Source organism: Citrobacter sp. Cf116 (assembly GCF_030336505.1).
GTDB classification, from domain to species: Bacteria; Pseudomonadota; Gammaproteobacteria; order Enterobacterales; family Enterobacteriaceae; genus Citrobacter; species Citrobacter freundii.
Window position 1 is genome coordinate 57,415 of sequence record NZ_JAOWEQ010000040.1, and the last position, 461,373, is coordinate 518,787.

Genomic DNA, 461,373 nt, shown 5'->3' on the forward strand with positions numbered 1-461,373 from the left:
CCTATGACGCTGGCGCAAGACCTAAATTCGCAGCTAACGGCATGGTTTTCCCAGCGCCTGGCCGGATTTAGCGATGAGGTGGTGGTCACTATCCGAACGTCACCAAACTTATTGCCGAGCTGTGAGCAACCGGCATTAAGCGTGTCAGGTAGCGCGAAACTGTGGGGTAATGTGAATGTGCTGGCTCGCTGCGCCAACGAAAAACGTTATCTGCAGGTGAACGTGCAGGCGACGGGAAACTACGTAGTAGCCGCCGCGCCTGTAGCGCGAGGTAGCACCCTGACCCCAGCCAGCGTAACGCTGAAACGTGGTCGGCTGGACCAACTACCGCCGCGCGCGGTGCTGGATATGAGTCAGGTGCAGGATGCTGTGAGCCTGCGCGATCTGGTCCCGGGCCAACCGATACAGCTTTCGATGTTGCGCCAGGCATGGCGGATCAAGGCCGGTCAGCGCGTGCTGGTTATTGCCAACGGAGATGGCTTTCGGGTTAATGCCGAAGGTAAAGCGCTGAACAACGCCGCTGTCGCACAGAATGCGCGAGTGCGGATGATTTCAGGCCAGGTGGTGAGCGGCGTCGTCGATTCTGATGGGAATATTCTTATTAACCTATAATAGGTTAAAGATTTTTTAGCGTGTGCCGATAGATAAACAACCAATGATTACAGCGGGCCGCTATAGCGTAACCCCTCGATGAGGAAAAATAAAATGAGCATTGATCGTACCTCACCATTGAAGCCAGTAAGCACCGTTCAGCCGCGTGAAACCAGCGATGCGCCGGTACAAAAAGCGCAGAAGGAAAAAACCACCGCGACCACCAGCACCAGCGTCATGCTGAGCGACGCCCAGGCCAAACTGATGCAGCCCGGCACCAATGACATTAATATGGAACGCGTGGAAGCACTGAAAACCGCAATCCGTAACGGTGAATTGAAAATGGATACCGGAAAAATTGCCGACTCGCTGATTCGCGAGGCGCAGAGCTACCTACAGAGTAAATAAAGTATGACTCGTTTGTCAGAAATACTTGACCAGATGACGACTGTCCTCAATGACCTGAAAACGGTAATGGATGCTGAACAGCAGCAGCTTTCCGCAGGGCATATCAATGGCAGCCAGCTACAGCGTATTACAGAAGAAAAAAGCTCGCTGCTGGCAACCCTTGATTATCTTGAGCAACAGCGCCGCCTGGAGCATGACGCCACGCGCAGCGCCAATGATGAGATTGCTGAACGCTGGCAGACTATCACCAAGAAAACGCAGCACTTACGCGACCTCAACCAGCACAATGGTTGGCTGCTGGAAGGGCAGATCGAGCGTAATCAACAAGCAATACAAGTGCTGAAACCGCACCAGGAACCGGCGTTGTATGGCGCAAACGGTCAAACTTCAGCTGCGCACCGCGGCGGGAAAAAATTCTCTATCTGATGCAAGCCTGATAACGTTTTGCTTATCAGGCCTACACTTTTTGTAGGCCGGATACGGCGTTATGCCGCCATCCGGCATTGATTCTTTATGCCGTCCGGCGCACAAACTCTTTTACTTTAAAGCCCAGTACAGCGAGTGCTGCGAAGTAAGCAGCAATACCTGCCACCACGACCGCCATCAGACGCAGTAGGCGCCACAACATCGTTCCCTGTGACCAATCTGGCATGATGTAGAGCATCCCAACCAGCACCGCCGACATCACCAACACGGAAATCACTAGTCGCGCCAGGAACCAGGTCCAGCCCGGTTGCGGGGTGAAGATTTTCTGCTTACGCAACTGCCAGTACAGCAGTGAAGCGTTCAGACACGCGGCAAGACCAATCGACAGCGACAGCCCGGCATGCTTTAACGGCCCGATAAACGCCAGGTTCATTACCTGGGTCATAATCAGCGTGACAATGGCAATCTTCACTGGCGTTTTTATATCCTGGCGCGAGTAAAAGCCCGGAGCCAACACTTTCACTACGATCAAGCCAATCAAACCTACCGAATACGCCACCAGCGCACGCTGGGTCATCGCGGCATCAAAGGCAGTAAATTTACCGTACTGGAACAGAGACACCGTCAGCGGTTTGGCCAGAATACCCAACGCTACGGCACTCGGTAATGCCAACAGGAAACACAAGCGCAGGCCCCAGTCCATCAGGCGACAATACTCATCATGATTACCGCTGGAAAAGCTTTTTGACAGCGATGGCAGCAGGATAGTCCCCAGCGCTACGCCAAGCACACCGGACGGAAACTCCATCAGACGGTCGGCATAGTACATCCACGAAACTGAGCCAGAGGCCAGAAACGAGGCGAAAATCGTATTGATGATCAGTGAAATCTGGCTGACTGATACCCCAAGGATCGCCGGGCCCATCTGCTTGACGACGCGCATCGCCCCCGCATCGCGGAAGTTCACACGCGGCAGTACCAGCATGCCAATTTTCTTCAGATGCGGAAGCTGATAAATCAGCTGTAGCACGCCACCCACGGTAACGGCCCACGCCAGCGCCAGCACTGGCGGATGAAAATAAGGGGCCGCAAACAGCGCGAAACCGATCATGCTGATATTCAGAAAAGTCGGGGCAAACGCAGGAATAGAAAAGCGGTTCCAGGTGTTAAGGATCGCACCAACCAGTGAGGCCAGTGAAATCAGTAGAATATAGGGAAAAGTGATCCGCAGCAGTTGAGTGGTCAGCGCAAATTTATCCGCTGTGTCGGCAAACCCCGGCGCGGTAACTAAAATCACCCATGGCGCAGCCAACATCCCGGCTACCGTCACCACAGCCAGCGCCAGCGTCAACAGTCCGGAAACGTAGGCAACAAACACGCGGGTAGCATCTTCCCCCTGCTTGCTTTTGTACTCAGCAAGAATCGGCACAAACGCCTGCGAAAATGCGCCTTCGGCAAAAATTCGGCGTAGCAGGTTAGGAAGTTTGAATGCCACAAAAAAGGCATCTGTCGCCATCCCTGCACCAAAGATTCTGGCGACAATCGCATCACGCGCAAAACCCAGCACTCGTGAAAACATCGTCATCGAGCTGACGGCTGCCAGCGACTTTAATAAATTCATCTATGTTGTATTCCAGACTCTGAGGCAAAACCCCGACAAACCTGCCCGTAGGTCGGATAAGGCATTCTCGCCGCCATCCGACACTTTTGCTGCGCCTGATGGCGACACCGTAGCGCCTTATCAGGCCGACAAATCAGCCTATGGTTGAAAAGAGGTGTTATTTTGAGTGGGCATATAGTACCTGGATTACAATGAATTACTACCGCCAGATGTTACAGGGGGTTATTCAGCCATCGCCTCCCGCCACAGCTTTTCAACAACACGCTGGGCCAGTAGCGCCTGCTCGCCTGCCGTCTGGGGAACCGTCTGATTTTGCACGCACTCAATGAAATGACGCGCACATCCGGCAAAACCACGCTGTTCTAAGGTCGTTTGCCAGCCCGCTATCGGCTTATGAACAACACCTTGCCCACGCTCTTCCCGCCATTCCCGCATATCAGTTACGTCAATCAGGCCACCGTCCGTCACCGCCTGCACGCTCTCACGCTGGCTACCGGCACGGCGATGCATACTGGTCGTTATCTGCATTTGACCGGTAGAAAAATGGTGCTCGGCGTAAAGCATCGCACCAGATTCATTGGTCAGCAGCGTGCCGTTATTTAACTGCGCCTGCCCTCCCGCCAGCCACAATGCGGTATCGACTACGTGCAGATAGTCGTCCAGCAAAGTGAAACGCAGATCGTGCGGCCCAACGCTATCCGTACGGTGCTTATCCATACGTACAGACGCTGCGGTGCTCAACTGGGTTTTGAGATCCTGGTACAGCGGTGCAAACCGGCGGTTAAACCCGACCATCAGCGTGAGTTTTTTCCGCGCGGCCAGCTCCACCAGTTGCTCAGCCTCACGCAGGTTTTCCGCCAGCGGCTTATCCACACACACGTGAACGCCGGCATTCAGCAATTCACTGACGACCGCATAGTGAGTCGCGGTGCTGGAATGGACGAAAACCGCGTCGCAGGTTTGCGCCAGATTCACCAGTGAATCCACGTAGGGTATCCGCCAGGTATCACAGATACGCAGTGCTTTATCGCGCGAAGGTGAAAAGGCGCCTTGCAGCGTCCAGTCCGCGGAGGTGCCCAGCACGGGTAGCCAGGCCTTTTGTGCAATACCGCCAAGGCCGACTACGCCGATACGTAATTTATTCACGTTAGTCTCCCAGGTGCGCCAGCAATGAATCAAGTCGCTGCTTAAGTTCTGCGACTTCCGTTTCCAGCACTTCCACGCGTGCCTGCAGATCACCGGAGGCTGCAGGGAGTTGATCTGCTGCGGCAACGGCTTCATCAACCTCACCGCAAAACAGGTGCATATAGCGACTTTCACGTTTGCCCGGCTCGCGCGCCAGGCGGATCACATAAGGCCCATCTTCCCGGGTTGCCAGATTTTCCAGTGTCGATTCCACTTCGGCCATATCGCTGAATTCGTACATACGGGATGCGCGACTACGCAATTCACCAGGCGTCTGAGCGCCCCTCAGCAGCAGTGTAGTGATTACGGCCACCTCTGCGGCACTAAGCTTCAGATTGCCAAATTCAGAGTTGCAGAAACGCTGCTCATATTTCGTGACGCGATTGCCAAAGCCGCTCACCGTGCGCAGAAAATGTCGCTTAACCAGGTTATCCAACTGCTCCTGCACGTCCGATTCCGACAGGTTCATCACCGGTTCACGATTCGTTTTTTGATTGCAGGCTGTTACGACTCCATTAACGGAGAGTGGGTACTGTTCCGGCGTTGTCACTTGTTTTTCTAATAAACAGCCAATCACTCGTGCTTCGGTGGCGGTTAATTCGTATTTCATCGTCTTCTCCATTAATCATGGCTGCATCTGAAACTTAGCGGCCGGGGGTCCATTCTGATGTGGTCAACGCCGTCAGCACGTGATCGCGCCACTGCCCGTCAATCAGCAGGTAGTCTTTGGCATACCCTTCTTTTTCAAAACCCAGTCGCGCCAACAGGTCACCGCTGCGCTTATTATGTGGCATGTAGTTAGCCATAATGCGGTGAATATGCTGAGTGCGCTGCATATAACGGATGGCCGAAGTTAAGGCTTCATACATTAGCCCCTGCCCCTGCCATTTCTGCGCAATGGAGTAGCCGAGATAACAGGCATGGAAGGATCCCCGCACCACGTTTGAGAAGTTCGCAACGCCGATAATCTCTTTTTCGTCCGGATCGAGCAGCGCAAAATAATAGGCAGTGCCCTGTTTATGAAACTCAGAGATCATGCCGAGACGCGCCTGCCAGCCGGACGGATAGCAGTGGCTTTCATCGCGAATAGGTTCCCAGGGTTTTAAGAAATGACGATTTTCTGCGTAATAATCTGCCAGACGCCAGGCATCACGCTCATGCACTAAACGCACGACCAGGCGGTCCGTGGTTAAGCGCACTTTTGGCACGTTACTGCGATAGCCAAACATTCTATACCTACTCCTTCCCGTAACGTCTTCAATACGCTATTCGCATTACTATACCTGTGCGAATACACCCTGTGAAAAGAGCAAAATGCCATTTTTTGAATTATTCACACATTTTGATGAAAACTCTCTATCAAGACGGACTTTTGATAAAAAAATATTGTCCCGCGAAGGGTGGGAAAAGCGATGACGACACCGCAGAATAGGAGGTGCTTATCTTTTAAACTCTATCCAGAGTGACGAGTTTTTCCCTGGAGGGGAAATGTCGCAAGTCTCGCAGGCAAGGAACCTGGGTAAATACTTCCTTCTCATCGATAATATGCTGGTCGTGCTGGGTTTCTTCGTCGTTTTCCCGCTGATCTCAATTCGTTTCGTCGACCAAATGGGCTGGGCCGCCGTGATGGTCGGTATCGCGCTTGGATTACGTCAATTTATCCAGCAGGGGTTGGGTATTTTCGGCGGTGCTATTGCTGACCGTTTCGGCGCCAAACCGATGATCGTCACCGGCATGCTGATGCGCGCAGCCGGGTTCGCCACCATGGGCATTGCGCATGAACCGTGGCTGCTGTGGTTTTCCTGTTTTCTTTCCGGGCTAGGTGGCACGCTGTTCGACCCTCCCCGTTCGGCGCTGGTAGTCAAGCTGATCCGCCCGGAAAAGCGCGGGCGTTTTTTCTCTATTCTGATGATGCAGGATAGCGCCGGGGCCGTGGTCGGCGCGTTACTCGGCAGTTGGTTATTGCAATACGATTTCCGTCTGGTATGTGCCACCGGCGCAATTTTGTTCGTTCTGTGCGCGGCGTTTAACGCCTGGCTGCTCCCGGCATGGAAGCTGTCGACGGTGAAAATTCCGGTGCGCGAAGGGATGAGCCACGTGATGCATGACAAGCGCTTTGTCACCTATGTGCTGACGCTGGCGGGCTATTACATGCTGGCGGTACAGGTGATGCTGATGCTGCCCATCATGGTGAACGACATCGCTGGCTCACCAGCCGCCGTGAAATGGATGTATGCCATTGAGGCATGTCTCTCTTTAACGCTGCTGTACCCGATTGCCCGCTGGAGTGAAAAACGCTTTCGCCTTGAACATCGCCTGATGGCGGGCCTGCTGGTGATGTCTCTAAGTATGATGCCCATTGGCCTGGTCGGGAATTTACAGCAGTTGTTCACCCTGATCTGCACGTTCTATATTGGCTCGATCATCGCCGAACCGGCGCGTGAAACTCTGAGCGCCTCGCTGGCGAATGCGCGGGCCAGAGGAAGCTATATGGGCTTCAGCCGACTGGGACTCGCCATCGGCGGCGCAATTGGCTATGTCGGCGGCGGCTGGCTGTTTGACATGGGCAAGGCCCTGGCACAGCCTGAGCTGCCCTGGATGATGCTCGGTATTATTGGCTTCATCACCTTCCTGGCGCTGGGCTGGCAATTCAGTCTCAAACGCCCAACGCGAGGTATGCTGGAGCCAGACGCCTGATAGCCGAACCTGCGTCCGGGCACTTTTCAGTTTTTTCTGCTGGCGTCCGGGGCGCTGGTACTCGATGATGCTTTGTGTCACGATTACACCACATGCATCATGTTGAGGAACCCCATGAAAAAGTTTTTTTTTGCCGCTGCACTGATTGTCAGCGGCCTGTTGGTTGGTTGTAATCAACTCACGCAATACACGGTTAGCGAGCAAGAAATTAATCAAGCCCTGGCAAAGCATAATAACTTTTCAAAAGACATCGGTTTGCCCGGCGTTGCTGAAGCACATATCGTACTGAATAATCTCGCCAGCCAGATTGGTCGTGAAGAGCCAAACAAAGTAACCCTGACCGGCGATGCCAACCTGGACATGAACTCCCTGTTTGGCAGTCAGAAAGCGACCATGAAGCTGAAGCTGAAAGCCTTACCGGTTTTCAATAAAGAAAAAGGCGCGATTTATCTGCAAGAGATGGAAGTCGTCGACGCCACCGTCACGCCAGAAAAAATGCAGTCAGTACTGCAAACGCTGATGCCGTATTTAAATCAATCACTGCGTAACTATTTCAACCAGCAACCAGCGTACATTCTGAAGGATGACAGCAGCCAGGGTGAAGCGCTGGCGAAAAAACTGGCGAAAGGTATTGAGGTGAAACCGGGTGAAATCATCATCCCGTTCACCGACTAATAAAACTGAGGGCGCTGATGCGCCCTTTTTTTTCGTGCAAACGAAAACGTTTCCGCTTATCCTTTGTTTCCGGCAAAAAAGACTATCCTCAGCCGGAGCATATTGATGACTGCACCATCCCAGGTTTTAAAGATCCGCCGCCCAGACGACTGGCATCTTCACTTTCGCGATGGCGACATGTTAAAAACTGTCGTGCCCTATACCAGTGAAGTTTATGGCCGCGCCATTGTCATGCCGAACCTGGTACCGCCCGTCACCACGGTTGACGCGGCTATCGCTTATCGCCAGCGCATTCTTGACGCGGTACCTGCCGGACACGACTTCACGCCATTAATGACCTGCTACTTAACGGATACGCTGGATCCCAACGAGCTGGAACGTGGATTCAACGAAGGCGTATTCACCGCGGCAAAACTCTATCCAGCCAATGCCACCACCAACTCGACGCATGGCGTAACCTCAATTGACGCCATTATGCCGGTGCTGGAGCGGATGGAAAAATTGGGTATGCCACTGCTGGTGCACGGCGAAGTCACGCATGCAGATATCGATATTTTCGATCGCGAAGCGCGCTTTATTGAAACGGTGATGGAGCCGCTGCGTCAGCGTTTGACCTCGCTGAAAGTGGTGTTCGAGCATATCACCACCAAAGATGCTGCCGAATACGTGCGCGATGGTAACGAACTTTTGGCTGCGACCATTACGCCACAGCACCTGATGTTTAACCGCAACCACATGCTGGTTGGCGGGATTCGCCCTCACCTGTACTGCCTGCCGATCCTCAAACGTAACGTCCACCAACAGGCGCTGCGTGAACTGGTTGCCAGCGGGTTTAAGCGCGCATTCCTCGGTACCGACTCAGCGCCGCACGCGCGTCATCGCAAAGAGTCAAGCTGTGGCTGCGCGGGCTGTTTTAATGCACCGACCGCGCTGGGCAGCTATGCCACCGTGTTTGAAGAGATGAATGCGCTGGACCATTTCGAAGCCTTCTGCTCACTCAACGGCCCACAGTTCTATGGCTTGCCGGTAAATGAGACCTTTATTGAGCTGGAACGCGTGGATCACCAGGTTCCTGAGAGCATTGCACTGGAAGACGATACGCTGGTGCCTTTCCTGGGTGGCGAAACGGTACGCTGGTCAGTAAAAAGCTAAAAAAAGTGTAGCCAATCGATGCGAATAACTGTATAAATAAACAGTATATTCCACAGGGGGCTACTATGCGTATTGAAGTCACTATTGCCAAAACTTCACCTTTACCTGCCGGTGCAATTGACGCACTGGCAGGTGAACTCTCCCGCCGTATTCAGCACCATTTTCCGGATAACGAAGGTAACGTTACCGTCCGTTATGCCGGCGCAAACAATTTGTCGGTTATTGGCGCGACTAAAGAGGACAAAGAACGCATCAGCGAGATCCTACAGGAAACCTGGGAAAGCGCGGATGACTGGTTCATCAACGAATAAATAATGATATGCAGTGATGTTTGTTTGCCGGGTCGCCCCGGCTTTTTTATACACACTATCCTGTAATCAATCGCGCATTTCTTCTGACGAGTATTTAATTTAATATTAACCCACCGATTATCTTTTAACCAAAACAACAAAATAATTGTGCAACATACTAAAAAAAAATGAATAACATGTTGGTTTCTTAGTCAGATAACGCTGAAAACAAAAAATTTATGCCCTTCCCTCTTTAAATTTTCAATGAATACCCTTATTTATTGATATACTGAAGTTGCTTCAGAAAAAAACGCATTGAACCTCGAAAACCGTTGTCTAGTAACACGAATTAGGGGGCATGATGGAAAAGAATAATGAAGTCATTCAGACTCATCCGCTTGTAGGGTGGGACATCAGCACTGTTGATAGCTACGATGCGCTGATGCTGCGTTTGCACTACCAGACCCCGAATCGCCCTGACCCGGATGGGACTGAAGTTGGTCAAACGCTCTGGTTAACCACTGATGTTGCCAGGCAATTTATTTCGATATTAGAAGCAGGAATCGCCAAAATTGAATCTGGCGATTACCAGGTAAATGAGTATCAGCGACATTAAACCTGATACATCCAACCATCAAAAGGCACCTTAACGGTGCCTTTCTTATTTCCAGGTTGAATATTCCGGGTCAGTTATTTAACCTGCTACTATCGCGATTGCAGAGAGAAGCGGATGAAATACGACTTAATCATTATTGGCAGCGGTTCAGTAGGCGCCGCAGCTGGATACTATGCCACACGTGCCGGTCTGAAGGTTCTGATGATCGATGCACATATGCCTCCGCATCAGCAGGGCAGCCACCACGGCGACACTCGATTAATTCGTCATGCTTATGGCGAAGGTGAAAAATACGTTCCGCTAGTGCTACGTGCGCAAACATTGTGGGATGAACTATCCACCCATAATGAAGAACCGATTTTTGTTCGCTCCGGTGTTATCAACCTCGGTCCGGCAGAGTCCACCTTCTTAGCGACTGCAGCGCAAAGCGCCAAACAGTGGCAACTTAACGTTGAACAACTGGATGCGGCAGCCATCATGGCGCGCTGGCCAGAGATTCGTGTACCTGACAACTATATCGGTCTGTTTGAAGCGGAGTCCGGTTTTTTACGCAGTGAGTTAGCAATTAAAACCTGGATCCGTCTGGCGGAAGAAGCAGGCTGTGCGCAACTGTTTAAATGCCCGGTCAGCGCAATTCATCACGGTGATGATGGCATCACGGTAGAAACGGCTGACGGTGACTACCACGCGAAAAAAGCAGTGATCAGCGCCGGTACCTGGGTGCAGGCTTTAGTCCCTGAACTACCGATACAACCGGTGCGCAAAGTGTTCGCCTGGTATCAGGCCGATGGGCGCTACAGCGTTAAGAATAACTTCCCAGCCTTTACCGGCGAGCTGCCAAATGGTGATCAATACTACGGTTTCCCGGCAGAAAACGACGAGCTGAAAATTGGTAAGCACAACGGCGGACAGGTCATTCACTCTGCTGATGAGCGTAAGCCATTTGCCGCTGTAGCCAGCGACGGTTCTGAAGCCTTCCCATTCCTGCGCACAATCCTGCCGGGCGTTGGCTGCTGCCTGCACGGCGCGTCCTGCACTTACGATAATTCACCGGATGAAGACTTTATTATCGATACTCTACCAGCGCACGACAACACGCTAATCATTACCGGGCTGAGCGGACATGGCTTTAAGTTTGCCTCTGTTCTGGGAGAGATTGCGGCAAACTTCGCTCAGGACAAACCGTCTGACTTTGACCTGACCTCCTTCAGGCTAAGCCGTTTTAAGTCATAATAAATGAATGGCCTCGATGGTGAGGCCATTTTTAATGACAGGAATAACGTCAATGCGCCGTATCTTTCACTATCTGGTTAATAATATTCGCGAGCATCTCATGCTCTACATTATTTTATGGTCGCTGCTGGCCATTATGGATGTAATATATATTATGTTTTTCTGATTCCTGCGCGCTGACAATAATTGACAAAAATTGAAATTAGCTTAATTTTCATTGCAATAAACTGAACAATAATACAAATCATAACCACCCATAAACCAAGCACTATCACCTACTCTCACACTAATCCCTTGATGATTAATTCAATAATCAGTCAACTTTACTGAACAAAAAATAAATATCATCACCATTGTTATTTATTAGTTGCATTAATGTCTTTTACACGCCATTTTCATTCACTTCTGAAATATAAATCGGTGTACTTATGCAATTCAAAAATAGTCCACAGCGCTATGGCGTAGTGTCAGCCATATTACATTGGCTGGTTGCAATTGCTGTATATGGCATGTTCGCGTTGGGCTTATGGATGGTCACGCTTAGCTACTATGACGGCTGGTATCACCAGGCCCCTGAACTGCATAAAAGCATCGGCATCCTACTCATGATGGGACTGGTTATCCGCGTTGTCTGGCGGTTGTTCTCCCCTCCGCCTGTTGCGTTGGCAAGCTACTCCCGTTTAACCCGCATCGCAGCGGCAATGGGTCACCTCGCTCTTTATTTGCTGCTCTTTTCGATTGCCATTAGCGGATATCTAATTTCCACCGCAGATGGCAAAGCGATAAGCGTCTTTGGTTGGTTCGACATTCCAGCCACCGTTGCCAACGCAGGTGCTCAGGCCGACCTCGCCGGTAGCTTGCACCTGTGGCTTGCGTGGACCGTGGTGATTTTATCCCTACTGCACGGACTGATGGCCCTGAAACATCACTTTATTGATAACGACGATACCCTCAATCGCATGTTGGGAAAATCGTCATCTGACTATGGAGCTTAAAATGAAAAAAAACCTGCTGGGACTTACACTCGCCTCTCTGTTATTCACCACCGGGTCGGCCGTGGCGGCAGATTACAAAATTGACAAGGAAGGACAGCATGCCTTTGTTAATTTCCGTATTCAGCATCTGGGTTACAGCTGGCTGTATGGCACATTTAAAGATTTCGACGGTACGTTTACCTTTGATGAGAAAAATCCCGCAGCCGATAAGGTTAACGTAACCATCAACACCAACAGCGTTGACACTAATCACGCCGAACGTGACAAGCATCTGCGCAGCGCAGATTTCCTTAACGTAGCGAAATTCCCGCAGGCGACCTTCAGCTCCACCAGCGTGAAGAAAGAAGGTAATGACCTGGATATCACCGGTAATTTGACCCTGAACGGCGTTACCAAACCGGTTACGCTGGATGCGAAGCTCATCGGTCAGGGCGGCGATCCTTGGGGCGGTACGCGCGCTGGTTTTGAAGCGCAAGGTAAGATTAAGCTGAAGGATTTCAACATCACCACCGATCTCGGTCCGGCGTCGCAGGAAGTCGATTTAATCATCTCAGTGGAAGGTGTGCAACAGAAGTAACGCATGAATTGCCGGATGAGGTTCTGCCCCTCATCCGGAATCATGTTATTGCGCAGGGTCTGGAATACCCAGTTTGGTATTCAGTTGACCACGTGATTTATTAAAGATTTTATTGCCATTTTCACGCCCAGCGCGACGACGCCGTTGTTCCTCTTCCGGCAACTCACTCTCTTCGCTACACAGCTCGCTACAGCAGCCTTTATATTTCTGCGCACAAGCCGGGCACTGAATAAACAACAGATGGCAGCCATCATTTTTGCAATTAGTATGGCTATCGCACGCCGTGCCGCACTGATGACAATGTGCGATAACATCTTCAGAGATCCTTTCGCCCATGCGCTCATCAAAGACAAAGTTTTTACCGACAAAACGCACCGGAAGTCCCTGCTCACGCGCCTTGCGGGCATACTCAATAATACCGCCCTCAATGTGCCAGACTTTGCTAAATCCATTGTGTTTCATCCAGGCGCTAGCTTTCTCACAGCGGATCCCACCCGTGCAGTACATCACGATTTTTTTATCTTTATGCGCCTGCATCATTTCAACCGCTTTCGGCAGCTGATCGCGGAATGTGTCTGCCGGGATCTCCAGCGCATTCTCGAAGTGACCCACCTCATATTCATAATGGTTGCGCATATCAATGAATACCGCTTCAGGATCGTCAAGCATGGCATTCACCTCTGCTGCCTTGAGATAATCCCCCACATTGCTGGCGTCAAAGTCTGGATCGTCGATACCATCCGCCACGATACGTTCACGGACTTTCATACGCAGTACCCAGAACGATTTACCGTCATCATCCAGCGCAATATTCAGACGTAAATCGTTCAATGCAGGATCAAACACATAGAGTTGCTGGCGAAATGCCTCGACGTTGCTTTGCGGTACGCTGATTTGCGCATTAATTCCTTCATGGGCAAGATATACTCGCCCGAAGACGTTCAATGCGGTGAACATCTGGTACAGTGCATCACGCGTGTGCTGAGGATTGGCAATGGTGAAATATTTATAGAATGAGATCGTCGTACGCGGCTCGGTCTCGGCCAGCATTTTGGCTTTGAGGGCGTCGTTCGAAATGCGGTTGTGTAACACTGGCATGGTGTACGTATCCTGCAAATAGGGAATAAATGAAAATCGGCGGCATAATAAAGCAAACATCGCCAATTTACATCCACACATTTTACGCTACATTTCATACTTCACTATAAAGTTGCAACAACAATTGCGGAATTAATCACCGTTCTCCCGTCACAAATTTTTGATACGCGCGAAAAAATGCGACAATACAGGGAATTGGTCGTTTAAAAACAGGATAGACATGACGAATTTACCCAAGTTTTCGGCTGCGTTACTGCATCCACGTTATTGGTTAACCTGGCTGGGTATTGGCATCCTTTGGTTAATCGTGCAGTTACCCTACCCCATCCTCTTTAAGTTGGGCTGTGCATTAGGTCGACTGGCGCTACGTTTGATGAAACGTCGGGCAAAAATTGTTTCCCGAAATCTGGAACTGTGCTTCCCGCAGATGAGTGAGCAGGAACGCCAGCAGATGGTCGTCAAGAACTTCGAATCCGTGGGCATGGGCGTAATGGAAACCGGGATGGCCTGGTTTTGGTCCGATAAGCGTATTTCACGCTGGACTGAAGTGGTCGGGATGGAACATATCCGTGACGTTCAGGCGCAAAAACGCGGGATCCTGTTAGTGGGTCTGCACTTTCTGACTCTGGAACTGGGTGCGCGTCAGTTTGGTTTGCAGGAACCGGGTATTGGTGTGTATCGCCCTAACGACAACCCGCTTCTCGACTGGCTACAAACCTGGGGCCGTATGCGCTCGAATAAATCAATGCTCGATCGTAAAGACCTAAAAGGGATGATTAAAGCGTTGAAAAAGGGCGAAGTGGTCTGGTACGCGCCGGATCACGATTACGGCCCTCGTGCCAGTGTGTTTGTACCACTTTTTGCCGTTGAACAAGCCGCAACAACCTCTGGGACCTGGATGCTTTCGCGCATGTCCAATGCCTGCCTGGTACCGTTTGTTCCTCGCCGCAAACCTGACGGTAAAGGATATCAATTGATTATGCTGCCTCCAGAGTGCTCACCGCCGTTGGACGACGCAGAGACCACTGCCGCGTGGATGAACAAAATTGTTGAGCAATGCATCATGATGGCGCCAGAGCAGTATATGTGGCTGCATCGTCGCTTCAAGACGCGCCCTGAAGGTTCTCCTTCCCTGTACTAAAACACTGTTGCAGTCCTGTGGACTGCAACACCTTCCCTGTCTGCTTTAGGTTTAACTGCTATCCGCATTGCAGCAACTATCAACCAGGCGCATAATTAGCCTGCTTACTTATATTCAATCGATAGCGCAAACAGCGCGCCACACTGCGGAACGCTATGTCACCCTCAGATGCTCCCATAAACTGGAAACGCAACCTCACTGTTGCCTGGTTAGGCTGTTTTTTAACCGGCGCAGCATTTAGCCTGGTCATGCCCTTTTTGCCACTTTACGTCGAGAGTCTCGGCGTCACGGGACATAGCGCACTGAATATGTGGTCAGGCCTGGTCTTCAGCATCACCTTTCTTTTTTCCGCTATCGCCTCTCCTTTCTGGGGCGGCCTTGCCGATCGCAAGGGGCGAAAAATCATGCTGCTACGATCTGCGTTGGGTATGGCTGTTGTGATGCTGCTGATGGGACTGGCGCAAAATATCTGGCAGTTCTTGACCCTGCGCGCCTTGTTGGGGCTGCTTGGTGGATTCATCCCCAATGCGAATGCACTGATCGCCACCCAGGTTCCACGCAATAAAAGCGGCTGGGCACTGGGAACGCTTTCCACCGGTGGCGTTAGTGGCGCACTGCTCGGGCCGCTAGCGGGCGGCCTCCTCGCGGATCAGTACGGACTGCGTCCCGTATTTTTCATCACCGCCAGCGTGCTGTTGGTCTGCTTCATCCTGACGCTATTTTTTATCCGCGAGCGTTTCCAGCCGGTGAGCAAGAAGGAAATGCTGCACATTCGTGAAGTCGTGGCCTCTTTAAGGAACCCCAAACTGGTGCTGAGCCTGTTTGTCACCACTTTGATCATTCAGGTAGCCACCGGTTCTATCGCGCCAATACTGACACTGTACGTTCGAGAGTTGGCTGGCAACGTCAGCAATATTGCGTTTATCAGTGGGATGATAGCCTCTGTCCCCGGCGTTGCGGCATTAATCAGCGCCCCTAAACTTGGCAAATTAGGCGATCGGATTGGCCCGGAGAAGATCCTGATCGTCGCGCTGATCGTTTCCGTGTTACTGCTAATTCCAATGTCATTTGTCCAGACGCCCTGGCAGCTTGGTATTCTGCGCTTTATATTGGGGGCGGCCGACGGCGCTCTGCTCCCGGCGGTACAAACGCTGCTGGTCTATAACTCGACTAATCAAATCGCTGGACGTATTTTCAGTTATAACCAGTCATTTCGCGACATTGGTAACGTAACAGGACCTCTAATGGGGGCAGCGATATCCGCCAACTACGGTTTTCGTGCTGTATTCTGTGTGACCGCAGGAGTCGTACTGTTCAACGCCCTGTACTCGTGGAATAGCCTGCGCCGTCGTCGGAGTACAGAGGTCGTGGGATGATTTATATATTTATATTCGCAGGTTCAGAATAAAAATTTATCTCACATGACATATATTTCAGTCTTAATGATAATAGTAACACACTTTATTTCTGCCAGAATTTTTGGCTTCATACAAAGCGGCATCAGCATATGAAACAACTTTATCCGCTGATTCATCATCAATTTTACTGCAATATACACCGATACTTATCGTCATTTTTTCTTTTAAATCATATGAATTTGGTATTGTCGTACCATTTTCCACATTTCGCCTAATTCGTTCTGCAACAACAATTGCCTCATCTTTATCGTTACACTTAAGAAGGATCGCAAATTCTTCGCCACCGACTCTGGCAAAAACATCCGTATCTCTGATTGATTTATTGATAATATCGACAATGCTGATTATTACTCTGTCACCTTCCTGATGACCGTAGGTATCGTTAATCCGTTTGAATTTATCAATATCCAGAACCATTACACACACTGCACCTTTTGCTAATGATGCTTTTAATGACTTATAGAATAGTTTACGATTATATATTTTAGTCATTGCATCTTTAATAGCTGAATCCGTTTCTTTTTTTAAGATGATGAAGGTGTTGTACATCAGTATTGAGATTATACACAGGGCACTTATCACCTCAATTCCCCGGCTAACATACCAAATATACATGCTATATTCATCCAAGCTCAGAAGTAGTACATTGGTCAATATTGCTGAGCAACACAGTAGCCCTATACTTTTCCACAAGATGTTGTGCGTTCTGGTTTTAATGATTAAATACAACAGGACCAGCCCCCAGGATATAATAAGCGAATAAATGTACCCAATATGCCAGTGCACCGTGACATTATCAGGCTTCAGGCTTGTTATCTCGAGTGTAAAATTAGGGTTGTAACTGGCCAGAGTGTGCGCCATCACCGCGATAACCAGCATGATTAAAAAAGACAGAACGATATAGCAAGGTTCTCTTTCTTTGGTTTCAATAACTGTCGAGGATATTTTATAAGATTTCAATGAAACAAATAGCAGAGCGATGAAACTAATCTGCCGAAAGTAATAAAATATAGCTATATCGTTAGTTCTTTTTTCGATTGATGCATGATCATTAATCAAGTCCTGAACAATGTAGATAGTCTCGACGAAAAATATGTTATTGCCAAGAAACGCCATGCCTAATATCATGAGGCAGGTGAGATCTTTTCTACAAAGATACTGAAATAACATAAACAGGAAAATTATTCCATATAAAAAGAACAACCCTACAATTATAATCAGATATACTGTTTGCGGGACACTTTGCATCGTTAATTTAAATTGTGTAAGACACAAACCGCCAAGGACATAGCTAGCCAAACAGATTATATAGAAAGCCATTAACCTTCCATTATTTGAATTATAGTTATCCATAACAACCTTAAGGTAATTCTTAATTTTGCATTTTATATAATAAAGCATAAGATTTTGCAAACTATTATACCCGCACAATTTCAATAACATTAATTCATTTCTTATTTAATGGTTTCTTATAGATTTATAACCTTTGTCATTAATAATCTTTTATTATGTATACTATTTTAGTATCACTCGCACCATTCACAACCCCTATACGCAAAAGACACTTTGTCACTTCCAGAGACACCACTAAGTTTAGCCACTTTCATTGATTACCTCTGCAACACTTCCGTATTGGGCATTAATTTTCTCCTTTATTTTGATTGAGTTATGCAATATTAATTCATAAGCGTTCGCACTCCCCCTCTAAAACACACAAAAATTGGTGTTTAAAACTGAAGATTTTCTAATATAACGCCAACTTTTATTCATTTGATTTTCATTACTGCATTGCAAACCACATACATTACTCTTTTTTCTTGAATTTTTTTCCTGATATTACGTCGGCTTCAGTATCTGCCAATGTAAATTTTTTCATAAACTACCGAGGTTACTTTCACCTGCTCTCATTGGCATTGCAGGCAGTAATCATCTGATTGAGTTAACCACGAAGCTAACGGGTTTGACGCTCTGCGGATCGCCGTCTATAGATTGAATCATCCCCCTTTATTGTTCGCCTTAGGAGAAGAAATATGGCAAAGAATGACATGAATTTTTATGCCACGTTGGAAGAGGCTATTGATGCGGCTCGTGAAGTGTTTCTGGCTGATAACCCTGACCTCGAGTCAGACGACGCCAGCGTTCAACAGCTAAGCATCCAAAAATACGTGCTACAGGATGGCGACATTATGTGGCAGGCGGAATTCTTTGCTGACGAGGATGATGTAGATGGTGAATGTCTACCAATGCTGAGCGGAGAAGCGGCTCAGAGCGTTTTTGATGGCGACTATGATGAAATTGAAATCCGCCAGGAGTGGCAGGAAGAAAATACGCTTCACGAATGGGATGAAGGTGAATTCCAGCTGGAACCTCCCCTTGATACCGAAGAGGGGCAGACCGCAGCCGATGAATGGGATGAGCGATAATTACTCGTAAGGTCCATGATGTATGTCGAGCGGCAGCAGCAACGTATCAAACACCAGCGAAAAAGGCAGATCGAGGATAGTGACGTAGCGCCATGCGGAGTCCCGAACATCCCATTGCACGCCAGGATAGTATTGATTTCCGTGTCCTTGCCCTGGGATGGTACGACTAATAATGCTGCCGCATCCGCTCAGGAAGAAGATCATTATTCCTACAGCCAATATTCGCACCTGCTACCTCACGACTCATTCTATTCAATATAAAAAAATACCGGCACCAGGCCGGTATTTTCACGTTACAGAACGCTTATTTTTTCCTGAGCGCCAACGGGTTCAGAGTCAATCCCTGATAGTAGTTCACCCACGAAGAATACTTATCAGGTGAATTCCAGACGCGATAATGTAAACGTGCCATGGTCACCGGATCGCTCAACAATACAAGGCGGCGATCGCGATTCAGTTTCTCCGGCGTTTCGTTCAGCGCCTGTTCCACATGACGATCGCGTGCAATCTCCAGCACGTTGCTGACGCGGTGGCGTGCAGTCGCCATGGCCGTGGCCAGTGCGTTAAACGACGGGTTAAACACCGCATGCATAAAGCCATCGTCCAGCGTACGTTTACGGTTCATCACCAGATAAGTATCGGTATCCACCAGCACCTGCGGCGGGGAATACTCTTCCGGGATCAGGAACAGCTTACAGCGCTTGGTACGTAACCCCACCGTGGAACGGCTGGAAATCACTGAAACAAACGGCGACAGGATCAGCGAGAAGACAATCGGTGCCAGCCAGAACAGGAAACGCAGATCCAGCCAGGCCATACCCACAGCCCACACCAGCCCCAACAGTAACTGAGAACCGTGACGCATAAATGCTTCACCCCACGGGGTGGAATCGTCATCGCGCTGCGGCGAATTCCACACCACTTCCCAACCGAGGAAAGCGCTCACGACGAAGACGGTATGGAACAACATGCGCACTGGTGCCAGCAGCACGGAGAACAGAACCTCCAGCAGCAGCGACAGCGTAACGCGGATAAACCCGCCGTACTCTTTCGTCCCTTTACACCAGATGAGCAAAATACTCAGCAACTTCGGCAGGAACAACAGCACCATCGTTGAAGCAAACAGCGCGATCGCCAGTTCAGGTCGCCATTGCGGCCATACCGGGAATAGCTGACGCGGTTGCAGGAAGTACTGCGGTTCCGTCAACGCATGCACCACCTGCAATGCGGTAGAGAGCGCGAGGAACATAAACCACAGCGGCGCGGACAGATAGGACATCACACCAGTCAGGAACACCGCACGGTGAACCGGGTGCATCCCCTTAACCAGGAACAGACGGAAGTTCATCAAGTTGCCGTGGCACCAGCGACGGTCACGCTTGAGTTCATCCAGCAGGTTCGGCGGTAGCTCTTCATAAGAGCCCGGCAGATCGTAAGCAATCCACACGCCCCAGCCAGCACGACGCATCAACGCCGCTTCGACAAAGTCATGGGAGAGGATCGAGCCCGCAAACGAGCCTTCGCCCGGTAACGGCGCGAGCGCACAGTGCTCGATAAACGGCTTCACGCGGATAATTGCGTTGTGGCCCCAGTAGTGTGATTCGCCTAACTGCCAGAAGTGAAGCCCGGCGGTAAACAGCGGCCCATAAACACGGGTCGCAAACTGTTGACAGCGCGCATACAGCGTATCCATACCGGAAGCCTTCGGTGAAGACTGGATAATCCCGGCATTCGGATTCGCTTCCATCAGGCGCACCAGGCCGCTCAGACAGTCACCGCTCATCACTGAGTCCGCATCCAGCACAACCATGTAGCTGTACTGATTTCCCCAGCGACGGCAGAAGTCATCAATGTTGCCGCTTTTACGCTTCACGCGACGACGGCGACGGCGGTAGAAAATCTGTCCTTCGCCCTGCACTTCGGCAATCAGCTCCATCCACGCTTTTTGTTCTGCCACGCAGATATCTGGATTGTAGCTGTCGCTCAGAATGTAAACATCGAAATGCTCAGCGTTGCCCGTTGCTTTGACCGACTCCCACGTGGCGCGAAGTCCCGCGAATACGCGATCAACGTCCTCGTTACAGATAGGCATAATCAACGCCGTACGGTGTTCAGGATTCAACGGTTCATCCCCGACCGTTGAGGCCGAGATACTGTACTTATCCCGTCCAATCAGCAATTGCAGGAAGCCCATCAGCGCGGTCCAGAATCCCGCTGATACCCAACAGAAAAGTACGGCAAACAAAATAAGAATGCCGGTCTGGAGCATGTAGGGCAGCAGTTGCATAAAGGAGACCCACAAATCCTGCCCCATCATGTCTGCAGGATTAATGAATGCCCACCCCTGATAAGGAAGGATCGTCTTCATATACCAGGTTGCAACGACCGTTTGCGCCAGCGTTAAGATCAACAGCGTATAGCGGCGGATGGTGCCTACGGTACGCCATTTTTGCTCGCTCTCTTGTTCTTCTTTGGTCAAACGCGAAAGATAACGCGGAGTCACATCGCGCCCACGCAGACGATCCCAAAAACGGCCAACCGGGTTGGTACGCCAGGGATCGGGGAACATAGAGGTACGCGTTGCTTTTGGCATCGCCTGTAGCTGATCGCGCCCCTCATCGTCCTTAACCAACTGCTCTTTAGCCAGAGAATCCGGCCATGCTTGCTCAAGACGAGCTTTTACAGAACCCTGCGGTGAATCATCTTCGCGCGAGTACGTACGATGCTCAGCATCCAGCGCCTGATGAACGGCGCGGATGTCAGTTTTCGGCAGTGCCGCTTTTTCGATATCCGAAAGCGGCATTGCGTCAATATACTCAGTTGTCTTATTCATTGGCAGGTAACTGGTAGCTCCAGGTTTCACTCAGCGTCTGATCGGCATTGACCAGGGCAGCACGCATTTCAGTGGTTTTCTTCACGTCTTTCACTTTCACGCGCAATACCAAACGCCAACCTTTAGTGACCGGGTTGTAGCGCACGGTGTTTTCAACGATTTCACCGTTGTCACCAATACTGGTTTGTGCGGTAACCGGCGTATCCTGCGGCAGCTTTTTCATATCGGTGCCGGAAAAGTCCACCACAAACGCGATGGTACCGTCAGGCTGACGAATGAGATTGGACTGTTTAACATCACCGGTAGAACGACGTGTCTGCTGTACCCAGGCGTTATCAGGCGCATGAAGCTTGTCTTCATCACGCGTGAACGTCAGGGTATATTTAAAGTTCATTTCTTTACCGGCTTCAGGCAGTTGCTCCGGGGTCCAGTACGCAACGATGTTATCGTTCGTTTCATCGTTAGTTGGAATTTCAACTAACTCAATCTTACCTTTGCCCCAATCGCCTTTTGGCGTGATCCAGGCGCTCGGGCGCAGATCGTAACGATCGTCGATGTCTTCAAAACGCGAGAACTGACGGCCACGCTGCAACAGACCGAAACCTTGCGGATTTTCCATAGCAAAGCTGCTCACCGCGAGATGTTTCGGGTTATTCAGCGGACGCCAAATCCATTCGCCGTTGCCAGCGTGGATGGACAAACCGTTAGAGTCATGCAGTTCTGGACGATAGTTAGTCGTCGGAGAAGGCTGGTTAGGTCCATACAGGAACATACTGGTTAACGGTGCCACGCCAAGTTTGCCCACTTTGTCGCGCAGATAAACTTTGGACTGAACATCGACTACCGTGTCACGACCAGGAATGATGACAAAGCGATACGCTCCGGTTGCACGCGGAGAATCCAGTAAGGCATAAATGGTTAAACGTTTATCAGTTGGTTTCGGACGCTCGATCCAAAACTCACGAAAGCGGGGAAATTCTTCACCAGAAGGCAGAGCGGTATCAATCGCGAGACCGCGCGCAGAAAGGCCGTAGACCTGGCCTGCACCCAGAACACGGAAATAGCTGGCACCGAGCATGCTGACGATTTCGTCGTTTTTATCTTTGCTGTTGATCGGATACAGCACTTTGAACCCGGCAAAACCGAGATCTTTTACCGTGTCTTTATCATGCTGAACATCGCCGAAATTAAAGTAATCCGGGCTGTATTTGATTCTTTTCACCGCAGTAGCGGTCACTTCGTTGATTTTGACCGGCGTGTCGAAGTACATACCCTGGTGGTAGAACTCGAGCTTAAATGGGGTCTTGAGATTGCTCCAGTAGGCTTTATCGCGATTAAACTGGATCTGCTGATAATCCGCATATTTCATGTCGCGGAAAACGGAGGGCAAGTTACTTTTTGGCGCCTCATAGCCTTTATCGGCTAAGGATTGAGCTTGTTTTGCAACATCATCAATGCTGAATGCCCAGCTTGATGATGTGTACAGCGTTAACATGACTGCTGCACCCAACCAACGCATTTTCATCATTTGTAGTTTATGTTTCATAATTAGTAAGCACTTCCCCCTTTGTGTGCTTATATTGATCCGATCCATTTTAATGGATAATCGGGTATTCCGACAACTGAATCCCTGTATTGTTCGCGCGCTGGCTCATGGTTTAAGCAGGTTCGTCTGCCTGTTTTCACTTTGCGTGCTTATCCTGGAGACAGGTTGTTAGACTTCGTGTAGGGTTGCCCTCGAATGTAACCATTATTCGTCTTAGGGATAAGACGAAAAGTCTGAGAATACATAACTGTCTATGAGCTCTGTATCACCACCACGCGAATATTTTCTTGACTCCATCCGTGCCTGGCTAATGTTGTTAGGGATCCCGTTTCATATTTCATTGATCTACTCCACCCACACATGGCACGTGAACAGCGCAGAACCATCGTGGTGGTTGACCTTGTTCAATGACTTTATCCATGCTTTTCGCATGCAAGTCTTCTTTGTCATTTCGGGTTATTTTTCCTACATGCTATTTCTACGCTATCCGTTAAAGCGCTGGTGGAAAGTGCGTGTAGAACGCGTGGGGATCCCTATGCTGACCGCGATTCCGCTGCTTACGCTGCCGCAATTTATCATGCTGCAATACGTGAAAGGCAAAGCAGACAGCTGGCATACCCTCAGCGGCTACGATAAATACAACGCGCTGGCCTGGGAGCTGATTTCCCATCTGTGGTTTTTACTGGTTCTCGTGGTGTTAACGACCCTGAGCATGTGGGTGTTTACCCAGATGAAACACAGATTGACGCAAAGCGACGTCGGCAGCGCGCCTGCGGTGTCAATGACGAAGTTAACGCTGATTTTTGCAGTGCTGGGTTTCGGTTATGCCGCCGTCAGAAGGACGATTTTCATCCTCTACCCTTCGATTCTCAGCGATGGCATGTTTAATTTTATCGTTATGCAAACGTTGTTTTATGTGCCTTTCTTTATGCTCGGTGCGCTGGCGTTTATCAATCCTAATCTGAAAGCGCTGTTTACCACGCCATCGCGCGGCTGCACGCTGGGCGCCGCATGCACATTTGTCGCATACCTGCTCAATCAACGTTACGGCAACGGCGATGCCTGGATGTATGAAACCGAATATGTTATTACCATGGTCATGGGCCTGTGGATGGTGAACGTCGTCTTTTCACTTGGTCACCGTTTGCTGAATTTCCAGTCAGCCCGCGTAACCTATTTTGTCAACGCATCTCTGTTTATCTATCTGGTGCATCATCCGTTAACGCTGTTTTTTGGCGCTTACATCACACCGCATATCAAGTCGAATTTGCTGGGCTTTCTCTGCGGTCTACTGTTTGTAGTCGGGATTGCGGTAATACTGTACGAAATCCATTTACGGATCCCGGTGCTGAAGTTTCTCTTTTCGGGTAAACCACCCGTCAGGCAGGATAAAAACAAGGCCGTGGCCGGTTAGTTTTCCGTCAATCATTGTGTGGTTCAGAGCAACCACTCAATGGGTAACACGGACGCCAGCTTTACCAGAACCCGCTTCCAGAATCCTGTGGCGGGTTCTTTTTTCAGTACCTGTTCACTGCCAGAAAGTCTGTCGACCCAATTGATTCTTCCCCACCGATCAAGACATAGTTGCCAGGCCATTTCACGCTGGCTTTGCATAAAACGTTTATGAATCAACTCGGCCAGTACTTCACTCTCAATCACAAACCCCATTTCCGTATTGAGCAGCGTTGAACGGGGATCAAAATTAAGCGAGCCGATAAACACTTTACAACCGTCAATGCTGAAGGTTTTCGCATGCAGGCTGGAGCCTGAATTACCGGTTAATCCCCGGTCATGTACTGCTGAAACGCGATCGCGAGTTGGTTTGAGCTCGTATAACTCCACACCGTAGCGCAAGAGCTTTTTTCGCCAGCGTGCATAGCCTGCGTGAACGACTGCGACATCATTCGCCGCCAGAGAATTAGTTAAAATCGCGATCTTAACGCCTTTTCTCACCAGTCTCAGGAGCTGCGCCACACCGGCGCGAGTTGGTACAAAGTAGGCGGAAATAATATCAATACGCTCGGTGGGAGATCCCATCACGTCAAACAAACGCTGCGGTAATAGTGAGTGGCGCGGCGCTTTCCCCTCTCCTTTTGCGGGATCATCACTCAGCAAGCGCGTTCTCGCCCAAATCAGCGGTAGCGACCTCTGATCGAGGTGGGTCATAAACTGGCTGGTTTCCAGCTTATGTAGATAGCGACGCGTGATGTCATCGTTATACCAGGATTCTGGAAGTTCGATTTTTTGCGTTGAAGCTGGCTCAGCCACCTCAAGTACATTTTGCAATGTTGAAACCGAGCGGCAGTGCCAGTAACGCTCAAAGTCGTCAGCAACATCCTGGACCACCGGCCCGATAGCCATAACATCCAGATCGGAAAACAGCGGTTGTTCGCCTGTGCCAAAATAGGCATCGCCGATATTTCGCCCGCCCACGAGAGTTACGACGCCGTCAGCGGTATAACTTTTATTGTGCATACGTCGATTCAACCGGGCAAAATCGGTTAAATAGCCTAGTGCACGCAGGATACGAAAGGAAAAGGGATTAAACAGACGGATTTCTATATTAGGGTGATTGTCCAGCAAACGCAGCGTGTCATCCAGACCTGGCGTGTTGTTATCATCCAGCAACAAACGCACCCGGACGCCCCGCTTCGCCGCGGCCAGCAAAACGGAAAATAGTAATAGCCCGGACATGTCGCTTTCCCAGATGTAATACTGAACATCCAGGGTACGTTCCGCCATTTCCGTCAACCGATAGCGAGCAGCAAATGCATCCAGGCTGTCATCCAACGTCAGAATGCCGCATTCTCCCGGGTGGTTTTCACAAAGTGGCGTGATGGCACGCTCAAGTCGCGTCATATCAGTCCGTGCGTTCATCGCCTTGCTGGGTAAGTAATCTCTTGTATAGCCGAGCGTTTTCTTCATCAAAGCACACGAAGTATATTTGATCGGGAAGCGCACGTCGGGTGATAAATTTCAACACCGTTTTAACCGCGATCTCTGCCGCTGCAGCGCGGGGATAACCATAAGCCCCGGTGCTAATCGCCGGAAAAGCAATGGACTGATAGCCATTGGCTAAGGCCAGTTGCAAGCTATTAAAGTAAGCCTCTTCGAGGCGTTCAGCTTCATGATGATCGCCACCCTGCCATACGGGCCCCACGGTGTGGATCACCGCCCTGGCGGGCAAGTTTCCTGCCAGGGTGATAACCGCATGACCGGTTGGGCATTCGCCCTGTTGCTGGATAACCTGTTTGCAGGCCGCCAGCAACGCAGGCCCTGCAGCGCGATGAATCGCTCCATCGACGCCACCTCCGCCCAATAGCGATGGATTCGCCGCGTTGACAATCACATCAACAGCGATCGTCGTAATATCGCCATGTAACACATGAACACGTGATTGCATAAGTTCCCCCTGACCAAACACTATTTGTTAAGTGTACAGCAGGGTTTTCCCGGAAATCTCACTTTTTAACCAAACGTGTGCATATGTACGCCGGAATGATTCATTTATATTCAATGTTAAGAATTGCCATGTTTTTCTGTTCATTGAGATAGTGCATTTTGACTGTGGCAATTTGCTGCACATTTTGAGGGGCAGTCGCGACCTGTTGCTGATTGTAGAGACTATTACGGGTGGTGCCGTCGCGCATACATGACAATTCAATTTGCTGCTGCCGAGCGTTAACATCGCAAGGTGATTCAACTATTGCACCGCGAAAATGAATAACCCCGCCGGTTGAGATTTGTTGCGCCATTGCGGGGAGGGTAAAAAGAGAAATGCTGCACAAGCTGATACTTAAAAAACGCTTTAATAATGTACACATAAGGGTTCCTCAATGATTAGCCATCCTTGAGGGATCGAAATGATCCTTCGCCGCTGTGATTAACGATCAAATTAAAACGTTCAAACGTCTCTATATTCATAGAACAGCAGTGCATTCCCAGCCACACCCTTAATGCAAATACATCAAAAAAATCACGGGTGACCGTTTGAATCTGGCCATTGCTGAGACAGATGCAGAGACTGCCCATCCGAAACGGTAACGATAATTTTGACCGAATCCTCAGGTGAAATATTAAAACTCAGTTTAGTTAATTCAATCGGCCGATTAGCGGGGACCGAAAGGCTTGTTTTCTGCTGCGATTGGCTTTGTCCCCCGGCCCCTTTACGTATGGCAAGGACTTGTACCTCACATACGCACGGTTGAGTTAACGTCACCTGAGGAATAATGGTGTACATATCACCTTGCTGAGTTGTATTGAATGTTATTTGATTTGCCAGCGCGGCAATGAGTAATAGCGTATGCATCATATTCTCCCGAAAAAAAAACAGGGCTCACGCCCTGTTTATTATCAGTCAGAAAACTGAATTAGTGTTGGTTAGCTGTAGCGTTGTTACCAAAGCCAACCTGCTGAATCAGCACATTGGAGTCAGAGGCTGTCTGATTAACCAACGCACCGTTACGGCCACCGAACTGGGTCACGCTAATATCAGCATTTTTTGCATTCCACTGATCGATAGTGGCACTGTTCTGGAAGCCGGTCTGTTTCAGGCTAATGGTACTGTCATCAGCACCCTGACCAACAACAGCTCCGTTGCCACGCCCGTGTTGTGTGATGGTGACATCTGATTTACGCGCATCACTTTGCAGAGCACTTGCAGAGTTGTTTGACCCATATTGGTAGATACTCAGTGAAGAGTCTGGGCCATAATTACTGCCACCACCATGATGATTGCCGCCCCATTGCGGAACAACACCAGCCAGAGCACTGCCAGAAACTACGATTGCTGCGAATGCTGCCACTTTTAAAAGTTTCATGGTAAACCCCCATCGGATTGATTTAAACGTCGTTAATGGATTAGCGTTGAGTCACGCGAATTGCCATTTGCGACTGTCTCTGCACCACAACTGCTGTTTTTTGTGTACCGTACTGGGTAATATTGGCTTTATTACCAGAGCCTTTCTGGATAATTACCGCCGTATTACCGTATGAACTTTGTTTAATACTCGCATCATTGGAACTACCCGTTTGATCAATATATGCAAAGTTATATGATCCCGTCTGGTCTGTTTTCGCTCGATTACCAGAACCTTCTTGCGAAATGACTGACAATAACTTCGAGCCCCCCTGGCGGGTATTTGCACTGTTCGCAGTGCCAACCTGACCAATAATGGCTGCCTGATTAAATGAAGACTTACTTAATTCATTTACCGCAAAGTTATATTCTGAATTAGCTAAATCATAACTTGTAGTCGCGGCTGCAATCCCAGGCACACCCAGCATTGTAAACATCATAAATAACAACTTGTTTTTCATGTTGTCACCCTGGACCTGGTCGTACATGAAGTTAAATTAATTACCACTCAAATTGTTGTTAACATGACTTACATTTGTTAACGCCACGTTACGATGAAGAGTATGTCTGCGGAAACATTTTAAATAACTCACCCGCCAGTTGTATTTTTATATTCAGATTCACCCCAAAGTACTAATTAACAGCGAACAATACCGTTACAGCTCTGGATTTCATTTCTTTTTTAACCCAGTGAATGAATTTCTATGCAGTAACAAAAAAAACGCGTTTTCCGCGTTTTCTGGGCCTCGTAGCGAGGTACTTCGATAGTTAGCATTGCAAGTCGTGACAAGCGTCATTTTTTTCTATCTAAAATTGTTCAACTTAAAGTAAGACAAAAATATCGGAATTCATTAGAAATCAAAAACCATCTAAGCATAAATTTAACTCTTAATAATCAATACCATATTATAATTTGTATGATTTTTTAAATCTATGCAGTATCGCCAAAATGTACAACTTTACTATCAAATCTAAACTTCTAAAAAACCCAAAAATCACATTTTAATATATAAATTTACATTCTGTAACATGTTTAACACTTGCTTTAAGATTTGTAATAGCTAGATTGAAATCAGTTGAAGTCCATTTGTTTTAATATTTTCACCCCGTTGGGTCGATATTTTATTTCTACACAGCAGTGCAACATCTGTCAGTACTTCTGGTGCCTCTATTTTAGTAGAGACAGCTGTCAGGTGTGCGACTAAAAAAGTGGAGTTTCATCATGTTTAATGAAGTCCATAGTATTCATGGTCATACATTATTGTTGATCACTAAACCATCCCTGCAGGCAACTGCGTTATTACAGCATTTAAAACAATCGCTGGCGTTAACCGGAAAACTACATAATATTCAACGTTCTCTGGATGATATTTCCTCCAGCTGCATTGTTCTACTGGACATGATGGAGGCAGACAAAAAACTGATCCATTACTGGCAAGATAATTTGAGCAGAAAAAACAACAATATAAAGACGTTATTGTTGAATACCCCAGATGATTATCCTTATCGGGATATTGAAAACTGGCCGCATATCAATGGCGTATTCTACGCAACAGAAGATGAGCAGCGTGTCGTCAGCGGATTGCAAGGTGTGTTGCGTGGCGAATGCTACTTTTCACAAAAGCTCGCCAGCTACCTGATCACGCATTCCGGGAACTACCGCTATAACAGCACGGAGTCGGCATTACTTACGCACCGTGAAAAAGAGATCCTTAATAAACTGCGTATTGGCGCCTCAAATATTGAAATCGCGCGTTCACTATTTATTAGTGAAAATACGGTTAAAACACATCTTTATAATCTTTTCAAAAAGATAGCTGTCAAAAATCGTACGCAGGCGGTCTCGTGGGCCAATGATAACCTCAGGCGATAAAGCCATGAAAAGCTATTTGTCCTGGATTGTGGCAGCAAATTTGTTCCTTGCTGCCGGGAATCTACACGCTGCTGTAGAGGTGGAGGTTCCCGGACTGTTGACTGACCACACTGTCTCTTCTATTGGCCATGATTTTTATCGTGCCTTTAGTGACAAGTGGGAAAGTAAGTACACAGGAAACTTAACCATTAATGAAAGGCCCAGTGCACGTTGGGGAAGTTGGATCACCATAACTGTCAATCAGGACGTTATCTTCCAGACTTTTTTATTCCCGACGAAAAGAGACTTCGACAAAATTGTGGTCTTCGCATTGGCAGAAACTGAGGAAGCATTAAATCGTCGGCAAATAGATCAAACGCTATTAAGTACGAGCGATTTAGCGCGCGATGAATTCTAAAACATGATTTTGTCCGGAGGCTTTCATGCGTGTCAAACATGCAGTGGTTTTGCTCATGCTGATTTCACCATTAAGTTGGGCCGGAAATATGACGTTCCAGTTCCGCAACCCTAACTTTGGTGGCAACCCAAACAACGGCTCTTTTTTACTGAACAGCGCTCAGGCGCAAAACTCGTATAAGGATCCGAGTGCTGGCGATTACGGGATTGAAACCCCATCAGCACTGGATAACTTTACCCAGGCAATACAGTCGCAAATACTCGGTGGCTTGCTCACCAATATCAATACCGGTAAACCGGGGAGGATGGTAACCAGCGATTTTATCGTTGATATCGCCAACCGGGATGGGCAACTGCAACTGAATGTCACGGACAGGAAAACGGGGAGAACGTCGACTATTGAAGTGTCGGGTTTACAAAATCAGTCGACCGATTTCTAAATTATAGCCACGAAAGGAAAAAATCATGCAGCGCTTACTTATCATGGTGGCAGTAATTTTACTCAGCGGATGTTTAACAGCTCCGCCTCAAGAAGCCGCTAAGCCGACATTAATGCCCCGGGCCCAAAGCTATAAAGATTTGACGCATCTGCCTATGCCTACAGGTAAGATCTTTGTGTCGGTATACAACATTCAGGATGAGACTGGCCAATTTAAACCTTACCCGGCAAGTAACTTCTCTACCGCCGTCCCGCAAAGCGCCACGGCTATGCTTGTCACCGCATTGAAAGATTCTCGTTGGTTCGTGCCTCTGGAACGTCAGGGGCTACAGAACTTGCTGAACGAACGTAAAATCATTCGTGCGGCTCAGGAAAACGGTACGGTTGCGATTAATAACCGGATCCCGCTACAGTCCCTGACCGCGGCAAACGTCATGGTGGAAGGGTCAATTATCGGTTATGAAAGCAACGTTAAATCGGGTGGTGTCGGTGCGCGTTATTTCGGTATTGGCGCCGATACGCAATACCAGCTCGACCAGATAGCGGTAAACCTGCGCGTAGTTAACGTCAGCACCGGTGAGATCCTGTCGTCAGTGAACACCAGTAAAACCATTTTGTCTTATGAAGTACAGGCTGGAGTGTTCCGCTTTATTGACTACCAGCGTCTGTTGGAAGGTGAAATTGGCTACACCTCTAACGAACCGGTTATGCTTTGTCTGATGTCAGCGATTGAAACAGGCGTTATCTTCTTAATTAATGACGGCATCGATCGCGGATTGTGGGATTTGCAGGATAAGAAACAAGTTGATAATGACATTCTGGTTAAATACCGCCATATGTCGGTACCGCCAGAATCCTGATGGATCTTTACTGCATAAAAAGCGTGAGGAAAACCCTCACGCTTTTTTATTTACTGGTCAGCGTCGGCGATATTCGATTTTCACGGCGAGACGCCAGCCACAGACCACTGTTTTTCATCGCATAGCCGAATACCAGGCCCAGTACCAGTGACGGTACAACCAGTCGCCAGTCGCCCTGCCCTGCAAATGTTGCACATGCGCCAATAAACGTGCCCGGTACAAATGAAAGCAACCATTGCTTTGCCTGGATACACATCAGAAACGCGACAATTCCCGTCATGACATAACCAATAATGTCCATATGCGGGGCAAGCGCGCTACCGTTAATAATCACCAACGCCCACACCACACCGCTTAGCAGCGTACACGCCGAGATCCATAGTCCTTTTAGCCCACCTTGCGGGCAGGCGAAATAGGCCGTGCACCCCAGAAAGCCAGCCCAACTGAGTAAGCCAAGAGAAACGGCCACCCATCCCCAGATCCCAGAGAGAATGCCCGTTGTGATTGCAATTGAGAGAAGTATGTTCATGCCGCGTATCTTAGCAGAAAAACGGCATAGGAATGAGATCGTGCACACAATTTATGCAAGCATATAATTTGCGTTGCAGTTTAAAGTGATTTAAATCACATTTATTCGTCAGTATCTTCCTGCAATTCGTCCCACATTGCACTAATAGCATCACGTGTTAGCGGCGCCATGGTACGCCAGAACGGCGTGTTTGCGTGCGCCTCAACTTTGCCAAGGAACGTACCACACCAGGGCAGCAGGTAGTCTACAAACAAGGTATCAAGCGCCTCACTTTCATCTTCCGCAGACTGGTCTTCAAGCCATGAAGCCGCCAGCAACAGCGTACCAATGTGATCTGCCGGCGTATCTGCCAGCGGCATGCCGCGGGCAGAAAGAAATGCACGAACATCCGATTCTTTCGCCCCTTCTACCCAGGCGCTACGATAAGGCGGCACAGCACACTCTTCACCGACAAACAGCGCGTTGTAATCTGCAGCCAGTTGGGGCATATCGCAGCTCTTCTGCAGACGAGTGAGCAGTTCGTCCTGTTCCAACGGCCAGTTGGCGGACAGTTTACCTTCACTAATTAAGGTAAACAGGGGAACCAGTAAAGGGTCCTGCGGTTGGCGATAAAACAGCGAGCCCAGTACACGACACAGGATAGAAAACTCGTTCATTGATATATTCCAGTTAGTAACAATTACAGTTCAGCAAATTCCGCGATCGGCTCCATGCCTCGCGATTCCAGAAACGCCAACAGGCGTTTAGGTGTGACGTTTAAAATTCTGTCTTCAGGGAAATTAACATCATCCAGGATTTTACGGCATTCGCCAAATTCTCCCAGCGTGAAAGCAGTATGTGAATCCGACCCTAACGCCACCCAGCCGCCAGCATCGCGCACAGCCGCAGCAACCGCACGACAATTATCCTCACTGCCCTTACGCGAATGCAAAAACGAAGAGTTATTGATTTCCAGTGCAACCTGGTACTTTGCCGCCGCTTGGGCAATTGCAGTAATATCAACCGGATACTTGGGATTTCCCGGATGGCTAATGATGTGCACATTACCGCTGGCCATCGTGGCTATCATTGCCTGGGTATTGGTTTCTTTATCGTGAGGTGCAAAAACTGGCTCATGGAAGCCCGCAATAATGAGGTCCAGAGAGGTAAACATCGGACCTGAACAGTCAATTTCGCCTTCAATATTCTTAATATTCGCCTCAATGCCGCGCAGGATCCCTACGCCATCTACAACACGTGGCCAAATACGCATATTGATAAAGTGCCAGTGGTGAGGCGCGTCCGCCATGTCCGGTCCATGATCGGTAATAGCAAACAGCTTGATGCCTTTGCGACGGGCTTCAGCGATGTAATCACTTAAGGTGCTGTAGGCGTGGGTGCTGGCGACGGTATGCATATGCAGGTCAACGGGATACATAACTCTCTCCTGTAGTCATTTTTCGTCAAGGATAGCAGGTATCGCCGCTATTTATTAGCTGAAACCCGGCATCCGCCGGGTTAGCATTAGTATCCCCGAACGCGATCGACCTGACCCGTAACGGATTTCCCGCTCTCAAGATCCAAAATCGTGCGGGAGATATAGTCCACCGCCTCCGCCGGGCGCGTTACCGCGGCAATATGCGGCGTCATTGCCACACGCGGATGTTTCCACAGAGGACTGGTTTCCGGCAGCGGTTCACGGCTATAGACATCCAGCATGGCACCTTTCACCTTGCCGCTGTCCAGCGATGCCAGAAGATCGTCTTCATTGAGATGAACGCCACGCGCCAGGTTCAGTACGTAGGCGCCATCCAGCAATTGGCTAAGTAGATCAGCGTTAATAATACCTATGGTTTCTGCCGTATTAGGCAGGAGGTTGATAAGCACACGAGTTTGGCTCAAAAACGCGCCCAGTTCCTCAGTACCGGCGAAGCTTTCCACGCCAGACCAGGATTTACGCGAACGGCTCCAGCAGCGCAGTGGGAATCCCCATGCTTGCAGGCTTTCGGCAACTTTTGCGCCCAATACACCTGCCCCCATGATCCCGACGGTAAACTCCTCACGAGTATATTCTGGCAACGGTTGCCATTTCGCCTGATTTTTCAATGCCTGATAATCATCAAAGCGACGAAACCAGTGCAGCACCTGACTAACCGTATATTCCTGCATTTGCAGGCCCATACCCGTATCTTCCAGACGGAAAAGCGGGATCGACGCATCCAACATTTCCGGATGAGCATTGAGTTTACTGAGAATAGAATCGACGCCCGCGCCTAGCGCAAATACGGCTTTTAATTTTCGTCCTGCGAGCATTTCAACCGGCGGATGCCAGACCAGCGCATAGTCAGCATGTGCATTATCACCCGCTTTCCACTCACGTACGTTTGCACCAGGTATTGCCTTTGCCAACGCATTAATCCACCAGGTCGTATCGAATGTTGGGTGATAGAAAATTATATCCACATTATCTCCTGAACATTGTTGTGCGGAACTTTCTCGCACTTATTATCATCATTTTCCGAGGGAACATCAGAGTAGCAAATTTTAGGATGCTGGCAAAAAAAACAATTCCCGCTCATTTATGCTCCATGTTGCTTGAAGTTTGTGTAAATGCACATTTTTTTCAAAAAGTTGATTGACGACGGGGCGGTGTTTCCCCTACATTAGCGCCCGTTCCGGTAGCACAGGAACAACAATATGGTGAGGTGTCCGAGTGGCTGAAGGAGCACGCCTGGAAAGTGTGTATACGGCAACGTATCCGGGGTTCGAATCCCCGCCTCACCGCCATATTTTAAGAAGAGCTCGTACGCAAGTACGGGCTTTTTTTTCGCATGTTGCACAGCATGGCGGGTATGAGAAGCCCGGACCGGGGTTCGACTACTGGCGCAGCCAGTTGGACAGACTGAGAGCACAGCGAACAGGCTGCCCGCAGGGCGAGCGAAGCGAGTCAATCCCCGCCTCACCGCCATATTTTAAGAAGAGCTCGTACGCAAGTACGGGCTTTTTTTTCGTATGTTGCACAGCATGGCGGGGATATCGCCCCGCTCAAGGTTTCTGCTCTACTTATCGCTGGTAGCGGCATGCATGAGACTTATCATGCCGGATTTCTTCATCAAATCACGCCAGATCCTCCGGTCCAGATTGCAGGTAATGACCTTCATAGCGGTTTACTCTTTCTCAAGCAACCAGCAGCGGAAGCCATCACCCATTGCCTAGTCCTGCGCAGTTTGCCCGCCAATACTCCCGGTTGTGCTGAGATATCAGCAAGCTGGTGGAGCATCGCTTTAATTTATTCCAGCGCGGCATTGCACCCGGTAATGATGCGCTTAAGCAAGGAATGCTGGCCAGGTGTTGTGAGTCCGGCAGCATCACGAATGGTGTGTAATACAGGGGTGTAAGCATCGATCGATTTCGTCGATCGATTACGTAAAAATTGATCTGCAAAATGAATTATCCCGCATGATTGTCCCTGTGCCACAATCTCTAAAACGAATTTAACTGATTGTTTATAAATCTAATTCCTGTCTTATTTAGGAGCGAACACCTTTTGTCCTGGAAGCTCGGCAGGGAAATAGCATAAAGGATGATGTGATGAAGAGATGCGCACGGTGTAATAAGAAAAGGAGCGTCTTTGAATAGTGGCTCTCACTCGATAAAGAATTCTGCGACGAGTGCTTATTTGATATTGACGAGGAAATCAGGGAAAGGCAAATACTCCCCGTCAGACGTCTGAAAGATGATCCAGCCCGCAATACAAATCGGAAGTCTTCCCCTTGATTTTTATCATCATTTTATAGATACGATTATGATAAATTTCACCTTGTTTTTTATATCACCCTGACTGTAAATGAGATTGAGTACTGTAACAGCACACGTTTCTCTTAAGAGCAGGTACATGCCAGAGTGAAGGGTTGACAATGCTCTTCAGAAGAACATGTCGGTATGGCAAGCAAGGATACACATAAATGGTAAAGTTTCTGCGAAATGGACCCGCAGTTGTTGTTCTGGCATTTATATTATGGGGCCTGATCCCATTGTTTTATCAATATCTATCTGGCGGAGCCCTCGCTGAAATTTTGATGTACAGAGTTTTCTGGTCTATACCTCTATTACTGCCAATAAGATTATTATTTCGTAAGAGAACGTTTTTTCGCGATTTACTGAAAGATAAAACCTCCTTCATATCCTGCATGATAGCAGGCTTGCTAATGGTAATTTCGTGGTCAGCTTTTATTTATGCTTTAACAAATCATAAGGTACTCGACGCCAGTCTGGGATATTTTATCAACCCACTTATTGTCATTTGCCTTGGCTGTATTTTTCTTAAAGAAAAACCATCATTATTTCAACTTATAGCAGTAATATCCGGCGTATGTGGTCTTGGCTATCAGATTATTTCCGCAAACAGTTTTCCTTCACTAGCGTTAATCATGGGGTTTTCATTTGCATTGTACGGACTGGCGCGAAAATTTATCCATTACGATGCAATAACCTCAATCACGCTTGAAACATTCTGGGCTCTACCTGTTGCTCTTTTCATCTTTATCTATACTGGCTCGAGTATAACTACATCATCTGACATCTCTCTGTTCCTTTATATATTAACCGCTCCCGTTACAGTAATTCCGTTAGTGTTATTTGCAGTAGCGCTAAATCGTACATCTCTTATTGTGACAGGTCTTGCTCAGTATATAGAACCATCTTTGCAATTTCTCATTGCCATACTTATATTTGGAGAAGTTATTAATTACTCCGAGCTATTTTGTTTTTCAGCGGTATGGTTTGGATTGTTGCTATGTATATTTGAGAGTCTTTACTATCATTACCGACGTAATCCTCCACGGTCTGAAAGTAATCATCCTGCAGGCACTTTACGGTGATGTACATGCAGAATATAAAACTCAGTACGCTTATTCGTTTCCCTGGAACACGCGCTCAGGTATGAATGAGTAAACAACTCGAGTTTGTTTATTCAAGATTACCACGTCATTTAGGTACATAGGACAGTTGACTGCATGTTCATGGTTAAAGCCGGACAAAAAAATTTTTCCGATACCTTTATACAGATTGGCACTGTTCATCACCGGTGAATCCCCCGGAACACTGCCGCACTGCAACCAGGCATCGAGCTAGTGCATTTCTCTGAGAACGTGAGTGACCAGAGAATGTTGCGGCCGATCGGTAAAGTCTCTGTATCCGGAAATATTCTTAACGGCAGTACCCTATTCGTGCGTCAGCCAGCGAATCAGGTTCCCCTTGGTATTGTTTTGCGGGCCTGTTTCATAACCATACAATGCAAACTCCTTTTCAGTACAAAAGGTTACCAAAAATATACTGGGCATTATATCTGGAAAGAAAGTCAGGAATGTGTATATCCCAATTTAAGTTATTCAATTTGACAATAATCCACGAAAACCGGCGTATTGCGCGGGAATACAGCCAATTGTGATAGCTGTCATCGTTCAAAATTTGTCCTGACGTTCAAAGTCGTGCGTTTTCCAAACACCCATGGCTCGCTGAATCACATGATTTACTTCGTTATGTGGTTGACAAGTCAACCTACCAGGTTACTCAATGAACATCGGTATGTTTGTAAAGTATACTTTGTTTAACAAATATATATGTTCTTCTCTGTAGAATGAAAAAAAATTGTTTTCATCAGGATATGCGAACGAGAGAGCGCCTAATGATTATCAACAAAACTGGCATGTCAGACATGAATTTATTTTCAAAATGTTTCGCATTAACAAAACAGCGTCAGAGATTCCAGTATTTACACCTTGCACGTAAATAATTTTAAACACCCTGAATTAATAATGATACTTATGAAAAATACATCATATCTAAGTTTCTTTAACCAAATTCTATTGGCACGTGGCCCTTTGCATAGCAAATGGAAGAACAAAAAATTTCGACTCATGTATCTTTTACGATCTATGATAAGCCCTGTCTCCAGTATTCGGTATTATCAAGAATTACATTCCCTTAAATCAATTGATAAGATTCTGGAGATGCAACCTACGTTACCAGCCAAAATTCATCGTCCCTATTTACATAAAGGAGGGCTGGCATGGAATCGAAGGAAAAACATTATTGGTCACTACCGTTTTGTCCAGAGTTTACCAGTGAAACACCAGGCGTTATTATTACCCGACAGAGATGTGCTATTGGTCCATTTCACCGGAAAAAATGGTGAGGATTTTGATATTCACTGTTCTTCAGGCGGTTTTGATCGTGAAGGAGAACTGATGTTATCTCTAAGTTTTAACAACACCCCGGTGGCCCGATTGTCCTTCTCGGTTATCCCGTCAAAAAAAGGACATTGTGCATTTATTGGCGGTCTGCAGGGGGCACCAAAAAATATTGGCCCAGACATTATTCGTGACGCTACTAAAGCCTGCTATGGACTATTCCCTAAGCGGATCGTTTTTGAGGTTCTTTGTTCATTGATGCGTTGCTGTGATATCACTAATATTTTAGCAGTTAGTGAACAGAGCCATGTTTTCAGGCAATGGCGATACCGGTACAAGAAACGTAAATACTTTGTTGCCCTGTACAGTGATTTTTGGGAATCAGTTGCTGGTCGTCCATACGGTAATTGGTATAAGTTGCCAATTTATGTAGAGCGTAAGTCATTTAATGAGCTTGCCAGTAAAAAACGCGCGGAATACCGGAGACGGTATGACCTGTTGGATCATATTAATGAGGAAATCATGATTCTTCTGCAAAATCAGATGTAACATAATGTCGTAACTCAGCTCAGAAACTGGCTGATGAATGCGACATCTCGATAAAAGCGTAGCTATCGTTCCGCGTTGGCGAACCATTACACGAACGTCCGCTGAGTGCTGTGAGCTCAACGGGTCGCTGATCCGCGAGACGCATTCATCACTGGATAAACGCATGAGTCTAAAATAAGGTGTTCTCTATTCCACAGTTCATAAATCAAACTTTTGACATATCTCAAGTCAGGCAAGGTTCCCCCTCGACTTCAGATATCCTGGCTTGTACTCGTTTTCGATGTTCTATTTCATCAGAGCATACTATTTCAATTTCTAAAATTTACTTAATAACACACAAATAACAAAGCCCGGTTTCCCGGGCCTTGAAGACGGAGTACTTATCAGTTGTAAGCGTTGAGCGTCCGCTGACAGAGCGCAGAGCGGACGCAATCGTCTTTATTGAAACGAACAATCCCAACCATATCATCTTCTTCGAAACGGGCCAGCGCATCGCTAAGCCCTGAGCGAACGTGAGCTGGAAGATCGCACTGGGTCACATCCCCATTCACAATCACCGTCACATTCTCCCCGAGGCGGGTCAAAAACATCTTCATTTGCGCAGCAGTGACGTTCTGAGCCTCGTCAAGAATGACCACTGCATTTTCAAATGTACGTCCACGCATATAGGCGAACGGCGCGATTTCCACCTTACCAATCTCAGGTCGCAGGCAATATTGCATGAAGGAGGCTCCCAGCCGTTTCACCAGCACGTCATACACGGGGCGAAAATAAGGAGCGAACTTCTCGGAAACATCTCCAGGTAAGAAGCCGAGGTCTTCATCAGCTTGCAGAACTGGACGGGTTACAATGATCCGGTCCACGTCTTTGTGGATCAGAGCCTCTGCAGCTTTTGCCGCGCTGATCCAGGTTTTACCACACCCGGCTTCACCGGTGGCGAAGATCAGCTGTTTACTCTCGATAGCATTCAGGTAGTGCGCCTGAGCTTCATTCCGCGCCGTGATTGGCGTGGCGTCGCGACTGTCACGCGCCATACCGATCGTTTCTACGCCGCCCATCTGCACAAGCGAGGTGACCGATTCATCTTCACGTTGCTTATGACTACGCGAATCCCGCCTCAGCACACGTTTTGCTTCACGACGAGCTTTGATCACTGCTTTTTGTCTTCCCATGGATAGCACCTTGAGTTGTAGGTATACATCACACGCGCCGTTGGCGGCACGATTATGCGCACGAACATCTGAGGGTTGGCTTCCTTGTAAGCCATTGCTTGCTTTCGGATAAGACGCCACACTCGGCTACGCGCACCGTACAGGGCGTCAGTAACAAGGATAAGAAGTGAATGAGAGAGAGATTTAGCGGTGACGAGGTGGCTACCGGAAGAGAAACGTCCGCGTAAGGTACTGCTGTTACTGTGAAAAACGTGTCCAGTACAGGACTTTTCCATTCGCGATCTCCATAGTGAATGACTATCACCGCCGGGAACTACCGCTATTACTTATAATTACATCATAACCTTTCGCTAATGCAACAATATTTTTACTTATTGTTAACTTAAATTCTATCTTATCACCAGAGACAGTCTCTTGCAGAGAGATGACAGAATTATTTCAGTCGCATACCGATCATAAAAAATAGTTTGTTCCTTCATCAAGATGTCAGGAAAAACCCCGCTGTACTGCGGGGCATCATCATCAGGCTTCGAGCAGAGACTGTCCCAGATAATTGTCTGCTGTTTTAACGCCCGGCAAAGCAAAGAAATATCCCCCGCCAATCGGTTTGACATACTCTTCGAGCGCTTCACCATTCAGACGTTTCTGCACCGCCAAAAATCCTTTTTCCAGATCGTGTTGATAGCAAACAAACAACAGCCCCATATCCAGTTGACCGGAATTAGTCACACCGAGCGAATAACTGTAGCCACGACGCATCATCAGGCTCGAGTCGGTCTCTTTCGTGCGCGGGTTTGCCAGGCGGATATGACTGTCGAGCGCAATCACCTCACCTTCAGGATCACTGGCATAGTCAGGCACATCATGCTCATGCTGCATACCCAGCGGCGCGCCGGTGTGTTTATCACGACCAAAAATCGTTTGCTGCTCTTTCAGCGGCGTACGATCCCAGAACTCAACGCGGAACTGAATGAGCCTGACGGCCTGATAACTGCCACCTTGCGCCCAGGCAGGTTCGCCCTGCCCATCCGTCACCCACACCACGTCTTGCATCAACTTCGCATCCGTAGCGTCCGGATTCGCGGTGCCGTCTTTAAAGCCAAGCAGGTTGACCGGGGTCTCTTTGCCTTTGCTGCGCGCGGCGTGGTCAGAAATAAACCCTTCACGTTTCCAGCGCACGCTGAGGAGATCGGGCGTATGTTTAATGATATCGCGCAACGCGTGGATGACAGTGTCCTGAGTGTTGGCACAAATCTGCAGCAGCAAATCGCCATGGCACAGCGCCGCATCCAGCGAATCATTCGGGAAGCGGGTCATTTTTTGCAGCTTTTTCGGCATCTGCGATTTCAGGCCATAACGTTCATCGAACAACGATGAACCAACCGACAACGTCATCGTCAGGTTGTCTGGCGCAATGTATGCGCCGAGGATACCTGAATCCATAGGAGGGAGACGCGGATTGGGCGTATCCGGTGCCGGTCCACCGGTGGTCAGAAACGCAAATCGGCTAGTCAACAACCGGAATAAACGCTCAAGATCGGCCTTATCGCTGGCGAGAACATCGAATGCCACCAGCATCATTGATGCCTGCTGCGGCGTCAGGATCCCCGCCTGATGCTGACCATAAAACGGCTGCGTTTCACTACGCGCATCCGGAGACAGCGTTCCCGGCGCGCTTTGTGGTTTTTGCGCGTGGGCAACCGGACACCCACCCGCCAGCGCCAGCGCCCCACCCAGGGCGCCCATCCCTTTCAGTAAACGTCGGCGTGACGGTTCGCTCACGCCGTTTTCATTATCTTGCTGCATAGTGCTTAATCCAGACCCAGAACACCGCGTAATTGCGACAAGTCTTCCGCCAGCGTCGTGATTGGCCCTTTCAGCGCATTACGATCGGCATCAGTCAGTTTGTCATAGGTTTCAAAACCGTCTTTGGTACGGTACTTGCTCAGAATGGTATCAACCTTTTTGAAGTTCGCATCCACCTTCGCCAGCAGCTCAGCATTGGATTTTTGCAACTGAGGACGCAGGAGATCGACAATTTTCTGCGCGCCATCGACGTTGGCCTGGAAATCCCACAGATCGGTATGGCTGTAGCGATCTTCTTCCCCACTGATTTTGCTGGCAGCAACTTCTTCAATCAGTCCTGCTGCCCCGCCAACAACTTTTGACGGTGGGAAAGCCAGCTCGCTAATACGCGTTTGCAGGTCAAGAACATCGCTATTTAATTGGTCGGCGTACTTTTCCATACCTTTGGTGGTATTGTCGCCAAACAGCGCTTTCTCCAGGCGGTGGAAGCCGGTGAATTTAGGATCGGCGGCTTTTTGCTCATAATCATCTTCACGCGCATCGATGCTGCCGTCGAGATCGGAGAACAGTTCAGCAATCGGTTCAATACGCTCATAATGCTGACGGGTTGGCGCATACAGCGATTTCGCTTTTTCCAGATCGCCTGCTTTAATCGCATCAGTGAAGGCTTTAGTGCCCGCAACCAACTGCGCGGTTTCAGCTGTCACATAAGCTTTATATTCGGTAATCGCGCCGCTCAGACTTAGCAGAGCATCGCTCTGTGCGGCATCCGCCGTTGCGCTGCCTTTTACGATCAGTTTGCCTTTTGGGTTAGTCAACAGACCGCAGGTCATATCATATTCGCCAGGCTGCAGGTTAGCGGTCATTTTCTGGCTAAAGCCTGGTGCAATGTTTTCGCGCTCTTCAACCACCATAACGCCTTTAAGAATTTCCCACTCCAGCGCTTTCTGGCTGTGGTTCTGGATGATGAACTGCGTTTTCCCGGCGTTAACCGTGATCGTCATCGGTTCACACTGTTTGTCGTTAACCGTGACTTTCACCTGCGGAATATCGGCGGCTTGTGCAGAAAAAGCGGATGCAAACAGCGCGGCAATACCCAACTGCAGCGCACTACGGCGAAAATTAAACGTCATAACCTATCCCTATAAATAAGTATGTTGTAACTAAAAAATATTCTGCATCGCGTTTTTATCAAGGTGCGGTACGCGATGCCGTAGTGCCTGAACGCGGCGGTAGTGCAAACATAATCAACGCCGGAATCAGGTAGATAAACCAGACAGCGACTTCACTAACGCTTGGCGCTTCCTGATAGCCGAAAATGCCTTCCATCAATGTGCCAAACAGCGAATGCGTCGACAGCACACTGCTCAGGTCAAACGCCACATCCTGAAAATGATTCCACAACCCGGCTTCGTGGAAAGCGCGGATCGCCCCTGCGGCAAGACCGGCAGCTACCAGCAAAATGAACAGGCTGGTCCATTTAAAGAATGCCCCGAGGTTGAGGCGAATGCCGCCGAGGTAAATCAGGTATCCCAGAACCACTGCGGTAGCCAGTCCCAGCATCGCGCCTAACGGCGGCCAGATGCCTACATCCTGCTGGAATGCCGCCAGCAGGAAGAACACCGATTCCAGCCCTTCTCGCGCAACAGCAAAAAAGACCATCATCACCAGCGCCCAGCCGTGATGATTACCGCGTTGCAACGCGTTATCGACAGCCTGTTCAAGCTGGACTTTGACGTTGCGGGAAACTTTACGCATCCAGAACACCATCCAGGTGAGGATCACCACGGCAATGACCGCCACGATGCCTTCAAACAGCTCCTGTTCTTTTTGCGGAAATTCACCGGTGGTTTCGTTGATGAAAATCCCTAACGCCAGGCATAACGCCGCCGCCAGCAGAACACCAATCCACATCACACCAATCCATCGACCACGCTGAGTCCGTTTCAGGTAGCTGGCAATCAGGCTGACAATCAGCGCGGCCTCTAACCCTTCGCGCAACATAATTAGAAATGGAACAAACATGCGAAGAACCCTTAAACGTTATTCTCGGTCAATTGATGAAAAGAAAAGTAAATTACAGTGATAGTGATTATCATTACAGCAAAGAAAAACTCAAGCAGAATGTTTTGAGAATGATGACTTAATGTAAACAGTTAGGCGGGTAATGGTTATGCAGGTTTGCGGGGGCGCAATAAAAAGCCCGCGCACGGCGGGCTTCAGGGACAGGAGATAAATTATTCTGCCTGTAAACGCGATGGCGGAGCTGAGTGATAATGCGCGTCAGCCTCGGCAAAACGTTGCTGCATAGCAGTTGAAGGTGCTTTACCCAACAGGCTGAAGACCACAATACCGATGCTGCCGAAAACAAAGCCCGGGATAATTTCATACAGACCCAGCCAGGCGAACTGCTTCCAGACGATTACCGTCACCGCACCGATGATCATCCCTGCCAGCGCGCCGTTGCGGGTCATACGCGACCACATTACCGAGAACAGAACCACCGGGCCAAACGCCGCGCCGAAGCCCGCCCAGGCGTAGCTTACCAGGCCCAGCACGCGGTTCTCCGGGTTCGCCGCCAGCGCGATAGACACCAGCGCCACGACCAGCACCATGATGCGGCCAATCCATACCAGCTCTTTCTGGCTGGCATTTTTACGCAGAAATGCTTTGTACAAGTCTTCGGTGATTGCGCTGGAGCACACCAGCAGTTGGCAGCTCAGGGTCGACATAACCGCAGCGAGGATCGCAGACAGCAGAATACCGGCAATCCACGGGTTAAACAGGATTTGCGCCAGTTCAATAAACACACGCTCGGCGTTCTGGTTAACGGCACCAGCAAGCTGTGGGTTGTTGTTAAAGTAAGCAATACCAAAGAAGCCCACAGCCACGGCACCTGCCAGACACAGGATCATCCAGGCCATGCTAATGCGGCGAGCATGAACGATGCTATGGTGGGAATCTGCAGCCATAAAGCGCGCCAGAATATGCGGCTGACCAAAGTAGCCCAGACCCCAGCCCATCAGGGAAATGATGGCAACAAAATTCAGCCCTTTGAACATGTCCACGTTCTCAATGCTCTTTTGTTTAATCACTTCCAGCGAATCCTCGAACCCACCCACACCAATAATAACCATCACCGGCGTCAGGATCAGGGCGAAGATCATCAGGCTGGCCTGGACGGTATCGGTCCAGCTTACTGCCAGGAAACCACCGATAAAGGTATAGATGATCGTCGCGGCCGCGCCCGCCCAAAGTGCTGTTTCGTAGCTCATGCCAAAGGTACTTTCAAACAGACGCGCCCCTGCCACAATCCCTGAAGCACAATAGATGGTGAAAAACAGCAGAATAACCAGCGCGGAGATAATACGCAGAATTCGACTTTTATCTTCAAAGCGACCGGTAAAGTAATCCGGTAACGTCAGCGCATTGTTATTATATTCGGTGTGTACGCGTAAACGTCCGGCCACCAGCTTCCAGTTGATCCAGGCGCCCAAAATAAGGCCGATGGCGATCCAGCTTTCTGAAATGCCCGACAGGAAAATTGCGCCAGGCAGACCCATCAGCAACCAGCCGCTCATGTCAGATGCCCCAGCGGATAACGCGGTCACGAACGGACCCAGACTGCGTCCCCCCAGAATGTAATCGTCAAAGTTTTTGGTTGAACGCCATGCAATAAACCCTATCAATATCATGCCGAAAATATAGACACAGAATGTCACTAACATCGGTGTGCTAATAGCCATCAAAACTCTCCAAAATTATGTATCAGCAATGCCGTGGCTTGCCGTTTTATTACCCTGCCGGAACGTGGCAAAGATATCTATGTTGACCAGGGCGACCGTATCCTGCCGGAAGCGATGGTTATTCACAATCGATTTAACACACCATTTACATCAAATTTGATCCAGAGTAGATAGCATTTTTCTGTAGGTTGCACTCTCTCACATTTTTTTCGGTTGCACCTTTTAAAAGTGTTAACTACCGCAGAGAAAAAGATTCTGTAATTTTTACAGCCCACATCATAAGACTCATATTTATTAACATCTCGTTCATTTCCAAGCTTGCAAACCAAGTCACATTTAACACGGTTGCACAAAGTTGCAACATAGTAGATATTTCTCGGTAACTATCAGACCCGTATTTCAGTACAACAGGAGTAAACGGCATGGGAACCACCACGATGGGGGTTAAGCTGGATGACGCCACTCGCGAGCGTATTAAAACAGCAGCATCACGAATCGATCGCACGCCACATTGGCTGATCAAACAAGCCATCTTTAATTATCTCGAAAGACTGGAAAATGACGACGCGCTTCCTGAACTACCGGCCCTGCTGGCGGGTGCCGCGAATGAGGGTGAGGAGTCAACCACGCCGCAGAATGAAGCGCATCAGCCTTTCCTGGAATTTGCCGAACAGATCCTGCCGCAGTCAGTTTCCCGCGCAGCAATCACCGCCGCGTACCGCCGCGCCGAAACCGACGCAGTGCCGATGCTGATGGAGCAGGCTCGTCTGCCGCAACCCATCGCTGAGCAAGCGCACAAGCTGGCGTACGATCTGGCCGACAAACTGCGTAACCAGAAGACCGCCAGCGGCCGCGCCGGGATGGTACAAGGTTTATTGCAGGAATTCTCCCTTTCTTCACAGGAAGGCGTCGCGCTGATGTGTCTGGCGGAAGCCTTGCTGCGTATTCCTGATAAGGCAACCCGCGATGCGTTAATCCGCGACAAAATCAGCAACGGCAACTGGCAGTCGCACATTGGACGCAGTCCGTCACTTTTCGTCAACGCGGCGACCTGGGGACTGTTGTTTACCGGTCGTCTGGTTTCTACGCATAATGAAGCCAGCCTTTCACGCTCACTCAACCGTATTATCGGCAAGAGCGGTGAACCACTGGTGCGTAAAGGCGTCGACATGGCAATGCGCTTGATGGGCGAGCAGTTCGTCACCGGAGAGACTATCGCCGAAGCGCTGGCTAACGCGCGTAAACTGGAAGAAAAAGGTTTCCGCTACTCTTATGACATGCTGGGAGAAGCGGCTCTAACCGCCGCTGATGCCCAGGCTTATATGGTTTCGTACCAACAGGCAATCCACGCCATTGGTAAAGCCTCAAATGGTCGCGGCATCTATGAAGGGCCGGGCATTTCTATCAAGCTGTCGGCGTTGCATCCGCGTTATAGCCGCGCGCAGTATGACCGCGTGATGGATGAACTCTATCCGCGTCTGAAGTCGCTTACTCTGCTGGCCCGCCAGTACGACATCGGTATCAATATTGATGCTGAAGAGGCAGACCGACTGGAGATCTCCCTCGATCTGCTGGAAAAACTGTGCTTTGAACCTGAACTGGCGGGCTGGAACGGTATCGGCTTTGTTATTCAAGCCTACCAGAAGCGCTGCCCGTATGTTATCGACTACCTGATTGACCTCGCCACGCGCAGCCGCCGTCGCCTGATGATCCGCCTGGTTAAGGGCGCCTACTGGGATAGCGAAATCAAACGTGCGCAAATGGACGGTCTGGAAGGTTATCCGGTCTATACCCGTAAGGTGTACACCGACGTTTCCTATCTGGCCTGTGCGAAAAAACTGCTTGCGGTACCGAATCTGATCTACCCGCAGTTCGCCACCCACAACGCCCATACGTTGGCGGCGATTTATCAGTTAGCCGGTCAAAACTACTATCCGGGTCAGTACGAGTTCCAGTGCCTGCACGGTATGGGCGAACCGCTATATGAGCAGGTCACCGGTAAAGTTGCCGATGGCAAACTGAACCGTCCATGCCGCATTTATGCACCGGTAGGCACGCATGAAACGCTGCTTGCGTATCTGGTGCGTCGTCTGCTGGAAAACGGCGCCAACACTTCATTCGTCAACCGCATTGCAGACACTACCCTGCCGCTGGATGAACTGGTAGCCTGCCCGGTCGAAGCCGTTGAAAAACTGGCGCAGCAGGAAGGCCAGGCTGGTCTGCCACATCCGAAGATTGCCCTGCCGCGTGACCTGTACGGTAAAGGCCGCGAAAACTCAGGCGGACTGGATTTAGCTAACGAACATCGTCTGGCCTCGCTGTCCTCCGCCCTGCTCAACAGCGCGCTGCAAAAATGGCACGCTAAGCCAATACTCGAACATCCGGTTGCTGACGGTGAAATGACGCCAGTCGTCAACCCGGCCGAACCGAAAGATATTGTCGGTTACGTGCGTGAAGCGACTCACAGCGAAGTGGAACAGGCATTGCAGAACGCAGTAAATAACGCGCCGATCTGGTTCGCCACACCGCCACAAGAGCGCGCCGCTATTTTGCATCGCGCCGCCGTTCTAATGGAAGGCCAGATGCAGCAATTGATTGGCATTCTGGTGCGCGAAGCAGGTAAAACCTTCAGCAACGCCATTGCGGAAGTGCGCGAAGCGGTAGACTTCCTGCACTATTATGCCGGTCAGGTCCGCGATGACTTCGATAATGAAACCCATCGTCCGTTAGGGCCTGTAGTCTGTATCAGCCCCTGGAACTTCCCGCTGGCTATTTTCTCCGGGCAGATTGCCGCCGCGCTGGCGGCGGGCAACAGCGTACTGGCAAAACCCGCGGAACAAACCCCGCTGATTGCCGCCCAGGGTATTGCCATTTTACTCGAAGCAGGTGTACCGCCAGGCGTGGTGCAACTGTTGCCTGGTCAGGGCGAAACGGTCGGGGCGCAGCTCACTTCCGATGAGCGCGTACGCGGCGTCATGTTTACTGGCTCAACGGAAGTTGCCACGCTGTTGCAACGCAATATCGCGACCCGCCTGGATGCTCAGGGACGTCCAATCCCGCTTATCGCCGAAACCGGTGGGATGAACGCCATGATCGTCGACTCCTCCGCGCTGACGGAACAGGTGGTGGTCGACGTTCTGGCTTCTGCCTTTGACAGCGCCGGGCAGCGCTGCTCCGCGCTTCGCGTCTTGTGTCTGCAGGACGATGTAGCCGACCATACGCTGAAAATGCTGCGCGGCGCGATGGCGGAATGCCGCATGGGTAACCCGGGCCGCCTGACCACCGATATTGGACCGGTTATCGATGAAGAAGCCAAAGCCAATATTGAGCGCCATATTCAGGCCATGCGCGCCAAAGGGCGTCCGGTGTTCCAGGCCGTGCGCGAAAATAGCGACGATGCGCGGGAATGGCAAACCGGTACCTTTATCGCCCCGACGCTTATTGAGCTGGAAAGCTTCGATGAATTACAAAAAGAGGTGTTTGGTCCGGTACTGCACGTCGTGCGTTACACCCGTAATAATCTGGGCAGCCTGATTGAGCAAATTAATGCCTCCGGCTACGGTCTGACGCTGGGCGTACACACCCGTATCGATGAAACCATCGCCCAGGTCACGGGCTCAGCACATGTGGGGAACCTGTATGTTAACCGCAATATGGTCGGCGCCGTCGTCGGAGTGCAGCCATTCGGTGGCGAAGGCTTGTCAGGAACCGGGCCAAAAGCGGGTGGGCCGCTGTATCTGTACCGCCTGCTGGCAAACCGTCCGGAAAATGCGTTAGGCATTACCCTTGCCCGCCAGGATGCAGACTACCCGGTCGATGCGCAGCTTAAAGCCGCACTGGTTCAACCGCTGGAAGCGCTCAGCGAATGGGCAACCGACCGTCCAGCACTGCGTGCGCTCTGCCAGCAGTTTGGCGAACTGGCGCAGGCCGGAACGCAACGCCTGCTGCCAGGACCCACCGGCGAGCGCAATACCTGGACGCTGTTGCCGCGCGAACGCGTTCTATGTATCGCCGATGATGAACAGGACGCACTGGTACAGGTTGCCGCTGTAACTTCCGTTGGTAGCTTAATCCTGTGGCCAGATGATACGTTCCATCGCAACCTGGCAAAACGCCTGCCAGCCACGGTCTCCGGGCGCATTCAGTTTGCCAAAGCGGACAACATCGCCACGCAGCCGTTTGATGCCGTTATTTTCCACGGCGATTCCGATCAGCTTCGCGCACTGTGTGAAGCAGTGGCGGCCCGCGAAGGGGCGATTGTGTCGGTCCAGGGCTTTGCCCGTGGCGAGAGCAATATTCTGCTGGAGAGGCTGTACATTGAACGCTCCCTGAGCGTCAATACCGCCGCAGCCGGGGGGAATGCCAGCCTGATGACAATCGGCTAAGGTTGTGGTTAATTAAGGCTCCGGTAACGGGGCCTTTTTTTATGAAGCCAGAGGGAAGCATGAAACGAATCGTACTGACATGTGCAGCGCTGCTGCTGAGCGGCCAGGCGCTGGCGGATGACTGCGCCAACGCGAACACACAGATTGAGATGAACACCTGTGCGGCAGAGCAGTATAAGGCGGCCGACGCCAAACTTAATGAAACTTATCAGAATGCGCTGAAGCGCGCCGCTCCAACCCAGCGCGATTTACTGAAAAAAGCGCAAATATCCTGGATAACTTTGCGCGATGCAGACTGTGCGTTAATCAGTTCCGGCACCGAAGGCGGCAGCGTTCAGGCGATGATTTCCAGCCAGTGCCTGACGGATAAGACCAACGAGCGCGAGGCGTTTCTCGCCTCGCTCTTGCAGTGTGAAGAAGGCGATTTAAGCTGCCCACTACCACCGGCCAGTTAACGCACGCGGATCCCTTCAATAATCATCCGCTGTACGCTCTCGACCGTTTGGTTAAAAAAGGCTTCATCACGCAGCGTTGCGCCTGTCACCGCCTCTACCTGTGGGGCAAAGTCGGCGTAGTGCTGAGTTGAAGCCCAAATCATAAAAATCAGATGATGCGGATCGACCGGAGCCAGTTTTCCGCTTTTGATCCAACCGGCAATCAGCGCGGATTTCTCATCAATTAGCGTTTTGAGATCCCCCTCCAATTCTGCCATCAATAAAGGCGCTCCGGCCAGCATCTCCATACAAAACAGCCGTGATGCCTGAGGGTAATCGCGCGACACTTCCAGCTTAAGGCGAATGTATTCTTTAATGGCCACCAGCGGCGCAAAGTCTTCGCGAAAAGCTTTCAATGGAGCCAGCCAGATGTCGAGGATCTGCCGTAAAACGGCGATATAAAGCACCTCTTTTGACGGGTAGTAATAAAGTAAATTGGTTTTTGACACGCCCGCCTGCTCTGCCACCTGCTCCAGGCGCGTGCCGTGGATCCCATATTGGGAGAAGATATTTAATGCCGCGGTTAATATGGCCTGGCGTTTTGCACTGACGGCCTGCGAACGCTTACCTGTTTTTTTCTCTGCGCGTTGGACCATGCGCCCTCTCCTTCTTGTGAGGGCGTCAGCATACCAAATCACGCGGTGAATGGTTAAATTAAAGCGATTCCGGAGGCGCCTCTTGCGGCTGCGCTTTTTTCTTTTTGAACTTCAGCTCGCTGACCAGCACGCCAACAATAATGAATGCCGCACCAAGCAATGCAAGTAGCGGTAAGCGTTCACCCGCCAGACGGCCAAAGATTCCCGCCCACACTGGCTCACCGGTATAAATAACCGTCGCGCGCGTCGGCGAAACGCTACGCTGCGCCCAGTTCATGGTGACCTGAATAATCGCGCTGAAAATCCCCAGCCCCAGCGCCACCACCAGCAATCCGGTAGACATTGGCGGTACGGTCTCTCCGGCTGGTCCCATCGCAATAAACGCCACTATTGAAGCAGTTGCCAGTTGCACTACCGTTACCCGCCGTACATCCACTTTTCCCGCCCACGCGCTAATCAGGATAATTTCTGCCGCAATCGCCACCGCACCGGCGAGCGTGATCCACTCACCTTCGCCTAAAGCCAGTAAATTGCCTCCCGGTCCGGCAAGAAAAATCAATCCGATAAAGGCCAGTACAATACCGACGCACGGCATCAGTCCAGGTACGCGCCCCAGACACAGCCATTGTAAAAGCGGTACCAACGGAACGTACATCGCGGTAATAAACGCCGATTTACTGCTGGGAATAAACTGTAGCCCCCAGGTTTGCAGGCTATAGCCCAGCGCAATGGCGATACCGATTGCCACCCCTGCTTTGACTTCCAGCCATGTCAGCTTATGCAGTGTGTGTAACGACAAAATCGCGACCGCCAGCGCGGCAGTGGCAAAACGCACACCGACAAAGAAAAAAGGCCCGCTCAGGGTAACGGCATATTGCACCGCCAGAAACGTGCCACCCCAGAACATGGTGATCACAATGAGGATCGCTTCCTGAGGTTTAACAGAAAAGGAATAACGAGAGAGTAATGACATGAGACACCCGATTAACTGAATGTCATTAGTCTGCGTTGCGTTTTGTTACAGTTCAACCTTGCAGACAAAAAAAACCGCCGGAAGGATCCGGCGGCGGTGGCTACGTAACGTCTGTCTCTGACGCTCAGCCGTCACGATATATCTGACAGATAGCCCGACAATTACGATTTGTTGTTGCCGTGGCTATTTTTGCCCCCTTTTTTGCCTGCCTCTGAAGCGCGTTGCGGGTCATTCTTAAAGTTGCCCCCGCTGTGCTGGCCACCTTTTCGACCTGCTTCTGATGCTCTTTCGCGGTCTTCCGCAAAGTTGCCGGAACCGCCCCGATGGTTTGCCATTACTGACCTCCGTCATTGATTAGACATCATATTGCATAGGTACTGAGGAGTGATACCTCACGCAGCGTTACGGGCGAGGCCCTGAAAATAACTGCGTGGGATTAAGCATAGTGAAGCGTGGACTGGGCAGACGCTAACTGTAATATCCTGCAACAGGATCAGGAGTACCAAAGAAATAATCACCCTAAGAAATCAATAAGTCTTTCTTATGACTACCGAATTCACCCCAGTTAAATATGTATCATTTTGCTACAAAGCAGGTTGTTGTAAAAATTGTTATAAATCAAAGAAGTGATTGTGAAATTTGCACTCCTGACAGTACGTCATATCTTTAAAGGTAGGTAGCGAGTCGCTACGAACACGGTTAACTCGAGGAGTAGTGTAAAATGGCAAAAGTTCTGGTGCTTTATTATTCCATGTACGGACACATTGAAACTATGGCCCATGCAGTCGCAGAAGGCGCAAATAAGGTAGATGGCGCGGAAGTGATTATTAAGCGCGTACCAGAGACCATGCAGCCTGAGATTTTCCTTAAGGCTGGCGGCAAAACACAAAACGCACCAGTCGCAACCCCGCAAGAACTAGCTGATTACGACGCCATCATTTTTGGTACCCCCACGCGCTTTGGCAATATGTCCGGTCAGATGCGTACCTTCCTCGACCAGACTGGCGGACTGTGGGCCTCTGGTGGTCTGTACGGCAAACTCGCCAGCGTATTCAGCTCAACGGGAACCGGCGGCGGTCAGGAACAAACCATTACCTCAACCTGGACTACGCTTGCCCACCATGGGATGGTGATTGTGCCTATCGGTTACGCGGCGCAAGAGCTGTTTGATGTCTCTCAAGTTCGCGGCGGTACCCCTTACGGTGCAACCACCATTGCCGGAGGCGACGGCTCCCGCCAGCCAAGTCAGGAAGAATTATCTATCGCCCGCTATCAGGGTGAATATGTCGCAGGTCTGGCAGTAAAACTCAACGGCTAATCTTCAACAGGAGGATTCGAATGCCAACTCAAGAAGCGAAAGCCCATCGCGTCGGCGAATGGGCAAGTCTGCGCAATACATCGCCGGAAATAGCCGAAGCCATTTTTGAAGTCGCACATTATGACGAGAAACTGGCGGAAAAAATTTGGGAAGAAGGTAGCGATGAGGTACTCATCAAAGCCTTTGAAAAAACAGACAAAGATTCGCTCTTTTGGGGTGAACAGACTATCGAACGTAAAAACGTCTAGCGCTCAGACTCCCCCGCGAACACGGGGGAGTTTTTCTTTTATTTAGCCGCCTCATTCAGCACGCTGTCGAACTTATCTATCGGGCAAAAACCATCCGCATCTATCGGACATCCTTTCAGCTCAAGCGTTACGCGCTGCGCCGGGGATTTCAGCGTCAGAACATCTGCATTACGCAACTGCTGCGAGCTCTGATACACATACTCGATTTTCATCAGATCACGATTTGCGTTGCTGTCATGCCAGCGCTGGAAGACAATCTTCCCGCCAATCGGCGTACGCTCGTTCTGATCGTGAAGCTGGTATGGTTTGAAATCCAGCGCGGTGAGCAGCGAAGCGATGTTTGAGTCATGTCCCACCAGCACGGTTATTTTCGGTGCTTTCGCGCGTTCCGTAACCAGCGCATTATCAATATATTTCACCAGAGGTTTGGCGACGTTCTGCGCCACTTCCGGGGAGGTGAACAGGCTGTCCTGATAGCCATTTTTCAGCTTCGACAGAACCTTCCACTGCTGATCCGATTTAATCTCGCCCCAGGCAACCTTGTCCATAGGGAAGCCTTCGTAATACTGCAGCGTGAAGGCATCGACCAGCGAATTCCCCACCTTCAGCGGCCCCGATACGCCTGGCTCCTGCTGGTATTTCGCGCTGAACGTATCTTTGGCATCGGTCAGGGAACACTGCTGTTTTTCTTTACAGGATGGAGAGTCTTTGTAGTCGGTCATTTGCTCAAGCAACTGATAGCTATCGTTGAGTTGCATTTTACTACGCTCTTTCTCCATGGCCTGAACGGCCTGCTGGCTGAAGGTGGCGGAATCATCGGTGATCACCGGATTAAAGGTGGGATCCATGGTGCCCATTTTTTCCTGATGATGGACCGGAACATCGCAACCAGGGAAAGCGCCGGTGACAAAGAACTGCGCCGTAGCAACAGTGCGCTGCAGGCTGTTAGCATAGGTATAAACCGTATCCGGTGCCGGACATTCGCCCGATTTCACCATCCCCTGCTCTGCCAGCCACTCTCGCATGTAGTGACCCATATAGATTTCCAGCACACCGCCTTTGGTGGTGAGTTGTCCGCCGGGGACATCCCACTCTGGCCATTGCTTGGGGGTGGACTGTTCAAGAACGCTGCCATTATTGGCTAAAGGTGCACGTAAGTTATGCCGACTCATCATCAATACTTGTTGAAGCTGATACCCTTCCGGCGCGGTCTGCGCCTGCGCGGCGGTTGACCATAATACAGCCCCTGCCACGGCTGCGGCGATTAACGATTTATTCATCCCTACGACCTCTTGTTGTTATCAATCACAACAGAGTGTGACAGAAATATGACATATTTCCGGGAACGCTTTCGCAAAACAGACCATCTAGCGTGTCGTTTTAACACCAAACTCGGTTTCGAGTTTACGAATGCCAAGAGGTGTGAAGATGACGTGGCGGCTGCCCTGTACTGTTTTTATCCATCGCTGTTCACTGAACCAGCGCAGCAACGTTGCGCCAAGCACACCACCAGGATGATAACGTCGCTCGCTCCAGTCCAGACAACCGCAGGTTAACTTCCGCCGGGATGAGCCAGCAGTGAGGACAATCCCCATCAGCGCCAGCTTTTCCCGTCCAAGTGACGTCAGCGTTTCGCCATCCGGCGTTAACCACTGGCGGGAAACCAGCGTATCGAACAGCCTTACCGCCACCTCTCCGGCGAGATGGTCGTAGCAGGTGCGGGCATGCCGCAAGCTTAGCGGCGTAGTAATTTTTCGTGGTACGGATGTGCACCACGCCACGCCCATCAGGCGCTCCAGCAGTTCGGCGATATCGGGACTCGCAAGGCGAAAATAACGATGCCTGCCCTGCGCCAACGCCACAACAAAGCGTTGTTCGCACAGACGCGCGAGATGCGCGCTGGCGGTCGACGCGGACACATCCGCCACAGCGCTGAGCTCGGTCGCGGTCCAGGCACGGCCATCCATCAGGGCGCACAGCATACGCGAGCGCGACTTATCGGCCATTGCCGCCGCAGTAAGCGCCATTCTCGACTCCAGATCGCCCTCTTCTTCATGTAACATCACGGATGCCATAACGACCTCATTGCCCCTGAATCTCTGAATTAACGATGCCATGAAAGTCGCGCAAAGTCACCGAACCGGTCACATAGCACGCAGCATCATCTCTGTACCCAACCCGACCAGACAAAACAGAAAACAGCGTTTAAACACGAGCGGAGAAATAACCCTTCGCACACGGGTTCCTATCCACTGGCCAATAAGTGCAGGAACAATGGCCAAAGCCGACAAGCTTAAAGATTGTACGGGCAGCGCGTTGTGCCACCACAGACCCAGCGCCAATGCCAGGGTCGAAAAGGTAAAAGAGATCCCGAGCGCCTGTACCAGTTCATCTTTCTCAAAGCCCAGGGACTGGATCCAGGGTACGGCGGGTATCACAAACACCCCGGTTCCGCCGGTCAATAAGCCGGTCACAAATCCAATAACGAGGGAGTACGGTTTTTCACGCTGCGGGGCCACCGTGATTTTCTTTCCCGCCAGCGTCCAGATAGCGTAGGCCACCAGCGCCACGCCGAGCGCAAACTGAGTTCGGGTGGTGTCGCCCCCGGTAATCCAGGCGCTGGCAAGCAGAGTCGCCACTACCACTGTCAGCAGCATTGGCCACAGTCGTTTGAGTAATTGGCGTGTATTTCCACCACCGCCAAACTGGAACAAATTGCTTATCAGCGAAGGCAATAGCAGCATAGCCGCCGCCGCAACCGGTGAAATAAGCGATCCGAGGATCCCCATCGCCACGGTAGGTAACCCCATACCCGTAACGCCTTTCACCATCCCGGCGAGGACAAATGTGGCGACAATCATCATCACCAGGGAGGATTCAAATGCGTATACATTGGCCATTCTTTATTTTCCCACAAAAAAAGATAAGCCAGATTAAACGCAACTATGAATACTTGCTTCGTCGGTTGACGAAATATGCCATTCAATTATTCGCAGATAATCACTTCGCTGCGGATATTGCGTGCACAATATAAGGTTCCATCTGTCAAATACAATTGATGAAAGCGCGTGTTATCTGGGATGTTGTGTAAAAGGGAACGCTCAGTATCAATGAACTCTCGTTGTATCCGATAATGAACCGCATCATCAGTTTCAAAGGAAACGTATTCCCGTTTGGTATATGGTTTACTTTTTAATTTCACATACACAATGTATTGCACCGTACTGAATGTCAGTCCAGTTTTTGCAGCAATCTCTTTCAGATTTAGTGGTTCAGAAGACGTATAGAGTGTTTGTACCTGTTCAATACGTTTTTGATTGTAGGCGGATACCCGCAGGCTGAGTTTCAGTCGATACGCCATATTGCGCACAACCGTAATATTAGTGTGAAGCATCCCCGCAATCTGCTCCGTCGTGAGAACGCCTGCGTTTTCACGCAGGACGGCCAGACTCTCTTTATTCCACCTGAATGCCATATAGTGTTTCTCTTTGTATCGCGTTCATCGGGCGGCCAGTCGCGCAAACGTTGCATCTAACTCAGGCGGTTTCCGCATCCCCTGGTGTAATTCCAGTACACGACCATCCCTGTCAATTAACACAGAGGTTGGCGTGCCGATGACCTGATAGCGTTCCTGGGAAATCTTAAGCTGATCGCGGAGTACCGGGTAAGAAACCTGATGTTTCGCCAGTAAGTCATCTATGTTAACCGTTGCCGGATCGGTATTCACAGCCACGACCACAACGTTATCGCCCCACTTTTTACTTAGCGCCTCCAGCGCGTCCATTTCGGCAAGACAGCCACCGCATCCCGCCGACCAAAAGTTTAGATAAATAGCCTTTCCACGCCAGCGCTCAAGCCCAGCCTTCCCCCCCTGCAGGTCGAATGTTGCCAGCGCCGGGGCTTGCTGCCCAACCACCAACTTCTCTTCTTTACATCCACTAATCAGAACCAAAATGGCGAAAGTTAATACGTTAATCCAGCGCATGTTGATTAGCCTCCTCACCGTGATATTTGCCATGCTGCAAACGGATAATACGATCGGCAAATAACCCCAGCGCCGGATTATGCGTCACCATCACAATCGTGCGCCCCTGCCGATGCAGGTCAGTGAGTAGATCCAACACCCGCTGTTCATTCTCTTCATCGAGGTTACCCGTAGGTTCATCGGCAAAAATCACCGGCGGCTCATTGACCAGCGCCCGGGCAATGCACACCCGTTGCTGCTCTCCCCCAGAAAGTTGACTCGGCAGGTGCGTTACTCGATGCCCAAGACCGACTTGTTCCAGAACCTTCCTGGCCGCCGCTTCATCTACCACGCTATGGTAGTGTTGCGCCAGCATGATATTCTCCAGCGCGGTTAAAAACGGGATCAGATGAAACTGCTGGAATACCAACCCTATTTTCTCAGCGCGAAAACGGCGACGCCCCTCTTCATCCAGTGCGGCAGCATCAATCCCATCTAAAAACACCTGACCTTCTGTCGCGGTGTCCAGGCAGGTCAGAATATTCATCAGTGTCGTTTTACCCGAACCAGAAGCGCCCATAATCGCGACAAACTCCCCCTGCACTATTTGCAGGTTGATGTCATCTAAGGCGGTAACATCGCCGAACCGTTTATATAAATGGCGGGTTTCAATCGCCATTGATGGGGTCTGCACAACGGACATGGCGTTACTCTCCTTTCAACACTTTTGCGGGTTCGATGCTAACCGCGCGACGGACCGGAACAATCGCCGCCAGAATGGCGACCAGTAAAGATAATGTCAGGGTGATGGGCAGCACTGGCCAGCGTAGCGATATTGCGGCATTGAATACAGTCAGTCCCAGTAGTTGGGCCAACATATACCCTAAGATCCACCCACAAACCACTGCAGCCAGCGCGATAATGCAGGTTTCAAGGAGAATTTGCCGGACAATATCACCGTTGCTGGCCCCCAACGCTTTTTGCAGCGCAAATTCCCTTGCCCGCTCACCCACAATGGCCATCAACGTGGTATTCACACACAAAGATGACAGCGCAAGGATCACAACCGATACCAGCCCCATTAACCCTTTTATTTTATCCAGTACCTGTCCTTCTGATGCGGAGACTTTCCGTATTGGACGGATCTCCAGATCCGGGTATTGAGCCTGCAATCGGCTGGCATAGTTTTCCACCTGACCGACATCGTTACTGACACTCAGCAGCCCATGGCTGATTTTATCGGGCTGATGCAACCACGCCTGCGCCACTTCAAGACTCACAATTAGCATGTTATCTGTCGCATCACCGGCTTCAACAATGCCTTTTATCTGTAAGTTTTTGCGCTGATTGTGATCCATCAGGATGATGTTATCGCCCGGTTGGACGTTAAGACGCTCAGCCAATTTGATGCCAATCATCGCATTGCGATCGTCAAAGCTGACACCAATCCAATTCCCCTGAACCTGCCAGTACGGCACCAGCTTTTGCAAGGATTCAAACCACACGCCGACAATCACCACCTTCTCCAGCTCGGTACGCGCCATACCGTAAAGCCAAGGACTGGCTCCGTGAACCAGGCCTTGCGGTGCCTGATCTAAAATAGTCTGCAACGCTTGCTGCGGCATGCCGGAGCCATGGCCTGGCCCGATGTAGAAATTTGCGCCAAAGGTCCGCAATTCTTCACTCATTTTGGTATTGATGTCGAACCACACCGCAGATAGCGCGGTCACAATGGTCGCCCCGACCATCAATGCGGCAAATACTACGCTAACTCGCTGAAAACGCAGACGCAGTGCCCGCCATACCAGCAACCAGAGCATCGTACGTTTAGCGGCCATACAGCACCTCCACAGGATACAGGCGGGCAATACGGCGGGCCGGGAACCAGGTGCCAATCAGGGCAATCAGGACCGCAATAACCAATACACATGGCACCACAATCCAGGCAAAATTCAATGGCGCATCAAATAGCATCAGGCCAATCGCTTTCGCCATTCCCCATCCAGCAACACATCCCAATGCCCCTCCGGCCAGTCCACTGGACGCGGCTTCAAGATAGAACAACAGCATGATTTGCCACTGATGCGCGCCAAGCGCCTTCATCAGGCCGATCTCTTTAGCGCGTTCCATAATGGTGCTGGTCATAAGTGACGCAATTCCCATAGCCGAAGCTGCCAGTGCTGCGACGGTCACTACGGCCATCAGCAACTGAATTTTATCGATTACAACCCCCTCAGATGCAGCAACCTGCCACACAGGGCGAACTTCTGCACCGGAAATAGCCTCCTCCAGTTGATGAGCAATGGACGAGACATAGGCAGTGCAGTACCAAAGGTCGTACTCTTCAGCATTCAGTGCATCGAGATTTTCACGCGCCCGACGCGACAATTCATTTTCCGGCACCGTCAGCGCTGAGACACGAATGGCCTGTACTTTGCCGGGTAAATCCAGCAACGTTTGCGCCGTGCTCAACGGCATAACCAGTTGGTTATCCTCGTCCCCGCCGCTGGAGAGAATGCCGCTGACGGCCACATTCAACGTTGTATTGCTGGTACGGATCACCAGTTTATCGCCTGGCTTCCAGCCCGTTTGTCGTGCCAACGCATGCCCTACCAGTGTTTGAGGAGCATCACCAGCAGGCTCTTGCGGCCAGTGGCCTGTCACTTGCCAGAACGGGCTTACCGTTTTTTGCCCCGTCTCAAACCCTTCTTCATCTGGAATATCTACCGGTTGGCTGAAGAAGGTGCCGAGAATACGTACTTCTTTGCCGTTAACGTCGACATCACCGCCAAGCATAGGGGCAAAGCCGACAATGTTGTTGCGCCAGAAGATATCCTTAATGTTGGGGAGTTCCGCTTCATCAAGGAAATCCTGTCCTGATAGTGGATTACTGTTTTCACTGAAAAGTGCAGGAAGCGCCGCCTGTCCGGCAGGTTCAATCAAAATATTGGCACCATAGGACTTCAATTCTCTGGACATTTTATCGCCAATATCAATCGACACCGCCAGCAGGGCGGAGATAAGGCTGGACGCAAGAAAGACGGTCATAATAGCCAGCCCCTTGCGTCGGAGATTACGCCCCCAGGATTGTCGTAACATTCTCCACAGCATTGTTACTCCTCCCTCAATTCAGCAGGGACGAACTGTTCCGGGGTTTTACGGAAGCGATCGTAATTGGCCTCGGACGAGAAAAACCAGGTTTTGCCACCATAGCTGTATTTGTAGTCAGCAGAAGTATTGGTCAATGTGGAACCATCAACCGGGTCGGTCACCTTGATGGTCATGACCGTCGAGAAGTAATTCACGCCAGCAGCCAGCTCTTTACCTGGGATCACCAGCTCTTTCTCATCATTACGCCAGTTTTCAATTGGCACAGGATTGCAACCACCAGGTTTACCAATCGAAGGAATGAAAATGTGTACCCCGCATGCCACGCAGATAACCTGATTACCTTCCATCACGTAACCCTGATCGCCGCACAGTAGACAGGCATCAAAAACTACCCCCAAACGCAACTTGTCGGGATAACGGTTAATCACGAAAAAACGTACCGCTTTACCATCATCAGCCACCCAAACAAAGCGGTGCAGCTTGCCATCACGGAGTCGTTCTATTGGCAGATGAACCATGCCATCACTGGCAAGTTGTACCGGAATGGCTTCTGACAACTGCGGCGGTTGAGAGGCGACTTTTTCCCACCACAGTTGTCCGGCGATCACCACCACCGCACAACCTAGCGTGACCAGCCAAAGACGAAACGCATTTCGACGATGCGCCAGCGCCAGTCGATAAGCAATCGGCTCATCGGCTTTACGCGTCTGGCGGAACGCGCATAACAACGCCGGTACCCAGCACAGTGCCAGAGCAAGTAATAGGGCGGCCCCCAACCAGTTATACATCGCCGCGTTGTTTGTCACTTTGGCCACGAAACTCAATAGCGATTTCGCCAGCGGTAGCACCTGCAGTTTCATTAGCAGTAGCAACAAATTACCGCTTAATGGCAGCCAAATCATGGCCATCAGAATCAGCGTCAACGGCCAGTAGAGTCCACGAATACGACGCAACAGCATGGCGCTCAGTACCCCAACCAGGCAGAGGATCGCAAATGCCAATAGCATTGCCGTCAGATTCAACAGCAGATCGGTATTTAGCACATGGGTGCTGGTTAATCCGCCGAGATTGGGATCCAAAGCCCAATGTCGGGCTGCGCCAAACACCAAAATCCCCTGCCACAGGTAGCGAATGCGCTTTGATACCCACCAGAAGCTCAACACAAACAGCAGCGTAATCATCACTTCTGTGCCAACCAGCAACAATTGCACTGGCTGCGAGCCACGGAGGGTAAGTCCCACCAGCACGCCAACGATTAAACCTGTGAGTAAGGTCCAGACGAGTGGGCGCAAAGAAGGGGGATCGATGCGACTCCAGAGAACCCCGGAGAGCAGCGCAATGCAGAAAAAAACCTGTAGCGTCGTGACAAAAAAATAACTCATAACATCGACTCTGTACGGCGGATTGAATGATGTAACTATCCAGGTACATCGATAATTTAGAGCCAGCCCATCAGGGGGATAAGTTCGCGGTCAGTTAAGACATGAGCAGCGCAAAACAAATCGTGGGTACACTTCGTACGTAAGATTGTGAGCACTGCCCGGTCCAAAATGGCAAATCAAGCAGCCTGATGGAAAAGCGCTTAGTTCAGGCCGACGTATTTAAATTCATAACTCACGTCAAATGGTTTCCACCAACGACCAACGCCGGTCTCACTGTCTGTATGACGGTGCATACCTGCTTTTGACGGCGGTTCGATGTGATAGGTCACTTTATAGTTACCCACCCCCATCATTTTGATGTTCGCACCGTAATGAGGGCCATCGCTGGCAACCATCGGCATGAACGTACCTTCTTGTTTTTCACCCGTATCACTGTTAATCAAGGTGTAACTGATAGTCAGATAAGGGATCCACTCGCCTGCGCCAAAACCATTTTTACTGCCTTCCACGGCATGAATATCCGCCTCAAGGTGAATATCGGCTTTTGCTGCCGGTAATCCCATGCCACGCGGTTCCATATCGATTGGCTGCAGGTAAACAGCGGCCAGTTCCATCTCATTCATGGTGACAGGCTCACCTGCCGGATACTCCTTAAAGGCAAACGCTGCCGGAGCAGTGAAAATACCGGCCATCACTGCACTGGCAATCAGGGTTTTCTTCATGGTCATCAGACATATCCTCTCGTCTCAAATAACAGCTATAGATTAGTTTTTATCGTTTCCCCAGGAACAGTGCTTTTCCTCCGCATCACCCACAGCGCCGCCAGCGCCGCAAGTAGCAATATGGCCTGCGGTAATAACGTTTCCACGTAGGGATAAATTCCCAACCAACTGATTTCGGGGAAGCCGTTAATCAACGTTGGCTGGAACAGCTTACCTTCCACCAGTTCCAGAACCCCTTTGCCCGCAAATACAAAGGCCATCAGGTACATAAAACTGCCGGTAAACATAAAGAACGGCTTCAAAGGCAGGCGTACAACCGAGTAGCGCATAATGAGCCAGGCGACCAGCAGAACAACACAGCCGATAACAAAACCTGCCGCAATCGCCATATGCCCAGAAATATCATTTGCATCCCCGATCAGGGCGTAGTAAAACAGCACGGTCTCCGCCCCTTCGCGGTAAACCGCCAGGAAACTGGTAAGCCACAGTCCAACCAGTGAACCACGGGAAAGTGAGTGGGACAGTTTCCCTTCCAGCCATGCTTTCCAGTGGCGAGCCTCGACTTTAGACAGTAACCAGTAGCTCATGAAGAACAGCATGACGACGGCAATCAGCATCGTTACGCCTTCCAGCAGTTCTCGGCTGGCGCCGGAATTCGTGAACAGGAGTTGGAATATCACAGCGGTAATGACGCTGGCGAATAATGCAACAATCACCGACTGGCGAATTAACGGAAGCTTATCCTGGTGATTGTTTTTCACCATATAAGCCACGATGGCCGCCACAATAAGCAGGGCCTCCAGTCCTTCGCGGACAATGATCATCAGGCTGTAGAGCAGCAGGCTCCACTGGGTTTCTACTCCTTCTCCCAACATCACCACCGCTTTTTGTAAATCCTGCTCCAGTGCGCTGGCTTCGGCGTTGAGTCTTTCCACTGGCTGACCCGCTTTCATCAGACTAACCAGACGCGTGAAGTAAGCCTCCAGCGAGGTTTTAAACGCCGAATCGCGAGAACCGATTTTGTTTTCCATACCGCTAGCTTCAAAGCGGTCAAAATAACTGTCTTGCACATCCAGAATGGCATTCTTCGCATCGCCCTCCTGGTAACGGGCAATCGCTTTCTGAATACTTTGATGGATACCCAACGAGACGGCAGCCCAGTCTGCGCGGGCTATATCATCCTGTGCCTTGGGCGTATTCCCCGTATTTTGCACCGCCGTGACCTGCTGTTCGTCACGGGTAGTAGGCAAACCAGGCAGAAGATCCTCAATATCCTGTAACAACGTAGTGACCTGATAAGAGACATCATTAAGGCGATCTGGCTCTGCGGTGAGCGCAATCAACGCAGAAAATTGCTGGTTAATCGCAGCAGCGTCTTTTGCCGATCGATTCTGTCTGACCGACATTTCCATCTCTGAGTTTTTAAAACCCTGATAGTGCGCTTGTTGAACGTTTTGGCTGGCTACGCTTAAATTCCCGGCCTGATAGTTATTTACTGCCTGGGCCAACAAATCGTCGATAACACGAAAACTCTCTTGCCAGTGTACGGCGATATCTGTCCTGGAAAACGCATTGTGCTGCTCTTCGGCAACCAGGCGATGTCCGCCATCTAACACAGGTTCAACTTCGCGCAGCGAGGCTTTGAGCCAGTCGATTTTAGACTGCACGTCAGAGAGCGATTTTTTTGCGCCAATCATGCGACGGATCTCACCAAAAGCGCTTTCCATCTCATAACTTTTGCTGGCGGAAATGTTGATTCGAATAGGACCTTCAAGGTTTTCAAATACCTCAAAGTAGGCCATTTGCACCGTTCGCCGCGCTTCATCAGTTTGTTGCTGAGAGTAAAGTTCTGCTGTTATATCAAGACGTTGCTCAATATCCTCAATGAATGGAGCATAGTTTGTTGCGGCCCATACATGAAGGCTTACAAGCAAGCTACACAAAGTGGTCAGCAGGAAAACACAGAACTTACGCACGGTACGCATCCCGTAAAATACAAATGATAATTATTATCATTATAGATTTTAGCTTGCGTTGTACATGACCTGGATCATAAAAATGTCAACGGGTAACAAGTTATGTAAATTTATCTCATGAAAATGTGATGAATACGAAACTGAGACATTTGGGATTGATTAGTGATGCCGTCAATACAGGAGAATTTATCGGTGATATGGAATAGAGTTGCCCCATACTCACTGACGCAAATGAGGCCAACAGTGAGTATGAAGATAAACGTTATTTAAGACAAAAGTGATCAGGGAACTATTATATCAGGACCACGAGTAATCCGTTGCAAAAAACGGCCGTAACCCTGTTCGCCTGTCCAGTAGTTGATGCTTCTCTCAACCCCATTCGATGTCAGGGTCGCGCCAGAAATACCATCCACTGTATATTCATCGATATTCTCTGGTTTCTCCTGAGTTATTCTTAGCGCTGGCATCCAGTTATTATCAACCACTTTTTTACCCGGCCATTGCTTGCGCCAACTTTCATCTTCCACTCTGGCTCCCAAAAAAGGAGTTTCCCGCTGCTGATAGTAATACAGGTTTTTAACCGTACGTCCGTCTGGGTCAAGAGCCAGAAAGGCATACATCATTGACTTCGCACCCTCACCGAAAACAGGGAGTATAATTTGTTGAATTTTATTACTTTTATCTTTTACAAGATATACATCTGCAATAGTACAGCGCTGATGGATCTTCGCGGGATCATGTTCCGGAGCGAGTTTTTTACATCCCTGCGTCTGGACGTCATCAGCTACCCATTCACCGGAATCCAGATTAACCTTACGCGCTAAAATATAACGTTGATACAAATTTTTAATTGTTTTTTTATCGTGCTCATCTGATTTCAACAGGCCTGAAGCATGCAGAATGGCGGCATATTTCTCTTCACTGGTAGGTTCAGTGAGTTCCCCCTGATACATCATAAACCAGACAATAGCAGCAATAAAAATAAGGATACAAAAAAACATCATTGATATAACAATAACTTTACCCTTGCGCATTATTCTATAATCCCTGCGAGAAATAAGATATTTAAAACATCATCAGATATGCCATTATCCTTGTGAATTTGCAACTACAGAAAAAAATCAAAAATATATAACTATTAGTGTGTAGCTTTAGGATCAAATATCAGAACAACATGTTTTTCTTACCTTTTTATCGTAAAAAAATGCCGGGTTCCCCCGGCACAAATATCAGAATATTTTCGCCCACCACAGCCGAAGTTTCATGCCCCAGTAGCTGGTCCAGCCGCTGGTGGTTGATACCACCCGACCTTCTGACATCACCACCAACGTGGGCGTGACGCTAATCGCCCAACTGTGGGAAATAGCCCCATTCGCATCATTGATGACCGGAAATTCCACGCCTTTACGCAACAGCCAGCGAGATACCTCAGCTTCATTTCCGGAGCGTAACGCAATGGTCATCACATTTTCCCCTTCCGAGCGCAGCCTGGCGACTTCCGGCGTTGTGAAGCGGCATACGCCGCACCAGCTCGCCCAGAAATAAAGCAACACTGGCTCGTCTTTGCTGAGCGCCGCCAGCGTGACGGTTTCACCATCCAGCGTTTGTAAAGGCGTGCTGTCAAAAGAGGCAGGGAGCTGCGGCGCGCGCCAGGCATCCATCAGCAGCATCGCCCCCGCCAACAGTGCCAATAAGATCAGCCCTTCGCGCAACCAGCGGCGCAGTTTACTGAGCATTCGCCGCCGCCAGTTTTTCTTTTACCACTTCCTCAAGGGTTTCCCACGGCACCGCACCGGGAATAAGTTCATCACCAATGATCGTTGCGGGGGTTCCCTGTACACCCACCAGTCGCGCCAGTTGCAGGTTAGTGCTCAGCGTTTCAGCACTTTGGGCGTCCAGCGTCACCGGACTGGCCCCCGCTTTTTCCTGCGCCTGTTTGATACTGACATCGGTATGGTAGCCCTTCTTCTGCATCAGTTTTTCATGTAGCGCCAGAAACTGCTGCGGATGCTGATGCCATGTCGTCAGCACGGTCCGCGCCGCCAGTTCCGAGCTTTCACCTTTAAACGGCAACGGTTTGATCACTACCGCCACGTCAGGATATTTCTGCACAATTTTTTCCAGCATTGGATCCAACTGCTTGCAGTATGGGCAGTTGTAATCGGTGAAGTTTATCAGGGTCAGTTTTGCCTGCTTTGCGCCAATCCGCGGGCTGTTGGGATCGTTAAACAGGGCTTCCTGAATTAATGCTTCAATTTGCTTTTCCTGTTCCGGGGTAAACGGCGCAGGTTCTTTCGCGATACTGACGGCAGAAAACAGGGTTAACAGCAGAACAATCATCATCTTCATGGGGTAACTCCTTTGGCATCGTTCAACGTTTGCAGTACCGCATCGCGGGTTAACAACGTGGGTAACACCTGGCCTTCCGGCAGACCAGGGCCATAAATTTGGTTATACGGCACAGCAACCTGGCCGCGTTTTTTTAGAAATTCGGTAATGGCTTCAGAAGGGAGTGTCCAGTCGCCGCGCAGCGCCACCACATCCGGCTGTTGCAATGCGGCCTGTACGTCATCTTTATGCAAGACGTTGAACTTGTTTACCTTACAGGTGATGCACCAGTCTGCTGTGACGTCAATGAACACGCGCTTATGTTGCGCCAGCGCATCCTCAATAGCTTGCTCGCTTAGCGGTTGCCAGTTCACGCTCTCTTTGCCGGTGCTTTGCCCTACGAACCCGAAATGCGGGAGCAGCAACGTCGCAAGCCAGATAGCGGAACCCAGCATCATCACGCCGAGCAGACGCCGCAAAATATTCATCCAGCGTCCTGGCCGCGGCAAACGCAGCGCCAGACCGGGACGCAGAGCCACCAGCAGCCACGGTAAGCTCATTCCCAGCCCAAGTGCGATAAACAATCCCCACAATGTCGGCAGCGAAGCGGTCAATGCCACCGCCACCGCCGTTCCAAGGAACGGGGCACTGCACGGCGTAGCAAGCAGCGTCGCAAATGCACCTTGCCAGAAATGTCCCGACAGACCGTTGCCGCCGTGAGTCGCCAGCGTGGTAGTCATCGCAGAAGGGAGTCGGAATTCAATCCACCCGAACAGGCTGGCGCTGAACGTCAGCATCACCAATACCATCACGCCAATGAACCATGGATTCTGAAACTGGATCCCCCAGCCAAGCGCCTGATTGGTTAAACGCAGCACCGTCATCAATAGAGCCAGAGCCATAAATGAGACAAGTATTCCGGCTACCGATGCGAGGAACTGACGACGGACCTGGCGACGACTTTTTTCCTCGACCAGCAAAATCGAGCCCAGCTTCATGCCCAGAACCGGTAACACACAGGGCATCAGATTGAGGATCAAACCGCCCAGCAGCGCCATTAGCACCACTTGCCACAGTGGGAGTGAGGCGTTCTCAACAACCGGGGCTTCGCCAATCGCAAGACGACTTTCCTGGGCAACACCGTTATCTGCCAGCACCAGGGTGACTGACTTACCACGCAGAGCCGGCGCGCCTTCTCCCCAACCGTCATGTACAGGTACCGTGGCGCGTAATGTCTCCCCCTCAACATGGATTTGCGGCATGCCAAAATCCGCATCATCAACAGCATCCAGATACAGCCCTGGTGCAGTCCAGCCTCCCGCACGGTGAGCCTCGACGACTAACTCTCCCGCCCGTGCGCCGGCGCTCAGAGCATCGGTCAGGCCGCTGGCAAGTGGGATCTGTCCCATCGCCTGAGCATAGTCATGTGCAAAAGTCGGGTCCTGGGCTGTGGGCGTTACGGAAAAAGGAAAATCCGTCAACAGGCAAACGTTGCTACAGGTGGATAGCGTCAAAACGCCGCTGAGCGTGGCGGGCGCTCTACCTCGCACCACCATCGGGAACGTCACCTTATCGTGATACCCCTGGGTAGTGATATTGGCGACCTCAAAACGAGCTGGGGTTGGCCAGAACCAGTCGACCGCAGGCATTTCCTCTTTCCAGGCGATAGCAGGCGCAACGCCCCCCTCGCCCGGAGAACGCCAGTAGGTTTTCCAGCCGTCCTCCAGTTTGACATCCAACAACAGACGGGTTTCACCGCCAGCGGACGTATCAGCGCGTAACCGCACGCTGGCGTGATCGTTATCGAGTGAACGCAGCCAGCCGGGTTCAGCCGCCCAGGATACGGGCAGCCATAGCAATAACAGACAGAGCAGTGTCTGCCTGAAAACAGTCATCATAGTTTTTCTCCGTGAATAATTATCTAACAGTCAGCAACGGCTGTTCTGTCATTCACGGAAGACGCAAAATCGGAGATGCACCCGGAGAGTGGGCGGCGAGATGGCTCGCGGTGGGAAAAAAGGTAGACGAAACGCCCGCACTGGCGCCAGCAACGACAGCAGCAGGCACAGCACCAGAATAGCACCTTCAAACAGTACGGGTGGCGCAGCCAGTAATGACTTCGCGCTCAGTTCACAAGGGGTAACGGGTGAGGCCTCATCGGCCTGCACTTGTGCGCTGGCGACAACGCTTGTAACGGCGGTATCCATCTGCAACGCGTGCAGACCCGCCATGCGTTGTGCGGTGCAAACCATCACCACAACACATGCCAGACAGAGGAACCACCATCCCATCCGTTGACGTTTCGCCATTATACCCTCACTCATTGATGCGAGTTATCTTAACCACTCGCCGGTTTTTGGCAACCTTTGCGCTGTAAAGTTATGTCCTGGCATCTGCTGGATATACCGCGATTTCAATCAGATTGAGATCGGGATCCCTGACATAAACCGAGCGAATCGGTCCTGTCGCACCGGTTCGTGCAACGGGCCCTTCAATAATCTCGACTCCGTGGGTTTGAAACGTCTCTGTCACCTCTTCCAGGGTACGCGTGGTGATAAAACACAAATCCAGCGCCCCCGGCGTTGGCGCGTAGGCTTTAGGTTCAAACTCTTTTCCCCGAATATGGAGATTGATTTTCTGATTGCCGAAGACGAAGGCTTTCCGACCTTGTGCGAAAGTTTCCAACCTCATGCCTAAAAGCTCGACATAAAAACGAACGCAAGCCTCTTCATGATTGGTGGTTAGTACCAGGTGATCCAGGTGGTCGATCATAGTGATATCCATTTGGGTTGCTCATCTCTGACACTTACCCTATTCATTCACGCGCGACAAGAAAAAGACAATCTACAGGGGTATTTGCAAATACTTAGCGCAATACCTTGCCATTCACGCTTTAAAAGCGAAATGATAATTAATCATATTTTCGTCTTTGTTTATTACACTATAACATTGCTAAAAACACCCCTGAAAATATCACGAAAGTTATCATTCACTATTTACGAAGAATGCCAGAGAATATTTCAATGTCAGCACACAAATAATGCCCGCTACGTACTGATGCGTAAATGAAAGTAAGGGTCAGCGCATTTTCAGGGGATTTCCTTATTATATCCAGACGCAATGAATAACGTATTCATTAGCAGATAATTTGTTTATCAAATGTTATTTAGAGTATATGGAAATGAAAAAATATTTATTACCCCTGATTGGGTTACTTTTTACAGTTAGCGCTCAGGCAGCATCATTTACCGACGGTAAAGAGTATATCACCCTGGAAAAACCCGTCGCTTCCGCCCCAGCTGCGCTGAAGTTTTTCTCATTTTACTGTCCTTCCTGTTATCAGTACGATGAAGTTTTTGAAATCACGGATAACGTGAAAAAAGTACTGCCTGCTGATGTCAAACTCACCGAATACCACGTCGACTTTTTAGGTCCGCTGGGGCAAGACATGACGCACGCCTGGTCCGTCGCCATGCTGTTAAACGTACAAGATAAAGTTAAACCGTTGCTTTTTGATGCCGTTCAGAAAAAACAAACCGTTAAAACAGCGGATGATATTCGTAACGTATTTATCAGCGCGGGCGTCAGCGCCAGTGATTATGATGCCGCCTGGAACAGTTTTGCCGTGAAATCCCTGACCGCTAAACAACAAGAAATGGCTAAAGCGGTAGATTTAACCGGTGTGCCCGCCATTTTTATCAACGGTAAATATATGATCAATCCAAAAGGACTGAAATCTGACGACCTAAACTCTTTTGTGAAGAGCTACGCGGATACGGTTCGCTATCTGATCACCAAATCCTGACGTTTCGCTAATCTCACTTTTCGCACCACACAACAGTCAAAAGCGCTGTTGGTGGTGCGCAATCACATCATTTAGTCCAATATCCTTTCTTCCCGGTTGGCATTCGCCGTTATCAGGATTACCCTAAACTTAGCGGTGTTACCTGTTGTCGGGGTACACCTTCTTCAAGTGTTGATTTACACGAGAGAACGCTATGGAATTAAAGGATTATTACGCCATTATGGGCGTGAAACCGACAGACGATCTCAAGACAATCAAGACCGCCTATCGTCGACTCGCCCGTAAATACCATCCTGATGTCAGCAAAGAGACTGACGCTGAGGCCCGTTTTAAAGAGGTTGCTGAAGCCTGGGAAGTCCTGAGTGATGAACAGCGACGAGCCGAGTACGACCAACTGTGGCAGCATCGCAACGACCCTCAGTTCAGCCGTCAATTCCAGCAAGGAGAGGGGCAAAGCTACAGCGCCGAAGATTTCGACGATATCTTCTCCTCCATTTTTGGTCAGCGTGCGCACCAGTCGCGCCAGCGCCCTGCCAGCCGCGGGCACGACATCGAAATAGAAGTTGCCGTCTTCCTCGAAGAAACGCTTACTGAGCATAGCCGCACTATCAGTTACAACCTGCCAGTCTACAATGCGTTTGGCATGGTAGAACGAGAAATTCCTAAAACACTGAACGTGAAAATTCCGGCTGGCGTCGGTAACGGTCAGCGTATCCGTCTGAAAGGTCAGGGCACGCCCGGCGAAAACGGTGGGCCGAACGGTGATTTGTGGCTGGTGATTCATATTGCGCCGCATCCGCTGTTCGATATCGTTAATCAGGATCTGGAAGTTGTCGTTCCTCTGGCGCCGTGGGAAGCTGCGCTGGGTGCGAAAGTAACCGTTCCGACGCTGAAAGAGAGCATCCTGCTGACCATTCCTGCAGGCAGCCAGGCCGGTCAGCGGCTACGCATTAAAGGTAAGGGTCTGGTAAGTAAAAAACATACCGGCGATTTGTATGCGGTGATCAAGATCGTCATGCCACCGAAACCTGACGACACCAGTGCCGCCCTGTGGCAACAACTGGCAGATGCACAAAAGACCTTTGATCCGCGCAAAGAGTGGGGGAAAGCATAATGGCTAACGTTACCGTCACTTTTACCATTACCGAATTTTGTCTGTACACTGGTGTGTCAGAAGAAGAACTGCATGAGGTTGTCGGCTTAGGGGTGATAGAACCCTACGAAGACGAGACGTTTGACGATCATGCGCTGACCGTAATGCGTCGCGCGGTGCGCCTGCGTCAGGAGCTGGAACTTGACTGGCCAGGGATTGCCGTTGCATTGACGTTGCTGGAAGAGAACGCTCAGTTACGTCAGGAAAATCGCCTGCTGCGCCAGCGGCTGTCCCGTTTTATCAGCCATCCTTAGTGCGTCAGGGCCAGCATGGTGCTGGCCCTTTTATTGTCCCAAAACCTGCTCTTAATGACATTAAGCAGTAGATGGCATACAGTCAGCGATAAGAATTATCTCAAACAATAAGACGTTGAGCCATGCAGCTTAAGCCCCTCACAAAAGGTCGTTTTCACAATATCTGGCAGCATGATGATGCCTTAATTGAGAAGATATTCCAGGAACTGCTCTCTGAAACGCAGATGATCCACGAAGATGAGTATCTCTATCGCCAGGGACAGGTAATCGATCGACTTATCATGGTGCAATCAGGCAGAATTTCCCTGCGTTACAGCGCGGAAAATGGTCGCCGTTTTCAGTTGGGCGCAATGGAATGTGATGAGCAACTATTTGGTGAAATGGAGTTTTTTACCGGGTATCGCTGCCAGCTTGATATCGTGGCCGAAGAGCCGTTGACCGTGGCGGTGTGCAGCTGTGAGCGTCTGGAAGAAGCGCTAAACCAGCACCCGAGACTGGCGATATTTTTTGCCAGTGCGATGGCGATTGATTATCAGGATATGCTGGAAATCTTCCTGCACCGGATGCTCTACCCTATCGTTCATAACGTGGCGTATGATCTGTATCGCCAGCATCAGAACAAACAGCCGATGGATGGTTTCCATAAAAAATACCAGGAAGCAGAACGGTTCGGCACCACCGATCGGGTCTATCGGCGGGCGGTTAAAGCCCTGACGGATGCCGGACTGGTAACGCGCACGAAGCAAGGACTGGAAATTAAGGATCTGGATGGGCTGCGTAAATTCCTCGGCAATGACATCATTGACTGACACACCAACCTTCTCCGTAGAGAAGGTTGGTGTGTCAGTTCAGCGCAATCAGAATTTATAGGTAAGGTTGAAGTAGTGACCGAGTCCGGTGGTGCGCCCTGCTCCGCCGTGATTTTCCATCAATGCCATATTGCGGAAATACTTCAGGCCATAACCCACCGCATAATGCTCTGAATGCCAGTAGATACCGTTATACCATTCAATCGCGTTATTGCTGTATAACGGTTGATTAGCAATCTTGTTAGCGGCGAACTGATAGTCAAAGTAACCCTGATAGTTCAGGTAGCTGCCGTTGGCAAAGGTATAGAACGGCGTCGACCAGTTGGTCGAGAACATGTAGCCATCCCACTTGCCTTCGTTATCCGCACCGTAGTTTTCACGCACATAATGCGCATAGATGTTCATTCCCACCAGACCAAACCACGGAACCTTAACATCTGTGCCCAGACCGACATAATGTTCAAATAATTCCCGGTCGCCAATGTTATTTACCGTTGCGATATAGAATTCGTTAAATGGCCCAACGGATAAATCTTTATTAAAAATAGCATCCAGGGAAAACCGTGGGGATATCTTGGCGAAAAAGTTATCGCCACCATGGCGGTCATCCTGCTTGCGGTCAAAAATATCAAAGAAATCGACATAACCATACAGATCGATAATTCCGGAACGCGCCCCAAACTCCAGTTCCAGATAAGTGTCATTACGAATACCATAAGGCACTTTCGCATCCACACTTTGCATTAAGTTCATCTGCATCCAGTTAAAATCATTTTTACGGACGTTGCCATCGGTATAATCAGCAGCAAGCGCTTGCGTACAGCTCATTGCAACGATTGCGCCCAGAACTGTTTTTTTAATCATTGATTTATTCTTCATCATTTTCAATTCCTTTGAGCAAGGTTGAGTGTCGCCCCACCAAATAAATGGTGTGGCGACTGACTATCTAATTAGAGAGGTAAGTGTTATTACTGTGCTTTGTTACGTTTAAGTTTTAATGTACCCATCAACATGATAAAGATTATTAAATATAATACTGGTATTGCGTACATAATTTTCTGCAAGCCCATTGTTTTTTCCATTAGCGCACTGATCGCTGGACTAAACATAGCCCCGGCGCTACCGCTAATTAAAATATATGAAACATTCTGACTACTTGCGCGCTTCACAAATGAAACTCCGTAGGCAATAAAGGAGTTATACAGCGCCGCACAGACGAATCCGTAACTATAAGCCAGATAATCAAGCCCCGAGATGTTGTCTTTCGTTACAATAATGGTCGTAATAACGCAAGCGAGAAAAATAATACTCAACAGGAAATAATGTATCCTCACTCGAGAAACAATGACAGTTGATACTAGCGCCCCAACCAACGCCGCTCCCCAGTATTGCGTAATAATATTACCGGCTTCTTCAAATGGAATGCCAAATTTGTTCTTCACAAATAATGGTGCCCAGGTCAGGAAGGTATACAGCGCCAGCATACCTAAGAACAGACCAATACCTCCGCTAATAATCCCTGGGTTCCACTCAGACTTCACCGCGTCTGTCCGATCTTCCGCAGACGCGGTTTCACAGGCAGTAAAACGAGTGAGCGCCACCACACCTAACGTAAGTAAGGCTACCATGCCAACACTTAGATAGCTGTAACTCCATGACATATTGTGCGTCAGGGCGTAGGTGGTGATCAGCGGGAAAACCACGCCTGCGACGTTAAAGGTGGCGTCTTGTACCACCAACATTGTACTTTGAATGCGATCCTGCCATACCGAAACGACAATCGTTCCTGCCACACACAGGCCAATCCCACCGCAAAAGCCCACCAAAGTCATGGCAACCATCACCGGCCATAAGCCGGGGCTTAAGTGCATTGCCAGCGAACAAAGGAACACTATCGAATAGATAATAAACGTCATTCGCTTGACGCCAATTTTTTCTATCAGGAAAAAGGCGGCGATGGTCCCGGCTAATGCCCCACCGTTAAGCAGCGAAAATATCGAGGCAACGGTATTCACATCAGCACTGTAACGTACCGCAATCGGTTCAATCAACATTCCAAACTGACTGGCAAACCCCGCCATAATAAAATTTGCCAGAAAACTAATCAGTGTAAGTGCTATTTTATTCTTCATATAATGACATCCCTGATTGGTTCAATTAAAAGCTAATGCTAAGCCGTAATGGCTGTATTTAGCGCCAGCTCAATCATATTCTTAAAAGTTAATTGTCGTTCCTCTGCCGTGGTTTCTTCGCCTGTCAGGCAATGATCGGACACCGTTAAAATAGCCAGTGCTTCAATATTAAATTGGTGTGCTAAGGCGTATAAGCCGGCCACCTCCATATCCACACCCAGTACACCAAACTTTTCCAGTGCAGGAATGAGGTTTTCGTCAGGATCGTAATAAAGATCGCCACTGAAAACATTACCGACCTTAATGTCGATTCCGGCCTTCTGCGCCAGCATCCACGCCTGTTTTAGTAATGGGAAGTGAGCGGATGTCGCCATCGTGTAGCCCGCGCTACGTTTTAAATTTGTGACAGAGTCCGTTCCGGCAGCGAGAGCTAGAATAATGTCGCGCATTTTGACATGCGGTTGTGTTGCCCCCAGGCTACCGACGCGAATAATTCTCTTCACATTAAAATCATGTACCAGCTCATGAGCGTATAGCGTCATAGACGGAATACCCATACCGTGTCCCATCACCGAAACAGGTTGACCAAAATAAAGACCGGTATAGCCCAACATATTACGCACGTTGGTAACTTCGCGGTAATCCATGAGATAATTTTCGGCAATAAATTTTGCGCGCAGCGGATCGCCCGGCATAATCACAGTTGGCGCAAAATCACCCGCTTTAGCATTAATATGTGCAGTCATAACAATTCCTGAATTATGGGTATTGGAGATATGCAGGGATTGTAACCAGACGTTTGCAGAGGATTGAGGACAAAAGTCCTGCTCAAAGGATCGGCCTCTCATTTCTGAGAGTTAGAGTTGCAGGCTTAGGATGCAGAGGAAAACTATGCCCCGGCAACAGTTAGGAAAAGCAAGACCCAGAACAATAAAAGAACAGATTAGCCCCCAAATCGCTGGTGACTACCGCGTTGGCGCGAGTAGCCATAGCAGCGTCAATATTGTTTTGAAAGTGGTCTTATTGTTATTATCGTATTCCACTCTAAGCTTGGATGCCTGCCATGACCCGATTAAGGTTTAGTGAGATGAACTCACGCCGATATACCTGCTGTTCAGTCGTTCCTTATTAAGCATCTTAATTTGTTCTTCAATGCCGGGAGAGTCATGCCTGCTGCTGAAGAAGATATCTTCGATCTCAGGCAGCAGTATATTTTGCAAGAAAGAAATCTATTACTTTGCGCATGGAGTGAAAAACAAGAGCTCATCGCTACACTTGCGGTATGTCAATATGATGATCGTATCACTGAGCTACGTGGGCACTATAATTTGCCTGAAACGGCAGAAATTTGTCGTTGCTACGTGGATGCGCGCTACCGCAGACAGGGAATCGGAAGCCGGTTGTTTGCTTTAGCTCAAATGTTCTGCCAGCAGCAAAAATATAAAACCTTATATCTTCATACTCATCATTTCTTGCCTGGAGGGTATCATTTTTGGTTGCGTAAAGATTTTAGCGTCGTTATGGATATGCAGGATGAATGGCAATTGGTACATATGCAGAGATCACATTATTAAATTAACCCAACGCTAATTAACTGCGTTATTGATAACGATCAATATGATTAAATTGAATAAATAAAACCGTGTTTATAGCTTGATCAATATCAATCAATTCTCATTTAGCTTTTTATTGTTATTTTCATGTATACATCCGAGATAAAGGATTTAAGCATAACCAACTGTAAAACATAGCAATTTTACCAGAGGTGTGAGGTTTTCTCTATTTATTCATACTGTTGACCTCGTTAACAATTACCGTTAGAGTCGCTTTTGACAGCATTTCATTACATTTTTGTATATGAATAGGAATATGGTGAGAATTATTCAATTCAATTCCATAACTGCCCCCGCAACTGTAGGCGGATGCAGAATATCCTTGTGTGGTTAATAAGCCACAGGTCACTGTAAAGCTCGTCTTTATGGGAAGGCCGATATTCTGATTACCGTGAGTCAGGAGACCTGCTGTCAACGATGTATACCATTAAGTGGACGGGATGGTCCATGGGATGAATTATTTGACGCAAGCAGTAGTGTATTTATGAATAAGATTTTGGCTAAGTAAGGCTTATTTGCATTTGTTGCATATCTTCATTCTTAAAATTCACGATTCAATGTCATCTATCTTCATGTCTCCTCCCGATATATGGAATGAAATGAGCCATGACCAGACTTTAAGATTCTGGCATCAACGGGACGATGATAATGCACGCTAATTCTACATTTTTCTCTTCTAAAAAAACGCTTCTGGCTATTTTTGGTACCACTGCCCTGCTGCTCACCTCCGGTTTTTCTAACGCGGCAAAAACCGAATATCCTCTGACGATTAAAAACTGTGGACGCGATATTACCTTTAATCAGGCACCAACGCGCGTGGCAACCGTGGGTCAGAACAGTACCGAGATTCTCTATTCACTGGGACTGGCCGATCGTGTCGTGGGTACTTCGTTGTGGTTTGGCCCGGTACTGGATGCTTACAAAGCAGCAAATGAAAAAGTTGCCGTCATTGCGCAAAATATTCCCAGCTTTGAAGGAATTGTGGCTAAAAAACCAGATCTGGTCGCCAGCCAGTTTGAGTGGCAAATCGGCCCTGCTGGCACAGTTGCCTCATACGAACAGTTTAGTGAACTGAAGGTGCCCGTTTACACCGCGCCAGCTGACTGTGCTAAGGATAACGAAGATGGGGGTGATGGTGTTCGTAAGGGCATGTTTGATATTGCCATGGTGTATCAGGAAGTCGCCGATCTGGCAAAAATTTTTGATGTTCAGGATAAAGGCGAAGCGCTGATTGCCAGCCTTAAAGCGCGTGAATCAGCAGCAAAAAATAAAATTACCGGCATGGATAAGAATGTTTCTGCCGTGTTCTGGTTCTCAAGCGCCGATTTACAGCTCGATCCTTACGTTGCCGGGAAGTTTGGCCCAGCAGCATGGATAGCCCAAACGCTGGGTGTGAAAAATGTCATTGATTCTGCTGAAGAGTGGCCAACGGTGGGCTGGGAAACCATCGCTAAAGCTAACCCTTCTGTCATTGTGCTCGGTGAGATGAGCCGCCGACGCTTCCCGGCAGATGACTGGAAGATCAAGATGGAATACCTCCAGTCCGATCCTGTCACCAAACTGATTCCTGCCGTCAAAGAAAACCATCTGCCGGTTATTGACGTACAGACAATGAATGCCGGGATCAGAACTATTGATGGGGTGGAAAAACTGGCTGACGCTCTGGTTGAATATGGCTTAGCGCATCCGCAGGCTGCTCATTAATCTACATTTTGCGCTATATCACGGCACGGTATAGCGCATCTCCGTTACTCAGGAACGCAGATAATCATGAGTGATTCTCGCAGGATGCGTCGCGCTGTTGGTCAGCTTGCGGTGAGAGTCGGTGGTCATGCCGTTTGGGTCAGTGCGCTGATGTGTTGCGTACTGCTGGCGGGGATTTCCATCGGCGAAACGTTTATCCCCTGGCGGCACGTACTCAGCACATTGGCAAATCATCTTTTCGATACCCACTATCCTGTCGATGCACTGGATGCGGGGATCGTCTGGAACTACCGCCTGACCCGAGCACTGGTCTCAGCCAGCTGCGGCGCCTGCCTGGCTGTTTCCGGCGTAGTGTTACAGTCGTTGCTACGCAATGCGCTCGCCGAACCTTATCTACTGGGGATTTCTGCCGGAGCATCTACCGGTGCGGTGCTGATTGCGCTCACGGGACTGGGGGCTGGCATCATCAGTATGTCTTTAGGGGCGTTCATTGGTGCGCTGACGGCATTTCTGTTCGTTGCGCTATTGGCGATGGCCGCTGGCGGTAAACAAGGCGGCGGGATTACAACCCAAATCATTCTTGCCGGGATCGCCAGTTCGCAACTGTTCAATGCGATTACGTCGCTTATCATCACCCGCTCAGCAAACGCCGAGCAAGCACGCGGAATTATGTTCTGGTTGTTAGGCAATTTGAGCGGTGTACGCTGGCCCGATGTTGTCTTAGCTATTCCTACCGCTCTGGTCGGTATTGCGCTGTGCTTCTGTTATGTCCGCCACCTTGATGCGTTCTCCTTTGGCGCTGAATCCGCGGCATCGTTGGGCATTCCGGTCAAACGTACCCGCGCAGTACTGATTGCTGCTGTCACCGGTATGACAGCGATTATGGTCTCCATTGTTGGTGCGATCGGCTTTGTCGGTCTGGTGATCCCTCATGCCGCTCGTTTGCTGGTCGGCAACCAGCATCATCGACTGCTGCCGGTTAGTGCGCTTACCGGCGCCATTTTCCTCATTGTCGCCGATGTTATTTCCCGCACGTTACTACCCGGTCAGGTACTGCCAATTGGGGTGATCACGGCTTTAGTCGGCGCGCCTGCGTTTTCAATCATTCTGATAAGAGGAAACCAGAACAAATGACGGTAAACCTCGTACAGCCACTTGTTACCTCTGCGCAAGCCGTTATTGAAGCCTGCAATCTGCGTTGGAAGGTAAAGGGTAAGACGATTGTTGATGATATTTCTCTTCGCGTAACTCCCGGCGAGTTTGTCGGTATCATCGGTCCCAACGGCTCGGGCAAAACGTCACTGATTTCACTGCTGGCCGGTTTGCTGAAGCCGACTTCCGGGCACATCACTCTGCGGCAAAAAGCGCTCCAGCACTATTCGCGGCGTCATCTTGCGCAACAGGTGGCGCTGGTCGAACAACAGGCTGAAACCAGCGAGCGGCTTACCGCTTTACAAGCCGTTTCTCTGGGACGGACCCCCTGGCTTAGCCTGCTCACCCCCTGGTCTGCCAAAGATGACGATATCGTACAAACGATGCTGGAGAAGGTCGATCTCAGTGAATTCCAGCACCGCTGCTGGCATACCTTTTCCGGGGGAGAAAAACAGCGCCTGCATATCGCACGGGCGCTGGCGCAGCAGCCTCAATTGTTGCTGATGGATGAACCCACCAACCATCTCGACATTCAACATCAGATTGGCCTGCTGAGTCTGGTTAAACGTGAAAAGCTCACGGTGATTGCTGCTCTGCACGACCTTAATCATGCCGCGATGTTCTGCGATCGCATCATCGTAATGACCTCCGGACATATGGCGATGCAGGGTAAACCTTGCACCGTTTTTACCCGCGAAAATCTCCATGCCTGGTTTGGTATCGACGCCGTTGTCGAACATGAAGCGGGTAGTGAAAACTGTTTTATTCGTTATCAAAGACCTGATGAATTTTAAGGAAGAATCGATGAAATACCTCAAACAGAGTCTGAAAGTTTTGTGTTTACTCGCCCTCGCCTCTTCAGCCTTCGCGCAAACTCACGAAGTGTTGATGAAGAATCGTGGGTCTGCGGGGCCGATGGTCTACGAGCCGGATTATCTGGAGATCCAACCCGGTGATACGGTGAAGTTTATCCGTAAGCATAAGAGCCACAACGCGGCTTCAATTGCTGAATTGTCTCCGGCTGACTATCCCGGTTTCATGGGAAAAATAGATGAAGAGATCGAGGTGACTTATGACAATCCTGGATTTTACGGCATCAAATGTTCACCGCATTACGCTCAGGGCATGGTGATGATGATTAAGGTTGGCGATACCACGTTACCGGACAGCTATCGGGCATTCAAAGCGCCGGGTATTGCTGATAAGCGCTTTCAGGAAATTTACGCGCGTATCGACAAACAATAATCCGCATTACTCTGGGAGAAATACAAGGTGGCAGATAAAAAACTTGCAGATGGCGAAATCCAGGAACAGCGTCGGAAATGCCTGTGTAAACTGACGAAATTCGTCGGCGCGGCGGGCGTCGCGGCTGCCGTGTGGCCGCTGGTTTCGGCCTTAAGCCCGGATGAGAAAACGCTAGGGGAAAATGAACCGATTGATGTTTCTCTTGCGGGTGTTGCTGCTGGACAAACCATCAGGCGCATATGGCAGGGAAAGCTGATTCTTATTCACCACCGCACGCAGGAAGAGATTGTCGCCGCCAGAAATACCGACTGGCATACGCTTATTGACCCACAGTCTGACAGCGAGAGGGTCTCTGCCGTTCATCCCCAATGGCTAGTGGTTCAAGGGTACTGTCCACATGCCGGATGTGTCCCCAACGCCCAGCCGGGAGGGCTGGGCTGGATTTGTCCGTGCCACGGCTCGGAATTTGATACCTCCGGGCGCGTGACGCGCGGCCCCGCAACGACCAACCTGGCAATCCCGGATTACGCCTTTCATTCTGATGGTCAGATCGTGCGTATCGGCACTAAGGAAGCCTGACATGATGAGTGAGCGCGTCTATTCGCTTCGCTGGCGAATTCCTTTTCCTCGCTCGATTACCGGACTCTGGCTGTTCGCTATCGGCGCAATCCTGCTGGTTATGCTCGGCGTGCAGATCCTGACAGGTATCGTACTGGCGATGTTTTACGTGCCGACAGCCGGGCTGGCATTTGACTCCATTATTCATATTATGCGTGCGGTTCGCCACGGAGAACTGATACGCAATATGCATGCTATTGGGGCATCGCTCTTTTTCTTTGCCTGTTATCTGCATATTTTTCGCGGTATGTACTACAACGTGTACCGCAAGCCCTGGACAACAATGTGGTTGATTAGCGTCACGCTGTATATCCTCCTGATGATAACCGCATTTCTTGGTTATAGTCTTATTTGGGGGCAAAAAAGCTACTGGGCGGCAACGGTCATTACTCGCTTTGCCCAGGCCATTCCGCTAGTGGGTGATACGTTATACGCATATTTAGTCGGTAGCCATACGCCGGGAACACCGATGCTTGGCCGCTTTTTTGTTATCCACTTTATTCTTCCTTTTGTGATTGTCGTGGCAACGGTTTTTCATATACGAACCGTACAGTCAGCGTTTGCCCAGGCGATGAAAAAGAAGTTCAGCGAGAAAGAGTCCAGGAGCCTGTTGTTCGATTACCAAATTACCGATCTCGATGCCATCAAAATCACCCTTTTTTTGATGCTCTTCGCCTGGTTTTTATTCTTTGCTCCGCACTATCTGAGCAGCGCCGATAACTTTATTCCCGCAGACCCAACGATTACACCGGCAATTGTTGCGCCAGAATGGTATTTCCTTCCCTTCTTCTCCATCTTGCGCTGCTTCCCGAATGAATTCGTAGGACTAGCCGCGATGTGCGGTTCGATACTGATTTTCTATTTTCTTCCCTGGCTTGATACCTCCCGGGCTCGTTTTCGCCATTACAGCAAGCTGGTCAAATGCGGATTCTGGCTGTGGGTCATCAATGCCTGCTTTTTAGGCTGGTTAGGATCGAAAGCGCTGGTTGGCCCCGACCTTCTTGACGGTTTTCGTAACGAAGAAGGTTGGATACGTGCCGCGTCCCAGCTTTCGACGCTGATTTGGTTTGCCTGGTTTTTAATCGTATTACCTTGCCGTCGTTTTCTGGAAAAACAGGACTGATGATGAAACGACTATTGAAATTCAGTGTTCTGTGTTTTTCTCTATTGGGACTGGGCTCCACCTATGCGCAAGAAGCCACGCCTGAACGACAGGAATGGAGTTTCAGCGGCATCAATGGCCAGTATGATAAAGAGCAGCTTCGGCGTGGTCTGCAGGTTTATGAAGAGAAGTGTCGCGCTTGTCACGGCATGAAGCACCTTACCTTTCGAACCTTGACCAGATCCGGCGGCCCGGAACTCACAGAAGAAGAAGCAAGAAGTATCGCTAACGGCTATCAGTTTCCTGAGATTCAGGATGACGGCCAGATGGGTGAGCGGGACGGGACGCTAAATGACAGCTTTATATCGCCATATTTAAACGAGCGGGAAGCTCGATACCTTAATAATGGCGCAGAACCTGTTGACCTGAGCTATATCGTCCGCGCCCGCTCATACGATCGTGGATTTCCGCAATTCCTGTTAGATGCTTTTCTGCCCTACACGGACCAGGGAGCTGATTACGTCTACGCGCTACTCACCGGCTATCTGCCTGACGATCCCGAACTGAAGGCTAACCGCTATTTTCCGGGCGGCGTGATTAACATGCCGAAACCACTGAATAGCGGAGAGATCCAATGGAGTCCGGCGTCACAGAAAGCTGAAACTGAGGAGCAATACGCCAGGGATGTTACCGCCTTTCTGGCATGGGCAGCCGATCCGGCGCTCTCTGAACGAAAACAGCAAGGGAATTACGTTATGGGCTATCTGGCTATTATGCTGGGGCTGCTATGGATATTACGACGAATGAAGAGACGTTCGCTCATGTAGGTCTTGCGAGGCGGGGGATTACTCAGTTCACCAGCATTCAACCGGTCAGCTGCGCTGTTGCCCTCGCGCGACTAAGACAAGTAAAGGAAGGAAAAATATAAATCAAGCAAAATGAAAAAACCCCAAGCTATTTGATAGCTTGGGGTTCATGTTTGGCGGAAGCGTAGAGATTCGAACTCTAGAACCCTTTCGGGTCGCCGGTTTTCAAGACCGGTGCCTTCAACCGCTCGGCCACGCTTCCAATGAGGCGCACTATAAACATCCCGAACGGACCTGTAAAGCACCAATGTGTTCGTTTGCCTGAAAAACAGCCAAAATGTTGTTAATCGACTGAAATAACAACAGATTGACCATTTAATCAGCACAAATACCAGCTACAACGCTTAATGTTTTTTGATGTACATATCTTTGGTGTAGTAATTTCCCCGGTTATCCGGCGCAAATCCCCCCACCCACGGCTTCACCAGATGCGTGCGGACATAGTGGTAAACCGGAATCGCAGGGACATCATCACCTAAAAGATCTTCAGCCTGCTGATAGTATTTGCCTCGTTCTTCCAGTGAATTTGCTTTCGCCGCATTACGCATCGCTTCATCAAAGGCGGGGTTGCTGTACTTGGTAGTATTCTCGCTATCACCGGTACGGAAAATATTGAGGAAACTTGAAGCATCATCATAATCGGCTATCCACGCATAGCGCACGACGTCAAAATTACCGGTGTGCATAGTGTCCAGCATGGTTTTCCATTCCTGGTTTTGCAGCTTCGCCTCGACGCCAAGGTTTTTCTTCCACATCGACGATGCGGCAATCGCAATACGCTGGTGCGTTTCGAAGGTGTTGTAGAGCAAATTCAAGCTAAGCGGATGCTCAGGACCAAAACCGGCTTCAGCAAGCAGTTTTTTGGCTTCAGCAATACGTTTTTCGAGCGGCCATGACGCATACTCCGGTGCATGCAGTTTCACCCCACCTATTTCCGGCTGGCTGATAACCCACGCTGCTCGCTGTCCCTGCCCCATCACCTTTTGCGCAATGATGTCTTTATCCAACGCCATATTCAGCGCCCGGCGCACGCGCGGATCATTAAACGGCGCGCGGGTTGTATTGAACTGATAGTAATACGTTGAAAGCTGAGGAGAGACATGCAGTTCATCGCCCATCGTTTTTTTCAGTTGGGCGAACTGATTGACCGGTACGCTATAAACAATGTCGATTTCACCGGCCTTATAGCGATTTACGTCAGCCGACTCTGAGCTGATGGGCAAATAAGTAACTTTATTAATAACCGTATGCCGATCGTCCCAGTAATGTGGGTTACGCTCGGCAACGATGCGCTCATTGACCACCCATTGCGATAGTTTGTACGGCCCACTGCTGACAAAATGTTCTGGTCGGGTCCACTTGTCGCCAAAACGCCCAATCAGAACTTTATCCAGCGGCACCAGCGATGGATGCGCCAGCATCGCCAGAAACGCCGCCGTCGGTTGCGTCAGGGTAATTTCCAGCGTGGTATCATCCAGGGCTTTGACCCCTAGTGTAGCGGGATCTTTATTCCCTTGGGCAATATCAACCGCATTCGCAACATGCATATTGCCCAGATACGAAGCATAAGGTGAAGCCGTTTGCGGCGAGACCAGACGCTGCCAGCTCCAGACAACATCCTGTGCGGTAATCGCAGAGCCATCAGACCAGGTAATGCCCGGACGTAAATGAAAGGTCCAGATAGTATTGTCTTTATTCTCCCAGGATGCCGCAAGGCGGGGCTCGATAGACCCATCCTGATTAACAGCAACCAGACCGTCGAACATATCGCTGATTAAATTAAACTCAACGTTGCTTTCGACTTTATGCGGATCCAGCGATGCCGGCTCACTGCCGTTATTTCTCACCAGTTCCTGCTTTTCAGCCAATGTTGTTCCTGCGGGAACATGAGCTGCCCATGCCGCGCCGTTTATTGATATCATACAGGCGGCCAACAGCGTAAACGTAAATACCTTCGATTTGTGTTGAGTCATTCCCTGCACCTTATTGTTCTGTTTTATGTAGACACCGCTGTCACTGTCAGAGAGATTCAGGAATAACGCAATATTTTTCAGTAACCTATAAGATGTCGATCTGACATTTTCAAACAATAAGTGGTAACATCTAATTTAGACACTTTTGCTGAAATAATATGCTTAAGTCTGGCGGGTTAAAATGCGTAAAGATGGGTAAAATCGCTGTGTCATTACCCGTGATTTCATTATCCTCCATCATTAATTACATCTGTCATAAGAGAGTGACTCATGGATCGTATTATTAGTTCTTCGCGCGACCGTACATCGCTACTCAGCACGCATAAAGTGCTGCGCAATACCTATTTTCTGCTCAGCCTGACGCTGGCGTTTTCTGCCATCACCGCAACGGCAAGCACCGTGCTGATGCTGCCATCCCCGGGTCTAATCCTGACGCTGGTGGGTATGTATGGTCTGATGTTCCTGACATATAAAACTGCGGATAAGCCGGTCGGAATTCTGTCTGCTTTCGCATTCACCGGCTTCCTGGGCTACATTCTGGGACCGATTCTGAACACCTACCTGTCTGCAGGCATGGGTGATGTTATCGGTATGGCGCTGGGCGGCACTGCTCTGGTCTTCTTCAGCTGTTCTGCCTATGTGCTGACCACCCGTAAAGACATGTCCTTCCTCGGCGGTATGCTGATGGCAGGTATCGTGGTGGTGCTGATTGGTATGGTTGCGAATATCTTCCTGCAACTGCCAGCTCTGCATCTGGCCATCAGTGCGGTGTTTATTCTGATTTCTTCAGGCGCTATCCTGTTTGAAACCAGCAATATCATCCGTGGTGGTGAAACCAACTACATCCGTGCAACGGTCAGCCTGTATGTTTCGCTGTACAACATCTTCGTCAGCCTGCTGAGCATTCTGGGCTTCGCCAGCCGCGACTAAGTTGTCAACTCGCACTATCCAGCCCCGCTTATGCGGGGCTTTCTTTTTTGGTAAACTGCCGCCAGTTTGACTAACGTAGTGACGAATTATGTTGATCTTTGAAGGTAAAGAAATCAGTACCGATAGCGAAGGCTATCTGAAAGATACCACGCTGTGGAGCGAGCCGCTGGCGGAGAAAATCGCCGAAAACGAAGGCATTACGCTCTCCGCAGAACACTGGGAAGTGGTGCGTTTTGTCCGCGATTTTTATCTGGAATTTAATACCTCCCCCGCTATTCGCATGCTGGTAAAAGCGATGGCCAACAAGTTTGGCGAAGAAAAAGGCAACAGCCGTTATCTCTACCGCCTGTTCCCGAAAGGACCCGCCAAGCAGGCGACTAAAATTGCCGGCCTGCCGAAACCGGTGAAATGTATTTAATAACGGATACTAAATCCCTTTAGCTCGTCGCCAGGACGATGGGGTTCGCTGAGAACTCTGTCTACCCTGGCGCTTCGCGGCCCCCCGGCTTTCAACCACTTCATCAGTTGTTCCACCCGGTCACCTTCACCGCAGGCGACAACCTCTACGCTGCCGTCATCCATATTCTTCGCGTATCCGGTCAATCCCAGCCGTTGTGCTTCATGCTGGGTGGTGTAGCGAAATCCTACTCCCTGAACCCGGCCATAGACCCAGGCGATTATGCAGACTTTCGACATTGCGGTTCTCCTTATCATCACAGCGCGCGTTGCAAATATGCATAAAACTCAGGACAATGGCGCCCATTTCTTTGAATTGACAGAATAGTAAATTATGAGTGTACGTTTAGTGTTAGCCAAAGGGCGCGAAAAATCATTACTGCGCCGCCATCCGTGGGTATTTTCCGGTGCTGTCGCACGTATGGAAGGTAAAGCCAGCCTCGGTGAAACCATCGATATTGTTGACCATCAGGGTAAATGGTTAGCACGCGGCGCGTACTCACCCGCGTCGCAGATCCGTGCACGCGTCTGGACATTTGACAAGTCTGAGTCCATCGATATTGATTTCTTCACCCGTCGTCTGCAGCAGGCGCAGACATGGCGTGACTGGCTGGCGAAAAAAGACGGTCTGGATAGCTACCGTCTGATCGCCGGCGAATCCGATGGTCTGCCGGGTGTCACCATTGACCGCTTCGGCAACTTCCTGGTGTTGCAGTTGCTCAGTGCGGGGGCTGAATACCAACGCGCCGCGCTGATTAGCGCTCTGCAAATTGTTTTCCCGGACTGCGCCATTTATGACCGTAGCGACGTAGCGGTGCGAAAAAAAGAAGGTATGGAGCTGACTCAAGGGCCAGTAACGGGCGAGCTTCCGCCAGCACTGCTGCCAATTGAAGAGCACGGCATGAAGCTACTGGTTGATATTCAGCATGGTCACAAAACCGGCTATTACCTCGATCAACGCGATAGCCGCCTGGCCACGCGTCGTTATGTGGAAAATCAGCGTGTGCTGAACTGTTTCTCTTATACCGGTGGATTTGCGGTTTCAGCATTAATGGGTGGATGCCGTCAGGTCGTCAGCGTTGACACCTCTCAGGAAGCGCTCGATATTGCCCGCCAGAACGTGGAACTGAACAAGCTGGATCTGAGCAAAGCTGAGTTCGTGCGTGATGATGTGTTCAAACTTCTGCGAGCTTATCGCGATCGTGGTGAGAAATTCGACGTCATCGTGATGGATCCGCCGAAATTTGTCGAAAACAAAAGCCAGTTGATGGGTGCCTGCCGCGGCTATAAGGACATCAATATGCTGGCTATTCAGTTACTGAATCCGGGCGGCGTACTGCTGACTTTCTCCTGCTCTGGGCTTATGACCACCGATTTATTTCAGAAAATCATCGCTGATGCCGCAATAGATGCTGGTCGTGATGTACAATTTATAGAGCAGTTCCGTCAGGCCGCCGATCACCCGGTGATCGCTACCTACCCGGAAGGGCTGTATCTGAAAGGGTTTGCCTGTCGCATCATGTAACTTGAAAAGTGGAATATTACCCTTACATAGAGGGTATCTATTTCCCGGGAGGTGACTATGATTGCCAGCAAATTCGGTATCGGCCAGCAGGTCCGCCATTCCCTGTTAGGTTACCTCGGAGTGGTCGTGGATATCGACCCGGAATATTCGCTTGATCAACCGTCAGCCGATGAGTTGGCGGTTAACGACGAACTTCGCGCCGCTCCCTGGTATCACGTGGTGATGGAAGACGATAATGGTCTGCCAGTACATACGTATCTGGCCGAAGCACAACTGAGTAGCGAGCTACAGGAAGAACATCCGGAGCAACCGTCGATGGATGAACTGGCGCGAACAATTCGAAAACAGCTTCAGGCCCCGCGCCTGCGCAATTGATGCAAACACAGACCCGATTAGCTAATCGGGTCTGTGCGTTTTGTTCGGCTACAGATCAACCTTACTTCGCCAGTCCCAGCCGCGGGATCTCAATCGCCGGGCAACGATCCATCACCACCGTCAACCCTGCATCACGAGCCAGTACGGCTGCTTGCTCGTTAATCACGCCGAGCTGCATCCATAGGGTCTTCGCGCCGATGGCAATTGCCTCCTGAGCAACACCCCACGCCGCTTCGGAATTACGGAAGACATCTACCATATCCACTTTCTCTGGTACATCTGCCAGCGTCGCATAGCCCTGCTGCCCCAGCAGTGTTTTTCCGGCAACTTTCGGTGAAACAGGAATAACGTGATAGCCATGATCGAGTAAATATTTCATAACCCGATAGCTTGGGCGATCGGGTTTATCGCTTGCTCCCACCAGTGCAATCGTGCGGGTCGTTGTCAAAATGCCAGCAATATCGGTCTCTTTCATCGTTTTCCTCCAGGCTGTTTAGCAAAGTGTACGACAAACCTGACTTTGCGACCATTCATCCCATACTGGCGCATGAGAGCTAAACTCAAAAATATGTCTATATGTTAGTAAACATGATTATCGAAAAATTTAGATACATCTTATACAGATTTTTTCTGGACAGGAGAAACCTATGAAAGCCGGCATTGTGACAGCCTTAATTGCCCTGTGTTTGCCGGTAACCGTTTTTGCTACCTCTCTACGTCTGTCTAATGATATTGACCTTCTGGTGCTGGACGGAAAAAAAGTCTCCAGCTCATTACTGCGTGGTGCCGACAGTATTGAGCTGGAAAATGGTCGGCACCAACTCGTGTTTCGCGTAGAAAAAACCATTCGCCTGTCCAGCCACGAAGAACGTCTGTATATTTCGCCCCCGCTGGTCATCAGCTTTGATACCCAACTCGTCAGTCAGGTTAATTTTCACCTGCCACGTCTGAGCAACGAGCGAGATGCAACGCATTTTGATGATGCACCACGCGTAGAACTGCTGGATGGGGATTCCATGCCTATACCGGTTAAGCTGGATATTCTGTCAATCACATCCACCGCCAAAATCGTAGATTATGAAATGGAAACAGAGCGCTATAACAAAGCGGCTAAGCATGCGTCTTTACCGCAATTTGCCACGATGATGGCCGATGACAGTTCACTGCTTTCCGGGGTATCTGAACTGGATCGCGTGCCGCCTCAGTCGCAAACGCTGACCGAGCAGCGCTTAAAATATTGGTTTCAACAGGCTGACGCACAAACGCGAAGTAACTTCTTACAATGGGCTGAGAAACAGCCCCCATCGTGACATTTATGTTCGTATACGCATTTTTTTTGTCTTTCTCTTGCAGCGTCAAGTGCTTCCAGTACTCTGTAACAAGGTTAACTTGGGAGCTGTACTATGGAATTAACGACTCGCACATTACCAGCGCAGAAACATATTGCGTTGGTCGCACACGATCACTGCAAAAAGATGTTGATGAGCTGGGTTGAACGCCACCAGCCATTACTGGAAAAACACGTTCTGTATGCTACAGGAACAACAGGAAATCTAATTCAACGCGCGACAGGAATGGACGTCAACGCCATGCTGAGCGGCCCGATGGGGGGTGACCAGCAGGTGGGTGCGCTAATTTCAGAAGGGAAAATTGATGTGCTGATTTTCTTCTGGGATCCGCTCAACGCCGTTCCCCACGATCCTGATGTCAAAGCCCTGCTACGCCTGGCCACAGTCTGGAACATTCCGGTCGCCACCAACGTGTCAACGGCTGATTTTATTATCCAGTCGCCAAACTTCAACGACGCAACGGATATCTTGATCCCGGATTACGCCCGTTATCTTGCAGAACGCCTCAAATAAACGCTAAGCAGGCGGCAACTGCCGCCTGCTTTTCAAGGTTTCCGGGTCACCGGAACGTCTAATTGCTTAAGCTCATCAACAAAACATGATGGCGCGTCTTTGCTAAACAGTAGCCATACCCGATGTCGTGCACGCGTTAGCGCCACATACAGCAACCGCCGCTCTTCAGCATCAGGAAAATCTTCAACTGCCGGGAGTAACGCCTCTTCCATAATCGACTCGCGAGCCGGAGCCGGAAAACCGTCATTCCCGTCATGAAGCCCCATAACAATGACGTAATCCGCCTGCTGCCCTTTGCTAGCATGAATAGTCATAAAATCCAACTGCAGCTTGGGCCAGCGGGTGGTCGCTTTGTCCAGGCTGGCTGGCTTCAGATGATGGTACCGCGCCAGCACCAGAATTCTCTCTTCAGCTTTCACAAAACCCGACAACTTATCCAGCAACAGATCTAACTGACTTTCATCGAGCAACGTGACAGCTTTTTTATCACCGATCGTCAGACTGTTCAGCGGTTTCGTGAGCTGATGTGGGTTTTGCTGGATAAACTGGTTTGCGACTTCGCCAATCCGGCTATTAAAACGGTAAGTCGTATCCAGATTACAGCTATCGCCCTCACCAAAATTTTGCTGGAATGCGGTCGTCAGAGAAAGCTGTGCTCCGCTGAACCGGTAAATGGCCTGCCAGTCATCTCCCACGGCAAACAGTGTGGTCTGCGAGTTTTGTTTTCGCAAGGCGGCTAACAGGGCGGCGCGCTGAGGGGAAATATCCTGAAATTCATCGACCAGAATATGTTTCCACGGACTGATAAACCGCCCCTTCTCCAGAATGACAATAGCCTGATGGATCAACCCGGAGAAATCGACGGCATTCTCATCCTTCAGGGCACTCTTCCAGGCCTTGAGCAGCGGCGCCATTAGCTTTATGCGTTTACTGAACAGATCGCGGATCTCCTCCGGAGCATTAGCAATCATCTCCGCCTGTGCTCCACCATGCATCCGCATCAAACTAACCCAGCGATCCAACCGGGAGGCCAGACGGCGCTGTAATTTTTCGTCATCCCAGAAGTTACCTTCGGGTACAGACCACTGCATTTCTTCTTCTAACCATTGTCGCCAGCCTTTAGCCTGAGCCTTTTTCTCACTGCACTGCTGACGCCAGGTCGTTATAAATAGTTTGTTGCGAGCGGCGGCATCATTTTCCAGCTTGCTCACTGTTGGAACTTTTTTGCTACCTTGCGAAATAATGTACAACGCCAGTGAATGGAACGTCCGCGCAGTGACCTCGTCCGTATGCAGACGCTCACGAATGCGGTCATCCATCTCCTGGGCTGCTTTGCGTCCAAACGCCAGCAACAGGATCTGTTCAGCCGCCGCCTCTCCTCGAGCAAGCAGCCAGCCCGCACGGGCGACCAATACGGATGTTTTGCCGCTTCCGGCCCCCGCAAGAACCAATAAGGATTGCTCACCGTTCACTACCGCGCGCGCCTGAGCCGGATTCAACGGCGAAGATTCAATATGCTGGAAAAACTCAGCATACTCTTCCAGCATTGCCTCGGTGTACGCCTGATTGTGCTGTAAGCGGCAGGCTTCAATGTCCTTCAACCACGCCTGGCATTGACGTAACGCCTCCCGGCAATTTTCAAATTCTTCCAGCCGATTAACCGGGAGCGGTAAAGCAGCAAAGGCACGGCGAATCTGCTGCTGCAGCCCTGATGTTTGTTCGCGCGTCAGCCATTTACTTTCACTAGTACGCGCCGCTATCGCATCCAACTGCTGCTGTAAAACCCCCGCAGCAACGTCACTCATTTCCTGGCTCCACTGTTGCCAGAGTGCATTCAAATGATGATGGAAGCGCTGGGTTTCCGCCCACTCTGTACCGTGAAGACGGACCACCTTCTCATCCGGGAGTACAAACTCCAGCTCGCCCCACACCAGACCACGTTTGCAATGAATAGCCAGTAACTGATTGAAGGGAATAAGATACTCGTGACGATCGCCGGAAACTTTAATCCCGGCATTGAGAATAACGGCCCGATCGTAAGGGTGTTGTGCCAGACGTTTTCCAAGAGAAGTAGCTTTCAGTTCCATAAGACTCAAGCGGATCCACACGAAGAGGTTTGCTTATCAGTGTAACCGCCAGAGAAAACGTGCTCCAGCCCAAAAAAACGTTACAATTGCCGAATTCACAGAAAACCAGAGTTAACCGAGGGTTTATGCGTACTGTTCTGAATATTTTAAATTTTGTGCTTGGAGGGTTCGCCACCACCCTGGCCTGGTTACTGGCAACGCTGGTCAGTGTCGTGCTTATTTTTACTTTACCCTTAACCCGTTCATGCTGGGAGATAACCCGACTTTCGCTGTTTCCCTATGGCAACGAAGCGATACATGTCGATGAACTGAATCCGGCCGGTAAAAGCGTCCTGTTGAATACCGGCGGCACCGTGCTCAATATTTTCTGGCTGATTTTCTTCGGCTGGTGGTTGTGTCTGATGCACATTGTCTCTGGTATTGCTCAGTGCATAACGATTATTGGTATTCCGGTTGGCATTGCGAACTTTAAAATCGCTGCCATTGCGCTCTGGCCGGTGGGTCGCCGGGTAGTTTCAGTAGAAGTTGCCCGTGCAGCGCGTGAAGCCAATGCACGTCGTCGCTTTGAATAATCAGGACCAATGGCCTTTATGTTAAGTCCTCTGCTCAAACGCTATACCTGGAACAGCACCTGGTTGTACTACGTGCGGATTTTTATCGCGCTATGCGGTACAACGGCGCTGCCCTGGTGGCTGGGTGACGTCAAGCTGACCATCCCTCTCACGCTAGGTATGGTCGCTGCCGCACTTACCGATCTCGACGATCGTCTCGCGGGCCGACTGCGCAATTTAATCATCACGCTGGTGTGCTTTTTTATTGCCTCAGCCTCCGTTGAACTGCTCTTCCCATGGCCCTGGCTGTTTGCTATTGGGTTAACGCTTTCCACCAGCGGTTTTATTCTGCTGGGGGGATTAGGCCAGCGCTATGCAACCATCGCTTTTGGCGCGTTGCTCATCGCCATTTACACGATGCTGGGCACCTCGCTTTACGATCAGTGGTATCAACAACCAATCCTGCTGCTCGCTGGCGCTATCTGGTATAACCTGCTGACGCTCACCGGACATCTTCTGTTCCCCATCCGCCCCTTACAGGATAATCTTGCACGCAGCTACGAACAATTAGCGCACTACCTGGAACTGAAGTCGCGTCTTTTTGATCCCGACATAGAAGATGAAAGCCAGGCGCCGTTGTATGATTTAGCCCTCGCTAATGGGCAACTGATGGCAACGCTAAACCAGACCAAAGTGTCGCTGCTGACTCGCCTGCGCGGTGACCGTGGACAACGGGGAACACGTCGCACGCTACATTACTATTTTGTGGCGCAGGATATTCATGAACGCGCAAGCTCCTCACATATTCAGTATCAAACGCTACGCGATCATTTCCGTCATAGCGATGTGATGTTCCGCTTCCAGCGGTTGATGTCGATGCAAGGACAAGCCTGTTCACAATTGTCTCGTTGTATTTTATTACGCACGCCTTACCAGCACGATCCGCACTTTGAACGCGTCTTCACCCATATAGATGCCGCACTTGAGCGCATGCGTGCCAGTGGTGAGCCTGCAGATCTGCTCAATACGCTGGGATTCTTACTATCGAACCTGCGGGCTATCGATGCGCAACTGGCCACCATTGAGTCTGAACAGGCTCAGGTACTCTCGCGCAATGAGTCTGAAAATCAGCTTGCTGATGACAGTCCCCATGGATTCAGCGATATCTGGTTACGCCTGAGCCGTAATTTCACCCCAGAGTCCGCACTGTTCCGCCATGCCGTCCGCATGTCGTTAGTACTCTGTGTTGGTTATGCCATTATCCAGGTAACCGGCATGAATCACGGATACTGGATCTTGCTGACCAGCCTGTTTGTCTGTCAACCAAACTACAATGCCACCCGACATCGCCTGGCGCTCAGGATTATCGGCACGTTGGTTGGGATTGCCATCGGTTTACCGATCCTGTGGTTTGTGCCCTCTTTAGAAGGGCAGCTAATACTTTTAGTGATCACTGGTGTACTGTTTTTTGCCTTTCGCAACGTCCAGTATGCGCATGCCACCATGTTTATCACGCTGCTGGTATTACTGTGCTTTAACCTGCTCGGCGAAGGCTTTGAGGTTGCGCTGCCGCGTGTCATCGATACGCTAATTGGCTGTGCTATCGCCTGGGCGGCTGTCAGTTTCATCTGGCCAGACTGGCGTTTTCGTAATCTACCACGGGTAATTGAGCGGGCGACTGACGCTAACTGCCGCTACCTTGATGCAATTCTCGAACAATACCATCAGGGTCGTGATAATCGTCTGGCCTACCGTATCGCTCGCCGTGACGCGCATAACCGTGATGCTGAACTCGCCTCCGTGGTGTCAAACATGTCGAGCGAGCCGGATGTGACGGCCCAAACCCGCGAAACGGCGTTCCGTTTACTGTGTCTCAACCATACGTTTACCAGCTATATTTCTGCGCTTGGCGCACATCGCGAACAGTTGACCAATCCAGACGTTCTGGCATTGCTGGATGACGCTGTTTGCTATGTTGATGATGCCCTTCACCATCAACCCGCTGACGAGCAACGCGTATACCAGGCGTTAGAAGGGCTGAAGCAGCGAATTCAGCACCTGGAACCACGCCCGGACAGTAAAGAGCCTCTGGTCGTTCAGCAAGTTGGGTTATTGATCGCTCTGCTCCCGGAAATCCGGCGATTACAGCAGCAAATTGCCGTACTACCTTCTAATACCCCGGTTCCGGCGTAAGAGAACTTACCCACTCCACCAGCTCCTGGCGACGCGTCGCCGGGAGCGCGGCTTCATGTATCCCCCCTACCGCGCCTTCAAGGGCATAGAGTACTTTTACCGTCAGAGCCGGGTTATTTTGCCGAAGTTTCAGCCAGCACATTTGTGCTCCCAACGACCGCATTGTCCCCTCATCTTTAATTCCAACTTCATTCAGCAGAGTCTCCAGATGAAACGTCATATTCGGCAATTCCCGCAGACGATGCTGGGTAAAGCGACTCTGTTTTTCCTTAACCGCTGCATCCAACGAATATCGCGATAACGACACCAGTTGCTGCTGGTTTTGCCACAGGGCATCGTTCACCTGGTAATAATTAAGTACAAGAGGACGTCCCCGCTTAATAAATGTCAGCCAGACAGGAGAATTTTGTACACAATACTGGGCGCTCTGTTCACAGGCGCGAAGATACAACTCACCATTGGCGACCATGGCAAAGACCGTATCGCCAACCGTCAGACTGTAGCCACCAAACAGTGAGCGATAGTGAATTGTCCCCAGAGAAGCCAGATATTCCTGCGATTTATAGATCCTTGCATAAGAAAGCTCTTTCATAAAAATCCTTTTTAAATCATAACGTAAGCAAATGATTTTCAGTAGCGGATCCGTTAATGACGAAAATAGGCAACTTATGCGTATGGGGCAAGATGAATTTTATTTTTCCCGTGACGATGACTAAAAATTGCGAACCTGTTTCCGAAAATAAGGTTGATCTTTGTTGATGGTAGGGTTACTGTATATTCATACAGTAACTCACAGGGCTGGATTGATTATGTACACTTCAGGCTATGCAAATCGTTCTTCGTCGTTCTCTTCCGCATCAAGCAGCATTGCGCGCGTTTCATCAGAGAACGCAACCGCTGGGCTTATCAGTGAAGTAGTCTATCGCGAGGACCAGCCCATGATGACGCAACTACTGCTGCTTCCTCTGCTGCAACAGTTAGGGCAGCAATCACGCTGGCAGCTGTGGCTGACGCCTCAGCAAAAATTAAGCCGGGAGTGGGTGCAGTCAGCCGGACTTCCATTGACAAAAGTAATGCAGATTAGCCAACTCTCCCCCTGCAATACGCTGGAATCGATGATCCGTGCGCTGCGCACAGGTAATTACAGTGTCGTTATCGGCTGGCTGGCAGAAGAATTAACGGAAGATGAACATGCCGAGCTGGTAAAAGCGGCTGATGAAGGAAATGCGATGGGTTTTATCATGCGTCCTGTTTGCGCACAGTCACTTGCGGGGAGACAGCATTCCGGGCTAAAAATTCACTCGAATTTGTATCATTGAGTAAAATTAGGATTTATCCTGGAATTTTTTTTCATGCTTTAATTTGCCTTTGAGCTTTAACGCGTTTTTCGTCCGAACGCCTGTCTCAAGCGGTTTTCAGGAAATCCTCAGTGCATTTAGTCATCAATAAATGTTAAATATTATGTATACAAGCCTTTTTTTTTCATATGCCTGACGGACTTCACACTTGTAAGTTTTCAACTACGTTGTAGACTTTACATCGCCAGGGGTGCTCGGCGTAAGCCGCAGATATCGGTAGAGCAACTATTGAACTGGTCCCCGGGTGAAGGATTTAACCGTGTTATCTCTCTTCGGAGATATTCATGGCGAATTTTGGATGATAACGAGGCGCAAAAAATGAAAAAGACAGCTATCGCAATTGCAGTGGCACTGGCTGGTTTCGCTACCGTGGCGCAGGCCGCTCCGAAAGATAACACCTGGTACGCTGGTGCTAAAATGGGCTGGTCTCAGTACCATGATATTGGCAACAACCAGATCAACAACGCCGGTCCGACCCACGAAAGCCAACTGGGTGCCGGTGCGTTCGGTGGTTATCAGGTTAACCCGTACGTTGGTTTTGAAATGGGTTACGACTGGTTAGGCCGTATGCCGTACAAAGGCTACACCGACCAGACTCATCAAAACGGCGCTTTCAAAGCTCAGGGCGTTCAGCTGACCGCTAAACTGGGTTACCCAATCACTGACGATCTGGACGTTTATACCCGTCTGGGTGGTATGGTTTGGCGTGCAGACGCTAAAAACAACGAAGGCTTCAAAGACCACGACACTGGTGTATCCCCAGTATTCGCTGGTGGCGTAGAGTATGCAATTACTCCTGAAATCGCTACCCGTCTGGAATACCAGTGGACCAACAACATCGGTGACGCGAACACCGTTGGTGGTCGTCCGGATAACGGCCTGTTGAGCGTTGGTGTTTCTTACCGTTTCGGCCAGCAGGAAGAAGCAGCTCCAGTAGTTGTTGCTCCGGCTCCGGCTCCAGAAGTACAGACCAAGCACTTCACTCTGAAGTCTGACGTTCTGTTCAACTTCAACAAAGCAACTCTGAAACCAGAAGGCCAGCAGGCTCTGGACCAGATGTACAGCCAGCTGAGCAACCTGGATCCGAAAGACGGTTCCGTAGTGGTTCTGGGCTTCACTGACCGCATCGGTTCTGACGCTTACAACCAGGGTCTGTCCGAGAAACGTGCTCAGTCCGTTGTTGATTACCTGATCTCTAAAGGTATTCCTTCTGACAAAATCTCTGCACGTGGCATGGGTGAATCCAACCCTGTTACTGGCAACACCTGTGACAACGTGAAAGCTCGCGCTGCACTGATCGACTGCCTGGCTCCGGATCGTCGTGTTGAGATCGAAGTTAAAGGCATCAAAGACGTTGTAACTCAGCCTCAGGCTTAAGTTATCGTCTTATAAAAAAACCCCGCTATGCGGGGTTTTTTTTCATCTGTTTCCACTCAAAACAAGCCTCTTGTTACACCAGCCAACCGCTAGTCTTTTCCCAGCAACGCCTGTAAATCCTGCTTCAATGTCGACATTTTGTTCGCGTACTTCTCTTTATGCTCTGCGTCTTCAATCAGCTGCACTATAGTTTCAGAAAGTGTTTTTCCGCGCCGCTGCGCAAGACCTGCCAGACGCTGCCAGACCATAAACTCCAGATCGATAGATTTCTTACGCGTATGTTGATGTTCTGCATTAAAGTGCCGCTTACGCCTCGCCCGGATCGTTTGCTTCATACGATTGAGCAGTGCAGGGTTCATGTATTCTTCAATCCAGGCGTTGACCCGAACCGGTTCATTTTCGAGGGTTAGCAACAAATCAACGGCTTCTTTGGCAGCGCTGGCTTCCACATAGCGGGTAATCAACTCCCCCTCGCGATGCTTCTTCACCAGGTACTTCCATTTCCATCCGCTTTCAAGATTTTCAAGTTGTTGATATTTCATTGCGATCTCAATGTTACCGTGTAACTCTTATCAGAATATCAGCTTTTTCGGCATCTGAAGAAAAGAATATCCAGCCTGTGAACTGTCGCGCGTCATCACAACCGTTTCGCGGCGCTTTCCAGGTGTTTAGTGGTGAGGGTTACGGTATAATCTCGTTTTTTACAACAGACTAAAAAACATCAACTTTGACCATTACGAAACTTGCATGGCGTGATCTGGTTCCTGATACCGACAGTTATCAGGAAGTATTTGCACAGCCGCACGTCACTGACGACACCGACACCTTACTTAGTGATACTCAGCCACGTTTACAATTCGCGCTAGAGCAGCTTCTTCAGCACTGGACAACATCCTCGTTCATGTTGGTGAAAGCACCGGAGGAGCTTGAGTATCTCAACCTTATTGCAAAAGCAGCACGTCCCTTGCACACGGATGCAGGAAGCCTGACTGGCGGTCATTACGACATCTCCGGTCACACTATTCGTTATCGTACAGCTGAAAAAGCGGAAGACAATTTTGCGACGTTGACGCAGGTGGTCAGCGCTGACTGGGCCGAAGCTGAACAACTGTTTGGCTGTCTACGTCAGTTCAATGGCGAAATTACGCTGCAGCCAGGTCTGGTACATCAGGCCAATGGGGGGGTGCTGGTTATCTCATTGCGCACGCTGTTGGCCCAACCTCTGTTGTGGATGCGTCTGAAAGCCATTGTCAGCCACGAGCGTTTTGATTGGGTGGCTTTTGATGAGTCTCGCCCACTGCCTGTCTCTGTTCCGCCTATGCCGCTTAAACTGAAAGTGATTTTGGTGGGTGAGCGTGAATCGCTGGCGGATTTCCAGGACATGGAACCAGAGTTGGCTGAGCAGGCCATTTACAGCGAGTTTGAAGATAATCTGCAGATAGTGGATGCCGAAACCATGACGCAGTGGTGTCAGTGGGTCACGCATACTGCCATGCGCAATAATTTGCCTTACCCCGCTCCTGATGCCTGGCAGGTTTTGATCCGTGAAGCCGTCCGCTATACCGGTGAACAGGATACATTGCCGCTTAACCCGCTGTGGATCACCAGACAGTTCAAAGAGGTAGCCCCGTTATGCGAGAGCGAAACCTGCAACGCTGAGCAGTTCAGCCTGATGCTGGCTCAGCGCGAATGGCGTGAGGGATTCCTGGCTGAACGCATGCAGGATGAAATTCTGCAAGAGCAGATCCTTATCGAGACAGAAGGCGAGCGTATTGGCCAGATCAACGCCTTGTCGGTGATTGAGTTTCCAGGCCACCCACGCGCATTTGGCGAACCTTCTCGTATCAGTTGCGTCGTGCATATTGGCGACGGCGAGTTTACGGACATTGAGCGCAAAGCCGAGCTCGGCGGAAATATTCATGCCAAGGGTATGATGATTATGCAGGCGTTCCTGATGTCGGAACTCCAGCTTGAGCAGCAAATCCCTTTCTCTGCCTCGCTGACCTTTGAGCAATCTTACAGCGAAGTGGACGGTGACAGCGCGTCTATGGCAGAACTGTGCGCATTGATCAGCGCCCTCGCCGACGTGCCTGTTAATCAAAGTATCGCCATTACCGGTTCTGTCGATCAGTTTGGTCGGGCGCAACCTGTCGGTGGTCTGAATGAGAAAATTGAAGGTTTCTTCGCCATCTGCCAGCAGCGTGAGCTGACGGGCACGCAGGGCGTTATCATTCCTTCGGCTAACGTCAGACACCTCAGCCTGCATCCCGCGCTGCTACAGGCCATAGAAGAAGAAAAATTCACTATCTGGGCGGTGGACGACGTAACTGATGCGCTGCCACTGTTGTTAAATCTGGTGTGGGATGGCGAAGGCCAGACAACGCTGATGCAAACCATTCAGGAGCGTATTGCCACGGCTACGCAACAGGAAGGTCGTCACCGTTTTCCATGGCCGCTACGTTGGCTGAACTGGATTATTCCGAACTGATCGGACTTGTTCAGCGTACACGTGTTAGCTATCCTGCGTGCTTCAATAAAATAAGGCTTACAGAGAACATGGTAGATAAACGCGAATCCTATACGAAAGAAGACCTTCTTGCCTCTGGTCGCGGTGAACTGTTTGGCGCAAAAGGGCCACAACTGCCAGCACCAAGCATGCTGATGATGGACCGTGTCATCAAGATGACCGAAACCGGTGGCAACTTTGACAAAGGTTATGTTGAAGCTGAACTGGATATCAACCCAGACCTGTGGTTCTTCGGTTGTCACTTTATCGGCGATCCGGTGATGCCGGGCTGCCTGGGTCTCGACGCCATGTGGCAGCTGGTTGGATTCTATCTCGGCTGGCTGGGCGGCGAAGGTAAAGGCCGTGCGCTGGGCGTAGGTGAAGTTAAATTCACCGGCCAGGTTCTGCCGACTGCGAAGAAAGTCACTTACCGCATTCACTTCAAACGTATCGTTAACCGTCGCCTGATCATGGGCCTGGCTGATGGTGAAGTGCTGGTTGATGGTCGCCTGATCTACACCGCAAACGATCTGAAAGTGGGTCTGTTCCAGGACACTTCCGCGTTCTAATCCAGGACGGCGTAGCAGCCAGACATTAACGTTTCTCCGTTTTATCTGGTGTGCAAAAAGGCGAAACCTCCGCTCTGCGGAGGTTTCTTTTATCTAAAGAGACAGAATCAGGCCATTAAAACCCTATCCCCCATGGCTTCTCGCCAGCCTCCCAGCCAGTATGACCTCTGATTCAGCGTCTGATAGGGACACATTTCTTTTGAGCGTCCGGCAATGCCGGCCTGATATCCACGTTGATGTGCCCGTTCCAGGCGATCTCGTTTTTGTCTCTTCATGCCTCGTTTCCCTCATTTTTTGGTCTGGTGGAAAAGAAAACAGTGATTACTAAGTGTGCAATCACACTAAACGAATACCCCTAAACATTAGGCCCGTCAATGCGCAAAATTCACGCCAGTGTCATATTTGTGAGCTAGCCTCTAAATCATTTGTACAAAAATAGTCAGTCAGAACAGCTATCTCCACGGCTAAAAAAATAAAAAAAACCGCCCCGGGCGGTGAGCCAGGGGCGGCATAATTTACAATTATTTAAGCTTATGGGATGCGTTTCAGCTCTTGAGCAATAGCCGTCGCTTCCTGACTCCAGGCGTTGGCAAGAACCTTCACCATCTCATCGTAGCCGTCTTTAGTCTGTACAGCTTCGATGTGGAATGGACGTTTGATCAGTTGTCCCTGATGATTCAGCAACCATTCACCACTCACGATAACCTTACCATCGTAACGACCGTGGAAGCCGGTTACGGTGACGTTCAGCGTGTCCTGGGTGCTTCCCAGCGGCTGCGAAGCAACAACCCAGCCAGGCAACTGCATGCTGAGGTTAGCAACCAGCGTATTGCGCAATTGCTGATCTAATGGGCTGGCCCAGAGATTATTATTGGCTATAACATATTGCACATCGCTGGTCTGGTAAACCACCCCATTACCGGCCAGATAATCAGGTACCGCAATCTGTTCAACCCACAGCAGACGGTTTCCCTGATTGGCGGAGCTCTGCACACCGCCTTGTGCGATAGGGAGCTGGTAATAGCTTTTATTCTCTCCGCTGGAGCTGCATGACGTCAGCCAGACCGCCATCATCACCACTAGCCACTTTTTCATTGTTTCGCCCTCTTCGGCTCTGGATCTTTTTTGTCCTTCGCTTCAAATACCAGCGCATTACTCTTATCGTTCAGCGTTTTCAGTACCGGTTGCAGTTCACGTAGCACCTGATCAAGACGCTGCATATCTGCCACCATCTTGTTGTAGGCCGCGGAACCAGGCTGGAAGCCCTGCATGCTACGATTTAGTTCACGCAGCGTGTTCTGCATATCCGCCGGAAGATCCTGCATCGACTGGCTGGACGTGATCTTGTTCATGTTATCCAGCGTGGTTTGCAGATGCTTCATCGTGCGCTGGCTTTCCGACAGCGTATTGGTTGCCTGCTCAATCATCGGGTTCAGCGGCAGATTATTAATCTTATCCAACGCTTCCATCAGACGCTGTTGGATCTGCGCCAGACCACCGCTCACGGTCGGAATAATTTGATAACCATTAAATTCACGCACACCAGTAATCGGCGGCTCTTTCGGGTAGAAGTCGAGATCGACATACAGCGCGCCGGTCACCAGGTTCCCGGTTTTGAGCGATGCCCGTAATCCGCGTTTAAGCAATTCCGCCAGATGAGCACCAACATCAGTATCTTCGCCCAGCTGCGCCTTCAGACGTTCTGGTTCGATGCGTACCAGCACCGGAATGCGGTAATCATTGTTGAACACCTGGCGCATATTCGGTGAGAAGAAAGGTACTTTACTCACCGTACCCAAGCGGATGCCACGGAATTCCAGCGGCGCACCAGGCTGCAGGCCACGAATCGAATCTTTAAAGAACATCAGATAATCGATATGATCGGTATACAGTGAATCCTGAATGCTTTTTTGATCGTCATAAAGATTAAACGCTGACTGTTGTGCGACCGGCTCGCCCTGCTCTAAACCTTCTGGCACATCAAAACTTACACCACCGCCAAACAGCGTGGAGAGCGACCCCATTTCTACGCGCATACCTGCTGAGGTAAGATCTACGGCGATCCCGCTGTCTTTCCAGAAACGCACATTACTGGTCACCAGACGATCGTTAGGCGCATTAATGAAAAGCTGATAGCTGATCGTACGCTTTTGCGCATCAAATGTGCTGGTTTCAACCGAACCTACACGATAGCCGCGAAAAAGCACCGGATCGCCCGGACTCAACTGACCGGCTTTTTTGCTGTCCAGAATCACACGGATCCCTTTTGCATCTGGCGGGGCCAGCGGCGGTGAATCCAGCAGTTGGTAATTTTCCAGCTTACTGCCTTTATTGCCAGGCTGCAGTTCAATATAAGCCCCGGACAATAGCGTGCCGAGCCCACTGATACCTTCACGTCCAACCTGCGGCTTCACCACCCAAAAGACAGAATCTTTATGCAGCAGCTTTTCCATTCCGGAGTTAAGACGCGCTTTAATCTCCACATGGGTCAGATCATCCGTCAGGGTTGCGCTCTCAACGATGCCGACGTCTACACTGCGGCTCTTAATCGTCGTTTTGCCCCCTTCAATACCTTCGGCATTGGTGGTAATAAGCGTGACCTGTGGCCCCTGATGACTGTAGTGATAAAACAGAACCCACGCGCCAATGAGTGCAGTGACGATAGGAAATATCCACACGGGCGACCAGTTTTTTACCTTTTGCACTTTGGCTTCCCCACTTTTAGATTCCATGCTGTCAGGACTCCTCATGGCCTGGTTCTGGTTCACGATCCCACGACAGACGCGGATCAAATGTCATCGCAGAAAACATTGTCATAATGACGACTAAAGCAAACATCAAAGCACCCATTGCAGGATAAATGTTCATTAACCCTCCCATGCGCACCAGCGCAGAGAGTACCGCAATCACAAATACGTCGATCATTGACCAGCGACCGACAAATTCCACAACTTCATAAATCAGGTGCATACGTTCACTGTCGCGTTTGCCGTGCCCTTTGGCGTCCCAGCATAGCCAGGCAATGGCGATCATTTTCAACGTCGGCACCATAATACTGGCGATAAAGATAACCGCAGCCACCGGATACGAGCCTTCGCTCCAGATTAAAACCACCCCCTCAAGTATGGTTGACGGCAGCTTTGACCCGAGCAAATCGGTAATCATAATCGGCAGAATATTGGCAGGAAGATAAAGCATGATTGACGTAAACAGTAATGCCAACGTCCATTGCAGACTGTTTTTACGCCGCACATAGCCTTTCGTCTGACAGCGTGGGCACACCCGTTCATCAGCGGGAAGTATTGCAGTGCAGCAAGAGCAGGAACGCAGTCCCTGTCGAATACCAGGCACGCCAGGTTTTAAGGCCTGCTTTATGACAGGCATTGGCGCAATATCATCCCATAGCCAGCGACGGTCAACGCACTGAAATGCACGCAACTGTAAAACGCAAAAGAAGCACCACGGAATAAAGCTGCTGCCCACGCCGATATCGCCGTAGGCCATCAGCTTAACAAAGCTCACCAGCACGCCGGCGAGGAAGATTTCTGCCATTCCCCAGCTTTTTAACTGAAACAAAATGCGCGCCAGCCATGCTTTAAGCCGCTCGGGCATCTGAACCCGGTTTACCAGTAGCAGGATCGTCAGCAGGCAAAAGGCCGGAACCAGCTGAACGAATAAGATAAAGAAGGTGCCGAGACTGGCGTAATCTTCAGAAAAGAGCACGCTGGGAATTTGCAGCAACGTCACTTCACTACTCACCCCTGCGACGTTCATATTCACAAAGGGAAAGAGGTTTGACAGCAGCAGCATAAATAGTGCGGCTAAAACATAGGCAGTGGGACGCTGCCGGGGCGCGTCCCACTCAACGGTTAACGTAGTGCCACATCGTGGACATGCCGCTTTCTGACCATGCTCAAGGCGAGGTAACGCCACCAGCATGTCACACTGCGAGCACAAAATATGCTTCGCGGCATGGTGATGTTCGCACATAGGTGCTCCTTTAATTATGCGCCATTCTTCAAAGACTCAAGATACTCCCAGCGCTCAAAGGCTTGCTCAAGTTCTTGTTCCGCTTCGTTCAAATTAGCTAACACCTGTTGCGTTTGCTCGTGAGGCTGACTGAAAAACGCGGCGTCAGCAACCTGAGCCTGTAAGGCTTCCAGCTTAGCTTCCAGTTCTTCAAGCAACGCGGGGAGCTGCTCCAGTTCGCGCTGCAGTTTATAGCTTAGTTTGCTGGTGCCGCGTTTGACAATTTCTGCTTTAGGAGCGGCTGGCTCCTCTGTTTTTTTCGCAACTGGCTGCTTAAACGCCACATACTGCGATTGTTGACTGCGCGCATCATGATAACCGCCGACATAACGACCAATTTTACCGCCGCCTTCGAAGATCCAGCATTCGGTCACGGTATTATCGACAAACTGACGGTCGTGGCTCACCAGCAGCACGGTGCCCTGGTAGCTATCAATCAACTCTTCGAGCAGTTCCAGCGTTTCGACGTCAAGATCGTTCGTTGGTTCATCGAGAATCAACAGATTGCTGGGTTTCAGGAACAAACGCGCCAATAACAGGCGATTACGTTCCCCGCCAGAGAGCGCACGTACTGGCGTCATCGCACGTTTCGGATGGAACAGGAAGTCCTGCAGGTAACCCAGCACATGGCGAGGTTTACCGTTAACCATCACCTCTTGCTTACCTTCAGCCAGGTTGTCCATCACGGTTTTATCGGGATCCAGTTCGGCGCGGTGCTGATCGAAATAGGCCACTTCCAGCTTGGTACCGACGTGAATGCGTCCGCTGTCAGCCTGAAGCTGACCTAACATCAACTTCAGCAGCGTTGTTTTGCCGCAGCCGTTAGGTCCGATTAGCGCGATCTTGTCGCTACGCTGCACCTGCGCGGAGAAATCTTTCACCAGCTGCTTTCCGTCAACCTGGTAATCCACATTCTCCATTTCGAAAACAATCTTGCCTGAACGGCTAGCCTCTTCGACTTGCATCTTCGCTGTGCCCATCACTTCGCGACGTTCGCCACGCTCGCGACGCATGGCTTTCAGTGCGCGCACGCGACCTTCGTTACGCGTACGACGCGCTTTGATACCCTGACGGATCCAGACTTCTTCCTGCGCCAACTTGCGGTCAAATTCCGCGTTTTGTAACTCTTCTACGCGCAACGCTTCTTCTTTATCCAGCAGATACTGATCGTAGCTCCCCGGATAGGTCACCAGCTTGCCGCGATCAAGATCGACAATACGCGTCGCCATATTGCGGATAAATGAACGGTCATGGGAAATGAAAATAATTGTCCCATTGAAGGTTTTCAGGAACCCTTCCAGCCAGTCGATGGTTTCAATATCCAGGTGGTTCGTCGGTTCATCTAACAGCAGCACGCGCGGGTTGCTCACTAACGCGCGGCCCAGCGCCGCCTTACGTAGCCAGCCGCCGGAAAGCGATGCCAGCTCCATGTCTGCTTCCAGGCCAAGCTGTTCCAGTACTTCATTAATACGGTTTTCCAGCTGCCACAGATTGTGGTGATCCAGCTGTTCCTGAACCTTCGCCAGTTCCTGGAGGTTTTTATCACTCGGATCGGCGATCACCAGATGCGAGATATCGTGATAACGCTTGAGGTAAACCGCCTGTTCTGCAATCCCTTCGGCAACAAAATCGTAGACGCTACCCTGCACGTTGCGCGGCGGATCCTGCTGCAGACGCGCCACAACCAGATCCTGCTCATAAATAATACGCCCATCGTCAAGACCCTGTTCACGGTTCAGGATCTTCATCAGCGTCGATTTGCCCGCGCCATTACGGCCAACCAGACAGACCCGCTCGTTATCTTCGATATGCAGTTCAGCATTATCAAGAAGCGGCGCATCGCTGAACGACAGCCATGCACCATGCATACTGATTAATGACATTTAATTTTCCTTTCAGGCTGCGGTAATCAGCCAGCAATTGTGGATCTGACGGTTACGGGCAAAGTCCTGGGAAAGCGTTTTTTGGGTGATTTCTTGTGCTTTCAATCCCAGTTCAGCCAAACCGTCGAGATCCATACGGAACCCACGTTTGTTGTTGGAGAACATGATCGTGCCGTCTTTACGCAGCAGACGTTTCAGATCTTTCATCAGCGCCAGATGATCGCGCTGCACATCAAACGAGTCTTCCATACGTTTTGAGTTAGAGAACGTCGGTGGATCGATGAAAATCAGATCAAACTGTTCATTGGCATCACGCAACCAGCCCAGGCAATCGGCCTGAATTAAACGGTGAGCGCGACCGCTCAGGCCGTTCAGACGCAGGTTGCGTTCCGCCCATTCCAGATAGGTACGCGACATATCAACTGTCGTGGTGCTACGCGCACCGCCCAATCCTGCATGTACGCTGGCGCTGCCGGTGTAGGAGAACAGGTTAAGGAAGTCCTTACCTTTACTCATCTGCCCCAGCATACGGCGCGCAATACGGTGATCGAGGAATAAACCCGTATCAAGGTAGTCAGTCAGGTTCACCCACAGGCGCGCGTTGTACTCGCTTACCTCAATGAATTCACCCTTCTCATTCATCTTCTGATACTGATTCTTGCCTTTCTGGCGTTCACGGGTTTTCAGCACCAGTTTATTGGGCGCGATTTCCAGTACTGACAGCGTTGCGGCAATAATGTCAAACAGGCGTTGGCGCGCTTTTTGCGCATCAACTGTCTTCGGCGGGGCATATTCCTGAACCACGACCCACTCACCGTAACGATCCACAGCAACGTTGTATTCCGGCAGGTCAGCGTCATACAGACGATAGCATTCAATGCCTTCCTGACGCGCCCATTTTTCCAGTTTCTTGATGTTCTTGCGCAGGCGGTTAGCATAATCTTCCGCGACCGTGGCAGGCTTGCTGTCCGCGGTGGTCTCTGCAACGTGATAGTTTTTCTGCACACAATCCAGCGGGCCGTTTTTCGCCTTGAACTGCTTGTCGGCACGTAATTGCAGGCTGCTGAGCAGATCCGGAGAGGCGCTGAACAGCGACAAATTCCAGCCGCCAAACTGGTTTTTCATCGTACGGCCCAGCAGGCTGTGCAGGGCAATCAGCGCCGGTTCGCTATCCAAACGTTCGCCGTAAGGCGGGTTACTGATAACCGTCCCATACGGTCCTTTCGGCAACGGATTGCTCAGTTTGGCGACATCTTTAACGTCAAACGTCATCAGATCGGCGATACCGGCGCGGCGAGCGTTACTGCGCGCTTTTTCAATCACTCGCGCATCGCTGTCGGATCCATAAAAATGCGAGGTATAGTCAGCCAGTCCCTTACGCGCACGCACCTGCGCTTCGGCTTTAACTTCTTGCCAGACGGCTTCGTCGTGCTGCGCCCAACCGCTGAAGCCCCAGTACCCGCGGTGCAGGCCCGGCGCACGATCGGTTGCCCACATCGCCGCTTCAATCAGCAGTGTGCCGGAACCACACATCGGATCGAGTAACGGGGTTCCCGGTTGCCAGCCAGAACGCATAACAATAGCGGCGGCCAGCGTTTCTTTAATCGGTGCCTGACCCGCGCGATCGCGATAGCCACGCTGGTGCAAACCATCACCGCTCAGATCGAGCGCAATGCTGGCGGTATCTTTGTTCAACCAGACGTTGATGCGCAGATCCGGAGATTCACGATCCACATTCGGACGCGGCATATTTTTACGGGTAAATGCATCGACAATCGCATCCTTGACCTTTAGCGCGCCGTACTGGCTGTTACGAATGGTTTCGTTCAGGCCGCTAAAATGAACGGCAAACGTAGCACCAGGGTTAAATATCTCTGTCCAGTCGATTGCCTGAACGCCGAGGTACAGATCAAGATCGCTGTAGACCTTGCACTCTCCCATCGGCAGGATAATGCGCGAGGCCAGGCGACTCCACATCAGGCTCTGGTAAACAAGCCGCGTGTCGCCCTTAAAATGGACCCCACCCTGAACGACCTGACACTCCAGCGCGCCGAGGTTTTCCAGTTCAGTTTTTAACAGCTCTTCCAGCCCGCGGGCCGTACTGGCAAACAGAGAATTCATAATGTCACTTTTACTCCGAGAAAATTGCTGCGCATTATAGCTAATATGGGCTGTATGTCATAAAGTTGAAGGCTTATTTTCATTCGAGGGGCTGTACAGTGGTCACGTTAACCCGACTTTTTATTCATCCGGTTAAATCAATGCGCGGCATTGGGCTTACGCATGCCCTGGCAGATATTAGCGGTCTCGCCTTTGATCGCATATTTATGATCACTGAACCTGATGGAACGTTCATAACCGCCCGCCAGTTCCCACAAATGGTCCGTTTTACGCCTTCCCCATTCCACGATGGGCTGCATCTTACGGCTCCAGACGGCAGCAGTGCGCTCGTACGGTTTGCCGACTTCGCCACCCAGGATGCGCCAACTGAAGTATGGGGAAATCATTTTACCGCGCGCATTGCGCCAGTGGCTATTAACCAGTGGCTTAGCAGTTTTTTCTCCCGTGACGTGCAGCTACGCTGGGTCGGTCCGCAGCTGACGCGCCGTGTAAAACGACATGTTGATGTTCCTTTATCCTTCGCTGATGGTTATCCCTATCTGCTGGCCAACGAAGCATCCCTGCGCGATGTGCAACAGCGCTGTCCGGCAAGCGTCAAAATGGAACAGTTTCGCCCCAATCTGGTGGTTTCAGGAGCTGGCGCCTGGGAAGAAGATACCTGGAAAGTGATTCGTATTGGCGACGTCATTTTTGATGTTGCAAAACCCTGTAGCCGCTGTATTTTCACTACGGTTAGCCCGGAAAAAGGCCAGAAACATCCATCCGGCGAACCGCTCGCAACACTGCAAACCTTCCGTACTGCGGTAGATAACGGCGATGTCGATTTCGGCCAGAATCTTATCGCACGCAACAGTGGCGTTATTCGCGTCGGCGATGAGGTAGAAATTTTGGCAACCGGCCTCGCCAGAGCGTACGGCGCGGCGGAATCAGACGACACTGCCCACGAACAACAACCTGATGCCACGGTGCTTATTGACTGGCAGGGACAAACCTTTCGCGGAAATAATCAGCAGGTATTGCTTGAGCAGTTGGAAAACCAGGGTATCCGGGTTCCCTATTCATGCCGGGCAGGCATTTGTGGATGCTGTCGAATTCGACTGGTAGATGGCGAAGTTAGCCCGTTGAAGAAATCAGCGATAGGGGACGACGGAACGATTCTGTGCTGCAGTTGTGTTCCCAAAACGGCAATCAGGCTGGAGAGCTAAACCGCCTGCTCAAGGCTGAAACTGTCAACAACGGCCTGCGGTTTCAGTCTGTCATTCATTATTTTAATCGCATCGCCAAGCTGCATCGTACGCCCGGCGATAACCACACCAGGTTGCGCAAGCAGACAAAGCGCGGCGTTTTCACCCGGCTCAACCACTAACAGGTTTACCTGTTCATCGGTATCGCTTAAATCAACACAGGCAGCGTCACCCACGACCGGTGACCAGTTAATACCGTGTGCAACAAAGTGCCAGCTTTTCGGCATTTGCGGTTTGAGATAACGAATCGCCACCAGCGCATTGAGCACCAGTTCCGCTTTTTGTTCTTTGGCTAAATCCAGGTAGCGACATTTTTCTTCAAAGGAAAAATAAAGCGCGGCGTCATCAACACAAAAACCTGACGGAGAAAATGCATCAGGAGTGAGCATTTTACGAGCAAAACGCGAGCGGAATAACATGCCATTGGCTAAATCGAGCATCATACGATCATGCTCTTCATCATAATACCAGCGCCAGTTATCGTCGGGTTTAATTCGCATCAGTTTCTCTCCTTTCCTTAATCATCACCGTTACGACAGTATCCTTTTGCCGCTTCGTTTATTGCCCTAATAATAAAAGCTCAGAATGTTTAAATAAGCAACAGTAAAGGAATATAAAACAACCAGGGCTAGAAATAAAGCCCTGGTTTGTGATTAAGGTAGCATTCAGATATTGCTGACGATTTCTTTTATCAACGGCGGACCTTTAAAAATAAAGCCCGAATAAATCTGTACGAGGGTTGCACCAGCAGCTATTTTCTCACGTGCAGCAATCACCGAGTCGATACCACCAACACCAATAATCGGCAGCTGGCCTTTTAATTCCTGAGACAACTGGCGAATAATTTCTGTACTTTTTAATTGTAATGGTCGACCGCTCAGGCCACCCATTTGATCGCAATTTTTCATTCCTTGAACGAGAGAACGATCGAGCGTGGTGTTAGTCGCAATTACGCCATCAATATTATGACGAACTAAACTGTCAGCAACCTGGATCAGTTCTTCCACAGAAAGATCCGGCGCGATCTTAACCGCCACTGGAACATATTTATGGTGGATCGTTTGCAGATCATTTTGCTTATTTTTAATTGCCGTCAGGAGATCGTCTAGCGCCTCGCCGTATTGCAGCGTACGTAATCCCGGCGTATTCGGTGAAGAGATATTAATCGCGATATAACCCGCATAAGCATAGACTTTTTCCATACAAATCAGATAGTCATCTTTGCCGTTCTCTACTGGGGTATCTTTATTCTTACCAATATTAATCCCCAGAATACCGTCAAAATGCGATTTTTTAACGTTCTCAACCAGGTTATCAACCCCGTGGTTATTAAACCCCATACGGTTGATCAAACCTTCTGCATCGACCAGACGGAACAGACGCGGTTTATCGTTACCCGGCTGAGGGCGTGGCGTCACGGTACCAATCTCAATGGAACCAAATCCCATCGCGCCGAGCGCATCAATGCACTCCCCGTCTTTATCCAGTCCGGCAGCAAGCCCGAGCGGATTCTTAAACGTCAACCCCATACAGGTAACCGGTTTTGCCGGTACTTTCTGGCGCACAAGCGCTTCAAGCGGTGTGCCGGTAATGCGACGTAATTGCTGGAATGTCAATTCATGAGCGCGCTCTGGATCGAGCTGAAAAAGGGCTTTACGAACGAAGGGGTAGTACATGAACTCTCCTGGATTCCCGGTGTGCAAACCGGGGGCGTATTATGTGCGATCGCGAGCAAAAAGGGAATTGACCTGCGGCAATAAATAGCAATCGTTTTCCTCGCCCCTGCTTTTTACACCCTAAATAATTCGAATTGCAGGAAGGCGGCGACGCAGCAAATCCCCAGGAACGTACACCAGTACGTGACTGGGGTGAGCGAGGAAAGCCAACGCACATGCAACTTGAAGTATGACGGGTATATTTATTTTTCGACTTTTCTATCCCGTATAAATCATTTCGATAAACAAAATCTCTCTGCCAGACTGCATAAATTGTTATCAATGTTAAGCAAAAGCAAACAATTAGTTATAAGGGGAGATTAAAATTATGCGCGTCATTACTCTGGCGGGAAGCCCACGCTTTCCCTCTCGCTCCAGCGCGTTACTGGAATATGCCCGAGAAAAACTAAACGGTCATGATGTCGAAGTCTTTCACTGGAACCTGCATAACTTTGCCCCGGAAGACCTAATCTATGCCCGTTTTGACAGTCCGGCGTTGAAGACATTTAGCGAACAATTGCAGGATGCAGACGGGCTGATTGTCGCCACGCCGGTCTATAAAGCCGCTTACTCTGGCGCCCTGAAAACCCTGCTCGATCTGCTCCCCGAGCGAGCGCTGGAAGGGAAAGTAGTTTTGCCGTTGGCTACCGGCGGCAGCGTGGCGCATTTGCTTGCCGTCGATTACGCGCTGAAACCGGTACTGAGCGCATTAAAGGCCCAGGAGATCCTGCACGGTGTGTTTGCCGATGATTCGCAGGTAATTGATTATCAACATAAACCTCAGTTTACGCCCAACCTTCAGCAGCGTCTGGACAGTGCGCTTGATACCTTCTGGCTGGCGTTGCATCGTCGCGATGTCCAACTTCCTCAACTGAACACCCTGCGAGGTGCCGCCCATGCTTGATCTTCTCAAGCGTCACACGTCATGGCTGGCACTGAGTGGGTTGTTGTCGTTGTCAACTCTGGGGCATGCCGCAGAATCGGCCCCCGATGCCCTGCGTATTGGTTACCAGAAAGGAAGCGTCAGTATGGTGCTGGCCAAAAGCCATCAGCTACTGGAGAAACGCTATCCGCAGACTAAAATCTCGTGGGTCGAATTCCCGGCTGGGCCGCAAATGCTGGAAGCGCTCAACATCGGCAGTATCGATCTCGGCAGCACCGGTGATATTCCGCCAATTTTCGCCCAGGCTGCCGGAGCCGATCTGGTTTACGTGGGCGTCGAGCCGCCCAAGCCGAAAGCCGAAGTGATTCTGGTGCCGAAAAATAGCCCGATCCAGAGCGTCGCGCAGCTTAAAGGACATAAAGTCGCCTTCCAGAAAGGGTCCAGCGCCCACAATTTACTGCTCCGGGCGCTGCAGCAGGCCGGACTGAAATTTACCGATATTCAACCGACCTATCTGACTCCCGCCGACGCGCGAGCAGCCTTTCAGCAAGGAAACGTTGATGCATGGGCTATCTGGGACCCCTATTATTCCGCCGCGTTACTACAAGGTGATGTACGCGTGCTAAAAGACGGCTCAGACCTCAAGCAAACCGGTTCGTTTTATCTCGCCGCCCGTCCCTATGCCGAGAAAAATGGCGCATTTGTTCTTGGCGTACTGGATACCTTTAGCCAGGCCGATGCGTTAACCCTCAGCCAGCGCCAGCAAAGTATTACCCTGCTGGCCAAAACCATGGGACTGCCAGAACCGGTGATTGCGTCTTATCTGGATCACCGTCCGCCAACCACCATTGTGCCAGTCAACGCCTCTGTTGCAGCCCTGCAACAACAAACCGCCGATCTGTTTTATGACAACCGTCTGGTGCCGAAAAAAATCGATATTCGCCAGCGTATCTGGCAACCCACTCAGCAGGCAGGAGAAAAATTATGAGTCTGAACATGTTTTGGTTTTTACCCACCCATGGTGACGGTCATTATCTTGGAACGGAAGAAGGTTCGCGCCCTGTCGATCACGGTTATCTGCAACAAATCGCGCAAACGGCCGATCGTCTTGGGTTTACCGGCGTTCTGATCCCAACTGGTCGCTCTTGCGAAGATGCCTGGCTGGTCGCCGCCTCGATGATCCCGGTCACCCAGCGATTAAAGTTTCTGGTCGCGCTGCGTCCAAGCGTTACCTCGCCAACGGTTGCCGCACGTCAGGCTGCAACGCTCGACAGACTCTCAAATGGCCGGGCGTTATTTAACCTGGTGACCGGCAGCGATCCACAGGAGCTGGCAGGCGACGGCGTGTTCCTCGATCACACCGAGCGCTATGAAGCCTCTGCTGAATTTACTCAGGTCTGGCGGCGCTTGCTGCAAGGTGAAACGGTGGATTTCAACGGCAAACATATTCACGTTCGCGGCGCGAAGCTGTTTTTCCCTCCCGTACAACAACCCCAACCACCGCTTTATTTCGGCGGCTCGTCTGATGTCGCACAAGATCTTGCTGCAGAACAGGTTGATCTCTACCTGACCTGGGGCGAGCCGCCCGAACAGGTGAAAGCGAAGATTGAACAGGTGCGGGCCAAAGCAGCGGCGCTTGGGCGCAAGATCCGCTTCGGTATTCGTCTGCATGTGATCGTACGAGAGACAACGCACGAGGCATGGCAGGCAGCGGATCGTCTGATAGCCCATCTGGATGACGACACCATCGCCAAAGCCCAGGCCGCCTTCTCAAAAACGGATTCGGTTGGTCAGCAGCGAATGGCTGCACTGCACAACGGTAAACGCGACAAACTGGAAATTAGTCCGAACCTGTGGGCAGGGGTAGGACTGGTACGCGGTGGCGCAGGGACCGCACTGGTTGGAGACGGTCCTACGGTCGCAGCACGTATTAACGAGTATGCCGCGCTGGGAATCGACAGCTTTGTGCTGTCCGGCTATCCGCATCTGGAAGAAGCGTACAAGGTTGGTGAGCTGCTGTTCCCGCATCTGGATGTCGCGATACCAGAAATTCCGCAACCGCAGCGCCTGCAACAGCAAGGCGAAGCGGTTGCAAACGAATTCATCCCGCGCAAAGTCGCACAAAGCTAAGGAGCGGCTAATGGCAACGACGAAAAACAGATGGTTATTGCGCCTCGCGCCCTGGTTTTTACCGGTAGGTCTGGTGGCGCTCTGGCAGCTCGCATCATCAATGGGCTGGCTGTCCAACCGCATACTGCCCTCTCCAGAGGGTGTTATCGAAGCCTTCTGGACGCTTTCCGCCAGCGGCGAGCTTTGGCAGCATCTGGCCATCAGTTCCTGGCGCGCGCTGATCGGATTCTCCATCGGTGGATCGATTGGCCTGACGCTGGGACTGATCAGCGGTCTTTCGCGTTGGGGAGAACGCTTGCTAGATACCTCGGTGCAGATGCTGCGTAACGTACCGCATCTGGCGCTGATCCCACTGGTGATTTTGTGGTTCGGCATTGATGAATCCGCCAAGATCTTTCTCGTTGCGTTGGGCACGCTGTTTCCGATTTACATCAACACCTGGCATGGGATCCGTAATATCGATCGTGGGCTGGTAGAAATGGCGCGTAGCTATGGGTTGTCCGGCTTTTCACTGTTTGTTCATGTCATCCTCCCTGGCGCCCTGCCCTCAATTATGGTCGGCGTGCGTTTCGCTCTCGGGCTGATGTGGCTGACGCTTATCGTCGCAGAAACCATTTCAGCCAATGCCGGTATTGGCTACCTGGCGATGAACGCCCGCGAATTTCTGCAAACCGATGTGGTCGTGGTGGCCATTATTCTCTACGCCTTACTCGGCAAACTTGCCGACGTCAGCGCCCAATTGCTGGAGCGAGTCTGGCTGCGCTGGCACCCGGCTTACCATATAAAGGAGGCTACCGTATGAATACCGCTCGCTTGAACCAAGGTACGCCGCTGTTGCTGAGCGCCGTGACAAAACAATACGCCGCCAATACGGTGCTCAATCAGTTAGATTTGCATATAAAGGCCGGGCAATTCGTTGCCGTGGTTGGCCGCAGCGGTGGTGGTAAAAGTACGTTGCTGCGTCTGCTGGCAGGGTTGGAGTCGCCCACCTCAGGCGCATTACTTGCCGGAACCACCCCACTGGCGGAAATTCAGGATGATACGCGTATGATGTTTCAGGATGCGCGTCTGCTGCCATGGAAGACGGTTATCGATAACGTCGGTCTGGGTCTGAAAGGTCACTGGCACAATGCAGCCCGAGATGCGCTGGCCGCTGTTGGACTGGAGAATCGTGCTCAGGAGTGGCCCGCAGCGCTTTCTGGCGGACAAAAACAGCGCGTGGCCCTGGCCCGGGCATTAATTCATCGTCCTAGTCTGCTGCTGCTGGATGAACCCCTCGGCGCACTGGATGCCTTAACCCGCCTTGAAATGCAGGAGCTGATCGTCTCTTTATGGCAAGAGCACGGCTTTACCGTACTGTTGGTCACCCATGACGTCAGCGAAGCGGTAGCAATGGCCGATCGCGTTTTGCTGATTGAGGACGGAAAAATCGGGCTGGATTTAACGGTGGATATTGCACGACCTCGCCGGATTGGTTCCGTGCGTTTGACAGAACTGGAAGCCGAGGTGTTGAACCGGGTGATGCAGCGTGGCGACAATGAAGTTCAGCTACGCAAGCAAGGTTAAAAATGCCGGATGGCGCTACCGCTTATCCGGCCTACGCGTGAATGGTAGGCCGGACCCATCCGGCAATATTATCAGGCTAACGCTTTAGAGATCTTTTCGAACAGATCGCCTGACAGATTCTCCAGACCTTTCAGCTGTTCCAGCGCCGCACGCATCTTCGCCTGACGTTTTGCATCATAACGTTTTAAGCGAATCAGCGGCTCAATCAGGCGTGACGCCACCTGCGGGTTACGGCTGTTGAGCTCAGTCAGCATGTCAACCAGGAACTGATAACCGCTACCATCTTCCGCATGGAATGCTGCCGGGTTGCTGCCCGCGAAGGCACCGATCAGCGAACGGATGCGGTTTGGGTTACTCATGCTAAAAGAGCGATGCTTCAACAGGCCGCGTACCGTTTCCAGCACGTTTCTAGCCGGGCTGGTGGATTGCAGGATAAACCATTTATCCATCACCAGACCGTCATGGTGCCACTTATTGTCATACTCCTGCATCAACGCGTCACGACAAGGAAGCTGCGCCGCGACTGCCGCGGATAGCGCCGCCAGCGCATCGGTCATATTGTTCGCTTCACGGTACTGCTTGCTTACCAGCGTGTCAGCCAGATGGGTTTCGCCAAAGGCCAGGAATCGCAGGCAGGCGTTACGCAGCGTACGCTTGCCAATATCGGCATGCTCAACGCGGTACTCATCAAGATGATTAGCGTTATAGATGGCGAGGAATTCATCCGCCAGCTCGGCGGCCAGCGTGCGGGTTAACGCTTCGCGTACTTCGGTTATCGCCACCGGATCAATGATGTCGAACAGTTCGGCAATTTCATTTACTGAAGGCAGCGTCAGGATCTCTGCCGCCAGCGCCGGATCGATTTTCTCATCCAGCAAAACTGCGCGGAATGCATCGGCCACGTGTACCGGCAGCGACAGCGGTTGTCCCTGCTGATGGCGGGCAACGTTGAGCTTAATGTAGGTCGCCAGCAGGCTTTGCGCCGCGTCCCAACGAGAGAAATCATTACGCGCGTGACGCATCAGGAAGGTCAGTTGCTGATCGCTCCATTTATATTCCAGTTTTACCGGCGCGGAGAATTCGCACAGCAGCGCCGGAACCGGCTGGAAGTAGACGTTATCAAAGACAAACGTCTGCTCTGCCTGGGTGACGTTGAGTACGGAATTCACCGGGTGCCCGCCTTTTTGTAGCGGGATCACTTTCCCTTCGTTGTCATACAACTCGAGAGCGAAAGGAATATGCAACGGCTGTTTTTCGGCCTGATCCGGCGTGGTCGGCGTGCGCTGGCTAATGGTCAGCGTGTACTGTTCAGTTGATGGGTTATAGTCATCACGCACGGTCAGAATCGGCGTACCGGACTGACTGTACCAGCGGCGGAAATGGGAGAGATCAACGTTAGACGCATCTTCCATCGCCTGCACAAAATCATCACAGGTTGCAGCGCTACCGTCGTGACGCTCAAAGTACAGCTGCATCCCTTTCTGGAAGTTAGCCTCACCCAGCAGGGTATGGATCATACGAATCACTTCCGCACCCTTCTCGTACACGGTCAGGGTATAGAAGTTGTTCATTTCGATGACCATATCCGGGCGGATAGGATGCGCCATCGGGCTGGCGTCCTCAGCAAACTGCAGACCGCGCATGGTACGCACATTGCTGATGCGGTTTACCGCACGTGAGCCGAGATCGGAACTGAACTCCTGATCGCGGAACACAGTTAAACCCTCTTTCAGGCTCAACTGGAACCAGTCGCGACAGGTCACGCGGTTGCCGGTCCAGTTATGGAAATATTCGTGACCGATGACGCGCTCAATATCGAGGTAATCTTTGTCGGTGGCGGTATCGGTACGCGCCAGCACGTATTTGGAGTTAAAGATGTTCAGACCTTTATTCTCCATCGCGCCCATGTTGAAGAAATCCACAGCGACAATCATATAGATGTCGAGGTCATACTCGAGGCCAAAGCGCTCTTCATCCCATTTCATGGAGTTTTTCAGCGAGGTCATCGCCCATGGCGCGCGGTCCAGGTTACCGCGATCGACGTACAGTTCCAGTGCTACTTCACGCCCTGAGCGGGTAGTAAAAGTATCGCGCAGGACGTCAAAATCACCGGCCACCAGCGCAAATAAATAGCACGGTTTCGGGAATGGATCCTGCCACTGAACCCAGTGGCGACCATTTTCCAGTTCACCCTGCGCCACGCGGTTACCGTTGGAGAGCAGGAACGGATATTGCGTTTTATCGGCGATTATTTTGGTAGTAAAACGCGCCAGCACGTCCGGGCGATCAAGATACCAGGTAATATGGCGGAAACCTTCTGCTTCGCACTGGGTACACAGCGCATCGCCTGACTTGTACAGCCCTTCCAGCGCGGTATTCGCCGCTGGGCTAATTTCATTCACGATACGCAGCGTAAAACGTTCCGGCAGTTGATTGATGACCAGAGCGCCCTCTTCTTCTCTATACTCTGTCCACAGCTCGTCGTTTACGTGGATCGACACCAAGGTCAGATCTTCGCCATTCAGGCGCAGGGGCGCGTCGGACGCGCCATGACGGACAACCTGGCTCACTGCGGTGACCACGGTTTTTTCAGCATCCAGGTCAAAGGTCAAATCAATATCAGTAATCTGGTAATCCGGCGCACGATAGTCGTGACGGTATTTGGCTTGTGGCTGTTGTGTCATAAAAAAACCTTTAGCATCTTTAATAGAGTCTCGGCTTCAGTCTATTCCTGTTGCGTAAATCGCGCTACGCAGAATGTTCACCTTTTCAGGCACAAACACCCTTTTTGCTACATTTTTATAACACGTGGCACGAATTGCCCTCGACCAGAAAGAGAGCTTATGGTGTGATCGGGGTTCAATAAATCGCTAAACAGGGTATACTCCAGCGGTTTTCTTAGTTGTTTATTGTACTAAACGCTCCCGTGAGAGGATGCTACTGCGCACCTATGACACAATTCGCTTCTCCTGTTCTGCACTCGCTGCTGGATACAGACGCTTATAAGTTGCATATGCAGCAAGCCGTTTTTCACCACTACTATGACGTACAAGTAGCGGCTGAATTTCGTTGCCGTGGCGATGACCTGCTCGGTATTTATGCCGATTCTATTCGTGAGCAGGTGAATGCTATGCAGCACCTGCGACTGCAGGAGGATGAGTACCAGTGGCTCTCCGGCCTGCCTTTCTTTAAAGCTGATTACCTCACCTGGTTACGTGATTTCCGCTATAACCCGGAACAGGTTTGCGTCACCAATGATAACGGTAAGCTAAACATCCGCTTAACCGGTCCGTGGCGTGAAGTGATCATGTGGGAAGTCCCGCTGTTAGCGGTGATTAGCGAACTGGTGCACCGTTACCGCTCACCTGAATCAGGTGTCCCGCAGGCACTCGATGAACTGGATAGCAAACTAGTAGAATTCTCTGCTTTAACGAAAGATGTCGATATGTCCCGCTTCCATTTGATGGATTTCGGTACGCGTCGTCGTTTTTCGCGCGAAGTACAGCAGGCTATCGTTAAACGCCTGCAGCAAGAGCCCTGGTTTGTCGGCACCAGTAACTACGATCTGGCCCGCCGCCTGTCATTAACCCCAATGGGTACGCAGGCGCATGAGTGGTTCCAGGCTCATCAGCAAATCAGTCCTGAACTTGCCACCAGCCAACGTGTAGCCTTGGCCGCCTGGTTAAATGAGTATCCTGATCAACTCGGCATTGCATTGACCGATTGCATCACCATGGACGCATTTTTACGCGACTTTGGCGTTGAGTTTGCGACCCGCTACCAGGGATTACGCCATGACTCAGGCGATCCGGTGGAATGGGGTGAAAAAGCCATCGCCCATTATGAAAAACTGGGTATTGATCCGCTGAGCAAAACGCTGGTCTTTTCAGATAACCTCGATCTGAAAAAAGCGATTGAACTCTACCGCCACTTCTCTTCCCGCGTACAGTTGAGTTTTGGTATTGGGACACGGCTAACATGCGACATTCCACAGGTTAAGCCGCTCAATATCGTAATTAAGCTGGTGGAATGTAACGGCAAACCAGTGGCGAAGTTATCTGACAGCCCGGGTAAAACCATCTGCCACGATAAAGCATTTGTTCGTGCACTGCGCAAAGCCTTCGATCTCCCGCATATTAAAAAAGCCAGTTAATCCTTCCAGGGAGCCATTTTGGCTCCCTTATTCGCGTTTATTTCCGAAATCTTTCACTCCAGCTACGAATTCTGCTTGTCTGATTGCAGATGCCAGGTAACATAGGTATCCCCCCATTATGGGTGGACATGTGTTTATATATCCGACTATTAACAGAGAGAATATTATGAGCGTTGTGCCTGTAGCCGACGTACTCCAGGGCCGCGTAGCCGTTGACAGCGAAGTCACCGTGCGCGGATGGGTGCGTACCCGCCGAGATTCAAAAGCTGGCATCTCCTTCCTCGCCGTTTATGACGGTTCCTGCTTTGATCCTGTACAGGCCGTCATCAATAATTCTCTGCCCAATTACAATCAGGACGTACTGCGCCTGACGACGGGTTGTTCAGTTATCGTAACGGGTAAAGTCGTTGCATCACCTGGACAAGGACAGAGCTTTGAAATTCAGGCCACTGAAGTTGAAGTCGCGGGCTGGGTTGAAGATCCTGATACCTACCCAATGGCGGCTAAGCGTCACAGCATCGAGTATCTGCGTGAAGTGGCGCATATGCGTCCGCGCACCAATATGATTGGTGCGGTAGCGCGCGTACGTCATACGCTGGCGCAAGCGCTGCATCGCTTCTTCCACGAGCAGGGTTTCTTTTGGGTATCGACTCCGCTGATCACCGCTTCCGATACGGAAGGTGCCGGTGAAATGTTCCGTGTTTCTACGCTGGATCTGGAAAACCTGCCGCGTAACGATCAGGGTAAAGTCGATTTCGATAAAGACTTCTTTGGTAAGGAAGCCTTCCTGACCGTTTCCGGTCAGTTGAACGGTGAAACCTACGCCTGCGCTCTGTCCAAAATTTATACTTTTGGTCCGACGTTCCGTGCAGAAAACTCTAACACCAGTCGTCACCTGGCAGAATTCTGGATGCTGGAACCAGAAGTGGCGTTCGCTGACCTGAACGATGTTGCAGGCCTGGCTGAAGCGATGCTGAAATACGCGTTCAAAGCCGTACTGGCAGAGCGTGCAGATGATATGAAATTCTTCGCTGAACGTGTCGACAAGGACGCGATTTCACGCCTGGAACGTTTCATTGACGCTGACTTCGCGCAGGTGGATTACACCGACGCGGTAAGCATTCTGGAAAAATGCGGCAAACAGTTTGAAAACCCGGTTTACTGGGGTGTGGATCTGTCTTCCGAGCATGAACGTTATCTTGCTGAAGAGCACTTTAAAGCGCCGGTGGTGGTGAAAAACTACCCGAAAGATATCAAAGCGTTTTATATGCGCCTTAACGAAGACGGTAAAACCGTTGCTGCAATGGACGTTCTGGCTCCTGGAATCGGCGAAATCATCGGTGGTTCTCAGCGTGAAGAGCGTCTGGACGTGCTGGATGCCCGTATGCTGGAAATGGGTCTGAACAAAGAGGATTACTGGTGGTATCGCGACCTGCGTCGCTACGGTACCGTTCCGCATTCCGGCTTCGGATTGGGCTTCGAGCGTCTGATCGCTTACGTCACCGGCGTGCAAAACGTCCGTGATGTTATTCCGTTCCCGCGTACTCCGCGTAACGCCACCTTCTAAACGTGCGTTATTGTTTCAAAGGCCAGCATTGCTGGCCTTTTTTATACCCTTTTCATGTTATCTGGATACCCATCTCACGTTAAACACAACCTTTCAATCCCCTCCACCTGTTACGTAATATTTCATCGCAATACATTTGCACAAAAAATAACCAGTAATTTTATTGTGGATTAGCATTTTCTGATTAAATAGTACATTTTTTAGCCTTTCGCACGGCACTCCAGACGTCCAAAAATCGTTACCTGTAAAATCCAAACTTTCCGGTATTACGGAGAAAAAATAACCTTAGCAAAATTAAATATAAGAAAATCATATAAATAGAAATAAAAACGAGAATTTTGGGGCAAGGGTATCCGAAGTTTGACGCTGTTCACAAAGTTGCACAAAAATAACATTTTGTTACACATTTTTTCTTTTTGAAACCAAATCTTTATATTTGTAGCACTTTGACGGTAGCGAAACGGTAGTTTGAATGGAAAGATGCCTGTCAGACACATAAAGACACCAAACTCTCATCAATAGTTCCGTAAATTTTCATTGACGGAATTTATTGGCGGCAGTGGCAGGTGTCATATAAAAACCGATGAGGGTAATAAATAATGATGAAGCGCAATATTCTGGCAGTGGTTATCCCTGCTCTGCTGGTAGCCGGGGCAGCTAACGCTGCAGAAGTTTATAACAAAGATGGCAACAAGCTGGATGTATACGGTAAAACCGTAGGTCTGCACTATTTTTCTGATAACGCTGGCAACGATGGCGATCAGACTTATGCCCGTCTTGGTTTCAAAGGGGAAACTCAGATTAATTCCGATCTGTCCGGTTACGGTCAGTGGGAATACAACTTTGCCGGTAACAACTCCGAAGGCGGCAGCGACGCTCAGAATGGTAACAAAACCCGTCTGGCATTTGCTGGTCTGAAATATGCCGATCTGGGCTCTTTCGACTACGGTCGTAACTACGGTATCGTTTACGATGCCCTGGGTTACACCGATATGCTGCCAGAATTTGGTGGTGATACCGCGTACAGCGACAACTTCTTCGTTGGCCGTGTAGGTGGTGTTGCGACCTACCGTAACTCTAACTTCTTCGGTCTGGTTGACGGCCTGAACTTCGGTATCCAGTATCTGGGTAAAAACGAGCGTGATGGCAATACCGGTCGTTCTAACGGCGACGGCGTTGGCGGTTCTGTAAGCTACGAAATGGATGGCTTCGGTATCGTTGGTGCATACGGTGCAGCTGACCGTACCAACGCGCAGGAAAACTCTTTCTACGCTAACGGTGGCAAAAAAGCTGAACAGTGGGCAACCGGCCTGAAGTACGATGCTAACAACATCTACCTGGCAGCGAACTACGGTGAAACCCGTAACGCAACCCGCCTCTCCACTACCCAGAATGGCGTGACCACCAGCGGCTTCGCCAACAAAACGCAAGATTTCTTTGTTGTCGCTCAGTACCAATTCGATTTCGGTCTGCGCCCGTCCATCTCCTACAACAAATCTAAAGCGAAAGACGTAGAAGGTGTAGGTAACGAAGATCTGGTGAACTACATTGAAGTAGGCGCAACCTACTACTTCAACAAAAACATGTCCACCTATGTTGACTACCAGATCAACCAGATCGATTCTGACAACAAACTGGGTGTGAACTCTGACGACACCGTAGCACTCGGTATCGTTTACCAGTTCTAATAGCAGACCTCTTTGTTAAATGCCTTAAAAACAGGACTTCGGTCCTGTTTTTTTATATCTGCTAGCAAATTCTTGCGTCTTAAAAAAACACCTCAGCTTTTCGTCAGTAACGGTTGGCATTTTGTAAATCTACCGTTAACCTGATAGCGGACTTCCCTTCTGTAATCACTATGGAACCTCGTCATGTTTGAGAACATTACCGCCGCTCCTGCCGACCCCATTTTGGGTCTGGCTGATTTGTTTCGTGCCGATGACCGCCCTGGAAAAATAAACCTCGGGATCGGTGTATATAAAGATGAGACAGGCAAAACGCCGGTACTGACCAGCGTAAAAAAAGCCGAGCAATATATACTGGAAAATGAAACCACCAAAAACTACCTTGGCATTGACGGTATTCCAGAGTTTGGTCGTTGCACTCAGGAATTACTGTTTGGTAAAACGAGTTCGCTTATCAACGATAAACGCGCACGTACAGCACAGACCCCTGGCGGCACTGGCGCACTGCGCGTGGCAGCTGATTTTCTCGCAAGAAATACGTCGGCTAAACGCGTATGGGTGAGCAACCCAAGCTGGCCGAACCATAAGAGCGTCTTTAACTCTGCCGGTCTGGAAGTTCGTGAATACAACTATTACGATGCAGCGAACCACTCATTAGACTTTGATGCGCTGCTGGCCAGCCTCAGCGAAGCTCAGGCTGGCGATGTGGTACTGTTCCACGGCTGCTGCCATAACCCAACCGGTATCGATCCTACGCTTGAGCAGTGGCAAACGCTGGCTCAGCTTTCTGTCGAGAAAGGGTGGTTGCCGCTGTTTGACTTCGCATACCAGGGCTTTGCCCGCGGTCTGGAAGAAGATGCAGAAGGTCTGCGCGCATTCGCCGCGCTGCACAAAGAGCTGATCGTTGCCAGTTCCTACTCCAAGAACTTTGGTCTGTACAATGAGCGCGTAGGTGCCTGTACGCTGGTTGCGGCTGATGCTGAAACCGTCGACCGTGCGTTTAGTCAGATGAAATCAGCCATTCGCGCTAACTATTCCAACCCGCCAGCGCACGGCGCATCCGTAGTTGCCACGATTCTGAGCAATGACGCGCTGCGTGCCATCTGGGAACAGGAACTGACCGATATGCGCCAACGCATTCAGCGCATGCGTTTACTGTTCGTGAATACGCTGCAGGAGAAAGGTGCGAACCGCGACTTCAGCTTTATCATCAAACAGAACGGCATGTTCTCATTCAGCGGTCTGACAAAAGAGCAGGTTCTGCGTCTGCGTGAAGAGTTTGGTGTCTACGCTGTCGCTTCCGGACGTGTAAACGTTGCAGGAATGACGCCAGATAACATGGCGCCGCTGTGCGAAGCGATTGTCGCAGTACTGTAATCTATCGCGTACAAAAAAGGCCGCAATAGCGGCCTTTTTATTTATCTGCGGTATTACCAGACAGGCATTTCGTCCTGCAGGAACGGGTTATGAAGCCGTTCGTTACCCAGCGTAGAAAGTGGGCCGTGACCCGGAATAAACGTCACGTCATCGCCCAGCGGCAACAGTTTACGTTTAATCGAATCGATCAGTTGGCTGTGATCTCCGCGCGGAAAATCGCTGCGCCCTACGCCACCTTTGAAAATCACGTCACCCGAAATCAGTAACTTTGATTGCTCATCAAAGAAGACCACATGTCCCGGTGTATGACCCGGACAATGCAACACCTGCAACGTCACGTTGCCAACGCTGACCCGATCACCTTCGTTCAGCCAGCGATCGGGCGTCAGCGGCTCACAATCGCCCAGGCCAAACATGCGGCTCTGCGCAGGGAGCCCCTGTAGCCAGAACTCATCTTCTTTTTCCGGACCAATAACCGGTACACCATAATGCTGTGCCAGTTCAGCTGCCGCCCCAACATGATCAAGATGACCGTGAGTAAGCAGGATCTGCATTAGCGTCAGACCGCTGGCATCCACTTCCTGTTTGATTTTCTCGGCATCGCCGCCGGGATCGACCAACGCGGCCAGACGAGTCTGCTCACACCAGATTAGCGAGCAGTTCTGGGCGAATGCAGTGACCGGAATAATACGATAGTTCATACAGCTCCTGTTTCATTAAGCTTATGGATCACCAGTGCCGTGCAGGGCCGGTGTCGATATGCACAAAGTTACTGCTGGGGTAGTATCCTACACCACCTGCGCGCATAGATAACGCAGCTTTGCGAATATTACTTAATGCGATGCCTTCAATATGGAAATCCATGGCCTGGCCTTTGGTGTGGTAGCTTTTCTTGGCCACACCGCGACTGCGCGCACGTAGTTCATTATTGGTATCGACGGAACGATAACCGGAGATCAGCTGTACGGGTTTACGCGTACCCAGCAGGCCCTGCAGACGGAAGAGTTGATCAAACAGTCCGGGGTCAATGGATTTCACTTTATTGGCCCGAAAATCACGGAAAAAGTGGTTAAGTTTTGCTAATTCGTCCTGAATATAGCCCCTGCCATCAAAAAACTCTGCTTTTATTGACTCACCGGTATGCAGGTTATTCAGAGTCAATATACGCGGACGTGGGGTAGAGAGTGTTGCAAACGCAGGCGTAGGCAGGATGGCAGCGCCGAGGGCAATACCACCAAGCGCCAGCAGTTTGCGGCGATTAGCGTCAAATTTGTCCATGGTATTAAGGTCTACAAGGTCAATGTTATCGTATGTATGCTCTAGCGCACGCGGGAAACCTTATCTGGCTAAGTAGTCCACGTCAAGGCTCCCAACCCCAGGAAATACGGGGCTCACAGCCATTTTGCCCCGTTTCCAGCATAACTTACGACAATCATTTTCCTCGAACTGCTTCATTTATCTGATTAATTGCTCGGCTTTTGACACAATTTGTGCGCTGGATCGCGCTGTCAGATCGTAATTGTAAATATCTGTACGATACTGCGTGCGACCATCCGGGCCAACAAATGCGGTCAGATAGTAGAGGTTGACCGGAATATTCTGGCGAATATTCACGTACCGCGTATCCCCTTGCTTCAGGGCATCCGAGATGCGGGTATCATTCCAACCCGCGTCCTGTAGCAGCATATTCGCCAGCTCAGATGCCTTATTCACACGCACACAGCCGGAACTTAACGCCCGCGTATCTTTCTGGAACAGATTGTGGTTCGGCGTATCGTGCAGATAAATAGCGTCCGAACTCGGCATATTGAATTTATAGCGTCCGAGCGAGTTACGTGCGCCCGGAGCCTGCTGAAAGCGGAACGGCAGATTGGACGCAGTGATGGTGGCCCAGTCAACCTGCCACGGATCTATCGTCTCTTTACTGTTCCAGCCGCGCATTACGGTATAGCCGTGACGTTCAAGATATCCCGGATCATTCCATAACTTAGGCAGAATATCTTTTCGGGCCAGCGTCGGTGGAACGTTCCACGGTGGGTTAACGACCACGTTATTCAGCGCACTACTCATCATCGGCGTTTTGCGATCTGGACGCCCGACAATAACGCGCGAGGCCAGCACCTGATTGCCATTCTGATAATAAACCAGCGAATAGGCAGGAATATTCACCATGATACCGGTAGACAGCCCACTCGGTAGCAGTCGCAAGCGCTGAATATTTAACGCCAGCACGCCCGCACGCTGAGCGGGCGTCACGTTCAGCCAGTCACGCGTGGCAGGGCCAATCGCGCCATCGGCGCCAAGTCCCTGCCACGTCTGAAAACGCTTTACCGCATCAACCAGTTCACGATCGTAGGTGCCACGACCTTCTTTGCCAGACGTACTGACGGCAGGCTCCAGCATCCCGGTTCGTCGCAAAATTTCACGCAGCGCAGGGATGTCATTACTCCACTCCCCCGGACGTAGCGTTGCTGTACTGGTGAGCTGCGGCCAGGGACGTGTATCACCTACCAGCTTGAGCAGCGATTCATGCATGGCTGCATACTGCGGATGCTGAGGCGCCAGGCTGGCAACAAACGAAGTTAGTTGACCGTTATCCAGTGCGACCTGCCACTGGTTGATGACAGAAATCGGCGGCGTCGTTAGCGCATAGGGCTTATCGCTGTAAAGCCAGCGATTACCTTTGACAGGTATATTAGCGATAAAGTGCAGATACCCCATCATCGCATCCGAGAGCACAATGTCTCTCGCCTGACCGGTTACTGCCGGATCAGTCAGAAGTGCAACCCAGGTAGTAAACTGCGGCTGAAAGCCAGCAATCGCGACCTCGGCCAACTGTTGTTGAAAGGCCTTTACCGCATCACGATTTTCCCACATCGGCTTCATTTCACGTGCGGCATACAGCAGTTCCAGCTGGCTCATGTAGACCGGCGTATAGCCTGCTTGCAGTTGAGAGTGTATTTCGGCGCGGGCTTTATCGACAGACACGCCTTCTGGCAGCGGTTGAATACCCGCCATGATAGCCGTCGCAGAAGATTGAGCCTGCGGCTGCGATAACGCTGTTGGCTGTTCACTGACGGTCGCAGAGCTATCGCCAGGGATCATTTCAGGCTCATCGGCCTGCGCATTGAACAGTGGAGCGAATGTTACGGCCAGGCATAAACTGATTGCCGACAGCCGACGACCACACATTTTATTAAGCAACATCCCTTGCCCCCTGTTTTCTTTATCATACTCTGAATAGCCAGGCCGCCTGTATTCCCCTTTATTTTGACGGGGGCGGACCTGTAAAACGCCAATACAAACTGAAGTATGACGAGCAAGCCCGTGACGCGTTGGGCTTACCTTTAGTATATAAACATCAAAAAGTTTTTGCCTAACCTAATGTAAAGAAGTCTAAAGAAATTACACCAGGCATGACGTCTTTGCGGAAAAAAATAAGGCGGCCTTGTAGCCGCCTTTTTGCTTAGCTTGCCTGCGAGGAGGCATCTTCAGTCCCCGGCAGTGGTTCCGGTAGCTGAGGCGCAAATCCGCGCAGCCCCACCACATGAACGTGCTCGGTGTTTTGGAAGACTTTACGCACCAGTTTGTAGGTGGTGCCTTTCTCTGGGCTGATGTTTTCCGGCGCAGCGATAATCAGCTGCATCTGCAAACGCTCACACAGCTCAAACAGAGTCGCAATAGAGCGCGCATCGAGTCGTGCTGCTTCATCAAGGAACAGCAGGCGGCAAGGAGAGATGTCTTTCCCGCGCAATCTGCGACCTTCATCTTCCCAGCTTTGCACCACCATCACCAGAATAGACATCCCGGTCCCGATCGCTTCACCCGTTGACAGCGCGCCAGATTCAGCACGCAGCCAGCCGTCAGAACCACGGTTAACCTCAACTTCCATTTCCAGATAGTTACGATAGTCCAGCAGCTCTTCACCAATGGTTTGCGGCGTGCGTTGCCCCATGTCGATCTGCGGATTCAGGCGCTGATACAGCTTCGCCAGCGCTTCTGAGAAGGTCAGGCGATTGCTGTTAAACAGATCCTGATGCTGTTCATGTTGCTCTGAAAGTACGTCCAGCAAGGTAGCATGCGTTTCACGCACATTGACGTTCAGGCGAACGCTGTTAACCTGGCCAAACGACACACTTTGCAGCCCCTGGTTCAGCATGCGAATACGGTTCTGTTCACGCTGAATGGTCTTACGAATAATGTTCGCCACGCTGCGTGAGCTGATCGCCAGTTTCTGTTCACGAGAGGTTAACTCTTCCGTCAGACGGCTCAGCTCAATCTCCATCTGTTCGATGGCTTCAACCGGATCGTCGGTACGGATAATATCCTGCCGAATACGTTCACGCAGATGCTGGTAAACCGCGACGAAGAACTGGATTTTGCGCTCTGGGCGTTTTGGATCTTCAGACATACGCAACACATCGCGCAGGTGTTCGTTATCCGCAACCGCCAGACGTAGCGCACCGAGCGCCTTATCCGACATCGAACGCAGTTCGTCACCGGAAAGATAGGCCAACTCGCGACGGTGCAGACGACGTTCCACACCGTTATCTTTCACCATCCGCATGACTGCACACCAGCCGGCTTTGGCGGTGACTACCTGCTCACGCATTTCATGATAATCACGTTCCAGCTTGCGCAGTCTGCGGGTCAGGTTTTCCATCTCCGCTTCGCAGAAGGTCAGTGCTTTCTCAAGTTGGTTGCGGCGTGCACGGTTGTTGCTGAGCTGCGCATGCAGTTCGTCACGACGGATACGCGCGCGCTCTTCGGCACCGCTGTCCGCACGAACACCAATATCCTGCAGTTCACGTTGTAAATCGTTAAGCAGCTCTTTTTTGGTGTCATAAGAGCTTTTTAGCGATGCCATGACCTGGTTATACTGGCTTAACTGTGCAGCATGACTGCGCAGCGCCTCACGAGCGCGGGTACGTTCGGCTTCCGCCTGTTCCAGGCGTTCACGCAATTTTTCGTTCAGATCGCTATTACCGCTCAGCATTTCGGCTGAGTCGGAATAACTAAAGTGAGCCCGACGCTGTACGACTTCAGTCAGCGCAAAAGCCTGCTGACGTGCGTCGCGCTGCATCTGCTGGGAATACGTATAGTCTTCCTTCAGCTGTTCAAACTGCTCAGGGTCATTTTGCAGAACTGAAACGATTGGTTCCAGTTTCGCCAACTGATTGCCATGTTGCTGTACAAAACGCGCGGCTTCCTGAGCTTCATCCAGACGCTCGCGAATTTCGTCCACGCGATCGGCCAGCGTGTCATCGGCCAGCAGATTCAAGCGCGGCAGCAGGCGGTTCAGCGCGGAGACACCCTCTTTCGCCTGTTCAAACTGCATACGGCTTTGCTGGTTATCATTTTCATGATTAGTCAGCGCACGTTCCAGTTCAACGCGACGGCTATTCAGTTGGCGAATTTCCGCTTCTGGATCGGCTTCAAACGCCACCGACAGATGGCTGCCGATAAAGCGGCTGAACGCCTGATGCAGACGCTGGGTTTTCTGTACATCAAAGGAGAGCGTGGCGAAACGTTCAGACAGCCCTTCACGCTCGGCATGCAGGGTTTCGATACGGCTTTCACGCGCTGCACGACCAAAAATAGGCACCTTCGGGAAGCGGGAATAACGCCATTGACGCTCGGCGGTTTTCACCACCACCGCATTTTCCAGTTCATCAACGCTGAAGACGCTATCATCAAACGACTGCGGATCCCCTTCGATGAAATAGAGATCTTCCGGGCAATCCGTCAGCCCTTCAAGCTGTTCGGTAATTAGTGATAGATCTGGTACCACGATGGCATGGCGCGAAGGACCGTACAGCGCAGAGAAGTACGGGGCATCTTCAAGGCTAACGTCATCATAAATTTCTGACAGCAGCACGCCGCCAAAGCGTTCCGCCAGCGCGTTCAGACGCTGATCTTCCGCCCCGCCCGGCTGACTTAAACGTTCAATCTCTTCATCAACCGCATTTTTACGTGCACCGACTTCATCACGCTCAACAATGGCCTCACGCTCGCGCTCCAGCAATTGTTGCAGATACTCGGTCACATCCTGGCTGGAGGTAAACTCTTCGCCACACTGCTCGCTAAGCTGATTCAGGCTATTTTGCGCAGCCAGCCAGACAGGTGCCCGCTTCATCAAATGCTGAATACGGGATTGTAGCTGTTCCTGTTCCTGACGCAGCGTCATACGCTGTTCGCTGGCAGACGAGACGCTGTCCGACAAGGCGGCGATGCGCGCTTCCAGTTCCTGGTGCAGCGCTTCCAGCTCATCGATATCAAACTGTTTACCCTGACGCTTGCAGAATTCGGCCAGCAGACGCTCGGCATCCTGCTGTTCGCGCAGACGCTGCTCCAGTTCGCTCAGTCGCATACGCAATGGCTGAACCTGTTCCGCCAGGTGGCGCTGTTCAACGCCTTCGCGCAGCAGTTCACGCGCCACGCTCCAGGCTTCACTACGTGCCAGCGGGCCGTTGATAGCCGCCACCAGCTGATAAGCCTGTTCGAACTGGCTATGCGCGGTTTGCGCCACGCTCATTTTTTGTTCAAGCGTTAGCAGCTTTTCAGTGGCTTCCTGCTCTTTGGCCTGGAAAGTCTCCAGCCATTCGGCGGCGCTGTCGGCTGTCAGATCCGGTAGGTGGCAGAGCTCTTTCGCCCGATTTAGGGCCTGGATCGCCTGGGTATACTGGATGGCTCGCGTCTGCTGGACGTCCAGCGCCTGCTGGTAATCGGCAAGCTGGCTTTTCAGCTCATCCACTTCCAGTTCGGCGGCTTCCGCGCGGGCTTCGTTTTCATCCTGGCGGTCAACGGCTTCCGCAACCACCTCATTTTGTTCTTCAAGACGGATCTGCAGTTCTTCGAGATCCGCTTCGTAGCGTTCAATTTTTTCCTGCTGACGCAGCGCGGTTTGCACCAGATTCAGGTGATCGCTCGCGGCCTGATAATCGGCTTCCAGATCGCCTTCGGCGCCGTTATGCTCGCCCAGTTCACGCGCCATATCCACGTGCTTGTACTGCTCTGCCGCCAGCTGCTTACGTGAGGTATACAGTTCACGACGATATTCCAGTGCTTTATCCAGATGGATACGACGTTCGTTGGCGTGGCGCATATAATCCGCAGCCACATAGTTGGTCGCTTCGCTGATCAAATGTTTAAACAGGTCGCGGTCAGACTGGGTTACGCGAATCGCTTCCAGCGTCATGCGGTTTTCACGCAGCGCGGCTTCCATATCCTGGAACGCTTTACGGACGCCGCCGTTTTCCGGCAGCAGGTAGTCACGCAGTGAACGGGTAATGGCGCTGGAGATCCCGCCGTACAGCGAGGCTTCAATCAGACGGTAGAATTTACTACGATCAGACGCGGAGCGCAGGCGACGGGCAATGATGCCCAGATCGAACATCAGCGAATGATAATCGGTTATTGAGTTGAACTGCTTAAACTGCACACCTTCCATCTCATCAAGCTTCTCTTTCAGCTCAGGTAGAGACAGTACGCGCGCCTGGCGTTCGTTCAGCGTTTCCGTCACCAGTTGGGTTGGCTGTACCGACATCGGCAGCCCCTGAATGGCAAACGGTTTGATATCCACTTTGCGATCACGACCCGCAACCTGTTGCAGACGCACACCCACGACCACGCGCTGATGACGCGAGTTGAGGACGTCGAGCATTGAGTAACAGACCCCTGCTTTCAGCTTACCGTGCAGACCTTTATCACGTGAACCGCTGGTTGCACCAGCTTCGGTGGTGTTACGGAAATGCAGCAGGGTTAAGTCCGGAATGAGCGCCGTAACAAATGCCGCCATGGTGGTGGATTTACCCGCACCGTTACCACCGGACAGCGTGGTGACCAGCTCATCGAGATCAAACGTACGGGCAAAAAAACCATTCCAGTTAATCAGCGTAAGTGAGCGAAATTTACCGCGTTCAATCATTATTCTTCTTCTCCACTGTCCGGCTGATTCTCTTCGGGCTCATCGTTGAGCTGCAGACGATTCTCGACCGCCATCGCTTCACCATCACGAATTAAGCGACGCTGTGCTTCACGCGGATCGTCACCGCTACGCACATCCGCACCAAAGCGGAAGACAGATTCCGTAATACGGAATTTGCTGCTGTCGTGGCCCAGAAACCACACCATGCCTAAGCGGCGCAAGCGGTTGAGCGAAGAACGCACTTTTTCCTGTAGCTTCTGGCGGTCAACGTCAGAACCGGTTGAACGGTTGTTCACCAGCTTCAGCAGTTTGGCTTCATCCGCCAGCGTTAACAGCTCGTCATACAGCTCTTGCTGGGTAAAAATCCCTTCGTTCGCCAGGCGTTCCGGGCTGAGATAGAGATAGCAAAGAATTTTACCCACCATCATGTCCAGTTCAGACAGGACCGAACGCGGAATGAGCGTCGTTGAACGCGGACGAAGGTAAAAGAACCCTTCCGGCGCACGGATCAATTCCACGTTATAGCGGCTGTAAAACTCTTCAAAATATTCCTGAAAATCCATCAGGAAGGCATGATTATCCAGTTCATCCAGACCGATATGGCGGCCCGAACGTAAGGCACTATCCAGCGCCGGAAATAACGGATTCGCCAGCGCCTGCGCCAGCTTTACCGGCATCACTTGTTCAATATTTGTCAATGACATGCGCCTGTACCTTGGCTCCGTAATCATTAATCGGCTGCCATTTGGCTGGCAGTCCGGTGAAGTCTGCTTGCGCTACGCCAAGGCGTACCGCCTGATCGATAACAATACGCGCGACGTCGAAATGACGCGCACGTGGGTATTGCGCCAGATACTCGCGCACTACCAAACCGAGATCCAGTGGTGTTTGTCTGGATTTGTAGATAGCCAGCTGTTCTTCGATGATCGCCGCCAGTTGTTCACGGATCTCGTTAAATTCTTCATATTCCAGATCTTCCGGAAGTTCACCGGTGACCTCTTCGTCACGCAGCACCATCTCCTCGTCACGCATATCCAGCAGACGATCGGCGTTGGCATAGGTCAGCGCCCATGGGTCGTCAAAGTAGGTCTGGACAGACTGACGCAGACGCTGGGCGAAGACGCGGTTTTTATCCATATCGATCGCGGTACGGATAAATTTATGCACATGACGATCGTAGCCGATCCACAAGTCAATGGACTGCTGACCCCAGCTAATAATGCGGTCGAGCTTGCTTTGTAAATCAAACACCAGCCGATCAACAAAATGCAAATCATCATGCGTCATTGTGGCGTCCTGGATGCGTAACAGGTTAGCCTGCAGCTTATCCCCCGCTGCTTCCAGCGTATCCTGCAGTTCACGCAGCGTACCAGACGTTTCAGAAAGCAGCAGTTCACAGCTGGAAATCGCCGCCCGCCAGTCTTTGTTTAGCAACTGTGCGATGTCGTCTTTTACCTGCTGCTGCTGTTCATCCATGATGCGCTGGGTCAGATCGATACTGTCGAAAATCTCCGCCACCGAGTATTTCAATGGCGCATAGACGTTGCGGTGCCAGTGGAATTCATCGCCACCTTCCGCTGCCGCATCCGCCGCGCGCTTCAGTTCGCCTGCAACAATCGACAGTTGCATGGAAAGACGCAGCGTAGAGAACTCGCGCTGACGAATATAGTAATCTGTGATGCCAATCCCGAGCGGCGTTAAACGGTAAATGGCGTTGCCTTCAGCCTGCTCGCTGGTAAAGCGGTTCAGCAGACGTTGACGCACCATGTCGTTGATCGCGTTGTTGGCGCGGACGCCGATGGTTTCGCTGGTTTGCTCAAACGCATCACTCACATGGCGGAACGCATCCACCAGTTCACCTTCACTCATCTCACCGTCAAGTCGCTCACCGTTCAATGTGGCGACCGCCAGCAGGAACGAAAGTCTGTCTACCGGCAGAGAGATGGAGAAGTCATTTTTTCTGGCCCAGGCAACCAGTTCGGGGACTGTCTGGGAAAATTCACTCATAGGTTATCCTTGCATCTGCGGCTCGGGCCGGACGTTTAATCGCGGTGACATGAATATAGCGCCCAAGGCTGATATACGGTTCCTGGCGGCAATAGCGCTTTTCTATTTCTGTTAAAGCATCAAAACAGTCATGCTGTTTTTGTTTATCACGCAGATAATCATGAAACACCCTCACGCCCGTTTTACCGGTTATCTCCCAGCCAATCTCCTCCAGCCAGCCATAGACCTGCTGAGGGTCGCGCGGGAAATCGGGAGACAACGTGCGCCGTTTCTTTTTATACATTCCCTGCTGTACATAGCCGAAATTACCGACCAACACATTACGCATCAACAGGCCATTTGCATTGTAGAACATCAGCGATAAAGCACCGCCCGGGCGTAACATCGACCACAATGTTTTTAAGACGGCTTGTGGATCGGCCACCCATTCCAGCACAGCATGAAACAATATCAGATCAACCTGAGAATCCAAATGCTGTGGGATGTCCTGAGCGGCACAATGTATAAAATGCATGTTGTCGCTCACACCTTGCTCTTCTGCCGCCCGTTGCGCTCGCGCCACCATCTCAGCAGAAAGATCGCACAAGGTAACGTGATGGCCCCGCTGCGCCATCAGAATGGCTGTCTGCCCTTCTCCGCCACCCGCATCAAGCACACGCAATGTCTGGCCCGCGTAGTCGGCAAGAAGTTTGTCCAGATCCTGCCAGAGGATCGTCTGGCGAAGCTGACCTTTAGTGGTGCCGTAAATGTTACGGGAAAACTTCTCTGCAATGTCATCAAAATTGCGATCCCGCATCGGGCTCTCCACATGCTGGCTTTAGGGTGACTAAGTAAAACCGCTATTTTGTCACACCCACGCCGAGAATGAACCTTCCTGGTGTAATATCGCTGCAGATCCCCTGCTGTATGGTTAAAAAAGGAACCAAAAAGGATGCTTTTTACGCTGAAGAAAGTGATTGGCGGTATGATGCTGCCACTTCCGCTAATGCTCATTATCATGGGTATAGGCCTGGCGCTGCTCTGGTTTAGCCGCTTTCAAAAAACAGGGAAAGTGTGCATTAGCCTGAGTTGGCTGGCGCTGTTACTTCTTAGCTTGCAACCCGTCGCTGATAGACTACTGAAACCGATTGAGGACAGCTATCCAACCTGGCAGGATACACAAAAAGTGGAATACATTGTGGTGTTGGGCGGAGGGTATACCTGGAATCCTCAGTGGGCACCAAGTTCAAACCTAATCAGCAACAGTCTTCCGCGTCTGAATGAAGGTATTCGCCTCTGGCGTGCTAATCCGGGATCGAAGCTTATCTTTACCGGTGCTGCGGCAAAGAGCAATAACGTCAGTACTGCAGAAGCGGGAGCCCGCGTAGCGCAGTCACTGGGTGTGCCACACGGTGATATCATCACGCTGGATAAACCTAAAGATACTGAAGAAGAAGCCGCAGCGGTTAAGCAGGCCATCGGCAGCGCGCCGTTCCTGCTGGTGACCTCCGCATCGCACTTACCACGAGCAATGATTTTCTTCCAACAAGCTGGACTACACCCGTTGCCCGCGCCGGCTAATCAGTTAGCAATTGATTCACCGCTAAATCCGTGGGAGCGCGCGATCCCCTCTCCCGTCTGGTTGATGCATAGCGATCGTGTTGGTTACGAAACATTGGGTCGCATCTGGCAGTGGTTAAAAGGTTCAGGCGAGCCACGGCAGCAGTGATTTCGTTGCCAGATCAAAGTTGGTGCGATTAAAACGTCCGGTGTTGACTAGTTGCGCCACCTCATCCCATAACACATACAGCCAGCGCCGCCAGATGAAGGACTCCGCCACGGGCGCGCGTTGCAGGTATTGCCAAAGCAGGCTTTCCGCCAGCGCGTTATCCATTAAACGGAACAATTCATACTCTCTGGGCGCCCACAGCATCAACCCCGGTCCCACCATGGCCAGTAGCTGATCGCTACGGGCGTCTTTGAGCATGCTACGTAAACTGAAATTACCGTGGATCAGTACGCAGTTATCATTGAATCCTTCAAATAAAGCGGGTAAACACTCACGGGTACGAAACAGGATCCGCTTATCCTGCATCGTCAAGCCAGTATTGTTGAACTGATTTAACGTGGTCCACAGCACCTCAACACGCTGGCGATACCAGGATGGCCAGATATTCTCTTGCGTGTTATCCACCATTCCCACGCAGCCACGGCTATCCTGCCGATGCCATGACAGCAGACCTTCTACGATCTGATCTTTTAAATGTTCCCAGCGTTCGGGCGTTCGGGCTGGCGCTTCCACCGGCACACCCCGTAAACGCTCAAGCAGTAACACATCGGGGCCGGGATGCTCTTCGTGGGTCAAGACCCCGTAAATGACGGGCATACGCACCGTACCGCTGCGCGCTAACATGGAGGTTTTCCATGCCAGTTGCTGCGCCATACCTGGCGTGGTGAAACTTCTCGCCATCAGCGGCATCGGATTTCCCTGGCTGTCGTACAGTGACCACAGGGCCGTATCCACTTTTTCATTCACGCATTCTATACGACTGAGTTTTTCGCCCAGCAGGTGGCTGAGTTCGGCACGCAACTGTTCCATTTCAGATTGCCCTCATAAATGCTACTGCTTTCATAATGAGCGTCGGGCAGACAGATGTCACCCGGATGAGATCAATTGATGAAAAGAAAAGTGGAGGGAAAGCGCAACGATACGACACTCCTCCCAAAAATACGCATCAATATGGGGGAGTGCCGTGAGAAAAACTAAGGCATTTCGGCGCGAACGCGCTCGAGATCTTCGGTAGTGTCTACGCCGGTACCCGGGACTTCTTTTGCGACGGCAACGTGAATTTTTTCACCGTACCACAGCACTCGCAGCTGCTCCAGCATTTCGATATGCTCAAGCGGGCTAGGCTGCCAGTTAACATAGCGGCGAATAAAACCGGCACGATAGCCGTAAATGCCCAGATGGCGCAGGAAGGTGTCCCCCACCGTTTCCAGACTTTTGGCGAAACGATCGCGATCCCATGGGATGGTCGCGCGTGAAAAATAGAGCGCATATCCTTCAGCGTCCAAAACGACTTTTACCGCATTCGGATTAAATGCCTCTTCCGCACTGTGAATCGGAGCCGCAAGAGTCGCCATGCCGACCTGACGTTGCGCCAGATTCTCAGCCACCTGGCGAATAATGACCGCCGGAATCATCGGCTCATCACCCTGTACGTTCACAATAACGGTATCATCGCTAAAACCACATTTCTCGACGACTTCCGCCAGGCGTTCCGTACCAGACTGGTGATCGGCGCGGGTCATGCACACTTCCCCCCCCACCGCTTCTACCGCGCGAGCGACATCCTCGTGATCGGTGGCCACGATGATACGTTCAGCACCAGATTCACGCGCACGCTCCAGGACATGCACGATCATTGGCTTGCCGTTGATATCCAGTAGCGGCTTGCCCGGCAGACGAGTGGACGCATAACGCGCAGGAATAATGACCACAAAACTCATGATTTACTCTCATCAGCAGTCAGAACGCGGGCTTCGGTTTCCAGTAACACAGGAATGCCATCACGCAGTGGGAAAGCAAGGTTATCCAGTTTACAAATCAGTTCCTGTTTTTCCTGGTTAAACCAGAGTTTGCCATTGCATACCGGGCAGGCAATGATTTCAAGCAGACGATGATCCATAGTTCCTCCAGATGGACCGGATTGTGAATCCGTAAATATTAACATAATCGCTTAAAGGGCTGGGTCTATTTCCCAACCATGGCGTGCATCAGCAAATAAACCTTCAGGATAACGTCCCAGCGTCACGCGTGTTGCCAGTTGCCAGCGGGCAAAATCGTCAATCGCCTGAAACAATCCTTTTTGCAAAGTCACCCCAGGCTTAACCCCATCCTGTAACCACAGTGAAATCACGTCCAGCACGCCCGTTTTACGGTGCATTTTGGCATCCATTCGCCCAACCAACTGCCCGCGGTGCAGCAACGGCAAGACGAAATAACCGTACTGACGTTTTGGTGCTGGCGTGTAACACTCCAGCCGATAGCTAAAATCGAATAGCTGCTCTGCCCGTTTACGATCCCAAACCACCGGATCAAAAGGCGATAACACTGCGCTGTGGGTCGCCGTTAATTTGCCCGCCAGCGCCTGTTCGAGTAGCGGCTGAAGGTGGCTATGCAGCCACAGTGTTCCCAGCCCTTCAACGTCGACAGGAATAATCTGTTGCTGTTCCGCCCGTTCGTTGCACCAGTTTTTTAGCGCCGGGCGCTTCAGGCGGTAGTAGTCTGCCAGCCATTGTTCGCGGAAAATCCCCAGACTGCGGGCGCTGTTATCCAGCATAACGCTTTCAGCATCTTCCTGCGAAAGTGGGTCGCGTTCATCGTCCCAGTGTGGCATGACGCGATGGGTTAAATCATACACGCGCTGGAAATTACGCCGTTCCACCACCATCACTTTCCCGGCAGTGAACAGCCCTTCAAGATGACGCTTCTGCGGTTTCCATTCCCACCAGCCGCTGGTCCCCTTGCGTGGATGCTCAAAATCAGCAGATCGTACCGGTCCGTTATGCTGGATGTGCTGGAGCAGTTGCTCAATTTCATAAGCATGTTCTTTCATCCACGCCGCTTTATACTTCCAGCCCATATTCTCCGGGGCCAGCATGCGGTGACGTATCAGCATAAAATCGCTGCGCGGCAAAAAGCAGGCCTCGTGCGCCCAGTATTCCATCAGTTCGCCCTGCTGTAATGAGTCGTCCAGCCATTGGGGTGAATAATCTCCTAAACGACTAAACAGCACCAGGTAAGGACTTCGCGCCACAATATTGATAGTATCGATTTGCAGTAACGACATGCGCGAAATAGTCGCGAGAATATCTGCCGGGGTTGCCCGACGGCGTGTTTTTTTCAGCAGACCTTGAGCGGCAAGGTGAAGATGACGGGCATCCGTCAGAGAAAGGTGCGGCAACGACATCTATGGCCTCATAAATGATTCGCTGCCGCAGCGTGAATCAGTTAGCGAGTCAGCGAGATTAAACTATCCAGCAACACGTCAGGCCGATCGCCTGACAAATGAGCGTCAACAGGTAAATACCACCAGTTTTCATCGGCAAATGCCCGGCACTTAACCGCATCTTTTTCCGTCATCACCAGCGTTTGCCCGGCGTTTACAAACGCACTGACGTCACTGTAGGTCAGAGACTGATGGTCTGCCAGCGCAATGCTTTTTTGCACGCTGGCACCGCATGCTTTCAACGTGGCAAAAAAACGCGGTGGGTGGCCAATGCCCGCCATGGCGACAATATTGGGCAATTGCGATACATCACGGCGTTCACCTGTACGTAAATTAACGGCCAGCCCCGGTTCAAGTCGCATAGGGATTTCCCCTGGTTGCGCAACGCCACCGTTAACAATAGTCGCATCCACCGATTTTAGACGACCTGCGCGTTCCCGCATTGGACCAGCGGGAAGCCACCAGCCGTTGCCAAACCGACGTTCGCCGTCAATAACCACGATTTCAACATCTCGCGCCAGACGATAGTGCTGTAGCCCATCGTCGGTCACAATAATCTGCACGTCATGTTGGGCCAAAATGGCTTTTACCGCATCCGATCTTACCGGGGATACCGCTACCGGCACGCCGGTACGTTGGGCGATCAGCACAGGTTCATCACCCGCTTCTGCGGTAGTGGTCTCTGCGGTCAATAACAACGGGTAAGCAGCCGCTTTCCCGCCGTAACCACGCGACACCACGCCCACGCGAATCCCGCGTTGCTGCAGTTGTTCAACCAGCCAAATCACCACCGGTGTTTTGCCATTGCCGCCGGCTGTAAGGTTTCCGACCACCACAACCGGTACTGGCGCGCGCCAAGCGCGTTTCAGCCCAAGCTTGTAGCATAGATGGATCCCGCCACTCACCAGGCCATAAAGCCAGGAGAGTGGAAGTAACAATCGCCACAGCGGCGATTCACCAGACCAGATACGTGCGATCATTGACCGAATTGCATTTTGTGTAATTGCGCATAGACCCCACGCTGCTCAATCAGGTCGCTATGGGTTCCGCGTTCGACAATCAGACCATCCTCCACCACGATGATTTCGTCGGCTTGTTCAATGGTTGAAAGACGGTGAGCAATGACCAGAGAAGTACGGTTTTTCTGTAGCTCATCCAGCGCAGACTGAATCGCACGTTCAGATTCGGTATCAAGAGCTGATGTTGCTTCATCAAGGATCAGAATTGGACTGTCACGCAACAAGGCACGGGCGATAGCGATACGCTGACGTTGTCCGCCGGAAAGCAGGACGCCGTTTTCACCAATCACCGTATCCAGACCATTATCCATCTTGTTGATGAAATCCATGGCGTAGGCCATCTGTGCCGCTTTTTCGATCTGCTCACGACTGTACATATCGGTACGCGCGTAGGCGATGTTGTTGGCAACCGTATCGTTAAACAGGTGCACATTCTGCGAAACCAACGCAACCTGATCGCGCAGGGATGCCAGGGTATATTCGCGCAGATCGTGTCCGTCCATCAGAATCTGCCCTTCATCAATATCGTAGAAGCGCGTAATCAGGCTGGCGATGGTGGATTTTCCTGAGCCCGAACGGCCAACCAGAGCAACGGTTTTACCCGCGGGAATATTCAGGTTGATGTTGCGCAGAGCCGGTACTTCACGTCCCGGATAGGTGAAAGTCACGTTGCGGAACTCGAGATCGCCGGTAGCACGCTCGATAACACGTTTACCTTCATCTTTCTCCTGTTCGCTATCCAGAATCGTAAATAAGGTCTGGCATGCCGCCATACCGCGCTGGAACTGCGCGTTGACGTTGGTCAGCGATTTCAACGGACGCATTAATGCGATCATTGAGGAGAAGACAACCGTAATTGTCCCTGCCGTCAGGTTTTCCATTACGCTTGGGAAGCTGGCCGCATATAACACGAAGGCCAGAGCCAGAGACGCAATCAACTGGATGATAGGGTCGGAGATAGAAGAAGCGGAAACCATCTTCATACCCTGCAAACGCATCTTGTTGCTGACCTTATCAAAGCGCTTGGTTTCGACTTCCTGACCACCAAAAATCAGAACTTCTTTGTGGCCTTTCAGCATCTGCTCCGCACTGGTCGTAACCTGCCCCATAGTGTTTTGCATGTTTTTACTGATGCTACGAAAGCGCTTGGAAACCACACGGATCGCCACTGACACAATTGGCGCCAGTACAATCAGGATCAGTGACAGCTGCCAGCTGTAATAGAACATCATGATAAACAGGCCAATGATTGAGGCCCCTTCACGTACCACGGTGATCAGCGCGCCGGAAGACGATGACGCGACCTGCTCTGAATCATAGGTAATACGTGACAACAGCGTACCTGTAGACTGTTTATCAAAAAAGGAGACTGGCATGCCCATCATATGACCAAACAGGCGGCGACGCATGGTCATGACCACTTTGCCTGACACCCATGAGATACAGTAGCTGGAGACATAACTGGTTAAGCCACGAACTATCATCAGCCCAATGACCACCAGCGGCATCCACAGCAGCACCGAACGATCCGTTTTACCAAAACCATCATCCAGTAATGGTTTAAGGAGCGATAACATGAAGGTATCGCTGGCCGCGTTAAGGACTAACGCTATACCCGCCACGATCAGACCCGATTTAAAAGGCGCTATGGTTGGCCATAGTCGGCGAAACGTCTGCCACGTAGAGAGATCTTTATCGTTATGCATTCAAAAAACCAGCATTTGTTAGAATAGCCGCATATTCTACCCGTTATCCTCCGACACGCCAAACCACTGATGATACCAACGAGGTAAAATCTGATCCCGCAAGCTGTGTATTCGCCAGTTTTTTTGGTAAAAATCCAGCGTAATCTGCCCCTGATGTGGTGTATCCAGCCATTGATAATTTTGTTTCCGATAACGTTGCTTCACTTTCCAGGATGGCAGACGCCAGGCGTTGTAACGAGATGCAGAGGCTAGTGCGGCCTGCCCGTCAACTCGCTGAATGAGTGCCAGTGATGATGAAGTATTGCTGCCATGATGCGGAACCTGCATCACCGTAGACTGCAGATGCTGCCAGTAGTGACTTAGCATTTTTTGTTCAGCGGGAGACTCAATATCACCGGTCAGCAGAACACTCTGATACCCATCATCAACTTTAACCACGCAGGAGTGGTTATTCCCCTGCCCTGTATTTCCACGCACAGGCCAGTGCGCACTGAAGGTTAACCCTTGCCATTGCCAACGTTCTCCGCGAAAACACGGGAGGTGTCCTTTCCAGCCTAGCGGACTTCTTATCCATAGTGATGGCCAGACTTGTTGTAAGGAGTGCAACCCTCCCCGGTGATCCATATGTTCATGGCTTAAAATGACCCCTTCCGGCTCCAGATTATGCCAACGCAACCAGGGAATAATCAGCTGTTGCGCGCTATCACCTTCAGGCCATGCCAGACCGGTATCGTAAAGCAGCGCTTTTCCATTACGCACAATCACCATCGCCAGCCCCTGCCCGACATCCAGCATATGCACTTGCCACACATCTGTACGCGGTGCACGCCAAAGCGGCCCACTCAGCAAAAGTAGCGCAGAGAAACAGACCACCGGTAGCGTACGCAAGATATTTAGTCGCCATGCGATAATCATCATTCCGGGTAAAAATGCGAGCCATTGCCAGCGTGCATCAATATTGATCCACCCTTCAGGCAGGCTCCTGAGCCCCCAAAATAGTAGCGCCAGAGAGCGATCCGCTAAATACCACAGATTCGATTCAATCATCACAAGTCCGGCTAAATGCACGATCATGCCTGCTAATATCAAGGGTACGGAAACAAACGTGACCAAAGGGACGGCAAACAAATTAGCCGGAAACGAGGTCAGACTAAAACCGTGAAACATTGCGATTTGTACGGGAAGAAGCAGAAGCGTAATACCCAATTGCAGATGAGCCAGCGCCAGAAATTGACGACCAGCACGCGACAGCGGCCAGTCCGGGAGCGGTACCCATTGGTACCAGAACAGCAGTGCCGCAACGGCGGATGCAGACAACCATAGGCTTTGCGAAAGAACGGCAACAGGATCCACCACCAGAATGGCTGCCAGACAGCAGATCCATACCGACCATCCGCTCCACTGCCTGCTGCTAAGTCTTAGCGCCCCCCAGACTAGCAGCGCAACAACCGTTCGTAATGCCGGGGGTTGCAGCCCTGTCAGCCAGGCATATAATGTGGCGCAGACAATCCCACCCACTAATGGAACCTGCCAGCAAATCCATCTGGCGGGCATAAAAAATTGTCCCGCGCGAATTATTCCGGCAGCCAGAAGTGCAGCAAACGCAATATGCAGCCCGGAGATAGCCATCAAATGAGCCGTGCCGGTATCACGCATAATCGTTTTCACCTCTTGTGACACGGACAAGCGCTCACCCATTCCCAGACCCAGTATAACCTGCTGCCAGGGATAGTCGGCGAGTACCGTTTTCAACGAGTCGAGAAATCGCGAACGCAAACTGCATTGTGGTGTGATAACCGAAGCCTGTAAGAATCGCCCCGTCAGCGGTTGATGCTGCGCCAATGCGTAACGCTGGCTATCAAATCCGCCTTCGTTTAACTGACCGTGTACGGCGCGGACTTTCAACGTCATCGCCCATGTCTGACCCGCACAAACATCACCGGGTAAATACTGTCCGTATAAGACGATTCCTTGTGCAGGAAAGATTCGTTTCCCCTGAAGGTGAGTAATTTGGCCGTAGTGCGTTGTCATATTGTCAGTTCCGGTTATCTGCACAATGGCTTGCTGGGTTTTCGCAGGCAGCGCATTACCGGCCCACAGAGCCTCTTTCGCAGCCAGGATTCCCCAAAGAAAAAACAGCAGGGTTAGTCCAGCGGAACGTATGTATTTGTGGGGGAGAAAACAGAGCAGACATGCCAGACAAAATACAATGCCGATACACAACATGCCTGGCAGCGTAGGTAATAGCATGAGTGGGAGAATGCCAAATAATGCACACGTACTCACCGTTGTTATTTTCATCAATAACCTCCCTGTTACAGGGAGTGTGCAGTACTCTTCGACGGTTGTCTGGCATCAATTTATCGTTATACGACCTGAGTTCCACAGACATTTAGTGGGGGTTGTAACGTACAAATTAACTGGGATGAGGATTCCAGGATAGGCGCACAGAAATGAAAAAAGCACCCATGTGGGTGCTTTCTCGGCGTTAAGTCTCGCTAAAAACTTAACCGTAAATATTGGCGCGATCGCGCAGTTCTTTACCTGGTTTAAAGTGCGGAACGTATTTCCCTTCCAGATCCACTTTATCGCCGGTCTTCGGATTACGTCCGGTGCGTGGTGCGCGGTAATGCAAAGAGAAGCTGCCGAAACCGCGGATTTCAATACGCTCGCCCTGCGCAAGAGTCGAGGCCATATGTTCCAGCATCTCTTTAACTGCATCTTCAACCGCTTTCGCGGGAATATGAGGTTGCTGGGTTGCAAGTCTTTCAATCAATTCTGACTTGGTCATGATTCCTCCGGTTCCTTAAAGGCATAATTAGCTGCTGCATTGATTAAGGGCGGCCGTAGCCGCCCTTTGTCATTGATTACAGGACGAATCCTGTAATCTGTCAAGCTACTCGTCATCCTTTGTGCCGTTAACAGCACAAAGGATTTAGAGCACTCGATATTACTCGCCTTTAGCTGCTTTGAAAGCTTCAGCCATTGCGTTGTTAGAGAAGTTAGCATCTTCCTGTTTGTTAACAGTTGCGATTGCATCTTTCTCATCAGCTTCGTCTTTAGCACGAACAGACAGGCTGATTGCACGGTTCTTACGATCAACGCCGGTGAATTTAGCTTCAACGTCGTCGCCTACGCTCAGAACCAGAGTTGCATCTTCAACGCGGTCACGTGAAGCTTCAGAAGCGCGCAGGTAACCTTCAACGCCGTCAGCCAGTTCTACGGTTGCGCCTTTAGCGTCAACTGCAGTGACTTTACCGTTTACGATTGCGCCTTTCTTGTTCAGTGCAACCCAGTTGTTGAACGGATCTTCTGCGAGCTGTTTAACGCCCAGAGAGATACGCTCACGCTCTGCGTCAACCTGCAGAACAACTGCTGCGATTTCGTCGCCTTTTTTGTATTCACGAACTGCTTCTTCGCCTGCAACGTTCCAGGAGATGTCAGACAGGTGAACCAGGCCGTCGATGCCGCCGTCCAGGCCGATGAAGATACCGAAGTCAGTGATAGACTTGATTTTACCTTCAACACGGTCTCCCTTGTTGTGGGTTTCCGCGAACTGCTGCCATGGGTTGTTTTTGCACTGCTTCAGACCCAGGGAGATACGACGACGTTCTTCGTCGATATCCAGAACCATAACTTCCACTACGTCGCCAACGTTAACAACTTTGGACGGGTGGATGTTTTTGTTGGTCCAATCCATTTCGGAAACGTGAACCAGGCCTTCAACGCCTTCTTCGATTTCAACGAAGCAGCCGTAGTCGGTCAGGTTGGTCACGCGACCAGTCAGTTTGGTACCTTCTGGATAACGCTTAGCGATAGCTACCCATGGATCTTCGCCCAGCTGTTTCAGGCCCAGAGATACACGAGTACGCTCGCGGTCGAACTTCAGCACTTTAACAGTGATTTCGTCGCCAACGTTTACGATTTCGCTCGGATGCTTAACGCGTTTCCATGCCATGTCGGTGATGTGCAGCAGGCCGTCAACGCCACCCAGATCAACGAATGCACCGTAGTCAGTGAGGTTCTTAACGATACCTTTAACTTCCATGCCTTCCTGCAGGTTTTCCAGCAGCTGATCGCGTTCTGCGCTGTTTTCGGATTCGATAACGGCACGACGGGAAACAACAACGTTGTTACGCTTCTGATCCAGCTTGATTACTTTGAATTCAAGCTCTTTGCCTTCCAGGTGCAGCGTGTCGCGGACCGGACGAACGTCTACCAGGGAACCCGGCAGGAACGCGCGAATACCATTCAGCTCAACAGTGAAGCCACCCTTGACTTTGCCATTGATAACACCAGTAACGGTTGCAGCTTCTTCGTAAGCTTTTTCCAGCGTGATCCAAGCTTCGTGACGTTTAGCTTTTTCACGGGACAGCAGGGTTTCACCGAAGCCGTCTTCTACTGCATCCAGAGCAACGTCAACTTCGTCACCAACCTGGATTTCCAGCTCGCCCTGGGCGTTTTTGAACTGCTCTGCCGGAATGGCGGACTCAGATTTCAGACCAGCGTCAACCAGTACTACGTCTTTGTCGATAGCAACAACAACACCACGAACGATGGAACCCGGACGGGTTTCGATTTCTTTTAAGGATTCTTCAAACAGTTGAGCAAAAGATTCAGTCATGTTTAATCTTCAGGTTTCATATTTAACGTCCACCTGGCTCCATGCCGGATGGGGTTGTTTAACATACCCGCTGTCAATCCATTGCAACGGGGGTACTGCAAATTCGGTCGCACTTAAGCGAGAGCCAGTTTTTGGCGCGCGTATTGTAACGCTTTTTCAATCACTTGCTCAATGCTTAATCGGGTTGAATCCAAAACTAAAGCATCAGCAGCAGGAACCAGCGGCGCTACAGCACGGTTACGATCGCGATAATCGCGTTCTTCGATCTCGGCCAAAAGGCGTTCAAAGTTAACACTAAAGCCTTTCTCCTGCAACTGTAGCATACGTCTATGCGCACGTTCTTGCGAGGAGGCGTCCAGAAAAATTTTCACCGGCGCATCCGGGAACACCACGGTCCCCATATCACGTCCATCAGCAATCAGACCTGGGGTTTCGCGAAATGCGCGTTGACGACGTAAAAGCGCTTCACGCACGCGAGGAAACGCCGCGACCTGAGAGGCGGCATTCGCCACTTCCTGAGTGCGTATTTCACCGCTGACATCCTCACCTTCAAGAATGACTTCAAGGTTGCCGTCTGTTGAGATAAAACGCACATCAAGGTGTGAGGCAAGCGGTACCAGAGCATCTTCAGATGTTACATCAACATGGTGATGTAACGCTGCGAGCGCCAGTACGCGGTAGATCGCGCCTGAATCTAACAGATGCCACTGCAATGCTTCCGCCATTGCCTTGCACAAGGTGCCTTTTCCTGCACCGCTTGGGCCATCAATGGTAATAACCGGGGCAATTGCCGTCATCTTTTTCTCCTTAAACGGGCGTACATTAACGTGAACGCCGCGCATTATACGCGCCAACGCCAACGATCGTTATCTTTGTGTGAAAAATGCAGAATCATTGAAGCTGAGTGTAGAATAAATAGGCAATCGGAGATGTCAGAATGTGCCGCACCCGAAAGTGCGGCAATGAAATCAGGCAGATGTACTAATACGCGCCAGCTGTTCGAAATAATCCGGGAAAGTTTTGGCGGTACATTTTGGATCAAGAATGGTCACAGGCGTGTCAGATAGCGCCACCAGCGAGAAACACATCGCCATGCGGTGATCGTTGTAGGTCGCGATGTCCGCAAATTGCAATGTTGCAGGCGGGGTGATGCGGATAAAGTCATGCCCCTCTTCCACTTCCGCGCCCACTTTGCGTAACTCCGTCGCCATCGCGAACAGACGATCGGTCTCTTTGACGCGCCAGTTGTAGATATTACGTAATGTCGTGGTGCCTTTCGCAAACAGCGCCGCCGTTGCAATGGTCATCGCCGCATCAGGAATATGGTTCATATCCATATCCACTGCGTTCAACTCGCCGCGAGTACAGGCAATAAAATCGTTGCCCCATGTAATGGTAGCACCCATTTTTTCCAGTACATCGGCAAAACGAATATCACCCTGCATGCTGTTACGGCCAATCCCGGTAACTTTTACCGTACCGCCTTTAATGGCACCCGCCGCGAGGAAATAGGAGGCGGAAGAAGCATCGCCTTCAACCAGGTATGCACCCGGTGACTGATACTGCTGCTGCCCCTTCACGACAAAGCGCTGGTAGTTTTGATTTTCAATTTCAACACCAAACGTTTTCATCAGGTTCAGTGTAATATCAATGTAAGGTTTGGATACCAGGTCACCTTTAATTGCAATCGTCGTATCCTGCGGCGCAAGCGGCGCAGTCATCAGCAGCGCAGTGAGGAACTGGCTGGAAACGCTACCGTCTACCTCAACCTGGCCTCCGGTAAAGCCACCGCGCAGACGTAAAGGTGGATAGTTTTCCTGCTCCAGATAGTCAATTTTGGCTCCGCCCTGGCGCAGCGCATCAACCAGATGGCCTATCGGGCGCTCTTTCATGCGCGGTTCGCCCGTCAGCACGATGTCATTGCTGCCCAGACATAGCGCTGCGGCCAGCGGGCGCATTGCGGTACCGGCATTACCAAGGAACAGTTCCACTGAGCCTTGCGCATGTAATGCACCACCATTGCCAATAATCTCGCAGCGGGTACGATCAGCAGAAAGGGTATAGCTAATCCCTAACACATTCAGAGCATTGAGCATATGGCGAACATCATCGCTGTCCAGCAGGTTGGTCAGGACAGTGGTGCCATTGGCTAATGCGGCCAGCAGCAAAGCGCGGTTAGAAACACTTTTGGATCCAGGCAGATTGATTGTGCCATCCACCCGCGCAATGGGTTGTAACGTCAGGGATTCCATGAAACTCGACTCTCAAAAACAGACATAAAAACCCCACAGACAGGCTGTGGGGATGAAAAGTACAGCAGATTAGCCACGACGGCGTTCAAAATCGACCATGAAATCGGTCAGTGCTTTTACACCTTCAAGCGGCATTGCATTGTAGATGGACGCACGCATACCGCCGACCACACGATGCCCTTTCAGCGCATGCAGGCCCGCAGCAAAAGACTCTTCCAGGAACAGTTTATCCAGTGCGCTGTCAGCCAGCTGGAACGGTACGTTCATGCGTGAACGGTTGGATTTCGCCACATCGTTACGGTAGAAATCGCTGTTATCAATTACGCCGTACAGCAGTTCCGCTTTTTGCTGGTTAATTTTATCCATTGCATTAACACCGCCCTGCTTTTTCAGCCATTTAAAGACCAGGCCAGACAGATACCAGGCAAAGGTTGGCGGTGTATTGAACATGGAGTCGTTGTCATTCAGCACGGTATAGTCGAGGATTGACGGGCATGATACATGAGCTTTACCCAGCAAATCTTCACGGACGATGACAATCGTCAGGCCGGCCGGACCGATGTTTTTCTGTGCCCCGGCATAAATTACGCCGTAACGGCTAACGTCAAGCGGTGCGGAAAGAATGGTAGAGGACAGATCAGCCGTGACCACAACGTTGCTGGCAAAATTCGGTGTTTCATCGATCGCAATGCCATCGATAGTTTCGTTCGGACAATAGTGCAGGTACGCCGCGTTATCAGAAAGCTGCCATTCACTCATCGGCTTAACAGCACGCAGGCCGTCCACGGTGACTTTGGCATCAATAACGTTTGGCGTGCAGTATTTTTTCGCTTCTTTAATTGCACTGGCGGCCCAATAACCGGCATCGACGTAATCCGCGGTGGTTTTATCACCCAGAATATTTAACGGGATACCCGCGAACTGCCCACGACCACCGCCATGGCAGAACAACACTTTATAGTTGGAGGGGATGCTAAGAAGATCGCGAAAATCCTGCTCCGCTTCCTCGGCGACCTGGATGAATTCTTTGCCACGGTGGCTAATTTCCATCACCGACGTGCCAAGACCGTTCCAGTCGCGAAGATCCTGTTGAGCCAGTTTAAGTACTTCTGCCGGTAGCATTGCCGGACCTGAACTAAAATTAAAGACCTGAGCCATTTCCCCTCACCACGTTGTGTTGTTGTCCAATCAACATCCTGTCATTGACGATAATCCGGTGACAGACATTGGTATAAGTTATTCCTGTGGATATCGGTTTTATCATTCAGTGACACGCGCCGCAATGGGTAAAACTGACCAGGGTAAAAATGTGTCATTGGTCACACAACAGAATCTATCGGATTGACGGGTAAAAACCGAGATTTTTGCTGTCAGGTAACCCGTTTTGCCCGACTGGCCTTCGACCATTCTGGATTTGCACAGCGTGGACATAATTGATGATCTCCGGCGTTCATTTGCACCACTTCGCTACAACGTATACAGGCATAGTCCCCTGCTTCAGGCATTACTTTAAATCGTTGCGTACAGTGCTTAGGTAAAATACTGAGCCCCGGCTTTACGTCTTCATCGGCAAAGAAGTAGACGCTGATTTGTCCATTCGTCTCCAGAATAGCCAGTTTTACCTGTCCCAATTGCTCCACGCCGTTCAAACGCAGTTCCATAAAGAATTCAAATTCCGTCATATTGGCACTATTGAGCTTTGACCATGCCAGCTCGCCATCTTCAATGATCACGACGGGTTTGCCCTCCAGCAGGTCCTCCATTTTTTCACTATGCGCCATCAGCCACATTACCAACCGATACAGCACAGCAAGAGTAATAAAAACCACCAGCACCGGCAGCATCGGGACATCGTCATAGAATGCCACGTCTCCCGCTGCAGAACCCAGCGTAAGGATGATCAGCACTTCAAAAAGCGACATCTGGCGTACGCCGCGACGTCCGGTGATTTTTAAAAACAGAAAAACCAATATAAAGGTGTAGAGGCTGCGTAACGCAACTTCCCCCAGAAAATCCATGGGCACCTTATCAAGCGCCATACGGTGCAAATCGAAAGCTTTCATTAATATGCTCTAAACGTAGTTGGCTGTAAGAAAGCATAGCCAATGCTTTTATTTACGCCTGAGCTCCGGCGGCGATAGCGCCGTTCATTGAAAACCCGTATCATTGCGCGCTTTCCGTACGACAAAAGTGATTTTCATGACGCAAACATTTATCCCCGGCAAAGATGCCGCTCTGGAAGACTCCATCGCTCGCTTCCAGCAAAAATTGCTCGACCTCGGTTTTCAAATTGAAGAAGCCTCGTGGTTGAATCCCGTCCCTAACGTCTGGTCTGTACATATTCGCGACAAAGAATGCGCGCTGTGCTTCACCAACGGTAAAGGCGCGACGAAAAAAGCGGCGTTGGCTTCCGCGCTGGGCGAATACTTTGAGCGTCTGTCGACTAACTATTTCTTTGCGGATTTCTGGTTGGGCGAAACTATCGCCAATGGCCCGTTCGTGCATTATCCGAACGAAAAATGGTTCCCGCTGACAGAAGAAGACGATGTACCAGAAGGTTTACTGGATGCACGTCTGCGTGCGTTTTACGATCCAGATAACGAACTGACTGGCAGCATGCTTATCGATCTGCAGTCTGGTAATGAAGAACGTGGCGTCTGCGGCCTGCCGTTTACCCGTCAGTCGGATAACCAGACTGTCTATATTCCGATGAATATTATCGGCAACCTGTATGTTTCTAACGGCATGTCCGCGGGTAACACGCCTAACGAAGCGCGCGTTCAGGGCCTGTCTGAAGTCTTTGAGCGTCATGTGAAGAACCGCATTATTGCGGAAAGCATCAGCCTGCCGGAAATCCCGGCCGAAGTCATGGCGCGCTATCCGGCAGTGGTGGAGTCCATCGCCACACTGGAAGCGGAAGGTTTCCCAATTTTTGCCTATGATGGCTCGCTGGGCGGCAAGTATCCGGTGATTTGTGTTGTCCTGTTCAACCCGACCAACGGTACCTGCTTCGCTTCCTTCGGCGCACACCCGGATTTCGGCGTGGCGCTGGAGCGTACCGTCACTGAACTGCTGCAGGGTCGTGGTCTGAAGGATCTTGATGTCTTCACCCCACCGACCTTCGACGATGAAGAAGTGGCAGAACATACCAACCTTGAAACTCACTTCATCGATTCCAGCGGTTTGATCTCATGGGATCTGTTCAAGCAGGATGCCGACTATCCGTTCGTTGACTGGAATTTCTCTGGCACCACGGAAGAAGAGTTCGCCACTCTGATGGCCATCTTCAATGCTGAAGATAAAGAAGTGTATATCGCTGACTATGAGCACCTGAGCGTTTACGCGTGCCGCATTATTGTGCCGGGAATGTCTGACATCTATCCGGCAGAAGATCTGTGGTTAGCCAACAACGCTATGGGCGCCCATCTGCGTGACACAATCCTCTCTCTGCCGGGCAGCGAATGGGATAAAGAAGACTACCTCAATCTGATCGAACAACTGGATGAAGAAGGTTTTGACGACTTCACCCGCGTGCGCGAGCTACTCGGTCTGGCGACCGGTGCGGATAACGGTTGGTACACCCTGCGTATTGGCGAGCTTAAAGTGATGCTGGCGCTTGCCGGTGGCGATCTGAAGCAGGCGCTGGTGTGGACAGAATGGACGATGGAATTTAACGCCTCCGTCTTTAGCGCGGAACGTGCAAACTACTATCGCTGCCTGCAAACATTGTTGCTGCTGTCTCAGGAAGAGGACCGTCAGCCGCTGCAATATCTGAACGCATTTGTCCGCATGTACGGCGCTGAGGCGGTTGAAGCGGCAAGTGCCGCACTGAGTGGTGAAGCTCCATTTTATGGACTTCAGCCAGTAGACAGCGATCTGCAGGCATTCCCGGCACATCAGTCTCTGCTGAAAGCCTATGAGAAATTGCAACGCGCGAAAGCGGCACACTGGTCAAAATAGTGACAAACAACTTGCCTCGAGTAGGCTAAATGTATTGTCTGAGCTATATTACGGGGCGCTTAAAGCGCCCCGTTTTTTATTTTGGTCAAACCAAAAAATAAATGTAAAAACAAGGTTAAATATTAGTAGTTGATATTAAAAAAATTAGCTTATTAATGTGGTTTTTTATCTCAATTACTCCATTTTAATTAACCGTCCCATAGGAGGCTGAAAGAAAAAATTCAACTCACTTTATAATTTTTAAAATTTATTTTTATATGGATAATCAACATGTTACACCGTAATCGCATAAAAACCATGCGTCTTACGGGCCTATAAGCCAGGCGAGATATGATCTATATCAAATTCTCATCTATAATGCTTTGTTAGTATCTCGTCGCCGACTTAATAAAGAGAGAGTTAGTGTGAAAGCTGACAACCCTTTTGATCTTATTCTACCTGCTGCAATGGCCAAAGTTGCCGAAGAAGCAGGCGTCTATAAAGCAACGAAACATCCGCTTAAGACGTTCTATCTGGCAATTACTGCCGGTGTATTCATTTCAATTGCCTTTGTTTTCTATATTACCGCCACAACCGGCACTGGTACTATGCCTTTCGGCATGGCGAAATTAGTAGGTGGTATCTGCTTTTCCCTGGGGCTGATTCTTTGTGTTGTCTGCGGTGCAGACCTCTTCACTTCAACCGTACTGATCGTCGTTGCTAAAGCCAGTGGTCGTATTACCTGGGGTCAGTTAGCGAAAAACTGGCTTAACGTTTATGTCGGTAACCTGGTGGGTTGCTTGCTCTTCGTGCTATTGATGTGGCTTTCCGGCGAATACATGACCGCCAACGGCGCGTGGGGGCTCAACGTCCTACAAACAGCCGACCACAAAGTGCACCATACTTTTGTTGAAGCGGTAAGTCTTGGCATCCTGGCTAACCTGATGGTGTGCCTGGCGGTATGGATGAGCTACTCGGGCCGCAGCCTGATGGACAAAGCGTTTATCATGGTATTACCGGTCGCAATGTTTGTTGCCAGCGGTTTTGAGCACAGTATCGCAAACATGTTTATGATCCCTATGGGTATTGTAATACGCGATTTCGCCACCCCGGAATTCTGGACCGCTGTTGGGTCTTCTCCGGAGAATTTTTCTCACCTGACCGTGATGAATTTCATCACCGATAACCTGATTCCGGTTACGATCGGTAACATTATCGGCGGCGGTTTGTTGGTCGGGTTGACATACTGGGTCATTTATCTGCGTGGTAACGATCATCATTAATCTGATGATGCCCATTACACGCAGTAAATAAAAAATCCACTTAAGAAGGTAGGTGTTACATGTCCGAGCTTAATGAAAAGTTAGCCACAGCCTGGGAAGGTTTTACCAAAGGTGACTGGCAGAATGAAGTAAACGTACGTGACTTCATTCAGAAAAACTACACTCCATATGAGGGTGACGAGTCCTTCCTGGCTGGCGCAACTGATGCGACCACTGCACTGTGGGACAGCGTGATGGAAGGCGTTAAACAGGAAAACCGCACTCACGCGCCTGTTGACTTTGACACCTCCGTTGCTTCTACCATCACTTCTCACGACGCTGGCTACATCAACAAAGCGCTCGAGAAGATTGTTGGTCTGCAGACTGAAGCTCCGCTGAAACGTGCGATCATTCCGTTTGGCGGCATCAAAATGGTTGAAGGTTCCTGCAAAGCGTACAATCGCGAACTGGATCCGATGCTGAAAAAAATCTTCACCGAATACCGCAAAACCCACAACCAGGGCGTATTCGATGTTTACACCAAAGACATTCTGAACTGCCGTAAATCCGGTGTTCTGACTGGTCTGCCAGATGCCTATGGCCGTGGCCGTATCATCGGTGACTACCGTCGCGTTGCGCTGTACGGTATCGACTACCTGATGAAAGACAAATACGCTCAGTTCGTCTCTCTGCAGTCCGATCTGGAAAACGGCGTAAACCTGGAAGCAACTATCCGTCTGCGTGAAGAAATCGCTGAACAGCACCGCGCTCTGGGTCAGATCAAAGAAATGGCTGCTAAATATGGCTGCGATATCTCTGGTCCGGCTACCAACGCTCAGGAAGCTATCCAGTGGACTTACTTCGGCTACCTGGCCGCAGTTAAATCTCAGAACGGTGCAGCAATGTCCTTCGGTCGCGTATCCACCTTCCTGGATGCTTACATCGAACGTGACCTGAAAGCAGGCAAAATCACCGAGCAAGACGCACAGGAAATGATCGACCACCTGGTCATGAAACTGCGTATGGTTCGCTTCCTGCGTACTCCTGAATATGATGAACTGTTCTCCGGTGACCCGATTTGGGCAACTGAATCAATCGGTGGTATGGGCGTTGATGGCCGTACTCTGGTTACCAAAAACAGCTTCCGCTTCCTGAACACCCTGTACACCATGGGTCCTTCTCCGGAGCCGAACATCACCGTTCTGTGGTCTGAAAAACTGCCTCTGAACTTCAAGAAATTCGCCGCTAAAGTGTCCATCGACACCTCTTCTCTGCAGTACGAGAACGATGACCTGATGCGTCCGGACTTCAACAACGACGACTACGCTATCGCTTGTTGCGTAAGCCCGATGGTTGTTGGTAAACAAATGCAGTTCTTCGGTGCGCGTGCAAACCTGGCGAAAACCATGCTGTACGCAATCAACGGTGGCGTTGATGAAAAACTGAAAATGCAGGTTGGTCCTAAATCTGAACCGATCAAAGGCGACGTTCTGAACTTCGACGAAGTTATGGACCGCATGGATCACTTCATGGATTGGCTGGCTAAACAGTACGTCACTGCACTGAACGTTATCCACTACATGCACGACAAGTACAGCTACGAAGCCTCTCTGATGGCGCTGCACGACCGTGACGTTATCCGCACCATGGCGTGTGGTATCGCTGGTCTGTCCGTTGCTGCTGACTCCCTGTCTGCAATCAAATATGCGAAAGTTAAACCGATTCGTGACGAAGACGGTCTGGCTATCGACTTCGAAATCGAAGGCGAATACCCGCAGTTTGGTAACAACGATTCTCGCGTTGATGACATGGCGGTTGACCTGGTAGAACGTTTCATGAAGAAAATTCAGAAACTGACTACTTATCGTAACGCTATCCCGACTCAGTCTGTTCTGACCATCACCTCTAACGTGGTTTATGGTAAGAAAACTGGTAACACCCCAGATGGTCGTCGTGCTGGTGCGCCGTTCGGACCGGGTGCTAACCCAATGCACGGCCGTGACCAGAAAGGTGCTGTTGCCTCTCTGACCTCCGTTGCTAAACTGCCGTTTGCTTACGCTAAAGATGGTATCTCTTACACCTTCTCTATCGTTCCGAACGCTCTGGGTAAAGACGACGAAGTTCGTAAGACCAACCTGGCAGGTCTGATGGATGGTTACTTCCACCACGAAGCGTCCATTGAAGGTGGTCAGCACCTGAACGTGAACGTCATGAACCGTGAAATGCTGCTGGATGCGATGGAACATCCGGAAAAATATCCGCAGCTGACCATCCGCGTTTCTGGCTACGCAGTACGTTTTAACTCCCTGACTAAAGAACAGCAGCAGGACGTTATCACTCGTACCTTCACTCAGACCATGTAATTGGTTTTGACTGAAATCGTACTTTAAAAAGCGTACAATAAAGGCTCCACGTAAGTGGGGCCTTTTTAATAGCCTGCTTTGTCAGCCATCTATACTTATGGATAGCAGCCAAAACAGACTCGACACAGTTAATAACTGTGCACTAACACTGGCCCCGGATGGGCCACACCTGGAGAAACACCGCAATGTCAGTTATTGGTCGCATTCACTCCTTTGAATCCTGTGGCACTGTTGATGGCCCGGGCATCCGTTTTATTACCTTCTTTCAGGGCTGCCTGATGCGCTGCCTGTATTGCCATAACCGCGACACGTGGGATACGCACGGCGGTAAAGAAGTTACCGTTGACGAATTAATGAAAGAGGTGGTGACCTACCGCCACTTTATGAACGCCTCCGGAGGCGGCGTGACAGCGTCTGGCGGCGAAGCTATCTTGCAAGCTGAATTCGTACGTGACTGGTTCCGGGCCTGTAAAAAAGAAGGTATTCATACTTGTCTGGATACTAACGGTTTTGTTCGCCGCTACGATCCGGTGATCGATGAGCTGCTGGAAGTCACCGACCTGGTCATGCTCGATCTCAAACAGATGAACGATGAAATCCATCAGAATCTGGTGGGTGTGTCTAACCATCGTACACTCGAGTTCGCGCGTTACCTGTCCAACAAAGACATCAAAGTGTGGATCCGCTATGTTGTCGTACCTGGCTGGTCTGACGATGACGACTCCGCACACCGCCTTGGCGAATTTACCCGCGATATGGGCAACGTTGAAAAAATCGAGCTGCTGCCTTACCACGAGCTGGGTAAACACAAATGGGTGGCAATGGGCGAAGAGTACAAACTGGATGGCGTCAAACCGCCGAAGAAAGAGACCATGGAGCGCGTGAAGGGTATTCTCGAGCAATATGGACATAAAGTGATGTATTGATTTTTATGGTGGGTAACAGATACGTTACCCACCTGACTCTGCCTTAACGCCCTCTTCTCGCCAGTAACGGGAAAATCAATCCCAGTCCAACCAGCACAAATGGCGTCACAATATTCAGCGTGAGCTGGAATGTCCACTCTGGGGTGAAGGCTTCCATTTTCGGGAAAATCCCAGTCAGACAGGCAAATGCGGTAAAGGCAAAGCACCAGATCCCCACGGTCATTGCAAGCGATCGGTTGCGAATAAAGACATATTCCGATTTATATTTTTGCGCCAGACGAATAACGGCAATGAACGCCACAAACACCCATAAATAACGCAATGGCATCACGACAGAGTTAAGATTCAATAGCCATTTATACAGATTATTCATGTCGCCAATTCCCAGTGTTGGCAACATAATCAGAATCGCCACCAGCACCAGCGTCAGAATATAACCATTTACCGGCGTACCGGAAGCGTTGGTTTTACACAGGCTCTCGGGAATATATTTACGATCAGCATCACCCAGCAGAACTTTAAGCGGTGCATCAATAGAAAATACCAATGCCGCAATCTGTCCCAGCGTATTGGCAATCGCGTAAATAACCATCAGCGAATTACCCATACCATAATACTCGCCCAGTTTCTGGAAGGCGTAATATTGACCATTCGTCATCAGGTCATCTGGAATATGCCGGGAGTCAAACATCATTCCCATAGCCAGCGACCCGAGAATCGCACATACCGCCACCATAACAGCCAGAACGAGCATCCCTTTCGGAAATTCTTTGCCCGGATTACGTGTCTGATTAACGTATGGCGAAATTTTCTCCGCGCCGCCCACGGCAAAGACCAGCATGGAGATCGTGGTAATGTAGGTAAAATCAATGTGCGGGATAAACGATTCCCAGGTGATATTGGTTGTCGCTATCTGCACATCCGTAATTGCAGGCGCAGTTACCGCCATCACGACATACAAAATGGACATCACAAACATCGCAATGCCTGCAACTGACCCAACAATTTTCAGCGATTTCATGCCACGGGACGCAACCCACATGAAAAAGACAAACAGCGCCAGCGTCAGCCCCTGCAACGCCACAACGGTGTACTCTTTAATCAACGAACCATCGCCCTTCAGCGCCCATCCCAGCGCAATCAGAATAGCCTGCGGTTTTTGCGCCAGATAAGGAATATGCACAACCCAATAGGTCCATGCAGCAAGATAGGCCAGCCCTGGCCCCATGGTATGTTTAATCCAGGTACTGACGCCGCCTTTACCCTCTTTAAAAGTTGAACCAAGCTGCCCGACGATCAACGCATAAGGAATAAAATAGAGCGCGAAAATAAATATCCAAGAGGAGACAACAACCAATCCCTGATTGGCATAGTTGTTAACGACGTTGCCAAAACCCCAAACGGTAATAAAAGACATCAATGCAATGTTGTACCATCGCAATTGTTTTTCCTGCACACCAGCCATACGCAATCCTTCGTGGAAGCTTTATGATTATCAATAAATGAGGCGTGGGATTATGCGCGGTAAAATGAGCGAGCGGAAACGGCAGGATGTAAAACTATAACCTTCTGCACACTTTATTTTCAGGAAAGAAGTGTGTGATAAAATAATGCAGGTTCCCATAAAGCATACATAAACAGTATGTATGGGAACCTGTTCATATTCTGTTAAATCAGGTCAAATGTGCGCAATAGAATTGGGTGTATGGCCCGTTTTACGCAACAGCATCAGTAAATAAATAAACGATACGCTGGCGATCATGATAAACAGCAAGCTATCTGAATAATTCTGCATCAGCATCGCAGTAAATGAAGGACCCAGCAGACTGCCCACGGTATAGCTCAATAACAATGCCTGATTCATGGCGACCAGCTGATGATGCTCCACCTTTTCACAGGCCCAGGCCATCGCGACCGGGTAGAGGGTAAAGCCTGCCGCACCCAACATAAACAACGCGGGCGCCATCGCCGCCTGATTCAGCATGGCGATACTTCCGACGATCACCACGAAGACCTGGACGCGTAAAACCAACAGACGTCCCAGCTTGTCCGCCAGACGGCCAATCGGCCATTGCCCCAGAATACCTGCACTTACCAGGACCGCCATCCAGAAACCAATGCTGGCGTTACTCACCCCCTGATGATTGAGATACAGCGGCATCAGGCCATACAAAGACCCCAGCACAATCCCGGAAATAATACAGCCATTCACGCCCAGACGCGCCTGGCGGAGTTTCAGCATGGAGACAATAGGCGTAGACTGCTGCCCATCACCCTGCTGATTGGCAATGCGCGTAAACAGCAGTGGCAAAACACCCGCCAGGATAGTACCCGTCACCCACGGCAGGACATTCATCAATTCCGTGGATACTTTACTCACCAGCAGTTGGCCTAAAAACGTCCCCACGTAATAGATCATCATATAGGCGGCAAGCAAACGTCCGCGATTACGCGAAGTCCCGCTGCACATCAGCGCGCTTTCCACCACCACCCAAATCATGGCGCAGCCAACACCGGCGATAAAACGCCAGGTCATCCAGCTCCAGAATCCCACCATAATCCCCAGCCCGACACAGCCCGCGGCAAAAATAAGCGAGGCGATGTAATAGCTGCGGTTAAAACCCAGATGTTTTATTAAATACCCTGTCAACAACGTCCCTACCAGATTACCGGTAAAGTAAGACGAGCTCACCACACCTACCTGCCAGGTGGGCAGATTTTCATGGGCGAGCCAAAGCGGGACGAGCGTGTTTAACACGGCGATCGCCAGGGTCAACAGAAGTAGCCCGCACAGCAATAGCATGACGGGACGGGTATAGGTGGACATGAATAAAAACCGTGAGGAAGTTCAAATTTCATGCGCATCATGCCACTGCTAAAAACATTGTCAATCGGCGTAATCAAAGGGCTGAGGCGCTTTCTGGTCGATCGATTTGCATTACTGATTCTTAATGTGAATAGATAAAAAACACAAAATCACATCTGCTTGTTTTTATTGATCTAAAACAAAAATCTCGCGTTACGTTCAGTCGAAAAATTTCATGGATTACCCTTACTTTTATTTCTTACTAAACTCAATGCGGGATGCTGAGCTGCATTGTCTTCAAAATAGAACAGTGAGTTCTTATTTAGGCATCTACTCCAGATATCGTTCTTTTCGTAGACTTAAACTCATCAAATTTCCCCCACTGATGCTGAACAGGAGAAATATCATGACTAAACCTTACGTAAGACTTGATAAAGATAATGCGGCAGTACTGCTGGTCGACCATCAGGCTGGCCTGCTCTCTCTGGTTCGGGATATCGATCCCGATAAATTTAAAAACAACGTGCTAGCCTTGGGTGACTTAGCAAAATACTTCAACCTCCCAACCATTCTGACAACCAGTTTTGAAACAGGACCAAACGGGCCGCTGGTACCGGAACTGAAAGCGCAATTTCCCGATGCGCCCTATATTGCTCGCCCAGGAAACATTAACGCATGGGATAACGAAGATTTCGTGAAGGCAGTGAAAGCGACCGGCAAAAAGCAGCTGATTATCGCCGGTGTCGTGACGGAAGTTTGCGTCGCCTTCCCTGCGCTCTCAGCTATTGAAGAAGGCTTTGACGTCTTTGTGGTAACCGATGCTTCAGGCACATTTAATGAAATTACCCGTCATTCAGCTTGGGATCGGATGTCTCAAGCAGGCGCTCAGTTGATGACATGGTTCGGAGTAGCGTGCGAGCTGCACCGCGACTGGCGCAACGATATCGAAGGTCTGGCAACGCTGTTCTCGAATCACATTCCGGACTACCGCAATCTGATGACCAGCTACGACACGTTAACTAAGCAGAAGTAAAACCAGGGCGAAAACCCTGGCCTGACATATTGCCTGATGACGCGCAGCTTTAAGGCCTACGGATCTGTAGGCCTGATAAGACGCAAGCTACCATCCGGCATAGTTTGGATTAACTCGCCACCGCCATACCGACTGTCATATGCAGCCCGTAGAACACGCCACGACCAATCAGCTCGCCGACTAACAGCAAAATAAACGCCACGGAAAGCAGCGGAACGGCAGGCTGGTAACCCTTCACTTGCGGTACAATCCAGCAGCACAACGCTAATGCCAGCGCCACAATCCGCCACGCCATCAGCGAGCCGTAATCCGGAACCAGCGCAGAAGCCTGTTGAATCGAACTGTGGATCGTCGCCAGTTCAGCCCCCTGCATGACAGACATGATGGCGCTTACGACCAGAGCAAGCACTGAAATTGCCGGCAGCAGGCGCATAGCCCAACCATCCACGCCAGCAATTCTCAGTAACAGATACCCCAGCAGCGGACCGCCCATAAACATCGTCAGGAAGAAGCCCAGCGGAGTCCAGACGCTGTACCAGGTCGGCACAGTATCAATGGTGTTATAAACGCGTACCATCATCCAGACAAAAACCACACCCAGCACCATGGTGACAACTAACCACAGATTGCGTAATGCGGGCGACATTTTTTTCAACGTGGCCAGCAGCCAGCCGATACCACCAACGGCAAAGAAGATTGAACCGCTGGCAATTTCGTTACTCAACGCCGAAGACCCAACGCGATTGAGCGAGTTAAAGGCGCGCATCGGCGAGCCCAGGTGGAGCATAGAAGCAATGAAGCCAATGCCCATTAATACCCACAATCCAAACATGCTGGCAATCACGCGCTGCTGCGATTCTGGACGCAAGTCACCTTTCATCAACGCCAGCGCAAGAACGATAAAGCCACCAACCACACACTGTCCGAAGACCGTGAAGATCATCAGCGGCCATTCATGCCATCCACTTCCCATCTTACACCTCCTTCGGATTGGCCAGATAACCTGTGGTATCCCCGGTCGGGCGGCTATTGGCGTTAGGTTTGATGACAATACTCGGTTTGGTAAAGTGCGCGCCCGGCAGTGGCGCAACCGCAGCCAGGGTGCCATGCTTTTTGCGCAGCTCTTCAATCGGACCAAAATCCAGCGCACGCAGTGGGCAGGATTCGACGCAGATAGGTTTTTTACCTTCAGCGACGCGCTCATGGCAGCCATCGCATTTAGTCATATGCCCTTTTTCAGCATTGTACTGCGGCGCGCCGTAAGGACAGGCCATGTGGCAATACCGACAGCCAATGCACACGTCCTCATCGACAACGACAAAGCCATCTTCACGTTTGTGCATCGCGCCGCTCGGACACACCTTGGTACAGGCTGGGTCTTCGCAGTGGTTACACGCAATGGAGAGGTAATAGGCAAAGACGTTCTGATGCCAGACGCCGTTATCCTCCTGCCAGTCACCGCCTGCATACTCATAAATGCGGCGGAAGCTGACCTCCGGGGTTAAATTTTTAAAATCTTTGCAGGCCAGTTCGCAGGTTTTGCAACCGGTGCAACGGCTGGAATCAATAAAAAATCCATACTGGGTTGTCATCGGTTACTCCTTACACCTTTTCAACCTGAACAAGGTTCGTGTGTGATGGGTTCCCCTTCGCGAGAGGAGACGGACGCTGGGTCGTCAGGACGTTAATACAACCGCCCTGGTCCACGCGTTTTGCGTCCGGGTCATACCACGCCCCTTCGCCTAGTGCCACCACGCCAGGCATCATACGCGGCGTTACTTTAGCCTCGATGTGCACTTCACCACGATCGTTAAAGATGCGCACCTTGTCGCCGTTGTTAATGCCGCGTCTCTGCGCATCCATCGGGTTGATCCACATTTCCTGACGGCAGGATGCTTTCAGAACATCCACGTTGCCATAGGTAGAGTGGACGCGAGATTTGTAGTGGAAACCGGTCAATTGCAGAGGGAATTTCTCCGCCAGAGGATCGTTTATGCTTTCAAATCCTGGGGTATAAATCGGCAGTGGATCAATCACATCACCTTCCGGCAGTTCCCAGGTCGCCGCGATCTCGGCAAGTTGCTGCGAATAAATTTCGATCTTACCTGACGGAGTAGTCAGCGGATTGGCGTCAGGATCCTCACGGAACGCCTTGTACGCCACGTGATGCCCCTGTGGGTCACGCTGTTTAAAGATCCCCTGCTTGCGGAATTCTTCAAACGTTGGCAGTTCAGGAATCGCTTTGCGCGACTGCTCGTACAGATGACGCATCCACTCTTCCTGAGTGCGACCTTCTGTAAACTGCTGCTCAACGCCTAGGCGTTTCGCAAGCTCGCTGGTCATCTGGTAGATAGTCTTGCATTCGAAGCGTGGTTTGATCGCCTGATCGGTGAAAATCACATACGACATATTCCCGCAGGAGGCATCCAGTGCGAAGTCCATCTGCTCCGAAGCAGTACAGTCCGGCAGCAAAATATCCGCGTATTTCGCCGAGGAGGTCATATGGCAGTCGATGACAACGATCATCTCGCACTTCTTATCATCCTGTAGGATTTCGTGTGTGCGGTTGATGTCGGAGTGCTGGTTAATCAGGCAGTTACCCGCATAGTTCCAGATCATCTTAATCGGAACATCGAGTTTATCTTTACCACGAACACCGTCACGCAGCGCCGTCATCTCCGGACCTCGCTCAATGGCGTCCGTCCACATAAACATCGAGATACTGGTTTCTACAGGGTTTTCCAGCGTAGGCATACGTTCAAACGGCAAACTGTATGAGCCCTCACGCGCCCCGCTGTTGCCGCCGTTAATCCCAACGTTACCGGTCAGAATAGCCAGCATAGAAATGGCGCGGGTCGCTATTTCACCATTAGCATGACGCTGCGGTCCCCACCCCTGGCTGATGTATGCCGGTTTAGCGCTACCGATTTCACGTGCCAGTTTGACGATTCGTTCAGCAGGAATACCGGTAATTTGCGCAGCCCATTCCGGGGTCTTGGCAATACCGTCGTTGCCCTGCCCAAGAATATACGCCTTATAGTGACCGTTTTTCGGTGCATCGGCCGGTAAGGTTTTCTCGTCGTAACCTACGCAATATTTGTCAAGGAACGGTTGATCAACCATGTTTTCGGTGATCAGAACATAGGCCAGCCCATTTACCAGCGCGGCATCCGTACCCGGACGGATGGGGATCCACTCATCTTCACGACCCGCGCCAGTATCCGTGTAGCGAGGATCGATAATGATCATGCGGGCATTGGATTTCTGTCGCGCCAGTTCAAGGTAATAGGTTACCCCACCCCCGCTCATACGGGTTTCACCTGGGTTATTCCCGAACAGAACCACCAGCTTGCTGTTTTCAATGTCTGACGGGCTGTTACCGTCTGCCCAGCCGCCGTAGGTGTAGTTCAACCCGGCAGCGATTTGCGCTGAAGAGTAGTCACCGTAGTGATTCAGGTAGCCACCACAGCAGTTCATCAGACGTGCTACCAGCGTTTTGCCCGGTGGCCAGGAGCGTGTCAGGGTGCCGCCCAGCGTACCTGTGCCGTAGTTCAGGTAGATAGACTCGTTGCCGTAGTCTTTGATAAGACGCTGCATATTGCTGGCAATGATGTCGTAGGCTTCATCCCAGCTGATACGCTCAAATTTACCTTCGCCACGTTTGCCGACGCGTTTCATCGGGTATTTCAGACGATCGGGATTATAGACGCGACGGCGCATAGAGCGCCCACGCAGACAGGCGCGTACCTGGTGCAAACCGTCGTAGTTGTCATCACCGGTGTTGTCGGTTTCAACATACTTTATTTCACCATCTACCACGTGCATACGCAGAGGACAGCGGCTACCACAGTTCACCGTACACGCGCTCCAGATGACTTTCTCACTGGCCTGTGTTGGATTAAGGGCTTCTGCAGCATTTGCAATACGGGTAAATGGCAGGGTAAACGCGCTACTGGCCACCGCCAGTCCGCCTATCGCCGTCGTTTTCACCAAACCTCGGCGACTAACCTCAGCTGCCAGCATGGCATCGGGGATCTTAGTTTTCATAGTGGCTCACTCTGCTGCTCACAATAAACAAAAGGCAAATATTCGTTGTATAGATTTTTATATAACGTTACTATCGATATACAGACTGGTAGATACTGAATTTGCGAAAAGACAGAGATAAATACTGACTTTCATTTGAAGGCAGTATTACTCCTATGGAGGTAGTCGTTATTGTCCGACGTCAAACGGGCATAAAAAAAGCGCCCGAAGGCGCTTTTTTAGCAGGGAAAGGTAGCTTAGCCGATGAATTCCAGGCCATTCATGTACGGACGCAACACTTCCGGAACCTGAATGCGACCATCAGCCTGCTGATAGTTTTCCATTACCGCAACCAGCGTACGTCCTACCGCCAGACCAGAACCGTTCAGCGTATGTACTAAACGGGTCTTTTTATCGGATTTACTGCGGCAACGCGCCTGCATACGACGAGCCTGGAAATCCCACACGTTGGAGCAAGATGAGATTTCGCGATAGGTGTTCTGCGCCGGGATCCACACTTCCAGATCGTAGGTTTTGCATGCGCCGAAGCCCATGTCGCCAGTGCACAGGATGATCTTGCGATACGGCAGACCCAACAGTTGCAGGACCTTCTCAGCATGACCGGTCATCTCTTCCAGCGCGTCCATAGAGTCTTCCGGGCGAACGATCTGCACCATCTCAACTTTATCGAACTGGTGCATACGGATCAGACCACGGGTATCACGACCGTAAGAACCTGCTTCAGAACGGAAGCACGGCGTATGCGCAGTCATTTTGATCGGCAGCGCATCTTCGTCAATGATTTCGTCACGCACCAGGTTGGTCAGCGGCACTTCTGCAGTTGGGATCAGCGCATAGTTGCTGCTGTCAGCTTCTTCATCCAGCGGACGGGTGTGGAACAGATCGCCAGCAAATTTCGGCAGTTGGCCTGTTCCGTACAGCGTGTCATGGTTAACCAGATACGGAACGTAGTTTTCGCTGTAACCATGCTGTTCGGTATGCAGATCCAGCATGAACTGAGACAGCGCACGGTGCATGCGCGCGATCTGGCCTTTCATAACAACGAAACGAGAGCCAGTCAGCTTAACCGCTGCGGCGAAATCAAGACCCGTGTGCATTTCACCCAGAGTAACGTGATCGCGCACTTCGAAATCAAACTCACGTGGTGTACCCCAGCGGCTGACTTCGACGTTGTCATTTTCATCTTTACCCACCGGAACTTCGTCCGCTGGCAGGTTAGGAATGGTCAGCGCAATATCGCGGATCTCGGCCTGTAAGGTATCAAGTTCAGCTTTCGCGGCATCCAGCTCTTCGCCCAGTTTGTTCACTTCCAGACGTAAAGACTCGATATCTTCCCCGCGCGCTTTTGCCTGGCCGATGGATTTCGATCGAGAGTTACGCTCTGCCTGCAGGTTTTCAGTTTGTACCTGCAGAACTTTACGACGCTCTTCAAGAGCGCGCAGCTTATCTACATCCAGCTTAAAGCCCCGGCTTGCCAGTTTTTCTGCGACTGCGTCTGGCTCATTACGCAGCAGATTGGGATCGAGCATGCTTATCCTGTGCTTATCGAATTAAAATAGGAGAAAGTGACCACAGCCTGCGGTCACAGGGATACAGAGACAACATTACCGCAACGATAACACTAACGGTAGCGTTTTATAGGGCTATTTTGATCCTGTCCGGCGAGCCAGGCGAGCTTTTCGCCAATCTTGCCTTCAAGACCTCTGTTTGTGGGGTGATAATAGCGCGTTTGTGCCATTTCCTGCGGGAAGTACTCTTCTCCGGCGGCATAGGCATTTGGTTCATCATGGGCGTAACGATACTCCTGACCGTAGCCCATCTCCTTCATCAGCTTCGTCGGCGCATTGCGCAGGTGAACCGGCACGTCGTAATCCGGACGTTCACGTGCATCAGCCAGCGCGGCTTTGAAGGCGGTGTAAACTGCATTACTTTTCGGCGCGCAGGCCAGATAAACAATCGCCTGAGCAATCGCACGTTCGCCTTCCGCTGGTCCCACGCGGGTAAAGCAGTCCCATGCGGAAATTGCCACCTGCATGGCGCGAGGATCGGCATTGCCCACATCTTCAGAGGCAATTGCCAGGCAGCGACGAGCAACATACAGCGGGTCACCGCCTGCACTAATGATGCGCGCATACCAATAAAGCGCGGCATCCGGTGCACTGCCGCGAACCGATTTATGTAATGCGGAGATGAGATCGTAAAAGCGATCGCCTTTATTATCGAAGCGTGCGCTGCGCTCACCGGCAATTTCAGTGAGCAATTCTGGTTTCAATACGCGCTTGCCAGAATCATCAACTTCGGCCATATCGGCCATCATTTCCAGCGTATTCAGCGCCCGGCGCGCGTCACCATTAACCAGTTCGGCAATAGCCCGACGCGTCTCTGGCGGCAGTACGATATCCTGGCCGCCGTAACCCCGCGCTTTATCTGACATCGCCTGGTCCAGCACCTGTTCAATATCGTCGGTGGTTAACGATTTCAGTAAGTAAACGCGTGCGCGTGACAGCAGCGCCGAGTTCAGTTCAAACGAGGGGTTTTCGGTGGTGGCGCCAATAAACGTGATGGTACCGTCTTCAATATGCGGTAAAAACGCATCCTGCTGGCTTTTATTAAAACGGTGAACTTCGTCGACAAACAGGATCGTACGCCGACCAGCGTTACGGTTCTGACGCGCACGCTCAATCGCTTCACGAATCTCTTTTACACCAGACGTAACCGCCGAAATGCGTTCGACATCGGCGTTAGCGTAACGGGCAATGACTTCGGCAAGCGTAGTTTTTCCCGTCCCCGGCGGCCCCCATAAAATCATGGAGTGCAGGTGCCCCGCCTCGATAGCGCGCGGCAAGGGTTTACCCGCAGCCAGCAAATGCTGCTGGCCGATATACTGCGCTAAATTTTCTGGCCGCATACGTGCGGCCAGTGGCTGAAAGGTATTATCAGAAAAGTCGAGCGACAGATTGCTCACTCACACGCCTCTACTTACGTTGATCGTCAACCGTTACACCTTGCGGCGGGGTAAAGGTGAATTTGGAAGGTTCAATCGCACCATTCTGCTGAGATTTCAGCTGATAGCTGCTGCGCTGATCGTCTTGCTCAACGGCGCTAAACTGATGGATCGTCCCGTCACGCCCAACATTGATCGTAAACTGCTTCAGGTTACCGCTGCTGGTTTTTGGCGTCAGCACGAAATCATCGCCGTTTTGCTTAATGTTGTACTGCTGCCAGTCACTGGCCTGGTTACGCGCGATCAGCATGAACGGCGTATTGCCCGTGGCGTCTTTCAGCCAGGTCGCGGTCGCCTGTTCAACAAACGGGTTAAAGAACCACAGCGTTTTCCCATCGGAAACCAGGATGCTCTCATCAGGCTGGGTCATATGCCAGTTAAACAGATTAGGACGTTTAACCCATAAATCACCCTGACCTTCCTGCACCGCTGCGCCGCTGCCGTCCGTGACCTTCTGAGTAAAGCTGGCATGGAAGCTACTGACTTTATCCAGACGGCTTTTCAGGTCGCTGGCAGCGTCAGCCCAGACGCTGCTCATCACAAAGCTCGACAGTAATGCACAGGTGATTGCGATTCTTTTCATCGTTATTCCTCAAAATACGTCACTCCCAACGGGGAGATCCCTCTGCTATCCATTTCAGGCCAAAAATCAGCATGAGGAAAGTAGAAAATACTGAATTACTTAACTTTGCAATCATTCGAAGGGCGGCGGAGCCAGCACTTCACGATTACCATTATGCCCTTGTTCGCTGACAATACCCTGCGCTTCCATCTGCTCGATGATGCGCGCCGCTCGGTTGTAGCCGATGCGGAACTGACGCTGGACGCCGGAGATTGAGGCTTTGCGTTTCTGGGTCACAAAGTTTACCGCCTGATCGAACAGCGGATCCAACTCTTCGCCACCATCAAAACCGCCACCGCCTCCTTCGCTTTCGCTGTCAGAAGTAATGCCGTCGACGTATTGTGGACGACCGCGCGCTTTCCAGTCCTGTACCACTGCGTGAACTTCTTCGTCGCGGACAAAGGCGCCGTGAACACGCACAGGGATCGTCGAGTTCGGTGCGGAATAGAGCATGTCACCCATACCTAACAGCGATTCCGCTCCGCCCTGGTCAAGGATGGTACGCGAGTCAATTTTACTTGACACGGTAAAGGCGATACGCGTTGGAATGTTCGCTTTAATCAGTCCGGTGATAACGTCAACCGACGGTCGCTGGGTTGCCAGCACCAGGTGGATCCCCGCCGCACGCGCTTTTTGCGCCAGACGAGCAATCAGTTCTTCCACCTTTTTGCCAACCGTCATCATCAGGTCGGCGAATTCATCCACCAGCACAACAATATACGGCAGTTTTTCCAGCACCGGATGCTGAACATCCATACTGTCACCCGGCTTCCAGTAAGGGTCCGGAATCGGACGTCCCATGCGGGCGGCTTCGGCGATTTTCTCGTTATAACCGGCAAGGTTACGCACGCCAAGCGCCGACATCAGCTTGTAGCGACGTTCCATTTCATTGACGCTCCAGCGCAAGGCGTTAGCAGCATCTTTCATGTCGGTCACGACTTCGGTCAGCAGATGCGGAATGCCTTCATAAACCGACAGTTCCAGCATTTTCGGGTCAATCATGATAAAGCGAACGTCTTCCGGCTGCGCCTTGTACAGCATGCTGAGGATCATGGCGTTCACCCCAACAGACTTACCGGATCCGGTTGTCCCTGCTACCAGCAGGTGCGGCATTTTTGCCAGATCGGCCACCACCGGTTCGCCCGCAATATCTTTACCCAGCACCACAGTCAGCGGAGATGAATTATCACGGAATTTAGCGTTATCCAGCACTTCACGCAGATAAACGGTTTGACGTTTTTTATTCGGTAACTCCAGTCCGACATACGGTTTGCCTGGAATAACCTCAACCACACGTACCGCTGCGGTCGACAATGAACGCGCCAGATCTCGCGACAGGTTGGAAATACGCGCCGCTTTAACCCCAGGAGCCAGATTAAGCTCAAAGCGGGTAATCACCGGGCCTGGAGAGTAGTTCACTACATCGGCTTTAATGCGGAAATCCGCCAGACGCGCTTCCACCAGACGTGCCATTTGCTCCAGCGCGAACGTATCTATCGGCTCAACCTCGCTCGGCGGCGGTGTAAGCAGATCTAACGATGGCAGCGGCGTGCTTGGACGGTGCGCCGGACGGCTGTCGCCATTACGCATCAGCAGCGGATGGATCAGACTATCCTGCGGCGGCGGCGTAACAGGCTGCGCTGGCTGCTGATAATGTTGCTGCGGTGCGACAGGCTGCGCTGGCTGCTGATAATGCTGCTGCGGTGCGACAGGCTGCGTCGGTTGCTGATAATGCTGCTGCGGTGCGACAGGCTGCGCCGGTTGCTGATAATGCTGCTGCGGTGCGACAGGCTGCGCCGGCTGCTGATAATGCTGCTGCGGTGCAACTGGTTCCTGGTACTGCGGCGCAGGCTCCGGCATCACGCCAGGCGTAAACAGTGGCTCATGCGGCCCCTCATCTACCAGCGTTTTCATTGGCGAAAATTCAAAGTCATCGAGCGAGAACGGATTCGCTCCGGCAGGCTGTTCACCGGAATAACGCTGCTGCTGAGAAGAAGCAAACTGGCGAGCCAGTTCCGCTTCTGCGGCTGAATCTTCGTCATCAGTCTGGTGGGTATCGTCTTGATACTCTTCGCCATAACGATGCTGCTGCGACTGAGCGAACTGGCGTGCCAGCTCGTCCTGCTGCATTGCATCCATTTCATCGTCATTGTACGCATCTGTATCAAGCTGCTCTTCGCGCGCTTTCTCTTCAGCCATACGCTGTGACGGCAGTTTGATGCCATACGACGCCAATTCCCGGCGAGTAGGCACGCGCACACGATTTGGGCGCGGTAACTGCGGGCCAATCCCCTCTTTCACCTGCGGACGCGGCGCACCGCTGCCCGCAAGGCTAAAGACAGGTGCAGCTGCTGCTGCACCCGCCCCTAAAGCGGCGCTTTTTACACCGGCAGCCAGCGGTGCAACAGCTGCAACAGACTCAACGGGCGGTATGGATGCAGTCGTCGGCATAGATGGCGTAGACGGTTTAATACGCTCAGGCTCCTGAGCAGGTTCTGGAATCGGCTGATACCATGCGGCCAGTTGCTCACGCTCACGCGCACGTTTCTCTTCGACTTCTTCAAAGTAATAGAGCGGCGGACGAGTCGGTTTAACTTCTTCAACCACGGGCTCAGGTTCCACCACAAGCGGTTGTTCAACCACAGGCTGCTGGAACGTAGTGCTCTGTTGAGGGATTGATTCCTGCTGATAAACAGGTTGCGGCGCAGGCTCCGGCTGATAAGCAGGCTGCTGGAATGTGGCGTTCTGTTGAGAGGTCGGATCCTGTTGATAGACAGGCTGCAGCACAGGCTCTGGCTGATAAACAGGTTCCGGCTGCGGCGCGACTGGCTGCGCATAAACAGGTTCCGGCTGCGGTGCGTAATATTGCGGCTGCGGACTCTCCTCCACAACCGGCTGTTGCCATGGCTCATACGGCTGCTGCACCGGAGGTTGCGCGTACTGGGCTGAATGCGGATAACCTTCAGGCGTTGGTGCAATCGCGGCATCACCGGTTTGCGGGCCTGGTGCGGATTGCCAGGCTACGGCTGGAGCCGGTTGCTCCATAACAGTGTTGGTCACGGGCGAGGTTTGCAGCAACGGATCTACCGGCGCGCTCCAGGCCTGAGCGGCCGTTGTAGCTGCGGCTGCTGCAGCCACAGGCTCGGTCACCGAGTGGCCGTTAAGCAGTGGGTCAAGCTCGTCATATTCAGGCAGCGTCGCGCGATTGCCGGAAAACAGCACATCGTTAGGATCGGCAACCACGCCACGGGCGCTGTATTCAATTTCGTCTTCATCATCCATGCGTTTGCCGGAGAACAGCGCCGCATCGGTATGACGACCAAGCGGGTTGGTAAATTTCTCTGCCAGACGCTTACGGCGCGCTAACGCACCGCGCAGAATACGAGCCCGACGCGATTCATGGGGTTTGCCATCAGCGGCATCGACAGACTCTTCTTCATCTTCATATTCTTCGTCATCGACCCAGGTATCGTCGCGGCGGGTACGGTTGCTGGCAAACGTCAGGATATTGAGTAACCAGCCGCCCAGTTTTTCCGCAATGCTCACCCATGACCAACCGGTGAACAGCGTTAATCCCGCCGCCCAAATGCACAACAACGTCAGCGTGCCGCCGCTGCTGTGCAGTAAGGGTTGTAGCGTAGTGCTGAGCAGACTGCCGATCACGCCGCCAGAGGCGAAATACCAGATGTCATCGGCGTTAATTGCGGCCAGCCCGCAGGAAGTGAGAATCAGCGCCAGAACGCCAATAATGCGCAGCGAGACGGCAAAATAATCGACGTATTCGTCGCTGGCCTGGTGTCGCCAGGCAAACCAACAGCCGCCAACAATGATGACGGGAATGGTGTAGGCCATGACGCCAAAAATAAAGAACAGCGTGTCCGCCAACCATGCTCCGGGTATTCCCCCCAGATTATGGATAGGTTCATGCCATGCGGTTTGTGACCAACTGGGATCCGAAGGGTTAAAGCTGAGTAAGGCAGCCATCAACCAGACGGCAAAAAGGGCAATAAGAATCAGTAGCGCTTCCAGAAGTCGGCGCCCGCTGCTTAACTTCGTCAATGTGACGTCTTTGTCTTCAGTGTATTCCTGGCTCAAAAACGGCTCTCCAGGTTTCAGGCTTTTCCTGCCCGATGCTAAAACGGACAACAGCACCGGGTTACCCCGGCACTGTTGCTGTATGGATTAACAGGAGTGTAATCAAACTGCGTCGATTTTGCACCTGTTCCGTGTTAGCGCGTCTTAATTACCAGACGATTGCTCTGTTTGACTTCTTCCATGACTACATAAGTACGTGTGTCATTCACGCCAGGCAGACGCAGCAGGGTTTCCCCCAACAGTTTACGGTATGCCGACATATCCGGTACGCGTGTTTTCAGCAAATAGTCGAAATCACCGGAAACCAAATGACACTCTTGAATTTCTTCAAGTTTTTGTACTGCAGAGTTGAATTGTTCAAACACATCCGGGGCGCCACGATTCAGAGTAATCTCAACAAAAACCAGAAGTGATGCATCCAGATAATGCGGGTTTAACAGCGCTGTATAGCCCTGAATAAAACCCTGTCTTTCCAACCGACGCACACGCTCAAGGCAGGGCGTTGGTGAAAGTCCCACACGTTTAGAAAGCTCGACGTTAGAAATACGCCCATCCTTTTGCAGCTCATTAAGAATGTTACGATCGATACGGTCGAGATCTTTGCCAGGGCGCTTCTTACTATCTACCATTATTATTGTCTCTCTGTATTCCTTCCCTACTCCTGCCTGACTCTACCAACATCACTGTTCAGAGTCGCTACCCATCAAAATAAACCGCAACCCAGAGGGATTTTCGGTTCGCAATGTCTGGGTTTATGGTGAGAAGACCGTTGCCTGTCGGCGGCTATCGACATCACGAATGGCATCTGTCCACACCATGCGTAGATTTCGCTAACACGGTAAACATGGTATCTACATGCATGATTATGCAGCACATACATGACACAGTTTTTTTCTTCCTTGAATGTTTTCGCAAAACAGCAGGGGATTGTCAAAGCAAAACATCGATTTTTAGTACAACATGCCAGTTATTCATTCGCAGTGATGGAAAATCGTCATTTTATCACCTTATAACTGACCGATTTTAAGTAGAAATCGTTATAGTATTACGGCTGATCACCCCGTTCATCGGTTTCTGCTATTACACATATTGTTAACAAAATCGCCATACTCTTTTTTTACGTCTGTAAATTCCCTACAATCCTGCTCATTGCCTGCCAACAACTATGGGGATCTCATGGGCGCAACCAAACACAGTAAACTTCTTATTCTGGGCTCTGGCCCTGCGGGGTATACCGCTGCGGTCTACGCTGCACGCGCGAACCTGCAACCGGTACTGATTACCGGTATGGAAAAAGGTGGTCAGTTGACCACAACAACAGAAGTGGAAAACTGGCCTGGCGATCCGCACGATCTTACTGGCCCGCTGCTGATGGAACGTATGCACGAACATGCGTCCAAATTTGACACTGAAATCATTTTTGATCACATCAGCAAAGTTGATCTGCAAAACCGTCCTTTCCGTCTGACCGGCGACAGCGGTGAATACACCTGTGACGCACTGATCATCGCCACCGGCGCTTCAGCACGTTACCTGGGTCTGCCTTCAGAAGAAGCATTCAAAGGCCGTGGCGTTTCCGCCTGCGCGACCTGCGACGGTTTCTTCTACCGTAACCAAAAAGTTGCGGTGATCGGCGGCGGCAACACCGCTGTTGAAGAAGCGCTATATCTGGCGAATATCGCATCTGAAGTGCATTTGATTCACCGTCGCGACAGCTTTCGCGCGGAGAAAATTCTCATCAAACGTTTGATGGATAAAGTTGAAAACGGCAACATCGTGCTTCACACCCACCGCACGCTGGAAGAAGTGACCGGCGATCAAATGGGCGTAACCGGACTGCGTCTGCGCGATACGCAAAACACTGACAACGTGGAATCACTTGACGTTGCCGGGTTATTTGTCGCTATCGGTCACAGCCCTAATACCGCTATTTTCGACGGTCAGCTTGAACTGGAAAACGGCTACATCAAAGTTCAGTCCGGTATTCACGGCAATGCCACTCAAACCAGCATTCCGGGTGTCTTCGCAGCCGGTGACGTGATGGACCATATTTATCGCCAGGCGATTACGTCTGCGGGCACGGGCTGTATGGCCGCGCTTGATGCAGAACGTTATCTCGACGGTCTGGCGGACGCTTGCAAATAAGTTTTACAAATCAGTAACAAAAGTAAAAAAGGCGACTATAAGTCGCCTTTATTTTTGCCTCGTTGTAACATTGCCCTGCCCATAAATTCCAATAACTCACCTGCTAAGCGTGCAATGAATAAAACCCGTCAAAAAGAGCTGACCCGCTGGTTAAAACAGCAAAGTGTAATTTCCCAACGATGGCTGAACATTTCGCGCCTGTTGGGGTTCGTGAGCGGCCTGTTAATTGTCGCTCAGGCCTGGCTCATGGCCCGAATTCTGGACCATATGATCATGGCCAATATTCCCCGAGAGGCGCTTCTGCTTCCTTTCATCGTGCTGGTATTGATTTTCATCCTGCGGGCATGGGTCGTCTGGTTACGCGAACGGGTCGGGTTTCACGCAGGACAGCATATTCGCTTTGAAATTCGCCGCCAGGTGCTTGACCGTCTGCAACAGGCAGGTCCGGCCTGGATACAAGGCAAACCGGCTGGGAGTTGGGCCACGTTGATCCTGGAGCAGATTGACGATATGCATGATTACTATGCACGTTATCTGCCGCAAATGGCGTTGGCCGTATGCGTCCCCTTATTGATCGTGGCGGCGGTATTCCCGTCAAACTGGGTGGCCGCCCTTATTCTGCTTGGAACTGCCCCGCTGATCCCGTTGTTTATGGCGATGGTTGGTATGGGTGCTGCCGACGCTAACCGCCGCAATTTTCAGGCTCTTGCTCGCCTCAGCGGCCATTTCCTCGACCGCCTGCGGGGCATGGAGACGCTAAGAATCTTTGGTCGCGGTGAAGCCGAAACGGAAAGCATCCGCGCTGCGTCACAGGATTTCCGCCAGCGCACTATGGAAGTCCTGCGCCTGGCTTTCCTGTCATCCGGTGTCCTTGAGTTCTTTACCTCCCTGTCCATCGCACTGGTCGCGGTTTACTTCGGTTTTTCCTACCTTGGCGAACTCGATTTTGGACACTACGGCACAGGTGTCACATTGGCTGCCGGCTTCCTCGCGCTCATTCTGGCGCCGGAATTTTTCCAGCCCCTGCGCGATCTGGGCACGTTTTATCACGCCAAAGCACAAGCCGTTGGTGCAGCAGACAGTCTGAAAACCTTCATGGAAACCCCGCTTGCACATCCTGAGCGTGGCGACATTGAGCTGACAACAAAAGACGCTGTTTCAATTGAAGCACAAGATCTGGTCATCACCTCGCCGGAAGGTAAAGTGCTTGCAGGCCCGCTCAACTTTACCCTGCCAGCGGGCCAACGCGCGGTGCTGGTTGGCCGCAGCGGCTCCGGAAAAAGTTCGTTGCTCAATGTCCTGTCCGGATTTCTCTCTTATCAGGGATCGCTGCGAATTAACGGCTTTGAACTACGTGACCTGTCGCCTGATTGCTGGCGCAAACAGCTGTCCTGGGTTGGACAAAATCCGCAACTCCCTGCCGCCACGTTACGCGATAACGTGCTGCTCGCTCGCCCCGATGCCAGCGAAGAACAGCTGCAGGCCGCACTCGACAGCGCCTGGGTCAGTGAGTTTTTACCGCTACTACCGCAGGGTGTAGATACACCAGTAGGCGATCAGGCGGCTCGACTTTCTGTCGGACAAGCGCAGCGCGTTGCCGTGGCTCGCGCCTTACTCAATCCGTGTCAGTTGCTGCTGCTGGATGAACCCGCCGCCAGCCTGGATGCACACAGCGAACAACGCGTGATGCAAGCGTTGAACGCAGCGTCACGCCGCCAGACTACGCTGATGGTGACACACCAACTTGAAGACCTTGCCGACTGGGACGCTATCTGGGTGATGCAGGACGGACAGATCGTTGAACAAGGCACTTATGCAGAACTTAGCGCAGCCAACGGGGCGTTTGCGACATTACTGGCTCATCGTCAGGAGGACATCTAAATGCGCGCTTTGCTACCTTATCTGACACTGTATAAACGTCACAAATGGATGTTAACCCTGGGGATCGTTCTGGCGATCGTCACACTGTTGGCAAGTATTGGTTTGCTGACGCTTTCCGGTTGGTTCCTGTCGGCTTCTGCTGTGGTGGGTGTCACCGGGATTTACAGTTTTAACTATATGCTCCCTGCCGCCGGGGTACGCGGTGCGGCAATCACCCGCACCGCGGGCCGCTATTTCGAGCGATTGGTCAGCCACGACGCGACGTTCCGCGTGCTGCAACATTTGCGTATATATACCTTCAGCAAACTGCTGCCGCTCTCTCCTGCTGGCCTGTCCCGTTATGGACAAGGTGAATTGCTTAATCGCGTGGTGGCGGATGTCGACACGCTCGATCATCTCTATTTACGCGTGCTCTCCCCGCTTGTAGGCGCTTTTGTCGTTATCATGGTGGTCACGCTGGGGCTAAGCGTTCTCGATTTCACGCTAGCTATTACTCTCGGCGGTATTATGCTGCTGACCTTATTTATCTTGCCCCCACTCTTTTATCAGGCAGGTAAAAGCACCGGGCAAAGCTTGACGCATTTACGTGGGCAGTATCGTCAGCAGTTAACATCCTGGCTGCAGGGCCAGGCTGAACTGACCATCTTTGGTGCCAGTGAACGTTACCGCGCGCAAATGGAAGCCACTGAGTTGCAGTGGCATGAAGCCCAACGACGTCAGTCTGAATTAACGGCGCTATCACAGGCGGTCATGCTGTTAGTCGGCGCACTGGCAGTGGTTGTGATGTTATGGATGGCCTCAGGTGGCGTAGGTGGCAATACCCAGCCGGGTGCGCTGATCGCGCTGTTTGTCTTCTGTGCGTTGGCCGCATTTGAAGCATTAGCCCCCGTCACCGGCGCGTTTCAGCATCTCGGACAGGTTATTGCCTCTGCGCTGCGCATCACCGAACTGACTGAACAGCAGCCAGAAGTCACCTTCCCGGATGCCGGTTCCCCTGTTTCTGAGCGGGTCACTCTCACGCTACGCGATGTATCATTCAGTTATCCGGGACAAGCACAAAAAGCGCTCGACACCCTTTCCCTGCAGGCTCAGCCCGGTGAGCATATTGCGATTCTCGGTCGCACCGGATGCGGTAAGTCAACGTTACTGCAATTACTCACCCGCGCATGGGATCTGCAGCACGGCGAAATTCTGATTAATGGGCAGCCGATTTCAGCCCTCAGTGAAACCACGCTGCGCCAGAGCATCAGCGTCGTGCCACAGCGCGTGCACCTGTTCAGCGCGACGCTTCGCGACAATCTTCTGCTGGCGGCACCGCACGCCAGTGATGACACATTATCTGCGATGCTGTGCCGCGTCGGTCTGGACAAACTGCTTGAGGGTGATGGACTCAACGCCTGGTTAGGCGAAGGGGGTCGACAGCTTTCTGGTGGCGAACTTCGTCGTCTGGCTATCGCTCGTGCCTTATTGCACGATGCCCCACTGATGCTGCTGGACGAACCGACCGAAGGGCTTGATGCAACAACAGAAAGCCAAATGCTTGAATTAATTGGCGATGCCATGCGTGATAAAACCGTACTGATGGTGACACATCGTCTGCGCGGCTTGTCACGTTTTGATCAAATAATAGTGATGGACAACGGACACATTATTGAGCAAGGTAATCACGCAGATTTGTTAGCCCGGCAGGGGCGTTATTACCAGTTTAAGCAACGTCTGTAAGCTATTATTGAACGATCAAACTCGCGTAGTGGAGTTTCGCAGTCATGCGCCTGGTGCAATTGTCCCGCCATTCTATAGCCTTTCCTTCACCGGAAGGCGCTTTACGCGAGCCTAACGGTTTGTTGGCGCTTGGCGGCGATCTCAGCCCAGCCCGACTGTTAATGGCCTATCAGCGCGGAATTTTCCCGTGGTTTTCGCCTGGCGACCCCATCCTTTGGTGGTCGCCCGATCCACGCGCCATTCTTTGGCCCGAGAAATTTCATCTCAGCCGCAGCATGAAACGCTTTCATAAAAACTCGCCTTATCGCGTGACGCTCAATTACGCGTTCGGTCAGGTGATTGAAGGCTGCGCGAACGACCGGGAAGAAGGCACCTGGATAACGCATGATGTAGTGGACGCCTACCATCGCCTGCACGAACTGGGCCATGCGCACTCCATTGAAGTGTGGCGACAAAATGAATTAGTGGGCGGTATGTATGGCGTGGCGCAAGGTACACTATTTTGTGGCGAATCAATGTTCAGCCGTCAGGAAAATGCGTCCAAAACCGCACTGCTTGTTTTTTGCGCTGAATTTATCCGTCAGGGCGGAAAATTAATCGACTGCCAGGTATTAAATAGCCACACAGCTTCGCTGGGCGCCGTCGAAACCCCTCGTCGGGAGTACCTTGAACACCTGAGCAGACTGCGCCAGCAGCGGCTACCGAGCCATTTCTGGGTTCCCAGGACGTTATTTTCGCCTCAGGGGTGAATGTTTTCGGCACATTTTTTGTCGGGGTGTTATAATTGTCGCGCAGAGTTGGTTTAGCCCATTACCCCGCCGCCGTTAAGGAACAGTTCGCGTCAGGCAACGCCTATCGTTTATCTCCTCGTTCCCTTACACGTTGCGCTTTAAGTGCGGCTTTGCCGTGTGTGGTTAGAGTAATGCGCCAAACCCGATTTGCTGTGTTTTAAACGCACAAATCTTTACTTATTAAAAGAACTTCGGCATTATCTTGCCGGTTCAAATTACGGTAGTGATACCCCAGAGGATTAGATGGCCAAAGAAGACAATATTGAAATGCAGGGTACCGTTCTCGATACGTTACCTAATACCATGTTCCGCGTAGAGTTAGAAAACGGTCACGTGGTTACTGCACACATCTCCGGTAAAATGCGCAAAAACTATATCCGCATCCTGACGGGCGACAAAGTGACTGTTGAGCTGACCCCGTACGACCTGAGCAAAGGCCGCATTGTCTTCCGTAGTCGCTGATTGTTTTTAACGCCCGAATGGCGTCCAGATAATAAAAGGTCGGTTTAACCGGCCTTTTTTGTGGGCTGAGGATATGTATTTAATCCTCAATCATCCGCGCATATTCTTCCGTTAAGAAATCTACTAAAGCGCGCACTGACGGCAATAATCCCCTGCGTGATGGAAAGACTGCGTGAATAATTTCTCGCTTCGGTTCCCAACCGTCGAGCAACGCCACCAGTTCACCCGCGGCTAATTGATCTTTTACCATCAGTTGCGGAAGTTGCACTACCCCCACACCGGCAACTGCGGCTTCACGTAGCGCCAGCATATCGGTGGTAATCATTCGCGGCGTGAAATGCACCTCTGCCCGCGCGCCCTGCGGGCCAAATAACTCCCAACGATGTACATGTTTGCCCGAGGCGAGACTCAAACCAGGCCAGCGTGTCAGCTCTGCCGGAGAGTGTAACGCCCCCATTTGCTCGATTAACTGCGGGCTGGCATACAAACGATGCCCCCTGTCCGCCAGCACACGCATCACCAGGTCGCTATCCTCAAATGGTCTGGGCCTGACACGAATCGCCACGTCCAGACCTTCTCCAACGACGTCAACACGGCGATTTGTCGCCTCCAGTTGCACTGATACGTCAGGATAACGCGCCATAAAACGAGCAAGCATTGGCCCGATATGCACATGCAGCAACGTGACCGGGCACGTCAACTTCACCACGCCACGCGGTTCAACCTGTAACGCGGCAATGGCATCCTGCGCCGCCTGCGCTTCAACCAGCATCGCCTTACAGTGTTCGTAAAAGGTTTGCCCCACTTCCGTCACGTTAAACTGGCGGGTGGTTCGCTGAATCAGTCGAACTCCCAGCCTCTCTTCCAGTTGCGCTATCCGTCGGCTTAGTTTTGATTTCGGTTCATCAAGCGCCCGACCCGCCGCCGCGAATCCTCCTTCCTCTACAACATGCACAAACCATGCAAAATCATTGAGATCTGGCTTCGTCATCTAATTGTCCTATTTATGAGACAGTGAGAGCTATTTTAGCTACTACTCAGCTCGCTGTCATGAATATAAGCTTATTCACATCAAGATAACGCCACTGAGGAGACACAAATGAAACACGTAACAGGCGTCTACACCGCACCTCGCCCGCACTGGGTTGGCGATGGATTTCCGGTTCGCTCGATGTTTTCTTACCAGTCTCATGCTGAGCAACTAAGTCCGTTCCTGCTGCTGGATTACGCCGGTCCACATACGTTTACGCCGGGTAACGAAAAACGCGGCGTAGGCGAGCACCCTCACCGTGGTTTTGAGACGGTGACCATCGTTTACAGCGGCGAAGTTGAACACCGTGATTCAACCGGTCGCGGCGGCATTATCGGCCCCGGCGACGTGCAGTGGATGACCGCGGGTGCAGGAATATTACACGAAGAGTTCCATTCACCAGAATTTACCCGTCAGGGCGGCGAACTGGAAATGGTACAGCTGTGGGTCAATCTGCCGGCAAAAGACAAAATGACCGTGCCCGGCTATCAGGGCATCAGCAGCGATGCGATCCCCTCTGTCGCCCTGCCTGATGAAGCAGGAAGCGTTCGGGTGATTGCGGGCAGCTATCAGGATACAAAAGGCCCGGCACATACCTTCTCGCCGCTGAACGTTTGGGATATGCGTTTACAACGTAATCATCAGCTCACGTTGTCCCAGCCGGAAGGATGGAGCACTGCGCTGGTGGTATTGAAAGGGAATATCACTGTAAACGGCACTACGTCTGCCAGCGAAGCGCAACTGGTGGTGCTGAGCCAGCAAGGGAAAACGCTGCATATTGAAGCCTCCAGCGACGCCAGCGTGCTACTGCTTTCTGGAGAACCGTTGAACGAGCCGATTGTAGGTTACGGTCCGTTTGTAATGAACACGAAACAAGAAATCGCTGAAGCCGTACGCGATTTTAACTCCGGCCGCTTTGGCCAAATCTGAATCGAAGGAGAAGAATATGTCCAGTCCTGCAAACTTTAATGGTTCACGTCCGGTCATCGATGTAAATGATTCCGTCATGCTGCTTATCGATCATCAGAGCGGGTTGTTCCAGACCGTCGGCGACATGCCAATGCCAGAACTACGTGCGCGTGCAGCCGCGCTGGCTAAAATGGCGACCCTGGCGAAGATACCTGTGATTACCACGGCATCCGTACCGCAGGGACCTAACGGCCCGCTGATCCCGGAGATCCACGCTAATGCGCCACATGCCCAATACGTGGCGCGTAAAGGCGAAATCAACGCCTGGGATAACGAAGACTTCGTGAAAGCGGTAAAAGCAACAGGTCGCAAGACGCTGATTATCGCCGGTACGATTACCAGCGTGTGCATGGCTTTCCCGGCTATCAGCGCGGTTGCGGAAGGCTATAAGGTCTTCGTAGTGATCGACGCTTCCGGTACTTACAGCAAAATGGCGCAGGAAATCACCCTGGCTCGCGTTGTTCAGGCTGGCGTCGTCCCGATGGATACCGCCGCCGTCGCGTCTGAAATTCAGGGCACATGGAACCGTGAAGACGCCGCCGAATGGGCGGAAGTGTATACCAAAGTCTTCCCGGCTTATCAGTTGCTGATCGAGAGCTACAGTAAAGCCCAGGAAGTCGTGACCAACGGCGAAAAACTGGACTCTCAGCGCTAATCCTATCCTCCGCGCCTGCCTGGGCGGAGGAATATGTATATTGCGTAACCAAACGAGAGTTAACACGTAAATTCTGCTTGACCGTTTTAGCGCAACTCCCTATAGTAGCGCCCCGTTGCCCCCCAAGCGGTCAGGCAGCAATACAATATGGTGAGGTGTCCGAGTGGCTGAAGGAGCACGCCTGGAAAGTGTGTATACGGCAACGTATCCGGGGTTCGAATCCCCGCCTCACCGCCATATCTTAAGAAGAGCTCGTACGCAAGTACGGGCTTTTTTTTCGCATATTGCATTTGCCGGATGCGGTGCAAGCACCTTATCCGGCCTACGAATGACGAACAACCTGTAGGCCTGATTAGCGAAGCGCCATCAGGCATAGCAGTTATTGTCGGCTGAGCAGCGTTAACACTTCATAATGCGAGGTGTGCGGGAACATATCGAAAAGCTGAACGCGTTCAATGCGATACCCAGGCAACTCACGAATATCCTTCGCCATGGTTTGCGCATTACAGCTGGAATAAACAATAAAACGCGGTGCCATGCGGGAAAGAAAATCGCACAGCGGTTTCCCAATCCCGCGACGCGGCGGATTCACCAGCACCAGATCCGGAACTTCGTCCTGAGCGGTAGCAAACTGAGTTGAATCCAACGCCTGAAAATGCAGATTCTGCAACCCAAGTTCCTGCGCCGACTGCTTCGCGCAGGTAATCGCCTCTGGCGCGATTTCAATCCCCGTCAGTTTCATTTGCGGTGTAGCGCAGTGCAGACCAAAACCCCCAACGCCGCAAAACAGATCCCACATGTGATTAACCGGAAGCTGTCGCACCCAGTCGCGCGCCGTGGCATACAACTGCCCCGCCACCACCGGGTTAGTCTGGAAAAAGCTCTGTGGACGGATCCACAACGGTACATCGTTAAAGCGTTCCGCCAGCGCCTGTTGTTCCGTCAGGAAGATCTCTGTCTCCCCTTCCATAATCGCCATATGCACCGGCTGAATATTGGCAGTGATCACTTTTAACTGTGGGAACTGTGCCTGCAGCCAGGGCAGCGCCGCGCGCAACTGTGCCAGTTTTGCTTCAGAACGCAGGACAAAACGCAGCATCATGCCACCATCGAACCGGCTTTCCGTTAACAGCAAATATTTCAGTTCCCCGCGTTTACGCGCAACGTTATAGGGCGTTAACCCTGCTCGGGCGATAAACGGCTTAAGCGCGGAAAATACGGACGCAAAAGACTCAGGGTAGAGCGGACAGTCGCACAAATCTTCCGGCGTACCGTCACGATGCAACATCCCCAGTAACGGTTTTTCCACGCTGCCGCTGACCACCATTTTGGCTTTATTGCGAAACGCGCTTTCCGGACCACTGACCGGCGCGCACCATTCTCCGACCGGATAATCGGCCAGCAGATTCTGTAGATCGGCTGTTTTAGCGAAGAGTTGATCGGCGACAGGCTGTGTTATCCACTGACAGGAGCGACAGCGTTCGGCGTCATAAAGTGCGCACTGCATACAAAGACCTACAAATTAACCGGGGGCCAAGATTATACACGTTATTGCAAACGGAAGAACCGCCTGCTGGACGCAGGAACAAACAGTAGCAGCAATACCAGCATATCCGGCAGTTTTTGCATCACCAGCGTATGCAGGATTTCGCGTCTGGACTCCCCCGCAATACTGAACAGTTCGGGATATCCGTAGCCCAGCGAAGCTGCCCACAGATAGACGCTGGCGATAATCTGGGTCAACAGATAGATCCAGCGTGCCCAGTTCCGTCCTTTTACCAGCGAAAATGCACAGTAAATTTCGATAAATAGCAGCACCAGACTGCCCAGAAACACCAGCGTCAAATTCCAGGTCTGCACACTGCGATGAATAAACTCACTGGTTCCACGAAACCCAAGCGTATTAAAAATCATCAACAGATCGAGACAGCGGATCATAATAATAGCCAGCGCCGCCACCTGCACCAAAGCAGGGACGTTTAAGCGAGCATGTGATGTGGATGATTTCTTAAAAAATCCCAACGCGTCGTCTTCCATGAAAACGGCGCAACCACCACAGCTGCGCCGTATAGACAGGTTGGCAGATTTTAGTTTTTTCAGCCGCGTCTTGCACGTTGGATATCGCGGATCCGTTGTTTTTCTGTTCGCGCCATCAGATACCACGCGATAAATCCGATAATTCCTACCACACCAAGAATCAGCGTCGCCAGCGCGTTGATCTCCGGGTTCACCCCCATACGTACGCTGGAGAACACCAGCATCGGTAACGTTGTGGCACCAGGACCAGAGACAAAGCTGGCAATAACCAGATCATCGAGTGACAGCGTGAAGGCTAATAGCCAACCGGAAATCACCGCCGGCATAATCATCGGCAGCGTGATGACGAAAAAGACCTTCAGCGGCGTGGCGCCAAGATCCATCGCTGCTTCCTCAATGGAATGATCCAGTTCGCGCAAACGTGAAGAAATCACCACCGCTACGTACGCTGTACAGAAGGTGACGTGCGCCAGCCAGATGGTCAGCATTCCGCGATCAGCCGGCCAGCCGATGGCGTGAGCCAACGCTACAAACAGCAGCAGCAGCGACAAACCGGTAATGACATCTGGCATAACCAGCGGCGCGGTGATCATAAAGGCGAAACCATTCGAACCACGAAAACGACCAAAGCGCACCATTACCACGGCAGCGATGGTGCCAAGGATTGCCGCCATCGTCGCAGCGCCCGCGGCAATCGTTAGGCTCATGCCTACGGCACTTATCATCGCGGTATCGTGAAAAAGCTCGCCATACCAACGCGTTGACCACCCTGCCCAAACCGTCACCAGCTTCGAGCTGTTAAACGAATAGATAACCAACATCAGCATCGGCGCGTACAGGAAGGTAAAGCCAACTACCAGGATAAAAATACGCCACGGCGAGCGAACGACCGGTAAGTTATTCATCCGTGTTCCCCCACGCTTTTTTGCTGATATTTGTGGAACCACATGATCGGCACAATCAGTAACAGCAGCATAATAATGGCGACCGCAGAAGCCACCGGCCAGTCGCGGTTATTGAAAAACTCCTGCCAAAGCACACGGCCAATCATGATGCTGTCCGGGCCACCCAGCAGCTCAGGGATCACAAACTCGCCAACAGCCGGAATAAACACCAGCATTGACCCGGCAATAATCCCGCCCTTGGTCAACGGCACAATCACGCTAAAGAAAGTCTTCAGCGGTCGGGCACCTAAATCCAGCGCCGCTTCCACCAGCGAGTAATCAATACGGGTCAGCGCGGTATAAATCGGCAGCACCATAAAGGGCAAATAGGCGTAAACAATGCCGATATAGACCGCCAGATTGGTGTGCAAAATAGTCAACGGTTGGTCGATGACGCCCAGCCACATTAGAAAGTTGTTCAGGACGCCGTTGTTTTTCAGGATCCCCATCCAGGCATACACGCGAATTAAAAACGAGGTCCAGGACGGTAGGATCACCAGCAACAGCAGAATATTACGCGTTGAGGGTTTACTGTGCGCGACAGCCCATGCCAGCGGGTATCCCAGCAGCAGACAACAGATTGTCGAAATTCCCGCCACCTGTAACGATTGCAGGTAGGCATCGAAATAGAGCGGATCGTCCGTCAGTTGCAGGAAGTTGCCTAAGTTGAGCGTGATGGATAACTGATCGTCAGCCCATGAAACGAGGTCGGTATAGGGTGGAATAGCGCGCGCCATTTCAGCCAAACTGATTTTGAAGACGATCAGAAAAGGCAGCAGAAACAGGAGCAGCAGCCACACATACGGCAGTGCGATCACCAGCTTGCGCCCGTGCTTCATTTGTAGCCGCGACATAAACAGCCTGAATCGCCCCGCGTTATCCACGCGTGCCGCAGGTTCAAGTGTACTCATCTTCGCTCCTTAAACCGTCAACACCACACAGCTGTCCGCATCCCAACATAAACGGACTTCGTCACCCCAGGTTGGTAACCCTTTACGATAACGATGCTCATTTTGTAGCTGGGCGCTCAACATCTGACCGCTTTTCAAACGTACGTGATACACCGACAAATCACCCAGATAGGCAATGTGCACCACTTCGCCTACCGCGAAGTTATAACCCTCTGGCGGAGGCGCTTCGCAGAGCATGATTTTTTCCGGACGCAGCGCAACATACACCGGGACGTTATCGACAACAGAAGCATCGGCGTCCACTTTCAGCGGATGCACCAGTCCTGGAGACTCAATCACCAGACCATCTTCCCGACGTTCTTTCAGCAGTCCCTCAAAAACGTTTACCGAACCGATAAACTCTGCGCTGTAACGCGTGGTCGGATGCTCGTAGATCTCTTCTGGCTCACCAATCTGGACAAATTTTCCACGATTCATGATCGCAATACGACCCGCCATCGTCATGGCTTCTTCCTGATCGTGCGTCACCATCACGCAGGTCACACCGACGCGTTCCAGGATATCCACTACCTCCAGTTGCATGCGGTCTCGGAGTTTTTTATCCAGCGCCCCCATTGGTTCATCCAGCAGCAGCAGTTTTGGACGTTTTGCCAGGCTGCGCGCCAATGCCACGCGCTGACGCTGGCCGCCAGAAAGCTGATGTGGTTTGCGTTTAGCGAACTCCTGCATATGCACGAGTCCCAGCATCTCATTCACCCGACTGGCGATTTCAGCCTTCGGCAGTTTGTCCTGCTTGAGACCAAAGGCAATGTTCTGCTCGACAGTCATATGCGGAAACAAGGCGTAGGACTGAAACATCATATTAATTGGACGCAGATAAGGCGGGACATGCGCTAAATCGACGCCATCAAGCATGATTTGCCCGGTAGTCGGCAGTTCAAATCCCGCCAGCATCCGCAGCAGTGTCGATTTGCCACAGCCGGACGCGCCGAGCAGAGCAAATATTTCACCTTTGTAGATAGTAAGATTGACGTCATCAACGGCGTGCTGACCGTCAAATGACTTGGTCAGATTGCGAATTTCAAGCAGCGGGGTCAGCGCCTTGCGGATTTTCGCTTGTGGGCGTGGGGTTGCATCATTCACTCAGGTGCTCTCCGGCATAAAACAAAGAAACTGTGCAAATAACGCACCATAACGGTGCGTATTGCCGGGTTATATGTGTCCGGGCTCAACGCTGCCCGGCAGGCACAAACCCTGCCGGGTCATGTCCCAAACATCGGTTTATTTCCCGCTTTTTACCTTCGTCCATGCGCGGGTACGTACACGATCGATCTTCGGATCCTGTACTTTCAGTGTGAACAACTTAGCTCGCACATCCGCAGGCGGGTAAATACCCGGGTTGTCACGAACTTCAGGGCTGACCAGAGCCGTCGCTTCTTTGTTGGCATTGGCATAAAACACGTGGTCGGAGATATGCGCAATCACATCAGGGCGCAGCAGGTAGTTGAGGAACTGATAGGCTTCGTCTTTGTTTTTCGCATCGGCAGGCATCGCGAATACGTCAAAGAACGCCATTGCACCTTCTTTAGGAATTGAGAAGGAGATATTGACGCCATTTTTCGCTTCTTTCGCACGGTTTGCGGCCTGCCATACGTCCCCAGCCCAGCCGATTGCGACGCAGGTATCACCGTTTGCCAGGTCGTTGATGTACTGCGAAGAGTGGAAATAGCGAATATTCGGTCGCAGTTTCAACAACAGATCCGTTGCCGGCCCGGTGTAATCATCCGCTTTGGTACTGTTTGGATCTTTACCCAAATAGTTCAGCACCGTCGCGAACACCTCTTCGGGGGCATCAAGGAAAGAGACGCCGCAGCTTTTGAGTTTTTCCAGATTTTCTGGCTTGAGGATCAAATCCCAGCTGTCAACCGGCGCATCCGGCCCCAGCACAGCTTTAACTTTATCCACGTTGTAACCAATACCGGTCGTAGCCCACATATACGGCATCGCAAACTTGTTGTCCGGATCGTGTTTGCCCACCAGCTTCAGCAGTTCAGGATCAAGGTTTTTCCAGCCCGGCAATTTGCTCTTATCCAGCGGTTGGAATACGCCCGCGGTCAGTTGACGCTCAAGGAAGCTGGCGGATGGAACGACAAGGTCAAAGCCGGTACTGCCAGCCATGAGCTTACCTTCCAGCACTTCATTGGAATCAAATACGTCATAGATGACTTTAATTCCGGTCTCTTTTTCAAAATTAGCCACCGTGTCCGGGGCAATATAATCAGACCAGTTATATATATGCAGCGTTTTTTGTTCAGCAGCGAGCGTGCCGGCAGAGACGGCCATCAGAGCACCCGCAACCAGGCCTGATAACCATTTTTTATTTAAGGCGGTCATAATCTCTTTCCTTCTGAAAGTTCGTTAACAAACGAACAAAAATGTCACACTCTAATGATATGCAAGAAACGTGCATATTCTTTCATGCGGCACCGATGTAAAGAGAGACCTCTCCTCACGCCGCTATTGCTCGCTGGCATCCGTCCAGGCATTCAACATACATTGTGGCCGTAGAACAGGTCACAAGGGGCTGTTTAAATGATGACGTTGGTAAGCTTCGCAAGAATAACTTTAGCCAGGAATTGTGGATATAGCCCAGATTAAAAAACGTCTTTTATCAATTTTTTATGCAGGAATTGTCTATGACGTAAAGCGGAAGGCGCTGAATAGAGGTGAATAATTCTTTAATGAAAGGTTAAATACAGAATAAAAACGGGCAATACGCAACCGCTCTGGCAGCGGCTGCGCAATATATGTCCAGATTCAGGAAGAATTAATGGAGGAAATGAATTTCAGCGGTGCTATTCTGCGCATCTTCTTCAGCATTAAATAACAGCTGATGCGCACCGGCTTCAAGGATCACCATCGATATCTGCTCTTCGCTCTGGCGAACAAAACATTCAAACTGCTCAAACGTCACGCCCGGCATAACGGATAAAGACTGGCAAACCACCAGTTTTGGCAGATTATCATCCTGCATATCCAGAAAAGCTTTCACCGTCAGTGAGCTGGCATTGATCGCGGACAGATCGGCGGCCAGCGGCAGCAGTGCAGAAGGTCTGACTTCTGCCATCGCGGAAAACAGAATGACGTTATCGACCAAATCAACTTTTGCATCAAAGATGCCGTCAAAATTCTGCATGTGCGGCAAATGCAGCGCCTGACAGGTATCGCATTCAAAAAAACTCATGCCCAGGTCGTCGAGCCATTGACGCAACGTATCCAGAGTGGGAACGACCAGTGATGTCATAATAATGTGCGACCTCTATTGATGAAAAAAATACCGGCACAGCTTACGCAAAAAGAGCGTGTCATACCACGATCGCAATCGATATTGCGCTTAGCCGCCGATTTTAAGGCAAAATTCAGGTGTAGCGTGACGTTCGATCCACTGGATCATCTTGCCAGCTATGTCTATCCCGGTAGTTTTCTCCACGCCTTCTAGCCCCGGAGACGCGTTGACCTCCATGACCAGTGGCCCTCGATCAGCGCGCAGAATATCAACGCCTGCAACGTCCAGGCCCATAGTCCGGGCGGCTTTGAGCGCAATTTCTCTTTCGCGCGGCGTGATACTCGCAATAGTCGCCACACCACCGCGATGGAGATTAGAACGAAAATCGCCCTCTTTAGCCCGTCGTTCAATGGCGGCCACTACTTCGTCGCCCACCACGAAACAGCGGATATCGCGCCCCTTCGCTTCTTTGATATATTCCTGAACCAGGATATGGGCATTCAGCCCACGAAAGGCATCTACCACGCTTTCTGCAGCCTGCCGCGTTTCCGCCAACACCACGCCAATACCCTGGGTGCCTTCAACCAGTTTCACCACCAACGGCGCACCGCCAACCATGTCAATCATGTCGCTGGTATCGTCGGGAGAGTGGGCTATCCCGGTGATGGGTAAATCAATTCCCTGACGCGCCAGCAGCTGTAGCGAACGCAGCTTATCGCGCGCCCGTGTAATCGCTACCGATTCATTCAACGGATAGCTACCCAGCATCTCAAACTGGCGCAGCGCCGCCGTCCCATAAAAGGTAATCGCGGAACCAATCCGCGGGATCACCGCGTCGAAATGGGGAAGCTGACGGCCCTTGTAATGAATAGAAGATGCCGCCGGACTGATGTTCATATAGCAAGAAAGGGGATCGATAACTTCAACCAGGTGACCGCGCTGCATCGCCGCTTCACGCAGGCGTTTACAAGAATAGAGCGTTCCGTCCCGGGACAAAATGGCAATTTTCACCCTGCACCTCTCTGAATGACCTGGTAAAAGCTGGCGTATCATACACTGGGTTAAAATCTTTAGCGCGTGGCCCATCCCTGTTTATGCAAATATTCCAGGATAAAGGGGCGACTTTCTTTAATGATGGTGCGGCGAATGTGATCGCTCCAGGTGTCACGACGCGTATTGCTGCCGCGGGTCAGATAGTACTGCGCAAGCTGTTCGTCATACTGCGACAAAACGTCTGTATCGAGCGGCTGATACTGGTTTTCGTGCACAACAAGTGACGCAGGCAGGCGCGGCTTGATATCCGGGTTATCCGCAGGCCAGCCAAGGCACAAACCAAACAGCGGCAGAACGTGCTGCGGCAGCTTCAGCAGTTCGGTGACCGGCTCAATATTGTTACGCAGACCGCCAATGAATACGCCGCCAAGTCCCAGCGACTCTGCCGCCGTCAACGCATTTTGCGCCATCATTGCAGTATCAACCACGCCCAGCAGCAGCTGCTCCGCCAGCCCAAGTTGCGCATCAGGGCAAATCTGCAAATGACGATTAAAATCAGCGCAAAACACCCAGAACTCAGCTGCCTGCGCCACATGCTTTTGGCCGCCAGATAAGGTAGCCAGCGATTCACGCAGAGATTTATCCGTTATACGAACGATCGTCGTGCACTGTAGAAAACTGGAGCTTGACGTTCCCTGAGCTGCGGCAATAATCGCCTCACGCTGTGCATCCGAAATAGCATCATCGGTAAAATGGCGAATGGAACGGTGGCTGCGGAGTAAATCAATGGTTGGTGTCATCTCTTTTGTCTCTGTCTAAATCAGTTGAATCACCGGGTGCGCGTGACATAAGTTGCGGTGCCAGCAGTTGAGCAATACGCCACATCAACGCCACCGCAGCAGGGAGCATCAGCAGTACGCCCAGAAATATCATCACCACGCAGGCTAACGGGCTGTTAAGCGGTGCGGGCAAGGTGAGGTAATCGTTAAGCGATAGCAGCGCCAGCGATAACAAAACCATCCCAACTATTTCCAGCATCAATACGCTTTTGGGTAATACACCAATTGTGCGCATACGCGGCCTCCCGGCGAAATGGCTTTCATTATAAAACGTTCCGGCTTGCCGTGTTTAACAGATATAGCTTGAGGATATCAAAGCAACAGGCCGAACCTGCTTTCCATCCATCACAAATCGCGGCATCATAACAAGTATTGCCATCCGGCCTGATAAGTTCGAGGAGAAAGAGATGTTTGCCGTTATTTTTGGTCGCCCAGGGTGCCCGTATTGCGTGCGCGCAAAAGAATTAGCAGAAAAATTAAGCAGTGAGCATGACGATTTTAACTTCCGCTACATTGATATCCATGCTGAAGGAATTACCAAAGCAGATCTGGAAAAAACAGTAGGTAAGCCAGTTGAAACCGTTCCGCAGATTTTCGTCGATCAAAAACACATCGGCGGCTGCACGGATTTTGAAGCCTGGGCAAAAGAGAATATGAATCTGTTCGCCTGATAGCTGTTTCTACGCCCTCAGCTTGAGGGCGTCATCAGTTCTTTTTCCGCCGTTGATGCTGATTGAATAAGCTACTGATAAATAAAAAACATAATGCGCCAAGCGCGCACCAAAACACCGCACTAAACAACCACGCCAGCTCTTGCCACAATGAACGCGTCGGCATAAAAACGAACCGCATCAGTAACAGGCAGCACGGCGCCGCCAACATTGCACCAAGAAGGGGTTTGAGTACTTCCCGACGATGGGAAAAAAAGCTTGCTGCAGCACCTGGTAAGATAAAAAACAACAATCCGACCTCAGGATGCCCTGCCGCTCTGAATGCCCCTTTCACGTTCAGCGTTAATGAAAGACACACCACAATAAAGAGCACAAAGCAGCAGACCGCACTCGCCCAACTTTGCTTATGTTTCAATCGTTCCTCCTGACACATTCTCTATCGAACACTCTTTTCGCCCGCAGGCGTCCAGTCAGATAAAGTAACTCGGCATTCCATGCCAAAAACACACCCACACGATTCTTATAGCCGTTGATACGTAATGAGATTAAACTAGCCGCATATATTGTTATGCTGCATTATTCGGGGCTGTGTACGATGCTATCGCCCCTTAATTTCTGGCAAAAACATTAGCGTAAATTGCCATTTCTTTCAATAGCTTACTAGTAAACAAGAAGTTAGTCTCCGTGAATATAAACGTCGCAGATTTGTTAAATGGGAATTACATCCTGTTATTATTTGTGGTCCTGGCTCTGGGCCTGTGTCTGGGCAAATTGCGTCTGGGTTCAGTCCAACTCGGTAATTCCATTGGCGTTTTAGTGGTCTCCCTATTATTAGGTCAGCAGCACTTTAGTATTAACACCGATGCATTAAATCTCGGCTTTATGCTGTTTATTTTTTGCGTCGGCGTCGAAGCCGGCCCCAACTTTTTTTCGATTTTTTTTCGCGATGGGAAAAATTATCTAATGCTTGCCCTGGTGATGGTCGGTAGCGCAATGCTGATCGCCCTGGGGCTGGGTAAGCTATTTGGCTGGGACATCGGCCTGACGGCGGGTATGCTGGCTGGCTCGATGACCTCAACGCCGGTGCTGGTCGGCGCAGGTGACACCTTGCGCCATTCAGGAATGTCAGGAACACAACTTTCAAGCGCTCTCGATAACCTGAGCTTGGGTTACGCCCTCACCTATTTGATTGGTCTGGTCAGTCTGATTGTTGGTGCGCGCTATTTGCCGAAACTTCAGCATCAGGACCTGCAAACCAGCGCCCAACAAATCGCGCGTGAACGGGGCCTGGATACTGATGCCAATCGTAAAGTTTACCTCCCGGTGATTCGCGCCTATCGCGTTGGCCCGGAGCTAGTGGCATGGGCCGATGGTAAAAATCTGCGCGAACTGGGTATTTATCGTCAGACCGGTTGTTACATTGAACGTATCCGTCGCAACGGCATTCTTGCCAACCCGGATGGTGACGCGGTGCTGCAAATGGGCGATGAGATAGCTCTGGTGGGTTATCCGGACGCCCATGCCCGCCTCGATCCCAGCTTCCGTAACGGTAAAGAGGTGTTCGATCGCGATCTGCTCGATATGCGCATCGTCACTGAAGAAATTGTAGTGAAAAACCACAATGCCGTTGGTCGTCGCCTGGCCCAGTTGAAACTGACCGACCACGGTTGTTTCCTGAACCGCGTGATCCGCAGCCAGATTGAAATGCCTATTGATGACAACGTCGTGCTCAATAAAGGTGACGTTTTGCAGGTCAGCGGTGATGCTCGTCGCGTGAAAACTATTGCCGATCGTATCGGCTTCATTTCGATTCACAGTCAGGTGACCGATCTGCTGGCCTTCTGCGCCTTCTTTATCATCGGTCTGATGATCGGGATGATCACCTTCCAGTTCAGTAATTTCAGCTTCGGCATCGGGAATGCGGCTGGACTGCTGTTCGCCGGTATCATGCTGGGCTTCCTGCGAGCCAACCATCCAACGTTTGGCTACATCCCACAGGGTGCACTGAACATGGTGAAAGAGTTTGGTCTGATGGTATTCATGGCTGGCGTCGGTTTAAGCGCAGGCAGTGGCATTGGTAATGGCCTGGGGGCCGTCGGTGGTCAAATGTTGATTGCCGGTCTGGTAGTCAGCCTGGTTCCGGTTGTTATCTGTTTCTTGTTTGGTGCTTACGTATTGCGCATGAACCGCGCCCTGCTGTTTGGCGCCATGATGGGCGCACGTACCTGTGCTCCGGCAATGGAAATCATCAGCGACACCGCACGCAGCAACATCCCTGCGTTAGGCTATGCCGGGACCTACGCGATAGCCAACGTTCTGCTGACATTAGCGGGGACACTCATCGTCATTGTCTGGCCTGGCCTTGGTTAGCGCTGAAATTTACCCTTAAACGAAAATTTTTTGCAGGTAAGCAGAACTTTTCTTCAAGGCGTCAGTCATAACTATTGCCACTGCTTTTCTTTGATGTCCCCAATTTGTGGAGCCCATCAACCCCGCCGTTTTGGTTCAAGGTTGATGGGTTTTTTGTTGCCTGAAATTTACTACTGAAAAAATCAATCACGTACGCCCACACCAACACCAACACCAACACCAACACCAACACCAACACCAACACCAACACCAACACCAACACCAACACCAACAGTATGCCCGTATTCGAAGTCAGTGTACTTATGGTTCCTCGTGCTGCCTGGCAATCAAACACAATTAGATTTAACTGGAACCCTACCATCGAAAATTATGGCTATATACCTGTGACTCATATCTCAATTTTTTTGAGTCAAAAGTTTGACAGTTCATTTCAACTCTGTTTTATTGCCTACACGATAATTATCCACAACATCTCTATTTAAATAGTGAACTTTTTCATGCTTTTAATTTACTCATGGTGATAAGTAATGAAGCTGCAAACTGTTATTCATAGAAAGAACATAGTTTACTTTACTGTCGGCCTGGCCATGTTGACGATAATGGGGATTCTGGGAGTGGACACTTATTTACCTTCAATTCCCGACATCGCAAAAGAATTTGAAAAAAATGTCTCAACCACGCAGTTGTCGATTATGGTTTATACCCTATGCATTGGTTTTGGACAGCTAATTTTTGGTCCATTATCTGATGCTATTGGCCGGCGAAAAATTATGCTTACAGGTGCGGTTATTTATGGCGTGACAACATATTGTCTCACGCTCTCAACCGATCTGGTTATGTTTCTGGCGATCCGTGTCATACAAGGTCTTTCTATATCAATAACGCTGGTTACAGCAATCAGCGCAGTTCGAGATGTAACTCGTGGTTCAGTGGCCGCGACGCTGTATGCCATCATCATCACTATCGAAGGTGTCGTTCCCATTGCTTCGCCCCTGCTGGGAGGGATAATTAATGACTTATGGGGATGGCGCGCAATTTTTTTAATGATATGTGGCTATGCTATTATAACGTTAATATACGTTTATTTTAACTTCCCTGAAACACTCAGTCATGAGAGAAGGGTTGCCTATTCATTAAAATCATCATTTAATACGTATAAAGAGATCAGCAAACAACCTCGATTTTATCTACCTTGTCTGTCTCTTGGTCTGTCATTTTCGCTGATTTATTGCTATGTCACAGCCTCCCCATTTATTTTTATGGTTACGTTTGGATACTCATCAACGCAATTTGGTGTGCTTTCATCAATTATTGGAGGCTTCCTACTGCTGGGGGCTGCATTATCAGGTAAACTTCTTAAGAAACGGTCTGCGCCGCAAATTTTGAATTCGTGGCTGAAAATCATCGCCTCATTTATTGTACTGTGTATTCCATTAATAATACTTAGTTATCACGTCAATATTTTTATATTCTTCTTTATTATCCTGATGTTTGCTGGAGGGATGTTCGAATCACTCTATACCTACCTGACCATGTCCAGCCAGCGCACCAACCTGGGAGCGACCTCTGCGTTGATGGGAGCCGCCTCGCTGGTTATTCCGTCAGTTATCGGAGGTGTCGGTAGTTTTTTAATTGAGCTAAATACCAGCATCTGGATGATGTACTTGCTTTTGATAATTTTGATAATGATATACATGTTAAAGAAATATCAAACACTTACAGTAACTGATCGGCGTTAAAATGAGCTGATAGACATTGCTGCTATAAGACCTATAGCAGCAATGTCCCCGACATAACCTGATTTTCATCGCTGAGTGAGGTTCCCCGGAAACGCTTTCTCAAATTTGCAGCATGCCCGTTATGGCACATACTTTACTCGGTGCTAAATGGTGATGGGGTTGCTATGTTACTCTCAGGCAAAGTCGCAATGATCTTCGGTGGCAGCGGCGCTATTGGTAGTGCAGTTGCGCATACTATGGCGCGCGAAGGAGTCCATGTGTATCTGGGCGCGCGCCGTCAGGAAAAGCTGGATTGGACCGCAAGTGGCATCCGAATGGCGGGTGGTACAGTCGAAACCTTTATCACCGATGTACTCGACGAGCACAACGCATCGAAGGAAGTTACCCGCCTTGTACAGCAAACCGGTGGAATAGATGTGGTGGTAAACGCAACGGGATTTATGCACGAACAGGGCAAACGCATCGATGCATTATCCCTCTCTGAGTTTATGAGCGGTATCACCCCTTTTCTTGCGGCGCAGTTCAATATCGCAAAAGCCGTAACGCCGCACATGGGCGGCAATCGACCGGGCGTTATTCTCACCATCGTTGCGCCCGCAGCCCCGATGGCGATGCCCGGGCATCTCGGCCATATCGTCGGCTGTGCAGGAACAGAGGCTTTTATTAAGGCGCTCGCCAGCGAGACGGGACCAATAAACATTCGTGTCGTCGGCGTGCGGTCGCATGCGATTGTGGATGCTGTAGCGGCTGGCTCCTATACCGGAGAAATTTTCACCGCTAAAGCACAGTCAATGGGTTTAACCGTCGATCAATGGTTAGGGGGGGCGGCGCAAAGTACCATGCTCGCGCGCCTGCCTACGCTTGCACAAATCGCTGAGGTTACAACCTTTCTCGCTTCAGACCATGCCAGCGCCATGACCGCCACAGTGGTAAATATTACCGGGGGCGCCACCGTAAGTTAATTTACCCGCTTTTCACGCCATGCGCTGCTACGAGCTTTTTTTGCACTCGGACGGGAACACAATGCTATACCGCACATAATAACCAACGCGCTCACCAGATGATATGAATGCAGAATGACGTGCAAAAACATCACGCTAAATAATCCGCCACTCAATGGGATCAAGTGTGAATAAATCTCTCCACGCGTTGCGCCGATGGCGCTAATCCCTTTGTTCCATAATAGATATGACAGCCACGAAGGAAAAATAATAAGGTATGCCAGCCCAGTAACAACGCCTGTATTGGCATAGCTATTCCATCCCGGCATACCATTGCGTATCAACTCCAGAGCCAGTACCGGAATAAGTACAATCGCACCTAACAGCGCGCTCACTGCGACAAAGGCGTTTCCCTTTACCTCACGCGGTTTAATGCGTAAAAAGGCACAATAGACGGCCCAACTTAACGCTGACCCCATGGTCCAGAAATCGCCCTGATTCAGATGTGCAAATACCCGCGCATTTATCACATCACCCTGCGACACCAGCCATATAACACCAACAGTACTCAGGATCACACCAGCTATATTTCGCGCAGAAATCCGCTCTTTAAAAAAGAACTTATTGATTAACAGTACGAGCGCCGGGGTGGTGGACATATAAATCGCGGCATTAAGCGAGGTTGTATATTGCAAGCCGATATACAACGTTAAGGGGAAAAGAACCTGACCACAAAGCGCAAGGAAGACGATAGTACCAAAGGATTTTTTCATCACCGGCCATTGCTCTGTGACCTGACGAAAATAGAGCGTCATCAATAATAACGCGGTAAATACCCAGCGTGCCGCTGATAAAACGATGGGATTAACTTCAGCAACCAAGAGATGACCAATCACATAATTTCCACCCCAAAAACAGGCAGCCAGACTGAGTAAAAGATAGGGCATATTTGCGCCTTATTGTCAGTTGTACGGTATGACCACAAGGCTACGGCGGCGTGAGAATGAATGCTAATATAACGTTTTTATCCATCTGCATAGATTAAAACTATGAAATTTACGCTAAGGCAACTTGAGTTTTACATCGCGCTTGCAGAAACATTACAAATTTCCAAAGCTGCTGCACGCTGTCATATTTCTCAGTCATCAATGACCATTGCCATGCGGAACCTGGAAGAAGCATTAGACGTGCAGCTATTTGTACGTTATCCCAAAGGTGTGAAGCTCACCGCTGAGGGCGAGCGCTTTCTGGCACATGCCTGCAACATCATCAATAGTAGCCACTCGGCTATTGACGCCCTGCATGACAGGAGCGAAATTCTCACCGGCACAGTGCGCATAGGCATTGCCGAAACGCTCTCTGCCTATCTTATTCCGGATATACTCAACGATATTGAACGACGTTTCCCTTTGCTGGAGATCGTGTTTTATGAAGCCACTGCACCGGAACTGGTACAGGCGCTACGGGAACAAAAGGTCGATTTTTGCCTGCTTCTGACCTCAAATATCAACCATGATAACGACCTGGAGATCGAAACATTTATTCGTTCACAGCGCCGCCTGTGGACGTCTATTGGGCATCCGCTACAGAGCCAGGCATCGATCCGTTTAATAGACGTCGAGAAACTACCATTTTTACTGCTGGAAACCGATAAATACCCTGACGTAATCATCGATTACTGGCAGCAGCGTGGCTATACGCCCAATATCAGTTTTCGCAGCAACTCTTTTGAAGCAATAAGAAGTCTGGTTGCAAAAGGCAGAGGGATAACCATTTTATCCGACCTGGTGTATCGCCCGTGGTCACTGGATGGTCTGCGCGTCATGCACAGAACGATTGATGATTTTATTACTTACATGGATGTCGGGACGGTAAAAAAAGCCGCCCGACCGTTGACGCCAGAGGCGGTAAAAGTCATTGATTTTTTACGTCAGGCCGTTACCCGCCTCGACAAACCATTTTGAGGATTTTATCTCTGCGGCAATTCGGCAATACGCTCCACCATCATCAGAATATCTTCTCGCTGCAGCGGTTTTTTATCCGTGACAAAATGCAGCGTCATTCCTTCAATAAACGCATCCAGCGCCCGCGCCGTAACCGGATCAAACCACTGCTCTAACGTTTGTTGGCTGCGTAGCATCCAGTTCTGCATCACCGTTTTCAACGCTGGTTTACGGCTGGCGAAAGCATACAGCTGATACATGAGCTCCATATTATCAGGCGTTGTGACCTGGGAGCCGTAAATCATATCGGTAATCGCATGGCAGGCCGTCTGCGCATCAGCAACGTCGGCAAAAAAATCCTGGTACTGCTGAGACATAGTATGCGTAAAACAGCTGAATGCCTCCAACAGCAGATCATCTATTCCTGCAAAATAATAGGTCATTGAGCCCAGTGGCACCTCGGCAATCATAGCGATTTTACGGTGTGTAACCCCATGAATACCATGGATTACTATCGCCTTAAGGGTGGCCTGAACTATTTTTTCCCGCCGCTGCGGATCGTTTGCACGTCGCACTGCATTTCCTCTTCTTGCATTTGTGTACAAATGTACACAACCTTGCTAATGTTGTCTTCTTTCCTCTTTTCTTTGGCTCGAATTCATGACTGGCATCTCATCACGCAAAGCCTTAAGACGTCGCACCTGGGCGCTGTTCACGTTCTTCTTTTTACCAGGATTATTAATGGCCTCCTGGGCAACGCGTACCCCTGCCATCAGAGATATCCTCTCAATCTCTACCGCCGAAATGGGCGCGGTACTGTTTGGACTCTCTATTGGTTCGATGAGTGGCATTCTTTGTTCGGCCTGGCTGGTGAAACGATTTGGCACGCGCAAAGTGATCCGCACTACCATGTCATGTGCGGTCATTGGGATGGCTATCCTCAGCGTGGCGCTCTGGCTGCATTCCGCCTGGCTTTTCGCATTTGGTCTGGCCGTGTTTGGCGCCAGCTTTGGCGCAGCAGAAGTGGCCATCAACGTCGAAGGCGCGGCGGTTGAACGCGAAATGAATAAAACCGTGCTGCCGATGATGCATGGTTTTTACAGCCTGGGAACGCTGGCGGGCGCAGGAGTTGGGATGATGCTTACCGCCTTCAGCGTCCCGGCAAACGCGCATATTCTGCTGGCGGCGCTGGTAGCTATCACTCCTATCTTTATCGCCATCAAAGCAATTCCTGACGGCACGGGTAAAAATGCCGCTGATGGTTCTCCCTCCGGTGAAAAAGGACTGCCTTTTTATCGCGATATCCAGTTATTGCTGATTGGCGTCGTGGTGCTCGCAATGGCATTTGCTGAAGGTTCCGCCAACGACTGGCTTCCGCTGCTGATGGTGGACGGTCATGGGTTTAGCCCAACATCAGGCTCTCTGATTTATGCCGGATTTACGCTGGGCATGACCGTTGGCCGCTTTACTGGCGGCTGGTTCATCGACCGCTACAGCCGCGTCACGGTGGTGCGCGCCAGTGCGCTGATGGGCGCTCTCGGGATTAGCCTGATTATTTTTGTCGACAGCTCTTGGGTGGCAGGAGTTTCCGTTATTTTGTGGGGACTCGGTGCATCACTCGGCTTCCCGCTGACCATTTCAGCCGCCAGCGACACCGGTCCCGATGCACCAACCCGCGTCAGCGTTGTCGCAACAACCGGCTATCTGGCGTTCCTGGTTGGACCGCCGCTGCTGGGCTACCTGGGTGAACACTACGGCCTGCGCAGCGCTATGCTGGTGGTGCTGGCGCTGGTGCTTGTTGCCGCCATCGTCGCGAAAGCGGTGGCGAAACCGGATCTCAAAAATACCACGGTGATGGAGAACAGCTAATGAGTATCAAATTAATTGCGGTCGACATGGATGGCACATTTTTAAGTGACCAAAAAACCTATAACCGTGAGCGCTTTATGGCGCAATACCGCCAGATGAAAGAACAAGGGATCCGCTTTGTGGTCGCCAGCGGCAATCAATATTATCAGTTGATTTCCTTTTTCCCCGAACTGGCCAGTGAGATCTCATTTGTTGCCGAAAACGGCGGTTGGGTAGTCAGTGAAGGTGAAGATGTTTTTAACGGCGAACTGGCAAAGGATGATTTCCAGGCCATCGTTGAACATCTGCTCACCCGTACGGACATTGATATTATTGCCTGTGGTAAAAGCAGCGCCTACACGCTGAAGCAGTACAGCGATGAACATAAAGCTGTTTCCGCCATGTATTATCATCGTCTCGAATTTGTAGATAATTTTGATAATCTTAACGACGTTTTCTTCAAGTTCGGGCTGAATATTTCCGACGACAGAATCCCACAGGTGCAGGCCGATCTCCACGAGGCGATTGGCGACATTATGGTGCCGGTGCATACCGGCTACGGCAGCATCGATTTAATTATTCCCGGCGTGCATAAGGCAAATGGTCTGCGGCTGCTGCAACAACGCTGGAATATTAACGACGATGAGGTTGTTGTGTTTGGCGATGGCGGAAATGATATTGAGATGCTGCGCCAGGCGGGATTTAGTTTTGCAATGGCCAACGCCCATGAGCCGGTTATCAAGGCGGCGAAATATCGCGCGGGATCGAACAACGAAGAGGGCGTCCTGGATATTATCGACCGCGTGTTAAAGAATGAAGCACCGTTTACGCATTAACGCCTCAGCACAGACGGCAACAAAATGATGGCATGATCTATTCATAATCCGCCTCAAATTAACCCACTGGATTATTACTTCCAGTGAATATTTCAGGTGAGCGGATTATGAAGAAAAGTGTACTGATGGCGACATTGTTGCTGGGTTTTGCAGGGTCAGTATTTGCACAAAGCGTTACCGTTGATGTACCAAGCGGTTATAAAGTGGTGATCGTGCCCTCTTCCGTCAGCGTGCCGCAGGCGGTCAACGTGACTACTGCGCCACAAACGGTGTATGTTGCCCCGGCACCTGCCCCGGCTCCTGTTTATCGCGCACATCCTTATGCGCGACATGTTGCCAGCGTCGGTGAAGGCATGATCATCGAACATCAGATTGACGATCACCACTAAGTTTCTGCCAGGCCCGGGCAACCGGGCTTTAGCCTTCCCGGGAATCCCCTACCCGTTTATCTTTCAGGAAGATCACCATCAGAATCAGCCACAGCACGCCGCTGGCCAGATTGAACAAGCTGAACAAGCCGTTGCCTCCCAGCAGATAAGCGTGTTTACTCAGCTCGATACCAACGGTAAAAATCAGCATCTGCAACATACCCATTGCGGCAGAAACCGTACCTTTACTCATTTCACTGGCAAACAGCGTCAGGCGCACCAGCCCCGCATTCGCCACGCCAATACCAAACGCATAGATACTCAAACCCGCCGTCATCCATAGATATGCATGAGATGACACCACCGTGGCCGCAGCGGCAATAATCAGGCCAACGGCAATTGGCCAGCCGCCCATGATAATCAGCGAACGCACGGTTTTTCGCGAAGTCAGACGCGCCAGCACCAGGTTACCGGCAATCAGCGCACCAAAAATCGGCACCTGCAACAGGCCATATTCGTAACTACTAAGATGTTCTCCGCTGATGATAATAATCGGAGATTGCGCAATCCACGCCAGTAACGGCAGGCTGACAAAACCCAACGCCAGTGCGCCTGCAACGAAACGCACGTTCCTTAGCACCAACTTATAATCCTTGCCCAGCTCTTTAATGGACAGCTTTTCACCCAGCCGGGTTGCCGTTTCCGGCATCGCGCGTTGCAAACCAAAAAAGGAGATGGCCGCCAGAGCAGCAAACAGGATAAACATCCCTTCCCACGGCAGAACATGTACCCAGGCTGCGCCTACCAACGGACCCAGCAGCGGCGCAATCAGCGCCACGTTTGCCATCAGCGCGGTAATTTTTATGCAGACCGCTTCTTCAAAGGACTCCTGAATGGCGGCGTAACCCACCGCGCCAATGAAGCACAGGCTTATCCCCTGCAAAAAACGCAGGAAAGTAAATTGCTCAATATTCTGTGCAAGCAGGGTCGCAAGGCAGGTCACGATGAACCAGAGCACGCCGGTTAACATCACCGGACGACGCCCAACACGATCCGATAGCGGTCCTAACAACCACTGTAAAAACATGCCGCCAGCCAGATAGGCGGTCATGGATGTGGGTACCCAATCTAATCCGGCATTGTATTGCTCCACTACCGCCAACATTCCAGGCTGGATCATATCGTTGCCGATATAAGTAGAGAATTCGTAAAGCACCAGACAGAGAGGGAAAAGTAATGCCTGACGCCCCAAACGGGCGCCTGAAGATAAACGGTTCTGCATGCAGTCTCTTAGCTATAGAAAAATCGCGCAAAGTGTAATAAATGCGCCGTACTGGTGATAGTGAATTATGTGATTTGAAAGCAAAATGCGCACATTTTTACATTCATTTGCTCAAGAAGATTTTGCTTTAAGGTTAATTTAAGTTGAGACCGCTATCATGCTCAATAAGTCTCATTAATTGTCTTAAAAATAGTCATTTAGCAGACAAATAAGACAAGACCGCTTTTTATCCCGTGAAAGCAATTTTATGCTCTCGCTCCCATGGGCCTTTTCAACGATTACACTGAGTCTGGACGTTATGCTGGAAAATCTGAACAACTCACTTTTTTACCTGATCAATGCAACACCCGACTCTGCGCAATGGGCAATTTCGCTCGCCATTTTCATTGCCAAAGATCTGATCAGCATTGTGCCGCTGTTAGCCGTTGTGCTCTGGCTATGGGGACCTCGCGGTCAGGTTACGCTCCAGCGCCAGTTGGTCATCAAAATGGCCATTGCGTTGATAGTTGGTCTGACGATTTCCTGGCTGATGGGACATCTGTTCCCTCACGATCGCCCGTTTGTAAACCACATTGGTTACAACTTCCTGCATCATGCGGCAGATGACTCTTTCCCGAGTGACCACGGTACGGTTATCTTTACCTTTGCACTGGCCTTCCTGTTCTGGCATCGCCTGTGGACGGGCGCTCTGCTGATGGTCGTTGCCGTGGCGATTGCCTGGTCGCGGGTTTACCTTGGAGTACACTGGCCGCTGGATATGCTGGGCGGATTACTGGCTGGGTTGATCGGCTGTCTGAGCGCCCAGATGATCTGGCAGCGCTTTGGCGCGACCCTGTACCTCGGCTTGCAAACTTGCTATCGCGCCTGCTTCGCCCTCCCCATCCGTAAAGGTTGGGTACGTGACTAACCCACGGTAAAAAGAGTAGTATTAAGCGCGAAACTGAGCACTTATTCTATTCTCCAGGGGAACTATGGAAACTCGACGCGACGAGCGTATTGGTCAATTACTGCAGGCGCTGAAACGCAGCGATAAATTACACCTCAAAGAAGCCGCAACGTTGCTGGGCGTGTCTGAGATGACCATTCGTCGCGACCTGAATAATCATGATGCTCCCGTCGTACTGCTCGGGGGCTATATTGTTCTGGAACCCCGCAGCGCTAACCATTATTTAATCAGCGATCAAAAATCCCGTCTGGTTGATGAAAAACGTCGCGCCGCCCAGCTGGCGGCGAGTCTCGTGCAGGCGCATCAGACCATCTTTTTCGATTGCGGTACTACCACGCCGTGGATCATTGAAGCGATCGACAATGAACTGCCCTTCACCGCAATCTGCTACTCGTTGAATACGTTTCTGGTGCTGCAGGAAAAACCGCAGTGCCGCGTCATTCTGTGTGGTGGCGAATTCCATGCCAGTAACGCGATTTTTAAACCGCTCGACTTCCAGGAAACGCTGAACAATCTCTGTCCGGATATCGCCTTTTATTCCGCGGCAGGCGTTCATATCGAGAAAGGCGCGACCTGTTTTAATCTGGAAGAACTGCCGGTGAAGCACTGGGCAATGTCGATGGCGCAGCATCACGTTTTGGTGGTCGATCACAGCAAGTTTGGCAAGGTGCGACCTGCGAGGATGGGGGAATTAAAGCGCTTTGATACCATTATCAGTGATAACCGCCCTGACGATGAGTTTGTTGAGTACGCTAAAGCGCAACGTATCACGCTGAAGTATTAAGAGATACTGCCGGACGGCGATTGCGCCATCCGGCAATAGGTAAGATTAAGAGAACCAACCACCAAACCACTGGTGGAATTTCATCATCACAAAGTCCCACATGCGGCTAAAGAAACCACCCTCTTGCACATCTTCCATCACCATCAACGGACGTTGCTCAATGGATTTTCCGTTCAACTGAAAGTCGATAGTGCCCACAACCTGACCTTTCTTCAGCGGTGCAGTTAGCTGTGGTTCAGTCAGGGTAAAGCTGGCCTTCAGGTTTTTGAGCTGGCCACGCGGGATGGTCACAGAACCACCTTCTCCGGCACCCAAATTCACTTCACTCTTATCGCCAAACCATACGCGCTGAGTAACGAAAGTCGCATCCGGCTTGATCGGCGTAACGGTTTCAAAGAAGCGGAAGCCCCAGGTCAGCAGCTTTTCTGACTCATTAAAACGAATGCGATCGGTTTTCGCCCCCAGCACCACGGAGATCAGGCGCATATCGCCCTGGGTCGCGGAAGCCACCAGGTTGTATCCCGCCCCGGCAGTGGTCCCGGTTTTCATACCATCCACGTTCAGGTTGGTGCTCCACAACAGACGGTTGCGGTTCGGTTGACGAATTTTATTAAAGGTAAATTCTTTCTCTTTGTGAATAGCATACTCTTCCGGCACATCGTGAATTAACGCCTTCCCGAGCAGCGCCATATCACGTGCGGTACTGAACTGTCCTGCCGCATCCAGACCGTGCACCGTCTGGAAAGTAGTGTTGGTCAGCCCCAGTTTTTTCGCATAGCCGTTCATCAGACCAATAAAGGATTCCTGGCTGCCGGCAACGTAATCAGCGAGTGCAATACACGCATCGTTACCTGACTGAATGATAACGCCTTTATTCAGATCTGATACCGCAACCTGATCGCCGGGCTTGAGGAACATGACCGACGAACCGCGCAGGGCTGGATTACCGGTCGCCCAGGCGTCTTTGCCCACGGTGACCATGTCGTTGAGGTTAATTTTTCCGGCCTTCAGCGCCTGCCCAACCACATAGCTGGTCATGATTTTGGTCAGACTGGCAGGATCCAGTTTCTCATCAGCATTACCTTCCGCCAGCACCTTGCCACTGGCGTAATCCATCAGAATCCACGCGCGCGCGTCCACGCTCGGCGGGGCCGTCGGTTGCTCCGCCGCCTGTACGGTCGGCGCCAAAAGGATTAAGAGTGCAGAACCTGCAGCAAAGCTGCGAAGTGAAGAGAAGTATTGCGTCATAAATGCCACCCGAGTATCCATTCCAAAAAACCACGTCATACCACACCGTGTTTACACAAAACCGGCCAAGCGACCTCGACCAACCCATGCAGAAAAAGTCTGATGGATGACGTGTAAAATAAGTGCGGTGAGTAATAACGCACTAACGAGCTTAAAGAAACCGTAAGTTGGTAAAGTTTTTAAAGTTTATGCAATAACGCCGCGCTGCGCTGCTCCTGGCACGATTTTTTTAGACTTTGTTGCGTAAATATTAGGTTTACCCCACCATGTGAGCTAGTCAGATGGCATCTGCAGCCATAAAGCTGCTCAATTAATTTGCGGGGTTACTATGATTACACTGTGGGGTCGCAATAACTCGACCAACGTAAAAAAAGTATTGTGGACGCTCGAGGAACTGGAACTGCCGTATAACCAAATTCTGGCGGGCGGACAGCATGGCGGTAACCGCGATGCCGACTATCTGGCACTAAACCCGAACGGACTGGTCCCGTTGCTACGCGATGATGAAACGGACGTTGTGCTGTGGGAATCCAATACCATTGTCCGCTATCTGGCCGCTCAGTACGGACAAAAACGTTTGTGGATTGACGCACCGGCCGCGCGCGCCGTCGGCGAAAAATGGATGGACTGGGCAAATCAGACGCTAAGCCCTGCGCATCGGGTTATCTTATTTGGCCTGGTCAGAACACCTGCCGATCAGCGCGATCTAGCGGCCATTGAGGCCAGTAAGCAAGTTTGCGATAACCTGTTTGCCATTCTGGATAACGCGCTGGCAGACCAGTCATGGTTCTCCGGGGCTGAATTTGGCACGGCGGATATCGCTGTGGCACCGTTTATCTATAACCTGTTCAACGTTGGCCTGAGCTGGACCCCGCGCCCGCATCTGGAACGCTGGTATCAGCAACTGACCGAGCGCCCGGCGTTTCAAAAAATCGTGATGATCCCGGTCAGCTAAACAAATCAGGGACTCACTTTTAGTAATTCCCCGTCGGACTCGTCGGTTAACACGTACATATAACCATCTGGTCCGACGCGCACATCACGGATCCGTTGCCCCCTTTCCTGCAACAGACGACCATCCTCAGTGACCGTATTCCCTTTAACGCTCAGTACGATCACTTCTTTATCTTTCAACGCGCCGATGAACAACTTCTGCCGCCACTGTGGAAAGGTATCGCTATTATAAAAAGCCATTCCGCTGACCGCTGGCGACTTTTCCCAGTAAAAGATGGGTTGTTCCGTGCCAGCAACAATTTGACCTTTTGCTTCGGGAATTTTCAAACCACTGTAGTTAACACCCCAGGTCGCGATAGGCCAACCGTAGTTTTTCCCTTTCTCGGGGATATTAATTTCATCGCCTCCGCGTGGGCCATGCTCATTGAGCCACAACACATCACTCCACGGATTCATCGCCATACCCTGCGGGTTGCGGATGCCATACGACCAAATCTCTGCCCGCGCTCCCGCCATGTTCACAAACGGATTATCCGGTGGAATTTTGCCCTCATCGGTCAGCCGTACGACCTTGCCCTGCAGCTTATCCAGATCCTGAGCAGTTGAACGTTGGTTATTCTCACCAAGGCCGATAAACAGATAGCCGTTGCCATCAAACACCAGACGTCCACCAAAATGGTTTCCGGTGGATAGCTTTGGCTGTTGGCGAAAAACGGTCTGAAATCCTTGTAGGTGTTTGAGATCGTCACTCAATCGCCCGTAGCCTACCGCGGTGCCCGCTTTGCCTTCGCGGTCGGCTTCAGCGAAGCTTAGCCACACCCGGCGGGATCGTTCAAAGTCCGGAGCTAACACCACATCAAGCAATCCGCCCTGACCATTCGCCCAGACTTTTGGTACGCCGGTCAGCGGGTCGGAAAGCCCTTTATCAGGCTGCCAGAGTCGAAGCTGTCCACCTTTGAGCGTAATGAGCATACCGCGGTTATCGGGTAAAAAAGCCAGTGACCATGGGTGATCGAGTTTGGTTTGCAGCACTTCCACTTTTACCGCGACGGCATAAGAGGAAAATAGCGCAAGTGGGATAGCACAGAGAAAGAGTCGACGCATAACACCTCCTTAATGGCTCTGCATAAAGCGTAGCCAGCAAGGGGAATCACTCCGTCATATTTACATAATCTTAACAAAAAGGGGGAGTGCCCTCCCCCTGATTCAGACGTGTTCCAGCGTTGGGTAAGATTGCAAACTCTGGATACTCAGCGTCAGCGTTGTCAGGCAGTTTTCCAGTTTCTCTGCGTTAACGGCGATAAACGTTGGACAATCATGGTGTCCACTCATAAGACAAACAGCGGCGGCGGCTAACGCCCCTTCAGCACGATGAAGGGCATTCCACTCTTCCTGATCAAGATGCATACCGTGAAGCTGTGATTGTTCGTGCAATTCGCGATTCAGTGCAAAAAAATTATCACGCAGACGATCGCTCTCGCTGACTGACATGTAGCCTTTCGCTTTTCTCAACTGCAGATAAGCGGCAAGTTCGATACGGGCGTTTATCAATTTGTTGAGAAGATCGGTTCTCAGTCTGTCAACAACCATACTTTGTTCCTCCTCTTTCCAACTATGGTGCAACTTAATAGTATGGTTATTTTTTGAACAAAGTCGTGTCCAGGATCAATCCATCACCTAAAATTAACATAATTTACAAATAATCTTTAATTCCGCGCCCGGCAGGCCGCTGATGATTTGAGATTGCGATACAATTTTTGTTCAGAACTCTGTAGAATCCCTGCCCTGAATATTCCAATAACTGAACACTTTTTACGCTATGAGCAATGTAACCCACCAGCCGAAAATCGGCTTTGTTTCCCTCGGCTGCCCGAAAAACCTCGTCGATTCTGAGCGCATCCTGACCGAACTTCGTACCGAAGGCTATGATGTAGTGCCAAGCTACGACGACGCGGATATGGTTATCGTTAATACCTGCGGCTTTATCGACAGTGCGGTTCAGGAATCCCTGGAAGCAATCGGCGAAGCGCTTAACGAAAACGGCAAGGTGATCGTCACCGGTTGTCTGGGCGCGAAAGTCGATCAGATCCGTGAAGTCCACCCGAAGGTGCTGGAAATCACCGGGCCGCATAGCTACGAGCAGGTTCTGGAGCACGTTCACCATTACGTACCCAAACCAAAGCATAATCCGTTCCTGAGCCTGGTTCCTGAGCAGGGTGTCAAGCTGACTCCGCGCCATTACGCCTATCTGAAGATTTCTGAAGGCTGTAATCACCGCTGTACGTTCTGCATTATTCCATCCATGCGCGGCGATCTGGTGAGCCGTCCGATTGGCGACGTCCTCAGCGAAGCCAAGCGTCTGGTCGATGCGGGCGTGAAAGAGATTCTGGTAATCTCTCAGGATACCTCCGCTTACGGTGTGGATGTGAAGCATCGTACCGGTTTCCATAACGGCGAGCCGGTAAAAACCAGCATGGTTGATCTGTGCGAGCAGTTATCAAAACTGGGGATCTGGACGCGCCTGCATTACGTCTACCCCTACCCGCACGTTGATGACGTGATCCCGCTGATGGCAGAAGGGAAAATCCTGCCGTATCTGGACATCCCGTTACAGCATGCCAGCCCGCGTATTCTTAAACTGATGAAACGCCCAGGCTCCGTAGACAGACAGCTGGCGCGCATCAAACAGTGGCGTGAAATCTGCCCTGAACTGACGCTGCGCTCCACCTTCATTGTTGGTTTCCCGGGTGAAACGGAAGAAGACTTCCAAATGTTGCTCGACTTCCTGAAGGAAGCACGTCTGGATCGCGTGGGCTGCTTTAAATACAGCCCGGTAGAAGGCGCTGGCGCTAATGACCTGCCGGATCAAATCCCGGAAGAGGTGAAAGAAGAACGCTGGAACCGCTTTATGCAATTGCAACAGCAGATCTCTGCTGAACGTTTGCAAGAGAAAGTGGGCCGCGAGATTCTGGTTATCGTTGATGAAGTTGACGAAGAAGGCGCAATTGGTCGTAGCATGGCTGATGCTCCGGAAATCGACGGCGCGGTATACCTGAATGGTGAAACCAAGGTGAAACCTGGTGATATCATCCGCGTGAAGGTCGAAAACGCAGATGAATACGATCTGTGGGGTTCACGCGTTTAATTAAGCGTAACTCAACCGTAGGCCGGATAAGGCATTACGTCTTATCCGGCCTGTGATTTATCCTTTTATCTTCGGGTCCAGCGCGTCGCGCAGACCATCTCCCAGTAAGTTAAACGCCAGCACCGTCAGAAATATCGCTACCGCCGGGAAAATCGCCACGTGCGGCGCGATCACCATGTCAGCGCGCGCTTCATTAAGCATTGCCCCCCACTCCGGCGTCGGCGGCTGTGCGCCTAATCCCAGAAATGACAGGCTCGCGGCAGAGATGATCGACGTGCCGATTCGCATGGTAAAAAAGACCACGATCGATGAAACCGTACCCGGCAGGATATGGTTAAAAATGATGGTCGTATCGCTGGCACCAATACTGCGCGCAGACTCAATAAACGTCTGTTGCTTCAGCACCAGTGTATTTCCGCGCACCAGGCGCGCGAAAGCAGGAATGGAGAAAATGGCCACGGCGATAATCACGTTCGCAATGCCGCTGCCCAGCACGGCGACCACGGCTATCGCCAGCAGAATGCCGGGAAAGGCGAACAGCACATCGCAGATACGCATAATCAGCCGATCCCACCAACCTTCGTAGTATCCCGCCAGCAGCCCCAGCACTGTGCCAATCGCCGCGCCAATAAACACGGCAAAAACCCCCGCCGCCAGCGAGATTTGCGCGCCAACCAGCACGCGGCTAAAGATATCTCGTCCCAGAGAATCGACACCAAACCAGTGCAGCATCGACGGCCCATCATTCAAACGGTCATAATCGAAGTAATTTTCCGCATCAAATGGCGTCAGCCAGCGGGCAAAAATCGCGACCATGATCAGGAGCAATACAAACAGCCCAGCGAACATCGCCATGTGCTGTCGACGGAAACGACGCCAGAACTCATGCCACGGTGTGCGTATCTGCTCTGGCTTAACAAGGGGCATTGCATTCAAAATCGCCTGTCGGCGCCAGTTAAAAAAACGCATCCTTACTTGTACCTGATAGCCGGATTAATGGCGGCGTAAAGCACATCCACCACTAAGTTGATAAGAATAAACTCCAGAGAAAACAACAGTACCTCGGCCTGAATCACCGGATAGTCGCGCATTTCGACGGAGTCCACCAGCAGTCGCCCAAGCCCAGGCCAGTTGAACACCTTCTCAACCACGATTGATCCACCAAGCAAAAAGCCAAACTGTAGCCCCATCATGGTGACCACTGGGATCATCGCGTTACGCAGACCATGTTTTAACACCACCCAAGTCTCACTCACCCCTTTAGCCCGCGCGGTACGCATATAGTCTTCGCTGAGCACATCGACGAACGAGGCGCGGGTAAACCTGGCCAGCACCGCAGCCACCGCCGCGCCCAGAGTAATAGACGGGAGGATATAGTGCAGCCAGGTATCAGCGCCAACGGTTGGCAACCAGCCAAGCTCAACGGAGAATATCTGCATGAGCAGCATGCCAAGCGCAAACGCCGGGAACGAGATCCCGGTGACCGCCAGCGTCATACTCAACCTGTCCGGCCAGCGATTGCGCCATACGGCTGCAATGATCCCCGCCGTCATACCAAATAACACAGCCCATGCCATACTCGCAATTGTCAGCCATAACGACGGCATAAAACGGCTGGCTATCTCTTCGGAAACCGGGCGACGAGAAACCATCGACGTGCCAAAATCGCCTTGCAACACGTTGGTCATGTAATGCCAGAACTGAATATGCAGCGGTTGGTCCAGACCCAGCTGCTTGCGTACCAGTTCAATCACCTCGGCGTCAGCTTCCGGTCCGGCAATCAGCCGGGCCGGATCGCCGGGTAGCAGGTGAACAAATAAAAACACCAGCACCGCAACAATCAATAGCGTTGGGATCAACCCCAGCAGGCGCTTGAAAACATAGTTAAGCATCACGCTCCCTTCGCCGGCCCCTGGTTAGCGGGGCCGAATGAATAGCTTATTTTAAATCCGCATCATCAAAGCTAAATCCGGTGTCCGGCATAATCCAGAACCCGGTCAATCTGGTGCTGTGCGCCGAAATCAGTTTTTCCACTACCAGTGGGATCCACGGCGACTCTTTCCAGATAATATCCTGCGCATCCTTGTACAGCTTCGCTTTCTGCGCTGGATCGTTAGTTTGCAAGGCCGCCGCTAAATCACTGTCCACCTGCTTATTGCTATAGAACGCCGTATTAAACAGCGTTGGCGGCCAGTTTTGTGATGCAAACAGCGGTGACAGCGCCCAGTCCGCTTCCCCCGTAGAGGCAGACCAGCCGGTGTAGAACATCCGCACCCCGCTCTCTTTCTGCGCTTTACCCTCGACTTCCGCCGCGCGCTGGCCGGCATCCATCGCTGTTACCTGAGCCTTAACTCCCACCTGCGCCAGCTGCTGCTGGGTAAATTGCAGCACTTTCTGCGCGGTACTGTGATTATGTGAAGACCATAGCGTGGTGGTAAAACCGTTCGGATAACCTGCTTCTTTCAGCAGTTCGCGCGCTTTCGCCGGGTCGTATGGCCATGGCGTATAGCTTTGCGCATAGGCTATCGACGGAGGAAGAACGCCCGTTGCTGGCGTGGCATAACCGGCAAACGCCACTTTCACCAGCGCCTGACGGTTGATCGCATAATTCAACGCCTCGCGCACCTTCGGATTATCGAACGGTTTTTGTGTGACGTTCATGCTGATGTAACGCTGCATAATAGACGGACTGGCCACCAGTTCCAGGTTTTTATTCTTCGCCAGTAACGCAGCCTGCTCGTAAGGGATCGGGAAGGCAAACTGCGCTTCCCCGGTCTGCAGCATGGCCGCACGCGTGTTGTTGTCGGTCACCGGACGCCAGGTAATCGTATCCAGCTTTGGCAGCCCTTGCTGCCAGTAACCCGCGAACTTCTTAACCTTCACAAAATCTGTCTGATTCCAGGTATCAAGCTGGTACGGCCCGGTCCCCACAGGGTGGAAACCGATCTCCTTACCGTATTTCTCCAGCGCGGCGGGAGAAATCATTGCCGTTGCCGGATGCGCCAGAATATTGATAAAGGCAGAGAACGGCTGTTTCAGCGTAATCTTCACCGTTGACGGATCTACAACCTCGGTTTTATCGATATTCTTATACAGGTTGTAGCGTTTCAGACGGTTTTCCGGATTGCTGGCGCGGTCGAGGTTGGCTTTAACCGCATCAGCGTTGAAGTCGGTGCCATCCTGAAATTTCACACCCTGACGCAGCTTAAGAGTGTAAGTCAGGCCGTCATCAGAAACCGTATAGCTCTCTGCCAGCACATTTTTCAGCTTCATCTCTTTATCAAGGCCAAACAGTCCCTGATAAAACGACTTCGCTACCGCCTGCGACAACGTGTCATTCGCGTCATAGGGGTCAAGCGTGGTGAAATTGGATCCTACCGCCACCACCACGTCTTTGGCGGCCCAGCCAGGCGATGCGGCCAGCGCAGAGGCCACTCCCACAGCAACCAGCCATTTCCGAGCAACAATTTTTGTCATGTTATTCTCCTTAAACCCTGCCTGCCTGTTATAAACGCGAAAGCGCATTTTCTGGTTGCCCACGCGCAACATAATGCCCCGGGCCAACTAACTGTAACGACACGGGGGAAATCTCTTCGCCGCGCTTGCGGATATTGCTGGGGATATCATCCGACAACAGCACACGCTGTGGTCGGTGATGCGATGGATCGGCAACCGGTACTGCCGCCATCAGTTTGCGTGTATACGGATGTTGCGGATTTTCAAACACCGCGCGTCGGGGGCCAATCTCAACGATTTGCCCGAGATACATTACCGCTACACGGTGACTGATCCGTTCCACCACCGCCATATCGTGAGAAATAAACAGATATGCGATACCCAATTCTCGCTGCAGGTCGAGCATCAGGTTGATGATTTGCCCGCGAATTGAAACATCCAGCGCCGAGACAGATTCATCGGCAATAATCACTTTGGGATTGAGTGCCAATGCCCGTGCAATACAGATACGCTGACGCTGACCGCCGGAAAACTCGTGCGGATAGCGCCAGGCATGCTCAGGCAACAATCCTACGCGTTCCAGCAGCCATGCAACCCGTTTTGACCCCGCATCACCCTGCAATAACCCATGCACCCGTAGCGGCTCCAGAATGGAATATCCCACCGTCTGACGTGGATCGAGCGAGGCATACGGATCCTGGAAGATAAACTGAATATCCCTACGCAGCGGCTGCAACTTGCTGGCAGCAAGGGTATCAATACGCTGTCCGTTGAAAATGATTTCCCCACGCTGAGACTCAACCAGGCGCAACAGCGCCCGCCCGGTGGTGGATTTCCCACAGCCCGACTCTCCCACCAGCGAGAGCGTTTCTCCCGGCCACAGGTCAAAGCTGACGTTTTCCACTGCATGCACCTCGCGAGTCACGCGATTTAGAATGCCGCTACGCAGAGGAAAACGCGTCACCAGGTTACGTACCTGCAAAATTGGCTCGCCTTCAACCACGGTATCCTGTTCGGTCTGTGGCTCTACATGGCTGGGATCGTGTAATGAAATAAGCGGGAAACGGCGCGGAAGTTCATGCCCGTTCATTGCCCCAAGCTGCGGCACGGCTGCCAGCAGCGCTTTAGTATAAGGATGCTGGGGAGTGTGAAAAATCTGCTCAACGCTGCCGGTTTCTACCGCCTCGCCCTGATACATCACCAGCACGCGGTCGGCAATATCCGCCACAACGCCCATATCGTGGGTAATAAAGATCACTCCCATCGACATATCCTGCTGCAACACTTTTATCAGTTGCAGGATCTGCGCCTGAATGGTGACATCCAGCGCGGTTGTCGGCTCATCAGCAATTAAAACCGCAGGGCGACACGACAGTGCCATGGCGATCATCACCCGCTGGCGCATACCGCCGGAAAGCTGGTGTGGATAACGCGATAAAATCGCCTTCGCCTCGGGGATACGCACCTGGTCGAGCATTCGCTTCGCTTCTACCATCGCCTCTTCATGACTGGCACCCTGGTGCAAGCGGATAGACTCGGCAATTTGCTCGCCCACGGTAAACACCGGATTAAGCGATGTCATAGGCTCCTGGAAGATCATCGCGATATCCGCACCGCGCACGTGACGCATTTGTGATGCGCTCTGTTCACCCAGCTCAATAACCTGTCGATTACGGCGTCGGAGGAGCATTTCATCGCAGCTCACCTCGCCGCCGGACTGTTCAATCAGACGCATCAGCGACAAGGCGGTCACCGACTTACCAGAACCAGACTCACCGACTATCGCCAGCGTTTCGCCACGCTTCAGGCGAAATGACAGATTGCGCACTGCGCTGACACGCTGCTGCTCCTGTTCAAAGGCAATATTCAGATTGCTGACTGCCAGCACATCGCTGGCATCAAGCTCATCACTGTGTGGCAACGCTATCTCCTTTTTCCCGATAAATACCGGTTGTTGGCGTATCACCTGCGTATCCCCAGGCGCGGTACATGCCTTCGCTGTTAAACGGCAAAGCGACATTGCCCTCATGATCGATAGCAATTAAACCGCCGCTGCCGCCAAGCGCTGGTAATTTTTCCATCACTACGCGTTCACACGCTTCGGATAAACTCAGACCGCCGTAGTCCATCAACGCCGCAATGTCATAGGCCGCCAAAGCACGAATAAAGACTTCTCCGGTTCCGGTGCAGGAGACTGCCACACTTGCATTATTGGCATAACAGCCTGCGCCAACCAACGGACTGTCACCCACCCGCCCCGGTAATTTATTGGTCATCCCACCGGTGGATGTTGCTGCCGCCAGATTGCCAAACATATCTAATGCGACCGCACCCACGGTACCCATTTTGTTGTTTTCATCCAGCGGGCTCGCGCTATGGTCCAGCACCGTTTCACCCGCTGTTCGCGCCGCCAGAAGTTGAGCGTAGCGTTCTGGCGTCGAGAAAATATCCGCTGATACGCGCTCCATACCCTGCGCAATGGCAAAGTTTTCAGCCCCTTCACCTATCATCATGACGTGTGGGCTGTGTTCCATTACCAGACGCGCCGCGATAATCGGATTGCGTAAATGGCTGACCCCGGCGACGGCTCCCGCCTTAAGCGTGTTACCATCCATCACGCAGGCATCAAGTTCATGGGTTTCATCACGCGTATACACCGCGCCAATTCCGGCATTAAACAATGGACACTCTTCCAGCAGGCGCACGGCCTCGGTAACGACATCCAGTGCGCTACGACCGTCTTCAAGCATCCGCTGGCCGGTTTCAACGATATCCGACAGCGCCTGTATATAACGCAACTCTTGCTCCTGGCTCAGCTGCGAACGGGTGATAGCCCCTGCGCCGCCGTGAATTGCAATGACTGCTTTACCCATTTTATTCGTCCATTAGGTGGCAGGTACCGGGGTTATAAATATCAGAATTTCTGTGACTTATTGATTCGATTTTTGAATATAGAAAGATGCAGACGTCATGTAAAGGTTAAGGCCCGTACCTCACACCCCATCCCATCAGGTTATTTAGATGAGTTAATCAGAAAGGGGATCTTCCAACATCGTTGAATATATTATTCAAGCCGAACGGCAATCTGTTTTTTTGCATAAAACACAAAGCGTTCAACAGACTGCATAGACGCAGCCCAGTTCTTTTTAGTTAACCCCAGGTATTCCGCACGCGCGGCTTGCAGCGTGTCAGCATACTCAAAGGGTAATTGCGGTATAAGCCAGGAGGCGGCTTCATCTTTAGCGACAATATTGCCCGTAACCACGCTGTACCAAATACGCGCCAGAGTAAGGATGATATTTCGCTCGTCACCCTCTAAATCGCCCGTTTTCTGCCACATATCAAGAATATGCCGAAATGTTTGCACGACATCGCTAAAAGGAATGACGTTGAATAACGTCTCAGCGGCTTCACCGAACAACGCTACGCTGGCGCGCCTGGCCTGGGTCAGCAGGATGGAGAGATCAGGATCCACCTGTGTCGGTTCAACAATTCCCGCGCGAATATCGTCACGCAACCATTCGCCAAATTGCATTTCTCTTGACGGTGGGAATTGCCAGGGTACAAGTTGTGAATAGACCACGATGGTCACTTCCAGCGCCCGATATCTATCAACGCTACCAGGCGGGGCTGATATTTCCAGAAAACCCTGCATCAGATCATTTCTTTGCCGGGTATTAAGTGGCTGCCTAATGGTAACCAGTAAATCGATATCGCTTTGGGGCTTTAAGCCACCTTCAACAACAGAGCCATACAAATGAACAGCAACCAGATCGCCCTCGATAATCCGCGCAATCAGTGCACTGGCGGCATTCACCTGTCGTCGAATTGAATCCGGGATAGTCGCAGACATTTAGCCTCCTGGAGAAAAAGCAGAAATCATGAGTCTATACTGCATCTTTCCTGTAGCACTAATCTCTGGCAGAAAACCTGTATCAGATCTGATCCTAAGCCTGAGGTAGCATACTGTCCGCGTCCATTTTCTGACATAATGAGCGGATTCGATTTTGCCCCGCAGGAGTCTTCTCATGGAATTTACCGCCGGACTGATGCCGCTTGAAACGGCTCTTTCTCAGATGCTTTCGCGTATCACCCCACTCACCGCCGTCGAAACGCTGCCGCTGGTTCAATGCTTTGGCCGCATTCTGGCCACCGACGTCGTCTCCCCGATTGATGTGCCGGGATTCGATAACTCGGCAATGGATGGCTATGCGGTGCGATTAGCCGATTTACAATCAGACCAGCCTCTTGCGGTGGCTGGCAAAGCCTTTGCTGGACAGCCATTCCACGGCGAGTGGCCTGCGGGAACCTGCATCCGTATTATGACCGGAGCCCCGGTGCCTGCCGGTTGTGAAGCCGTGGTAATGCAGGAGCAAACGGAACAAACTGACGACGGTGTGCGTTTTACCGCCGACGTCCGCAGCGGACAAAATATTCGTTTGCGCGGTGAAGATATTGCAAACGGCGCGGTGGTATTCCCCACAGGAACTCGTCTGACAACCGCCGAGCTTCCCGTGCTGGCTTCGCTCGGTATTGCCGAGGTCCCCGTTGTGCGTAAAGTCCGCGTGGCGTTGTTCTCCACCGGTGATGAGCTGCAATTGCCGGGTCAGCCGCTGGGTGACGGGCAGATTTATGACACAAACCGTCTGACCGTTCACCTGATGCTGCAGCAGTTGGGCTGCGAGGTGATCAACTTAGGAATTATTCGCGACGATCCCAACGCGCTGCGGGCCGCATTTATCGAAGCCGACAGCCAGGCCGACGTCGTCATCAGCTCTGGTGGCGTTTCGGTAGGCGAAGCGGATTACACCAAAACCATTCTGGAAGAGCTGGGAGAAATTGCCTTCTGGAAGCTGGCCATCAAACCCGGTAAACCGTTCGCCTTTGGCAAACTGAGCAACAGCTGGTTTTGCGGCCTGCCGGGTAACCCGGTGTCTGCTGCCCTCACCTTTTATCAACTGGTACAACCGCTGCTGGCGAAACTCAGCGGCAACACCGCCTGTGGGTTGCCTCCGCGCCAGCGCGTACGCACCGCTTCACGCCTGAAGAAAACGCCAGGGCGTCTGGATTTTCAGCGTGGTGTATTGCAGCGTACCGCGGAAGGCGAACTGGAAGTCACTACCACCGGGCACCAGGGCTCACATATTTTTAGCTCCTTTAGCCAGGGCAACTGCTTTATTGTGCTGGAGCGCGATCGCGGTAACGTTGAGGCCGGAGAATGGGTTGAAGTTGAGCCATTTAACGCACTGTTTGGAGGCCTGTAATGGCAGAACTCAGCGACCAGGAGATGATGCGCTATAACCGGCAAATCATTCTGCGCGGCTTCGATTTCGAAGGTCAGGAAGCGCTCAAAGATGCGCGGGTACTGGTCGTTGGTCTGGGGGGACTGGGATGTGCTGCAACCCAGTACCTTGCTGGTGCTGGCGTCGGGCATTTAACCCTGCTCGACTTTGACACGGTATCCGTGTCAAACCTCCAACGCCAGACGCTGCACAGCGATGCAACCGTAGGGCAACCAAAAGTGATATCCGCCCGTGACGCGCTAACGCGGATTAACCCTTATATCGCCATTACGCCGGTGAATGCGCTGCTGGATGACAGCGAGATTCATGCGCTTATTGCCGAACACGATTTGGTGCTGGACTGTACGGATAACGTCAGCATCCGCAATCAGCTGAATGCCGGATGCTTTGCCGCCAGAGTTCCGCTGGTTTCCGGTGCAGCAATTCGCATGGAAGGGCAAATTACCGTCTTTACGTATCAGGAAGGCGAGCCCTGCTACCGTTGCCTGAGCCGTTTGTTCGGTGAAAACGCCCTGACCTGTGTAGAAGCCGGAGTGATGGCCCCGCTGATCGGCGTGATCGGCTCGTTACAGGCGATGGAAGCCATTAAGCTGCTGGCAAACTACGGTAAACCGGCATCCGGAAAAATCGTCATGTACGATGCCATGACCTGCCAGTTTCGCGAAATGAAGCTGATGTGTAATCCGGGGTGCGAGGTCTGCGGGCAATAAACGAAAGCCCCGGCGGCGTTTGTTATCCGGGGCTGAATTAATATACGTTCAATACGTCAGTGATTTAACGTCATCTTCAGAAAGCCCAGTAATCCTCGCGATGACCGCCCGTGGGAGACCATCGTCCAGCATTGAGTGAGCAATGCGTAACGCTTCCTCGCGACGGCCTTCAACCAAGCCTTTTTGCATGCCTTCCCGCATCCCCTTTCGCTGTCCTGCCCTACGTATTTTTTCCACAATATTCATTGTACTCTCCTTGTGTTCGGGTACCCGCTGCGCCAGCTTGCGCATAAATCGTCCAAAGCGCGGTTTGTGACCGTGCTGGATTAGCAGGTAATTAAACAGCGCTTTTAGCTGGCTGTCATTAGCGCTTCCGGTAACCAACAGCGCGGTCAGCTTGTCCACCAACCCCATCAAATCGCGCTGACGAATATGCTTTTGAATCAGTTCCAGAAGAGCAATGCGTCGGTGCTGCATGATCTCTTCATCTGGAACAACGGTAATATCTACCAGCGGAAAAGCTGACAGGTAGAGCTGACGTGCAAGTGTTGGATTATCAAACTCATCCAGCCAGCATAGAGAGAAGGGATAAGGTGTATCGATTCCGTGATAAAACAGCATCGGCACAACTAAAGGTAACGTATTATGCCCGGCGTCGAGGTGACTTTGCATTGCCGCTATCGCATAACGCATCAGGCGAAATGCCATATGAACATCCTGGCAGCTTTGATGTTCGATTACGACATAAATATAGCCGTGCCCTTCACTGGTTTTCATCGACCAAAGTACATCGGAATAATATGCACGTAAGTTATCCTCGATAAAACTGGTCGGTTGCAGCTTTAATGTCGAAAAATCGCACAGCGTTCGTAGCGTGGAGGGAAGATGGATTTCAATGAAATCGCGCGCCGTTTCCGGGTATTTTAAAAACGTTTTAAATAGCGCATCGTGCGGCGTGGATGTGGGTGATTTTTTCATGGCGGTCCGTCACCTGATTAACATGATGACACGACTGTACCTGCCATGATGACGGGTCGCATGCCGACTTTGTCGGTTTTACGAGAGGGATTCGCAGATAAAAGCGTACAACTGCAACACATTCATTTTGACGGAAACATGTACGCAATAATGCCGGGACTACATCCCGGCACTCTCGTTTAAATAGACGTGCGACCGAATGCGCTCTGCCAGTCGTGCTCAAACTTCGCGACGGCAGCATCAACTGCCGGGGAGCTAATCATCTGCTGAGCAACGTCCAGCGGTAGCGTGATGGACTCGCAGCCTGCCAGCAGGCAATCCAGCGCCTGACGCGGCGTTTTAAAACTGGCTGCCAGTACTTTGGCGTGCGGGGCATGCATTTTCAGTAACGTCTGCAGGTCGGTCACCGTCTGAATGCCATCCCCTCCTTGCGCATCCACGCGGTTAATGTATGGCGCAACATATTCCGCACCTGCCAGTGCAGCCAATAACCCTTGAGCTGCACCGTATACCGCAGTACCCAACGTCGGGATCCCTTCTTCTTTCAGCAATTTTATAGCCGCCAGACCTTCTGCTGTTACCGGCACTTTGACCACGATATCAGCAATGATTGCCCGCAGCTTACGCGCATCGCTAACCATCCCTTCGGCGGTGGTCGCCATCACCTGAGCAAACAGACGGCCTTGTCCTCCCATCGCTTCCTGCAGTTGCGGCAGTAGTACTTCCAGCGTCTGATTCCCCGCCGCCACAATACTCGGGTTAGTGGTCACCCCTGCCAGCGGGAAAATGCGCGCCAGAGCTTTTACCGCATCAACGTCAGACGTATCTAAATAGAGTTCCATAACCTTTCCTCAAACGAATAATTAGCATGAATAAAAGGTAGCACGGCGAAACCTCACGGTTAGTTGACGCACGTCAATATAACTTTCATTCGAAAGTAATTTAATCTTTATACGAAAGAAAAGAGGTCGCTTATGATTTTCAATATCCAGCGCTATTCCACGCATGATGGTCCCGGGATCCGTACTGTGGTGTTCCTTAAGGGATGCTCCCTGGGCTGTCGGTGGTGCCAGAATCCGGAAAGTCGCGCCCGTACGCAGGATCTGCTCTATGACGCACGCCTGTGCCTTGATGGTTGCGATCTTTGTGCTCAGGCAGCACCCGCAGTAATTGAGCGGGCACTAAGCGGGTTGCTGATTCATCGCGAAAAACTGACCGATGACGATCTGACGGCGCTGACCCACTGCTGTCCAACGCAGGCACTAACCGTCTGTGGAGAGGTAAAAAGCGTGGACGAAATCATGGCGACCGTATTGCGTGATAAACCGTTTTACGATCGCAGCGGAGGGGGCCTAACCCTGTCCGGTGGCGAACCGTTTATGCAGCCAGAGCTGGCGGCTTCTTTGCTCAAAGCCAGCCACGACGCCGGCATTCATACCGCAGTGGAAACCTGCCTGCATGTCCCGTGGAAGTATATTGAACCATCATTATCTGACGTCGATCTGTTTCTGGCCGATCTAAAACACGTGGCGGATGCGCCGTTTAAACAGTGGACCGATGGCAGCGCCTCTCGTGTGCTGGAAAATCTAAAAAAACTGGCCGCAGCTGGTAAAAAAATGATTATCCGCGTACCGCTGATTCAGGGGTTCAACGCTGACGAAGCCGCCATCCAGGCTATTACCGATTTTGCTGCCGACGAGCTTCACGTCGGGGAGATTCATTTTTTGCCCTACCACACCCTAGGTATCAACAAGTACCACTTACTCAGTCAACCCTACAACGCACCGGATAAACCGCTTGATGCGCCTGCACTGCTCGAATTTGCCCAGCAGTATGCCAGCCTTAAAGGTTTAACCGCGACCCTACGAGGATAATCGCCATGACCACTCTGAAACTGGACACACTCAGCGATCGTATCAAAGCGCATAAAACAGCCCTGATCCATATCGTGAAACCGCCGGTTTGTACCGAGCGCGCCCAGCACTATACCGAGATGTATCAGCAACATCTGGATAAGCCGATCCCGGTACGCCGCGCGCTGGCGCTGGCCCATCATCTGGCGGAACGCACCATCTGGATCAAGCATGACGAACTGATTATCGGTAACCAGGCAAGCGAAGTGCGCGCCGCGCCGATCTTCCCGGAATACACCGTCTCCTGGATTGAAAAAGAGATCGACGACCTCGCCGACAGACCGGGCGCAGGCTTTGCGGTAAGCGAAGAGAATAAACGCGTATTACACGAGGTGTGTCCGTGGTGGCGTGGTCAGACCGTGCAGGATCGCTGCTACGGGATGTTCACTGACGAGCAGAAAGGGTTGCTAGAAACCGGCATTATCAAAGCCGAAGGTAATATGACCTCCGGCGACGCACACCTGGCGGTGAACTTCCCGCTACTACTGGAAAAAGGTCTCGACGGCCTGCGCCACAAAGTCGATGAACGTCGCTCCCGCATCAATCTGACGTGTCTGGACGATCTCCACGGCGATCAGTTCCTGAAAGCGATTGATATCGTGCTGGAAGCCGTCACTTTACACATTGAGCGCTTTGCCGCGCTGGCGCGTAAAATGGCATCCACAGAAACGCGCACCAGCCGTCGTGATGAACTGCTGACCATGGCGGAAAACTATGATGTGATTGCCCATGAGCCACCAAAAACATTCTGGCAGGCGTTGCAGTTGTGCTATTTCATCCAGTTGATTCTGCAAATTGAATCTAACGGTCACTCAGTATCGTTTGGCCGTATGGATCAGTACCTCTACCCGTTCTACCGTCGTGACGTAGAACTGAATCAGAGCCTCGATCGTGAGCACGCCATTGAGCTGTTGCACAGCTGCTGGCTGAAACTGCTGGAAGTGAACAAAATCCGTTCTGGCTCCCATTCGAAAGCCTCAGCGGGCAGCCCGCTGTATCAGAACGTAACCATAGGTGGCCAGAACCTGGTCAGCGGTCAGGCGATGGATGCCGTCAACCCGCTCTCCTACGCCATTCTGGAGTCCTGTGGCCGCCTGCGTTCTACTCAGCCGAACCTGAGCGTGCGTTATCACGCGGGGATGAGTAATGACTTCCTTGATGCCTGCGTGCAGGTGATCCGCTGCGGCTTCGGGATGCCAGCCTTTAACAACGATGAAATCGTCATTCCGGAATTCATTAAGCTGGGCATTGAACCGCAAGATGCCTATGACTATGCAGCGATTGGTTGCATCGAAACCGCCGTTGGCGGCAAATGGGGCTACCGCTGCACCGGCATGAGCTTTATTAACTTTGCCCGCGTGATGCTGGCGGCGCTGGAAGGCGGACGCGATGCCACCAGCGGCAAAGTCTTCCTGCCGCAGGAAAAAGCGCTCTCAGCTGGCAACTTCAACAATTTCGATGAAGTGATGGATGCCTGGGATACACAGATTCGCTACTACACGCGTAAATCCATTGAAATCGAGTATGTCGTTGACACCATGCTGGAAGAGAACGTACACGATATTCTGTGCTCCGCGCTGGTAGACGACTGTATCGAACGCGCGAAAAGCATTAAGCAAGGCGGCGCGAAGTATGACTGGGTATCAGGTTTGCAGGTGGGTATCGCCAACCTCGGCAACAGCCTGGCAGCAGTGAAGAAACTGGTCTTTGAACAGGGCGCTATCGGTCAACAACAACTGGCCGCCGCGCTGGCCGATGATTTTGACGGTCTGACCCATGAGCAGTTACGCCAACGACTAATCAACGGCGCACCGAAATATGGCAACGATGACGATAGCGTTGATACGCTGCTGGCCCGCGCTTATCAGACTTATATCGATGAACTGAAACAGTATCATAATCCGCGTTACGGGCGTGGTCCGGTTGGCGGCAATTACTACGCCGGGACCTCGTCTATTTCTGCAAACGTGCCGTTTGGCGCAGCAACAATGGCAACGCCGGATGGCCGTAAAGCACACACTCCACTGGCAGAAGGCGCAAGCCCGGCTTCCGGTACGGACCATCTCGGCCCAACTGCGGTAATTGGCTCGGTGGGTAAACTGCCGACCGGTTCGATTCTCGGTGGCGTGCTATTAAATCAGAAGCTGAACCCGGCCACGCTGGAAAATGAGTCTGACAAACAAAAGCTGATGATTCTGCTGCGTACCTTCTTTGAAGAGCACAAAGGTTGGCATATTCAGTACAACATCGTTTCTCGTGAAACGCTGCTGGAAGCCAAAAAACACCCGGATCAGTACCGTGACCTGGTGGTGCGTGTAGCAGGTTATTCCGCCTTCTTCACCGCTCTCTCACCGGATGCACAGGACGATATCATCGCGCGCACTGAACATATGCTGTAACCCTCCCGCCCGGTGGCGCTGCGCTTACCGGGCTTACATACTCCCCCTTTAGCCGGGTAAGGCGAAGTTGCCACCTGGCGTTTTACTTTCATTCGAAATTAAATTTGTGCTTTAGCTCACATTGTTATTAAAATGTTTCTGGTCGCAGTTATGAGCCAGGAGCATATATGACCATCAAAGTTATCGTCACAGACATGGACGGAACTTTTCTCGACGACGCCAAGCAATACGATCGTGCACGCTTTATGGCGCAGTATCAGGAACTGAAGAAACGAGATATTGAATTTGTCGTGGCAAGCGGCAACCAGTATTACCAGTTGATCTCCTTTTTCCCGCAGCTCAAAGATGAGATCTCTTTTGTCGCCGAGAACGGGGCGCTGGTGTTTGAACATGGCAAACAGCTGTTTCACGGCGAGCTTACGCGCCACGAATCACGCATTGTCATTGGCGAACTGCTCAAAGATAAGCAACTCAACTTTGTGGCCTGTGGACTGCAAAGCGCCTACGTGAGCGAAAATGCCCCAGAGTCCTTTGTCGGTTTGATGTCAAAACACTACCACCGCCTGAAACCCGTCAAGGATTATCAGGATATCGACGATGTGCTGTTCAAGTTCTCGCTGAATTTACCGGACCAACAGATCCCGCTGGTTATCGATCACCTGCACACCGCGCTTGATGGCATTATGAAGCCCGTCACCAGCGGCTTTGGGTTTATCGACCTGATCATTCCAGGATTACATAAAGCTAACGGGATCAGCCGTCTGCTAAAACGCTGGAACCTGTCACCGCAAAACGTGGTCGCCATTGGCGACAGTGGCAATGACGCGGAAATGCTGAAGATGGCGCACTACTCTTTCGCCATGGACAATGCGGCAGAGAGCATCAAAGTGATTGCCCGCTATCAGACCGATGACAATAACCATCAAGGCGCGCTGAACGTAATTCAGGCAGTGCTGGATAACACTTCACCTTTTAACGCCTGATCCTGCCAACCGGGGTATCCCTCATCCCGGTTTTCACTCTTTTTCTATTTTGCTCACACCAGCAGGTTTTTAAACTTGCATTAACTAACTTTTAACTTATATTGTCACTTGTAATTAAATTTAGTTTCGAATGAAAGTTAATGCGAGGTGGTTATGGCTTTTACTTTTACCAGCGACACGTTGCCCGCCGATCACAAAGCGGCAATCCGTCAGATGAAACAGCAACTGCGGGCACAGCTTGGGGATGTTCAGTTGATCTTCAATCAGCTGAGCGATGCCATTGCCACCCGCGTGGCGGAAATCAACGCTCTCAAAGCGCAAGGCTCCCCGGTATGGCCTGTGTTGTCCTATGCGGATATCAAAGCGGGTCGCGTGAGTGCAGAGCAGCGTGAAGAAATTAAGCGTCGCGGATGCGCAGTCATTAAAGGGCATTTCCCCCGCGAACAGGCGCTGGCATGGGATCAGTCGATGCTTGATTACCTGGATCGCAACCATTTTGATGACGTCTACAAAGGGCCAGGCGATAACTTCTTCGGCACCCTGAGCGCATCGCGACCTGAAATCTACCCCATTTACTGGTCCCAGGCGCAGATGCAGGCCCGCCAAAGTGAAGAAATGGCCAATGCCCAGTCGTTCCTCAATCGTCTTTGGACATTTTCAAGCGAAGGTAAACAATGGTTTAACCCGGATGTCAGCGTTATCTACCCTGACCGTATACGCCGCCGTCCGCCGGGAACCACCTCCAAAGGGCTGGGCGCGCATACGGATTCCGGCGCGCTGGAACGCTGGCTGCTGCCTGCGTATCAGCAGGTATTTGCTCATGTTTTTAATGGCAAGTTGGCAGATTACGATCCGTGGCAGGCTGCGCATCGCACCGAAGTAGAAGAGTACACGGTGGATAACACCACCAAATGTTCAGTGTTCCGTACCTTCCAGGGCTGGACTGCGTTGTCCGATATGCTGCCAGGACAGGGATTGTTGCACGTGGTTCCGATTCCTGAAGCGATGGCGTATGTGCTGTTACGCCCATTGCTTGGCGATGTGCCGGAAGATGAGCTTTGTGGCGTAGCGCCCGGCAGAGTCCTGCCGATTTCTGCGCAATGGCATCCGTTGCTGATTGAAGCGTTAACCAGCATTCCACAACTGGACGCCGGAGACTCCGTGTGGTGGCATTGCGATGTGATTCACTCCGTCGCGCCTGTAGAAAATCAGCAGGGCTGGGGTAACGTTATGTATATCCCTGCCGCCCCGATGTGCGAAAAAAATCTGGCCTACGCCCACAAAGTGAAAGCTGCGCTGGAAAAAGGCGCATCGCCGGGTGATTTCCCGCGAGAGGATTATGAAACTAACTGGGAAGGACGCTTCACGCTGGAGGATTTGAATATCCACGGTAAACGCGCGCTGGGGATTATTTAATATGTAGCTTACGCAATTTTCCCTAAATATTTCGCGTTACAGGAAGGCGACCAGCCTGTAAATCCCCGGGAGCTTACATAAGTAAGTGACCGGGGTGAACAGGTGCAGCCAACACACCTGTAACACGAAAGACGACGGGTAAATTAACCGTCAATACCTTTACTACGCAGGTAATCTTCGTAGTTGCCGGTGAAGTCGATCACGCGTTCCGGCGTAATCTCAATCACGCGGGTCGCCAGGGAACTGACGAACTCACGGTCGTGAGAAACAAAGATCAACGTGCCCTGATACATTTCCAGCGCCATGTTCAGCGACTCGATAGATTCCATATCCAGGTGGTTGGTCGGTTCATCCATGACCAGGATATTCGGTTTCTGCATCATCAGCTTACCGAAAAGCATGCGTCCTTTTTCACCACCGGAGAGCACTTTTGCAGGTTTCTTGATATCGTCCTGGCTGAACAGCAGACGGCCAAGGAAGCTGCGCACAACCTGCTCATCATCGCCCTCTTGTTTCCACTGGCTCATCCATTCGAAGACGGTTAGATCGTTTTCAAACTCGTATTCATGATCCTGCGCGTAGTAACCCACCTGGGCGTTTTCAGACCACTTAACGGTACCGTTGTCCGGCTGCAAATCGCCAACCAACGTTTTCAGCATGGTGGATTTACCCACGCCGTTGGCACCAATGATGGCAACCTTCTCCCCTACTTCCAGCAGCAGGTTGAAGTTTTTAAACAGCGGACCTTCATCAAAACCTTTCGCCAGCGCTTCCACTTCCAGCGCGTTACGGAACAGTTTCTTATCCTGTTCGAAGCGGATGAACGGGTTCTGACGGCTGGACGCTTTCACTTCGTCGAGCTTGATCTTATCAATCTGACGCGCACGAGAGGTCGCCTGTCGAGATTTAGACGCGTTGGCGCTAAAGCGGCTGACGAAGGATTGCAGATCGGCAATCTGTGCTTTCTTCTTGGCGTTATCGGCCAGCAGACGTTCACGCGCCTGGGTTGCCGCCGTCATGTATTCGTCGTAGTTACCCGGATAAACACGCAGTTCGCCATAGTCCAGATCCGCCATGTGCGTACAGACCATGTTCAGGAAGTGACGGTCGTGCGAAATGATGATCATGGTGCTGTCACGCTCGTTCAGCGTCTGCTCCAGCCAGCGAATGGTGTCGATATCCAGGTTGTTCGTTGGTTCGTCGAGCAGCAGAATGTCCGGGTTAGAGAACAGCGCCTGCGCCAGAAGCACACGCAGCTTCCAGCCGGGCGCGACTTCGCTCATCGGGCCGTAATGCTGTTCTACCGGAATACCTACGCCCAGCAGCAGTTCACCCGCACGCGCTTCCGCAGAGTAGCCGTCCATTTCGCCATACTGAACTTCGAGATCAGCAACTTTATAGCCGTCTTCTTCGCTCATCTCAGCCAGGGCGTAAATGCGATCGCGCTCCTGCTTCACTTCCCACAGTTCAGCGTGACCCATGATCACGGTGTCAAGCACGGTGAATTCTTCAAAGGCGAATTGATCCTGACGCAGCTTACCGATGCGTTCATTCGGATCGAGGGAAACGTTGCCCAGCGTCGGTTCGAGGTCGCCGCCGAGAATTTTCATAAAAGTGGATTTACCGCTACCGTTCGCGCCAATCAGGCCGTAACGGTTGCCGCCGCCAAATTTGACGGAAATATTTTCAAACAGCGGCTTACTGCCGAACTGCATAGTGACGTTGCTGGAAACTAACACTGGCGTATCCTGAAAGAGAAAGAAATATGTGACAAACCGCTTATTATGCCATAAGTCTGCAAGAAGATCGCGTCTTCATGCGGAAGGGATAAAGTGAAACCAAAAGGAAAAAAATGTGATTTAGTACACATCCGAATTCCTTGTTGCTCAGATTGCACATATAATGCGTGCCCAACACTACATAAATCTCAACCCACTAGCCTGCCTGGCACTGAATCTCGCATACATGAATATGAATATGAAATTAACAACGCTTTTCGCGGCGGCACTCGCAATAGTTGGTTTTTGTAATACCGCTTCAGCCGTCACGTACCCGCTGCCGACCGATGGTAGCCGTTTGATTGGCCAAAACCAGGTCATTACTATTCCTGAAGGCAACACCCAACCGCTGGAGTATTTTGCGGCAGAGTATCAGATGGGTCTGTCTAACATGCTGGAAGCCAACCCGGGCGTGGATACCTTCCTGCCGAAAGGCGGCACCGTGCTGAACATTCCTCAGCAGTTGATCCTGCCGGATACCGTGCATGAAGGTATTGTTATCAACAGCGCTGAAATGCGTCTGTACTACTACCCAAAAGGCACCAACACCGTAATTGTTCTGCCGATCGGTATCGGCCAGTTGGGCAAAGACACGCCAATCAACTGGACCACCAAAGTAGAACGTAAAAAAGCAGGCCCAACCTGGACGCCAACGGCGAAAATGCATGCGGAATACCGCGCTGCAGGCGAGCCGCTGCCAGCCGTTGTTCCGGCAGGTCCGGATAACCCGATGGGTCTGTACGCGCTGTATATCGGTCGCCTGTATGCTATCCACGGTACCAATGCTAACTTCGGCGTCGGCTTACGTGTCAGCCACGGCTGCGTACGTCTGCGTAACGACGACATCAAATTCTTGTTTGAAAATGTGCCGGTCGGCACCCGTGTACAGTTCATTGATGAGCCGGTAAAAGCCACGACCGAACCAGACGGCAGCCGTTACATCGAAGTACATAACCCGCTGTCTACGACTGAAGCACAGTTCGAAGGCGGGGAAATTGTACCGATTACCCTGACCAAGAGTATTACCAGCATCACCGGTCAGTCTGACGTCGATCAGGCCGTCGTCGAGCAGGCGGTACAGAACCGTTCTGGTATGCCGGTTCGCCTGAACTAATCTGCTATACATGCCCGATGGCGCTACGCTTATCGGGCCTACCAACACTGTAGGCCGGATTAGGCGCCAGCCGCCATCCGGCACACCACATCAATTACATCATCAGCAACAAACCATAACCCACCAGCGCCGCCCATATCAGCATCGGTACCGAATACCAATGAAAACGCCACCAGATCCGGCGGTCGTTTGCCATCCGTAACGCAATGAGATTCGCCAGCGATCCTGGCAACAGCCCAAAGCCGCCCACATTGACTGCCCAGGCCAGAAGCAGCGTTGGCGGGACGTAGTTCAGCAGCAAAATCGTACTGGGCACATTACTGATAAACTGCGACAGGCCAATGGCGGTCAGCCAAAGTCCCGGCGCTGAAAGCGCGCCAATCTGGTGGGTTGTCCCCTGCAGGGCCGGAAGCTGCGTCAGCAAGTGCACATCAATGAACATCGCCATAAACACCAACAGCAGCGTCCAGTCTACGCTGAGGATCACGCGGCGAGCCAGCACCATGAACCCTGCCGCCACAATCGCCAGACCCCACAGCTCTTGTTTTAACTCCAGTGCTGCAAGGAAGATGATATACAACACCAGACAGCCCCACACCAGACGCGGTTGCCAGTCAGGTGCGCGCGTACCGGTGTGATAATGCAATGCTTTATTCGGGAAACTAAACCAGCACAGCACCACCAGCGTCAGCATCATGGCCCCCGCAAGCGGCGCCATTTGCCAGGTAAACGCGATAAACGATAAGCCTGAGTGTCCCCACATCAGAATGTTTTGTGGATTGCCTATTGGCGTTAGCAACGATCCGGCGTTAACCGCCAGCGCCTCAAAGATAATCAGGCGATTCACCGGAATAGCGCACAATTTTTTCAGAGTGATGGTCAGCGGAACAACAATAAACAGCGCAACATCGTTGGTCAGAAACGTCGACAACAACGCCGCTGCCAGCACCATAAATATCGCCAGCTGGCGCTCTGTTTTGAAACGGCGGGTCATCTTGCGCCCTAACACATCGAAGTAACCGCTTAGCTCCACGCCTTTGGTCAGTAACATCAGGCCACTAAGCGTGATAATTGTGTGCCAGTCAATCGCTCCCGGCCACGACCGGGGGGTAAATGGCGTGAACAGGCTCAGTACAACCCCAACGATGATTAACAGCTGGAAAAAACGATCGCGCTTTAAGGCGCGTAATAAAGGAAAACTCATTCAGAGCCTGTTCCTTGCTGTTGCGTAAACCGGCTAAAAGCCTCCAGCGTTTCCTTACTGACGTGATGCTCCATCCCCTCCGCGTCGCGACGGGCAATTTCCGGACTGATACCTAACATCAACAGGAAATTCTCCACAATCTGATGACGCTCCCGACTTTCCTGAGCCAGTCGTTCACCTTCTGCGGTTAAAAACACGCCTCGCCAGGGGATCATTTCAATCAATCCGACTGAAGCAAGACGCTTAAGCATTTTAGCAACCGTCGGCTGGGAAACCCCAAGCCGTGCGGCCATATCCACCTGGCGCGCTTCACCTACCTCAATAATGAGATCGGAAATCAGCTCTACGTAGTCATCAATCAGCTCACGGCGATGCGCCTCCCGAACCTGACGAAACCCTTCAACGTGTTCTTCGACATTCACCAATTGCGTCACTTTTTTTGTTGTTGGCGTACCTGCGCGACGACTCATTCTGCTTCCTCGTTACTGTGACGCGTTAACGGCATCTGATTAGAGAGCACTCATTGTAAACCAGAGTTGCGCGGGCACAAAAAATTAACGTTTTAGCAATAGCTATATAATATAGCCTGTGCTATATCTGTATATAATAAAGACATCCCTCAAGGACTGATGGGATCGTGAAGTCAGGAGGTTTACATGAATGAATTTAAGAGGTGTATACGCGTGTTTAGCCACTCTCCCTTTAAAGTACGGTTGATGCTGATCTCTATGCTGTGTGACATGATTAACAGCAAACCTGAGAAGGATAAACCTTCAGAAAATTAATGCGGCGTTGCGGTACGCCGTTTCTTTTTCCTGCCGTCATCCGGGTACGGTGGTGGTTTTCGTCCCAATAACCCTTCTTTTTGTCAGTTTTGCCACGTCCCTCGCAAAACAATTTCTTTGTAGTAGTTGACCTTCTCTTGCGCACACTCTATCTTTTCGCAGCCCTGCGTATATTGCGGCTCGCGGATGCGGACCCTATCCCTCTTCTCGCTCTCTCAGGCAGGCAATGACCCTTAGCGCCAGGGTAAGCACATGGCGTTTTTGTAACAGTGGCATATGAATTTAACCCTCAAAGATTCAATCATTGCTCGTAGCCGGGCGATTAGTCCGTGGACTGGCCTCTATTTCTTACAGTCTCTGCTGATCAACCTTGCGCTGGGCTATCCGCTTAGCCTGCTCTATAGCGTTGCTTTCACCTGTATATTGATGCTGCTGTGGCGCAGCGCGCCGCGCGCGCAGAAAGTGCTGATTGGCCTTTGCTCGCTGATTGCGGCAATGTACTTTCCGTTCGGCCAGGCTTACGGCTCACCGAACTTCAATACCTTGCTGGCGCTGCACTCAACCAATATGGAAGAGTCCACCGAAATCCTGACCATCTTCCCCTGGTACAGTTATCTGGTTGGGGTATTTATTTTCGCCCTCGGCGTTATCGCCGTACGTCGTAAAAAAGATGAACAAAAGCGTGGCTGGAACAAGTTCGACAGCGTTTGTTTGCTGTTCAGCGTTGTCGCATTCTTTGTTACCCCGGTACAAAACCTGGCCTGGGGCGGCGTGTTCAAGCTGAAAGACACTGGCTATCCGGTTTTCCGGTTTGCCAAGGACGTGATCGTCAATAACAACGAAGTGCTCGACGAACAAGAGCGTATGGCGAAGCTGTCGAGCGTGAAAGACAGTTGGACCGTAACCGCCGTGAAGCCGAAGTATCACACCTACGTCGTGGTGATCGGCGAAAGCGCCCGCCGCGATGCGTTAGGCGCGTTTGGCGGTCACTGGGATAACACCCCGTTTGCCAGCTCCGTTAACGGCTACATCTTTGCGGATTACATTGCTGCCAGCGGTTCAACGCAAAAATCACTCGGCCTGACGCTGAATCGGGTGGTCGACAATAAGCCCCAGTTCCAGGATAACTTTGTCACCCTGGCCAACCGAGCAGGTTTCCAGACATGGTGGTTTTCCAATCAGGGACAAATTGGTGAATACGACACGGCCATCGCCAGCATTGCAAAACGCGCTGATGAAGTTCAGTTCCTCAAGAACGGTGACTTCGAAGCGGATAAAAATACCCGTGACGAAGCGCTGTTGAAGATGACCGCTCAGGTGCTGGCAACCGAGCGCACTCAGCCGCAGCTTATTGTACTGCATTTAATGGGCTCACATCCGCAGGCCTGCGACCGTACGCAGGGTAAGTACGAGACTTTCGTCCAGTCAAAAGAGACGTCTTGCTACCTGTACACCATGACGCAAACGGATGACCTACTGCGCCAGCTATACGATCAGTTACGTAATAGCGGTAGCAGCTTCTCGATGGTCTATTTCTCCGATCATGGCCTCGCGTTTAAAGAACGGGGAAAAGAGGTGCAGTACCTGGCGCATGATGATCAGTTCCAGCAAAATTTCCAGGTACCTTTCATGGTGCTGTCGAGCGATGATAAAGCGCATCGGGTGATTAAGGCCCGTCGATCCGCCAATGATTTCCTCAGCTTTTTCTCGCAGTGGACAGGGATTAGCGCAAAAGAAATAACCAACAGCTACCGCTTTATCTCAGAGAAAAAAGCCGGGCCTGTGTACATCACCAACTTTAAGCTGCAGAAGGTGGACTACAACCACCTTGGTACCGACATCTTCGAGACCAAATCTCGTTAACAGCTCATATTGCAGGCAAAAAAAATCCGCCCCGAGAGGCGGATTTTTCATATCACCGAAGTGATTAGAAGCGGTAACCCACGCCAGCGATCCAAGTGCCAACGTCAACGCTACGAATACGGCTCTGCTCGTAGGAGAAGTCCAGAGCAACGTTTTCGATCGGGTTGAACTGCAGACCAGCACCGTAAGAGAAACCGTAGTCGCTGGTGGTGTGGTTGTCAGCCGGGGATGCTGCGTTCTGGAATTTACCGTAACCAACACCCACTACACCGTAGATGCTTGCCCAGTCGTTCAGACGGTAAGCCGGACCAGCAGTGATGCCGTAGTACTGAGTTTTGTTGTAGTCGCCAGAAGCATCGGTACGATCTTTTTCAGTGTAAGTGAAGGAACCGATAACACCCAGCGGGTTGTTGTCCTGCTCGTAGCGATACTTCAGGTTGAAACCGTTCATTTTGTTCGCTGCGCCCTGAGCATCGCTCTGAGCGTAACCACCGGTAACGGTAGAAGTAGCAGCTACAGCAGTACCTGCGGAGAAAGCCAGAACAGCGGCCAGTGCTGAAAGACATGCAATTTTTTTCATAACCACCTCAAATGTGCTTCAAGTAAATCTTAAGTTTTAAATATACCAAAAATTGATGGGAAACTCTTTGCGATTAGCGATGTCTAACGGGGTCTTTCATGTAACAGAACATTTCAGAAATCCGCTATCTCTTTCAATTAACATCACTTTTCTAAAGTAAAATGCCATTATTGCGCGCACAATATGGCACATTCATCCAGATTATTCCTAATCACGCAGATTATTAATCCATCAGTTTCATGCCATTGTACGGAACTGAGCAATTTTTTTTTCAACGAATACTCAACCGCATGTGTGTATTTCCATTACACTCGCTGTTTTACTTCTATTGACATAATTTGACAGGAGAAAGGATGCCGGGGTCGTCACGTAAAGCGCCAGTCTGGTTGCCTATTTTGGTTTTGCTAATTGCTATGTCCTCCATTCAAAGCGGAGCATCTCTGGCGAAATCGCTGTTCCCGCTCGTCGGCGCGCCGGGCGTTACCGCGTTGCGCCTTGCGTTGGGCACCCTCATCCTTATCGCCTTCTTTAAACCCTGGCGTTTGCGATTCGCCAAAGAACAGCGCCTGCCCCTTCTGTTTTATGGCCTGTCTCTGGGCGGGATGAACTATCTCTTCTATCTGTCAATCCAGACCGTGCCACTGGGAATTGCCGTGGCGCTGGAATTTACCGGCCCGCTGGCGGTAGCGCTGTTTTCATCCCGGCGCCCGGTGGATTTCATTTGGGTTGCACTGGCTGTACTCGGACTGTGGTTCCTGCTGCCATTAGGTCAGGACGTTTCTCACGTCGATTTAACCGGTGCTGCGCTAGCGCTGGGGGCTGGTGCCTGCTGGGCCATCTATATTCTTACCGGGCAGCGAGCCGGGGCGGAACACGGTCCGGCAACCGTCGCAGTAGGGTCATTAATTGCAGCACTGGTATTTGTGCCAATCGGCGCGATCCAGGCTGGTGATGCCCTGTGGCATTGGTCCATTCTGCCGTTAGGCCTGGCCATTGCAGTCCTCTCTACTGCACTTCCCTATTCACTGGAGATGATTGCATTGACGCGCCTGCCGACGCGTACTTTCGGTACATTGATGAGTATGGAACCTGCCCTGGCAGCGGTTTCCGGAATGATCTTCCTCGGTGAAACGCTGACGCTTATCCAGACACTCGCTCTGGGTGCCATTATCGTCGCATCAATGGGCTCTACGCTCACTATTTGTAAAGAGCCACAAATAAAACAAGTCGACGTGAATTAACCACGTAATATTCTGCATGGTTTGCATAATCATGCAGAATATCCAATTGTAAATCTGCGTGATAATAATTCTAAAAAATATAATTTTCTCATCCGCATATTTCATTTAATCTCAAAATTAACATAAAAATAACACCCCGCAAGAAATACAACATTCAATTCATTGATTTTATTAGATATTTTATATTTACCCCTTCTTCGCTATTAAAGTAATAGGCAACACCGGAAAAAAAAATCCAAATTTAGCGCTATACTTAATTCCGTTGAAGAGTTGGGACATAAATATCAAGAGGATATGAAAATATGAGTACCGCGAAACTGGTAAAAACAAAAGCATCCGCCCTCCTTTATACCCGCAACGATGTGTCTGATAGCGAAAAGAAAGCGACCGTTGAACTGCTGAATCAGCAAGTAATCCAGTTCATTGACCTGTCATTGATCACCAAACAGGCTCACTGGAACATGCGCGGCGCAAACTTCATTGCGGTACATGAAATGCTGGATGGCTTCCGTACAGCCCTGACCGATCACCTCGACACTATGGCTGAACGCGCCGTACAGTTGGGCGGTGTGGCACTGGGCACAACTCAGGTTATTAATAGCAAAACGCCTCTGAAAAGTTACCCGCTGGATATCCATAACGTACAGGACCACTTAAAAGAGCTGGCCGAACGTTATGCCGTAGTTGCAAACAGCGTACGTAAGGCTATTAGCGAAGCAAAAGACGAAGATACCGCGGATATCTTTACCGCAGCCTCTCGCGATCTCGACAAATTCCTGTGGTTTATCGAAGCCAACATTGAGTAACCGCAGACATAAGAATTACCTATATAACCCTCGCTCCGGCGGGGGTTTTGCACATCTATGGTGCATAACATTGATCATTCGTCACTCCAAAGTAAATTATTTGTAATAATCACCTCACACAATCGTTAACGAAAGATTGTTTTATCAACAATTTTTACGCTAAATAGTCATACCGTTTGCACCGTGCCTGGTTCGCACCAAATGAGTGCCCCAAAACAGTGCAGATTACTCGCTTTGCCCTACTTATTGTGCAGAGAAACGAAACACCCTCTTGTTAAAACAATGAGTTGCAAAATTGGCACGATTCTTTCATTAAGCCATATGTTCTCGCAGGGGATCGCCCCGTGGATATAAAAGGAAATCCTATGAAGTCTGTATTAAAAGTTTCACTGGCTGCACTTACCCTGGCTTTTGCGGTGTCCTCCCATGCCGCAGATAAGAAACTGGTTGTCGCAACTGACACCGCGTTTGTACCGTTCGAATTCAAACAGGGTGACAAATACGTTGGATTTGATGTGGATCTTTGGGCTGCTGTCGCCAAAGAACTGAAGCTGGATTATGAACTGAAACCAATGGATTTCAGCGGCATCATCCCGGCTCTGCAAACCAAAAATATCGACTTGGCACTGGCGGGTATCACCATCACCGATGAGCGTAAAAAAGCGATCGACTTCTCTGACGGCTACTACAAAAGCGGTCTGTTAGTGATGGTGAAAGCGAATAACAACGACGTGAAAAGCGTGAAAGATCTGGATGGTAAAGTTGTCGCAGTGAAGAGCGGCACCGGTTCCGTTGATTACGCAAAAGCGAATATCAAAACTAAAGACCTGCGTCAGTTCCCGAACATCGATAACGCGTATATGGAACTGGGCACCAACCGCGCAGACGCCGTGCTGCACGACACACCAAACATTCTTTACTTCATCAAAACAGCTGGCAATGGTCAGTTCAAAGCTGTAGGCGAATCACTGGAAGCCCAGCAGTACGGCATCGCCTTCCCGAAAGGCAGCGACGACCTGCGTGAGAAAGTGAACGGCGCGCTGAAAACGCTGAAAGAGAACGGTACTTACAACGAAATCTACAAAAAATGGTTCGGTACTGAACCTAAATAATAACCGGTAGCGTTGCCCGGTGGCGTGATGCTTACCGGGCCTACGCCTGGATTTTTGAGACCTGTAAGCCGGATAAGCACAGCACATCCGGCAAAACGGGCATTTGAATATTTACACCACGGTAACAGGAACGACATATGCAGTTTGACTGGAGTGCCATCTGGCCCGCCATCCCGCTTTTGATTGAAGGCGCCAAAATGACCCTGTGGATCTCGGTCCTCGGTCTGGCTGGCGGTCTGATAATCGGACTTGCAGCAGGGTTTGCGCGTACTTTCGGCGGTTGGATCGCCAACCACGTAGCGCTGGTGTTTATCGAAGTCATTCGCGGTACGCCAATCGTTGTGCAGGTAATGTTTATTTACTTCGCTCTACCAATGGCATTTAACGATTTACGCATTGACCCCTTTAGCGCCGCCGTTGTCACCATCATGATCAACTCCGGTGCCTATATTGCGGAAATCACCCGCGGTGCGGTGCTCTCAATCCATAAAGGATTCAGCGAAGCCGGACTGGCCCTTGGACTTTCACGCACAGAGACTATTCGCCACGTTATTTTGCCTCTCGCGCTGCGTCGTATGCTGCCGCCGCTGGGCAACCAGTGGATCATCAGCATTAAAGATACCTCGCTGTTTATTGTCATTGGCGTCGCTGAACTGACCCGTCAGGGCCAGGAAATCATTGCCGGTAACTTCCGCGCACTGGAAATCTGGAGCGCCGTTGCGGTGTTCTATCTGATCATTACGCTGGTGCTGAGCTTCATTCTGCGTCGTCTGGAAAGAAGGATGAAAATCCTGTGATTGAATTTAAAAACGTTTCTAAGCACTTTGGTCCAACCCAGGTGCTGCACAATATTGACCTGAACATTCAACAGGGTGAAGTAGTGGTGATTATCGGGCCGTCAGGATCCGGTAAATCTACCCTGCTACGCTGCATTAACAAACTGGAAGAGATAACCTCTGGCGATCTGATCGTCGACGGTCTGAAAGTGAACGATCCGAAGGTAGACGAACGGTTAATCCGCCAGGAAGCCGGGATGGTGTTTCAGCAGTTCTATCTGTTCCCGCATCTGACGGCGCTGGAAAACGTCATGTTCGGGCCGCAGCGCGTACGCGGGGCGAATAAAGAACAGGCCGAGAAACTGGCGAAAGAACTGCTGGCGAAAGTGGGTCTGGCCGAGCGCGCCCATCACTACCCTTCTGAGCTGTCCGGCGGTCAACAACAGCGTGTGGCTATCGCCCGTGCGCTGGCGGTGAAGCCGAAAATGATGCTGTTTGATGAGCCAACCTCAGCGCTGGATCCAGAACTGCGCCACGAAGTTCTGAAAGTTATGCAGGATCTGGCGGAAGAAGGGATGACCATGGTGATTGTGACCCACGAAATCGGTTTTGCCGAAAAAGTGGCTTCACGCCTGATTTTCATTGATAAGGGAAGAATTGCCGAAGACGGTAATCCGCAGGCCCTGATTGAAAATCCGCCCAGCCAACGCTTACAGGAATTCTTGCAGCACGTTTCCTGATAGCTCTGCCTCCCTTCGCCCGAAGGGAGGTTTTTCACCAGAATCCTCTCATTTCAATTCTCTCCCGCCCTGACATCTATACTTATCCTTTTGAATTTATTTTCTCATGGGAGGAGTCATGCGCGGGATCCTGTTCATTTTTGTTTGTCTGTTGAGTTTCCCGACTCAGGCGGTGACGATACCTGGCGTCACCACGCCAACGTCAACCAACGCGCAAACCACACCGGCGAAAGAGCCGGATATTGAACAGAAAAAAGCGGCTTACGGCGCACTGGCCGATGTGTTGGAAAATGACGCCTCGCGTCAGGAGCTGATCGGTCAGTTACGCAAAGTGGCCACTGCCCCTCCTGCCGAGCCGGTGCCGACCATTGTCCCGCCCACGTTAACGGAAGAAAAAACGGTACTGGAAAACGTCACGGACGTCACCCGCCATTACGGTGAGGCGCTCTCCAGCCGCTTTGCCCAGCTTTATCGCAATATTACCGATGCCCCGCATAAGACCTTTAATCCGCAAACGTTCACCAATGCTCTGACGCATTTTTTAATGCTGGCGGTGTCAGTGTTCGGTTTTTTCTGGCTGATTCGCCTGTGCGCGCTGCCGCTGTATCGCAAAATGGGACAATGGGCACGACGCAAAAACCGCGAACGCAGCAACTGGCTTCAGCTTCCGGCGATGATCGTTGGCGCATTCATTATTGATTTGCTTCTGCTGGCGCTGACATTATTTGTCGGGCAGATACTGAGCGACAAAATGAACGCTGGCAGTCGCACGATCGCCTTTCAGCAAAGCCTGTTTCTCAATGCCTTCGCCCTGATTGAATTCTTCAAGGCCATTTTGCGCCTGATATTTTGCCCAACGGTGGCCGAGCTGCGCCCGTTTAACATTCAGGATGCTGGCGCACGCTACTGGAATCGCCGTTTGAGTTCATTGAGCAGCCTGATTGGCTATGGGCTTATCGTTGCCGTGCCCATTATTTCGAATCAGGTCAACGTGCAGGTCGGCGCGATGGCCAACGTCATCATCATGTTGTGTATCACGCTATGGGCGCTGTACCTGATTTTCAGAAACAAGAAAGAGATAACGCAGCATTTGCTGAATCTGGCGGAAAGATCCCTCGCTTTTTTCAGTCTGTTTATTCGTGCTTTTGCGTTGGTATGGCATTGGCTGGCCAGCGCCTATTTCATTGTGTTGTTTTTCTTTTCGCTGTTTGATCCGGGCAACAGCCTGAAATTCATGATGGGCGCTACGCTGCGCAGTCTGGTAATCATTGGAATTGCCGCCTTTGTTTCCGGCATGTTTTCCCGCTGGATTGCCAAAACTATTACCCTTTCGCCACACACTCAGCGCAGCTATCCGGAACTACAAAAGCGGCTGAATGGCTGGCTGTCGACGGCGTTAAGCGTAGCCAGGATCCTGACAGTGTGCGTTGCGGTGATGCTGCTACTGAATGCCTGGGGACTGTTCGACTTCTGGAACTGGCTGCATTACGGTGCAGGAGAAAAAACAGTGGATATCCTGATCCGTATCGCGCTGATTTTATTCTTCTCCGCCATCGGCTGGACGATTCTCGCCAGCCTGATTGAAAATCGTCTGGCTTCCGATATCCACGGTCGTCCGCTGCCCAGCGCTCGTACCCGCACCCTACTGACACTGTTTCGTAACGCACTGGCGGTGATCATCAGCACGATCACCATCATGATTGTGTTGTCGGAAATCGGCGTCAATATCGCCCCCTTACTGGCCGGGGCTGGGGCGCTGGGGCTGGCTATCTCTTTCGGCTCGCAAACGCTGGTAAAAGATATTATTACCGGGATTTTTATTCAGTTTGAAAATGGCATGAACACCGGCGACCTGGTGACCATTGGCCCACTCACCGGTACGGTTGAACGGATGTCCATCCGTTCTGTGGGCGTGCGTCAGGACACCGGGGCGTACCATATCATTCCCTGGTCATCGATAACGACCTTCGCCAACTTTGTGCGGGGAATTGGATCGGTCGTCGCCAATTACGACGTAGACCGCCATGAGGATGCGGATAAAGCGAATCAGGCGTTGAAAGATGCGGTTGCTGCGGTGATGGAAAAAGATGATATTCGCGGACTGATTATCGGCGAGCCGTCGTTTGCCGGGATTGTAGGATTAACCAATACGGCATTCACACTACGGGTCTCGTTTACCACCTTGCCGCTGAAGCAGTGGACGGTACGTTTTGCGCTCGACAGCCAGGTGAAGAAATACTTCGATCTGGCCAACATACGCGCCCCGGTACAGACGTATCAAGTGTTGCCTGCACCAGGGAATGGCCCAACGTCTGCGGCAAGCGAACCGCTGCCGCCAACCGAGCCAACGCTTTAGCGTTTACGCGCCATAAAACGACGACGCTGATCGTTATCCATAAAGGTCCAGGCAATAAAGCGACTCTGCTTTTGCCCCTGGGCCATCTCTTTCTTGACCACTTTCACCGCGCCCGCATCCGTTAATGCGTGGTACAGCGGAGGCAAATTCTCGCCGCGCGAAACCAGCGTGGTAAACCACATAACCTGACGGCCAAAAGCCTGGCTTTCGACGATCATTTTTTTGATGAACGCTACTTCGCCGCCTTCACACCACAGCTCCTGCTGTTGTCCGCCAAAGTTCAGCGCATCATCTTTATCTTGCCCCAGATTACGACGTTTACGCTCGCTTCCTGCGCGGGCTGAGGCCGCAGAATCATGGAATGGCGGGTTACACAATGTGGCTTCATACTGCTCATTTTTGTGAATGATACCGTTGAAGATTGCCGAAGCATCTTTCTGACGACGCAGACGAATAGCACGGGTTAACCCCGGATTGCCGTTTATGATCGCCTGAGCGCTGTTAAACGCTTCGCTACTGCTCTCACTGCCCGTGAATCGCCAGCCGTATTCATGCACGCCGATCAGCGGATAAATACAGTTTGCCCCTACGCCTATGTCCAGGATGCTCGCATTTGCCGGAATGGTTCCGCTGGTTTCCCCCAACAGGTCGGCCAGGTGGTGAATGTAGTCAGCGCGACCAGGAACTGGCGGGCACAGAAAACCGTCTGGAATATCCCAGTGTTTCACCGCATAAAAATGCGCCAACAGCGCCTTATTGAGCGCCTTGACGGCCTGCGGATTGGCGAAATCAACACTCTGCTCGCCGCCGGGCGTGAGGGTGAGAAATTGCGTCAGCTCTGGGGTAACCTGGCATAAAGTCGCAAGATCATAACGGCCATTGTGGCGGTTGCGTGGGTGTAATCCCGGTTTCTGGGCGGACATAGCATTCTCCTTTTAACAGCGGCGTAAGATACCCGCATAACGCCACGCGGTAAACACACACAACAAGGAAATTTGATTTTTTACGCCTGTTTGACGCTTTGCTGATTGTTCGAAAAACAGACAGTTCATCACCAGTTTTTTGCGGTAAATGTCATCCGCTGACGACCTAAACTTATCAGGCACACCTGTTGTTTTTCAGAGGATATCACCATGAAGAAATGCCTCACATTACTTGCCGCTACCGTACTTACCGGCATGACATTTGCCTCCTTTGCTGCACAGCCATACACCAGCCCAGCTACCGGTCAGCTACAAGCTTCCGGCACAGTATCCGCTACCGGCGCCTCTAACCTGAGCGACCTTGAAGACAAGCTGGCAGAGAAAGCGAAAGAACAAGGGGCAAAAGGCTTTGTTGTTAATTCTGCAGGCGGTAAAAACCAGATGTACGGTACCGCAACTATCTATAAGTAGCCCCCACCTCCTCCCAACTGCATTCGCCCCGAATGCAGTTTTCTGCACGCTGTTCACTTCATTTTCGGCTCAATTTGTAATCAATATGTTGGCATTTTGAATCCAATGTAAATAAATGTATTTATTTTTGAATTAATGAATGCTAAAACGTCGCACTGATTAGAAATGATTATTAAAATCATTATCAATTACACATTCATTTTCGCGAGACCTGCAGGGTACAACATCCACAGAGATGTCCCTTCGCGTGAGTGAAACCGTCTACTCAAAAAATAATAAGTCATTAATTAAAATGGATAAAAATCGCAACTTGCCGTCCAGTAGTTTTCATTCACTGACTTTTTTTGCCGGTCTGTGCATTGGCCTGTCCCCGGTAGCCCAGGCTGTCGCAGCAGGCGATCAGGACAAAAAACCAGAAGATACGTTGGTCGTTGAAGCGGCCAAACCTTCGCTGTACGCCCCAACACAGTCTGCCGACCCTAAATTCTCCCGCCCGGTGGCGGATACCACCCGCACCATGACGGTGATTTCTGAGCAGGTGATTAAGGATCAAGGCGCAACAAATTTGACCGATGCGCTGAAAAACGTACCGGGCGTTGGCGCGTTTTTCGCTGGTGAAAACGGCAACTCCACTACCGGTGATGCGGTTTATATGCGTGGCGCGGATACTTCGAACAGTATTTATATCGACGGTGTTCGTGATATCGGCAGCGTCACGCGCGATACCTTCAATACCGAACAGGTCGAAGTGATTAAAGGTCCTTCCGGTACCGACTATGGACGTAGCGCGCCGACTGGCTCTATCAATATGATCAGCAAACAGCCGCGTACCGACTCAGGAATCGATGCGTCGGCCAGCGTCGGTAGCGCCTGGTTCCGCCGTGGTACGCTGGACATTAACCAGGTTATCGGCGACACCACCGCCGCACGCTTAAACCTGATGGGTGAAAAAACACATGATGCCGGTCGCGACAATGTTAAGAATGAACGTTACGGCGTGGCCCCCTCACTTGCTTTTGGCTTAGGCACCGAGAACCGACTGTATCTGAACTATCTGCACGTTACTCAACACAACACACCGGATGGAGGCATTCCCACCATCGGCCTGCCGGGTTACTCCGCGCCTTCCGCAGGGACGTCTGCACTGAATCATTCAGGAAAAGTTGATACGCATAACTTCTACGGCACCAACTCGGATTACGACGATTCGACGACCGATACCGCGACGATGCGTTTTGAACATGACCTGAGCGACAGCACCACGATTCGCAACACTACCCGCTGGTCGCGCATTAAACAGGATTATCTGATGACGGCGGTGATGGGCGGTGCGTCTAATATTACGCAACCAACCAGCAGCGTCGACACCTGGACCTGGTCACGCCTGGCAAATACCAAAGATGTCAGTAACAAAATCCTGACCAACCAGACCAACCTGACCTCAAAGTTTTACACGGGATCCATCGGTCACGACATCAGCACTGGCGTGGAGTTGACGCGCGAAACACAAACCAACTATGGCGTAGCCCCGATTACCCCGCCGCCGGTTAATATTTATCATCCCAACAGCGACGTGAATATCGGCGGATTATCGCGTAACGGCGCCAACGCTAACGGGCAAACCGATACCTTTGGCGTATACGCTTTTGATACGCTACAAATTACCCGTGAGTTTGAGCTGAACGGTGGTATTCGCCTCGACAATTACCGCACTGAATATGACAGCGCCACCGCTTGCGGCGCTTCTGGCCGTGGTGCAGTGGCATGTCCGACAGGCGTCACCAAAGGTTCCCCGGTCACCACTGTGGATACGGCCAAATCAGGCAATCTGGTGAACTGGAAAGCGGGCGCGCTGTATCACCTGACCGATAACGGCAATGTCTACATTAACTATGCCGTTTCTCAGCAACCGCCGGGCGGCAGCAACTTTGCCCTTGCTCAGGGCGGAAGCGGTAACAGCGCAAACCGTACCGACTTCAAACCGCAGAAAGCGAAAACTAGCGAGATTGGCACCAAATGGGAGGTGCTGGATAAGCGCCTGCTGCTAACCGCCGCAATTTTCCGCACGGATATTGAGAATGAAGTTGAGCAGAACGACGACGGTACCTATTCCCAGTACGGGGAGAAACGCGTTGAAGGCTACGAGCTCTCGGTAGCAGGCAACATCACCCCCGCATGGCAGGTTATTGGGGGTTACACCCAGCAACGCGCCACCATCCACAGCGGCAAAAACGTTGCTCAGGATGGTTCTTCTTCCCTGCCCTATACGCCGGAACATGCGTTCACGCTGTGGAGCCAGTATCAAGCAACCGACGATGTTTCCGTTGGCGCAGGCGCTCGCTACGTGGGCAGTATGCATCGCGGTTCGGACGGCGCCGTGGGTACGCCATCCTACACTGAAGGTTACTGGGTCGCCGACGCCAAACTGGGCTATCGCGTGAATCGCAATCTCGATTTCCAGCTAAACGTCTATAACCTGTTCGACACCGATTATGTATCCTCCATAAACAAGAGTGGATACCGTTATCATCCAGGCGAGCCAAGAACTTTCCTGCTCACAGCCAATATGCATTTCTGATCCATCGCGTGGGGCGAAAGCCCCACTTTCAGGAGAAACACTGATGATGTACCACATTCCCGGCGTTCTGTCGGCGCAGGATGTAGCCTGGTTTCGCGAGCAACTGGACGCAGCCGACTGGGTTGATGGCCGCGCAACCACCGGCGCTCAGGGGGCGCAGGTTAAAAACAACCAGCAGGTAAATACGCAAAGTGAACGCTACGGCGTTTTACAACAGGCGGTACAGACTGCGGTAAATAACAGCGCGCTTTTCTTCGCCGCAGCACTACCGAAAACGCTCTCCACACCGCTGTTTAATCGCTACCAGGACAACGAGACCTATGGTTTTCACGTTGACGGTGCGGTGCGTAGCCATCCTGAAAACGGCTGGATGCGCACAGACCTTTCCGCAACCTTATTCCTGAGTAACCCGGATGATTATGAAGGAGGAGAACTGCTAGTCAATGATACCTACGGCCAGCATGCGGTGAAGCTTCCGGCAGGCGATCTGGTGCTTTACCCTTCCAGCAGCCTACACTGCGTAACGCCAGTAACCCATGGCGTTCGTGTGGCATCCTTTATGTGGATCCAGTCGATGATCCGTGACGACAAAAATCGCGCCATGCTTTTTGAACTGGATAAAAACATTCAATCCCTGAAGGCTCGTCATGGGGAGAGCAACGAAATCCTGTCATTACTCAATCTCTACCATAACCTGCTGCGCGAATGGTCTGAAATCTGATACTGCTGGCGCATGGTCGTTTTTCAGCCATCACCTTCGCTATACTTAGTCTGTAGACATCAGCAGCAGGAGGTACACATGGCATCCGGATGGGCAAATGACGACGCAGTTAACGAACAGATCAACAATACTATTGAAGATGCTGTTGCCCGCGCCCGCGGTGAGTTACCGACCGGGGAAAGTCTGTATGAATGCGAAGAATGTGGCAATCCTATCCCTCAGGCCAGACGTGAGGCCGTGCCAGGGGTACGCTTGTGCATCACTTGCCAACAGGATAAAGATTCACATAGCGCGGCATTTTCAGGATATAATCGCAGAGGTTCGAAAGACAGCCAGCTACGTTGACTCATCTTTACCAAAAGTTTCAGCGCATACGATTTCCTTTACGAGCACGCTTTTTCGCACTCTGTGTGGCAAAATGTGCCGTTGTTGGTTTCTCCGTAAAGCGCAATGACAAGAACTGTAAATCCCTCGTCTGAATTTATTAATATTCAATAAGTTATTTGTCATTCAATTTTTTTGATTGATGTCGTCAATTCTATTCGATTTTCTCTCACCAAAAAAAACGTGATACTTATCACATCGACGGAACAACGTCTTCTTAAAGAACACTGACTACTAACAGAACAACCCTGCGAGAGATTAATCATGAAAAATATCAAATTTGCTGTTGCTGCCATCGCCCTGTCTACCCTGTCATTTGGCGTTTTCGCTGCCGAGCCGGTTTCCTCCACTCAGGCACAAAGCATGAATAAAATTGGTGTAGTTTCTGCTGATGGTGCCACCACACTGGATGGCCTGGAAGCCAAACTGGCTGAGAAAGCGGCTGCTGCTGGCGCAACTGGTTACAGCATCACTTCCGCTGTCGGTAAAGACAAAATGAGCGGCACCGCGGTTATCTATAAATAACCGAAAGATTACCTGTACGACCCAATGCTCCAACCCTCATTGACCCTGTTTGTTACCCTTTGTTTGCCCGTCCGCCACTGGACGGGCTTTTTTTTGCTTAGTGTTCAAGTCGTTGACGGAATTCCTGCAACACGGCGTCCGGCATGCCTATTTGCAGCGCCGCCTCGCAAATCGCCTGCCAGCTTCCGGCATCCAGCGGAATACCGTGTTCCAGCCGTTCCTCGCGAGTATTCACTTCCCACTCACCTGGCAACAGGATCGGGGCATCTTCAGCATGCGGGGACGCTTTCACCCACTCAGCAAATGCTGCGACCTGGTTGTCGCAGTCCGGCGCGCCGAACAGTTCCGGATTCATAATAATAGTGGTCATACAGTTGATGATGGCGTCCGGGCTGGTCTGCAGGCTCTCTTCATGTGTGGTTTTACCCCCTGAAAGCGCGCCACCCATAATTTCGCACATCGCCGCCAGCGCATAACCTTTGTGCTGGGCAAAGGTGAGCAACGACCCCAGCGGAGAAACCTGCATTACCGCAGGATCCGTTGTAGGCACCCCCGCCACATCAATCAGACATCCAGGAGCTACCGGCTCGCCCTTATGCCATGCCACACGGGTTTTACCAAACGCGATGGCGCTGGTTGCATAGTCCAGCAATAGCGGGAAGGTATTTTTACGCGGAAAAACAACGCAGAAGGGGTTAGTGCCAAAACGACTATCGCGGCCATGAAACGGTGCAACCATCGGGATCCCGACCACGCTCACAAAATGCACTGAGACAAAACCTGCCGCCGCACATTGCTCCGCCCAGTAGCCAATACGTCCGATATGATGCGAATTATGTAATGCCACGGCGGCGATACCGTGCTGGCGAGCTTTTTCAATCCCCAGCGTGATGGCTTCGTGAGCCGCCACCTGACCAAAGGCACAATCGCCATCAAGCGTAATCACCGCCCCTGCATCTTTTACCACTTTGGCATGACGGTTGATTTGTAGATGCCCCAGCGAGAATGAACGAATATAGCTTGGGATCATACCGATGCCGTGGGAGTCGTGACCGGCGAGGTTAGAGGCTATCAGATGATCGGCCACCAGCCGCGCCTCCTGATCATTGCTTCCCATCTGATGAAAAACGGCCTGGATAAAGGCGTGCAGCGTTGGCACATGGAAGCGATGTCCACTGTTCATTGTTATCTCCTGTTGTGTCGCGTGTTTGTTGTGTTTCTTATTTTTCAACAAACTATGCTGCGCCACGGCGCTCAGGAGGTCAATAAACGTGCAGAAATTTCACGTTGCCGAAAAGAGAAAACCGACAGACCAGGTAAAAGGCCCGTCGGGATAACAAATGAATCAGAAGCTTTGCTCGACGCGAGCAAGTCCTTCGGCAAGCGAGGCGGATTCACCGGTTGCCACCAGGCAGCAGGCCATCTGAATTTTCAACGATGCCGGGACCGGCTCACTGCCAGCCAGACAACGCTCAATCCAGCGCGCGGTGGTTTCCGGATCTTTTGCCACCGGCAGCGGTACTGGCTCGTCAGGCATCTCGCTCTGTCGGTCCTGTAACACTCGCACGCCGGATGAATCTATCAGGCTTATCTGCGGGCAGCGCTGCGGGTTGGCATACACTTCGCCCTCGGTACCATGCATCAACAGGCCGCGCCCACCGATATCGCCGAAGAACTTCGCCACACGCGAGACGTATTCCGGGTGGGACACGCTGGAAAGACGCAGCGCCGCATCTTCAGCAAACGGCGTGGCTAATTTAGCCAGTGTGTGCGCACTGTTACGCACGCCCATGCGCCAGCGCATCGCCAGCTGTTTCTCCAGCGGAGGGCACAACGCGCTCACCGGAATAAACACCGGCTGATGACCATCCAGCTTTGCCTGCGCCTGCCCAGCATGCAGCGTTGGCGTAATCCCCATCAGTTCAAAAATGGTTTCTGTCAGCACGCGGGTTGGATCCTCACTGACACCGTGCACGACTACCGGGAAACCGAGCTTATGCAGTAAAATCGCCAGCAGCGGCGTCAAATTCGCCTGCTTGCGTGCACCATTGTAGCTGGGAATGACAATCGGCATGGGTTTGGCAACCGGCGGAGTCAGGCGAATGGTGTGGTTTTGCATCGCTTCGTAAAAGCCCAGCATCTCCGCTTCGCCTTCGCCTTTAATACGTAGCGCAATCAGCACCCCGCCCATCTCAAGGTCAGGTACGTCGCCGTTCATCATATGGGTATACAGTCCGCGAGCAGTATCCTTGTCCAGGTCACGCGCGTGATTTTTTCCTCGCCCAATCTCTTTAATGATTTTGCGGTAATCCATCGATAACTCCTTGCCTGTTGCTCGCATCGTTAACGCCGACGGCGGCGCGTGGGTTTCGCTTTTTCTTTTGGTTTTACTATAACGTCTGGCACAGCAGGTTGCTCTATCGGAAATATGGGTAACGCGTTCAGTAAACGCTTGCCATAGTTTTTGGTCAATAAACGTTTGTCATAAATAACCACTTCTCCCCAGCAGCCATGGCTACGGATGAGTCGCCCAACCTGCTGGATCAAATTGAACGACGCCGCGGGCAGGCTCTGCACCTCGAAGGGGTAGCGGTTCAGGCTTTTCAACCACTCGCCCTCGGTGATCACCACCGGGCTGTCGATCGGTGGAAAAGCAATTTTGTGAATATGCACCTGGGTCAGCAGGTCGCCTTTCAAGTCCAGACCTTCAGCAAAAGATTGCAGCCCAACCAGCACGCTGCGCTCGCCGTTGGTCACCCGTTTGCGGTGCAACTCTACCAGACGATAGCGCGGCTGATCGCCCTGCACCAACAACAGCAGGCGCAGATCGGTAACATGCTCAAGAAAACGCTGCATCGCCCGACCGCTGGCAAAGAGTACCAGCATCCCTTGATGCTTTTTACTTTCCAGCTGTTCGCGAAAATAGGCGGCCATTTCCGCGATATGCTGCTCTTCGTTATCAATTAACGGTTCGTAGCGCATCTGCGGAATGACGATTTTGCCCTGTTCAACGTGATTAAACGGTGAATCCAGCGCAACAAACCGATCTCCTGCTTTTTCCTTCAGACCACTCATCTCCTGCAAACGCGAGAAGCTGTTGAGCGAGCGCAGCGTTGCGGAAGTGACAATAATATGCGGGACGCTACGCCACAGCAGTCGTTCGAGCTGATCGCTCACACGGATCCCCACGCAGTGGAACCAGACGTGGATCTGCCCGTCACGCACCTCGCGCGTCGCCCATTTACTCACCGGCGCGCCTGACGACTGCGCGAGCGATGCCAGCCGCCACAGTTTGCTTTGCGCCTCAAACATGCCCAGCGCCCGGTTCATCTGCAAAATAACCCGATGCAGACGCACAATATCGTGAGTGCCGGTTTTTTCGCTGAGATCGTTGAGGAACAGTTCCGCCAGCCCGCGTAGCATTTCCGTAAGCTTTGCCAGACGCTGACAAATCTCCATCACTTCTGCAGGCAGTTCGCCCATCGCAAAGCGGTGTTCCGCCTCCTGAGTAGCAGGCATATACAGATTAAGAATGTTATTGAGCGATGAAATCAGTTCATACAGCTCTTCACAGTGACCGTTCAGACGCTCGGCATTCGCCAGCGGCGGCGTGGTTTTCGGGCGAAACTGTTCAAGACAGGTCGCCACTAATTTGCAAAACAGATCCAGCTGGAGCCGGTACCAGGGGGCGCTGATTTCCGCGCTCATCTCCAGCGCATCGCGCGCGACATCCGGCAAATGGTGGCCTTCATCAAGTACCAGCAACAGGTTTTTCGGCTCCGGCAAAACGGCTTCGCTTTCCATCGCCGCCATCACCAGCGCATGATTAGCCACCACCACTTCAGCTTCCTGAATCTCCCGGCGGGCGACAAAAAAAGGGCATTCACGATAGTAGTGACAGTTGCGATTCAGACAGCTAGCTTTATCGGTGCTCAGACGCTGCCAGAGTCCGTCGTCAATGGCGATATCGGTGTGATCGCGCAGCCCGTCCCACTTGTAGCTGTCGAGATCGCCTTTTAACCTGGCGCAGCGCTTTTGTTCTTCCTGGTTGTTGGGCGTCAGGTCATCGTCGAGAAAAGCCAGCAGATCCTGCTGATTGGGTTCAGTACTGGCCAGCGCCGCTAAGTTACGCGGGCAGACATAGCGTCCGCGACCAAACGCGGCGGTAAAACGCAGGTCGGGGATAATTTTGCGCAGCAGCGGTAAATCTTTGCTGTAGATCTGGTCCTGCAAAGCGACGTTGGCGGTGCTGACCACCAGCGTTTTTTGCTCTTCACGCGCGATGGCAATACCGGGAATCAGATACGACAGGGTTTTCCCCACTCCTGTCGGCGCTTCAATCGCCAGATGCCGCCCATCTTCCCCGGAAAGCGTTTTCGCGACGTCAGCAATCATTTGCCGCTGCGGTGCACGAGGGATAAAGTCGGGGATCTGTTCCTGAAGCGCCTTATACCAGGCGGCGATTTGCGCTTTTAACGCAGCCGTAAGTGCCATGAGAAAACCTGAAATACTGTATAAACAGCCACTATTGTGGCACTTTCTATCCCGTGTCGCAAAAAGAAAAGCCCGACCTTTCGGCCGGGCTCGCAATTACTGCGCTGTGGACGGTTTGCGCGGGCGGCGCGGTGGACGAGGTTTATCACCTGCCGGTTTGCCTTCGCCACTACGCGGCTTCGCTTTTGGCGCACCGCCATCCTGACGACGCGGCTGCTGGCCACGCCCTGCTCCGCCCTGCCCGCGACCACCGCCGCCGCCACGCTGCTGACGACCGTTCTGGATCGGCTCAGCTTTAATGGACGGATCTGGCTCGTAGCCTGGCGTCGCTATACGCGGGATCTCTTTTTTCAGCAGCTTCTCGATGTCACGCAGCAGCTTGTGTTCATCGACGCACACCAGAGACAACGCTTCGCCAGTAGCGGCGGCACGCCCGGTACGACCAATACGGTGCACATAATCTTCTGGGACGTTTGGCAGCTCGTAGTTCACCACGTGCGGTAACTCTTCAATGTCCAGACCACGCGCGGCAATATCGGTCGCTACCAGCACGCGAATATCACCGGATTTAAAATCAGCCAGCGCACGTGTACGCGCCCCCTGAGATTTATTACCGTGGATTGCCGCACTGCGGATGCCGTCTTTATTCAGCTGTTCTGCCAGATGGTTCGCGCCATGTTTGGTACGGGTAAACACCAGCACCTGCTGCCAGTTGCCCTGACCAATCATCTGTGACAACAGTTCACGTTTACGTTTTTTATCGACGAAATGAACGTGCTGAGTTACCTGCTCGGACGCGGTATTACGACGCGCCACTTCGATTTCCAGCGGGTTATGCAGCAGTTTTTCGGCCAGCGACTTAATGTCATCAGAGAACGTTGCCGAGAACAGCAGGTTCTGACGTTTTGCCGGCAGTTTTGCCAGAACGCGACGAATATCGTGAATAAAGCCCATATCCAGCATGCGGTCAGCTTCATCCAGTACCAGGATCTCCACCTGATCCAGTTTTACCGCGTTCTGATGCTCCAGATCGAGCAAACGACCCGGGGTGGCAATCAGTACATCCACACCGCCACGCAGTTTCATCATCTGCGGGTTAATGCTGACGCCGCCGAAGACCACCAGCGAGCGAATATTCAGATACTTACTGTAGTCACGGACGTTTTCGCCAATCTGGGCCGCCAGTTCACGGGTTGGCGTGAGGATCAGCGCACGAACCGGACGACGGCTTTTACCATGCGGCTGATTGGTAATCAGGTGCTGCAACAGCGGCAGGGTAAAACCTGCCGTTTTCCCCGTACCGGTCTGGGCGCTGGCCATCAGATCGCGGCCTTCCAGCACGGCAGGAATAGCCTGCTGCTGAATAGGGGTAGGTTCACGGTAACCCTGCTCGGCAACGGCACGTAAAATTTCAGGGTTTAAACCAAGGGAATCAAAAGACATAACAACTCCGAACCGCCCTGACCGTTACCGGTGTCGTTTTCAGGGAGATACATACAATAGAGATGACAAAAACCACAATGTCATGAAGGGGCGGAGTGTAGCAGTTTTTGTGATGTGCCGCATAAATTATCCCTTTACTGGAAAATAACCGTCCGGACTGGACAAGGCTGCGCATCAGTCATAATCTTAATCAATCGATTGATTAAGATCAGAGTCGTGCCATGAATACACCCACCATGACAACCAAAGGTGAACAGGCGAAGAACCAGCTCATTGCCGCTGCATTGGCGCAATTCGGCGAGTATGGTCTGCACGCCACGACGCGCGATATCGCTGCACAGGCCGGGCAAAACATTGCGGCTATCACCTACTATTTTGGCTCAAAAGAGGATTTATATCTCGCCTGCGCTCAGTGGATTGCAGATTTTATCGGCTCACAGTTTCGTCCGCACGCTGAAGAGGCCGAGCGTTTATTCGCTCAGCCAGAACCGGATCGTGGCGCGATGCGTGAACTGATCCTGCGCGCCTGCAAAAATATGATCATGCTGTTAACCCAGGACGACACCGTTAACCTGAGCAAATTTATCTCGCGTGAACAGCTTTCCCCCACTGCGGCTTATCAACTGGTGCACGACCAGGTTATCAATCCGCTGCATACACACCTGACGCGCCTGATTGCCGCCTATACCGGCGGCGATGCCAACGATACCCAAATGATTCTGCATACCCACGCCATACTCGGCGAGGTGCTGGCTTTTCGTCTGGGGAAAGAAACCATTCTGTTGCGTACGGGCTGGTCACAATTTGATGAGGATAAAACCGCGCTGATTGACCAAACGATCACCTGTCACATCGATCTTATTCTGCAAGGTTTAACGCAAAGGAGTCTGGAGTCATGAAAAAACCTGTCGTTCTCGGGCTGGTTATCGCGGCCCTCGTTGCCGTGATTGCCGGTGGAACGTGGTGGTATCAGAGTCGGCAAGATAACAGCCTGACGCTATACGGCAATGTCGATATACGTAGCGTCAACCTGAGTTTTCGCGTCGGCGGCAGACTGGCCTCGCTGACGGTTGATGAAGGCGATGCGATTACCGCCGGTCAGGTGCTGGGTGAACTGGACCGCGCACCGTATGAAAACGCATTGATGCAGGCAAAAGCCAACGTTGCCGCCGCGCAGGCGCAATACGATCTGATGCTGGCAGGGTATCGCGAAGAAGAGATCGCGCAAACCGCGGCGGCAGTCAAACAGGCGCAGGCCGCCTATGATTACGCGCAGAATTTTTACAATCGGCAGGTAGGATTGTGGAAAAGCCGTACCATTTCTGCCAACGATCTGGAAAACGCGCGTTCATCTCGCGATCAGGCGTTAGCTTCACTGAAATCCGCGCAGGATAAACTCACGCAGTATCGCAGCGGTAATCGTGTGCAGGACATCGAACAGGCAAAAGCCACGCTCGAACAAGCTCAGGCCGAGCTGGCACAGGCAGAGCTTAATTTGCATGACACCACGCTGACCTCGCCGTCTGACGGCACGCTTCTCACCCGCGCGGTTGAACCCGGCAGCATGCTGAACGAAGGGAGCACGGTACTGACGCTGTCGCTCACGCGTCCGGTATGGGTCCGCGCCTACGTTGACGAACGCAATCTGAGCCAGGCGCAGCCAGGACGTGAGATCCTGCTCTATACCGACGGTCGCCCGGACAAACCGTATCACGGCAAAATCGGCTTTGTGTCACCAACCGCCGAATTTACGCCGAAAACGGTCGAGACTCCTGATCTGCGCACCGATCTGGTGTATCGCCTGCGAATTGTCGTAACCGATGCGGACGATGCGCTACGTCAGGGAATGCCGGTAACGATAAAATTTGGCGATGAGGCACGGCATGAATGACGCCGTCATTACGCTTAAAGGGCTGACGAAAAACTTTGCTGGAATGGAAAAACCGGCCGTCGCCCCGCTCGACTGTATCGTGCATGCGGGCTACGTGACCGGGCTTGTCGGGCCGGACGGCGCGGGCAAAACCACGTTGATGCGCATGCTGGCGGGATTATTAAAACCTGATGCCGGAAGTGCTGCGGTAATTGGTTTTGACCCCATCAAAGACGACAGCGCGCTGCACGCGGTGCTGGGCTATATGCCGCAGAAATTTGGTCTGTATGAAGATTTGACCGTCATGGAGAACCTCAATCTCTATGCCGATTTGCGCAGCGTCACCGGTGAGGCGCGAGAAAAAACCTTTGCCCGACTACTGGAGTTTACCTCACTGGGGCCATTTACCGGACGACTGGCCGGCAAACTTTCCGGCGGCATGAAGCAGAAGCTCGGGCTAGCCTGTACGCTGGTCGGCGAACCCAAAGTGTTGCTGCTGGATGAGCCAGGTGTGGGTGTCGACCCAATTTCCCGTCGCGAACTGTGGCAAATGGTCCACGAACTGGCCGGAGACGGCATGCTGATCCTCTGGAGTACGTCGTATCTGGATGAAGCAGAGCAATGCCGTGATGTGCTGCTGATGAACGAAGGCGAATTGTTATACCAGGGCGATCCTACTCAGCTTACGCAAACCATGGCTGGTCGCAGCTTCCTGATGAGCAGTCCGCAGGAAAATAACCGCCGACTGCTGCAACGCGCGTTAAAACTACCGCTGGTCAGCGACGGAATGATTCAGGGGAAATCCGTCCGTTTAATCCTGAAAAAAGAGGCGACAGCTCAGCAGATCCAAAACGCTGACGGCATGCCGCAGATAACCATCAATGAAACTGCACCCCGCTTCGAAGATGCCTTTATCGATTTACTCGGCGGAGCCGGAACATCGGAATCCCCGCTGGGCGCTATCCTGCATACCGTAGAAGGTACGCCTGGCGAAACGGTGATCGAAGCCAAAGCGCTGACCAAGAAGTTTGGCGATTTTGCCGCGACCGACCACGTAGACTTTTCCGTACAGCGCGGCGAGATTTTTGGTCTGTTAGGACCCAACGGTGCCGGCAAATCCACCACCTTTAAAATGATGTGCGGCCTGCTGGTCCCCACCTCCGGTAAAGCGCTGGTGCTGGATATGGACCTGAAAGTCAGCTCCGGCAAAGCGCGTCAGCATCTGGGCTATATGGCGCAGAAATTCTCCCTGTACGGTAACCTGACGGTTGAACAAAATCTGCGTTTTTTCTCCGGCGTCTACGGCCTGCGTGGTCGGGCGCAGAAGGAGAAAATCGATCGAATGAGCGAGGCATTTGGCCTGAAGAGTATCGCTTCCCACGCCACCGACGAACTGCCGCTAGGGTTTAAGCAGCGTCTGGCGCTGGCCTGCTCGCTGATGCATGAACCCGACATTCTGTTCCTTGATGAACCCACTTCCGGGGTCGATCCCCTCACCCGTCGTGAGTTCTGGTTGCATATCAACAGCATGGTGGAAAAAGGCGTCACGGTGATGGTGACCACCCACTTTATGGACGAGGCGGAATACTGCGATCGCATCGGGTTGGTGTATCGCGGCAAACTGATTGCCAGCGGAACACCGGACGACCTGAAAGCTCAGGCTGCCGACAGCGACACTCCGGACCCGACCATGGAGCAGGCGTTCATTACGCTAATCAATGACTGGGATAAGGAGCATACGCATGAGTAACTCCTCTCTCTCCTGGCGTCGCGTACGTGCGCTGTGCGTGAAAGAAACCCGCCAGATCGTTCGCGATCCCAGCAGTTGGCTGATTGCGGTGGTGATCCCGCTGCTGCTGCTGTTTATCTTCGGCTACGGGATAAACCTCGACTCCAGCAAGCTGCGGGTCGGGATTTTGCTCGAACAGCAAAGCGAAGAGGCGCTGGATTTTACCCATACTATGACCGGTTCGCCGTATATTGACGCCACCATCAGCGATAACCGGCAGGAATTGATTGAGAAAATGCAGGCCGGGCGCATTCGTGGGCTGGTGGTGATCCCTGTGGATTTTGCCCAGCAGATGGCGCGACCTAATGACGTGGCACCGATCCAGGTGATCACCGATGGCAGCGAACCCAATACCGCCAACTTTGTGCAGGGTTATGTCGAAGGTATCTGGCAGATTTGGCAGCAACAGCGGGCGGAAGATCGTGGGGAATCGTTCGAGCCTTTGATCGACGTGCAAACACGCTACTGGTTTAACCCGGCGGCCATCAGCCAGCATTTTATTATTCCCGGGGCGGTAACCATCATCATGACGGTGATTGGCGCGATCCTCACCTCATTAGTGGTGGCGCGCGAATGGGAACGCGGAACCATGGAGGCACTGCTTTCTACCGAAGTTACCCGCGTCGAATTACTGCTGTGTAAACTGATCCCCTATTATTTCCTCGGCATGCTGGCGATGCTGCTGTGTATGCTGGTGTCGGTATTTATTCTTGGCGTGCCCTATCGCGGCTCGTTGCTGATCCTGTTTTTCATTACCAGCCTGTTTCTGCTCAGTACGCTTGGCATGGGGTTGCTTATTTCCACCATCACCCGCAACCAGTTTAACGCCGCGCAGGTCGCGCTGAACGCCGCTTTCCTGCCCTCGATTATGTTGTCAGGTTTTATCTTCCAGATAGACAGCATGCCCGCGATTATCCGGGCGGTAACCTACATTATTCCGGCTCGTTATTTCGTCAGTACCCTGCAAAGCCTGTTTCTGGCGGGAAATATTCCAGTGGTGCTGATTATTAACGTGCTGTTTTTAATCGCTTCGGCGGTGATGTTTATTGGCCTGACGTGGCTTAAAACCAAACGTCGGCTGGATTAAGGGGACGGGCATGTTTCATCGCTTATGGACATTAATTCGCAAAGAGCTGCAATCGCTATTACGCGAACCGCAGACGCGAGCCATTCTGATTTTACCGGTGCTGATTCAGGTGATCCTGTTCCCGTTCGCGGCAACGCTGGAAGTCACCAACGCCACGATCGCTATCTATAACGAAGACAACGGTAAACATTCGGTTGAGCTTACCCAGCGCTTCGCCCGCGCCAGCGCTTTTACGCATGTTCTGCTGCTGAAAAGCCCGCAGGAGATTAAGCCTACCATCGATACGCAAAAAGCCCTGCTGCTGGTGCGCTTCCCGGCCAATTTTTCGCGCAACCTGGACACCTTCCAGCAAGCTCCTATGCAGATTATCCTCGACGGGCGTAACTCCAACAGCGCGCAAATTGCCGCCAATTACCTGCAGCAAATCGTTAAGACGTATCAGCAGGAGCTGATGGACGGCAAGCCGAAACCAAACAACAGCGAGCTGGTCGTGCGTAACTGGTACAACCCGAATCTGGATTATAAATGGTTCGTGGTGCCGTCGCTGATCGCCATGATCACCACTATCGGCGTAATGATCGTCACCTCGCTTTCGGTTGCTCGCGAGCGCGAGCAAGGTACGCTGGATCAGCTGCTGGTCTCCCCGCTTACCACCTGGCAGATTTTCATCGGTAAAGCTGTGCCCGCGCTGATTGTGGCTACTTTTCAGGCCACCATTGTGCTAGCAATTGGTATCTGGGCTTATGACATTCCATTTGCCGGTTCACTGGGGTTGTTCTATTTCACAATGGTAATTTACGGGCTGTCGCTGGTCGGCTTTGGTCTGCTGATTTCATCGCTGTGCGCCACCCAGCAGCAAGCGTTTATCGGCGTGTTTGTGTTTATGATGCCGGCGATTTTACTCTCGGGCTACGTCTCACCGGTCGAAAACATGCCGGTCTGGTTGCAGAATCTGACGTGGATAAACCCGATCCGCCATTTTACGGACATCACGAAACAGATTTACCTGAAGGATGCGAGTCTGCAGATTGTCTGGGGAAGTTTGTGGCCGCTGTTGGTGATAGCGGCCACAACCGGCTCAGCGGCGTATGCGATGTTTCGACGTAAGGTGATGTAGCTTTTTGTCTTTCGCCAGCAGCGAGACCACGGCGGGTCCGGCCAGGATCACCAGACCCGCCAGTGCCAGCAAGACGTTGTTTTGCAGCACGCGCGACAGCAACCACAGCACGATCATTGCGGCACCGAAATACCACGTGGTAGTCAGCTCTTCCAGCACATCAGCGACGTCACGCCAGCGTTGTTCATGGTGACGTTGCAAGGCCAGCATTAATAAAACCGTTACGCCGTAAACGACGCATAATCCCAGGCCGACGCGCACCAGCGTGCCGCTCATCCAGCCCATTACCAGCAACGCCACTACCAGTAAATGCAACACAATCTGCCAGCAACTTAGACCCGTTGCGACACGAACACGTTGTTGCCACCTCATGGCTTTTCTCCTGAAGGATTTTCAACTAATTGTTCAGAGTACCGGACTTTACGGAAAATTCCGCAACACTGCATCTTTTTGTGACGATGACTACACTATTTTATTTAGGAAGTGACGCCAACGGGAGGCTCATGAGCGGATCGGGAGTTCAATTTTCATTCAATGTGCTCACCATTAATACTCACAAAGGGTTCACCGCCTTCAACCGGCGTTTTATTTTACCTGAGCTAAGGGAGGCCGTCAGAACGGTCGGTGCAGACATTGTATGCCTGCAGGAAGTGATGGGTGCGCACGAAGCTCATTCGCTGCACATTGAGAACTGGCCGGATACCAGCCACTACGAATTTCTGGCGGACACGATGTGGAGCGACTTCGCCTACGGGCGTAACGCCGTGTACCCGCAGGGACATCACGGTAATGCGGTGCTGTCGCGGTATCCCATTGAGCATTATGAAAATCGTGATGTGTCGGTCGGCGCGAGTGAAAAGCGCGGAGTCCTTTACTGCCGAATCGTACCGCCAATGCTCTCCCACCCCATCCATGTGATCTGTGTGCACCTCGGCCTGCGTGAAGCTCACCGCCAGGCCCAGCTCGCGATGCTGGCAGACTGGGTTAACGCCCTGCCCGATGCGGAGCCGGTGGTGATTGCCGGGGATTTTAACGACTGGCGGCAAACGGCCAATCGCCCGTTGAAAGCCAAAGCTGGCCTTGACGAGATTTTTACCCGCGCCCACGGCCGCCCGGCGCGAACATTTCCGGTGCAGTTTCCCCTGCTGCGTCTGGACAGGATCTATGTGAAAAACGCGAATGCCAGTACCCCAACGACGCTGGCGCTGCGTCACTGGCGACATTTGTCCGATCATGCCCCTCTGAGTGCGGAGATTAATTTATGAAATATGGCTGGCGTGAAGGCAATCAAATTCAACTACTGGAAAACGGCGATCAATTCTACCCCGCCGTCTTTGACGCCATTGAACAGGCGCAGCAAAAAATAATCCTCGAGACCTTTATCTGGTTTGAAGATGCGGTAGGAAAACAGCTGCATGCCGCGTTGCTCGAAGCCGCCCGGCGAGGAATCAAAGCAGAGGTGCTGCTGGATGGCTACGGCTCGCCGGATCTTAGCGACAGTTTTGTCGAAGAGCTCACCGTAGCCGGCGTTGTTTTCCGCTACTACGATCCGCGTCCGCGTCTGTTCGGGATGCGCACTAATCTCTTTCGCCGTATGCATCGCAAAATTGTGGTCATTGATGATCGTGTTGCCTTTGTTGGCGGCATCAATTACTCCGCTGAACACATGTCTGATTACGGTCCGGAGGCCAAGCAGGATTACGCCGTGCGCGTTGAAGGTCCAGTCGTTGCTGACATTCTGAAATTCGTGCTGGAAAACTTGCCCGGACAGAGTGCGGTACGACGCTGGTGGCGACGTCATCACCGGGCAATCGACAATCATCGCCCCGGCGAAGCGCAGGCGCTGTTCGTCTGGCGCGATAACGAAGAACATCGTGATGATATTGAACGCCACTATCTGAAAATGCTGACCCAGGCACGGCGGGAAGTGATCATCGCCAATGCCTACTTCTTTCCCGGCTATCGCTTTCTGCATGCCCTGCGTAAAGCGGCCCGACGGGGCGTTCGGGTAAAACTCATCGTGCAGGGTGAACCGGATATGCCGATTGTGAAAGTGGGCGCCCGCCTGCTGTACAACTATCTGGTAAAAGGCGGCGTCCATGTCTATGAATACCGCCGTAAACCTCTGCATGGCAAAGTGGCGCTGATGGACGATCACTGGGCGACGGTGGGCTCCAGCAATCTTGATCCACTGAGCCTGTCACTGAATCTGGAGGCAAATCTGATTATTCATGACCGTACGTTTAATCAGACCCTGCGTGACAACCTGAACCCTATTATTGCGCAGGACTGCAAGCGGGTTGATGAATCCATGTTGCCAAAACGCACCTGGTGGAACCTGACCAAGAGCGTACTGGCCTTCCACTTTTTACGCCACTTCCCGGCACTGGTTGGCTGGCTGCCGGCGCATACCCCGCATCTGGCCGAGGTAGAGCCGCCCGCGCAGCCCGCTCTGGAAACTCAGGACCGTATACAAACTGAGGATGCAGGAGGGAAAACCTGATGGCAAAAAGCCACCGACGCTGGCGGTTAGCGAAAAAGATCCTCACATGGCTGTTTTTTATTGCGGTGATCGTGCTGCTGGTTGTTTATGCCAGCAAGGTCAACTGGCAGGAGGTGTGGACGGTCATCCGCGATTACAATCGGATCGCCCTGCTCAGCGCCGTGGGGTTGGTGATCGTCAGTTATTTACTTTACGGCTGTTATGATCTGCTCGGGCGCTACTACTGCGGCCACAAACTGGCAAAACGCCAGGTCATGCTGGTGTCGTTCATCTGTTACGCCTTCAACCTGACGTTGAGCACCTGGGTGGGTGGTATAGGGATGCGTTATCGCCTTTACTCGCGCCTCGGATTGCCGGGGGGCACAATAACGCGGATTTTTTCGCTGAGTATTACCACTAACTGGCTGGGCTATATTCTGCTGGGCGGTTTTATATTTACCTTCGGCGTCGTCGAACTGCCCGCACACTGGTATATCGATGAAGGCACATTGCGCATCTTAGGCATTTCGCTGCTGCTGATTATTGTTGTTTATCTGTGGTTTTGCGCCTTCTCTAAACATCGTCACATCACCATCAAGGGCCAAAAACTGGTGCTGCCCTCCTGGAAATTTGCCCTCGCGCAAATGACGATATCCAGTGCGAACTGGATGGTAATGGGGGCGATTATCTGGTTGTTGCTCGGCCAGAATATCGATTATTTCTTCGTGCTGGGCGTGCTGCTGGTGAGCAGTATTGCCGGCGTAATCGTGCATATTCCAGCGGGGATCGGCGTGCTGGAAGCGGTGTTTATGGCGCTGCTGGCAGGAGAGGACACGTCTCAGGGAACGATCATTGCTGCCCTGCTCGCGTATCGCGTGTTGTACTATTTTATTCCGCTGCTTCTGGCACTGGTGTGTTATTTGCTGCTGGAGAGTCGGGCAAAAAAGTTGCGGGTAAAAAACGAGAAGGCGATGGCGAAATGATAGTATATATAGTGCCGGATGCGGCTTAACGCTTTATCCGGCCTACTTTTGATACCAAGCGGTAGGCCGGATAAGCGCAGCACCATCCGGCAACAGAGAATTAACGACGATTGCCGAAAATACGTAGCAGCATCAGGAACAGGTTGATGAAGTCCAGATACAGCGTTAAGGCCCCAAGAATTGCGTATTTACGCAGATTGGAGCTGTCGCGCAGGTCAATCTGCTCACCGATATTTTTCAACTTCTGCGTGTCATAGGCGGTCAGACCAACAAACACAATCACCCCGATATAGGTCACCGCCCACATTAGCGCTTCACTCTTCAGCCAAAAGTTAACCAGTGAGGCCAGCACAATACCGATCAACGCCATAAACAGCATATTGCCGAAGCCGCTCAGATCACGTTTGGTGGTGTAGCCATACAAACTCATGATCCCGAACATCCCTCCGGTAACCACGAAGGTGCTGGCGATAGACGAGTAGGTATAGACGATAAAAATGCTTGATAGCGTCAGCCCGGTTAATGCCGAATAGAGCATAAACAGCGTGGTCGCCATACCCGCGCTCAGCCTTTGCACCATACCGGACAGGACGAACACCAGCGCCAGTTGAGCGATGATCAGGCCAAAGAAGGTGATTTTGCTGGAGAAGACAAACATCATCACCGCGGGTGTATTTGCCGCATACCAGGCGATAAACGCCGTCAGCAACAGTCCGCAGGTCATCCAGCCGTATACCTGCGCCATATACGTTTGCAGGCCGGAACGGGCCTGTACAATAGAATCGGATCGTGGGAATCGGTCCATGACAATCTCCTGAATCAGTATGAGCCTACAACAATTGTACTCTACCAGCGTTTTGCTGCTAGCTTATCGCTGTCGCGGGCATCAACCCAGCGCTCACCTTCCGGCGTGGCCTCGCGTTTCCAGAACGGCGCGCGGGTTTTCAGGTAATCCATAATGAACTGCCCGGCATCAAACGCGCTGCTGCGATGCGCACTGGTCACGCCAACAAACACGATTTCGTCACCCGGCCACAGTTCGCCAATGCGATGAATCACCGTCACCCGACCCAGCGGCCAGCGCAAACGCGCTTCGTCGACAATCTCCGCCAGCGCTTTTTCGGTCATTCCCGGATAGTGTTCCAGCGTTAACGCCTTAACGCTGTCACCGAGATTGTGATTGCGCACTTTACCGGTGAAAGTGACTACCGCGCCGTCTTCATCGCGCTCTGCCAGCCAGGGATACTCATCCCCGACGCGAAACGGCGCAGGGCCAACAACAATTCGCGTTTCCGCCATCTTAGCCTCCGGTTACCGGTGGGAAGAAAGCCACTTCGTCACCTGAGTTAAGGGGATGGTCAAAATCGACCAGCGTCTGGTTTACCGCCGCCAGCAGCTTGCCGTCTTCCAGCGCCAACGCCCAGCGATCGCTTTTTGCGGCAAGATGCTTGCGCAGCGCTTCCACCGTTGCAAACTCGGCGGCAACCTCTAACGCATCGGTGTTTACCAGTTCGCGTACCTGAGCAAAGAAGAGAACCTTAATCATGCGTATCCACCTTAAAATCTCCGGACTTGCCGCCGCTTTTTGCCAGCAGACGCACCGGACCAATCACCATATCCTTTTGCACCGCTTTGCACATATCGTAGATGGTCAACGCCGCCACGGAGGCCGCCGTTAACGCTTCCATTTCAACGCCGGTTTTACCGGTCAGGCGACACAGCGTTTCAATCCGTACGCGGTTGTGCTCCGGTTCAGCGTGAAGATTGACTTCCACCTTACTCAGCATCAGCGGATGGCACAGCGGGATGAGATCCCAGGTACGTTTGGCGGCCTGAATACCGGCAATACGCGCCGTGGCGAATACATCACCCTTATGGTGGCTGCCATCGATAATCATCGCCAGCGTTTCGCTACGCATGGTCACGAATGCTTCAGCACGTGCCTCGCGTACGGTTTCCGCTTTGGCGGAGACATCCACCATATGCGCTTCGCCAGCGGCGTTAATATGAGTCAGTTGCGACATACTTATTTCTTCAAATGTGGGTGGAAATTACACGGACGCGTACGGGCATCAAGCTGCGGCGCAATGATATTTTCCCAGGCGGTACGACACGCTTTGGTCGAACCCGGCATGGCGAAAATCAGCGTTTTATTGGCCACTCCGGCAATCGCGCGGGATTGCAGCGTCGCGGTGCCAATCTCTTCAAACGACAGCATACGGAAGACTTCGCCAAACCCTTCAACTTCTCTGTCAAACAGCGGTTGCAGCGCTTCCGGCGCCTGGTCCCCTTCGGTTAACCCGGTACCGCCAGTAATGAGCACTACCTGTACATCATCACTGGCAATCCAGGCAGAAACCTGGGCGCGGATGGCGTAACGGTTTTCTTTGACAATCGCCTTATCAACAATCTGATGACCCGCTTCTTGCGCCGAGTCACGCAGATAATGGCCGGAGGTGTCATCTTCTTCGCCGCGACGGTTGGAAACAGTAAGAATAGCAATGCGTGTCGGGATAAATTCAGCGCTTACCTGACTCATGAAAAACTCCTTTTAGCGATCAGCCGCCAATGTAAGATAAGTTTTGCGTAATACCGGTATTGTTCTGATGCAGGAAATGGGTCTGCTTTTTCTCCAGCAGCGCGGCTGAAATACGTTCTTCCAGCGCCGGCTGCTGAGCGTCATCTTCCAGCAAATCACGCAGGCTTACGCCGCCTTCACCAAATAAACACAGATGAAGCTTGCCAACAGAGGAAACGCGCAGACGATTACAGGTGGCGCAGAAGTCTTTCTCATAAGGCATGATCAGACCAATTTCACCAACATAATCAGGATGACAGAAAACCTGAGCCGGGCCGTCGCTGCGCTGTCGGATCTGGTGGATCCAGCCGCGACGCAATAGCTCATCGCGAAGTACTTGTCCGGAGATATGGTGTTTACGGAAGAGAGAGCTGCCCTCGCCCGTTTCCATCAGTTCAATAAAACGCAGTTGGATTGGCCGAGGTTGGATCCACGCAAGGAAGGTGTCCAGCTGATGATGGTTTACATCGCGCATCAGCACGGTGTTGACTTTCACTTTTTCAAAACCCGCATCAAAGGCGGCGTCAATGCCTGCCATCACCTGTTGAAACTTGTCCTGCCCGGTAATGGCATGAAACTGACGGGCATCCAGGCTGTCGACGCTGACGTTGAGCGCGGTCAGTCCGGCATCGCGCCAGGCAGCAGCATCGCGCGCCAGACGATAACCATTGGTGGTTACCGCAATCTGACGGATGGCGTCGTTTTCGCGCACGGCGGCGATAATGTCAGTAAAGTCGCGACGCAGTGAAGGTTCGCCCCCTGTCAGACGCACTTTTTCCGTTCCCAGACTGGCGAACGCGCGCGTGACGCGGCGAATTTCATCAACGGTCAGAAAGCCGTTATTGGTGACCCCACCGGGCTTATAGCCATCCGGCAGGCAGTAGGTGCAACGAAAGTTACACACATCGGTAATCGACAAACGTAAGTAGTAAAACTTACGTGCGAAAGCATCGGTAAGTTGAGAGCCCATGTACACCTTTCCAAATACGGGAGACGTAGTCATTTCTTCCTGCGCCCTGGTGACAAACTTTTTCAAGTCTTGTCACGGCCAAAGCACCGTATCATTTGACCCAGGTGCAGAGGCTAGAGTGTTTATACTCGTCATACTTCGTGTTGCAGATGCGTTGGCTTCCGGCAACTCAAATTATTAAGAGTACTTAGTGGTTATGCCGATACTAGCGTGTAAATGACGCTTTTGCCATGTACACTTTCGCTGTATAAATACATACATAACGACATGATCGTGCAATTTCGCTACAGAATAAGCAAAAACCACAGTTTTGCATTGATATACATCATCTTGCCATCAGGTGGATCTCGTCAGAAAGGAGTAGATCGCAGAAAATAATTACGGCAGATGCCGACTGGATAATTGCTGAAAACACGCTATTTACGTTACTGTAGCGCCGATCAATTGATATCAGGAAAATATATGCGCACTCGCACGCTGGCAGATCTGGACCGCGTTGTCGCTCTCGGCGGAGGGCATGGATTAGGACGCGTTCTCTCCTCTCTTTCCCCATTAGGTTCCCGCCTGACGGGTATCGTCACCACCACGGATAACGGCGGGTCGACAGGCCGTATTCGTCGCTCTGAAGGAGGGATAGCCTGGGGAGACATGCGTAACTGTCTGAACCAGTTAATAACCCAACCCAGCGTTGCATCAGCCATGTTTGAGTATCGTTTTGGCGGTAATGGCGAACTTTCCGGGCATAACCTCGGAAATCTGATGTTAAAAGCGCTCGATCACCTCAGCGTGCGGCCTCTGGAAGCCATCAATTTAATTCGTAACCTGCTGAAGGTCGATGCGCATTTAATTCCGATGTCGGAGCTGCCGGTGGATTTGATGGCTATCGACGATCAGGGGCATGAAGTCTATGGCGAAGTGAATATCGATCAGCTTACTATCCCACCTCAGGAGCTAATGCTGTCGCCAAAAGTCCCCACCACGCGGGAAGCAGTAGAGGCTATCGCCGACGCGGATTTGATTCTGATAGGACCTGGCAGTTTTTACACCAGCCTGATGCCGATTCTGTTACTCGATGAAATGTCACAGGCGTTACGTCGCACGCCGGCCCCGATGGTCTATATAGGCAATCTTGGGCGCGAATTAAGCCTGCCAGCAGCCAGTCTGACGCTTAGCGATAAGCTGGCCATTATTGAACAGTACGTCGGGAAGAAAGTGATTGATGCGGTGGTTGTGGGGCCGAAAGTGGATGCTTCCGCCATTACCGACCGCGTTGTCATTCAGGAAGTGCTGGAAGCCAGCGATATTCCGTATCGCCATGACCGCCAGCTATTGCATAGTGCGCTGGAGAAAGCGGTGCAGGCGCTAGGCTAAACGGATTAGCCTGATGCGCTGCGCTTATCAGGCCTACAAAACGCTCTGCTCCGGCATCCGACCTACGAACGCGATCTTTGCCGTAGGCCGGATAAGGGGTTTACCCCGCATCCGGCACACTCTTACGATGCTGCGATAAACAACTCGCGCAGTTGATGCAACTGGTCGCGGATCGTCGCTGCCTCTTCAAATTCAAGATTCTGCGCATGCTGCATCATCTGCCCTTCCAGCTCGTGAATTTTCTGCTGCAGCGCTTTTGGCGTCATATCCAGTTCCACAACTTCAGACTTCGCGCCTGCACGTGACTTCCCTTTGCCTTTCGCCTTGGTCTTCGCAATATTCTGACCCAGCGCCAGAATATCGACCACTTTCTTATTCAGGCCCTGCGGCGTAATACCGTGCTCTTCGTTGTAGAGTTGCTGTTTCTCACGACGACGTTCGGTTTCACCAATCGCTTTAGCCATTGAGGCGGTAATTTTATCGCCGTAGAGAATAGCCTTACCGTTGATGTTACGCGCCGCACGACCGATGGTCTGGATAAGCGAACGTTCAGAACGCAGGAACCCTTCTTTGTCTGCGTCCAGAATCGCCACCAGGGAGACCTCAGGCATGTCCAGACCTTCACGTAACAGGTTGATACCCACCAGCACGTCAAACTCGCCCAGACGCAGGTCACGAATGATTTCCATACGTTCCACGGTATCGATGTCAGAGTGCAGATAACGCACCCGCTCGCCATGTTCTTCGAGGTATTCTGTGAGGTCTTCTGCCATCCGTTTGGTCAGCGTGGTGACCAGCACACGTTCGTTAATCGCCGCACGGGTGCGGATCTCCGACAGCAGATCGTCAACCTGCGTCGCCACCGGACGCACCTCAATGACCGGATCCAGCAGGCCGGTCGGTCGTACCACCTGATCGACCACTTCATCACCGGATTTCTCCAGCTCATAGTTGCCCGGCGTCGCCGAAACGTAGATAGTTTGCGGAGCCAGCGCCTCGAACTCTTCAAATTTGAGCGGACGGTTATCCAGCGCCGACGGCAGACGGAATCCGTATTCGACCAGGGTTTCTTTACGCGCCCGATCACCGCGATACATGCCGCCAATTTGCGGGATAGTCACGTGGGATTCATCCACCACCAGCAGGCCATCGGCAGGCAGGTAATCAAACAGCGTCGGCGGCGGCTCGCCAGGGCCGCGCCCGGACAGATAGCGGGAGTAGTTTTCAATCCCCGAGCAGTAACCCAGCTCATTCATCATTTCCAAATCGAACTGGGTACGCTGACTTAAGCGCTGTTCTTCCAGCAGTTTGTTATTTGCCAACAGGACCTTACGCCGCTCTGCCAGCTCAACTTTAATTTCTTCCATCGCCTGTACAATACGTTCGCGCGGCGTCACGTAGTGCGTTTTAGGATAGATGGTGAAGCGCGATATAGTCGATTCGACCTGCCCGGTAAGTGGGTCAAACAGCGACAAACGTTCGACTTCTTCATCAAACAGTTCCACGCGCAGCGCGATGTCGTCGGATTCTGCCGGGAAAATGTCGATCACTTCACCACGTACGCGGAAGGTCCCGCGCTGGAACGCCTGATCGTTGCGGGTATATTGCAGCTCCGCCAGACGACGCAGGATCGCACGCTGGTCGATAATCATCCCCACCGTCAGGTGCAACATCATTTTCAGGTACAGATCCGGGTCACCCAGACCATAAATCGCCGAAACCGACGCCACGACAACGACATCGCGACGTTCCAGCAGCGCTTTGGTTGCCGACAGGCGCATCTGCTCAATATGTTCGTTGACCGAAGCATCTTTCTCGATGAAGGTGTCAGAACTGGGTACGTAGGCTTCCGGCTGATAATAGTCGTAGTAAGAGACGAAATACTCCACCGCGTTATCCGGGAAGAACTCTTTCATCTCACCGTACAGCTGAGCAGCAAGTGTCTTATTGGGGGCCAGCACCATGGTAGGACGCTGCAAGTCCGCAATCACGTTAGCGATGGTGAATGTTTTCCCCGACCCCGTCACCCCCAGTAGCGTCTGATGCGCCAGACCATCCTCCAGACCTTCTTCCAGGCGACGAATCGCCTCAGGCTGATCGCCAGAGGGTTTAAAAGCGGAATTTAGTTTGAACGGTTTACTCATGAGCAGCTACCTGAAGCAATGGGCGGGCAGGTGTGTAATTTTACTCGCAGCCGTATATTTTGCCAGTAAAATATACTGGATGAAAAAACAGTAACGCGCCAGAATATTTCTGTTACCCCAGCAAAATGGCCGTGACTACAGGCTAAAATTTGTCCGCAGGCAAGATAAAACACCAGCAAAAATGTGTTATCCCCAAACCAATGACTTTTTTAACATTTGTCAAGCTACTCGATGAAAGTTTTGTGGCAACGCATGACACTTCTGCGACAGCCATTGCATTTATCTAACATCCTGTAATTTAATGATTATCATCTCGAGCCGTCTTTCGCATCAATTTAGTCGCAGGCCGCGTCTTCTCTCGCTTACATTGTGTTTTCTAACCCTAATACACAAGGTTATCCACAGGAATAGTGGATAACTGCCTCCAGCCCGTATGGACTGTAGCCTGGCAAAAACGTCCTGATGGTCTTTTCTGGTGGGATAAAAAAAATTATCGCTATTTTTTGATATTTTTCAGCTAACGAAGCGACCTCGGATGGCCGAGATCTTGCTCGCATTTTCATCATTTTCCTGACTGCACCATCACGACACCACCAGGCACTGCCAATGTGCACAAAACAACGTCAGGAATGCGGTCAGTAAGAATTTACCGCCAGCGCTGCACGCCATCCTGCTGTATTTTTCCCCAATTCCGCTTCTGGCAAGAGATTTGCAGCTTTCTCCCGACCACCAGTCCGCGAGGCGGATATCATCATGAGGGAGAAATCTATGTTGAGTCTTCGTGCAGTGAATCACTATTACGGTAATCAACACTCGCTTTGGGATGTCGATCTCGACCTGTTGCCCGGTAAATGTACCGCCGTGCTGGGTCTTCCAGGGATGGGAAAGACTACGCTTGCCAATTGCATCATCGGCAATTTACCGATTGAGAGCGGAACTATGTTCTGGCATCAGGCTGGCGCACCACCTTGCGATCTGCTTCAGATTCCGGCGGCAAAGCGCATTGCACTAGGTATTAACTGTGTATCACAGGAGCGGCGAATTTTTTCGCAACTGACGGTAGAGGAAAATCTGCACATTGCGCGCCAGGCGGTTGAGGAAAGCGAAGCAATGAACAGCAGCGATATTTACCGCCTGTTTCCACAGCTGTTTGTACTGCGTCAGGCCAAAGGGGTGGCATTGTCCGAGGAAAATCAGCATCAGCTTGCACTCGCCAGTGCGTTGGTCACTCGCCCGCGTCTGCTGATCCTCGATGAGCCCACACGAGGAACAGGCCAGGCGTATATCCACAAACTGGGGAATTTGATTGTGAGGCTAAGCCAGGAGCTTGGCATCACCATTATGCTCGCGGAGCAAAGCCTGCCGTTCATTCGTCGGGTCGCCGACTGCTATTGCTTGTTACATCGTGGCCGCAACGTGGCTCAAGGGCAAATAACACAATTCAGCGACCCGCTAATCAACGACTGGTGGATGCCAGAGACAAAACGCTAAGATCGATATAACGACCTGTCGATGCTTGCTCCGGCTCTTCTGCCAGCCAGGGAATTTCCCCCAGCAGCGGAGCCGCAAGCGCACGCTTTAGCGTCGCCATATATTCAGCATGACGCTTGCCGGGTGGCGTCACATCATTGGCAACCCATCCGGCGAGCGTCAGCCCGGCCTGCTGCACCGCCTGGGCGGTCAAAATGGCATGATTGATACAACCGAGCTTAACGCCAACCACCAGAATCACTGGCAGTTGTTCCTCTTTTACCCAGTCAGAAAAACTCAGCGTTGGCGAAAGCGGCGTAAACCATCCGCCTGCACCTTCCACCAATACCCAGTCAGCCTGTTCTTCAAGCAGGCGTAAACCCGCAGACATCACGGAGGCCTGAATGGGGCGCCCTTCGTCAGCACTGATGATATGCGGTGAGGTAGGTTCCGCGAAGGTATACGGATTGATGGCTGCATAATCCACGGCTACAACACTGTTGCGCTGTAGCGCCAGCGCATCACTGTTTCGCAGACCTTCATCAGTCATTTCACTTCCTGACGCCACCGGCTTATAGCCGACGGTTCGCAATCCCAATTGTCCCGCCGCCTGAAGCAACGCACAGCTGGCGATAGTTTTACCTACTTCAGTGTCCGTCCCGGTGACAAAATACGTGTTAGTCACGTTGAATCACTCCCAAAAAAAGATGATAGGTCAGCGGATATTTCCCCTGCTGACAGGGCCAGGCGAGCTGTAGCTGACGCAGTTGCGAGCGGGTCAGCACACGCTGCTCGCGTCCATCATGCAAATGCGTCGCGCCAATACCCTTCAACGAGCGCATGGCGCTCAGCGCATCGTCAAACCACAGCGTGACGGCATGAGACTGGTATTCAACGTCCCAGCCGCACAGCGCGTTTTCCAGTTGCTCCACGGGCAAAAAACGGTTGGCATGCTCCCGGTCATCAACTGTTCGCCACGCCTGACGAAGTTCCGGCATCGAACCTTGCGCCAGGGTACTAAACGCCACCGTTCCGCCAGGACGCACCACCCGGTATAGCTCGCTTAACGCACCGCGTAGGTCGCTGCACCACTGCACGGCCAGATTGCTCCAGGCCAGGTCGAAAGTGGCAGCGGCCTGCGGAATGGCTTCGATATCCGCCAGCAGATAGTGATGGGCAACATCGTGACGCTGCGCTTCAGCCAGCATTTGCGCCGACAGATCCAACGCACAGACCTCGCTCCCCTGCTCCCGCCAGTAGAGACTCATACGCCCAGGCCCACAGCCCGCGTCCAAAACCCTTGAGAACTCCCGGCCATCGAGTTGTGCCAGTAACGCATCGGCACTCTGACGTTGTAGCTCTGCGTGTTGCTCATAGTGGGTGGCAGCGCGGCCAAACGCGGCGGCAATCGCCTGTTTATTGACCTGTGCCATGCAACACCTCCAGTAGACGATCGATATCCTGCACCTCATGCGCCTGGGTCAGCGTCAGCCGTAATCTGGCCGTACCGGTGGGCACCGTTGGTGGGCGAATCGCCGTCACCCAGCATCCCTGTTGCCGTAATGTCTGTGCCAGTTGCAGGGCTTTATGATTGTCGCCAACGATCAGCGGTTGAATAGCGCTGTCTGAATGCGCCAGCGTCAAATCCGTAGTATTCACCCCAGCGCGAAAACGCTGGATCAGCATCGCTAACTTTTCCCGGCGTTCATCGCCTTCACGGCTGCGGATCACCGCCAGCGCGGCGCGTAAGGCCTGCGCCTGCGCCGGAGGCATACTGGTGCTGTAGATCAGATGGCGGGCAAACTGCAACAGATAGTCGGCCACGCTATCAGAACACAGGATCGCCGCACCGCTGACACCAAACCCTTTGCCAAACGTCACCACGAGCAGCTCAGGTTTCACCTGTTGTCGAGAGCACGAGCCGCGCCCTTCCTCACCGCTTACGCCAATCCCATGCGCATCATCCACCAGCAGCCACGCGCCCTGCCGTTTCGCCACCGCGTGGATTTCTGCCAGTGGCGCACTATCGCCATCCATGCTGAATACGCCTTCAGTGACCACCAGTTGCTGCCCCGGACAGGGGGAAGTCAGCAGACGCTCCAGATGTTGCGGATCGTTATGGGTAAAGCGACGTAAAACAGCAGGGCTAAGGCTGGCGGCCTCCAACAGCGAGGCATGGCTAAGCCTGTCGGCGACAATGCGATCGTCTTTTTCCATCAATGCGGCTATCACTGCCTGATTAGCGGCAAAACCGGAGATGAACAACAGCGCCCGGGAATAGCCGAGCCACTGCGCCAGCTCTTCTTCCAGCGCCTGATGAGCAACGGAATAACCGCTGACATGGCCCGAGCCGCCACTGCCGACGCCAAAACGCTCTGCACCCTGCTGCCACGCGCAGATAATTTGCGGATGGTGGCTTAAGCCGAGATAGTCGTTGCTGGAGAAATTCAGATACTGACGACCGCCAGCCTGTAACCAGCGACCAGCACCCTGTGTCACTGCATAGCGCCGACGCCACGCATCAGCACGACGACGCGCCGTTAGCGCATCGTCGATTTTTTGCTGCCAGGTCATACGGTTGCCGCGTTGTAGTAATCGTCGGTATCCGGGGTACGCAGCGCCTGCTCCAGACGTTGTTGCTGTTCGTTATCACCCGCCAGTACCGCCGTTTGCTGCGGGTTAAGACCCAGCTTACGGAACAACAATAAATCTTTATCTTCGTTCGGGTTCGGCGTGGTCAGCAGTTTGCAGCCGTAGAAAATCGAGTTGGCCCCGGCCATAAAGCACATTGCCTGGGTTTGTTCGTTCATCTGCTCGCGCCCGGCAGAAAGACGTACGTATGAGGTCGGCATCATGATACGCGCGACGGCGATAGTACGAATAAAATCAAAAGCATCTACGTCGTCGTTATCGGCAAGCGGCGTGCCCTTCACTTTCACCAGCATGTTGATCGGCACGCTTTCCGGCGGCGTCGGCAGATTCGCTAATTGCAGCAGCAGACCCGCGCGGTCGGTCACTGTTTCACCCAGCCCCACAATCCCGCCGGAGCAAACTTTAATGCCCGCCTCACGCACTTTATCCAGCGTATCCAGGCGCTCCTGATACGAACGGGTGGTAATGATATTGCCGTAAAATTCCGGCGAGGTGTCGAGGTTGTGGTTGTAGTAGTCCAGACCCGCATTGGCCAGGCGCTGGGCCTGAGATTCGTCCAGCGTGCCCAGCGTCATACAGGCTTCCAGCCCCAGTTCTTTCACGCCCTGAACCATTTGTTCCAGGTACGGCATATCGCGTTCGTGAGGGTTCTTCCACGCCGCGCCCATGCAAAACCGCGTTGAACCGGCTTGTTTCGCCTTACGGGCAGAGTCCAGAACCTGTTCAACTTCCATCAAACGTTCCGTTTCCAGTCCGGTTTTATAGCGGGAACTTTGCGGGCAGTATTTGCAGTCTTCCGGGCAAGCACCGGTCTTAATCGACAGCAGCGTACTAACTTGTACCTGCCGCGGATCGAAATGCTGGCGATGAACCTGCTGCGCTTCAAACAACAGATCCAGCAGCGGTTTTTCAAATAATTCGGTGACTTGCGACATTGTCCAGCGAGAAGAATGAGCCATATTGGTATACGTTTCGTTGTTAGTTTGGTGTAGACTCGTAAACCTAAATCTTTTTAATTTGGTTTACAAGTCGATTATGACAACGGACGATCTTGCGTTTGACCAACGCCATATCTGGCACCCTTACACCTCCATGACCTCCCCGCTACCGGTTTATCCGGTGGCCAGTGCCGAAGGTTGTGAACTGATATTAGCCAGCGGTGAGAAGCTGGTTGACGGCATGTCATCCTGGTGGGCGGCGATCCACGGTTACAATCACCCGCAGCTGAATGCCGCGATGAAAACGCAGATTGATGCCATGTCGCACGTGATGTTTGGCGGCATTACCCATGCCCCGGCTATTGCGCTGTGTCGCCAGTTGGTGGCGATGACGCCCGAGGCGCTGGAGTGCGTTTTTCTCGCGGATTCTGGTTCGGTCGCCGTGGAAGTCGCGATGAAAATGGCGCTGCAATACTGGCAGGCCAAAGGTGAATCCCGTCAGCGTTTCCTGACATTTCGTAACGGTTATCACGGCGATACTTTCGGCGCGATGTCGGTCTGCGATCCCGACAACTCGATGCACAGTCTGTGGAAGGGTTATCTGCCTGATAACCTGTTTGCGCCCGCTCCGCAAAGCCGAATGGGCGGCGAATGGGACGAACTGGATATGGTGCCTTTTGCCCGTCTGATGGCCGCACATCGCCACGAAATTGCGGCAGTGATCCTTGAGCCGATTGTGCAGGGCGCTGGCGGCATGCGCATGTATCACCCCGAATGGTTAAAGCGCATCCGTAAGATGTGTGACCGGGAAGGCATTTTGCTGATTGCCGATGAAATCGCCACCGGATTTGGTCGCACGGGCAAGCTGTTTGCCTGTGAGCATGCCGATATCACTCCGGACATTTTGTGCCTTGGCAAAGCGTTAACCGGCGGAACGATGACCCTTTCCGCCACCCTGACCACGCGCCTGGTTGCGGAAACCATCAGTAACGGTGAAGCCGGATGTTTTATGCACGGCCCGACTTTCATGGGTAATCCACTGGCCTGCGCCGTCGCCTCTGCCAGCCTGTCGCTGCTCGAAACCGGCGAATGGCGCTCGCAGGTCGCGGCCATTGAAGCGCAGTTGCGTGAAGAACTCGCCCCGGCGGCAGATTCCCGTTGGGTCGCCGACGTGCGCGTGCTTGGTGCCATCGGCGTGATAGAAACCACGCATCCGGTGAATATGGCCGCGTTACAGAAGTTCTTTGTCGAACAGGGCGTGTGGGTAAGACCGTTTGGTAAGCTCATTTATCTGATGCCGCCGTACATCATCAAGCCCGAACAACTGCGTCGTCTGACCCAGGCCGTCAACGAGGCTGTGCGCAATGCAACATTTTTTAGCGATTAATCAGCGGTAAGCTCTACGGTTTCTGGCTACACTTTTTGGCTAACGAGAGGAGTCAGCATGAAACTAATCAGTAACGATCTGCGCGATGGCGAAAAGCTTCCTCATCGCCACGTCTTTAACGGCATGGGATATGACGGGGATAATATTTCCCCGCACCTGGCATGGGATGATGTGCCCGCCGGGACTAAAAGCTTTGTCGTGACCTGTTACGATCCTGATGCGCCAACCGGCTCCGGCTGGTGGCACTGGGTGGTGGTTAACCTGCCTGCAGATACCCGGGTTTTACCACAAGGTTACGGCTCGGGGCTGGTTGCGTTGCCGGAAGGCGTGCTGCAAACACGCACGGATTTTGGTAAAGCCGGTTATGGTGGCGCTGCGCCGCCGAAGGGGGAAAACCACCGCTATATCTTTACGGTTCACGCACTGGATGTGGAGCGTATTGATGTCGATGAGGACGCCAGCGGCGCGATGGTTGGATTTAACGTCCATTTCCACTCGCTCGCCAGCGCTTCTATTACCGCAATATTTAGCTAAGTTCTGTTATGCCGGATGTCGGCTTAGCCTCATCCGGCGTACAAAGCAGACCGTAAGCCTGATAAGACGCGTCAGCGTCGCCATCAGGCAATTTTCTACAGAAATTCAGGCAGCAATTTCAGCAACGTTCCTTGCGCTAACAGTTCGGTCGCGCACTCGATATCCGGTGCGAAAAAGCGATCCTGCGTGTAATGAGCAACCTGCTCGCGTAAAGCCTGGCGCGCCTGCTCCAGCAGCGGGCTTGAGGTTAACCCTTCACGCAGGTCAATCCCCTGACACGCCGCCAGCCACTCTACGGCAATCACGCCGCGCGTATTTGCTGCCATCTCCCACAGTCTGCGCCCCGCCGCCGGAGCCATAGATACGTGATCTTCCTGGTTGGCGGACGTCGGTAAACTGTCTACGCTATGCGGATGCGCCAGCGCTTTGTTCTCACTCGCCAGCGCGGCAGCCGTGACTTGAGCAATCATAAAGCCGGAGTTCACCCCACCGTTTTTCACCAAAAACGGCGGCAGTTGCGACATGTGTTTATCCATCATTAACGCAATGCGTCGCTCCGATAACGAGCCGATTTCCGAGATCGCCAGCGCCAGATTATCTGCCGCCATCGCCACCGGTTCAGCATGGAAGTTGCCGCCAGATATGACATCCCCCTCTTCGGCAAATACCAGCGGGTTGTCGGAAACCGCATTGGCTTCCACCAGCAGAACATCCATCACCTGGCGCATTTGCGTCAGACATGCCCCCATCACCTGTGGCTGACAGCGCAGAGAATACGGATCCTGCACTTTCTCACAGTTATGATGCGACTGCGAAAGCGCGCTGGTGTCGGTCAATACGTGACGATACAGCGTTGCGGCATCAATCTGCCCACGCTGCCCTCGCGCGGCGTGAATACGGGCGTCAAACGGACGACGGGAACCCAGCACGGCTTCGGTGGTCAGCGCCCCGCACACCGTTGCAGACGCAAACAGTTCCTGAGCTTCAATTAGCCCACGCAGCGCAAAGGCCGTCGAAGCCTGGGTGCCGTTGAGCAACGCCAGCCCTTCTTTTGCCTCCAGCGTTATCGGCTCCAGCCCGGCCTTTTTCAGCGCTTCGGTCGCCGGGAGCCATTCACCCTGCCAGCGCGCCTTCCCTTCTCCCAACAGCGTCAAAGACATATGCGCCAGCGGCGCCAGGTCACCCGATGCCCCCACGGAGCCTTTCGCCGGGATCAGTGGATACACCTCGGCATTCACCAGCGCAATCAGCGCTTCAATCACGCTCAGGCGAATACCGGAAAAACCGCGCGCCAGGCTGTTGATTTTCAGCACCATAATCAGACGCACCATCGCGTCGTCCAGCGCCTCGCCGACACCTGCCGCATGGGAAAGCACCAGCGAACGCTGCAAATTCTGCAAATCTTCCGTGGCGATACGGGTCTGGGCCAGCAGGCCAAAGCCGGTATTAATGCCATACGCCGTACGGCCTTCAGCGACAATATTATTGACGCAGGCGACGCTGGCGTTAATAGCATCGATCGCCCCGGCATCTAGACTCAGTTTGACCGGCTGCTGCCAGATTTCACGTAGCTGGATAAAACTCAGATGGCCCGGCGTGAGTGTCATGGTGTTCATATCAGCGTTTCTCCTGCGTCGCGGTAACCATCGGCAAATTTAGCCCTTCTTCGACGGCGCATTCCACCGCAATGTCATATCCGGCGTCGGCGTGACGCATCACCCCGGTCGCCGGATCGTTATGTAAGACCCGGGCGATACGCGCCGCGGCTTCATCGGTGCCATCGCAAACAATCACCATCCCGGCATGCTGAGAGAAGCCCATACCGACCCCGCCACCGTGATGCAGCGACACCCAGGTCGCGCCGCTGGCGGTGTTAAGCAGCGCGTTCAGCAGCGGCCAGTCGGATACGGCGTCTGAGCCGTCACGCATAGCTTCAGTTTCGCGGTTCGGGCTGGCAACAGAACCGGAGTCCAGATGGTCACGGCCAATAACAATCGGCGCGGATACTTCACCGCTGCGCACCATTTCATTAAACGCCAGCCCTAGTTTCTGACGCCACTCCAGGCCGACCCAGCAGATACGTGCCGGTAAACCCTGGAAATTAATCCGCTCACGCGCCATATCCAGCCAGTGATGAAGGTGCTTATCATCTGCCACGATCTCTTTCACTTTGGCATCTGTTTTATAAATATCCTGCGGATCGCCGGACAGCGCCACCCAACGGAACGGGCCAATGCCGCGACAGAACAACGGTCGAATATAAGCAGGTACGAAGCCGGGGAAATCAAAGGCATTTTCCACGCCCATCTCTTTGGCCATCTGGCGAATGTTGTTGCCGTAATCAAACGTTGGCACGCCCATTTTGCTAAACGCCAGCATCGCCTCAACGTGCGTTGCCATTGAACGTTTCGCCGCCTGCACCGTGCCCTGCGGATCGGACACCGCTTTTGCCTGATACTCTTCCCAGCTCCAGCCAGACGGCAGATAACCATGCAGCGGATCGTGGGCGCTGGTCTGGTCGGTGACCATATCCGGGCGCACACCGCGCTTCACCAGTTCCGGCACAACGTCGGCGGCGTTCGCACACAGCGCAATGGAGACCGCTTTACCCTCGCGAGTGTATTTGTCGATACGCGCCAGCGCATCGTCAAGCGATGTCGCCTGCTCGTCCACGTAACGGGTACGCAGACGGAAATCGATTCGGCTTTGCTGGCATTCAATGTTCAGCGAACACGCCCCCGCAAGCGTAGCGGCTAACGGCTGCGCCCCGCCCATACCGCCCAGTCCGGCGGTCAGTACCCAGCGCCCGCTCAGGTTACCCTGATAATGCTGACGCCCGGCCTCAACGAAGGTTTCATAAGTCCCCTGCACGATGCCCTGGCTGCCGATGTAGATCCAGCTCCCGGCGGTCATCTGGCCGTACATCGCCAGCCCTTTGGCGTCCAGTTCGTTGAAGTGTTCCCAGGTAGCCCAATGTGGCACCAGGTTGGAGTTGGCAATCAGCACGCGCGGTGCGTTGTCGTGAGTTTTGAATACGCCTACCGGTTTTCCGGACTGGACCAGCAGCGTCTCATCGGTCTCCAGTTTGGTCAGCGCGTTGACGATGGCGTCATAGCATTCCCAGTCCCGTGCGGCGCGGCCAATCCCGCCGTAAACCACCAGCTCATGCGGATTTTCCGCCACATCGGGATCCAGATTATTCATTAACATGCGCAGCGGCGCTTCGGTTAGCCAGCTTTTGGCCGTTAAGGTGGTGCCGCGTGGGGCACGAATATCCTGCTGACGATATTTGCTATGGGACATGACAGAAAACTCCTCGCGAACGTCGGGTAGATAAGTAACATATACTTGTCTATACAAGTCACCGCAAGGATGATTTTAACAATTAAGATACATTTTTATTATATTGCGTCAGCAATCACGGTTTTCATCTCCTGTATCAGGACATAAACCGCCCTTGCAGTCGATAGCGGGAACCAGGGAACAGCAAACGGGCATGAGAGACAATGGATGACGCGGACCAGGTCTTGCGGCGGATCAGCAGGCAGGGATCGTGTTCTTTGATGTTCAGCAGCGCGCACTCTTCGGCGCTGGCGCGAACGGCCTCAACGATATGCTCACCTTCGGTCAAGGGGGCTATCAGCGACAGGTAAGCGTGCGGCGTAGTCTGGCTGTAATCCTGCGCCAGATACTCCGGCACAATTTCGGCATTCACGCAGCGATCTTCAATCTGTACTGGCAGATCGTTCTCGTAGTGCACCATGACAGAGTGAAAAATAGAGGTGCCTTCTTTGACGTTTAATACCAAAGCCTGCTGCGCGTTTGCCCGGGTTCTTTCCAGCGTCAGCACTTCGCACCGGTGCTGATGCTGACGGGCGTTGATTTCATCCGCGATGCTGCGAATTTCAAACAGCGCGGACTGACCTTTTGGCTCGGCGACAAACGTCCCCACGCCCTGCAAACGCACCAGTAAACCTTCATCCGTTAACTCACGCAGCGCCCGGTTGATGGTCATGCGGCTAAAACCATACTGCGCCACCAGCTCTGCCTCAGACGGAATGCGATCGTGAGGCTGCCAGATACCGCTGGCAATTTTTTCGCTGATCTCCTGTTTGACCTTTTCGTAAAAAGGAGCCGGAGCAGAACGGGATGGGAGCATGCGTGAGCCTTCCTTAAGCTGAAAATGTGAGTGGGTACAGTTTACAGGCATTACCCGAACCTGATAAGCGCAACGCCATCAGGTATGTCAGTGCCACCAGTGGGCGATTTGCCAGCCTAATCGCGCCGCAACCCGCGCCGCCCTGCCATCATCGTCAAAGCGTGGATTAAATTCAACCATATCCACCGCCTGTAGTTTACCGCTACGACACAGAGGCTCAATCAGTCTCAACAGCGTCGCCAACGGTACGCCAAGCGCGGCGGGGGCCGACACACCGGGCATTTCCCACACCGGCAGCACGTCGAGGTCGATTGTCAGATAGATGACATCCAGATTGGCAATAAACTGCGCTAACTGCGCCTGCGCCGTATCACAATGCAGATCCTCCACTACGGTCACACCGAGCCGCTGGGCCTCATCCCAAAGCGCCTGGGTGTTTGCCGCCCGGCTGACGCCGATACAGGCATAGTGAAATTCACGCTGTTGTTCATCGCAAAGCTGCGCCAACTGGCGAAACGGCGTACCGGATGTAGCCTGCCCGGCATGGCGCAAATCGAGATGCGCATCGAAGTTGACTATCCCCACTTTCGCCTGCGGGAACGCGTCCAGCACACCTGCACCATGGGCATATGCGGTTTCGTGTCCGCCACCCAAAACAAAGGTGCGCATATTTTCCTGCTGGCAACGCTGTACTGCATTGCGTAGTGTCTGCTGCGCGCCCTCAAGATCGGGGGCCTGCGCCACAATATTGCCCAGATCCACCAGTCGATGATGCCCATCGTGGCTGGCTAAATTCGCCAGCGCCTTGCGCAGCACATCGGGCGCTCCGGCAGCTCCCGTGCGCCCCTGATTACGTTTAACACCTTCGTCGCAGGCAAACCCGAGCAACGCTATCTGCTCGCGATACATTTCTGGGCTAAACGTCGGGCTCTGGGTGATAGTCTGAAACAGGCGCAGCGCATTCGGCGATTCGGCCCGGTCATCACGTCCCTGCCATAGCGCAGGTGAAGCAGGTTGCCAGTGAGTCATGCTATTTGTCCTTTGAATACGCGTTGGTAGAGCGGGTTGCGTCCGGGTTCATACAGGATCTCAACAGGAAGTGTTGCATCCCACACCACAAAATCGGCCACAAACCCGGCCTTCAATTGACCGTGGGTGGCGTGACGCCCCAGCGCCCGGGCCGCATGACGGGTTACGCCCGCCCATGCTTCTTCCGGCGTTAAGCCAAACTGAACGCAGGCCATATTCATCGCCCAGTGCAGGCTGATAAACGGGCTGGTACCGGGGTTAAAATCTGTCGCTACCGCCATCGGTACCTGATATTGACGCAGCAACGCTACCGGTGGGCGCTGCTGCTCTTTGAGGAAATAGAATGCGCCGGGCAGCAGCACGCCGACCGTACCGCTTTGGCTCATTGCCGCCACGCCCGCTTCATCGAGGTATTCAATATGATCGGCGGATAGTCCGTGGTAGCGGCTTACCAACTGCGCGCCGCCAAGCAATGACAGTTGTTCGACATGGCCTTTAATCGGAATGCCCAGCGCCTGGGCGGCTTGAAATACCCGTTCGCTCTGCGCGAGGTTAAATCCGACGCTTTCACAGAACAGATCAACGGTCTCAAACAGCCCTTGTTCCCACAGCTGCGGCAAAATGGTCTCGCACACCAGCGTAATATAGCCGTCAGGATCATCCCTGAATTCCGTTGGCGTCGCATGCGCAGCCAACAGCGTCGGGCTGATTTCAACGATATTCTCTGCCGCCAGCGCTGCCACCACGCGCAATATTTTCTCTTCTGTCGGCAAATCCAGGCCGTAGCCGGATTTTATTTCCAACAGCGTAACACCTTCTTTGATCAGCTGTTCCATCCGCTGATGAGCTACGTGTAAGAGTTGTTCATCCGTGGCGCTGCGGGTCGCCGATACGGTGGCATTGATCCCCCCACCCTGAGCGCTTATCTGCTGGTAGGAGACACCATTTAACCGCTGCTCCCATTCACCTGCGCGGTTTCCGCCAAAGACGAGATGCGTATGGCAATCAATCAGGCCTGGCGTAATCAGCCGGCCCTGCATATCAAAAGTATTGTCATGTGTGAGATATAACGATGATTCCGGGACGATATCGCGAATCTTGCCCTGGCGGACGATCAGCGCGTGACCATCCACCAGCCCATATGGGGTACCACGTTCAGGATCCATAGTCGCCAGACGAACATTGCGCCAGATAACATCATCAGGGAAGAATTGCTGCATTCGACTCACCACTTGTCATAGGTTGTATAGACATTTATTTTTGATTATAGGGATGTTGTCAACCTGAAGAGCCATAATTGTTATCTATTTGTGATATAAAGACTCTCCGCGCCAGACATTGCTGCGATAAAAAACAACTTTTTACCTTTTCGCCTTCCCGTTTCGCTCAACTTAGTATAAAAAAGCAGGCTTTAATGGATAACTTTCAAAGCCCGGAGCAACCTGTGAACATATCATCAGTTTCCCGTCTGGCGCTGGCAATGGCTTTTGGCGTGACGCTGACCGCCTGTAGCTCTACGCCGCCCGATCAAATTCCTTCCGATCAGACCGCGCCAGGTACCTCTTCGCGCCCGATCTTGTCGGCCAATGAAGCGAAAAACTTCGTTGCTGCGCACTATTTTTCCGCGCTGACGCCAAACACCGCGCCATGGAGCCCTTCTTCAATTTCTTTGCCTGCACAACCTGACTTCGTCGTTGGCCCGGCAGGCACTCAGGGCGTAACCCATACCAGCATTCAGGCTGCGGTGGATGCGGCAATCATCAAACGTACGAACAAACGTCAGTACATCGCGATTATGCCGGGCGAGTATCAGGGCACGGTATACATCCCGGCAGCAACGGGTAGCCTGACGCTGTACGGTATGGGCGAAAAACCGCTGGATGTAAAAATTGGCCAGGCCATTGACGGTGACATGAGCACCGCAGACTGGCGTCGTACGGTGAACCCAGGCGGTAAATATATGCCGGGTAAACCTGCGTGGTATATGTTTGATAATTGCCAGAACAAACGTGGCACAAATATTGGTGTGATGTGTTCTGCCGTCGTCTGGTCGCAAAACAACGGTCTGCAATTGCAGAACCTGACCATCGAAAACAACCTCGGTGACAGCGTTGATGCGGGTAACCACCCGGCCGTTGCACTGCGTACCGATGGCGATAAAGTGCAGATCAACAAGGTCAATATTCTGGGTCGTCAGAATACGTTCTTTGTAACCAACAGCGGCGTACAAAACCGTCTGGAAAACGATCGTCAGCCTCGCACGCTGGTAACCAACAGCTACATTGAAGGTGATGTGGATATCGTTTCTGGTCGTGGCGCAGTGGTGTTCGAGAACACCGATTTCCGTGTTGTGAATTCTCGTACGCAGCAGGAAGGTTACGTGTTCGCACCGGCTACTCTGTCAAACATCTACTACGGTTTCCTGGCGATTAATAGCCGCTTCACGGCAAGCGGCGATGGCGTGGCGCAGTTAGGCCGATCGCTGGATGTCGATTCCAACACTAACGGTCAGGTCGTTATCCGTGACAGCGTGATTAACGAAGGCTTTAACATGGCAAAACCATGGGCTGACAGCGTTATCGCAAAACGCCCATTTGCCGGTAATACCGGTGCGGAAGATGACAAAGGTGAAATCCAGCGCAACCTGAACGACACCAACTTCAACCGCATGTGGGAATACAACAACCGCGGTATCGGTAGCAAAGTGGTTGCCGAGCCGAAGCAGTAAACGTCATTCTCTTATGTAAACCCGGCAGAATCATGCTCTGCCGGGCAGTATGCCGGATGCTCATCCGGCATTCGACGCAGAATTAGTACGCGTTAACCACCACCCACATCGGGCCTTGTCCTACCGCGTAACGACCGTTCTCTGTCAACAGTCCTTGTTCGCCTGCAATCTTATACACCGCGATATGGTGCGATTTTTGCCCGGCGGCAATCAGGTATTTTCCGCTGTGATCGATATTAAAACCACGTGGCTGAGTTTCGGTAGGCTGGAAACCCTCTTTAGTCAGTACGCTACCGTCTTCAGACACGCTAAAGACCGTAATCAGGCTGGCGGTGCGATCACAGGCATACAGATGACGCCCATCAGGTGTGATATGAATATCTGCTGCCCAACGGGTATCAGCGAAATCTGCAGGCATCATATCCAGCGTCTGCACACACTCAATTTTGCCGTACGGATCTTTCAGCTCCCAGACATCAACAGAGCTGTTCAGCTCGTTCACACAGTAGGCATATTGCTTATTCGGATGGAACGCCATATGACGCGGGCCCGCGCCTTCCACGGTAGTCACTTCAGCCGGTTCCTGCGCGACCAGATGGCCATCATCGCTTACATCAAACAGGCAGATACGATCCTGTTTCAACGCCGGAACCCACAGGGTACGGTTATCCGGAGAGATGTTGGCTGAGTGGCAACCATCCAGACCTTCAATCACGTCAACCAGTTCCACCGGCAGACCATCTTCCAGACGCGTGACGCTCACGCTGCCAGCGTTATAAGAACCCACGAACACGAAACGTCCCTGATGATCGGTAGAAATATGCGTCGGGCTACCCGGCAGCGCAGACTCTGCCGCGAAGGTCAGCGCACCGTCATCAGGCGCAATACGATAAGCCAACACGCGAAACTCCGGGCGCACGCCAACATAGAGGTAACGATTATCCGGGCTGACGACCATCGGCTGTACCTGACCCGGCACATCAACCACCTGTGTCAGCGTCAGAGAACCATCGTGATTCAGGCTCCAGACGTGGATTTGCTGACTTTCAGGGCTGGCGGTATAAACGGTTTGCTTCATGAATACTCCTTTGCTTTTTGGCAGGTGGCTGCAATTGCCTGACACACGCCTAAGGTAGACGCTTTTAACGGTGAATGCTTAATTAAGGCTCAGAATTTTGTCCGGCTCCCGTCTCGGTGTACCATTCCAACAGACATAATTCTCAACCTTAATCTGGATAAACCTATGACCGCACGCGTGATTGCCCTGGATTTAGACGGTACCCTCTTGACCCCGAAAAAAACCTTGCTGCCATCCTCTCTCGAAGCGCTCTCGCGCGCCAGAGAAGCAGGCTACCAACTTATCATTGTCACAGGTCGCCATCACGTTGCTATTCATCCTTTTTATCAGGCACTGGCGCTGGATACACCTGCAATTTGCTGTAACGGTACCTATTTGTATGATTATCAAGCAAAAAAGGTGCTGGAATCCGATCCCCTTCCGGTAGACCAGGCATTACAGCTGATCGAAATGCTGGATGAACATCAGATCCACGGGCTGATGTATGTGGATGAGGCCATGCTGTATGAGCGCCCTACCGGGCATGTAGTGCGTACCGCTAACTGGGCACAAACGCTGCCGCCGGAACAGCGCCCGACCTTCACCCAGGTTCCTTCGCTGGCGCAGGCGGCGCATGACGTTAACGCCGTCTGGAAATTTGCTCTGACCGACGAAGATATTCCGAAACTGCAGCAGTTTGGCCGGTATGTCGAGCAACAGCTGGGGCTGGAGTGTGAATGGTCCTGGCACGATCAGGTCGACATTGCCCGTAAAGGCAACAGTAAAGGACGACGCTTGACCCAGTGGATAGAAGCACAGGGCGGGTCAATGGAAAACGTGATTGCCTTTGGCGATAACTTTAACGATATCAGCATGCTGGAAGCCGCAGGCACTGGCGTGGCGATGGGCAACGCGGATGACGCGGTCAAAGCCCGCGCCAACATCGTGATTGGTGATAACACCACCGACAGCATCGCAAAATTTATCTACTCTCACCTGCTGTAATCAGGCGGTAATCGATACGCTCTTAATTTGCGCGTACAACCACAGGCCAGGTTTGATACCCAGTTCATCCCTGGCCCACGGGCTGATCTTCGCCCACAGCGTCTTACCGCCCACCTCAAGCTGAACTTCCACCTGACCGTTATCGTCATAGCATTGCGCGACTTTTGCCCGGAGAACATTACGAATACTGGTCTGTTGCGGCGGTTGCAGTACCAATGAAACATCAGAGGCCTGAATACGAATACGCAGCACGGTTTGCAGCGGTTGCTCCAGCTTGTTGACCCACAGATGCTGATCGCCAAGCGCCAGCGCGGTCATCGCGTAGTGTGGATGATGTTCCAGCACGCTGACTTTCAGAATACTGCTTTGCTGTTCCTTAGGCAGCCAGGGGTGCATCACGCTGCTGCCCCAGACATCTTCCAACGAACCAAACGCTTTGACCTGCCCGTTTTCCAGCACCATCACTTTATCTGCCAGGTGCAAAATCTCATCAAGCGAGTGGCTGACGTACAGCATCGGAATATTAATTTCCCGCGCCAGGCGTTGCAGATAAGGCAGTAGTTCGCGTTTACGCGGTATATCCAGCGAGGCTAACGGCTCATCAAGCAGCAATAACTCAGGCGCGGTCAGCAGCGCCCGACCGATGGCGACACGCTGCTTTTCACCGCCAGAAAGACCGCCTGGTAGACGGTCAAGCAGCGGTTCAATGCCCAACAACACCACCAGCTTATCAAACTGTCCGGCCATGCTTTTCGCCATTCCGTAACGCAGGTTGCCGCGCACTTTATAGTGCGGGAACAGGCGCGCATCCTGGAAAACATAGCCCACCCGGCGTTTTTCCGGCGTTAAACAGATACCGTTCTCGACGTCGTTTAAGACCCGACCGTTGAGCACGATGCGCCCGGACTGCGGCTGCGTCAGACCACTGATGGCGTTAATCAGTGAGGTTTTGCCCGCACCGGAAACACCAAAAATAGCGGTGATGCCGCTGGCTGGCAGCGTTTCGTTGAGCGTCAGACAATGCGTCCCCAGCGTCTGGGAGAAATTAAGTTCAAGCATGATTATCGCCCCGTCCGCTCACGGCTAATACGCGCCAGCCATTCAGAAATCAGCAGCGAAATCAGCGCCAACACAATGGAAATGATACATAATCTCGCCGCCGCGCTTTCGCCACCGGGGGTTTGGATCAGGGTATACATCGCCGAAGGAATGGTGCGGGTTTCGCCAGGAATATTGGAAACAAAGGTAATGGTTGCACCAAATTCCCCAAGGGAACGCGCAAACGCCAGCACCGTACCAACAATAATGCCGGGCAGCATCAGCGGTAACGTAATGGTCATAAAGACGCGCCAGCGTCCGGCTCCCAGCGTGCGGGCCGCCTGCTCCAGCTTGACGTCGACACCTTCCAGCGCCAGACGAATAGCCCGCACCATGAGCGGGAAGGACATCACCGCAGCGGCCAGCACCGCCCCACGCCAGCTAAAGGCAAAAGTGATGCCAAACCAGTCGTACAGCCATTCGCCAATGAATCCGCGTCGTCCCATAGAGACCAACAGCAGATACCCCACCACCACAGGCGGCAGAACCAGCGGCAAATGCAGTACGCTGTCGAGCAGCGCTTTGCCTGGGAACTTGCATCGCACCAGTAGCCAGGCAAAGAAGATCCCAAATGGCAGACTAAACAACACGGCCAGGGAAGAAACTTTCAGGCTCAGTATAACGGCCTGCCATTCAGGATCGGTCAGTATCATTACTTGGTCGTAAATCCATAACGTTTAAAGATTTCAGCAGCCTGCGGTCCTTTCAGGTAATCATAGAACGCGCTAACCGTTGCGTTTTTGTGCCCATCAACAATCGCGATAGGGTATTCCACTTTTTTGTGCGAATCTTCCGGGAAGGTCGCCACAACTTTTACGCCCTTGCTGGCGACGGCGTCAGAACCATAGACGATCCCCAGCGGCGCTTCGTTACGCTCTACCAGCGCCAGCGCACCGCGCACGTCTTCAGCAGGAGCCAGTTTCGGGGCCAGGGTATCCCATGCACCCAGTTTTTGCAGCGCTTCTTTGGCATAAATGCCTGCCGGAACATGTTCCGGATCGCCAACAGCCAGGCGTCCACCGTTCAACAGACTGGTCCAGTTGGTTTTGCTGTCGATGGTGAAGTCTTTCTGTGCGCTGGCTTTCGGCGCAACCACCACCAGGCTGTTACCCAACAGCGTTTCACGCGTTGCGGTATCAATCGACTTCTTGTCTACCGCGTAGTCCATCCATTTCTGATCGGCAGAAATAAACAGATCGGCCGGTGCGCCTGCTTCAATCTGACGCGCCAGTGTGGAAGAAGAAGCAAAAGAGGAGACAACATCAACGTTCTTCTCTTTTTTATATTGCGTTGCAATGTCCTGCATCGCGTTGGTCAGCGAAGCCGCTGCGAAAACGGTAATCTTTCCTTCATCCGCCAGCGCATGTCCGGCAACAGTAAGAGAAAGTGTTGCCCCTGCAAACAAGCGTAACCATGTACGTGCCATCTGTAACTCCTTTGCGTTTCGTTATGTAGGCGCAAATATAACGAGTAAACCAGGATTTTCCCAGTGGTTATTGATACCAATTAGAGGTTACACAAAGAAAATATCGGCAGGGAAAGTAGGATCTTGAGAAACTGTAGCGAGAGGAAACGAGTAGGAAGGCAAAAAATATAAACGCCCGACTGAGCGGGCGTTTGGGGAATCAATGATTCTGTCTGGACTGGTCTTTCTGACCGATACCGGAGAAAATGTTGAACACTTCACCCAGTCCGTAAATCAGACCCAGAATGATGGCCATTACCACAGGTACCATGATTACGGCGAATACCAGACTTTTCAATAACTCTAACATGGTCAACTCCAGATATAGTCCTTAGTTGTATTCTAACCACATAACGCAGAAAAGCACTCCCCTTTTGTGCGGTCGGCTTTGCTCAGGCACGGTTTTCCGTCACAATACCCTTTTTTGCCAGGAGCTTGTGATGCAGGCCGAAATCCTTCTTACGCTGAAACTTCAGCAAAAACTGTTTGCTGATCCCCGTCGCATTTCTCTGCTTAAGCACATTGCGCTTTCCGGTTCCATCAGTCAGGGCGCGAAGGATGCAGGTATCAGCTACAAAAGCGCCTGGGATGCGATTAACGAAATGAACCAGCTCAGCGAGCAGACGCTGGTTGAACGTGCCACAGGCGGTAAAGGCGGCGGTGGCGCGGTGTTAACGCGCTATGGCCAACGTTTAATCCAGTTATATGATTTACTGGCGCAAATCCAACAAAAAGCGTTTGATGTTTTGAGCGATGACGATGCGCTACCGCTCAACAGCCTGCTGGCAGCTATCTCGCGTTTTTCACTGCAAACCAGCGCCCGTAACCAGTGGTTTGGCACTATTACCGCTCGCGACCACGATCAGGTCCAGCAGCATGTTGACGTCCTGCTGGCCGATGGCGAAACGCGCCTGAAAGTGGCAATCACTGCGCAAAGCGGCGAGCGTCTGGGTCTTGAGGAAGGCAAAGAAGTACTGATTTTGCTGAAAGCGCCGTGGGTGGGAATCACTCAGGACGACGCCATCGCTCAGGCTGCCGATAACCAGTTGCAGGGCACGATTAGCCATATTGAACGCGGTGCGGAACAGTGTGAAGTGCTGATGACGTTGCCAGATGGCCAGACGCTCTGCGCGACGTTGCCGATAGATCAGACCCACACATTAACTGAAGGCGCTAACGTCACAGCATATTTTAGTGCGGACAGAGTGATTATCGCCACACTGTGCTGAGTTAATTGACATCAGCCTGAAGAACACGTATCCCTGTTATTCATCGCTGCAAATAATGGGATACAAAATGTCATCGTTGCAAATTTCGCAAGGCATGTTTCGTCTTAGCGACACAAAAACGCTCCAGTTAGATGCGTTGACGTTAAACGCGGGTGATAGCTGGGCGTTTGTTGGCTCTAATGGTAGCGGGAAATCTGCGCTGGCCCGCGCGCTGGCGGGCGAGTTGCCGCTCCTGAAAGGCGAACGCCGCTGCCAGTTCACACGTATTACCCGACTCTCCTTTGAGCAGCTCCAAAAGCTGGTCAGCGACGAGTGGCAGCGGAACAACACCGATCTTCTTAGTCCCGGTGAAGACGACACAGGGCGCACCACCGCAGAAATCATTCAGGATGAGGTCAACGATCCCGCCCGCTGCGCTGCGCTGGCGCAGCAGTTTGGCATTTCAGCCCTACTCAACAGGCGTTTCAAATACCTTTCCACCGGTGAAACACGCAAAACTCTGCTCTGCCAGGCATTAATGTCCACGCCAGATTTGCTGATCCTTGATGAACCGTTTGACGGGCTGGACGTCGCGTCCCGCCGCCAGTTAGCAGAACTGCTCGCTGAACTACACCAGGCCGGTTTAACGCTGGTACTGGTGCTTAATCGCTTTGATGAAATTCCCGAATTCGTGCAGTTTGCCGGCGTGCTTGCCGATTGCACACTGACGGAAACCGGCGCAAAAACCGACCTTCTGCAACAGGCATTAATCGCTCAGCTTGCCCATAGCGAGCGGCTGGAAGGCATCCAGTTACCCGAGCCGGATGAGCCTTCAGTGCGCCACACATTGTCAGATAACGAGCCGCGCATTGTGCTTAACGATGGCACCGTCTCGTATAACGATCGCCCTATCCTGCATCATCTGAGCTGGCGGGTAAATCCGGGGGAACACTGGCAAATCGTCGGCCCCAACGGTGCGGGGAAATCAACCCTGCTCAGTTTAATCACCGGCGATCATCCCCAGGGATATAGCAACGACCTGACCCTGTTTGGCCGCCGTCGGGGCAGCGGTGAAACTATCTGGGATATCAAAAAACACATTGGCTATGTCAGCAGCAGCCTGCATCTGGATTACCGGGTAAGTACGACTGTTCGCAACGTTATTCTCTCCGGTTATTTCGATTCAATCGGCATTTATCAGGCTGTCTCCGACAGGCAGCACAAGCTGGTACAACAGTGGCTGGATATTCTTGGCATCGATAAACGTACCGCGGATGCGCCATTTCATAGTCTTTCCTGGGGACAGCAGCGGCTGGCATTGATTGTTCGTGCTCTGGTGAAACATCCTACATTGCTGATCCTCGATGAACCCTTGCAAGGATTAGATCCGCTCAACCGCCAACTGATCCGTCGGTTTGTGGATGTCCTGATCGGTGAAGGCGAAACTCAGCTTTTGTTCGTCTCTCATCACGCCGAAGATGCCCCGGCCTGCATTACCCATCGGCTAGAGTTTGTACCCGAGGGAGATATCTACGCTTATCGACAAACCTCTCTGCGTTAATTTTCATGCCAGGGCGTTTATCACGCCCTTTTTTCTGCTTTTTTTTCAGACAATCGCTGTAATAACAACCTAACATAATGATTTATAATAAAGTAACTAGCAGCATCGAGTGAAAATCCTGGAGTGTAAACGATTCCACTAATTTATTCCGTGTCACACTTTTCGCATCTTTGTTATGCTATGGTTATTGCATACCATAGGCTTAACGGAGCGAATTATGAGAGTATTGGTTACAGGTGGTAGCGGTTACATTGGAAGCCACACTTGCGTGCAGTTGCTGAAAAACGGTCACGAGGTGGTGATCCTGGATAATCTCTGTAACAGCAAGCGCAGCGTACTGCCCGTCATTGAGCGTTTAGGCGGCAAGCATCCGACCTTCGTGGAAGGAGACATCCGTAACGAAGCGCTGATAACCGAAATTCTGCACGATCATGCCATTGATACGGTCATCCATTTTGCCGGTTTAAAAGCCGTTGGAGAATCCGTTGCCAAGCCGCTGGAGTACTATGACAACAACGTCAACGGCACTCTGCGTCTGGTGAATGCAATGCGCGCAGCCAACGTGAAAAACTTCATTTTCAGCTCCTCCGCGACCGTCTATGGCGATCAGCCGCAAATTCCTTACGTTGAAAGCTTCCCCACCGGCACGCCACAAAGTCCGTACGGCAAAAGCAAGCTGATGGTGGAACAGATCCTGACCGATCTGCAAAAAGCTCAGCCCGACTGGAGCATTGCCCTGCTGCGCTACTTTAACCCAGTTGGCGCTCATCCGTCAGGAGATATGGGGGAAGATCCGCAAGGTATTCCAAACAACCTTATGCCTTACATCGCGCAGGTTGCGGTTGGCCGCCGCGAGTCTCTTGCCATATTTGGCAATGACTACCCTACTGAAGATGGCACCGGCGTACGCGACTACATCCATGTGATGGATCTCGCCGAAGGCCACGTTGCCGCCATGGAAAAACTGGCAGGCATTCAGGGTGTGCATATTTATAACCTCGGTGCAGGCATCGGCAGCAGCGTGCTGGACGTGGTCCACGCCTTTAGCAAAGCCTGCGGTAAACCGGTGAATTACCATTTCGCCCCGCGCCGTGACGGCGATCTTCCGGCCTACTGGGCTGATGCCAGCAAAGCCGATCGCGAGCTCAACTGGCGTGTGACCCGTACCCTAGATGAAATGGCACAAGATACCTGGCACTGGCAGTCACGCCACCCACAGGGATATTCGGATTAAGGACCAATCATGACGCAATTCAATCCTGTCGATCATCCACACCGCCGTTTTAACCCGCTCACCGGGCAGTGGATCCTCGTATCACCGCATCGCGCCAAACGCCCGTGGCAAGGGGCGCAAGAAACTCCGTCTAAGCAGGTACTGCCTGCACATGATCCGGACTGCTTCCTGTGCGCTGGCAATACGCGCGTTACCGGTGACAAAAACCCGGATTACACCGGGACCTATGTCTTTACCAATGACTTTGCGGCACTGATGTCCGATACCCCGGACGCGCCGGACAGTCACGATCCGTTGATGCGCTGCCAGAGCGCGCGCGGTACCAGCCGCGTGATTTGCTTCTCACCCGATCACAGCAAAACGTTGCCTGAACTCAGCGTCCCTGCACTAACAGAAATCGTAAAAACGTGGCAGGAGCAGACCGAAGACTTAGGGAAAACCTATCCCTGGGTGCAGGTATTTGAGAATAAAGGCGCAGCGATGGGGTGCTCGAACCCACACCCACACGGACAAATTTGGGCCAACAGCTTTTTGCCTAACGAAGCCGAACGTGAAGATCGCCTGCAGAAAGCGTACTTCGCCGAACAAGGCGCGCCAATGCTCGTTGATTACGTCCAGCGAGAACTGGCGGATGGCAGCCGTACGGTTGTTGAAACCGAGCACTGGCTGGTGGTTGTACCTTACTGGGCCGCGTGGCCGTTCGAAACGTTGCTGCTGCCGAAAGCGCATGTGCTGCGTATTACCGATTTGAGCGACGAACAGCGGGCTGACCTGGCGCTGGCGTTGAAAAAACTGACCAGTCGTTATGACAATCTGTTCCAGTGTTCATTCCCCTACTCCATGGGCTGGCACGGCGCACCGTTTAACGGTGAAGAAAACCAACACTGGCAGTTGCATGCACACTTTTATCCGCCGCTGCTGCGTTCCGCGACCGTGCGTAAATTTATGGTCGGATATGAAATGCTGGCAGAAACCCAGCGCGACCTGACGGCAGAACAAGCGGCTGAACGACTGCGTGCGGTCAGCGACATCCATTTTCGCGAATCCGGAGTTTAAATAATGAGTCTGAAAGAAAAAACACAATCTCTGTTTGCAGAAACATTTGGCTACCCTGCCACCCATACTATTCAGGCACCGGGTCGTGTAAACCTGATCGGCGAACATACCGATTATAACGACGGCTTCGTTCTGCCTTGCGCCATCGACTATCAAACCGTTATCAGTTGTGCGGCACGCGACGATCGAAAAGTCCGCGTGATCGCCGCTGATTACGACAATCAGGTTGATGAGTTCTCGCTTGATGCGCCGATTATCGCCCACGACAGCCAGCAGTGGTCAAACTACGTGCGTGGCGTAGTGAAACATCTGCAAAAGCGCAATAACGCCTTTGGCGGTGCTGATCTGGTGATCAGCGGTAACGTCCCACAGGGCGCGGGGTTAAGTTCTTCTGCCTCGCTGGAAGTCGCTGTAGGTACGGTATTCCAGCAGCTCTATCATCTGCCGCTCGACGGCGCGCAGATTGCCCTGAACGGTCAGGAAGCTGAAAACCAGTTTGTCGGCTGTAACTGCGGCATTATGGATCAGTTGATCTCGGCACTTGGTAAGAAAGATCATGCGCTACTGATCGACTGCCGAACGCTTGGCACCAAAGCAGTTTCTATGCCTGAGGGCGTAGCGGTGGTGATCGTCAACAGTAACTTTAAACGTACGCTGGTCGGTAGCGAATACAACACCCGTCGCGAACAGTGTGAAACCGGCGCTCGTTTCTTCCAGCAGCCAGCGCTGCGTGATGTTAACCTTGAAGCGTTTAACGCCGTCGCCCACGAGCTGGATCCGATCGTCGCCAAACGCGTTCGCCACGTGATCACGGAAAATGCGCGTACCGTTGAAGCAGCACAGGCGCTGGAAAAAGGCGACCTGCTGCGTATGGGCCAACTGATGGCGGAATCTCACGCCTCAATGCGCGATGACTTTGAAATTACCGTGCCGCAAATTGATACGCTGGTTGAGATTGTCAAAGCGACCATTGGCGATAAAGGCGGTGTACGCATGACCGGCGGCGGCTTCGGCGGCTGTATCGTGGCGCTGATCCCGCAAGATTTGGTGCCTGCCGTACAGCAAGCTGTAGCTGAGCAGTACGAAGCAAAAACTGGAATTAAAGAAACATTCTACGTCTGCAAACCTTCTCAAGGAGCCGGACAATGTTAAACGAAATCCCCGTGCAGGCTCCGGACGGTCAGCCGTTTCGCCTGCTCACCCTGCGCAATGACACAGGGATGGTGGTCACGCTGATGGACTGGGGCGCGACCCTACTCTCTGCGCGTATTCCGCTCAGCGATGGTAGCGTGCGCGAAGCATTACTCGGTTGTGCCAGCCCGGAACAATACCCGGGACAGGCTGCATTTCTGGGGGCCTCGATTGGTCGCTACGCTAACCGTATCGCCAACAGCCGCTATACCTTTGCTGGCGAAACCGTTGAATTAATACCAAGTCAGGGCGACAACCAGCTGCACGGCGGGCCGGACGGTTTCGACAAACGTCGCTGGCAGATAGTCAATCAAAATGACCGCCAGGTGCTGTTCGCCTTAACGTCTGACGATGGCGATCAGGGCTTCCCTGGCCATCTTTGCGCTACCGTGCAGTATCGCCTGACTGACGATAATCGTATTTCGATAACCTACCGCGCCACGGTCGATAAGCCCTGCCCGGTGAATCTGACGAATCACGTTTATTTCAACCTCGACGGTGACAAAACGGATGTGCGTCAACACAAGCTGCAAATCCTCGCCGACGAGTACTTGCCGGTTGATGAAATGGGCATCCCGCATGACGGACTGAAATCCGTCGCTGGTAGCACTTTCGATTTCCGTACGCCTAAGATCATCAGCAGTGAATTTCTTGCCGATGACGATCAGCGCAAGGTAAAAGGTTACGATCACGCCTTCCTGCTCCAGGCACAGGGCAATACGCATACGCCGGTCGCTCGACTGTGGTCCCAGGATGAAAAACTGCAGATGGAGGTCTACACCTCCGCCCCGGCATTACAGTTTTATTCCGGGAATTTCCTCGGCGGTACGCCATCCCGTGGTCCTGATGCCTACGCCGACTGGCAAGGTCTGGCGCTGGAAAGCGAGTTCCTGCCGGACAGCCCGAACCATCCGGAATGGCCGCAGCCAGACTGCTTCCTGAGTCCTGGCGAAGAGTACGCCAGCGTGACGGAATACCGGTTTATTCCAGCCTAATCGTTCCCCCTCCCAGGCCCGATGACGTAACGTATCGGGCCTGTTGCTTGTTTATCACAGTAGAACCGCTCAAATCCCCACCGTTCAAAGACAAAATCGCAACCTTGGGTTCACAAGAACCTTACACTGTGGCGCTATTTTCGCTATGGTTATGCGTAAGGATTGCCGCTGACGCATTACGGCAATATAATGAGAATTATTATCATTCAATATGATTTATAGGAGTGAGTGTATGGCTGTAACTAAGCTGGTTCTGGTACGTCACGGTGAAAGTCAGTGGAACAACGAGAACCGTTTTACCGGTTGGTATGACGTTGATCTGTCCGAGAAAGGTGTGGGCGAAGCAAAAGCGGCAGGTAAACTGCTGAAAGAGGAAGGCTACAGCTTCGATTTTGCTTATACCTCTGTGCTGAAACGTGCCATCCACACCCTGTGGAACGTACTGGACGAACTGGATCAGGCCTGGCTGCCGGTTGAGAAATCCTGGAAACTGAACGAACGTCATTACGGCGCGCTGCAGGGTCTGAACAAAGCTGAAACCGCTGAAAAATACGGTGACGAGCAGGTTAAACAATGGCGTCGCGGCTTTGCGGTAACGCCACCGGAACTGACCAAAGATGACGAGCGTTATCCGGGTCACGATCCGCGTTATGCGAAGCTGACCGACAAAGAGTTACCGGTTACCGAAAGCCTGGCGCTGACCATCGATCGCGTTATCCCCTACTGGAACGAAACCATTCTGCCGCGCATGAAAAGCGGTGAGCGTGTGATTATCGCCGCTCACGGTAACTCTCTGCGTGCGCTGGTTAAATACCTGGATAACATGGGCGAAGATGAGATCCTTGAACTGAACATTCCGACCGGCGTACCGCTGGTATATGAGTTCGACGAAAACTTCAAACCGATCAAACACTACTATCTGGGTAACGCTGACGAGATCGCAGCAAAAGCGGCAGCCGTTGCGAACCAGGGTAAAGCGAAGTAATTTTCATCCCGGGTCAAAAGAAAAAAGCGTGGAATGCTCCACGCTTTTTTATTGCCAGATAGTGGCGTTGCCTTATCCGGCCTACCGAGCGTAGCCCGGATGCGTTATTACCCGCGGCGTGCTTTTACTGCTTCTGCCAGCTGGCGTAAGACCGCATCGGTGTCTTCCCAGCCAATGCAGGCGTCAGTGATGCTCTTACCGTAGGTCAGCGGCTCGCCGCTATCCGGGTTCTGATTACCCTCGACCAGATGGCTTTCGATCATCACGCCAATAATCGCTTTTTCTCCACCAGCGACTTGTCCGCAAACGTCTTTCGCAACATCCATCTGCTTTTTGAACTGCTTGCAGGAGTTGGCATGGCTAAAGTCGATCATCACTTGTGCAGAGAGCCCTGCTTTGATCAGACCTTCTTTCACGTCGGCAACGTGCTGAGCGCTGTAGTTAGGTTCTTTGCCGCCGCGCAAAATAATATGGCAATCGCCGTTACCGCTGGTATTCACGATCGCTGAATGACCCCATTTGGTCACAGACAGGAAGCAGTGTGGCGCCCCTGCTGCGTTGATTGCATCAATCGCAACTTTGATCGTGCCATCGGTACCGTTTTTAAAACCAACCGGGCAAGACAGACCTGATGCCAGCTCGCGGTGTACTTGAGACTCAGTGGTACGAGCCCCAATCGCGCCCCAACTCATCAAGTCGGCGAGGTATTGCGGTGTGATCATATCGAGGAACTCACCCGCAGCCGGCAATCCGCTATCGTTGATATCCAGCAGCAATTTACGTGCAATGCGCAGCCCATCGTTGATTTGGAAGCTGTTGTCCATGTGCGGATCGTTGATAAGCCCTTTCCAGCCGACGGTGGTTCGCGGTTTTTCAAAATAGACGCGCATGACAATTTCAAGCTCGCCTTTTAACTCTTCGCGCAGCGCCAGCAGGCGGGCGGCGTACTCTTTAGCGGCTGCCGGATCATGAATAGAGCACGGCCCAATCACCACTAACAGGCGATCATCGCTCCCTTTCAGAATTTTATGAATCGCCTTACGGGCATGAGCCACCGTGTTTGCGGCATTTTCAGTAGCGGGGAATTTTTCCAGCAATGCGACTGGCGGTAATAACTCGTTGATCTCTTTAATGCGTAAATCGTCGTTCTGATAATTCATGATTATTCCAGCGTTGCCATACTTATATAAATGAATGCAATCCCTCCAATCTATATCTTCAGTCATAAAGTGTAAACGGGGTTTTACACTTTGGACGGATTAATCCTGGAATTGGCCAAAAAAACGCAATAAAGTAGCGAAAAACGAGATCCAACCTACAATTTATAACTGTAACAGCTTTAATTTCCATAAATTTCAAGATTCTATGCTGGGTTTAATTTCTCAGGCAAAACTATTAACCACATATTGATGATGTAACTGGCACATGCACTGTTGGAAGACGTTATCCGACATATCGACCATAACAGGAGCATATTATGCATATGACAAAGCTGGCTTCACTCTTTCTTACCGCTACACTCAGCCTCGCCAGCGGCGCGGCGCTGGCTGCTGAAACCAATACGCAGTCCAATAACGGTCAGGCAAATTCCTCGGCGGATGCCGGTCAGGTCGCCCCAGACGCACGCGAAAACGTGGCACCAAATAACGTCGACAACAGTAACGTGAATTCGGGTGGCACAATGCTGCACCCGAACGGTTCATCAATGAACCATGAAGGGATGACCAAAGACGAGATGCACAAAAACACCATGTGTAAGGACGGTCGCTGCCCTGATGTGAATAAGAAGGTTGAGACCGGAAACGGCATTAATAATGATGCCGAGACAAAAACTGATGGCACTACGCAGTAACGCTGAAAATAAAGCTAATAACGGGAGAGCAATAGCTCTCCTTTTTAATTTTATCATCCCAAAAACGGTATGATGGCATACAGTAAAGATGAGAATAACAAAGGGATGGCATAATGGCGCACTCGCATACTCATAATTCCTCTGAGCAACCCAAGGACAATAATGCCCGCCGCTTGATGTTTGCATTCTGCATTACAGCCGGATTTATGTTGGTTGAAGTGGTAGGTGGAATACTTTCAGGTTCACTGGCCTTGTTGGCTGATGCCGGGCATATGCTCACTGATGCCGCAGCGCTCCTTTTCGCGCTGCTGGCCGTCCGGTTTTCCCATCGACCGCCCACAATACGACACACCTTCGGCTGGCTGAGGCTCACGACACTGGCCGCGTTTGTTAATGCCATCGCATTGGTCGTGATCACCATTTTAATCGTCTGGGAAGCCATTGAGCGCTTCCATACGCCCCGCCCCGTAGCAGGCGGTATGATGATGGTTATAGCTGTCGCGGGTTTACTCGCTAACGTGCTGGCTTTTTGGGTTCTACACCGCGGCAGTGAGGAGAAAAACCTGAACGTCCGCGCCGCGGCACTACATGTGATGGGCGATTTACTCGGCTCGGTCGGGGCGATCATCGCTGCGCTTATTATTATCTGGACGGGCTGGACGCCTGCGGACCCAATTCTCTCGATTCTGGTTTCCGTGCTGGTACTGCGCAGCGCCTGGCGACTGTTAAAGGATAGCGTTAACGAATTACTGGAAGGTGCCCCGCTGACGCTGGATATTGCCGCACTGCAGCGCCATCTCAGCCGGGATATCCCCGAAGTCCGCAATGTACACCATGTCCATGTCTGGATGGTGGGTGAAAAACCGGTAATGACTCTGCATGTGCAGGTGATCCCGCCGCACGATCATGATGCCCTGCTGGAACGTATTCAGCATTTCCTTATCCATCACTACCAGATTGAACACGCGACGATCCAGATGGAGTATCAGCCGTGCAATGGGCCGGACTGCCACCTGTACCAAGGCGTGTCCGGCCATTCACATCATCACCATTAATGGGACAGCGCGCGGGAACCCCGCTCACGCGCGCTGTTAATCCACATCCTGCTACCATTCAGGGCGATAACCGTCAGGATCATATACTCCAGCGACATGGCATATACGCCTTGTAGGGCGAAAATCACTACGCTTATTACGTTAATGATCACCCACAGCAGCCAGTTTTCGACGTATTTGCGCGTCATCAGGATCATCGCCGCAATCGACAACACCATCATGCAGGAGTCCCAGAACGGGAATGCATCGGGTTGCAACTCAGGCACAACAACCTGTAATCCTAATGCCTGCATAATGTTCACCGCAATGCGGGTCAGGAATGCAAAGACCGGATCGATATAGACCGACATCAGACCGATCGCTACCACGCAAGCCGCCAGCCAGCCGATCGCTTTTGGTAACGGCAGCCAGCGAATTTTCAGTTCCGCTTCATGCTGGTTAGTTTGCCTGGACCAGGCATACCAGCCGTAGATGTTGGCGGCAAAGAAGAAAACTTGCAGCAACAGGCTTGCATAGAGCTGGATCTGAAAGAAGATAATCGCAAACAGCGTGACGTTTATCAGGCCGAAGAAGTAATTGCTTATTTTCTCAAGGCTCGCCAGACCAATACACAGCAACCCGGCGATCGTCCCCACAGCTTCGATCCACGACAGATCGTAACCGCCAGCGCCAATCGGAATATGTACCAGAATGTTCTGCGTGCTAAAAAAGTCCATCTTTTCCCCCAGAGCAAAAAAATTAATTAAGCTCGAAGTGTAGCCGCAAATTCCAACATGCGGTTTAACGGCAACAACGCCCCTTCTCGCAGCGCAGCATCAACATGTATCTCATGAGCCGCTCCGCCTTGTTCCAGGCCCTCAGCAATCGCCTTGAGGCCGTTCATCGCCATCCACGGACAATGCGCACAGCTGCGACAGGTTGCCCCCTCGCCAGCCGTCGGCGCTTCAAGCAATTCTTTATCCGGAACGGCCTGCTGCATTTTGTAAAAAATGCCCCGGTCAGTCGCCACAATCAGCTGTTGATGCGGTAACGATTTAGCTGCGTTGATTAACTGGCTGGTTGAGCCAACCGCATCGGCCATATCAACGATAGACTGAGGGGACTCCGGGTGCACCAACACCGCAGCATCAGGGTAAAGCCCCTTCATGCGTGTTAAAGCCTGAGTTTTAAATTCGTCGTGGACGATACAGGCCCCCTGCCAACAAAGAACGTCTGCACCGGTCTGTTTTTGCACGTAGTTGCCCAAATGTCTGTCCGGAGCCCAGATGATTTTTTCACCTAAACTATCAAGGTGCTCAATAAGTTCTACCGCGATACTGGACGTGACGACCCAGTCCGCACGTGCTTTAACGGCAGCGGAGGTATTGGCGTAAACCACCACAGTACGATCAGGATGCGCATCGCAAAACGCGCTGAAAGCATCAATCGGGCAACCCAGATCTAATGAACATTCCGCCTGTAAGGTCGGCATCAGGATGGTCTTTTCCGGGCTGAGGATTTTGGCGGTTTCCCCCATAAACCTCACTCCTGCAACCAACAGCGTAGAGGCAGAATGTTTTGAGCCGAACCGCGCCATCTCCAGAGAATCAGAAATACAGCCACCGGTCTCTTCGGCCAATTGCTGAATTTCAGGATCGGTGTAATAGTGCGCGACCATAACGGCATCACGCTCTTTCAACAGGCGCTTGATTTTTTCACGATAAAATTGCTTTTCATCCACACTCAGCGGGGCTGGCTTCGGCGGAAACGGATAAATTGCTGCTTCTGGATCAAACATCACGCTCATCTTGCTTTCTCGTTTTACTAGCTTAACGAAATAACCGATTAAAAGCGTGACGCACGCCGTATTCGGTTAGATTTGTTTTATATGCTAAACAAGATAGCGGATTGGCGTAAGAAAGTCACAATAATTGCGTGTGATGAATGCCGGATGGCGACTGACGTCTTATCCGGCCTACGTGAATAGTGTCGTCTGTAGGACTGATAAGCGAAGCACATCAGGCAAGCAGGTTCGAATCAAAAAATTCTGCGCATAGCAAAAAGGCGCCTTTAGGGCGCCTTTTTACACTGGTGGGGCGTGCAGGATTCGAACCTGCGACCAATTGATTAAAAGTCAACTGCTCTACCAACTGAGCTAACGCCCCCTTATGGGGTTTACTTCTTTATACTTTCAGGATGGTGGGTCGTGCAGGATTCGAACCTGCGACCAATTGATTAAAAGTCAACTGCTCTACCAACTGAGCTAACGACCCGCTCGGGTATAACCTGAAAATTTTTACTCGGTACCACCATTAAATTGGTGGGGCGTGCAGGATTCGAACCTGCGACCAATTGATTAAAAGTCAACTGCTCTACCAACTGAGCTAACGCCCCGAGTGGTGGGTGATGACGGGATCGAACCGCCGACCCCCTCCTTGTAAGGGAGGTGCTCTCCCAGCTGAGCTAATCACCCGATACTACGCTGGATACTACTTACTAACTGAGTTAGTGGTGGGTCGTGCAGGATTCGAACCTGCGACCAATTGATTAAAAGTCAACTGCTCTACCAACTGAGCTAACGACCCACTTTTTTTGCCGCTTTCGGGCTGTTTGATATCCCTTGGCAACGGCGGCATATATTACTGATTTCAGATTTTAGCGCAACAAAAATTTCGATGTAAATAACTCAACTGCTTAGGAATCACACGACGCGACCAGAATTAACACGATTTCTGGTCGCATGGTGTTCATTACATCGCGCCAAGGCGTTTTTGCGCTTGTTTCGCGCCATCAGTGCCAGGGTATTTAGTGATAACCTGCTGATAAACGGCTTTAGCTTTTGCTGTGTCACCTTTGTCCTGCATGATGACGCCGACTTTATACATCGCGTCTGCAGCCTTTGGTGATTTCGGGAAGTTTTTAACTACTGAAGCAAAATAGAACGCTGCATCATCTTTTTTCCCCTTGTTGTAATTCAACTGACCCAGCCAGTAATTCGCATTTGGCAGGTAAGTCGAGTCTGGGTACTTTTTGATGAAGTTCTGAAATGCTTCAATCGCATCATCCTGGCGGGATTTATCCTGCACCAGAGCAATGGCCGCATTGTAATCAGTGTTCGCATCGCCAGTCTGCGCCGGGGCTCCTGACGCTGCCGCTGCGCCCGCATCAGGCGTAGGGGTTGCTGCTGCCCCACTCTGATCGCTACCTGCAGACTGCGCCGCAGGCGCACTACCGCTGCCAAGATTATTAATCTGCAACAATATTTGCTTCTGGCGTTCAACAACCTGGTTCAACTGATACTGATTTTCCTGAATTTGACCACGCAGGGAATCAATATCGGACTGATTATCGGAGAGTTGTTGCTGGAGTTGGGTTAAAAGCTGACTGTGAGCGTTAGAAATACGCTCGAGTTGAGTGACACGGTCTTCGACCGAGCCTGAGCCGACACTACTGATTGGCGCCTGAGCAAAAGCGGCCCAAGGGGCCGCTATGCCAACCAGTAACGACAGACTCAACAGATGATGTCTGAAGTTACTGCTCATGCAATTCTCTTAGTAAACCAGTACGGCGCGACGGTTTTTAGCGTAAGCCGCTTCGTCATGACCCAGTACTGCAGGTTTTTCTTTACCGTAAGAAACGATGGAGATCTGGTCAGCAGAAACGCCTTTACCCTGCAGGTACATCTTAACGGCGTTCGCACGACGCTCACCCAGGGAGATGTTGTACTCAGGAGTACCACGTTCGTCCGCATGACCTTCTACGGTGACTTTGTAAGACGGGTTGCTACGCAGGAAGTTAGCGTGAGCATCCAGCATTGCAGCGAAATCAGAACGGATATCGTACTTGTCCAGATCGAAGTAAACGATGTTGTTCTGCTGCAGCTGTTGCATCTGAAGACGCGCTTGCTCTTCAGAAGACATGTTGCCGCTGCCGTTTGCATCCATACCAGTGCCGGCACCCAGCATGCCTTCGCTGCCGTCATTGCTGGCGTTCTTGTTAGAAGAACACGCTGCAATAGCCATAACAGGCAGAGCAATCATCAGCCCTTTCAGCACTTTGTTCAGTTGCATTTCAATGATTCCTTTATTAATCAATTATTTATTATCACAGATACGGCGACCAGGCAGGGAATTTAACCTGTCCATCAGTTGCCGGAAGACGCGCTTTGAAACGCCCATCTGTAGAAACCAAATTCAGCACGGATCCCATCCCCTGAGAAGAGCTGTAGATTACCATAGTGCCGTTAGGTGCCAGACTTGGCGTTTCGTCCAGGAACGTTGACGACAGAACTTGTACGCCACCCGCTACCAGATCTTGTTTGGCAATGTGCTGCTGACCGTTGGCCGAACTTACCATTACCATAAATTTACCGTCGCTGCTCACATCCGCATCCTGGTTTTGCGAACCTTCCCAGGTAATGCGCTGCGGAGCACCGCCGTTGACGTTAACTTTATATACCTGCGGACGACCGGCCTGGTCAGATGTAAAGGCCAGGTTTTGGCTGTCCGGGAACCAGGTCGGTTCCGTATTGTTGCTACGACCATCCGTCACCTGACGGATCTGACCGGAACCAATGTCCATGACATACAGGTTCAGGCTACCGGTTTTAGACAGGGCAAACGCCAGTTTGCTGCCATCCGGAGAAAACGCAGGCGCACCGTTGTGACGTGGGAACGACGCTACCTGACGAACCGCGCCATTTGACAACGTCTGAATAACCAGTGCAGAACGACCACTCTCGAAGGTTACGTACGCCAGTTTTGAACCGTCCGGAGACCACGCCGGAGACATCAGCGGCTGCGGAGAACGGTGTACCACGAACTGGTTGTAACCATCGTAGTCGGACACACGTAATTCGTATGGGAACTGACCACCGTTGGTCTGAACAACATAAGCGATACGGGTACGGAATGCACCTTTAATGCCGGTAAGTTTTTCAAACACTTCGTCACTTGCAGTATGCCCCGCGTAACGCAGCCACTGCTTGTTCACTTTATAAGTGTTCTGTGCCAGTACGGTACCCGGTGCGCCACCGGTGTCAACCAGCTGATAGGCAACGCTGTAAGAACCATCCGGGTTCGGCGTAACCTGGCCGACGACTACGGCATCAATGCCCAGCGCAGACCAAGCGGCAGGTTGAACTTCCTGCGCGGTACCAGGCTGCTGAGGCAGACGAGAACGGTCTAACGGGTTAAATTTACCGCTGTTACGCAGGTCAGCACCTACGATACCACCGATATCTTCAGGTGCAGCACCCGGTCCTGCCCACTGGAACGGAACGACGCCAATCGGGCGCGCCGAGTCCACCCCCTGGGTGATCTCGATACGTACTTCTGCGTGCAGCACCGCTGCCCACAGCATCAGAAAACCAAATGCTACTCGTAATGCCTGCTTCATCATATCTCCCTTATCTGGACGGAAAGCCCACGATAATTTAGCAGAATGTTAACAAACTCAAATACACAAAACTACCACAACTCAGTATCAACCTTAGACCGTTTCCCCTGATTTCTCAGGGGTCGTTATTACAGTTTGAAGTCCAGTTTGGCATCTTTTACTTTTTCATAAACTGCCTGGCTAGGCGGTTTAGGAATTCGGGCGGTTTTCGCAGCCGTCAGCGCAGCCTGACACAATGCTGGATCCCCACCCTCTTCGGTCACATCCAGTAACAGACCATCGGGTGCTAACTTGATATGTAATACGCAAGATTTACCTGCATACAAATCTGCACCATACAGACGGCTCTGGATCGCATTACGAATTTGAGATGCGTAAGCACTGATATCAGCACCAGATGCACCGCCATTGGCACCACTTGTACCACTATCTTTCGCCGGTTGGCCGTTTCCTTTCGCTCCACCGCCCGATTTCGGTGCATTCTTACCGGAGCTCAGGTCACCCAACAAGTCGTCAACGCCAGAGGCTGCAGCGGCTTTTTCGGCCGCAGCCTTTTTAGCAGCAGCTGCTTTATCTGCCGCAGCTTTCTTATCGGCAGCGGCTTTCTCGCCTGCAGCTTTTTTGTCTGCTGCTGCTTTTTCCGCTGCGGCTTTCTTATCAGCCGCCGCTTTTTCAGCAGCGGCCGCTTTCGCGGCGGCGGCTTTTTCTGCTTTCTCAGCGGCAGCTTTCTCGGCTGCTGCTTGCTTAGCGGCTTCAGCCTGTGCTTTCTTCGCAGCGTCCGCGGCAGCTTTAGCAGCTTGTGCTTCGGCAACTTTCTTCGCATCAGCAGCGGCTTTAGCAGCTTCCGCCTCAGCTTTTTTCTGTGCGTCCGCAGCGGCTTTCTTCGCGGCATCTGCCGCTTGTTTCGCCTGTGCATCAGCTTTAGCCTTCGCGTCTGCAGCAGCCTTCGCCGCAGCTTCTTCAGCCTGTTTCTGTTGCTCTTGCGCTTTCGCGGCGGCGGCTTCAGCTTGCTTCTGCTGTTCCGCCTGTTCGCGCACTTTTTCCTGCGCGGCTAAGCGTTCTTTTTCCAGCTGCTTCAGTCGCTCTTGCTCAGCTGCCTGTTTCTCGCGAAGTTCTTCAGCTTGCTGCTGCGCCTGCTTTTCACGCTGCTCTTCAGCACGTTTCGCGCTTGCCTGCTGTTGCTGCTGCCTGTCGTACTGTTGCACAACGGCTCCAGGATCGACCATAACGGCGTCGATGGACGAACCGCCACCGCCGCCGGCTGAAGCATCAATGTGCTCATCGAACGAACTCCAGATCAGCGCTGCAAATAAAATGACATGCAGCACCGCTGAAATAATTATCGCCCTTTTGAGCTTGTCGTTTTGTTCGGTTGCCTTTGACACTCTCGGTTCCCAAAAAACTGTTCGCCTGTTACGTGCTATCTTTCAAGCCAGCAAAACGCCGTCATCAGATTGGCTGCGTCATCAAGCCAACCGATTTTACGCCTGCACTGTGTAACAAGTTCAGCGCTTTAATTATTTCATCATAAGGCACGTCTTTCGCACCACCGATTAAAAAGACCGTTTTCGGATTGGTCTGCAGGCGACTTTTCGCTTCCGCGATAACCTGCTCCGGCGGCAGTTGATCCATACGATCTTTCTCAACCACCACGCTGTATTGCCCAATACCGGAAACTTCAATAATGACCGGGGGTTCGTCGTTACTGCTGACGGCTTGCGATTCGGTCGCATCCGGCAGGTCGACTTCCACACTCTGCGTAATGATCGGTGCGGTTGCCATAAAGATCAGCAACAGCACCAGCAGTACGTCGAGCAGCGGTACAATATTGATTTCGGACTTGAGTTCGCGACGACCTCGTCCACGCGTTCTGGCCATGGCTTACCCCTTGTTGCTCTCGCTAACGGTAAACGCCTGGCGGTGCAGAATCGCGGTGAACTCTTCCATAAAGTTGTCGTAATTCAGTTCCAGTTTGTTCACGCGCTGGTTCAGACGGTTGTAGGCCATAACCGCCGGGATTGCCGCAAACAGACCGATAGCCGTTGCAATCAACGCTTCCGCGATACCCGGTGCAACCATTTGCAGTGTCGCCTGTTTTACCGCGCCCAGCGCGATAAATGCGTGCATGATCCCCCAAACGGTACCGAACAGACCGATATACGGGCTGATGGAGCCAACGGTTCCGAGGAATGGAATATGCGTTTCCAGCGTTTCCAGCTCACGGTTCATCGAGATACGCATCGCACGGGAAGCCCCCTCAACGACCGCTTCCGGCGCGTGGCTATTTGCCCGATGCAAACGGGCAAATTCTTTGAACCCGCTGTAGAAAATTTGTTCTGAGCCAGCCAAATTATCACGACGCCCCTGGCTTTCCTGGTACAGGCGCGACAATTCAATGCCAGACCAGAACTTGTCTTCAAATGCTTCGGCTTCACGTGAAGCAGCATTAAGAATACGGGTCCGCTGGATAATAATGGCCCAGGATGCGATTGAGAAACCAATCAAAATCAACATGATAAGTTTAACCAGAAGGCTTGCCTTCAGGAACAAATCAAGGATATTCATGTCAGTCACTGCTTAAACTCCGCGACAATAGACTTGGGAAGCGCACGAGGCTTCATTTTGAGTGGATCAACGCAAACAATCAGAACTTCGGCTTCATTCAGCACGGTGTTCTCTGCGTTGACAATGCGTTGCGTGAAAACCAAAGAGGTGCCACGCATTGACGTAATTTCGGTTTGAACTTCGAGCATATCGTCGAGCCGGGCAGGCGCAAAATACTCGAGGGTCATCTTGCGCACCACAAAGGCTACACGTTCAGCCAACAGGACCTGCTGACTGAAGTGATGATGACGCAGCATCTCTGTGCGCGCTCTTTCATAAAAAGCGACGTAGCTGGCGTGGTAAACCACCCCACCGGCATCGGTATCTTCATAGTAGACACGAACCGGCCATCGAAACAGCGTTGTATTCACTTTACATCCCGGTAATGCAACAAAAGGTTAGTGCTTTCAAACTTCGCTACTATACGCGCGGGAATGGTGCTTTGGAATGGGGGAAAGTAAACGGAGAGTAAAAAATTATGGGCTTATGCAAGCCCATAAATATTTAAGGATGTTTCTTATTCAAAAGAAGAAGAAAAACAGACCAACAACGAGGACGATATCCGCGATCAGCGGGCAGAAGATACCCTGCCAGTGTACGGCACGAGGACGAAAGCCAACGCCGTGAATGATGCCTGCGCAGACCGCCCACATCAGCAGAAAACCATGCCAGATTTCAAGCTCACTGGTTTTGGCCGCGAAACGTGACGGATCCCAGAATATGCAGCCGGCCAATACGATTGCCAGCACAAATGAAAGCGCCCGCAAGGGGCGCTTGTCCATCGCGTTGTATAACATCGCGATAATGTTGGTCATTAGCTATCTTCTTGTCCGGCTTTGCCTGATTCAACGTGCTCAAGCGCCAGCGCTGTGATTATCCCAAATGCACAGGCAAGAAGCGTTCCCAAAATCCATGCGAAATACCACATTTTAAGCTCCTTACTTAGTACAGAGAGTGGGTGTTGCTTTCAATATCTTCTTTAGTGATGCGACCAAACATCTTCCAGTAACACCAGCCGGTGTACAGCAGAATGATCGGTACGAACACACAAGCTACATACGTCATCAGATTCAGCGTCAGCTGGCTGGACGTTGCATCCCACATGGTCAAACTTGCGTTCATCATGGTGCTGGATGGCATCACAAACGGGAACATTGCGATACCGGCAGTCAGGATGATGCAGGCTAACGTCAGTGAAGAGAAGACGAATGCCCAGGCCCCTTTCTCCATACGAGAAGTCAGAATGGTCAACAGCGGCAGAACCACGCCCAGTGCAGGAACCAGCCACAGGATAGGTGCATTGTTAAAGTTCACCATCCATGCGCCAGCCACGCGAGCCACTTCTTTGGTCAGCGGGTTGGAGGCGGCATGATGATCCAGGGCTGAGGTCACAACATAACCGTCAATACCGTAAATCACCCATACACCGGCCAGCGCGAAGCAGACCAGAGTCACCAGCGCCGCAACCTGTGAAGTTGCACGAGCACGCAGATGCAGTTCACCTACCGTACGCATCTGCAGATAGGTCGCACCCTGGGTGATGATCATCCCAACGCTCACGACACCAGCCAGCAGACCAAACGGATTCAGCAACTGGAAGAAGTTACCGGTGTAGTACAAACGCATGTAGTCATCTACGTGGAACGGAACCCCTTGCAGCAGGTTGCCGAACGCCACGCCAATCACCAGCGGTGGCACGAAGCTACCAATGAAGATGCCCCAGTCCCACATGTTGCGCCAGCGCATGTCTTCAATCTTGGAGCGGTAATCAAAACCGACCGGACGGAAGAACAAAGACGCCAGTACCAGGATCATCGCCACATAGAAACCGGAGAACGCAGCGGCATACACCATCGGCCAGGCAGCGAACAGTGCGCCACCCGCGGTGATAAGCCAAACCTGGTTACCGTCCCAGTGCGGGGCGATAGAGTTAATCATAATTCGACGCTCGGTATCATTACGACCGAGGAAACGGGTGAGCATGCCCACCCCCATGTCGAAGCCATCAGTGACCGCGAAACCAATCAGCAGAATGCCAACCAGCAGCCACCAGATAAAACGCAATACTTCATAATCGATCATTTGACGACTCCTGTCTTAGCGTGCCGGCTGAGAAGTCACAGTGGACTGCTCGTAGTGATAACGACCGGTTTTCAGGCTACTCGGCCCAAGGCGTGCGAACTTGAACATCAGATACAGTTCAGCCACCAGGAACAGGGTATACAGGCCGCAAATCAACAGCATCGAGAAGATGAGGTCGCCAGCAGTCAGCGAAGAGTTCGCTACGGCTGTTGGTAACACTTCACCAATCGCCCACGGTTGACGACCGTACTCTGCGACAAACCAACCGGATTCAATAGCAATCCACGGCAGAGGAATCGCGTACAGCGCAGTGCGCAGCAGCCATTTTTTCTCACCGATACGGTTACGAAGCACAGTCCAGAAGGACACCGCGATAATTGCCAGCATCAGAATGCCGCATGCCACCATGATACGGAAAGCGAAGTACAGCGGCGCAACGCGAGGGATAGAATCTTTCGTTGCCTGCTGAATTTGCGCTTCGGTCGCGTCGGTGACGTTATCCGTATAGCGTTTCAGCAGCAGACCATAACCCAGGTCTTTCTTCATGCTGTTGAACTGGTCGCGAACGGCCTGGTCGGTAGTACCAGCACGCAGTTCTTCCAGCAACTGATACGCTTTCATCCCGTTACGGATACGCTCTTCGTGCTGCACCATCAGGTCTTTCAGACCAATGACCGGTGTATCAACAGAGCGGGTGGCGATGATGCCCAGCGCATAAGGAATTTGAATCGCAAAATGGTTTTCCTGCGCATCCTGGTCCGGAATACCGAACAGCGTAAAGGAAGCCGGTGCAGGCTGAGTTTCCCATTCTGCTTCAATCGCTGCGAGTTTGGTTTTCTGCACGTCGCCCATTTCGTAACCAGACTCATCACCCAGAACGATAACAGACAGAATGGCAGCCATACCAAAGCTGGCCGCGATGGCAAAAGAACGTTTAGCAAACGCGAAGTCACGACCGCGCAGCATATAGTAGGAGCTGATACCCAGAACGAACATCGCGCCGCATACATAACCAGATGCCACAGTGTGAACAAATTTCACCTGTGCTACCGGGTTGAGCACCAGTTCAGAGAAGCTCAGCATCTCCATACGCATGGTTTCGAAGTTGAAATCCGCTGCGATTGGGTTCTGCATCCAGCCGTTCGCAACCAGAATCCACAGCGCGGACAGGTTAGAACCCAGGGCCACCAGCCAGGTGACACACATATGCTGGACTTTACCCAAACGGTCCCAGCCGAAGAAGAACAGACCTACAAAGGTGGATTCGAGGAAGAAGGCCATCAAACCTTCGATCGCCAGTGGCGCACCGAAAATATCCCCTACATAGTGGGAGTAGTAAGACCAGTTAGTCCCGAACTGGAACTCCATGGTCAGACCGGTAGCCACACCCAGAGCGAAGTTGATACCAAACAACTTGCCCCAGAACTTGGTCATATCTTTATAAATCTGTTTGCCGGAAAGGACGTAGACCGTTTCCATAATGGCCAGCAAGAACGCCATACCGAGCGTCAGTGGCACAAACAGGAAGTGGTACATCGCGGTCAAGGCAAACTGTAAGCGCGACAGTTCGACTATATCTAACATCATGACTCCTTGCTCATCGCATGAAGACTCCGAGAGTGAACCCCGTTAGAAAGGGTCACACGCATGCCCCAATACAAATTTATCTGCTTCCTTACGCCGCTACTCTTTCTTCTCTTGTGAAGAAAGGACAATGGAGAAAGGTTACAAACATGTTAATAAAACACTCAAATTGATCCCGCAATTATATTACGCCGTAAAATCCTTACAATAAACAGGTTTTTATCGAGACAAATTTGCATTTTTCGATAGTGATCAATTTATAGCTAATTTACCACTTTCAGACCAATTTGATCTGCAGCAATTTAACCTCTTTTGATGCTGTTTTCCAAGTTTTAAACATTGATTTAAATCAATTTTCAAATTTAATGTTAATAGTGTTTAACACTCGCATGACTAGTGAACGCGATGTTAACAACATGTTTTTCAATGAGTAATTGCCGTTACTACAAATGATAGGATATTTATTTAAATGTACACGATCTTTTAACCAGCCAGGCTGACAAAATTGATAGCAGATAAAGAATCACTAATGCTAGGTAGCTCACAGTTTTTTGTTTAGCAAGTCATGGATTTGTTATTTCATACAAATTATTCATTTAAATTTTACTTATAATTAACACCAAGATGTAACTATCTCAGCTGGAAGAGAAAACGTTCCACATTGACCGATGCATTGCGTTTGGTGTTCTGCGAGAGAACGCTGGCTTTTCGCTTAAATCATCACTGAAAGTTATCTTTAACGCCCACTCTGCACTTATGTGGCAAAGATTAAATATGCCACAAACATTTCATTATCATTTTTATCCTAAAATTAACAAAAATGAATTGTGACATATAATATTAAAAAATAAAAAACCGTTACGTCGTTCACAAGTTAATTAGTAATTGTGATTTTTGAAATTATTAAAAACACGATATAAATGGCGCGCATAACAAAATAAGATTTCGATCACAAACATGGCAAGTAATTTATTACCCAATTTTCTAATAAATTAAAACCGGTCAAGAAAACATGACATATCTTGCTGATTATAAAAGACTTTTATTATAACCAAATATAACAATCATTTTTCTCAGGATATTTTGAAAATAGATCAATTGCTTCCTTTTTCGCTTCCACAGAAACTCCAACCCTATTAAGAGGTTGTCACAATCCATGTTCTAAATATTAGAAAATAATTTCACTTATTGACCATCAGCCCTACAGAGGATTACCCATGAAGAAATCTACACTTGTTATTGGCGTCATCGGTGCTGACTGCCATGCAGTAGGTAATAAAGTTCTGGATCGCGTTTTTACCGCTCATGATTTTCACGTAATCAACCTCGGGGTGATGGTGAGCCAGGATGAATATATTGATGCTGCGATTGAAACAGGCGCCGATGCCATCGTGGTGTCCTCTATCTACGGTCATGGCGACATTGATTGCCTCGGATTACGTGAGCGCTGCATCGAACGCGGCCTTGGCGACATTCTGCTGTACGTCGGCGGCAACCTGGTCGTCGGTAAACATGACTTCGCCGATGTGGAAGTGAAGTTTAAAGAGATGGGCTTTAACCGGGTCTTCGCCCCCAGTCACGATCTGGAAGATGTTTGCGCGCTTATCACTAATGATATTCACCAACACAATGGCCTCGAACAGCGTTGCCTGGAAGAGGCCATCTGATGCAAACAGTTTCTGTCGATATCGGCTCGACATGGACCAAGGCAGCCCTCTTCGCCCATGAAGGCGAGGATTTAACCCTGATAAACCATGTCCTGACCCCAACCACCACACATCATCTGGCAGACGGTTTTTTTGCCAGCCTGAATCAGGTGCTGAATGTTGCCGATGCTCGCCCGTTACTGAAAAGTGGTGAAGTGCAGTTGAAATACTCCTCCTCAGCGAAAGGTGGGCTTGCCGTTGCAGCAATGGGGCTGGTGCCTTCCATTACGCTGGAATCGGCAAAAGTTACCGCCCATTCGGCAGGAGCGAAAATCGCGCAATATTATTCGTACAAGCTGAACCGTCATGACATCCAGGAGCTGGAGTCATCCCCTCCAGATATTCTGCTGTTTACCGGCGGTACAGATGGTGGCGAAGAAAGTTACGGCCTGGCGAATGCGCATGCGCTGGCAGGCTCAAAGCTTGATTGCGCCATTATCTACGCCGGAAACCGGGACATTCAGGACGAAATACAAACGATTCTGGGACATAAGGATTTGACCACGGTAGACAACATTCTGCCTGACCTCGATCACCCGAATCCGTTTGCCGCACGCCAGGCGATTTGTGATGTGTTCTTGTCACGCATTGTCAAAGGCAAAGGTCTGGACGTCATTGTTGGCGAAACAGGCGAAGAGCCAATGCCGACGCCATGGACGGTATATGAGTTAGTGAAAGCCATTAGCGATTACGACAGCGCATGGAAGGAATTCATGCTGATTGATATGGGCGGAGCCACCACGGATGTCTATTCGGCCAGCGCGAATACCCTCTCCCCCGATACCGTCCTGCATGGTGTTCCTGAACCGTTCGTCAAACGTACCGTAGAAGGCGACCTGGGCATGCGCGTTTCCGCCGTCGTGGTGGGAGAAAGCACGCAGGATATGGTGAAAGTCATCTTCGCCCAACAACCACAGCGCGAGGAAGCGTTTTATCGCTACCTGCGCCATCTGGTAGGGCAACCGGATTACCTGCCACTCAGTGAGGAAGAGAAATATTACGACACCCTGCTGGCAGGTTTATGCGTGGGCTATGCCGCTGAGCGCCACGCGGGCACTAAAAAGCAGGTTTGCACCTGCGTGGGTAACGTGGATTTACAGATGGGTCGCGATCTCACCACCGTACGCAAAGTCGTCGGTTCAGGGGGATGGCTCTCTCGCGCCAGCCAGTTCGATATCCATAACTGGCTCAAATACCGGGAGCTGGACGACCAGGGGAAAAGAATTCTGTTACCGAATCAGTTTGAGTATTACCGCGATTCAAATGGCCTGCTCCCGCTTCTGGCAAACGTCGCCAGGCTGTACCCGCAAGCCGCTGCTCGCACCAGCATTCAGTGTTTAACCCTATAAAACTTAAGGCAGCTACGAATGGAACTTCGAAATAAAAAATTGACCCATGACGAATTCATGACCGAAAGGCATCAGGTATTACAAACCTGGGAAACCGGCAAAGACGTTGAGAACTTCGAAGATGGCGTGAAGTACCAGCAATCAATTCCAGATAAAAAACGCTTCTCCCTTGCCCTGCTGAAAGCCGATCAGGAAGGTAAAACCCTGAGCCAGCCACGTGCAGGCGTAGCATTAATGGATGAGCATATTGCGCTGCTCAAAACATTGCAGGAAGAGTGCGACCTCCTGCCGAGTACTATCGATGCCTATACCCGTCTGAACCGCTATGAAGAAGCCGCTGTCGGGATCCAGAAATCCATCGAAGCAGGTACTTCCAAGCTGAATGGTTTACCAGTCGTCAATCACGGGGTTGCTGCCTGCCGCCGGATGACTGAATCGCTGGAAAAACCGATCCAGGTTCGCCACGGTACGCCGGATGCGCGCCTGCTGGCAGAAATCGCCATGGCCAGTGGCTTCACCAGCTACGAAGGCGGCGGTATCTCCTACAACATCCCTTACGCCAAACGCGTCACTCTGGAAAAATCCATTCGCGACTGGCAGTACTGCGACCGTCTGATGGGTCTGTACGAAGAGAACGGCATTCGCATCAACCGTGAGCCGTTTGGCCCGCTGACCGGTACCCTGATCCCGCCGTTTATGTCCCACTCGGTGGCGATTATTGAAGGTCTGCTGGCGCTGGAACAAGGCGTGAAATCCATTACCGTCGGCTACGGCCAGGTCGGTAGCCTGACGCAGGATATCGCCGCTATTCAGGCGCTGCGTGAACTGTCCCACGAATACTTCCATAACCATGGTTTCGACGATTACGAACTGAGCACCGTTTTCCACCAGTGGATGGGCGGATTCCCGGAAGATGAAGCGAAAGCCTTTTCTGTTATCGCTTGGGGTGCAGCGGTTGCTGGTATGTCGGGTGCCACAAAAGTGATCACCAAAAGCCCGCACGAAGCGTTCGGTATCCCAACCGCGGCAGCTAACGCCCAGGGTCTGAAAGCGTCACGCCAGATGCTCAACATGGTCAGCGACCAGAAATTCCCGCAGTGCGCTGCCGTGGAGCAGGAAGTTGACCTGATTAAGAGCGAAGTCCGCGCGGTGTTGAAGAAAGTCTTCGAACTGGGCAATGGCGACATTGCGCGCGGTACGGTGCTGGCCTTTGAAGCTGGCGTGCTGGATGTACCTTTCGCTCCTGCCGCCTGTAACGCCGGTAAGATCCTGCCTGTTCGCGATAACACAGGCGCAATCCGTATTCTTGAAGCCGGTGCCGTGCCGCTGCCGAAAGATATTCTCGCCCTGCACCACGACTATGTCGCAGAGCGCGCACATTTTGAAGGCCGCAAGCCTTCTTTCCAGATGGTCATTGATGACATCAACGCCGTATCCCACAGTAAATTAATAGGAAGACCATAATGAAAATCAAAAAGGCCCTTTTCACCGCTGGCTACTCCTCATTTTATTTTGACGATCAGCAGGCCATCAAAAATGGTGCCGGTCATGACGGGTTTATCTACACCGGCGATCCGGTCACGCCTGGATTTACCTCTGTTCGTCAGGCGGGTGAATGTGTTTCCGTACAACTGATTCTGGAAAACGGTGCGGTAGCTGTGGGCGATTGCGCAGCGGTGCAATATTCAGGTGCAGGCGGTCGTGACCCGCTGTTCCTGGCTGAAAACTTCATTCCGTTCCTCAACGACCACATCAAGCCGTTGCTGGAAGGTCGTGACGTTGATTCGTTCCTGACCAACGCCCGTTTCTTTGATGAATTGCGTATTGACGGCCATCTGCTGCATACCGCCGTACGTTATGGTCTGTCTCAGGCACTGCTCGACGCGGCGGCACTGGCTACCGGTCGTCTGAAAGCCGAAGTGGTTTGTGATGAATGGCAACTGCCATGCGTTCCGGAAGCCATTCCGTTATTTGGTCAGAGCGGCGACGACCGTTATATCGCCGTCGACAAGATGATCCTCAAAGGTGTGGATGTCCTGCCGCATGCCCTGATCAATAACGTTGAAGAGAAGCTGGGCTTTAAAGGTGAAAAACTGCGTGAGTACGTCCGCTGGTTGTCTAACCGCATCCTGAGCCTGCGCACCAACGAAAGCTATCACCCGACGCTGCATATTGATGTCTACGGCACCATTGGTCTGATCTTCGATATGGATCCAGTGCGTTGCGCCGAATACATCGCCAGCCTGGAAGCCGAAGCTCAAGGTCTACCGCTGTACATTGAAGGCCCGGTTGATGCCGGTAACAAGCCGGATCAGATCCGCATGTTAACCGAGATCACTCAGGAGCTGACTCGTCTGGGTTCCGGCGTGAAAATCGTTGCGGATGAATGGTGTAACACCTATCAGGACATCGTGGACTTCACCGACGCGGGCAGCTGCCACATGGTGCAGATTAAAACCCCGGATCTGGGCGGTATTCACAACATCGTTGATGCAGTGCTGTATTGCAACAAACACGGAATGGAAGCCTATCAGGGCGGTACCTGTAACGAAACGGAAATCAGTGCTCGTACCTGCGTACACGTCGCGCTGGCCGCGCGTCCAATGCGCATGCTGATCAAACCGGGTATGGGTTTCGATGAAGGTCTCAACATCGTGTTTAACGAAATGAACCGCACCATCGCGCTGTTGCAAACTAAGGATTAAGAGATGGCACGCACATTTAAGATCTTATCGCCTACGGCTATCCTGGGTTATGGCTTCCCGGAAGAAAGTTTTCGTAAAGCCATGGAAGAGTCACCGGATCTTATTGCTGTTGACGCAGGTTCCTCCGATCCTGGCCCCCACTACCTGGGGGCAGGTAAACCCTTTACTGACAGGGCCGGTGTGAAACGCGATCTGCGCTATATGATTGTGGCAGGCGTTAAGAACAACATCCCGGTAGTGATCGGCACAGCCGGTGGTTCTGGCGCAGCTCCGCATCTGGAGTGGTGTCGCCAAATAATCCATGAGATCGCGCAGGAAGAAAAACTGTCTTTCTCAATGGCGCTAATTCCGTCTGATGTCGACAAAGAAATCGTTCATCAGGCACTGGATAACGGCAAAATCACCGCGCTCGATTTTGTGCCTGAACTGACTCACGAGGCCATTGAAGAGAGCACCTACATTGTCGCGCAGATGGGCGTCGAGCCTTTCCAGCGTGCGCTGAAAGCCGGTGCACAGGTGGTCCTGGGCGGACGTGCCTACGATCCGGCCTGCTTCGCCGCGCTGCCGATTATGCAGGGCTTTGATGAAGGTCTGGCGCTTCATTGCGGTAAGATCCTTGAGTGTGCTGCCATTGCCGCCACCCCTGGCTCCGGCTCCGATTGTGCGATGGGGATTATCGACGACAACGGCTTTACGCTGAAGGCGTTCAATCCCAAGCGTAAGTTCACTGAAACTTCTGCTGCGGCGCACACCCTGTACGAGAAGTCAGATCCTTACTTCCTGCCAGGGCCAGGCGGTGTGCTGAACCTGAAAGCATGCACTTTCACCCAGGTTAACGAGGGTGAAGTGTATGTCAGCGGTTCACGCCATGAAGAAACACCGTATGCGTTGAAACTGGAAGGTGCACGCCAGGTTGGCTTCCGTTGCCTGACCATCGCCGGAACACGCGACCCGATTATGATTGCCGGGATTGACACGATTCTTGAAGAGGTACAGGCAAGCGTTGCACGTAACCTCTCCCTGAATGACGACAGTATCCGCATGACGTTCCACTTGTACGGTAAGAACGGTGTGATGGGCAACCATGAGCCGATGAAAACAGCGGGCCATGAACTGGGAATTTTACTGGATGTCGTTGCGCCGACGCAGGACATCGCCAACAGCGTTTGCTCGCTGGTGCGCTCTACCCTGCTGCACTACGGCTATGAAAATCGCATTGCGACTGCGGGCAACCTCGCCTTCCCGTTCTCGCCATCTGATATTCAGAGTGGACCGGTGTATGAGTTCTCGATCTATCACCTGATTGAAGCGAGCGATGCGCTGCGTTTTGATTTCCACATTGAACAGGTGACGCCAGAAGGAGTTCAGGCATGAAACACTCAATTTGTTCACTGGCACAAGTTATTCGCTCGAAAAACGCCGGACCGTACGAACTGGTTTTAGATATTTTATTTAAAACCCGGGAAGATTATCAGCGCGTAAAACGCTCAGAGCAATTAACACCGCAGCTTATTGCCGGTTTATATAACGTTAAACCTGACTTTATTCACAATATTGTATGGTTCGATCCGGCGAATGCCGTAAAAATCGTCATGCCGCGCGATATTATTTCCGGCAACGTCGGTGACAATGATGTTTATGGTGCACAGCAACACGCACCATTATTAAGTATTGAGTTCGACTTGTAACAAAAAACACAATAACAACCATTGGGGCACAGAATTCAGCTGTATCACAGTGCTTCGAATTATTCATGCGGTTGGTCACAACAGGCGTGCGTCTGAGCTGCTGTCCAGGCTCAGGCGCACGCCACCCTACACAATTCCAATTACCAACCTTTATCCGATGGAGTACACATGAAGAAAATAAGTTTAACGAAGATGATCATATTAGGCCTGATACTCGGCATGATTGCCGGGGTGGTCATAAATAATATGGCCGCGGCTGAAACAGCAAAATCTTATGCAGCAGACATTTCCATTTTCACCACTATATTCTTACGTATGGTGAAAATGATTATCGCACCATTGGTTATTTCAACTCTGGTTGTGGGTATTGCCAAAATGGGCGATGCCAAAACGCTCGGACGTATATTTTCGAAAACCTTCTTCCTGTTTATTTGCGCGTCATTGCTGTCAATCGCGCTGGGTCTGGTTATCGTTAATATCTTCCAGCCAGGCGCAGGTATCAACTTTGTGCCACATGACGTCGGCGCTGTTGCCGCCGTTAAGTCAGAGCCATTCACGCTGAAAGTGTTCATCTCACACGCGGTACCGACCAGTATTGTCGATGCGATGGCGCGTAACGAAATTCTGCAGATCGTCGTATTCTCCATCTTCCTTGGTTGCAGCCTCGCTGCGATTGGTGAAAAAGCCGACCCTATTGTGAAAGTGCTGGATTCACTGGTGCACGTGATGCTGAAGCTGACGGGTTACGTCATGCTGTTTGCGCCACTGACCGTTTTTGCCGCTATTTCAGGTCTGATTGCCGAACGTGGTCTGGGTGTGATGGTTAGCGCCGGGATCTTCATGGGTGAGTTCTACCTGACGCTGGGTATGCTGTGGGCGATCCTGATTGGCCTGTCTACTATGATCGTCGGGCCTTGCATCGCACGGTTAACTAAATCAATCCTCGAACCCGCTTTGCTGGCCTTTACCACTTCAAGCTCTGAAGCCGCCTTCCCGGGTACGCTGGACAAGCTGGAAAAATTCGGCGTTTCCTCAAAAATTGCCAGCTTCGTTCTGCCTATCGGTTACTCCTTTAACCTGGTCGGCTCCATGGCTTATTGCTCCTTTGCCACTGTCTTTATTGCTCAGGCGTGCAACATCGAACTGAGCATGGGCGAGCAAATTACCATGTTGTTAATTCTGATGCTGACCTCTAAAGGGATGGCGGGTGTACCGCGCGCCTCGATGGTCGTTATCGCCGCCACACTGAACCAATTCAACATTCCGGAAGCGGGTTTGATCCTGCTTATGGGTGTCGATCCGTTCCTCGATATGGGTCGTTCCGCTACCAACGTCATGAGTAACGCCATGGGCGCTGCCATTGTGGGCCGTTGGGAAGGCGAACACTTCGGCCAGGGTTGCCGTGGAACTGCGCCAGTGAAGTCACCGGAACAGGAACGCCCGGTTACCGAAACGGAAGTCGCTTTGTCCTGATACTACGTTATTGCCGGATGGCGCTTGCGCTTATCCGGCCTACATAACGTTTAACTATCCGTAGGCCGGATTAGGCGGTACGCCGCCATCCGGCATCAAGATGAGCACACCAACAGGAATGCATAATGAATAAAACAATTCTCGGCGTGAGTCTCTTTTCTTTCAGTGTCTTGTTTAGCGCAACCACATTCGCGCAAACCACGCCCGACTACGCCAAGCTGATAGAACAGGCTCATCAGAAGTACAAAAGTAATAACGATGGAAAAGTCGCCGACTACATCCCTGCTCTGGCGACCTATAGCCCGAAAAATTTTGCCATCACCATTGCGACGGTGGACGGCAAGATCTACCAAGTTGGCGATGTTAACAAACCTTTCCCAATGGAATCCCTGAGTAAAGTGTTCACCATGGCGCTCGCCATGGAGCAGCACGGTCCTCAGGTAGTGCTGGATAAACTTGGCGCCAATGCCACCGGCATGCCGTTCAACTCAGGTTTGGCCGTTGAACTGACCAAAGGCGCGCCTGAAAACCCACTGGTAAACGCCGGGGCCATGAGCACCGTTAGCCTGATTGAAGCCAAAGACAAAACCGATCGTTGGAACAAAATCCTCGACAACCTGAACGTCTGGGCCGATGCCACTCTCACCGTGAACGAACCGGTTTTCAAATCTGAAATGGAAACCAACCAGCACAATCAGGCGCTGGCCAAACTGATGGAATCCTATAACAGCTTCTATGGCAACACTGACGAAGCCGTTGAAATTTATACCCGCCAGTGCTCGGTGGATATCACCGTTGAGCAACTGGCCAAAATGGGTGCCGTACTGGCAAACAAAGGCAAATCTCCGTTCAACGGCAAACAGTTGCTGAATGAGAAATATGTTCCACAGGTACTGGCAGAAATGGCAATTGCCGGACTGTACGACGGCAGCGGTAAATGGCTATACACCGTTGGCATTCCGGCGAAAAGCGGCGTCGGCGGCGGCATGGTTGCCGTCGTCCCAGGCGAATATGCGATTGCGGTCTATTCTCCGCCGCTTGATGAAGCCGGAAACAGCGTTCGTGCCCAGAAAACTATCGAATATGTCGCCGAAGCGACAAAAGCCAACGTCTTTTTAGCCAAATAACTTTACGCCGGATGGCACATTGCTTATCCGGCAAACAATACGAAGAGGTGAGAAGTAAACATGTCTAAACCATTTGTCTGGCAGGAACTCTTTGTTCAGAGTAAAGATAGTACCGAATATGAATTACTGAGTAACCAGCACGTTACGGTAACGGAGTTAGACGGAGAGGAAGTTATCAAGGTTGCACCGGAAGCGTTAACCTTGTTAGCACAGCAGGCGTTTTATGAGGCTTCATTTTTCCTGCGCGCCGGACATTTAAAACAGATTGCCAGCATTTTGCACGATCCACAGGCCAGCGGTAACGATAAGTACGTCGCATTGCAGCTGCTGCGCAATGCAGAGGTTTCAGCTAAAGGTGTACTGCCTAACTGCCAGGACACCGGGACGGCAACCATTGTGGCCTGCAAAGGACAACATGTCTGGACAGGCGGCGATGACGCCGAAGCCTTAAGCAAAGGCGTGTATACCACCTTCACCGAAAACAATCTGCGCTACTCGCAAAATGCCCCGCTGGACATGTATACCGAGGTCAATACTCAGACAAACCTGCCGGCGCAAATTGACATCAGCGCCACGCCGGGTAATGAATATAAATTCCTGTTCGTTAACAAAGGCGGCGGTTCTGCCAATAAGGCGGCGTTATTCCAGGAAACCAAATCCATTCTGCAGCCGGAAAAGCTCACTGCGTTCCTGATCGAAAAAATGAAATCACTGGGTACAGCCGCTTGTCCGCCGTATCACATCGCTTTTGTGGTTGGGGGCTTATCCGCCGACCAGACGCTGAAAGTCGCCAAACTGGCTTCAACCAAATATTACGATAATCTGCCCACCAGCGGGAACGAGCTGGGCCAGGCGTTCCGTGATACGGCGCTGGAAGCCGAGTTGCTCAATGCCAGCCGTGAGTTTGGCATCGGGGCGCAGTTTGGCGGCAAATACTTTGCCCACGATATTCGCGTAATTCGCTTACCGCGCCACGGCGGCTCCTGCCCAATCGCGATGGCCCTCTCCTGCTCTGCCGACCGCAATATTAAAGCCAAAATTAATAAACACGGTATCTGGCTGGAAAAACTCGAGCATAATCCGGGCAAATTTATCCCCGATTCTCACCGGGTAGAAAACGGCGCCCAGACCGTACAACTGGATCTGAACCGTCCGCTGCGTGAGATCCTGCATGATCTCTCCGCCTTGCCCATTGGTACACGTCTGTCGTTAAGCGGCCCGATTGTTGTGGCTCGCGATATCGCTCACGCGAACATCAAAGCGCGACTGGATAACGGTGAACCGATGCCGGAATACATGAAAAAGCATATCGTTTACTATGCTGGTCCAGCCAAAACCCCGGAAAATCAGGCCTGTGGCTCAATGGGACCCACCACCGGCGGGCGCATGGATGGGTATGTCGATGCTTTCCAGGCACAAGGCGGCAGCCTCATTATGCTCACCAAGGGTAACCGCAGCCAGCAGGTCACTGATGCCTGTCACAAACACGGTGGATTTAGCCTCGGCAGCATTGGCGGTGCCGCAGCCCTACTGGCGCAACAGTACGTGAAGAGTCTGCAGTGTCTTGAATATCCAGAACTGGGAATGGAAGCGGTGTGGATGATGGAAGTTAAAAATATGCCCGCCTTCGTATTAGTGGATGACAAAGGTAATAACTTCTTCAGCCAGTTCGAGCAGCAGCATCGCTGCGCAACCTGTCCGGCAGGGCATTAAGGAGTTTCCATGGAAGCGCGCGCCAATAACGACAGACACCGTCAGCGTCAGCAGAAGCTGAAAGAGCAGGTTGATACCCGCGTAGCGGCGGCAACGGAGAAGAAAGGGATCCTGATTGTCTTCACCGGCAACGGAAAAGGAAAATCCACCGCAGCCTTTGGCACGGCAACGCGCGCAGTGGGTCACGGAAAAACCGTTGGCATCGCGCAGTTTATTAAAGGTCAGTGGGATAATGGTGAGTACAACACACTGCAACCGCTCGGCGTCGAATTCCATATTATGGGTACCGGATTTACCTGGGAAACCCAAAATCGGCAAGCAGATATCGAGGCGGCAACAATTGTCTGGCAGGAAAGTAAGCGCATGCTGGCTGATGCGCATTACGATCTAGTGGTGCTGGATGAACTCACCTACATGCTGGCTTACCACTATCTGGATACGCAAGAGGTTATCAGCGCCATCGAAAATCGTCCTGCCGGTCAGAGCGTTATCGTCACAGGACGCGGATGCCATACGCGGTTACTGGAACTGGCCGATACGGTCAGTGAAATACGCCCGGTCAAACACGCGTTTGACCGCGGTATTCAGGCACAGATTGGGATCGACTGGTAGCCGTTCTTTTGCCGGATAACGATGCTAACGCTTCTTATCCGGCCTACCCATCGTTGTAGGCCTGATAAGGCATAAGCCACCCTCAGGCAGCCGATACTACGGACTTACTGAGCAACCAGTTGCGGAAAATCTGTAAATGCTCGGATTCCGATTTTTCTTCACGCCACGTCATAATAAATCGATTCCCGGTACGCATCGGAACATCGCAAGGAATGACCATATCGCCACTGTCCAGATCGTGCTGAATGGCAAAACGCGGGAGCAGCGCAACGCCCAGATTAGAGCGGACCGCCGCGATCAGCATCGATAACAAATCAAATCTCGGACCTTTATTCACCAACGGACTGCTGACATCTGACAGCGCAAACCATTCCTGCCACCCTTTGATGCGCGTGCTTTGGTGCAATAGCGGGAATTCGTTTAGTAATTCGTTTACCGCCAGTTTTCGTTCCGGTTCGGCCAGCAAACAGCGACTGCATACCGGCAGAATCTCCTCTTCAAACAGGTACTCAACCCCTGACCATGGCGAATAAAAGTCTTCGCGCATGATTGCCGCGTCATACTCTCGATTGAGAAAATCACCAATATTCGCCAGGGAATGAATGTTCACGATAATATCAGGATTAAGTTTGTTAAATTCACGCAGGTTTGGGATCAGCCAGTGCGTGCTGAACGTCGGATTCACCGCCAGCTCAATAACCTGTACCGTCGGCTGCCAGGTCATTATCGTCGTCGTATCTCGTTCAAGCTTATTTAACGTTTCTTTAACGATGCTTAAATAGTGTTTGCCCGCCGCATTTAAAAAAATGCGTTTTTTGGCGTGATTAAATAGCGCGGTATTGAGAAAATCCTCCAGTGCATTTACCTGGCGGAAAACAGCACTTTGTGTTAAAGCCAGCTCTTCAGCTGCCCGGGTATAACTTTCGTGACGCGCAACCACTTCAAAAGTTACCAGCAACTCCGTCTTGGGTATTTTTCCTCTCATAACCTCTTCCATTTGCAGCGTACAAAAATAGTTTAATTTATAAAAAATAATTCAAGACACCCAGATAAGCATCGAGAGTTATATTTTATTTTATCCATTGATGTCATTGATCCAATCCATGATTTACTCACACTGATGACGGGTAAATATTAACCAATAATACTTAAGGGAAACAATAAACACAATTTAAATAAGGTTAAACTTAAGCAAATAGTGCCAATAAGTTCTTAATAATTTTTCAAGTCATCTTGTTTATTGCAGAAAAAACTTTGCGAGATTAATCAATATTATCAATGCGATAATTTTGGATAATTTCACGTTATAACTTACGGGCAAACGACTGCTTTTTATCATTCCTTGATGTAGTTTCTGCCTTTTTTTGTTAGACGTGATAAAGGACACAATGTGAAAACTTTCGGAAAGGTCTGGCTCGTTGGGGCAGGTCCCGGTGATATTTCATTGCTCACCCTCAAAGCAATGATGTGCATTAAACAGGCTGACGTCATTATTTACGATCGGCTGGTCAATCCTAAAATTTTGGAATGGGCATTACCAGATTGCCTGCTTATCAATGTCGGCAAAAACCCAGGCTTCCATTGTGTACCCCAGGATGAAATCAATGCGCTGCTTGTCCAGTATGCCCAAACTCACAATAATATTGTACGCCTGAAAGGTGGCGATCCGTATGTTTTTGGACGCGGGGCTGAAGAAGTTGAGGATCTCGTCGAGACGGGCATCCCGTTTGAAGTGGTGCCGGGTATCAGCTCAACCATTGGTGGCCTGACCTATGCCGGGATTCCGGTAACACACCGCGATTTCGCCTCGGGATTTCACGTCGTGACCGGCCATACACGGGAGGGCAACCAACAGCAGGACTGGCGTCAACTGGCAAAACTGAATGGTACGCTGGTTATCGTCATGGGTATCGCCAATCTGGCGTTTATCTGTGAGGAATTATTGATGGGTGGAAAATCAGCAGATACGCCTGCAGCGCTAATTATGTCTGCCACCCGCGATAATCAACGCCGACTGACCTGTACGCTCGGTTCACTACTGAGCAAGGCGCAGGAAGCTAACATCCTTCCCCCTGCACTGATAGTGATTGGTGATGTGGTAACCCTGAGCGATCGGCTCTCTTTTATCCCTGAAGCCTTCAAGCTGCCAGAAAACCTTTACTGTGACAGTCTGGCATGACGAAAAGACTGGGGCGACGTTTGATGCGCCGCCCGGAAAACGCGGCAAAAGTAGCTGGTTTGTGCGTATTGGAGTTTCCGGGCAATGCTGTCTATGGAATGAACGGGATCGTGCAATAACTCCCCCGCTTTTTGCATTTTTTTCTGATTCACCCAGGTTTTAAAGTTAACGCCCTGCCGTTTCTTAAAAAAACGGCTGAAATAGTTTGCGCTTAAGCAGACGTGAGCTGCTACGGATTCCAGGGATAATTCACCATACAAATTCTCATCGATATAACGCAACGCTGCCAGTAGCTTTTTCTCGTGTCGGGAAGGTTCTGTAAAATAATGACGCATGTAACTGGTCGCTGGGATAACAATCTCATCAGATTGTTGTTCTGTCTCAAAATTATCAACAATAAAATTCAATAAATTTGCTGATGCCACCAGCGTATTATTATCGACTACCGCCACCTTACTCCATTCAGTTTTTATTTTTGGTTCATCCATCCATGAGTATTCATTATCAATAATGATAGTTTTATATTCCTGATATTTTTCCCGCACCTGCCCACAGAGCATAAAACCGTACAGATGCCCCTCGCGAATTAATGGCATAGAAAACAGACTTAGCCCCGCATGACAGCTGAGTATTCTGGGTTTAAGGTGTTTTAATCCTTCAAAAGCACAATACTTGTCACACTTTTGACAACTCACACAATAGCGTTCATCCGCCCGCATTAATGTGCAGAACGAATTAAAATTATGACAATCCGAGAGAATTTTTCCGGTAACATTAACCACGACGGTGGCTAATCCAGTCGCACTGGAAAATACCTTTGCTATTGAGAAAAAACATTGTAGGTAATCATCCTGAATTTTCAACGACACGGTATCCTCCGGCATTAATCAAATTAAAGCCGGTAATATGCAGAATTTAATCAAGAGAAAGAATGATGTTCACCGCAAAAAATAATCTTATTTATGCAGATGATTATGAGTAATTTGCAAGATTCAGATAACTAAAAATAAAAAAAGGCCATCATCAGATGGCCAACCATGTCGAAACGGGACCAGCCCTTGACTACGCAGAGAGTCAGGGCTGTTTTTTATTTATTACTTAATAACGGTTTTCAGCGCTTCGCCGATATCGGCCAGGCTACGAACAGTTTTCACGCCTGCAGCTTCCAGCGCAGCGAATTTCTCATCCGCCGTACCTTTCCCACCTGCGATGATCGCACCCGCGTGACCCATACGCTTACCTTTCGGCGCAGTCACACCCGCGATGTAACCCACAACCGGCTTGGTTACATGATCTTTAATGTATGCCGCCGCTTCTTCTTCAGCGCTACCGCCGATCTCACCGATCATGACGATCGCTTCAGTCTGCGGATCTTCCTGGAACAGCTTCAGGATGTCGATGAAGTTAGAACCTGGGATCGGGTCGCCACCAATGCCCACACAGGTGGACTGGCCGAAACCGTAGTCGGTAGTCTGCTTAACCGCTTCATAGGTCAGGGTACCTGAACGGGAAACGATACCCACTTTACCCGGCTTGTGAATGTGGCCCGGCATGATGCCGATTTTGCACTCGCCCGGGGTGATAACACCTGGGCAGTTCGGGCCGATCATGCGCACGCCAGCTTCATCCAGCTTCACTTTCACGGTCAGCATATCCAGCGTCGGGATGCCTTCGGTGATGGTGATAATCAGTTTGATACCAGCATCAATCGCTTCCAGTATGGAGTCTTTGCAGAACGGTGCCGGAACGTAGATAACGGTGGCGGTCGCGCCCGTCGCTTCTACGGCTTCACGTACGGTGTTGAACACCGGCAGGCCCAGGTGCGTGGTGCCGCCTTTACCTGGCGTTACGCCGCCAACCATCTGCGTACCGTAAGCAATCGCTTGTTCGGAGTGGAATGTCCCCTGGCTACCGGTGAAGCCCTGGCAGATAACCTTGGTATCTTTATTAATTAAAACTGACATTATTTCCCCTCCACTGCGGCAACAACCTGCTGAGCTGCATCCGTCAGACTTTTCGCTGCAATAATATTCAGGCCGCTATCAGCCAGTTTTTTCGCGCCGAGTTCAGCGTTGTTACCTTCCAGACGTACCACGACCGGAACGTTTACACCTACTTCTGCTACCGCGCCGATGATACCGTCAGCGATCAGGTCGCAACGTACGATACCTCCGAAGATGTTAACCAGTACGGCTTTAACATTGTCATCTGAGAGGATAATTTTGAACGCTTCGGTTACACGCTCTTTGGTCGCACCGCCACCAACGTCGAGGAAGTTAGCCGGTTCGCCGCCGTGCAGCTTAACGATGTCCATGGTGCCCATTGCCAGGCCCGCACCGTTAACCATGCAACCGATGTTGCCGTCGAGCGCAACGTAGTTCAGTTCCCACTGCGCAGCCTGCGCTTCACGCGGATCTTCCTGAGACTGGTCGCGCATTTCGCGCAGGTCAGCCTGGCGGAACAGCGCGTTGCCGTCAGCGCCCAGTTTGCCGTCGAGGCAGATCAGGTCACCCTGCTTGGTGACAACCAGCGGGTTGATTTCGATCAGCGCCAGGTCGCGCTCCAGGAAGATAGTCGCCAGACCCATGAAGATCTTGGTGAACTGCTGAACCTGTTTACCTTCCAGACCCAGTTTGAACGCCAGCTCGCGACCCTGGTAAGGCATCGGGCCTGCCAGCGGATCGAGCGCCACTTTGTGGATCAGGTGCGGGGTTTCTTCCGCTACTTTTTCGATTTCCACGCCGCCTTCGGTAGAGGCCATGAAGACCACGCGACGGGAGCTACGGTCAACAACTGCGCCGAGGTAAAGTTCTTTACCAATGTCGGTCGCGGCTTCAACCAGAATCTGATTTACCGGTTGGCCATGAGCGTCTGTCTGGTAAGTAACCAGACGTTTACCCAGCCAGTGTTCAGCAAAAGCGCGAATGTCTTCTTTGCTGTTCACAACCTTCACACCGCCCGCTTTACCGCGGCCACCAGCGTGAACCTGACATTTCACTACCCACGGGCCAGCGCCGATTTTTGAAGCGGCTTCTTCTGCTTCACGCGGAGTAGTACAGGCATAACCCACCGGTGCCGGTAAGCCATAGCGGGCAAAAAGTTGTTTTGCCTGATATTCATGTAAGTTCATGTGTTCTGTCCATCCTTCAGGTAATCGTTATCTTTTACCCGTAGGTCTGATAAGCATCCAGACCTACGGGGCAGGTGATACTCTTATTAACTACACGTCCAGCAGCAGACGCGTTGGATCTTCCAGCAACTCTTTAATGGTTACCAGGAAGCCTACTGACTCACGACCATCGATCAGACGGTGGTCATAAGACAGCGCCAGATACATCATCGGCAGGATTTCAACCTTGCCGTCTACCGCCATCGGACGATCTTTGATGGCATGCATACCCAGGATGGCGCTCTGCGGTGGGTTGATGATCGGCGTGGACATCAGGGAACCGAACACACCACCGTTAGTGATGGTGAAGTTACCGCCCGTCAGATCTTCAACCGTCAACTTGCCGTCGCGACCTTTAACTGCCAGTTCTTTAATGTTCTTCTCGATGTCAGCCATACCCAGCAGATCCACATCACGCAGGACCGGCGTGACCAGACCACGCGGCGTGGAGACCGCCATGCTGACATCAAAGTAGTTGTGATAAACCACGTCATCGCCGTCGATGGACGCGTTCACTTCCGGATAGCGTTTCAGCGCTTCAACAACCGCTTTCACGTAGAAAGACATAAAGCCCAGACGGATACCGTGGCGTTTCTCGAACGCATCACCGTATTGCTTACGCAGGTCCATGATTGGCTTCATGTTGACTTCGTTGAAGGTGGTCAGCATGGCGGTGGAATTTTTCGCTTCCAGCAGACGCTCGGCTACGCGTTTGCGCAGACGGGTCATCGGAACACGTTTTTCGCCACGCGCGCCCAGTTGAGCCTGTGGTGCAGGTGCTGCTGCCGGCGCTTTGGCTTCGGCTTTCGCAGCCGGGGCTTTCGCCAGATGTTTTTCAACATCTTCACGCGTGATACGACCGCCGACACCGGTGCCGTTGATAGCGCTGGCTTCGAGGTTATGCTCACCCAGCAGGCGACGGATCGCCGGGCTCAGGGCATCGTTGTTCTGCTCAGCAAGAGACGCCTGCTGGCGCTGTGCCGGAGTAGAATCTTTCTCTTCAGACTTAGCGCTGGTTTCTTTACCGGTGCTGTTGCCTTCACGCAGGCGACCAAGGATCTGGCGAGAAGTGACGGTTGTCCCTTCATCTTCCAGAACCGCATCAAGAATACCGTCCGCTGATGCCGGTACTTCCAGTACCACTTTGTCAGTTTCGATTTCTACCAGTACTTCATCACGACGTACTGCATCGCCCGGTTTTTTGTGCCAGGTTGCAACCGTTGCATCCGCTACGGATTCAGGCAGGTCGGGAACAAGAATATCTACGCTACTCATTATTTATCCTTTATTTAATCGACGTTCAGCGCGTCATTTACCAGATCTTGTTGCTGCTTCTGGTGAACGGACATATACCCTACTGCCGGAGAGGCAGAGGCCGGGCGACCTGCATAACGCAGAGCTGACCCAAATGGAATTACTTCACGGAAATGATGCTGGCTGCAGTACCATGCGCCCTGGTTGAGCGGCTCTTCCTGGCACCAGACAAAATCATGTACATGAGCAAACGGTTTCAGCGCTTCCTGCACCGCTTTATGCGGGAACGGATAGAGCTGTTCGATGCGCACAATGGCAACATCTTTTTGGTCGTTCTTGCGGCGTTGCTCCAGCAGGTCGTAATAAACCTTACCAGAACACATCACGACACGCTTCACGCCTTTCGGATCAAGTTCATCGACTTCGCCAATGGCTGGCAGGAAGGTGCCATTTGCCAGTTCGTCCAGCGTAGACACCGCCAGCGGATGACGCAGCAGCGACTTCGGTGACATCACCACCAGCGGACGGCGCATACCGCGCAGCGCCTGACGACGCAGCATATGGTAAACCTGTGCCGGGGTGGACGGGACGCAAACCTGCATGTTTTGCTCAGCGCAAAGTTGCAGATAACGTTCCAGACGCGCGGAGGAGTGCTCCGGACCCTGACCTTCGTAGCCGTGCGGCAGCAGCATCACCAGACCGCACATACGGCCCCATTTCTGCTCGCCGGAAGAGATGAACTGGTCGATAACCACCTGCGCACCGTTGGCGAAGTCGCCGAATTGCGCTTCCCAGATGGTCAGCGTGCGCGGTTCTGCCGTGGCATAACCGTATTCAAACGCCAGCACCGCTTCTTCAGACAGTACGGAGTCCCATACGCGGAACGTGCCCTGGCCGTTATGCACATGCTGCAGCGGCGTGTAGGTTGAACCGTTCGCCTGATTATGAATGACCGCGTGACGGTGGAAGAAGGTTCCGCGACCGGAGTCTTCACCCGACAGACGAACCGGAATGCCTTCGTCAACCAGCGTGGCGTAAGCCAGATTCTCTGCACCACCCCAGTCGAATAGCTTCTCGCCTGCGGCCATGGCCTGACGGTCGCCGTAAATTTTGGCAACACGCGACTGCATTTCAACGGCTTCAGGCACGGTGCTGATGCGTTTTGCCAGCTCCTGCAGACGCTTCATCTCAACCTTGTTCGGGTAGCTTTCGTCCCACTCGTGGTTGAGGTACGGCGACCAGGTGAAGGAGTGCATGTTCATTGGACGCCACTCTTTCACCACGCATTCGCCAGCATCCAGCGCATCACGGTACAGATTGACCATTTCGGTCGCATCTTCCAGCGTGGCGACTTTGTCCGCTTCCAGCTTGTCAGCGTAGATTTTACGCGGGGTCGGATGCTTTTTGATTTTCTGATACATCAGCGGCTGGGTTGCGCTCGGCTCGTCGGCTTCGTTGTGGCCGTGACGGCGGTAGCACACCAGATCGATGAACACATCGCGTTTGAAGGTGTTACGGAAATCCAGAGCCAGACGCGTCACGAAAGCGACCGCTTCCGGGTCATCCGCGTTAACGTGGAAAATCGGCGCCTGAACCATCTTACCGATGTCGGTGCAGTACGGCGTAGAACGCGCATCCAACGGGTTAGAGGTAGTAAAGCCAACCTGGTTGTTAATGACGATACGCACGGTACCGCCCACTTCGTAACCACGCGCTTTCGACATGTTCAGGGTTTCCTGAACCACGCCCTGCCCGGTTACCGCCGCATCGCCGTGGATGGTGATTGGCAGTACTTTATTGCTGCTCGGCTCGTCCAGACGATCCAGGCGTGCACGTACGGAGCCGATAACCACCGGGCTAACGATTTCCAGGTGCGACGGGTTAAACGCCAGCGCCAGGTGTACCAGACCGCCTTCGGTTTCGATATCAGACGAGAAGCCCATGTGGTACTTCACGTCACCCGTGCCGAGGTGTTCTTTATGTTTGCCCGCAAATTCGTCGAACAGTTCCTGCGGGCGTTTGCCCAGTACGTTAACCAGAACGTTCAGACGACCACGGTGCGCCATGCCCAGTACCACTTCACGGGTACCGCTGTTACCCGCGTGGCGGATCATCTCTTTGAGCATTGGGATTAACGCATCACCGCCTTCAAGCGAGAAGCGTTTCGCGCCTGGGAACTTCGCGCCCAGGTAGCGTTCCAGGCCTTCTGCTGCGGTCAGTTCGCTGAGGAAGCGTTTCTTCTCTTCGCTACTGAATGCGGCACGGCCAGACTCGATACGCTGTTGAAGCCAGCGTTTTTCTTCGGTGCTGGTGATGTGCATATACTCGGCGCCAATTGGGCCGCAGTAGGTTTGTTTCAGCGCAACAACCAGGTCGCTCAGCTTCATGGTGTCTTTGCCGCCGGCAAAAGAACCTACGTTAAAGCTTTCCTGGAAATCCGCATCGGTCAGATCGTGGAAAGACGGATCCAGATCGGCCACATTTTCTTGCTGCCACAGTCCCAGCGGATCAAGATTCGCATGCTGATGACCGCGGAAACGGTAGGCGTTAATGAGCTGCAGGACTTTAACCTGCTTCACATTGGCATCAGGGTCGGAAATAGAAGAAGAGTAACGTGGGGTAATCAACGCCTGTCGACGGAAATAATCACGTGTTTTTGAGTGGAGTTGATCCGGTTTGACTCCGGTACCAGGTAACTGCTGGAACGTCGAACGCCAGTTAGCATCTACCGAGTCAGGGTCGGTTAAGAAGTCTTCATAGAGCTGTTCTATCCAGCTCTGGTTAGAACCAGAGAGGTAAGAAGAGTCCAACCAGGCTTTCAAAGCGCTGTTCTGCATCGTGATCCCTTAAGCATCTTTTCTGCTTATTTAATACTCTAAATAGATCGCGTTTCAGGAAGGTGCAAGCTTGCGAATCCCTGGGAGCTTACATCCAGTAAGTGACCAGGGTGAGCAAGTGCAGCCAACGCACATGCAACGTGAACTATGACGAGTATTTCGCCGTGGATACTACCACGCACACCGATGTGCGTGCCGGGGTTCACTTGTTGCGGACTGTCGTGTCATCTGCGTCCGCTAAGGAACCTTTAAAAACTGTCTAATAATCTTCGCTGTTCAGGCTACGACTGCGTTGCGGCCTTGTCTCGCTCTGAACATCTCGATTATTACTACTCATATGGCAGTTTTTAGAGGTTACCTGTACTACCGGGGAATCATTTCCCCGGCAACCACTACAAAATCTTACGCACTACGTTTGAGCAGCATCGACTTAATATGGCCGATGGCGCGCGTCGGGTTCAGCCCTTTAGGACATACGCTGACGCAGTTCATGATGCTATGGCAGCGGAATACGCTGAAAGCGTCACTTAAACCTTCCAGGCGGCTGTCGGTCTCGGTATCGCGGCTATCAATTAAGAAGCGATACGCGGCCAGCAGGCCTGCCGGGCCAATAAACTTGTCCGGATTCCACCAGAATGATGGGCAGGACGTTGAGCAGCATGCACACAAAATACATTCATACAGCCCATCGAGCTTCTCACGCTGCTCAGGCATTTGTAAATGCTCACGAGCCGGCGGATTTTTCCCATTATTCAACAAGTAAGGCTTAATCTTCTCATACTGTGCGTAGAATTGCCCCATGTCTACCACCAAATCGCGCACAACCGGTAAACCCGGCAGCGGGCGAATGACAATTTTCTTGCCCGGCTGATTCAGCGCAGAAATAGGTGTGATACAGGCCAGTCCATTTTTGCCGTTCATATTCAGACCGTCGGAGCCGCAGACCCCTTCACGGCAGGAGCGGCGGAACGACAGAGACGGATCTTTTTCTTTCAACTGCATCAATGCATCCAGCAGCATCATGTCGCGCCCTTCTTCCGCCTCCAGGGTGTAATCCTGCATACGCGGAGCGTCGTCAACATCCGGGTTATAGCGATAAACTGAAAACTCGAGTTTCATTGTCCTGTCTCCGCATTAATAAGTACGAATCTTCGGCGGGAATGCCGGGCGCAGCTTCGGTTCCATATTGACTTGACGTCGCGTCATGGATTCCGACTCTGGCAGGTACAGGGAATGGCACAGCCAGTTTTCATCATCACGTTCCGGGAAGTCGAAGCGGCTATGCGCGCCACGGCTTTCGGTACGGAAGTTTGCAGATACTGCAGTGGCGTACGCGGTCTCCATCAGGTTATCCAACTCCAGACACTCAACGCGCTGGGTGTTGAACTCGCTGGAGGTATCGTCCAGACGGGCATTTTTCAGGCGTTCGCGAATCGCTTTCAGCTCTTCCAAACCTTTCGCCATCGCATCGCCTTCGCGGAATACCGAGAAGTTATGCTGCATACATTCTTGCAGCGCTTTGCGAATCGCCACCGGGTCTTCACCATTACGGTTACCGTTCCAGCGGTTCAGTCGTGCCAGAGAAGCATCGATTTCATCTTCGGTCGCATCCAGCAGGTCACCCTGCTCAGCGATAGATTCCTGCAGATGCAGACCCACCGCACGACCAAACACCACCAGGTCCAGCAGCGAGTTGCCGCCCAGACGGTTGGCGCCGTGAACCGACACGCAGGCGATTTCGCCGACGGCAAACAGCCCCGGGATCACCACATCTTCGCCCTGCTCATTCACAGTCAGCGCCTGGCCAGTAACTTTGGTCGGAATACCGCCCATCATATAGTGGCAGGTTGGGATAACCGGAATCGGCTCTTTAACCGGGTCAACGTGAGCAAAGGTACGGGACAGTTCGAGAATGCCCGGCAGACGGGATTCCAGCACTTCTTTACCCAAGTGGTCGAGTTTCAGCTTAGCGTGCGGACCCCACGGGCCATCACAGCCGCGACCTTCACGGATTTCGATCATGATGGAACGCGCCACCACGTCACGACCCGCCAGGTCTTTCGCATTCGGGGCATAACGCTCCATGAAGCGCTCGCCGTGTTTGTTCAACAGATAACCACCTTCACCACGGCAGCCTTCTGTTACCAGAACGCCCGCACCGGCGATGCCGGTTGGGTGGAACTGCCACATTTCCATATCCTGCACCGGCACGCCAGCGCGGATAGCCATACCAACACCGTCACCAGTATTGATGTGGGCATTGGTGGTGGACTGATAAATACGGCCAGCACCGCCGGTCGCCAGCACGGTCGCACGGGCTTTGAAGTAAACTACCTCACCGGTTTCAATACACAGCGCGGTACAACCGACAATCGCGCCATCGGCATTTTTTACCAGATCCAGCGCATACCATTCTGAGAAGATGGTGGTATGGTTTTTCAGGTTCTGCTGATACAGCGTGTGCAACAGCGCATGACCGGTACGGTCTGCCGCTGCCGCAGTACGTGCCGCTTGCTCACCGCCGAAGTTCTTCGACTGGCCGCCAAACGGACGTTGATAAATTGTGCCATTGTCGAGGCGAGAGAACGGCAGCCCCATGTGGTCCAGCTCCAGAATTGCTTCCGGACCGGTTTTACACATATATTCAATAGCGTCCTGGTCACCAATGTAGTCCGACCCTTTAACGGTGTCGTACATGTGCCATTCCCAGTTATCTTCATGGGTATTACCGAGCGCAACGGTGATGCCACCCTGCGCGGATACGGTATGGGAACGGGTTGGGAACACTTTAGAGAGCAGCGCACAAGTCTGCCCGCTCTGGGAAATTTGCAGCGCCGCGCGCATACCTGCGCCGCCGGCACCAATCACAACAGCATCAAATTCTCTGACTGGCAGTTTCATTACACACCCCACACCACAACAAATCCATAAATGACGTAAACCACCAGCGCAACAACGATAGCCAGTTGCAGAATCAGGCGCACAGCCAGAGGTTTAACGTAGTCGGTCAACACCTGCCACATGCCGATCCAGGCATGAATCAAGATGGAGAAAAGTGCCAGCAGGGTAAAGACTTTGGTGAATGCCGATGAGAAGAAACCGGTCCAGACTTCATACGTCAGCTCGCCGCTGGTGGCGAAGAAACCGACCATAAAGATGATGTATAACGTCAGAACGATAGCGGTAGCACGGACCAGAATGAAGTCATGTACGCCGTTGCGTCCTAATGCGGAGGCGTTGCTTACCATACGAGGACTCCTGCGAGAAGTGAAAGCACGACAATGATAACGAAACAAATTTTGGCGGAGCGTGTCCCTGCTTCGAGGGTTTCTTCGATATAGCCAAAATCCATCAACAGATGGCGAATGCCCATTACGGCGTGATATGCCAGCGCAATCAGGATCCCCCACAGAATTAACTCCACAAAAAAGTTATTCATAATGGATGACGCGGTGAGGAAACCTTCAGGGGAGGAAAGGCTGGTACCCAATAACCACAACAGAATCCCTACCGCCACGAAGGTGATCACTCCGGATACGCGATGGAGAATGGACGCTATCGCCGTGATTGGGAACCGGATCGTTTGCAGATCCAGATTGACAGGTCTTTGTTTTTTCACATTTCTTATCATGAATAACGCCCACATGCTGTTCTTATTATTCCCTTTAGACTTCGGGTACAGAAGATGAAGACACCTGTAGCCTGAAAGACGACGGGATTTCCTTCCTCCGGTCTGCGTGCGGGTCAGACAGCGTCCTTACTATAACTACGCGTCATATAAAACACTGCTTCCAGATGCTAAAACGACACGTTACAACGCTGGTTGGCTCGGGATTGCAGGGTATTCCGGAGACCTGGCGGCAGTATAGGACGTTCACAAAATCATTACAATTAACCTACATATAGTTTGTCGGGTTTTATCCCGAACAGTGACATAGGTCACGATAACAACATTATTTTAATTTTTAATCATCTGATTTGACAATCATTAAACAAAGTTGTTACAAACGACACCAGAAAAAGCATATAATGCGTAAAAGTTATGGGGTCACTCTTTCACCGGAGATTTAGTTATGTAACAGTGTGGAAGTATTGACCAATACCTTCAGGACAGTTATTAGTGATAGACAGGTTAAATAATTCGGATTGCTAAGTTCTTGATTTGCAGTTTATTCGCCATAAAAAGACCGTTTTACCTGCAAGCGCCCATAGCTCTGTACCCAGGTCATCCCCTCTTTCGCAGAGCGGCGAGCCAAATAACAAACTGGTAACGGTTTATTGATGCACGAAGGCAAATTTGAGTTCCGGCAGTCTTAAGCAATAAGGCGCTAAGGAGACCGTAAATGGCTGATACTAAAGCAAAACTCACTCTAAATGGTGATGCTGCTATTGAACTGGATGTGCTGAAAGGTACGCTCGGTCAGGACGTTATTGATATTCGTAGCCTTGGCTCAAAAGGGATGTTTACTTTTGACCCAGGTTTTACCTCTACCGCATCCTGCGAATCCAAAATTACTTTCATCGACGGTGACGAAGGTGTTTTGCTGCATCGCGGCTTCCCGATTGACCAGTTGGCGACCGAGTCCAACTATCTGGAAGTGTGTTATATCCTGCTGTACGGCGAAAAACCGACGCAGGAAGAGTACGACGAGTTCAAAACCACAGTCACTCGCCATACCATGATCCACGAGCAGATCACGCGTCTGTTCCACGGTTTCCGCCGCGACTCTCACCCGATGGCCGTTATGTGCGGTGTCACCGGAGCGCTGGCAGCGTTTTATCACGACTCGCTGGATGTAAACAACGCGCGTCACCGTGAAATCGCCGCCTTCCGCCTGCTGTCCAAAATGCCAACTATGGCAGCGATGTGCTATAAGTATTCCATCGGGCAGCCGTTCGTGTACCCGCGTAACGATCTCTCCTACGCCGGTAACTTCCTGAACATGATGTTCTCTACGCCGTGCGAAAAATACGAAGTGAATCCGATTCTGGAACGCGCAATGGATCGTATCTTAATCCTGCACGCTGACCACGAACAGAACGCCTCAACCTCTACCGTACGTACCGCGGGCTCTTCTGGCGCTAACCCGTTTGCCTGCATCGCGGCTGGTATCGCTTCCCTGTGGGGACCGGCACACGGCGGCGCAAACGAAGCTGCGCTGAAAATGCTGGAAGAAATCAGCTCTGTTAAACACATTCCGGAATTTGTTCGCCGCGCGAAAGACAAGAATGATTCCTTCCGCCTGATGGGCTTTGGTCACCGTGTTTATAAAAACTATGACCCGCGCGCTACCGTCATGCGTGAAACCTGCCACGAAGTGCTGAAAGAACTGGGCACCAAAGATGATCTGCTGGAAGTGGCGATGGAACTTGAGCACATTGCGCTCAACGACCCATACTTCATCGAGAAGAAACTCTACCCGAACGTAGACTTCTACTCCGGCATAATCCTGAAAGCGATGGGTATTCCGTCCTCCATGTTCACCGTTATCTTCGCCATGGCGCGTACCGTTGGCTGGATTGCACACTGGAACGAAATGCACACCGACGGCATGAAAATCGCCCGTCCGCGTCAGCTGTACACCGGCTACGACAAGCGCGATTTTAAATCTGATATTAAGCGTTAATTGTCTGCCGGATGGCGCCAGCGTCTGTCCGGCTTGCAGTTATAAACGCTCCCAGGCCGGACAAGGCGGTAATGCCTGTATCCGGCCTGTTTTTATTTGATCCACATTATTTTATTCTTATCGTGCTTTCTCTATGATTTACTGAGATTTCTCACATTTTACTCAGGAGCATGGGATGCCTGTTTTGCAGTGGAGCCTGTTGTTTGTGCTATCGCTCCTGCTTTCCCTGCTCTTTCTGTTTATCCATCTTCCAGGACCATTGCTGCTCGGTTCGATGATCGTCGGCATCATCTTCAGTCTGCGCGGCATCACTCTGCATCCTCCCCGCTGCACATTTCTTGGCGCGCAGGCGATTCTCGGCTGCATGATTGCCCAAAATCTGACCGGTTCAATCTTCACAACCCTTGCAGCCCACTGGCCGATGGTGATTGTTATCCTGCTGGCAACCCTTATCAGCAGCGCGGTAATTGGCTGGCTGCTGGTTCGCTACAGTACTTTACCGGGCAACACCGGCGCATGGGGCTCTTCCCCAGGCGGCGCAGCGGCCATGGTGGCGATGGCGCAGGATTATGGTGCCGACATCCGCCTGGTGGCGTTTATGCAGTATCTGCGCGTACTGTTGGTGGTCGGCGCGGCAGCGCTGGTTACCCGGCTGGTGATGGGCGACCAGGCCCAAACGGTCAGTGAACAAATCATCTGGTTTCCGCCGCTAAGCGGCAATCTTTTCAGCACTCTGATGCTGGCCGCCGTTGCCGGCACGGCTGGACGCTTACTGCGTATTCCCTCTGGCGTCATGCTATTGCCGATGCTGGTGGGTGCCTTGCTGAATGCAAGCGGAGTGATGGTGATTGAACTGCCGGAATGGCTACTGGCGATAGCCTATATGGCCATCGGCTGGCAAATCGGCCTTGGCTTTGACAAACAGATCTTTCTAATGGCATTACGACCACTGCCGCAGATCCTGTTGTCCATTTTTTCACTAATGGCGATCTGCGCCGCTATGGCCTGGGGACTGGCGCATTACATGCAGATTGATTTTCTCACTGCCTATCTGGCAACCAGCCCAGGTGGCGTGGATTCTGTCGCGGTGATTGCCGCAGGAAGCCACGCTGATATGGCGCTCATCATGGCGATGCAAACCCTGCGACTGTTCAGCATTTTGTTAACTGGCCCCGCAGTCGCGCGGTTTATTTCGGTGCACGCGCCAAAACGGCCCGCTTAGTGCTGACATCCCGGACACCAGTAAAAAGGTCGCGAAGAGAGCATCGTTTTCTCGATAGTCCCACCACAACGCTCACAGGCTTCGCCGTCCCGATGAAAGACCTTGAAGCGAAACAACGCACCGTGATGTTTATTCTCATCGACCAGCCCGCGGGTATTATAAGACAGGCGCGGAATATCAAGCAGCGCATGTGCCAGTTGATCCAGTTGCTCATCACTAAGCTGCGACGCTTTATGCTGCCCGGTCAACCCAACCTGCCAAAGGATCTCTACCCGCAAGTAGTTACCTAATCCCGCCAGAAAAGCCTGGTCCAGTAGCAGACCAGAAAACTGGCGATTGCAAAAACGCGGAGATAACAGACGCGCTTTAACGTCATCGGGCGTTAAACGTAAATCCAGTACATCCGGCCCTACCCGTTGCAGGAACGGGTGGGTGGCGAGCTGTTCTGGCGTCAGCATTTCGATATCAGACGCGCTATACAGCAGGATAGTTTTGTCTTGCGTTTGCAATCTGACACGGAGTACCCGCGAGGTCTGCGGGATGTTGCCCGTATCCACCACTCGCCACACGCCATAGAGCTGATTGTGACTGTACAGCGTCAGGCCATTGGAAAAATGGGTCAGTAATGCTTTCCCTCGCGTTTCAAGCTGGGTAACACTCTGCCCAATTAGTTGAGATTCATACGGTTTTAACTGCTCAAAGGCAAACCAGACTTCCGTCAGGGGTTTGCCTTTGACTGCCGCCTCCAGGTTATCCGCCGCGCGGCGGATCTCCGGGCCTTCAGGCATAATACTGTCCTTTGTTAATGTGTTGCGCCGCCCGTCACTGCGATATCGCTTTCCACCTGCAAGGCGGTGGCAATTGCGACTTCCAGCGCCCGGCGTACTGTTTCAGCCGCCATACTTGGCGCCCCGGGATGCTGTGCGGCCTGTTGCGGCAAATAAGGGATGTGAATAAAGCCGCCCTTCACCGCCGGTGCGTCGCGTAGTTTATGCAGCAGGCCATACATCACGTGGTTACACACGAAAGTGCCAGCGGTCTGGGAAACCGAAGCCGGAATTCCCGCGTTGCGCATAGCCACAACCATCGCTTTGATCGGCAGCGTGCTAAACCATGCCGCTGGACCATCGGCTACAACCGGCACATCTACCGGCTGTTGCCCCTGATTATCCGCAATACGCGCATCGTCAACGTTAATCGCCACGCGTTCCACGGTGATATCCGTGCGACCACCCGCCTGCCCCACCGCCAGAACCAGCGATGGCGACAGCGCATCAATCGCGCCATTGAGTACGGCAAGAGACTCGCCAAAGACGCACGGCAGTTGGCGGGCAACGACGCGGCATCCACCGATGATAACATTATCGAGTCCCGAGACCACTTCCCAGGAAGGGTTAACTGACTCGCCGCCAAAGGGTTCAAATCCCGTGATGAGTACTGTTTTCATCCTGTCACCTTACAAGAACATCAGGAAATACATCAGGAACACGTTGACCAGCAGCAGCAGTATACCGGTTGGCACCTGCGCTTTAATCACCGCATTTTTGTCCGGTAGTTCCAGCAGCGCAGCAGGGACAATGTTAAAGTTCGCCGCCATCGGCGTCATCAGTGTCCCGCAATAACCGGAGAACATACCAATCGCCGCCATTACCGCCGGATTACCGCCATGTTGCAGTACAAGAATCGGAATACCAATCCCAGCGGTCACGATCGGAAAAGCAGCAAACGCATTGCCCATCACCATAGTCAGCAATGCCATGCCGATGGTGTACACCGCCACTGCGATAAAGCGACTGTCTACCGCCAGATATTCCTGCGTCAGATATGAAATGCCGTTGCCTACGCCCGCTGCCGTAAACAACAGCCCGAGCGTGGCCAGAATCTGTGGCAGGATGAACGCCCAGCCGATGGAGTCCAGCAGACGGCGCGCCTCCTGGATCGGTTGATGCACCCGCTCATGGGTCATTTTTATTGCCATCGCCAGGCCAATCAACGAACCTGCGGTCATGGAAAAAAGCGTCACCAGCGTGGCGTGATTACCCGGCCCAAACAGCGCATCCTGTAAGCCCGGAATATGGTTGAACATCAGCACGCCAATAACCGTTACTACCGGGATCGCCAGCGCCGGGAAAAAAAGGCGGTTGCCCAGTCGGCTGGCGCTCTCTTCGCGTTGTTGCTGCGTCCGTTGATGGTAACTTCCCAGCTTCACGCCGCCAAAACCGGCGATCAGCGCCAGGACGACCACCGCAATACCGACGGCAATATGCACCGCGCGCTTGTCGCCAAACAGCGAGAATGTCCAGTCGCCAAGCAGAAACAGTACGCCGTATATGCCCCAAAACAGGCCAGTGGTGAAACGACGCGGGTTCGCTTTATCCTGCCAGGACATGACGGCCACAATCAGTAATACCGCGCCCGCCAGCCAGTAGAGATAGCTTTGTTGAAAATTCATTGCGCTTCCCCTTTCGCTGCGGCATTCGCTTTCGCCACCTCACGTTGCAAATAGCTATCCAGACGCCACAAACGTGTGCCGTGGATCAGGAAAGCACAAATTGCCGTTGGGATCCCCCACAGGGCGATATGCAGCGGTTCGGTCTGGATCCCACCAGACTCCAGCATAAAGTTATGCATGAAGATGATAGCGCCGAAAGCAACAAAGATATCTTCACCGAAAAACAGCCCGACGTTATCGGTCGCCGCTGACATTGCGCGCAGTCGATAGCGTACCGCCCCAGGTATCTCGCCGTGATTTTTCTCAGCGGCCCCTTCCGCCATCGGCGCCAGCAGCGGACGCACCATTTGCGGATGCCCCCCCAGACTGGTGAGTCCTAATGCAGCGGTCGCTTCGCGAATGAACAGATAGACAATCAGCAGGCGGCCACTGGTGGCGCTGCGGATTTTTGCGATCCACGCCTGCGCACGCTCTTTCAGACCGTGACGCTCCAGCAGACCGATTACCGCCAGTGGGATCAGCAGGATAAACGGCAGGTTGCGGGTGTTAAGAAAACCTTCACCCAGTTTCTCGAGAATAGTGGCGATAGGCATATGCGCCGCCAGTCCCGTGACGATCCCGGCAATAATAACCACCAATACCGGGTTAAAACGTAAAAGAAATCCGACCACGATGACGGCGATCCCCGTCAATGGCCAGAGAGAAATTACCTCTCCCATAATTCATTCCCGTATATGTTGTTGTGTAATATATTGTTGTTTTGTATGGTAAATCTTATGCACTAATTTCGATATTGCATGCATTAAAGGCGCTACGCAAGCGACGGGCAAAAGCGAGTGCGTGCTCGCCATCCCCATGAATGCATACCGTCTGGGCAGTCACGCTCGCCCATGTCCCACATTGGCTTTTTACTCTGCCGGATTGCACCATTTCTAACGTTTGCGCCAGCGCCTGCTCTTCATCCTCAATCAGTGCGCCCGGCTGACTACGCGGCACCAGGCTGCCATCGGCCTGATAACCCCGATCGGCAAACACCTCCTGACGCGTTACCAGGCCATAGTGTTCTCCAGCACAAATCAGTTCGCTTCCCGCCAGTCCCACTAAAACCAGCGACGGATCGCAGGCATGAACCGCTTTCGCAATCGCATCAGCCAGTTGAGGATCTTTCGCTGCCTGGTTATAGAGCATGCCATGCGGTTTGACATGATGCATCACACCGCCCTCCGCCCGCGTGATGGCAGCCAGCGCGCCAATTTGATACAGCGTCTGCGCATACACCGTTTGCGCAGGCAGGGTCATGGCACTACGACCAAAATTTTCCCGATCCGGAAAGCTGGGGTGCGCACCTATCGCTACGCCATTTTTTAGCGCTTCGCGCACGCTTGAGAGCATGGTTTGCGCATCGCCTGCGTGAAACCCACAGGCGATGTTGGCCGATGACACCAATTGCAGCAACGCTGCATCGTTCGCACATCCCTCACCGAGGTCTGCATTGAGATCAATTTTCATTGTTAAGTCGCCATGCTAACTGTTCCAGGTAACGCTGCTGGTCGTACCGCGCCTTCAGCGCTTCCTCCAGCGAGCACTGCACAAAATGAATCGGTTGACCGAGCGGGATCTGCGCCAGATGATACATATCTGCCTCAATAATACAGGCGATGCGCGGATAGCCGCCCGTCGTCTGCGCATCGTTCATCAGCACAATTGGCTGACCATTATGTGGAACCTGCACCGCGCCGGGGAGCAAGCCATGTGATAGCAGCTCGCGATCGGTCGTACGCGTCAGCGGCTGACCCTGAAGACGATACCCCATACGGTTACTTTGTGGGCTAAGTTGCCACGGTGAGCGCCAGAACGAAGCCTGCGATACCTCATCAAACTCCTGATATTCAGGTCCGGGCAGCGCGCGAATGAGATTACCCCACATCAGTTGCTTAACACCTTGCGGCTCGCTGAATTGCCGGGTAGATACGCCAATCGCCAGTCGATCGCCATCACGCAGTAGACGCCCTTCAAACCCACCAATGCCCACTTTCAGATCGGTACTACGCGAGCCCATCACTTCGGGAACATCAATACCGCCCGCTACCGCCAGATAACTGCGCATGCCATGAAGCGGACGTTTTAGCGTCAGGCGCTGCCCGGCTTTTACCGGTAACCGCCATCCGCTCCACACGGGCGTACGATCCAGATGCGCTTCGCATCCGGCACCGGTCAGGGCAAACCAGCCATCGGCTTCAAACTCCACCACCAGTTGCCCCAGCGTGATTTCCAGCGCTGCGGCATTCGCATCATTACCCACCAGCAGGTTAGCCACGTTCAGCGCCGGTTTATCCAGCGCCCCACAGTGACTGATTCCGGATTGACGAAAACTATGACGTCCCCCGTCCTGTACTGAGGTGTACATACCAGCGCGGATGATGTTTAACATATCCCCTCCTTCTGCGGGACAAAACGCACGGTATCGCCAGCCCGTAACAGAATCGGCTCCTCCCGTTTTGGATCAAATAACGAAACGGAGGTACGCCCAATCAATTGCCACCCGCCAGGCGTGGAAAGCGGGTAGATCCCCGTTTGAGATCCACCGATACCGACAGAACCTGCCGGAACAAGCAAACGAGGTTCCGCACGTCTGGGGGTATGCAGTTGTTCAGGTAAGCTCCCGAGATAGGGGAATCCCGGCTGAAAACCGATAAACCACACCACGTAATCAACCGACGCATGAAGTTCCACAACCTGCTTTTCACTTAATCCGCTGTGCCGGGCGACCTCTGCCAGATCGGGGCCGGCCTCACCGCCATAGATAACGGGAATTTCAATAAAGCGCGAATCCGGCTCCAGTGCTTCACTCTCTTCCCACCAGCGTTGCAGGCGCTCAATCGCATCCAGCGCCAGCGTTTGCGGGTCGCGCAAGGTCACCGTGATATTGTTCATGCCTGGAATAGCTTCCAGTACATTCGGGGCATCAACCAGACGCTGGGCCAGACGCCAGATGCGTTTCTGAGTCGCCAGCGTAATGGGCGGTTCCAGTTCAAGAACCACTGCCGTTTCACCTAACAGATAACAACGCGCTCGCTGCACTTTCGTCCCTCTTTATTACGCTGGATTAGGAATATCGATAAAGGTCACGTCCAGATCGGTATTTTCATTAAGCCAATCGCTTAATGCGCGAATGCCGCCGCGTTCGGTCGCATGGTGACCGGCAGCATAAAAATGCAGACCCTGCTCGCGAGCTGAGTGAATGGTTTGCTCTGAAACTTCACCGGTGATAAAAGCATCGACGCCAAACTGGGCGGCGCTATCAATAAAACTTTGACCGCCCCCCGTACACCAGGCGACGCGCTGAACGGTTTCCGGCCCGGTATCACCGCACCATAACGGCTTACGGCCTAAGCGCGCTTCAATCCACGATGCCAGTTCCAGTCCCGGAACCGGCATGGAGAGTTCTCCCCATGGCACCAGCGGTTCGATCTCACCCATCACGGTAATCCCCAACAGCGCGGCCAACTGCGCGTTATTCCCCAGTTCTGGGTGAGCATCCAGCGGCAGGTGCCAGCCATACAGGTTGATATCGTTTTCCAACAGCGTTTTCAGACGATGGCGCTTCATGCCGCGAATTACCGGAGATTCGCCTTTCCAGAAATAACCGTGATGAACGATAACCGCATCGGCCTGCAGGCGCACCGCCTCATCCAGCAGCGCCTGACTTGCGGTCACGCCGGTCACGATTTTATGCACCGTCTCTTTGCCCTCAACCTGCAAACCATTCGGCGCATAGTCGCTAATGGCGGCGCTGTTCAGTTTGTCGTTGATCAGTTGTTCCAGTTCGGTGTTTTTCATCATCGTCCTCGTAGTCATTAATTCTGCCTGCCTAATCAGCAACACAGCTTAGGTTAAAATAGCGTCCTCGCCTGCGTTCGTCGATAGCCATTTCACTGACACATCAAGAAACAATCACACCCGCTTTGAACATGATTTGCTTACCACTACGCGATCCAATTCATGTATATTTATGCAATCAGACAGCATATTGCAAAAATAATCAGATCTGTATCAAAGTTACAACTTTAAGGAAACACACTCGCGCAGTACGCTCAGCCTGTCGCGAGGCATTTACTTCGAGAAAATAATGAATAAACAAGCATCTCAACCACGGGCGATTTATTACGTCGTCGCGCTACAAATCTGGGAATATTTCAGTTTTTACGGCATGCGTGCGCTGCTGATCCTGTATCTCACTAACCAGCTTAAGTACGACGATAATCACGCATATGAACTGTTCAGCGCCTACTGTTCGCTGGTCTACGTCACGCCTATTCTCGGGGGATACCTGGCAGATAAAGTGCTCGGTAATCGAATGGCGGTGATGATCGGCGCATTTTTAATGGCGGTGGGACATCTGGTATTGGGCGCAAGCGAAATGGCTCCGGCGTTCCTTTATTTGTCGCTGGCGATCATTGTCTGCGGCTACGGTCTGTTTAAATCCAACATTAGTTGCCTGCTGGGCGAGTTATATCAACCTGAAGATCCGCGTCGCGACGGTGGATTCTCTCTGCTCTACGCAGCCGGTAACATCGGTTCGATCATCGCACCGATTGCCTGCGGATACGTGCAGGAAGAGTACAGCTGGGCGATGGGCTTTGCGCTGGCTGCGATTGGCATGCTGGCAGGGTTGGTGATTTTCTTATGCGGTAATCGCCATTTCGCTCATACCACTGGCGTCAACAAGGCCGTGCTGTGTGCGAAAAAGTATATGCTGCCAAACTGGGCCTGGCTGTTAGTTCTGCTGGTTGCAGCACCGTTACTGATTACCGTCCTGTTCTGGAAAGAGTGGTCCGTTTACGCACTGATTGTTGCCACGGTTATTGGTCTGGCGGTTCTGGCGAAGATTTACCGTCAGGCGCAAACCCAAAAGCAGCGCAAAGAATTGGGGCTTATCGTCACGCTGACCTTCTTCAGCTTGCTGTTCTGGGCCTTTGCTCAACAGGGCGGCAGCTCGATTAGCCTGTATATTGACCGCTTCGTAAATCGCGATATTTTGGGATATTCCGTCCCGACTGCGATGTTCCAGTCGGTTAACGCCTTTGCCGTTATGCTGTGCGGTATCGTGCTGGCCTGGGTAGTCAAAGAAAGCGTTGACGGCAATCGTACCGTACGTATTTGGGGTAAATTTGCCCTTGGCCTCGGTTTAATGAGCACAGGGTTCTGCATTCTGACTTTAAGCGCCCGCTGGTCCGCAGCTTACGGCCACTCTTCCATGCCGCTGATGGTATTGGGGCTGGCGGTCATGGGCTTTGCCGAACTGTTTATCGACCCGGTGGCGATGTCGCAAATTACGCGTATTGAGATCCCTGGGGTGACTGGCGTATTAACAGGCATTTATATGCTGCTGTCCGGCGCCATCGCCAACTATCTGGCAGGCGTTATCGCCGATCAGACGTCGCAAGGCTCGTTTGATGCTGCTGGCGCTATCAACTACTCCATCAATGCGTATATTGATGTCTTTAGCGAAATTACCTGGGGCGCGCTGGCCTGCGTGGTGTTGGTGCTGCTGATTTGGCTGTACCAGTCGCTTAAGTTCAGAAACCGTCCGCTGGCGGTAGAATCCTGAGTGTAAGGGCCCGATGATGTAATACTATTCGGGCCTGTTTTTTCGGGTAATTACGCATAACTTGCAGCGAGTTCCTCTTCAGTAAGCCCCGTCACTAGTCGTACCATTGCGCGATCTATTCCCTGCTCCAACATAGTTTGCGCTATACGTAATGCAACTTCTCCTGTGTTGGGGGATCCGTTGTGCCATCTCTTGCATAAACTCATTAAAGCGAGATTAATCGCCGGATCGTAGGATGTAATTAAGCAGCGCCTGCAGTTGCGTGTCATTAGCGCATCAGGTAAGTAGTAGCGTGGTCAGTTGCTCTACCAGCCCCATCAAATCCCGCTGACGGATATGTTTTTGCATTAATTCCAGCTGCGCTATCCTTTACGCGCCGCCTCATATGCCGCCAGCGTCGCCAGCCTTGCCTGTTTATGATCCACAATCGGGCGAGGATAACTTAGTGTTACCTGCGCTTTTTCTGCCCACGACCACGGATTATGAATGGCTTTACCCGGCACGTCGCGCAATTCCGGCACCCACTGGCGGATAAACTCACCGTCACGGTCGAATTTTTCGCCCTGCGTCGTGGGGTTAAAGATACGGAAATACGGTGCGGCGTCGGTTCCGGTTGAGGCTGCCCACTGCCAGCCGCCGTTATTGGCCGCGAGGTCACCATCAATCAGTTGCGACATGAAATATTGTTCGCCTTTACGCCAGTCAATCAGCAGGTCCTTCACCAAAAAACTGGCCGCAATCATGCGTAAACGATTATGCATCCAGCCCGTGGCGTTGAGCTGACGCATCGCCGCATCCACAATAGGGTAACCCGTACTACCCGTTTTCCAGGCCTGCAAATGCGTCGGATTATTCTGCCATTGCACGCGATCGGTCCAGCGGATAAAGGGTTGATACCGACACAGCGCCGGATGGTAAGTCATCAGATGACGATAAAATTCGCGCCAGATAAGCTCGTTCAGCCACATGCTACCCCTGCCGCCCTCAAGCGCCTGCGGCTGCTCCGCGAGCAGTCGATTCAGGCACTGGCGCGGTGATAGTCCTCCTGTCGCCAAGCTCGCGGATAATCGACTGGTCCCGTCAATCGCAGGAAAATCACGCCGCTGCTCGTATTCTCCTGCAGCCTGCTGGCAAAATTGGCGTAATTGCGCGATGGCCAATTTTTCTTCTGCCACAAACCTTTGCGCATCAAATTCTTGCTGCGGATAGCTCAGCGTTATTGCGCTTAACGACGTGCTGAGTGCGCCGCTGTCCCTCATTTTCGGCGCGCTAACGCATTCTGGAATACCGTCTTTAATCCGCTTCAACCAGGCATTTTTAAACGGTGTGAACACTTTATACATCTCATGATTGCTGGTCATCACCGCCCCCGGAGGCAGGATCACGCTGTCGTCAAACCCTTCGCACACCACCTGAGGTAAAGATTTTTCGACGGCAGCATCACGCTGGCGTTCGTTTATTTCATATTGATAGTTATAAAATAATCGACTGACGTCATGCTGCAGGCAGACACTTTTGATGGTGTCCACGCTGGCCGCAAAATCAGCCACTTCGTAAAACAGTAAAGGGATGCCTTTTTCTGCCAGCGCTGTTTGTAACGCATTCAACTGCGCGCAGGTAAATGCCGCCTGGCGCGGGGCCATATCATGCGCCTTCCACTGCTCGGGGGTAGCTATATATAACGCCAGCACCTGCGCAGAACGATCCCGACAAGCCGCCGCCAGCGCGAGGTTGTCGTGCAGGCGTAAATCACGCCGAAACCAGACCAAATGGGTGGTCATAACACTCCTGAAGAAAAAATTTAACGCCCGTAGCGCAAGCGCAGAGCCTCTGGCCAGGGATTGAAATAGCGCTGCCCGGAGAGATAAGCATCCGGATATTCCGCCATATAGTGTTTGAGTAATGTTATTGGCGCAAGCAGCGGTTGAGTCGAACGTCGATACCCGTCAATGAGAGAGGCCAGCTCCTGCCGCTGACGAGAATTTAATTGCGTACGGAAATAGCCCTGGACATGCATCAGCACGTTGGTATGGTTGCGCCGCGAGGGAAGATGCGCCAGCAAACTCATCAGCCTTAAGCGATACTCGACAAAATAAGCCTGCAAATCTTGCCATTCGCCGATCGCCGCGACAAAACGCCCGAGTTCGCGATAGTCCGGCTGGGAATGGGCCAACAGTAATAGCTTGTAACGGCTGTGATAATCGATTAGTGCGCCGCGCGTTAACCCTTGCTGACGGATACCGTTGAGCTCGTGCAAGGCATAAATGCGCTCAACAAAATTTTCCCGAATCTGCGGGTCGTGCAAACGCCCGTCCTCCTCCACGGGAAGCCAGGGTAACGTCGACATCAGCACGGACGTAAAGATCCCTCGTCCCGCTTTACGGTTGTTTTTGCCTTCCACGTCGTAGACCCGCACCCGTTCCATACCGCAACTGGGGGATTTTGCACAGACAATATAGCCACACAAATGCTCCAGACGATTGCTTTGTCGCTGACTAAAAGCCGTCATTACGTCTGTCAAATCACCCTCGCGCTTATCACTAAAACGCAGGGAGACAGCCTCGCCCTCTTTGACCAGATGCAGCGCAGGTCTCGGGACCGGTAACCCGATACCCATTTCAGGGCATACGGGTTCGAACGCGACCCACGGCGACAGTTCTTCCACAGCAAAGGCTAGCCGCTTATGCCCACCATCATAGCGAACCGCCTCCCCCAACAGACAGGCACTGATACCTACAGGGATTTTCTCGCTCATGATCGCTCCTTTCTCATTCCTGAGATAAGTGTAGCTATCATGAACAAAAAAGCCGCTGATATCAGCGGCTTTTGGGGATTTATTAGCTATCAGTAGAAATCGCAGGTGGCTTTTTCAGCCTGCTCCATCCACACCGGTTTATCACTGGTTTTAGACCAGACGCGGTGCAGGTAGCTGTAAAAACGGGCGCGGTCTTTCCAGAACAACATGACCGGCAGCGCCAGCACGCCCGCCACAACGGCAAAGGTACGGCGCAAGAAAACAATGTGTGCTGGATATTCTTTATAAAAGTCCATAATCCTCTCCCATATATCTGTTCGGTGAATCGCACCGGAAAAATAAACTTGGTTAACTGATGAAAATAATACCGCCTTGTGTGTAATTTTGCTACTCATCCGACCACTTATTTTTATCTATTGATGCTCCGTTTAGCTAAAAACCGTAATTAAGTTACATAAAGGTTAAATTAATACTAACCATTAGTTAAATAATGGCTTTTGCCATTTTTATACTTTTTTTACACCCCGCCCGCTGATTTTTGCGAAATCTTTGCAGGTAAAAATCTACGCTCTGGTTATCACATTTATGCCACTGGAGGTGCACTGTGAGTGCAGGCGTGATAACCGGCATTGTGCTGGTCTTTTTATTATTAGGTTATCTGGTGTATGCCCTGATTAATGCGGAGGCGTTCTGATGGCGGCCCAAGGATTTTTACTCATTGCCAGTTTCTTGCTGGTGCTGTTTGTCATCGCCAGACCGCTGGGCTTTGGGCTGGCTCGACTGATCAATAATACGTCCCTGCCGGGCCTGGCTGGCGTGGAACATATGCTGTGGCGCTCTCTGGGCATCTCGCAGCAGGAGATGAACTGGCGGCAGTATCTGTTGGCGATCCTCGCGCTCAATGTACTGGGCCTGCTGGTCCTGTTTTCGATGCTGATGGCGCAAAACCTGCTGCCGTTAAATCCCCAGCAACTGCCAGGGCTTTCATGGGATCTGGCGCTTAACACCGCGGTGAGTTTTGTCACTAATACCAACTGGCAATCCTATGCTGGTGAAACCACCTTAAGCTACTTCAGCCAGATGGTCGGGCTGACCGTACAAAACTTCCTGTCAGCGGCAACCGGGATTGCGGTGATTTTTGCCCTGACCCGCGCCTTCACGCGCCAGAGTATGAACACCTTGGGCAACGCCTGGGTCGATCTGATTCGCATTACGCTGTGGATCTTGCTCCCCATTGCATTGCTCATTGCGCTGTTCTTCATTCAGCAAGGTGTGCTGCAAAACCTGTTGCCTTATCAGCCCATCACCACCCTTGAAGGGGTTAAACAACTGCTGCCGATGGGGCCCGTCGCCTCACAGGAAGCGATTAAGATGCTTGGCACTAACGGGGGCGGTTTCTTTAACGCTAACTCATCACATCCGTTTGAAAACCCTACCGCGTTGACCAATCTGGTACAGATGCTGGCTATTTTCTTAATTCCTACCGCGCTGTGTTTTGCCTTTGGTGATGTGGTGGGCGATCGTCGCCAGGGACGGACCCTGCTGTGGGCCATGTCGCTGATATTTGTGGTCTGCGTAGCCGTGGTGATGTGGGCCGAAGTTCAGGGCAACCCGCACCTGATGGCATTCGGTGCAGACAGCAATATCAACATGGAAGGCAAAGAGAGCCGCTTTGGCGTGCTGGCCACGAGTCTGTTTTCCGTCGTGACGACAGCGGCATCTTGCGGCGCTGTCGATGCTATGCATGACTCCTTCACCGCACTGGGCGGCATGGTGCCGATGTGGTTAATGCAGATTGGTGAAGTGGTCTTCGGCGGCGTGGGTTCAGGTCTGTACGGCATGCTGCTGTTCGTGCTGCTGGCGGTATTTATCGCCGGGTTAATGATTGGCCGCACACCAGAGTATCTGGGTAAGAAAATCGACGTGCGCGAAATGAAAATGACCGCGTTGGCGATTCTGGTCACCCCTGCGCTGGTCCTGATCGGCACAGCGATCGCCATGATGACCGAAGCTGGCCGCAGCGCCATGCTTAACCCGGGTCCACACGGGTTTAGCGAAGTGCTGTATGCCGTGTCGTCCGCCTCGAACAACAACGGTAGCGCCTTCGCCGGGTTAAGCGCCAACAGCCCGTTCTGGAACTGCCTGCTGGCCTTATGCATGTTCTTCGGTCGCTTCGGCGTGATCATTCCCGTGATGGCGATTGCCGGATCGCTGGTCAGTAAAAAGATCCAGCCAGCCAGCTCCGGTACGCTACCTACCCACGGCGCGCTGTTTGTCGGGTTGTTGATCGGTACGGTGTTACTGGTTGGCGCTCTCACCTTTGTTCCTGCCCTGGCGCTTGGCCCGGTCGCAGAATACCTGTCATTACACTGAGTGATGCGGAGCACATTACTATGAGTCGCAAGCAACTGGCGCTGTTCGAACCCTCTCTGGTCGCACAGGCGCTGATGGACGCCGTGAAAAAATTAAGCCCACATACCCAATGGCGTAATCCGGTGATGTTTATCGTCTGGTTGGGCAGTCTGTTAACGACCCTGTTAACCGTGGCGATGGCAACAGGCCATATGCCGGGTAATCCTTGGTTTACCGGTGCGATAAGTCTGTGGCTGTGGATTACCGTTCTGTTCGCCAACTTTGCTGAAGCGCTGGCGGAAGGACGCAGTAAAGCTCAGGCCAACAGCCTGAAAGGCGTCAAAAAAACCGCCTTTGCCCGCAAGCTTCGCGAACCGAAATACGGCGCGGCAATGGATCACGTCCCTGCCGATGATTTACGTAAAGGCGATATCGTGCTGGTGGAAGCTGGCGATATTATCCCGTGTGACGGCGAGGTGATCGAAGGCGGCGCGTCGGTAGATGAAAGCGCCATTACCGGTGAATCCGCGCCGGTGATTCGTGAATCCGGTGGTGATTTCGCCTCCGTCACCGGCGGGACTCGCATCCTCTCCGACTGGTTGGTTATCGAATGCAGCGTAAACCCTGGTGAAACGTTCCTCGACCGGATGATCGCCATGGTTGAAGGTGCACAGCGGCGTAAAACGCCCAATGAAATTGCCCTGACGATCCTGTTGATAGCCCTGACCATCGTCTTTCTACTGGCTACGGCCACGCTGTGGCCGTTTTCCGCCTGGGGCGGTAGCGCGGTCAGCGTCACGGTATTGGTTGCGCTGCTGGTGTGTTTAATCCCTACGACGATAGGCGGGCTGCTCTCCGCGATTGGCGTCGCCGGGATGAGCCGCATGTTGGGTGCGAACGTCATTGCCACCAGCGGACGTGCAGTAGAAGCGGCGGGTGACGTGGATGTACTGCTGCTGGATAAAACCGGCACCATTACGCTAGGTAACCGCCAGGCTTCAGATTTTCTGCCCGCCCACGGCGTGGACGAAAAAACGCTGGCCGATGCCGCGCAGCTTTCATCCCTGGCCGATGAAACGCCGGAAGGCCGCAGCATCGTGATTCTGGCTAAACAGCGCTTTAATCTGCGTATACGCGACGTGCAATCGCTGCACGCCACCTTTGTACCGTTTACCGCCCAAAGTCGGATGAGCGGGATCAACATCGACAACCGTATGATCCGCAAAGGGTCGGTCGATGCTATTCGTCGTCACGTCGAGGCCAACGGCGGCCACTTCCCCGCCGACGTTGAGCAGAAGGTCGAAAACGTCGCACGCCTTGGCGCTACGCCGCTGGTGGTTGCTGAAGGCTCCCACGTACTTGGCGTGATTGCCCTGAAAGATATCGTAAAAGGCGGGATTAAAGAGCGTTTTGCCCAACTGCGTAAAATGGGGATCAAAACGGTGATGATCACTGGCGACAACCGTTTGACCGCCGCCGCAATCGCCGCGGAAGCCGGAGTGGATGACTTCTTAGCCGAAGCCACACCGGAAGCCAAGCTGGCGTTGATTCGTCAGTATCAGGCGGAAGGTCGTCTGGTGGCGATGACCGGCGACGGAACTAACGACGCACCTGCCCTTGCGCAGGCCGATGTTGCCGTTGCCATGAACTCCGGAACCCAGGCAGCGAAAGAAGCGGGTAACATGGTGGACCTCGACTCGAACCCCACCAAACTGATTGAAGTGGTGCACATTGGTAAACAGATGCTGATGACGCGTGGTTCGCTGACCACCTTCAGTATCGCCAACGACGTAGCGAAGTATTTTGCCATTATCCCGGCCGCGTTCGCCGCCACCTACCCGCAGCTCAATGCGCTGAACGTGATGGGGCTGCATTCGCCGGACTCGGCGATCCTCAGCGCGGTTATCTTTAACGCACTGGTTATCGTCTTTCTGATCCCACTGGCGCTGAAAGGCGTGAGTTACAAACCGTTATCCGCTTCCGCGATGCTGCGCCGCAATTTGTGGATCTATGGCCTGGGTGGTCTGGTTGTGCCGTTTATCGGTATCAAAGCAATTGATTTACTGCTGACCCTGCTGGGTCTGGTGTGAGGTTTCTGATGAGTGGATTACGTCCTGCATTATCAACATTGATTTTCCTGATGCTTATCACCGGCGGGGCATACCCGCTGCTGACCACTGCGCTGGGGCAATGGTGGTTTCCCCACCAGGCTAACGGTTCGCTTCTCCGCGAAGGTCAGATTGTTCGCGGCTCCGAGCTCATTGGGCAACAGTTTACCGCTGCCGGTTATTTTCAGGGACGCCCCTCAGCCACAGCGGAAATGCCCTATAATCCAATGGCTTCAGGCGGCAGTAATCTGGCAGCCAGCAACCCGGAACTGGATAAACAGCTGCAAAGCCGGATTGCCGCGCTGCGTGCCGCTAACCCGCAGGCAAATCCTGCCGTTCCGGTAGAGCTGGTAACGGCTTCTTCCAGCGGGCTGGATAACAACCTGACGCCAGCTGCGGTGGCCTGGCAAATCCCCCGCGTGGCGCAGGCTCGTAACCTCAGCGTTGAAGAGGTCACACGCCTGGTTGCACAATACACGCAAAAGCCGTTGGTCAGTTTTATCGGCCAACCGGTGGTGAACCTGGTAGAACTTAATTTAGCGCTGGATAAGCACTGAGAAAAAGGACATGCATAACGACCCCTTACGCCCCGACCCCGATCGCCTGCTGGAGCAGACCACCGCTCCGCACCGGGGAAAACTGAAAATTTTCTTCGGCGCGTGTGCAGGCGTCGGTAAAACCTGGGCCATGCTGGCAGAGGCCCAGCGGCTAAGGGCGCAGGGATTAGATGTGCTGATTGGCGTGGTGGAAACCCACGGACGCAAAGAGACCGCCGCGCTGCTGGACGGTCTCAGCATCCTGCCGCTCAAGCGACAGGCGCGCCATGGTCGTCATATCAGCGAATTCGATCTCGACGCGGCGCTGGCCCGCCGTCCGGCACTCATTTTGATGGATGAACTGGCGCACAGTAATGCGCCAGGCTCACGCCACCCTAAACGCTGGCAAGATATTGAAGAGCTGCTGGAAGCCGGTATTGACGTTTTTACTACCGTCAACGTGCAGCATCTGGAAAGCCTCAATGATGTGGTCAGCGGCGTCACCGGCATTCAGGTTCGCGAAACCGTCCCCGATCCTTTTTTCGATGCCGCTGACGATGTGGTGCTGGTCGATCTTCCCCCCGACGATTTGCGCCAGCGCCTGAACGAAGGCAAGGTCTATATCGCCGGTCAGGCGGAAAGAGCCATCGAGCATTTCTTTCGCAAAGGTAACTTGATCGCGCTACGTGAGCTGGCCCTGCGCCGCACGGCCGATCGGGTTGACGATCAGATGCGTGCCTGGCGTGGACGTCCGGGAGAGGAGAAAGTCTGGCATACCCGCGACGCCATATTGCTGTGTATTGGACACAACACCGGCAGCGAAAAGCTCGTGCGTGCCGCCGCGCGTCTGGCAGCGCGCCTCGGCAGCGTATGGCATGCAGTGTATGTCGAAACGCCAGCGCTGCACCGACTGCCCGAAAAACAGCGCCGCGCAATTTTAAGCGCCCTGCGATTAGCCCAGGAGCTGGGTGCAGAAACCGCCACCCTTTCCGATCCCGCTGAAGATAAAGCAGTAATCCGCTACGCCCGTGAGCATAATCTGGGAAAAATTGTCCTCGGACGTCCGACTACGCGACGCTGGTGGCGCAGTGATTCCTTTGCTGACAAACTGGCCCATCGCGCACCGGATCTCGACCTGATGATTGTTGCGCTCGACGAACCACCTTCGCGCCCTGTGCTGCAAACTGCAGATAGCCGCACCTTTAAGGATAAGTGGCGGGTTCAAATTCAGGGTTGCGTAGTTGCCGTCGCGCTGTGCGCCATCATTACGTTGATTGCCATGCAGTGGTTGATGGCCTTTGACGCCGCCAACCTGGTGATGGTCTATTTATTGGGTGTGGTGGTTATCGCCCTCTTTTACGGACGCTGGCCGTCAGTGCTGGCAACCTTTATTAACGTTGCCAGCTTCGATCTCTTCTTTATTGCCCCACGCGGTACGCTGGCCGTTTCCGACGTCCAGTACCTGCTTACCTTTGCCGTGATGCTAACGGTAGGGCTGGTTATCGGTAATCTCACCGCCGGAGTGCGTTATCAGGCACGGGTAGCGCGTTATCGTGAACAGCGTACGCGTCATTTATATGAGATGTCGAAAGCGCTGGCCGTCGGACGGAGCCAGCAGGATATCGCCGCCACCAGCGAACAGTTTATTGCCTCAACGTTCCAGGCCCGCAGCCAGGTTTTACTGCCCGGTGAGAACGGTAAGCTGGCCCCTCTCACTCATCAACAGGGCATGACGCCGTGGGATGACGCCATTGCCCAGTGGAGCTTTGATAAAGGGCAACCGGCCGGCGCAGGCACTGACACCTTACCCGGTGTGCCGTATCAAATTTTACCGTTAAAAAGCGCCGACAAAACGCATGGGCTGCTGGTTGTGGAACCAGGAAATTTACGCCAATTGATGATCCCCGAACAGCAACGCCTGCTGGAAACTTTCACTTTACTGGTCGCCAGTGCGCTGGAGCGTTTGACGCTGACCGCCAGCGAAGAGCAGGCCCGGTTTGCCAGCGAGCGTGAAAGCATTCGCAATGCCCTGCTCGCCGCCCTTTCCCACGATTTACGCACACCGCTGACGGTATTGTTTGGTCAGGCAGAGATCTTAACGCTGGATCTGGCAAGCGAAGGATCGCCGCACGCGCGTCAGGCCAGCGAAATTCGCCAGCACGTCCTGAATACGACCCGACTGGTTAATAACCTGCTGGATATGGCGCGAATTCAGTCTGGCGGCTTTAATCTTAAGAAAGAGTGGTTAACGCTGGAAGAGGTGGTCGGCAGTGCCCTGCAGATGCTGGAGCCAGGACTCTCTGCTCCTATTAATTTGTCGCTACCCGCGCCGTTGACGCTGATCCACGTCGATGGCCCGCTATTTGAACGGGTGCTGATTAACCTGCTGGAAAACGCTGTTAAATACGCAGGTCCAGCGGCGCAAATCGGTATTGATGCCAGCGTCGATGGTGAGCATCTGCAACTGGACGTCTGGGATAATGGCCCTGGCATTCCATCGGGAATGGAGCAACGAGTTTTTGACAAGTTCTCCCGGGGAAACAAAGAGTCATCTGTACCGGGCGTTGGGCTGGGGCTGGCAATCTGCCAGGCCATTGTGGACGTGCACGGCGGTACAATTTCCGTCCACAATCGCGCACAGGGAGGAGCATGTTTCCGTGTTACACTGCCCCAGGAAATCCCCCCTGAACTTGAAGATTTTCATGAGGATATGTGACGAACGTACTGATTGTTGAAGATGAACAGGCTATCCGTCGCTTTCTGCGCACTGCGCTGGAAGCCGATGGTCTGCGTGTATATGAAGCGGAAACGCTGCAACGTGGTCTGCTGGAAGCCGCCACGCGAAAACCCGATCTCATCATTCTCGATCTCGGTCTGCCGGACGGTGACGGCATTGATTTTATTCGTGACCTGCGACAATGGAGCGCGATACCGGTAATTGTGCTCTCAGCCCGCAGCGAAGAAAGCGATAAAATTGCCGCCCTGGATGCCGGTGCCGATGACTATCTCAGTAAACCCTTTGGTATTGGCGAGCTACAGGCGCGATTGCGCGTGGCATTGCGTCGCCACGCCAGCGGCACGTCTCCCGAGCCGGTGGTGCATTTTTCCAACGTAAAAGTAGATATCGCCGCCCGGCTCGTACATCGTGGTGATGAAGAGATTCATTTGACGCCGATTGAGTTTCGCCTGCTAGCGGTACTGCTGAATAATGCCGGAAAGGTACTGACGCAGCGCCAGTTGCTCAATCAGGTTTGGGGACCAAACGCCGTCGAACACAGCCACTATCTGCGAATTTACATGGGACACCTGCGCCAGAAACTGGAACTGGACCCGGCACGTCCGCGTCATTTTCTGACCGAAACCGGGATTGGTTATCGGTTCATGCCATGACGTTAAGTTGAATATAAAAAGCCGGACCAGCGTATTTGCTGTCCGGCTTTTTCATTATTCATGCCGAATAGCGACGCTAGCGTCTTATCCGGCCTACGGTTTACGCGTTCTTCAGCACTTCGCTGACGATCTCAACCGCTTCTTTTTCGATCTGCTTGCGATGTTCTTCACCGAGGAAGCTTTCGCAGTAGATCTTGTAAGCGTCTTCCGTACCAGAAGGACGCGCGGCAAACCAGCCGTTGTCAGTCATCACTTTCAGACCGCCGATAGAAGCGCCGTTGCCCGGTGCGGCCGTCAGACGCGCGGTGATCGGGTCGCCCGCCAGCGTACTGGCGCTCACCATTTCCGGAGACAGCTTAGACAGCGCCGCTTTCTGCGCGGAGGTCGCGCTTGCCTGCAGGCGGTTGTAGCTCGGTGCGCCAAAGCGAGCAGCCAGTTCGTTGTAGTGTTCCTGCGGGTTCTTACCGGTCACTGCGGTAATTTCTGCCGCCAGCAGGCACATGATGATGCCGTCTTTGTCGGTTGACCACGGTGTACCGTCGAAACGCAGGAAAGATGCCCCCGCGCTCTCTTCCCCACCAAAGCCAAAACTGCCGTCAAACAGACCGTCAACAAACCATTTAAAGCCCACCGGCACTTCCACCAGCTTGCGGCGCAGATCGTTGACCACTCGGTCAATCATCGCCGATGACACCAGCGTCTTACCGACGGCAACATCTTTGCCCCACTGCGGACGATGCTGGAACAGGTAGTTGATCGCCACCGCCAGATAGTGGTTCGGATTCATCAGCCCTGCCGGGGTGACGATACCGTGACGGTCGTAGTCTGGGTCATTGGCAAAGGCCAGATCGAACTTGTCGCGCAGCGCCAGCAGCCCCGCCATCGCACACTCGGAGGAGCAGTCCATGCGGATTGCGCCATCTTTGTCGAGATGCATAAAGCGGAAAGTCTGATCAACGTGATCGTTAACGATAGTCAGGTTCAGGTTGTAGTGCTTAGCAATACGCTTCCAGTATTCGATACCGGAACCGCCCAGCGGATCGACACCCAGCGTCAGACCCGCTTTCTGGATCGCCGCCATGTCTACGATGTCAGCCAGTCCTTCAACAAACGGCTGAACCAGATCCTGCTCTTTCACATGACCAGATGCCAGCGCAGCGTCCAGCGACATACGCTTCACGCCTTGCAGACCGGCCGCCAGCAGCGCGTTGGCTCTGTCTTCCACCACTTTGGTGACATTGGTGTCTGCCGGACCACCGTTTGGCGGGTTGTATTTAATGCCGCCATCTTCCGGCGGGTTGTGGGACGGCGTGATCACAATGCCGTCAGCCAGCGGGCCGCCTTTTTTGTTGTGGACCAGGATAGCGTTCGATACAGCAGGGGTTGGCGTAAAGCCGTTATTTTCCTGCACGATGACGTCAACGCCGTTCGCCGCCAGCACTTCCAGTACAGAGATAAAAGCCGGTTCAGACAGCGCGTGGGTATCCTTGCCCACATAGCACGGGCCAGTAATCCCGTTTTTCGCACGTTCTTCAGCAATCGCCTGGGCGATAGCCAGAATATGCGGCTCATTAAAACTATGACGACCTGCACTGCCGCGATGTCCGGACGTACCGAACTTAACAGCGTGCTCAGCGTTCCCTGCCGTTGGTTTCAGTACATAGTACTGTGCCGTCAGTTGGGCGACGTTAATCAAATCACTCTGTTGCGCAGGTTGACCTGCACGATTGTGGATTGCCATTGCCTGGTCCTTCTAATGCAAGGATTAAATTGTTCCGCAAACCTTTTCAATCAATTCCGCAGGGAATTGCATTGACTGCATGATGTGTTCAACCATGCTGCATTTACGGCCGGTATTGGTATTGGTGATCACCCAGTACGGCGTGCCTGGCACGTGCTTCGGTTTGGTTTGATTACCATTTTTCAGCAGCGTCTGTTCATCAGCTGCAAAATAAACACGCGTACGACCATGCAACGATTCCGTTGCTTCGGCGAACGCGTTTTGATCCAGTGAATAGAGTGTAGACAGCACCAGCATAAAGCGATTTACTGCTTTCTTCTGTTCCGCGTATTCGTCGGACAGCAGCAGCTCACGCATCGCGCGCACTTTATCTTTTACGGGGTTAACCGGCTTGGCTTCCACGACAGGTTGCACAGCGCGGACTTCTTTGATTATCGGAGTGACAGGCTGTGATGCGGCGGAAAATTTCAACATACGCCGTAAAATGTCGGATGCGCTCTCGCCAATATGCTTGGTGTGGCTGGCAATATAGCTATAGAGTTCATCATCAACTTCAATCGTTTTCATCTTAATCCAGTGCAGTGTTTAGCTGAATACAAGTTGTCGGGGTAAACACACGTAGTGTAAAGGCAAATCCCAACAGCGGATAGCGTCAAGCCTGGTGGCCAGCAAAACTCAGAGTAACCGTAGTTGTTGCAGCCATGTGGCAGAATGGTCAACATGATACCCTAACCCGTGAGTGTGAAAAAAAGAACTTTGCCATGAAATTGAATATCCGAGCGCAATCTGCGCAAAACCTGCACAATAATTCTCCCATCGTCCTGGTTCACGGCTTGTTTGGCAGCCTGGATAACCTGGGGATCCTGGCACGCGATCTAGTAGCCGACCACGACATCATCCAGGTCGATATGCGAAACCATGGCCTCTCCCCTCGTTCACCTGAGATGAATTATCCGGCCATGGCGCAAGATCTGCTGGATACGCTGGACGATCGGCAGATCGAAAAAGCGATCTTTATTGGCCACTCGATGGGCGGAAAAGCCGTCATGGCGCTGACTGCTCTGGCTCCGGAACGCGTCGAACGTCTGGTCGCCATCGACATTGCTCCCGTTGACTACCATGTTCGCCGCCACGATGAGATTTTTGCGGCAATAAATGCCGTAACCGATGCACAAGCGTCCTCACGCCAGCAGGCGGCAAGCGTCATGCGCCAGCACCTGCAAGAGGAAGGTGTTATCCAGTTTCTGCTGAAATCCTTTGTTGACGGCGAGTGGCGCTTTAACGTTCCCGTATTGTGGGATCAATATCCGCATATCGTCGGTTGGGAAACCATTCCTGCGTGGGAGCACCCGGCGCTGTTTATCCCAGGCGGCAACTCACCGTATGTTACCGAAGCGTATCGCGAACAACTACTGGCGCAATTCCCACAAGCTCGTGCGCACGTTATAGCAGGCGCCGGGCATTGGGTGCATGCCGAAAAACCGGAGGCGGTGCTGCGCGCCATCCGTCGTTATCTGAGCGAGCAGGCTAACTGATTAAAAACTCAGCGTCTGCGCGCGATTACGCGCGCGGGCGTTGGCGTGTCTCCCCTGCTGATGTATTATGGCGCGCTATCCATCCGGGCAGACGCCTGGCTGATTGTTTCCCCGAAGTCACCAAGATCATGGCCAAAGAACAAACGGACCGTACGACATTAGATCTGTTCGCGCAGGAGCGTCGCCCGGGACGACCCAAAACTAATCCGCTCTCGCGTGATGAACAGTTACGTATTAATAAACGTAATCAGCTTAAGCGTGACAAAGTTCGCGGGCTTAAGCGTGTCGAACTGAAACTGAACGCTGATGCCGTTGACGCTCTGAACGAGCTGGCTGAGGCACGCAACATGAGTCGCAGTGAACTCATCGAAGAGATGCTGATGAACCAACTCAGCGCATTGCGCGGTCAGGCATAGTCTGAATTTCTGCTCTAAATCATAAATCGTGTAGCACAGAGTGCAGTCCTGCGTGTTTGCTGTTTCCGCATGCCTGACTGTTCTGCTATGATTGCCCTTATCCGTGGGCAATGCGCCACCACCATTTCAATAAGTTTCAAGAGGTTATTTCACTCATGGCAATCACTGGCATCTTTTTCGGCAGCGACACCGGTAATACCGAAAACATCGCAAAAATGATTCAAAAACAGCTTGGTAAAGACGTTGCCGATGTTCATGACATTGCAAAAAGCAGCAAAGAAGACCTCGAAGGGTATGACATTCTGCTGCTCGGCATCCCAACCTGGTACTACGGTGAAGCGCAGTGCGACTGGGACGACTTCTTCCCTACCCTCGAAGACATTGATTTTAACGGCAAACTGGTTGCATTGTTCGGCTGTGGCGACCAGGAAGATTACGCAGAATATTTCTGCGATGCGTTAGGGACCATTCGCGACATCATCGAACCGCGCGGCGCAACCATCGTTGGTCACTGGCCAACGGCGGGTTATCACTTTGAAGCGTCCAAAGGTCTGGCTGACGACGACCACTTTGTCGGTCTGGCTATCGATGAAGATCGCCAACCTGAACTGACCGCAGAACGCGTAGAAAAATGGGTTAAGCAGATCTCTGAAGAGCTGCACCTCGACGAAATCATTAATGCCTGATTTCGTGCGGCGCAGATTTCCATCTGCGCCGCATCAATAGATAAAACCAATCAAAATAATTGCTACAAATTTGTAACTTTTTCGTCTGACCCTGTACAATGGCCGGATGCCAATCGGGTGTTGCACAGTGTGTTTGTCGGCGATACCACGTTTTGATTAACAATATATGCCAGAGACTTGCAGTTTTCATTTAGCCATGGCAGTTCTATAATGAATCGCATTATCTCAAGTGCAATTTCTGTCACTTCTGTTAATGAAGTGAATCGTTTAGCTACAGGACAGATTCCGCATGACTGACAACAATACCGCATTAAAGAAGGCTGGCCTGAAAGTAACGCTTCCTCGTTTAAAAATTCTGGAAGTTCTTCAGGAACCGGATAACCATCACGTCAGTGCGGAAGACTTATACAAACGCCTGATCGATATGGGTGAAGAAATTGGTCTGGCGACCGTGTATCGCGTGCTGAACCAGTTTGATGATGCCGGTATCGTGACCCGCCATAATTTTGAAGGTGGTAAATCCGTCTTCGAATTGACTCAACAGCATCATCACGATCACCTCATCTGCCTTGACTGCGGCAAAGTGGTCGAGTTCAGCGATGATTCCATCGAAGCCCGCCAACATGAGATTGCGGCTAAACATGGCATTCGCTTAACTAACCATAGCCTCTATCTTTACGGTCACTGCGCCGAAGGCGATTGCCGCGAAGATGAGCACGCCCACGACGGCAAATAATGTAATGCTTTCTGAAAAGCCAACCATCCGGTTGGCTTTTTTATGGGCGTTACCTGCCCTTTTCCCCTTCCCTCCGCTCCTGTGTTGCTTTAATGTAAAAATCAATTGCCCCTTCCGGAGAGTCGAAATGGAACTTCGCCAGCTACGCTATTTTGTGCGCATTGTAGAAACCGGCAGCATGGGTAGCGCGGCGCTCGATCTCAATATCGGGGTTTCGGCACTCAGCCAGCAAATGTCGCGTCTGGAAAACGAACTCGCTATTCGCCTGCTGCAGCGCACTTCGCGAGGCGTGACACCCACCAGCGCCGGACGGGCTTTTTATTCCCAGGCGCAGCTGGCGCTCCGTCACGCAGACGATGCAATCCTCGCCGCGCGTGAATCCCGGCTTTCCGGGCACGTCAGCGTCGGCATGGCTCCCAGTACCGCTTCAGTTCTCGGTATGCCTTTTATTCACGCCATGCGGGAAAGCTATAGCGATGTTCGCCTGCATGTGGTGGAAAGTCTCTCTGGTAATCTGGAACGGATGATTAATACCCGCCAGATTGATCTGGCTGTGGTGTTTCAAAAAGAAAAGATCCTGCGCTGGAGTGCCAGACCGATTCTCGAAGAACGGCTGTTTTTGATTGGGACCCATGCCCTACTGGCTGATATTGCCGATGACAATATTGCCCCTGCCCAGTTGGCGAGTATTCCATTGATAATGCCAAGCCCAGGCCACGGTCTGCGCGGCAGGCTGGAAGCAATTTGTCAGGAACACGCGCTGAACATTGAGATCGCTACAGAAATTGATGGTCTGGCGCTGCTGATGCGCGCCGTGCGTAGTGGCATTGGCGCCACTCTTCAACCCGGAGCGGCGATTTCCCATCTCGATAAAGAGACTCTAAGAGTGATCGGCGTCCATAATCCGATACTTAGCCGCCCCAACTTTCTGGTGAGCCTCTCTGACGATGAGCTCACCCCGGCGGGCCTCGCTGCCCGCGTGGTGCTGACGAAAGTGATGCATCAACTGGTGGAAGCAGGAAGCTGGCCAGGCGCCATCCTTTACAATAACTAAAGCCTCCTTTAGCACTGCGTCATAGCGCCCTCACAAGCTGAACGTATACATTTAAATTACAAATTTAACAATTAGTTAAATGGTAATGGAGTATACGATGGTTGATGTTCTGGTGATTGGTGGTGGCAATGCCGCCTTATGCGCTGCCTTGACCGCCAGGGAGCAAGGCGCTTCCGTTTTACTGCTCGAAGCGGCCCCTCGGGAATGGCGCGGGGGAAATTCCCAACACACGCGTAACCTGCGCTGTATGCATGATGCGCCGCAGGATGTGCTGGTGGAAAGCTACCCGGAAGAAGAGTATTGGCAGGATCTGCAGCGCGTCACTGAAGGAAATACCAACGAAACCCTGGCGCGCCTGGTGATCCGTACCTCATCACAGTGTCGCGACTGGATGCGCCAGCACGGCGTCAATTTTCAACCTCCACTCTCTGGCGCTCTACACGTAGCGCGAACCAACGCCTTTTTTATGGGTGGTGGAAAGGCCCTCGTGAATGCCTATTATCGCAGCGCAGAAAAGTTAGGCGTACAAATCCGCTATAACACCCCGGTGCAGGCGCTTGAACTGCACAACGGCGAGTTCGTGGCGGCGCTGGCAGGCGAAGAGCGTATTACAGCGAAATCCTGCGTGCTTGCCGCTGGCGGGTTTGAGTCAAACCGCGAATGGCTGCGAGAAGCGTGGGGAGAGAACGAGCGCGGCGAATGGCCTGCAGATAACTTCCTGATTCGCGGCACGCGCTTTAACCAGGGTGTACTGCTCAAATTTATGATCGATGCCGGAGCCGACATCATCGGCGACCCCTCCCAGTCACACTGCGTAGCCATTGACGCCAGAGCGCCATTATATGACGGCGGGATTTGTACCCGCGTGGACTGCGTTTCGCTCGGTATAGTCGTCAACCGTGACGCTGAGCGTTTTTATGATGAAGGCGAAGATTTCTGGCCCAAACGCTACGCAATCTGGGGACGTCTGGTCGCCCAACAGCCAGGGCAGATTGGCTACTCCATTATCGACAGTAAAGCCATCGGCCACTTCATGCCTCCGGTCTTTCCTGGCGCACAGGCCAATACGCTGGCGGAGCTAGCTCATCAGTTGGGGCTGAATGGCGAACACTTTACCCACACCGTGACGGAGTACAACAACGCCTGCCAGCCCGGCCAGTTCAACCATACCATTCTGGATAACTGCACGACAAAAGCGTTAACCCCCGCGAAGACACACTGGGCGCGACCACTGGACCAGCCGCCTTACTACGGCTATGCCCTGCGGCCAGGGATCACCTTCACCTATCTCGGGTTAAAAGTGAATGAACGCGCTGCCGTACACTTTGCCGGGCAGCCAAGCCGCAACCTGTTCGTCGCCGGAGAGATGATGGCGGGCAACGTGCTGGGCAAGGGCTACACCGCAGGCGTGGGCATGTCAATCGGCACAACCTTCGGCCGTATTGCCGGAAAAGAAGCCGCGCTGGCCGCACGTAAGGAGACTCGTCATGAGGCAGCTTGAGAAACTGATTATCGAAGCGCAAATTATCACCGAACCGGAAACGGAAGTTGAACGCGTGATGCAGGTCTGCAACGCCTGTCGCTATTGTGAAGGATTTTGCGCCGTGTTCCCGGCCATGACGCAGCGCCTGGAATTCGGTAAAGCGGATATCAATTATCTGGCAAACTTGTGCCATAACTGCGGTGCCTGCCTGCACGCCTGTCAGTATGCCCCGCCTCATGAGTTTGCCATCAACGTGCCGAAGGCGATGGCAGAAGTCCGGCTTGAAACCTATCAGCACTACGCGCAACCCGCGGCCTTTGGCGCGCTTTATCGTCGCGCAGGCGTCACCGTGACGCTGGCGCTGGTTTTCGGTCTGATTCTGTTTTTACTGCTCGCCATGGGGTTAAAAGGCTCGTTACTCCATCCACCGCTGGCCGGAGATTTCTACCAAATTTTCCCGCATAACCTGCTGGCCTGGATGTTTGGTTTGGTATTTATTCTGGCGATAGGTCTGTTGATGGCGGGCGTTATCCGCTTCTGGCGCGAGATCTCTCCCGGTATGCCACGTTCCGTCGAAATTGCTGAAGCTTCACACGATGCGCTGACGCTAAAGTATCTCGATGGTGGGCACGGTAAAGGTTGTAATGAAGCAGATGATGCCTTCACTCTGATGCGGCGCCGTTTTCATCACTTCACTTTCTACGGTTTTCTGCTCTGCTTTGCCGCCACCGTGGTGGCGACGGGCTATCACTATTTCGCAGGTATTGAAGCGCCCTATCCGTTCTTCAGCTTGCCGGTGATGTTGGGCACATTAGGCGGCATTGGCCTGGTTGTCGGCCCGGCTGGCTTGCTATGGCTCAATCTCAAGCGCTCACCGCTACATGGCGACGCGCGGCAAAAACCGATGGATCGCGGTTTTATTTTACTGCTGCTGCTGACCAGTCTGACCGGTTTAGCTCTGCTGGCAGGAAGAGACTCGTCCTGGATGGCTATTTTGCTCGCCATCCACCTCGGCGTGGTCATGGCGCTCTTTCTGACCATTCCTTACGGAAAATTTGCCCATGGATTTTACCGCTGCGCAGCCTTACTCAAGTGGGCGATTGAGAAACGGCGCGGCAAACAGGCGGGGGTCACAGACAACTAACCCGCACATTCTTACCTCTATAAATATTATGATAAGACAGTGGAGCACCCCCAATGACACAACAACCATCGCGCGCCGGAACTTTCGGCGCAATACTGCGGGTAACCAGCGGTAATTTTCTCGAACAGTTCGACTTTTTTCTGTTCGGGTTTTACGCCACCTATATTGCAAAGACCTTCTTTCCCGCGGAGAGTGAATTTGCCGGGCTAATGTTAACTTTCGCCGTTTTTGGTTCGGGTTTCTTAATGCGACCCGTTGGCGCCATTGTGCTGGGTGCTTATATCGACAGAATTGGTCGTCGTAAAGGCCTGATGGTGACGCTGGCGATTATGGGCTGCGGTACCCTGCTGATTGCCCTGGTACCTGGCTATCACAGTATTGGCCTGCTGGCACCCGTGCTGGTATTACTTGGACGATTATTACAGGGATTTTCTGCAGGCGTAGAGTTAGGCGGCGTCTCGGTTTATCTTTCGGAAATCGCCACGCCTGGCAATAAGGGCTTCTACACCAGTTGGCAGTCGGCCAGTCAACAGGTCGCCATTGTGGTGGCGGCGCTGATTGGTTACGGTCTGAACGCCACCCTGGGACACGATCAGATCTCGGAATGGGGCTGGCGCATTCCCTTCTTTATTGTGTGCGCGGCACTTTGCGGACTCGCCGCCACGGCAATGCTGTTTGTCCGGCTGAGTCGGGGTTATCAACCAGTGGAAAATAAGCTCTGAAATGCAAACGGGCGGAAAATTCTCCGCCCGTTGTCTTTTTCATTTTTTGAATTACTGCGCGGCATTCTTGCTGCGGATTTCCTGCCAGACTTTATCACAATCAGCATTAACGGCCTGATCGTTACCCGTGCGCGTGGCCTGGATACACTGCTGATAATCCAGCACGCGTACGCTTTCTTCATTGGCAAACTGCTGGTGCTGTTTTTCTTTCTTCAGTACATTCAACACGCTTTGGCAGGCTTCTATTTTTTCCGGCGATCCTTGAGCGGTATTAATACACGCGCTGTAGGCTTCTTTCAGACGGCTGTCTTCTTTCGGTGCAGGGGATTGCGTACAAGCCACCAGCCCTGATGCCATAACGGCGATGAGTATCAGTTTTTTCATAGCACGTTCCTCAACGAGGCGGCAGGCGCACGGCCTGCCGCTATTGGCATTAGAAGATAGTGAACGGAGCAATAACGATGAATTTCACGTCACGCTCATCCTGGAAGATGTTGCCGTAACCACCACCCCAGCTCGGAATATCTGAATGGTTGTCGTACTGGGTGAAGTGCAGTTTAAACATAGTGCCCTTCGCACGACCATCCTGCAGGGTGTAAACCGCATCCAGGCTGTAAGAAGATTCTTCGATAGTGCGGTTTTTGTCGTAGTACGCATCCGGGTTGAGCTGCCAGGTAGCGGGTTTGGCATCCCATGCGTAAACGTAGGACGCTCCCACTGCCCAGCCCGGCAGGTTCCAGTTCTTCAGGTCATACATTGCGCCGAAGAAGACTGCCTTTTCGCCGTTGGCGTTAAAGTCAGAACGGTTATCCCACCACACGTCCAGGCGACCGTTTGATGAGGCGTAGGTCGGGGTCATACGCTGCAGGAAGTAGCCTTGCTGCCCATCTGCTTTAACCCATGTGCCTTCCAGACGCAGGTCAACCACTTCCGCTACTTTATAACCGAAGGTCAGCGCCTGCAGCCAGGCCGTGCCGTCATAAATATCGTTCACGGTGCGATCGTCAACTTTGTCACGTGCGCCGTAGAATTGATAGCTGGTAGTAAACGGGTTACCGCCTAAATCGAATTTGTAGCTGGCTTTGGCGAAGTACTGATCGACGTAGCCTTCAGACTGACCAAATGCCGCTTCCAGCAACAGGTTATTTTTGAAGTCATATTTCGCGCCGATTGAATGCAGGTAATCAACGCTGGTCTTTTTATCAGCCTGATAGAATTTATCGACTTCGGTGTGCCACGGTGCTTTATATTCGTTAGCCCACATATAGGAGAAGCTTAGTGCGCCAGCATCACCATAGTCGAAGTTGGCACCGGCTTCAGCCCCCTGATAGGTACCTGGCATAAAGCTCCAGTGCGGTGCCAGCAGAGTCTGCCCGGTTGGTTGAATGTAACCGGCACGCGCCCAGGTTGGGCCGTATTTAAATTTAGCTGCTGCTTTATAAAGGCTAATCCCGCTCTTATCGCCGGAGTAATCCTCGTCATAGCCTTTATTTTTGGAAGAGAATGCGATTTCGTTTGGATGGCCGCTTTCGCTACTTTCGTTCATTTCAATAGCGGTAAATGCTGCGATATCAATACCAAACATATCAGCCGCATAACCGGACTGGAAGTCGAGGTTAGCGTTCCAGGTGGAGTGAGAAAGGTTGGTTTTGTATTTGTCATGATCGGTCACATCTTTACGGTCACGCTCACGCTGCCAGTAATAGATGCCGCCGGTTAAGGTTGAGTCATCAATAAATCCTTCGGCGTGTACCTGCGGAGCGACAACAAAACCCGACATTGCTGTGATACCGGCGATAGCCAGCGCCAGCGTACTACGTTTGCCACTAAACGTACGCATATGTTAATCCTCTTTGACATAAAAATGCTGCCGATATAAGCGGACAGCGAAAAAACAAAAATTAAAAAAGTAGCGCCAAGAAAACCTCAGTGACTACAATGAATAGACTATTTTTCGCGACGCGAATTATCAATCTCTTTCTGTAACGAGTATGTAATAGTATGAGCAACCGCACATATTTCATTGCTTTCTGTTACATTTTCATTGGGAGATAAAAAAGCATTGATAAAATGAAAAAATCGCTTGTTTTCCATAGAGATGAAATCGGTTTCAACCCATTTCACATTGAGGTAAGTTATTTAAACGTAAAAACATTCAGCCGATTTATTATTACAGACATGTAATTAATTCGCTGCGCAAACGGAGCCTGTCAAACGGTTTTTTTGCGAAAAAAAACGCCGCATGAAGCGGCGTTTAGAGAGGATGTGTTGCGACTTATTCGCCCGCTTTAGCCCACGTATCACGCAGACCAACGGTACGGTTAAACACCAGCTTGTCAGCCGTTGCATAACGGCTGTCCAGGCAGAAGTAACCTTCACGCTCAAACTGGAACGCTTTACCTGCAACCGCAGCCTGCAGCGACGGCTCACCGTAACCCTGCTTAATGACCAGCGATTCTGGGTTAATAACGGACAGGAAGTCTTCCGCCGCACCTGGGTTTGGCACGCTAAACAGACGGTCGTACAGACGGATTTCAATCGGTAGCGCATGGGACGCGCTCACCCAGTGAATAACGCCTTTAACTTTACGACCATCGGCCGGATCTTTGCTCAGGGTGTCAGCATCGTAGGTGCAGAAAATGGTGGTTATCTTCCCTTCTGCATCTTTCTCAACACGTTCGGCCTTGATCACGTAAGCATTACGCAGACGTACTTCTTTACCCATCACCAGACGCTTGTACTGTTTGTTCGCTTCTTCGCGGAAGTCTGCGCGATCGATCCAAATTTCACCGCTAAACGGTACTTCACGGCTGCCCATTTCCGGTTTATTCGGATGGTTAGGCATAGTGACCAGCTCGCTTTCGCCCTGCGGGTAGTTTTCGATAACCAGTTTCACCGGATCGATAACCGCCATCGCGCGCGGAGCATTTTCGTTCAGATCTTCGCGGATGCAGGATTCCAGAGAAGCGATCTCAATGGTGTTGTCCTGTTTGGTCACGCCAATGCGTTTGCAGAACTCACGGATCGCGGCAGCGGTGTAACCGCGACGACGCAGACCAGAGATCGTCGGCATACGCGGATCGTCCCAGCCTTCAACGTGCTTGTCGGTCACCAGCAGGTTCAGCTTGCGCTTGGACATCACGGTGTATTCCAGATTAAGGCGCGAGAATTCGTACTGGCGCGGATGAACCGGAATGGTGATGTTGTCCAGCACCCAGTCGTACAGACGACGGTTATCCTGGAACTCCAGCGTACAAAGTGAATGCGTAATGCCTTCCAGCGCATCGCTGATGCAGTGGGTAAAGTCGTACATCGGGTAGATGCACCACTTGTTGCCGGTCTGATGGTGTTCGGCGAACTTAATGCGGTACAGCACTGGATCGCGCATCACGATAAACGGCGAAGCCATATCGATTTTCGCACGCAGGCAGGCCTTACCTTCTTCAAAGCCACCGGTACGCATTTTTTCGAACAGCGCCAGGTTCTCTTCAACGCTACGATCGCGGTACGGGCTGTTTTTACCTGGCTGAGTCAACGTGCCACGGTATTCGCGGATTTCGTCCGCTGACAGTTCGTCAACGTACGCCAGGCCTTTATTAATAAGCTCTACCGCATAGGCGTGAAGCTGATCGAAGTAATCCGACGAGTAGCGAATGTCGCCAGTCCAGTGGAAACCTAACCATTCAACGTCGTTTTTAATCGATTCAACGTACTCGATATCTTCTTTAACCGGGTTCGTATCATCAAAACGCAGGTTGCACTGGCCCTGGTAATCTTGCGCAATGCCAAAGTTCAGACAAATGGATTTCGCGTGGCCAATGTGCAGATAGCCATTTGGCTCCGGCGGAAAACGGGTATGGATAGTGGTGTGCTTACCACTGGCCAGATCTTCATCGATGATCTGACGAATAAAGTTACTCGGGCGGGCTTCAGCCTCACTCATCGTGGATTCCTCAAAGCGTAAACAACGTATAACGGAGTATGATCTTATAAGCGACGTCAGGAGACAACTATTAGTTGCACAAAAAAGCTGTTCAGCAGGAGATATGAGGGCATTTGCTGCAAAAAAAAGCGGCGGAGGACTATCCCCCGCCGCTTAAGGCACTTAACTCACTTTACTCAGGAGCAGTTACTTACCTTTAATCTCATACAGTGGTGTTTGACCGGCAACCACGTGACCTTCGGCTTTAATGACCAGAGCGCCGAAATCATCGCTGTTGCTGCACACAACCGGGCTTATCATAGAACGTGCGTTAGCGTTCAGGAACTCCAGATCCATTTCCAGAATCGGTTGGCCTGCAGTAACTTCCGCACCTTCTTCAACCAGACGCTTAAAGCCTTTACCTTCCAGCGCGACGGTGTCGATGCCCATATGGACCACGATTTCCGCGCCTTTAACAGTTTCCAGGCAGAACGCATGGTTAGTGTTGAAGATTTTCACGATGGTGCCCGCAGCCGGAGCAACCACGATTTTATCCGTTGGTTTCACCGCCACGCCGTCGCCTACAGCTTTGCTGGCGAAGGCTTCATCAGGAACCTGCTCCAGCGCAACTACGTCACCGGTAATCGGAGAAACCAGCGCTTCAACGGTGACTGCATTCGCTACCGCCTGCGGTTTTGCTACCGGAGCCGCTGCTGCTGGCGCACTTTCACCAGACGCTGCTGCCACCGGGCCACGCGCGACAACTTTCTTCATTTCGTCGCCGATGGATTCAGCTTTCGCACCCACGATGACCTGAATTGTTTGCTTATTCAGCTTAACGACACCCGATGCTCCTAAACGTTTACACATCGCATCGTTTACGCGACCGGAGTCGACAACGGTCAGACGCAGACGAGTGATACAGGCATCAATCGCTTTCAGGTTATCAGTGCCGCCAACCGCTGCAATGTAACTGGTTGCCAGTTGAGCCAAACCTTCTTCAGTGTTGCTGTTGGCTTCTTCAGTAACGATATCGTCTTCTTTATCTTCGCGGCCCGGCGTTTTCAGGTTAAACATACGAATAACCGCGCTGAACAACACAAAGTAGATAACGAAGAACACCAGACCCATCACTACCAGCATCCAGACGTTTTTGCTTGCTGCCGGCAGGTTGTACATCAACACGTAGTCGATAGCACCTGCGGAGAAGGAGAAGCCTGCGTGGATCCCCAGCAGTGTTGCAACGAACAGGCTGATACCCGTTAACAGTGCGTGCAGGAGGTACAGCAGCGGAGCCAGGAACATGAACAGGAATTCCAGCGGCTCGGTAACACCGGTCAGGAACGCGGTGATCGCAACGGACAGCAGCATACCGCCAACCATCGGACGACGTGCTTTCGGAGCCGCGAAGTACATCGCCAGCGCCGCACCCGGCAGACCAAACATCATGATCGGGAAGAAGCCAGACATGAACATACCCGCAGTGCCGTCACCCGCGTAGAAGCGGTTGATGTCACCGTGGAATACGGTACCTGCAGCGTTAGTAAATTCGCCAATCTGGAACCAGGCGATAGTATTCAGCACCTGATGCAGACCGGTTGGGATCAGCAGACGGTTGATGAAACCAAAGATACCGGAACCCAGCGCGCCAGCGCCCACGATCCACTCACCACCCGCATGGATGGCGTTCTGTACCGGTGGCCATACGTAACCGAAGATAGCTGCCAACACCAGACAGAAGAAGCCAGTGGCGATCGGCACGAAGCGTTTGCCGCCAAAAAAGCTCAGGAAGTCAGGCAGTTTGATACCAGACCAGCGGTTATACACCGCACCGCCGACCAGACCGGTGATGATACCAGCCAGCACGCCCATATTGATTGCAGGGTTAATGGTAACCATTGCTTTGGTCAATATGAAATAACCGACCGCACCTGCCAGCGCTGCTGCACCTGCGCTGTCTTTTGACCAGCTGGAAGCAACACCGATCGCAAATATTAACGCGAGGTTATCAAAGATGGCCCCACCCGCTTGCGCGATGAAGGGTACGTTAAGTAAATCTGGTTGGCCGAATCGCAGCAGCAGTGCCGCGACTGGCAGCACAGCGATGGGGAGCTGTAACGCCCTACCCAGCCGCTGGAAAAAACCTAAAATATTCATTTTATTCCCCCTACGAGACCCCGATTAGGCTTCTTTGAAGCCATATTTTTATTGTGTGACCATTCCTGACAGCAAGATTCTGGAACAACGATATTAACCATCCATCTACATTCAGAGTGTGTGAAAAATTAATTCGTATCGCAAATTAAACGCGTGTTTTTTGTGATTTCAGTCACCAAATATCGTTATTAACCCTCCCTTCCACTGGCTAACTACGAAAACTTATTTTATCATTCAAAAAATCGAAACGGATTGATCCTTACCGATGCAAAACCAGGTTACGCTTAATACTGCACAGAGACTCAATCCGCCAATTGCTTACATTTACTTTTGAGGTGAAGAATGAGACTGATCCCCCTGAATACCGCTGAACAAGTCGGCAAATGGGCTGCTCGCCATATCGTTAACCGTATTAACGCGTTCAAACCAACGGCAGATCGTCCGTTCGTTCTGGGCCTGCCGACTGGCGGTACTCCGCTGACAGCTTATAAAGCATTGGTTGAAATGCACAAAGCGGGCCAGGTGAGCTTCAAGCATGTTGTTACTTTCAATATGGACGAATATGTTGGCCTGCCGAAAGAGCATCCGGAAAGCTACCACAGCTTTATGCACCGCAATTTCTTTGATCACGTTGATATTCCAGCAGAAAACATCAACCTCCTCAATGGTAACGCGCCGGATATTGATGCAGAATGCCGTCAGTATGAAGAAAAAATCCGTTCTTACGGTAAAATCCACCTGTTTATGGGCGGTGTAGGCAACGATGGTCACATCGCGTTCAACGAACCGGCTTCCTCTTTGGCTTCCCGTACCCGTATCAAAACGTTGACTCACGACACACGTGTTGCTAACTCACGCTTCTTTGACGGCGACGTAAGCCAGGTGCCTAAATATGCGCTGACCGTTGGCGTGGGTACCCTGCTGGATGCCGAAGAGGTGATGATCCTGGTTCTGGGCCACCAGAAAGCACAGGCGCTGCAAGCCGCCGTTGAAGGCAACGTTAACCACATGTGGACCATCAGCTGCCTGCAGTTGCATCCAAAAGCCGTTGTGGTCTGCGATGAGCCTTCCACCATGGAACTGAAAGTGAAGACGCTGAAATACTTCAACGAGTTAGAAGCGGAAAATATTAAAGGTCTGTAATTGATGTCTCCGCCCTGTCGATGAGTTGCAGGGCGGCATTTTTTGAAATCGGGGGTCGGAATGTATGCTTTAACCCAGGGCCGGATCTTTACCGGTCACGAAATTCTTGATGACCATGCGATTGTTGTCGCCAATGGCCTGATTGACAGCGTTTGCCCACTGGCTGAGTTACCGTCAGGAATTGAACAGCGCTCACTGAATGGGGCCATTGTTTCCCCCGGTTTTATTGATGTACAGCTAAACGGCTGCGGCGGTGTACAGTTTAACGATACGGCAGAAGCCGTGACCGTTGAAACGCTGGAAATCATGCAGAAAGCCAATGAAAAATCTGGCTGCACCAACTATTTGCCAACGCTTATCACCACCAGCGATGACCTGATGAAACAGGGCGTTCGCGTGATGCGTGAATACCTAGCGAAACACCCGAATCAGGCATTAGGACTTCATCTTGAAGGCCCGTGGCTGAACCTTGTGAAAAAAGGCACCCATAATCCGGGATTTGTCCGTCAGCCGGACGCTGCGTTGGTTGATTTCCTGTGCGATAATGCAGATGTGATCACCAAAGTCACACTGGCACCAGAAATGGTCCCGGTAGAGGTCATCACCAAACTGGTTAATGCCGGTATCGTGGTTTCTGCGGGTCACTCCAATGCAACGGTCAAAGAAGCCAAAATCGGCTTCCGCGCAGGCATCAGCTTTGCGACCCATCTGTTCAACGCGATGCCGTACATTACCGGTCGTGAACCGGGTCTGGCGGGCGCAATTCTTGATGAAGCCGATATCTACTGCGGTATCATCGCCGATGGCCTGCACGTTGACTACGTTAACATTCGTAACGCCAAGCGCCTAAAAGGCGACAAGCTGTGCCTGGTCACCGACGCGACCGCGCCAGCAGGTGCAAACATTGAACAGTTCATTTTCGCTGGTAAAACAATATACTACCGCAATGGACTGTGTGTTGATGAGAACGGTACGTTGAGCGGTTCATCATTAACCATGATTGAAGGTGTACGCAATCTGGTCGAGCATGCGAATATCGCTCTCGACGAAGTCCTGCGCATGGCAACGCTCTACCCTGCTCGCGCCATTGGCGTCGACAAACAACTCGGCAGCATCGCGCCAGGCAAAGTAGCCAACCTGACTGCGTTCACGCACGACTTTAAAATTATCAAGACCATCGTTAATGGCAACGAGGTCGTTACTGAGTAAGAGAAAGAATGACACCAGGCGGACAAGCTCAAATAGGTAATGTTGATCTCGTAAAACAGCTTAACAGCGCGGCGGTTTATCGCCTGATTGACCAGCATGGGCCAATCTCGCGAATTCAAATTGCCGAGCAAAGCCAGCTTGCCCCCGCCAGCGTAACCAAAATTACGCGTCAGTTGATCGAACGCGGGCTGATCAAAGAAGTCGATCAGCAGGCCTCCACCGGAGGCCGCCGCGCTATCTCTATCGTCACAGAAACCCGCAATTTCCACGCCATTGGCGTACGCCTGGGGCGCCACGATACGACGCTCACTCTCTATGATATGAGCAGTAAAGTGGTCGCCGAAGAGCATTACCCTCTCCCGGAGCGCACCCAGGAAACGCTGGAATATGCGCTGCTCAACACCATTGCTATCTTTATTGAGAGCTGCCAGCGAAAAATCCGCGAGCTGATCGCAATTTCTGTCATCCTGCCAGGCCTTGTCGATCCTGAAAGCGGCGTCATCCGCTATATGCCACACATTCAGGTCGAAAACTGGGGACTGGTCGAAGCGCTCGAAAAACGCTTCAAAGTCACCTGCTTTGTTGGTCACGATATTCGCAGCCTGGCGCTGGCTGAGCACTATTTCGGGGCAAGCCAGGATTGCGAAGACTCCATTTTGGTGCGAGTGCACCGCGGAACTGGCGCGGGAATTATTTCCAATGGCCGCATTTTCATCGGTCGCAATGGCAACGTCGGTGAGATTGGTCATATTCAGGTTGAGCCGCTGGGTGAGCGCTGTCACTGCGGTAATTTCGGCTGTCTGGAAACCATTGCCGCCAATGCTTCTATTGAACATCGCGTGCAGAACTTACTGAAGCAGGGTTATCCAAGTCGACTCACGCTGGATGATTGCAGTATCAAAGCCATCTGTAAGGCAGCGAATAAAGGCGATAATCTGGCAGCAGAAGTCATCGAGCACGTTGGCCGCCATCTGGGTAAAACCATCGCTATCGCCATCAACCTGTTTAATCCGCAGAAAATCGTCATTGCGGGCGAAATTACCGAGGCGGATAAGGTGCTGCTGCCTGCCATAGAAAGCTGTATCAACACGCAGGCGTTGAAGGCGTTTCGCCACAATTTACCGGTGGTTCGGTCCACGCTGGATCACCGTTCCGCCATTGGCGCCTTTGCGCTGGTGAAACGCGCAATGCTTAACGGGACTTTGCTGCAACGTTTGCTGGAAAGCTAATACACGTCATCCTTCAAGCTGCCTCTGCGTTAGCTGCATCTGCTCACCCCAGTCACTTACTTCAGTAAGCTCCGGAGGTTCGCAGACTTGCCGCCTTGATGCAACTCGAATGATGTAGTGTATTTTGTGTATAGTAATGCCTTCTTTTTTTAATGTCGGATTGTCCATGGCCATTAAGAATGTAATTTGTGATATCGACGGCGTGCTGATGCACGACAATGTTGCTGTACCGGGTGCGGCAGAATTTCTGACTGGGATCCTGGAAAAAGGTCTGCCGTTAGTCCTGCTGACTAACTACCCTTCGCAGACCGGGCAAGATCTGGCAAACCGCTTCGCCACCGCAGGTGTGAATGTCCCTGATAGCGTCTTTTATACTTCCGCGATGGCTACCGCTGATTTTCTTCGTCGCCAGGAAGGAAAAAAGGCCTATGTGGTAGGTGAAGGCGCGTTAATTCACGAACTGTATAAAGCTGGATTTACCATTACCGACGTGAACCCCGATTTTGTGATTGTTGGCGAGACGCGTTCCTATAACTGGGACATGATGCATAAAGCGGCGTATTTTGTCGCCAACGGCGCTCGTTTTATCGCCACTAACCCGGATACCCACGGTCGCGGCTTTTATCCCGCCTGTGGAGCACTCTGTGCCGGTATTGAGAAGATCTCAGGTCGTAAACCATTTTATGTCGGCAAACCCAGCCCGTGGATTATTCGCGCGGCGCTCAACAAAATGCAGGCGCACTCAGAAGAAACCGTCATTGTTGGCGACAACCTGCGCACCGATATTCTGGCAGGTTTTCAGGCGGGTCTGGAAACTATCCTGGTACTGTCTGGCGTATCCAAGCTCGATGATATTGACAACATGCCGTTCAGACCAAGCTGGATTTACCCGTCTGTTGCTGAAATTGATGTGATTTGATTCGCAGGCCGGATAAGACATAAGTTCGTCTTATTCGGCAATTATGCAGCGTTATTGCCGGATGGCGGCGTCATCGCCTTATCCGCCCCACGAAGTCTCTCCATTCAATAAAACCGCCATAAAACTGTCGATTCATCAATAAACACGTCTATTCTGTAATCTTTTTTCACCAATCCACAATGACCATTGCATTTTTTATTTTCTGACCCGCAATTCGCTTGCGCCCTCTCCCGCTTTGCGGCATTTTCTTTATCAAGCAAACATAAAAAGCATCACGCAACAGGTTAACGGAGAAGGTTATGTGTTCTATTTTTGGCGTATTCGATATTAAAACTGACGCAGTTGAACTGCGTAAAAAAGCCCTGGAATTGTCTCGTCTGATGCGCCATCGCGGCCCGGACTGGTCGGGTATTTACGCCAGTGATAACGCCATTCTGGCACACGAACGTCTGTCCATCGTCGACGTCAACGCCGGTGCTCAGCCGCTGTACAACGTGAAGAAAACGCATATCCTGGCGGTTAACGGTGAAATTTATAACCACCAGGCGCTGCGCGCTGAGTACGGCGATCGCTATCAGTTCCAGACCGGTTCCGACTGCGAAGTTATCCTCGCGCTGTATCAGGAAAAAGGCCCAGAGTTTCTGGATGATCTGCAAGGCATGTTTGCTTTTGCCCTGTACGACAGCGAGCAGGACGCTTATCTGATCGGTCGCGATCATATTGGGATCATCCCGCTGTATATGGGTTACGACGAACACGGTAACTTCTATGTTGCGTCTGAAATGAAAGCGCTGGTTCCTGTCTGCCGCACAATCAAAGAATTCCCGGCCGGTAGTTATTTGTGGAGTAAAGACGGTGAAATTCGTCAGTACTACCAGCGCGACTGGTTTGAATACGATGCAGTCAAAGACAACGTCACCGATAAAAACGAGCTGCGCCAGGCGCTGGAAGATGCGGTGAAAAGCCACCTGATGTCAGATGTTCCTTATGGAGTACTGCTGTCCGGCGGTCTGGATTCATCCGTCATTTCCGCGATCACTAAAAAATACGCGGCACGCCGTGTTGAAGATCAGGAACGTAGCGAAGCCTGGTGGCCACAGCTGCACTCCTTCGCCGTCGGCCTAGAAGGCGCTCCTGATCTGAAAGCTGCACAAGAGGTGGCGAACCATTTGGGTACCGTGCACCACGAGATCCACTTCACCGTGCAGGAGGGTCTGGATGCGATCCGCGACGTGATTTATCACATCGAAACTTACGATGTCACGACGATTCGCGCCTCGACGCCAATGTACTTAATGTCGCGTAAAATTAAAGCGATGGGCATTAAAATGGTGCTGTCGGGCGAAGGTTCGGACGAAGTATTTGGCGGTTATCTCTATTTCCACAAAGCGCCAGATGCAAAAGAACTGCACGAAGAAACCGTGCGCAAGCTGCAGGCACTGCATATGTTCGACTGCGCCCGTGCCAACAAAGCGATGTCAGCCTGGGGCGTGGAGGCACGCGTGCCGTTTCTGGATAAGAAATTCCTTGATGTGGCGATGCGCATCAACCCGCAGGACAAAATGTGCGGCAACGGCAAAATGGAAAAACACGTTCTGCGCGAATGTTTTGAGTCCTACCTGCCAGCAAGCGTCGCATGGCGTCAGAAAGAGCAGTTCTCTGACGGTGTCGGTTACAGCTGGATTGATACACTGAAAGAAGTCGCTGCTGAACAAGTTTCTGACCAACAACTGGAAACCGCCAGCTTCCGTTTCCCATACAACACGCCATCATCTAAAGAAGCGTATTTGTACCGTGAGATTTTCGAAGAGTTGTTCCCGGTTGCGAGCGCTGCGGAATGCGTACCTGGCGGACCGTCTGTAGCCTGTTCTTCCGCTAAAGCGATCGAATGGGATGAAGCGTTTAAAACCATGAACGATCCGTCTGGTCGTGCGGTTGGCGTACACCAGTCCGCTTATAAATAAGTTAATCCTTATAAAAGGGCCCTGCGGGGCTCTTTTTTTATGTCTGTTTTCTGTGCAAAAAAACAATTAATAACTAATAATTGCCGAATATTGCGTCATGCTGTTCGCAACCTAACCAAACAGTCACATTCCAGCTATTTTCAATGAAAAAGGGGTTGACGCTTCAAGGCTCAATACGCATAATGCGCCCCGCAACGCCGATAAGGTTACGCGAAAAAAAAGATGGCTACGTAGCTCAGCTGGTTAGAGCACATCACTCATAATGATGGGGTCACAGGTTCGAATCCCGTCGTAGCCACCATCTTTTTTTGCGGGAGTGGCGAAATTGGTAGACGCACCAGATTTAGGTTCTGGCGCCGCAAGGTGTGCGAGTTCAAGTCTCGCCTCCCGCACCATTCACCCGTAAGCGTTGCACGGATGGGGTATCGCCAAGCGGTAAGGCACCGGTTTTTGATACCGGCATTCCCTGGTTCGAATCCAGGTACCCCAGCCATTTTTTCTTCGATATAGCGGTTCACCGCAACGGTCATTGGGGTATCGCCAAGCGGTAAGGCACCGGTTTTTGATACCGGCATTCCCTGGTTCGAATCCAGGTACCCCAGCCATCGAAGAATATGATAGTATCTGGCTACGTAGCTCAGCTGGTTAGAGCACATCACTCATAATGATGGGGTCACAGGTTCGAATCCCGTCGTAGCCACCATATTAAGGACGTATCGACTCGTTCGGTAAATCCAAAAAATTGTTGGGGTATCGCCAAGCGGTAAGGCTCTGGTTTCTGATACCAGCATTCCGAGGTTCGAATCCTCGTACCCCAGCCAATTTCAAAAAGTCGTCCACTTTGTGGGTGCACCCGTTGGGGTATCGCCAAGCGGTAAGGCTCTGGTTTCTGATACCAGCATTCCGAGGTTCGAATCCTCGTACCCCAGCCATATTAAAAAAGCTCGCTTCGGCGAGCTTTTTGCTTTTCTAACGTCGGGTGATGGCAAGACTTACCAAGCCTACATGACTTGTAGGCCTGATAAGCGTAGCGCCATCAGGCACCACTCGAGCTACAACCCTAACGCATACTTCAGTGCCTGACGTTTCATTACGCCAGCGCGCTCTGCGGCCATGAGCCCGAGATTACGCATGATGCGCAGCGGCTGCAGGTTATTGCTGAATCCGGCGTAGAACAGATCCATACCGCTTTGCATGATGAAATTGTCAGTCATACGGCGATTCTGATAACGCTTGAGCACCGGCTGACTGGCCCAGGATTCACCGTAGCTACGCGCATTCACCAGCACATCAATCAACGCATCGACATCACGAAAACCCAGATTAACGCCCTGCCCCGCCAGTGGGTGAATGGTATGCGCGGCATCACCTACCAGCGCTAGCCCCGGTTGCACATACTGCAGCGCATGACGACGCGTAAGTGGGAATGCCCCCGCCGCCACAGGCGTAACGTTACCGAGTCGTGAAGGGAAATGTTTAGCGATCTCCGCCTGCAGTTGCGGCATATTTAGCGCTTGCAATTGGCGGATGCGAGCTGGTGAGTCGTACCACACCAGCGAGGCCCAGTTATCGAACAACGGTAAAAACGCGCGCGGACCGTCAGGGGTAAATTGCTGCCAGGTGCTGTCTCCCGGCGAATGCTCGCATTGCACGGTAATCAACATACAGGACTGCGCATACTGCCAGGCATGAATGCCAATCCCGGCCATTTTCCGCACCTGAGAATTGGCACCATCCGCGCCGATAACCAGCTTCGCGCTGATTTTTTCACCGTCTGCCAGTTCAAGTTCATGCCGATCGTGATGTTGATGCAAAGAGAGAAGCGACGCCGGCACGCGCAGCGTAACTTTAGGGTGAACTTCCAGCGCCTGCCAGAGCGCCTGTTGCAGGACCGTGTTCTCCACCATATAGCCCAACAGAGGCAGCTTAAGCTCGGCGGCATTAAACATCACATGGGCATTTTCCCATTCCCACGTTTCCAGACGACGGTAAGGATGGCTACGCATTCCCTGAACCGTATCCCAGACGCCCAGCCCTTTCAGCAACGACACGGAGGCGGAGCTAATGGCCGAAATTCTGACATCAGGCTGTCCGCCAGCAACAAACGGCGCAGGAGCGGCATGTTCAATCACCGTTACCGAAAATCCATGCTGCGCCAGTCCCAGCGCCAGCGCGCCGCCGACCATCCCCCCGCCGACAATGGCAATTTCCGTTGGTTGATTTGTCATGGTCAATTTTCCAGTTACATGTATTGTGTAAGTTTACAGGATTTTTTACCCCTTGAGGCTGACATCCGTCATACTGGTCACAACCGCGCCAAAGCAGTACACTATGCGCCCTGCATTTCAGCCACAATTTCGCAAGAGCAAGTCGATGACCAAAAAACTCCATATTAAAACCTGGGGCTGTCAGATGAACGAATACGATTCATCGAAGATGGCCGATCTGCTGGATGCCACTCATGGGTATCAACTGACTGACGTGGCGGAAGAAGCGGATGTGCTGCTGCTGAATACCTGCTCAATCCGTGAGAAGGCTCAGGAAAAAGTGTTCCATCAACTGGGCCGCTGGAAACTGTTAAAAGAGAAAAATCCCAAGCTCATCATTGGGGTCGGTGGCTGTGTTGCGTCTCAGGAAGGCGATCATATTCGCCAGCGCGCGCATTACGTCGATATTATTTTTGGGCCGCAAACGCTGCATCGCCTGCCGGAAATGATCAACAAAGTGCGTGGAAGCACGACCCGTAGCCCGGTGGTTGATATCAGTTTCCCGGAGATCGAAAAGTTCGACCGCCTGCCGGAACCGCGTGCTGAAGGTCCAAGCGCGTTTGTGTCCATCATGGAAGGTTGTAATAAATATTGTACTTACTGCGTGGTTCCCTACACCCGCGGTGAGGAAGTCAGCCGTCCGGCGGATGATATTCTGTTTGAAATCGCCCAGTTGGCAGCCCAAGGCGTGCGTGAAGTGAACCTGCTGGGGCAAAACGTGAACGCCTGGCGTGGTGAAAACTACGACGGCACGATCGGATCCTTTGCCGATCTGCTGCGTCTGGTAGCAGCGATCGACGGCATTGATCGTATCCGCTTCACCACCAGCCATCCGATCGAATTCACCGATGATATCGTTGAAGTTTATCGCGATACGCCAGAGCTGGTGAGCTTCCTGCACCTGCCGGTACAGAGCGGCTCAGACCGCGTACTGAACCTGATGGGACGTACCCACACGGCGCTGGAATACAAAGCGATTATCCGCAAACTGCGCGCTGCGCGTCCGGATATCCAGATTAGCTCCGACTTCATCGTTGGCTTCCCAGGTGAAACCACGCAGGATTTCGAGCAGACCATGAAGCTGATCGCTGACGTCAATTTTGACATGAGCTACAGCTTTATCTTCTCTGCGCGTCCTGGCACCCCTGCCGCCGATATGGTTGATGACGTACCAGAAGAAGAGAAGAAACAGCGTCTGTACATTCTACAGGAGCGTATCAACCAGCAAGCTATGGCCTGGAGCCGTCGTATGGTTGGTACGATCCAGCGCATCCTGGTTGAAGGCACATCGCGTAAGAGCATTATGGAACTGTCAGGGCGTACCGAAAATAACCGCGTGGTGAACTTTGAAGGTACCCCGGATATGGTCGGTAAGTTTGTGGATGTTGAAATTACCGATGTCTGGACGAATTCCCTGCGCGGCAAAGTGGTGCGTACCGAAGACGAAATGGGCCTGCGCATCGCAGAATCCCCTGAATCGGTCATTGCGCGTACCCGCAAAGAAAACGATCTGGGTGTTGGTATTTATCAGCCTTAATCCTGCTGAAAGACGTAAAAAAGGCCCGATACCGCTACACTTATCGGGCCTACACTTCTGGGCTCGCTGTCCCGACGGGCCTTGTAATCAGCCCTGGCATCCCCATATTTATTGCAATGCTTGCGCCTTTCCCCCATGGCGTGAATAATTTCCTTAGATGCCGGTAAATGTTCAGCGTCCGGCGAGACATGCATAAGAGGAACAGTTTGAACATAGACACTCGCGAAATCACCCTTGAACCCGCAGACAACGCCCGCCTGTTGAGCCTTTGCGGCCCATTTGATGACAACATCAAACAGCTGGAACGTCGCCTCGGCATCGAAATTAACCGCCGTGATAACCACTTTAAACTGACCGGCCGCCCAATTTGCGTCACCGCTGCGGCAGATATTTTACGTAGTCTGTACGTCGATACCGCCCCAATGCGCGGTCAGACGCAGGACATCGAGCCTGAACAAATTCATCTGGCGATCAAAGAAGCGCGTGTGCTTGAGCAAAGCGCAGACAGCGTGCCTGAATTTGGCAAAGCGGTGAACATCAAGACCAAGCGCGGAGTAATTAAGCCGCGTACGCCGAACCAGGCACAGTACATTGCAAATATCCTCGACCACGACATCACCTTTGGCGTTGGCCCTGCGGGTACGGGTAAAACGTATCTCGCCGTTGCCGCTGCGGTTGATGCGCTTGAGCGTCAGGAGATCCGTCGTATTCTGCTGACCCGTCCGGCAGTGGAAGCGGGCGAAAAACTGGGATTCCTGCCGGGTGATCTCAGCCAGAAAGTCGATCCCTATTTACGACCGCTGTATGACGCGCTGTTCGAAATGCTCGGTTTTGAGAAGGTTGAAAAGCTGATTGAACGTAACGTCATTGAAGTTGCGCCGCTGGCCTATATGCGTGGCCGTACGTTAAACGATGCGTTCATCATTCTTGATGAGAGCCAGAACACCACCATCGAACAGATGAAAATGTTTCTGACCCGTATCGGCTTTAACTCCAAAGCGGTTATCACCGGCGATATCACCCAGATTGACCTGCCACGTAGCACCAAGTCCGGTCTGCGTCATGCCATTGAAGTGCTGGCTGAGGTCGACGAGATTAGTTTTAATTTCTTCCATAGCGAAGACGTGGTTCGCCATCCGGTGGTGGCTCGTATCGTCACGGCGTATGAAGCCTGGGAAGAAGCAGAACAGAAACGTAAAGCCGAGCAGACTGCAGAACGCAAGCGCGAAGCTCAGGAGCAGGAACAAAAATGAGTCAGGTTATTCTCGATTTACAGCTGGCATGTGAAGACGAATCCGGTTTACCCACAGAAAGCCAGTTTCAGGGGTGGCTGGATGCGGTGATCCCGCAGTTTCAGGAAGAGTCTGAAGTAACCATTCGTCTGGTCGATGACGCGGAAAGCCATGAGCTCAACCTGACCTATCGCGGGAAAGATAAATCCACCAACGTGCTCTCTTTCCCGTTTGAAGCCCCGCCGGGCATTGAGATGCCGCTGCTGGGTGATTTGATCATCTGCCGTCAGGTCGTCGAGAAAGAAGCGCAGGAACAAGGTAAGCCGCTTGAGGCCCACTGGGCGCACATGGTGGTGCACGGAAGCTTGCATTTACTCGGCTACGACCATATCGAAGACGATGAAGCGGAAGAAATGGAATCCCTCGAAACAGAGATTATGCTTGCTCTGGGCTATGAGGATCCGTACATTGCCGAGAAGATTGCAGAATAGTAGCTTGCCGGATGGCGGCGCTTGCGCCTTATCCGGCCTACATTCATGCCTTTCGTAGGCCTGATAAGCGTAGCGCCATCAGGCAAAACATGCCGTCAACAGCTGAGTATACGCATGACGCGCTTTGTATTAACTAACATGAGAACCCATACGACGCCATGAGCGACGACAATTCACACAGTAGTGACACCTTAAACAGCAAAAAGGGATTTTTTTCCCTGTTACTGAGCCAACTTTTCCACGGTGAACCGAAAAACCGCGACGAACTGTTGGAGCTGATCCGTGATTCCGGGCAAAACGACCTTATCGATGAAGATACGCGTGATATGCTCGAAGGGGTAATGGATATTGCGGACCAACGCGTGCGCGACATCATGATCCCTCGCTCCCAGATGATTACCCTGAAACGCAACCAGACCCTGGACGAATGTCTCGATGTCATTATCGAGTCTGCTCACTCGCGTTTCCCGGTGATTAGCGAAGACAAGGATCACATTGAAGGGATTCTGATGGCCAAAGATTTGCTGCCGTTTATGCGCAGCGATGCCGAAGCCTTCAGCATGGAGAAAGTGTTACGCCAGGCGGTTGTCGTACCTGAAAGCAAGCGGGTTGACCGCATGCTGAAAGAGTTCCGCTCCCAGCGTTATCATATGGCTATCGTCATCGACGAGTTTGGCGGTGTCTCAGGTCTGGTGACCATTGAGGACATCCTTGAACTGATTGTCGGTGAAATTGAAGATGAGTACGACGAAGAAGACGATATTGATTTCCGTCAGCTCAGTCGCCACACCTGGACTATTCGCGCGCTGGCGCCGATTGAAGACTTCAACGAAGCTTTTGGGACCCACTTTAGCGACGAAGAAGTCGATACCATTGGCGGGCTGGTCATGCAGGCCTTTGGTCATCTGCCCGCGCGTGGGGAAACTATCGACATTGATGGTTACCAGTTTAAAGTGGCAATGGCCGACAGCCGCCGTATTATTCAGGTTCATGTCAGAATTCCGGACGACTCACCCCAGCCAAAACTGGACGAATAAACCCGAAACTGGATCTAAGACTACATGGCATTTGCCCCATTAATTGAACGCCAGCGCATTCGCCTGCTGCTGGCGTTATTATTCGGTGCCTGCGGGACACTGGCTTTCTCACCGTATGACATCTGGCCCGCTGCGATTGTTTCGCTGATGGGCCTGCAGGCTCTCACCTTCAACCGCCGTCCGCTCCAGTCTGCCGCTATCGGCTACTTCTGGGGACTGGGACTGTTTGGCTCAGGCATCAACTGGGTTTACGTCAGTATCGCGCAGTTTGGCGGTATGCCCGGCCCGGTTAACATTTTCCTCGTGGTTCTGCTTGCCGCATACCTTTCCCTCTACACCGGTCTGTTTGCCGGCGTGTTGGCGCGCTTGTGGCCGAAAACCACCTGGCTACGGGTGGCAATTGCCGCGCCGGTAGTCTGGCAAATCACGGAATTCCTGCGCGGTTGGGTACTGACCGGCTTCCCGTGGTTGCAGTTCGGTTATAGCCAGATCGACGGTCCGTTAAAGGGGCTGGCGCCGGTAATGGGCGTTGAGGCGATTAACTTCCTGCTGATGATGGTTAGCGGCCTGTTGGCGCTGGCGCTGGTGAGACGTAACTGGAAGCCGCTGGTTGTCGCACTCGTGCTCTTTGCTCTGCCTTTTCCACTGCGCTATATCCAGTGGTACACGCTTGAGCCGGAAAAAACCACCCAGGTCTCGATGGTGCAGGGCGACATTCCGCAGTCGCTTAAATGGGATGAAGGTCAGTTACTCAACACCCTGAAGATTTATCTCGACGCCACCCAACCCGAGATGGGCAAATCACAGCTAATCATCTGGCCAGAATCTGCTATTCCGGATCTGGAAATTAACCAACAGCGTTTTCTGAGCATGATGGATGACCTGCTGAAATCGAAAAACAGCACACTAATTACCGGTATCGTGGACGCGCGTCTGAACAAGCAGAATCGTTACGACACCTACAACACCATCATCACACTGGGTAAAGACAGTCCATACAGCTACGACTCCAGCAACCGCTACAACAAAAACCATCTGGTACCGTTTGGCGAGTTTGTCCCGCTGGAATCAATCCTGCGACCGTTAGCGCCGTTCTTTGACCTGCCAATGTCTTCGTTCAGCCGTGGCCCGTACGTACAGCCACAGTTGCATGCACACGGCTTTAAGCTGACCGCTGCCATTTGCTACGAAATCATTCTTGGCGAACAGGTTCGGGATAACTTCCGTCCGGATACGGACTACCTGCTGACTATCTCCAACGATGCCTGGTTTGGTAAGTCCATTGGCCCGTGGCAGCACTTCCAGATGGCGCGGATGCGTTCCCTTGAGCTGGCGCGCCCCCTGCTGCGTAGCACCAACAATGGTATTACGGCGGTGATTGGTCCTCAGGGTGAGATTCAGGCGATGATCCCGCAGTTTACCCGTCAGGTTCTGACCACCAGCGTGACGCCAACCACGGGCCTGACCCCTTATGCCCGTACCGGTAACTGGCCGCTCTGGCTGCTGACTGCACTGTTTGGCTTTGGTGCGGTGGTCATGAGCCTGCGTCAACGTCGTAAGTAACCTTCCTTCCCCGGCCGGATAACGCCTCGCTTATCCGGCCCACAAACATTTCCCACATCCCATTCTGGCACGTCTATTGCTTTGTTCTACAAGGCAAACGCAGTTTTGGCTGAATGTGCAACCTGGTCGCACCAAAGTTGAGCGCCGGTAGCACCTGAAAAGTGCAACAAGATATTTTTGCCCCCAAATGGTGCGGCGCACTTCGCAAAAATAAACAATAACACAGCAAATTCTTTACATTCATCCAAACTAAATGTTAACAAACACATACAAGACTGCACGTTTTAGTAGCAAACAATAACAACATCACAATGGGTATCAATGCGTCCCTGGCGCAGACGATAAAGGAGTTGGATATGCAATTACGTAAGCTCGCCACTGCCATGCTGGTCATGGGAATGTCCGCCGGTCTGGCGCACGCAGAAGACGCAGCACCCGCGGCAGGCAGCACGCTGGATAAGATCGCCAAAAATGGCGTGATCGTTGTCGGTCACCGTGAATCATCGGTACCGTTTTCTTACTACGATAATCAGCAAAAAGTGGTCGGTTATTCACAGGATTACTCCAACGCGATCGTTGAAGCGGTGAAGAAAAAGCTGAACAAGCCCGATCTGCAGGTAAAACTGATCCCGATTACTTCACAAAACCGTATCCCGCTGCTGCAAAACGGCACCTTCGACTTTGAATGTGGATCCACCACCAACAACGTCGAGCGCCAGAAACAAGCAGCCTTCTCTGACACCATTTTCGTTGTCGGTACCCGTCTGCTGGCGAAAAAAGGCGGCGACGTCAAAGATTTCGCTGACCTGAAAGGCAAAGCCGTGGTCGTGACTTCAGGTACCACATCAGAAGTGCTGCTGCACAAGCTGAACGAAGAACAAAAAATGGATATGCGCATCATCAGCGCGAAAGACCATGGTGACTCTTTCCGTACTCTGGAAAGCGGTCGCGCCGTTGCCTTTATGATGGATGACGCCCTGCTGGCTGGCGAACGCGCGAAAGCGAAGAAACCAGACAACTGGGAGATCGTTGGCAAGCCACAATCTCAGGAAGCCTACGGCTGCATGCTGCGTAAAGATGACCCTGAGTTCAAAAAGCTGATGGACGACACTATCGCCAAGGCGCAGACCTCAGGCGAAGCTGAGAAATGGTTTGATAAGTGGTTTAAAAATCCAATTCCACCGAAGAACCTGAACATGAATTTCGAACTGTCAGACGAGATGAAAGCCCTGTTCAAAGAACCAAATGATAAAGCGCTTAACTAACTAAAATAAATGGGAGGCTTCCCCTCCCTCTCGATTGTTACTCGGCACGGACAGACTATAAGCCTGATGGTCGTTCCCCATCAGGCCTGAAAACCGCAAAACGCCGAATAACAATCTTCGAGGGTAGCGCTGCTACCCTTTTTTTTCTGGAGTAGATTTATGTCTATAGACTGGAACTGGGGTATTTTTTTACAACAGGCCCCGTTCGGCAACACCACCTATCTCGGCTGGCTCTGGAGTGGTTTCCAGGTCACGGTCGCGTTATCTATCACCGCCTGGGTTATCGCTTTCCTCATAGGTTCGTTATTCGGCATCTTACGTACCGTCCCAAATCGTTTCCTTTCCGGGATCGGCACGCTATACGTTGAGCTGTTTCGTAACGTTCCGCTCATCGTTCAGTTCTTTACCTGGTATCTGGTCATTCCTGAACTGCTGCCGGAAAACATTGGCATGTGGTTCAAGTCGGAACTGGATCCCAACATTCAGTTCTTCCTCTCATCCATGCTTTGTCTGGGACTGTTTACCGCCGCGCGCGTCTGTGAGCAGGTTCGCGCTGCGATTCAGTCCCTGCCTCGCGGGCAGAAAAACGCCGCGCTGGCGATGGGGCTGACTTTGCCGCAGGCCTACCGCTATGTGCTGCTGCCAAACGCATACCGCGTGATTGTTCCGCCAATGACCTCAGAGATGATGAACCTGGTGAAGAACTCCGCGATCGCCTCCACCATCGGCCTGGTGGATATGGCGGCGCAGGCGGGAAAACTACTGGATTACTCCGCCCACGCATGGGAATCGTTCACCGCCATCACGCTGGCCTACGTCCTGATTAACGCCGTCATCATGCTGGTGATGAATCTCGTCGAACGCAAAATCCGCCTGCCTGGCAATTTGGGAGGCAAATAATGTACGAATTTGACTGGAGTTCTATCGTCCCTTCCCTGCCGTATCTGCTGGACGGGCTGATCATCACCCTGAAAATCACCGTTACGGCAGTCGTCATTGGTATTGTCTGGGGAACCATCCTTGCAGTAATGCGTCTGTCCAGCTTCGCGCCGATTGCCTGGTTTGCGAAAGGCTACGTCAACGTATTTCGTTCTATTCCGCTGGTCATGGTGCTGCTGTGGTTCTACCTGATTGTGCCCGGCTTTTTGCAAAACGTACTGGGTCTGTCGCCTAAAACCGATATTCGCCTGATCTCAGCGATGGTCGCGTTTTCGATGTTTGAAGCTGCGTACTATTCCGAGATTATCCGTGCCGGTATCCAGAGTATTTCTCGTGGGCAATCCAGCGCCGCGCTGGCGCTGGGGATGACACACTGGCAGTCGATGAAGCTGATCATTCTGCCACAGGCCTTCCGCGCGATGGTACCACTGCTGCTGACCCAGGGCATCGTACTATTCCAGGATACCTCGCTGGTCTATGTATTGAGTCTGGCAGACTTCTTCCGTACCGCCTCCACCATTGGCGAGCGTGACGGCACACAGGTTGAAATGATCCTGTTTGCTGGTGCCGTTTATTTTGTATTCAGTCTGAGCGCATCGTTGTTGGTCAGCTATTTGAAGAAAAGGACAGTTTAATGATTACCCTGAAAAATGTTTCTAAATGGTATGGTCACTTTCAGGTGCTGACCGACTGCTCCACGGAAGTGAAAAAAGGTGAAGTGGTGGTGGTTTGCGGCCCGTCAGGTTCAGGTAAATCAACGCTTATCAAAACGGTGAACGGGCTGGAGCCAGTGCAACAGGGCGTCATCACCGTTGATGGTACCGTGGTGAATGATAAAAAAACCGATCTGGCCAAACTGCGCTCTCGTGTTGGTATGGTGTTCCAGCACTTTGAACTGTTCCCGCATCTGTCAATCATTGAGAACCTTACTTTGGCGCAGGTAAAAGTGCTTAAGCGCGATAAAAAGCCGGCCCGCGACAAAGCGCAAAAGTTACTGGAACGCGTTGGTCTGTCAGCACATGCCGAGAAGTTCCCGGCCCAACTCTCCGGGGGCCAGCAACAGCGTGTCGCTATCGCCCGGGCACTATGTATGGATCCTATCGCCATGCTGTTTGACGAACCGACATCGGCGCTTGATCCTGAAATGATCAACGAAGTACTGGACGTTATGGTTGAACTGGCCAATGAAGGGATGACCATGATGGTGGTAACCCACGAAATGGGCTTTGCGCGTAAAGTGGCGAGCCGGGTGATCTTCATGGATGAAGGGAAAATTGTTGAAGACTCACCGAAAGAAGAGTTCTTCGCTAATCCGAAATCGGACCGCGCCAAAGACTTCCTCGCGAAAATCCTGCACTAATCTTGCTGGCGCGCATCTCCATGTGCGCGCCACCTCACGCTTTATTCCTTCGCCTCTCGAAACACATACAGCCCAGCGTTAACCATGTCACAAAGTCCCACTTACAAGGAGCAACAATGGCACTTCCGATCCTGTTTGATTGCGATCCAGGTCATGATGACGCTATCGCAATTGTTCTCGCCCTCGCCTCACCTGAACTGGATGTGAAAGCGATAACCTCGTCAGCCGGGAATCAGACTCCCGACAAAACGCTGCGTAACGTATTGCGCATGCTGACGTTGCTCAAGCGTACGGATATTCCCGTCGCCGGTGGCGCTATGAAACCACTGATGCGCGATCTGATTATCGCCGATAACGTCCATGGAGAGAGTGGGCTGGATGGTCCGGCGCTGCCGGAACCCACTTTTGCGCCACAAGACTGTACCGCTGTGGAACTGATGGCGAAAACCCTGCGTGAAAGCCCGGAACCGATGACGATTGTCTCCACCGGGCCGCAAACTAACGTGGCATTGCTACTGAATAGCCATCCTGAACTGCACGCCAAAATCGACCGTATCGTGATTATGGGTGGTGCAATGGGCCTCGGAAACTGGACACCCGCCGCCGAGTTCAACATCTTTGTGGATCCCGAAGCCGCGGAGATCGTATTCCAGTCGGGTATTCCGGTGGTGATGGCCGGGCTGGACGTCACGCATAAAGCACAAATACATCGTGAAGATACCGAGCAGTTCCGCGCTATCGGCAATCCTGTTTCGACGATCGTTGCTGAACTACTCGATTTCTTCTTTGAATATCACAAAGATGAAAAATGGGGATTCATCGGTGCACCGCTGCATGACCCATGCACCATTGCCTGGCTGCTGAAACCTGAACTGTTTACCACCGTTGAACGCTGGGTTGGCGTGGAAACTCAGGGTAAATATACCCAAGGAATGACGGTGGTGGACTACTACTTCCTGAGCGGCAATAAGCCAAACGCCACCGTGATGGTGGATGTTGATCGCCAGGGATTTGTCGATTTGCTGGCAGAACGGCTGAAGTTTTACGCCTAACACACGCCGGATGGCACTAACGCTTAGCCGGCCTACAAAATCGTGCAATTTGTAGGCCGGATAAGACGCTTTGCGTCGCCATCCGGCAATAAGCAATTACGGTTCAAACGGTCGGCGCTGAAACTGATCGTGTCCGCATTTCGGACACAGCGGCAGCACATCCGGGGTGTAAACCGCTAAATGGAAGTGGCACTTCTCGCAGACCAGATTACCTAATCCGACCACCTCGCCGCTGTGATAAACACCGTGATGACTGAGGTCCTGGAATACTTCGCGCCATTCGAGCTGCGTTTTATCGGTAATATCGGCCAGTTCCTGCCAGATACTCTCCTTGATAACCCGCATAAAGACGCTGTCTGTCTCCTCATCGAGACTTTCTTCATAGCTCAGAGCAAACTCTTCCAGGTCACGTCTGACGGCCCGAGTGAGCTCTTCCACCTCGGTTCGCGTTAACTCCCCGGTCTGCATAACTCGTTGACGCGCCTGCTCCACCAACGCATCGATATCGCGTTCGCCATTACGCAGACGTTCGCTCAGTGAAGCTACCAGTTCACGGTAATATTGAGCAACCTTGTTCATCGCTTCGCCTCCTGGGTCGTTAACTGTCTATAATAATAGACGTTATTTACGCTACGCTTTGCAAGACTGTCCACAGAGTGTGTAAATTCGTGCAAGAATTATCCTTGCGGGAATTCAACGCTGAATGCGCGAAAGGCTGTTTTGGCGCGGGCGTTTGGGCTATGCTATGCGGATCTGAAACACCACATCTAGAGCTACGTTTGTAGCTGTATTGAAAACAGGACCACTGGCTGCCATGCAAGAGCAATACCGCCCGGAAGAGATAGAATCCAAAGTACAGCTTCACTGGGATGAGAAGCGCACATTTGAAGTTACCGAAGACGAGAGCAAAGAGAAGTATTACTGCCTGTCTATGCTTCCCTATCCTTCTGGTCGACTACACATGGGCCACGTACGTAACTACACCATCGGTGACGTGATCGCCCGCTACCAGCGCATGCTGGGCAAAAACGTACTGCAGCCAATTGGCTGGGATGCGTTCGGTCTGCCAGCAGAAGGGGCTGCGGTTAAAAACAACACCGCACCAGCACCGTGGACGTACGACAACATCGCATACATGAAAAACCAGCTCAAAATGCTGGGTTTCGGTTACGACTGGAGCCGTGAGCTGGCGACCTGCACCCCGGAATATTACCGTTGGGAACAGAAATTCTTCACCGAGCTATACAAAAAAGGCCTGGTGTACAAGAAAACGTCTGCTGTCAACTGGTGCCCGAATGACCAGACCGTACTGGCGAACGAACAGGTTATCGACGGATGCTGCTGGCGTTGTGATACCAAAGTCGAGCGTAAAGAGATCCCGCAGTGGTTCATCAAAATCACCGCTTACGCTGACGAACTGCTGCGTGACCTGGATAACCTGGATCACTGGCCTGACACCGTGAAAACGATGCAGCGCAACTGGATTGGCCGTTCTGAAGGCGTAGAAATCACCTTCGATGTGAACGATTACGACAACACGCTGACCGTTTACACAACCCGCCCGGACACCTTTATGGGTGCGACCTATCTGGCCGTTGCCGCAGGTCACCCGCTGGCGCAGAAAGCCGCTGCAAATAACCCGGAACTGGCCGCCTTCATTGACGAATGCCGCAACACCAAGGTTGCTGAAGCCGAAATGGCAACCATGGAGAAGAAAGGCGTCGACACGGGCTTTAAAGCCGTTCACCCGCTGACTGGCGAAGAGATCCCAGTTTGGGCAGCAAACTTCGTCCTGATGGAATACGGTACGGGCGCAGTCATGGCCGTTCCGGGCCACGATCAACGCGATTACGAGTTTGCGACTAAATATGGCCTGACCATCAAGCCAGTAATTCTGACCGCTGAAGGCGCAGAGCCGGATCTGTCCGAACAAGCTCTGACCGAAAAAGGGGTGCTGTTTAACTCCGGTGAGTTTGACGGCCTCGACTTCGAAGCAGCCTTCAATGCCATTGCTGACAAGCTGGTGGCTCTTGGCGTGGGTGAGCGTAAAGTAAACTACCGTCTGCGTGACTGGGGTGTTTCCCGTCAGCGTTACTGGGGCGCGCCGATTCCGATGGTGACATTGGAAGACGGTACCGTACTGCCGACGCCAGAAGACCAGTTGCCGGTTATTCTGCCGGAAGACGTGGTTATGGATGGTATTACCAGCCCAATCAAAGCCGATCCGGAGTGGGCAAAAACCACCGTTAACGGCATGCCTGCACTGCGCGAAACCGACACTTTCGATACTTTTATGGAATCCTCCTGGTACTACGCGCGCTACACCTGCCCGCAGTACAACGAAGGGATGCTGGATCCAGAAGCTGCAAACTACTGGCTTCCGGTTGATATCTACATTGGTGGTATTGAACACGCCATCATGCACCTGCTCTACTTCCGCTTCTTCCACAAGCTGATGCGCGATGCGGGTATGGTCAACTCTGACGAACCGGCTAAACAGCTGCTGTGCCAGGGTATGGTGCTGGCCGATGCGTTCTATTACGTTGGTGCAAACGGTGAGCGTAACTGGGTTTCTCCGGTTGATGCCATCGTTGAGCGCGACGAGAAAGGTCGTATCGTCAAAGCTCAGGACGCAGAAGGCCATGAACTGGTGTATACCGGCATGAGCAAAATGTCCAAGTCGAAAAATAACGGTATCGACCCGCAGGTTATGGTTGAACGTTACGGCGCCGACACCGTACGTCTGTTCATGATGTTCGCTTCTCCGGCTGATATGACGCTGGAATGGCAAGAGTCCGGCGTTGAAGGGGCGAACCGCTTCCTGAAACGTGTCTGGAAGCTGGTTTACGAACATACCTCCAAAGGTGATGTAGCTGAACTGAACGTTGATGTGTTGAGCGAAGACCAAAAAGCGCTGCGTCGCGACGTGCACAAAACCATTGCTAAAGTGACCGATGATATCGGTCGTCGTCAGACCTTTAACACCGCAATTGCGGCGATTATGGAGTTGATGAACAAGCTGGCGAAAGCACCGCAGGAAGACGAACAAGACAGAGCCCTGATGCAGGAAGCGTTACTGGCCGTCGTTCGCATGCTGAACCCGTTCACCCCACACGTTTGCTTCACGATGTGGCAGGCGCTGAAAGGTGAAGGCGATATCGACAACGCACCGTGGCCGGTAGCTGACGAAGCCGCAATGGTTGAAGACTCGACGTTGGTTGTTGTTCAGGTGAACGGTAAAGTCCGTGGCAAAATTACCGTTCCGGTAAATGCGACAGAAGAACAGGTTCGTGAACGTGCTGGCCAGGAGCATCTGGTGGCAAAATATCTTGATGGCGTTACCGTACGTAAAGTGATTTATGTACCGGGTAAACTCCTCAATCTGGTCGTTGGCTAAGCGCGGGAGGAAGCGTGCGACTTCTGACAACATTGTTGTTATCTCTGGCGGTGCTTGTCACCGCCGGGTGTGGCTGGCATCTGCGTAGTACTACGCAGGTTCCACCCTCAATGAAAACCATGATCCTGAACTCTGGCGATCCGAACGGCCCGTTAAGCCGTGCGGTCCGTAACCAGCTGCGTCTGAACGGTGTGACGCTGCTTGAAGACGGTACAATGCGTAAAGATGTGACGTCTTTACGTCTTGGCGCGGTCAGCATTTCGCAGGATACGGCGTCGGTATTCCAGAACGGTCAAACGGCTGAATACCAGATGGTGATGTCCGTAAGCGCTACCGTGCTGATTCCAGGACATGATATTTACCCTATCAGCGCAAAAGTTTATCGTTCGTTCTTTGACAACCCACAGGCTGCACTGGCGAAGGATAACGAGCAGGAGATGATCGTAAAAGAGATGTATGACAAAGCGGCTGAACTGTTAATTCGTAAGCTGCCAAGCGTACATCTGGCTGATACTCTGTCATCCAATGCTGATGATGATGCTAAGCCAGCTGCGACAAAAGCCGCAGAGCCTGCGTCATCTCCGGCGCGTGTCTCCACCACGCTGGGTAACTGATGCTCAAGTTGTACCCTGAACAACTCCGCGCACAGCTCAATGAGGGGCTGCGCGCGGCGTATTTGCTCTTAGGTAACGATCCCCTCTTATTGCAGGAAAGCCAGGATGCCATCCGTCAGGCTGCTGCCACACAAGGGTTCGAAGAACACCACGCCTTCACTCTAGACAACAGCACCGACTGGGGAGAGATTTTTTCACTCTGCCAGGCGATGAGCCTGTTTGCCAACCGTCAAACCCTGCTCCTGCAACTGCCTGAAAATGGCCCCAATGCCGCCATTAACGAACAGCTCGCTTCACTCGTCACACTGCTACATAACGACCTGCTACTGATTGTTCGTGGTAACAAGCTGACTAAAGCGCAGGAAAACGCCGCATGGTATACCGGACTTGCCAATAATGCGGTGCAGGTCAGCTGCCAGACGCCGGAGCAAGCACAGCTCCCACGTTGGGTCGCCGCGAGGGCTAAACTCAATAACCTGCAACTGGATGACGCAGCCAATCAGCTGTTGTGCTATTGCTATGAAGGTAACCTGTTAGCACTGGCGCAAGCGCTGGAACGGTTAGCATTGCTTTGGCCTGATGGCAAACTAACGCTGCCTCGCGTAGAAAAAGCCGTTAACGATGCGGCGCACTTTACCCCGTTCCACTGGGTGGATGCGCTGCTGATGGGCAAAAGCAAACGCGCGCTGCACATTCTGCAACAGCTACGTCTGGAAGGCAGTGAGCCGGTTATTTTGCTGCGTACGATACAGCGTGAATTGCTGTTGCTGGTCAACCTAAAACGGCAGTCGGCGAATACCCCCTTGCGCACGTTGTTTGATAAACACCGGGTGTGGCAAAATCGCCGAGGCATGATGGGTGATGCGCTAAACCGGCTGAACCCGGCGCAGCTGCGTCAGGCGGTAACGCTGTTAACGCGTACGGAAATTACGCTTAAACAAGACTATGGTCAGTCAGTGTGGGCGGAACTTGAGGGACTGTCCCTTTTGCTCTGCCATAAATCACTGGCCGATGTTTTTATTGATGGTTGATATGAAATCATTGCAGGCTCTGTTCGGCGGCACCTTTGATCCGGTGCATTATGGTCATCTTAAACCGGTTGAAATTCTGGCGAATCTGATTGGTCTTTCCCGGGTCATCATCATGCCCAATAACGTGCCGCCGCATCGTGCGCAGCCTGAAGCGTCCGGTGAGCAACGTAAGCGCATGGTTGAACTGGCCATTGCTGATAAACCGCTGTTTTCCCTAGATGAACGCGAACTGAAACGCGACACGGCCTCCTACACCGCGCAAACGCTAAAAGAGTGGCGCGAGGAACAAGGCCCGAATGTGCCGTTAGCGTTTATCATTGGTCAGGATTCGCTGCTGACCTTCCCTTCCTGGCACGACTACCACACGATTCTGGATAATACCCATCTCATCGTATGCCGACGTCCAGGTTATCCTCTCGAAATGACGCAGGAAAAGCACCAGCAATGGCTGGAAGATCACCTGACTCATTCGCCGGATGACCTGCACAACCTGCCTTGCGGGAAAATCTACCTGGCCGAAACGCCGTGGTTCAACATCTCCGCCACGCTCATTCGCGAGCGACTGGAAAAAGGCGAGCCGTGCGACGACCTGATGCCAGGCGCAGTGCTTGACTATATTAATCAGCAGGGGTTGTACCGCTAAGCGTGTTGTTTAATGCCACCAGCAGGCGGTCATTTTCTTCCTGACTGCGAACAGCAACTCGGTAATAACGCGCGTCCAACCCAGGGTAATTGGCACAACTGCGAATCAAGACATGCTGTTCCAGCAACATCCGTTGCAAATCAATATCCGCGCGATCGCAGCGTAATAAACGATAATTTGCCTGGCCGGGATACACCGTCAGGCCGGGCAGGTTTTGTAGCTGCTGCTCAAACCGCGCTCCCTCTTGTTCCAGCCATTTCCACGTCGCCTGCTGATAAGCGCTGTCGCGTAAAATAATCTCGCCAGCCAGAGCAGCAAACGCATTAATTGACCACGGCATTTGTCGGCTGCGCATTTGTACAACGGCCTGCTCGTTACTGTTGACCAGATACCCCAGACGCAGCCCCGGTATCGCATAGAACTTAGTGAGCGAGCGCAGCACCCAAATATGCGGGTTATCCCGAAGTAGCGGAATAAACCCCGGCTCCCCGGCAATAAAATCGATAAACGCTTCATCAAGGATCAGATTGATCCCAAGCCGCTCACAACGTGAGGCAATCTCACGTAGCAGGCGGTTATCCGGTAGTAACCCGGTGGGGTTGTTGGGCGTGCAGAGAAACAGGCAGTCCAGCTCTGAGGTTAACGCATCGAGGATCGCATCGGTAAGCTGCCAGCCATCGTCTTCGCGCAGCGCAAACTCATGGATCGTACAGTCTCCCCATTGCAGCGCCCGACGATATTCAGCAAACCCAGGCGTCACGATCATCGCGTGACGTGGCTTCAGGCCATCTACCAGGGTAAAAATAGACTCGGTCTCACCGTTTCCGGCCAGGATCCACGAGGCCGGAATCTGATGATGCTCCGCCAACGCTGCATGCAGTTGCGCGTAATCGACATCCGGGTAACGCTCCGCGCAGTCCATATTATCGATAATTGCGCGTTTTAAACCTGCTGGCATACCCAGCGGATTAATATTCGCGCTAAAATCCAGCAATTGCTCAGGCGAGACGCCCAACAGTTCGGCGGCTTCTCGGGTATTACCACCATGCGCGCTCTTCAATAAAGACATCGTGCCGCTCCACGTAAAAAAAGGTATTTTAGTGAAAAATCTCTGCGCAATCAGGGCAAACATCATGTTTTGTGCGAATAACCCCAAGAGGAAAAAATGAGACTCTGGTTGGTACGTCATGGCGAAACCGAAGCCAACGTCGCGGGTTTATATAGCGGCCACGCTCCCACACCACTAACAGAACGGGGAATAGCTCAGGCGCAAACGCTGAGTACGCTGTTACGCAATGTGCCTGTCGACAACGTTCTGTGCAGCGAGCTGGAGCGCGCCCGCCATACAACGCAGTTGATCTTAGGCGATCGCGAGATTCCTGTGCGTAACATGCCTGAGCTCAATGAGATGTTTTTTGGCGACTGGGAAATGCGCCACCATCGCGATCTGGCGCGCGAAGACGCCGAAAACTACGCCGTGTGGTGTAACGACTGGCAGAACGCGACGCCCACTAATGGCGAAGGTTTTCAGGCATTTTCCCTGCGCGTGGAACGCTTCATTGCTCAACTCGATGATTACAAAATGTGCCAAAACCTGCTGGTGGTGAGCCATCAGGGTGTACTGAGCGTGTTGATCGCCCGTTTGTTGTCCATGCCGGCAGCAGCAATGTGGCATTTTCGCGTCGAACAAGGTTGCTGGAGCGCGATTGATTTTTGCGACGATTTTGCGGTTCTGAAAGTACTTAACAGCCGGGCTGTATGGCACGACGGAGAGTGAAAGCACTGTTTTTTCTGCCGAAGGGCTTCTCTCCCATTGACACCCCATGACAGGCTGTTATTCTCCGCAACCTGACTTTTCCCGCCCTTCAGAGCTTTGCAGAAATTGTTTTACAAAAATGGCGATGCATTCTGCGGCGTGGGGTGGGATGATAGCGCACTTCACAAGCGCTTTCGGAGACATTTGTCCCGATATCGCCTCTGGTTCAGGTATACTAACAGACGTTTTTAACTCTTTTCACCCAGGGGGAACACTTGCAGGGTAAAGCACTTCAGGATTTTGTAATCGACAAAATTGATGACCTGAAAGGTCAAGACATCATCGCCTTAGACGTTCAGGGCAAATCCAGCATCACTGATTGCATGATTATCTGTACTGGCACGTCCAGCCGTCATGTAATGTCTATCGCAGATCACGTTGTTCAGGAGTCCCGCACTGCTGGTCTGCTGCCGCTCGGCGTAGAAGGCGAGAACGTCGCAGACTGGATCGTCGTTGACCTCGGTGATGTGATTGTCCACGTGATGCAGGAAGAAAGCCGTCGCCTGTATGAACTGGAAAAACTCTGGAGTTAATGCGTGAAGCTGCAACTTGTCGCTGTTGGTACGAAAATGCCTGACTGGGTGCAAACCGGTTTTACGGAGTATCTCCGTCGGTTTCCGAAAGATATGCCCTTTGAGCTGATCGAAATCCCGGCAGGAAAACGCGGCAAGAACGCGGATATTAAACGCATTCTCGACAAAGAGGGTGAACAGATGCTGGCTGCCGCAGGCAAAAACCGCATCGTCACCCTTGATATCCCGGGCAAACCCTGGGACACGCCGCAGTTGGCGACCGAACTGGAACGCTGGAAACTGGACGGTCGTGACGTCAGTTTGTTGATTGGTGGGCCGGAAGGTCTTTCTCCTGCCTGTAAAGCAGCAGCAGAACAAAGCTGGTCACTCTCAGCGTTAACCCTTCCTCACCCTCTTGTTCGGGTTCTGGTTGCGGAGAGTCTGTACAGGGCGTGGAGCATTACCACCAACCATCCTTATCACCGTGAGTGATCATTGATTCTTGAGTAGATTAAGCAGCGGATGAAACTACAGAATTCTTTTCGCGACTATTCGGCTGAGTCCGCGCTATTTGTGCGCCGGGCGCTGGTCGCTTTTTTGGGGATTTTGCTGCTCACCGGCGTGCTGATCGCCAACCTTTATAATCTGCAAATCGTTCGCTTTACTGATTATCAGACTCGCTCGAACGAAAACCGCATCAAACTGGTGCCTATCGCCCCCAGTCGCGGCATCATTTATGACCGAAACGGAATTCCGCTCGCCCTTAACCGCACCATTTATCAGATAGAAATGATGCCAGAAAAGGTCGACAACGTTCAGGATACCCTCGACGCGCTGCGTAACGTCGTAGACCTGACGGACGATGACATTGCCGCTTTTAAAAAAGAGCGCGCCCGTTCACACCGTTTCACATCCATTCCGGTAAAAACTAACCTGAGTGAAGTTCAGGTCGCACGCTTTGCCGTTAATCAATATCGCTTTCCTGGCGTCGAAGTTAAAGGTTATAAACGCCGCTACTACCCCTACGGCTCTGCGCTGACCCATGTCATTGGCTATGTATCAAAAATCAACGATAAAGACGTAGACCGCCTGGACAAAGACGGCAAACTGGCTAACTACGCGGCGACACACGACATCGGCAAGCTGGGTATTGAACGTTATTACGAAGATGTACTTCACGGCCAGACCGGTTATGAAGAGGTTGAGGTGAACAACCGCGGCCGCGTCATTCGCCAGCTGAAAGAAGTGGCGCCGCAGGCCGGGCACGATATCTATCTCACCCTCGATTTGAAACTCCAGCAGTACATTGAAACGCTGCTGGCAGGCAGTCGCGCCGCCGTGGTGGTTACCGACCCGCGTACCGGCGGCGTTCTCGCGCTGGTGTCCATGCCGAGCTACGACCCGAACCTGTTTGTCGATGGTATCTCCAGTAAAGATTACTCTGGGTTGCTCAATGACCCGAACACCCCATTGGTTAACCGCGCCACGCAGGGTGTTTACCCACCGGCTTCGACAGTTAAACCTTACGTCGCAGTTTCTGCATTAAGTGCAGGTGTCATCACCCGCAATACTGGTCTGTTCGATCCAGGTTGGTGGCAATTACCGGGCTCTGAAAAACGTTACCGTGACTGGAAAAAATGGGGGCACGGCCATCTGAACATCACCCGTTCTCTGGAAGAGTCGGCGGATACGTTTTTCTATCAAATCGCCTATGATATGGGGATAGACCGACTTTCAGAGTGGATGAGCAAGTTTGGCTACGGCCAATATACGGGCATCGATCTTGCCGAAGAGCGCGCGGGAAACATGCCAACTCGCGAGTGGAAGCAAAAACGGTTTAAAAAACCATGGTACCAGGGTGATACCATTCCGGTCGGCATCGGTCAGGGTTACTGGACGGCAACCCCTATCCAGATGAGTAAAGCGCTGATGATCCTTATCAACGACGGTTTGGTAAAAGTCCCGCATCTGCTGATGAGTACGGCAGAAAACGGCAAGCAAGTACCGTGGGTACAGCCACACGAACCCCCCGTTGGTGACATTCATTCCGGTTACTGGGAAATCGCAAAAGACGGTATGTACGGTGTAGCAAACCGTCCTAACGGTACTGCGCACAAGTATTTCGCTGGCGCACCTTACAAAATTGCGGCGAAATCCGGTACTGCCCAGGTCTTTGGCCTGAAAGCCAATGAAACCTATAACGCGCACAAGATCGCCGAGCGCTTACGTGACCACAAGCTGATGACGGCCTTCGCACCCTATGATAAGCCCCAGGTTGCTGTCGCCATAATCCTTGAAAACGGTGGCGCGGGCCCGGCTGTGGGTACCATTATGCGCCAGATCCTTGACCACATTATGTTGGGCGACAACAACACCAATCTGCCTGCAGAAAACCCCGCGGTTGCAGCAGCGGAGGACCAATAATCGTGACGGATAATCCGAATAAAAAAACATTCTGGGACAAAATCCACATCGATCCCACGATGTTGCTTATTTTGCTGGTGCTGCTGGTTTACAGCTCGCTGGTCATCTGGAGTGCCAGCGGCCAGGATATCGGCATGATGGAGCGCAAGGTCGGCCAGATCGCAATGGGCCTGGTCATCATGGTGGTGATGGCGCAAATCCCGCCCCGGGTTTATGAAGGCTGGGCACCCTATCTCTATATATTCTGCATCATCCTGTTGGTGGCGGTAGATGCCTTCGGCGCGATATCCAAAGGGGCGCAGCGCTGGCTGGATTTGGGTATTGTGCGTTTTCAGCCTTCCGAAATCGCCAAGATTGCCGTGCCGCTGATGGTCGCACGCTTCATCAACCGTGATGTTTGCCCGCCATCGCTAAAAAATACCGCCATTGCACTGGTGCTGATATTTATGCCCACCCTGCTGGTGGCCGCTCAGCCTGACCTCGGTACCTCAATACTGGTCGCCCTTTCCGGTCTGTTTGTTCTGTTCCTTTCTGGTTTAAGCTGGCGTTTAATCGGTGTTGCGGTGGTTCTGGTTGCGGCGTTTATCCCGATACTGTGGTTCTTCCTGATGCATGATTACCAGCGTCAGCGCGTCATGATGTTGCTCGATCCCGAAACCGATCCACTGGGTGCGGGATATCATATTATTCAGTCTAAAATTGCTATTGGCTCCGGCGGTCTACGCGGCAAGGGCTGGCTGCACGGTACGCAGTCGCAGCTTGAATTTTTACCCGAACGTCACACGGACTTTATCTTCGCGGTATTAGCAGAAGAGCTGGGTCTGGTAGGGATCTTAATTCTGCTTGCGCTGTACATTTTGCTGATTATGCGCGGATTATGGATCGCTGCCCACGCGCAAACCACCTTTGGTCGCGTCATGGCAGGTGGTTTAATGTTGATATTATTCGTTTATGTCTTCGTAAATATTGGTATGGTGAGCGGTATTCTGCCCGTGGTTGGCGTTCCTCTCCCACTGGTCAGTTACGGAGGCTCGGCACTTATCGTGCTGATGGCCGGGTTCGGGATTGTTATGTCGATCCACACCCATAGAAAAATGTTGTCGAAAAGCGTGTAAGGGGTACGCAATGCGTAAGCAGTGGCTTGGTATCTGCATCGCAGCAGGAATGCTCGCGGCGTGTTCGAGTGATGATGGTCAGCAACAGGGTGCTGTCGCGCCGCAGCCTGCGGTGTGTAATGGTCCGATTGTTGAAATCAGCGGGGCCGATCCGCGCTTTGAACCCCTGAACCCAACGGCGAATCAGGACTATCAGCGTGATGGTAAGAGCTACAAAATCGTCCAGGACCCTTCCCGCTTTAGCCAGGCAGGGCTTGCCGCTATCTATGATGCGGAACCCGGAAGCAACTTAACCGCGTCTGGTGAAGCGTTCGACCCGATGCAACTGACCGCAGCGCATCCGACGCTGCCAGTCCCAAGCTATGCCAGAGTAACTAACCTGGCAAACGGCAGGATGATTGTCGTGCGCATAAACGATCGCGGCCCTTATGGCAACGATCGCGTGATTTCACTTTCACGTGCAGCAGCAGACCGTCTGAATACCTCCAACAACACCAAAGTGCGTATCGACCCGATCATCGTCGCCCAGGATGGTTCATTGTCCGGTCCGGGTATGGCGTGTACGACAGTCGCAAAGCAAACCTATGCCCTGCCCGCGCGTCCTGATTTAAGCGGTGGCGGTAATATGGGAAGTATGCCTTCGCCATCGGATGCGGGTCAGCCGCAAGGCGATATTCGTCCGATCAGCAATTCCACGCTGAAAAGCGATGATCCAACCGGTGCGCCAGTGAACAGCGGTGGATTCCTCGGTGCGCCAACCACCCTCGCCGCAGGCGTGCTGGAAGGTAGCGAGCCGACTCCGGCTCCGCAACCGACCATCACCGCACCGGCAACACCAACCGCACCAGCAGCAACACCAGCCGCCGTCGCGGCACCAGCTCCAGCGGCAGTAGCCAACGGACGTTACGTGGTTCAGGTTGGCGCAGTCAGCGAGCAGTCGCGTGCGCAGCAGTATCAAAAACGTTTAAGCCAGCAGTTTGGCGTCCCAGGTCGGGTGGTACAAAATGGCGCAGTCTGGCGTATCCAGATGGGGCCGTTCGCCAGCAAAGCTGAAGCCTCCACATTGCAGCAGCGTCTTCAATCCGAGGCGCAATTACAGTCCTTCATCACCGGCGTGTAATAACGTAAATCAGGTATCTGAATTGTCAGTTTCTGTAAATGACATTAACAAAGTCACGCGGAAAGTCAGATGCCGGCCCGTTTTGCATTTGCTATAGTAGGGCACTTTTTTTAATTTCATCACGGACGTCGTAGTTCAGACCATGAAGACCACTTTTTCCGCTCGTTTCGTGCAGCGTATGGCGCTCACCGCGGCTCTCTGCGCAGCTTCTCTCTCTGCTGCCCATGCCGATGACCTGAATATTAAAACCATGATCCCGGGTGTTCCGCAGATCGATGCGGAGTCATATATCCTGATTGATTACAATTCAGGCAAAGTTCTGGCAGAACAGAACGCAGACACTCGCCGCGACCCCGCCAGTCTGACCAAAATGATGACCAGCTACGTCATCGGCCAGGCGATGAAAGCCGGCAAGTTCAAAGAAACCGATCTGGTCACTGTCGGCAATGACGCTTGGGCTACAGGTAACCCGGTCTTTAAAGGTTCATCGTTGATGTTCCTGAAACCTGGAATGCAGGTTCCTGTTTCCCAGTTGATCCGTGGTATCAACCTACAATCCGGGAATGATGCGTGTGTGGCAATGGCGGACTTCGCAGCCGGTAGCCAGGATGCTTTCGTCGGTCTGATGAACAGCTATGTGAACGCGCTGGGCCTGAAAAACACCCACTTCCAGACCGTTCATGGTCTCGATGCTGACGGTCAGTACAGCTCGGCTCGCGACATGGCGATGATTGGCCAGGCCCTGATTCGTGACGTGCCTAACGAATACTCTATCTATAAAGAAAAAGAGTTCACCTTTAACGGTATTCGTCAGTTAAACCGTAACGGCCTGCTGTGGGATAACAGCCTGAATGTCGACGGTATCAAAACCGGTCATACCGACAAAGCTGGCTATAACCTCGTTGCATCCGCAACCGAAGGTCAGATGCGTCTGATCTCTGCCGTCATGGGTGGCCGCACCTATAAAGGTCGCGAAACCGAAAGTAAAAAACTGCTGACCTGGGGCTTCCGTTTCTTTGAAACCGTGAATCCACTGAAAGTCGGTAAAGAGTTTGCTTCAGAACCGGCCTGGTTTGGTAACACCGATCGTGCATCGTTAGGCGTAGATAAAGATGTCTACCTGACTATTCCGCGCGGCCGCATGAAAGATCTGAAAGCAAGCTATGTGCTGAACACCACAGAACTGCATGCACCGCTGCAGAAAAACCAGGTTGTCGGCACCATCAACTTCCAGTTGGATGGCAAAACCATCGAACAGCGCCCGCTGGTAGTCCTGCAGGAAATCCCTGAAGGCAACTTCTTTGGGAAAATCATTGATTACATTAAATTAATGTTCCATCACTGGTTTGGCTAAAAATCGAACACTTGAAAGTGTGATTTACGTCCCCATATACTAGGTATCCAGATAACTCCCACACGCTGTGGGAGTTATTATTTATTGATGTAACGCCGGAGCTGACATGAAAACCAAACTTAACGAACTGCTTGAATTCCCTACTCCATTTACTTACAAAGTAATGGGGCAGGCGTTGCCTGAGCTGGTTGATCAGGTGGTTGAAGTGGTACAGCGCCATGCGCCAGGTGATTACTCTCCGACGGTAAAACCGAGCAGCAAAGGCAACTACCACTCGGTCTCAATCACTATTACTGCTACACACATTGAGCAGGTTGAAACGCTGTACGAAGAATTAGGCAATATCGATATCGTACGCATGGTACTGTAAAAACCTGTTGGTTACCCGCTGCATCCCCGCTCGGGTAACCCCTCCCTCCTGTGATATACTTTTCCCCCTCTTTTATATTCTCTACTCTATGTGAGTATCTACGGAGATGCCGTTTTGTATCAGGATAAAATTCTGGTCCGCCAGCTCGGTCTTCAACCTTACGAGCCAGTTTCTCTGGCCATGCATGAATTCACCGATACCCGCGATGAAAACAGTTATGACGAAATCTGGCTGGTAGAGCATTATCCTGTTTTTACCCAGGGTCAGGCAGGTAAAGCAGAGCACGTACTGATGCCGGGCGATATTCCGGTGATCCAGAGCGATCGTGGCGGCCAGGTGACCTACCACGGGCCGGGCCAGCAGGTCATGTATGTGCTGTTGAACCTGAAGCGTCGCAAACTTGGCGTTCGTGAACTGGTTACGCTGCTGGAACAAACTGTCGTCAATACACTTGCGGAAATCGGCATTGATGCCCACCCGCGAGCCGATGCGCCTGGCGTATACGTCGGGGAGAAGAAAATCTGCTCTTTGGGATTACGTATTCGTAGAGGATGTTCGTTTCACGGCTTAGCGCTCAACGTGGATATGGATTTGTCGCCTTTCCTGCGTATCAATCCTTGTGGTTACGCCGGAATGGAGATGGCGAAAGTATCGCAGTGGGATAGCGCAGCCACGACCGAGAGCGTTCGCCCACGCCTGCTGGCCAACATATTAGCGCTGTTGGGTAACCCACCGCACGAGTACGTTGCAGACTGAAAATACGGTCATACTTTGCCACGGCAAATGTTGTGGCAAATGGCACAAAACAACAACTATTTTACATTTTGCCAGCCTGTCAGGCTGCTTTCTGGCCCGTTTCAATGATATACTGCGTATCACTAATTCAAAAATAGTTGATAAATGCAACATTCCCTTGAATTGAAACGCTTTCCTTCGTAATTCGCAACTGGAACACGCAAGCTATGAGTAAACCCATTGTGATGGAACGCGGTGTTAAATACCGCGATGCCGATAAGATGGCTCTTATCCCGGTAAAAAATGTGGCAACAGAGCGTGAAGCCCTGCTGCGTAAACCGGAATGGATGAAAATAAAACTGCCAGCGGACTCCACTCGCATCCAGGGCATCAAAGCGGCAATGCGCAAAAATGGCCTGCACTCTGTCTGCGAAGAAGCTTCCTGCCCTAACCTGGCTGAATGTTTCAATCACGGAACCGCAACCTTTATGATCCTCGGCGCAATCTGTACCCGCCGTTGCCCATTCTGTGACGTTGCCCATGGCCGTCCGGTTGCTCCGGATGCTAACGAGCCGTTAAAACTTGCTCAGACGATTGCTGACATGGCGCTGCGCTATGTCGTCATTACCTCCGTTGACCGCGACGATCTGCGTGACGGCGGCGCTCAGCACTTTGCTGACTGTATCACCGCTATTCGTGAGAAAAGCCCGTCGATTAAAATCGAAACGCTGGTGCCTGACTTCCGTGGTCGTATGGATCGCGCGTTGGATATCCTCACCGCCACGCCGCCAGACGTGTTTAACCACAACCTCGAAAACGTACCGCGTATTTATCGCAATGTACGTCCGGGGGCGGACTACAACTGGTCGCTGAAGCTTCTGGAACGTTTCAAGGAAGCGCACCCGGAGATTCCGACTAAATCAGGTCTGATGGTTGGTCTGGGCGAAACCAATGCAGAAATCATTGAGGTCATGCGTGACCTGCGCAGTCATGGCGTGACCATGCTGACGCTGGGGCAGTATTTACAGCCAAGCCGTCACCACCTGCCGGTTCAACGCTATGTAAGCCCGGATGAGTTCGATGAGATGAAAGCCGAAGCTATGGCCATGGGCTTTACCCATGCAGCCTGCGGTCCATTCGTTCGCTCTTCATACCATGCTGACATGCAGGCCAAAGGGCTGGAAGTGAAGTAATCGTGTAATACTCACTTACATATCAGCAATAAAAAAACCGGCAAATTGCCGGTTTTTTTTCATGCAGAGTATGCAGTATGAGCATCATGCTCCTGACATTACTCTTTATGAGAAAGCTTCTCAGCCTGAACGCTACCATCAGCATCTTTCTTAGCATCGGCATTATCGTCGTTCATTGCTTTCTTGAAGCCCTTGATTGCCGTTCCCAGGTCTCCACCCAGTGTACGTAACTTCTTGGTACCAAACAGCAGAACAACCAGTGCGGCAACCACCAGCAGTTTGGTAATACTAATCTCACCCATAGATACCTTCTTCACTTAAACCAGGCTGCATAAAGCGCCATATTAACCTGAGAATATTAACGGCCTTTCGACGCGCGCACACAATAGCAATCTGTAACAAGGTGAATCAAGCCTTGTTTAAAAAAACGTCATAATAATTGCGGTGGCGCAAAACGTCGGTTACTTAACACCGGAAGTTGTGCTCTGACCTGCCTTACCCGCTCTGCAGAAACCTCGGCCATAATTAGCGCAGGCGTTTCCGCCGCAGCAGCAATGGTCACACCAAAAGGGTCGATGACCCGGCTTTGGCCGATATTCTTATTACCACACTCTCCCGCCGCAATCAGGTAACACGTTGCATCTAACGCTCTTGCAGCCAAAAGCGTAGACCAGTGATGCTCTTTAAGCGATCCCCGTACCCAGGCTGCGGGTAATACGAGAATTTCCGCTCCCTGCAATGCTTGCGCCAGCGCCAACTCAGGGAAGCGCAGATCATAACAGGTCATTAACCCTACTTTTAACCCGCCTACGTCCAGCAGCGGCGCTATGACGTCCCCTGCATCCACATTTCGTGACTCCTGAATCGAAAAGGCGTCGTAGAGATGTAATTTAGCGTAATGGGCAACAACCTGACCTGCCCGTAGCGCCACCAGCATGTTAAACGCCCGTCCAGGCACAGAGGGAACATGAATCGTCAGGATTGTCGTCATCTCGTTTTGCGCGCTTTCTCGCAACAAGCGCGTCAAAAATCCACCTTCCAGCAATTGAGCTGATTTCACTGACAGGTCTGGGTCCAGATCGTCACGGGCCAGAAGCGCTTCCGGTAATACCAGTAACGATGCCCCCTCTCCCGCAGCCTGAGACATCAGTAAAACGCAGGTTTCTGCATTTTTTTCCCATGAAGGTCCCACGGCAAATTGCCCTGCTGCAACGAACATATTCCCTCCAGAAAACGTTGTTAGGCTCGCCAACCACGATTATTCAGCGTTACACTCATCCTATATACAATCAAATAGCAGGATTACGCAGTGTTACAACTCCTTTTAGCGGTTTTTATCGGTGGTGGTACAGGTAGTGTAGCAAGATGGATGTTGAGCATGAGGTTTAACCCGCTACACCAGGCCATTCCATTCGGTACGCTGGCAGCAAACTTACTTGGCGCATTTATCATTGGTATGGGTCTGGCATGGTTTAATCGCATGACAAACATTGATCCAATGTGGAAGGTACTGATTACAACTGGCTTTTGCGGGGGACTAACAACATTTTCCACTTTCTCGGCTGAGGTGGTGTTTTTGCTACAGGAAGGACGCTTTGGTTGGGCTATGTTGAATGTGCTGGCGAATCTGCTGGGATCATTTGCGATGACCGCCCTGGCATTCTGGCTGGTTTCGGCCTCTCCCGCACACTGAGGCGAAAAAAAACCCGCAATTAAGCGGGTTTTGAATGCTTGCTGTCGTATGCTTACAGAGCGATTACGTTTGCAGCAGAAGGGCCTTTGGCACCGTTAGTGATTTCGAACTCTACACGCTGACCTTCAGCCAGAGTTTTAAAACCATTGGTCTGGATTGCAGAGAAGTGTACGAACACGTCTTTGCTGCCATCTTCCGGAGTAATGAAACCGAATCCTTTGGACTCATTAAACCACTTAACGTTACCTTTAATCTTAGACATCAAAATTACCTTTACATGAAAAATAGACACAAATGCTGTGTCGGGTATCAGTACAACAATTGTGGTGCACTTTGTCCAGTCGAACTTTATCAAAAAGTGATAAATGTCGCGTTATTTTTCAGTTAACGTTGGTATCACACTGTTTTAAAAAGACTTTTTAATAATCCACCTAACAATACAGGTAGTCTATCAAAACTGGAAACGCATCCACGCAAAGTAGACGTTACCGTTGTTGTACGTTCCCGGAATGTAGGTCATCTGGAACGTTGCCGGACCATACCCTATCGATGCCAGCGGTAACAGCACGGGTACCGGAATGTAGTTCCAGTTATCACGCGCGGTAAAACCGGCGGTAAAACCGAGACCTGTATGGAAATTTTCATCGGCCAGCGGTCGCCAGGTTTTTTCCCAGCCATAACCACCAATGGGTTCCCATTTATTGTAGGAATCCTTAAAGGCCATTATATAAAGTCCGTGCCAGTTACCTTTATCATCCCAACGGGATTGACCAAATCCTGCCCCCCACGGGCGTTCATTGTAGCGATCCGTTTTTTCTTTATCGTAGGCAAAGCGTGCATGCCAGGTAATAGCCGGTATATACAAATCATAATGTTCCGGCTGCTGCCAGGTTTCACTGACGTTGTCTTTAAAAGTAGCGAACCAGCCTTTATCTTCAGCTGCGCCCTGGGGAATGAAAGCTAACTGAATAAAAAGAAATGAAAAAATGAGAAAATATCGTTTAGCGACAATCACAACTTAATTACCATCCTGGGATTTATTATTAATTGTAGCAAACCTAACCTTAATGTTAGCTTAACAAAAATGCGCAGCTAAAAAATCAGAATATTCCTCAGCATGAAATTTTTAAGATAATTAGCCCTTAATTTATTGAGCCATTTCATAGGAACTATTTTCTCTTTATTGCCAATAAATTGTTCTTTACTCCGAGAAAAGTTAAATAACATTACAATAAATTAACAATTAAGAATCAATATCACCACAAAACACACACACCGGCGCTGCACTTCACAGTTTTTTATTGTGAGATTCTTTTTTTAACCACGATGCTGAAAAAACGGCTAAGCCATCGCTTGAATCCGTATTTTTATTGATTTTAATCAGCAAGAGTTATCGGTTTATTAGGCACATTCTGTCACCACTTTTTACTTTTTTTAGTTTTTTTACTTTCTGGGCAGCAATGCGACAGGGGAAACGATGTTGACATTTATTGAACTCCTTATTGGGGTTGTGGTTATTGTAGGTGTAGCGCGCTACATCATTAAAGGTTATTCCGCGACAGGCGTACTGTTTGTTGGCGGTCTGGTTTTGTTGATTATCAGTGCGCTGATGGGGCATAAAGTGTTGCCATCCAGCGCGGCATCGACGGGCTATACGGCAACAGACATTGTTGAATATATTAAAATTTTGCTGATGAGCCGTGGTGGCGATCTCGGCATGATGATCATGATGCTGTGTGGTTTTGCCGCCTATATGACCCATATTGGCGCGAACGATATGGTCGTTAAGCTAGCCTCCAAGCCCCTGCAATACATCAACTCTCCTTACCTGCTAATGATTGCCGCCTATTTTGTCGCCTGCCTGATGTCACTGGCGGTTTCTTCAGCAACCGGTCTGGGCGTATTGCTGATGGCAACACTGTTCCCGGTCATGGTTAACGTTGGAATCAGCCGTGGCGCTGCAGCGGCTATTTGTGCCTCCCCTGCTGCAATTATTCTTTCACCAACATCCGGTGATGTGGTGCTGGCGGCAAAAGCTGCGGAAATGCCGCTGATCGATTTCGCCTTTAAAACCACGCTGCCAATTTCCATTGCCGCCATCATTGCTATGGCGATTGCCCACTTTTTCTGGCAGCGTTATCTGGATAAAAAAGAGAACATTTCTCATGAAATGTTAGATGTGGCTGAAATCACCACGACTGCCCCGTCATTTTACGCCATTCTGCCGTTTACCCCGATCGTTGGCGTCCTGATTTTTGATGGTAAATGGGGCCCGCAGCTGCACATCATTACGATTCTGGTTCTGTGCATGCTCATCGCGGCTATTCTGGAGTTCGTACGTGGGTTCAACACCCAAAAGGTTTTCTCTGGTCTGGAAGTCGCTTACCGTGGCATGGCGGATGCCTTTGCTAACGTGGTGATGTTGTTAGTCGCTGCGGGTGTTTTTGCCCAGGGTCTGAGCACAATCGGCTTTATTCAGAGTCTGATTTCTATCGCCACCTCGTTTGGTTCAGCGAGCATTATCTTGATGATGGTGCTGGTGATCCTGACTATGTTGGCGGCAATGACTACGGGTTCCGGTAACGCCCCGTTCTACGCCTTCGTTGAGATGATCCCTAAGCTGGCGCATTCTTCCGGCATTAACCCGGCTTACCTTGTTATCCCGATGCTGCAGGCGTCAAACCTTGGGCGCACCATCTCCCCGGTCTCCGGCGTGGTTGTCGCTGTAGCAGGTATGGCAAAGATTTCTCCGTTCGAAGTGGTGAAACGTACTTCGGTTCCGGTTCTGGTTGGACTGCTGGTGGTGATTATCGCAACTGAAGTGATGGTACCAGGTTCTTCTTCAGCCGTCGTTGGCGGCTGATACTCAGTGAAATTTAGGCCGGATTAGGCATCTACGCCGCATCCGGCATTTAAACCGCACCATTGCCGGATGTCGATGCTAAAGCATCTTATCCGGCCTACGTCAGAAATCAGCATTTAGCCGCCATGATAAATACGCTGCGGCCTACCCACCTTACCGTGAATAATCTCCGCAATAATCAAATGACGGCTGGCACAGTACTCCAGGTAGCGTCTGGAAGTCGTTCGGCTGATGGTAAGCGCCTGGGCGATCGTTTCCGCAGTATGGTGTACCGTCGGGTCGGCGAATAATTTCAACACTGCATTCAGTGTTAACGCATCAATCCCAGTCGGTAAATCCCCTTTCGGTTCGCCCCGCGCGTAGGCATTAAACATTTCATCAATCTGCTTTTGGCTGGCGCTGTCATTCCCCGCCAACATGCGTCGACGTTGTTGATAACGCGTCAGGGTCTGCCCCAGCCGCTCGTAGGCAATGGGTTTGACCAGGTAATCAAACGCACCGCTGCGCACGGCCTCGGAGACCGTTTCCATATCGCTGGCCGCCGTGGTAAACACTACGCCGCCCGGATAGCGCGCCTGGGTCAGCTCATGCAGCAACGTAATTCCCTTGCCGTCCGGCAAGTAGTTATCGAGCAGTATCAGACCGGGCTTAAAACGCTCAATCATCATCCTCGCCTGCTCAAGATTACCCGCCAGCCATATCTGGCTGAAACCGGGTATATGGCGGATATATTCAGCATGCATTTCCGCCAGTAGCGTTTCATCCTCAACGATCAACAGCGTTAATGGTTCCGTCATTATTTTTTTTCACTTTCGGAAGAAATAAAGAAAATAAGGTACCGCAAGGGGAGTTATCTTCGAGCGTAATCACTCCGTCACAGCGCCTCACATAACTTGCAATCAGATACAAACCGATGCCATGTTCACCTGGTTCATCGGTACGGGTGCTCACACCCTGTTCAAATATTTTCTCACGCAATGCTTCCGGCACACCGCATCCCTGATCGGCAACTTCGATGATCACGTCATCCCCTTCATCGCTCAAATAGAGCTCTACGACCTTGTTGCCTTGCTGGGTGCGTAAGCTCGCTTCAAATGCATTATCAAGCAGATTGCCAACAATTGCTGCAAACTCTGTGCTATCCAGCCCCTCGGGGAGTTGATGCAGCTGGCTCCCCGGAACGATAGTCATGGTGAGGCCCAGTTCCCGCGCGCGCTGCACCTTGCCAAACAACAGACCGGCGACCTGACGATCGGCAAACGCGCCACGCAGGCTGTCAATCAGTTGCTGTTGCGCCTGGGATTCTCCCTGCACCATGGCCAGAACCTTGTCATACTCTTTCATTTGCAGCAGGCCATTGATGGTCGACATCCAGTTCAGGTGCTCATGACGCAGCGTTCTCAGGCTCTCTACATACTGTTTGATCTGCGTTAATTGCGCATTAAGGGTAGCAATTTCATCTTTACTACGAAAACTGATGATTGCCCCAAGCAGTTCGTCACCGGAGCGAATCGCTTCACGGTTGGCGATAACGCTCAGGCCATTAAAGTTTACCATCGCATCCTGTCGTTTTTCCGCAATCTGTTGGGTGAAAAAGTCCGCTGGCTGAACCACCTCACTCACCGGTTTTCCAAGCCACTTTCGCCCAGGTGAAGACAGCCCCAGCATTTTCCTCGCACTGCGGTTTATTGCGGTGATATAACCATCAGGATCCACGGCAATCAATCCTTCATATACCGAGCTGAACAACGCTTCCTGCTGACGTACCACCCGCGCAATTTGTTTCGGTTCCATACCCAACATCTGCCGACGAATATGGGCAGCGAAAAACCAGGAGAGCAGCATAAGTACCAACAACAGCAAGATAAACACACCGGCCATCGGGAGTAAGAAATCCGATCGCCAGCTATCGATTTTGCTGATCAGATAACCAATTGAGACTACGCCAATGATTTTGCCATCGTCATCAAAGATGGGTGTTTTAGCGCGCATTGCCATCCCGATGGACCCTTTACCGGTAATAAAGTAGCTTTCCCCTTTTTCCAGCGCACCGGGTTTGGTGAACTGCATCGGGTAGCCAATCTTTTCCGGGTTCGGATGATATAGACGAATGGAGTTGGTATCCCCGATAACCACATAGTCGAAGTCAGTTCCGCTCTGCAGTTTGTCGGCAATCGTCGCCAAACGCTTGTAATCACGATGTTTAACTGCCGTGATGATACTGTCGTTAGAGGCGATGATTTTGGCCTGGTTCATTGCCATATCGCGGACATGCGTGGCCAGATAATCTTCAAAGCTGGCGGTAAAGTATTGTGCCAGGGCGGCGATGATAAAAACAGAAACGACCAAAATAAGCAGAAAGATGCGTAAAGGAAACGCCAGGCTGCGGAAAAAAGGAAACCGTGTTTTATTTTTCTGCTCAGCCATATATCTTCCTCATCCACGTTGCCCGAAACTTATTTCTCATTGTAGTTGTAATAGAAATGTTTTATTTACACGTTACGGTATAAAACAAGATCGTTGCAGATTCCCCACTTTAAATCAATTAAACAAATTAAAACCACACGCTATTTCGAGGTTAAATTAATTAAAAAACTTAAAACCATAAAACACATTAAAACCTTCTAACTTATTGTGAAATAAATCAAAAATTACCTCCGAAATACCCCTTACGATGTATGCAGCAGGGAAAAAAAGAAATACTCCGTAATAAAAAATCATTCCCTTCAATTGCAAACGAAACGTTATCAGGTTGCTAAGTAGAGCAACAAAAACAGAAACCCAGTAACAAATATAGCATCGGGGCTCTATTCACTATGTTCGGTAATAATATATTCACGCAAGTTAAACGCTCAGAAAATAAAAAGATGGCGGCTATCACGCAATTTCTGAAAGAGAATGATTTGAGCGTTGACACCACCGTCGAAGTATTTATCACCGTCACCCGTGACGACCGCCTGATTGCCTGCGGCGGTATCGCTGGGAATATTATTAAATGTGTCGCCATCTGCGAATCCGTACGGGGCGAAGGCTTAGCGCTGACGCTGGCGACCGAGTTAATCAACCTCGCCTATGAGCGCCACTGTACGCACCTCTTCATCTATACCAAAACCGAGTACGAATCGCTGTTTAAACAGTGTGGCTTTTCTACGCTGACCAGCGTTCCCGGCATTATGGTGCTGATGGAAAACAGCACCACGCGTCTGAAACGTTACGCTGAATCTCTGGCAAAACAGCGTCGTGAAGGGAAAAAAATTGGTTGCATCGTCATGAACGCCAACCCCTTCACCAACGGACATCGTTTTCTGATCCAACAGGCGGCCGCACAATGTGACTGGCTGCATCTGTTTTTGGTCAAAGAGGATACCTCACGGTTTCCGTATGAAGACCGGTTGGATCTGGTGCTTAAAGGGACAAAAGATATTCCACGTTTAACCGTGCATCGCGGTTCGGAATACATCATTTCCCGCGCCACGTTCCCGTGCTACTTCATCAAAGAGCAGAGCGTTATTAACCACTGCTACACCGAAATAGACCTGAAAATCTTCCGCCAGTACCTGGCACCGGCTCTCGGCGTTACACATCGTTTCGTCGGTACCGAGCCGTATTGCTCCGTCACCTCCCAGTACAACAACGATATGCGCTACTGGCTGGAGACCCCAACGCTTCCCGCCCCACCGATTGAACTGGTGGAAATTGAGCGGCTGTGCTTCCAGGAGATGCCGATTTCCGCCTCCTGGGTGCGCAAGCTGCTGGTTAAAAAAGATCTCACGGCTATCGCATCCCTGGTCCCTGACGCCACGCTGCACTATCTGCAAAGCATGGTTGAACGAGCCTCATCAGGTGCGGCAGTCCGCCAAAATACCCCCGCATTAGCAACAGGTGAAAAATGAAAATAAACCAGGCAGCCGTCGCAGGCACACTCGAGTCCGGTGATGTGATGATTCGCATCGCCCCACTCGATTCGCAGGATATTGACCTGCAGGTTAACAGTAGCGTCGAAAAACAGTTCGGTGATGCCATCCGGACCACCATCCTGGACGTTCTGTCCCGCTACAACGTACGCGGCGTGCAATTAAATGTTGATGATAAAGGCGCACTGGACTGCATTTTACGTGCGCGACTGGAAGCACTACTGGCCCGCGCTGGCGGTATTCCGGCACTGCCATGGGAGGATTGCCAGTGATTTCCGCATCTTTGCAACAACGTAAAACCCGTACTCGCCGCAGCATGTTGTTCGTACCGGGTGCCAATGCCGCCATGGTCAGCAACTCGTTCATCTACCCGGCAGATGCACTGATGTTCGACCTGGAAGACTCCGTCGCGTTGCGTGAAAAAGATACTGCTCGCCGCATGGTGTACCACGCGCTGCAGCATCCGCTGTATCACGACGTTGAAACCATCGTGCGTGTAAACGCCCTCGACTCCGAATGGGGCATCAACGACCTTGAAGCCGTGGTACGCGGCGGTGCTGACATCGTACGTTTACCGAAGACCGATACCGCGCAGGATGTCATCGACATCGAAAGTGAAATTCTGCGCATCGAGAACGCCTGTGGCCGTGAACCCGGCAGCACCGGCCTGTTAGCCGCCATTGAGTCGCCGTTAGGCATTACCCGTGCGGTAGAAATTGCCCACGCTTCCGAGCGCCTGATCGGTATTGCTCTGGGTGCTGAAGATTATGTGCGTAACCTGCGCACTGAACGCTCGCCGGAGGGTACTGAACTGCTGTTTGCCCGCTGCTCTATTTTGCAGGCTGCACGTTCTGCCGGTATTCAGGCGTTCGACACCGTGTATTCCGATGCCAACAACGAAGCAGGTTTCCTGCACGAAGCCGCACACATCAAGCAGTTGGGTTTTGACGGCAAGTCGCTCATCAACCCGCGCCAGATCGAACTCCTGCATAACCTGTACGCCCCGACGCGCAAAGAGCTGGCTCACGCCCGTTTGGTCGTAGAAGCCGCTGAAGCCGCTGCCCGCGAAGGTCGTGGAGTGGTTTCCCTGAACGGCAAAATGGTCGACAGCCCGGTTATCGAGCGCGCCCTTCTGGTTATCTCCCGTGCAGAACTTTCCGGCATTCGCGAAGAATAAGGCAAAAAAATGACGCAGAAAATCGAACAGTCTCAACGCCAGGATCGCGTGGCGACCTGGAGCCGTCATGCAGAAAGTGAGCTTTCCGCTTATCAGAGCACCGCAAAAGTAGAACTGCAGGCGCAAAAACCGCGCGACAAAAAGCTGTGCGCTAACCTGGAAGACGCCATTCGTCGTTCGGGTTTACAGGATGGCATGACCATCTCTTTCCACCACGCTTTTCGCGGTGGCGATCTGACCATTAATCTGGTGATGGATGCCATCGCCAGTATGGGCTTTAAAAATCTGACGCTGGCCTCCAGCTCTCTGAGCGATTGCCATGCTCCGCTGGTTGAGCACATCCGTCAGGGCGTGGTCAGCCGTATTTATACCTCCGGGTTGCGTGGCCCGCTGGCGGAAGAGATCTCCCGTGGCCTGCTGGCCGAACCGGTACAGATTCACTCCCACGGTGGACGTGTACACTTGGTACAAAGCGGCGAACTCAGCATTGATGTGGCGTTCCTCGGCGTACCGTCCTGCGACCAGTTTGGTAACGCCAACGGTTATACCGGTAAAGCATGCTGCGGTTCACTGGGCTATGCCCGCGTAGACGCCGAAAACGCGAAACAGGTTGTCCTGCTGACTGAACAACTGCTGACCTATCCACATAACCCGGCCAGCATTACACAGGATCAGGTAGATCTGATCGTGCAGATCGATCAGGTCGGCGATGCGGACAAAATCGGTGCTGATGCGACCCGCATGACCACTAACCCGCGTGAACTGTTAATCGCCCGTAGCGCGGCAGAGGTCATTGCTAACTCCGGCTACTTCAATGAAGGCTTCTCACTGCAGACAGGCACCGGCGGCGCTTCTCTGGCCGTGACGCGTTTCCTGGAAGACAAAATGCGCAGCCGCGATATCCGTGCTGACTTCGCGCTGGGCGGCATCACCGCCACCATCGTGGATCTGCATGAAAAAGGCCTGATTCGCAAACTGCTGGACGTACAGAGCTTCGACCGTAACGCGGCTGAGTCCTTGGCCCGCAACCCAAACCACATTGAAATCAGTGCAAACCAGTATGCCAACTGGGGTTCAAAAGGCGCATCCGTTGACCGTCTGGATGTGGTGGTACTGAGCGCATTAGAAGTAGACACCAACTTCAATGTGAACGTACTGACCGGTTCTGACGGCGTACTACGAGGCGCATCCGGCGGACACTGTGATACGGCTGTGGCCGCAGCGCTTTCCATCATCGTCGCACCGCTGGTTCGCGGACGCATCCCGACGCTGGTTGATAACGTGCTGACCTGCGTAACCCCTGGCTCCAGCGTTGACATTCTGGTCACTGACCACGGTATCGCCGTCAACCCTGCACGTCCGGAACTGGCAGAACGACTGAAAGAAGCCGGTATGAAAGTGGTGTCCATTGAATGGCTGCGCGAACGTGCACAGCAACTCACCGGTCAGCCACGCGCTATCGAATTCACTGACCGCGTGATTGCCGTTGTGCGTTATCGCGACGGTTCAGTGATTGACGTTGTGCATCAGGTGAAGGAATAAGCCATGCACCTGCTCCCTGAACTCGCCACCCAACACGCGGTTTCGATTCCCGAGCTGCTCGCCAGCCGCGATAAGAGACAAGCAAGGCAACAGGACTGGCTGACACGCCACTCTGCACCACTGGTCTCGTTCACCGTGGTTGCACCGGGTCCGATTAAAGACAGCGCATTAACCCGTCGCATCTTTAATCACGGCGTAACCGCCTTGCTCGCGCTGGCGGAACAATCAGCCTGGATTGTCAGGGAGCAAACAGCGCTGGTTTCTGCCAGCGGTCCAGAAGGTCTTTTGTCTATTGAGGCTCCGGCCCACGACCTCAAGCTCGCCACGATTGAACTTGAGCATTCACACCCGCTGGGACGGCTATGGGACATCGATGTCCTGACCCCTGAAGGGGAAATTCTGTCCCGGCGTCATTTCGCACTCCCTGCCCGCCGCTGTCTGCTGTGCGAGCAAAGTGCTGCCGACTGTGCGCGGGGTAAAACCCACGCACTTTCCGACTTACTCACTCAGATGGAGGCACTGCTGCATGATGCCGATTCCCGCAACATCAACCAATAATGCAGTCCTTCCTCTGGATCTGCCTGATGCTTACGCAACGCTCGCGTGGCGCGCCATGCTGACTGAAGTCAACCTGTCACCCAAACCCGGTCTGGTAGATCGTATTAACAACGGCGCGCATAAAGATATGGCGCTGGAAGATTTTCATCGCAGCGCCGAGGCTATTCAGGCCTGGCTGCCACGTTTTATTGAATATGGGGCGTTTAGCGCACAGCTGTCGCCTGAGGATGTATTGAAAGGACTGCGCCCGCTGGGCATGGCCTGCGAAGCTGATATGTTTCGCGCCACCGCTGGGGTGAATACCCACAAAGGCAGCATCTTTTCTCTGGGCCTGCTGTGCGCCGCCATTGGCCGTCTGCACCAGCTCCAACTAACTGTTACCGCTGAAACCATTTGCTCTACGGCAGCAACATTTTGCCGTGGTCTGACCGAGCGCGAACTGCGCCAGAACAATCAACAACTCACGGCAGGCCAACGTCTTTATCAGCAACTGGGATTAACCGGCGCACGGGGCGAAGCCGAAGCGGGATACCCGCTAGTCATCCAGCATGCCCTGCCGCACTACCGCGCACTGCTGACTCAGGGCCGCGACCCTGAACTGGCGTTACTCGACACTTTATTGCTGCTGATGTCTATCAACGGCGACACCAACGTGGCTTCACGTGGCGGCGCAGAAGGTCTGCGTTGGCTACAGCAGCAGGCCACCGCCCTGATGCAGCAAGGGGGGATTCGTACCCCTGCCGATCTCGAATACCTACACCAGTTCGACCAACAGTGCATTGAGCGCAACCTCAGTCCCGGAGGCTGCGCCGATCTGCTGATCGTCACCTGGTTCTTAGCTCAGATTTCACAAGTTCATCATTATCACAATTAAAGATCCTTTCCGGAGAATCACACACATGTCTTTAGCAAAAGATAAAATATGGAAGTTACTGGCCCCATTGGTCGTAATGGGCGTCATGTTTCTTATCCCCGTCCCTGATGGAATGCCTCCACAGGCCTGGCACTACTTTGCCGTGTTTGTGGCGATGATCGTCGGTATGATCCTGGAGCCAATTCCGGCAACAGCGATCAGCTTTATCGCCGTAACGATCTGCGTTATCGGCAGCAACTATCTGCTGTTTGATGCTTCAGAACTGGCCGACCCGGCATTTAAAGCGGGTAAGCAAGCGCTGAAATGGGGTCTGGCGGGCTTCTCCAGCACCACCGTGTGGTTGGTGTTTGGTGCGTTTATCTTCGCACTGGGTTATGAAGTCACCGGTCTGGGTCGTCGTATCGCGCTGTTCCTGGTGAAATTCATGGGTAAACGCACCCTGACGCTGGGCTATGCGATTGTTATCATCGACATTCTGCTGGCGCCGTTTACACCGTCTAACACCGCGCGTACCGGTGGTACCGTATTCCCGGTTATCAAAAACCTGCCACCGCTGTTTAAATCATTCCCGAACGATCCTTCCGCGCGCCGTATCGGCGGATATCTGATGTGGATGATGGTAATCAGTACCAGCCTGAGCTCCTCTATGTTCGTGACCGGTGCTGCGCCAAACGTACTGGGTCTGGAATTCGTCAACAAAATTGCCGGTATTCAAATCAGCTGGCTGCAATGGTTCCTCAGCTTCCTGCCGGTTGGTATTATTTTGCTGATCGTTGCTCCGTGGTTGTCATACGTTCTGTACAAACCAGAGGTCACTCACAGTGCTGAAGTTGCCGCATGGGCCGGTGATGAACTGAAAGGCATGGGTAAACTGACCCGTAAAGAGATAACGCTGATCGGTCTGGTTCTGCTCAGCCTGGGCCTGTGGGTCTTCGGTGGTAAACTGATTGATGCAACCGCAGTGGGTTTGCTGGCTGTCTCCCTGATGCTGGCGCTGCACGTGGTACCGTGGAAAGACATTACCCGCTATAACAGCGCATGGAACACACTGGTTAACCTCGCCACGCTGGTCGTTATGGCGAATGGTTTAACCCGTTCAGGCTTCATCGACTGGTTCGCCAACACCATGAGCACACACCTGGAAGGCTTCTCGCCTAACGCGACCGTAATCGTGCTGGTGCTGGTGTTCTACTTTGCTCACTACCTGTTTGCCAGCCTTTCTGCACACACTGCCACCATGCTGCCGGTTATTCTGGCTGTCGGTAAAGGTATCCCGGGCGTGCCGATGGAACATCTGTGTATCCTGCTGGTACTGTCCATCGGTATCATGGGCTGTCTGACTCCATATGCAACAGGCCCTGGCGTTATCATCTACGGCTGTGGTTATGTGAAGTCCAAAGACTACTGGCGTCTGGGTGCTATCTTCGGCGTTATCTACATCTCTATGCTTCTGCTGGTCGGCTGGCCGATTCTGGCAATGTGGAGCTAATCATTTCGGTTCACACCTGATGAAAATGATGCCAGTCAGCTAAACCTGACTGGCATTTTTTATGATTAAATAGATGATATTCAGAATTTATATAAGTATCCGAAATCATCATGACATCAACATGGCGTTATTCTTCATTACTGGCAGCGCTTCTGCTGCCAGTTTCTGCAGCTCAGGCCGATGAACTTCAGGCAAAACAATACACTGATTTTGACAGCTACGTGCTGGCCCTCTCCTGGCAAACCGGATTTTGTCAGAGCCAACACGAGCGTAATCGTCAGGAGCCTGACGAATGTCGTTTACAAAAAGAGAGCGCAGACAAAGCGGATTTCCTGACCGTTCACGGTTTATGGCCCAGCCTGCCTAAATCCATTGCCGCCCGTGGAGTCGACAACCGCCGCTGGATGCGTTTTGGCTGCGCGACTCGCCCTATTCCCAACCTGCCTGAAGCACGTGCCAGCCGTAAATGCGCGGCCCCCGAAACCGGGCTGTCGCTGGAAAGCGCAGCAAAACTCAGCGCCGTAATGCCCGGCGCTGGAGGGAGATCCTGTCTGGAACGTTACGAGTATGCCAAACATGGCGCGTGTTTCGGTTTTGATCCCGACGCGTACTTTGGCACGATGGTACGGCTGAATAATGAGGTTAAGAACAGCGAGGTGGGCAAATTCCTGGCGGAAAACTACGGCAAAACTGTCAGCCGTAACGCATTTGACGCCGCAGTAGCCAAAAGCTGGGGCAAAGAGAACGTCAAAGCTGTGAAGCTAAGCTGCCACGGCAATCCGGCGTATCTCACTGAGATCCAGTTATCCCTGAAAGCCGACAACATCAACCAGACGTTATCTGCACAGTCATTCTTACCGCAACCGCATCCAGGTAGCTGCGGTAAACAGTTTATTATCGACAAAGTGGGATATTGAAACTTGCGACCGACGCTGCAAGCTGGCGTCGGTCCGTAAGCTTAGCGTTTTGCTCGGGCGTCCGGGCGAACTAAATCAAAACGGTGTGTTTCACTGATCGAATAATATGCCGTTGGCCCACCTGCGCGCAGTACCGGCTTCGCTTTCGCCGTCTGATAGATGCCGTCCTCCAGGAGCGTTTCATCGATGTGGATGCCCACCACTTCCCCCAATACCAGCCAGGTATCAACCGGTGAGCCATCAGCGGTAGTCAGTTGCAGGCTTTGCGATAAGCGACACTCAAAATTGACCGGGCTTTGCGCCACGCGCGGCACGTTGACTATCCGGCTATCTGCCTTGCTAAGCCCGGCGGCAAAAAACTCGTCCTCACCGTGCGGCAAGCTGGCTGACGTTTCGTTCATCGCAGTGGCCAGCTCAAGAGTCGTCAGGTTCCAGACAAATTCACCGGTTTCAATAATATTCTGCACGCTGTCTTTCCAGCCGCTGCTGGCGAAACCGATAATCGGCGGATGATAGTTAAAACAGTTAAAGAAACTGTATGGTGCCAGATTGTGCCGACCATTGCCGTCACGTGACGCAATCCAGCCAATCGGGCGCGGTCCAATGATGGCATTTAGCGGGTCATGCGGTAAGCCGTGTCCCTGTGACGGTTGATAGAAATACATAGCGTTCCCTGTTGAAGTTAACGTCAGCGCAGCACAAATTATGCTTCGCTCATCCCCCTGGAAAAAGAAGATCAGCGTAGAACAATCTGCCAACGATTACGACTGAATAAAGTTGAGCAGGTCACCGTTGATCTGTTGTTTATGGGTGGTGCAAATGCCATGCGAGCCGCCGACATATACCTTCAACTGCGAATCAGGCAGTATTTCCGCCGCGACCTTTCCGCAGGTTTCAAACGGGACAATCTGATCGTCATCACCGTGGATCACCAGCGTCGGGATGGTCATCTTTTTGAGGTCCTCACGCAGATCTGTTTCCGAAAACGCGTGGATACAGTCGTACAACGCTTTGATGGAACCCTGTAAACCCTGTTCAACAAAACTTTCCCTGACGGCTTTCGACTCTTTTGCGCCAGGACGGTTGTAGCCATAGAATGCAGCGGTTAATTCATAGAAAAAGGCGGCGCGATCGTTCACAACCCCTTCACGGATGCCATCGAATACCTCTTTCGGCACGCCATTTGGATTAAAGTCGGTCTTGATCATAATGGGCGTCACCGCGCCAATTAACACCGCTTTTGCGACCCGCTGCGTTCCATGGCGGCCAATATACCGCGCCACTTCCCCGCCGCCGGTAGAGTGTCCGACATGGACGGCATCTTTAAGATTGAGATGCGCGGTAAGTTCAGCCAGATCGTCAGCATACTGATCCATATTGTGACCATCCCAGGGTTGGGCCGAACGCCCATGCCCACGCCTGTCATGGGCGATCACACGAAATCCTTTCGACCCGAGGAATAACATCTGATCCTCAAACGCATCTGCCGTCAGCGGCCAACCATGACTGAAGACAATGGGCTGTCCACTTCCCCAATCTTTAAAATGCAAATAGCTGCCGTCTTTCAAGGTAAGTTTGTCGTACTGGCTCATGAGATCTCCTGTCGCGGAACACTGAGTTGTTTGACGCGCCCGCAGCGAGCGCTTAAAAAGCATAATGCAAATTGGAGAACGATCACGTTTTTCGGCTAAAATCACACCATACGCGTAATGCTTGTCAGTTAAGCATTATAGGGAACATGTGATCCCGGCTCAGGGTTCCGTTCACCTCAGCGGTATCACTTCTCTGAAGCACTGATACCCGTGAACGAGCAAGGGAGGCTCACCGCCGCCTCCCTTGCAACCCAGGCTCCCGGCGGGAAAATCGTCGCTGCGCGATTCATTCGTCTTATGCCGTCTGCCTGTCGGGTCGGGGCCGAGCCAGCATCCCTGCAGGCCGTCCCCTCTGCCCGCATCCCTGCGGGCAGACCCGGTCAGCCGTCAACGCCTCATCGATTTTCAGCCGGACCGGTGTCATCGCTGCAACGCTCTGACTTCCAGTTCAATCTGTTTTGCTGTTTAAACAAAAAAACGCAGGTGGTCAGGTGTGGGCTGGTCCGGCTGAAAATTGCCGACGTGTTTCCGTAAGGCCGGGAGAGCCAGCATGGATGCTGGCTCAGGGCGCGCTTTGCAGGGACGCTTCCTCGCGCCCGGCCCGGTAGCCTGGAGGAATAAGCGGAGGGAACCACGAAGTGGCAATTTTCCCGCCGGGAGCCGGGATTGTTAAGGGTACGGCGATAGTACCCTTAACACGTTCACAGGTAGGATGGTTTCAGAGAAGTGAATAACATAAGGTGAACGTAGCAATGCGACGGAGGCAACAGATTTATTACCTTAGGTTCGTTAACTGACTGACATTACACCATACGCGACAATATTGATGATTTGCCTGAATGTGAACTAAATCACTTCAAACATGGGGTAAGTCTCAGTATCATCATAAAAGCTAAACCCTTGCCGCCTGACGGTGAGGGTTTTCTTTTGGGATTATTTACCTGCGCACCCGCAGTATCGACGACATGGAGTAATAAATGTCCAGACCAACTATCATCATTAACGACCTCGATGCGGAACGCATTGACCGCCTGTTGGAGCAACCTGCGTTTGCTGGTTTACCGATTGCCGACGCCCTTAACGCCGAGCTGGATCGTGCCCAAATGTGTTCTCCAGAAACCATGCCGCACGATGTCGTGACCATGAACAGCCGCGTGAAATTCCGCAATCTGAGTGATGGCGAAGTCCGTGTGCGTACCCTGGTGTATCCGGCCACTATGACTGACAGCAGCACACAGCTTTCGGTAATGGCACCTGTCGGCGCTGCACTTTTGGGGCTGCGCGTTGGTGATACCATTCACTGGGAACTGCCAGGCGGGACCTCAACGCACCTCGAAGTTATTGAGCTTGAGTACCAGCCTGAAGCTGCAGGCGACTACCTGCGCTAACTCTGTCTTATCAAAGCCACTCGCTTTATCTTACAGAGGATGCATCCGCATCCTCTTTCCGGTTAGATCTCCCTGCTCCTCGCTTTCTTTCCTGTTCGCAAAACATAAATCTGTGTCGTGACTGACAGAATCATTTTTAATACTATGCTGTTATGTGTTCATGTAATGACAAGGAGAATGTTTATGTACAACACAATCATAATGCCTGTTGATGTATTCGAAATGGAACTGAGCGACAAGGCTATTCGCCATGCAGAATTTCTGGCCCAGGATAAAGGGGTTATCCATCTGCTGCATGTGCTGCCAGGCTCAGCGAGCTTAAGCCTGCACCGCTTTGCGGCCGATGTCCGTCGTTTTGAAGAGCATCTGCAACACGAAGCGGAAACCCGTCTGCAAACGATGGTCGGTCACTTCAGCATCGATCCTTCCCGTATTAAGCAACACGTCCGCTTTGGCAGTGTCCGTGATGTGGTCAACGAGTTGGGTGAAGAGTTGAATGCAGATGTCGTTGTCATTGGGTCGCGTAACCCATCAATCAGCACCCATCTGCTCGGCTCAAACGCTTCCAGCGTTGTCCGCCACGCGACTTTGCCAGTGCTGGTTGTTCGTTAACAGCCACTGGTTCGCTAAAGAAAACCCCTGCCAGGTTAACGCCTGACAGGGGTTTTTATTACCTCACGATCAATACAAATGACCGATATTCACGATGGTGCTGATCGTATCGCCAAAGAACGTCAGACGACTCAGGAATATGCCAACAAACAGCAGGACAAAAAGCGCTTTTGCGCGACGCTCTCCCTGACGGCTTAGCACAAAGGCCACCGCCAGACACACCAGACTCGCCAGATAAAGCGGCGACGTCAGCCAGGCATGCGCCGTCATCTGCATGATGGTGCCGCCGCTTAGCCAGATAATGGGCGCGGCGATCATGACCGCCATACACACAACAATCCCCTGGCGCAATGCGGCAACGGCAGGTGCAAGTTTAAGCAGTGGAATCGCCGCACACCCCATCACCCACACCGTGATAAAGAACAACAGCATTGTCAGACCGTTGGCGATCGCCACCATTGCCGGGGCAGCATAGGTCATCCCCTGCACCGCCACCAGCGCAATACCGAGAACAGAGGCCAGAACAGCTGGCGCTTTGTGCCCTTTTGCCAAAAACGTCACCCCGACCGCCGCACCGTATAAGGTGGCGCCAAGAATTTCACGGCTCAGCCAGGCGTGCTGCAGGTTAATCAGGGCATCGTAGGCGCGATCCGGATGCGCAAGGTGCAGGATCGCTGCCACGGACGCCGCCGCCAGAACCAGCCCACTTACCAGCCAGTACAGGCGCTTGCTTTCCAGTTTTCCTTGCAGCGTGCGTAGCGTCAGAATGAGCGTGATCCCAACCGACATCTGGCTCAATACGGTAAAAATGACCAGCGGAAGTTCATACTTTTCCATTACTTACCCTCCGGCTGCTTCGGCTGACGCGCAAGGATAAAACGCGTGCCAGGATTAAGCTGCGGCATACGCGGGAATCCTGGCGGATACTGTACGGCATTGTCAGGTATAGGATCGGCATCCAGATCGATAAGCGTCAGCGCACCTACCGGACAGGCATTTACACACGCCGGTTGCATACCAACGTCAAGGCGCTCGTAGCACATGCTGCATTTTTCCGCCTTTTTCGTCTCTTCATTAAAGCGCGGCGCACCGTATGGGCAGTTGCGGATACAGTTTTTACATCCAATACAGCGCTCCGGGTTATGCACCACGACACCATCTTCACGCTTGGTGTAGGCCTCTACCGGACACGCCGCCAGACAGGCCGGGTTTTCGCAGTGGTTACAGGCCAGCGAATAGAACGCCCGCTCTTCATGCGGATAAATTTCTTTATCCAGCGGGTAGACATAGCGCCAGAAACGTTCAGGTTCCAACTGGTTAAAACTCTTACACGCCATTGCACAGCCACGGCAGCCGATGCATTTATCGCTATTAACTAAAAACGCGCGTCTCATGCCGCTGCTCCTTCATTTCCTGACAAAGTAATATCTACAAATTGACTGTGAATAGCTGCGCCTGGCGCGCCGGTCGCCATTTTCCCCATATCGGCTGGCGTATCTTTCACCACATTCTGTACGTTGTAACTAAGCTTATTAAACCAGGATTCATACATCACCAGGAAATCTTCCGGCACATTGGTGGTGATTTTGGCACGCAGCTCAACATGACCCGCCTCGTTGAAGACTTTGACATGAGCTCCCTCAGTGATCCCCTTTTTCTGTGCGGCAGACGGGTGGATGTAAACAAAGGGTTCTGGCCAGAAAACCTGCATCCAGTCCAGATTGACAAACTGCGAGTGCAGGCCGTACTGAAGATGAGGTGTGAACAGATGGAACGGTAACGCCCCCTGCGCACCCGCTTTGTATTCCGGCAATGCCGTATGACCATTTTCTGCACAGCGTTCTGATTTGAATTCGTACTTGCCCGATGGCGTTTTGAATTTACGATCGTACCAGGCTGCGGTACTGACCATTTTTGCTTTGCGCGGTCCTTCCAGCAGGTCATCCCAACCCGCAATGCCAAACTGTTTGCCCATCCCCTCGTTGAATTCCTGATCCAACCAGCGTTTGGCATCAAACTCCTGCGGGAAAGTACATGAACCAGCTTCCAGTTTATTGATGGTTTTGGACAGCAGCGCCGCTATTTCCGGATCGCTCTTGCACTCATACAGCGGTTTAATAGCCGGCTCATTGACGGACAACCAGTAGTGCCAATAGGACGAAGAGACATCCCATTGTTCAAAGGTTGTAGTGACAGGCAGCACGATATCCGCATGCTGGACGGTTTCGTTGAAGAACTGGTCGACACAAACCACCATTTCCAGTTTCTCAAACGCTTTAATCATCTTGTTGCGGTCAAAATCCTGAGCAAACGGATTTTTAGAGGCTACCCACAGCATTCTTACCGGCGGCTCACTGGCGTCGAGGATCCCTTGCGCCGTCTGGTTGATATTCAGCGCACGATCGGAATATTCGCTCTTCTCTCCGCTATCGCTGACAAACTCGCCTACCGGACCACCTGCACCTTTCATGCCGACAGAACCGGCAGGCGGCTTTTGCATCATTCCATGGTAGTTATAGCCCCATGTCTGCAAATGGCCGTAGCGAGCGCCACCGCCTTCAATGCCGATATTGCCGGTCATTGCCACAAAAGCATCGATCGCACGGACGTTCGCGCCGCCGTTGACATGGCGCTGCATACCGTAGCCAATCCACACGGTGGCAGGATTAACGGCGGTAAATTCTTCCGCCAATTGACGAATAACATCAGCGGAAAGACCACAGATCTCAGCGGCCCACTCAACGGTCACACTGTTGCGCAGATAGGCTTCGAATTCCGGGTATCCGTGGGAATAGTTATTGACGAAATCCTGATCAACCAGACCTTTATCCACCAGATGACGCGCCATACCCAGCGCCAGAGCGCCATCTGAGCCTGGACGGACACGCAAGTAGAGATCGGCTTTCGCGGCAGTCTGGGTTAACAGCGGATCGATAACGACCACTTTTGCGCCTTTTTCCCTTGCCTGATAAACATATTTCATGGTGTGCATTGAACACCAGGCAGGGTTAGCCCCCCAGATAATGATGTATTTGGCTTTCACCATATCTTCCGGGTCGTTACACCACATGTCGCCCATGTCGTAGTTTTGCGCGTCAATACCGGCTGGCCAGCAAGGTGTTCCGGCAAAACGCGTGGTGTAACCCAGCGAAGACATCATCCCTTCAACGGCATAACCCATCACGCCGAGGTTGCCTGAGTATTTTGACAGCGCCAGACCCAGCATTGAGCCGTCTTTCTTTTTGATTTCCAGCATCTTGGTCGCAATACGCTGCATGGCGTCTTCCCAAGATATACGACGCCAGTTCCCGCTGCCGCGAACATCCTGAACCATCGGATATTTAATGCGGTCCGGGCTGTATACCCGACGCGGGTAGCTCAGCCCCTTCACACACGGCGTGCCATGCGTAAACGTTGACTCAGGCGCACCCTCCACAAAGGTGATGACGTCATCCTTCACCCAGGTTTTCAGGCTACAAGTGTCATAGCAGTTACGCGGACAGGCGTTACGATAGATTTTGTAGGTTTTGGGGTTAAATGGAATGGGCGGTTGCGCCAATGCACAGCGTGAAGTCAGCAATCCCCCAGGCAGGGCTGCGACCGTGCCAAGGGCAATCAACCCTTTCAAAAATGAACGTCTGTTCAGAACTCCCGGTTCATTACTCATACTGATACTCTCGTTTTTAATTCATCAAGCCAAGAAGACAATCTTCCAGCTACGTTTTTCAACGTGGCGGTTTGTGCATTTATATTTATTTTTTCTATATACTCGGGCAACCACACCGCGACATACTCAGATGCATATCGAGTAAGGGTCACCTGGTATTCTGACGATGCTCTGGAATTAGCTGATAATAAAACCGCCAATTCCAATACACAGGAAATATGATCATCCGGAATATTATTCCCGACATTTATAGATAACCCTATATTTGCCATGAATTCCCGAATGCTAAGGGTTGATTTACCCATTACAAGGGCATCTTCTTCAAGATAAACCGAAGCAAACGGCGCGGCCTTTAGCTTCTGCGGTCCGACAAACAGCGCATTGAAGTCGTACTCCGCTTCCAGCCACTCCTGCTCTGTTAGCGCCGAGGCATTTGTATCTAAAGCTGAATAAGCCGCTTTCAGCGTGCAACTATCGTGAGAGATAAAAAAATCACGTAACAATAACCCTGTCGATTCAAAGATCGTCAGGGTTTCATATATTTCACCCATGAATTAACCAACCATTTATTCACACAACAAATGAAAAAATAATGCAGGTTAATATAATAAAGATAACGCCCTCTCTTTCTTTGATAAAAATAATGATCAGGCTAATTAAGTGAATTTTTTATACGGTTTATTGTTTCAAGAATTGACAATTTGAGTATATGGAAATAAAAAACCGCCAGCGGATGACTGGCGGTTTTGACATTGCAGGTGAGTCTTACTTTTTTATGCTACTGTCGTGCGAATCAGATAATCAAACGAACTCAACGAGGCCTTCGCGCCTTCACCGGTCGCGATGATAATCTGTTTATACGGTACGGTGGTGCAGTCACCGGCAGCGAAAACACCTTTCACGCTGGTTTCGCACTTGGCATCGATGATGATTTCACCCATGCGATTACGTTCAACGGCGCCTTCCAGCCAGTTGGTGTTCGGCAGCAGACCAATCTGCACAAAGATACCGGCCAGTTCCACATTGTGAACATCCCCGCTCACGCGGTCACGATACTCCAGGCCAGTGACCTTGCTGCCATCGCCTTTCACTTCTGTCGTTTGCGCGTTCAGAATGATGTCGACATTTTTCAGGCTGCGAAGCTTATTCTGCAGCACCTGGTCTGCCTTCATTTCAGGAGCAAACTCCAGCAGCGTCACATGTTCAACAATACCTGCCAGGTCGATAGCCGCTTCAACGCCGGAGTTACCGCCGCCAATTACCGCAACACGCTTACCTTTAAACAGCGGACCATCACAGTGCGGGCAATAGGTTACACCTTTGGTGCGATACTGATCTTCGCCCGGAACGTTCATGTTGCGCCATTTCGCGCCGGTGGCGATGATAATGCTACGTGCTTTCAGCACCGCGCCGGAGGCTGTTTCAATCTGATGCAAACCGCCTTCCTGCGCTGCCGGGATCAGTTTGCTTGCGCTCTGGCTGTCGATCACATCGACATCATAATCATCAACGTGTGCTTTCAGCGCACCTGCCAGTTTCTGACCTTCAGTTTTCGGTACTGAGATGTAGTTTTCAATATCAACGGTATCAAGAACCTGACCGCCAAAACGTTCGCCCATCAGACCGGTGCGAATGCCTTTACGTGCAGAGTACACCGCTGCCGCCGCCCCCGCAGGACCAGAACCGACAATCAACACGTCATAAGCATCGCGCTTATTCAGTTCTTCAGCCGCACGTTTTTCTGCGCCGGTATCCACTTTCGCCACGATCTCAGTCAGCGTCATACGACCCTGGCCGAACTCTTTGCCGTTCATAAATACCGCCGGAACGCCCATCACGTTACGATCGGTGATTTCGTTCTGGAATGTACCGCCGTCAATCGCCGTATGTTTGATACGTGGGTTCAGTACCGACATCAGGTTCAACGCCTGCACCACGTCCGGGCAGTTGTGGCAGGAGAGCGAATAATAGGTTTCAAATTCAAAATCACCGTCGAGATCGCGGATCTGCTCCAGCAACGCCTGCGCCTCTTTTGACGGATGACCGCCGGTCCACAGCAGAGCCAGCACCAGAGAGGTAAACTCATGACCCAGCGGAGAACCGGCAAAACGCGGTCCCTGGTGAGAACCGGGATTGGTAATCAGGAACGATGGCTTACGCACCGCCAGAGTATTGTCTTCTTTAAAGGTGACTTTTTCTGACAGTTCAGCAATTTCAGTCAGCAGTTCCTTGATTTCTGCCGATTTAGCGCTGTCATCCAGCGTAGCAATCAGCTCAACAGGTTTGGTCAGTTTCTCAAGATAAGCCCTGAGCTGGGTTTTCATATTTGTGTCGAGCATTCTTCTTCCCTCTCTGAAAACATCATCATGCAAGCCGATTTTGCGGGACTGCATTAATGCAACTTGCGTCATGGTGCTGGAATAAAACAGGCGCAGATTTGCGCCTGTGGAATGCCGGATGCACTACGTTTATCCGGCCTACAAATAATGCGACTTAAATCTTACCAACCAGGTCCAGAGATGGAGCTAAGGTTGCTTCACCTTCTTTCCATTTCGCCGGGCAAACTTCACCTGGGTGAGAAGCGACATACTGTGCAGCTTTAATTTTACGCAGCAGGTCAGATGCATCACGGCCGATACCTTCAGCAGTAACTTCGATTGCCTGGATGATACCCTGCGGGTCAACAACGAAGGTTGCGCGGTCAGCCAGACCTTCATCTTCACGCATGTTGTCGAAGTTACGGGTCAGGGCGCCAGTCGGGTCGCCGATCATCGCGTATTTGATTTTCGCGATGGTCTCAGAGCTGCTGTGCCATGCTTTGTGGGTGAAGTGGGTGTCAGTAGATACGGAATACACATCTACGCCCAGTTTCTGCAGTTCTTCGTAATGGTCTGCAACGTCACCCAGTTCGGTCGGGCATACGAAAGTAAAGTCAGCCGGGTAGAAGAAGAAGACGCTCCAGCGACCTTCGGTATCTTTCTCGGTTACTTCGATGAACTCACCGTTTTTGAACGCCTGGTTTTTGAAAGGTTTAATTTTGGTATTAATCAAAGACATCTGTACTTCCTCCGTGTTTTCGTTGAGAGATAAGTTAACGAAAATCTCTTAGCAGGGCTAATGCGTTTCCTTTATCAAATCAATAAGCGTTAACTAACAACTTACTCAATCGAACCTAAAAGACAAAAGTAAAAAAGGCCCCCTATGCAGGGAGCCTCATTACCCGAGCTACCCGCAGGTAACGTCAGTGCCAGCAGGGCTGGCTATGTGTTGCGCTCTACATTACCTTAACAAAGGTCGTAACAGCGATGGGGATTACATCACCCAACTCAAGAAAGGGCAATCGACGGACCGTCGATCTTACCTATGGCTGCGATAGGTTTTGCAATTAAGCCCCCTTTCCTGCTGATTTTATAAGGAAAATCAATGTTTAAACGTACCTTACTTTTAACCCTGCTCCCTGCCGTGGTGCATGCCGAAGAACTGCCTGCTCCCGTTAAAGCTATTGAGAAACAGGGCATTACCATCCTGAAGCCTTTCGATGCACCGGGTGGAATGAAAGGCTATCTGGGAAAATACCAGGACATGGGGGTCACTATCTATGTCACGCCTGACGGTAAACATGCCATCTCCGGCTACATGTATAATGAAAAAGGCGAAAACCTCAGTAATGCGCTCATAGAAAAAGAGATCTATGCCCCTGCCGGACGTGAGATGTGGCAGCGAATGGAAAAAGCGTCGTGGATTCTGGACGGGAAAAAAGAGGCACCGGTTATTGTGTACGTGTTTGCCGATCCCTTCTGTCCCTATTGTAAACAGTTCTGGCAGCAGGCGCGTCCGTGGGTAGAATCCGGTAAAGTTCAGTTGCGTACATTATTGGTTGGCGTAATTAAACCTGAAAGTCCGGCCACCGCCGCTGCAATTCTGGCAGCCAAAGATCCGGCCAAAACCTGGCATGACTATGAGGCATCCGGCGGGAAAATGAAGCTGGAAATCCCGGTTTCGGTCCCTGCAGAGAAAATGAAGTTACTGAATATCAACCAAAAGTTGATGGATGATTTGGGGGCCAATGTAACGCCGGCTATCTATTACATGAGTAAAGACGATACGTTACAACAGGAAGTAGGCTTACCGGATAAAGAAAAATTAAACATTATCATGGGAAATAAATAAAAGTAACAAGATGAGTGATTGTTATCGTTCTCATATCAATCACTCATTTAAATTAACTTTCCTGCTGAAAATTACGCAACTTGTGCTATTTTAGCTAAAGTTAATTATTCATTAAGCACACAAACATAAATTTCAAGAATAACTACCCTTTAAACTATTCCACAATTGAATTTTTCAATACATTACCATCACAGGAAGGTACGCATGGCTAACCTCTATGACCTCAAAAAGTTCGATCTCAACCTGTTGATTATATTTGAATGCATATATCAACATTTGAGCATCAGTAAAGCGGCGGAAACACTGTATATTACGCCCTCTGCTGTCAGTCAGTCATTGCAGAGACTACGTACACAGTTTAATGACCCGCTGTTTATTCGCTCAGGTAAAGGAATCACCCCAACGACGGCTGGAATTAACCTACATCAGCATCTTGAGAAAAATCTCAACAGCCTGGAGCAGACAATCAACATTATGCATAACTCCAGCCTGAAGAAAAAATTTATTATTTACTGCCCACAACTAACAACAACTATTAATATCGCGGAAGTTATTCATTTTCTCAGAGAAGACTCACATGTCGAAATTGAGCACCATGACATACTCATCACTGCTGAAAGTGCGGAAAACCTGTTGGCTTACAGAAAGGCAGATTTAGTCATTACTACCGCTCCAGTGAGTAATCGCTCGATCATATGCTCGCCATTTAAAACCATCGAAACAGTATTAGTCTGTAACAAAAACCACCCCAGAATTAATGAGAAAACCACGTTTGAAAATATATTAAAAGAACAGTTTACGCAGCTTCTTTCTGAAGACCCGGGCATTAAAGAATATAGGCAACAAACCAAATTCTTTCTGGAAAATCGTGACATTGGTTTCCGTAGCGACTCATTAATAACGATTGCTAACATCATTTCAAATACAGATATCATTGGTTTACTACCAACAGCAATTTATGAGCAATATGCCGGCACATTTAATTTAAAAGAAATTAACACCGAGTTCCCACCACCTAAAATAAATTTATTTTTGATGTATAACAGAGCGTCACTCAACAATACTGGGTTTGACGATTTCATTAAAAAAATAGACGGCAAGCACAGCCTAAAAACTAACAAGTAGACCTTTATCAATTCATTTTGAATTTGTATGAATGAATGCGATTCAAAATAATTATGAATACATTAAAAAAGTTGCACCCAATAAAAATTAGCATATCTTATTGTCAGCATTTGTTATTATTTTGAATAATAATTCTGATATGAGTTCAATATGTCTATTTATAAAATCCCGCTTGGTCAAAACGTGCTGGAAGCCGCTCTGGAGCGCATAACCTGGACACTTGAAACCCTACCTCGTGTTTGTGTCTCCTTTTCCGGCGGGAAGGATTCAGGGCTAATGCTACATCTGACAGCCATGCTTGCACGCCAACTGCATAAAAAAATAAATGTGTTGTTTATCGATTGGGAAGCACAATTCTCCTGCACTATCGACTATGTAGGAGCTCTACGTGAACATTATGCCGATGTCATCGAACAATTTTATTGGGTGGCCTTACCGCTCACTACCCAAAATTCACTGTCACAATTTCAACCCGAATGGCAGTGTTGGGAGCCGGGTACACAATGGGTTCGCCAGCCGCCCGCAGATGCCATAACCGATCCTGAATATTTCTCCTTCTATCAACCCGGCATGACTTTTGAACAATTTGTTCGTGAGTTCGCTGACTGGTTTTCAGAGAAACGTCCAGCCGCGATGATGGTGGGCATCCGCGCCGATGAGTCATATAACCGCTTTGTTGCCATTGCCAACTCGCAAAAACAGCGCTTTGCCGATGATAAACCCTGGACTACAAGCGCCCCCGGCGGACACACCTGGTATATTTATCCTCTCTATGACTGGAAAACCGCCGATATATGGACCTGGTTTGCAAAAACCAGAATGCCGTGTAATCCATTATACAATCTAATGTATCAGGCTGGTGTTCCCACGCGCTACATGCGTATTTGTGAGCCCTTTGGCCCAGAACAGCGTCAGGGATTATGGCTATATCATGTCATTGAACCCGAGCGCTGGGCGGCTATGTGCACCCGCGTCAGCGGTGTTAAAAGCGGGGGTATTTATGCCGGTCATGACAACCATTTTTACGGTCATCGGAAAATACTTAAACCAGAACATTTAAGCTGGCAGGAATATGCCATGCTGCTATTGAACAGCATGCCGGAGACTACCGCAGAGCATTACCGCAATAAAATCGCCGTCTATTTGCAGTGGTATAAGAAAAAAGGCATGGATAATATCCCGCAAACTCAAGAAGGCGATATTGGTTCGAAAGATATCCCTTCATGGCGACGTATCTGCAAAGTCCTGTTGAATAATGACTACTGGTGTCGGGCACTTTCATTCAGTCCAACGAAACCCAAAAACTACCAACGCTATAACGAACGTATGAAAACAAAACGCCAGGAATGGGGAATCTTATGCAACACCGACTAACTCAGGAACTCCTCGGCTTTCTTTCTGGCCTGTCAGAAGAAGAACGAATTGAAGCCATCAATGAATTCAGACGGGCGATACACAGCGTCAGTCCCTTTCGCGAGGAACCCGTAGATTGCGTACTTTGGGTTAAAAATGATCACATTTCACCCAATGACTACAACCCCAATAACGTTGCGCCGCCGGAGAAAAAGCTGCTGCTGAAGTCCCTTGAAGCAGACGGGTTTACACAGCCCATTGTGGTGGTTCACTCAACGGCAGAGGAATACGAAATTGTCGATGGTTTCCACCGCCACGAGTTAGGTAAAGCCAAAGCCTCACTGAGGCCCAGGCTTAAAGGATATCTGCCGGTTGCCTGTTTAGAACGAGAACGCCATGAGCGTATGGCGGCGACCATTCGCCACAACCGCGCCCGTGGGCGTCATCAAATCCACGCCATGTCCGAGATTGTCCGCGAGCTATCGCAACTGGGATGGAGTGAAGAAAGAATTGGCAAGGATCTCGGCATGGACAACGACGAGGTGTTACGCCTGAAGCAAATCAACGGTCTGCAAGAGTTGTTCGCCGACCGTCGATTCTCCAAAGCCTGGACGGTGAAATAGCTACAGCGACACCAGACGTTCAGCTGCTGTTAACAGCGTCGATTCTTGCTTGGCAAAACAGAGACGAATCAGTTTATGCGGGAAAGGATCGGCGCAGAACACCGACAGCGGTATCGCCGCAACGCCCACTTCAGTGGTCAGCCACTGGCAAAATTCCACGTCGTTAAGCGTGGAAACGGCGCTGTAATCGACCAGCAGAAAATACGTGCCTTCACACGGCAGAATTTCCAGTCGGCTGTCACGCAGCGCGTTCACCAAAACGTCGCGTTTTTTCTGATAAAACGCAGGCAGCTCGCGATAGTGTGCAGGATCTTCTCGTAGCATATCCGCCAGGGCCAACTGAGCCGGCGTGTTGACGGAAAACGTCAGATACTGGTGTACCTTGCGCAACTCAGCGCTAATGGCGGCTGGCGCAACGCAGTAGCCAATCTTCCAGCCGGTCATATGATAGGTCTTACCAAACGATGAAACAGCAACAGCGCGTTCCCGCAGGTCTGAATGTGCCAGCACACTGGCATGCCCTTGCCTGGCGAAACAGATATGCTCATAAACTTCGTCGCTGATGACAAAAATCTCGCGTTCTTTAATTGCTTGCCACAGCGCGTCAAAATCGACGTGATGCCACACGGTGGCAGAAGGATTATGTGGCGTGTTCAGGATAACCAATCGGGTACGGTCGCTGAGTAAGGCACTAAAAGCCTGCCAGTCGACGCGAAAAGACGGTGGTTGCAGTGCGATACGTTTAACCACCCCGCCGGATAATTCAACCGCAGGCGCATAGCTGTCGTAGCTCGGGTCAAAACAAATCACCTCATCACCTGGGCGCACCAGCGCAGTGATCGCGGCATACAGCGCTTCTGTGGCCCCCGCCGTGATGGTCACTTCACTATCCGCGTCAGGTTTGTAACCGTACAGGTCTGCCGTTTTATCCGCGATGGCTTCGCGTAGCGCCTGCACGCCCGTCATCGGTGCATACTGGTTTGCACCGTGTGCGACGTGATACGCCAGGCGCTCCTGCAAAAAGAGCGGACCGTCAAAATCAGGAAATCCCTGCGAGAGATTAATGGCCTGATGATGCTGCGCCAGCGCACTCATTTGCGTGAAGATAGTAGTGCCCAGGTTAGGCAGTTTGCTTTGCGGAATCAGCGGGTTATTACTCATTATTGTTATCCCAGCGTGTGATGTTGTGGTTGAAGCCACTATAACACGATGCTAGTATTTGGCAATCAAGACGTTCAGACGTCTATATAAAAATAACCTGCCTGGACAGGACAGCCAAAGGACAACACAACATGAGTAATACCGAGATTCGCGTCGTCACCGGCCCGGCCAACTATTTTTCCCATCCCGGCAGCCTGTCGAGACTCAACGACTTTTTCACTGCCGACCAACTTTCACGCGCCGTGTGGGTTTATGGTGAGCGCGCTATCGATGCGGCCCGCCCTTATCTGCCAGAGACATTTCATCTCGCCGAGGCTAAGCGCCTGCTGTTTACGGGACATTGCAGCGAAACCGATGTTGCTCAACTGGCAAAAGAGTCGGGAGAGAATCGCAGCGTGGTGATTGGCGTGGGCGGAGGAACATTGCTCGACACCGCTAAAGCGTTGGCCCGTCGTCTGGATCTGCCGTTTGTCGGTATTCCTACGATTGCGTCGACCTGCGCTGCCTGGACGCCGCTCTCCGTCTGGTATAACGATGCAGGCCAGGCGCTGCATTTTGAAATTTTCCCTGATGCCAATTTCCTCGTTCTGGTCGAACCCGAGATCGTTCTCAATGCGCCAGAGGAATATCTACTGGCGGGGATCGGCGACACGCTGGCGAAGTGGTACGAGGCCGTCGTGCTTGCGCCTCAGCCGGAAAACCTGCCATTAACTGTTCGTCTGGGTATCGATGCCGCGCAGACGATCCGCGACGTCCTGCTGGAAAGCAGCGAGCAGGCGCTGACAGACAAACAACAAGGCTCGTTAAGCCGCGCGTTTTGCGATGTAGTGGATGCGATTATTGCCGGAGGCGGCATGGTTGGTGGTCTGGGCGAGCGCTACACCCGCGTGGCGGCGGCACATTCTGTTCACAATGGCCTGACCGTCCTCCCACAAACAGAGAAGTTTTTACATGGCACTAAAGTGGCGTACGGCATCCTGGTGCAGAGTGCGTTGTTGGGACAAGATGCCGTGCTGGCGCAGTTAATTACCGCCTATCAGCGCTTCAACCTGCCAACCCGATTAGCTCAACTGGACGTGGACATCAATAATCGCGCAGAAATCGACAAAGTGATTACCCACACCCTGCGCCCGGTGGAGTCCATTCACGCCCTGCCGGTAACGTTAACGCCGGAGATACTGCGCGCAGCATTCGAAAAGGTAGAGTCGTTTACGGTATGATTAGTGTATGGGATGCCTGATAGCGGCTTCGCCTTATCAGGCCTACGACGACTAATTATAACGGCAAATGCGATGTTGTAGGCCGGATAAGCGTCAGCGCCATCCGGCAAAAAATCAACAGCACTTCGCGCCGCCTTTCCCCCCATATCGCGCATCCTGGCGCTCGCGGAAAAATTCTTCGTAGGTCATTGGCGTTTGGTCCGGATGCGTGACGCGCATATGTTCAACATAGTTGTCGTAATCCGGCACACCTATCATTAATCGGGCGGTTTGACCTAAATACTTCCCGGCTTTGGCGAGTGTTTCAAACATAGTGATTCCCTGTCGTACAAACGCCCTCCCCGTTCAGGAGAGGGCTCATTGGTTAAGAGAATATTAGTGCGCGCCTTTCGCCTGCGCCACGATCTCTTCGACATTCTCAGGCATCGGCTCGTACGGCGTCTCTTTCGAAGTTGGTTTGTCCTCTTTCAATGCTGCCAGCGCAGTTTTGATGGAGAACAGACCCAGCACCACAACGACTACCATGAAGAAGATGGTGAGACCCGCATCCAGGCGGTTGTTAAACACCAGCTGCGTCAGCTGCGACTGGGTGTACTGCGCCGGAATGTTACCACTGTCGATCATCGCCTGGAATTTGTTGGCGATAGCCAGGAAGCCGATTTTTGCATCCGGGCTAAACGCTTTCTGCCAGCCAGCGGTCAGGGTACAAATCAGCAGCCAGGCGGTTGGGACCAGTGCCACCCACGCGTAACGCTGGCGTTTCATCTTGAACAGCACCACAGCACAGAGCATCAACGCCATACCGGCCAGCATCTGGTTAGCAATACCAAACAGCGGCCACAGGGTATTAATACCACCCAGAGGATCCACCACGCCCTGGTGTAAGAAGTAACCCCAGGCCAGCACGCACAGCGCCGTCGCCAGCAGGTTCGCAGGCAACGAATCGGTACGTTTCAGGCCCGGTGACACCACGCCCAGCAAGTCCTGCAGCATAAAGCGCGCAGCGCGTGTACCGGCATCAACCGCCGTCAAAATAAACAAAGCTTCAAACAGAATGGCGAAGTGATACCAGAACGCCACATCCATCATGCCACCCAGTGCGCCATGCAGAATGTACGCCATCCCGACGGCCAGCGTCGGCGCACCACCTGCGCGGGAGATAATGGATTGCTCACCCACTTCATTGGCGATTTGGTGCAGAGTATCTGGCGTAATAGCAAAGCCCCAACTACTGACTACCTGTGCCGCAGAAGCCACTACATCAACCGTGCCCGCAGGAGCCAGCACCGCCATCGGGCTGTTCATCGCAAAGTACACGCCCGGATCGATGATGCACGCGGAAACCAGCGCCATAATGGCGACAAAGGATTCCATCAGCATTCCACCGTAGCCGATAAAGCAAGCCTGCCCTTCATTCGCCAGCATCTTCGGCGTGGTTCCGGAGGAGATCAGCGCATGGAAGCCAGATACCGCACCACATGCAATGGTGATAAACAGGAACGGGAACAAGTTACCGGTCCAGACCGGGCCAGTACCGTCAACAAACTTGGTCAGAGCTGGCATGGTCAGCGTCGGACGCATGATCAGAATCCCTACCGCCAGACCAACAATGGTGCCGATTTTCAGGAAGGTAGAGAGGTAATCACGCGGGGCCAGCAGCAGCCACACCGGCAGCACGGCGGCGACAAAACCGTAGCCCACCAGCATCCAGGTCAGCTGTACGCCGGTAAAGTCAAAGTACGGTGCCCAGGTCGGGCTTTCCGCTACCCAGCCGCCGGAAATAATGGCAAACACCAGGAATACCAGACCGATGACCGACACTTCACCAATGCGGCCCGGGCGCAGATAGCGCAGGTAAATCCCCATAAAAATCGCCAGCGGGATAGTGAACGCTACGGTGTAAGTTCCCCACGGGCTGTGGGTCAGCGCTTTCACGACAATCATCGCCAGTACCGCGAGGATAATCACCATGATCATAAAACAGGCCACCAGCGCAATAACACCCGCCGTAGGGCCCATCTCTTCTTTCACCAGTTCGCCAAGGGAACGACCATCGCGACGGGTAGAAACAAACAACACCATGAAGTCCTGCACCGCCCCTGCCAGTACCACCCCGGCGAGCAGCCAGATCATACCCGGCAGATAGCCCATTTGCGCCGCCAGCACCGGTCCAACTAACGGACCCGCTCCGGCAATCGCCGCAAAATGGTGACCAAACAGTACTTTTTTATCGGTGGGAACATAATCCAGACCATCGTTATGACGCACGGCTGGCGTCATACGCGTCGGGTCCAGCGCCAGTACATTTTTCGCGATGTACAGGCCGTAGAAACGGTAAGCGATAAGGTAGACACAGACCGACGCCACGACTATCCACAACGCGTTGATCTGTTCACCACGATTTAACGCAATATATCCCAGGGCAAATGCTCCGATAACGGAGAGCAATGTCCAGAGGAGGTATTTCCCTGATTTATTCATAGTTGTTGTCCGTTTGCGTGATCCAGAAAGATGTTACATTTTGTTTCTATAACATCTTTCCTGATTTTAACAACCTGACAACCACATAAACCTGAGACATCACTGACTATTTACATTGCATTGTTAACTGGATCACCTTTGCTACAACTATAGCTGAAACAATTACGTTACTTATGCGGCTGGGCCAGCGTTTTGCTTGCTCAGGAGGCCAATTACAGAATTCATCATCAACATAGATACATTTACAGTAAATTATAATTATTTAGCATTTCATCACTCTGGCGATGCGCCCTTATTTTAAAACCATAAGTAGCAACATCCTTAATTATAAAACCATTAATAACCTTAGGATATTCTCATTTTTTATACATGGAGTGCTTTTATTAATCCTGATAAAAAAATCAGACATCAAAAGCTACCTTTAGCGATACCCCCTACCTATAATCCAATGCAGCATTAATTAAGTGAAATTACATAAAAATATCACCATCACCTTCTAACATATATTTAAAAAGCATACATAGAAACATCCAAAATCATTTTACGCAGAATGCTATTCATTAATAGCGGCATAATTTTATAAGGATATAAATAATGAATAAATGCTATCGCATTGTCTGGAATATCGCGCGAAACATGTTCATCGTCGTGTCAGAACGCTCTCGTGGCGATAACCGGGTACGAACCACCGTTGCCGGGGTGCTTTTATCAACCGTCGGCATCATGACCAGCGCCGCCCTTGCCGCAGATAAAGGCCCACAGAGCGGAGAAACCATCATCCTGAAAAATGGTGACACTATAACGTCATTATCAGGAGAGACGGGTATCGATAGCACCGTGACCGGTGGTCAAGGAGTGCAAATTGAGGGTAAGGCATCAATTAACGTTACGGGGGATAGCGGTTCAATCGGCGTTAAACTCGATAACGGTGTGATAAATGATTTAGGAAACGATACACAGATTAACGTAACCGATACCGGTTCAACCACTACAAGCTCAACAAATGGTGTTTACATTAATAAAGTAAATCCAGGTACCCGCATCGATGCCAACAACCTATAAATTAACGTTGCTAGTAACAACACCGCCTATGGTGTTTATATTCACGGTATGGATTCATCTCTCGACTTCGGGCAAGGAAGCAAAATCAACGTTGAATCCCAGAACGGAAATAGTACCGGTGTCTTTTTCTATGATGGCGGTAATACATTCACCATGGATGGTGGCTCCATTCATGTAACCTCCAACTCCGCCGGTAAAGCGACGGGTATCGATACCTCCAGGGCAGAGAAAACCACGCTCAATCTGGGAGACAACACCCACATAGAAATCAACAGTGGTACCGAGAGAGGCAGTGGTCTCTATTTCGGCAAAGATACAACGCTCAATGCGAACGGTCTGGTTATCGATGTCACAACGGCAGACTCAGCAAATACCGTGATGATTTATGGAATCCAGACAGGGTCAAACAACCATATTAATCTGGGTGAAGGCAGTAAGATAACGCTCTCCACTCCAGGTGGAACGGCCTATGGATTGACGTCAGGAAGGGGAAGTCAGATCGCTGCTAATAACCTGACGATCGATGTATCCACTACCTCTACAGAACACACAAGTGGCCGCGGCGCAGACATCTCAGGCAACATCGACTTTGGCCACGACTCGACCATAACCGTGGCAGGATTTTCCGAAGGATATGGTCTGTTTGTCGGAGATTATTCGGCGACAAAAAAAGAAGACGTCACTGCCGCAGCACATGCCGAAAACCTGACAATTGAAGTGACCGGCGGCAAAACCGAAGGTATCCGTATAGAGGGAGGTCTGGTAGATCTCGGTTCCGGCAGTTCCATCAGCGCCACCGGAACGGCATCAACTATTTACCTCACTGGCCGAGGATACGGGGAACTTGACGCGGATAACCTGACGGTAAAAACAGCGCAAGGAACAGCGATAACAGCCCAAAGTAGCATGTATGCCACCGTCGTTAATATTGGTGAAGGCAGTACGATCGACGGACGAAGCGACACCGCCAAAACGTACGGGCTGATAGCCAACACATCTTTTTCTGACCCATCAACGATCAATTTCAACGGTTCTCAGGATAATCGAAACACAATTTATGCCTCGGGAGGCTATGGCGCATCAGCACAATTTAGTGGTTCAACTATTAATATCTCCAATACCGACATCATTATGAACGGAGCCAATTCCTACGGGCTTTCGGCTATAGGCGATAACAGTTTTACCCGCGCAGGCATTATTAATGCCAGCAACATGAACATCGACATGACAGGAGCCAGCAACGCTTCTGGCGTTATGGTTCAACAGGGCGGCATCGTCAATCTGAGTGGTGACACAACGATTAAAACCAACGACGATGGAATCGCTATCTGGGTACCTAAAGTGTCGTCCGGCAGCAATATATTGCCCGGTGGCACCATCAACGGTACGGGAAAAATGACGATTATCGGCGACATCGTTAACAGCGGCTGGGGATATATCAATCTGACAATGGATGCGGGATCTTATTTTGAGGGCGCAACATCCATCAATCACGACTTTAACACCCGGGGCCTGGACTCTGAGCTTAGCCTTACGCTCGCCGATCAAGGCAAATGGCTCGTTACTAACAGTTCAACCCTGACATCGCTGGACAATGCGGGTACCGTAGAACTGGCAGCCGACAGCACATTACATGCTAATAGCCTGACGTTGCAGGAAAGTAGCATCCTGAATGTTGATCTTAGCGCAGCAGCCCTGGCCAGCGCCAATAGCGCACCATTGATTACCGGGGGTGAGATTGCGTTAGGCGGTGATTTACATATCAGTAATAGCGGCAACGCGCTGGATATCGGCACACTCACCTCTGACGCTCAATTACAAGACATTGAAACTATTACGTTGATTGATACAGACACTGCAATCACCGGAGATTTTGCCAGCTTATCAACGGATACTGACTCAATGCCGGATTACCTGTCAGTATTCGGACAAACCAGCGCCACAGATAACACCCAATACCAATTGGATGTTGGCCTGAGCTGGTATGCCGGACAGTCTGGCTCCGTCGCCACCCCTGCTCACGGCACATTCACCCTCGATGGCGGCAAGCAGTTTACTGTCAATAGCCAACTGGAAGACGTCGCATCAGACACGCGCAGCGGTTGGGATGGTAAGAGCCTGACCAAAAAAGGAGAAGGCACACTCACTCTGACGTCGAATAACACCTATAGCGGTACCACCGCCGTGCAGGAGGGGACGTTATGGCTAACAGAGACAGGCGTTATTGGTGCCGCAGGCAGTCAACAGTATGTCACCGTCGGGCAAGGTTCAACCTTAGGTGGCAATGGCACCGTTAACGGCAACGTGGACAACGCTGGAACATTACGCTTTGGCGATAATACTGCCGCCCAAAGCGGTTTTATCATAAACGGTAATGTCACCAACAAGGGCAATATCGCAAGCTCCGGGACGACGCCGGGCAATACATTGACTATTAACGGCAACTACACTGGCACTGGCGGTAACCTGACACTCAATACTTATTTAGGCGACGATAGCTCGCCGACCGATGAACTGATTGTAGCGGGTGACGTGGACGGTAAAACCACGCTGTACATCAACCAGGCTGGAGGGGAAGGCGCATTCACCGACCAGGGTATTGAAATTGTGAATGTTGGCGGTACATCAACAGATGATGCTTTCTCGCTGGGCAATCGGGTCCTGATTGGGCCGTACGAATATCGCTTATACGAAGATAATGAAAATTGGTATTTGCGCTCACAGGCGGAGACACCCGATGACGGGGGAGATATTACTCCTGTCGATCCTGACGACGATGGCAGTGACGTCACCCCTGTCGACCCCGACGACGGCGGCGGCGACGTAACCCCTGTCGACCCCGACGACGACGGCGGCGACGTAACCCCTGTCGACCCCGACGACGGCGGCAGCGACGTAACACCTGTCGACCCCGATGACGACGGCAGCGACGTAACCCCTGTCGACCCCGATGACGGCGGCAGCGACGTAACACCTGTCGACCCCGACGACAGCGGCAGCGACGGTAAACCATCAAATCCACAATACCGTGCCGATATCGGCGCTTATCTGGGGAATCAGTGGCTGGCTCGCGAGCTACAAATACAAACGCTTTTCGACCGTGAAGATAGCCAGTATCGTTCACATGAAGGCGACTTATGGCTACGTGTAAAAGGCGGAAACACGGACTCTACTGCTGCAGATGGAAATGTCGACATGGACAGCGATTACGTCCAGTTCCAACTTGGCGGGGATATCGCCACCTGGAACAACGGTCAGCAAAGTCTGACGCTGGGACTCATGGGAAGCTATATCAATGGCAGTACAGATAGCACAGGAAACCGCGGCGCAGATGGCAGCCAGTTTTCAGCCACCGGAGATATCGACGGCTACAATTTGGGCGTTTACGCAACCTGGTATGCTGATGCTATGCGTCATCGCGGCTGGTATGTCGACAGTTGGTATCAATATGGTTTCTACGATAATAGCGTTGAAAACGGTGATGCAGGAACAACACATTACGACTCAACCGCCAACACGCTCTCTCTGGAAAGCGGCTATCGATATACGATGGACTTCGCCAGTAACCAATCGTTAAGTCTGATACCGCAATTACAGGTTGTCTGGCAAAGCTACAAAGCGGACAGCGTGCAAGCACACAATACGCGTATTGACGGTCAAAATAGCGAAAACTGGACCACTCGCCTCGGTCTTCGCGTCGAGGGTTCGTCACCGACAACCAATGCGGTTCTTCAGCCATTCGCCGAAGTCAACTGGCTACATATGACCGATGATATGGCGGTATCCTTTGATAACTCAGCGGTAAACCTGGATCTTCCCACCGATCGCGCTGAAATAAAACTCGGGATCCAGGCCGCTATCAACAATCAATGGAACATTAGCGCGCAGGCAACAGGGCAGAAAGGAAACAACGATTTCAGCGATCTCAGTGGCAGCGTTAACCTGCACTATAGCTGGTAATCTACACAAAAACGCGTCTGGTATGCTCAGACGCGTTTTATCTTTTACCCCATCACCGCCGTGCCTAAACGGCAGGTGCAGCATCGTCGTCCCTGCTCATCAAAGATGACGATTTCCCAGCTTTGATTTTGACGCCCAAGATGCAACGGCTGACAAACGCCGCGTACTTTCCCCTGCGATACCGCCCGATGATGCGTGGCGTTTAGTTCCGTCCCCACCACACACTGCCCGTCACGCGTCATCAGATAACCCGCCATCGAACCTAACGTTTCCGCCAGGGCCGCCGACGCGCCGCCATGCAGCAGGCCAAACGGCTGATGCGTTCGGCTATCCACCGGCATTTCGGCTTCCAGCACATCATCACCCAGTCGGGTATAGACCATTCCCAGATGCGCCACCATCGTGTTCTGACTGGTGGCATTGAGTTCATCCAGCGTCAAATGACGTTTCCAGATCATCGTCATGCCCCCAGCGTGGAACCGCCGTCCACCACGATATCCTGTAATGTAATGTGGCTGGCCAGATCGGAAGCGAGGAATAAAATAGTGTTGGTGATCTCTTGCGGCCGGGCGATTTTCCCCAGCGGAATCCCAAGCTTAAACTGCTCGCCAAATCCACGAATGCGCTGTTGCTCCGCGTCATCGCTGACCCACAGCGTACGCTGCATGTCGGTATCGGTCGAACCCGGAGAAACCACGTTACAACGCACACCGCTGCCTGCCAGTTCAAGTCCGACGGTCAGCGCCAGGCTTTTCAACGCGGCCTTTGACGCACCGTAAGCACTCATGCCGATACGCGGCGTGTGCGCCGCATCCGACGCGACGGTCACGATCGCCCCGCCCTGCTGGCGACGAAACTGCGCCATCGTCTGCTGAAACAGATTGAACGCTCCGCCAACGTTAATCGCAAACGTCTGCTGCCACTCCTCAGCGCTTAGCGCATCGGTGGCACCCATACGCAAAATACCTGCGGCATTGACCAACACATCCAAACGCTCGCGCGCTTTGAGGACGCGCTGGCACACCTCAGCTACCTGTCCGGCATTCGCCACATCCAGCACTTCGGTCGTAAACGGGTAGTTATCCTGAGGAAATTCGCGATCGAATCCAGTCACCTCAGCACCTGCATTCGCAAACGCCAGCGCCGTGGTGTAGCCAATCCCTTTTCCCGCCCCGGTTACCCAGACTGTTTTCCCGGCAAAATCAAATCCGGCCATTACTTCACCTCGCGGGAGAGCAGCGCCCACCATGCGTCAATGGTCGGTTTTTTCGCCAACATCACGAAATCAATGTCACCATGAACCTTACGCCAGCGCGCCGCCAGCGCCATCATGCGCACGGAATCCAGCCCATAGTCGATCAGGTTTTCGTCATCCATCGGCTCTTCGGACTCATCCAGCAGCGGCAGAATAACGCTGCGCAACGCATCTTTACTGGCCGGAACCGGCGTCGGTAATAATTCCTGGGTCATAACCACACGCCCGGAACGTCCCGCCACGTATTTCAGCGACATCAAGTGTTCATCACGGCTAAAGTCCGCCAGCGCATCGGCAACCATAAACGGCTTGATGTCACGCATGAAAGCGTCCGTTGCGGTGGTCATACAGCCAATATGCGCATACACCCCGGTGATGATCAGTTGATTACGCCCGGTTTCCTTGAGCATCTGTTCCAGCGGGGAGCGATGAAATGCGCTATAACGCCATTTCACCAGAATGGTATCCGCTTCATCCGGCGCCAGCGCCTCAACGATCTTTTGTTGTTCCGGCGAACGCGTCAGGCCCGGTCCCCACATATCATTGAGCAGAGCGCGGTCTTCATCACTCTGCTCTTTCGGTTGAGCGGTGTAATACACCGGAATATTATGCTCTTTGCAGTACTGGCGCAGCGCGGCGATGTTCGCGACGACCAGCTCCATCATCGGACAGTTATCGCCCCAAAAGCCGATAAAATAATCCTGCATGTCGTGGATCAGCAGCGCGGCGCGTTCAGGGTCAAATGCCCAGTCGACTTTGTTCACCGGAATATCGAGCGCCGTTGGTAGCGCATAAGCCTGCAGTTTAGGAATTGCCATTTCTATTTCTCCTTCAGGCCAGTGAACGTGATGCCAGCCACTGACGTAATTGTTTTTTATCTACCTTCCCCACTGGAGTCAGCGGTAATGACTCAACGCACTCAACACGATCGGGTAATTTGAATTCCGCCACACCCTGTTCGCGCAGAAAACGGCGCACCTGAACCGCGCGCAGCGGCTCTTTTACCACTAGCCAGGCACAGCTTTTCTCGCCCATCAGTTCGTCATCCATACTGACCAGCGCGGCATGGATAACCATTGGATGGCGCAGCAGCAGGTTTTCAATCTCTTCAGCAGCGATCTTCTCCCCGCCGCGGTTGATCTGATCCTTTTCGCGTCCCTGAACGGTGATGTAGCCATCCGGGTCGATAGCGATCAGATCGCCGGAACAGTAAAAGCCGTTGGCGTCAAAGGCGCTGGCATTATGCTCAGGGCTTTTGAAATAACCACGGAAGGTGTACGGACCACGGGTCATCAGGCGTCCAGTCTCTCCCTGAGCTAAGGGGTTGCCGTCAGCGTCTGCTACCCAGACTTCATCATCAGGACACATCGGGCGACCCTGGGTATTGATGATGCGCTCAGGACTGTCGTCCAGACGGGTGTAGTTCACCAGCCCTTCCGCCATGCCGAAGACCTGCTGCAACTGGCAGCCAATCTCAGCCGGAATACGCGCCGCAAGCGTGGCGGAAAGTCTCGCTCCACCGACCTGTAGCAGTTTCAGCGAAGCCAATTGCGCATTGCTGCCCCACTCCGCAATCGCCTGCAGCCACAGGCTCACCGCAGGTGGCACCAGCGCCGTGACGTTAACCTGATGCTGTTCAATCAGCGGGAAACACAGGGTAGCGCTCGGGTCGGCCGCCAGCACGACGGTTCCACCCGCAAGGAACACGCCCAGTGCGCCTGGCGAACTCATGGCGTAGTTATGCGCCGCCGGGATTGCGCATAAATAACGCGTTTCTCCGGTGAAGCGGCAAATCTCATTGCTGCGACGCACGCTGTAGTAGTAATCGTTATGAGTGCGAGGAATCAGCTTTGGCGTCCCGGTCGTCCCGCCGGAAAGCTGGAAGTACGCCACCTCATCAGCGGGCGACGGTGTAGCAGTAAAATCAGTCGCAGGTTGGCTTATCGCCGTTTGCAGATTGTGTTCACCTTCGTCGTTGTGCAGTTGCACCACGCGCACTGAATTGTGTTCGGCCACAAAAGCGTTTAGAAAATCGTCCCCGCTAAACAGCGTATGCTGGCGATCGGCAATCAGCAGCGCCGGTTCAATCTGTTTGGCATAGGCGTTGAGTTCGTTACGCTGATGGCTGAACAGGGCCAGCACCGGAGCTACGCCCAGCTTGAGTAACGCAAAGAAGGTGATATATAGCTCAGCCACATTGCCCAGTTGTACCAGCGCGGTTTCACCGGGTTTAATCCCTTGGCGACGCAAACTGCAGGCTAGATTGTCAGCGGCATGATTCAGCTGGCGATAGCTCAGATGGCGTTCACCATCAATAACCGCCGTATGGTCGCTGTCGGCGTGACGGGTCAGAATGTCGGTCAGCGGCAAATCCTGCCAGTAACCTTTTTCACGATACCTGCGGGCAAACTCTTCCGGCCAGCGGGTGAATGGAATACTCATTATTGCTCCTTAAAACCAGTCCATAAGGCTCTTAATGCAGTCCAAAAACATTCAACATCGTGGAGAGCTTGGCCCCCGTTTCACGCCATTCCGCAACCGGGGAAGAGGCTGGAACAATTCCTGCTCCGGCAAAGAAACGCACCTGATTGCGCAACAGCTTCGCACAGCGGATCGTCACCACCCACTCACCGTTACCTTCGGCATCACACCAGCCGACAATACCGCCGAACAGTTCGCGATCGAACGGCTCCAGCTCGGCGATAAGCTTGCGCGCAACCTGATGTGGGAAGCCACTCAGCGCAGGCGTCGGGTGCAACAGGCACGCCAGCGTCAGGGCGTTTTCCTGCGCGTTGGCTTTACCTTCAAACGGCGTGCCGAGGTGCCAGAGCGTTGGCGTAGTAACCAGTTGCGGAGAAGAAGGCAGTTGCAGTTCACGGCTGCGATCGCGCAATACCGTTTTCATCGCTTGCGTCACCAGTTCGTGCTCATGGCGGTCCTTCTCAGATGCCAGCAGGCGGATCCCTGCTTCGCGATCCAGCACATCATCAGGCTGACGACGTGCAGAGCCCGCCAGCGGCAGAGAACTGAAACGCTCGCCTTCTTTGCGCAGAAGCAATTCCGGGCTGGCACCAATCAATACGCCGCCGTCTTCAATCGGCACATGGAAGTTGTAGCTCGCTGGATTTTGCGCCACCAGACGCTCCAGCAGCGCACCACTGTCAATGTTGGCATCGGTGGTGATATCGATCAGGCGTGACAACACCACTTTGTCGACTTCCGGAGTAGACGTCAGCGCAGCCGCCCGGGCGACCATATCTTCAAAAAAGTCCTGTTCCGGGATCGATTTACGTTCCACGACGTTCAGCGACTGATGCGCGGTAAAGTAACGTGATGATTGCTGCTTCTCCGTACGAGAAAAGCTCTGCCACGATTGGGGAATAAACAGCGATGATGGCTGGCGGGTATCAAAGGGAATAGCCCCGACCATGACAGGGTTCGCGATACCCTGTGATTTGGCATCAGCAAACAGTGCGTTCATTTTTTGTTGGAAAGGGCTGTCTGGCGAATCGCCATCAATTGCCGGTTCCGCATAGCGGGCGAAGCATCCTGACGTCGTAAAACTACGGTACGGCGACATAAAGAAAAAACTGTCGGGAGCGAGCGTCGGCATAGTCTGCGTTTTTTCCTCGGCCAGTGACGTATCCATATCATCCTCCAAAAATGATAAAGGCTCTAATAATGATTATCATTTATATTTTCGGTCGCTAACCTAAAAGTAAAGCGGCGGTATGTCAACTCTTGTGGTAGCACAATGTGCGACTTTGGCTTGCATCCTTGCTCGCTAACAATGAAAATGAGAAGCATTACTTATACTGATAACAGGAAGCTGATTCGTGAGTCTCCCCTCTTTTTGCCGCACCGTGCTCTTACTGGCAGGTTTATCTCTTTCAGGAATTTCTTCAGGTCACGCCGCCGACTGGCCGCGTCAGGTTACTGACAGCCGCGGCACGCATACGCTGGAGCATAAACCGCAGCGAATTGTCTCCACCAGCGTGACCCTCACCGGTTCGCTGCTGGCGATTGATGCCCCGGTCATCGCCAGCGGTGCCACTACGCCGAACAATCGCATCGGCGATGCGCAGGGCTTTTTACGCCAGTGGAGCGAAGTGGCAAAAGAACGCAAACTGAGCCGCCTGTATATCGGCGAACCGAGCGCTGAGGCCGTCGCAGCTCAAATGCCGGATTTGATTCTGGTAAGCGCCACCGGGGGCGATTCTGCCCTCGCGCTGTACGATCAGCTGTCCACCATTGCGCCAACGCTCATCATTAATTACGACGATAAAAGCTGGCAGTCGCTGCTGACCCAGTTAGGTGAAATTACCGGTCAGGAGCAACAGGCTGCTGCGCGTATTGCCGAGTTTGATAAGCAACTACAGGCAGTTAAGCAACGTATTACTCTGCCACCACAGCCGGTCAGCGCGCTGGTATATACCGCCGCGGCGCACAGCGCCAACCTGTGGACGCCTGAGTCAGCGCAAGGCAAGCTGATGGAGCAGTTAGGGTTCACGCTGGCAACGCTGCCTGCCAACTTGCATACCAGCCAGAGTCAGGGCAAACGCCACGATATCATCCAGCTTGGCGGTGAGAACCTGGCGGCAGGCCTGAACGGCGAAGCGCTGTTCCTGTTTGCTGGCGACAGCAAAGATGCCGAGGCTATTTACGCTAATCCGCTTCTGGCGCATCTGCCAGCCGTGCAAAATAAACGTGTTTACGCCCTGGGTACGGAAACCTTCCGTCTCGACTACTACAGCGCAATGCTGCTGCTGCAACGTCTGTCGGCTCTGTTTTAATTGCCAGCGCCGGATGCGGCTAACGCCTTATCCGGCCTACAATCCGTAGAGCACAACGCGATCAGACATTTACGGGGACTTGCCGGAATCGGCGCACTTCTCCCAACAACAGCAGCAGTAAAAGACCGACAATCACCAGCCCAAACCCACTCACGCTTGCCGAAGCAACCGGCGTCATCATCGCGCCCAGACCACCTAACAACGCCGCGCCAATCGCATCGCCGGTGACGTTCTGTGCGGTCCACAAACCATTAATTCGCCCGAGCATCGCTTCCGGCGTCTGCGTCTGTAACAGGGTGTACTGCAACAACGAACTGACCGCACTTAGCCAGCCAAACAGCGCCAGGCAAATAACCCCAAGCTGCCAAATGGGCATCAAGCCAAACAGACCGATAGCCAGAAATGAAGCCACGGTCGATGCCAGCATAATCAGTCCCGGACGAAGACTGTGCGCCAGTTGTCCGCTGGTCAATGCACCCACGGCTGCCCCCAGCGGAATAGCCGCATACAGCAGGCCAATTTGCGCACTCGACATGTGCCAGTTAATCGCCAACGCCGGATACAGCACGCGCACGGCGCTCGCCATGGTTAACAGACCACCGAGCAGTGCAATACCGCCAATCAGTGGGCTGGCAAGCAGAAAGCGGAATGCTGCCAGCAGCGATTTCAGCGGATGCTCACGCGGCTGCGGCGGAGGCGGCAACGCGGGAAGACTCAGCAACGGTAGTAAGGTAATGAAGGTCCCCGCCGCCGCCAGTCCGTAGTTCCAGGCCACGCCGCCGGTCGCGAGCAACACCCCGCCAAGCATCGGCGAAATTACCGATCCCAGACGCACCGTCAGCATGGTAATCGCCCCGGCCTGCATCAGATTCTCCCGCCCGACCAGCGCTGGCGTCGCTGCCAGCAAAGCAGTCACACCCAGCGAAGCAAAGAAACCGTCCCATAAGCCAAGCAGATAAATTGCCAGTAACGACGGTTCGGGAAGTAACGCATTCAAACACAGGCCAATAAAGCCAATGCCACAGGTACCACGCGCCAGCAGGATCACTTTTTTACGCTCATAGCGGTCGGCCAGCACACCGCCCACCATCAGGCCAATAAACATTGCACTGCCGGTCAGCGTCACCGACAAACCGACCTGCCAGGTCGACTGGGTCATCATCTGGATTTGTACCGGAACCGCTACGCCGAGTAGCCCCAGAGAGACAATGGAAATAAAACGGGCGAGGAAGACTGCACGAAATGCAGGGTGGGTCTTTAACAGGCTGAGATTGAGCAGCCATGATTGTCGATTCATTACAGAGCCTTACCAGGTACTTTTTCAATATCCATTCGATGGCTGCACATGCTAACATATCCAAATAAGATCGATAACGATAATTACTATCATTATCAGGGAAGTTGATATGTCATGCTCTGTTTCCGCGACACGCGCCTTCGCCGTGCCCGGACTATTGTTATTACTTGTTCTGACCACGGTATTAAGTCTGGTTATTGGCGCCAAGTCGCTACCTGCCTCCGTGGTGCTGGATGCGCTCACCGGCAGTTGTCAAAGCGCTGATTGCACCATCGTGCTTGACGCGCGACTCCCACGCACGCTGGCGGGGCTGCTCGCCGGTGGTGCGCTGGGCCTGGCTGGCGCATTAATGCAAACGCTCACGCGTAACCCTCTCGCCGATCCCGGCATTCTGGGCGTCAACTCCGGTGCCAGCTTCGCTATTGTGCTGGGCGCCGCGCTGTTCGGCTTTTCCTCTGCGCAAGAGCAACTGCTGATGGCCTTTTGCGGTGCGCTGGCTGCGTCGCTGATCGTAGCTTTTACCGGTAGTCAGGGCGGTGGGCAGTTAAGCCCGGTACGTCTGACGCTGGCGGGCGTTGCCCTGGGCGCGGTGCTGGAAGGATTATCCACCGGCATCGCCCTGCTCAACCCGGACGTTTACGATCAGTTGCGTTTCTGGCAAGCTGGCTCACTGGATATCCGCAGCCTGCAAACGCTGAAGGTGGTATTGGTACCAGTACTGATTGCCGCGGCTGTCGCACTGTTCCTCAGTCGCGCCCTGAATAACCTGAGCCTCGGGAGCGACACAGCTACCGCGCTTGGTAGTAAAGTCGCTCGCACACAGTTTATTGGCCTGCTGGTTATTACCGTACTGTGCGGCAGCGCGACCGCGATTGTCGGTCCTATCGCCTTTATCGGCCTGATGATACCTCACATGGCGCGCTGGCTGGTGGGGGCGGATCACCGCTGGTCGCTGCCCGTCACCCTGCTGGCAACCCCTTCTCTGTTACTGATTGCCGATATCATCGGTCGCCTGATTGTTCCCGGCGAGCTGCGCGTGTCGGTGGTCAGCGCTTTCATCGGCGCGCCGGTGCTTATCTTTCTGGTACGCCGTAAATCGCGCGGGGGTGGCGCATGATGCACCTCTCCCGCCGCCTGATAATCAGCAGCCTGCTGCTGGTTGCAGGTTGTCTCGTCATTGGTTTATGGAGCCTGCGTAGCGGCGTTGTTACGCTGGAAACCCAGCAAATTATTGCCGCCCTGCTCGGCGATGCGCCGCGCAGTATTACCCTGGTGGTGACCGAATGGCGTTTGCCACGCGTGCTCATGGCGCTATTGATTGGCGCAGCGCTCGGCGTGAGCGGCGCAATATTCCAGTCGCTGATGCGTAACCCGCTGGGTAGCCCGGATGTGATGGGCTTTAATACCGGTGCCTGGAGCGGTGTGCTGGTGGCAATGGTGCTGTTCGGACAGCATCTTACCGCGATCGCGCTGGCGGCCATGCTCGGTGGGATCCTGACTTCTCTGGTGGTCTGGGCGCTCGCCTGGCGCAATGGGATCGACACCTTCCGGCTAATTATTATTGGTATCGGCATACGCGCCATGCTGGTGGCGTTCAACACCTGGCTACTGCTGAAAGCATCATTAGAAACCGCGCTAACGGCCGGACTGTGGAACGCTGGATCACTCAATGGCCTGACCTGGGCCAAAACCTGGCCGTCTGCCCCGCTGATTATCATCATGCTGGTATGCGCCACATTGCTGGTACGCCGGATGCGCTTACTGGAAATGGGTGATGACAGCGCCTGTGCGCTTGGTGTCAGCGTTGAGCGCTCGCGTCTGATGATGATGCTGGTTGCGGTTGTACTGACCGCTGCCGCCACCGCGCTGGCGGGTCCTATCTCGTTTATTGCCCTTGTCGCGCCGCATATCGCGCGACGTATAAGCGGCACATCGCGCTGGGGATTAACCCTGTCAGCGCTGTGCGGCGCGTTGCTGCTGCTGATGGCGGATTTATGCGCCCAACAGCTGTTTATGCCTTATCAGCTTCCGGTGGGCGTTGTCACCGTAAGCCTCGGCGGTATTTATCTTATCGTCTTGTTAATTCAGGAGTCCCG

General features: G+C 51.9%; 424 protein-coding genes, 15 tRNA genes, 4 pseudogenes and 2 riboswitches (2 of these 445 cut by a window edge). Of the genes and pseudogenes, 219 read left to right on the forward strand and 224 right to left on the reverse strand.

The window, feature by feature from the left end; genetic code table 11:
* The 3 genes from flgA to flgN form a co-directional block, all read left to right on the forward strand.
* On the forward strand, positions 1-612 hold the 3' portion of the coding sequence (gene flgA, locus OGV74_RS17010; RefSeq protein ID WP_003036186.1) for a flagellar basal body P-ring formation chaperone FlgA. Its footprint begins 48 nt before the window's first position; 612 of the gene's 660 nt are visible here — the last part of the coding sequence; the start codon falls outside the window, past its left edge; its stop codon occupies positions 610-612.
* Between the two features lie 93 nt (positions 613-705).
* On the forward strand, positions 706-999 hold the full coding sequence (flgM, locus tag OGV74_RS17015) for a flagellar biosynthesis anti-sigma factor FlgM (RefSeq protein ID WP_003036183.1): 294 nt from the start codon (positions 706-708) through the stop codon (positions 997-999).
* 3 nt (positions 1,000-1,002) lie between these two features.
* On the forward strand, positions 1,003-1,425 hold the full coding sequence (gene flgN, locus OGV74_RS17020; protein WP_003036178.1) for a flagella biosynthesis chaperone FlgN: 423 nt from the start codon (positions 1,003-1,005) through the stop codon (positions 1,423-1,425).
* 85 nt (positions 1,426-1,510) lie between these two features.
* Here flgN and murJ read toward each other — a convergent pair whose 3' ends face one another.
* The 4 genes from murJ to rimJ form a co-directional block, all read right to left on the reverse strand.
* Positions 1,511-3,046, reverse strand: a complete 1,536-nt coding sequence (murJ, locus tag OGV74_RS17025) for a murein biosynthesis integral membrane protein MurJ (RefSeq protein ID WP_003036176.1) — start codon at positions 3,044-3,046, stop codon at positions 1,511-1,513.
* A 222-nt stretch (positions 3,047-3,268) separates the two neighbouring features.
* A complete protein-coding gene (locus OGV74_RS17030; RefSeq protein WP_003036174.1) occupies positions 3,269-4,192 on the reverse strand; it encodes a Gfo/Idh/MocA family protein in 924 nt (307 codons plus the stop codon).
* 1 nt (position 4,193) lies between these two features.
* Positions 4,194-4,841, reverse strand: coding sequence for a YceH family protein (locus OGV74_RS17035; protein ID WP_003036171.1), 648 nt, complete (start codon positions 4,839-4,841; stop codon positions 4,194-4,196).
* 34 nt (positions 4,842-4,875) lie between these two features.
* On the reverse strand, positions 4,876-5,460 hold the full coding sequence (gene rimJ, locus OGV74_RS17040; protein WP_016149925.1) for a ribosomal protein S5-alanine N-acetyltransferase: 585 nt from the start codon (positions 5,458-5,460) through the stop codon (positions 4,876-4,878).
* Positions 5,461-5,719: 259 nt separating this feature from the next.
* Between rimJ and mdtH the strand changes: the two genes are divergently transcribed.
* From mdtH to OGV74_RS17085, 9 genes are all read left to right on the forward strand, one after another.
* Positions 5,720-6,928 carry a multidrug efflux MFS transporter MdtH gene (gene mdtH / locus OGV74_RS17045; protein ID WP_003036166.1) on the forward strand — a complete coding sequence of 403 codons (1,209 nt, stop codon included), beginning with the start codon at positions 5,720-5,722 and terminating at the stop codon, positions 6,926-6,928.
* A gap of 114 nt (positions 6,929-7,042) precedes the next feature.
* Positions 7,043-7,603, forward strand: a complete 561-nt coding sequence (locus OGV74_RS17050; protein ID WP_003036163.1) for a lipoprotein — start codon at positions 7,043-7,045, stop codon at positions 7,601-7,603.
* Positions 7,604-7,708: 105 nt separating this feature from the next.
* Positions 7,709-8,755: a dihydroorotase gene (gene pyrC, locus OGV74_RS17055; RefSeq protein WP_086503947.1), complete on the forward strand. Its 1,047-nt coding sequence runs from the start codon at positions 7,709-7,711 to the stop codon at positions 8,753-8,755.
* Positions 8,756-8,820: 65 nt separating this feature from the next.
* The gene (dinI, locus tag OGV74_RS17060) at positions 8,821-9,066 is read left to right on the forward strand and encodes a DNA damage-inducible protein I (RefSeq protein WP_003036157.1); all 246 of its coding nucleotides are present in this window, start codon (positions 8,821-8,823) and stop codon (positions 9,064-9,066) included.
* Between the two features lie 340 nt (positions 9,067-9,406).
* Positions 9,407-9,661 (forward strand): biofilm formation regulator BssS, encoded by a 255-nt coding sequence (gene bssS, locus OGV74_RS17065; RefSeq protein ID WP_003036154.1) that lies wholly within the window; start codon positions 9,407-9,409, stop codon positions 9,659-9,661.
* A 114-nt stretch (positions 9,662-9,775) separates the two neighbouring features.
* Positions 9,776-10,894 carry an N-methyl-L-tryptophan oxidase gene (gene solA / locus OGV74_RS17070; protein WP_286521252.1) on the forward strand — a complete coding sequence of 373 codons (1,119 nt, stop codon included), beginning with the start codon at positions 9,776-9,778 and terminating at the stop codon, positions 10,892-10,894.
* A gap of 52 nt (positions 10,895-10,946) precedes the next feature.
* Positions 10,947-11,060 carry a YceO family protein gene (locus tag OGV74_RS17075; RefSeq protein ID WP_003036148.1) on the forward strand — a complete coding sequence of 38 codons (114 nt, stop codon included), beginning with the start codon at positions 10,947-10,949 and terminating at the stop codon, positions 11,058-11,060.
* 262 nt (positions 11,061-11,322) lie between these two features.
* Positions 11,323-11,889: a cytochrome b gene (locus OGV74_RS17080; protein WP_086503946.1), complete on the forward strand. Its 567-nt coding sequence runs from the start codon at positions 11,323-11,325 to the stop codon at positions 11,887-11,889.
* A 1-nt stretch (position 11,890) separates the two neighbouring features.
* Complete coding sequence (locus tag OGV74_RS17085; RefSeq protein ID WP_003832130.1) at positions 11,891-12,466, forward strand: YceI family protein; 576 nt, start codon at positions 11,891-11,893, stop codon at positions 12,464-12,466.
* 45 nt (positions 12,467-12,511) lie between these two features.
* Here OGV74_RS17085 and trhO read toward each other — a convergent pair whose 3' ends face one another.
* Complete coding sequence (gene trhO / locus OGV74_RS17090) at positions 12,512-13,564, reverse strand: oxygen-dependent tRNA uridine(34) hydroxylase TrhO (protein WP_086503945.1); 1,053 nt, start codon at positions 13,562-13,564, stop codon at positions 12,512-12,514.
* A gap of 220 nt (positions 13,565-13,784) precedes the next feature.
* Here trhO and OGV74_RS17095 point away from each other — a divergent pair, with 220 nt between their 5' ends.
* Positions 13,785-14,705: a Kdo(2)-lipid IV(A) acyltransferase gene (locus OGV74_RS17095; protein ID WP_071697334.1), complete on the forward strand. Its 921-nt coding sequence runs from the start codon at positions 13,785-13,787 to the stop codon at positions 14,703-14,705.
* 155 nt (positions 14,706-14,860) lie between these two features.
* On the forward strand, positions 14,861-16,081 hold the full coding sequence (mdtG, locus tag OGV74_RS17100; RefSeq protein ID WP_086503944.1) for a multidrug efflux MFS transporter MdtG: 1,221 nt from the start codon (positions 14,861-14,863) through the stop codon (positions 16,079-16,081).
* A 63-nt stretch (positions 16,082-16,144) separates the two neighbouring features.
* Here the strand turns inward: mdtG and OGV74_RS17105 are convergent, their stop codons facing one another.
* Complete coding sequence (locus tag OGV74_RS17105; protein ID WP_353622706.1) at positions 16,145-17,476, reverse strand: sensor domain-containing diguanylate cyclase; 1,332 nt, start codon at positions 17,474-17,476, stop codon at positions 16,145-16,147.
* A 692-nt stretch (positions 17,477-18,168) separates the two neighbouring features.
* Here OGV74_RS17105 and OGV74_RS17110 point away from each other — a divergent pair.
* Positions 18,169-18,546 (forward strand): MysB family protein, encoded by a 378-nt coding sequence (locus OGV74_RS17110; RefSeq protein ID WP_032936472.1) that lies wholly within the window; start codon positions 18,169-18,171, stop codon positions 18,544-18,546.
* Here OGV74_RS17110 and OGV74_RS17115 read toward each other — a convergent pair whose 3' ends face one another.
* The 3 genes from OGV74_RS17115 to mdoG form a co-directional block, all read right to left on the reverse strand.
* On the reverse strand, positions 18,547-18,774 hold the full coding sequence (locus tag OGV74_RS17115) for a YceK/YidQ family lipoprotein (RefSeq protein ID WP_003832117.1): 228 nt from the start codon (positions 18,772-18,774) through the stop codon (positions 18,547-18,549).
* Positions 18,775-18,850: 76 nt separating this feature from the next.
* Positions 18,851-21,379, reverse strand: a complete 2,529-nt coding sequence (gene mdoH / locus OGV74_RS17120; RefSeq protein ID WP_286521257.1) for a glucans biosynthesis glucosyltransferase MdoH — start codon at positions 21,377-21,379, stop codon at positions 18,851-18,853.
* Positions 21,372-22,907 (reverse strand): glucans biosynthesis protein MdoG, encoded by a 1,536-nt coding sequence (mdoG, locus tag OGV74_RS17125; RefSeq protein WP_086504946.1) that lies wholly within the window; start codon positions 22,905-22,907, stop codon positions 21,372-21,374. Before mdoG ends, mdoH begins: the two co-directional genes overlap by 8 nt.
* Positions 22,908-23,178: 271 nt before the next feature.
* On the opposite strand from mdoG, the gene mdoC reads away from it, so the two are divergent.
* Positions 23,179-24,339, forward strand: coding sequence for a glucans biosynthesis protein MdoC (gene mdoC / locus OGV74_RS17130; protein WP_057063362.1), 1,161 nt, complete (start codon positions 23,179-23,181; stop codon positions 24,337-24,339).
* Positions 24,340-24,362: 23 nt separating this feature from the next.
* On the opposite strand, the gene OGV74_RS17135 is transcribed toward mdoC, so the two are convergent.
* The 6 genes from OGV74_RS17135 to csgB all read right to left on the reverse strand — a co-directional run bounded on the left by OGV74_RS17135 (position 24,363) and on the right by csgB (position 28,244).
* Positions 24,363-25,850 (reverse strand): phospholipase D family protein, encoded by a 1,488-nt coding sequence (locus OGV74_RS17135; RefSeq protein ID WP_086503941.1) that lies wholly within the window; start codon positions 25,848-25,850, stop codon positions 24,363-24,365.
* Positions 25,786-26,328, reverse strand: coding sequence for an O-acetyl-ADP-ribose deacetylase (gene ymdB, locus OGV74_RS17140; RefSeq protein WP_016149912.1), 543 nt, complete (start codon positions 26,326-26,328; stop codon positions 25,786-25,788). The genes OGV74_RS17135 and ymdB overlap by 65 nt, the downstream gene beginning before the upstream one ends.
* A 100-nt stretch (positions 26,329-26,428) precedes the next feature.
* Positions 26,429-26,749: a YmdA family protein gene (locus OGV74_RS17145; protein WP_003836793.1), complete on the reverse strand. Its 321-nt coding sequence runs from the start codon at positions 26,747-26,749 to the stop codon at positions 26,429-26,431.
* 152 nt (positions 26,750-26,901) lie between these two features.
* Positions 26,902-27,234, reverse strand: coding sequence for a curli assembly chaperone CsgC (gene csgC / locus OGV74_RS17150; RefSeq protein ID WP_086503938.1), 333 nt, complete (start codon positions 27,232-27,234; stop codon positions 26,902-26,904).
* Between the two features lie 61 nt (positions 27,235-27,295).
* Positions 27,296-27,745: a curli major subunit CsgA gene (gene csgA, locus OGV74_RS17155; protein ID WP_003846828.1), complete on the reverse strand. Its 450-nt coding sequence runs from the start codon at positions 27,743-27,745 to the stop codon at positions 27,296-27,298.
* A gap of 40 nt (positions 27,746-27,785) precedes the next feature.
* The gene (gene csgB, locus OGV74_RS17160) at positions 27,786-28,244 is read right to left on the reverse strand and encodes a curli minor subunit CsgB (RefSeq protein ID WP_086503937.1); all 459 of its coding nucleotides are present in this window, start codon (positions 28,242-28,244) and stop codon (positions 27,786-27,788) included.
* Positions 28,245-29,005: 761 nt separating this feature from the next.
* Here csgB and csgD point away from each other — a divergent pair.
* From csgD to csgG, 4 genes are read left to right on the forward strand one after another with little or no spacing between them, the layout of a single operon-like run.
* Positions 29,006-29,656: a biofilm master transcriptional regulator CsgD gene (gene csgD / locus OGV74_RS17165; protein WP_003036091.1), complete on the forward strand. Its 651-nt coding sequence runs from the start codon at positions 29,006-29,008 to the stop codon at positions 29,654-29,656.
* Between the two features lie 4 nt (positions 29,657-29,660).
* Positions 29,661-30,053, forward strand: coding sequence for a curli production assembly/transport protein CsgE (gene csgE, locus OGV74_RS17170; RefSeq protein WP_003036087.1), 393 nt, complete (start codon positions 29,661-29,663; stop codon positions 30,051-30,053).
* 25 nt (positions 30,054-30,078) lie between these two features.
* Complete coding sequence (gene csgF, locus OGV74_RS17175; RefSeq protein ID WP_003036084.1) at positions 30,079-30,492, forward strand: curli production assembly/transport protein CsgF; 414 nt, start codon at positions 30,079-30,081, stop codon at positions 30,490-30,492.
* Positions 30,493-30,517: 25 nt separating this feature from the next.
* A complete protein-coding gene (gene csgG / locus OGV74_RS17180; RefSeq protein ID WP_003036082.1) occupies positions 30,518-31,351 on the forward strand; it encodes a curli production assembly/transport protein CsgG in 834 nt (277 codons plus the stop codon).
* 46 nt (positions 31,352-31,397) lie between these two features.
* Here csgG and OGV74_RS17185 read toward each other — a convergent pair whose 3' ends face one another.
* From OGV74_RS17185 to ghrA, 4 genes are all read right to left on the reverse strand, one after another.
* A complete protein-coding gene (locus OGV74_RS17185) occupies positions 31,398-31,880 on the reverse strand; it encodes a DUF1097 domain-containing protein (protein WP_008320293.1) in 483 nt (160 codons plus the stop codon).
* A gap of 101 nt (positions 31,881-31,981) precedes the next feature.
* Positions 31,982-32,536 carry a TorD/DmsD family molecular chaperone gene (locus OGV74_RS17190; RefSeq protein WP_003036073.1) on the reverse strand — a complete coding sequence of 185 codons (555 nt, stop codon included), beginning with the start codon at positions 32,534-32,536 and terminating at the stop codon, positions 31,982-31,984.
* A gap of 23 nt (positions 32,537-32,559) precedes the next feature.
* Positions 32,560-33,297, reverse strand: coding sequence for a phosphatase (locus OGV74_RS17195; protein WP_003836800.1), 738 nt, complete (start codon positions 33,295-33,297; stop codon positions 32,560-32,562).
* Positions 33,298-33,383: 86 nt separating this feature from the next.
* The gene (ghrA, locus tag OGV74_RS17200; protein ID WP_286521260.1) at positions 33,384-34,322 is read right to left on the reverse strand and encodes a glyoxylate/hydroxypyruvate reductase GhrA; all 939 of its coding nucleotides are present in this window, start codon (positions 34,320-34,322) and stop codon (positions 33,384-33,386) included.
* A 236-nt stretch (positions 34,323-34,558) separates the two neighbouring features.
* On the opposite strand from ghrA, the gene OGV74_RS17205 reads away from it, so the two are divergent.
* The 4 genes from OGV74_RS17205 to OGV74_RS17220 all read left to right on the forward strand — a co-directional run bounded on the left by OGV74_RS17205 (position 34,559) and on the right by OGV74_RS17220 (position 38,599).
* Positions 34,559-34,646 (forward strand) — tRNA-Ser (locus OGV74_RS17205).
* Between the two features lie 293 nt (positions 34,647-34,939).
* Positions 34,940-35,257: a hypothetical protein gene (locus tag OGV74_RS23315; RefSeq protein ID WP_128295736.1), complete on the forward strand. Its 318-nt coding sequence runs from the start codon at positions 34,940-34,942 to the stop codon at positions 35,255-35,257.
* A 567-nt stretch (positions 35,258-35,824) separates the two neighbouring features.
* A complete protein-coding gene (gene rarD, locus OGV74_RS17215; protein WP_003036060.1) occupies positions 35,825-36,739 on the forward strand; it encodes an EamA family transporter RarD in 915 nt (304 codons plus the stop codon).
* A 936-nt stretch (positions 36,740-37,675) separates the two neighbouring features.
* Complete coding sequence (locus OGV74_RS17220; protein WP_003036056.1) at positions 37,676-38,599, forward strand: VirK/YbjX family protein; 924 nt, start codon at positions 37,676-37,678, stop codon at positions 38,597-38,599.
* Between the two features lie 383 nt (positions 38,600-38,982).
* On the opposite strand, the gene phoH is transcribed toward OGV74_RS17220, so the two are convergent.
* The 6 genes from phoH to putP all read right to left on the reverse strand — a co-directional run bounded on the left by phoH (position 38,983) and on the right by putP (position 45,323).
* A complete protein-coding gene (gene phoH / locus OGV74_RS17225; protein WP_199880167.1) occupies positions 38,983-39,771 on the reverse strand; it encodes a phosphate starvation-inducible protein PhoH in 789 nt (262 codons plus the stop codon).
* On the reverse strand, positions 39,750-40,046 hold the full coding sequence (locus tag OGV74_RS17230; RefSeq protein WP_008320287.1) for a hypothetical protein: 297 nt from the start codon (positions 40,044-40,046) through the stop codon (positions 39,750-39,752). Before OGV74_RS17230 ends, phoH begins: the two co-directional genes overlap by 22 nt.
* A gap of 247 nt (positions 40,047-40,293) precedes the next feature.
* A complete protein-coding gene (efeB, locus tag OGV74_RS17235) occupies positions 40,294-41,577 on the reverse strand; it encodes an iron uptake transporter deferrochelatase/peroxidase subunit (protein ID WP_003836807.1) in 1,284 nt (427 codons plus the stop codon).
* A gap of 5 nt (positions 41,578-41,582) precedes the next feature.
* A complete protein-coding gene (gene efeO / locus OGV74_RS17240; protein ID WP_071697326.1) occupies positions 41,583-42,710 on the reverse strand; it encodes an iron uptake system protein EfeO in 1,128 nt (375 codons plus the stop codon).
* Between the two features lie 58 nt (positions 42,711-42,768).
* Entirely contained in the window at positions 42,769-43,602 is an 834-nt protein-coding gene (gene efeU / locus OGV74_RS17245) for an iron uptake transporter permease EfeU (RefSeq protein WP_003036041.1), read from the reverse strand.
* Between the two features lie 212 nt (positions 43,603-43,814).
* Positions 43,815-45,323 (reverse strand): sodium/proline symporter PutP, encoded by a 1,509-nt coding sequence (putP, locus tag OGV74_RS17250; protein WP_003036036.1) that lies wholly within the window; start codon positions 45,321-45,323, stop codon positions 43,815-43,817.
* Positions 45,324-45,745: 422 nt separating this feature from the next.
* Here putP and putA point away from each other — a divergent pair, with 422 nt between their 5' ends.
* Together putA and OGV74_RS17260 are read left to right on the forward strand one after the other, a co-directional pair.
* Positions 45,746-49,708: a trifunctional transcriptional regulator/proline dehydrogenase/L-glutamate gamma-semialdehyde dehydrogenase gene (gene putA, locus OGV74_RS17255; protein ID WP_086503935.1), complete on the forward strand. Its 3,963-nt coding sequence runs from the start codon at positions 45,746-45,748 to the stop codon at positions 49,706-49,708.
* 59 nt (positions 49,709-49,767) lie between these two features.
* Positions 49,768-50,163, forward strand: a complete 396-nt coding sequence (locus OGV74_RS17260; protein WP_032936250.1) for a lysozyme inhibitor LprI family protein — start codon at positions 49,768-49,770, stop codon at positions 50,161-50,163.
* Here OGV74_RS17260 and rutR read toward each other — a convergent pair.
* The 3 genes from rutR to OGV74_RS17275 all read right to left on the reverse strand — a co-directional run bounded on the left by rutR (position 50,160) and on the right by OGV74_RS17275 (position 52,106).
* Positions 50,160-50,798, reverse strand: coding sequence for an HTH-type transcriptional regulator RutR (gene rutR, locus OGV74_RS17265; RefSeq protein WP_003036026.1), 639 nt, complete (start codon positions 50,796-50,798; stop codon positions 50,160-50,162). The two genes, OGV74_RS17260 and rutR, sit on opposite strands and share 4 nt — an antisense overlap.
* Positions 50,799-50,856: 58 nt before the next feature.
* Complete coding sequence (locus OGV74_RS17270; protein WP_086503934.1) at positions 50,857-51,771, reverse strand: DMT family transporter; 915 nt, start codon at positions 51,769-51,771, stop codon at positions 50,857-50,859.
* Positions 51,772-51,932: 161 nt separating this feature from the next.
* On the reverse strand, positions 51,933-52,106 hold the full coding sequence (locus OGV74_RS17275) for a con-10 family general stress protein (protein WP_003036022.1): 174 nt from the start codon (positions 52,104-52,106) through the stop codon (positions 51,933-51,935).
* 386 nt (positions 52,107-52,492) lie between these two features.
* Here OGV74_RS17275 and wrbA point away from each other — a divergent pair, with 386 nt between their 5' ends.
* Together wrbA and OGV74_RS17285 are read left to right on the forward strand one after the other, a co-directional pair.
* Positions 52,493-53,089, forward strand: coding sequence for an NAD(P)H:quinone oxidoreductase (gene wrbA, locus OGV74_RS17280; protein ID WP_003832057.1), 597 nt, complete (start codon positions 52,493-52,495; stop codon positions 53,087-53,089).
* Between the two features lie 20 nt (positions 53,090-53,109).
* Positions 53,110-53,337 (forward strand): YccJ family protein, encoded by a 228-nt coding sequence (locus tag OGV74_RS17285; protein ID WP_003036015.1) that lies wholly within the window; start codon positions 53,110-53,112, stop codon positions 53,335-53,337.
* Between the two features lie 38 nt (positions 53,338-53,375).
* On the opposite strand, the gene agp is transcribed toward OGV74_RS17285, so the two are convergent.
* The 17 genes from agp to OGV74_RS17370 form a co-directional block, all read right to left on the reverse strand.
* Positions 53,376-54,617, reverse strand: coding sequence for a bifunctional glucose-1-phosphatase/inositol phosphatase (gene agp / locus OGV74_RS17290; protein WP_086503933.1), 1,242 nt, complete (start codon positions 54,615-54,617; stop codon positions 53,376-53,378).
* 87 nt (positions 54,618-54,704) lie between these two features.
* Positions 54,705-55,412: an ArsR/SmtB family transcription factor gene (locus OGV74_RS17295; RefSeq protein WP_048219141.1), complete on the reverse strand. Its 708-nt coding sequence runs from the start codon at positions 55,410-55,412 to the stop codon at positions 54,705-54,707.
* Positions 55,413-55,481: 69 nt separating this feature from the next.
* Entirely contained in the window at positions 55,482-56,237 is a 756-nt protein-coding gene (locus OGV74_RS17300) for a sulfite exporter TauE/SafE family protein (protein WP_086503932.1), read from the reverse strand.
* An 86-nt stretch (positions 56,238-56,323) separates the two neighbouring features.
* Entirely contained in the window at positions 56,324-56,812 is a 489-nt protein-coding gene (locus tag OGV74_RS17305) for a hypothetical protein (RefSeq protein ID WP_003036005.1), read from the reverse strand.
* Positions 56,813-56,836: 24 nt separating this feature from the next.
* The gene (locus tag OGV74_RS17310) at positions 56,837-57,322 is read right to left on the reverse strand and encodes a TlpA family protein disulfide reductase (protein WP_003036003.1); all 486 of its coding nucleotides are present in this window, start codon (positions 57,320-57,322) and stop codon (positions 56,837-56,839) included.
* Entirely contained in the window at positions 57,309-58,004 is a 696-nt protein-coding gene (locus OGV74_RS17315) for an ABC transporter ATP-binding protein (RefSeq protein WP_003836817.1), read from the reverse strand. The genes OGV74_RS17310 and OGV74_RS17315 overlap by 14 nt, the downstream gene beginning before the upstream one ends.
* A 4-nt stretch (positions 58,005-58,008) precedes the next feature.
* Positions 58,009-59,139, reverse strand: a complete 1,131-nt coding sequence (locus tag OGV74_RS17320; protein ID WP_199880166.1) for an ABC transporter permease — start codon at positions 59,137-59,139, stop codon at positions 58,009-58,011.
* Positions 59,129-60,412 (reverse strand): ABC transporter permease, encoded by a 1,284-nt coding sequence (locus OGV74_RS17325; RefSeq protein ID WP_003836819.1) that lies wholly within the window; start codon positions 60,410-60,412, stop codon positions 59,129-59,131. Before OGV74_RS17325 ends, OGV74_RS17320 begins: the two co-directional genes overlap by 11 nt.
* A 2-nt stretch (positions 60,413-60,414) precedes the next feature.
* A complete protein-coding gene (locus tag OGV74_RS17330; RefSeq protein WP_086503930.1) occupies positions 60,415-61,794 on the reverse strand; it encodes a Fe-S-containing protein in 1,380 nt (459 codons plus the stop codon).
* 200 nt (positions 61,795-61,994) lie between these two features.
* Positions 61,995-62,522, reverse strand: a complete 528-nt coding sequence (locus OGV74_RS17335) for an iron transporter (RefSeq protein ID WP_003035987.1) — start codon at positions 62,520-62,522, stop codon at positions 61,995-61,997.
* A 29-nt stretch (positions 62,523-62,551) separates the two neighbouring features.
* Entirely contained in the window at positions 62,552-64,501 is a 1,950-nt protein-coding gene (locus OGV74_RS17340; protein WP_286521272.1) for an FTR1 family iron permease, read from the reverse strand.
* Between the two features lie 272 nt (positions 64,502-64,773).
* A complete protein-coding gene (gene nqrC, locus OGV74_RS17345; protein WP_003035981.1) occupies positions 64,774-65,526 on the reverse strand; it encodes an NADH:ubiquinone reductase (Na(+)-transporting) subunit C in 753 nt (250 codons plus the stop codon).
* A gap of 195 nt (positions 65,527-65,721) precedes the next feature.
* Positions 65,722-66,228, reverse strand: a complete 507-nt coding sequence (locus OGV74_RS17350) for a protein disulfide oxidoreductase (protein ID WP_003035978.1) — start codon at positions 66,226-66,228, stop codon at positions 65,722-65,724.
* A complete protein-coding gene (locus tag OGV74_RS17355) occupies positions 66,218-66,841 on the reverse strand; it encodes a DsbA family protein (RefSeq protein WP_003035975.1) in 624 nt (207 codons plus the stop codon). The genes OGV74_RS17350 and OGV74_RS17355 overlap by 11 nt, the downstream gene beginning before the upstream one ends.
* Complete coding sequence (locus OGV74_RS17360; protein ID WP_286521275.1) at positions 66,838-68,718, reverse strand: protein-disulfide reductase DsbD family protein; 1,881 nt, start codon at positions 68,716-68,718, stop codon at positions 66,838-66,840. Before OGV74_RS17360 ends, OGV74_RS17355 begins: the two co-directional genes overlap by 4 nt.
* Positions 68,719-68,766: 48 nt before the next feature.
* On the reverse strand, positions 68,767-69,129 hold the full coding sequence (locus tag OGV74_RS17365; protein ID WP_003836824.1) for a hypothetical protein: 363 nt from the start codon (positions 69,127-69,129) through the stop codon (positions 68,767-68,769).
* A gap of 70 nt (positions 69,130-69,199) precedes the next feature.
* Positions 69,200-69,604, reverse strand: coding sequence for a VOC family protein (locus OGV74_RS17370; protein WP_003035964.1), 405 nt, complete (start codon positions 69,602-69,604; stop codon positions 69,200-69,202).
* Positions 69,605-70,001: 397 nt separating this feature from the next.
* Here OGV74_RS17370 and dsbA point away from each other — a divergent pair, with 397 nt between their 5' ends.
* From dsbA to OGV74_RS17390, 4 genes are all read left to right on the forward strand, one after another.
* On the forward strand, positions 70,002-70,625 hold the full coding sequence (dsbA, locus tag OGV74_RS17375; RefSeq protein WP_003035960.1) for a thiol:disulfide interchange protein DsbA: 624 nt from the start codon (positions 70,002-70,004) through the stop codon (positions 70,623-70,625).
* A 193-nt stretch (positions 70,626-70,818) separates the two neighbouring features.
* Positions 70,819-71,739 carry a curved DNA-binding protein gene (gene cbpA, locus OGV74_RS17380; RefSeq protein WP_003035957.1) on the forward strand — a complete coding sequence of 307 codons (921 nt, stop codon included), beginning with the start codon at positions 70,819-70,821 and terminating at the stop codon, positions 71,737-71,739.
* Positions 71,739-72,032: a chaperone modulator CbpM gene (gene cbpM / locus OGV74_RS17385; protein WP_003035954.1), complete on the forward strand. Its 294-nt coding sequence runs from the start codon at positions 71,739-71,741 to the stop codon at positions 72,030-72,032. The genes cbpA and cbpM overlap by 1 nt, the downstream gene beginning before the upstream one ends.
* Positions 72,033-72,154: 122 nt before the next feature.
* On the forward strand, positions 72,155-72,841 hold the full coding sequence (locus tag OGV74_RS17390) for a Crp/Fnr family transcriptional regulator (protein WP_086503926.1): 687 nt from the start codon (positions 72,155-72,157) through the stop codon (positions 72,839-72,841).
* A gap of 48 nt (positions 72,842-72,889) precedes the next feature.
* Here the strand turns inward: OGV74_RS17390 and OGV74_RS17395 are convergent, their stop codons facing one another.
* From OGV74_RS17395 to deoD, 3 genes are all read right to left on the reverse strand, one after another.
* Positions 72,890-73,723, reverse strand: a complete 834-nt coding sequence (locus tag OGV74_RS17395) for an outer membrane protein OmpK (RefSeq protein ID WP_003035947.1) — start codon at positions 73,721-73,723, stop codon at positions 72,890-72,892.
* Between the two features lie 86 nt (positions 73,724-73,809).
* Positions 73,810-74,973, reverse strand: coding sequence for an MFS transporter TsgA (tsgA, locus tag OGV74_RS17400; protein WP_003035944.1), 1,164 nt, complete (start codon positions 74,971-74,973; stop codon positions 73,810-73,812).
* A 38-nt stretch (positions 74,974-75,011) separates the two neighbouring features.
* Positions 75,012-75,719 (reverse strand): purine-nucleoside phosphorylase, encoded by a 708-nt coding sequence (gene deoD, locus OGV74_RS17405; RefSeq protein ID WP_071697318.1) that lies wholly within the window; start codon positions 75,717-75,719, stop codon positions 75,012-75,014.
* A gap of 317 nt (positions 75,720-76,036) precedes the next feature.
* Between deoD and OGV74_RS17410 the strand changes: the two are divergent.
* The 8 genes and pseudogenes from OGV74_RS17410 to OGV74_RS17445 all read left to right on the forward strand — a co-directional run bounded on the left by OGV74_RS17410 (position 76,037) and on the right by OGV74_RS17445 (position 83,234).
* Positions 76,037-76,547: pseudogene (locus OGV74_RS17410) on the forward strand (GNAT family N-acetyltransferase).
* 242 nt (positions 76,548-76,789) lie between these two features.
* A riboswitch (cobalamin riboswitch) is annotated at positions 76,790-77,013 on the forward strand.
* 221 nt (positions 77,014-77,234) lie between these two features.
* Positions 77,235-78,290, forward strand: a complete 1,056-nt coding sequence (locus tag OGV74_RS17415) for an ABC transporter substrate-binding protein (protein WP_086503925.1) — start codon at positions 77,235-77,237, stop codon at positions 78,288-78,290.
* A 66-nt stretch (positions 78,291-78,356) separates the two neighbouring features.
* A complete protein-coding gene (locus OGV74_RS17420; RefSeq protein WP_016149890.1) occupies positions 78,357-79,424 on the forward strand; it encodes a FecCD family ABC transporter permease in 1,068 nt (355 codons plus the stop codon).
* Positions 79,421-80,236, forward strand: coding sequence for an ABC transporter ATP-binding protein (locus OGV74_RS17425; RefSeq protein WP_003035928.1), 816 nt, complete (start codon positions 79,421-79,423; stop codon positions 80,234-80,236). The genes OGV74_RS17420 and OGV74_RS17425 overlap by 4 nt, the downstream gene beginning before the upstream one ends.
* A 10-nt stretch (positions 80,237-80,246) precedes the next feature.
* Entirely contained in the window at positions 80,247-80,687 is a 441-nt protein-coding gene (locus OGV74_RS17430; protein WP_003035925.1) for a pseudoazurin, read from the forward strand.
* A 27-nt stretch (positions 80,688-80,714) separates the two neighbouring features.
* Entirely contained in the window at positions 80,715-81,266 is a 552-nt protein-coding gene (gene petA / locus OGV74_RS17435; protein WP_086503924.1) for a ubiquinol-cytochrome c reductase iron-sulfur subunit, read from the forward strand.
* Position 81,267: 1 nt separating this feature from the next.
* Positions 81,268-82,428: a cytochrome b gene (locus OGV74_RS17440; RefSeq protein WP_086503923.1), complete on the forward strand. Its 1,161-nt coding sequence runs from the start codon at positions 81,268-81,270 to the stop codon at positions 82,426-82,428.
* Positions 82,429-82,430: 2 nt separating this feature from the next.
* Positions 82,431-83,234 (forward strand): cytochrome c1, encoded by an 804-nt coding sequence (locus tag OGV74_RS17445; RefSeq protein WP_016149885.1) that lies wholly within the window; start codon positions 82,431-82,433, stop codon positions 83,232-83,234.
* Positions 83,235-83,387: 153 nt separating this feature from the next.
* On the opposite strand, the gene OGV74_RS17450 is transcribed toward OGV74_RS17445, so the two are convergent.
* Positions 83,388-83,475, reverse strand: a tRNA-Ser gene (locus OGV74_RS17450).
* Positions 83,476-83,617: 142 nt separating this feature from the next.
* On the reverse strand, positions 83,618-85,246 hold the full coding sequence (locus OGV74_RS17455; RefSeq protein ID WP_086503921.1) for an ABC transporter substrate-binding protein: 1,629 nt from the start codon (positions 85,244-85,246) through the stop codon (positions 83,618-83,620).
* A gap of 270 nt (positions 85,247-85,516) precedes the next feature.
* Here OGV74_RS17455 and yccA point away from each other — a divergent pair, with 270 nt between their 5' ends.
* Positions 85,517-86,176, forward strand: a complete 660-nt coding sequence (gene yccA, locus OGV74_RS17460; RefSeq protein WP_003035917.1) for an FtsH protease modulator YccA — start codon at positions 85,517-85,519, stop codon at positions 86,174-86,176.
* 88 nt (positions 86,177-86,264) lie between these two features.
* Positions 86,265-86,594 (forward strand): sulfurtransferase TusE, encoded by a 330-nt coding sequence (gene tusE / locus OGV74_RS17465; RefSeq protein ID WP_003035914.1) that lies wholly within the window; start codon positions 86,265-86,267, stop codon positions 86,592-86,594.
* On the opposite strand, the gene yccX is transcribed toward tusE, so the two are convergent.
* Positions 86,591-86,872 (reverse strand): acylphosphatase, encoded by a 282-nt coding sequence (yccX, locus tag OGV74_RS17470; protein WP_003836833.1) that lies wholly within the window; start codon positions 86,870-86,872, stop codon positions 86,591-86,593. The two genes, tusE and yccX, sit on opposite strands and share 4 nt — an antisense overlap.
* A gap of 94 nt (positions 86,873-86,966) precedes the next feature.
* Here yccX and rlmI point away from each other — a divergent pair, with 94 nt between their 5' ends.
* Positions 86,967-88,157 carry a 23S rRNA (cytosine(1962)-C(5))-methyltransferase RlmI gene (gene rlmI, locus OGV74_RS17475; protein WP_086503920.1) on the forward strand — a complete coding sequence of 397 codons (1,191 nt, stop codon included), beginning with the start codon at positions 86,967-86,969 and terminating at the stop codon, positions 88,155-88,157.
* A gap of 57 nt (positions 88,158-88,214) precedes the next feature.
* Positions 88,215-88,532 carry a heat shock protein HspQ gene (gene hspQ, locus OGV74_RS17480; protein WP_003035905.1) on the forward strand — a complete coding sequence of 106 codons (318 nt, stop codon included), beginning with the start codon at positions 88,215-88,217 and terminating at the stop codon, positions 88,530-88,532.
* A 61-nt stretch (positions 88,533-88,593) separates the two neighbouring features.
* Here hspQ and OGV74_RS17485 read toward each other — a convergent pair whose 3' ends face one another.
* Entirely contained in the window at positions 88,594-89,007 is a 414-nt protein-coding gene (locus tag OGV74_RS17485; protein WP_086503919.1) for a CoA-binding protein, read from the reverse strand.
* A gap of 172 nt (positions 89,008-89,179) precedes the next feature.
* Between OGV74_RS17485 and csgI the strand changes: the two genes are divergently transcribed.
* Together csgI and mgsA are read left to right on the forward strand one after the other, a co-directional pair.
* Positions 89,180-89,842: a curli synthesis inhibitor gene (gene csgI, locus OGV74_RS17490; RefSeq protein ID WP_016149882.1), complete on the forward strand. Its 663-nt coding sequence runs from the start codon at positions 89,180-89,182 to the stop codon at positions 89,840-89,842.
* Positions 89,843-89,935: 93 nt separating this feature from the next.
* Positions 89,936-90,394, forward strand: coding sequence for a methylglyoxal synthase (gene mgsA / locus OGV74_RS17495; RefSeq protein WP_003035897.1), 459 nt, complete (start codon positions 89,936-89,938; stop codon positions 90,392-90,394).
* A 32-nt stretch (positions 90,395-90,426) separates the two neighbouring features.
* On the opposite strand, the gene helD is transcribed toward mgsA, so the two are convergent.
* Positions 90,427-92,481, reverse strand: coding sequence for a DNA helicase IV (helD, locus tag OGV74_RS17500; protein WP_086503918.1), 2,055 nt, complete (start codon positions 92,479-92,481; stop codon positions 90,427-90,429).
* A 125-nt stretch (positions 92,482-92,606) separates the two neighbouring features.
* Here helD and OGV74_RS17505 point away from each other — a divergent pair, with 125 nt between their 5' ends.
* On the forward strand, positions 92,607-93,053 hold the full coding sequence (locus tag OGV74_RS17505; RefSeq protein WP_086503917.1) for a YccF domain-containing protein: 447 nt from the start codon (positions 92,607-92,609) through the stop codon (positions 93,051-93,053).
* Between the two features lie 18 nt (positions 93,054-93,071).
* Complete coding sequence (gene yccS / locus OGV74_RS17510) at positions 93,072-95,225, forward strand: YccS family putative transporter (protein WP_032941200.1); 2,154 nt, start codon at positions 93,072-93,074, stop codon at positions 95,223-95,225.
* Here the strand turns inward: yccS and OGV74_RS17515 are convergent.
* Positions 95,203-95,817 carry a TfoX/Sxy family DNA transformation protein gene (locus tag OGV74_RS17515; RefSeq protein ID WP_003035889.1) on the reverse strand — a complete coding sequence of 205 codons (615 nt, stop codon included), beginning with the start codon at positions 95,815-95,817 and terminating at the stop codon, positions 95,203-95,205. The two genes, yccS and OGV74_RS17515, sit on opposite strands and share 23 nt — an antisense overlap.
* A gap of 217 nt (positions 95,818-96,034) precedes the next feature.
* Between OGV74_RS17515 and sulA the strand changes: the two genes are divergently transcribed.
* Positions 96,035-96,544, forward strand: a complete 510-nt coding sequence (sulA, locus tag OGV74_RS17520; RefSeq protein WP_032936288.1) for an SOS-induced cell division inhibitor SulA — start codon at positions 96,035-96,037, stop codon at positions 96,542-96,544.
* A 357-nt stretch (positions 96,545-96,901) separates the two neighbouring features.
* Positions 96,902-97,960, forward strand: a complete 1,059-nt coding sequence (ompA, locus tag OGV74_RS17525; protein WP_003836839.1) for a porin OmpA — start codon at positions 96,902-96,904, stop codon at positions 97,958-97,960.
* 89 nt (positions 97,961-98,049) lie between these two features.
* Here the strand turns inward: ompA and matP are convergent, their stop codons facing one another.
* Complete coding sequence (matP, locus tag OGV74_RS17530; RefSeq protein ID WP_003035881.1) at positions 98,050-98,502, reverse strand: macrodomain Ter protein MatP; 453 nt, start codon at positions 98,500-98,502, stop codon at positions 98,050-98,052.
* A gap of 185 nt (positions 98,503-98,687) precedes the next feature.
* On the opposite strand from matP, the gene OGV74_RS17535 reads away from it, so the two are divergent.
* The gene (locus tag OGV74_RS17535) at positions 98,688-100,448 is read left to right on the forward strand and encodes an AAA family ATPase (RefSeq protein WP_003035878.1); all 1,761 of its coding nucleotides are present in this window, start codon (positions 98,688-98,690) and stop codon (positions 100,446-100,448) included.
* Positions 100,449-100,516: 68 nt separating this feature from the next.
* Positions 100,517-101,035, forward strand: coding sequence for a bifunctional 3-hydroxydecanoyl-ACP dehydratase/trans-2-decenoyl-ACP isomerase (gene fabA, locus OGV74_RS17540; RefSeq protein ID WP_003035875.1), 519 nt, complete (start codon positions 100,517-100,519; stop codon positions 101,033-101,035).
* A gap of 107 nt (positions 101,036-101,142) precedes the next feature.
* Here the strand turns inward: fabA and rmf are convergent, their stop codons facing one another.
* The 6 genes from rmf to rlmKL form a co-directional block, all read right to left on the reverse strand.
* Positions 101,143-101,310, reverse strand: coding sequence for a ribosome modulation factor (gene rmf / locus OGV74_RS17545; RefSeq protein WP_003035871.1), 168 nt, complete (start codon positions 101,308-101,310; stop codon positions 101,143-101,145).
* A gap of 256 nt (positions 101,311-101,566) precedes the next feature.
* Entirely contained in the window at positions 101,567-102,130 is a 564-nt protein-coding gene (pqiC, locus tag OGV74_RS17550; protein WP_003035868.1) for a membrane integrity-associated transporter subunit PqiC, read from the reverse strand.
* Positions 102,127-103,767, reverse strand: a complete 1,641-nt coding sequence (pqiB, locus tag OGV74_RS17555; protein WP_003836843.1) for an intermembrane transport protein PqiB — start codon at positions 103,765-103,767, stop codon at positions 102,127-102,129. Before pqiB ends, pqiC begins: the two co-directional genes overlap by 4 nt.
* Positions 103,768-103,771: 4 nt before the next feature.
* On the reverse strand, positions 103,772-105,025 hold the full coding sequence (gene pqiA / locus OGV74_RS17560; RefSeq protein WP_003035862.1) for a membrane integrity-associated transporter subunit PqiA: 1,254 nt from the start codon (positions 105,023-105,025) through the stop codon (positions 103,772-103,774).
* Positions 105,026-105,039: 14 nt separating this feature from the next.
* Positions 105,040-106,947, reverse strand: a complete 1,908-nt coding sequence (locus OGV74_RS17565) for an ABC transporter ATP-binding protein (RefSeq protein ID WP_003836846.1) — start codon at positions 106,945-106,947, stop codon at positions 105,040-105,042.
* A 12-nt stretch (positions 106,948-106,959) separates the two neighbouring features.
* A complete protein-coding gene (gene rlmKL / locus OGV74_RS17570; RefSeq protein ID WP_003035856.1) occupies positions 106,960-109,068 on the reverse strand; it encodes a bifunctional 23S rRNA (guanine(2069)-N(7))-methyltransferase RlmK/23S rRNA (guanine(2445)-N(2))-methyltransferase RlmL in 2,109 nt (702 codons plus the stop codon).
* Positions 109,069-109,166: 98 nt separating this feature from the next.
* Here rlmKL and OGV74_RS17575 point away from each other — a divergent pair, with 98 nt between their 5' ends.
* On the forward strand, positions 109,167-110,273 hold the full coding sequence (locus tag OGV74_RS17575) for a YcbX family protein (RefSeq protein WP_086503916.1): 1,107 nt from the start codon (positions 109,167-109,169) through the stop codon (positions 110,271-110,273).
* Here the strand turns inward: OGV74_RS17575 and zapC are convergent.
* Positions 110,270-110,812, reverse strand: a complete 543-nt coding sequence (gene zapC / locus OGV74_RS17580; protein ID WP_003035852.1) for a cell division protein ZapC — start codon at positions 110,810-110,812, stop codon at positions 110,270-110,272. The two genes, OGV74_RS17575 and zapC, sit on opposite strands and share 4 nt — an antisense overlap.
* A gap of 165 nt (positions 110,813-110,977) precedes the next feature.
* A complete protein-coding gene (pyrD, locus tag OGV74_RS17585; protein WP_003035851.1) occupies positions 110,978-111,988 on the reverse strand; it encodes a quinone-dependent dihydroorotate dehydrogenase in 1,011 nt (336 codons plus the stop codon).
* Positions 111,989-112,355: 367 nt separating this feature from the next.
* Here pyrD and ssuE point away from each other — a divergent pair, with 367 nt between their 5' ends.
* The 5 genes from ssuE to ssuB are packed head-to-tail and all read left to right on the forward strand — an operon-like array spanning position 112,356 to position 116,606.
* Positions 112,356-112,931 (forward strand): NADPH-dependent FMN reductase, encoded by a 576-nt coding sequence (gene ssuE, locus OGV74_RS17590; RefSeq protein ID WP_003035849.1) that lies wholly within the window; start codon positions 112,356-112,358, stop codon positions 112,929-112,931.
* Positions 112,924-113,898, forward strand: coding sequence for a sulfonate ABC transporter substrate-binding protein (locus OGV74_RS17595; protein ID WP_061547831.1), 975 nt, complete (start codon positions 112,924-112,926; stop codon positions 113,896-113,898). The genes ssuE and OGV74_RS17595 overlap by 8 nt, the downstream gene beginning before the upstream one ends.
* On the forward strand, positions 113,895-115,040 hold the full coding sequence (gene ssuD / locus OGV74_RS17600) for an FMNH2-dependent alkanesulfonate monooxygenase (RefSeq protein WP_071698003.1): 1,146 nt from the start codon (positions 113,895-113,897) through the stop codon (positions 115,038-115,040). Before OGV74_RS17595 ends, ssuD begins: the two co-directional genes overlap by 4 nt.
* 10 nt (positions 115,041-115,050) lie before the next feature.
* The gene (gene ssuC, locus OGV74_RS17605; RefSeq protein ID WP_003035843.1) at positions 115,051-115,842 is read left to right on the forward strand and encodes an aliphatic sulfonate ABC transporter permease SsuC; all 792 of its coding nucleotides are present in this window, start codon (positions 115,051-115,053) and stop codon (positions 115,840-115,842) included.
* Positions 115,839-116,606: an aliphatic sulfonates ABC transporter ATP-binding protein gene (ssuB, locus tag OGV74_RS17610; protein ID WP_086503915.1), complete on the forward strand. Its 768-nt coding sequence runs from the start codon at positions 115,839-115,841 to the stop codon at positions 116,604-116,606. Before ssuC ends, ssuB begins: the two co-directional genes overlap by 4 nt.
* A gap of 71 nt (positions 116,607-116,677) precedes the next feature.
* On the opposite strand, the gene pepN is transcribed toward ssuB, so the two are convergent.
* Positions 116,678-119,290 (reverse strand): aminopeptidase N, encoded by a 2,613-nt coding sequence (gene pepN, locus OGV74_RS17615; RefSeq protein WP_048219163.1) that lies wholly within the window; start codon positions 119,288-119,290, stop codon positions 116,678-116,680.
* Positions 119,291-119,556: 266 nt separating this feature from the next.
* Between pepN and pncB the strand changes: the two genes are divergently transcribed.
* The 4 genes from pncB (at position 119,557) to aspC (ending at position 125,388) form a co-directional block, all read left to right on the forward strand.
* Positions 119,557-120,759 (forward strand): nicotinate phosphoribosyltransferase, encoded by a 1,203-nt coding sequence (pncB, locus tag OGV74_RS17620; RefSeq protein WP_003035835.1) that lies wholly within the window; start codon positions 119,557-119,559, stop codon positions 120,757-120,759.
* Positions 120,760-120,925: 166 nt separating this feature from the next.
* Complete coding sequence (asnS, locus tag OGV74_RS17625) at positions 120,926-122,326, forward strand: asparagine--tRNA ligase (RefSeq protein WP_003035832.1); 1,401 nt, start codon at positions 120,926-120,928, stop codon at positions 122,324-122,326.
* Positions 122,327-122,925: 599 nt separating this feature from the next.
* Positions 122,926-124,014 carry a porin OmpF gene (ompF, locus tag OGV74_RS17630; protein WP_003035828.1) on the forward strand — a complete coding sequence of 363 codons (1,089 nt, stop codon included), beginning with the start codon at positions 122,926-122,928 and terminating at the stop codon, positions 124,012-124,014.
* Positions 124,015-124,197: 183 nt separating this feature from the next.
* Positions 124,198-125,388, forward strand: coding sequence for an aspartate transaminase (aspC, locus tag OGV74_RS17635; RefSeq protein WP_003035825.1), 1,191 nt, complete (start codon positions 124,198-124,200; stop codon positions 125,386-125,388).
* 53 nt (positions 125,389-125,441) lie between these two features.
* Here aspC and OGV74_RS17640 read toward each other — a convergent pair whose 3' ends face one another.
* The 7 genes from OGV74_RS17640 to cmoM all read right to left on the reverse strand — a co-directional run bounded on the left by OGV74_RS17640 (position 125,442) and on the right by cmoM (position 136,118).
* The gene (locus OGV74_RS17640) at positions 125,442-126,089 is read right to left on the reverse strand and encodes an MBL fold metallo-hydrolase (RefSeq protein ID WP_003035823.1); all 648 of its coding nucleotides are present in this window, start codon (positions 126,087-126,089) and stop codon (positions 125,442-125,444) included.
* Between the two features lie 28 nt (positions 126,090-126,117).
* Positions 126,118-126,666, reverse strand: a complete 549-nt coding sequence (mepK, locus tag OGV74_RS17645) for a peptidoglycan L,D-endopeptidase MepK (RefSeq protein ID WP_003035820.1) — start codon at positions 126,664-126,666, stop codon at positions 126,118-126,120.
* Between the two features lie 177 nt (positions 126,667-126,843).
* On the reverse strand, positions 126,844-128,595 hold the full coding sequence (gene ldtD / locus OGV74_RS17650) for a L,D-transpeptidase (protein WP_086503913.1): 1,752 nt from the start codon (positions 128,593-128,595) through the stop codon (positions 126,844-126,846).
* A 259-nt stretch (positions 128,596-128,854) separates the two neighbouring features.
* Positions 128,855-133,315, reverse strand: a complete 4,461-nt coding sequence (gene mukB, locus OGV74_RS17655) for a chromosome partition protein MukB (RefSeq protein WP_003846984.1) — start codon at positions 133,313-133,315, stop codon at positions 128,855-128,857.
* Positions 133,315-134,019 (reverse strand): chromosome partition protein MukE, encoded by a 705-nt coding sequence (gene mukE, locus OGV74_RS17660; RefSeq protein ID WP_003035809.1) that lies wholly within the window; start codon positions 134,017-134,019, stop codon positions 133,315-133,317. The genes mukB and mukE overlap by 1 nt, the downstream gene beginning before the upstream one ends.
* Positions 134,000-135,322 (reverse strand): chromosome partition protein MukF, encoded by a 1,323-nt coding sequence (mukF, locus tag OGV74_RS17665; protein ID WP_003836877.1) that lies wholly within the window; start codon positions 135,320-135,322, stop codon positions 134,000-134,002. The genes mukE and mukF overlap by 20 nt, the downstream gene beginning before the upstream one ends.
* Positions 135,315-136,118 (reverse strand): tRNA uridine 5-oxyacetic acid(34) methyltransferase CmoM, encoded by an 804-nt coding sequence (cmoM, locus tag OGV74_RS17670; RefSeq protein WP_086503912.1) that lies wholly within the window; start codon positions 136,116-136,118, stop codon positions 135,315-135,317. The genes mukF and cmoM overlap by 8 nt, the downstream gene beginning before the upstream one ends.
* A gap of 135 nt (positions 136,119-136,253) precedes the next feature.
* Here cmoM and elyC point away from each other — a divergent pair, with 135 nt between their 5' ends.
* On the forward strand, positions 136,254-137,030 hold the full coding sequence (gene elyC / locus OGV74_RS17675; protein WP_086503911.1) for an envelope biogenesis factor ElyC: 777 nt from the start codon (positions 136,254-136,256) through the stop codon (positions 137,028-137,030).
* Here the strand turns inward: elyC and OGV74_RS17680 are convergent.
* The 13 genes from OGV74_RS17680 to OGV74_RS17740 all read right to left on the reverse strand — a co-directional run bounded on the left by OGV74_RS17680 (position 137,007) and on the right by OGV74_RS17740 (position 151,977).
* Positions 137,007-137,900 carry a YcbJ family phosphotransferase gene (locus OGV74_RS17680; RefSeq protein WP_003035798.1) on the reverse strand — a complete coding sequence of 298 codons (894 nt, stop codon included), beginning with the start codon at positions 137,898-137,900 and terminating at the stop codon, positions 137,007-137,009. The two genes, elyC and OGV74_RS17680, sit on opposite strands and share 24 nt — an antisense overlap.
* 164 nt (positions 137,901-138,064) lie before the next feature.
* Positions 138,065-138,811, reverse strand: a complete 747-nt coding sequence (gene kdsB / locus OGV74_RS17685) for a 3-deoxy-manno-octulosonate cytidylyltransferase (RefSeq protein ID WP_003035796.1) — start codon at positions 138,809-138,811, stop codon at positions 138,065-138,067.
* Entirely contained in the window at positions 138,808-138,990 is a 183-nt protein-coding gene (ycaR, locus tag OGV74_RS17690; protein ID WP_003035793.1) for a protein YcaR, read from the reverse strand. The genes kdsB and ycaR overlap by 4 nt, the downstream gene beginning before the upstream one ends.
* 51 nt (positions 138,991-139,041) lie before the next feature.
* Positions 139,042-140,274: a winged helix-turn-helix domain-containing protein gene (locus OGV74_RS17695; RefSeq protein ID WP_086503910.1), complete on the reverse strand. Its 1,233-nt coding sequence runs from the start codon at positions 140,272-140,274 to the stop codon at positions 139,042-139,044.
* A 41-nt stretch (positions 140,275-140,315) separates the two neighbouring features.
* Positions 140,316-141,293, reverse strand: coding sequence for a tetraacyldisaccharide 4'-kinase (gene lpxK / locus OGV74_RS17700; protein WP_086503909.1), 978 nt, complete (start codon positions 141,291-141,293; stop codon positions 140,316-140,318).
* Positions 141,290-143,038 (reverse strand): lipid A ABC transporter ATP-binding protein/permease MsbA, encoded by a 1,749-nt coding sequence (msbA, locus tag OGV74_RS17705; protein WP_003035784.1) that lies wholly within the window; start codon positions 143,036-143,038, stop codon positions 141,290-141,292. Before msbA ends, lpxK begins: the two co-directional genes overlap by 4 nt.
* 36 nt (positions 143,039-143,074) lie before the next feature.
* Positions 143,075-145,339 (reverse strand): ComEC family protein, encoded by a 2,265-nt coding sequence (locus OGV74_RS17710; protein ID WP_086503908.1) that lies wholly within the window; start codon positions 145,337-145,339, stop codon positions 143,075-143,077.
* A 205-nt stretch (positions 145,340-145,544) separates the two neighbouring features.
* Positions 145,545-145,829 carry an integration host factor subunit beta gene (ihfB, locus tag OGV74_RS17715; RefSeq protein ID WP_003035780.1) on the reverse strand — a complete coding sequence of 95 codons (285 nt, stop codon included), beginning with the start codon at positions 145,827-145,829 and terminating at the stop codon, positions 145,545-145,547.
* A 159-nt stretch (positions 145,830-145,988) separates the two neighbouring features.
* A complete protein-coding gene (gene rpsA, locus OGV74_RS17720; protein ID WP_003035776.1) occupies positions 145,989-147,662 on the reverse strand; it encodes a 30S ribosomal protein S1 in 1,674 nt (557 codons plus the stop codon).
* Positions 147,663-147,775: 113 nt separating this feature from the next.
* Positions 147,776-148,459: a (d)CMP kinase gene (gene cmk / locus OGV74_RS17725; protein WP_003035772.1), complete on the reverse strand. Its 684-nt coding sequence runs from the start codon at positions 148,457-148,459 to the stop codon at positions 147,776-147,778.
* Positions 148,460-148,630: 171 nt separating this feature from the next.
* Complete coding sequence (gene aroA, locus OGV74_RS17730; RefSeq protein WP_003035768.1) at positions 148,631-149,914, reverse strand: 3-phosphoshikimate 1-carboxyvinyltransferase; 1,284 nt, start codon at positions 149,912-149,914, stop codon at positions 148,631-148,633.
* Between the two features lie 69 nt (positions 149,915-149,983).
* Positions 149,984-151,072, reverse strand: a complete 1,089-nt coding sequence (serC, locus tag OGV74_RS17735; RefSeq protein WP_003847007.1) for a 3-phosphoserine/phosphohydroxythreonine transaminase — start codon at positions 151,070-151,072, stop codon at positions 149,984-149,986.
* A 212-nt stretch (positions 151,073-151,284) separates the two neighbouring features.
* Positions 151,285-151,977 (reverse strand): DUF421 domain-containing protein, encoded by a 693-nt coding sequence (locus tag OGV74_RS17740; RefSeq protein WP_003847009.1) that lies wholly within the window; start codon positions 151,975-151,977, stop codon positions 151,285-151,287.
* Between the two features lie 136 nt (positions 151,978-152,113).
* Here OGV74_RS17740 and ycaO point away from each other — a divergent pair, with 136 nt between their 5' ends.
* The 4 genes from ycaO to pflA all read left to right on the forward strand — a co-directional run bounded on the left by ycaO (position 152,114) and on the right by pflA (position 158,404).
* The gene (ycaO, locus tag OGV74_RS17745; protein ID WP_286521296.1) at positions 152,114-153,874 is read left to right on the forward strand and encodes a 30S ribosomal protein S12 methylthiotransferase accessory factor YcaO; all 1,761 of its coding nucleotides are present in this window, start codon (positions 152,114-152,116) and stop codon (positions 153,872-153,874) included.
* Between the two features lie 404 nt (positions 153,875-154,278).
* Entirely contained in the window at positions 154,279-155,136 is an 858-nt protein-coding gene (gene focA / locus OGV74_RS17750) for a formate transporter FocA (protein WP_003035756.1), read from the forward strand.
* A 59-nt stretch (positions 155,137-155,195) separates the two neighbouring features.
* Positions 155,196-157,478: a formate C-acetyltransferase gene (gene pflB, locus OGV74_RS17755; protein WP_003035753.1), complete on the forward strand. Its 2,283-nt coding sequence runs from the start codon at positions 155,196-155,198 to the stop codon at positions 157,476-157,478.
* A gap of 185 nt (positions 157,479-157,663) precedes the next feature.
* Positions 157,664-158,404 (forward strand): pyruvate formate lyase 1-activating protein, encoded by a 741-nt coding sequence (gene pflA, locus OGV74_RS17760; protein WP_003035751.1) that lies wholly within the window; start codon positions 157,664-157,666, stop codon positions 158,402-158,404.
* A 43-nt stretch (positions 158,405-158,447) separates the two neighbouring features.
* Here pflA and OGV74_RS17765 read toward each other — a convergent pair whose 3' ends face one another.
* Both OGV74_RS17765 and OGV74_RS17770 read right to left on the reverse strand, forming a co-directional pair.
* Entirely contained in the window at positions 158,448-159,869 is a 1,422-nt protein-coding gene (locus OGV74_RS17765; protein WP_003035749.1) for an amino acid permease, read from the reverse strand.
* A 213-nt stretch (positions 159,870-160,082) separates the two neighbouring features.
* Entirely contained in the window at positions 160,083-161,231 is a 1,149-nt protein-coding gene (locus OGV74_RS17770; protein ID WP_003035748.1) for an MFS transporter, read from the reverse strand.
* 385 nt (positions 161,232-161,616) lie between these two features.
* Between OGV74_RS17770 and ycaC the strand changes: the two genes are divergently transcribed.
* A complete protein-coding gene (gene ycaC / locus OGV74_RS17775) occupies positions 161,617-162,243 on the forward strand; it encodes an isochorismate family cysteine hydrolase YcaC (RefSeq protein ID WP_003035746.1) in 627 nt (208 codons plus the stop codon).
* A gap of 109 nt (positions 162,244-162,352) precedes the next feature.
* On the opposite strand, the gene OGV74_RS17780 is transcribed toward ycaC, so the two are convergent.
* The 8 genes from OGV74_RS17780 to lrp form a co-directional block, all read right to left on the reverse strand.
* Positions 162,353-163,216 carry a dimethyl sulfoxide reductase anchor subunit family protein gene (locus OGV74_RS17780; protein ID WP_086503906.1) on the reverse strand — a complete coding sequence of 288 codons (864 nt, stop codon included), beginning with the start codon at positions 163,214-163,216 and terminating at the stop codon, positions 162,353-162,355.
* A gap of 1 nt (position 163,217) precedes the next feature.
* A complete protein-coding gene (locus tag OGV74_RS17785) occupies positions 163,218-163,835 on the reverse strand; it encodes a DMSO/selenate family reductase complex B subunit (protein ID WP_003035741.1) in 618 nt (205 codons plus the stop codon).
* A 10-nt stretch (positions 163,836-163,845) separates the two neighbouring features.
* Positions 163,846-166,290, reverse strand: a complete 2,445-nt coding sequence (gene dmsA / locus OGV74_RS17790; protein WP_286521299.1) for a dimethylsulfoxide reductase subunit A — start codon at positions 166,288-166,290, stop codon at positions 163,846-163,848.
* 236 nt (positions 166,291-166,526) lie between these two features.
* Entirely contained in the window at positions 166,527-167,819 is a 1,293-nt protein-coding gene (gene serS / locus OGV74_RS17795; RefSeq protein ID WP_003836908.1) for a serine--tRNA ligase, read from the reverse strand.
* 92 nt (positions 167,820-167,911) lie between these two features.
* Positions 167,912-169,255, reverse strand: a complete 1,344-nt coding sequence (gene rarA, locus OGV74_RS17800; RefSeq protein WP_003836910.1) for a replication-associated recombination protein RarA — start codon at positions 169,253-169,255, stop codon at positions 167,912-167,914.
* A gap of 10 nt (positions 169,256-169,265) precedes the next feature.
* A complete protein-coding gene (gene lolA / locus OGV74_RS17805; protein ID WP_286521301.1) occupies positions 169,266-169,877 on the reverse strand; it encodes an outer membrane lipoprotein periplasmic chaperone LolA in 612 nt (203 codons plus the stop codon).
* Between the two features lie 111 nt (positions 169,878-169,988).
* Positions 169,989-174,011 carry a DNA translocase FtsK gene (gene ftsK, locus OGV74_RS17810; protein WP_086503905.1) on the reverse strand — a complete coding sequence of 1,341 codons (4,023 nt, stop codon included), beginning with the start codon at positions 174,009-174,011 and terminating at the stop codon, positions 169,989-169,991.
* Positions 174,012-174,145: 134 nt separating this feature from the next.
* Positions 174,146-174,640: a leucine-responsive transcriptional regulator Lrp gene (lrp, locus tag OGV74_RS17815; RefSeq protein ID WP_002439523.1), complete on the reverse strand. Its 495-nt coding sequence runs from the start codon at positions 174,638-174,640 to the stop codon at positions 174,146-174,148.
* 547 nt (positions 174,641-175,187) lie between these two features.
* Between lrp and trxB the strand changes: the two genes are divergently transcribed.
* From trxB to infA, 5 genes are all read left to right on the forward strand, one after another.
* Positions 175,188-176,156 carry a thioredoxin-disulfide reductase gene (gene trxB, locus OGV74_RS17820; RefSeq protein ID WP_003035727.1) on the forward strand — a complete coding sequence of 323 codons (969 nt, stop codon included), beginning with the start codon at positions 175,188-175,190 and terminating at the stop codon, positions 176,154-176,156.
* A 114-nt stretch (positions 176,157-176,270) separates the two neighbouring features.
* Complete coding sequence (cydD, locus tag OGV74_RS17825; RefSeq protein ID WP_061547817.1) at positions 176,271-178,037, forward strand: heme ABC transporter permease/ATP-binding protein CydD; 1,767 nt, start codon at positions 176,271-176,273, stop codon at positions 178,035-178,037.
* Positions 178,038-179,759, forward strand: a complete 1,722-nt coding sequence (cydC, locus tag OGV74_RS17830; RefSeq protein WP_086503904.1) for a heme ABC transporter ATP-binding protein/permease CydC — start codon at positions 178,038-178,040, stop codon at positions 179,757-179,759.
* Between the two features lie 44 nt (positions 179,760-179,803).
* Positions 179,804-180,508: a leucyl/phenylalanyl-tRNA--protein transferase gene (gene aat / locus OGV74_RS17835; RefSeq protein ID WP_032948928.1), complete on the forward strand. Its 705-nt coding sequence runs from the start codon at positions 179,804-179,806 to the stop codon at positions 180,506-180,508.
* A 285-nt stretch (positions 180,509-180,793) separates the two neighbouring features.
* Positions 180,794-181,012: a translation initiation factor IF-1 gene (gene infA / locus OGV74_RS17845; RefSeq protein ID WP_002211347.1), complete on the forward strand. Its 219-nt coding sequence runs from the start codon at positions 180,794-180,796 to the stop codon at positions 181,010-181,012.
* Between the two features lie 79 nt (positions 181,013-181,091).
* Here the strand turns inward: infA and OGV74_RS17850 are convergent, their stop codons facing one another.
* Positions 181,092-182,003: a LysR family transcriptional regulator gene (locus tag OGV74_RS17850; protein WP_003847025.1), complete on the reverse strand. Its 912-nt coding sequence runs from the start codon at positions 182,001-182,003 to the stop codon at positions 181,092-181,094.
* A gap of 108 nt (positions 182,004-182,111) precedes the next feature.
* Here OGV74_RS17850 and OGV74_RS17855 point away from each other — a divergent pair, with 108 nt between their 5' ends.
* The 3 genes from OGV74_RS17855 to OGV74_RS17865 all read left to right on the forward strand — a co-directional run bounded on the left by OGV74_RS17855 (position 182,112) and on the right by OGV74_RS17865 (position 183,903).
* On the forward strand, positions 182,112-182,972 hold the full coding sequence (locus OGV74_RS17855; protein ID WP_086503903.1) for a pirin family protein: 861 nt from the start codon (positions 182,112-182,114) through the stop codon (positions 182,970-182,972).
* Between the two features lie 16 nt (positions 182,973-182,988).
* Positions 182,989-183,666, forward strand: a complete 678-nt coding sequence (locus tag OGV74_RS17860) for a hydrolase (RefSeq protein ID WP_046669941.1) — start codon at positions 182,989-182,991, stop codon at positions 183,664-183,666.
* A 149-nt stretch (positions 183,667-183,815) separates the two neighbouring features.
* Positions 183,816-183,903, forward strand: a tRNA-Ser gene (locus OGV74_RS17865).
* Positions 183,904-184,045: 142 nt separating this feature from the next.
* Here the strand turns inward: OGV74_RS17865 and rlmC are convergent.
* From rlmC to OGV74_RS17915, 10 genes are all read right to left on the reverse strand, one after another.
* Positions 184,046-185,173, reverse strand: coding sequence for a 23S rRNA (uracil(747)-C(5))-methyltransferase RlmC (gene rlmC, locus OGV74_RS17870; RefSeq protein WP_061547815.1), 1,128 nt, complete (start codon positions 185,171-185,173; stop codon positions 184,046-184,048).
* 41 nt (positions 185,174-185,214) lie between these two features.
* On the reverse strand, positions 185,215-185,703 hold the full coding sequence (locus OGV74_RS17875) for a YbjO family protein (protein ID WP_003035378.1): 489 nt from the start codon (positions 185,701-185,703) through the stop codon (positions 185,215-185,217).
* A 59-nt stretch (positions 185,704-185,762) separates the two neighbouring features.
* Positions 185,763-186,608 carry a putrescine ABC transporter permease PotI gene (potI, locus tag OGV74_RS17880; protein WP_003035376.1) on the reverse strand — a complete coding sequence of 282 codons (846 nt, stop codon included), beginning with the start codon at positions 186,606-186,608 and terminating at the stop codon, positions 185,763-185,765.
* Entirely contained in the window at positions 186,605-187,558 is a 954-nt protein-coding gene (gene potH / locus OGV74_RS17885) for a putrescine ABC transporter permease PotH (RefSeq protein ID WP_003035374.1), read from the reverse strand. The genes potI and potH overlap by 4 nt, the downstream gene beginning before the upstream one ends.
* Before the next feature lie 9 nt (positions 187,559-187,567).
* Complete coding sequence (potG, locus tag OGV74_RS17890) at positions 187,568-188,701, reverse strand: putrescine ABC transporter ATP-binding subunit PotG (protein WP_003035373.1); 1,134 nt, start codon at positions 188,699-188,701, stop codon at positions 187,568-187,570.
* Between the two features lie 138 nt (positions 188,702-188,839).
* Positions 188,840-189,952 carry a spermidine/putrescine ABC transporter substrate-binding protein PotF gene (potF, locus tag OGV74_RS17895; RefSeq protein ID WP_003035370.1) on the reverse strand — a complete coding sequence of 371 codons (1,113 nt, stop codon included), beginning with the start codon at positions 189,950-189,952 and terminating at the stop codon, positions 188,840-188,842.
* A 433-nt stretch (positions 189,953-190,385) separates the two neighbouring features.
* Positions 190,386-190,862: a type III secretion system chaperone family protein gene (locus OGV74_RS17900; RefSeq protein WP_003035368.1), complete on the reverse strand. Its 477-nt coding sequence runs from the start codon at positions 190,860-190,862 to the stop codon at positions 190,386-190,388.
* A gap of 90 nt (positions 190,863-190,952) precedes the next feature.
* Positions 190,953-191,855 carry a 30S ribosomal protein S6--L-glutamate ligase gene (gene rimK / locus OGV74_RS17905; protein ID WP_003836932.1) on the reverse strand — a complete coding sequence of 301 codons (903 nt, stop codon included), beginning with the start codon at positions 191,853-191,855 and terminating at the stop codon, positions 190,953-190,955.
* A 59-nt stretch (positions 191,856-191,914) separates the two neighbouring features.
* Positions 191,915-192,637: a nitroreductase NfsA gene (nfsA, locus tag OGV74_RS17910; RefSeq protein WP_003836934.1), complete on the reverse strand. Its 723-nt coding sequence runs from the start codon at positions 192,635-192,637 to the stop codon at positions 191,915-191,917.
* Positions 192,621-192,911 (reverse strand): YbjC family protein, encoded by a 291-nt coding sequence (locus tag OGV74_RS17915; RefSeq protein WP_003035362.1) that lies wholly within the window; start codon positions 192,909-192,911, stop codon positions 192,621-192,623. Before OGV74_RS17915 ends, nfsA begins: the two co-directional genes overlap by 17 nt.
* A gap of 172 nt (positions 192,912-193,083) precedes the next feature.
* Here OGV74_RS17915 and OGV74_RS17920 point away from each other — a divergent pair, with 172 nt between their 5' ends.
* Positions 193,084-193,347, forward strand: a complete 264-nt coding sequence (locus tag OGV74_RS17920) for a GrxA family glutaredoxin (protein ID WP_003035358.1) — start codon at positions 193,084-193,086, stop codon at positions 193,345-193,347.
* A 34-nt stretch (positions 193,348-193,381) separates the two neighbouring features.
* On the opposite strand, the gene OGV74_RS17925 is transcribed toward OGV74_RS17920, so the two are convergent.
* A complete protein-coding gene (locus OGV74_RS17925; RefSeq protein WP_003035356.1) occupies positions 193,382-193,762 on the reverse strand; it encodes an inner membrane protein YbjM in 381 nt (126 codons plus the stop codon).
* 269 nt (positions 193,763-194,031) lie between these two features.
* Between OGV74_RS17925 and OGV74_RS17930 the strand changes: the two genes are divergently transcribed.
* The 3 genes from OGV74_RS17930 to OGV74_RS17940 all read left to right on the forward strand — a co-directional run bounded on the left by OGV74_RS17930 (position 194,032) and on the right by OGV74_RS17940 (position 198,418).
* Positions 194,032-195,717, forward strand: a complete 1,686-nt coding sequence (locus tag OGV74_RS17930; RefSeq protein WP_003035354.1) for an aspartate:alanine antiporter — start codon at positions 194,032-194,034, stop codon at positions 195,715-195,717.
* 527 nt (positions 195,718-196,244) lie between these two features.
* The gene (locus OGV74_RS17935) at positions 196,245-197,456 is read left to right on the forward strand and encodes a multidrug effflux MFS transporter (RefSeq protein ID WP_086503873.1); all 1,212 of its coding nucleotides are present in this window, start codon (positions 196,245-196,247) and stop codon (positions 197,454-197,456) included.
* Between the two features lie 164 nt (positions 197,457-197,620).
* The gene (locus OGV74_RS17940; RefSeq protein WP_086503872.1) at positions 197,621-198,418 is read left to right on the forward strand and encodes an SDR family NAD(P)-dependent oxidoreductase; all 798 of its coding nucleotides are present in this window, start codon (positions 197,621-197,623) and stop codon (positions 198,416-198,418) included.
* Here OGV74_RS17940 and OGV74_RS17945 read toward each other — a convergent pair.
* Positions 198,415-199,344, reverse strand: a complete 930-nt coding sequence (locus OGV74_RS17945) for a DMT family transporter (protein WP_086503871.1) — start codon at positions 199,342-199,344, stop codon at positions 198,415-198,417. The genes OGV74_RS17940 and OGV74_RS17945 overlap by 4 nt on opposite strands.
* Before the next feature lie 102 nt (positions 199,345-199,446).
* Here OGV74_RS17945 and OGV74_RS17950 point away from each other — a divergent pair, with 102 nt between their 5' ends.
* A complete protein-coding gene (locus OGV74_RS17950) occupies positions 199,447-200,361 on the forward strand; it encodes a LysR family transcriptional regulator (protein ID WP_048219203.1) in 915 nt (304 codons plus the stop codon).
* 5 nt (positions 200,362-200,366) lie between these two features.
* Here the strand turns inward: OGV74_RS17950 and OGV74_RS17955 are convergent, their stop codons facing one another.
* On the reverse strand, positions 200,367-200,915 hold the full coding sequence (locus tag OGV74_RS17955) for a TetR/AcrR family transcriptional regulator (protein ID WP_061548820.1): 549 nt from the start codon (positions 200,913-200,915) through the stop codon (positions 200,367-200,369).
* A gap of 85 nt (positions 200,916-201,000) precedes the next feature.
* On the opposite strand from OGV74_RS17955, the gene OGV74_RS17960 reads away from it, so the two are divergent.
* The 3 genes from OGV74_RS17960 (at position 201,001) to OGV74_RS17970 (ending at position 203,413) form a co-directional block, all read left to right on the forward strand.
* Positions 201,001-202,209, forward strand: a complete 1,209-nt coding sequence (locus tag OGV74_RS17960) for an MFS transporter (protein WP_003836950.1) — start codon at positions 201,001-201,003, stop codon at positions 202,207-202,209.
* Positions 202,209-203,024, forward strand: a complete 816-nt coding sequence (locus OGV74_RS17965; RefSeq protein ID WP_003035335.1) for a Cof-type HAD-IIB family hydrolase — start codon at positions 202,209-202,211, stop codon at positions 203,022-203,024. The genes OGV74_RS17960 and OGV74_RS17965 overlap by 1 nt, the downstream gene beginning before the upstream one ends.
* 107 nt (positions 203,025-203,131) lie before the next feature.
* A complete protein-coding gene (locus OGV74_RS17970) occupies positions 203,132-203,413 on the forward strand; it encodes a hypothetical protein (RefSeq protein ID WP_003035330.1) in 282 nt (93 codons plus the stop codon).
* A gap of 28 nt (positions 203,414-203,441) precedes the next feature.
* Here OGV74_RS17970 and OGV74_RS17975 read toward each other — a convergent pair whose 3' ends face one another.
* Complete coding sequence (locus OGV74_RS17975) at positions 203,442-204,674, reverse strand: MFS transporter (RefSeq protein WP_003836956.1); 1,233 nt, start codon at positions 204,672-204,674, stop codon at positions 203,442-203,444.
* A 298-nt stretch (positions 204,675-204,972) separates the two neighbouring features.
* On the opposite strand from OGV74_RS17975, the gene ybjG reads away from it, so the two are divergent.
* Positions 204,973-205,581, forward strand: a complete 609-nt coding sequence (ybjG, locus tag OGV74_RS17980) for an undecaprenyl-diphosphate phosphatase (RefSeq protein ID WP_003836958.1) — start codon at positions 204,973-204,975, stop codon at positions 205,579-205,581.
* Between the two features lie 64 nt (positions 205,582-205,645).
* Positions 205,646-206,404 carry a DNA-binding transcriptional repressor DeoR gene (gene deoR, locus OGV74_RS17985; protein WP_003836960.1) on the forward strand — a complete coding sequence of 253 codons (759 nt, stop codon included), beginning with the start codon at positions 205,646-205,648 and terminating at the stop codon, positions 206,402-206,404.
* Positions 206,405-206,449: 45 nt separating this feature from the next.
* Here the strand turns inward: deoR and dacC are convergent, their stop codons facing one another.
* Complete coding sequence (gene dacC, locus OGV74_RS17990) at positions 206,450-207,652, reverse strand: serine-type D-Ala-D-Ala carboxypeptidase (RefSeq protein WP_003035316.1); 1,203 nt, start codon at positions 207,650-207,652, stop codon at positions 206,450-206,452.
* Positions 207,653-207,980: 328 nt separating this feature from the next.
* Between dacC and OGV74_RS17995 the strand changes: the two genes are divergently transcribed.
* Positions 207,981-208,607 carry a glutathione S-transferase family protein gene (locus tag OGV74_RS17995; RefSeq protein WP_049003168.1) on the forward strand — a complete coding sequence of 209 codons (627 nt, stop codon included), beginning with the start codon at positions 207,981-207,983 and terminating at the stop codon, positions 208,605-208,607.
* 5 nt (positions 208,608-208,612) lie between these two features.
* Here the strand turns inward: OGV74_RS17995 and OGV74_RS18000 are convergent, their stop codons facing one another.
* Positions 208,613-209,710, reverse strand: a complete 1,098-nt coding sequence (locus OGV74_RS18000; protein ID WP_048216664.1) for a PQQ-dependent sugar dehydrogenase — start codon at positions 209,708-209,710, stop codon at positions 208,613-208,615.
* Between the two features lie 102 nt (positions 209,711-209,812).
* Entirely contained in the window at positions 209,813-210,196 is a 384-nt protein-coding gene (bssR, locus tag OGV74_RS18005) for a biofilm formation regulator BssR (protein ID WP_003035308.1), read from the reverse strand.
* A gap of 229 nt (positions 210,197-210,425) precedes the next feature.
* Between bssR and rimO the strand changes: the two genes are divergently transcribed.
* Positions 210,426-211,751, forward strand: a complete 1,326-nt coding sequence (gene rimO, locus OGV74_RS18010; RefSeq protein WP_003035305.1) for a 30S ribosomal protein S12 methylthiotransferase RimO — start codon at positions 210,426-210,428, stop codon at positions 211,749-211,751.
* Positions 211,752-211,808: 57 nt separating this feature from the next.
* Here rimO and gsiD read toward each other — a convergent pair whose 3' ends face one another.
* From gsiD to OGV74_RS18040, 6 genes are all read right to left on the reverse strand, one after another.
* Entirely contained in the window at positions 211,809-212,720 is a 912-nt protein-coding gene (gene gsiD, locus OGV74_RS18015) for a glutathione ABC transporter permease GsiD (RefSeq protein WP_003035302.1), read from the reverse strand.
* Positions 212,721-212,722: 2 nt separating this feature from the next.
* Positions 212,723-213,643 carry a glutathione ABC transporter permease GsiC gene (gene gsiC, locus OGV74_RS18020; protein ID WP_003836970.1) on the reverse strand — a complete coding sequence of 307 codons (921 nt, stop codon included), beginning with the start codon at positions 213,641-213,643 and terminating at the stop codon, positions 212,723-212,725.
* A 46-nt stretch (positions 213,644-213,689) separates the two neighbouring features.
* Positions 213,690-215,228, reverse strand: a complete 1,539-nt coding sequence (gene gsiB / locus OGV74_RS18025; protein ID WP_003035297.1) for a glutathione ABC transporter substrate-binding protein GsiB — start codon at positions 215,226-215,228, stop codon at positions 213,690-213,692.
* Between the two features lie 28 nt (positions 215,229-215,256).
* Positions 215,257-217,128: a glutathione ABC transporter ATP-binding protein GsiA gene (gsiA, locus tag OGV74_RS18030; protein WP_086503870.1), complete on the reverse strand. Its 1,872-nt coding sequence runs from the start codon at positions 217,126-217,128 to the stop codon at positions 215,257-215,259.
* Complete coding sequence (gene iaaA / locus OGV74_RS18035; protein WP_086503869.1) at positions 217,115-218,080, reverse strand: beta-aspartyl-peptidase; 966 nt, start codon at positions 218,078-218,080, stop codon at positions 217,115-217,117. The genes gsiA and iaaA overlap by 14 nt, the downstream gene beginning before the upstream one ends.
* Before the next feature lie 191 nt (positions 218,081-218,271).
* Complete coding sequence (locus OGV74_RS18040; protein WP_286521313.1) at positions 218,272-219,060, reverse strand: aminoglycoside adenylyltransferase family protein; 789 nt, start codon at positions 219,058-219,060, stop codon at positions 218,272-218,274.
* Positions 219,061-219,235: 175 nt separating this feature from the next.
* Here OGV74_RS18040 and moeA point away from each other — a divergent pair, with 175 nt between their 5' ends.
* Together moeA and moeB are read left to right on the forward strand one after the other, a co-directional pair.
* Complete coding sequence (gene moeA, locus OGV74_RS18045; protein ID WP_003836978.1) at positions 219,236-220,471, forward strand: molybdopterin molybdotransferase MoeA; 1,236 nt, start codon at positions 219,236-219,238, stop codon at positions 220,469-220,471.
* Positions 220,471-221,220, forward strand: a complete 750-nt coding sequence (gene moeB / locus OGV74_RS18050) for a molybdopterin-synthase adenylyltransferase MoeB (RefSeq protein WP_003845450.1) — start codon at positions 220,471-220,473, stop codon at positions 221,218-221,220. Before moeA ends, moeB begins: the two co-directional genes overlap by 1 nt.
* A 48-nt stretch (positions 221,221-221,268) precedes the next feature.
* On the opposite strand, the gene OGV74_RS18055 is transcribed toward moeB, so the two are convergent.
* A complete protein-coding gene (locus OGV74_RS18055) occupies positions 221,269-222,198 on the reverse strand; it encodes an Rpn family recombination-promoting nuclease/putative transposase (protein ID WP_086503867.1) in 930 nt (309 codons plus the stop codon).
* A 179-nt stretch (positions 222,199-222,377) separates the two neighbouring features.
* Positions 222,378-223,040, reverse strand: a complete 663-nt coding sequence (gene fsa / locus OGV74_RS18060) for a fructose-6-phosphate aldolase (protein WP_032948908.1) — start codon at positions 223,038-223,040, stop codon at positions 222,378-222,380.
* 132 nt (positions 223,041-223,172) lie between these two features.
* Between fsa and OGV74_RS18065 the strand changes: the two genes are divergently transcribed.
* The 4 genes from OGV74_RS18065 to OGV74_RS18080 all read left to right on the forward strand — a co-directional run bounded on the left by OGV74_RS18065 (position 223,173) and on the right by OGV74_RS18080 (position 228,909).
* Positions 223,173-224,072 (forward strand): glycyl-radical enzyme activating protein, encoded by a 900-nt coding sequence (locus OGV74_RS18065; protein ID WP_003035278.1) that lies wholly within the window; start codon positions 223,173-223,175, stop codon positions 224,070-224,072.
* A gap of 5 nt (positions 224,073-224,077) precedes the next feature.
* Complete coding sequence (locus OGV74_RS18070; RefSeq protein ID WP_286521316.1) at positions 224,078-226,510, forward strand: glycyl radical protein; 2,433 nt, start codon at positions 224,078-224,080, stop codon at positions 226,508-226,510.
* Between the two features lie 167 nt (positions 226,511-226,677).
* Positions 226,678-227,493, forward strand: a complete 816-nt coding sequence (locus OGV74_RS18075) for a Cof-type HAD-IIB family hydrolase (RefSeq protein ID WP_086503866.1) — start codon at positions 226,678-226,680, stop codon at positions 227,491-227,493.
* Positions 227,494-227,646: 153 nt separating this feature from the next.
* On the forward strand, positions 227,647-228,909 hold the full coding sequence (locus tag OGV74_RS18080) for a DUF1479 domain-containing protein (RefSeq protein ID WP_048219222.1): 1,263 nt from the start codon (positions 227,647-227,649) through the stop codon (positions 228,907-228,909).
* Positions 228,910-229,052: 143 nt separating this feature from the next.
* Here the strand turns inward: OGV74_RS18080 and OGV74_RS18085 are convergent, their stop codons facing one another.
* Entirely contained in the window at positions 229,053-230,648 is a 1,596-nt protein-coding gene (locus OGV74_RS18085; protein ID WP_003035269.1) for an ABC-F family ATPase, read from the reverse strand.
* 232 nt (positions 230,649-230,880) lie between these two features.
* Between OGV74_RS18085 and ldtB the strand changes: the two genes are divergently transcribed.
* The gene (gene ldtB / locus OGV74_RS18090; RefSeq protein WP_008784213.1) at positions 230,881-231,801 is read left to right on the forward strand and encodes a L,D-transpeptidase; all 921 of its coding nucleotides are present in this window, start codon (positions 230,881-230,883) and stop codon (positions 231,799-231,801) included.
* A 94-nt stretch (positions 231,802-231,895) separates the two neighbouring features.
* On the opposite strand, the gene OGV74_RS18095 is transcribed toward ldtB, so the two are convergent.
* Together OGV74_RS18095 and mntR are read right to left on the reverse strand one after the other, a co-directional pair.
* Positions 231,896-233,005 (reverse strand): anion transporter, encoded by a 1,110-nt coding sequence (locus OGV74_RS18095; protein ID WP_086503865.1) that lies wholly within the window; start codon positions 233,003-233,005, stop codon positions 231,896-231,898.
* The gene (mntR, locus tag OGV74_RS18100; protein WP_003035264.1) at positions 233,002-233,475 is read right to left on the reverse strand and encodes a manganese-binding transcriptional regulator MntR; all 474 of its coding nucleotides are present in this window, start codon (positions 233,473-233,475) and stop codon (positions 233,002-233,004) included. Before mntR ends, OGV74_RS18095 begins: the two co-directional genes overlap by 4 nt.
* A gap of 186 nt (positions 233,476-233,661) precedes the next feature.
* On the opposite strand from mntR, the gene mntS reads away from it, so the two are divergent.
* Positions 233,662-233,790, forward strand: a complete 129-nt coding sequence (gene mntS, locus OGV74_RS18105; RefSeq protein ID WP_003836996.1) for a manganase accumulation protein MntS — start codon at positions 233,662-233,664, stop codon at positions 233,788-233,790.
* A 276-nt stretch (positions 233,791-234,066) separates the two neighbouring features.
* The gene (locus tag OGV74_RS18110) at positions 234,067-235,653 is read left to right on the forward strand and encodes a phosphoethanolamine transferase (protein WP_057063402.1); all 1,587 of its coding nucleotides are present in this window, start codon (positions 234,067-234,069) and stop codon (positions 235,651-235,653) included.
* A 64-nt stretch (positions 235,654-235,717) separates the two neighbouring features.
* On the opposite strand, the gene ompX is transcribed toward OGV74_RS18110, so the two are convergent.
* A complete protein-coding gene (ompX, locus tag OGV74_RS18115) occupies positions 235,718-236,233 on the reverse strand; it encodes an outer membrane protein OmpX (protein WP_003035257.1) in 516 nt (171 codons plus the stop codon).
* Positions 236,234-236,586: 353 nt separating this feature from the next.
* Here ompX and rhtA point away from each other — a divergent pair, with 353 nt between their 5' ends.
* The 6 genes from rhtA to ybiO all read left to right on the forward strand — a co-directional run bounded on the left by rhtA (position 236,587) and on the right by ybiO (position 243,264).
* Positions 236,587-237,474: a threonine/homoserine exporter RhtA gene (gene rhtA, locus OGV74_RS18120; RefSeq protein WP_286521321.1), complete on the forward strand. Its 888-nt coding sequence runs from the start codon at positions 236,587-236,589 to the stop codon at positions 237,472-237,474.
* A 302-nt stretch (positions 237,475-237,776) separates the two neighbouring features.
* A complete protein-coding gene (dps, locus tag OGV74_RS18125) occupies positions 237,777-238,280 on the forward strand; it encodes a DNA starvation/stationary phase protection protein Dps (protein ID WP_032936399.1) in 504 nt (167 codons plus the stop codon).
* A 365-nt stretch (positions 238,281-238,645) separates the two neighbouring features.
* On the forward strand, positions 238,646-239,392 hold the full coding sequence (gene glnH / locus OGV74_RS18130; protein ID WP_003035251.1) for a glutamine ABC transporter substrate-binding protein GlnH: 747 nt from the start codon (positions 238,646-238,648) through the stop codon (positions 239,390-239,392).
* Positions 239,393-239,529: 137 nt separating this feature from the next.
* Positions 239,530-240,189, forward strand: coding sequence for a glutamine ABC transporter permease GlnP (gene glnP, locus OGV74_RS18135; protein WP_003035248.1), 660 nt, complete (start codon positions 239,530-239,532; stop codon positions 240,187-240,189).
* Positions 240,186-240,908 (forward strand): glutamine ABC transporter ATP-binding protein GlnQ, encoded by a 723-nt coding sequence (gene glnQ / locus OGV74_RS18140; protein ID WP_003035246.1) that lies wholly within the window; start codon positions 240,186-240,188, stop codon positions 240,906-240,908. Before glnP ends, glnQ begins: the two co-directional genes overlap by 4 nt.
* A 118-nt stretch (positions 240,909-241,026) precedes the next feature.
* Complete coding sequence (ybiO, locus tag OGV74_RS18145; protein WP_086503863.1) at positions 241,027-243,264, forward strand: mechanosensitive channel protein; 2,238 nt, start codon at positions 241,027-241,029, stop codon at positions 243,262-243,264.
* Here the strand turns inward: ybiO and rlmF are convergent.
* Entirely contained in the window at positions 243,261-244,187 is a 927-nt protein-coding gene (gene rlmF / locus OGV74_RS18150) for a 23S rRNA (adenine(1618)-N(6))-methyltransferase RlmF (RefSeq protein WP_048233309.1), read from the reverse strand. The genes ybiO and rlmF overlap by 4 nt on opposite strands.
* Before the next feature lie 210 nt (positions 244,188-244,397).
* On the opposite strand from rlmF, the gene mcbA reads away from it, so the two are divergent.
* The 5 genes from mcbA (at position 244,398) to ybiJ (ending at position 248,866) form a co-directional block, all read left to right on the forward strand.
* The gene (gene mcbA, locus OGV74_RS18155) at positions 244,398-244,658 is read left to right on the forward strand and encodes a DUF1471 family periplasmic protein McbA (protein ID WP_003035239.1); all 261 of its coding nucleotides are present in this window, start codon (positions 244,398-244,400) and stop codon (positions 244,656-244,658) included.
* Between the two features lie 292 nt (positions 244,659-244,950).
* Positions 244,951-247,236, forward strand: coding sequence for a catecholate siderophore receptor Fiu (locus OGV74_RS18160; protein ID WP_086504942.1), 2,286 nt, complete (start codon positions 244,951-244,953; stop codon positions 247,234-247,236).
* A gap of 43 nt (positions 247,237-247,279) precedes the next feature.
* Positions 247,280-247,957 (forward strand): PKHD-type hydroxylase YbiX, encoded by a 678-nt coding sequence (ybiX, locus tag OGV74_RS18165; protein WP_003035235.1) that lies wholly within the window; start codon positions 247,280-247,282, stop codon positions 247,955-247,957.
* Positions 247,958-248,035: 78 nt separating this feature from the next.
* Positions 248,036-248,302, forward strand: coding sequence for a DksA/TraR family C4-type zinc finger protein (locus OGV74_RS18170; protein ID WP_003035233.1), 267 nt, complete (start codon positions 248,036-248,038; stop codon positions 248,300-248,302).
* A 303-nt stretch (positions 248,303-248,605) separates the two neighbouring features.
* Entirely contained in the window at positions 248,606-248,866 is a 261-nt protein-coding gene (gene ybiJ / locus OGV74_RS18175; RefSeq protein WP_003035231.1) for a DUF1471 family protein YbiJ, read from the forward strand.
* Between the two features lie 97 nt (positions 248,867-248,963).
* Here ybiJ and OGV74_RS18180 read toward each other — a convergent pair whose 3' ends face one another.
* From OGV74_RS18180 to rhlE, 4 genes are all read right to left on the reverse strand, one after another.
* The gene (locus OGV74_RS18180) at positions 248,964-250,049 is read right to left on the reverse strand and encodes a malate/lactate/ureidoglycolate dehydrogenase (protein ID WP_057063405.1); all 1,086 of its coding nucleotides are present in this window, start codon (positions 250,047-250,049) and stop codon (positions 248,964-248,966) included.
* A 162-nt stretch (positions 250,050-250,211) separates the two neighbouring features.
* Positions 250,212-251,180 (reverse strand): DNA-binding protein YbiB, encoded by a 969-nt coding sequence (ybiB, locus tag OGV74_RS18185; protein ID WP_003035227.1) that lies wholly within the window; start codon positions 251,178-251,180, stop codon positions 250,212-250,214.
* 29 nt (positions 251,181-251,209) lie between these two features.
* The gene (dinG, locus tag OGV74_RS18190) at positions 251,210-253,360 is read right to left on the reverse strand and encodes an ATP-dependent DNA helicase DinG (protein ID WP_057063406.1); all 2,151 of its coding nucleotides are present in this window, start codon (positions 253,358-253,360) and stop codon (positions 251,210-251,212) included.
* 96 nt (positions 253,361-253,456) lie between these two features.
* The gene (rhlE, locus tag OGV74_RS18195; protein WP_086503862.1) at positions 253,457-254,803 is read right to left on the reverse strand and encodes an ATP-dependent RNA helicase RhlE; all 1,347 of its coding nucleotides are present in this window, start codon (positions 254,801-254,803) and stop codon (positions 253,457-253,459) included.
* A 221-nt stretch (positions 254,804-255,024) separates the two neighbouring features.
* Here rhlE and cecR point away from each other — a divergent pair, with 221 nt between their 5' ends.
* From cecR to OGV74_RS18220, 5 genes are read left to right on the forward strand one after another with little or no spacing between them, the layout of a single operon-like run.
* Positions 255,025-255,702 (forward strand): transcriptional regulator CecR, encoded by a 678-nt coding sequence (cecR, locus tag OGV74_RS18200; protein ID WP_003035216.1) that lies wholly within the window; start codon positions 255,025-255,027, stop codon positions 255,700-255,702.
* Positions 255,699-256,694, forward strand: coding sequence for a secretion protein HlyD (hlyD, locus tag OGV74_RS18205; RefSeq protein WP_003837029.1), 996 nt, complete (start codon positions 255,699-255,701; stop codon positions 256,692-256,694). Before cecR ends, hlyD begins: the two co-directional genes overlap by 4 nt.
* Entirely contained in the window at positions 256,687-258,423 is a 1,737-nt protein-coding gene (locus OGV74_RS18210; RefSeq protein ID WP_003845404.1) for an ATP-binding cassette domain-containing protein, read from the forward strand. Before hlyD ends, OGV74_RS18210 begins: the two co-directional genes overlap by 8 nt.
* Entirely contained in the window at positions 258,416-259,549 is a 1,134-nt protein-coding gene (locus tag OGV74_RS18215) for an ABC transporter permease (RefSeq protein ID WP_003845402.1), read from the forward strand. The genes OGV74_RS18210 and OGV74_RS18215 overlap by 8 nt, the downstream gene beginning before the upstream one ends.
* Positions 259,550-259,559: 10 nt before the next feature.
* Positions 259,560-260,666 (forward strand): ABC transporter permease, encoded by a 1,107-nt coding sequence (locus OGV74_RS18220; protein ID WP_003837035.1) that lies wholly within the window; start codon positions 259,560-259,562, stop codon positions 260,664-260,666.
* On the opposite strand, the gene OGV74_RS18225 is transcribed toward OGV74_RS18220, so the two are convergent.
* On the reverse strand, positions 260,628-261,038 hold the full coding sequence (locus tag OGV74_RS18225; protein WP_003035203.1) for a YbhQ family protein: 411 nt from the start codon (positions 261,036-261,038) through the stop codon (positions 260,628-260,630). The genes OGV74_RS18220 and OGV74_RS18225 overlap by 39 nt on opposite strands.
* A 131-nt stretch (positions 261,039-261,169) precedes the next feature.
* Here OGV74_RS18225 and OGV74_RS18230 point away from each other — a divergent pair, with 131 nt between their 5' ends.
* From OGV74_RS18230 to OGV74_RS18240, 3 genes are read left to right on the forward strand one after another with little or no spacing between them, the layout of a single operon-like run.
* Positions 261,170-261,931 carry an endonuclease/exonuclease/phosphatase family protein gene (locus OGV74_RS18230; protein ID WP_086503860.1) on the forward strand — a complete coding sequence of 254 codons (762 nt, stop codon included), beginning with the start codon at positions 261,170-261,172 and terminating at the stop codon, positions 261,929-261,931.
* Entirely contained in the window at positions 261,928-263,169 is a 1,242-nt protein-coding gene (clsB, locus tag OGV74_RS18235; protein ID WP_003837040.1) for a cardiolipin synthase ClsB, read from the forward strand. Before OGV74_RS18230 ends, clsB begins: the two co-directional genes overlap by 4 nt.
* Positions 263,169-264,131 carry a lysylphosphatidylglycerol synthase domain-containing protein gene (locus OGV74_RS18240; protein ID WP_086503859.1) on the forward strand — a complete coding sequence of 321 codons (963 nt, stop codon included), beginning with the start codon at positions 263,169-263,171 and terminating at the stop codon, positions 264,129-264,131. Before clsB ends, OGV74_RS18240 begins: the two co-directional genes overlap by 1 nt.
* Positions 264,132-264,231: 100 nt before the next feature.
* Here OGV74_RS18240 and OGV74_RS18245 read toward each other — a convergent pair whose 3' ends face one another.
* The 6 genes from OGV74_RS18245 to moaA all read right to left on the reverse strand — a co-directional run bounded on the left by OGV74_RS18245 (position 264,232) and on the right by moaA (position 267,679).
* Entirely contained in the window at positions 264,232-264,936 is a 705-nt protein-coding gene (locus OGV74_RS18245) for a Bax inhibitor-1/YccA family protein (RefSeq protein WP_003831536.1), read from the reverse strand.
* 41 nt (positions 264,937-264,977) lie between these two features.
* A complete protein-coding gene (gene moaE / locus OGV74_RS18250) occupies positions 264,978-265,430 on the reverse strand; it encodes a molybdopterin synthase catalytic subunit MoaE (RefSeq protein WP_003035193.1) in 453 nt (150 codons plus the stop codon).
* Between the two features lies 1 nt (position 265,431).
* Complete coding sequence (gene moaD / locus OGV74_RS18255) at positions 265,432-265,677, reverse strand: molybdopterin synthase sulfur carrier subunit (protein ID WP_003837047.1); 246 nt, start codon at positions 265,675-265,677, stop codon at positions 265,432-265,434.
* On the reverse strand, positions 265,670-266,155 hold the full coding sequence (gene moaC / locus OGV74_RS18260; protein WP_061548830.1) for a cyclic pyranopterin monophosphate synthase MoaC: 486 nt from the start codon (positions 266,153-266,155) through the stop codon (positions 265,670-265,672). The genes moaD and moaC overlap by 8 nt, the downstream gene beginning before the upstream one ends.
* Before the next feature lie 2 nt (positions 266,156-266,157).
* A complete protein-coding gene (gene moaB / locus OGV74_RS18265) occupies positions 266,158-266,670 on the reverse strand; it encodes a molybdenum cofactor biosynthesis protein B (RefSeq protein WP_003035187.1) in 513 nt (170 codons plus the stop codon).
* 19 nt (positions 266,671-266,689) lie between these two features.
* A complete protein-coding gene (gene moaA / locus OGV74_RS18270; RefSeq protein WP_032934386.1) occupies positions 266,690-267,679 on the reverse strand; it encodes a GTP 3',8-cyclase MoaA in 990 nt (329 codons plus the stop codon).
* A riboswitch (molybdenum cofactor riboswitch) is annotated at positions 267,667-267,812 on the reverse strand. (Overlaps the previous gene by 13 nt.)
* A 329-nt stretch (positions 267,813-268,141) precedes the next feature.
* Between moaA and yvcK the strand changes: the two genes are divergently transcribed.
* Entirely contained in the window at positions 268,142-269,050 is a 909-nt protein-coding gene (gene yvcK / locus OGV74_RS18275) for a uridine diphosphate-N-acetylglucosamine-binding protein YvcK (protein ID WP_086503857.1), read from the forward strand.
* A gap of 122 nt (positions 269,051-269,172) precedes the next feature.
* Here yvcK and uvrB read toward each other — a convergent pair whose 3' ends face one another.
* Positions 269,173-271,194, reverse strand: a complete 2,022-nt coding sequence (uvrB, locus tag OGV74_RS18280; protein WP_003831523.1) for an excinuclease ABC subunit UvrB — start codon at positions 271,192-271,194, stop codon at positions 269,173-269,175.
* Between the two features lie 768 nt (positions 271,195-271,962).
* Here uvrB and OGV74_RS18285 point away from each other — a divergent pair.
* Entirely contained in the window at positions 271,963-272,685 is a 723-nt protein-coding gene (locus OGV74_RS18285; protein WP_003035181.1) for an ABC transporter ATP-binding protein, read from the forward strand.
* Here OGV74_RS18285 and bioD read toward each other — a convergent pair.
* The 4 genes from bioD to bioB are packed head-to-tail and all read right to left on the reverse strand — an operon-like array spanning position 272,651 to position 276,275.
* Positions 272,651-273,349, reverse strand: coding sequence for a dethiobiotin synthase (bioD, locus tag OGV74_RS18290; protein WP_032948884.1), 699 nt, complete (start codon positions 273,347-273,349; stop codon positions 272,651-272,653). The genes OGV74_RS18285 and bioD overlap by 35 nt on opposite strands.
* Positions 273,342-274,097 carry a malonyl-ACP O-methyltransferase BioC gene (gene bioC / locus OGV74_RS18295; protein WP_048233296.1) on the reverse strand — a complete coding sequence of 252 codons (756 nt, stop codon included), beginning with the start codon at positions 274,095-274,097 and terminating at the stop codon, positions 273,342-273,344. The genes bioD and bioC overlap by 8 nt, the downstream gene beginning before the upstream one ends.
* On the reverse strand, positions 274,081-275,238 hold the full coding sequence (gene bioF, locus OGV74_RS18300; protein ID WP_048233295.1) for an 8-amino-7-oxononanoate synthase: 1,158 nt from the start codon (positions 275,236-275,238) through the stop codon (positions 274,081-274,083). The genes bioC and bioF overlap by 17 nt, the downstream gene beginning before the upstream one ends.
* Complete coding sequence (gene bioB, locus OGV74_RS18305; RefSeq protein ID WP_003837062.1) at positions 275,235-276,275, reverse strand: biotin synthase BioB; 1,041 nt, start codon at positions 276,273-276,275, stop codon at positions 275,235-275,237. The genes bioF and bioB overlap by 4 nt, the downstream gene beginning before the upstream one ends.
* Before the next feature lie 76 nt (positions 276,276-276,351).
* Here bioB and bioA point away from each other — a divergent pair, with 76 nt between their 5' ends.
* Together bioA and OGV74_RS18315 are read left to right on the forward strand one after the other, a co-directional pair.
* Positions 276,352-277,641, forward strand: coding sequence for an adenosylmethionine--8-amino-7-oxononanoate transaminase (gene bioA / locus OGV74_RS18310; protein WP_046669890.1), 1,290 nt, complete (start codon positions 276,352-276,354; stop codon positions 277,639-277,641).
* A 57-nt stretch (positions 277,642-277,698) separates the two neighbouring features.
* Positions 277,699-278,175: a kinase inhibitor gene (locus OGV74_RS18315; protein WP_003035168.1), complete on the forward strand. Its 477-nt coding sequence runs from the start codon at positions 277,699-277,701 to the stop codon at positions 278,173-278,175.
* Between the two features lie 95 nt (positions 278,176-278,270).
* On the opposite strand, the gene hutH is transcribed toward OGV74_RS18315, so the two are convergent.
* From hutH to hutI, 5 genes are all read right to left on the reverse strand, one after another.
* The gene (hutH, locus tag OGV74_RS18320; protein WP_057063415.1) at positions 278,271-279,791 is read right to left on the reverse strand and encodes a histidine ammonia-lyase; all 1,521 of its coding nucleotides are present in this window, start codon (positions 279,789-279,791) and stop codon (positions 278,271-278,273) included.
* Between the two features lies 1 nt (position 279,792).
* Positions 279,793-281,478 carry a urocanate hydratase gene (hutU, locus tag OGV74_RS18325; RefSeq protein ID WP_003023061.1) on the reverse strand — a complete coding sequence of 562 codons (1,686 nt, stop codon included), beginning with the start codon at positions 281,476-281,478 and terminating at the stop codon, positions 279,793-279,795.
* Positions 281,479-281,614: 136 nt separating this feature from the next.
* On the reverse strand, positions 281,615-282,334 hold the full coding sequence (locus tag OGV74_RS18330) for a histidine utilization repressor (protein WP_003023059.1): 720 nt from the start codon (positions 282,332-282,334) through the stop codon (positions 281,615-281,617).
* Positions 282,335-282,421: 87 nt separating this feature from the next.
* Entirely contained in the window at positions 282,422-283,363 is a 942-nt protein-coding gene (hutG, locus tag OGV74_RS18335) for a formimidoylglutamase (protein WP_046669888.1), read from the reverse strand.
* Complete coding sequence (gene hutI / locus OGV74_RS18340; RefSeq protein WP_044712625.1) at positions 283,360-284,583, reverse strand: imidazolonepropionase; 1,224 nt, start codon at positions 284,581-284,583, stop codon at positions 283,360-283,362. The genes hutG and hutI overlap by 4 nt, the downstream gene beginning before the upstream one ends.
* Positions 284,584-284,807: 224 nt before the next feature.
* Here hutI and OGV74_RS18345 point away from each other — a divergent pair, with 224 nt between their 5' ends.
* Positions 284,808-286,091 carry a putative acyl-CoA thioester hydrolase gene (locus OGV74_RS18345; protein WP_003837077.1) on the forward strand — a complete coding sequence of 428 codons (1,284 nt, stop codon included), beginning with the start codon at positions 284,808-284,810 and terminating at the stop codon, positions 286,089-286,091.
* A gap of 82 nt (positions 286,092-286,173) precedes the next feature.
* On the opposite strand, the gene pgl is transcribed toward OGV74_RS18345, so the two are convergent.
* Positions 286,174-287,169 carry a 6-phosphogluconolactonase gene (gene pgl, locus OGV74_RS18350; protein WP_286521332.1) on the reverse strand — a complete coding sequence of 332 codons (996 nt, stop codon included), beginning with the start codon at positions 287,167-287,169 and terminating at the stop codon, positions 286,174-286,176.
* Between the two features lie 165 nt (positions 287,170-287,334).
* On the opposite strand from pgl, the gene OGV74_RS18355 reads away from it, so the two are divergent.
* Positions 287,335-288,153, forward strand: coding sequence for a pyridoxal phosphatase (locus OGV74_RS18355; protein WP_003845370.1), 819 nt, complete (start codon positions 287,335-287,337; stop codon positions 288,151-288,153).
* Here the strand turns inward: OGV74_RS18355 and modC are convergent, their stop codons facing one another.
* The 4 genes from modC to OGV74_RS18375 all read right to left on the reverse strand — a co-directional run bounded on the left by modC (position 288,154) and on the right by OGV74_RS18375 (position 291,026).
* Complete coding sequence (gene modC / locus OGV74_RS18360; RefSeq protein WP_286521334.1) at positions 288,154-289,212, reverse strand: molybdenum ABC transporter ATP-binding protein ModC; 1,059 nt, start codon at positions 289,210-289,212, stop codon at positions 288,154-288,156. It abuts the gene before it with no gap.
* A gap of 2 nt (positions 289,213-289,214) precedes the next feature.
* Positions 289,215-289,904, reverse strand: a complete 690-nt coding sequence (modB, locus tag OGV74_RS18365; protein ID WP_003023032.1) for a molybdate ABC transporter permease subunit — start codon at positions 289,902-289,904, stop codon at positions 289,215-289,217.
* A complete protein-coding gene (gene modA, locus OGV74_RS18370) occupies positions 289,904-290,677 on the reverse strand; it encodes a molybdate ABC transporter substrate-binding protein (RefSeq protein WP_003023029.1) in 774 nt (257 codons plus the stop codon). The genes modB and modA overlap by 1 nt, the downstream gene beginning before the upstream one ends.
* A gap of 199 nt (positions 290,678-290,876) precedes the next feature.
* The gene (locus OGV74_RS18375) at positions 290,877-291,026 is read right to left on the reverse strand and encodes an AcrZ family multidrug efflux pump-associated protein (RefSeq protein ID WP_003023026.1); all 150 of its coding nucleotides are present in this window, start codon (positions 291,024-291,026) and stop codon (positions 290,877-290,879) included.
* A gap of 130 nt (positions 291,027-291,156) precedes the next feature.
* Between OGV74_RS18375 and modE the strand changes: the two genes are divergently transcribed.
* The 7 genes from modE to gpmA all read left to right on the forward strand — a co-directional run bounded on the left by modE (position 291,157) and on the right by gpmA (position 298,946).
* Entirely contained in the window at positions 291,157-291,945 is a 789-nt protein-coding gene (gene modE / locus OGV74_RS18380) for a molybdenum-dependent transcriptional regulator (RefSeq protein ID WP_286521336.1), read from the forward strand.
* 67 nt (positions 291,946-292,012) lie between these two features.
* Positions 292,013-293,485 (forward strand): molybdate ABC transporter ATP-binding protein ModF, encoded by a 1,473-nt coding sequence (gene modF, locus OGV74_RS18385; RefSeq protein WP_086503854.1) that lies wholly within the window; start codon positions 292,013-292,015, stop codon positions 293,483-293,485.
* Between the two features lie 217 nt (positions 293,486-293,702).
* Positions 293,703-294,719 carry a UDP-glucose 4-epimerase GalE gene (gene galE / locus OGV74_RS18390; RefSeq protein ID WP_086503853.1) on the forward strand — a complete coding sequence of 339 codons (1,017 nt, stop codon included), beginning with the start codon at positions 293,703-293,705 and terminating at the stop codon, positions 294,717-294,719.
* A gap of 9 nt (positions 294,720-294,728) precedes the next feature.
* Positions 294,729-295,775 (forward strand): galactose-1-phosphate uridylyltransferase, encoded by a 1,047-nt coding sequence (gene galT, locus OGV74_RS18395; protein WP_086503852.1) that lies wholly within the window; start codon positions 294,729-294,731, stop codon positions 295,773-295,775.
* Between the two features lie 3 nt (positions 295,776-295,778).
* Positions 295,779-296,927 carry a galactokinase gene (gene galK, locus OGV74_RS18400; RefSeq protein WP_086503851.1) on the forward strand — a complete coding sequence of 383 codons (1,149 nt, stop codon included), beginning with the start codon at positions 295,779-295,781 and terminating at the stop codon, positions 296,925-296,927.
* Positions 296,921-297,961, forward strand: coding sequence for a galactose-1-epimerase (gene galM, locus OGV74_RS18405; RefSeq protein ID WP_086503850.1), 1,041 nt, complete (start codon positions 296,921-296,923; stop codon positions 297,959-297,961). Before galK ends, galM begins: the two co-directional genes overlap by 7 nt.
* 232 nt (positions 297,962-298,193) lie before the next feature.
* Complete coding sequence (gene gpmA / locus OGV74_RS18410) at positions 298,194-298,946, forward strand: 2,3-diphosphoglycerate-dependent phosphoglycerate mutase (protein WP_003022999.1); 753 nt, start codon at positions 298,194-298,196, stop codon at positions 298,944-298,946.
* A 107-nt stretch (positions 298,947-299,053) separates the two neighbouring features.
* Here the strand turns inward: gpmA and aroG are convergent, their stop codons facing one another.
* Positions 299,054-300,106: a 3-deoxy-7-phosphoheptulonate synthase AroG gene (aroG, locus tag OGV74_RS18415; protein WP_003022997.1), complete on the reverse strand. Its 1,053-nt coding sequence runs from the start codon at positions 300,104-300,106 to the stop codon at positions 299,054-299,056.
* Between the two features lie 317 nt (positions 300,107-300,423).
* Between aroG and OGV74_RS18420 the strand changes: the two genes are divergently transcribed.
* Both OGV74_RS18420 and zitB read left to right on the forward strand, forming a co-directional pair.
* Entirely contained in the window at positions 300,424-300,798 is a 375-nt protein-coding gene (locus OGV74_RS18420; RefSeq protein WP_003022994.1) for a YbgS-like family protein, read from the forward strand.
* Positions 300,799-300,911: 113 nt separating this feature from the next.
* Entirely contained in the window at positions 300,912-301,853 is a 942-nt protein-coding gene (gene zitB / locus OGV74_RS18425) for a CDF family zinc transporter ZitB (protein WP_003022992.1), read from the forward strand.
* On the opposite strand, the gene pnuC is transcribed toward zitB, so the two are convergent.
* The 18 genes from pnuC to cydA form a co-directional block, all read right to left on the reverse strand.
* Positions 301,850-302,569 (reverse strand): nicotinamide riboside transporter PnuC, encoded by a 720-nt coding sequence (pnuC, locus tag OGV74_RS18430; RefSeq protein WP_003022990.1) that lies wholly within the window; start codon positions 302,567-302,569, stop codon positions 301,850-301,852. The two genes, zitB and pnuC, sit on opposite strands and share 4 nt — an antisense overlap.
* A gap of 26 nt (positions 302,570-302,595) precedes the next feature.
* On the reverse strand, positions 302,596-303,639 hold the full coding sequence (gene nadA / locus OGV74_RS18435; RefSeq protein ID WP_003837113.1) for a quinolinate synthase NadA: 1,044 nt from the start codon (positions 303,637-303,639) through the stop codon (positions 302,596-302,598).
* A gap of 282 nt (positions 303,640-303,921) precedes the next feature.
* Positions 303,922-303,997, reverse strand: a tRNA-Lys gene (locus OGV74_RS18440).
* Between the two features lie 32 nt (positions 303,998-304,029).
* Positions 304,030-304,105, reverse strand: a tRNA-Lys gene (locus OGV74_RS18445).
* Positions 304,106-304,150: 45 nt separating this feature from the next.
* A tRNA-Lys gene (locus OGV74_RS18450) sits at positions 304,151-304,226 on the reverse strand.
* A gap of 3 nt (positions 304,227-304,229) precedes the next feature.
* Positions 304,230-304,305: transfer RNA gene (locus OGV74_RS18455), tRNA-Val, on the reverse strand.
* A 36-nt stretch (positions 304,306-304,341) separates the two neighbouring features.
* Positions 304,342-304,417: transfer RNA gene (locus OGV74_RS18460), tRNA-Lys, on the reverse strand.
* A 165-nt stretch (positions 304,418-304,582) separates the two neighbouring features.
* Positions 304,583-305,374: a cell division protein CpoB gene (cpoB, locus tag OGV74_RS18465; RefSeq protein ID WP_003847309.1), complete on the reverse strand. Its 792-nt coding sequence runs from the start codon at positions 305,372-305,374 to the stop codon at positions 304,583-304,585.
* Positions 305,375-305,383: 9 nt separating this feature from the next.
* A complete protein-coding gene (gene pal, locus OGV74_RS18470) occupies positions 305,384-305,902 on the reverse strand; it encodes a peptidoglycan-associated lipoprotein Pal (protein WP_003022983.1) in 519 nt (172 codons plus the stop codon).
* 34 nt (positions 305,903-305,936) lie between these two features.
* On the reverse strand, positions 305,937-307,229 hold the full coding sequence (gene tolB / locus OGV74_RS18475) for a Tol-Pal system beta propeller repeat protein TolB (protein ID WP_003022981.1): 1,293 nt from the start codon (positions 307,227-307,229) through the stop codon (positions 305,937-305,939).
* A 128-nt stretch (positions 307,230-307,357) separates the two neighbouring features.
* A complete protein-coding gene (tolA, locus tag OGV74_RS18480) occupies positions 307,358-308,614 on the reverse strand; it encodes a cell envelope integrity protein TolA (protein WP_086503848.1) in 1,257 nt (418 codons plus the stop codon).
* Positions 308,615-308,678: 64 nt separating this feature from the next.
* The gene (tolR, locus tag OGV74_RS18485; RefSeq protein ID WP_003022978.1) at positions 308,679-309,107 is read right to left on the reverse strand and encodes a colicin uptake protein TolR; all 429 of its coding nucleotides are present in this window, start codon (positions 309,105-309,107) and stop codon (positions 308,679-308,681) included.
* 3 nt (positions 309,108-309,110) lie between these two features.
* A complete protein-coding gene (gene tolQ / locus OGV74_RS18490) occupies positions 309,111-309,803 on the reverse strand; it encodes a Tol-Pal system protein TolQ (RefSeq protein ID WP_003022976.1) in 693 nt (230 codons plus the stop codon).
* Positions 309,800-310,204 carry a tol-pal system-associated acyl-CoA thioesterase gene (gene ybgC, locus OGV74_RS18495; protein ID WP_003835413.1) on the reverse strand — a complete coding sequence of 135 codons (405 nt, stop codon included), beginning with the start codon at positions 310,202-310,204 and terminating at the stop codon, positions 309,800-309,802. Before ybgC ends, tolQ begins: the two co-directional genes overlap by 4 nt.
* A 150-nt stretch (positions 310,205-310,354) precedes the next feature.
* Positions 310,355-310,648 carry a cyd operon protein YbgE gene (ybgE, locus tag OGV74_RS18500; RefSeq protein ID WP_003022971.1) on the reverse strand — a complete coding sequence of 98 codons (294 nt, stop codon included), beginning with the start codon at positions 310,646-310,648 and terminating at the stop codon, positions 310,355-310,357.
* Positions 310,648-310,761 (reverse strand): cytochrome bd-I oxidase subunit CydX, encoded by a 114-nt coding sequence (gene cydX, locus OGV74_RS18505; RefSeq protein ID WP_003022970.1) that lies wholly within the window; start codon positions 310,759-310,761, stop codon positions 310,648-310,650. Before cydX ends, ybgE begins: the two co-directional genes overlap by 1 nt.
* A 14-nt stretch (positions 310,762-310,775) precedes the next feature.
* Positions 310,776-311,915 carry a cytochrome d ubiquinol oxidase subunit II gene (gene cydB, locus OGV74_RS18510; protein WP_003022968.1) on the reverse strand — a complete coding sequence of 380 codons (1,140 nt, stop codon included), beginning with the start codon at positions 311,913-311,915 and terminating at the stop codon, positions 310,776-310,778.
* 15 nt (positions 311,916-311,930) lie between these two features.
* Positions 311,931-313,499 (reverse strand): cytochrome ubiquinol oxidase subunit I, encoded by a 1,569-nt coding sequence (gene cydA, locus OGV74_RS18515; protein WP_003022965.1) that lies wholly within the window; start codon positions 313,497-313,499, stop codon positions 311,931-311,933.
* Positions 313,500-314,716: 1,217 nt separating this feature from the next.
* Here cydA and glmS point away from each other — a divergent pair.
* The 10 genes from glmS (at position 314,717) to cobO (ending at position 325,872) form a co-directional block, all read left to right on the forward strand.
* Positions 314,717-315,166, forward strand: coding sequence for a methylaspartate mutase subunit S (glmS, locus tag OGV74_RS18520; protein ID WP_003022963.1), 450 nt, complete (start codon positions 314,717-314,719; stop codon positions 315,164-315,166).
* On the forward strand, positions 315,166-316,554 hold the full coding sequence (gene glmL / locus OGV74_RS18525) for a methylaspartate mutase accessory protein GlmL (RefSeq protein ID WP_003835417.1): 1,389 nt from the start codon (positions 315,166-315,168) through the stop codon (positions 316,552-316,554). Before glmS ends, glmL begins: the two co-directional genes overlap by 1 nt.
* Before the next feature lie 18 nt (positions 316,555-316,572).
* Positions 316,573-318,018 (forward strand): methylaspartate mutase subunit E, encoded by a 1,446-nt coding sequence (locus OGV74_RS18530; protein WP_003022957.1) that lies wholly within the window; start codon positions 316,573-316,575, stop codon positions 318,016-318,018.
* Positions 318,018-319,259 carry a methylaspartate ammonia-lyase gene (locus OGV74_RS18535; protein WP_003022953.1) on the forward strand — a complete coding sequence of 414 codons (1,242 nt, stop codon included), beginning with the start codon at positions 318,018-318,020 and terminating at the stop codon, positions 319,257-319,259. Before OGV74_RS18530 ends, OGV74_RS18535 begins: the two co-directional genes overlap by 1 nt.
* Before the next feature lie 3 nt (positions 319,260-319,262).
* On the forward strand, positions 319,263-320,633 hold the full coding sequence (locus OGV74_RS18540) for an acyclic terpene utilization AtuA family protein (protein ID WP_003022951.1): 1,371 nt from the start codon (positions 319,263-319,265) through the stop codon (positions 320,631-320,633).
* Positions 320,630-320,947 (forward strand): DUF4387 domain-containing protein, encoded by a 318-nt coding sequence (locus tag OGV74_RS18545; RefSeq protein WP_008320068.1) that lies wholly within the window; start codon positions 320,630-320,632, stop codon positions 320,945-320,947. The genes OGV74_RS18540 and OGV74_RS18545 overlap by 4 nt, the downstream gene beginning before the upstream one ends.
* 168 nt (positions 320,948-321,115) lie before the next feature.
* Positions 321,116-322,420 carry a dicarboxylate/amino acid:cation symporter gene (locus tag OGV74_RS18550; protein WP_057064757.1) on the forward strand — a complete coding sequence of 435 codons (1,305 nt, stop codon included), beginning with the start codon at positions 321,116-321,118 and terminating at the stop codon, positions 322,418-322,420.
* Positions 322,421-322,545: 125 nt separating this feature from the next.
* Positions 322,546-323,547 carry a glutaminase A gene (glsA, locus tag OGV74_RS18555; RefSeq protein WP_032942734.1) on the forward strand — a complete coding sequence of 334 codons (1,002 nt, stop codon included), beginning with the start codon at positions 322,546-322,548 and terminating at the stop codon, positions 323,545-323,547.
* Positions 323,548-323,607: 60 nt separating this feature from the next.
* Entirely contained in the window at positions 323,608-325,260 is a 1,653-nt protein-coding gene (locus tag OGV74_RS18560) for a class I fumarate hydratase (RefSeq protein ID WP_003022941.1), read from the forward strand.
* 9 nt (positions 325,261-325,269) lie between these two features.
* Positions 325,270-325,872, forward strand: a complete 603-nt coding sequence (gene cobO, locus OGV74_RS18565; protein ID WP_060855601.1) for a cob(I)yrinic acid a,c-diamide adenosyltransferase — start codon at positions 325,270-325,272, stop codon at positions 325,870-325,872.
* A gap of 82 nt (positions 325,873-325,954) precedes the next feature.
* Here cobO and OGV74_RS18570 read toward each other — a convergent pair whose 3' ends face one another.
* Positions 325,955-326,857, reverse strand: a complete 903-nt coding sequence (locus tag OGV74_RS18570) for a LysR substrate-binding domain-containing protein (RefSeq protein WP_003022936.1) — start codon at positions 326,855-326,857, stop codon at positions 325,955-325,957.
* 405 nt (positions 326,858-327,262) lie between these two features.
* Here OGV74_RS18570 and cobA point away from each other — a divergent pair, with 405 nt between their 5' ends.
* Positions 327,263-328,051 carry a uroporphyrinogen-III C-methyltransferase gene (gene cobA / locus OGV74_RS18575; protein WP_003835432.1) on the forward strand — a complete coding sequence of 263 codons (789 nt, stop codon included), beginning with the start codon at positions 327,263-327,265 and terminating at the stop codon, positions 328,049-328,051.
* On the opposite strand, the gene OGV74_RS18580 is transcribed toward cobA, so the two are convergent.
* From OGV74_RS18580 to sdhC, 9 genes are all read right to left on the reverse strand, one after another.
* Positions 328,030-328,920 (reverse strand): PocR ligand-binding domain-containing protein, encoded by an 891-nt coding sequence (locus OGV74_RS18580; RefSeq protein WP_286521346.1) that lies wholly within the window; start codon positions 328,918-328,920, stop codon positions 328,030-328,032. The two genes, cobA and OGV74_RS18580, sit on opposite strands and share 22 nt — an antisense overlap.
* A 225-nt stretch (positions 328,921-329,145) precedes the next feature.
* Positions 329,146-330,015, reverse strand: coding sequence for a succinate--CoA ligase subunit alpha (gene sucD / locus OGV74_RS18585; RefSeq protein WP_003022929.1), 870 nt, complete (start codon positions 330,013-330,015; stop codon positions 329,146-329,148).
* Positions 330,015-331,181, reverse strand: a complete 1,167-nt coding sequence (gene sucC, locus OGV74_RS18590) for an ADP-forming succinate--CoA ligase subunit beta (RefSeq protein ID WP_003022927.1) — start codon at positions 331,179-331,181, stop codon at positions 330,015-330,017. The genes sucD and sucC overlap by 1 nt, the downstream gene beginning before the upstream one ends.
* Positions 331,182-331,271: 90 nt before the next feature.
* Positions 331,272-332,495, reverse strand: a complete 1,224-nt coding sequence (gene odhB, locus OGV74_RS18595; RefSeq protein WP_003022925.1) for a 2-oxoglutarate dehydrogenase complex dihydrolipoyllysine-residue succinyltransferase — start codon at positions 332,493-332,495, stop codon at positions 331,272-331,274.
* Positions 332,496-332,509: 14 nt separating this feature from the next.
* The gene (gene sucA / locus OGV74_RS18600) at positions 332,510-335,311 is read right to left on the reverse strand and encodes a 2-oxoglutarate dehydrogenase E1 component (protein ID WP_003022923.1); all 2,802 of its coding nucleotides are present in this window, start codon (positions 335,309-335,311) and stop codon (positions 332,510-332,512) included.
* A gap of 402 nt (positions 335,312-335,713) precedes the next feature.
* Positions 335,714-336,430, reverse strand: a complete 717-nt coding sequence (sdhB, locus tag OGV74_RS18605; protein WP_003022921.1) for a succinate dehydrogenase iron-sulfur subunit SdhB — start codon at positions 336,428-336,430, stop codon at positions 335,714-335,716.
* Between the two features lie 15 nt (positions 336,431-336,445).
* Entirely contained in the window at positions 336,446-338,212 is a 1,767-nt protein-coding gene (gene sdhA / locus OGV74_RS18610) for a succinate dehydrogenase flavoprotein subunit (protein ID WP_003022919.1), read from the reverse strand.
* Positions 338,212-338,559 carry a succinate dehydrogenase membrane anchor subunit gene (sdhD, locus tag OGV74_RS18615; protein WP_003022916.1) on the reverse strand — a complete coding sequence of 116 codons (348 nt, stop codon included), beginning with the start codon at positions 338,557-338,559 and terminating at the stop codon, positions 338,212-338,214. The genes sdhA and sdhD overlap by 1 nt, the downstream gene beginning before the upstream one ends.
* Positions 338,553-338,957, reverse strand: coding sequence for a succinate dehydrogenase cytochrome b556 subunit (sdhC, locus tag OGV74_RS18620; protein ID WP_003831406.1), 405 nt, complete (start codon positions 338,955-338,957; stop codon positions 338,553-338,555). Before sdhC ends, sdhD begins: the two co-directional genes overlap by 7 nt.
* A 383-nt stretch (positions 338,958-339,340) precedes the next feature.
* Here sdhC and OGV74_RS18625 point away from each other — a divergent pair.
* From OGV74_RS18625 to OGV74_RS18635, 3 genes and pseudogenes are all read left to right on the forward strand, one after another.
* Positions 339,341-339,451 (forward strand): annotated as a pseudogene (locus OGV74_RS18625) (hypothetical protein).
* A 203-nt stretch (positions 339,452-339,654) separates the two neighbouring features.
* Entirely contained in the window at positions 339,655-340,938 is a 1,284-nt protein-coding gene (locus OGV74_RS18630; protein WP_003831404.1) for a citrate synthase, read from the forward strand.
* Positions 340,939-341,113: 175 nt separating this feature from the next.
* Positions 341,114-342,160 carry an AbrB family transcriptional regulator gene (locus tag OGV74_RS18635; protein WP_086503845.1) on the forward strand — a complete coding sequence of 349 codons (1,047 nt, stop codon included), beginning with the start codon at positions 341,114-341,116 and terminating at the stop codon, positions 342,158-342,160.
* Here the strand turns inward: OGV74_RS18635 and nei are convergent.
* The 8 genes from nei to ybgI are packed head-to-tail and all read right to left on the reverse strand — an operon-like array spanning position 342,157 to position 348,452.
* Positions 342,157-342,948: an endonuclease VIII gene (nei, locus tag OGV74_RS18640; RefSeq protein WP_049003266.1), complete on the reverse strand. Its 792-nt coding sequence runs from the start codon at positions 342,946-342,948 to the stop codon at positions 342,157-342,159. The two genes, OGV74_RS18635 and nei, sit on opposite strands and share 4 nt — an antisense overlap.
* Before the next feature lie 14 nt (positions 342,949-342,962).
* Complete coding sequence (gene pcp / locus OGV74_RS18645; RefSeq protein WP_086503844.1) at positions 342,963-343,607, reverse strand: pyroglutamyl-peptidase I; 645 nt, start codon at positions 343,605-343,607, stop codon at positions 342,963-342,965.
* A gap of 9 nt (positions 343,608-343,616) precedes the next feature.
* On the reverse strand, positions 343,617-344,612 hold the full coding sequence (locus OGV74_RS18650; protein WP_003022898.1) for a DUF979 domain-containing protein: 996 nt from the start codon (positions 344,610-344,612) through the stop codon (positions 343,617-343,619).
* Complete coding sequence (locus OGV74_RS18655) at positions 344,609-345,331, reverse strand: DUF969 domain-containing protein (RefSeq protein WP_003847339.1); 723 nt, start codon at positions 345,329-345,331, stop codon at positions 344,609-344,611. The genes OGV74_RS18650 and OGV74_RS18655 overlap by 4 nt, the downstream gene beginning before the upstream one ends.
* Before the next feature lie 55 nt (positions 345,332-345,386).
* Complete coding sequence (gene pxpA, locus OGV74_RS18660; protein WP_086503843.1) at positions 345,387-346,121, reverse strand: 5-oxoprolinase subunit PxpA; 735 nt, start codon at positions 346,119-346,121, stop codon at positions 345,387-345,389.
* Complete coding sequence (pxpC, locus tag OGV74_RS18665) at positions 346,111-347,043, reverse strand: 5-oxoprolinase subunit PxpC (protein WP_286521351.1); 933 nt, start codon at positions 347,041-347,043, stop codon at positions 346,111-346,113. Before pxpC ends, pxpA begins: the two co-directional genes overlap by 11 nt.
* Entirely contained in the window at positions 347,037-347,693 is a 657-nt protein-coding gene (pxpB, locus tag OGV74_RS18670; protein WP_086503841.1) for a 5-oxoprolinase subunit PxpB, read from the reverse strand. Before pxpB ends, pxpC begins: the two co-directional genes overlap by 7 nt.
* 15 nt (positions 347,694-347,708) lie before the next feature.
* Entirely contained in the window at positions 347,709-348,452 is a 744-nt protein-coding gene (gene ybgI, locus OGV74_RS18675) for a radiation resistance protein YbgI (protein WP_086503840.1), read from the reverse strand.
* Positions 348,453-348,741: 289 nt separating this feature from the next.
* Between ybgI and dtpD the strand changes: the two genes are divergently transcribed.
* Positions 348,742-350,223 (forward strand): dipeptide permease DtpD, encoded by a 1,482-nt coding sequence (gene dtpD, locus OGV74_RS18680; RefSeq protein ID WP_086503839.1) that lies wholly within the window; start codon positions 348,742-348,744, stop codon positions 350,221-350,223.
* 50 nt (positions 350,224-350,273) lie between these two features.
* On the opposite strand, the pseudogene OGV74_RS18685 reads toward dtpD, so the two are convergent.
* The 4 genes and pseudogenes from OGV74_RS18685 to OGV74_RS18700 form a co-directional block, all read right to left on the reverse strand.
* Positions 350,274-350,592, reverse strand: a pseudogene (locus OGV74_RS18685) (Rpn/YhgA-type helix-turn-helix domain-containing protein); the annotation flags it as partial.
* Positions 350,586-352,004 (reverse strand): deoxyribodipyrimidine photo-lyase, encoded by a 1,419-nt coding sequence (gene phrB, locus OGV74_RS18690; RefSeq protein WP_086503838.1) that lies wholly within the window; start codon positions 352,002-352,004, stop codon positions 350,586-350,588. The pseudogene OGV74_RS18685 and the gene phrB, both read right to left, overlap by 7 nt.
* A 20-nt stretch (positions 352,005-352,024) precedes the next feature.
* Positions 352,025-352,978: a YbgA family protein gene (locus OGV74_RS18695; RefSeq protein WP_003835465.1), complete on the reverse strand. Its 954-nt coding sequence runs from the start codon at positions 352,976-352,978 to the stop codon at positions 352,025-352,027.
* A gap of 89 nt (positions 352,979-353,067) precedes the next feature.
* Complete coding sequence (locus tag OGV74_RS18700; protein ID WP_003022870.1) at positions 353,068-353,274, reverse strand: YbfA family protein; 207 nt, start codon at positions 353,272-353,274, stop codon at positions 353,068-353,070.
* A 308-nt stretch (positions 353,275-353,582) separates the two neighbouring features.
* Here OGV74_RS18700 and kdpF point away from each other — a divergent pair, with 308 nt between their 5' ends.
* The 6 genes from kdpF to kdpE are packed head-to-tail and all read left to right on the forward strand — an operon-like array spanning position 353,583 to position 361,364.
* Entirely contained in the window at positions 353,583-353,672 is a 90-nt protein-coding gene (gene kdpF, locus OGV74_RS18705) for a K(+)-transporting ATPase subunit F (protein ID WP_001670793.1), read from the forward strand.
* Complete coding sequence (kdpA, locus tag OGV74_RS18710; RefSeq protein WP_086503837.1) at positions 353,672-355,351, forward strand: potassium-transporting ATPase subunit KdpA; 1,680 nt, start codon at positions 353,672-353,674, stop codon at positions 355,349-355,351. Before kdpF ends, kdpA begins: the two co-directional genes overlap by 1 nt.
* A 20-nt stretch (positions 355,352-355,371) precedes the next feature.
* Positions 355,372-357,420, forward strand: a complete 2,049-nt coding sequence (gene kdpB, locus OGV74_RS18715) for a potassium-transporting ATPase subunit KdpB (RefSeq protein WP_003022864.1) — start codon at positions 355,372-355,374, stop codon at positions 357,418-357,420.
* Positions 357,421-357,428: 8 nt separating this feature from the next.
* Positions 357,429-357,995: a potassium-transporting ATPase subunit KdpC gene (gene kdpC, locus OGV74_RS18720; protein WP_032948832.1), complete on the forward strand. Its 567-nt coding sequence runs from the start codon at positions 357,429-357,431 to the stop codon at positions 357,993-357,995.
* Between the two features lie 10 nt (positions 357,996-358,005).
* A complete protein-coding gene (kdpD, locus tag OGV74_RS18725; RefSeq protein WP_086503836.1) occupies positions 358,006-360,690 on the forward strand; it encodes a two-component system sensor histidine kinase KdpD in 2,685 nt (894 codons plus the stop codon).
* Positions 360,687-361,364, forward strand: a complete 678-nt coding sequence (gene kdpE, locus OGV74_RS18730; protein ID WP_003022856.1) for a two-component system response regulator KdpE — start codon at positions 360,687-360,689, stop codon at positions 361,362-361,364. Before kdpD ends, kdpE begins: the two co-directional genes overlap by 4 nt.
* Positions 361,365-361,464: 100 nt before the next feature.
* Here kdpE and pgm read toward each other — a convergent pair whose 3' ends face one another.
* Positions 361,465-363,105: a phosphoglucomutase (alpha-D-glucose-1,6-bisphosphate-dependent) gene (gene pgm / locus OGV74_RS18735; protein ID WP_086503835.1), complete on the reverse strand. Its 1,641-nt coding sequence runs from the start codon at positions 363,103-363,105 to the stop codon at positions 361,465-361,467.
* A 24-nt stretch (positions 363,106-363,129) separates the two neighbouring features.
* The gene (gene seqA, locus OGV74_RS18740) at positions 363,130-363,672 is read right to left on the reverse strand and encodes a replication initiation negative regulator SeqA (protein WP_086503834.1); all 543 of its coding nucleotides are present in this window, start codon (positions 363,670-363,672) and stop codon (positions 363,130-363,132) included.
* Positions 363,673-363,866: 194 nt separating this feature from the next.
* Between seqA and ybfF the strand changes: the two genes are divergently transcribed.
* From ybfF to OGV74_RS18785, 9 genes and pseudogenes are all read left to right on the forward strand, one after another.
* Positions 363,867-364,640 carry an esterase gene (gene ybfF, locus OGV74_RS18745; protein ID WP_003022844.1) on the forward strand — a complete coding sequence of 258 codons (774 nt, stop codon included), beginning with the start codon at positions 363,867-363,869 and terminating at the stop codon, positions 364,638-364,640.
* 128 nt (positions 364,641-364,768) lie between these two features.
* On the forward strand, positions 364,769-365,056 hold the full coding sequence (gene ybfE, locus OGV74_RS18750; protein ID WP_003022842.1) for a LexA regulated protein: 288 nt from the start codon (positions 364,769-364,771) through the stop codon (positions 365,054-365,056).
* Between the two features lie 155 nt (positions 365,057-365,211).
* Positions 365,212-365,742: a flavodoxin FldA gene (gene fldA / locus OGV74_RS18755; protein WP_003022839.1), complete on the forward strand. Its 531-nt coding sequence runs from the start codon at positions 365,212-365,214 to the stop codon at positions 365,740-365,742.
* A 210-nt stretch (positions 365,743-365,952) separates the two neighbouring features.
* Positions 365,953-366,039 carry a ryhB-regulated fur leader peptide gene (locus OGV74_RS18760; RefSeq protein ID WP_049259739.1) on the forward strand — a complete coding sequence of 29 codons (87 nt, stop codon included), beginning with the start codon at positions 365,953-365,955 and terminating at the stop codon, positions 366,037-366,039.
* A complete protein-coding gene (fur, locus tag OGV74_RS18765; protein ID WP_286521357.1) occupies positions 366,032-366,478 on the forward strand; it encodes a ferric iron uptake transcriptional regulator in 447 nt (148 codons plus the stop codon). The genes OGV74_RS18760 and fur overlap by 8 nt, the downstream gene beginning before the upstream one ends.
* Positions 366,479-366,605: 127 nt before the next feature.
* Positions 366,606-367,532, forward strand: a complete 927-nt coding sequence (gene tcuR / locus OGV74_RS18770) for a tricarballylate utilization LysR family transcriptional regulator TcuR (RefSeq protein ID WP_086503832.1) — start codon at positions 366,606-366,608, stop codon at positions 367,530-367,532.
* A gap of 97 nt (positions 367,533-367,629) precedes the next feature.
* The gene (gene tcuA / locus OGV74_RS18775; RefSeq protein WP_286521360.1) at positions 367,630-369,033 is read left to right on the forward strand and encodes an FAD-dependent tricarballylate dehydrogenase TcuA; all 1,404 of its coding nucleotides are present in this window, start codon (positions 367,630-367,632) and stop codon (positions 369,031-369,033) included.
* Positions 369,020-370,159, forward strand: a complete 1,140-nt coding sequence (gene tcuB, locus OGV74_RS18780) for a tricarballylate utilization 4Fe-4S protein TcuB (RefSeq protein ID WP_086503830.1) — start codon at positions 369,020-369,022, stop codon at positions 370,157-370,159. The genes tcuA and tcuB overlap by 14 nt, the downstream gene beginning before the upstream one ends.
* 53 nt (positions 370,160-370,212) lie before the next feature.
* A pseudogene (locus tag OGV74_RS18785) lies at positions 370,213-370,878 on the forward strand (MFS transporter); the annotation flags it as partial.
* Positions 370,879-370,932: 54 nt separating this feature from the next.
* Here the strand turns inward: OGV74_RS18785 and OGV74_RS18790 are convergent.
* The 4 genes from OGV74_RS18790 to nagE form a co-directional block, all read right to left on the reverse strand.
* Positions 370,933-371,265, reverse strand: a complete 333-nt coding sequence (locus OGV74_RS18790) for a ChiQ/YbfN family lipoprotein (protein ID WP_003022817.1) — start codon at positions 371,263-371,265, stop codon at positions 370,933-370,935.
* Between the two features lie 49 nt (positions 371,266-371,314).
* Positions 371,315-372,721 (reverse strand): chitoporin ChiP, encoded by a 1,407-nt coding sequence (gene chiP, locus OGV74_RS18795; protein ID WP_003835544.1) that lies wholly within the window; start codon positions 372,719-372,721, stop codon positions 371,315-371,317.
* A 435-nt stretch (positions 372,722-373,156) separates the two neighbouring features.
* Positions 373,157-374,824 carry a glutamine--tRNA ligase gene (glnS, locus tag OGV74_RS18800; RefSeq protein ID WP_003022809.1) on the reverse strand — a complete coding sequence of 556 codons (1,668 nt, stop codon included), beginning with the start codon at positions 374,822-374,824 and terminating at the stop codon, positions 373,157-373,159.
* Between the two features lie 186 nt (positions 374,825-375,010).
* On the reverse strand, positions 375,011-376,960 hold the full coding sequence (gene nagE / locus OGV74_RS18805) for a PTS N-acetyl glucosamine transporter subunit IIABC (RefSeq protein ID WP_110248903.1): 1,950 nt from the start codon (positions 376,958-376,960) through the stop codon (positions 375,011-375,013).
* Positions 376,961-377,302: 342 nt separating this feature from the next.
* On the opposite strand from nagE, the gene nagB reads away from it, so the two are divergent.
* The 12 genes from nagB (at position 377,303) to OGV74_RS18865 (ending at position 384,356) form a co-directional block, all read left to right on the forward strand.
* Positions 377,303-378,103 (forward strand): glucosamine-6-phosphate deaminase, encoded by an 801-nt coding sequence (nagB, locus tag OGV74_RS18810; RefSeq protein WP_003022803.1) that lies wholly within the window; start codon positions 377,303-377,305, stop codon positions 378,101-378,103.
* A 60-nt stretch (positions 378,104-378,163) separates the two neighbouring features.
* Complete coding sequence (nagA, locus tag OGV74_RS18815; protein WP_003022800.1) at positions 378,164-379,312, forward strand: N-acetylglucosamine-6-phosphate deacetylase; 1,149 nt, start codon at positions 378,164-378,166, stop codon at positions 379,310-379,312.
* An 8-nt stretch (positions 379,313-379,320) separates the two neighbouring features.
* The gene (gene nagC / locus OGV74_RS18820; RefSeq protein ID WP_003022796.1) at positions 379,321-380,541 is read left to right on the forward strand and encodes a DNA-binding transcriptional regulator NagC; all 1,221 of its coding nucleotides are present in this window, start codon (positions 379,321-379,323) and stop codon (positions 380,539-380,541) included.
* 166 nt (positions 380,542-380,707) lie between these two features.
* Complete coding sequence (gene nagD / locus OGV74_RS18825; protein WP_003022792.1) at positions 380,708-381,460, forward strand: ribonucleotide monophosphatase NagD; 753 nt, start codon at positions 380,708-380,710, stop codon at positions 381,458-381,460.
* Positions 381,461-381,759: 299 nt separating this feature from the next.
* Complete coding sequence (asnB, locus tag OGV74_RS18830; protein ID WP_003835552.1) at positions 381,760-383,424, forward strand: asparagine synthase B; 1,665 nt, start codon at positions 381,760-381,762, stop codon at positions 383,422-383,424.
* 224 nt (positions 383,425-383,648) lie between these two features.
* Positions 383,649-383,725: transfer RNA gene (locus OGV74_RS18835), tRNA-Met, on the forward strand.
* Positions 383,726-383,734: 9 nt separating this feature from the next.
* Positions 383,735-383,819 (forward strand) — tRNA-Leu (locus OGV74_RS18840).
* A gap of 23 nt (positions 383,820-383,842) precedes the next feature.
* A tRNA-Gln gene (locus tag OGV74_RS18845) sits at positions 383,843-383,917 on the forward strand.
* A 37-nt stretch (positions 383,918-383,954) separates the two neighbouring features.
* A tRNA-Gln gene (locus tag OGV74_RS18850) sits at positions 383,955-384,029 on the forward strand.
* A 21-nt stretch (positions 384,030-384,050) separates the two neighbouring features.
* Positions 384,051-384,127 (forward strand) — tRNA-Met (locus tag OGV74_RS18855).
* 43 nt (positions 384,128-384,170) lie between these two features.
* Positions 384,171-384,245 (forward strand) — tRNA-Gln (locus tag OGV74_RS18860).
* Between the two features lie 36 nt (positions 384,246-384,281).
* Positions 384,282-384,356 (forward strand) — tRNA-Gln (locus OGV74_RS18865).
* A 120-nt stretch (positions 384,357-384,476) separates the two neighbouring features.
* Here OGV74_RS18865 and ubiF read toward each other — a convergent pair.
* Positions 384,477-385,652 (reverse strand): 3-demethoxyubiquinol 3-hydroxylase, encoded by a 1,176-nt coding sequence (gene ubiF / locus OGV74_RS18870; RefSeq protein WP_086503826.1) that lies wholly within the window; start codon positions 385,650-385,652, stop codon positions 384,477-384,479.
* Between the two features lie 145 nt (positions 385,653-385,797).
* Here ubiF and miaB point away from each other — a divergent pair, with 145 nt between their 5' ends.
* The 10 genes from miaB (at position 385,798) to rihA (ending at position 396,167) form a co-directional block, all read left to right on the forward strand.
* On the forward strand, positions 385,798-387,228 hold the full coding sequence (miaB, locus tag OGV74_RS18875; protein WP_048219325.1) for a tRNA (N6-isopentenyl adenosine(37)-C2)-methylthiotransferase MiaB: 1,431 nt from the start codon (positions 385,798-385,800) through the stop codon (positions 387,226-387,228).
* Between the two features lie 206 nt (positions 387,229-387,434).
* Entirely contained in the window at positions 387,435-388,481 is a 1,047-nt protein-coding gene (locus OGV74_RS18880; RefSeq protein ID WP_199880164.1) for a PhoH family protein, read from the forward strand.
* Entirely contained in the window at positions 388,478-388,951 is a 474-nt protein-coding gene (ybeY, locus tag OGV74_RS18885; RefSeq protein WP_003022773.1) for an rRNA maturation RNase YbeY, read from the forward strand. The genes OGV74_RS18880 and ybeY overlap by 4 nt, the downstream gene beginning before the upstream one ends.
* Positions 388,952-389,109: 158 nt before the next feature.
* Positions 389,110-389,988, forward strand: coding sequence for a CNNM family magnesium/cobalt transport protein CorC (corC, locus tag OGV74_RS18890; protein WP_003022770.1), 879 nt, complete (start codon positions 389,110-389,112; stop codon positions 389,986-389,988).
* A 24-nt stretch (positions 389,989-390,012) separates the two neighbouring features.
* The gene (lnt, locus tag OGV74_RS18895; RefSeq protein ID WP_057063299.1) at positions 390,013-391,551 is read left to right on the forward strand and encodes an apolipoprotein N-acyltransferase; all 1,539 of its coding nucleotides are present in this window, start codon (positions 390,013-390,015) and stop codon (positions 391,549-391,551) included.
* A gap of 356 nt (positions 391,552-391,907) precedes the next feature.
* Positions 391,908-392,816 (forward strand): glutamate/aspartate ABC transporter substrate-binding protein GltI, encoded by a 909-nt coding sequence (gene gltI, locus OGV74_RS18900; RefSeq protein ID WP_003022762.1) that lies wholly within the window; start codon positions 391,908-391,910, stop codon positions 392,814-392,816.
* A 159-nt stretch (positions 392,817-392,975) separates the two neighbouring features.
* Positions 392,976-393,716 (forward strand): glutamate/aspartate ABC transporter permease GltJ, encoded by a 741-nt coding sequence (gene gltJ, locus OGV74_RS18905; RefSeq protein WP_016152241.1) that lies wholly within the window; start codon positions 392,976-392,978, stop codon positions 393,714-393,716.
* Positions 393,716-394,390, forward strand: a complete 675-nt coding sequence (gene gltK, locus OGV74_RS18910) for a glutamate/aspartate ABC transporter permease GltK (protein WP_003022757.1) — start codon at positions 393,716-393,718, stop codon at positions 394,388-394,390. The genes gltJ and gltK overlap by 1 nt, the downstream gene beginning before the upstream one ends.
* Positions 394,390-395,115 carry a glutamate/aspartate ABC transporter ATP-binding protein GltL gene (gene gltL, locus OGV74_RS18915; RefSeq protein ID WP_086503824.1) on the forward strand — a complete coding sequence of 242 codons (726 nt, stop codon included), beginning with the start codon at positions 394,390-394,392 and terminating at the stop codon, positions 395,113-395,115. The genes gltK and gltL overlap by 1 nt, the downstream gene beginning before the upstream one ends.
* Positions 395,116-395,231: 116 nt before the next feature.
* Positions 395,232-396,167 carry a pyrimidine-specific ribonucleoside hydrolase RihA gene (gene rihA / locus OGV74_RS18920; protein WP_086503823.1) on the forward strand — a complete coding sequence of 312 codons (936 nt, stop codon included), beginning with the start codon at positions 395,232-395,234 and terminating at the stop codon, positions 396,165-396,167.
* A gap of 96 nt (positions 396,168-396,263) precedes the next feature.
* On the opposite strand, the gene OGV74_RS18925 is transcribed toward rihA, so the two are convergent.
* A complete protein-coding gene (locus tag OGV74_RS18925; protein WP_003022748.1) occupies positions 396,264-396,746 on the reverse strand; it encodes a zinc ribbon-containing protein in 483 nt (160 codons plus the stop codon).
* Between the two features lie 235 nt (positions 396,747-396,981).
* Here OGV74_RS18925 and leuS point away from each other — a divergent pair, with 235 nt between their 5' ends.
* Genes leuS through nadD form a run of 4 tightly spaced genes read left to right on the forward strand, consistent with a single transcriptional unit; the run spans position 396,982 to position 401,852 of the window.
* Positions 396,982-399,564 carry a leucine--tRNA ligase gene (gene leuS / locus OGV74_RS18930; RefSeq protein WP_048998184.1) on the forward strand — a complete coding sequence of 861 codons (2,583 nt, stop codon included), beginning with the start codon at positions 396,982-396,984 and terminating at the stop codon, positions 399,562-399,564.
* Between the two features lie 14 nt (positions 399,565-399,578).
* Positions 399,579-400,178 carry an LPS assembly lipoprotein LptE gene (lptE, locus tag OGV74_RS18935; protein WP_071696180.1) on the forward strand — a complete coding sequence of 200 codons (600 nt, stop codon included), beginning with the start codon at positions 399,579-399,581 and terminating at the stop codon, positions 400,176-400,178.
* The gene (gene holA / locus OGV74_RS18940) at positions 400,178-401,209 is read left to right on the forward strand and encodes a DNA polymerase III subunit delta (RefSeq protein WP_003022740.1); all 1,032 of its coding nucleotides are present in this window, start codon (positions 400,178-400,180) and stop codon (positions 401,207-401,209) included. The genes lptE and holA overlap by 1 nt, the downstream gene beginning before the upstream one ends.
* A 1-nt stretch (position 401,210) precedes the next feature.
* Positions 401,211-401,852 (forward strand): nicotinate-nucleotide adenylyltransferase, encoded by a 642-nt coding sequence (gene nadD / locus OGV74_RS18945; RefSeq protein ID WP_003022738.1) that lies wholly within the window; start codon positions 401,211-401,213, stop codon positions 401,850-401,852.
* Here the strand turns inward: nadD and cobD are convergent.
* Positions 401,827-402,921, reverse strand: a complete 1,095-nt coding sequence (gene cobD / locus OGV74_RS18950; protein WP_003022735.1) for a threonine-phosphate decarboxylase CobD — start codon at positions 402,919-402,921, stop codon at positions 401,827-401,829. The two genes, nadD and cobD, sit on opposite strands and share 26 nt — an antisense overlap.
* Before the next feature lie 96 nt (positions 402,922-403,017).
* On the opposite strand from cobD, the gene OGV74_RS18955 reads away from it, so the two are divergent.
* The 10 genes from OGV74_RS18955 (at position 403,018) to lipA (ending at position 412,491) form a co-directional block, all read left to right on the forward strand.
* Positions 403,018-403,629 carry an adenosylcobalamin/alpha-ribazole phosphatase gene (locus OGV74_RS18955; RefSeq protein ID WP_032948805.1) on the forward strand — a complete coding sequence of 204 codons (612 nt, stop codon included), beginning with the start codon at positions 403,018-403,020 and terminating at the stop codon, positions 403,627-403,629.
* 254 nt (positions 403,630-403,883) lie between these two features.
* The gene (gene rsfS, locus OGV74_RS18960; protein ID WP_003022728.1) at positions 403,884-404,201 is read left to right on the forward strand and encodes a ribosome silencing factor; all 318 of its coding nucleotides are present in this window, start codon (positions 403,884-403,886) and stop codon (positions 404,199-404,201) included.
* Positions 404,202-404,204: 3 nt separating this feature from the next.
* Positions 404,205-404,672 (forward strand): 23S rRNA (pseudouridine(1915)-N(3))-methyltransferase RlmH, encoded by a 468-nt coding sequence (rlmH, locus tag OGV74_RS18965; protein ID WP_003022725.1) that lies wholly within the window; start codon positions 404,205-404,207, stop codon positions 404,670-404,672.
* A 30-nt stretch (positions 404,673-404,702) separates the two neighbouring features.
* Positions 404,703-406,604 carry a peptidoglycan DD-transpeptidase MrdA gene (mrdA, locus tag OGV74_RS18970; protein WP_057063295.1) on the forward strand — a complete coding sequence of 634 codons (1,902 nt, stop codon included), beginning with the start codon at positions 404,703-404,705 and terminating at the stop codon, positions 406,602-406,604.
* Between the two features lie 2 nt (positions 406,605-406,606).
* Positions 406,607-407,719 (forward strand): peptidoglycan glycosyltransferase MrdB, encoded by a 1,113-nt coding sequence (gene mrdB, locus OGV74_RS18975; RefSeq protein WP_086503822.1) that lies wholly within the window; start codon positions 406,607-406,609, stop codon positions 407,717-407,719.
* Between the two features lie 10 nt (positions 407,720-407,729).
* Positions 407,730-408,839, forward strand: coding sequence for an endolytic peptidoglycan transglycosylase RlpA (gene rlpA / locus OGV74_RS18980; RefSeq protein ID WP_003022715.1), 1,110 nt, complete (start codon positions 407,730-407,732; stop codon positions 408,837-408,839).
* Between the two features lie 142 nt (positions 408,840-408,981).
* Positions 408,982-410,193, forward strand: a complete 1,212-nt coding sequence (gene dacA / locus OGV74_RS18985) for a D-alanyl-D-alanine carboxypeptidase DacA (protein WP_003022711.1) — start codon at positions 408,982-408,984, stop codon at positions 410,191-410,193.
* 106 nt (positions 410,194-410,299) lie between these two features.
* Positions 410,300-410,563, forward strand: coding sequence for a DUF493 family protein YbeD (gene ybeD / locus OGV74_RS18990; protein WP_003022706.1), 264 nt, complete (start codon positions 410,300-410,302; stop codon positions 410,561-410,563).
* A gap of 114 nt (positions 410,564-410,677) precedes the next feature.
* Positions 410,678-411,319, forward strand: a complete 642-nt coding sequence (gene lipB / locus OGV74_RS18995; protein WP_003022703.1) for a lipoyl(octanoyl) transferase LipB — start codon at positions 410,678-410,680, stop codon at positions 411,317-411,319.
* A 206-nt stretch (positions 411,320-411,525) separates the two neighbouring features.
* A complete protein-coding gene (gene lipA / locus OGV74_RS19000) occupies positions 411,526-412,491 on the forward strand; it encodes a lipoyl synthase (RefSeq protein WP_003022702.1) in 966 nt (321 codons plus the stop codon).
* 98 nt (positions 412,492-412,589) lie between these two features.
* Here the strand turns inward: lipA and tatE are convergent, their stop codons facing one another.
* Both tatE and OGV74_RS19010 read right to left on the reverse strand, forming a co-directional pair.
* Positions 412,590-412,793, reverse strand: coding sequence for a twin-arginine translocase subunit TatE (gene tatE, locus OGV74_RS19005; RefSeq protein WP_003022699.1), 204 nt, complete (start codon positions 412,791-412,793; stop codon positions 412,590-412,592).
* Positions 412,794-412,921: 128 nt separating this feature from the next.
* Positions 412,922-413,710 carry a deaminated glutathione amidase gene (locus OGV74_RS19010; protein WP_003022696.1) on the reverse strand — a complete coding sequence of 263 codons (789 nt, stop codon included), beginning with the start codon at positions 413,708-413,710 and terminating at the stop codon, positions 412,922-412,924.
* Between the two features lie 90 nt (positions 413,711-413,800).
* Between OGV74_RS19010 and crcB the strand changes: the two genes are divergently transcribed.
* Positions 413,801-414,184, forward strand: coding sequence for a fluoride efflux transporter CrcB (crcB, locus tag OGV74_RS19015; RefSeq protein ID WP_003022693.1), 384 nt, complete (start codon positions 413,801-413,803; stop codon positions 414,182-414,184).
* A 52-nt stretch (positions 414,185-414,236) separates the two neighbouring features.
* Here the strand turns inward: crcB and cspE are convergent, their stop codons facing one another.
* Positions 414,237-414,446: a transcription antiterminator/RNA stability regulator CspE gene (gene cspE, locus OGV74_RS19020; protein WP_000034825.1), complete on the reverse strand. Its 210-nt coding sequence runs from the start codon at positions 414,444-414,446 to the stop codon at positions 414,237-414,239.
* Positions 414,447-414,635: 189 nt separating this feature from the next.
* The gene (gene pagP, locus OGV74_RS19025) at positions 414,636-415,199 is read right to left on the reverse strand and encodes a lipid IV(A) palmitoyltransferase PagP (protein ID WP_003835590.1); all 564 of its coding nucleotides are present in this window, start codon (positions 415,197-415,199) and stop codon (positions 414,636-414,638) included.
* Positions 415,200-415,661: 462 nt separating this feature from the next.
* Here pagP and dcuC point away from each other — a divergent pair, with 462 nt between their 5' ends.
* A complete protein-coding gene (gene dcuC / locus OGV74_RS19030) occupies positions 415,662-417,047 on the forward strand; it encodes an anaerobic C4-dicarboxylate transporter DcuC (protein WP_003835592.1) in 1,386 nt (461 codons plus the stop codon).
* A 116-nt stretch (positions 417,048-417,163) separates the two neighbouring features.
* On the opposite strand, the gene dpiA is transcribed toward dcuC, so the two are convergent.
* Both dpiA and dpiB read right to left on the reverse strand, forming a co-directional pair.
* Positions 417,164-417,844, reverse strand: coding sequence for a two-component response regulator DpiA (gene dpiA / locus OGV74_RS19035; protein ID WP_003022133.1), 681 nt, complete (start codon positions 417,842-417,844; stop codon positions 417,164-417,166).
* Entirely contained in the window at positions 417,813-419,474 is a 1,662-nt protein-coding gene (gene dpiB / locus OGV74_RS19040; protein ID WP_003022131.1) for a sensor histidine kinase DpiB, read from the reverse strand. The genes dpiA and dpiB overlap by 32 nt, the downstream gene beginning before the upstream one ends.
* Positions 419,475-419,863: 389 nt before the next feature.
* Between dpiB and citC the strand changes: the two genes are divergently transcribed.
* The 8 genes from citC to rna all read left to right on the forward strand — a co-directional run bounded on the left by citC (position 419,864) and on the right by rna (position 427,518).
* The gene (gene citC / locus OGV74_RS19045; RefSeq protein ID WP_032948797.1) at positions 419,864-420,940 is read left to right on the forward strand and encodes a [citrate (pro-3S)-lyase] ligase; all 1,077 of its coding nucleotides are present in this window, start codon (positions 419,864-419,866) and stop codon (positions 420,938-420,940) included.
* Positions 420,937-421,233 carry a citrate lyase acyl carrier protein gene (gene citD / locus OGV74_RS19050; RefSeq protein ID WP_003022125.1) on the forward strand — a complete coding sequence of 99 codons (297 nt, stop codon included), beginning with the start codon at positions 420,937-420,939 and terminating at the stop codon, positions 421,231-421,233. The genes citC and citD overlap by 4 nt, the downstream gene beginning before the upstream one ends.
* Positions 421,230-422,138: an aldolase/citrate lyase family protein gene (locus OGV74_RS19055; protein ID WP_003022123.1), complete on the forward strand. Its 909-nt coding sequence runs from the start codon at positions 421,230-421,232 to the stop codon at positions 422,136-422,138. Before citD ends, OGV74_RS19055 begins: the two co-directional genes overlap by 4 nt.
* Positions 422,139-422,147: 9 nt before the next feature.
* Positions 422,148-423,680 (forward strand): citrate lyase subunit alpha, encoded by a 1,533-nt coding sequence (gene citF / locus OGV74_RS19060; protein ID WP_003022120.1) that lies wholly within the window; start codon positions 422,148-422,150, stop codon positions 423,678-423,680.
* A gap of 3 nt (positions 423,681-423,683) precedes the next feature.
* Positions 423,684-424,238: a citrate lyase holo-[acyl-carrier protein] synthase gene (gene citX / locus OGV74_RS19065; RefSeq protein WP_003022118.1), complete on the forward strand. Its 555-nt coding sequence runs from the start codon at positions 423,684-423,686 to the stop codon at positions 424,236-424,238.
* A complete protein-coding gene (gene citG / locus OGV74_RS19070; RefSeq protein WP_003835603.1) occupies positions 424,207-425,112 on the forward strand; it encodes a triphosphoribosyl-dephospho-CoA synthase CitG in 906 nt (301 codons plus the stop codon). Before citX ends, citG begins: the two co-directional genes overlap by 32 nt.
* A gap of 25 nt (positions 425,113-425,137) precedes the next feature.
* Positions 425,138-426,601 carry a citrate/succinate antiporter CitT gene (gene citT, locus OGV74_RS19075; protein ID WP_003022114.1) on the forward strand — a complete coding sequence of 488 codons (1,464 nt, stop codon included), beginning with the start codon at positions 425,138-425,140 and terminating at the stop codon, positions 426,599-426,601.
* Between the two features lie 110 nt (positions 426,602-426,711).
* A complete protein-coding gene (gene rna / locus OGV74_RS19080) occupies positions 426,712-427,518 on the forward strand; it encodes a ribonuclease I (protein ID WP_032948793.1) in 807 nt (268 codons plus the stop codon).
* A 41-nt stretch (positions 427,519-427,559) separates the two neighbouring features.
* On the opposite strand, the gene OGV74_RS19085 is transcribed toward rna, so the two are convergent.
* On the reverse strand, positions 427,560-428,183 hold the full coding sequence (locus tag OGV74_RS19085) for a flavin reductase family protein (protein WP_003022109.1): 624 nt from the start codon (positions 428,181-428,183) through the stop codon (positions 427,560-427,562).
* A gap of 96 nt (positions 428,184-428,279) precedes the next feature.
* A complete protein-coding gene (locus tag OGV74_RS19090; protein WP_003022107.1) occupies positions 428,280-429,110 on the reverse strand; it encodes an alpha/beta fold hydrolase in 831 nt (276 codons plus the stop codon).
* A 977-nt stretch (positions 429,111-430,087) separates the two neighbouring features.
* Between OGV74_RS19090 and rnk the strand changes: the two genes are divergently transcribed.
* Positions 430,088-430,498, forward strand: a complete 411-nt coding sequence (gene rnk, locus OGV74_RS19095) for a nucleoside diphosphate kinase regulator (protein WP_003022104.1) — start codon at positions 430,088-430,090, stop codon at positions 430,496-430,498.
* A gap of 183 nt (positions 430,499-430,681) precedes the next feature.
* On the forward strand, positions 430,682-431,110 hold the full coding sequence (gene uspG / locus OGV74_RS19100) for a universal stress protein UspG (RefSeq protein ID WP_003022101.1): 429 nt from the start codon (positions 430,682-430,684) through the stop codon (positions 431,108-431,110).
* Positions 431,111-431,179: 69 nt separating this feature from the next.
* Here uspG and OGV74_RS19105 read toward each other — a convergent pair whose 3' ends face one another.
* From OGV74_RS19105 to ahpC, 6 genes are all read right to left on the reverse strand, one after another.
* A complete protein-coding gene (locus OGV74_RS19105) occupies positions 431,180-431,947 on the reverse strand; it encodes a dimethyl sulfoxide reductase anchor subunit family protein (RefSeq protein ID WP_086503820.1) in 768 nt (255 codons plus the stop codon).
* Complete coding sequence (locus OGV74_RS19110) at positions 431,947-432,504, reverse strand: 4Fe-4S dicluster domain-containing protein (protein WP_003022094.1); 558 nt, start codon at positions 432,502-432,504, stop codon at positions 431,947-431,949. The genes OGV74_RS19105 and OGV74_RS19110 overlap by 1 nt, the downstream gene beginning before the upstream one ends.
* A complete protein-coding gene (locus tag OGV74_RS19115) occupies positions 432,501-434,777 on the reverse strand; it encodes a molybdopterin-dependent oxidoreductase (protein WP_286521369.1) in 2,277 nt (758 codons plus the stop codon). Before OGV74_RS19115 ends, OGV74_RS19110 begins: the two co-directional genes overlap by 4 nt.
* Positions 434,774-435,328, reverse strand: a complete 555-nt coding sequence (locus tag OGV74_RS19120) for a TorD/DmsD family molecular chaperone (protein WP_286521371.1) — start codon at positions 435,326-435,328, stop codon at positions 434,774-434,776. Before OGV74_RS19120 ends, OGV74_RS19115 begins: the two co-directional genes overlap by 4 nt.
* A 222-nt stretch (positions 435,329-435,550) precedes the next feature.
* A complete protein-coding gene (ahpF, locus tag OGV74_RS19125; RefSeq protein ID WP_003835619.1) occupies positions 435,551-437,116 on the reverse strand; it encodes an alkyl hydroperoxide reductase subunit F in 1,566 nt (521 codons plus the stop codon).
* A gap of 154 nt (positions 437,117-437,270) precedes the next feature.
* Positions 437,271-437,834 carry an alkyl hydroperoxide reductase subunit C gene (ahpC, locus tag OGV74_RS19130; RefSeq protein WP_002894394.1) on the reverse strand — a complete coding sequence of 188 codons (564 nt, stop codon included), beginning with the start codon at positions 437,832-437,834 and terminating at the stop codon, positions 437,271-437,273.
* A gap of 366 nt (positions 437,835-438,200) precedes the next feature.
* Between ahpC and dsbG the strand changes: the two genes are divergently transcribed.
* The 4 genes from dsbG to OGV74_RS19150 all read left to right on the forward strand — a co-directional run bounded on the left by dsbG (position 438,201) and on the right by OGV74_RS19150 (position 442,048).
* Positions 438,201-438,947, forward strand: coding sequence for a thiol:disulfide interchange protein DsbG (gene dsbG, locus OGV74_RS19135; RefSeq protein WP_061548062.1), 747 nt, complete (start codon positions 438,201-438,203; stop codon positions 438,945-438,947).
* Positions 438,948-439,151: 204 nt separating this feature from the next.
* Positions 439,152-440,072 (forward strand): DNA-binding transcriptional repressor CitR, encoded by a 921-nt coding sequence (citR, locus tag OGV74_RS19140; RefSeq protein WP_086503818.1) that lies wholly within the window; start codon positions 439,152-439,154, stop codon positions 440,070-440,072.
* Between the two features lie 150 nt (positions 440,073-440,222).
* Positions 440,223-441,446 carry a phosphoadenosine phosphosulfate reductase gene (locus OGV74_RS19145; RefSeq protein WP_032948783.1) on the forward strand — a complete coding sequence of 408 codons (1,224 nt, stop codon included), beginning with the start codon at positions 440,223-440,225 and terminating at the stop codon, positions 441,444-441,446.
* Complete coding sequence (locus OGV74_RS19150; RefSeq protein ID WP_003022071.1) at positions 441,431-442,048, forward strand: IbrB-like domain-containing protein; 618 nt, start codon at positions 441,431-441,433, stop codon at positions 442,046-442,048. The genes OGV74_RS19145 and OGV74_RS19150 overlap by 16 nt, the downstream gene beginning before the upstream one ends.
* Here the strand turns inward: OGV74_RS19150 and OGV74_RS19155 are convergent, their stop codons facing one another.
* Entirely contained in the window at positions 442,049-443,209 is a 1,161-nt protein-coding gene (locus tag OGV74_RS19155) for a pyridoxal phosphate-dependent aminotransferase (RefSeq protein ID WP_086503817.1), read from the reverse strand.
* A gap of 131 nt (positions 443,210-443,340) precedes the next feature.
* Here OGV74_RS19155 and OGV74_RS19160 point away from each other — a divergent pair, with 131 nt between their 5' ends.
* A complete protein-coding gene (locus OGV74_RS19160) occupies positions 443,341-444,429 on the forward strand; it encodes an oxidoreductase (RefSeq protein ID WP_032948779.1) in 1,089 nt (362 codons plus the stop codon).
* Positions 444,430-444,543: 114 nt separating this feature from the next.
* Here OGV74_RS19160 and OGV74_RS19165 read toward each other — a convergent pair whose 3' ends face one another.
* Together OGV74_RS19165 and cstA are read right to left on the reverse strand one after the other, a co-directional pair.
* Positions 444,544-444,741, reverse strand: coding sequence for a YbdD/YjiX family protein (locus OGV74_RS19165; RefSeq protein ID WP_003022064.1), 198 nt, complete (start codon positions 444,739-444,741; stop codon positions 444,544-444,546).
* A 63-nt stretch (positions 444,742-444,804) separates the two neighbouring features.
* Positions 444,805-446,910, reverse strand: a complete 2,106-nt coding sequence (gene cstA, locus OGV74_RS19170) for a pyruvate/proton symporter CstA (protein WP_003022061.1) — start codon at positions 446,908-446,910, stop codon at positions 444,805-444,807.
* A 594-nt stretch (positions 446,911-447,504) separates the two neighbouring features.
* Between cstA and OGV74_RS19175 the strand changes: the two genes are divergently transcribed.
* Together OGV74_RS19175 and OGV74_RS19180 are read left to right on the forward strand one after the other, a co-directional pair.
* Complete coding sequence (locus OGV74_RS19175) at positions 447,505-447,972, forward strand: ESPR domain-containing protein (protein WP_234400761.1); 468 nt, start codon at positions 447,505-447,507, stop codon at positions 447,970-447,972.
* A 48-nt stretch (positions 447,973-448,020) separates the two neighbouring features.
* Positions 448,021-451,932 carry an autotransporter outer membrane beta-barrel domain-containing protein gene (locus OGV74_RS19180; protein ID WP_286521380.1) on the forward strand — a complete coding sequence of 1,304 codons (3,912 nt, stop codon included), beginning with the start codon at positions 448,021-448,023 and terminating at the stop codon, positions 451,930-451,932.
* A gap of 44 nt (positions 451,933-451,976) precedes the next feature.
* Here the strand turns inward: OGV74_RS19180 and entH are convergent, their stop codons facing one another.
* Genes entH through entC form a run of 5 tightly spaced genes read right to left on the reverse strand, consistent with a single transcriptional unit; the run spans position 451,977 to position 456,836 of the window.
* Positions 451,977-452,390 carry a proofreading thioesterase EntH gene (entH, locus tag OGV74_RS19185; RefSeq protein WP_003022055.1) on the reverse strand — a complete coding sequence of 138 codons (414 nt, stop codon included), beginning with the start codon at positions 452,388-452,390 and terminating at the stop codon, positions 451,977-451,979.
* 2 nt (positions 452,391-452,392) lie between these two features.
* Positions 452,393-453,148, reverse strand: coding sequence for a 2,3-dihydro-2,3-dihydroxybenzoate dehydrogenase EntA (gene entA, locus OGV74_RS19190; RefSeq protein ID WP_086503816.1), 756 nt, complete (start codon positions 453,146-453,148; stop codon positions 452,393-452,395).
* Entirely contained in the window at positions 453,148-454,005 is an 858-nt protein-coding gene (locus OGV74_RS19195) for an isochorismatase (protein WP_086503815.1), read from the reverse strand. The genes entA and OGV74_RS19195 overlap by 1 nt, the downstream gene beginning before the upstream one ends.
* A gap of 13 nt (positions 454,006-454,018) precedes the next feature.
* Positions 454,019-455,629, reverse strand: coding sequence for a (2,3-dihydroxybenzoyl)adenylate synthase EntE (gene entE, locus OGV74_RS19200; protein ID WP_003022042.1), 1,611 nt, complete (start codon positions 455,627-455,629; stop codon positions 454,019-454,021).
* 31 nt (positions 455,630-455,660) lie between these two features.
* Positions 455,661-456,836, reverse strand: a complete 1,176-nt coding sequence (entC, locus tag OGV74_RS19205; RefSeq protein ID WP_003022040.1) for an isochorismate synthase EntC — start codon at positions 456,834-456,836, stop codon at positions 455,661-455,663.
* Between the two features lie 187 nt (positions 456,837-457,023).
* Here entC and fepB point away from each other — a divergent pair, with 187 nt between their 5' ends.
* Positions 457,024-457,980: a Fe2+-enterobactin ABC transporter substrate-binding protein gene (fepB, locus tag OGV74_RS19210; protein ID WP_086503814.1), complete on the forward strand. Its 957-nt coding sequence runs from the start codon at positions 457,024-457,026 to the stop codon at positions 457,978-457,980.
* 61 nt (positions 457,981-458,041) lie between these two features.
* Here fepB and entS read toward each other — a convergent pair whose 3' ends face one another.
* Positions 458,042-459,277 carry an enterobactin transporter EntS gene (gene entS, locus OGV74_RS19215; protein WP_048233246.1) on the reverse strand — a complete coding sequence of 412 codons (1,236 nt, stop codon included), beginning with the start codon at positions 459,275-459,277 and terminating at the stop codon, positions 458,042-458,044.
* 109 nt (positions 459,278-459,386) lie between these two features.
* On the opposite strand from entS, the gene fepD reads away from it, so the two are divergent.
* Together fepD and fepG are read left to right on the forward strand one after the other, a co-directional pair.
* Positions 459,387-460,394: a Fe(3+)-siderophore ABC transporter permease gene (gene fepD / locus OGV74_RS19220; protein WP_086503813.1), complete on the forward strand. Its 1,008-nt coding sequence runs from the start codon at positions 459,387-459,389 to the stop codon at positions 460,392-460,394.
* A protein-coding gene (gene fepG, locus OGV74_RS19225) for an iron-enterobactin ABC transporter permease (RefSeq protein ID WP_003022026.1) crosses the window boundary here: on the forward strand, positions 460,391-461,373 show its 5' portion. It continues 10 nt past the right edge of the window; 983 of the gene's 993 nt are visible here — the first part of the coding sequence; the start codon lies at positions 460,391-460,393; the stop codon falls past the right edge of the window. The genes fepD and fepG overlap by 4 nt, the downstream gene beginning before the upstream one ends.

Coding starts and splice junctions, on each gene's coding strand:
- OGV74_RS17320 (WP_199880166.1), bottom strand. CDS start 59,139: ATGGCCGCTAAACGTACGATGCTCTGGTTGCTGGTATGGCGGGCACTG.
- mdtG (WP_086503944.1), top strand. CDS start 14,861: ATGTCACCCTCAGATGCTCCCATAAACTGGAAACGCAACCTCACTGTT.
- nagB (WP_003022803.1), top strand. CDS start 377,303: ATGAGACTGATCCCCCTGAATACCGCTGAACAAGTCGGCAAATGGGCT.
- lipA (WP_003022702.1), top strand. CDS start 411,526: ATGAGTAAACCCATTGTGATGGAACGCGGTGTTAAATACCGCGATGCC.
- pyrD (WP_003035851.1), bottom strand. CDS start 111,988: ATGTACTACCCCTTCGTTCGTAAAGCCCTTTTTCAGCTCGATCCAGAG.
- flgN (WP_003036178.1), top strand. CDS start 1,003: ATGACTCGTTTGTCAGAAATACTTGACCAGATGACGACTGTCCTCAAT.
- rhlE (WP_086503862.1), bottom strand. CDS start 254,803: ATGTCTTTTGATTCCCTTGGTTTAAACCCTGAAATTTTACGTGCCGTT.
- zapC (WP_003035852.1), bottom strand. CDS start 110,812: ATGCGAATTAAACCCGACGATAACTGGCGCTGGTATTATGATGAAGAG.
- OGV74_RS17105 (WP_353622706.1), bottom strand. CDS start 17,476: ATGGATAACTATAATTCAAATAATGGAAGGTTAATGGCTTTCTATATA.
- fur (WP_286521357.1), top strand. CDS start 366,032: ATGACTGACAACAATACCGCATTAAAGAAGGCTGGCCTGAAAGTAACG.
- OGV74_RS17395 (WP_003035947.1), bottom strand. CDS start 73,723: ATGATGAAGAATAAATCAATGATTAAAAAAACAGTTCTGGGCGCAATC.
- ssuB (WP_086503915.1), top strand. CDS start 115,839: ATGAATACCGCTCGCTTGAACCAAGGTACGCCGCTGTTGCTGAGCGCC.
- OGV74_RS17335 (WP_003035987.1), bottom strand. CDS start 62,522: ATGACCATGAAGAAAACCCTGATTGCCAGTGCAGTGATGGCCGGTATT.
- glmS (WP_003022963.1), top strand. CDS start 314,717: ATGAAGAAATCTACACTTGTTATTGGCGTCATCGGTGCTGACTGCCAT.
- pflB (WP_003035753.1), top strand. CDS start 155,196: ATGTCCGAGCTTAATGAAAAGTTAGCCACAGCCTGGGAAGGTTTTACC.
- aroG (WP_003022997.1), bottom strand. CDS start 300,106: ATGAATTATCAGAACGACGATTTACGCATTAAAGAGATCAACGAGTTA.
- fsa (WP_032948908.1), bottom strand. CDS start 223,040: ATGGAACTCTATTTAGATACGTCTGACGTTGATGCGGTAAAAGCTCTG.
- hspQ (WP_003035905.1), top strand. CDS start 88,215: ATGATTGCCAGCAAATTCGGTATCGGCCAGCAGGTCCGCCATTCCCTG.
- hutI (WP_044712625.1), bottom strand. CDS start 284,583: ATGCAGCAATTCTTCCCTGATGATGTTATCTGGCGCAATGTTCGTCTG.
- uvrB (WP_003831523.1), bottom strand. CDS start 271,194: ATGAGTAAACCGTTCAAACTAAATTCCGCTTTTAAACCCTCTGGCGAT.
- OGV74_RS19145 (WP_032948783.1), top strand. CDS start 440,223: ATGTCTATTTATAAAATCCCGCTTGGTCAAAACGTGCTGGAAGCCGCT.
- cstA (WP_003022061.1), bottom strand. CDS start 446,910: ATGAATAAATCAGGGAAATACCTCCTCTGGACATTGCTCTCCGTTATC.
- ssuE (WP_003035849.1), top strand. CDS start 112,356: ATGCGCGTCATTACTCTGGCGGGAAGCCCACGCTTTCCCTCTCGCTCC.
- msbA (WP_003035784.1), bottom strand. CDS start 143,038: ATGCATAACGATAAAGATCTCTCTACGTGGCAGACGTTTCGCCGACTA.
- OGV74_RS19180 (WP_286521380.1), top strand. CDS start 448,021: ATGGATTCATCTCTCGACTTCGGGCAAGGAAGCAAAATCAACGTTGAA.
- csgG (WP_003036082.1), top strand. CDS start 30,518: ATGCAGCGCTTACTTATCATGGTGGCAGTAATTTTACTCAGCGGATGT.
- OGV74_RS18210 (WP_003845404.1), top strand. CDS start 256,687: ATGAATGACGCCGTCATTACGCTTAAAGGGCTGACGAAAAACTTTGCT.
- bssR (WP_003035308.1), bottom strand. CDS start 210,196: ATGGTTGTTGACAGACTGAGAACCGATCTTCTCAACAAATTGATAAAC.
- solA (WP_286521252.1), top strand. CDS start 9,776: ATGAAATACGACTTAATCATTATTGGCAGCGGTTCAGTAGGCGCCGCA.
- tcuA (WP_286521360.1), top strand. CDS start 367,630: ATGGTTGATGTTCTGGTGATTGGTGGTGGCAATGCCGCCTTATGCGCT.
- mepK (WP_003035820.1), bottom strand. CDS start 126,666: ATGGACAAATTTGACGCTAATCGCCGCAAACTGCTGGCGCTTGGTGGT.
- OGV74_RS17445 (WP_016149885.1), top strand. CDS start 82,431: ATGAAACGACTATTGAAATTCAGTGTTCTGTGTTTTTCTCTATTGGGA.
- rpsA (WP_003035776.1), bottom strand. CDS start 147,662: ATGACTGAATCTTTTGCTCAACTGTTTGAAGAATCCTTAAAAGAAATC.
- OGV74_RS18655 (WP_003847339.1), bottom strand. CDS start 345,331: ATGGGAGAGGTAATTTCTCTCTGGCCATTGACGGGGATCGCCGTCATC.
- ompX (WP_003035257.1), bottom strand. CDS start 236,233: ATGAAAAAAATTGCATGTCTTTCAGCACTGGCCGCTGTTCTGGCTTTC.
- ycaC (WP_003035746.1), top strand. CDS start 161,617: ATGACTAAACCTTACGTAAGACTTGATAAAGATAATGCGGCAGTACTG.
- nagE (WP_110248903.1), bottom strand. CDS start 376,960: ATGAATATTTTAGGTTTTTTCCAGCGGCTGGGTAGGGCGTTACAGCTC.
- OGV74_RS17360 (WP_286521275.1), bottom strand. CDS start 68,718: ATGATGACTGTTTTCAGGCAGACACTGCTCTGTCTGTTATTGCTATGG.
- OGV74_RS17195 (WP_003836800.1), bottom strand. CDS start 33,297: ATGTATCCCGTTGACCTGCATATGCATACCGTCGCCAGCACCCACGCC.
- citR (WP_086503818.1), top strand. CDS start 439,152: ATGGCTAACCTCTATGACCTCAAAAAGTTCGATCTCAACCTGTTGATT.
- nagD (WP_003022792.1), top strand. CDS start 380,708: ATGGCCATTAAGAATGTAATTTGTGATATCGACGGCGTGCTGATGCAC.
- OGV74_RS19150 (WP_003022071.1), top strand. CDS start 441,431: ATGCAACACCGACTAACTCAGGAACTCCTCGGCTTTCTTTCTGGCCTG.
- OGV74_RS19105 (WP_086503820.1), bottom strand. CDS start 431,947: ATGGAAAAGTATGAACTTCCGCTGGTCATTTTTACCGTATTGAGCCAG.
- deoR (WP_003836960.1), top strand. CDS start 205,646: ATGGAAACTCGACGCGACGAGCGTATTGGTCAATTACTGCAGGCGCTG.
- glsA (WP_032942734.1), top strand. CDS start 322,546: ATGAATAAAACAATTCTCGGCGTGAGTCTCTTTTCTTTCAGTGTCTTG.
- efeO (WP_071697326.1), bottom strand. CDS start 42,710: ATGACGTTTAATTTTCGCCGTAGTGCGCTGCAGTTGGGTATTGCCGCG.
- pal (WP_003022983.1), bottom strand. CDS start 305,902: ATGCAACTGAACAAAGTGCTGAAAGGGCTGATGATTGCTCTGCCTGTT.
- ybfE (WP_003022842.1), top strand. CDS start 364,769: ATGGCCAAAGAACAAACGGACCGTACGACATTAGATCTGTTCGCGCAG.
- OGV74_RS17080 (WP_086503946.1), top strand. CDS start 11,323: ATGCAATTCAAAAATAGTCCACAGCGCTATGGCGTAGTGTCAGCCATA.
- pqiC (WP_003035868.1), bottom strand. CDS start 102,130: ATGAAAAAGTGGCTAGTGGTGATGATGGCGGTCTGGCTGACGTCATGC.
- OGV74_RS17440 (WP_086503923.1), top strand. CDS start 81,268: ATGATGAGTGAGCGCGTCTATTCGCTTCGCTGGCGAATTCCTTTTCCT.
- pflA (WP_003035751.1), top strand. CDS start 157,664: ATGTCAGTTATTGGTCGCATTCACTCCTTTGAATCCTGTGGCACTGTT.
- OGV74_RS18170 (WP_003035233.1), top strand. CDS start 248,036: ATGGCATCCGGATGGGCAAATGACGACGCAGTTAACGAACAGATCAAC.
- mdoC (WP_057063362.1), top strand. CDS start 23,179: ATGAGCTCTGTATCACCACCACGCGAATATTTTCTTGACTCCATCCGT.
- rarD (WP_003036060.1), top strand. CDS start 35,825: ATGGTAAAGTTTCTGCGAAATGGACCCGCAGTTGTTGTTCTGGCATTT.
- OGV74_RS17145 (WP_003836793.1), bottom strand. CDS start 26,749: ATGTGTACATTATTAAAGCGTTTTTTAAGTATCAGCTTGTGCAGCATT.
- yccA (WP_003035917.1), top strand. CDS start 85,517: ATGGATCGTATTATTAGTTCTTCGCGCGACCGTACATCGCTACTCAGC.
- rlmI (WP_086503920.1), top strand. CDS start 86,967: ATGAGTGTACGTTTAGTGTTAGCCAAAGGGCGCGAAAAATCATTACTG.
- OGV74_RS17935 (WP_086503873.1), top strand. CDS start 196,245: ATGAAGCTGCAAACTGTTATTCATAGAAAGAACATAGTTTACTTTACT.
- rlmC (WP_061547815.1), bottom strand. CDS start 185,173: ATGCAGTGCGCACTTTATGACGCCGAACGCTGTCGCTCCTGTCAGTGG.
- moaB (WP_003035187.1), bottom strand. CDS start 266,670: ATGAGTCAGGTAAGCGCTGAATTTATCCCGACACGCATTGCTATTCTT.
- sdhD (WP_003022916.1), bottom strand. CDS start 338,559: ATGGTAAGCAACGCCTCCGCATTAGGACGCAACGGCGTACATGACTTC.
- helD (WP_086503918.1), bottom strand. CDS start 92,481: ATGGAACTGAAAGCTACTTCTCTTGGAAAACGTCTGGCACAACACCCT.
- ybgE (WP_003022971.1), bottom strand. CDS start 310,648: ATGACCAACATTATCGCGATGTTATACAACGCGATGGACAAGCGCCCC.
- OGV74_RS17035 (WP_003036171.1), bottom strand. CDS start 4,841: ATGAAATACGAATTAACCGCCACCGAAGCACGAGTGATTGGCTGTTTA.
- moaA (WP_032934386.1), bottom strand. CDS start 267,679: ATGGGCTCTCAACTTACCGATGCTTTCGCACGTAAGTTTTACTACTTA.
- serC (WP_003847007.1), bottom strand. CDS start 151,072: ATGGCTCAGGTCTTTAATTTTAGTTCAGGTCCGGCAATGCTACCGGCA.
- yccX (WP_003836833.1), bottom strand. CDS start 86,872: ATGTCGAAAGTCTGCATAATCGCCTGGGTCTATGGCCGGGTTCAGGGA.
- fabA (WP_003035875.1), top strand. CDS start 100,517: ATGGTAGATAAACGCGAATCCTATACGAAAGAAGACCTTCTTGCCTCT.
- moaD (WP_003837047.1), bottom strand. CDS start 265,677: ATGATTAAGGTTCTCTTCTTTGCTCAGGTACGCGAACTGGTAAACACC.
- asnB (WP_003835552.1), top strand. CDS start 381,760: ATGTGTTCTATTTTTGGCGTATTCGATATTAAAACTGACGCAGTTGAA.
- OGV74_RS17110 (WP_032936472.1), top strand. CDS start 18,169: ATGAATTTTTATGCCACGTTGGAAGAGGCTATTGATGCGGCTCGTGAA.
- cydA (WP_003022965.1), bottom strand. CDS start 313,499: ATGTTAGATATAGTCGAACTGTCGCGCTTACAGTTTGCCTTGACCGCG.
- uspG (WP_003022101.1), top strand. CDS start 430,682: ATGTACAACACAATCATAATGCCTGTTGATGTATTCGAAATGGAACTG.
- OGV74_RS17595 (WP_061547831.1), top strand. CDS start 112,924: ATGCTTGATCTTCTCAAGCGTCACACGTCATGGCTGGCACTGAGTGGG.
- OGV74_RS18040 (WP_286521313.1), bottom strand. CDS start 219,060: ATGTCTGCGACTATCCCGGATTCAATTCGACGACAGGTGAATGCCGCC.
- OGV74_RS17085 (WP_003832130.1), top strand. CDS start 11,891: ATGAAAAAAAACCTGCTGGGACTTACACTCGCCTCTCTGTTATTCACC.
- kdsB (WP_003035796.1), bottom strand. CDS start 138,811: ATGAGTTTTGTGGTCATTATTCCTGCGCGTTATGCGTCCACTCGTCTG.
- fepD (WP_086503813.1), top strand. CDS start 459,387: ATGTCATGCTCTGTTTCCGCGACACGCGCCTTCGCCGTGCCCGGACTA.
- rhtA (WP_286521321.1), top strand. CDS start 236,587: ATGCCGGGGTCGTCACGTAAAGCGCCAGTCTGGTTGCCTATTTTGGTT.
- OGV74_RS18220 (WP_003837035.1), top strand. CDS start 259,560: ATGTTTCATCGCTTATGGACATTAATTCGCAAAGAGCTGCAATCGCTA.
- deoD (WP_071697318.1), bottom strand. CDS start 75,719: ATGACTGCACATATTAATGCTAAAGCGGGTGATTTTGCGCCAACTGTG.
- citX (WP_003022118.1), top strand. CDS start 423,684: ATGCACCTGCTCCCTGAACTCGCCACCCAACACGCGGTTTCGATTCCC.
- csgB (WP_086503937.1), bottom strand. CDS start 28,244: ATGAAAAACAAGTTGTTATTTATGATGTTTACAATGCTGGGTGTGCCT.
- dsbG (WP_061548062.1), top strand. CDS start 438,201: ATGTTTAAACGTACCTTACTTTTAACCCTGCTCCCTGCCGTGGTGCAT.
- miaB (WP_048219325.1), top strand. CDS start 385,798: ATGACCAAAAAACTCCATATTAAAACCTGGGGCTGTCAGATGAACGAA.
- ldtD (WP_086503913.1), bottom strand. CDS start 128,595: ATGTTGCTTAATAAAATGTGTGGTCGTCGGCTGTCGGCAATCAGTTTA.
- wrbA (WP_003832057.1), top strand. CDS start 52,493: ATGGCAAAAGTTCTGGTGCTTTATTATTCCATGTACGGACACATTGAA.
- mdtH (WP_003036166.1), top strand. CDS start 5,720: ATGTCGCAAGTCTCGCAGGCAAGGAACCTGGGTAAATACTTCCTTCTC.
- infA (WP_002211347.1), top strand. CDS start 180,794: ATGGCCAAAGAAGACAATATTGAAATGCAGGGTACCGTTCTCGATACG.
- gsiC (WP_003836970.1), bottom strand. CDS start 213,643: ATGCTTAACTATGTTTTCAAGCGCCTGCTGGGGTTGATCCCAACGCTA.
- OGV74_RS17295 (WP_048219141.1), bottom strand. CDS start 55,412: ATGGCATCCGTGATGTTACATGAAGAAGAGGGCGATCTGGAGTCGAGA.
- OGV74_RS18055 (WP_086503867.1), bottom strand. CDS start 222,198: ATGAAAAAATCACCCACATCCACGCCGCACGATGCGCTATTTAAAACG.
- OGV74_RS17995 (WP_049003168.1), top strand. CDS start 207,981: ATGATTACACTGTGGGGTCGCAATAACTCGACCAACGTAAAAAAAGTA.
- OGV74_RS19175 (WP_234400761.1), top strand. CDS start 447,505: ATGAATAAATGCTATCGCATTGTCTGGAATATCGCGCGAAACATGTTC.
- agp (WP_086503933.1), bottom strand. CDS start 54,617: ATGAATAAATCGTTAATCGCCGCAGCCGTGGCAGGGGCTGTATTATGG.
- dacA (WP_003022711.1), top strand. CDS start 408,982: ATGAAGACCACTTTTTCCGCTCGTTTCGTGCAGCGTATGGCGCTCACC.
- OGV74_RS17640 (WP_003035823.1), bottom strand. CDS start 126,089: ATGAACTATCGTATTATTCCGGTCACTGCATTCGCCCAGAACTGCTCG.
- gpmA (WP_003022999.1), top strand. CDS start 298,194: ATGGCTGTAACTAAGCTGGTTCTGGTACGTCACGGTGAAAGTCAGTGG.
- OGV74_RS17230 (WP_008320287.1), bottom strand. CDS start 40,046: ATGGAAAAGTCCTGTACTGGACACGTTTTTCACAGTAACAGCAGTACC.
- lrp (WP_002439523.1), bottom strand. CDS start 174,640: ATGGTAGATAGTAAGAAGCGCCCTGGCAAAGATCTCGACCGTATCGAT.
- entC (WP_003022040.1), bottom strand. CDS start 456,836: ATGGATACGTCACTGGCCGAGGAAAAAACGCAGACTATGCCGACGCTC.
- OGV74_RS18215 (WP_003845402.1), top strand. CDS start 258,416: ATGAGTAACTCCTCTCTCTCCTGGCGTCGCGTACGTGCGCTGTGCGTG.
- OGV74_RS17365 (WP_003836824.1), bottom strand. CDS start 69,129: ATGGCGAAACGTCAACGGATGGGATGGTGGTTCCTCTGTCTGGCATGT.
- yvcK (WP_086503857.1), top strand. CDS start 268,142: ATGCGCACTCGCACGCTGGCAGATCTGGACCGCGTTGTCGCTCTCGGC.
- OGV74_RS18695 (WP_003835465.1), bottom strand. CDS start 352,978: ATGAGCGAGAAAATCCCTGTAGGTATCAGTGCCTGTCTGTTGGGGGAG.
- csgD (WP_003036091.1), top strand. CDS start 29,006: ATGTTTAATGAAGTCCATAGTATTCATGGTCATACATTATTGTTGATC.
- OGV74_RS17305 (WP_003036005.1), bottom strand. CDS start 56,812: ATGGCATTCAGGTGGAATAAAGAGAGTCTGGCCGTCCTGCGTGAAAAC.
- modE (WP_286521336.1), top strand. CDS start 291,157: ATGCAGGCCGAAATCCTTCTTACGCTGAAACTTCAGCAAAAACTGTTT.
- OGV74_RS17875 (WP_003035378.1), bottom strand. CDS start 185,703: ATGGAAGACGACGCGTTGGGATTTTTTAAGAAATCATCCACATCACAT.
- OGV74_RS17430 (WP_003035925.1), top strand. CDS start 80,247: ATGAAATACCTCAAACAGAGTCTGAAAGTTTTGTGTTTACTCGCCCTC.
- chiP (WP_003835544.1), bottom strand. CDS start 372,721: ATGCGTACGTTTAGTGGCAAACGTAGTACGCTGGCGCTGGCTATCGCC.
- ybeD (WP_003022706.1), top strand. CDS start 410,300: ATGAAAACCAAACTTAACGAACTGCTTGAATTCCCTACTCCATTTACT.
- OGV74_RS18530 (WP_003022957.1), top strand. CDS start 316,573: ATGGAACTTCGAAATAAAAAATTGACCCATGACGAATTCATGACCGAA.
- bioA (WP_046669890.1), top strand. CDS start 276,352: ATGACAACGGACGATCTTGCGTTTGACCAACGCCATATCTGGCACCCT.
- mukE (WP_003035809.1), bottom strand. CDS start 134,019: ATGTCATTGACAAATATTGAACAAGTGATGCCGGTAAAGCTGGCGCAG.
- lolA (WP_286521301.1), bottom strand. CDS start 169,877: ATGAAAAGAATCGCAATCACCTGTGCATTACTGTCGAGCTTTGTGATG.
- sucC (WP_003022927.1), bottom strand. CDS start 331,181: ATGAACTTACATGAATATCAGGCAAAACAACTTTTTGCCCGCTATGGC.
- dinI (WP_003036157.1), top strand. CDS start 8,821: ATGCGTATTGAAGTCACTATTGCCAAAACTTCACCTTTACCTGCCGGT.
- cpoB (WP_003847309.1), bottom strand. CDS start 305,374: ATGAGCAGTAACTTCAGACATCATCTGTTGAGTCTGTCGTTACTGGTT.
- OGV74_RS17190 (WP_003036073.1), bottom strand. CDS start 32,536: ATGAACGAGTTTTCTATCCTGTGTCGTGTACTGGGCTCGCTGTTTTAT.
- lpxK (WP_086503909.1), bottom strand. CDS start 141,293: ATGATCGCACGTATCTGGTCTGGTGAATCGCCGCTGTGGCGATTGTTA.
- rmf (WP_003035871.1), bottom strand. CDS start 101,310: ATGAAGAGACAAAAACGAGATCGCCTGGAACGGGCACATCAACGTGGA.
- efeU (WP_003036041.1), bottom strand. CDS start 43,602: ATGTTTGTTCCATTTCTAATTATGTTGCGCGAAGGGTTAGAGGCCGCG.
- ubiF (WP_086503826.1), bottom strand. CDS start 385,652: ATGACAAATCAACCAACGGAAATTGCCATTGTCGGCGGGGGGATGGTC.
- matP (WP_003035881.1), bottom strand. CDS start 98,502: ATGAAATATCAACAACTTGAAAATCTTGAAAGCGGATGGAAATGGAAG.
- mukF (WP_003836877.1), bottom strand. CDS start 135,322: ATGAGTGAATTTTCCCAGACAGTCCCCGAACTGGTTGCCTGGGCCAGA.
- OGV74_RS17850 (WP_003847025.1), bottom strand. CDS start 182,003: ATGACGAAGCCAGATCTCAATGATTTTGCATGGTTTGTGCATGTTGTA.
- modA (WP_003023029.1), bottom strand. CDS start 290,677: ATGGCACGTACATGGTTACGCTTGTTTGCAGGGGCAACACTTTCTCTT.
- moeB (WP_003845450.1), top strand. CDS start 220,471: ATGGCAGAACTCAGCGACCAGGAGATGATGCGCTATAACCGGCAAATC.
- modB (WP_003023032.1), bottom strand. CDS start 289,904: ATGATACTGACCGATCCTGAATGGCAGGCCGTTATACTGAGCCTGAAA.
- phoH (WP_199880167.1), bottom strand. CDS start 39,771: ATGGGAAGACAAAAAGCAGTGATCAAAGCTCGTCGTGAAGCAAAACGT.
- bssS (WP_003036154.1), top strand. CDS start 9,407: ATGGAAAAGAATAATGAAGTCATTCAGACTCATCCGCTTGTAGGGTGG.
- sdhA (WP_003022919.1), bottom strand. CDS start 338,212: ATGAAACTGCCAGTCAGAGAATTTGATGCTGTTGTGATTGGTGCCGGC.
- ybjG (WP_003836958.1), top strand. CDS start 204,973: ATGCTGGAAAATCTGAACAACTCACTTTTTTACCTGATCAATGCAACA.
- dacC (WP_003035316.1), bottom strand. CDS start 207,652: ATGACGCAATACTTCTCTTCACTTCGCAGCTTTGCTGCAGGTTCTGCA.
- OGV74_RS18540 (WP_003022951.1), top strand. CDS start 319,263: ATGGCACGCACATTTAAGATCTTATCGCCTACGGCTATCCTGGGTTAT.
- phrB (WP_086503838.1), bottom strand. CDS start 352,004: ATGACCACCCATTTGGTCTGGTTTCGGCGTGATTTACGCCTGCACGAC.
- cydC (WP_086503904.1), top strand. CDS start 178,038: ATGCGCGCTTTGCTACCTTATCTGACACTGTATAAACGTCACAAATGG.
- citD (WP_003022125.1), top strand. CDS start 420,937: ATGAAAATAAACCAGGCAGCCGTCGCAGGCACACTCGAGTCCGGTGAT.
- trhO (WP_086503945.1), bottom strand. CDS start 13,564: ATGCCAGTGTTACACAACCGCATTTCGAACGACGCCCTCAAAGCCAAA.
- ssuC (WP_003035843.1), top strand. CDS start 115,051: ATGGCAACGACGAAAAACAGATGGTTATTGCGCCTCGCGCCCTGGTTT.
- ybiX (WP_003035235.1), top strand. CDS start 247,280: ATGATGTACCACATTCCCGGCGTTCTGTCGGCGCAGGATGTAGCCTGG.
- gsiD (WP_003035302.1), bottom strand. CDS start 212,720: ATGCGTTTTTTTAACTGGCGCCGACAGGCGATTTTGAATGCAATGCCC.
- OGV74_RS18635 (WP_086503845.1), top strand. CDS start 341,114: ATGCCTGTTTTGCAGTGGAGCCTGTTGTTTGTGCTATCGCTCCTGCTT.
- OGV74_RS17260 (WP_032936250.1), top strand. CDS start 49,768: ATGAAACGAATCGTACTGACATGTGCAGCGCTGCTGCTGAGCGGCCAG.
- pxpA (WP_086503843.1), bottom strand. CDS start 346,121: ATGAAAATTGATCTCAATGCAGACCTCGGTGAGGGATGTGCGAACGAT.
- mdoH (WP_286521257.1), bottom strand. CDS start 21,379: ATGAATAAGACAACTGAGTATATTGACGCAATGCCGCTTTCGGATATC.
- mdoG (WP_086504946.1), bottom strand. CDS start 22,907: ATGATGAAAATGCGTTGGTTGGGTGCAGCAGTCATGTTAACGCTGTAC.
- kdpB (WP_003022864.1), top strand. CDS start 355,372: ATGAGTCGCAAGCAACTGGCGCTGTTCGAACCCTCTCTGGTCGCACAG.
- OGV74_RS18535 (WP_003022953.1), top strand. CDS start 318,018: ATGAAAATCAAAAAGGCCCTTTTCACCGCTGGCTACTCCTCATTTTAT.
- corC (WP_003022770.1), top strand. CDS start 389,110: ATGAGCGACGACAATTCACACAGTAGTGACACCTTAAACAGCAAAAAG.
- OGV74_RS17965 (WP_003035335.1), top strand. CDS start 202,209: ATGAGTATCAAATTAATTGCGGTCGACATGGATGGCACATTTTTAAGT.
- moaE (WP_003035193.1), bottom strand. CDS start 265,430: ATGGCGGAAACGCGAATTGTTGTTGGCCCTGCGCCGTTTCGCGTCGGG.
- OGV74_RS17860 (WP_046669941.1), top strand. CDS start 182,989: ATGTCCAGTCCTGCAAACTTTAATGGTTCACGTCCGGTCATCGATGTA.
- csgI (WP_016149882.1), top strand. CDS start 89,180: ATGAAAGCCGGCATTGTGACAGCCTTAATTGCCCTGTGTTTGCCGGTA.
- OGV74_RS18160 (WP_086504942.1), top strand. CDS start 244,951: ATGGATAAAAATCGCAACTTGCCGTCCAGTAGTTTTCATTCACTGACT.
- OGV74_RS18225 (WP_003035203.1), bottom strand. CDS start 261,038: ATGAGGTGGCAACAACGTGTTCGTGTCGCAACGGGTCTAAGTTGCTGG.
- cobD (WP_003022735.1), bottom strand. CDS start 402,921: ATGTCTTTATTGAAGAGCGCGCATGGTGGTAATACCCGAGAAGCCGCC.
- mntS (WP_003836996.1), top strand. CDS start 233,662: ATGAATGAATTTAAGAGGTGTATACGCGTGTTTAGCCACTCTCCCTTT.
- hutG (WP_046669888.1), bottom strand. CDS start 283,363: ATGACTCACTGGCAACCTGCTTCACCTGCGCTATGGCAGGGACGTGAT.
- OGV74_RS17785 (WP_003035741.1), bottom strand. CDS start 163,835: ATGACAACCCAGTATGGATTTTTTATTGATTCCAGCCGTTGCACCGGT.
- gltL (WP_086503824.1), top strand. CDS start 394,390: ATGATTACCCTGAAAAATGTTTCTAAATGGTATGGTCACTTTCAGGTG.
- pqiB (WP_003836843.1), bottom strand. CDS start 103,767: ATGGAATCTAAAAGTGGGGAAGCCAAAGTGCAAAAGGTAAAAAACTGG.
- cmk (WP_003035772.1), bottom strand. CDS start 148,459: ATGACGGCAATTGCCCCGGTTATTACCATTGATGGCCCAAGCGGTGCA.
- OGV74_RS18925 (WP_003022748.1), bottom strand. CDS start 396,746: ATGAACAAGGTTGCTCAATATTACCGTGAACTGGTAGCTTCACTGAGC.
- mukB (WP_003846984.1), bottom strand. CDS start 133,315: ATGATTGAACGCGGTAAATTTCGCTCACTTACGCTGATTAACTGGAAT.
- OGV74_RS17485 (WP_086503919.1), bottom strand. CDS start 89,007: ATGAAAGAGACCGATATTGCTGGCATTTTGACAACGACCCGCACGATT.
- bioB (WP_003837062.1), bottom strand. CDS start 276,275: ATGGCTCATTCTTCTCGCTGGACAATGTCGCAAGTCACCGAATTATTT.
- dmsA (WP_286521299.1), bottom strand. CDS start 166,290: ATGAAAACTAAGATCCCCGATGCCATGCTGGCAGCTGAGGTTAGTCGC.
- ybiB (WP_003035227.1), bottom strand. CDS start 251,180: ATGGATTACCGCAAAATCATTAAAGAGATTGGGCGAGGAAAAAATCAC.
- moaC (WP_061548830.1), bottom strand. CDS start 266,155: ATGTCGCAACTGACTCATATTAACGCCGCTGGCGAAGCGCATATGGTG.
- ybfF (WP_003022844.1), top strand. CDS start 363,867: ATGAAATTGAATATCCGAGCGCAATCTGCGCAAAACCTGCACAATAAT.
- OGV74_RS18760 (WP_049259739.1), top strand. CDS start 365,953: ATGAATCGCATTATCTCAAGTGCAATTTCTGTCACTTCTGTTAATGAA.
- hutH (WP_057063415.1), bottom strand. CDS start 279,791: ATGAACACCATGACACTCACGCCGGGCCATCTGAGTTTTATCCAGCTA.
- nagA (WP_003022800.1), top strand. CDS start 378,164: ATGTATGCTTTAACCCAGGGCCGGATCTTTACCGGTCACGAAATTCTT.
- OGV74_RS18180 (WP_057063405.1), bottom strand. CDS start 250,049: ATGAACAGTGGACATCGCTTCCATGTGCCAACGCTGCACGCCTTTATC.
- OGV74_RS17765 (WP_003035749.1), bottom strand. CDS start 159,869: ATGGCTGGTGTGCAGGAAAAACAATTGCGATGGTACAACATTGCATTG.
- efeB (WP_003836807.1), bottom strand. CDS start 41,577: ATGCAGCAAGATAATGAAAACGGCGTGAGCGAACCGTCACGCCGACGT.
- galK (WP_086503851.1), top strand. CDS start 295,779: ATGAGTCTGAAAGAAAAAACACAATCTCTGTTTGCAGAAACATTTGGC.
- OGV74_RS17310 (WP_003036003.1), bottom strand. CDS start 57,322: ATGCGCTGGATTAACGTATTAACTTTCGCCATTTTGGTTCTGATTAGT.
- tatE (WP_003022699.1), bottom strand. CDS start 412,793: ATGGGTGAGATTAGTATTACCAAACTGCTGGTGGTTGCCGCACTGGTT.
- ahpF (WP_003835619.1), bottom strand. CDS start 437,116: ATGCTCGACACAAATATGAAAACCCAGCTCAGGGCTTATCTTGAGAAA.
- aspC (WP_003035825.1), top strand. CDS start 124,198: ATGTTTGAGAACATTACCGCCGCTCCTGCCGACCCCATTTTGGGTCTG.
- OGV74_RS17275 (WP_003036022.1), bottom strand. CDS start 52,106: ATGGCAAACCATCGGGGCGGTTCCGGCAACTTTGCGGAAGACCGCGAA.
- OGV74_RS19085 (WP_003022109.1), bottom strand. CDS start 428,183: ATGTATTTCTATCAACCGTCACAGGGACACGGCTTACCGCATGACCCG.
- glnS (WP_003022809.1), bottom strand. CDS start 374,824: ATGAGTGAGGCTGAAGCCCGCCCGAGTAACTTTATTCGTCAGATCATC.
- modC (WP_286521334.1), bottom strand. CDS start 289,212: ATGCTTGAACTTAATTTCTCCCAGACGCTGGGGACGCATTGTCTGACG.
- rlmF (WP_048233309.1), bottom strand. CDS start 244,187: ATGTCCGCCCAGAAACCGGGATTACACCCACGCAACCGCCACAATGGC.
- nagC (WP_003022796.1), top strand. CDS start 379,321: ATGACACCAGGCGGACAAGCTCAAATAGGTAATGTTGATCTCGTAAAA.
- tcuB (WP_086503830.1), top strand. CDS start 369,020: ATGAGGCAGCTTGAGAAACTGATTATCGAAGCGCAAATTATCACCGAA.
- pncB (WP_003035835.1), top strand. CDS start 119,557: ATGACACAATTCGCTTCTCCTGTTCTGCACTCGCTGCTGGATACAGAC.
- dcuC (WP_003835592.1), top strand. CDS start 415,662: ATGTTGACATTTATTGAACTCCTTATTGGGGTTGTGGTTATTGTAGGT.
- ssuD (WP_071698003.1), top strand. CDS start 113,895: ATGAGTCTGAACATGTTTTGGTTTTTACCCACCCATGGTGACGGTCAT.
- putA (WP_086503935.1), top strand. CDS start 45,746: ATGGGAACCACCACGATGGGGGTTAAGCTGGATGACGCCACTCGCGAG.
- sulA (WP_032936288.1), top strand. CDS start 96,035: ATGTACACTTCAGGCTATGCAAATCGTTCTTCGTCGTTCTCTTCCGCA.
- moeA (WP_003836978.1), top strand. CDS start 219,236: ATGGAATTTACCGCCGGACTGATGCCGCTTGAAACGGCTCTTTCTCAG.
- putP (WP_003036036.1), bottom strand. CDS start 45,323: ATGGCTATTAGCACACCGATGTTAGTGACATTCTGTGTCTATATTTTC.
- OGV74_RS19010 (WP_003022696.1), bottom strand. CDS start 413,710: ATGTTCGTTGCAGCAGGGCAATTTGCCGTGGGACCTTCATGGGAAAAA.
- aat (WP_032948928.1), top strand. CDS start 179,804: ATGCGCCTGGTGCAATTGTCCCGCCATTCTATAGCCTTTCCTTCACCG.
- glnP (WP_003035248.1), top strand. CDS start 239,530: ATGCAGTTTGACTGGAGTGCCATCTGGCCCGCCATCCCGCTTTTGATT.
- rimJ (WP_016149925.1), bottom strand. CDS start 5,460: ATGTTTGGCTATCGCAGTAACGTGCCAAAAGTGCGCTTAACCACGGAC.
- cmoM (WP_086503912.1), bottom strand. CDS start 136,118: ATGCGGGATCGCAATTTTGATGACATTGCAGAGAAGTTTTCCCGTAAC.
- pxpC (WP_286521351.1), bottom strand. CDS start 347,043: ATGTTAAACATCATCCGCGCTGGTATGTACACCTCAGTACAGGACGGG.
- tcuR (WP_086503832.1), top strand. CDS start 366,606: ATGGAACTTCGCCAGCTACGCTATTTTGTGCGCATTGTAGAAACCGGC.
- ldtB (WP_008784213.1), top strand. CDS start 230,881: ATGAATATGAAATTAACAACGCTTTTCGCGGCGGCACTCGCAATAGTT.
- hlyD (WP_003837029.1), top strand. CDS start 255,699: ATGAAAAAACCTGTCGTTCTCGGGCTGGTTATCGCGGCCCTCGTTGCC.
- nqrC (WP_003035981.1), bottom strand. CDS start 65,526: ATGCGCAAGGGTAAAGTTATTGTTATATCAATGATGTTTTTTTGTATC.
- OGV74_RS17330 (WP_086503930.1), bottom strand. CDS start 61,794: ATGAGTTATTTTTTTGTCACGACGCTACAGGTTTTTTTCTGCATTGCG.
- OGV74_RS17350 (WP_003035978.1), bottom strand. CDS start 66,228: ATGCTCAGTAAACTGCGCCGCTGGTTGCGCGAAGGGCTGATCTTATTG.
- OGV74_RS18560 (WP_003022941.1), top strand. CDS start 323,608: ATGTCTAAACCATTTGTCTGGCAGGAACTCTTTGTTCAGAGTAAAGAT.
- murJ (WP_003036176.1), bottom strand. CDS start 3,046: ATGAATTTATTAAAGTCGCTGGCAGCCGTCAGCTCGATGACGATGTTT.
- cydX (WP_003022970.1), bottom strand. CDS start 310,761: ATGTGGTATTTCGCATGGATTTTGGGAACGCTTCTTGCCTGTGCATTT.
- dpiA (WP_003022133.1), bottom strand. CDS start 417,844: ATGACGGAACCATTAACGCTGTTGATCGTTGAGGATGAAACGCTACTG.
- OGV74_RS17325 (WP_003836819.1), bottom strand. CDS start 60,412: ATGCTGTGGAGAATGTTACGACAATCCTGGGGGCGTAATCTCCGACGC.
- kdpA (WP_086503837.1), top strand. CDS start 353,672: ATGGCGGCCCAAGGATTTTTACTCATTGCCAGTTTCTTGCTGGTGCTG.
- ahpC (WP_002894394.1), bottom strand. CDS start 437,834: ATGTCTTTGATTAATACCAAAATTAAACCTTTCAAAAACCAGGCGTTC.
- OGV74_RS18095 (WP_086503865.1), bottom strand. CDS start 233,005: ATGAGTTTTCCTTTATTACGCGCCTTAAAGCGCGATCGTTTTTTCCAG.
- OGV74_RS17710 (WP_086503908.1), bottom strand. CDS start 145,339: ATGAAAATAACAACGGTGAGTACGTGTGCATTATTTGGCATTCTCCCA.
- OGV74_RS17455 (WP_086503921.1), bottom strand. CDS start 85,246: ATGACTCAACACAAATCGAAGGTATTTACGTTTACGCTGTTGGCCGCC.
- OGV74_RS18355 (WP_003845370.1), top strand. CDS start 287,335: ATGACCGCACGCGTGATTGCCCTGGATTTAGACGGTACCCTCTTGACC.
- OGV74_RS19155 (WP_086503817.1), bottom strand. CDS start 443,209: ATGAGTAATAACCCGCTGATTCCGCAAAGCAAACTGCCTAACCTGGGC.
- OGV74_RS17340 (WP_286521272.1), bottom strand. CDS start 64,501: ATGCGTACCGTGCGTAAGTTCTGTGTTTTCCTGCTGACCACTTTGTGT.
- OGV74_RS17915 (WP_003035362.1), bottom strand. CDS start 192,911: ATGCGCACAATTGGTGTATTACCCAAAAGCGTATTGATGCTGGAAATA.
- odhB (WP_003022925.1), bottom strand. CDS start 332,495: ATGAGTAGCGTAGATATTCTTGTTCCCGACCTGCCTGAATCCGTAGCG.
- entS (WP_048233246.1), bottom strand. CDS start 459,277: ATGAATCGACAATCATGGCTGCTCAATCTCAGCCTGTTAAAGACCCAC.
- OGV74_RS17740 (WP_003847009.1), bottom strand. CDS start 151,977: ATGAAAGCTTTCGATTTGCACCGTATGGCGCTTGATAAGGTGCCCATG.
- OGV74_RS17515 (WP_003035889.1), bottom strand. CDS start 95,817: ATGAAAGAGCTTTCTTATGCAAGGATCTATAAATCGCAGGAATATCTG.
- OGV74_RS18075 (WP_086503866.1), top strand. CDS start 226,678: ATGACCATCAAAGTTATCGTCACAGACATGGACGGAACTTTTCTCGAC.
- OGV74_RS18700 (WP_003022870.1), bottom strand. CDS start 353,274: ATGGACTTTTATAAAGAATATCCAGCACACATTGTTTTCTTGCGCCGT.
- sdhB (WP_003022921.1), bottom strand. CDS start 336,430: ATGAAACTCGAGTTTTCAGTTTATCGCTATAACCCGGATGTTGACGAC.
- OGV74_RS17415 (WP_086503925.1), top strand. CDS start 77,235: ATGCACGCTAATTCTACATTTTTCTCTTCTAAAAAAACGCTTCTGGCT.
- yccS (WP_032941200.1), top strand. CDS start 93,072: ATGTTAAGTCCTCTGCTCAAACGCTATACCTGGAACAGCACCTGGTTG.
- rlpA (WP_003022715.1), top strand. CDS start 407,730: ATGCGTAAGCAGTGGCTTGGTATCTGCATCGCAGCAGGAATGCTCGCG.
- csgA (WP_003846828.1), bottom strand. CDS start 27,745: ATGAAACTTTTAAAAGTGGCAGCATTCGCAGCAATCGTAGTTTCTGGC.
- OGV74_RS17315 (WP_003836817.1), bottom strand. CDS start 58,004: ATGTCCGTTGTGCAGACCCCATCAATGGCGATTGAAACCCGCCATTTA.
- OGV74_RS17285 (WP_003036015.1), top strand. CDS start 53,110: ATGCCAACTCAAGAAGCGAAAGCCCATCGCGTCGGCGAATGGGCAAGT.
- OGV74_RS18110 (WP_057063402.1), top strand. CDS start 234,067: ATGAATTTAACCCTCAAAGATTCAATCATTGCTCGTAGCCGGGCGATT.
- kdpC (WP_032948832.1), top strand. CDS start 357,429: ATGAGTGGATTACGTCCTGCATTATCAACATTGATTTTCCTGATGCTT.
- tolR (WP_003022978.1), bottom strand. CDS start 309,107: ATGGCCAGAACGCGTGGACGAGGTCGTCGCGAACTCAAGTCCGAAATC.
- csgE (WP_003036087.1), top strand. CDS start 29,661: ATGAAAAGCTATTTGTCCTGGATTGTGGCAGCAAATTTGTTCCTTGCT.
- ompA (WP_003836839.1), top strand. CDS start 96,902: ATGAAAAAGACAGCTATCGCAATTGCAGTGGCACTGGCTGGTTTCGCT.
- potF (WP_003035370.1), bottom strand. CDS start 189,952: ATGACCGCCTTAAATAAAAAATGGTTATCAGGCCTGGTTGCGGGTGCT.
- OGV74_RS19160 (WP_032948779.1), top strand. CDS start 443,341: ATGAGTAATACCGAGATTCGCGTCGTCACCGGCCCGGCCAACTATTTT.
- ybiO (WP_086503863.1), top strand. CDS start 241,027: ATGCGCGGGATCCTGTTCATTTTTGTTTGTCTGTTGAGTTTCCCGACT.
- ycaR (WP_003035793.1), bottom strand. CDS start 138,990: ATGGATCATCGTCTGCTTGAAATCATTGCCTGCCCGGTATGCAATGGC.
- cbpM (WP_003035954.1), top strand. CDS start 71,739: ATGGCTAACGTTACCGTCACTTTTACCATTACCGAATTTTGTCTGTAC.
- OGV74_RS18550 (WP_057064757.1), top strand. CDS start 321,116: ATGAAGAAAATAAGTTTAACGAAGATGATCATATTAGGCCTGATACTC.
- OGV74_RS17220 (WP_003036056.1), top strand. CDS start 37,676: ATGATACTTATGAAAAATACATCATATCTAAGTTTCTTTAACCAAATT.
- OGV74_RS17390 (WP_086503926.1), top strand. CDS start 72,155: ATGCAGCTTAAGCCCCTCACAAAAGGTCGTTTTCACAATATCTGGCAG.
- OGV74_RS17050 (WP_003036163.1), top strand. CDS start 7,043: ATGAAAAAGTTTTTTTTTGCCGCTGCACTGATTGTCAGCGGCCTGTTG.
- elyC (WP_086503911.1), top strand. CDS start 136,254: ATGCTTTTTACGCTGAAGAAAGTGATTGGCGGTATGATGCTGCCACTT.
- gltI (WP_003022762.1), top strand. CDS start 391,908: ATGCAATTACGTAAGCTCGCCACTGCCATGCTGGTCATGGGAATGTCC.
- gltJ (WP_016152241.1), top strand. CDS start 392,976: ATGTCTATAGACTGGAACTGGGGTATTTTTTTACAACAGGCCCCGTTC.
- OGV74_RS17950 (WP_048219203.1), top strand. CDS start 199,447: ATGAAATTTACGCTAAGGCAACTTGAGTTTTACATCGCGCTTGCAGAA.
- citT (WP_003022114.1), top strand. CDS start 425,138: ATGTCTTTAGCAAAAGATAAAATATGGAAGTTACTGGCCCCATTGGTC.
- mgsA (WP_003035897.1), top strand. CDS start 89,936: ATGGAATTAACGACTCGCACATTACCAGCGCAGAAACATATTGCGTTG.
- trxB (WP_003035727.1), top strand. CDS start 175,188: ATGGGCGCAACCAAACACAGTAAACTTCTTATTCTGGGCTCTGGCCCT.
- holA (WP_003022740.1), top strand. CDS start 400,178: ATGCTCAAGTTGTACCCTGAACAACTCCGCGCACAGCTCAATGAGGGG.
- nadA (WP_003837113.1), bottom strand. CDS start 303,639: ATGAGCGTGATGTTTGATCCAGAAGCAGCAATTTATCCGTTTCCGCCG.
- OGV74_RS17565 (WP_003836846.1), bottom strand. CDS start 106,947: ATGTCATTAATCAGTATGCATGGTGCATGGCTGTCGTTCAGCGATGCG.
- OGV74_RS18070 (WP_286521316.1), top strand. CDS start 224,078: ATGACCACTCTGAAACTGGACACACTCAGCGATCGTATCAAAGCGCAT.
- pcp (WP_086503844.1), bottom strand. CDS start 343,607: ATGAAAACAGTACTCATCACGGGATTTGAACCCTTTGGCGGCGAGTCA.
- OGV74_RS18545 (WP_008320068.1), top strand. CDS start 320,630: ATGAAACACTCAATTTGTTCACTGGCACAAGTTATTCGCTCGAAAAAC.
- sdhC (WP_003831406.1), bottom strand. CDS start 338,957: ATGTGGGCGTTATTCATGATAAGAAATGTGAAAAAACAAAGACCTGTC.
- OGV74_RS17135 (WP_086503941.1), bottom strand. CDS start 25,850: ATGAAGAAAACGCTCGGCTATACAAGAGATTACTTACCCAGCAAGGCG.
- OGV74_RS18375 (WP_003023026.1), bottom strand. CDS start 291,026: ATGTTAGAGTTATTGAAAAGTCTGGTATTCGCCGTAATCATGGTACCT.
- OGV74_RS17920 (WP_003035358.1), top strand. CDS start 193,084: ATGTTTGCCGTTATTTTTGGTCGCCCAGGGTGCCCGTATTGCGTGCGC.
- ycaO (WP_286521296.1), top strand. CDS start 152,114: ATGACGCAAACATTTATCCCCGGCAAAGATGCCGCTCTGGAAGACTCC.
- OGV74_RS19165 (WP_003022064.1), bottom strand. CDS start 444,741: ATGTTTGAAACACTCGCCAAAGCCGGGAAGTATTTAGGTCAAACCGCC.
- tolB (WP_003022981.1), bottom strand. CDS start 307,229: ATGAAGCAGGCATTACGAGTAGCATTTGGTTTTCTGATGCTGTGGGCA.
- potI (WP_003035376.1), bottom strand. CDS start 186,608: ATGAATAACTTACCGGTCGTTCGCTCGCCGTGGCGTATTTTTATCCTG.
- OGV74_RS17960 (WP_003836950.1), top strand. CDS start 201,001: ATGACTGGCATCTCATCACGCAAAGCCTTAAGACGTCGCACCTGGGCG.
- glmL (WP_003835417.1), top strand. CDS start 315,166: ATGCAAACAGTTTCTGTCGATATCGGCTCGACATGGACCAAGGCAGCC.
- dps (WP_032936399.1), top strand. CDS start 237,777: ATGAGTACCGCGAAACTGGTAAAAACAAAAGCATCCGCCCTCCTTTAT.
- OGV74_RS18790 (WP_003022817.1), bottom strand. CDS start 371,265: ATGAAAAAACTGATACTCATCGCCGTTATGGCATCAGGGCTGGTGGCT.
- cobO (WP_060855601.1), top strand. CDS start 325,270: ATGGAAGCGCGCGCCAATAACGACAGACACCGTCAGCGTCAGCAGAAG.
- pnuC (WP_003022990.1), bottom strand. CDS start 302,569: ATGGACTTTTTTAGCACGCAGAACATTCTGGTACATATTCCGATTGGC.
- cbpA (WP_003035957.1), top strand. CDS start 70,819: ATGGAATTAAAGGATTATTACGCCATTATGGGCGTGAAACCGACAGAC.
- OGV74_RS17270 (WP_086503934.1), bottom strand. CDS start 51,771: ATGTCATTACTCTCTCGTTATTCCTTTTCTGTTAAACCTCAGGAAGCG.
- citF (WP_003022120.1), top strand. CDS start 422,148: ATGACGCAGAAAATCGAACAGTCTCAACGCCAGGATCGCGTGGCGACC.
- cydB (WP_003022968.1), bottom strand. CDS start 311,915: ATGATCGATTATGAAGTATTGCGTTTTATCTGGTGGCTGCTGGTTGGC.
- OGV74_RS18080 (WP_048219222.1), top strand. CDS start 227,647: ATGGCTTTTACTTTTACCAGCGACACGTTGCCCGCCGATCACAAAGCG.
- OGV74_RS17970 (WP_003035330.1), top strand. CDS start 203,132: ATGAAGAAAAGTGTACTGATGGCGACATTGTTGCTGGGTTTTGCAGGG.
- OGV74_RS17695 (WP_086503910.1), bottom strand. CDS start 140,274: ATGTCGTTGCCGCACCTTTCTCTGACGGATGCCCGTCATCTTCACCTT.
- entA (WP_086503816.1), bottom strand. CDS start 453,148: ATGGCCGGATTTGATTTTGCCGGGAAAACAGTCTGGGTAACCGGGGCG.
- rutR (WP_003036026.1), bottom strand. CDS start 50,798: ATGGTCCAACGCGCAGAGAAAAAAACAGGTAAGCGTTCGCAGGCCGTC.
- OGV74_RS17975 (WP_003836956.1), bottom strand. CDS start 204,674: ATGCAGAACCGTTTATCTTCAGGCGCCCGTTTGGGGCGTCAGGCATTA.
- citC (WP_032948797.1), top strand. CDS start 419,864: ATGTTCGGTAATAATATATTCACGCAAGTTAAACGCTCAGAAAATAAA.
- gltK (WP_003022757.1), top strand. CDS start 393,716: ATGTACGAATTTGACTGGAGTTCTATCGTCCCTTCCCTGCCGTATCTG.
- rimO (WP_003035305.1), top strand. CDS start 210,426: ATGAGCAATGTAACCCACCAGCCGAAAATCGGCTTTGTTTCCCTCGGC.
- dtpD (WP_086503839.1), top strand. CDS start 348,742: ATGAATAAACAAGCATCTCAACCACGGGCGATTTATTACGTCGTCGCG.
- rna (WP_032948793.1), top strand. CDS start 426,712: ATGACATCAACATGGCGTTATTCTTCATTACTGGCAGCGCTTCTGCTG.
- dpiB (WP_003022131.1), bottom strand. CDS start 419,474: ATGGCTGAGCAGAAAAATAAAACACGGTTTCCTTTTTTCCGCAGCCTG.
- ybeY (WP_003022773.1), top strand. CDS start 388,478: ATGAGTCAGGTTATTCTCGATTTACAGCTGGCATGTGAAGACGAATCC.
- citG (WP_003835603.1), top strand. CDS start 424,207: ATGATGCCGATTCCCGCAACATCAACCAATAATGCAGTCCTTCCTCTG.
- OGV74_RS17680 (WP_003035798.1), bottom strand. CDS start 137,900: ATGGAACAGTTGCGTGCCGAACTCAGCCACCTGCTGGGCGAAAAACTC.
- entE (WP_003022042.1), bottom strand. CDS start 455,629: ATGAGTATTCCATTCACCCGCTGGCCGGAAGAGTTTGCCCGCAGGTAT.
- OGV74_RS18570 (WP_003022936.1), bottom strand. CDS start 326,857: ATGAGAGGAAAAATACCCAAGACGGAGTTGCTGGTAACTTTTGAAGTG.
- pgm (WP_086503835.1), bottom strand. CDS start 363,105: ATGGCAATCCACAATCGTGCAGGTCAACCTGCGCAACAGAGTGATTTG.
- csgF (WP_003036084.1), top strand. CDS start 30,079: ATGCGTGTCAAACATGCAGTGGTTTTGCTCATGCTGATTTCACCATTA.
- OGV74_RS19110 (WP_003022094.1), bottom strand. CDS start 432,504: ATGAGACGCGCGTTTTTAGTTAATAGCGATAAATGCATCGGCTGCCGT.
- OGV74_RS19090 (WP_003022107.1), bottom strand. CDS start 429,110: ATGAGCCAGTACGACAAACTTACCTTGAAAGACGGCAGCTATTTGCAT.
- OGV74_RS17095 (WP_071697334.1), top strand. CDS start 13,785: ATGACGAATTTACCCAAGTTTTCGGCTGCGTTACTGCATCCACGTTAT.
- serS (WP_003836908.1), bottom strand. CDS start 167,819: ATGCTCGATCCCAATCTGCTGCGTAATGAGCCAGACGCAGTCGCAGAA.
- sucD (WP_003022929.1), bottom strand. CDS start 330,015: ATGTCAGTTTTAATTAATAAAGATACCAAGGTTATCTGCCAGGGCTTC.
- ybiJ (WP_003035231.1), top strand. CDS start 248,606: ATGAAAAATATCAAATTTGCTGTTGCTGCCATCGCCCTGTCTACCCTG.
- tsgA (WP_003035944.1), bottom strand. CDS start 74,973: ATGAAGAATAAAATAGCACTTACACTGATTAGTTTTCTGGCAAATTTT.
- leuS (WP_048998184.1), top strand. CDS start 396,982: ATGCAAGAGCAATACCGCCCGGAAGAGATAGAATCCAAAGTACAGCTT.
- ybgI (WP_086503840.1), bottom strand. CDS start 348,452: ATGAAAAACACCGAACTGGAACAACTGATCAACGACAAACTGAACAGC.
- bioC (WP_048233296.1), bottom strand. CDS start 274,097: ATGGCACAGGTCAATAAACAGGCGATTGCCGCCGCGTTTGGCCGCGCT.
- OGV74_RS18420 (WP_003022994.1), top strand. CDS start 300,424: ATGCATATGACAAAGCTGGCTTCACTCTTTCTTACCGCTACACTCAGC.
- dsbA (WP_003035960.1), top strand. CDS start 70,002: ATGAAAAAATATTTATTACCCCTGATTGGGTTACTTTTTACAGTTAGC.
- pgl (WP_286521332.1), bottom strand. CDS start 287,169: ATGAAGCAAACCGTTTATACCGCCAGCCCTGAAAGTCAGCAAATCCAC.
- glnH (WP_003035251.1), top strand. CDS start 238,646: ATGAAGTCTGTATTAAAAGTTTCACTGGCTGCACTTACCCTGGCTTTT.
- OGV74_RS17425 (WP_003035928.1), top strand. CDS start 79,421: ATGACGGTAAACCTCGTACAGCCACTTGTTACCTCTGCGCAAGCCGTT.
- pyrC (WP_086503947.1), top strand. CDS start 7,709: ATGACTGCACCATCCCAGGTTTTAAAGATCCGCCGCCCAGACGACTGG.
- OGV74_RS18230 (WP_086503860.1), top strand. CDS start 261,170: ATGAGCGGATCGGGAGTTCAATTTTCATTCAATGTGCTCACCATTAAT.
- modF (WP_086503854.1), top strand. CDS start 292,013: ATGTCATCGTTGCAAATTTCGCAAGGCATGTTTCGTCTTAGCGACACA.
- OGV74_RS17780 (WP_086503906.1), bottom strand. CDS start 163,216: ATGGGAAGTGGATGGCATGAATGGCCGCTGATGATCTTCACGGTCTTC.
- OGV74_RS18315 (WP_003035168.1), top strand. CDS start 277,699: ATGAAACTAATCAGTAACGATCTGCGCGATGGCGAAAAGCTTCCTCAT.
- pqiA (WP_003035862.1), bottom strand. CDS start 105,025: ATGTGCGAACATCACCATGCCGCGAAGCATATTTTGTGCTCGCAGTGT.
- OGV74_RS17420 (WP_016149890.1), top strand. CDS start 78,357: ATGAGTGATTCTCGCAGGATGCGTCGCGCTGTTGGTCAGCTTGCGGTG.
- gsiB (WP_003035297.1), bottom strand. CDS start 215,228: ATGACAAAAATTGTTGCTCGGAAATGGCTGGTTGCTGTGGGAGTGGCC.
- entH (WP_003022055.1), bottom strand. CDS start 452,390: ATGATCTGGAAACGTCATTTGACGCTGGATGAACTCAATGCCACCAGT.
- rihA (WP_086503823.1), top strand. CDS start 395,232: ATGGCACTTCCGATCCTGTTTGATTGCGATCCAGGTCATGATGACGCT.
- zitB (WP_003022992.1), top strand. CDS start 300,912: ATGGCGCACTCGCATACTCATAATTCCTCTGAGCAACCCAAGGACAAT.
- OGV74_RS19120 (WP_286521371.1), bottom strand. CDS start 435,328: ATGGGTGAAATATATGAAACCCTGACGATCTTTGAATCGACAGGGTTA.
- galT (WP_086503852.1), top strand. CDS start 294,729: ATGACGCAATTCAATCCTGTCGATCATCCACACCGCCGTTTTAACCCG.
- OGV74_RS17940 (WP_086503872.1), top strand. CDS start 197,621: ATGTTACTCTCAGGCAAAGTCGCAATGATCTTCGGTGGCAGCGGCGCT.
- OGV74_RS18245 (WP_003831536.1), bottom strand. CDS start 264,936: ATGGACCGATTCCCACGATCCGATTCTATTGTACAGGCCCGTTCCGGC.
- seqA (WP_086503834.1), bottom strand. CDS start 363,672: ATGAAAACGATTGAAGTTGATGATGAACTCTATAGCTATATTGCCAGC.
- OGV74_RS17855 (WP_086503903.1), top strand. CDS start 182,112: ATGAAACACGTAACAGGCGTCTACACCGCACCTCGCCCGCACTGGGTT.
- OGV74_RS18630 (WP_003831404.1), top strand. CDS start 339,655: ATGGCTGATACTAAAGCAAAACTCACTCTAAATGGTGATGCTGCTATT.
- OGV74_RS18285 (WP_003035181.1), top strand. CDS start 271,963: ATGTTGAGTCTTCGTGCAGTGAATCACTATTACGGTAATCAACACTCG.
- clsB (WP_003837040.1), top strand. CDS start 261,928: ATGAAATATGGCTGGCGTGAAGGCAATCAAATTCAACTACTGGAAAAC.
- OGV74_RS17300 (WP_086503932.1), bottom strand. CDS start 56,237: ATGGCCAATGTATACGCATTTGAATCCTCCCTGGTGATGATGATTGTC.
- mntR (WP_003035264.1), bottom strand. CDS start 233,475: ATGAGTCGTCGCGCAGGTACGCCAACAACAAAAAAAGTGACGCAATTG.
- OGV74_RS17185 (WP_008320293.1), bottom strand. CDS start 31,880: ATGAACATACTTCTCTCAATTGCAATCACAACGGGCATTCTCTCTGGG.
- OGV74_RS19115 (WP_286521369.1), bottom strand. CDS start 434,777: ATGAGTAATGAACCGGGAGTTCTGAACAGACGTTCATTTTTGAAAGGG.
- ompF (WP_003035828.1), top strand. CDS start 122,926: ATGATGAAGCGCAATATTCTGGCAGTGGTTATCCCTGCTCTGCTGGTA.
- cspE (WP_000034825.1), bottom strand. CDS start 414,446: ATGTCTAAGATTAAAGGTAACGTTAAGTGGTTTAATGAGTCCAAAGGA.
- OGV74_RS18330 (WP_003023059.1), bottom strand. CDS start 282,334: ATGCTCCCATCCCGTTCTGCTCCGGCTCCTTTTTACGAAAAGGTCAAA.
- OGV74_RS19195 (WP_086503815.1), bottom strand. CDS start 454,005: ATGGCAATTCCTAAACTGCAGGCTTATGCGCTACCAACGGCGCTCGAT.
- hutU (WP_003023061.1), bottom strand. CDS start 281,478: ATGTCCCATAGCAAATATCGTCAGCAGGATATTCGTGCCCCACGCGGC.
- OGV74_RS18955 (WP_032948805.1), top strand. CDS start 403,018: ATGAGACTCTGGTTGGTACGTCATGGCGAAACCGAAGCCAACGTCGCG.
- OGV74_RS18240 (WP_086503859.1), top strand. CDS start 263,169: ATGGCAAAAAGCCACCGACGCTGGCGGTTAGCGAAAAAGATCCTCACA.
- galE (WP_086503853.1), top strand. CDS start 293,703: ATGAGAGTATTGGTTACAGGTGGTAGCGGTTACATTGGAAGCCACACT.
- cydD (WP_061547817.1), top strand. CDS start 176,271: ATGAATAAAACCCGTCAAAAAGAGCTGACCCGCTGGTTAAAACAGCAA.
- nadD (WP_003022738.1), top strand. CDS start 401,211: ATGAAATCATTGCAGGCTCTGTTCGGCGGCACCTTTGATCCGGTGCAT.
- rnk (WP_003022104.1), top strand. CDS start 430,088: ATGTCCAGACCAACTATCATCATTAACGACCTCGATGCGGAACGCATT.
- OGV74_RS23315 (WP_128295736.1), top strand. CDS start 34,940: ATGCATGAGACTTATCATGCCGGATTTCTTCATCAAATCACGCCAGAT.
- csgC (WP_086503938.1), bottom strand. CDS start 27,234: ATGCATACGCTATTACTCATTGCCGCGCTGGCAAATCAAATAACATTC.
- OGV74_RS17505 (WP_086503917.1), top strand. CDS start 92,607: ATGCGTACTGTTCTGAATATTTTAAATTTTGTGCTTGGAGGGTTCGCC.
- OGV74_RS18650 (WP_003022898.1), bottom strand. CDS start 344,612: ATGAATTTTCAACAAAGCTATCTCTACTGGCTGGCGGGCGCGGTATTA.
- tusE (WP_003035914.1), top strand. CDS start 86,265: ATGTTGATCTTTGAAGGTAAAGAAATCAGTACCGATAGCGAAGGCTAT.
- OGV74_RS17945 (WP_086503871.1), bottom strand. CDS start 199,344: ATGCCCTATCTTTTACTCAGTCTGGCTGCCTGTTTTTGGGGTGGAAAT.
- OGV74_RS17075 (WP_003036148.1), top strand. CDS start 10,947: ATGCGCCGTATCTTTCACTATCTGGTTAATAATATTCGCGAGCATCTC.
- sucA (WP_003022923.1), bottom strand. CDS start 335,311: ATGCAGAACAGCGCTTTGAAAGCCTGGTTGGACTCTTCTTACCTCTCT.
- nei (WP_049003266.1), bottom strand. CDS start 342,948: ATGCCTGAAGGCCCGGAGATCCGCCGCGCGGCGGATAACCTGGAGGCG.
- OGV74_RS18065 (WP_003035278.1), top strand. CDS start 223,173: ATGATTTTCAATATCCAGCGCTATTCCACGCATGATGGTCCCGGGATC.
- potH (WP_003035374.1), bottom strand. CDS start 187,558: ATGAGTACACTTGAACCTGCGGCACGCGTGGATAACGCGGGGCGATTC.
- ihfB (WP_003035780.1), bottom strand. CDS start 145,829: ATGACCAAGTCAGAATTGATTGAAAGACTTGCAACCCAGCAACCTCAT.
- OGV74_RS17370 (WP_003035964.1), bottom strand. CDS start 69,604: ATGGATATCACTATGATCGACCACCTGGATCACCTGGTACTAACCACC.
- dinG (WP_057063406.1), bottom strand. CDS start 253,360: ATGGCACTTACGGCTGCGTTAAAAGCGCAAATCGCCGCCTGGTATAAG.
- galM (WP_086503850.1), top strand. CDS start 296,921: ATGTTAAACGAAATCCCCGTGCAGGCTCCGGACGGTCAGCCGTTTCGC.
- mcbA (WP_003035239.1), top strand. CDS start 244,398: ATGAAGAAATGCCTCACATTACTTGCCGCTACCGTACTTACCGGCATG.
- ymdB (WP_016149912.1), bottom strand. CDS start 26,328: ATGCAATCACGTGTTCATGTGTTACATGGCGATATTACGACGATCGCT.
- flgM (WP_003036183.1), top strand. CDS start 706: ATGAGCATTGATCGTACCTCACCATTGAAGCCAGTAAGCACCGTTCAG.
- lnt (WP_057063299.1), top strand. CDS start 390,013: ATGGCATTTGCCCCATTAATTGAACGCCAGCGCATTCGCCTGCTGCTG.
- aroA (WP_003035768.1), bottom strand. CDS start 149,914: ATGGAATCCCTGACGTTACAACCCATTGCGCGGGTGGATGGCACAATC.
- fldA (WP_003022839.1), top strand. CDS start 365,212: ATGGCAATCACTGGCATCTTTTTCGGCAGCGACACCGGTAATACCGAA.
- pepN (WP_048219163.1), bottom strand. CDS start 119,290: ATGACACAACAGCCACAAGCCAAATACCGTCACGACTATCGTGCGCCG.
- OGV74_RS17355 (WP_003035975.1), bottom strand. CDS start 66,841: ATGAAGATGATGATTGTTCTGCTGTTAACCCTGTTTTCTGCCGTCAGT.
- asnS (WP_003035832.1), top strand. CDS start 120,926: ATGAGCGTTGTGCCTGTAGCCGACGTACTCCAGGGCCGCGTAGCCGTT.
- OGV74_RS17770 (WP_003035748.1), bottom strand. CDS start 161,231: ATGTCCACCTATACCCGTCCCGTCATGCTATTGCTGTGCGGGCTACTT.
- OGV74_RS18000 (WP_048216664.1), bottom strand. CDS start 209,710: ATGCGTCGACTCTTTCTCTGTGCTATCCCACTTGCGCTATTTTCCTCT.
- rlmKL (WP_003035856.1), bottom strand. CDS start 109,068: ATGAATTCTCTGTTTGCCAGTACGGCCCGCGGGCTGGAAGAGCTGTTA.
- OGV74_RS17900 (WP_003035368.1), bottom strand. CDS start 190,862: ATGACATCACTGGTCGTTCCCACTCTGGATACGTTGCGTCAATGGCTC.
- bioF (WP_048233295.1), bottom strand. CDS start 275,238: ATGACCTGGCAGCAAAAAATCGACGATGCGCTAACGGCGCGTCGTCGT.
- iaaA (WP_086503869.1), bottom strand. CDS start 218,080: ATGGGTAAAGCAGTCATTGCAATTCACGGCGGCGCAGGGGCTATCACC.
- kdpD (WP_086503836.1), top strand. CDS start 358,006: ATGCATAACGACCCCTTACGCCCCGACCCCGATCGCCTGCTGGAGCAG.
- cecR (WP_003035216.1), top strand. CDS start 255,025: ATGAATACACCCACCATGACAACCAAAGGTGAACAGGCGAAGAACCAG.
- nfsA (WP_003836934.1), bottom strand. CDS start 192,637: ATGACACCAACCATTGATTTACTCCGCAGCCACCGTTCCATTCGCCAT.
- mrdA (WP_057063295.1), top strand. CDS start 404,703: ATGAAACTACAGAATTCTTTTCGCGACTATTCGGCTGAGTCCGCGCTA.